Below are 453,806 nucleotides of genomic sequence, written 5' to 3' on the forward strand. Positions count from 1 at the left end.
CTGAAGATCAACATGATCACGGCGATGGCCGTTGCCCTCATTGGGATCGTCCTCATCGTCGTGCAATCGCGACGCCATCCAGATCCCGAGAACAGCCCGTACTTGCCGGGGCGCGCGTGGTCACCGCCTGCGCCCGACACGAGCGACACGGTCCCCAGCACGCAAGCTGGCCCAGCGTCACCGAGTGGCACGGTACACCCATGACGCCGGACAGTGCCGCCCCGGACGCGTCAGCCAGGCTGAAGCGTCAGCGACGCCTTTTCTTGAGATCAGGACAGCTGCTCATGATCGTGGGTGTCCTGATTGCTGTTGCTCACTGGCTAGGGCACCTGGATCCGGTAACCGCGACGCATCCGCCGGTCTGGGTTGAGCTCCTGGTCAACTATCCGGTAGCGGCCGTTGTGGTGATTATCGGCGCCAATCTGTCGTCGCACAAACCCAAGTGAGCGGACTCCAGCCCGGGCACAGCTCGTCATCTCCGGGCTGGCCCAGGCCTTAGAGGACCCATTCGAAGGATTCCTCGAACGTCTCCTCCCCCTCGTCGTCATCGAACACGTTGGCGACGAGGTGGGTGAGGTACAGCGCGAATCCGGTTGCGATTTCGCTGAATTGGGTTCCGTCGAACGGCCCGTACCAGGACACTTTGCACGGGCCCTCCGGGTCGAGGTCCAGACGGTTCATCGAAGCTCCCTCGGGCGAGGCCAGGATGAGGATGCGCACGGAGATCCATGGGGGCATGCCGCCCATGATGTCTCCGAGGGCGATGCCGTCTACCGCGTGGCCCGACAGGGCCAGCGACAGGAGCACTGCAAGGTCCGCGGTGACGTCGTCGCCGGCCTCGTAGCGGAGGTAGCTTTCCCGATCGTTGGAGACGAGTTGGATGGCGTCGGGCGCCCACGCGAGCCGGCGATAGGCGAGGATGTCGAGGGCGGCACGGACCAGGTCGGTGAGGACCTTGCCCGCGGTCACCGCATCCGTGACGCCGTCATACTCAGGCCGACCAGAATCCCAAATCGTACGGATGCTCTCCCGGGTGGTGGGGATATGTGTCATGGACGGTTCACTCTCCGTCGCTCTCTGCCGGTCGTGGCAGGTGAAGGCGCTTCAGCATCAGCGCGTTGACGGCGACGATCACGCTGGAGCCGGACATCGAGATCGCCGCGATCTCGGGGGTCAACCGGATGCCGTATGCGGGGAAGAAGACGCCGGCCGCGATCGGCAGGGCGATGGCGTTGTACCCGATCGCCCAGCCGAGGTTCTGTCGCATCTTCCGGACGGTTCCTTTCCCGATGCGCAGCGCGACGGGGACGTCCAACGGATCGGACCGCATCAGCACGACGTCCGCCGTCTCGATGGCGACGTCGGTGCCTGCCCCGATGGCGATACCGAGGTCGGCTTGCGCGAGTGCCGGGGCGTCATTGACTCCGTCACCGACCATGGCCACCCTCTTGCCTGCAGCTTGGAGTTCCGTGATCTTCGCGGACTTGTCTTCAGGCAGGACCTCCGCGATCACGGTATCGATCCCGAGCTGGGAGGCAATGCGTGCGGCGGTGGCTTCGTTGTCTCCGGTGAGCATGACGACCTGGATCCCCGCGTCGTGCATGGCCGCCACCGCGGCAGCAGCGGTCGGGCGCACGGCATCTGCCAGTGCAACGACGCCGGCCGCCTTGCCGTCCACGGCGAGCAGGACCGCGGTGCGTCCCGTTGACGCGAGCGCATCGCGTTGGACCTTGACTGGTTCGATATCGACGCCTTGGGCGAGCATCAATTTGCGGTTGCCGACCAGCACGCGGTGCCCGCTCACGGTGGCGCCTGCCCCGTGCCCGGGTACATTCTCGAAGTCGACGGCGTGGCCCACGGTCACACCCCGGCCCGCGGCATAGCTGACCACCGCAGCGGCGAGCGGATGTTCTGATTCGCGCTCCACGGCCGCAACGAGTCCGAGCAGTTCGTCTTCGTCGATGCCGATCGCGATGAAGTCGGTGACTTCCGGTTTGCCCTGGGTGAGGGTGCCGGTCTTGTCCATCACCACGGTGTCGATCCGTGCGGCCGTTTCCAACGCGGTTGCGGTCTTGAACAGGATGCCGCGTTTGGCGCCGAGGCCGGTGCCGACCATGATTGCCGTCGGGGTGGCCAGGCCGAGCGCGTCCGGGCAGGTGATGACGACTACGGTGATCGCGAACAGCATTGCTGTCGGACCGGTTGCGCCTGCCAGCAGCCAGACGAGGAGGGTGGCGATTCCGCCGATCAGTGCCACCAGTACCAGCCAGAACGCCGCACGGTCGGCCAGTCGCTGCCCGGGAGCTTTGGAATTCTGCGCCTCTTGCACGAGGGCGACGATCTGGGCCAGTGCGGTGTCCGCGCCCACCTTCGTCGCCCGGACCCGGAGGGTGCCCGTGGTATTCACGGTCGCGCCGATCACCATGGAGCCGGCCGTCTTGGCCACGGGAAGGCTCTCCCCGGTGACCATGGACTCATCGATATCCGAGTCGCCGGCCTCGACGACGCCGTCGGTGGGGACCTTGGACCCCGGGCGCACGAGCATCAGGTCGCCGGGTACAACCTCTGCCGTGGGAATTTCAACGGGTTCCCCGTCGCGGATCACGAAGGCCTGCGAGGGCGCCAGCTCGAGCAAGGTACGGACGGCGTCATTGGCGCCGCCCCGTGCCCGCATTTCGACCCAGTGCCCGAGCAACACGAAGCTCGCCAGGACCGTGGCGGCTTCGTAGAAGACGTCGCCCCCGCCGGTGAGGGTGACCACGACGCTGTAGAGCCAGCCCGATCCGACGCCGACAGCGACCAGGACCATCATGTCCAGCGTTCTCGCCCGCAATGCCCGGTAGGCGCCGTCGAAGAAGATCCACGCGGAGTAGAAGATCACCGGCAGCGACAGGATCAGGGCCGCAACGTCGTCGCGGAGCCCGAAGGGTGCCGGGAGCGTGAACCCGATGACCTCGCGTCCGATCGGTGACAAGAACGTGATCGGAACGGACAGGATCGCCGCCACCAGGAACCTGTTACGCATGTCCCGGATCATGCTGGACATCGTCATGGTGCCATGGCCGCCGCCGTGACCCATCGCGTCCTGCATCGTCCGGGTCGGGGATGCCGTATGCGCGGCATGGGCGTCCGCGGGTGACTGAGTGATGTCTGATGTCGCGCTGGGACCAGCGGGCGCCGCGACAGTGGGATGCGCATGGGCCACGGCCTGGTCCGGGGCGGCACTGCTGGCGGCCAGTGGGTCGCAGATGTGATCAGGCACGGATTGCCCGTCGCAGTGGTACCCGCACTCGCGCACCCACCCGGCGAGGTTTTCGATTGAAGTCTGTCGCGGGTCGAAAGTGATTGTCGCCGTCTGCGCGACGACGTTCGTGTCAACTCCCAGGACGCCGGGGCGTCGAGATAGGACCGCATCGGCGACGGCTTTGGATGACGCCCACCCCACGCCCCGTACTTGCATGATCGTGGTTTCGGTCGGCTGGCTCATTCGAACGATCCTCTCTGAAACATAATGATTGCTCGACGCTGGTTCACCGTGTCCCCGGCTGCCGATACTCGCCATCATATACCCCCCAAGGGTATCTTGTGTTCGATTGATCGGCTCGATGGAGCAGCCGGGCACTTCCTGCAGCGCTGCACAGCTGGGCGTTTCCTCGCGGAATTCGGTCAACCCTCTCAGGCCACGGGGAGCATCCGTTGACTACAGTGTGAGGATTGCCGCGTCCGGACGGCGACAGGAAAGTAGGGGTCAGAGTGGCAGGAGCATCGGCGAGCGTGTGCGCATGCACGGCCGTGCGGCTGCGCCGTGCGCTCCTCGGAATCCTCTCGCTTGCAGCTGTCGTCTTCGGCTTGGTAGCAATGCATGCGGGGATGGCGGCTGAATCCGAAGCCTCACCGCATTCCCACGTCATGATTGGTGCGCATTCGGTCACTACAGCCCCAAGCACAGAGGGCTCGAAACTCGGTCTGGCCACTGCCGCTTTCTACGAGACGTCGAACCTGCCGTCGACGTGCTTCGGAATGTGCACCGCCGATTGCCTCATGACAGGCCCCGCGTGTTCTGCCGGGCCCATCGCGCACTCCCCCAATTCCTTTACCCAACCCGCAAGTCCCGTCGTTGTCGACCGGCCTGTCGAGCGAGCAGGTCCCGCTCTGGCACGGCGCCTTCCTCTACAACGACCACCCTCGTTGACCGTCCTGTCGATCAGCCGCGTCTGATCAACAATCGCCCGCGAGCCTCCACCCGGCACGGGCGCACAATCCCCGTTCCCGGCCTTCCGTGACTCGTTCCGCCTGCGAGCACGCTCCTCACCTCTGGAACTACCTCCGTGGACCAGATTCAAAACCTCTGTCGAACAGATTGGACTCCCCTTGACTTCCCTTCGTATTCCCCTCATCGCTGCCACCGCGCTCGCCGCGGCCATCGCCCTGTCCGCTTGCTCGGCCGGCACCACCACAGCCGGCGGCGCCAATGCGTCCGCATCCTCCGCCCCCACCGCGTCCACAGCAGTGTTCAACGATGCCGACGTGTCCTTCGCCATGCCGATGGTCGACCACCACCAGCAGGCGATCACTATGGCCCAGACCATGCTCGACAAGACCGGCGTCGATCCTCGCGTCACCGCTCTTGCCGAGCAGATCAAGGCGGCCCAGGGGCCGGAAATCACGATGATGAATTCCTGGGTCACAGCCTGGGGTGCGACCGCCACCAGCATGCCCGGAATGGATATGACTACCGGTTCAATGACCGATGGTGACATGGCCGCACTGAATGCCGCGACCGGCCCGGCCGCCGACAAGCTGTTCCTCCAGCAGATGATCCAGCACCACCAGGGCGCGATCGACATGGCCAACGTCGAGCTGAAGGACGGGCAGAACCCGGATGCGCAGGCGCTGGCCACCAAGATCATTGCCGACCAGACGGCGCAGATCAAGCAGATGCAGGACATCCTCGCCACCATGTAACCGGCCCGCCGACAGGCCGCGGAGCGTCAACGGCGCTCTGCGGCCCCGGGCGCCTAATTCCCTTAGGTGACTAGGATTAGGTTGACCTCCCTTTTCTGATCCGTGCGCGAGGTACACCAACATTTTGAAAGGGCTCGACCATGGCAAAGTTCGGTGATCTGGAAAACGCGATCATGAACGAGGTCTGGCAAGCCGAGACCCCGCTGTTGGTTCGAGAGATCCTTGACAGACTCAATCGCGGGCTCGCCTACAACACCGTGCAAACGGTCACCGAGATCCTTAACCGCAAGGGTTGGCTGAGTAAGGAACGGGACGGCCGCGCATTCCGATATGGTCCCGCCGCAACCCGGGACGACTACGTCTCCGGACTCATTCGCGAGGCGCTGTCCTTCGCGGATGACCGGGCGGCGGCGCTCGTGGGCTTCGTCGACGAGATGCCCGATGGCGAAGCAGCAGAACTCCGCCGCCTGCTGGCCGCTGCGCATGAGAATGAGCCGCAGCCGTGATTGTCGCGATCACCCTGACCCTCTATGCGATCGCGCTCTCCGTCGCCGTACCCCCTCTCCTGCTGCGAGCGAACTGGGTTGATCGCGCCCCCCGGCTGGCTATCGCGACCTGGCAGGCCCTGACGGTCGCAGTCGTGGGTTCTCTCGCACTCGCCGGCCTCTCTTTTGCGATTCCGATCGCCGGCCTCGGCGGGAAGGGCCTCATCGAGGTCCTGCAGGCCTGCACGATGGCGCTGCAGCAGCAGTATTCGACACCGACCGGAGCCGCCGTCGGTATCGGCGGGGCGCTGCTGGCCGGGGCTGTTGTCACTCGCAGTTTCTGGGGCCTGGCCTCTACGGGCGCCCGGATGTCCCGGGAGCGCAATGCACATCGTCGCGTTCTCGACATGGTCGGGCGCCCGGATATTGATCGCGATATCGTCATCCTCGACTCGGCGGACGCGGCGGTCTACTGCATGCCGGGAATCCACCGGCGCACCGTCGTCACCACGGCCGCACTGCATGCCTTGACCGACGAAGAACTCGTCGCGGTGTTGGCCCATGAGCGCGCACACCTCGCTGAGCGGCATGACCTCGCCCTGGCCTTCTCCGCGGCACTGTCCCAAGCGTTTCTGAGGCTCCCGCCTTTCCGTCTGGCCGCGCGCGAGACGGCCCGCCTGGTCGAACTTCGTGCCGATGATGTCGCGGCTGAACGCACCCACCGGCTCACAGTTGCGGCAGCGCTCCTGGCCGTCGTTGCCGTGCCCCCGCACGCGGTGCCGGCCGTCGCACTCGGAGCGGCAGGACCTGGGGCCGCGGCCCGGGTTCGCAGACTCCTTCCTCCGCGCCAGTCAGTGGGCCGCTTCCCCGTGTGCGCAGTGTCGGTAGCGATCGCGCTCCTGCTGATCGCGCCCGGGCTGGCCCTCGGCTGGCCGGCCGTCACAAGCGCGGATCACGCGTTGTGCCCCGCCGAGCCGTCAACCAGCCTGTCGGCGTCCCTTTCTCCGAGATCCGGCAGCGCGCCTGCGCCGGCAACGCCTGCTGCACATACCCCGTGTGCCGTCGACAGCATGGACGAGGGTCGCTTCTCCAGCTGACTTTCAGCTTCGGCATGCCAGCTAGACAACTGCTTCACAATCACCTAATCTCCTTAGGAGGATAGGTGAAATCGTCCGCGCAGGACGCGGCCTAGGTGAAGGCGAAGAATATATGGAGAATCTACTGTTCGGCGGCACTCTGCTCGCCGCTTTCCTGGGTGGCCTGGTCGCCCTCCTCGCGCCCTGTTGCGTGTCGGTGATGCTGCCCGCCTACCTGGCGTCGGGCATGCGCCGGCGCTCCGGCATCGTGGGAGCGACCCTGGTCTTCGCTGCCGGGGTCGCCACGATCATCGTGCCGATCGGGTTGGGCGCAACGGCCTTGATCGGCCTGATCTCCGGCCAGCACGCGATCGTCTTCACGATCGCCGCCACGGCGATGCTGATCGGCGGGATTGCGATGCTGTTCGGTTGGAAGCTGCAGCTTCCGATGCTCGCGCGCCGCGTTCCCGCCGGTCACGGCCTCGCCTCGGTCTACGGACTCGGCGTGTTCTCCGGCGCGGCCAGTTCCTGCTGCGCTCCGGTGCTGATCGGCGTCGCGGTGCTCTCCGGCGCAACGGCCTCCTTCCCCGCGGCCCTGGCCGTTGGCCTCACCTATGTGGCCGGAATGGTCGCCCCCCTCGCCATCTTGGCGCTGGTCTGGGACCGCAAGGATTGGGGCTCAAGCAAGTGGCTTCAGGGCCGCCAGATCACCCTGCGCCTGGGCCGGTTCAGCCGTAGCCTCGCCGTCGGCAGCTTCGCTTCCGCCGTCCTGCTCATCGTGATGGCTATCCTCACCTATATCCAGGCCGCCGTCGGACCCGGCATGACCTCTGGCGGCTGGCTGGCCCAGTTCGGCGCTGACCTCCAACACAGTGTTTCCGTCGCGACCAAGGCGCTCGCCTGGCTTCCCGGCTGGGCCGTCGCGATCGTGTTGGTTGCCGGTGTCGGCTATTTCGTGTGGCGCGCCACTCGCCACACCGAACCAAAGTCCCCGGAACCAACCGTGGCGACGACACCCGACGGGTCGGTTCAGGCCGCCGACTCTGAATCCAGCTGCTGCAGCGATGCAGCCCTCGAAACCCCCGCACGCACAGGACAGGACACCTCCAAATGAGTTCCGCCCCCAAAAACACGCAAAAGGCTCCCGCCGCCCGATCGCGCCGCCCCGGCTGGTTCGGTTGGATCACTGGGCTGCTGATTGCCGGCATCGTCCTCGCCGGGCTATACAGCGTCTTCGCCAGCGCGAACACCCCGAAGACGGCAGCCGCCGGTACGACGACGCAGTCCACCTACGACGTCGGAACCCCCGGCATTGGTCAGGTCGCACCAGCGTTCACGCTCGCCGACAACTCCGGCGGACAGGTGTCCCTGGCCGACTACTCCGGCAAGAATGTGCTGCTCTTCTTCCAGGAAGGCCTGGCCTGCGAACCATGCTGGACGCAGATCACCAGCCTGGAAACGGACGCCGCGAAGCTCCACGCGGCGGGAATCGACGCCGTCGTGTCCATCACAACCGACCCGGCCCAGCAAATCGCCCGGAAAACCACCGACATGGGCCTGAAAACCCCAGTCCTGTCCGACCCCGACCTGGTCACCTCGAAAAAGTACCAGGCCAACGAATTCGGCATGATGGGCACCAGCACCGATGGACACAGCTTCATCCTCGTCGGCCCCGACGGCACCATCAAATGGCGCGCCGACTACGGCGGAGCTCCGAAATACACCATGTTCGTGCCCGTCGACCAGCTCCTCCTCGATCTGAAGACCGATACGACGTCATGATCGCCCTGACCCTACTCACTCAAAGCGACTGCCCGTCCTGTATCGCGGGAAAACGAGTGCTTGCCGAGCTGTCCGCCGAATTCCCCCTCCAGATCGACGAGGTCGACGTGAACAGCGACACCGGCCGTGCGATCGCCCTTGAACAGCGCCTGGCCTTCACCCCCGGGCTCGTCGCCAACGGCCGACTGATCGCGCACGGGCGTCTGTCCACCCGCGCCCTCCGGCGGAAATTCACCACCATGCTCGCAACCACCCAATCAACTCAACCAGAAGGATCCTGACATGCAGCAATTCCTCTACATCCTCCCCGCCCTGATCTGCCCCGTCGGAATGGGCCTGATGATGTGGTTCATGATGCGCGGACGCGGCCACGGCAAGACCGTCGACGGGCCCGAAGAACAGGAACTCGCCCGCCTGCGCGCCGAAGTCGCCGCCCTCCGCCCCCAGGCCGCGGCATTCGAAGAACGCCACCCCGGGACCGGACCGACCGCGTGATCCCGATTCTGATCTCCCTGGTCGCGACGGCGCTTGCCGCGGCTCTGACGTGGCGGTTCTGCATGCGCCCCATGCTGCGCAGCAGAACCGCCCCGGGTGACGCCGGGTGTTGCGCGAAGCCGGCGACGGACGTCCAAGCGGACATTCAGGCCGCCCGAGCCGAACTCAAGTCGCTACAGGACACCATCGGGTATATTTCACCTGACCCGAAGGACAGCTGACATGGCTCGTGAAACACCCCCACACTTGGACGACCACTCAGAGGGTGGAGGTCACGAATCCGCGCCCGCGACAGTCAAACAGCAACGAGCCGAGCGTCGGGCAGAAAAAGTCGCCATCCTGAAGCGCGAACAATCAAAAGCGAAACGGAACCGGAAGATCGGAATCGCCGCAGCCTGGTCCGCTGCAGGGATCGTCGTGCTCGTCATCGTCCTCGTCGTCACAACCACCGGCGCCCCCAAGAACGCGGCAGCACCGACATCCGTTGATGGCGTACAAACCTTCCCGAACCAGACCTCCCAGCACGTCACCGGTACCGTGAAATACAACCCGCTGCCGCCGGTGGGCGGAGACCACTCCGTCACACTCCTGAACTGTGGCGTGTATTCCGAGAACGTCCCCAACGAAAACGCGGTGCACTCGCTCGAGCACGGCGCCGTGTGGGTCACCTACGACGCTTCAAAAGTGACGGGTGGTCAGCTCGCAGCACTGCGCAAGGAGATCCCTTCGACATACGCAATCCTGTCGCCGTTCGCCGGTCTCCCGTCGTCGATCGTCGCATCGGCATGGGGCACGCAGCTCGACATCAGCGACCCGGCCGATCCTCGACTCGCGGCATTCATCGCCAAGTACCGCGGGGCCGCAACTGCTCCAGAACCCGGCTCCCCCTGCACCGGAGGCCTGGACGGACCGGGCAAGGTGTCCTGACCTCCATCGTCGCCAGAGAACACCAATTCCACGAATGAACGACAAGAGAATGTGAGCACAAAATGATGGGGTACGGCGGGATTGGCTGGACAGGACCATGGATGATCTTCGCGTGGATATTCGCCATCGGGGGCATCGTTGCCCTGGCGTTTGTCATCTACCGGCTCTTCCATGGAGATCGCCCTCAGCAGGACAATAGCGCCGGACCCACCTCGGCCAGAACGATCCTGGACGAACGTTTCGCGCGCGGTGAAATCGATGAGAACGAGTATCGGCAGCGCCGCGAAACCCTCAACGGCAGGTAGCGAAGGTCCGAACGTGGGCACACTGATCGGGTACGCCCGAGTTTCACCGCAGGCCCTGGAGACCGACCACCAAGTACGGGACCTCGCCGCTGCGGGCGTCCGGCCGGACGACCTCTATGTCGACCTAGGCGCCTGCGGCGCTCGCACAGATCACTCCCTCCTGGAGCGCGCCATCGGAACACTTCGGGAGGGCGACACTCTCGTCAGCACCACGCTGGCCAGCTTGGGACGCTCCACCTCCGACCTTTTGGCGCTGACTGGGACGCTCCGCGCGAACGGGGCAGCACTCCGAGTCCTCGATATCAGCGAGTCCACAGACAACTCCAGCGCCTCGGGACAGAACACAGTCCTCGCGGTTCTGACTGCCGTCGCCGGCCTTGAATTAGAGGTGGCCCGGGAACGCATCCGCGAAAGCGTCTTCAAACGACGTTCTTCGAGCACACGCCGCGGCGGTCGTTGGAAGACCTTTACCGAGCGCCAGATCCGCAACGCTCTCCGACTCATTGAATCCGGCGAACAACCCTCACAGGTGGCCCGGGATCTTGGCATGTCCCGCACTACGCTTTACCGCCGCATCAACAACATCCAACCGTGACGCGGATTGTGCCTTAGCCTCGATCCACCGGTGAGACTCGGGGTTTGACGGCGCGTTAAACCGAGAATGCCTTCCAGGTCAGGAAAAATGGTACTTACCACGGTTCATTTTTCACGACATGAAAGGCATCTCGTAGATGCAAGTTTTCCATAGATCCACGGCTGTGTCCGCGACCTTCGACGACACGAATCTCGTGTCGCTTGCCGGTCTGGTTCCGGCGATGTTGTTGGCGGCTTCGACGGGGCTGGGCGAGCTCGCGAACCGGTGGTTGACGTTGCCCGGCTACTTCGGTGCGAACGCCGGGTTGAAGGTCACCGCTTTGGTCGCGGGGATGCTTGCGGGTGCGGACTCCATCGATGACATGGCTGTCCTTCGCCACGGCGTGATGAAGAAACTCTTCGTCGGCGCCTACGCCCCGTCCACGTTGGGTTCGTTCCTGCGCGCGTTTACCTTCGGCCATGTCCGCCAGCTCGACGCCGTGGCGTGGCGGTGGCTGGTCAACGTCGCCCAGGCCGCGCCGATCGTGGCCGGGATCAACGAGTATGCCCTGGTCGATATTGACGACACCATCAAAGAAGTCCATGGCTACCAGAAGCAGGGCTCCGGCTACGGTTACTCCGGAGTGCGCGGATTGAACGCGTTGATCGGCATCGTGTCCACGACGCTGTCTGCGCCGATCATCTCCGGGTCGAGGCTCCGCAAGGGCGCGGCCGGGTCCCCGCGCGGCGCGGGCAAGTTCGTCGGCGATATCCTCGCCACCGTCCGCAGGCTCCGGTCGAAGACCGCGTCCGGGCTCGTGCTCCTTCGCGCTGACAGTGCGTTCTACGGCCACGCGGTCGTCGCGGCCGCGCACCGGGCCGGCGCCAAGGTTTCGATCACGGCCCGGATGGATCCGGCCGTGAAGCGCGCGATCGCTGCGATCGGCGATGACGCGTGGACGACGATTCAATGCACCGACGCGATCCGGGACGAGATCACCGGGCAATGGGTCTCCGCGGCCGAAGTCGCCGAGATTCCCTTCACCGCGTTCAGTTCGAGGAGACTCAGCGAACGCATCCCCGGGCGCCTCGTCGTTCGGCGGATCCCGGAGCTGAATCCGTTCGAAGGCGCCGGGCAGCCGACGCTGTTCGATACGCACCGGTTCCACGCTTTCTTCACGACCAGCGCCCTGGACACCGTCACGGCTGATAAAACACACCGGCAGCACGCGATCATCGAGCAGATCAACGCGGACCTGAAAGACAGTGCGCTCGCGCACCTGCCGTCGGGGATCTTCACTGCGAACGCGGCCTGGCTTGTTCTGGCCACGATCGCGTTCAACATGTCTCGCGCCGTCGGGACCCTCACCGGCACTGACCTCGGGAAGGCGCGCTAGGCACAATCCGTCGCAAACTCATCCAGGTTCCGGCCCGCATCTCGACCTCGGCCCGGAAACTCGTCCTGCACCTTCCGGCCAGCTGGCCCTGGGAACACGGGTGGCAGGCCGTGTTCACGGCGGCCCGCCGCGAACCGCGACCATCTGACCATCCAGCCACACGGCGCAACCGGAGCAGGAACACCACCGGCAGCAAGGCCGACCGCACCGCCATGCCCACCACCAGGAACCTCAGATCAACTCCGAGCTACCCGCTCACCCAAGCCGACCGGTGGATCGAGGCTAAGACGCGCGCCGATCCCCCAGTCGTGCGACAGCCCCGGACCTTCGGCCGACTGATTCTTGCCTATCCGAAAAGTTCGCCGAGCCAGTTCTCTTTCTTTCGGCCTCGACCGGAGGAGTATCCGCCTCGCCCCGAGTCGCCGTGGCCAGAACCACCGTGATCGTCGCGGGATCGCCTGTCAGGTGACGGATCACCGAGGCGGCCGGATGACTCCGTCACCGAACGTTCAATGATTTTGTCAAGCTCGCCTCGGTCGAGCCACACGCCGCGGCACTGTGGGCAGTAGTCGATTTCCACTCCGGACCTGTCGCTCATAGCCAGCGTCGAGCCGTCGGTTGGGCATTGCATCTCGTCGTCCTCTCGTTGCGCATTCCAGAGCGCGAAGTCATGTTAACCTCGTGCACAATGTATGCAAGACTGTTCATACGTAAAGGTAGTCTGAGGCAAAAAGCCGTGCGGACGCTGTGAAGGAGAGAGACGCTGATGGGATCTGAACACGCACACCCCTCCGCTGTGAGCGCCGGCGGCAAACATCGCAAGCCGCTGCTCATCGCCTTTAGCCTCACCGCTGCCTACATGATCGTGGAATTCGTCGTCGGCTTCCAAGTCAACTCTCTCGCGTTGATCTCCGATGCCGCACATATGGGCACTGATGTCCTCGGACTCGGCATGGCACTCGCCGCGATCACCCTGGCCTCACGGCGCACCACGAGCCAGAGGACGTACGGGTTCTACAGGCTGGAAGTGCTCGCTGCACTCGCCAACGGGATCCTCTTGTTCGCCGTAGCCGGGTACGTGCTATTCGAAGCCATCCAGCGCTTCAGCGACCCGCCCTCGGTACCCGGCCTTCCCTTGTTGGTCGTAGCCGTCATCGGCTTGATGATCAACCTGATCAGCTTCCGACTCTTGACGGCCGGCTCCAAAGAGAGCCTGAATCTCAAAGGTGCTTACCTTGAAGTGATGGGTGACCTGCTCGGTTCGGTCGGGGTCATTGTCGCGGCCATCATCCTGTTCACGACCGGCTGGCCATACGCCGACCCCATCATCGGGGTCGGGATCGGATTGTTCATCCTGCCCCGCACATGGAAGCTCACCCGCCAAGCACTACGCATCCTCATGGAAGTTGCCCCACCGAACCTGAACATTGACAAAATCGGAGCTGAAATTGCCGAGCTGCCCGGAGTCGCGGCGGTGCACGACCTTCACATCTGGACCATCACGTCGGGTATGGAAAGTGCCAGCGGGCACGTAGTCGTCAAGCCCGGCGCGGACTACAGTGACGTGTTGGACTCCGTGGTCCTGTTACTGCGAGACCGGTATCACGTGTCCCATGCCACGATCCAATGTGAGCCTGCCGACTTCGCAGAGGCAGATAACCCGGTCTGACCGGAACCGATACGCTGTGTCTATGGGCAGCGTACAGGCAAAACCAACGGAGAACGGGCGCGATTCACTCGCTCCAATGAGAACGATTGACGCCGAACACGTCGCTCTTGTCCGGGCAAGCATGCCGTCCGTTGAGGACGTCGCGGATCTTTCCGACGTGTTCGGACTACTCGGCGAACCTAACAGGGTGCGCATCCTCATCTCACTGCTGAACGGACCAATGTGCGTCCGTGACCTGGCTGCAGCCATCAACCTCAGCGAATCCGCCGTGTCGCACGCGCTGCGGCTGCTCCGCGCCCACCGAGTCGTCGAAGTCCACAGAACCGGTCGCGTCGCCCACTACACGATTGCGGACTCCCACGTGCGTGATCTCCTGGAGCTCGGCCTCGAACACGTCGGACACACAATACTCATCCACGCCACCACCGCGGAAACGGATCGCGATTGCGACCCAGGAACGATTCCCTGCGATCAATTGCAAGTCTAAACACCCCGATAGTGGCCTTTCAGGCTCATCCGATGGGTAGCGAAGCAGGAGAGTTTGGAGACGTCGGCGCTGTAGGACTGGCAGGCGATCTTGACGCCTTCGGCCATGGTCAAATAGGGGCTCCACATTGTGGCGACTTGGTCGACGGTCATCCCTGCCTCCAGAATGTACGCGACGGCCGCAGCGATCTCACCGGCATCTTTCGCAGCGGCGGTGATGCCGACGATCAGTCCGGTCTGGGAGTCCGCGACAACCTTGACGAACCCCCGGGTGTCTCGGTTGACCAGGGCGCGGGGCACGTATTCCAGGGGCAGCACCCGGCACTCGCAGGAGATTCCGGCGGCGTTGGCTTCCTTGTCCGTCATGCCCACCGCGGCCAGGGCCGGGGTGGTGAAGGTGACGCGGGGAAGGTGGCGGTAGTCGACCGTGCGCCCCCATCGTTGAACGCGTTCTCCACGACGAGGGCGCCATGAAAAGCCGCCACGTACACAAACTCGCGGTGCCCGGTCACATCCCCGGCCGCCCAGATCCGCGGGTTGGTGCTGGTCAGCATGTCGGAGACCTTGATCTGGCCCCGGTCACCGACAGTGACGCCGACCGTGTCGAGGTTGAGGCCCTCGGTGACCGGACGTCGTCCGGTGGCCACGAGCAGCTTGCTGGCCCGTATGTTTTCCTTCCCGCCGGTGCTGGTCACCTCGGCGATCACGTCGCCGGTGCTCTCGTCGCGGTGCACCGCAGACACGATGGCCCGGCGGATGACCCTGATGCCCTCATCAGCGAATACCCCCATGAGGACCCGGGCGGCCTCGGGCTCTTCCTGCGACGCCAGCCGTGAACGCACCAGGACCGTCACCTGGGAGCCGAGCCGGGCGAACAATTGCGCTTGTTCCAAGGCGACGTAGCCGCCTCCCAAGACCAGCAGCAACTCGGGCACATCGCCCAATTCCATCGCGGTGGTCGAGGTCAGGTAGTCGACCCCGGACAGGCCGTCGATCGGTGGTTTCCACGGGGCAGAGCCGGTGGCCACCAGGTAATGTCCGCGCGCACGGTCTGCACGGTGCCGTCGGACGCGGTGATGTTCAGTACCGGCTCTGCCTCAGACCCGACGAACGTCGCGTCCCCGTGACGGAGGTCCCAGTCGTAGTTGGCGATCAAATCCACGTACTTGCCGGCTCGCATCGTGTCGACTAGGTCGCGCTTACCGCCGATCAACTTCTCCATGTCCACCGGCCCGGCGGAGGCGACGATGCCGGGTCGCATCCAGGGCGACGTGGCGCGCCTCTGCGGCCGCCAGCAAAGCCTTGGACGGGATACAACCAGTATTGACGCAGGTGCCTCCGATGGCTCCGCGCTCGAACATCAGCACCCGCTTGCCGAGCTTGGTCGCCCGGATCGCAGCCGCAAACGCACCGCCACCGGAACCGATGATCGCCAGGTCATAGTTGGCCAGTGTTACGTCAGACATGAGTCCTCCAGGCAGTGCCAAACGGCGGTCGCGTTGTCGCCGGACAATTCCGGCGTGCGCTGAACCCAAGCCTGGACCTTCCCCTACGCTGGAAGGTCAAGACAGATCACAATTCCAGTCAGGGCAGGAGCAGGCGCGTGGGAGAAACGGCCGACGCTGCCGGAATGACGGCGAAAACGCTGCGATTCTACGAAGATCGGGGCCTGCTACCCACGGCAGACCGCACGGCCAACGGGTATCGGGATTATGGGCAAGACGCCCTCAGCCAATTGGACTTCATCCGCCGTGCCCGCACCGCCGGACTGACCCTGGCCCAAATCCAGGAAATCCTGCGCCTGCGCGACTCCGGCGACGCCCCGTGCCCACGTGCGCGACCTGCTCGCCAGCCGACTGTCCGAACTGGACCCGCGCATCCCGGAGCTGACCGCGCTGCGCTCGACGGTCGTCGGCTTTTATCAGGACGTCGCGGCCGCAGACCCCACCGGGTGCGATCCCGAAGAGGTCTGCAGCTATCTGTAAGACTCGCGCCTCACGCATCCGACAGGCGGCCAGCGACCGCCGGCCCAGGCTTGGCCCGAGCTACGAACGCAACCATCCGCCGAAGCAGGCTCAGGCTGCTCACCCCTGTCGAGCGTTTCCCATTCCGACGTTATAGCCACTGAACGATAACGACACCATCTCGCGCTATCATCGTTACATGACGATTATTTCTGCAGTTCCGGCCGATGTCTGCGAGCAACTCGATCCTGCGGCGGCGTTGTTCCGTTCGCTCAGCGACCCGACCCGGTTGAGTATTGTGAAGCGGATGGCCGGCGGCGAGGTGCGGGTCAGCGACCTCTCCGGCGAGCTGGGGCTGGCCCAGTCCACAGTATCGGCGCACGTTGCGTGCCTGCGTGAGTGCGGCCTGGTGGAAGGCCGCGCGCAGGGCCGCAGCGTGTACTACTCGCTGTCCCGTCCAGAACTGATGAACATGCTCGCCCAGGCCGAGGTCCTGCTCGCCGCCACCGGCAACGCGGTCAGCCTGTGCCCCAATTACGGCTCCGGCAGTGCCGGCGCCCCGCTGACAATGGAGAATGCACGATGAGTGATGCTTGCGGCTGCAGTGACGAGAAAACCGGGACCGGGGAAGCCGAAGAGGCGGAGGAGGCCGTCGGGTTTTGGCAGGTGACCGAAGTCCGGGCAGCTGCGCTGGCCGGGGCGCTGCTCCTCGTTGCGTGGATCGCCGCGCTGGCCGGCGGCCCCCGATTACTGACCCTGCCCTTGGAAATCGCGGCGCTGCTGGTTGCCGCCTGGACGTTCGTTCCATCCACCCTCCGACGACTGCTCAAGGGCAAGATCGGGGTCGGCACGCTGATGACGGTCGCCGCCACCGGCGCGGTCGCGCTCGGACAGGTCGAGGAAGCAGCCATCCTGGCCTTCCTCTACGCGATCTCCGAGGGCCTTGAGGAATACTCCCTGGCGAAGACCCGCCGGGGCCTGCGCGCATTGCTGGACCTGGTCCCGGCTGAGGCGAGTGTCCTGCGTGACGGCGTCGAGGTCACCATCGCCCCTTCCGAACTCGTACCCGGGGACCGCATGGTCGTTCGGCCCGGGGAACGGCTGGCCACCGACGGCAGGATCGTCACCGGCCGCACGTCCCTGGATACCTCGGCGCTCACCGGGGAATCCGTCCCGGTCGAGGCCGGACCGGGAACCGAGGTCTATGCCGGGTCCATCAACGGCACCGGACCGCTCGAAGTCGAGGTCACCAGCACCGCTGAGAACAACTCGCTGGCCAGGATCGTGCACATCGTGGAGGCCGAGCAGTCCCGCAAGGGCCCGGGCCAGCGCATGGCCGACTCAATCGCCAGCAAGCTCGTTCCGGGCATCCTGATCGCTGCCGCCCTGATCATCATCTTCGGCTTCATCGTCGGCGAACCACTGCTATGGTTCGAACGCGCCCTCGTCGTCCTGGTCGCCGCCTCGCCCTGCGCCCTGGCCATCTCCGTCCCCGTCACCGTTGTCGCCTCCGTCGGCGCTGCCAGCCGCATGGGCGTGCTCATCAAGGGCGGGGGCGCCCTGGAAACCCTCGGCAAGATCCGCACCATCGCGCTGGACAAGACCGGAACCCTCACCCGCAACAACCCCGCCGTGATCGACGTCGCCGCCACCGGATCCGCTACCAGGGACCAGGTCCTCGCCCTCGCGGCCGGCCTGGAATCCCGCAGTGAACACCCGCTCGCCCGCGCCATCCTCGCCGCGACCCCGGACCGGGCGCCCGTCATCGACGTGGACACCGTCCCCGGTGCAGGCCTGGAGGGCCGGCTGGAGGGCCGGAGTGTCCGGCTCGGCCGTCCGGGCTGGATCGACGCCGGACCGCTGGCCGCGGACGTCGAGCGGATGCAACAGGCCGGCGCCACCGCTGTCCTCATCGAGGACAACGGGCAGGTCATCGGCGCCATCGCGGTCCGTGACGAACTGCGCCCCGAAGCCCGCGAGGTCATCGCCCGGCTGAACGCGTCCGGATACACCACGGCCATGCTCACCGGCGACAACCTGATCACCGCCACCGCCCTCGGACAGGCCGCGGGCATCACCGAAGTCCACGCCGACCTCCGACCGGAGGACAAGGCGGAAATCATCCGCACCCTCAAGGCCCGCCAGCCCACCGCCATGGTCGGCGACGGCGTCAACGACGCCCCGGCCCTCGCGACCGCCGACACCGGCATCGCCATGGGCGCCATGGGCACCGACGTCGCCATCGAAACCGCCGACATCGCCCTGATGGGCGAAGACCTGAACCACCTGCCCCAGGTGCTCGACCACGCGCGGCGGACCCGGCGCATCATGCTCCAGAACGTGGGCCTGTCCCTGCTCCTGATCGCCGTGCTGATTCCCCTGGCCCTACTCGGCATCCTCGGCCTGGCCGCCGTGGTCCTGATCCACGAACTGGCGGAAATCGTCGTGATCGCCAACGGCGTCCGGGCAGGCCGGATCAGCCGCACAACCGCACTGAAGGCCGTGCACCCCGCCCCGGCCCTGGAACCGGCAGCGTGAGCGCCGAAGCCACCGCCCGCCCCGGCACATCCGCCGGGGCGGCCCGAAGACTCAGGTCTGTGCTGCTCGTCTGGGCGGCCGTGCTGGCCGCGACTAACCTCGCGATCAAGACACTGGCCGAGACCCTGCTCACCGGCGGGGCGACGACCGACCTGGGATTGCTCAACATCCGACTGCTCTACAACCCCGGCGTCGCGTTCAGCCTCGGCGCGGACCTGGCCCCCTGGATCATCATCGCGGTCACAGGCCTGATCATTGCGGCCCTGACCTGGTATGCCATCTCGTCGGCTCCGGCCATGACAGGGCTCTCCCGCGCAGGCGCGGCACTACTGCTCGGCGGAGCCGCCGGCAACTTCATCGACCGGCTCGACGGGCACGGCGTAGTGGACTATCTGCACACCGGATGGTTCCCCACCTTCAACCTCGCCGATGTCTTCGTCACCACCGGAGTCGCGCTATACATCCTTGGCACCATCCTCGCCCCGCGGCCCCGGAACGGCGACTGAGCGGGGGATCCGCCCGGGCCTCGTCCTCGCGGGGCGACTACCCCTTCCTCAGCCACAAGACGTGGGCTCGCGCCGAAAGCGCGCCGCCACTGGCCCACGCCGCAATGGCAACGGGCAGAAGAACCACAAGAAAGTCGTTGCCGGTCACGGCGTTGACGACTAGGACGGACAGGCCCAGGGCGCTGGCAATGAAAGCGCCGATGGCGCAGGTGGCGAAGTTCCAGAGTTTCACGGGCGCACATCCAATCGCGGTCAGGCCAGTAACAAACTTAGTCAGCATACATTCGTTGGTTCCCGGCCGCGGACTCTTGCCCTATACACCAGGTATGCAAGACTGTTCATACATGCGCACGTAGCCCCTCCAAGGGTCATCCCTCGCCGTGCGATCGCCGGAACGACCTCTCGAAAGAGCAGCAATGGCAATCGAAACTCAACTTGATCTGAGAACCCTTCTGCCGGAGGCGATGGACGAGCGTGACGTGTGTGTGCGAAATCTGACCAGCACGCTTGAGTCGCGCGAGGGCGTGAGAAGCGCCCACGTTGATCGCGCGGAAGGCGGGGCGGCCGCGCAACTCTGCATTCATTTCGAACCGGATGTCATCAGTTTGGATCGAATCCGTGATCTTGCGCTTTCTCTGGGTGCTCGGGTTGACAGCACGTTCGGGCACATCAGTGTGGAAGTTGACGGCGTGTCCCGCGTCGCGCGTGCGCAGCTCCTAGAACAGCGGCTGCGCACCATGGCCGGGGTGGTCGAGGCTCACGTGTCAGCAATCGGCTCGGTCCGGGTCGAGTACACGGTGGGAGAGACATCAGATACGGCAATCCTCGACCTGCTAGAAAAATTCGGCGCCTCCCCTCGGGCCGGACGAGCTACTGACCGTGCGGTGGCGGTGCCCTCCGATCAGAAGACCGACGAGCGCGCTGACAAGCACGGCGGTGTTTTCGGCGAGCGAAGTGAGCTGATCTTCGCAATCCTGTGCGCCGGAACCCTCATAATGGGCTTCCTTCTAGGTGTGAGCGCGGCCGTGCCGGATGCCGTGTCAACGGCGTTGTACATTGCCGCGTATTTCTTCGGCGGTTACTACACACTCAAGGAAGCCATCCAGACGGTGATGGCCAAACGATTCGAAATTGACTTCCTGATGCTGCTGGCTGCGGCCGGCGCCGCAGCGCTCGGGGAACTGGCCGAAGGCGCCCTGCTCCTGGCACTGTTCAGCCTGGGACACGCGCTGGAGAGCTATGCGATGGGCCGCGCCCGGCAGGCGATCCAGGGGTTGGCGGAACTCGCCCCGGTGACCGCCATCGTCAAACGCGACGGCACGGAGCGAGAGGTCCCGGTAGGCGATCTCACAATCGGCGACACGGTCGTCATCAAACCCAACACCCGCATCCCCTCGGATGGTTTCGTCGTCGTCGGCCTGAGCAGCGTGGACCAGTCAGCCGTGACGGGTGAGAGCATCCCGGTCGAGAAGATGCCCGTCGCTCCGACGTCCGCCCGCACGGAACAGGACATCGCCCCGGAGAGCCGCGTCTATGCCGGCACCGTCAACGGGGCCGGCGTCTTGGAGATCGAAGTAACCCGGCTGTCAACTGATTCGACGCTCGCCCGCGTCGTACGGATGGTAAGCGAAGCCCAGGCCCAGATTTCGCCCACACAGCGCTTCACCGACCGGTTCCAGCGGGTCTTCGTGCCCGCCGTCCTGATCCTGGTCGTCGTTCTCTTGTTCGCCGGGTTCGTGATCGACGAACCCTTCTCGGCAACCCTGTACCGCGCCCTGGCGGTGCTGGTGGCCGCGAGCCCCTGCGCCCTGGCGATTTCGACTCCGAGCGCCGTACTGAGCGGGTTGGCCCGAGCGGCGCGCGGCGGACTCCTGATCAAGGGCGGCGCGCCGTTGGAAAACCTCGGCACCCTGCGCGCCATCGCGTTCGACAAGACGGGCACGTTGACCCTCGGGAAGCCGGAACTGACGGATGTCGTGTCAGCTGCGGGCTCGGACGACTCCGAATTGCTGCGCGTGGCACTGGCCATCGAGTCGCAGAGCGATCATCCGCTCGCCTCTGCCATTGTGCGCGCGGGGCGGGCCAGGCTGGACGGATCGGCTCCGCGCACTGCGAGTGAGGTCACGAGCATCACTGGTCGCGGGGTCAGCGGGATACTCGACGGCGCGATGGTCCATATTGGCAAGAAACAACTTTTCGAGGAGATCGCCGGGGCCCCGGTGCCGACGGACGTGGCGGAGGCCACGACACGGCTCGAGGAATCAGGGCGCACCACGATGGTCGTCCGCCACGGCTCCCGGTATCTGGGAGTTCTGGGAATCATGGACACGCCACGCCCCGGGGCTGCGGACGTGATCGCCCGGCTTCGTGCGGCGGGCATCCGAAACATGGTCATGCTCTCTGGTGACAATCAGATCGTTGCGGATGCGATTGCGAAGAAGCTTGGACTCGACCAGGCACGCGGAGACCTCCTGCCCGAAGACAAGGTCGCGGCCATCAGGCAGCTCGCAAGGGAACACAAGGTGGCAATGGTCGGGGACGGCGTCAATGACGCACCGGCGATGGCGACTGCCACGGTCGGGATCGCGATGGGTGCTGCCGGTTCGGATGTTGCCATGGAGACCGCCGATGTTGCACTCATGGGTGACGAACTTGACCGGCTTCCGTTCGCTGTGTCCCTGAGCCGGCAGTCCAGTCGCATCATCCGGCAGAATCTGTGGGCGAGCCTCGGAGTTGTCGCAATCCTGATCCCGGCGACCATATTCGGGGTCTTTGGAATTGGATTGGCCGTTCTCATCCACGAGGGGTCAACGCTCCTGGTGGTAGGAAACGCACTCCGCCTCTTGGCCTATCGGGAGCCCGAATCGGCTGTGCACTCTGGTGGAGATGATACGAACCGAGAGCCAGGCGAGGGGGCAGCGTCTCGCGGTCGTATCGGCTGAGCGCGTGCCCCCCATGGTTGACGCCGCCCAGGTCGCCACCGTCCGAGCGACCATGCCGTCCGAAGCCGACGTCGCAGACCTCGCGGATGTCTTCGGTTTGCTGGGTGAGCCGAGCCGCGTCCGGATTCTCATCGCCCTGCTGAACGGGCGCATATGTGTGCGTGACCTGGCCGCCGCGATCGACCTCAGCGAATCCGCGGCATCGCATGCCTTGCGCCTGTTGCGCGCCCACCGCGTCGTCACAGTACACCGAAGCGGGAGAATCGCTTACTACGAGCTGGCAGACTCTCACGTCCGAGTCCTTCTGGAGTTGGGTCTCGAGCACGTCGGTCACACCGTGATCGAGCACACGGACGAGCACTAGAGGCAACGCCCCCTTTCCTACGCCGAACTGCGTGGGGAGTGCAGGCCTCGCAGGTATTCGTTGTACTCCTCCATTTCGGCGTCGGTGCGGTCTTGTGCCCTCACCGCTCGTGTCGTGTCCTGTCGCTGCCAGCGCACGAGTGTGACGATCAAGAGCACCAGCAGCGGAACTTCGCCGTAGGTCCACGCCAGTGCGCCCGCCATCCACTGGTCGCGCACGGGGTCCACATTCCAGGCTGCCGGCGCATCGCTGAAAAATGCCACCACAGGGGCGACGGACAGCGTGAGCACCAGGCCAAAGCCGGCGTGCAATTGCATCTCCACGAAGGCGTCGAACAGGCGGCTCACATACGACGTCCGCCGCGGCAGCGGATCCGCGGAAACCAGTGGGGCGGCAATGAGGATGCCGACGAAGAGGAAGAGAGCCTCCAGGCTCACGTGACCGATCCAGCTCCGAAGGAGCACGTTTGCAGCCCCGCTCAGATACAGGCCGAACAGGCTGAGCACCATGAGCGGAATCACCAAAACCGGGTGCAGGGCAAATTTGGCCGCCCTGGAACGCAGACAGCCGAGCGCCGCCTGAAGCGTCAGTCGCCCGATTCCGCGGTGCGGCGTTGCACGTAGGAGAAGTGTTCCCGGAGACCCCAGAAGGAGAAGCGGAGGAATTACCATCATGAGCGTCAGCTGCTGAAGCATGAAGACCGAGAACATTCGGAGTCCGTACCCCTCGATCCCCGCGCCCGTAATGACCACCAACAGGGCGGACCCGAGCAGGAAACAGGCGGTGCGGATCCAGGACCACCGATACCCTCGCGTCCACAGCCGGATCGCACCCGCGAGGTATGCCGCGGCCACAATCAGCCCAAGTATGGGCAGGACCGGGAGGGGTTGCAGGTTGGGCGCCAGGAACTGCTCGAGGCTGGGCGGCAGGCTGGGAATCCAGACCGGCCCGTCGACACCGGGGCCGGTCATCGACGACCCGGTTCGGCCGATGTGACCGCCGGAAGGTCCGCATCCGAGCTTCCAGGATTGCGGTCGAGACTGCGGCGAGCCCGATACCAGAAAATTCCGACAGTGACGGCCAACACGAGGGTCGACATCGCGCCCACGCCCCAGGCGATGCCTCCAGCGAGCTGCTGGTCGACCAGCGGGTCAATCCCCCAGTCGCTGCCGAGCACCCCGAACCAGTCGGGAAGGAGAAGCTGCGTTGCGAAGATGAGGCTGAGTCCGAAGAAGGCGTGGAACACCATCGCGGCCAGCAGGGTGAGTGCCGGCACGAGGTATGAGCGCCGCTCGGGCACGGGACGCATGCCAAAGAACGATTGGGCGAACAGGAACCCGACGATAAGGAGATGGGCGGTCAGCCATTGCTGGCCGACTGGATCGATGAGGGTCCACTCGAGCACGGGCGTGTAGTAAATCGCCAGCAGAGAACCGGCGAGCAGACCAGCCGCCACGAGGGGGTGCGTGATGGCGCGGACAAGACGCGAGCGCACGATGATGTCGGCCCACTCGCGGCCGCCTCGGCTGCCATCGGCTCGGGATCGAATCGCACGCAGCGCCAGTGTGAATGGGGCGCCCGGCACCAGAAGCAGAGGGACAATCATGACGAGCGTGAACTGTCCGAGCAGGTTGACGCTGACGAGATACGGCCCATAGATGTTCGGGGCGCCGCTGGTGACGTAGACGAGCAGGAGCAGCCCGGCAATCCAACTTGCCGTGCGCAGGACGGGCCATTCGTCACCGCGTTGGCGCAGGCGGTAGAGGCCTGCGAGGTAGAAGAAGATGCCGAAACCGGCGACGAGGAGCCAGACGACATCAATGCTCCAGCTATCGAACACCCGTGGCCAGGTCAACGGGGCCGGCAGCGGCAGTCCGGTGAGAAGCTCTGACGTGCTTCGTGCTATCGGCTCGGTAGCGGGCGGCGGGGTTCGAGCCAGAACCACGGCCGCCCCGGAGGCGACCCCCATCAAGACCATCTCCGAGATCACGAGCCACCAAAACAGGGGCACCCATCGGGCGGAGACGGTGCCCCGAAGGCGCCCGAGAAGCCAGTTGCGGTGCGCGAATCCTGCCAGGCCAAGGCCGATCAGGGCGACAATTTTTGCCGTCAAGACCAGGCCATAGGTAGTGGAGAAGAGCTGACCAAGATGCTCGAAGCGGAAGAATGCGCTGATCGTCCCGGAGGCGGTGAGGGTGACGAAGCACAGGAGGGCAATGGTCGAGTATCGAGAGAGCAACGTGACAAGAGCGCCCCGGTTGATCGTGCGGTGAATTCCGGCGATGACGGCAAGTCCGCCGATCCACGTTCCGGCAGCGGCGAGGTGGAGCCAGAGCGCAGCTGACGCTGCACTGTGGTCGCCGCTTCCGGCGGCGTGTCCCTGGAGCGCCAACGGGACGAGTGTCGCGAAGGCGAGCAGCGCCACCGCGGTAACACCTGGCAGTGATCGGACGGCGAAACACAAGACAGATATCGTGGCGCTGAGAAGAATCGTGGCAAGCCAGGCCTGCCCGAGCCCGATGTCACCGAGAAATTGTGCGAGGGCCCTCATGAACAGGGCGGGAGATACCTGCCCGGCAATGCTCATGAACGTCAGGACAGCGCATCCGGCGGCAGTGACGGCCCACGCGGCAGCGCACCCGCCTGCGATGTCGATCGACTTGCCATAGGCGGGCGATGCGGGCGCGATGGCGAAGCAGGCGAGCACGAGCGCCCCCAGGGTTCCTGCCGTCGCAAGATTTGTGAGGACCTTCAAGATGGGGAGCCCGTACAGGATCAACGGACCGGCATTGGTTACCAGCGAGGGTTGTGCCGGCGCTGTGATGAGGGTCACCACGATGGTTGCGAACACAGCGACAGCCAGTACGACGGCTGGTGCAAGCACACGTAAATCGGGGAGTTGAGCCCTCGTACTGACCGCGATCGGCCCCATCATGACACCCTTCGTTGGTGTGAAGTCACGGTGCTATCCCAGTGGAGCGCCGCGAGCACTCATGAACGATTGCGGATTGATGCGCGCGCCGTCCACGCGCACCTCAAAGTGGAGATGACATCCAGTCGAGGCTCCCGTCGTGCCAACGAGAGCGACCACTTGTCCAGCCTGGACAGAGTCCCCATTGCTGACGAGCAAGCGGCTCGTGTGGGCGTATCCGGTCTGCACGCCCGAACCGTGCTCAAGGAGGAGCCAATTCCCGTACGACCCCATCGATCCGGCGTAGGCAACTCGTCCGCTGGAGGCTGCGTAGATGGGCACCGAGCAGCCGGCGCTGAGGTCGGTAGCGTAGTGGAATGGGTTGACTCCCGCGACTGGCTGTTGCGGTCGAGGGCCAAAGCTATCGGTTACTCGCCCGGGCACGGGGCGTGTCCAGCCCTGGTCGCTGAGTTGGCCGGAATCGAGATTGGGACCTGCCGACGCGGTTGCGGCAGCCGTGGCAGCCGCAGCCGCCGCTGCCGCAGCCTCGGCAGCTCGGCGGGCTTCCTCCCCCGTCTGGAAGTCGGCTTCTGTGGCAGCACGATTCTCTTCGAGCACGGCCAGTTGAGCTCGGAGTGTGTCGGCGAATTGTTGCTGCTCGACGAGTTTCGTCTCGGCGGCGGCGCTTGCGGCGGCCGCTTCGGTGAGGGCCTGCTGCGCCTTGCCGGCGAGTTCCTCGCGGGCGGTGAGCGCGACCTTTGCCTGATCGGAGAGCGATGCGGCGGTGTTCGTGTCCGTGAGGGCTTTCGAGTACAGCCCGTCGATGGTTTCCGAGAGCTTTGACATTGATCCCAGCTGGGAGAGCAGCTCGTCCGTTTCGTCGCCGGCGAGGAACACCTGCATGGTCATCCCGACTCCGGGTGAGCCGGATTTGGCCATGGTGGAAGCGAGCCGGCCGACCTTCTCACGCGAGTCGTCTGCCTCGGCTTTCGCGGCATCCGCTTGGGCGGAGATTGTCGAGGCGGTCACTGCGGCGTCATCGAGGGCCAATTGTGCCTTGTCGTATTCGGTCGCTCGTCGTGTTGCCGTGTCGCGCAGGGTCGCCGCCTCGGAATCCAGTTGCTGGATGAGGGCGGTGATCTTGTCGGTCTGTGCCTGTTTGGCGGTTTCGTCGCTGCGGGCTGCCTCAACGTCAGACCAGGATGGATATTCGGTGGAACTCACCGGTCCCGCCGGGAGAACAACGCCTACGACAATGAGCGTCAGGAGTGCAGCGCTGAGCCCGCGCCAGGGAGCGCGTCGCCCTCGGATCATTCCTGGACAGCTTTGTCGATGGCCCCGCGAAGGTCCTCCAAGGTCGAGATCTCGAGCTTTTCCCCGTTGAGGAAGAACGTGGGTGTGCCTTGAACGCCGAGCGCGGCACCTTCCTCCTGGTCGGCCGTGATGCGCTCAAGGACGGCCGGGTCGACGATGTCCGCGTCGTACTGCTCCAGGTCAAGCCCGATCTCTTGGGCGATCACTCGAAAGTCTGCCGCTCGCGAGTCCGGCTGCTCTCCCCATACGCTCTGCGTTTCGAAGAGCTTCGAGTACATTTCTTCGAACTTTCCCTGTCGGGCTGCGGCCTCGGCGGCCAGTGCCGAGTTTTGCGCGTTGGTGTGGCTCGGGATCGGAAAGTATCGGGCCACGAAGGTGACTCGTCCGGCATACTCCTCACGGAGTTGCTCGATGGCGGGATATGCGGCGCCACACGCTTCGCACTCGAAGTCAAGGAACTCGACCAGCGTGACCTTCCCGTCTTCTGCGGTGCTCAGCCGGTGGCTGTTCTCCCGCACCGTCTGCGGGGAGTCCCCGCTGGCCGCCGGGTTACTGGGGGTCCGGGTCGCGAAGACGACAATGGCGACGGCAACAACAACGGCCAAGACGACCGCCACATTGATGAGGATGCGGTTTCGGGTGGAGAGCTTCTTTTTCATGTTCCGTTCCAAAGGGTTAGAGGGATACGCGTGCGGCCAGCCACGCGTAGGGATCGATCGGTTGAGTTCCGTTGAGCAAGAGTTCGAGGTGAAGGTGGGGCCCGGTGCTCTGACCGGTACTGCCGACATCCCCGACGAGCTGGCCGGCTTTCACCGGCTGACCTTCTTCAACTTGGAGGGAGCCTGCCTGCATATGTGCGTACAGGCTGCTGACGAGTTCGCCCTCCACGATGTGGTCAATGACGGCGTACACGCCAAATCCCGAATCGGATTCGCCGGTCTCCCGAACGACCCCGTCACTGATCGCTTGGATGGGGGATCCCTCCCCCGGCGTCAAGTCCAGCCCTTTGTGGAATGTCGAGCATCCCGAACACGGAGCATCCCGGGGCCCGTATCCGTCGCTGATGGGTACGTCGGTCGTGAACGGCCATTGAACGGCGGAGTCGATGCTGTTTGTGAAGGTTGATGCCGTTCGGCCGGTCTGGAGAGTGGCGAGGTCTTTCTCCGACGTCGCGTCGAATCCGTCTCGCACAACGATGGTGGGTGCACCCGCTGTGGTGGCCAGCGTCTGGCCGGGGAGGTCCTCGTGGGCAGCGGGTGCGAGCGATGCCAACCCGGGGCTGGGCGAGACAGCCAGGGCGGGAGTGGACGTCGCGAATATGAGCAACACTGTGACGACGCCTGAACGGAGGCTGAGCCGATTTCTGGTTGTCGTGGCGAGGGTACGACCTGGTGCTCCGCGCTTCTTGCGCCGGCCTCGTTCTCGGGCCTGGCGCCGGGTCAGCCCGGGTTGATTTGGTGACTGTATATCCATCAGGGCTCTCTGTGGTCGCCGAGATTCTCGGCGCAAGGGGGTCAGGTAGTGGAGGCATCGGCCGTCAGCGCGTGGGTGCGCGGAAGCGGTCGAATGTTCCTAAACCCGGGCTATGCAGAGAGCAGCGAGCGTGACCGGGCGCGGTGGTGCGTCCGGCCGTCCTGTCAGGTCGAACCAGTGGACGGTTGGGGCGAGTAACCCTTGGACGGGAGGCTTCCTCAGCCGCTTGAGGGCGACAAGAAGTGCGATTCCACAGATGAATCCGATCGAGGCGCACAGGGCTAAGCCGTCGCGGAAGGAATCGTGTACGCTGCCGGATGCGGCAGGCATGGTTTCAACGCTTTGCGGGAAAGCGGCCGGGGTGTCGTCGACAACCGAAACGGCGGCGATGGAGCTTAATTCGGCACTCTGGACTGCCTCCATCGAGTGCGCCAGAAGCAGAGAAACGGCCGTTCCGAGAATGACAACCAGGATGAAAAGAATGCGCTGCAGCCGGACGGGCGGCACTGCACGTTCGCTTGTCACCGGCTTGCCTCTCGTCCCTAATATGATCCGACAGGTGCCGCAGAGACACCCCCGAGCCGCAGGTATGCTCGTATGAACAGCCGTGCGGATCTTTTCAAAGTTATCAGAGCAGGCTCATCGAAACCTGAAGATCAGGGAGACTTTTTTTTGGCGACTCTGGAACTGCGCTCAAGTCTCGTTCGCCCCGCTGGAAGTCCTGTTGGGCGAGACGAACGGCCATATCGGGAGCCGTCCGCGCTCGAGCGCGAGGGCTTCGGCGGGGCGTCATCGGTCGGGCACCCGATTCTCCCGTTCTGGACCGCGGCGGTTTTCGCCGTCGTCTCCGGTCCGTTAGTGGATGCGGGCTTCCCTGACCAGGACCTGTGGCCGCTGACGCTGGTGGGGGTGGCCTGCGTCTTAGTGGCTCTCAGAGGACGCGGCTTTGGGGCGGGCACCATTCTCGGGTTCGTGGCCGGAATGTCGTTCTTCCTCACGCATATCGTGTGGTCGGCCCTGTATCTGGGTCCGCTGCCCTGGCTGGCACTGTCGGTGCTGCAGTCTGCCATCTACAGTGTTGCCGCTGGCGCCATTGCGCTCGCCTACCGCATAATTCCTGAGGCCTGGCCTTCCCGGGTAGGCCGCATTCTTGTGCTGCCCTCCGTTGTTGGAGGGCTCTGGGTTGCCCGGGAAGACGTTGCGGGGTCCTGGCCCTACGGCGGGTTTGCCTGGGGACGGATCGCCTACTCGCAATCCACCGGCCCCTTTGCCGAAATCGTCTCCTGGGTCGGAGTCTCCGGGCTCTCCTTTCTCCTTGTCGCCCTGGTCGCGATGCTGCTCCAGCTCGCCGTGGGGGCCGGAACCCGACGCCAGCTTCGGCTGGTGGCAGCCGGGGCAGTCATCACGGCACTCGCCCTGGTCCCACTGTGGCCGGCCGTCGCCGAGCGATCAGTCCGTATCGCGGCGGTGCAGGGCAACGGGGCAGCAGGATACTTTTCGGAGCGTCAGCCGGGTGATCTGTTGCGCGCGCAGGTCGACGCGACGCTCCCGATCCGCGGCGAAAATGTCGACCTCGTCGTCTGGCCGGAGAACGCAACCGACCTTGACCCCCTGGCGTCGCCGGAAGCCCAGGCAACAATTGATCGGCTCTCACTCGAATTGGACGCGCCGCTCATCCTCGGCGCGATCACGCAACGCGCAGGCCTGCTGTTCAACTCGACGCTGCTGTGGGCACCCGGCAGCGGAGTTCAGGACCTGTACGACAAGAAACATCCCGTCCCTTTCGGGGAGTACGTCCCCAACCGGGACTTCTGGCAGAAACTTGCCCCGGACCTCATCGGGCTGATCCAACGCGACTATGAGATCGGAACCCGGGACGGCATCCTTAGCACCCCCGCGCTCACCGCCGGGTCCGTAATCTGTTTTGACATTACCGATGACCGGGTGATCCGCTCCCTCGTCGACGACGGTGCCGAAGTCATCCTCGCCCAGTCGAACAACGCCGATTTCGGGCGCACCGACGAAAGCGTCCAACAGCTGGCAATCGCCCGGATGCGGGCGCTGGAAACCGGACGCTCCGTCGTGAACATCTCCACCGTGGGAACAAGCGCGATCATTGCACCGGACGGCCGCACCCTGGCCCAGCTGCCGACCTTCACGGCGGGGACCATGATCGAGGATGTCTCGGTCATGCGCGGGCGCACCCCCGCGATGGCTATCGGCGGTCAGCTCGCCCTGATTATCGCCGTCGGCTCCGCTGCCGTCCTCGGAGTGAGTTGGTTGGTCGCGCGAACCTCCCCGCGTTCGACGCGCACCCCCCACAGAAAGTAGATCCTTGAAGAATTCACGACTCCCCATCTTGACCGCCCTGACTGCGGGCCTTCTGCTCGCAATCGCCGTGCCGACTGCGGCGACCGCCCACGTCGGCATCGACCCGGTATCCGCCGAACCCGGCACATCCCAGAGGGTGTCCTTTAGCGCGGTCAACGAGTCAGAAGCTGCAGCAGCCATCAAGGTGGAGATCACCCTCCCCACGGACACGCCGATCCTCACCGTGAGCTATCTGCCCACCCCTGGCTGGACGACTGAGGTCATTGAAGCGGATCTTCCCCAACCGGTGACCGTCGGCGATAACAAGATCACCAGGGCGCCGTCGAAAATCGTGTTTACCGCCGACCAGGGAAACGGAATCCGGCCAGGCCAATTTCAGGAATGGACGCTGTCGCTTGGACCGATCCCGGACACCGGCCGGATCCTCTTCCCCGCGATCGAAACGTACGACGACGGTGAGGTCGTGAACTGGACCGCCGCAGCGGAGGAGATCGAAAACGACTCCTCGCTGGATCCGGCTCCCGTGCTGTTCGTGAACGATGAGCCGGTGGCGGGCCACGACGAGCCGGCCACGGCTTCGGACCATGACGACACTGCAGCGTCAGCCTCCACACCGAACCAGAGCGGTCTCGCGGTCGGCCTGGGCATCAGCGGAATCGTGCTGGGTGCACTGGGCATCCTTATCGGGGGCCTGGCCTGGATCCGTAGCGAGAAGGCTGCACAATGACCACCGCCACCCGGCGGGCACGCTGGGCCGGCGCGATGGCGGGAGTGGGGCGGGTGCCCTCGCCCTCGTGCTCGCCACCACGGCGCCGGCATCCGCTCACGATGCGCTCATATCCAGCGATCCTCGTCCGGGCGCTACGATAACGACTCCGCTCGAACGCGTCGAGTTGACCTTCAGCAACGCGTTGCTGGAACTGGGCGGAATCGACAATGTTTTCGTCATCCAAGTCAGTGACGACGCGGGCCGGTTCTATGGCTCCGGCTGTGTCGACCTCTCCAACGACACGGTGAGCACTGCTCTCATGCTCGGCGAACCGGGCACGTACACGGTGCGTTGGCAGGTGACTTCCGGGGACGGCCATCCCATCTCGGACAGTTACACGTTCGCGTATGCGCCTCCCCTGGGCACCAAGGCCATCGCCGGCCAGACCACGGCCCCCGTTTGCGGCGGTGAGGGCTCGTTAAAACCGCCGTCCACAGAGGCCACCGCGACATCCGCCGAGGCGTCGGTGGATCAGGGGCTTGCGACTGGCTTGATCGTGGGGGTGAGTGTTCTGGTCGCTATTGCCGGCACTCTGCTCGTGATTGCGCGAAGAACTACGCCGCGGAAAAGGGATCACGTACACAGCGATTAGGTACTAAATGGGGAGGAGAAATCCGCCGATCATGGACTGCAGGCTGTAGACCCACAGCGTCCACACGCCGCTGACCATCAGCGCCCCGATCAGAATGAGCATCGACCCGCCCACGATGTTGATGGCGCGGATATGGCGCTTGAGCCAGGAAACCGCCTCGGCCATCCAGTTCAGGCCGAGCGCGACCAGCAGGAACGGGACGCCAAGCCCGATGCAGTAGGCCAGACCCAGGAGCGCACCCCGCCACGGGGATCCAGAATCGAGGCTCAGAAGCGAAATCGCCGTGAGCGTCGGTCCCAGGCAGGGCGTCCATCCGATGCCGAATACGACTCCGAGCATCGGCGCACCAGCCAGCCCAGTGGCCGGTGTGAAGCGGGGCTTCATGGTGCGCTGGAAGAAGGAGAACGCGCCGATGAAGGCGAGCCCCATAACGACTAGGACGAGGCCGAGGACTCGTGTGATGGGATCTTGCCAGCGCACCAGCCAGTACCCCGCCGCACCGAAAGCAGCGCCGTAGGACACAAATACGACGGCGAAGCCGAGCACGAACAGGCCGACGCCGGCCAAGACGCGACGTCGGGGGTGGGCGATGTCCGGGCCGACCATCCCTCCGACATAAGCCAGATACCCGGGGATCAAGGGCAGCACACATGGCGACGCGAACGACACGAATCCGGCAAGCAAAGCGATGGGAATTGCAATTATGAGTTGCCCACTCAGAATGATCTGAGCGAAATTTTCACCCATTGTGTTCCCCTGCCGGGTGGAGGGCTACAGGCCCGAATATGAGTGGAGGCCTTTGAAGAAGACGTTCACGATGCCGAAGTTGAACAGCACGGCGCTGAAACCGATGAACGCCAGCCACGCCGACCGAGAACCGCGCCATCCGCGCGTCGCCCTGGCGTGGATGTAGCCGGCATAGATAACCCAGATGATGAAGGTCCAGACTTCCTTGGTGTCCCAGCCCCAGTAGCGGCCCCAGGCCTGCTCTGCCCAGACCGATCCGGCCATGAGGGTGAAGGTCCAGAGGATGAAACCGATGATGTTGACCCGGTAGGCGAGGTTCTCTAGCGTCGCCGAGGAGGGCAGGGTGCCCACGAACCGCAGCCGAGTCACCCGGTCCTCGGCAACGAGGCTCTCGCGCCTGAACTGGAGCAGTTGCACGGCGGACAGGGCGAAGCCGAGGGCGAAGAAGCCGGTGCCGAGTGAGGCGACGAACACGTGGATGACGAGCCACACCGACTGCAGCGCAGGCGGCAGCGGGGCAACCTCGACGTAGTATCTGAGCGCGGCGATCCCCAGCAGGATGAGAACCAGGCCGGTCACGAAGGTGCCAAGGAAGCGCAGATCGGCCCGGATCAGCACGAGCAGGAAGACCGTCATGATGAGCAGGGTTCCGATCATCGCGAACTCGTACATATTGGCCCACGGGACACGTTCCGCGGCGATGCCACGCATCACTGTGGCGGCCAGGTGCAGCGCCCAGGCGAGAACGGTGAGCGAGACGCCAACGCGCAGGCTGGCCGAGCGGCCGTACGGTGTGGCCGCGTCGTTGGCGATGTGCGTGCTGATCCGGGTCAGGGTCGTCGCGCCGCCGGCTGCGGCTGCGGGTGCTGCTGCGCGTCCGGACTCGGCCGCGAGCTGCGCGTCACCCCGCCCGATATCCACCGCCGCGGAGCGCCTGCCCAGGTCGATCGAGAAGGCGATGAACGCAAGCGCGTACACGCCCATGGCGGAGTACAAGCTCAGGATCGAGAGTTCATTGAGATTCACTTGGTTTGCCTCCAAGGCTGTTCGGCTGTTTGGGTGAACGCAGGGGTGGGCGCAAGCACCGCGCTGTGGCGGTCGGCGAGGGCGGTCACAGCCGTTTCGAGGGCGGGGTCGTCGCCGCGTGCGAGACCGGCGTACTCGAGGCGCACCGACCCGTCGTCCCGCCGGATCGCTTTCACCCACAGGCGCCGACGCGGGACAAACAAAGAAGTGAGCAGCCCCAGCAGCACGAGCACGGAGAAGAGGAGCACCCACCCCTGCGTCGGGTCCCTGTTGACGTCGAAGGAAGCGAACCTCAAGACGGTGTCGGAGAAGTCGCCGGCCTTCGCGCCCGGGGCGGCGTTGTCGAAGCTGACCGAGCCGAGCCCGTCCGGGAGCTGCCGCATTTCGCCCGGCTTCAGCTCGAGCGACTTAGCCCCGGTATCGCCGCCGGTCATCTGGGTCATCTTGTCGGTGTTGAGCGCGTAGACGGATGTCGGCACGCCCGTGTCAAGTCCGAGATCGCCGGAGAAGATATTGAGTGTGAGCAACGGGTACTCAAGGTCGGGGTAAGAGGAAAAGTAGGCCCCGGACTTAGCCTCGGCCTGGGTCGGGTAGAAGAAACCGATCATGCCGAGCTGCTTCGCAAGCCCGTCCGGAACCTTCACCACTCCGAGGGAGGTGAGGTTCGAGTCCTGGGGCAGGAAGGGAATCGAGTCGCTGAAGACAACTCTGCCGCTGGGATCCTTCACCGTGATCGTGGGTGCGTAACCGTTGCCGAGCAGGAAGATGTCGGTCCCCCCGGCGCGCAACGGGACGTTGACTTTCACCTCATCCGACTGTGACGGCCGGTCCCGAGGCGAGACTGTGACCCCGGCGGCGTAGTTCACCGGCTGGCCGAAGGCCTTCGAGTTCTGCGTCTCGTATTCGACATCGAAGCTGTCGAGCTTCAGCTTGTACGGCTCGAGGCTCTCGTCGTCGAAAAAACGTCCAGGGTTGAACGAGTCGTAGGCCAGCAGCGTGTTCACAAAAGTCTGACCTTCGACGAGCACCCGCTGCCCGCTGAATCCGAAACCGCTGCCGAATCCGACCGTGACGAGGACGCCGACCAGGGCCAAGTGGAAGACAAGGTTTCCGGTTTCGCGGAGGTAGCCGCGCTCGGCGGAGACCGAGGCCTCAGTGCCGGTGTCGAAGACCGCGACACGGTAGCCACTCGATTTTAGGAGGCGGCGGGCGGATTCAACGGCCGCCGCGGCATCCGTGCCGACCGGGCCATCACGCATTGTGAACCCGGCAAGCCGAGCCAGACGGGCTGGGGTCTTTGGAGGCTTCGCCCGAAGCGCCTGCAGGTGGTGCCGCATACGCGGGATCACGCAGCCGATCAGGGAAACGAAGAGTAAAAGGTAGATCGCCGAGAACCAGGCAGAAGAATACACGTCGAATGCCTGGATCGTGTCGAGGGCCGGGGCGAGGTCGGGGTTGTCCCCGAAGTACTGGATGACGCCGTTCGGGTCCGAACTGCGCTGGGGCACGAGCGACCCGGGAACCGCCGCGATCGCGAGCAGCAGGAGCAGGAACAGCGCCGTGCGCATGCTCGTGAGCTGGCGCCAGAACCAGCGCAACCAGCCACCGAAGTCAAGTGGCGGCTGGGCGACGCCAGCGGCGGGCGGCCTGGCGTCGTGGTGGTCGAGCGGGCGCGACACTACAGCCCCTGCCAAGCAGATAGGCGCTGATCTCCGTTACCCAGTGACGATGTGAGTGAACGATGATCGCTGGACGTGAAATTTGTCATTTTTCACTCTCAGCGAGTGCGGTCTTGATAAGAGCGTCGAGAACGCTAGCATCTGGAATGCGTCCGAGGATTCGTGAGGACACACGCCCCTTTGTGTCGACTACCAGAGTGGTCGGCACAGCGTTGGGCGCGACTATTCCGCTGAAAGCCAGCTGCATCGTTCCACCATTGGCGTCAATGACGGAGGGGTAAGTGACGCCGTACGTGGACGCGAAGGCGAGCGCCGTGCCGACCTGATCGCGGATGTTGACGCCAAGAAAGCTAACGCCCGAATCCTGATATTTCACCCAGAGACTTTGCAGGTCTGGTGCTTCGGCCCGGCATGGCGCACAACCGGCGTACCAGAAGTTGAGCACCAAGACGTTGTCTCGGTACTCTGCAGCGGTAGTCGTGGCACCGGATTCCAGAGTTCCTGAAAAGTCCACCGGTTTCTGACGATTCGCGGGCGCAATCTCGGTGACGGTCCCATCTCCGGCGATGTAGTTTTTGCCGCTACCTTCCCTGTACTGCGCCGCGAGAGGGTCGCTGGCGCAGGCGGTCAGCGCGATCGTGACCGCGACCGCCGCCGCGATCGCTCTCATGAGGCTACGCAGCGTGCGCTGGTTCCCAGCCTGCAGTCGAGGATCGCCACCGTCCGTACGTGTTCTGAGCATCGTTGTTCCATCCATCGTCAAGTTCATTGTGAAACCGAATCGCCATTGGGCATGGGTGCGCGCACAAGGAGGGGCGTTTCGGTCTAAACGCGACTAACGGAAAGAACAGTCAGACTGGGCCGACAAACATGCAGCGGAGGGGCATAGATGGATTGAGAAAGGTGCCGAACGTCCCCTAGAGCACGGTCATGCGCTGCGGGCGACCGTGCCAGGAACAGGGAAGCGGCGAGAATAAGCAGAAGGCCGCATCCCGTCACAAGGAGTGCACAGTCCACCGCTCCGTTTGTTCCCCAGCCAATCGACGCTTCGACTGCATGCGCTGCAACTGCCACCACCGTCGCACCAGCCACGATTGCGTTCGCGTCGCCCGACTGTCCGACATGTGCAGATGGCAGCGGAACGCTCATCTCAGGCCCGGTGCCCACCGAGTGGATGGCAAGCAGGGTGAGCAGAATTGCGGCCATGGCCAACACCGCCACGATCGCAGAACGAAAGGCATGCCTCGGAGGGCGATCCGCGATGTGGCTGCCGTTCAGGGCCATTTCACCTTTGCTCGGGATTCGTCCGGAGAAAAAGGGCCGACCGAAGATATCCACGAGTAGGATACCCGATAATCGGCTCCGCTACAGGCGGCAGGCCTGCCAAGGCTTTGCGAGGGCGGAAACGCCTGCTGGCCTATGACATTGTGACGACCTAAGGCCCACAGTCCGGCCAACGCTGCGGCTGGGCTCACCGAATGGGGGCGGTCGCATGCAGGCCGCGAACCGTGAGATCAATATGAGCCTTGGAGGACTGTGCGCGAGGACCACTCCCCGATCGCACAGAGCATGCTCCGTCGAGCGGTCCAGCCCCGGGGTCATGGCTTAGTCGAAGAGTTCGCTGAGCCAACTCTCTTTCTTTCGCTTGCGTCCCTCGGCACGTTCCCCGGTGTAGTTCTGTCCCTGGCGGGAGTCACCGTGATCGTCGCGAGAAGACCGCTCCGGTGAATCGGAAGCCGTGCCGATTGACGGACCCGCGAATGATCGCTCCACAATCTTGTCGAGCTCCCCACGGTCCAGCCAGACTCCGCGACACTGGGGGCAATAGTCGATTTCTACACCGGCGCGCTCGGACATGATTAATTGTGAATCGTCGATCGGGCACTTCATCTGATTCCTTTCGTCGTGCATGTATTTTTCGTGTCTTCTGTGTGGCGGACTCTGCGTGTCGGAGCGCATCGATTAAACCGGGTGGCCGGAAACTGCGCCGGGATGCTGTCCGCAAAGTATGCAAGACTGCTCATACAATATGGTACGCGACGACCCGGCCAGGCGGCTGGGAAATTAGAGAGAGGCAGCTGTCATGGGTTCCGAGCATTCTCACGCGTCGGCGGTAAGCGCGGCTGGGCGCCATCGCCGCCCGCTTCTCATCGCGTTCGCGCTGACCGCGGTCTACATGGTTGTGGAGTTCGTCGTTGGGTTCAGCGTCAACTCGCTCGCGTTGATTTCAGATGCCGCACACATGGGCACTGATGTGCTCGGGCTCGGCATGGCTCTTGCCGCGATTACCCTGGCGTCACGGCGCACCACCAGCCAGAGAACGTACGGGTTCTACCGATTGGAAGTACTCGCCGCCCTCGCTAACGGGATCCTCTTGTTCGCCGTTGCCGGATATGTACTCTTCGAGGCCATCCAGCGTTTCAGCGACCCGCCCACGGTTCCCGGCCTTCCCCTGTTGGTGGTAGCCAGCATTGGCCTGGTCATCAACCTGATCAGTTTCCGACTCTTAACGGCCGGCTCCAAGGAGAGCCTGAACCTCAAGGGGGCTTACTTGGAGGTGATGGGCGACCTGCTCGGCTCCGTCGGCGTCATTGTCGCTGCGATCATCCTGTTCACGACCGGTTGGCCCTACGCCGACCCCATCATCGGCGTCGGGATCGGGCTGTTCATCCTGCCCCGAACCTGGAAACTCACCCGCCAAGCACTGCGCATCCTCATGGAAGTTGCACCACCGAACCTGAACATTGACAAAATCGGAGCCGAAATAGCTGAGCTGCCCGGAGTCGCGGCGGTCCACGACCTCCACATCTGGACCATCACGTCCGGGATGGAAAGCGCCAGCGGCCACGTTGTTGTCGAACCCGGCACCAACTACAGCGACGTGTTGGACTCCGTGGTTCTGTTGCTGCGGGACCGGTATCACGTGTCTCATGCGACGATCCAATGTGAGCCGGCCGACTTCGCTGAGGCAGAGAACCCGGTGTAACCGGGACCGATACGCTATCCCCATGAGCAGGCTTCATGCGACACCAACGACCACCGGGCCCGGTCCGTCCGCGCCGATGAGAACGATTGATGCCGAACATGTTTCTGCCGTCCGGGCCAGCATGCCATCCGTTCAGAACGTCGCAGATCTCTCCGACGTTTTTGGTCTCCTCGGCGAACCCAACAGAGTACGCATTCTCATCTCCCTGCTAAACGGGCCAATGTGTGTCCGCGACCTGGCAGCGGCCATCAACCTCAGCGAGTCCGCAGTCTCGCACGCGCTTCGGCTACTCCGCACCCACCGCGTGGTCGAAGTCCACCGAACCGGCCGGGTCGCCCACTACGAGATTGCAGACTCTCACGTGCGTGACCTCCTGGAGCTCGGTCTTGAACACGTCGGACACACCATACTCATCCACGTCACCGCTGCGGAAACTACTCGCGAGTGCGCGCCAGAAACGATTCCCTGCGACGGGCAAGAAATCCAGAAGCCCCAATAACTGGCCTTCGCTCTCATCGCGGTCGGCCGTGTCCACTGGGGTCAATTTGGGTGACGCCAGATTTCGAGGTAACGCCGCCAATCTCGTGACGCAAACCGTTCACCGAGACCAAAGCCCTAGTGCCGCAACCGCGTCATGTCCGTAATCGTTGGCAATACAGAGTGATTGCGAGACAGTGGCCAGCCCACTTAGGCGGGGACGTTGCTCGCTCCCAAAACGATGGCTGCTAATTGCCAAACATCGCGACTAGGCGAGCATGTGCTGCCGGATCCTGCGCTACGGCGATGTATCCGACCTCCCGCTCAAGCTGCAGCCGCTGAATCACGACAGAAGTGTCACCCGGCGCCTTGGAGAGAATGGCTCGCTCTACGAGTTCCGTGAGCGGTTCTCCGATCGCCTTTCGGAAGTTGAATCCGAGCAGTTGTAGAACATTCACGGTCTCAATGGAGAGGAGAGGTTTAATGGCCTCAATCACCTGGGAGTTATCTGAGTCGTCGTTCTGCGACAAGCCCATGAGCTTCTCGACCAGCGGAACGACCGTCTCCGTGATGTACTGCACGTCCCCACTCGATAGGCGCTGCGCCACAAGTTCTGCTTGATAGGCCTGAGCGATACGGGTGAGATCGTTCTTATCCGAAATCAGATCGTTGACAAGCTACTCCAGGCCATTGATCGTTTCGCTGTCGTTGTTACTGGCTCTCAGACCCTTGACGCGGTCCGATACACCTTGGGCCGTGTTGCGGATGGCCGATCCGGCGAGGCTGATCGCAAGCGCCTGAACTTCCGGGCTAACTTCCATAGTTTGGCTCCTCGTGCTCCCCGACCGCCCTCGATGAGCCACGCCGCGCTTTCAGCATAACCTCGGGCTGTTATCTCATATCCCTATGGTTACGAGACAAAAAGATGACGAGCGCGAGCGCATGCGCCTGTGAGTTGCAGCGTTATCTGGCGGTGAATTCGCATCGCTTAGTGGCGCGAATGTGCGTTGCGCGCTACTGGTGAGATTGGGTGATGACGTGGCAGACGCTGCCCGCTTCGCAGTTGTTTGGGTCGAGAGATTGACTCGCCTCGATGAGGTGTCGCAACTCTGTTTCAAGAAGTGCAAGCTCCTGTTGGTGGCGGTGCACATCCGCAAGTTTCGCCGCGAGAAGGTCTGAGACGTGCCCGCACGGCACCTCGCCAGCTTCTCTGACCGTGATGATGCTGCCAATTTCGGTCAAAGTCAGACCAGCCGTCTGGGCAGACCGAATGAACCGCAGGCGCGAGAGGGCCGCGTCGTCGTACCGGCGGTAACCGTTCCCCTCACGTTCGGCGGGATCCAACAGGCCGCGCCGCTCATAAAACCGGATGGTCTGTGCGGTTGCGCCGCTCGCGGTGGCCAGGTCTCTAATCTGCATACTCCCAGTCCACCACTTGACCTTGCACTGTGGTGCAACGTTTACGGTAAGGGCATGGATATCACGTTGCAGTACTTCGATGGGTGCCCGAACTGGAAAATCGCTGCTGAGCGGCTGGCGGTCCTCGCGGCCGCATACCCCGGAATCGTCGTGACCCGGCGGTTGGTCGAGAATCTGGAAGACGCAGAGACAATCGGTTTTCGGGGATCTCCGAGCATACTGATGGGCGAAACAGACCTTTTTCCGGACCCGTCGGCGTCGGTCGGGCTGGCCTGCCGCATCTACACGACCCCCACGGGACTAGCCGGCGCCCCAACGCTGGAGCAACTGCGCGATGCGATCACCGCAGCATGAGCGGCATAAGTAAGGAATACGACCTGTTCGTGATCGGTGCCGGAATGGCCGGCACCACAGCAGCCAACAGGTGCGCTGCAAAGGGATGGCACGTGGGCATCGTTGACGCCTTGCCATACGGCGGCACGTGTGCGCTGCGCGGGTGTGACCCGAAAAAGATCCTACGTCGGGGAGCAGAAGTGATCGATGCGGCCCATCTGATGCAGGGCAAAGGCATCAGTGAGAATGATCTCACGCTGGATTGGGCGACGCTGATGCGTCACAAGCGCGGCTTCACCGATGGTGTGCCCCAGGGCATGGAAGACGAACTTCACCGCAACGGCGTGAGTACTTTTCACGGTGCCGCCCACTTCACCGGCCCCCATCACCTCAAGATCAATGGCGTGCAGCACCAGGCGAAGCGGTTTCTCATCGCGACCGGTGCCCGACCGCGCCCCCTCGACTTCCCCGGACACGAGCACCTCATCGACAGCACCGACTTTCTCAACCTCGAGGAACTTCCCGGCCGGATCGTATTCATCGGGGGCGGATTCGTCTCCTTCGAGTTCGCCCACATCGCAGCCCGCGCCGGTGTGGACTGCGTGATCATAGATCACGGCACGCGCCCGCTTCGAGCATTCGACCCCGATCTCATCGATCTGCTCGTGCAGCGCACCGAGCAAGCCGGAATCCGCGTCAATCACAGCACCACGGTCAGTGCAGTGGCGCGCACCCCCACGGGGCTCCAGGTGAGCGTGGAGCAGGATGGCGTCACGACCGTCATCGATACGGATCTCGTGGTGCACGGCGCTGGCCGAGTGCCGAACATCGACGGCCTAAATCTCGCGGCGGCAAACATTGCCTGGGGCCCAAGAGGGATCGACGTGTTCGGACACCTGCAAAGCCGCAGCAATCCCTCGGTCTTCGCCGCCGGCGACGCCGCCGACACTCCCGGAGAACGCCTCACGCCCGTCGCCGTATTCGAGGGCAAAGTGGCAGCATCCAACATGCTCAAAGGCACCATGACCGTGCCGGACTATGCCGGCGTCCCCACCACAGTCTTCACGATCCCGGAGCTGAACCGCGTCGGCATGCTCGAGCACGAAGCCGGGCGTGATGGCCGCGAGATCGTTGTCCGATACAACGACACCAGCAGTTGGTACTCCAATTACAGAATCGGCGAGACTACCGCGGCGACGAAGGTCATCATCGATACAGCAACCGATCAAATCCTCGGAGCACATTTGTTCGGCCCCGGCTACTCGGAAGTGATCAACATCTTCGGCCTCGCAATCAAGCTGGGCCTGACCACCCGACAACTGAAATCGATAACCGCAACGTATCCTTCCGTTGGTTCCGACCTAGGCTCCATGCTCTGACCCTGGCGTCCGTAGACCACCGTCCATGGAGCACTCACACCCATCGATGCGTGATGTGACTGTTAGCGCTTTGTGGCGGCGTTCTGTGATCGCTATTTGCCGCATCGAACCTATTGCCCTCGACGCTCCCGGGCGGGCTTCAGTGTCTTGTATCGCAAGTCTGGCGTACTCATCGTTAGTTGCGAGACACCGAGAATCAGATGGCTGATGCTGCCCGGGTACGCGTCATCAGTACGGCGTGTCCTGGACTCAGAGACTTCCCTACGGTCGGCCGTCCAGGATCGCGGCTACCTCGCTGTTGGCTTTGAAGTGAGCGAGCGCGTCAGCAGAGAGCAACCGGATGACGTAGACAATTCGGCACCGTTCGCTTTCAGAACCGTTGAGGATGTTCTCGTGGTGAGCCACTCTGTTTCGGAAATCTCGCAGCGCGGCCAATGCGTCATTGAGCGGGTTTCTGTCGGTACCTGGTGGGAACGCTTTGTGGAGATGAGGAACCCAGATGGTTTTCTCGTGAGCGTCCACGAAGAGGTAGGTCCAGAAGCCGAACATGCGTTCGGCGACGACCTTGCCGGGTATTGGCGGCGTGTGTGGTGACGTCGCTGCGTTGATCCGCGCCCGCTCGACGTTGCCGCGGGCGATCTTGTTGACGTCGCGGGAGCGGCCGGTGGTCCGGTCCTTTCTCATCACGACGGGAAACAATGTCAGCAGTGTGGCCGGGTCCGTCCAGTGGGCGTCACCAGGGAGAGTGGCTGCTGCAAGCTGGCGATCGCACGCATTGCGCAGACCGACTTCCAGATGGCTCAGTCGTGCAAGAAAGCCGCGCTCAGCTTTGCGTTCCACTCATAGAGCTCAAGCGCTCGTGAGCGAGATCGGCCGGCGGCCTCGAGGTAGGTGGAGAACCGGCCGGTGCTGAGCCATTCCTCTATCCAGGGCCCCTCGCTCGATGTCGTTGCCACAGGGCATCCTCCGAGCTAAGATTGACCCGCAAGCCTTTGATGACCGCTGTTTCATGTTACTTGGGCCACGAATTGGGAACTCCGGTACTTCGCCTTGGCGGACCCGGAGTTTTTCATTTGTCCTGCACTTTGCCAGCCGTGCCAGCCCTTCAGCGACGCCCTGCGCAGCGTTTGGCACTGGCGCGTGTTCCGCGCCAGGAGTCGAGGTGCCGCGAACTCGCGCCACTCCCCCAGCTGCAGGCATGGCGCCTGCCTCAGCGGAGAATTCTTCAGACCTCGGCGCGGAGATAGGCGTAGACGGTTTCGCGGCTGATCCCAAAGTCTCGAGCGAGTGCTGCTTTCGGCACGCCGGCGGCGGCCTTCTCGCGCAGCTCCGCGGCCCGGGCCGCGTCCAGCGATGGGGTGCGGCCGCGGTACATGCCACGCTTCTTGGCCAGGGCAATACCCTCGCGCTGACGTTCACGGATCAGGGACCGCTCGAACTCAGCAAAGGCTCCCATGACGTTAAGGAGCAGGTTCGCCATCGCGTTGTCGTCACCGGTGAAGGAGAGTTGCTCTTTCACGAAATCGACTCGGACCTTCTTCGCGGTGAGCCGGCGCACGATCGAGCGGAGGTCGTCGAGGTTACGGGCAAGGCGATCCATGGAGTGCACGAGCACGGTGTCGCCCTCTCTGACGAACTTGATCATCTCTTCCAGCTCAGGCCGGTTCAGGTCCTTCCCCGACGCCTTGTCCTCGAAGACCCGGTCGACGTCGACGCCATCAAGCTGGCGGACGGTGTTCTGATCGAGGGTGCTGACTCGCACATATCCAACTCGTTGACCCGCCACGGGGCTCTCCTGCCTGTACTGTCAGATTGAACTCTAAGACCCCGCATCGAGTGCTGTCAACCAATCCGAATTCAACCCTATTCTGACGGCATGAAATGCAAGCGTCTGACGCCTAGTTGGGGTGTACTCCAGATTGGCGAGTCGATCAGCCAGTCGAAGATTCTGCAATCGAGATCGAGGCCAGCCAAGTTGTGACGACCGCGCGCCAACGCTCACGATCCGAGTTCCAGGTCATCGTGTGATCCGCTTCGAATGCTTCGAGATCGACGAGGTCGGGACGCAGCGCCCTGAGGCGGGTCGAGAGCTCGAACGGCGCCGACGTGTCGCTGGTGCCGTGAAGGATGAGCGTCGGTCCAGTCAACTCGTCGGCTCGCGCGATCCAGTCGAAGTGTCGGAGGCCAATAGGGTTGGCGAGCCCGGTCAGCCGAGCCAGCGGCCGGAAGTCTAGCCACGGTAGGGCCAGTGCGCCGGTCCATGCGGGAAGGCCAGATCGCGCGCAGTTCGCTTTGATGGTGGAGACCCAGTCGAGCACAGGTGACTCGAGCACCAGCCCGGCGACGATCCCGCGGAACTCGGGTTCAGCGGCGAGTTGCAGGGCGATGGCCGCGCCCATCGACCAGCCGAAGAGAATGACACAGTGTGCGCCGTTCTCCTGGGCGAAGCGCACGGCCGCGCGTACGTCGTTGACCTCGGTGGCGCCGAGGTCGGATCTCCCGGTGCCCAACGTAGGACCTTCGCCGTCGTTCCGATACATCACAACTAGCGATGTCAATCCGGCTTCTGAGGCGATTTGAACGCCGCGAAGCGTTCCGGCGCGCGTGCTTCCGAGTCCGTGGATATGGATGGCCCATGTGGTCGACGGGGAGTCTCCAGGGGTGATGAGCCAAGCGGGCACACTGCCGACATCCGTCTGTACGTCGACATCCGTGGCGTCAAGGCCGGCATCCGCTGGGTTCGGGAAAAGGATGCCGCTCCAGGACGCTCGTGCGCCGACCACCAAGCCTTGGGTGGGCTCCTCCAGCAACTCGCGTCCGATGAGACCAGGCCCACGGTCCTCGATTTCGTGTGACAGTCGAACCAAGCCGCCGTTTTCGAGAATGAGACAGTAAAGTCCGGGTGCGGCGGTGGCTGGCGTCCTATCGAGGACAACGACGGGCCGCTCCCCCGACTCATCCAGGTCTCGAATTGTGAGGTCATACCGTCTCCCGCTAACCGGGGCCGTCAGGCGCCTCGCGATCACCAGTCCGAGTCCTCCAAGGGCCCCGCCGGCGGCGGCCAACGTTCCGAGCACCGCCCACCCGCCTCTCATCGCTCGTGCTCTCATTCTGCGGCCGTCGCCGACGGAGCCGTCGATGCCGAATCGGTCGACCTGGCTCCGAGCAAGTGACGTTCGGCGCGCTCGATCCGTTCCCGGTCCCGATCGCCCACGTCAAACGACACTCGTGTGTCGATCATCGCGTCGCGGATCTCGACAATCTGACGATGGAGCAGTGATTCCGGCTCGTGTGCGAGGAAGGGCGCGCGCTCGTCGTGGCTGATTCCCGGACGGAACTTTGTCGCTTCGGCCCAGATCGGCGCGAGGTCATTGACGAGCATCCGGGTTTTCCGATCGCGAGCGCGCGCCTGCAACATGCGGGCTGCGGGCTCGCCGGCGAATCCGAGGCAGAGGAATGAGATGGTCGAGAGAAACACCGGCCCGTACGCAACGCCGACGGTTGCCATGACGCGCAGATTGCCGATCACATGTGCGATGTCCATGGTGAAGACGGTGACGCTCAGCACGACCCCGAAGCTGCTTCCAATGATCAGAAAGACCGGTGGTAGGCGCTGGGCACCTTTGCTGCTCCGAAGCTGCCGCACAGCGAGAGAGGCCATCGCGGTGAGGACGACTCCGTAGTAGAGAAATTGGACCATGGAGTAAGCGGCCGCGGCGGGTTGCGCACCGAGGTCCAGCATGAAGTTGGTCGTGGTGGTCCCACGCTCGATGAGGACGAATGCGACGACCACGCCGACGAGTGCGGCCATGAGCGCGAACCTGCCGAGCGCGATCCGCTCTGCCCAGGGTTGTTGCTCCGAAGCCTTCATCACTCCGCGACCGAGGAAGAACACACCGACCATCAACGCGACATCTGCCATGAGGGTCACGACGTTGCTGCCGCCGGCGAATGCGTCGAGCGCCCGGTAGACCGGGTCGACGTTCAGCGTCATCGCGATCGCGATCGTCAGCGCTGCGTAGCTAATGTTGCGCTCGGCTCGACCTCGCCGCAGGATGAGCAAGCTCGCGACGAGCAGCCACATGAGGGCGGATACGAGGACGGCAGTCACCCGAAGATCTCCAGGTACCGGGAGCGGAGCATCGCCGATCCCCTGATTGCTGCGGCGAGACGATCGGCGAGCGTTTCTGCAACGACTTCTTCCACAGTGTCGAGATCTTGGCGTCTAAGCAGCCGTCTTCGGGTGTTCCTCGGGATGTCGGGCAGCAGGAAGTCGGGTGCTTCAGGATCATCGTCAAAATTGTGGCCGAGGATCATGTGCGCCAGTTCGTGCAGCACAAACTGCTGCCGGTGCAGAGCCGAATCGCTGTGCGCGTGGAGTACGAGATCCTCTCCGTCCGTCATGAGCCAAACGGCACACAGGCCGTCGTGATCGCCGAGGTCCACGAGCTCGACGATTCGAAGTCGACGACGCCGTCGTCGTTGCACGGCGCTGACGAGTTCGTCGAAGGTGAAGGTCTCCCCAAGGTCAAGTCCGGCAACAGCCGCCGAAGCGCTCACGTCATTGTTCACGGCATCGTCACTTCCCCTCCTACGTGTCAGTGGCTCCAACGTCCCCGATGTGGTCGCGCGCCCCGGGAGACGTCGGCGACATCTCCGCATCCAGGAATCTGCTGATTGCCTGGAGCGCGTTGGGAGAGATGTCTCCGAGGGTGCGCGCGGCATACGTCTTGACTCGCGCATTGCGCATTGCGCGCACGAGATCGAGTTGGGCGCTCACTTTTGCCGGGGTCTCCGCGCCGGCGTCGCCCGCGAGGAACCCGGGGTCAACGTCGAAGAAAGCGGCGAGGCCCTCGAAGAGTGGCCGGTCTTGCACGTATCGGTGGCCGTTCACCATGTAGGTCCACCGCGACCTCGAGAGGTTCATACCCCGCCCCTCAAGGAATCGAGCGATCTGGGTGAAGGTCGGCTCGGTGCCGATCTCGGCGTCGACGACGTCGAGCAGCAGCCGGAGGCGCTTCGCGAGATCCTCCGCGGCGGTGTTGCTCTCGTCTTCGGTCATCTGCAAAAACCTTTCGCCCCCGAGCCGGGCAAGACGTACTCAAGAAGCGGATGCTCGGCCCGTTGAGAGTGCTCAATCTACTCGTTGAGCATGACCAACGCAAGGGTTGCGCATGCTCAAATCGGGTGGTAAAACGAATCGCGAATCACAATTTTGAGCATGCTCAATGCTCCGCCTCCTCGCCGTGCAGCCTGGCACGACGAGCGCACCTCTGTGTCAGCCACCGTGTGTGCGTGGCAGTCACTCGGAAAGGTGATCGATGTGTCAACGAATCCGCATTTGATGGGTATCGCTGGGGTGCTCCTAGCCACGAGCCGACTCCCGAACGGGGACGCCGCGCTCGCCTTCGCCGAAGCGGGCATCCCGATCTTTCCGTGTGCACGGAATGGAAAGCGCCCGCTCACCCCGGCGGGCTTCCACGACTCGAGCTGTGATTTCGGCCAGGTGCGCGCGTGGTGGGAACGGTGGCCGGGCGCGAACGTCGGAATGCCGACGGGCAGCAGATCGGGCATCGATGTCGTCGACATCGACGTGACGAGCACGGATTCGGGATTCGCTGCGTTCGACCGGGCCAGCGTCGCCGGGCTGGTTGGCGGGGAAATCGCTCGGGTGCGCACTCCATCCGGGGGAATGCACGTCTACTTCCCCGCGAGCGAGACCCGGCCGCAACGCTGTTGGCAGGCCGCGGCCGCTCACATCGACTTCCGTGGGACCGGCGGCTACGTCGTCGTGCCTCCCTCGACCCTGTCGACCAACAACGAACGAACCAGCTATCGCCTGTTCTCGCTGTCTGCCGCCGATGCCAAGGCGGTTGACGCCGTCGCACTGCGCACCCTCGTCGACCCTCGGGCGACGCGAACATCGCGACCGGCCCCGGCCACTACGTCTGAGCCGAGTCGGCTCGCGCGCTGGGTAAGCAAGCTGCAGGAAGGCGAGCGGAACCGCGGGCTGTTCTGGGCGGCGTGCCGACTGACCGAGGCCGGCTTCGCGCCGGCGGCCGTCGAAGCAGCACTCGCCCCGGCAGCGCAGACCGCCGGCCTCCCGGAATGGGAGATCACCGCGACCATCAGCTCCGCGAGCCGAAAGATCGCCGCGGGCCAACCCAGCGGTCCAGGAGCGCCCGAATGCGGCCGAACAGCCCCTGGAAGAAGACGAGTCGACGCGCCATGCCTGCCATAAATGAACATCCACGCGTCGCGTGCCGTAAGTCCAGGAATGCGTCGTCGCTCCTGCTATTCACACGACCAAGGTGAAGGAGAGTGCACGCGATGGACGAAGAAAACTCCCACGAGTCACACCGCGCAGAGACCGTCGAAGCCGCCGTCGAGGCGCGTTCACAGCATCCGCTGCTTATCGAGAAGGCGCCGCTTTCTGCGCTGCCGCCGGACAGTGCGCCGGATGCGCGGACGAGGGTCAGGAGGCCCGGACAGCTTGTCTCCAGCCCCGGCATCGTCTGGGTTCGCGCCTCTGATCTGCTCAACAGCGGCAGCGGGCGCATTGCCGGGCGCGGCATCGATTTCGAGGCCGAGCTCGCGCGGCGGATGCGGCGGACCCCTGCCATCACCCGTCGGGCAATCCGTGAACGCGCTGACCGGCTGCCTCCCCTCTCCGAATTCGGGTCGGCGGGCGGCCATCCCCAGTCCTCGCGGTACGGGCTCGGACGGAGCTGACCCATGAGCATCCTGTTGAACACGGCAACACACAGCTATTCGACGGGAGGTGCCGTGATGGAGACCACGACGCAGCGGGATACAGGTTCGAGGACGTTCCACGCCTCGGAGGGCCTACGGATGCTGCTAACCCGACTTCAAGCGGATGGCGGCGTCAGGTGGCGAACGGACCCCGAGGCGTGCGAACTGATGCAGTACACCGCCAGACGCTACGCGGCGCTGGCGCGCAAGCACCGGTTGGATCCTTGGGAGGCCGCGGCGGCCGCGTTCGACGCGATGCGAGCGCCGTCGACGCTGCGTGCCAACGACCCGTGGGCGATCGTCACCCGCGCAGTGCAGGTGACCTGCATCGCGGAGGAACGCGCCCAGGGGTTGCTTTGCTCGGTGCACCAGGCGCGACGGCCGCGGGTCTCGAGCTACCACGACGCCGAACGCTTTAGCGATCGCGAACACGCCCTCCCGGACTACCACCCCGCGTTCAGCATCACTCCCCTCGACGCGCAGGCCGACGAACGGCCGCAGGTCGAGGTGGAGTCGGCGGTCGAGGACGCCATCTTGTTGTTCACTCTGCTCGGCTGGCCGACAGACCGCGCTCGAGGTGGCGTCGAGTACGTCTGCGGCCGGCTCGCGGATGCGCCGTCGCGGCCCTCGGCCTACGAGTCCCTGCGGCGCGACTATGCCGCCCGGGCGATGCTCGACGTTCCACAACGGGCCTGGATGGCGATGCTCCGGACGCTGCTGGGCTGCGGCAACCCGCTGCAGGCGCACACGGCCGCCGGTCGCGGCATCCTGCTTCGTCTGCTCGTCGGCGAGACGCTTCGCGCACTTCTCCATGACGACGACCTCGTCGCGGACATTGTCGTCAACGCTCCGGGAGTCCGACCATGACGAGCACCCCAGGTCACATCGAACTGGAGCGGTCCATCGACTCCATCCGGATCGGTTCGCGGCATCGCACCGACCTGGGCGACATCGAAGCGCTCGCAGCCTCGATCGAGCGACAAGGGCTGCTTCAGCCGATCACGGTGACGCCCGACGGCACACTCGTTTGCGGTGCCCGTCGCCTGGCCGCACTTCGGCAGCTCGGGGTGCGCAAGCTCAACGTCTGGGTTCGCTCCGGCATCTCAGAACGGCTGACCCAGTTACTCGCGGAGCAGGACGACAACGCGCTGCACAAGGCGCTGAGTCCAATCGAAGCTGCCGCCTTGTATCGCGAAGTGAAGATGCTTCTGGCGGAGGACGCCCGGCGGCGTCAGGAGGCAACACGGTTCGGCTCGGATCAGGGAAAGTCCAGGTCAGACGGTGCTGCCACGGTGGCAGCACCGTTGACATCGCTCGATGGCTATGCCCGTGCGCAAGCGGCACTCCTCGTGACCGGAAAACGCTCGTACACGACGCTCGAGCGAATCGGACATCTCCAGCGGATCGCGGCTGACGAAAGTCTCGACGAGACGCTGCGCAAGAGCGCGACGGCCGAGCTTGAGGCGATCCAGAGCGGAGGCTCGGTTGCCTCCGCGCACCGCCGAATGAACACTCAGCTGGCACTCTCCGAACTCGAGGCGCAGGCACCAGATGCCTCGTCAAACGGTATCTCCTGGGCGCACGCCGCCGGACGTACGTCGAAGGAGGCCGAGCTCGAGCAACTGGCCCGAGCAGCGCTCGCCCGCGCGAAGACAGCGACTCGAGCCAAGAAGGCCAGACCAGCAGCCTCCCCCGACGCGAAGTTGCCTGTTCGTTCGTTCGTGTTCCTCTGGAATGACCTCGGCGAGTGGTGGCTCCGCTACGACTCCGCCGAGATCGCTGCCGAACTTAGCGACGAGCAATGGGACCAGTTCGAAGCGACCCTCGCGGGCACGATCTCCTTTGCCGAGCGGCTGCGATCGCTGCGCGACGACTCACTCGGCGCGGCTCCGGTGTCGGCAACCAGTTGAACTTCCGGATAACGAGCCTCATATCTGGACTTGAGGAGACCACCATGCGATTTGCACACCAGCGCCGCTTTGTCGTCGCGAGCGTCGGCAGCGGCATCGCCCTGATCCTGGTCGTGATCGTCGGCGTGTACGGACTACTCAGGGGGCCGGCTCAAGCGAGCCGGTCCGAGCCGCCGCCGCCCGCAGCATCCGTCTCCCCGACGCCGACGTCGACGGCCCTCGCCGGCCAGCCGCAAACGGTGCTCGTAACGTCAACCCCGGAGCTCTTTGCCCGCAGCATCGCGCGTTCCTTGTTCACGTGGGACACACGCGACCCCGGTGGCCTGTCCTCGTGGGCGCAGAAGTTGGTCGACGTCGCCGATGCGGACGAAGCGTCTGCTGTGGCAGCGGATGTCCGGGGCTACCTCCCTGGGGCCGAGTCGTGGAAGCAGCTCAGTGCATTTGGCACCCGGCAGTGGCTGGAACTCGAGTCAGTGGCCGTGCCCGCTGCCTGGTCGACGGCGCAAGGCCAGGCGACAGCCGGGCAGATTCCGCGCGGCGCGGCCGCATTCACAGTGGTCGGCACTCGTCATCGAGTAGGCACGTGGGACACCGAAGTCGTTCGCACGAAACGGAGAGTGACGTTCACGATCTTCATCGCGTGCCCAGACCAGAAGCCGTGCAGTCTCCTTCGGATCTCGCAGCTAGACCGGCCCCTCGAGTAAAGACACGCGATGAAAAGGCTCATCATCCTGCTCATGGCGCTTGTGCTCGCCGGCCCGCTGGCCGGCCTGGTGAGCGTGGCCGCTCTCATGAATCCTGGTACAAACTCGTGCGGATCGGGATCGCTCGTTGTCGGCAGCATTCCCGACTCCTTCAGCGCCCAAACTCGAGACGGCAGAACGATCGCCCTGGACAAGCGGCAGCTGACCCATGCCGGAACAATCATCACGGTTGGCGCGCGGACGGTCGGCGTCGGTCGCGATGGAGTGCTCATCGCACTGTTGGCTGCGCTCACCGAATCAACGTTGCGCATGCTCGCCAACACGGACGCGTACCCGGAGTCCGGGAGCTACCCAAACGATGGGATCGGCTCCGATCACGACTCCCTGGGCCTCTTCCAGATGCGTCCTGTCTCCGGATGGGGCACGGTCGCCGAGCTGATGGACCCGCAGTTCCAAGCGCGGGCTTTCTTCGGTGGGCCCTCCGGCCCGAACGCAGGATCGCCCCGCGGGCTGCTCGATATCGCTGGTTGGCAGCTGCTGGACCCCGACGCTGCGGCGCAGGCGGTCGAAGTCAGCGCCTACCCGGACCGGTACCAGAACTACCAGCCCGTCGCGGACTCGATTCTTGCAGCGCTAACAAGGGCGCAGCCGGCGAGCCTGGCCGGTACCGGACCGACCGCTCCCGAGACATCGCGCGTCGTGTTCCCGCTTCCTGCAGGCACGTACACGAACACCGACAGCTTCGGATGGCGGACCGACCCCTACACCGGCGCTCGAGCGTTCCATGCGGGCAGCGACCTCGCAGCACCAGCGGACACACCCATCCTCGCGGTCGCCGACGGTGTCGTCAGCTTCGCCGCGCAACGGGGCACCTACGGCGGGCTGATCACCATCGAGCACACGGTCGACGGCGAGCGAGTCACGTCGTACTACGCGCACATGTACGACAGTGGAATTCACGTCGCTGCGGGTGACACCGTGGCCGCCGGCCAGCACATCGGTGACGTCGGCTCCGCAGGCAAGTCGACCGGACCACACCTCCACATCGAGATCCATCCAGGTGGGGCGGGCAATCCCGCCGTCAATGCAGTGGACTGGCTCACCGCGCACGGCGCCACCGACCTGACCCAAGCCCAGGCTGCCTCGGCCGGATGCTGACCTGAAAGGGCGGAATGAGATGAACATCTTTCCCGACTTCGGCGCCGTCGGAGGCGATGAGCAGTTGCAAAGCATCGTCGGTGCGCTGCTGACGTTCGTGCTCATCATCGCGGTGCTCATGATGATCATCAGCGGAGTGACCTGGGCACTCGCCTCCGCAAACGGCAACTTTCAGACCGCGACCAGAGCCCGGCTCGGGCTCTGGGTCGCCTGCGGCGCGGTGGCCCTCGCGGGCTCCGGCGTCGCCTGGGTCAACTTCCTGCTTGGCGTGGGCTCCACGCTTTGACGAGCAACTTCCACGCCCATTCACGAGAAGCATGTCTCGGGCCACGGCACTATCTTCGCGGCAACGCTCTCCAGTTCATCATCCTTCTGCGGTGACAACGGCTCGAACTAACCGAGGTCGACGCATTTCACTAGCTGACACACCTCTTCCAGGTCGAGACGACGGGCGTGAGCTGAAAGGTCACTCGTGACGAGCAGCCCTGACGCATCCTCGAGAAGGTCCAAGACGTAACCGTCCGCCACGAACGGGCAGCGAACTCAGAGAGTCGCCCCGGTGACCGTGGCGACGCGGATGGCCATGTGGTCAAGGTTGGGCATGGCACGTTCCATGTGGTGCTCGGCTTCGTGCACGACCGACTCTGCGCCAGCCCATGCGTCGTCGGGGACTACAATTTCCGCGGCCCCATGGAGTCGGTGGCCGACCCAACGCAACTGCAGTTGGTTGACATCGACGACGCCGTCAACCTCGCGCAATGCGCGCTCCGCTCGGTCGATGAGATCCGGCTCGATGCTATCCAAGAGGCGTCGGCCGATGCTGCGGACGGTGCCGATGAGAAGGATCATGATGGCAACCGAGATAACGATGCCGACGATCGGGTCGGCGAGGGGGAAGCCGAGCAGCACGCCGACGCCCCCGACAACCACAGCGAGCGAAGTGAACCCGTCGGTGCGGGCGTGGACCCCGTCTGCAACCAACGCGGCTGACCCGATCTTGCGACCGATGCGGATGCGATACACGGCCACGGCCTCGTTGCCCAAAAATCCGATGACCCCAGCGACGATCACCCAGCCGATGTTGTGGAGCGGTTGAGGGTGGAACAGGCGGTCAATGGACTGCCAGCCGGCAACGATAGCGGATACCAGAACCACGACGATGATGAATAGCCCAGCGAGGTCCTCGGCCCGGCCATAACCGAAGGTGTAACGGCGGGAAGCAGCGCGGCGTCCAAGAATGAACGCGATCCATAGAGGTACCGCCGTCAGTGCGTCTGAGAAGTTATGAATAGTATCAGCGAACAGCGCTACAGAACCGCTGATGAGGACGACGGCAAACTGCAGGATTGTCGTCACCAGAAGTACTACCAAGCTGATCTTTAGGGCGCGGACGCCCTCTACGCTCGCCTCCATGGCATCATCGATCGAATCGGCCGCGTCGTGGGTGTGCGGGACAAACAGCCCGTACAGGAAACCCTTGATCCCCGTCGGGTGGGAGTGACCCCCGGGACCATGATCGTGATCGTGATCGTCGTGGGGGTGATGGAGGTCGAGACCGTCGCTGTGAGGGTGTGAGTGACCTGCCTCTTGCGTAGGATCGCTTCCACGAAGTCCGTGATCGAGCGACGACGCAGCCGCGTCGTGGTCGTGCGTGTGCTGGGTTCCCGCGGCATGCTGGTGTTCGTGCTCGGCGTTGTGGTCTGTCATTCCGGCCATCAGGCGTCGGCTCCTTGGATTTGGTGGTGGCGAGGGTGGTCGTCGAGCGAGTGCTCGGCCTGAAATATGGCGTCCGAGACGAGTCGGGCGGCGTGCTCGTTGGCCAGCCGATAAAACACCCGTGTGCCCTCCTGGCGGGTTGAAACGAGGCGCCCAAGACGCATCTTGGCGAGATGCTGCGACACGGCCGCGGGGGACTTGTCCACGATGCCGGCCAGCTTGTTCACGGACATCTCTCCGTCCTGCATCGCGAGGATTAGACGCACGCGTGTGGCATCGGCCAGCATCGCGAACACCTCGACGGCCAACTCGACGTACTGACCGTCGACATCCACGCCCTCAATCTGCTTATCTGCGTCCATACGCAGATTCTTACACACTTTCCAACCGCCAACGGACCTCGGGGCCAGCATGCGCATTCAATATCCGTGACCCCGTGAGCCACGGGACGCATCCGCCCACAGCTTCCGAGTCCTCAATGAAGTACACCTAGCCGCCCGACGAGCTATGGAATTGCACCCGAGCTGGGCGACCGCCCGTGCCAAACGTAGATAGGTCCACCGACAACTTCATGCCGGCGATGCTCCCCGTCAAAAGCTGCGCCCGTCGATCGGCAATGTCCCGGGCTCGGATGAAAACAGGAAAGCGCGGCATGCGGCTGCGCGAACGTGGGGATGCTGCGCGCTCCTGCATGTCGTACGCACCAACCGACAAAGGGAGCGAACTGTGGTCGACATCAATCCGAACGCGACGGGCCTTCCGGGCATCGAGCAGCTGCGCGTCATCGTGGGCGCGGTGATGACGGTGGGGCTCATCCTGAGCGTGCTGGCCTTGATCATCTCGGCGATCGTGTGGGGGTTTGGGGCTAACTCGTCCAACCCGAACCTGGCCTCGCGCGGCAAGCTCGGTGTGCTCGCGTCGTGCGGTGCCGCGATCGTGTGCGGCGCATCCGTCACGCTCGTGAACTTCTTCTGGAACGTCGGCCAAGCCGTCTGACCCCGATCCCGACGCGAGCGGGGGCAACAGATGAGCGTATGCGATGTGCCAGTAATCGCGGATGTCTGCCAAACGGTCGGCGAGGGCGCCTCGTCGTTGGTCGCGGCGCCATTCGACTGGCTCGCGAAGTCGATGGGGTCAGCCGCAGCGTGGCTCTTTGAATCCGTGTGGTCGGCCTTCGATTCGACCACGCTCGTCGACCTCACCGATCCGGCCTACGTCCACGTATACAACGTGCTCTTCGGCGTTGCCGTATTCGTGACGCTGGTGTTCTTCTGCCTGCAACTCATCTCCGGGCTCGTGCATCGCGACCCGACGGCGCTGTCCCGAGCCGCGATCGGCGTGGCCAAGTCGGTGCTTGGATCGTTTGTGATCATCACCATCACCGGCCTGCTCCTGGAGATCACCGATCAGTTGGCGATCGGAGTCGTGACCGCCAGCGGCAACACGATGAAGGGGATGGGCGATCGCATCGCGCTTCTCCCCGCCGGCCTGACCGCGATCAACGTCGGCTCCCCCGGAGTCGGTGCGATCGTGACGATTTTCCTGTCGGCGCTTGCGATCAGCGCGGCGGCGATCGTCTGGTTCTCCCTCCTGATTCGCAAGGCGCTGCTGCTGGTGGCGATCGTCTTCGGGCCGATCGCGCTCGCCGGCGCGACCTGGGACGCCGCCAAGGGATGGTTCTCGAAATGGGTCGCGTTCGTGATCGCCCTGATCTTGTCGAAGCTGGTGCTCGTCATGATCTTCCTGGTCGCTGTCGCGCAGGTGTCGGCTCCGATCGACGCGGATCTGGCCTCCGTGAGTGATCCGATCGCCGGGATCGTGTTGATGTTCATCGCCGCCTTCGCGCCATACATCACGTACAAGTTCCTTAACTTCGTGGGGGTGGACATGTACCACGCGATGTCGAGTGAGCAGGAGGCGAAGTCCGCGCTGAATCGGCCCGTGCCAGTGCCCAGTTCACCGATGACCGAAGGCGCCAAGAAGATTCTGGGCCCGAGCGGCGACGGCGGGAACGGAAAGTCGGTGCGTGGCGGCTCGGCGCAGGCGGCCGTGTCGGCCGGCGGTGGAGCGGGCCCCGTTTCGCCGGGCGGTGCGAGCGCTGCTCCTGGCGCTGGTGTGGGCGGGTCTGCCACAGCCGGCACGGCCGCGGGTGCCGGGGCGGGGGTCGCCACAGCTGGTGTCGCCGTGGGCGCGGCGGTCGTCGGCGCGACCGCGCAGGCCGCCCCGAAGGTCGGCCGCGGGGTGGGTCAGACAGCGGATGAGCACACGCAATCCGCTGGCGACACCGCCATACCCAGCACACCTCGGTCGGTCTATCGGCCAGCGCGAGCGCGAGCATCCGCTTCACTAGCCGGACCGGCGTTACCCGCCGGCGGACGAACTGGGAAGGGCGCGTAGTGATGGACACGGATAAGCACCCCGCCGAGTACCAGCTTGCGCCGGGGCAGTTCTCGCGACTGACCAAAAGGGGCATCCTGCTTGGGCTCTCGGTGCCACAGCTGATCGCTCTGTCTGTCGGGACGCTCACCCTTGTCACCGCGCTTTACACGGCGGGCGCCTCCGGCATCGTGTGGACGAGCCCGGTGTGGGGCTCCGCGGCGTTGGTCGCCGGCATCCCGATCGGCGGCCGAAAGGTCGTCGAGTGGGCGCCGGTTGGGTGCCGTTGGATGTGGCGTGCCGCCCACGATCAGCTCACGTACCGGCGCCGCATCGTCCGGCCGCGCCCAGTTGGTACCTTGTCGCTTCCGGGCGATGCGGCCGCGCTCCGCGAGTGGAATGATCCCGAGTCCGGGGCGGTCATGATCCACGACCCGCACGCGCGAACCTTGACCGCAGTCGTCGCGGTGTCGCACCCAGCGTTCGCCCTGCTTGACCCGGCCGAGCAATATCGGCGAGTGGTGGGGTGGGGGCGAGTACTGGCCGGGGCGTGCCGGTCGGGGCGAATCTCGCGGGTGCAGGTGTCGGAACGTACGCTGCCCGATTCCGGCACTGGACTGGCCGACTGGTGGGAGAGGCATGGCATCAAGGACGAGAGTTGGACCGCAACCACCTATCACGATCTCATTGAGCGCGCAGGGCCCGCCGGTGAACGCCACGCGACGACGATCGCTCTCTCCCTGGACCTCACCGCGGCATCACGTCAAGTGCGCACGCAGGGCGGCGGCATGCGCGGCGCGGCCACTGTTCTCCGCCAGGAAATGACTGCCCTGACCGGGGCACTGCGCGCAGCGGACCTCACTGTCGGCGGCTGGCTTACCGCCGACGAGCTTGCGATGATATTACGCACCGCCTACGACCCAGCCGTTGGCGTCGACCTGGAGCGGCATCCAGACATCGGGCGCTCGCTGGCCACCGCCGGGCCGGTTGCCGTGGCGGAGAGCTGGGATCGGCTCCGTACGGACAGTGCCTTCCATGCCGTGTTGTGGATCAGCGAATGGCCCAGGTCACAGGTGTTCCCCGGCTTCCTCTCCCCTCTGGTGTTCACCAACGGCATCCTCCGCACGGTATCCCTGCACTACCTGCCCGTGCGCGCGGATCAGGCAGCGCGCGATCTGCGCAAGAAGAAGACCGAACTGATCAGCGACGCCCACCAGCGCCGACGCATCGGCCAGATCGAGGATGCCGGTGCGACCGCAGAATACGACGACCTGCTCAACCAGGAGGCAGACCTGACCGCCGGCCACGGGGTGCTGCACACGATTGGTCTCGTCTGTGTGACCGCGCCCACGGTCGACGAGCTCGACGCCGCGGTGTCGTCGATCGAGCAGGCCGCCATCCAGGCATCCTGCGAAACACGCCGGCTCGTCGGCCAGCAAGCACAAGCCTTCACCGCCGCGGCGCTCCCGCTGTGCCGCAGCGTGTGAGCGGTACGCACCTGTTCCTGTACAACTACCGGATTGGAGACGACATGTTCAACGAACGAGTTACAACACCCGCATCCCGTTGGCTCAGCGTGACCTTCCTGCAGGGAAAGGAAGCCACGGAGGTGCTCGGCATCATCGATCGCAGCGGAGTCACCACCGCCTTCGAGTATTTGCAGCACTGGGACCACGGCGATGAAACGACCGATGCCGCGCTCACGAACGGGTATGTCTACGACCGCATCCCGGCCGGATCGACCGACAAGATCGTCGAGGACGATGGCTCGCCGTACGCGCTGACTTACAGCACTCGGTTCCGGTACGTCTCTCTCCTGCGGCGGCATCCGCTCCAGTCTGAACTTGAGACCGTCCCGGCAGCGCCCGGAGGCACAGCCTTGGAGGCTGTTCGAGCGCGCACGAACGTTTCCGACCCGTGGGTCGTCAGGCCGGGCCGATCGGCGAATTTGGCTAGTCAGGCGGTCTCGCTGTGAAAAGCGCAGGTGCGAACGAACGGATGCACACGGCCACGCTGGTCGAACCGCACGGCGAGCTCCGCCGGGACCGTCGCGCCCGCAAGCTAGCGGCAGCGAAGATCGAAGCGGATGCCCGGAAAACTAAGATGCTCGAGGCACGCACCCGGTGGCATTCTGAACGAGACGAGGCGCGCTCGGCGGCCTACCTTCCGGCCGCAGGCGAGTCGGGTCCCGCACAGCTACGGGTACCTGGGCGGCTCCGGCTCCCGAAGCACCAGGACACCTCGGCGACCCTCTCGGGCCACTACCCGTTTCTGGCCGAGGCCGGCCTCGGCTCGGCCGGCGTCTTCGTTGGACAGGATCTCTACTCCGGTGGCGCCTTCGTCTACGACCCCTGGGTGCTCTACCAACAGGGGATGCTCACCGCTCCGAACGTTGTCCTCGCCGGTATTGTCGGCTCCGGCAAGTCTGCGCTCGCGAAGTCGCTCTACACCCGCTCGCTCCCCTTCGGCCGGCGCGTCTACGTGCCCGGAGACCCCAAGGGCGAGCACACCGCCGTAGCCGAGGCCGTCGGTGGCAAAGCCATCATCCTCGGCCACGGGCTCTCCAACCGGCTAAACCCTCTCGACGAGGGCCACCGGGCGGCATCCGCGTCGAACGCCGAGTGGGCGGCGCAGTTGGCCGCCCGGCGTCGCGACCTGATTGGAGCGCTCGCCGAGACCGTGCTCGATCGCCCCTTGAGCCCGCTCGAGCACACGGCCATCGACCTCGCCCTGACGGATGCCGTTCGCAGCGCTGACGTGCCCATCCTGCCCATGGTGGTGGATCGCATCCTCGCCCCGAACCCCGACGATGACGAGGGTCGTCTCGCGGAAGACGGGCGCCTCGTCGGCCATGCCCTGCGACGCCTGGTGGCAGGCGATCTCGCTGGGCTCTTCGACGGGCCCTCTACCGTGCGTTTCGACCCGTCGCTACCGATGGTCTCGCTCGATCTGTCGCGGGTAGCCGAGAATTCGACCCTGATCTCGGTGCTGATGACGTGCTCCTCGGCGTGGATGGAGGCCGCGCTCGCCGATCCGGCCGGTGGCCAGCGGTGGGTGATCTACGACGAGGCCTGGCGACTGATGGCATATCCGGCACTGTTACGGCGGATGGATGCCCAGTGGCGTCTGGCCCGACACTTCGGGATCGCGAACATGCTCATCTTCCACAAGCTCTCCGATCTGGACAATGTCGGCGACTCGGGGTCCGCGATGCGCGCGCTCGCCTCGTCACTGCTCGCAAACGCGGAGACTCGCATTGTCTACCGCCAGGAACCGGACCAGCTTGGATCAACCGCGACTGCCCTCGGGCTCAGCCGAACCGAGCAGAAGCTCCTCCCGGTTCTGGGCATCGGCCAGGGCCTCTGGCGGGTGAAGGACCGCAGTTTCGTCGTGCAGCACCAACTACACCCCGACGAACTCGCACTCTTCGACACCACCGCCCGGATGACCTCAGGCCAGATGGCTTGAGAACAGTAGAGCCGGGGTGCGGGACCCGCGGCTCACCTTCCACACAGAACGAGGAGGCTTTGCCATGGCTGAAAGCGTGAACGAGCAAGAAGCGAGGATGACGCTCGCCGCGCTGTCCGAGCCCGGGGATATCGTTACGGGAACACTCGTTGCCCGGCTCGGTGCCACGGAGACTGTGGAGCTGATCACCTCGGGCGTGCGACTGCCGAACGGCGTGGACCCCGCCGAGGGCGAGCTCTGGCGAAGACGGATGGCCCCACGAATCAACCCGGGTCAGATCGACCGGATCCGGGCGGACATGGAACGCCACGAACTACAGTTGCTGACCCCTGAGGACATTGACTGGCCCGGAGAGCTACAACAACTCGGTGCGAGCGCACCGATCGCGCTCTGGCTCAAGGGCGACCCCGGCCGGCTCTCGGCTCCGCTCCCCGGTCGAGTCACCATCGTCGGCGCCCGTGCCGCGACCGCGTATGGCAGCCAGGTGGCGACCGAGCTTGCCTCAGAACTCGCCTCCCAGGGCCGCGTCATCCTCTCCGGGGGCGCCTACGGCATCGACGGCGCAGCGCACCGGGCGGCCACCGTGGCCTATCCCGGCTCGACGGTCGCCGTGCTCGCCAGCGGGCTCGACCGGCTCTACCCGACCGGCCACGAGCAGCTCTTCGAACGCATCGAGCACAGCGGCGGCCTGCTCGTCAGTGAGCTCCCGCCCGGTTCCGCGCCGACGCGGTGGCGTTTCCTCCAACGCAACCGCATCCTCGCCGCCCTCTCCGGCGCGACGGTCGTCGTCGAAGCGGGACATCGCTCCGGCTCCCTCAACGTCGCAGGGCAGGCTCATTCCCTCGGTCGCCCGGTCGGCGCCGTTCCCGGCCCGGTCACGAGCGCGGCGAGTGCCGGATGCCATCGGCTGATCCAGGAAGGCATCGCAAGCCTGGTCGTCGACGCACAGGACGTGACGGACCTGCTGGACTCCACTGCCGGCTTCTCCGGCGACCGCACGTTCGCCTACTCCCCCACCAGACGATTCAGCCGGACCGGACCGGACCTGCGGTTCTAACGGACCTCCGCCGAACGGAAGCAGCATTCATGAGCACACCGCGACCGCAGGGCACGCTCGGCGATGAGCTCGCCAACGTCGGTATTGGACTCCTGATCGGCACGGCGTTGTTTGCTCTCCTGCTTCGAGGTGCGGGTGCCGTCGCTGCGTGGGCGACGGGCAGTGTGCAACCCGCGGGCGGGCCAGAAGCCGGGCTCGCCGTTCTGCTCGAGCCTGGGCATCCGTCGGCGGCCCTGCAGGCACCGGGCCTCAGCCCCGTCGCGTACTGGCTCACGGCGACCCTGCTGATCGGTTTGGCTGCGGCAGCAGCGCTCTGGTTGTGGCGGATGCTCCGGGCCGCGGCCCGCATGGCCAAGGCCGACCCGCACCGCATCCCCGGCCTCGCAACCCGCGCCGAGGTGGCACGCGCCGCCTCGCGGTCGGCACTGATGAAGCGCGCGCTGCACCTGCGTCCCTCCCTGACGCACGCCGGCCCCCGTGACGTCGGCTATCGGATCGGCCGATCCCGCGGCACCACGGTCTGGGCGAGCGTCGAGGACTCGATCCTGGTGATCGGCCCGCCCCGCTCCGGCAAAGGAGCCCACATCGTCATCAACACCATCCTCGACGCCCCCGGCCCGGTCGTGACCACCTCCACCCGCCCCGACAACCTCACGACAACCCTCCGCGCACGGCAACGGATCGGCCCTGTCGCGGTCTTCGATCCCCAACAGCTGGCGCCGGGCATCCCAGTAGGACTGCGCTGGTCACCGATCCGCGGCTGCGAAGACCCCCTCACGGCGATGATCCGCGCGGCCGGGCTCGCAGCCGGAACCGGGCTGGCCGCTGGCGGTGTCGACGGCGGCGGATTCTGGGAGGCAAAAACCCGCACCGCCCTCCAATCGCTGCTCCACGCAGCAGCACTCGACCGCTGCCCACCCGCCGAACTGTTCCGCTGGACCCTCGACCCGGCCGCCGCCCACGACGCGGTCTCCATCCTGCTGAGTACTCCGGGCGCGGCCATAGGTTGGGGCGACTCCCTGCAAGCCATGCTCGAGGCCGACCCCCGCACCCGCGACTCCATTTGGCAGGGCGTCTCCCTCTCGCTGGGTGCACTGGCGGATCCACGAGTGCTGGATGCTGTCTCCCCGGGCGAGGGCGAAGGGTTCGACCCTGAAGCGTTCTTGCGAGGCAACGGCACCCTGTACCTCCTCGCGACCGGCGCAGGCTCCAACAACTCCGCCGCCCTGGTCTCCGCGCTCGTGGAAGACCTCGTCGAGACCGCTCGCCGCATCGCGGCTCGTAGCGCCGGCGCACGCCTGGACCCACCCCTGCTCCTGGCGCTCGACGAGATCGGAAACCTTGCCCCACTCCCTTCGCTCCCTAACCTCATGGCCGAAGGCGGCGGCACCGGCATCACAACCATGCCCGTGCTGCAATCCCTCGCGCAGGCCCGCACCAAGTGGAGCGACAACGCGGCCGGCACCATCTGGGACTCCTCGATCGTGAAGATCGTGCTCGGCGGAGGATCCAACTCCCGGGACCTCCAGGACCTCTCGACCCTCATCGGCGATCGCGACGAACCGACCGACTCCACGACGATCGGGGACCGCGGATCGCGCTCTGCGCAGCGCTCGATCCGCCGCGTCGCGATCATGCCACCTGACACCATTCGCACCCTCCCATTCGGCACCGGGCTGATCATGCTCCGCGCAGCTCCGCCGGTCGTCGCAAGCCTCCGCATGTGGACCGGACGCCCAGACGCCAGGGAGTTGCGCGCGAACCGGGCGGAGATCGAACAGTGGATGCGAGCGCCGACGCACCTCGAGCTGACGCGGCCGACGGAGTAAACGGGGACCCAGGATCATTCGGTTTAGTCACGCGGCGTGACCTTGCCGGCCCACAACCCGCGCTCCAACTCGTCATCGCAAGCCGGTGAATGCGAGGCCGACGAACTCGCCTCAGCACGTTCACCGTGCATCGCTCGGCGCACCTCGTAGTGAGCGCGGATCACGACGATCCGCCCGATCACAGGAGGTCAAGTCCCATGGCACTTCACACCCAACAGTCGCTGTCCGGCTTCATCGCCTCGGAACCGCAGCGTTCGGTCACCGAGAACGGCGACACCCGCCTCTACGTGCGCATCGGCCAGCCGCATTTCCGCCGCGAGGGCAACGGCGACTTCACCGTGCTCGAGCCGAGCTTCCACGACCTGGTCGCATACCGCGCCACCGCCGACCGCGCGCTCACCCGATTCGCGAAAGGCGACAGTTTCGTCGCCGAGGGCTACGTCCGCACCTTTCAAGTTGAGCGCGACGGAGAACTGATCGACCGCGAGGAGTTCGTTGCGAAGAAGATCGGCCACGACCTAGCGCGCACCGACTATCGCGTCGACCGAACCCACCGCTCAGTCGCGGGCGCCGAGCGAGATACACCAGGCGCGCAAAGAGTCACGGCTCAATTGGCCGGGCCCGCCCGCAGCGGTGCGGCCGTAATGGGAAGATGAAGCCGCGATGGCCGAGCCCCTGACCGGGTGGGAACCCGACGATCTCGACGCCCCCATCCACGAGAACGTATTCGATGAGAACTCATTCGACGATCTCGATCCACTCACACCGGAGCCGCCGCATCCAATCAACTGGAACCTGCTCACCGCTGAGGAAGCCGAGGTCGAATGGATCGAACTCAACAAGTGGGTGCACTGGCTCCGACGGACCTACGGACTTCCGGCATCCGTCGTGCCACCCTTCTGGCACCGCCACCCCGAACTCGTCTGGGAACTCTCCGCGTTACACCTGCACTGGCTCTGCGCCTACGACCCTGACCAACACGGCTCCGCCCCATTCGGTTGGCACCGCGACTTCGCTGACGCCCGCCAACGCCTCCACGACTGGGTCGCCATTTCGGGCACACGACTCGAGCGCGACCGACCAACCCGCCAGACCTCCTGGCCAGGGGAAACACCCACGGACGCCGTCGAGGACGTTGTGATCAGCGATCGTGAAGAGGACTTCGTACAATTCGTTTTGGACGATGTCGCCAGGCGCCGCGAGGCCGAGGACGACTTCTACGCTCGAGTCGACTCGCCATGATCTGCGGTGGGAAGGGTCAGCGCTTGCCCACTACCAGGCTGGACCGGGTGAATGCGTGCGTCGACGGCTGGCTGTGTTGCATTTGACCCCCGGTCATCGGGCATAATCTCGGGCAGGGTAAACGCGACACCGAGGGCCTTTGACGGCGAAGAACGCCGCAACAGCGCCGGAGTGCTCGTTCGGGGTCCCGCTTGCGGGCGCTTTCGAGCGAACCCCAATATCGTCGAAACATAACAATGGGCAGTTTCGGAGCGCACCAGTCGATACACTCGCCGAATCCCGACCGAGAGGCCCCACAATGTCAATAGTGCCAGCTGCCACGGAGACCGATTCGGTACCATTCCCCGAGCTCGACGATCGCGCCCGTGGCGCCGTGACGCTCGATTACCTGGGCGATAAGGAGGACGGGCTGCTCGAGGTCGTCCTGGAGGGCGGCGGCGTTCGAGAGTTCGTAATCGAGGCGATAGAGCGGGCCGACGAGCTAGTCCCCACGAACATTGAGTGGCGAATCCACTTCACCGGCGACCTCGTGCGAAGCGTACTCGAGCTCGACGCGGACGAGGCCTACACGACCACACGCGGTTCCAACACCGTCGCCGGTAAGACAATCTCGCAGAGCGACGGCAGCTTCGACGTACTCGTCTCCAATATCAACTTCTGGGGAGTCGAGCCCAGCAGCGTGGATCCCGCGATCGCGGGCCCTAATATCGTGCGTCGGGTGCGCCACTCGCTCCAGCACGAGGCACTGCACGTCGCAATCGACGCCCGAGCCGAGGACACCCTGAGTCTCTGGGAAGCAATTTACGGCCTGGACCCGAATGAAGACGTGTGGACGCGGCACCTCGGCTTCATGCTCGAGGACTATCGAATCGAGATCACCCTGGCTGGCCGCGAGCCCAACCCCTATACGAAGGTCTCGACAATGGACTCCGCGCTCGACCACTTCGCATCAGAGCGAGCACGCTCGTACGAGGCCGGGGTAGGGAATGGGAATCTCATCGCCGGCCGAGATGCAATGATCGGGGCCGGCGTAGCCCTTACACGGGACCTCGTCTATCTGGCCGGTGAGACGAACGATCCACGGCCGGATCTGCCCGCGGCCGCCCTCGCGGACTGGGATCGCTTCGTCGCGCCGATCTGGGCGGAGTGGGTCTCCATCCTTCGGCAAGCGAAGCCGGCGACCGAGCCGATGACCGCCGCCGAGATCACGTCGATCATCCGGCAACTGTGCGTCCTCGTTTCCAAGTGGCTTCTTTCGGTTGGCTTCAAACACGTCCACGTTGACGGGAACGAGCAGGTATGGTGGCTCGCCGGCTTCGAGTGGTGAGACCGCGGGCCTGGGCTGGATCCACGGGGCGATCTAGCCACGGTCAATCGTTGCCTCGTCGACTGCGCGAGCGAGCACGCTGAGCGTAGCGAGCTGCTCTAGCGCGACCTGCTCGGCGGTTTCGCCTTCGTCATGGCTGGCGGGGTTGCGGATGGCTCCGTAGCAAGCCTCGGCAAGCGCCACGATCCCCCGTCGGACGCTTAGAGAGGTCTTGCCTCCGTCGTCGCCCGCGGGGCGCAGCCTGGGCGTCGTGCCGCGGGCGGGGTCATTGCTGAAGACGAGTTGGAACAAAGCGGTCTCAGAGGTGGTGCGGATGCCGACCTTATTCTGGAGTTCGGCGTTGATCTTGACCGTGGCACTGCGGACTGCCTCGCGGTAGTGTCCGCTCTGCCAGAGAGAGCGAGCGCCTTCCCATGCCCATGGGTGGAAGCCCGCCGCGTTGAGCGTCGGCGCATTGTCGCCGAGGTTTTCAGCGACCTCGGCGGCGCGCTGGATGCTAACGACGGCACGTCGGGCGGCCTGGTGATGCTGCTGCCAGCGGCCGGAAGTGTCGCCCGCGATCACCTGGCGCCAGAGCGGCAGCACTTGAGTGAGGACTTGCTCGACGACCTGGGCTGACGCAACGATCTGTTCCTCGCTGCCCCTCGTGTTGCGATCATCGCCGATGAAGACGATGCCGGGGGTGGGCGGCGGTTGGTAGAGACTGGTGAGCGCGATGAACTCGTCCAGCTGCAGCAAGGCCCACTCGTTGTTCATACGTCCAATCATGCCGCACAGCACGAGGCGGCCGCGTGCCGCGTCGAGCGCGGCGCGCCGTTTACCGTTCCGCTTGCGGGCCTCGCGTTGGCTCTCGTCCTGAAGCCGAACTGAGGTAGGCATGGTGAAATCAGTAGAGGGTGCCCATTGCGGTTCTCACTTCGTCCAGCGTCGTGGCAGCAATGGAGTTCGCGCGATCATTGCCACGTCGAAGCACCTCGGAAGCTAGCCCTGAATCCTGCGCGAGTTCGGCACGTCGTGCTCGAAGGGGCGCAAGAAAGCTGTTGACCGCATCGGTCGTTAGGCGCTTCAGTTCGCTGCTGCCTTTTTCCCCGATCTGCGCTGCGATTTCCTCCGGTCGTTTACCGAGGCAGAGCGCAGCCGTCGAGAGGAGTGCCGAGACGCCTGGTCGACTCTGCGGGTCAAAGGAGATTAGACGGTCAATGTCGGTGGTAGTTCTCCGGATGGCTGCCGCGGTTTCGTCCTCGGTCATCGACAGGGCGATCGCGTTTCCGTAGCTTTTTGACATCTTGCGACCGTCCAGCCCGGGGATCTCCGGCGACGCTGTGATCAGTGCGTCGGGCACGGGGAAAACATCTCCATACCGCTCGTTAAATCTGCGCGCGATCACACGTGTCATCTCAACATGGGGCAGGTTGTCTTTTCCGACAGGGACGAGGTTCCCTTTGCAGAAAAGGATGTCAGCGGCCTGGTGCACGGGGTAGGTGAGAAGAAGACCGCTCAGGGCTCGATTCGAGGACGCGAGCTCCGACTTCACGGTCGGATTCCGACGTAACTCGGCCTCCGTCACCAGACTCAGAAACGGAATTATCAACTGGTTCAGGGCCGGCACTGACGAGTGCGTAAAGATCGTCGTTGCTTCCGGATCCAGGCCCGCAGCGAGGTAGTCGAGCACGGCGCTGTAGACGTTCTGTCGGACGTTCGCCATCGTGTCCCGGTCGGTGATGACCTGATAGTCAGCCAAGACCAGAACCGTCTCGACCCCAGCCTCTTGAAGCCTGACACGTTCAATGATGGTGCCGAAATAGTGGCCGAGGTGAAGCGGGCCGGTCGGTCGCTCACCAGTAAGCACGCGAAAACGCTCCGGATGGGCGTCAACATCTCGGGCGACGACAGCCGAACGCTCGGCCATGGCAGTAAGGGATTCCACTTTGCACTCCTTGAGATAGGAGGGCTGCACGAAGTCCGGACCTGAGGTCCACGAGCTGCGTACAGCCCGTGAACATGCTTCAACCGGCTGCTAGCGCAGCCACCACCACGAGGAACGGTTGAAAGTCATGACATGAGCCTAGCCTTACGCTCGGTGCCCGCCGACCCTCCACGGGGCGATCTCAGGTATGGAGAAATGTCCGCAGGGTCAACATCGGTTCCCGCAAAGCGTTCCGAATCGCTCCGCCGAAACCTCGGAACCTCGGCGGATTGGTGCCGAATCTGCGCCTTGGCAATCGGCGCAGGCCGTTCTCGAGTAGCTCGGTCTCGAAGGTCGACTCGGAGCCGCGATATTCCGAAACCCGCATAGTTGTGGCGGTCTTGTGTCTAAGCTGAGGCCATGCACGTATCGCTGCGATTTCTTCGCCCTCGACCGGTTACCGGTCGCATGGGCTTAGTCGTACGCGCTTAGGTCCAGCGACAGATCGGTCGGGGGTGGCTCCCCCTTTCCGATCTCATCAAAGGACCAGACCATGACGTCATATCTCTCCGCGACGGAACTCACGGACGCGCTCACTCTTCGAGACCTCTCCAACCCGGGCCAGGGTCACCATGCGATGCAGACGCTGCTCGGCGGCGTCGCAGCCTCTCTCGCTGGCCACTGGGGTATCCCGGCCGAAACCATCCGACACAGCCCGCTCGTGGCCGTCGCCGACAACTACGACAAGCTCGGCTTCGACCCGGCAGCCGTCACCCGGGACCAGCGGTACTCGCGCTATGTGAGCCCCACCGTGATGTTGCGGAGCCACACCTCGGCGTCGATTCCCACTCTGATGCATGCGTTATCGACGCAGGCCAGATACGACCAGCTGCTGGTGCTGCCCGGCTTGGTCTATCGCCGCGACGCCATCGACCGCACCCACGTTGGGGCACCGCACCAGGTCGATCTCTGGCGGGTGAGTTCCACCACGGCGCTCAAGGTCGCAGACCTGCACACGATGATCGGAACTCTGGTGGAGGCAGTGCTGCCGGGTGCAGAGTGGCGCGCTGTTCCCGCTGTGCATCCGTACACGATCCAAGGTTGTCAGGTCGATGTCTTGGTCGATGCTGAGTGGCTGGAGCTGGCTGAATGCGGCTTGATCGCACCGCATATCCTCGCTGCTGCCGGCTTGGACCCAGATACCTGGTCCGGGCTTGCTCTGGGCATGGGACTGGACCGGGCGTTGATGCTGAGAAAGGGCATCCCTGATATTCGGCTGCTGCGGGCGGCTGATCCGCGGATCGGACAGCAGATGCTCAACCTGTCTCCCTGGCAGGCTGTTTCGGTCATGCCGCCGATCCGCCGCGACATCTCAATCGTCGTCGACGCGGATGCCGACTCGGAAACCCTCGGCGATCGAGCCCGAGCAGCACTGGGCGATCGCATCGACGACCTCGAATCGGTGGAAGTCCTGAACGTCACCGCGCACGCGGACCTCCCCCGCGGCGCGCAGGACAGACTCCAACTGCGGCCGGACCAGGCGAACGCACTCGTCCGCCTCACACTCCGGCCACTCTCCAAGACGCTCACCGACCCCGAAGCGAACACAATTCGCGACGACATCTACAGGGCCTTGCACGAAGGTCCGGTCCTTGAACTAATCGGCTAAAGCATTCGGCGGGCTCTGTTGCGCGGAGATCAACTGCGCGCAACAGAGCCCTGGTGCCGCCGTAGCCGTCCCTTGCTGCCCGACCATGAGTTACCTGACGAAGGGGGTTCAGTCGGGTACTGGTCGCTGCTTCTATGCTGAGCCCATGGTCAACGAATCGGAGCATGAGGGCCGGACTCTTCGGGTCGAAGGTTTGGTGAACGCACGCGATCTCGGTGGCCTCCCACGACAAGATGGAACACTGACTCCCAGGGGCGTCTTCTTCCGTTCCGAAAATGTTGACTGGATTACCCCGGCGGGATGGGACCAGATGCGTGAAGCTGGCATCCGCACTATCGTCGACCTCCGCCAGGCCGGAGAACGGCCGCAGGACACCCAGCCGCGGCCAGACTGGCTGACCACTCTCACAGTCGATCTGGACGGCCTCGACAACGGGGTTTTCTGGAAGGACTTCTGGAGCAACGGGCTCAGCGGCACGGCACTGTACTTCTTGCCGCATCTCGAGGCGATGCCCGAACGTAGTGTCGCGGTCCTGTCCGCGTTGGCCAGCGCGCCAGAAGGCGGAGTTCTCTTCCATTGCATGGGCGGAAGAGACCGAACCGGACTCATCGCGATGCTGCTTCTCGCTGCCATTGATACGAAACCGGACGCCATCGTCGACGATTATCTCGAAACAGTCAGACTTGCCGATCTTCGAGCGGCAACATCGAATCGGAACAACGCCGAACCCGAGATCGAGGCGCTGTGTCAGACCTACGGCACGACAACAGAGGGAGCATTTCGCTCAGCACTCCTCGGCCTCGACCTCGTCACGCTCCTCGCATCCCCGGAGCTCAACGAAGCCAACACGGCTGCGGTCACGAGCTGGCGAAGCAACGTCTAGCCGGGACCCGAAATGACGCACTGAGGGTTCGCTGTTCGATAATCGCTGACCCGTTAGATTGACACCATGGATCTCACGTGGCTTCTCGTCGTAATAGTGCTGCTCGTCCTATTTGCGAGCATCAGCGCTATCGGTGCATTGCGTCGTATCGCAACGGCCACGGAAAAGACTGCCGCCGATCTGGAAGCTCTGCTGGCTGCAGTCCAGAAGACCGACATTCGCCCATAGAGAGTTCCACCTACGGACGTTCGCCTGGGGCGATCGTCCCTTTCACTTCTACATCGCCGTACCGAACAGAAACGCTCTCCGCGTCAACGTTCGGCGGTCGCGAGGTTGCGAAAACGATGGAAGGCAGGCCTCCGGCGACAACGGTGAGTGGGCCGATTTCGAAGATGTCGGAATCGAACTCGATCCGCGTCGGGTGGGAGTAGTCGATGCAAGCCCGCGGGTCGAGTACCTCACCATAGATCACGGCATGGTCGTCCCAAATGTCGACGCCCTTGATTGTGAAAGGTGCACCGTTCTCAACGGAGATCGCGACGCTCGCATATCTCAAAAGTCGCGAATCTTGATTCGGTGCGTTGGTCATGAAAACGACGTTACGCGAACGCCAGTAGGGGGTCCCTCTTACGCCTGTATGAGATGGATCGTTGAGGAGGGCGGAGATTTGAGCGGTTCTATTGTTCTGGGTGGCGATCGGCATTTGCGATGTTTTGAATCGGTTGCCCTTTCTTGGGGGCTGGTTTGAGTTCCTGGTGCACTGCTAGAAAGTAGCAGCGGCTGTGGATCGTGCGCCGCGATCATCGATCGCTGCGTGAACGCCACGGCTCTGCGTGAGAGCATCGGGAACTGAGATCACAGCATGAATCGTCACTCGAGCGGGGGCCTGAACATGCGTGGTTGCGTGAGGTTAGGCGTCGTGTTCGGTGTCGGCGTGGCCGTGGTGCTCGGGGTAGCGGGCTGCTCGTTCAACGCGCCCGACGCGGAGAAAACAGTTTCACAGATCCGGGTGGTTCCCATCCTCAACGATCCTCCACTCGGTGGTGAGCTGCTCGGCCGAGCCGAGTACCTCGGAAGCTCCGAACCGAATATAGCGAAGGACGCCGGGGTCACGACCGTCTTCGCCGCTCCGAGCAGTCCCTCCATGATCCTGGACTACTACCGCCGGACCTACCCACAATTCGGATTTCCCACGGAATCAAAATTTGCCACAGGATCCCCAGGATCAAGCAGCGCGGACCCCATCGACATCAGCGGGAGAGACGGGTGGGGCTACGTGTCAGTGACTATCCAAGCCGGGTCCCCGTACCTCCCTGTGTATTACGACCTCGCGTTGAAGCCGGCGCCTCCGGGTTCAACGTACGTGACCGTCAATATCAACGGGCAAACAGGCCGCAGCGTTTACCTCGATGATCCGAAGTGACAGGGGAAAACGTGCGCAGAGCATCTCGGTTTCTGAGCGTGGTGACCGCAGCCAGCATGTGTTTGCTCTTGCTGACTGGCTGTGTGCCCGGGCAATCCATCGACAGTCTGGCCAAACAACCCGAAGCCGCATTGACCTACCCTGGCAGCACCGATGTCCGGATCAACCATGACCGGGGACGGGTTCAATTCGGGCTCGATGGCGGCGACGTGGCCATCACCGGTATTTGCGGGAAGACGACGCACCAGCAACGCGAGGTCATCGCCTTCTACTCGCACGCACTGGCAGCGAACGGCTGGACACAAACCAGGGACAATCCGGGCGTCAACACGGAAGCGGGACTACTCGCTCACGCGGTTCAGTGGGACAAGACGAAGCTCCACCTCACCTATTTCATCAAAGTCTGGACTGAGGGCGAGACAACGAAGTACGACACGCAGTTGCAATCGTTGCTGTAACCCGTTCGATTCGCGGTCCAGAGCAATGCCCCTTCATATCCAACTCCGGGGTGCAGAAACGTCTGCTGTTCTGAGAAAGACTGATCACACCACCGTGGAACCGTCCCGCAAGAGGTTGGGGTCCGCGACGGCAGATTTGCGACTGGGTTGGTGCTGGTTTCTCGGCCGCTGTGGGAGTGTTAGCGAATGGGGGATTTCATATCGGCCTGCCGACCTTGTGGGGCTAGTCCGGAGCTTGGCCGATGAGTGCGCGCGGCTCGATTGGGTCGATGATGGCCGCCACGCTCGTCTCCCGGGCGCTCGGTTTCCTCAAGGCAATTCTGCTCGTTGCTGCGATCGGCGGCACGAGCGAGGCGATCGGTGGGCAAACGTTTGAAATCGCGAACTCAGCACCGACCTACCTCTTCGCTCTGGTCGCTGGCGGTGTCTTGGGTGCGGTGCTGGTCCCGCAGATCGTTCGAAACCTTCACGACGGTCCGGCTGGCCAGGAGAACACGGACCGGCTCCTCACGATCGTTCTCGTGGGTGGGGCCGTGGCCGCAGTCGTCCTCACTCTGTGCGCTCCGGGAATTGTCTGGATCTACGCAACGACCTGGTCGGCGCAGTGGCGGGGACTCGCAACGTCGATGGCGTACTGGTGCTTGCCGCAGATCTTCTTCCTCATCGCATTTGCCGTCCTGTCCCAGGTCCTGAACGCGCGCGGTGTGTTCGGCGCCCCGGCATGGGCCCCTGCAGTCTCCAACCTGCTGGGGATCAGCGGGATCCTGGTCTTCCTCTTCCTGCTGCCGTCCGGGCTGGGCACGGTGGACTCGTGGAGTCCCCTGATGATCGCGGTGCTCAGCGGCTCGGCTACCTTGGCCATCGCCATCCAGGCTTTGCTGCTCCTCATCCCGCTGCGGAGAATCGGGTTTCGCATGCGGTTGCGCTGGGGCCTTGGTGGTCTCGGGCATATGTCGACGCTGGCGGGCTGGACTCTTCTCGGGGTCGTCGCGGGCCAGGCTGCGTACCTGGTCACGTCGAACGTCGCCAGTAACGCCGGGAAGACCCTCAAAGAGTTGGGAGTCGACGGCCCCAGTCTGAACTCCCTCTCGATGGCGTACCTGCTGATGCTCTTGCCCCACGGGATCGTAACCGTGTCGCTGACGACAGCCCTCTACACACGGATGAGCGGATCCGCCGCACGAAATAACCTCTCCGAAATTGACGCGCTCTCCACCCTGGCCAGCAAACCAGTCGCCTATGTCGCGATGGCGGCCACTGCCGCATTCGTGGCGCTAGGCCCACTGATCACCGAGGTGCTCTTTGGAAAACCGATCATTGGGCACGTACTCCAGGTACTAGCGATTGGGCTCGTCGGGTTCAGTCAGGCCTGCGTGCTCAACCGAACATCCTTCGCGCTGCAGGATGCTCGCGGCCCTTTCACCACTCAACTCGTCATCGCCGTACTCTCCGCCGCCGGCGCCGCAGCAGCGCTCCTCCTTCCACCTGAACTCACGGTGATCGGAATCGCCGCAGGAATCTCCATCGCCAACTTCGCCGGCTGGCTGACCGCGTACCTGTCGCTACGGCGAACACTCCGAAACCGCGGTCACGTCCCCGCCGGTCAACGGCCCCTCGCGTTCGGCTACGTCCGACTGCTCGCCGCGGCCATAGTCAGTACCGCTGCCGGGTTGTCACTGGTGGCCTACACCGGCACGCCAACAGGCTTCGTCGGCCAGGTCACCCTCCTGGCGGCCGCGGGTACATGCGTTCTGACGGTCTTTATCGCGGTGAGCTGGATACTCGGCGACCGAACACTGAACAACCTGCGCCGAAGGTAGCCACTGCAGCGGCCGTGGTCCCAACCGCCCACACAGCAGAGCGGACTGCCCGCATAAGGTTCCCCTACTGCGACAAACCGAGGTCGGCTGTGCACATGAGGGCTGAGGGCCATGTGGCCGAGTCCGGTATGCGCCGTATTAGCCTTGTCGGTCAGGGGGTCTACGTTTGGCACCTGCGCTGCCCGACGCCGGACCGATCAACGGGTCACTGGCCTTCGCGTTGGGCGTCTTTGAGAGGCTGGGGTCCCCAGAGGCCGGCGGCGCCAGCCGTTGCAGCACCGTTGCCGGCTCCGATTTCACCGTCCGGTCGGGCTCGGCGTAGTGCGCTTTCGTTGTCGATGTCGAAGTGTGTCCGAGCATGTCAGCCGCTGCCTGTATGCCGAGTTCGTTGGCGAGCAGCGTCGCACCGGTACGGCGAAAGGAGTGCGGGGTGATCTCCAGGTCCTCGAGGCCGGCGCTCCGGAGGATCCCCCGGAACGTGCGTCTGACGTTGTACGGCGTGAGCGGCGTGCCATTTCGTGAGTAGAAGAGTAAGTGTTCCGCGTCTTCCGGATCGATCAGCACCAGGCGTTGGCGGATCACGTCGACCGCGAATTGCGGCACGGCAATGACGCGGTTCGACTCATGCGTTTTGGGATGCGCCTGACGGAGCACACCGACGCCGTTGTGCACGACGAGCGTGCCGCTGATGGTCACTCGCGGCGGATCGGCATCCAGATCCACGTCGCATTGCCGCAGCGCGAGCGTCTCCCCGATGCGTGTTGCAGTGCCGAGCATTACCTCGATGATGTCCCGCACCTGCCCGTCGGATCGTGGCCCCTTCGTGCCCTCCCCCGTGCGCCATTCACGTGCCGCGAGTCGAATTGCGGCGATCTGCTCCGTCGTGAGCGCCTTGGGGGTGTGAGGGGGCTTCTTCATCCGCGAGGTCTCCTTCACCGGATTGCGCGGGATGATCTCCCGCCGCACCGCGAAAGCCATGATCATATTGAGGATCGTGCGAGAGTGTTTCGCTCGCGTGTAGGACTTCTCACGCTGCTTCTTCAGGAAGAGCTCGATGCGCCCGACGGTCACTTCGCGAATTGTGAAGTGCTCGAAATAGGGCATCACCAGCACTCGCAGCTCCCGCATATAGGTGTCTTTGGTCCCTTGGGCGCGGTCCATGTCGAGCATCACGTCCTCAAGCCAAGCCTCGGCAAGCGTTGGGAATGGCGAGCCCGCATTCAGCGAGTCACTGACCCCACCAGTATGCATGCGCCCGGCCAGTTCGATCTTGAGTGCAGTTTGTGCAGCATTTCGACTCGAACCGACCGCGGTGACTTGCCGCGCTCGGCCGTCCAAGTCACGAAATCGCGCCCACGCCCGGTAACGTCCGGGTCCGATCTCGGTGGTCTTGATCGAACCAAAGGTGCCGAATGGGAGCCGCGGTCGTCCAGCCATCACCGCTCACCCGTGCCACCACTCAGTGACGGTTCGGGCTCATGGAGCCCATCCAGCCAACGGAGAACATCGGACACACGGTAGCGAATCTCCCGTCCAACTCGGATGCCCGAGGGACCGCGCCCGTCGGTGCGCAGGTCGTAAATGGCCTGCACGTGAACGCCGAGGTATTCGGCGAGCTCACTCGTGGTCAAGACGGGCTCAAGACCGAGTCCGAAGAGGTGTTTGTTGTCCATGACCTGTAGGTGTTCGAGGTCACTCCAAACCGGTCGAACTAGGTCCTGCTCATGCTCGATGACCGCCCCCGGAGGACGGGCTCCGAGGAATAAACGTTGAATAAGCGTTAAGTGCATCAAGTCTTGCCCCTTCTGTGAGGACAAAAAACCCTGATCAAACCATACTTCGAGTAGGGCGGCCGGGACTTGAACCCGGGACCGACGGATTATGAGTCCGCTGCTCTAACCAGCTGAGCTACCGCCCCCAACCGCGATCACTCCGTGGAGTGGGCGGCGGCCTCTGAGGTGATCGTGTCGACCACCGGTTCCCCACGATACAGGCTCTCGAAAGTGTCGAGGGTGCGATTGATGTCGTGCGCGCCGATCAGCCTGAGCGACTCGTGCTTGAGGGCATCGAGCGCCTCCGGGGCGGCCGTGAGCACGAGCGTGAGCTTGTCCGCAAGGTCCTGGGCGCTTCCGGGTTCGAAGAGGTACCCGTTCTGCTCGTCGTGGACGAGGTGCGGCAACGCCATGGCGTTGGCGGCCACGATCGGCAGGCCTGAGGCCATCGCTTCCATGGTCGCGATGCTCTGCAACTCGGCGATAGACGGCATCGCGAACAGGGTGGCGCGGGTGTACGCGTCGCGCAGTTCCTCATCGGTGACGTACCCGCGGAAGACGACCCGCTTGCTGATCCCGAGGCTCTGGGCGAGGTGCTCGAGGTTGCGCTTCTGGTCGCCGCCGCCCACGATCTCGACCTGGGCATCCAGTTCAGGTGCGAGCAGGGTGACGGCGTGCAGGAGCACATCGATCTGCTTCTCGCTCGTGACACGGCCGACGAAGAGGATCCGGTTCTCGGTGCGCGGCTCGAAGGACGGCGAATAGTTGTGGGCGTCGATGCCGCACGAAATCGCGAGCACGCCCTCGAGTCCGGTGTATTTCTCCAGGAACTCGGCGGCGCGCACGGTCGGGGTCGTGACCGCTTCCGCCCGGCCGAAGGTGCGGCGGGCAGCCTTCCAGGCCATCTTGATCAGTCGCTCGTGCATGCTCTTCGGGATGAGCGTGAACTCGAGCATGTTCTCGGGCATGAAGTGGTTGGTCCCGATGATGCGGATGCCGCGCTTCGCGGCCTCGATCGTGACGCCGCGCCCGATGTTGATGTGCGACTGGAAGTGCACGACGTCGGGCTTGAAGGTGTCGAGGATCCGACGGCTCTCCGCATGGATCAGCCACGGCAGGGCGTAACGGAGCCAGTCGTGCGGGTACCAGCGCCAGCTCTTGATGCGGTGCACGAGGAACGTCTGTCCCTCGTGCTCTTCGGTCCAGGTGCCGTGCTTGGCCGTGGCGGCCGGCGCGAAGACCTGCACCTCGTGGCCGCGCGAGGTCAGGCCTGCGGCGAGACGCTCGGCGAACTTCGCCGCACCATTGACATCAGGGGCGAAGGTGTCGCAGGCGATAAGGACCTTGATCGGCTTTTTCGAACCCGGAGCCACAGGGGTCGAACCTAGTGGCGAAACGGTCGAGTCTGACAAAGTGGTGGTGTCCCAACGTGTGTGGGCCGGAGGTCGTCATCCGGCGGAAATTCGGGCATGGACGGCCAGAATGTGGCCGACTTCTCCTAGCACCCTATTCTAAATCCGCGTGTTCTCGCCCATCCTCGGCGACGGCGCGCCCTATTCCGATACGGTAACGGATGCCTGCGGGTGGTGCCGGGACAGCAGGATGACTCCGCAGATTGCGATCGCACCCGCGAGAGCGAAGGCGAACCCCGCCCAAAGAGGGGCCTGGGCGATCTCGCCGAGGACGACGATGCCGATTCCGACCGCGACCAGCGGATCTATCACGGTCAGGCCCGCGATGACGAGATCGGGCGGACCGGAAGAATAGGCATTCTGCACGAAGTAGGCGCCGAGCGACGCCGCGAGGAGGAGACCGGCGACGCAGCAGAGCGTGAGCCACTCGAAGTTGCCGTTCTGGGTGCGGTTGATGATCACCTTGGCGAGGGTCGCGACAAAACCGTAAAGCACGCCGGCTCCGGTGATATAGAAGATCGCCTTGAACTTGGTGTGCAGGAGCGCGAACGCGAGGATAAAGGCGAGGAGCACCGCGCCGAGCACGATCAGGATCGTGACGAGGTTCTTGTCCGTGACCGGTTTGTCGACGGCGAAGAACGCGGCGACGGTCACGAAGAGTCCGATGCCGCCGACGCAGAACGCGATCGCGATCTTCGACGCCCGGTTGACCGGGGTTTTGGTCACCCGTGCGTTCACGACGGCGGTGATCACCAGGGCGACGGCGCCGAGGGGCTGCACGACAATGATCGGGGCGAAGGCCAGGCTGGAGAGCTGGAAGACGATGGCGAGGCCGAGCATGAGCGTGCCGATCACCCAGGACGGCCGGCGCAGCAGGAGCAGCAACTGATGCGGGTCGAGCCCTCCCGTGACCGCGACGGTGTTGGCTTCGACCTTGTTGACACCCCGGTGCTGGAACTGGGCTCCGAGCGACAGGAAGACTCCGCCGATCAGGGCGAGCGGTATGCCGATCGCCTGGCGAGGGTCGACGGGGAGGTCGACGGTGAAGTCAATCAGGTCGAGGTGCACTCAATGACCCTACGACGGAACAGCCCGATATCCTTGCTGAATGGCCGTTCGCTCAATTGTTATTTTCGGGGACCCCGTCCTCCACACCCCCGCCAAGCCCGTCGAGACCTTCGACCAGGAGCTGCGCGATCTCGTTCAGGACATGTTCGAGACGATGGACGCGGCCCCCGGGGTCGGCCTCGCCGGCCCGCAGGTCGGTATCCCGCTGCGCCTGTTCACCTACGGCTATCTCGACGACGACAACCGGCAGTGGCGCGGAGTCGCGATCAACCCCGAGCTCTGGATCACGCCGGTCCCTGCCGGAGAGGCCGACGAGGACGAGGACGTCGAGGGATGCCTGTCGTACCCGGGCGAGCGCTTCCCGCTGCTCCGTTCCCCCCGGGCGATCCTCCGGGCCGTGGACCTCGACCAGAACCCGTTCGAAATCCATGCGGACGGCTGGCTCGCGCGGATCTTCCAGCATGAATACGACCACCTCGACGGCACGGTGTACGTCGATCGGCTCGAGCACTTCTACGCGAAGATCGCCACGAAGGTCACCCGCAAGCGCGGCTGGGGCGGTCCCGGCCTCGACTGGATGCCGGGCGTCGACAACCTCGACGAGTAGTACCGCTTCGCGGATCTTTCCGGTCGAGAGTGACCGGCGCAACGGCAACTCTCGACCGGAACGGTATCGGTCGATTCAGGTGAGGGCTCGAAGGCCTGCTGCGACGAGCGCGGCCGCGATCACGACGACGATGAAGGGCGCCCGGAGCGCGAACAGGACGACCGCGACGAGAACCGCGGGAACCCGGGCGTCGAGGGTGACCCCGTGTCCCGAGCCGAGCGTCTGCACCGCGATCAGTGCCGCGAGCAGGGCGACGGTGACGAGTTCGCTGATTCTCGCCGGAGCGGGCTTCGTGAGCACCGCAGCCGGGACGAGGTAGCCGACCAGCTTGAGCGCCACACAGGCGATGGATGCCGCGATCACGATCTGCCAGAGCGTCACGTGCCACTCCCCCGCGTCGGACTACCGGGCTGTGTGCCGGGCTGTGCGCCGGCGCGAGGTCCTGCCCAGTTGAACCAGCCGACGACGACGGCGACGAGCGCCGCGGCAAGGACGGGCAGCCCCGGCGCCAGAACGGGCGTCAGGACCGTGGCCACCACGAAGGCCGCCACGGCGACGACGAGGGCCTGCCGTCGCTTCAGGCGCGGCCAGAGCAGTCCGACGAAGGCGGCGGCCGCAGCGGCATCGAGACCGTACGCCCGGGTATCGCCGAGGGCGTTGCCGATCAGCCCGCCGACGAAGGTCGTCAGGTTCCATCCGGCGAACACGATGAGGCCGGTAACCCAGAATCCGCGCCGACTCGACCGCGGTGTCGGCTGAGCGAGCGCGACCGCCGTCGACTCGTCGATCGTGATCCAGGCCGCCGCGATCCGGCGCAGCCAGCCCCGGCCGACGATGGGCGCCGTGCGGATCCCGTAGAGCCCGTTCCGGGTGCCGAGCAGCGCTGCGCCGGCGATCGCCGACGGCCCCGCAGCGACCCCGCCGGCCGCGAGCACGCCGATCAGGGCGAACTGGGATCCACCGGAGAACATCACGAGGCTGAGGAACGCCGTCTGCCAGAGCGTGAGGCCGGAGGCGACGGAGAGCGCCCCGAAGGAGAGCCCGTACGCGGCCGTCGCGACGCCGACGGCGATTCCCTCGCGCGTCGCGACCCGGTCGAGCGCTCGCGCGGCGACGTCCTGAGCCGCGGCGTCCTGTGCAGCGGCGTCCTCGGCGTCGCCGCCGTCGCCGCCGTCAGGGGCAGGGACCTGGGCGGTCATCCGCTATCGGGAAAGGTTCACGCCGTGCACACCGTTGTGGTAGCGCAAGGACGGGAAGACGGCGGACACGGAGAAGCCGACACCGGGGACGGTGCCCGCCGTGAAGGTGCCGCCGAAGAGCTGTGCGCGCTCGCGCATCTGGGTGATGCCCGCACCGGACACGCTCTCGCTGAGCGCGTGCAAGTCGTCGTCGATCGTGTACCGGGTGGCCGCGGCGATCTCGTCGGGGTCTGAGCTCACCCGGCGGGCGGCCGCACGGATGCCGTCGTCGTCGACGAGGAGCTGCAGGCCGTCCCTGGTCCAGGCGAAGGAGACGCTCGCGGACGTGCCGCGGCCGCCGTGCGTGAGGGCGTTGGCGAGTGCACCCTGCAGGATCCGGAAGATCGCGAGTTCGGCACCCGGCTTGAGCGGGAAACGGTCCCCGGATTCGGCGAAGCTCACCTCGAGGCCGGCGTCGCGCATCACCCGGAACAGGTTCCGCGCGGACTGCAGCCCCGGCTGGGGCGTGTCGACGGCCTCGCCCTCGCGCACGATCGTGAGCACCCTGCGCATGTCGGCGAGGGCGACCCTGCCGTCCTCGACGAGGGCCGTCGCGACCCGGACCGCGCTCGCAGGGTCGTTCTCCGCCGTGTACCGGGCGCCCTCTGCCTGGGTGATCAGCCGGGAGACGTTCAGCACCGCGCCGTCCTGAAGCTCCCGGATGATGCCGAGGCGGCCGTTCTGTTCCGCGAGGGACAGTTCGAGGTCGATGCGCATCCGCTCGGCCGCCGTACGGTCGAAGGTGATGCGGCGCAGGCGTACCGCCGTGACGACCCAGAGGGTGAGCACGATCGCGGAGACGACGGCGAGCACGCCGGCTGCGAGAGGCCAGAACTCCACGGTGTCGCCTTTCCAGAACTTCCAGACGAAAAGAGAAAATAAAAATAGAAAAGGCCACCCGGGGTGGAGCCCTGAGTGGCCTTTCGCTCCCCGACTTGGACTCGAACCAAGAACCGTCGCATTAACAGTGCGATGCTCTGCCAATTGAGCTATCGAGGAAAAGCTGGAACAGCGTTTCCGCTTGAACAGCGTTATTACTTTACCAAGAATCGGCCGTTCGCCAAATCGAGGCCGGGAAGCGGTCGCCTCCCGGCGTTCCTGCTACCGGCTCAGTACCCGCGCTGCGGGTCCACGACGCCAACGAAACGCCCGTCGCCGAGGAAGGCGAGCACGTTGAGCCGGATCCGCTCGGCGAGGAGCGGCGCGGTCATCTCGGGCGTGTCCGCGGAGTGCGGCGTGATCAGGCAGCGCGGCTCCGTCCAGAGTGGATGCCCGTCCGGCAGCGGCTCGGGGTCCGTCACGTCGAGTGCCGCGCCGGCAATGCTCCCGGCGGCGAGGGCCGCGACGAGGGCATCGGTGTCGATGAGCGGGCCACGCCCGACGTTGACGAGGTTGGCGTTGCGGTTCATCAGGGCGAGCTCCGGTGCCCCGATCAGATGCCGGGTGTCCGCGGTGAGCGCGGCGGCGACCACGACGACATCGGCATCGGGAAGGACCTCGTGCAGGGCGCTCGTCTGCACGGTGCGCGCCGCTCCGGCCACCGGCTCGGCGGAGCGGCGCACGACCGTCACCGTCGTACCGAAGGGTTCGAGCAGCCGGATGAGTTCGAGGGCGATGCCTCCCGCGCCGATGATCACGACGTGGCGACCGTAGAGGGACCGACCCTCCGGCAGGGTGCTCCAGCTCACGGCCCGCGCCCGCTTGGGCAGCACACGCAGCAGCGCGAGCGTGAGCGTGAAGGCGTGCTCGGCGACGGGCTGGGCGTATGCGCCCTTCGCGCTGGTCCAGAGCAGGCCGGGCCGGTCCTGCTCGGCGAGGAGGTCGCTGAACGCGTCGACGCCGGCCCAGGGCAACTGGACCCAGCCGATGCCGGGGTTGTCGTCGAGGGCGGCGCGCAGCTCCTCCGCCCGGCCGTAGGAGAGCCAGATGAGACCGCGGGTCGCCTCCGAGAGCGGTGCCAGGACTCCCCCGGCCGCCTGCACCGCCCAGGTCGCGGTGTCCGCGGGGTGCGGAAGGATGGCGATCGGCCCGCTCGGCGGCCGCTGTGCGACCGGAACGGCCGTGACCGTGCCGGCCAGGACGGCCTCGTGTTGGGCCGGCTCAGGAATCGCTGTCATGCTGTCCGTCCTTGGTGAGTGCCGCCGCAAGGTCTGCGACGTAGGGATGCCACGGGTCGGCGAAGACCTCATCGATCGTGCCGAGGCCCACGAGAACGCCCTGGTGCAGCACGGCGATCCGGTCGGCCACCCGCCGGAGGACGGCGAGGTCCGAGCTGATCACGACGGCCGCGAAAGCGCGTTCGCGCTGCAGCTCGCCGATCAGGTCGACGACGGCGTCGCGAACGGTGACGTCGACGCCGGCGAGCGGCTCGTCCGCGATCAGGAGGGCCGGGCCGAGCACGAGCGAGCGGGCGAGTGCGACGCGTTGCCTCTGCCCGCTGCTGAGCTCGTACGGGTATTTCGTGAGCAGGGTGAGCGGGAGGCGCACGGCATCCACCATGGTCGCCACGAGCGTACTGAGGGCCCCGGGCTGGTACCGGGCGTCGCGTTCGAGCACGGGCTCAGCGACGAGTTCGCCGACGGTGAGCGTCGCAGGAAGCGTCTGGCCGGCGTCCTGGGCGAGCATCCCGACCTCGAGGGTCAGCCGGGCGAGCTTGCGGCGGCTGATGCCCCGCAGCCGCAGCCCGAGTACGGTCGCCTCGCCGCCGGTGATCTGCGGCCGCACGTCGGTGCTGCCGGCCGATCCCCCGGTCCCGGAGAGCACCCTGGCGAGGGTGCTCTTGCCGGAACCGCTCTCGCCGAGTACCCCGAGCACCTCGCCGGGGTTGACCCGGAGGGTGATCCCCCGCAGGGCGGAGTAGGAGTCGCTCGCGCCATGGGCCGGATAGGAGACGGACAGGTCATCCATCGCGATGGGAAAGGTCCATGCCGCGCCGCGAGTCATACTTCCTATCCTGCCGTACGCAGCTCCCGCAGCTTCTCACGGCGTTCGGCCTGTTCCACCGGGTCAGGGACGGGCAGGGAGGCGAGCAGGCGCTGGGTGTACGGATCCTTCGGATCGCCGAGCACCTCCGCGCTCGTTCCTTCCTCGACGAGCTTGCCGTGGTAAAGCACCGCGATGCGGTCGGCGAGGATGTCCACGACGGCGAGGTCATGGCTGATGAAGAGCGCCGCGAAACCGAATTCCCGCTGGAGTTCTGCGAAGAGCTCCAGGACCCGGGCCTGGACGGAGACATCGAGCGCCGAGGTGGGCTCGTCGGCGATCAGCAGGCCGGGTTCGAGCGCGAGTGCCCGCGCGAGGCTCGCGCGCTGGCGCTGGCCGCCGCTCAACTCGTGCGGGTACCGGTCGCCGTAGCTGCGCGGCAGCTGCACGGCCTCGAGCAGCTCGTCGACCCTCGCCCGCGCCGCGGCCGGGTTCTTCGCCCGGCCGTGCACGATCAGGGGCTCAGCGACGCAGTCGGCGATGGTCAGCAGCGGGTTGAAGCTCGATGCCGGGTCCTGGAAGACGAAGCCGATGTCGCTGCGGAGCTTCTTGAAGGCGCGCTCCTTGAAGCCGTTCATCTGGTGACCGTGCACGGTCAGGGAACCGTCTGTCACCCGGGTGAGGCCGGCGATGGCGCGGCCGATCGTGGTCTTGCCGCTTCCGCTCTCGCCGACGAGGCCGAGGACTTCGCCAGGGCGGATGCTGAAACTCACGCCGTCGACGGCGGTGAAGCCGCCGCGGCCGAGTCGTCCGGGATATTCGATCCGCAGGTCCTCGGCGACGACGACGGGCGTCCCCGCTGCCCAGTCCGGCTTCCGTGCGGCCGCGCGGTCGGCGGCGTGCACGACACCCTGGCCGAGGTGCGGCACGGCGGCGAGGAGTTTCTTCGTGTAGTCGTTCTGGGGGGACGCGAAGAGGGTGCGCGCATCCGCTTCTTCGACGACCTTGCCCTGGTACATCACCGCGACCCGGTCTGCGAGGTCGGCGACGACACCCATGTTGTGGGTGATCAGCACGATGGCCGTGCCGAAGTCGTCGCGGCAGCGGCGGAGCAGGTCGAGGATCTCGGCCTGCACGGTGACGTCGAGCGCGGTGGTCGGCTCGTCGGCGACGATCAGGCCGGGGTCGAGGACGAGGGCCATGGCGATCACGACGCGCTGCTTCTGGCCTCCGGAGAACTGGTGCGGGAAGTAGTTGACCCGGATTTCGGGGTCGGGGATGCCGACCCTCCCGAGGATCTCGATGGCCTTCTTCTTCGCCTCGGCGCGGCCGACCTGGCCGTGGGCCCTGATGCCCTCCATGATCTGCCAGCCGACGGTGTAGACGGGGTTGAGCGCAGTCGACGGCTCCTGGAAGACCATGGAGACGTCGGTGCCGCGGAGCTGGCGGAGCTTCTGCTTGCCGACGGAGATCACGTTGTTCGTGCTCGAGCCGTCCTTGCTGCTCAGGAACACGGCCCCTGACGATGTCGCGGTCTCGGGAAGCAGGCCGAGGATGGTCTTGGCGGTGACGGTCTTGCCGCTGCCGCTCTCACCGACGATCGCGAGCACCTCGCCGGGAGCGACCCGGAGGCTGACGCCGGCGACGGCGCGCACCGCGCCGGCATCGGTCGCGAAGGTCACGCTGAGGTCGGTGATGCTGAGCACGTCGGAGCTGCGCGCAGTGCCGGACACCCGGCCGGCCGGCTCGGGGGCGGTCGTGAATGCCTCGGTCATGACCGGTCCTCGAATCCTTCGTCTGTGAAGCTGTCTATGTCAGCGTCGATCCCGTCGGCGCCGCCCTCGAGGCCGTCGAGGCCGCCAGGGCCGCCCGTCAGCGTGCCGCCGGGTACGACGGAGGTCGCGGCGACGACGGAGACGACCTTGCCGACCGAGCGGCGACCGCGGAGGCGCGGGTCGGCGAGGTCGTTGAGGCTCTCGCCGACGAGGGTGATGCCGAGCACGACGAGCACGATTGCGAGCCCGGGGAACAGCGAGGTCCACCAGATGCCGCTCGTGACGTCCGAGAGGGCCTTGTTCAGGTCGTAGCCCCACTCGGCCGCTGCGCTCGGTTCGATGCCGAAGCCGAGGAAGCCGAGTCCGGCGAGGGTGAGAATCGCCTCGGAGGAATTCAGGGTGAAGATGAGCGGGAGGGTACGGGTGGCGTTCCGGAGCACGTGCCGGAACATGATCCGCCCGTTGCTCGCGCCGAGGACCCGCGCGGACTCGACGTAGGCCTCCGCCTTGATCCGCACGGTCTCCGCGCGGATCACCCGGAAGTACTGCGGGATGAACACGACGGTGATCGAGATGGCTGCCGCGAAGACGCCGCCAACCAGGTCGGACTTACCGCCGGAGATCACGATCGACATCACGATCGCGAGCAGCAGCGAGGGAAATGCGTAGACGGCGTCACAGATGACGACGAGGATGCGGTCGAGCCAGCCGCCGAAATAGCCGGAGACGAGGCCGAGGAACACTCCGGCGAAGATGGAGAGCAGAACCGCGACGACGATGACGAACAACGCGGTCTGGGCGCCCCAGAGCACGCGGGACAGCACGTCGTAGCCGCCGACGGTGGTTCCGAGGAGGTGGGCGCCGCCCGGGGGCACCTGCGCGCCGAACGGACCGTTCGCGTCTCGCAGCTGGCTGAAGCCGTACGGCGAGATCAACGGGGCGAAAATGGCGGTGAGCACGAACAGGCCGGTGATGACGAGGCCGGTGACGAGCATCCCGCGCTGCAGGCCCATGCTCTGCTTCACCTGGTGCACGACGGGGAGCCGGTTCCAGAGTGCGGAGAGGCCGCCGCGACGGACGGGGGCGATGGTGGTGTCTGGTGCGTGGCTCATGGTCAGTACCTCACCCTCGGGTCGATGATCGCGGCGATGATGTCCACGATGAAGTTCGACAGCGCCACGATCACGGCGAGCAGGGCGACGATGCCCTGCACGGCGACGAAGTCACGCGCCTTGAGGAATTCGGAGAGCATGAAGCCGAGGCCCTTCCATTCGAAGGTCGTCTCGGTCAGCACGGCGCCGCCGAGGAGGAGGGCGATCTGGAGGCCGATCACGGTGATGATCGGGATCAGGGCCGGACGGTATGCGTGCTTGGAGACCAGCCGGAACTCGCTCACCCCCCGCGACCGGGCGGCATCCACGTAGTCGGTGCCGAGGGTGCCGATGACGTTGGTGCGCACGAGCCGGAGGAAGACGCCGGCGGTGAGCAGGCCGAGGGCGATCGCCGGGAGCACGGCGTGGGCGAGCACGTCCATCAGCACGGCGGGGTTGCCCGTCATGATCGCGTCGATCGTGTAGATGCCGGTCTTGTTCGGCAGGAACTGCATCTGCAGCTCGGATCCGGTGGTCGCCCGACCTGCGACCGGCAGGACCTTGAACCAGACCGAGAAGACCAGTTTCAGCAGCAGGCCGGAGAAGAAGACCGGAGTGGCGTAGCAGAGGATCGCGAAGATGCGGAGGGAGGCGTCCTGGCCCTTGTCACGGAAGTACGCCGCGACCATCCCGAGTGGAATGCCCACGATGAAGGCGACCACGAGTGCGTAGAACGCGAGCTCGGCCGTGGCGACTCCATAAGTGAGGAGCACGTCGACGACCGGCTTGTTCGTGCTGATCGTGGTGCCGAAGTTGCCGGTGAAGATCTGACCGAGGTACTCGAAGTACTGGATCAGGATCGGCCGGTCGTAGCCGGCCGCGTGGATGCGTTCGGCGAGCTGGTCGGCGGTGAGGCGGCCGCCGAGGGCGGCCGTGATCGGGTCGCCGGTCGCGCGCATCAGCCAGAAGACCATGGAGACGAGGATGAAGATCGTCGGGAAGATGAGCAGGAAGCGGACCGCGATATAGCGACCGATCCCCCCGCCTGGGGAGGTCCGTTTGCGCCGGGTGACCTGGGGGGCCGTCGGGCGCGCTGCCACTGTTGTCATCACTGCCTATCGATCGAGAATGGGAAAGGGGCACCCAGCTTCACGGCTGAATGCCCCCGGTTACACCTGGTGAAACAAGCCGAACTTAGCCCTTCTTCAGCGCCGCGTAGCGGAACTTGAAGGATGCGTCGAGCGTATCTTTGGTGCCGGTGACGGTGCTACCGGTCACGGCGACCTGGGCGCCCTGGAGGAGGGGCAGGGTCGACAGCTGGGCGGCCACCTTGTCCTGGATCTCCTCGATGAGCTTGGTGCGGGCGGCCTTGTCCGTCGTGACGGCCTGGGTCTTGATCAGGTCGTTCACTGCGGCGTCGCTGTAGTGGTTTCCGACGAAGTTGCCATCGGCGAAGAACGGCGTCAGGTAGTTGTCTGCGTCCGAGTAGTCCGGGTACCAGCCGAGCTGGTAAGCGGGGTAGGCGTCCTTCACGCGCTCCTTGGAGTACGTGACGTACTCCGTCGAAGCCAGGTTGACCGTGAAGAGGCCGGATGCGTCCAGCTGGTCCTTGACGAGCGCGTATTCATCGCTCGAGCCGGGGCCGTAGTGGTCGGTGTTGTACTGCAGGTTGAGGGCGACGGTGCTCGTGATGCCTGCGGCCTCGAGGGTTGCCTTGGCCTTGGCCTTGTCCGGTCCTCCGTTGCCGTCGCCGTAGAGGCCCTTGAGGGACTCGGTGGCACCGGTCATGCCGGCCGGAACGTAGGAGTAGAGCGGCGTGTACGTGCCCTTGTAGACCTGCTTGGCGATCTCGGCACGGTCGACGAGGTCGGCGACGGCCTGGCGGACGGCGAGCGACTTGGCCGGGTCGGCCTCGGGCGTCTTGGCGCCGAACGGCTGGGTGTCGAAGTTGAAGACGATGTAGCGGATCTCTCCACCGGGTCCGTCGACGACCTTGACCTTGTCGTTGCCGCGCAGGTCATCGATGTCCGTCGAGGACAGGCTGCGGAAGGCGACGTCGATATTGCCTTCCTGCACGTCGAGCTTGAGGTTCGACGCGTCGGCGTAGTACTTGACATTGACGACATCCGTCTTCGCCGGGCCGAGGTTGCCCTTGTAGTCCTTGTTGGCCTTGTAGCCGATGAGGTTGTTGAAGTCGTAGCTCGTGATGACGTACTGGCCGGCGAAGGCGTTCGCCTTCACGATGTCGGCGTCGGGCGTGATCGCGGTCGCGGAGAAGGACTCCTCGTCGACGATGACACCGGCGGGGCTCGACAGGATCTGCGGGAAGACCTGGTCGTTCGCGGCCTTGAGGGTGAAGACGACGGTGGTGTCGTCGACGGCCTTGACGCTGTCGAGGTTGTAGAGCAGGGTCGACGGGCCGTTGGCGTCCTTGATTTTCAGCTGGCGGTCGAAGCTGAACTTCACGTCGGACGAGGTGAGCTTGTGGCCGTTCGCGAAGACGAGGTCGGGCTTGAGCGTGACCGTGTATTCGGTCGGGCTCGTGAACTCGGCCTTGCTCGCGATGTCCGGCGTCACGTCGGCGGTGCCGTATGCGCTGTTCATCAGGAACGGGAAGACCTGGTTCATCACGGCGAAGGAGCCGTTGTCGTACGAGCCGGCCGGGTCAAGGGTCGTGACCTTGTCGGTCGTGCCGATCAGGAGGGTGCCCCCGGCGGTCGCGGTGGTGCCGCCTGCCGAGCAGCCGGCGAGGACGAGCGCGGAAGCGGCGACGAGCGCCAGTCCCCCGATCAGCCTGGTGCGCCTGGTGGGTGAATATGCCATGTGCGTGAGCCTCTTTCTCTCGAAATGCGGCAGAGGCGGCATGCGAGGGAGCCGCACCTCTGCATTGCTGTATCGAAAGGAATATCACGAAAAACGCAGTTTGCCCGAATTCTCGCCAGAATATTTACCTACCTGCAACACGCGAGGTCTCCTCAGTTACTCGTCCCGCAGGTTGCGCCGCTCGAGTTCGACGCGCATGAGTTCGCGTTGCAGCGCCGTGTACGGCACCCGGTCGGTGGGGTCCGCGCGTTGCAGACGGCCGAGCAACTCGGCCTTCTGGCGGAGGAAGTCCCGATCGATGAGGGCGATGGTGATGTCGCGCACGTATCGTTCGACCTCGCGTTCGGTGCGCTCGGGGAGCGGCGCCATCGCCAGGTCGGTGACCAGGTTCTGCAGGGGAAGCGGCACGTCCGCGACCACGCGCTCGATCCAGTCGGGTGCCGAGAGGGTGTCCAGGTTCGCGGCGATGGCGTCGCGAACGACGGCGAGGGACTGGTGGGCGAAAGCGGTCTGCACGGCCCGTTGCAGCAGTTCGACGCCGACGAGGGCCGGACGCTGGAGCATGGCCATCAGCCCGTCGCGTTCCAGTCGGGTGATCGGGTCCGTGGGCAGTTCGACCATCGAGAAGGGGCGTTCGCGCACGGGCTCGTCGCTCTCGCCGCCTCGGCCGGTGGCGGATGTCCCCGGTGCGGTGCGTGAGCGGGTGAGCGCGGCCGAGACGGCCCGGCCGACCTCGCCGAGCTCCATGCCGAGCATGCGGGCTAGCTCGTGGGTGTACCCCGGCCGGAGGGCGGGGTCGCGGATGTCGCTCACGAGCGGGGCCGCCGCCCGCAGGGCGGAGACACGTCCTTCGACGGTCTCGAGGTTGTACTGGGACAGGAGCTGCCGGATCATGAACTCGAACATCGGCTTCTTCGATTCGATCAGCCGTTGCACGGCCCCGTCGCCCTTGTGCAGGCGGAGGTCGCAGGGGTCGAAACCGTCGGGGGCGACGGCGACGAAGGTCTGCGCGGAGAAGCGCTGCTCCTCGCTGAACGCGCGGACGGCGGCCTTCTGGCCCGCGGCATCCGGGTCGAAGGTGAAGACGACCTCGCCCACGCCGCTGTCGTCGCCGAGGACCCGGCGGAGCACCTTGATGTGGTCGACGCCGAACGACGTGCCGCAGGTCGCGACGGCGGTCGTGACCCCGGCCAGGTGGCACGCCATCACGTCGGTGTAGCCCTCGACGACGACGACCTGGTGGCTGCGGGAGATGTCGCGCTTGGCGAGGTCGAGGCCGTAGAGCACCTGGGCCTTGTGGTAGATCGGGGTTTCCGGCGTATTGAGGTACTTCGGGCCCTTGTCGTCGTCGAGGAGCTTGCGCGCCCCGAAGCCGATGGTCTGCCCGGTGATGTCGCGGATGGGCCAGACCAGTCGGCCGCGGAAGCGGTCGTAGATGCCGCTGGAACCTTCCCGGCTGGAGACCAGTCCGGCGAGGGTCAGCTCCTCGTCGGAGTAGCCGCGGCCACGCAGGTGCCTGGTGAGTTCGTCCCAGCTCTTCGGTGCGAACCCGATCCCGAACCGGGTCGCGGCGTGCGCGTCGAAGCCGCGTTCGCCGAGGAACGTGCGACCGACGGCGGCACCGGCACTGCCGAGTTGCTCGACGAAGAACTCGGCTGCGGCCTGGTTGGCCGCGTAGAGGCGTGCCCGGTTGGTGTGGTCCGGCGCATCCGCCCCGCCGCCCTCGTAGTGCAGTTCGAGGCCCACCCGGCCCGCGAGCCGTTCGACGGCCTCGCTGAAGGTGACGTGGTCCATCTTCTGCAGGAAGGAGTAGACGTCGCCGCTCTCGCCGCAGCCGAAGCAGTGGTAGAAGCCGACCTGCGGGCGCACGTGGAAGCTCGGGCTGCGTTCGTCGTGGAAGGGGCACAACCCCTTCAGGGAGCCGACGCCTGCCGACTTGAGGCTGACGTAGTCGCCGACGATGTCGGCGATATTGGTTCGGGCCTTGACCTCTTCAATGTCGCTTTGTCGAATCAGGCCTGCCATAGCTGAATGTTATCCCGCCGCACGTCCGACTTCGGCACGGGCCGGGTTCTGCACAGGCTCAGTTCTGGATCAGGCGCTCGTACCAGGCGAGCGCGGACTGGTCGGTGAGGCTCGCGACCTGGTCGACGACGACCCGCTTGCGGGCGGCATCGTCCGCGGCGGCGTGGAAGTCTTCCTTCGAGCCGGCGTCGAGGTGTTCGTCTCCGGTGGCGAGCAGCCGGTCGGCGAGCAGAGTCAGCACCTGGCGCTGCTGCTGGTAGATCGGCTGCCGGGTGTTCTTCGACATGACGAAGGCCGCGACGACGCCCTTGAGCACGGCGATCTCGGCTGCGACATTCGGCGGCACCACGACGTGGGCGCCGAACCGCGCGATGCGGTCGGCCGGGTAGGCCTGGCGGGTGGCGTACACGGCCGCTCCGGAGAACCGGCCGATGAGCTGGCTCGTCAGGTTCTTCAGCCTGCCCTGGTCGCGGCGGCCTGCCGTCCAGCCGCGCAGCCACGAGTCGAGGGCGCCGAGGCGATCGTATGCCGCAGCGAGGTCAGCGTGGGAGACGGCTCCGCCGATCCAGGCGTGCATCGACGAGACGAGTTCGGTGCTCGCGCGGCCGTTCAGGGCGGCGAGGTCGAGGTAGCCGTTGACGACGGCGTCCTCGAAATCGTGCACGGAGTATGCGATGTCGTCGGAGAGGTCCATGACCTCGGCTTCGATGCACAGCATCCGGTCTGGCGCACCGGTGCGCATCCATTCGAAGGCGGGAAGGTCGTCCGGGTAGTAGCCGAACTTGGCGCGTCCGCTCGGGTCGGACACGGATTCCCCGGCGGGCCACGGGTACTTGCAGCTCGCGTCGAGGCTCGCCCGGGTGAGGTTGAGTCCGTAGCTGTGGCCATCCGGTCCGAAGACCTTCGGCTCGAGGCGGGTGAGCAGGCGCAACGTCTGGGCGTTGCCTTCGAACCCGCCGATGTCGAGGGACCAGGCGTTGAGCGCCTTCTCGCCGTTGTGACCGAAGGGAGGATGCCCGATGTCGTGGGCGAGGCAGGCCGTGTCGACGACGTCGGGGTCGAGGCCGAGACGCTGGGCGAGTTCACGACCGATCTGGGCGACCTCGAGGGAATGGGTGAGCCGGTTCCTGGCGAAGTCGAGACCCGCGGTCGGACTCAGCACCTGGGTCTTGGCCGCCAGGCGTCGGAGGGCGCTCGAGTGCAGCAGCCGGGCGCGGTCGCGCGCGAAGTCGCTGCGCCGTGAGCTGTGTTCCTCCGGGAAGTAGCGTTCCTCGTCGAAGCTCGTGTACCCCGATTGGTTAGCCACCGCTGGTGTCCCCTTCGCCCTCAGTGAGCCTGGCGCGTTCGGAGCCGACGAGTTCCTGCGACTCGAGCCAGTGCTCGGGCAGGCTGGTCTTCTTCGGGCTGCCTGCCCGGCCACGCGGACCCTCCGCACCGATGCCCGGGTATTCCTGGGTCGGGTCGAGGGTGCCGAGCAGGTCGTCGAGCTGGGCGAGGGAGACGACGGAAGCGAGGCTCGCCCGCAGTTCGCCGCCGACCGAGTAACCCTTGAAGTACCAGGCGACGTGCTTGCGCACGTCGCGGCACGCGCGTTCCTCGCTGTCGAAGAACTCGGTGAGCAGCTCCGTGTGCCGACGGAAGGTGTCGGCCACGACGCCGAGGTTCGGCTGGATGAGCGCGGCGCCGGTGCCCTCCGCGGGACCGAAGGCCGCGGCGAGGTCGCCGAACAGCCACGGTCGGCCGAGGCAGCCGCGGCCGACGACGACGCCGTCGCAGCCGGTCTCGGCGACCATCCGAACCGCGTCCTGCGCGGACCAGATGTCGCCGTTGCCGAGCACGGGGATGCTGGTGATCGCCTGCTTGAGGGTGGCGATGGCCGACCAGTCGGCCTGGCCGGAGTAGTAGTCGGAGGCCGTGCGCGCGTGCAGGGCGATGGCCGAGACGCCCGCGCCTTCCGCGGCCCTGGCCGCCTCGAGGTAGGTGAGGTGGTCGGAGTCGATGCCCTTGCGCATCTTGATCGTGACCGGAACGGCCCCTGCCGCGTTCACGGCGGCTTCGACGATGCTCCGGAACAGACCGAGCTTCCACGGCAGCGCCGCACCGCCGCCCTTGCGGGTCACCTTGGGGACAGGGCAGCCGAAGTTGAGGTCGATGTGGTCTGCACGATCCTCGGAGACGAGCATGGTGACGGCCTCGCCGATGGTTTTCGGGTCCACGCCGTACAGCTGGATGGAGCGGGTCGTCTCGCTCTCGTGGTGGTCGATCAGTCGCATCGAACCGGGAGTGCGCTCGACGAGGGCGCGTGAGGTGATCATCTCGCTGACATAGAGGCCGGCCCCGAATTCCCGGCAGAGCCTGCGGAACGCGGTGTTGGTGATGCCGGCCATCGGTGCGAGGACGACGGGCACGTCGAGTGTGAGCGGGCCGATCCGCAGCGCGGGGACCGCCGCAGGGTCCGTGCGCGAAGCCGTGAGTGCAGGAGTCATTGGGTCAATTCTCCCAGATGCGGGGGGCGGTGCTGACCCGTGCCAGTGACCCGTGCCGATCGAGGCCTAGATTCCGCAGGAATCGCCCTCGCAGCTCCCTGCGCCCGTCTGGCCGAGGAGCTGAATGAAGGGGGTGACGCCGGGTGCCGGAACGGCTGTGGAAACGGAAGCAGCGGGGACGACGATGGGATCGGCCATCAGCGGTTCTCCGCCGATGCCGGGGTAGCCGCTCCGGCCTCGACTTGGTCGGCCTGGGCCTGGCGGAGGGCACCGGCGAAGGCCTCGGGTTCCTGCGCCCCCGAGATGCCGTACTTTCCGTCGATCACGAAGAACGGGACGCCCTGGATGCCGTAGGCGTTCGCCTGGGCGACGTCGGCCTTCACGTCTGCGAGGTAGTCGTGCGCGGTCAACGCGCGGACGACATCCGCCCGGTCGAGCCCGATCTCGGCAGCGAGGTCCGCGAGGTCCTCGATGCGACCGACGTGCCTTCCATCGACGAAGTAGGCCTTGAGCAGGCGTTCCTTCATGTCGAGCTGGCGGCCGTGCGCCTTGGCGTAGTGCAGCAGCTCGTGGGAGATGACGGTGTTGGTCTGGTGCACGGAGTCGTAGTCGTAGTGCAGGCCGACGCTCTCGGCGATGCCGGTGACCCGGGCGAGCATCTCGGTGACCTGGGCGACGGGGAGACCCTTGCGCTCACTCAGGTAGTCGACGGGGCTGCCGGCGAAGTCGACCGGGGTATCGGGGGCCAGTTCGAAGCTGTGGTACTCGACCTCGACGTCCCCGTCGAAGAGGGCAGCCCCCGCCTCGAACTTGCGCTTGCCGATGTAGCACCAGGGGCACTGCACGTCTGACCAGATGTCGACCTTGATAGTTTCGCTCACACCCGATCCAAGGCGCGGCTCCCCCGGTCTATTCCCGCAGTCCCCGCGAGGTGTCGCATGTCGACGATAAACGAACGTCGATTCGCGACACCACAGGGAGGTGTCAGGCGCTCGGGGTGTCGACTGCCCCGCCGTAGCGGCGATTGCGGGCGGCGTAGAGCTCGATGGCGTGCCACAGTTCCGCCCTGCCGAAGTCCGGCCAGAGGGTATCGAGGAAGACCATCTCGGCGTACGCGCTCTGCCAGAGCAGGAAGTTGCTCGTGCGCTGCTCCCCCGAGCTCCGCACGAAGAGGTCGACGTCCGGGAGGTCTGCCGTGTAGAGCTGGCGCTGGATCGCCTTTTCGGTGATGCCGGAGGGCTTCAACCGGCCCGCGGCGACCTCCTCGGCCAGCGCGCGGACGGCATCCGTGATCTCGGTGCGGCCGCCGTAGTTGACACACATCGTCAGGGTGAGCCCGGTGTTTCCCGCGGTGAGACGCTCGGCGTATTGCAGTTCGTTGATGACGGATGCCCACAGTCGCGGCTTGCGGCCCGCCCAGCGCACGCGCACGCCCCAGTCGTTGAGCTGGTCGCGGCGCCGGTGCAGCACGTCGCGGTTGAAGCCCATCAGGAAGCGGACCTCGTCAGGGGAACGTTTCCAGTTCTCGGTCGAGAAGGCGTACACGCTCAGGTGCTTGACGCCGATCTGGATGGCGCCGGCGACCACGTCGAGGAGCGCCGCCTCGCCGGCCTTGTGGCCTTCGACGCGCGGGAGCCCGCGGGCGTTCGCCCAGCGGCCGTTGCCGTCCATGACGATCGCGACGTGCTCGGGCACGACCTTCGCCGGGAGTGCCGGCGGGTACTGGCCGGTCCAGTCGAGCGGCCGGAACGGCACCGCGTCCTTGTGCGTGAACGGCTTCGGCGCGAACGGGTTCAGCGAGCTGGGCTTCGGGGTCATCGACTGACGTGCTCCAAGGATCGGAGGCCCCGGCCGAGGTGCCACTGCGTATACGCGGCGACGACTCCGTTGGCCTGGTTCCTGGTCTGCTCTGGCATGGATTCGGCCTGGTCCCAGTCCCCGGCGAGCAGGGAGCCGAGGAGCAGGATGGTCGCCTTGTCGAGCCGGGGCGACCCGGGGGCGGCGCAGTCGTCGCAGACGATTCCGCCGACCTGGACGACGAGGGCGGAGTGCTCGCCGATCGCGCCGCAGCGCGCGCAGCCCTGGAAACTCGGCGCCCAGCCGGCCATCGACAGGGCACGCAGCAGGTAGGAGTCGAGCGTCAGGCTCGCGCCGTGTTCCTTCCGGGACAGCGAGCGCAGCGCCCCGACCAGGAGCAGGTACTGCTGCAGGGACCCTTCGGCCTCCGTGAGCTTGTCCGCGGTCTCGACCATGGCACTCGCCGCCGTATAGCTGGCGTAGTCACCGGAGATCAGGGCGCCGTACGAGCCGATCGACTCCGCCTGGGTGACGATGTCGAGACTGCGACCCTCGTAGAGCTGCACGTCCGCGACCATGAACGGCTCAAGCCGGGCCCCGAACTTGGAGGCCGTGCGGCGGACGCCCTTGGCGACGGCACGCACCTTGCCGTGCTGGCGGGTGAGCATGGTGACGATCCGGTCGGCTTCACCCAGTTTGTGGGTGCGCAGCACGACGGCTTCATCACGGTAAACAGGCACGTCCTATTCTCCCACCCGAGCGGGCGTTGCGGGTTCGGTTCCGTCCGACTCGCCGGTCGTACCGTTTCCCGCCCGCACACGTCCGCACACGACCAGTCGACGGTCAGGAAACCCTGCGGCGGGTGGTTTCATTGGAGGGTGCCTCCCACCCTGTTCACGATCCCGCTCTGGATCGACCTGACGGCCGTCGCGATCGGCGCGATCCAGGGGGCGATGTTCGCCGGACGGTTCAAGGATCGCCGATTCGACCTGCTCGGCATCGCCATCATCGGCGTCACTGTCGGCCTCGGCGGCGGACTCCTGCGCGACATCCTGCTCGGCGGAGTGCCCGCTGCCCTGCAGAGCAACTGGTACCTGCCGATCGCGGGCGGATCCGCCCTTCTGGGCATGCTGCTGCAAAGCCTCTTCAACCGCCTCGGCCCGTTCATCGTCGGACTGGACGCCGTGACGATCGGCCTCTTCGCCGCCCTCGGGACGAGCAAGGCGCTCGCGCAGGGCCTCCCGGAGATTCCGTCCCTGTTCGTGGGGGTCATCACGGCGGTCGGCGGCTCGGCACTCCGCGACATGATGCTCAATGTCCCGATCGCGGTCATGCACGTCGGTTCGTTCTATGCCATGGCCGCCGGATTCGGCAGCGCCCTTCTCGTCGTGCTCTTCGAGCTGCACGTGGACATCACGATCGCCGCGATCACTTGTGTGATCGTGACCACGGTCATGCGGATCCTCGCGGCACGATACGGCTGGAGCCTGCCGGAACAGCGTGCGATCGGCAGCTGGCCGCGCTGGCGGCGTCGCGTGCGCCCCGCAACGCTCCGCCGCCGTCGCACGCACGACTGACTCCCGCCCCTCCGGCCTCCCCTCGGAGGGGCTGAAATCGGCGGGGATTCCCTCTCGCATTTGTGGGCGCGCGGGGCGACACTAGTGAGAAGAACTCACCTGTCTGGAGGATCCATGAATATGCTGAAGGGCAACTCGCCCGATCCGATGCCGGTACCCAGCCTGATGCCGGTCCTGTCCCGCGGCAAACACCGCACGCCGCGCTCCGGAGCCTGCTTCATGGAGTTCGCGTCCTACCTCGCAGGCGAGGCCTGGAGTGACCATCCGGCGTGCACGCACCCACTGGTCGCCTCGCTCGCCCGCATGGTCAACGACTGCACTTCGGACAGTTCACGTACCCGTCTGGTCCCCCTGATCCCGTCCGTCATCGGCCTCACGGGCGACAACCCCCGGGTTCGGCTGCTGATCGCGGTCAGGGCCGCGACCGCGGCGCTTCCGGTGAGCAGTGCGGATCACCAGCGCGCACTCGCGGTCGGGATCCTCAATTGTGAACGCCAGCTGGAAGGGCTCGACGGCGAGTTGCCCGACGGACTCGCGGCACGCATCCGCACGGCGTTCGACGCGGCGCCGGAGACGGAACGGTGGGCCCGCGAGTTCATCGCCTCGATGGGAGCCTGGTCGCGCACCAAGTTCACCGATCGCACCGCGGAGACGATCATCCGGGTATCGGTCCAGGGCATTGCGGAAGCATGCACCCCGAATCCCGATGACCGGCTGTTCGAGTTGCTCTCCGGGGTGATCGAGGACGCCACTCGAGTGCTCGCTCCGGTCGAGCCGGTCGAGACTCCGTCCGAGTCTGTCGTGCTCGCGGACGACGCGCGAGGAGCTGACGCCCGTCCCGCCCGGATGCGCGTGCGCGGTTGACCGCACGCCGTTCGCGGCTCGTGGCCTCTGCGAGCCGGCGCGGTCGGCACACCGGCGAGAGCCGCGCCTGACCGAAGCCCACGCATATTCGAGATCCACATCGGGGCGATCCGCCGTGCGGCGGATCGCCCCGATGCGTATCCCCGCGGATAGGCATCCTCAGGAAGGCGGTCGTCTTCCCCTGGTCGAGCCGGTTCCTAGGCCGGAACACCTGCCAGGGCGAGGTCGCCCGCCGCCGCACGGATGCCGCGGTTGACCGCAGAGACGACGGCCTTCAGCGAGGCCGTCGAGATGTCGGCGTCGATGCCGACGCCCCAATAGCGTCGCCCGTTGACGTCGAGTTCGACGTAGGACGCGGCCAGGGCGTCGCCGCCGGCGGACATGGCGTGTTCGACGTAGTCGTAGAGGGTGATCGCGATGCCGCGCTCGGCCATGATGCCGAGGAACGCCGCGATCGGACCGTTGCCCGCGCCCTCGACGCGCGCGACCCCGTCGTCGTCCCGAAGGTCGACGGTGAGGTCGACGCGGCCGCCCAGGTCGCTCGAGGTCCGCGTGGAGAACAGTTCGAACCGGCCCCACTTGTCGTCGGGGTGCCCGCTGGAGCTCGGCAGGTACTCGTCGTTGAAGATGTCCCAGATCTGTTCGCTCGTGACCTCGCCGCCCTCGGCGTCCGTCTTGGACTGGACGACCCCGGAGAACTCGATCTGGAGCTTGCGGGGCAGGTCGAGGGAGTGGTCGGTCTTGAGCAGGTAGGCCACGCCGCCCTTGCCGGACTGCGAGTTGACCCGGATCACGGCTTCATAGCTGCGGCCGAGGTCCTTCGGGTCGACGGGCAGATAGGGAACCGCCCACTGGAGTTCGTCGACGGACCGGCCCTGCTCTGCGGCATCGGCCGCCATGGCTTCGAAGCCCTTCTTGATGGCGTCCTGGTGCGAGCCGCTGAAGGCGGTGAAGACGAGGTCGCCTGCCCAGGGGCTGCGTTCGGGAACGGGCAACTGGTTGCAGTATTCGGCGGTGCGCTTGACCTCGTCGATGTTGCCGAAGTCGATCTGCGGGTCGATGCCCTGGGTGAACAGGTTGATGCCCAGGGCGACGAGGTCGACGTTGCCGGTCCGTTCGCCGTTGCCGAAGAGGCAGCCTTCGATCCGGTCTGCGCCGGCGAGGTAGCCGAGCTCCGCCGCCGCGATCGCGGTGCCGCGGTCGTTGTGCGGGTGCAGAGAGATCAGGAGGTTCTCACGCTGGTCGAGGTGCCGGGACATCCACTCGATCGAGTCCGCGTAGACGTTGGGGGTGGCCATTTCGACGGTCGCGGGAAGGTTGATGATGACCTTCCGCTCCGGGGTCGGCTCGAGGACAGCGATGACCTGGTTGCAGACATCCACGGCGAACTCGAGCTCGGTGCCGGTGTAGCTCTCCGGGGAGTACTCGTAGTAGATCGTCGTGCCGGGAACGGTCGCTTCGAGCGCGCGGCAGGTGCGTGCGCCGAAGAGGGCGATGTCGATGATGCCCTGCTTGTCCTCGCGGAACACCACCTCGCGCTGCAGCACGCTCGTCGAGTTGTAGAGGTGCACGATGGCCTGCTTGGCGCCGGAGATCGATTCGTAGGTGCGCCGGATCAGGTGTTCCCTGGCCTGGGTGAGCACCTGGATCGTGACGTCGTCCGGGATGGCGTCCTCGTCGATGAGGCTCCGCACGAAGTCGAAGTCGGTCTGGCTCGCCGAGGGGAAGCCGACCTCGATCTCCTTGTAGCCCATGCGCACGAGCATGTCGAACATGATGCGCTTGCGCTCCGGGCTCATCGGGTCGATCAGCGCCTGGTTGCCGTCGCGCAGGTCGACGGCGCACCAGCGCGGCGCGACCTCGATGTGCTTCGAGGGCCAGGTGCGATCGGGCAGGTCGACCGCGAACTGCTCGTGGTACGGACGGTACTTGTGGATCGGCATCGTCGATGCGGACTGGTTGTTTCTCATGGTCGTGAACTCCTCGCTGGGGTTGGGATAGCCAACAACAAACGCCGCGACGAGGGAGGCCTCAGATTAGGACTCGTCGCGGCAGCGAAGGAGGAGCTGACCGAACAACACAAGGGAATGCTAACACCGATTCCGGCCGGCATCCTGAAAGAAGCCTCAACCGACAGACGACGGATGCCGCACGCGCGACGCGCGCGGGACATCCGTCTCTGCAGCACCGGCCTCAAGCGGCGGCGAGGGCCGCGACCGGCGGTATGGACACCGCCCGACGGGTGGGGAGGATCGTCGCGCCGACGGCGAGAACGGCGGTGCCGGCCACGCACAGGGCGACAAGCACCCAGGGAATCGACGGCGCCACCAGGCCCGCATGCGTGACGGAGCCGAACAGCGATTGCGCCGCCGCCCAGCCGTATGCGACTCCGAGCACGAGGCCGAGCGCGACGGCCGCGACGGTCATCTGCACGCTCTCGGCGAGGATCATCCCGCGCACCTGTCTTCCGGTGAAGCCGAGGGCCCGGAGCAAGCCGATCTCGCGGGAGCGCTGCAGCACGCTCAGCGCCAGGTTGTTGACCATGCCGATCGCGGCGATCAGGGCGCTGAAGCCGACGAGCACCGAGATCACGGCAAGGCTGGTCGACAGGGTCTCCGAGATGGCCGCGCGGTAAGCCGGGTCGTCCATCATCGGCTGCATCATCGTTTCGAAGGTCGAGCCTGCGACTGCGAACATGGTGATGAGTGTCACCCCGATGACAAGTCCGATGGTGGTGCGGGCGGAACGCTCCGGGTGCTGCCTGGCATTGGCGACGGCCAGTCTGGCCGACGCGCTGCCGCCCAGGATCACACCGACCAGGCTCAGCATCGGGGGCATGATCAGGTGCGACCCGAGCACAAGGCCGGTGAACGAGAGCAGCCCGCCGACGAGGCCGAGCAGGACACCGTATTCGGTGACCTGCCCGACCCACACTCCCCCGGCGAGGAACAAAACGCCCGTGGCCATCAGCACGATCGCGAACACGTTGCGGACCGGGCGCCTGGTGGACTCCTCGAGCGAGCGCTCCTGTGCCGCGCCGACGGCCTGCATCGGGCTGACGGCGAGCACCCGGCGGGACCCGACCCACGCCGCACACCAGGTGGACAGCACGACGATCACGACGGGCAACGCGAGCAAGGGCTCGATGAGGCGGTAGCCGAGATCGGGGAGGAGCCCGGCGGCGAAGGCAAGCCGCACCCCGGCGAAGCTCAGCAGGATGCCGGCGGCGGCGCCCGTGACGGCCCCGATGGACCCCACCCTGAGCCCGTCGAGGGCCACGGCGCGGCGCTGGTCGCCAGCACTCGACCCGATCAGACGCATGAGCGCGATCGTGCGGGTTCGACCGGCGATGACGGTCGCCACCGTGTTCGTGGTCACGATCGCACTCACGTAGACGGCGATCGTGATGAACAGGAATGCGACGATCGACAGTGCGGCCCGGACCGCGGACAGCCGGGACAGATCATTTCCGGTGATGACCGTGGCGAGCACGCTCGTCGCTTCCAGGAGCACGACCCCGAATGCCGAGGCGAGCGCAGCCACGAGCAGGCTTGCCCCACGGCCGGCGTGGCCGGTGGCGCTGGCGGTTTCGCTGCCGCTCATGCGTGCTGCTCCATGCCGAGCATGATGCCGGAGATCTCTTCCGCGGTGGACCGTTCCCGGTCCTCGACGACCTTGCCGTCCGCGAGAAACAGGATGCGGTCGGCGAAGCTGGCCGCGATGGGATCGTGGGTGACCATGGCGATGCTCTGGCCATAGCCGGTGCTCGCCGCCTTGAGCAGGGTGAGCACTTCGCGCCCACTCCGCGAGTCGAGGTTCCCCGTGGGTTCGTCGGCGAAGACCAGCTCAGGCCGGGTGGCCAGGGCGCGCGCGATGGCCACCCGCTGTTGCTGGCCACCGGATAATTCGTGCGGACGGTGCCGGAGCCGGTCGCCCAGACCGAGGGAGTCGGTGAGCTGGTCGATCCAGTCCTTCTCCGCCGTATCCGGCCGCCGTCCGTCGAGGGCGAACGGCAGGGTGATGTTGCCCCGCACGTCCAGGGTCGGGACGAGGTTGAACGATTGGAAGATGAAGCCGATCCGCCGGCGGCGCAGCACCGTCAGGTCAGAATCATTCAGGCCGGTGATCTCGGTGTCACCGAGCCATGCGCGTCCGGTGCTGGCCTCGTCCAGCCCGGCCATGATGTGCATCAGGGTGGACTTGCCGGAGCCGCTCGGCCCCATGATCGCCGTGAACTGGCCGCGACGGATGCCGATGGACACGTCGTCGAGCGCCGTCACCGAGGTGGTGGCCGACCCGTAGGTCTTGCTGAGGTGGGTGACTCTGGCCGCGAGGCCGAGTTCGGTCGATGTGATTTCCATGTCTCAACGGTAGGAATCGCGCTCCCCCCTCCGCGTCGGGCGGCAGGGGCATCCGGGACGCCCAGGGGATGATTACCGGCCGGACCGGGTCATCCTTCCGGCTACTCCGTGAGGCCGTGCTGGAAGGCGTACACGACGAGCTGCACCCGGTCGCGGAGGATGAGCTTCGACAGGATCCGGCTGATGTGCGTCTTGACGGTGGCCTCGCTGAGGAATTCCCGCGCCGCGATCTCGGCGTTGCTGAGGCCCAGCGCGGCGAGGGCGAAGATGTCGCGCTCGCGGCTGGTCAGGGCGCCGAAGGCTTCCGGCTCCACGGGGAGCGCGGGGGCGGGCGTGTCGAAGTGGGCGAAGAGTTCCCGGGTCGCCGACGCGGCGATGACGGCGTTGCCGGCGTGCACCGTCCGGATCGCAGCCAGCAGGAACTCCGGATCCGCATCCTTGAGCAGGAAACCGCTCGCCCCGCCGCGGATCGCCCGGCTCGCGCTCTCGTCGAGTTCAAAGGTCGTGAGGACGATGATGCGGGGAGGCGGTGACCCTGCCGACTCTGCCGCGGCGACGATGGCGATCGTGGCGTCGATGCCGTCCATTCCCGGCATCCGGATGTCCATCAGGATCACGTCCGGCCCGACCGCCGCGGCCATGGCGACGCCGGCGGAGCCGCTGCCCGCTTCTCCGACGAATTCGAGGTCCGGCTGCGAGGACACCAGCATCCGGATCCCGGCACGGAACAGCGCCTGGTCGTCGACGAGGGCGACGCGGATGCGCGGGGCATCCGCCGCCGCGACCTCGCTCATGCGCGCACGCCCGGTGCCCGTGCGGGGAGCACGGCCGCGTTGACCGTGATGGCCGGCAGGTGCGCCGCGACCCGGAAGTATCCGCCCAGGGGCTCGGCGGTCAGCGCACCGCCGGCGAGGAGCGCACGTTCCCGCATGCCGGGCAGGCCGTGGCCGGTTCCCGCCGCCGTGGCGGGCGTCACCGGGAACCTCAGGGCATTGTCGATCGTCACCGCGACCCAGTCAGCGGTCCAGTCCAGGCGGAGGGTCACCCCACGACCGGTGTCCCCGTGCCGGAGGGCGTTCGTGAGGGCCTCCTGCACAATCCGGTAGACCGCGAGCTGGGCGCCCGAGCCGAGGATCGCCGGCGCGCCGGTCGTCGTCCACTCGATGTCGAGTCCCGTGCCGCGCATCTGTTCCACGAGCCGGTCGAGGTCGGCGAGCACGGGTTGTGGTCCGGTGACCACGTCCTCGCGCAGCCGGGCGAGCAGGATCCGGACGTCTCCGAGGGCCTCGCGCGCCGTGGTGGAGATCGTGGTGAGGGCCTCGTCGACGGCCTCGGGGTTCTGTGCGCGCGCGTAGCGTGCTCCGTCGGCCTGGGCGATCACGACGGCGAGCGAGTGCGCGACGACGTCGTGCATGTCCCTGGCGATGCGGTTGCGCTCCTGCTCGACGACCACCTCGCGCTGGGCGGCGCGTTGCTCTTCAACGGCCCGGTATTGGGTGAACCTGCTGTCCCTGGCATTCCGCCGGCTCCGGGTCAGCAGGCCCAGGGTCCAGGACAGGCCGAGCACGGCGACACTGACGATGGACAGCATCGCCGTCGACCAGACCAGGGCGCCGATGTCCCCCTGGGCGAGCGCCGTGCCGAGATGGCCGACGCCACGTTGGGCGACCGCGAGGTAGACCCCCGCGACCAGGGCGCCGACGCCGACCGAGATCAGGCCGGCCCTGCGCGTGGCGGGTCCGGCATAGGCCGCCGTGACGTAGAGCACGGCCAGGATCGCAACGTCGCCGCCGAGCACGGGCTCGCCGGCCAGCATCTGCACGCTCGCGGCCAGCCACGCGAGGGTCAGGGCCAGGGCCGGCGAGAACCGGCGCACCGCGAGCGCCGCGGTGAGCACGACCAGGACGAGGACGGTCGCGGGGCTGCCCGCATCGACCAGCAGCAGCATGAGGAAGAAGAGGCCGGCGATGACGATGTCGAGGGCAAGCGACCGACGGGGGATGTCGCGGACCCAGCGGTACCGTGGGGAACGCGTGGACACTCCCGGCTCGACCATCCTCCCAGCGTACGGCCCCGCGGGCGTCGGGTCAGGGTCTCCCCGAGAACGTCATCCCGGAGAACACCCGAAATCCTCCGTGCGATGTACTCGCGCAGGATCGGATCGGATCTATTCCGATCGGGTCAGGCGAGTCCCCTGGCGAAGGCGAGGGCTTCCCGCACGGAGAGTGCCGGCAGATAGGCCCGTGCGAGTGCGAGTCCGATCGCGGGGAGGGCGACCGGGTCCGGGTAGGCCATGAAGAGCGGATGGAATTCCGGCTGGAACTTCCGTTTGAAGGCGAGGAGCGAGCGGAACCCGTAGACGGGCTCGAGGCTGCGCCCGAGGAAGTCGATGAACCGGGACGCAAGGCTCGAGGCCCGGTTCTCTCCGTCGCCGGAACCGGTCTGGGCCAGCGGGGCTGCTGAGAGGCTCAGGAATTCGATCTCCGGCTCCTCGCTCATCCGCTGGGCGGTCTGCGCGATCAGGAACTCCATCACACCGTTCATGCTGTCCGGGCGCCGCCGCATGAAATCGAGCGTCCAGCCGATCACCCGTCCGTCGCGGTAGCTCGGGAGCCAGCTGGTCACGGCGTGCACGACACCGCTCCCGTCAATGGCCAGCATGAGCCGGACCGCCGGGTCGCGGAGCTCGTCGAGGCCGCCGAGGGTGAAGCCCAGCTCGGGGAGTTCCTTCTCCTGCACCCAGAGCTCGGAAATCTCGGAGATCTGCACGCTCTCGAGCACCGGAAGCGCCCGGTAGCTGGTCCATTCCGCGCGCACGCCCGCGCGTTCCGCCCGGTTGATCGACGAGCGGATGTCCTGCCACTTCTTCCCCGTCGTGTCCCAGGTCCGGGGCCTCAGGATGGTCTCTTCGCCGATGCCCATGGTCTGCCAGCCCATCCGGGCGAAGGTCGCCTGCCAGCTGCCGTGCAGGCTGTAGAAGACCGGGATCCAGCCATGGTCGTCGCACATGATCGCGAAGTCGGCGATCGCCCGGGCGGCATCCTCGACGGGGCCGATCGGCTCCGTCGTGGTGATGGCCACGCCGGTCTCCACGCGGTACGCGATCGCGGTGGAGCCCGATGCGTTGAACCAGAGCGAGTTCCCCTCCCACGTGGTCATGTACGCGAGGGAACCGCCGCCTCCCGTGCTGAGGAGAGCCCGCAGCCGCGCAGCATCGTCGCTCCGGCCGCCGGCGACGGTGCTGCGCATGCACTGGATCGCACCGATGATGACGATCACCCAGAACACCGGTCCGACCCACTGGTACAGCATCGTCGATGCCCAGTCGGTCGGCAGGAACGACAGCCGTTCGAGGCGCAGGAATCCGACGGGAATGAACCGCTCCGGGACATCGCTGACGAGGTCGACCAGGGTCACGGCGGGGGTGAACCGGTCGCTGAGGGCGAGTCCGCCGATGACGTACGCGCTCGCGAGGGCCAGGAACGAGACCACGGTCGTCAGGAAGAAGCGGCGGAGCCTGCCCGGTCTGCTGCGCACGGGAAAGCGCCGCAAGTTGACGGCGATGAGCACTGCGGTCGCGAGCGGTACCAGCACGGACACGACGAGCACGACGGCAACCTCGAAGTACTGGAAGGACCGCCAGTGCCAGACGTACGGCTGGCCGGAGATCGGCAGGAGGCCGTAGTACCAGGCGCCCAGAACGGCCATGCCGGTGTTCACGACGATCGCGAGCCAGGCCGCGAAGCGTCTCCCCCGCAGGATCCCGAACGCGGCCACGAGCAGGGTGAGCAGCGGCAGCAGCGAGACGAGCACCGGGCCGACGCCGGCGACACGCTCCAGGGTCAGCGCGTGCACGCACTGCCGGGTGATGTTGCCGAGGAGACACCGGTCGACGACGTCGGTGACGGAGGGCACGTCCTGGGTGAGCAGGAGCCCGAGCGGCGCGAGCAGGCCGAACCGGGTTCCGGAAAAGATCGTGATCACCGGGCCGACGGCGAGGATCCCGAGTACGGAGGCGAGCAGTGTCCGCGTCTCACGATGTGAACTCCGGCGCCAGGTCAGGTCGATCCGCCGGGGATGGAAGACGGCCCCGAGCGCGAGACCCGCGAGGGCCCCGAGAAGGCGGTAGAAGTCGGAGGGCTGGCCGGAGTAGAGCACGAGCACGAGGGCGACCACGAGGGTGAACACCCGGATGCGTCTGCGCCAGAGCGGACCGGCGAAGCTGCTCGCCGCCATGATCGTGCCGAAGATCGGCGTGAACGGGTCGAGAGCCCAGAGCTCGCTGACGCCCCGTGACCACATCTCGCCGCTCGCGACTCCCGCGTCCTGGAGCAGGAGACCGACCCCGGTGCCGAGGATCGCCGTGGCCAGGAAGGCGATGACCGTGCGGACACTGCCGAGGAGGTGCTCCGCATAGCCGAGGACCACGAGGGTCGTGAGGAGCGCGAGCAGAAGCTCCGCGAGGTTGTCCACGAGGAACACACTCGTGACCGGAGACCACCAGTGCCCGCCGTCGATGACCGACTCGTACCCGGTGCCGAACCAGAGCCTGACCCACCGGGGCGGACCCTGGAGGATGCCCGTCGTGAGTGCGAGGACGAGCAGGATGAGTGCGTAGCCCAGGGATACCGGCTGCTTCTTCAGCCGCCGCCAGACGAGCAGGGCGGTCGCGGCGAAACCGGCTCCGGCGCGGGCGAGCCACCCGGTCCGGACCGATCCGTCTGAGGCACGGGAGCCGTCGGTGGATGTCGGCATCGCGTTCACGGGGTCACCGCGAGTCCGGTTCGGGCGGCGAGGAGGGGCAGGGCGGTCGTCCAGGCGAATTGCACGGTGTGCCAGTCGTGTGCCGTCCCTGGCGAGACGATCAGTTGGGTGTCCGCGCCGGCAGCGGTGGCCGCAGCGTCGAGGGTGTTCGCCCAGGCCAGGAAACGCGCGTCGCCTGCCCCGACCGCGAAGATGATCTTCAGGTTCGAGTACGGTGCGTGTGCGGCGAGGATCGCGGCCGGTGCGGCGGCGGCGTACGCAGCCGCGTTTCCGGCGAATCCGGTCTGGATCGTGTGGGCCGCATCGCCGTTCCGCGGCACGAGCTCCCCGGAGATGTCGAGAATGGTGCCGAAGAGCTCCGGATGCGCGGCGCCGAGCTGGATCGAGCAGGTGCCGCCCTGGGAGAAGCCGGCGATGGCCCATCCGGCCGGGCTCTCGGCGACCGAGAATGTGGACCGGATCCAGGCGGGGACGTCGACCGTGAGGTACGTGGCGCTGTTGCCGAGTGCGGAATCGACGCACATCGGGTTGCGGTCGGCGGCTCCGAGCTGGTCGGGGACGACGACGATGGGTGTCTGGCCGGAGTGAGTGGCGGCGTACGCGTCGAGGATCGCGTCGAGTTTTCCCGCGGTGAAGACGTCGGCCGGTGTTCCCGGCTGGCCGGAGAGCATCACGACGACGGGGAGCACGGGAGGATGGGCGATGCGGGCTGCGGCGGGCAGGTACACGATGGCGGGGCGCGGGTCGAATCCGGACACGGTGGCGGGAATCGTGACGGTGCCGATGCTGCCCGCGGTCTCGCCCACGATGCTCGTCGGCACCGCAGTCCCGTCGAGTGCGCCGTAGAGCGGAAGGCCGAGTGCCGCCCGCACCGTGGTGTACTGCCCGAAGTCGGCGTTGATGCCTGCGGCTGCGGCGAGGAGGCAGAGCGGGATCGCGGCGATCGCGACACCGCGCCGCCAGCCGTTGCCAGTGCCGGTGCCGGTGCCGATCACGGTGTTGATCGCGAGGCCGATTCCGGCGAAGACGACCACGACCCACCCTCGGGTCACCATCGATAACGACACTCCGAACAGGTCCCAGACATCGCTCGTCAGCCAGGCGATGACCCAGCCGAGAAGTGCCCCTGCTGCGAGGCTCGCGGCCGCGCGGAACAAGGCGGTTCCGCTGTACCGGCGGGCGAGCACGAGGACGAGGGCCAGGCCGGCGAGCACGTAGAGCACCACCACGACGGGTCCAGCGACGATGCTGGTGTCAAGCAGTGCAGCCATCTCGGTTTCCTCCCTCCCTACCCTCACACTCCGTGGCGCCGCCCGCCCGCCAAAGCACCGCCTTCTGAGCAATGGCTCAGGGAAGGCGGCCGGCAGGCCTGCCCGTCCCAGCAAAGAGTCAGGGCCGGACACCCAGGCAGGGCCGGCACGGCGTCATGGCGGCGGAAGCCTAGAAACCGAGGCGGCCGAGCTGCTTCGGGTCGCGCTGCCATTCCTTGGCGACCTTGACCCGCAGCGAGAGGAAGACCCTCTTGCCGACCAGGGGTTCGATCTGCTTGCGCGCCCGTACGCCGACGTCCTTGAGCCGGCTGCCGGACTTGCCGATGATGATGCCCTTCTGACTGTCCCGTTCGACGAAGAGGTTGGCGTAGACCTCGACGAGCTCCTGGTCGTCCCGTTCGATGATGTCGTCGATCGTCACGGCGATCGAGTGCGGGAGTTCGTCGGTGACGCCCTCGAGCGCCGCCTCGCGGATGTACTCCGAAATGCGCGATTCGAGACTCTCGTCCGTGACGGCATCCGCCGGATAGAGCGGGGCGTCGGAGAGCGGCAGGAGGCGCAGGAGCTCTGCGGCGAGGATGTCGAGCTGGATGCGGCTCGTGGACGAGATCGGCACGATCGCTTCCCAGTCCCGGAGCGCGGACACCGCGAGGAGCTGGTTCGCGACGCTCGTCTTCGAGGAGAGGTCGATCTTCGTCACGATCGCGACCTTGCGGGCGCGCGGGAAGTTGTCGAGCTGCTCGTTGATGAAGCGGTCCCCCGGGCCGATCGGCTCGTTGGCCGGGATGCACAGGCCGACGACGTCGACGCCGGCGAGGGTGGACTGGACGAGGCTGTTGAGCCGCTCGCCGAGCAGGGTCCGCGGCTTGTGGATGCCGGGGGTGTCGACGAGGATCAGCTGGCCGTCCTTCTGGTGCACGATCCCGCGGATGGCCCGCCGGGTGGTCTGCGGCTTGGAGGAGGTGATGGCGACCTTCTCACCGACGAGCGCATTCGTGAGGGTCGACTTGCCGACGTTGGGCCGACCGACGAACGATACGAACCCCGCCCGGAAATCATTTTCTGTGGTCATGACCGTTTACTCCCTCATCGTCCGTCACTCCGAGGAATGCGGCCTGCGCCTCGATCAGCGCTTCGTCTCGTTGGACCAGCACAGTGCTGATCCGTTTGCGGCGGCCCTCCGTGCGTTCCGCGGTGAGGACCAACCCGCTCGTGCGTGCGACCGACCCGGCAACGGGCAGTCGCCCGAGGGCCTTCGCCAGCAGTCCGCCGACCGAATCGACCTCGTCATCGTCGAGTTCGAGGTCGAACAGTTCGCCGAGTTCGTCGACCGGGAGCCGGGCGCTGACCCGGAACCGGCCGTGGCCGAGATCTTCGACCTCGACGACGTCACGGTCGTATTCGTCGGAAATGTCTCCGACGAGTTCTTCGATCAGGTCTTCAAGCGTGACCAGGCCCGCTATGCCACCATACTCGTCGACGACCATGGCGAGGTGGTTCGACTCGAGCTGCATCTGCCGGAGCAGCTCGTCGACCTTCTTGGATTCGGGGACGAACACCGCGGGCCGCGCGAGGTCGCCGACGGTGAGACTCTCGATGTTCGGCGGTCGTTCGTACACGACGCGGGCGACGTCGCGCAGGTAGACGATGCCCGTGACGTCGTCGACTTCGCCGTCGATCACGGGGACCCGGGAGAAGCCCTTGCTCAGGAACAGCCCCATGGCTTCGCCGAGCGGCGCGCCGGCCTCGATCGTCACCATGTCCGTGCGCGGGATCATCACCTCGCGCACGACGGTGTCGTTGAACTCGAAGATCGAGTGGATGAGTTCCCGGTCGTCCTCTTCGAGCACGTCGAGCTCGGTTGCCTCGTCGACCATGCTGAGCAGCTGGTCCTCAGAGGTGAAGGTGGCGAGCCGGGTGCGCCCGGGGGTGACCCGGTTACCGAGTGCGACGAGCGCGTTCGCGATCGGGCCGAGCAGCACGCGCAGGAAGTGCACGAGCGGCGCCGTTCCGGTGAGCAACCCGACGGGATGCGCCCGCCCGACGCTGCGCGGGCTGGCGCCGACGAGGACGAAGGAGACCGCCGTCATCAGGGCCGCCGAGAGCACGAGAGCGAGCCAGAGTTGTTCGATCGTCGTCGCGAAGACGAGGGTCACGAGCACCGCGGAGGTCGTCTCGGCGATGATCCGCATGAAGCTGATCGCATTGAGGTGGGCGCCGGTGTCCGCGGAGATCGCGCGGAGAGACCGTTTCGCCCGGTGGGTCTCGGCGAGTTCGTTGATGTCGACGCGGGAGAGGGCGAGGACGGCGGAATCGACGGCGGCCATCAGGCCGCCGAAGGCGACCAGGACGATGGCCGCCACGAGGAACCACCCGATACTCATCGGGTTCGGCGGCGTTCCTGCATGGCGAAGCCGATCAGGATGTCGCGCTGGATGCCGAACATCTCCTTCTCCTCGTCGGGTTCGGCGTGGTCGAAGCCGAGGAGGTGCAGGATCCCGTGCGCGGTCAGCAGGAGGAGCTCGTCGAGCGTCGAATGGCCGGCCGTCTCGGCCTGGCCCTGGGCGACCTGCGGGCAGAGCACGATATCGCCGAGGAGGCCCGCCGGTGTTTCCGCGTCTTCGGTACCGGGGCGGAGTTCGTCCATCGGGAAGCTCAGGACGTCCGTCGGCCCCGGCTCGTCCATCCACTGCACGTGCAGCTGCTCCATCGCGCCCTCGTCGACGAGGAGGATCGCGAGGTCGGCGTCCGCGTGCACGTGCATGGTGTCGAGGGCGAAGGCAGCGAGGCGCTGAAGCGCAACCTCGTCGACCGGGATGTTGGATTCGTTGTTGATTTCAATGCTCATGAGGGTCTCCGTTTCGGAAAGCGGTCGCGGATGCCGCCGGGGCGTTCTGGGCCGCGCTTGACGAATTCGTGGGCCTGTTCGCTTTCGATGCGCTGCGCCTGCCGGAGCGCGTCGTATTCGGTCCAGGCGTCGACGATCCTGCCGACGAGGGAATGGCGCACGACATCCGCGCTCGTGAGGCGCACGAAGCGGATGTCGTCGACCGTGTCGAGCACGCGGGTCACGAGTCGCAGGCCGCTCGAACCAGCCGGCAGGTCGATCTGCGTGACGTCACCGGTGACGACCATCTTCGAGCCGAAGCCGAGCCGGGTGAGGAACATCTTCATCTGTTCCGGCGTGGTGTTCTGCGCCTCGTCGAGGACGACGAAGGAATTGTTCAGGGTGCGGCCGCGCATGTACGCGAGCGGGGCGACCTCGATCGTGCCCGCCGCGAGCAGTTTGGGCAGGAGCTCCGGCTCCATCATCTCGCCGAGCGCGTCGTAGAGCGGGCGGAGGTAGGGGTCGATCTTGTCGGTCAGGGTGCCGGGCAGGAAGCCGAGGCGCTCCCCCGCTTCGACGGCCGGGCGGGTGAGGATGATCCGTTCGACCTCCTTGCGCTGCAGCGCCTGCACGGCCTTAGCCATGGCGAGGTAGGTCTTTCCGGTTCCGGCCGGGCCGATCCCGAACACGATCGTGTCGGTGTCGATGGCGTCGACGTATTCCTTCTGGCCGACCGTCTTCGCGCGGATGCTCTTGCCTCGTGAGGTCAGGATCGGCGGACCGAGCCGGACGGAGGGGCTCGAGGTGCTGTCCTCACCGAGCATCCGGGCGCTCGACACGACCTCGGCCGGCGCGAGGTCGCGGCCTTCGCGGATCATCACGAGCAGTTCTTCGATCAGGCGGCGCGCGGCGGCGACCTGCGTCGTCTCACCGGAGAGCGTCATCTCGTTGCCGCGGACGTGCACGCTGACCGCGGGGTGTTCCTTCTCGATCGCGCCGAGCAGCCGGTCCTGGGCGCCGAGGAGGCGCACCATGGCGACCCCGTCGATGAGGATCCGGGTCTCGACGGTCGTCTCAGCCGGGAGCGCGCCGGAGGGCAGGGACGGCACGGACTCTTCTGACGGCACGGACTTCCCTGACAGCTCAGACGGAACCAAGTGTTCCCTCCCCGAGCGACCCGGCCGCTGCGTCCCCCGAAGGTTTCAGGGCGAGCACGTGCGCGTGGACGTGGAACACGGTCTGGCCGGCCGCGGCGCCGGTGTTGAAGACCAGCCGGAACTGGCCGTCGGAGAGCTCGGTGGCGACCCGTCCAGCAACCGCGACGAGTTCGGCGAGGAGCCCGGGGTCGCCGGCCGCGAGTTCGACGACGTTGCGGTACTCCTCCGTCTTCGTCGTGATGACGATGTGGACGGGGGCCTGCGGGTTGATGTCCGCGAATGCGATGATGCGGTCGGTCTCCGCGACGATGGTCGCGGGGATTTCGCGCGCGACGATGCGGCTGAAGACGGAGGGTTCTGCGCCGGATGCTGACATGGTTCTATCTTAAGCGGCAGGTCGCCCGGCCGGGGGTCACCACCGGTCGGTCACCACCGGTCGAAGGCGGCGTTGAGCACGGCGAGGGCCGCGGGCCCTGCCGTCGAGGTGCGCAGCACGGTGTCGCCGAGGCGCACCCGGACGGCGCCCGCGGCTTCGAGCAGCTCAAGTTCCGAGGCGGCGATGCCGCCCTCCGGACCGACGACGAGCACGATGTCCCGCGCAGCGCCGGCGAGGTCGCCCAACCGGGTCAGCCGGATCTCGGCGGTGGGCTCGAGGAGCAGCATCCGGGTGTCCCGCGCCAGCACGGCGAGTTGTTTCGTGCTCGTGAGTTCGGCGACCTCGGGCAGCCAGGGCCGGATCGACTGCTTGGACGCCTCGCGCACGATGGCGCGCCAGCGATCCCGGCCCTTGGCCACCTTGGGGCCCTCCCAGCGCGTCACCGATCGAGACGCGGCCCACGGAACGACACCGTCGACACCGAGTTCGGTCGCGGCCTGAACGGCCATCTCGTCGCGGTCGCCCTTGGCGAGTGCCTGCACGAGGCGGATGCGCGGGCTCGGCCTCTCCGCGGTGCGCACGCCGTCGATCCGCAGGGCCAGCCGGCCGGGTTCCGCCTCCTCGACGGTCGCCTCCAGGAGCAGGCCCGACCCGTTCCCGGCGAGCAGGTGCTCCCCCGGCCGGACCCGGCTCACCGTGACCGCATGCCTCGCCTCCGCGCCGGTGATGGTCGCGAGGCCCCCGACGGCGCAGTCCTCCGCGCGGAGGGTCTCGTCGATGAAGAAGTGCGCCATCCGGTTAGACGCGGAACCGGTCGCGGAGCTTGGCGAAGAGTCCCTGCTGCACCGCACTGAGCGCGGGAGCAGGGGACTTGTGCCGCGCAGCGAACTGTTCGATAAGTTCCCGCTCCTTGTGGTCGAGCTTGGTCGGCGTCACGACGTGGATGCCGACCTTGAGATCGCCGCGTCCGTTGCCGCGGAGGCGCGAGACACCGCGGTCCTTGACCGTGATGACCTCTGCACCCTGCACACCGGCACGGATCTCGACGGTGATGTCCCCGTCGAGGGCCTTGACGGTCGTGGTCGTGCCGAGGATCGCATCCGTCATCGGCACGTCGAGCGTGCAGAGCAGGTCGTCACCGTCTCGGCTGAAGACGTCGTGGTGCCGCACCTTCATCTCGAGGTAGAGGTCGCCGTTGGGGCCGCCTGCCGGTCCGGCCTCTCCGCTGCCGGGCATCTGCAGGCGCAGGCCGGTGTCGACGCCGGCGGGGATGTCCACCGGAACGGTGCGCCGGGCGCGGACGCGGCCCTGACCCTGGCAGGTCACGCACGGGGTCGCGATGATCGTGCCGAAACCGCGGCAGGTGCCGCACGGGCTCGAGGTCATGACGTTTCCGAGCAGGGAACGCACGGCCCGCTGGATGTTGCCGGTGCCGTGGCAGATGTCGCAGGTCACAGGCGCGGTCCCCGGCTGGCAGCAGGTTCCGCTGCACGTCGCGCAGACGATGGCCGTGTCGACCTCGAGGTCGCGGTGGGTTCCGAAGATGATCTCGTCGAGGTCGAGTTCGACCCGGATCAGGGCATCCTGCCCCCGTTCCCGGCGGGATCTCGGTCCGCGGCTGCCGCCACCGCCGCCGCCTCCGAAGAAGGTCTCGAAGATGTCGCCGAAATTGCCGAAGTTGCCGTCGAAGCCGGCGTTTCCCCCCGTGCGGCCATTGCCGCCGTGGTCGTAGTTATCGCGCTGCTTCGGGTCGCTCAGCACGTCGTAGGCGTGCGTGACGTGCTTGAACCGCTCCGACGCGTCTGCGCCGGGGTTCACGTCGGGGTGGAGCTGCCGAGCCAGACGGCGGTACGCCTTCTTGATCTCATCGGTGGTGGCATCGCGGGCGACGCCGAGTACTTCGTAATGGTCAGCCAAAGCTGGCTCTCCTCGGTCTGTTTTCGTGTGTCTGCGGCGTGGGGCTGGTCGAAGAATCTCGACTATTCGAGCAGGCGGGACAGGTAGCGGGCGACGGCACGGACGGCCGCCATGTTGTTCGAGTAGTCCATCCGGGTCGGGCCGAGCACGCCGAGGCGGGCAAGGTCTCCACCCTGCGAGCTGTAGCCGCTGGTCAGGACGCTCGTCTCGGAGAGGCCGAACGGCGCGTTCTCCCGGCCGATGCTGACGGACACACCGTGCTGGTCTGTGGCCATCTCGCCGAAGAGGCGCAGCAGGACGACCTGCTCCTCGATGGCCTCGAGCACCGGGTAGATGCTCCCGGTGAAGTCTTCCTCCGTGCGGACGAGATTCGCGGCGCCGGCCATCACGAGGCGCTCCTGCCGGTTCGCACCGACCTGGTCGCGCAGGGTCAGCGTGACCAGGGAGACGAGGTCAGGTTGTTCGCCGGCCAGGTCAGCGGCATCCGTGAGCGCGGTCGCGGCTGCGCTCATGGTGAGGCCGACCACGGCGGCGTTGAGGCGGGCGCGGAGGCGCACGAGCAGCTGTTCCTCGAGCGGCCGGGGCAGCTCAATCACGCGCTGTTCGACCCGTCCGGCATCCGTGATCAGAACGGACAGGAGCCGGGTCTCGGAGAGCGGCACGAGCTCGATGTGGCGCACCTTCGCGCGGGACAGCGAGGGGTACTGCACGAGGGCGACCTGGTGGGTGAGCTGGGAGAGCAGCCGGACACTCCGCGCGAGGACCTCGTCGAGGTCGGCGGACTGGCCGAGGAAGGTCTCGATTGCCTGGCGCTGCGCCGCGGACAGTGGCCGCAGGTCGGCGAGGTGATCGACGAAGAGCCGGTACCCCTTGTCGGTCGGGATGCGCCCCGAGGAGGTGTGCGGGGCGACGATGAGCTCCTCCTCCTCGAGAAGGGCCATGTCGTTGCGGATGGTTGCCGCAGACACCCCGAAGGAATGCCGGTCAACGATGGTTTTTGAGCCGACGGGCTCGCGCGAGGCGACGTAGTCTTGAACTATGACCCGCAGAACTTCGAGGCTGCGATCCGAAACCATGACTGAATCGCCTCCTTTCCGGATGACTGGGTGCCGGCGACTTTGGCACTCACAGCGTTTGACTGCCAATCATATCGCGACACACGGGGACACCCCATTGCTAGCGGATGATTGAGCGCAGTACCGTGAGTCTTGTAATGGACCCCCATCCGCATGGAAAGGCACGATGATGAGCAATTCAACCGGTAACAGTAGCGAAGATCCGAACCTGGGCCAGCGCCCGCCGCAGCAACCGTACCAGCCCGCTGCGCCCGTACCCGCGGCCGCCGCTCCCCTCACCGAGGCCGAGGATCGCCAGTGGGCCTCCTTCGCGCACCTCGGCGGCGTCATCGGCTTCCTGCCGTCGCTGATCATCTGGCTCGTCTTCAAGGACCGCGGCCGTTTCGCGGAGCAGGAAGCGAAGGAGGCCCTGAACTTCCAGATCACGATCACGATCATCTACGTCATCGGCTGGATCCTCACCGCCATCCTGATCGGCGGGCTGATCAACCTCGCAGCCTGGGTGATCGCGATCATCTTCTCCGTCCAGGGCTTCCTGAAGACGAAGGACGGCCAGGCCTACCGCTACCCCTTCGCCCTGCGGCTCATCAAGTAGCACCGGACGACGGCACCAGAACCACCCGGAGTATCTCGCGGGACCCGCACAACCCGACAACGCGCACAAGGAGCTCGAATGTCCACGACACCACCCCCCGCCAATTCCTACCAGCCCGTTACGCCGATGAACCCGTCGGACGAACGCATGTGGGCCACCCTGATCCACGTGGGCGGAATCCTCTTCGAGTTCCTGCCCGCGCTCATCGGCTACCTCGTGCTCAAGGATCGGGGCCCGTTCATCCGCGCGCACGCGGCGACGGCGCTCAATTTCCAGATCACACTGGTGATCGCCTACGTGATCAGCGGAGTGCTGACGCTCGCGCTTGTCGGATTCCTGCTCCTACCCGCCGTCTGGGTCCTGAGCGTCGTGTTCAGCATCATCGCGGCCCTCGCGGCCAACAAGGGCGAGTACTACACCTACCCGCTCACCATCAAGTTCGTCAGCTAGTCCGCAGAACCTTAGTCCGCGAGCAGCCGCCGCACGACGGCGTCCGCGAGAAGCCGTCCTCTCCTGGTCAGTTCGACCGTCCCGGAGAGGGCGGCTTTCGCGTTGATGAGCTCGTCCGCGATGAGACCGGCGACTTCGCGGCGACCGAGCGGGGAGAGCGAGTCGATCCGGATGCCCTCCCGGATCCTGGTGAGCAGCAGCACCCGCTCGACCTCGCGGGTGGCCTCGTCGAGGGTCTCGCGCCCGGCGGCGGGTGAGTCGCCGGCGAGGATCCGGTCGGCGTATGCGGACGGGTGCTTGACGTTCCACCAGCGGATGCCGCCGACGTGGCTGTGCGCACCGGGTCCGACCCCCCACCAGTCCTGGCTGCGCCAGTACGCGAGATTGTGCCTGGACCGGTGCGCGGCATCCGTCGCCCAGTTGCTGACCTCGTACCAGCCGTAGCCTGCCGCCTCGAGGAGCTCATCGGCGAGTTCGTAGTATTCGGCCTGGGTGTCCTCGTCGACGGGGGCGAGTTCGCCGCGGCGGATCTGCCGCGCGAGCTTCGTGCCGTCCTCGACGATGAGCGAGTATGCGCTGATGTGGTTCGGGGCGAGCCCGATGGCCTGTTCGAGGCTCGCGCGCCAGTCGGCGCGGGTCTCCCCCGGTGTGCCGTAGATCAGGTCGAGGCTGACATCGAGGCCGGCGTCGCGGGCCCAGGCTGTGACGAGCGGGATCCGCTCCGGGTCGTGGGTGCGCTCGAGCGTCGCGAGCACCCGGGGCACGGCGGACTGCATGCCGAAAGAGACCCGGGTGAAGCCTGCGGCGGCCAGGGCCACGAGGTAGGCGGCGTCGACGGAGTCCGGGTTGGCTTCCGTGGTCACCTCGGCGCCGGCCGCGAGGCCCCAGGTGTCGCGGACGGAGTCGAGCATCCGGACCAGGTCGGCCGCGGGCAGGAGTGTGGGGGTGCCGCCGCCGAAGAACACCGTCGTCGCCTCCCGGTCTGCGACCCCGGAGTCGCGGAGGATGCGCCCCGCGGACTCGACCTCGGCGACGGCCTGACCTGCGTAGTCGTGCTGCGAGGCTCCGCGCAGCTCGGTCGCCGTGTAGGTGTTGAAGTCGCAGTAGCCGCAGCGCACCCGGCAGAAGGGCACGTGCAGGTACACGCCGAAGTCGCGCTCGAGGGCGCCGACAGCGGCGGATGCCGGGAGCAGGCCGTCGCGCGGGGCCGGGTCGCCGAGAGGGAGGGCGCTGCCCACGATCAGACCGCGCCGACGGGGTGCAGGGCGCGCAGGTACCGGGCGGTGAACTTGGCCTGCTGCAGCCGGACGATCGGCCAGGCGAGGCGGTAGTACCAGGTGCTCGGGCGGGAGAACGCCCGGATCGTCAGCCAGACCGAGTCGTCGGCCTTCCGGTCGACGATGAACGCCTCCTCGCCGCTCGCGGGGTGGCCGGCGAGGGTGCCGTAGCCGAAGCCGATCCGGTCGGACTCGTCGATGACGTAGACGACGCGCACGGGCGAGTCCACGGTGAACGGGCCGACCGCGACCGAGAGCCGGGCGGACATGCCGTTGACGATGTACGGGGTGCCGTCGTCGGCGAAGGTCGCCTCGTCGACGGGGTGCTCCTGGTTCGTCGACGGGGTGCCGTCTGCGTCGAACACGATTCCGGTGTACTGCACGCCGGTGCCCTGCTGCAACTCGGTGACGGTCATGCCGCTGCCGAGCTGAACGCCCCAGGTCATCAGCAGCGCCGCGGCGGTGCGGAAGCGCTCCTCGCCGCTGCCCAGGCGCACGGTGCGCTCGAGCGGCCGGTAGCCGCGCGGCGGGTAGCGAAGCAGGTCAGGGGCGAGGGTACCGCCGATCGCCGTATAGGTGACGGCGGCGTCGGTGAAGGTGGAACGCCGCATCCGTCTACTTCTTCTCTTTCTTGGCCGGCTCATCCCCCGAGAGCGCGGCGATGAAGGCCTCCTGCGGGACCTCGACGCGGCCGACCATCTTCATGCGCTTCTTGCCCTCTTTCTGCTTCTCGAGAAGCTTGCGCTTGCGGGAGATGTCGCCGCCGTAGCACTTGGCGAGGACGTCCTTGCGGATCGCGCTGATCGATTCGCGGGCGATGATGCGGGCGCCGATCGCGGCCTGGATCGGCACGTCGAACTGCTGCCGTGGGATGAGCTTCCGCAGCCGACCGGTCATCAGCACGCCGTAGTCGTAGGCCTTGTCGCGGTGCACGATGGCGCTGAACGCGTCGACCTGCTCGCCCTGGAGCAGGATGTCGACCTTGACGAGGTCGGCCTCCTGCGAGCCGATGGGTTCGTAGTCGAGCGAGGCGTAGCCGGCGGTCTTGCTCTTGAGCTGGTCGAAGAAGTCGAACACGATCTCGCCGAGGGGCATCGTGTAGCGGATCTCGACCCGGTCTTCGCCGAGGTATTCCATGCCGAGCAGGGTGCCGCGGCGGCCCTGGCAGAGTTCCATGATGACGCCGACGTAGTCCTTGGGCGCGAGGATCGCGGCCTTCACGATGGGTTCCTCGACCTTGGCGATCTTGCCGTCTGGGAACTCGCTCGGGTTCGTCACGGTGACGGTCTTCTTGTCGTCCGTCGAGACCTCGTAGATCACGCTCGGGGCCGTCGTGATCAGGTCGAGGTTGAACTCGCGGTCGAGGCGCTCCGTGATGATCTCGAGGTGCAGCAGTCCGAGGAAGCCGCAGCGGAAACCGAAGCCGAGGGCGACGGATGTCTCCGGCTCGTAGACGAGGGAGGCATCCGAGAGCTTGAGCTTGTCCAGGGCTTCGCGGAGGGCCGGGTAGTCGCTGCCGTCGATCGGGTACAGGCCGGAGAACACCATCGGCTTGGGCTCGGTGTAGCCGGGCAGGGCCACGGTCGCGGGGCGGAGCGCGGTCGTGACGGTGTCGCCGACCTTGGACTGGCGCACGTCCTTCACGCCGGTGATGAGGTAGCCGACCTCGCCGACGCCGAGGCCCTTGCTCGGGGTCGGTTCGGGGCTCGTGACGCCGATCTCGAGGATCTCGTGCGTCGCCCTGGTCGACATCATCTGGATCTTCTCGCGGGGGCTGAGCTTGCCGTCGATCATGCGCACGTAGGTGACGACGCCGCGGTAGCTGTCGTAGACCGAGTCGAAGATCATCGCGCGGGCGGGGGCGTCCGGGTCGCCGACGGGGGCGGGGATCAGCCGGGTGGCTCGGTCGAGCAGTTCGGCGACGCCGACACCGGTCTTGCCGGAGACGCGCAGCACGTCATCCGGCTTGCCGCCGATCAGGCTCGCGAGTTCCTTCGCGTATTTGTCCGGGTCTGCGGCGGGGAGGTCGATCTTGTTGAGCACCGGGATGATGGTGAGGTCGTTCTCGAGGGCGAGGTACAGGTTCGCGAGGGTCTGGGCTTCGATGCCCTGGGCCGCGTCGACGAGCAGGATGGCGCCCTCGCACGCGGCGAGGCTGCGGGAGACCTCGTAGGTGAAGTCGACGTGACCCGGAGTGTCGATCATGTTGAGGGCGTAGGCCTGGCCGTCCAGTTCCCAGGGCATCCGCACGGCCTGGCTCTTGATGGTGATGCCGCGTTCGCGCTCGATGTCCATGCGGTCGAGGTACTGGGCCCGCATCAGACGGTCGTCGACGACGCCGGTGATCTGCAGCATCCGGTCGGCGAGGGTGGACTTGCCGTGGTCGATGTGCGCGATGATGCAGAAGTTACGGATGAATGCCGGCGGTGTTGCGGCCGGCAGGAACGCCGTGAGGGGTCTGGGTGACATGATCCGGTAATTCTCCCATAGCTCGGGCCCGCCGCGGATTTCGCTCGCGGAGACCGCAGGGCGCGCGAGTAGGATCTGCGGTTACCGGCCGGGTCGCTCCGGCACGTCTGGAGGACCGATGACGGGAACCACCCCGGTTCTGTTCGTGCACGGAATCCGGTCCTCGCGCAGCATGTGGCGCCAGCAGGAGGCACTCCTCAGCGAATCCGGCCACCCGTCCCTCGCCGTCGACCTGCCCGGCCACGGTTCGCGCAGCGACGAAAAGTTCACGGTCGCGGCGGCACTCGAGGCGATCGACGAGGGCGCGACCGCGCTGGGCGGCCGGGTGCTGCTCGTCGGACTGTCCCTGGGCGGGTACTACTCGATCGCGTACGCGGCCGCCCATCCCGAGCGGGTGATCGGTCTCGTGGCGGCGGGGTGCAGCTTCATTCCGGCCGGGCCGGGGCTTGCTGCCTATCGGTGGCTGGCCAGGCTGATCCGTCGCCTTCCCGACCAGGGCCTGTGGCTGCACACGACGCTCGTGCGCGTCCTGCTGCCCCGGGAGGGCGCGCTCGACGCCCTCGCCGGCGGAGTGCCGCTCGGCGTCATGGATGCCGGGCTCCGCGCGACCGCGACCCTCCGGCCCGTGCAGAACCTGGCCGAATACCCCGGGCCGGTCTGGCTGGTCAACGGCGCCTTCGACCAGTTCCGCCTGCACGAGAAACGGTTCCTCGCCGCGTGCCCGAACGGGCACCTCATCGTCGTCCCCCGGGCCTCGCATCTGGTCAGCCTCGCCCAGCCGAACCGCTTCGCGGCGATCCTCGACCGGATCCTGGCCGGGCTCCCCTGACGTTCGCGGCATCGATCTGACGTTCGCGGCATCGATATCGGCCCCGATTGTCGGCCGAGGCGATTAACTGGTATCGTTGCCTGTTGGCTTGCGTGTTGGGTCCCACCCCACCACGATTTTGCCGTACGGCGCCCTCTACCGCCACGCGGCCCATCCGAACAAGAACCTAACGAAAGCGTATAAACGTGGCAAATATCAAGTCGCAGATCAAGCGTATTGGCACCAACAAGAAGGCCCAGGAGCGCAACAAGGCGGTCAAGAGCGAGTTCAAGACCGCCGTCCGCGCGGCGCGCCTCGCTGTCACCTCCGGCGACAAGGACAAGGCTGTCGCCAGCCTCGCCGTTGCGTCGAAGAAGCTCGACAAGGCCGTCAGCAAGGGTGTCATTCACCGCAACCAGGCTGCAAACAAGAAGTCCGCGCTCGCCAAGTCCGTCGGCGCGCTCGTCTAGTCTTCGCATCATCCAGCCGGGTTTCCGGCTGTCGAAAAGCCCCCGCCTCTTCGGCGGGGGCTTTTTCGTGTGCGGCGGGTCAGTGCACGGACTTGCGCTCGTAGAGCGCCAGCGACCAGACGTAGCCGGCGAGTGCCAGCACGGCGGCCCATCCGATCGCGAGCACCGGGTTCCAGCCGAGCGGGGTGCCGAGGAGCAGCCCGCGCAGGCTCTCGATGAACGGCGTGAACGGCTGGTACTGCGCGAACCACTGCAACCACTCCGGCATCGAGGCCGTCGGCACGAAGCCGCTGCCGAGGAGCGGCAGGAGGGTCAGGAGCAGGGGCAGGTTGCTGGCCGTCTCGACGGTCTTCGACTGCATTCCCATCGCGACGCCGAGCCAGCTCACCGCGAACGAAATGAGTACGATCAGGCCGAATGCGGCGAGCCATTCGGCGGGGCCCGCCGTCGGCCGGAATCCGATCAGGAGACCGACGCCGAGCACAAGCGCAACGGCGATGACGGCCTGGATGGTGTTCCCGACCACGTGTCCGGCGAGGACCGCCGCCCGCGAGATCGACATCGTGCGGAACCGGGCCGTGATTCCTTCGGTCATGTCCATGGCGACGGTGATCGAGGCGCCGCCCGCGCTGCCGGCGATCGTGATGAGGAGGATTCCGGGCATCACATAGGCCAGGTAGGCGTCGCGGCCGCCGGAGGGGTCGACTCCCGGCAGGCCCGCGCCGAGAGTTCCACCGAAGACGAACACGAGGAGCAGCAGCGCCACGACGGGTCCAAGGATGGTGAACAGGGAGAGGCCGGGATAGCGCACCATGTGCAGCAGGTTGCGCTGCAGCATCGTGACGGTGTCGGTGATCACATGGGAACTCCGGCCAGGGGCCGTCGCGTGCGCAGTGAGGGTGGTCATGACTCTGTTCCCTTCGTTCGTGCCCTCCCGGCCGCACCGGCAGGGCCGGCCGGGCCGGGCCGGTCCGTGGTGGTCGTGGTGGTCGTGGTGGTCGTGGTCGTCGTGGTGAGGGCGAAGAAGACGTCGTCGAGATCGGGCGTGTGGATGCTCAGGTCCTCCATCTCGACGCCCGCGTTGTCGAGGCGGTCCAGGATGCCGCGCAGCGCGCCGACCGTGCCGTCGCCCGGCACGGTGAGTGCGAGCCCTACCTCATCGCGAGCGGAGTCGCCGAGCAGTCGGGCGGCGGCGTCGAGCGCCGCGGCATCCGTGAATCGTAGCCGGATGTGCCCGCCGGGGACGAGGCGCTTGAGCTCGTCCGGAGTGCCGTTCGCGACGATCTGGCCGCCGTCGAGCACGGCGATGCGGTCGGCGAGCTCATCGGCCTCGTCGAGGTGTTGGGTCGTGAGCAGCACCGTCGTGCCGTCCGTCACGAGGTCGCGCACGATATCCCACATTGTGTGGCGGCTGCGCGGGTCCAGGCCGGAGGTCGGTTCGTCGAGGAAGAGCACGCTCGGCGCCGCGACGAGGGTCATGGCGAGGTCGAGGCGGCGGCGCATCCCTCCGGAGTATGTGGCGAGCGGCTTCCGGGCGGATTCGACGAGGTCGAACCGTTCGAGGAGTTCCGCCACCCGCTGGGCCCCGCGCTTCGGTCCGAGGTGCCGCAGCCTCGCCATCAGGCGGAGGTTCTCCTCGCCGGTGAGCAGGCCGTCGACGGCCGAGAACTGGCCGGTGAGGCCGATTGAGGCGCGGACGCCGTCGTGGTCGCGCACCACGTCGCATCCGTTGACGACGGCAGTCCCGCCGTCGGGTCGCACGAGCGTGGACAGGATGTGCACGGTCGTGGTCTTGCCCGCGCCGTTCGGGCCGAGCAGCGCCGTGACGGTGCCCGCCTCGACGCTGAGGTCGACCCGGTCGAGCACGGTCTTTCCGCCATAGGCCTTGCGGAGCCCCTGGACGTCGATCGCCGGTCTGGTCATGTCTGTCGTTCCCTTCTACTGGTTGGTTGCTCTGCTGTTTCGGTTGTTCAGTGACTGCGCTTCACCCGGTCAGTGGGCGCGTTCGACGGCGATGTCGCCGAAACGGGTGCGTGCACGGACCGAGACGGTGTGCTCCGCTGAGTCGGGAGCCCGGTCGCCGGCCAGGTCATTGCGCACTCGCCCTTCCTTCGTGGCGAGGTCGAGCCAGGCGGGGATGCCCGGCCGGACGCCGACGGTCACCTGGCCGAAGCCGCTCTCGAGCTGGACGGAACCGCTCGACACCTCGTGCAGGTGGATGCTGCCGTATGCGGTCTTCGCCGAGACCGAGGCGAGGGCCGTGGTGATGTCGAGGTCGCCGTAGGAGAGCTTGGCTTCGAGGTCGCCGCCGGCTTCACCGATCAGGATGCTGCCGTGCGACGCCTTGAGGACGGCGTCACCGGTGACGGTGCCGATCCGGATCTGACCGTGGTCCGCCGTGATGTCGATTCCGCCGTCTGCACTGGTCACTGCCGCATTGCCGTGGGAGGCGCGGAGCCACAGGTCGCCCGTCGCATCGAGGTTCACGGCGCCGGTCGACGCCTTGATACGGGTCGCGCCGAGCCGGCCGACGGTGCGCACCCCGCCGACGCTGATCTCGACGGTCAGCCGTGACCCGGTGGGCAGCTCGACCTTCACGTCGACGGACTCGGTCGGGCCGATCAGGTTGAATCGCGGCTTCGGCCCGGTCAGGGTCAGCCGGTTGCCGTCGAACTCGACCCGGGTCTCCTCCGCTCCCCTGCGGTCGACGGCCTTCGCAGGGTTGGTGGGCGACACCGTCACGATCGTGTCGGTGCGGTCGCCGGCGAGCACCTCGACGATGCCGACGGGCAGGTTGATGGCGAGGTCGATGGGACCGGGGGTACTGTAAGCGGGCATGCTGGCGCGTCCCTTTCTGTGGGCTGGAGTGTGACCGGTGTGCGTGTCTGGTGCGTGTGCCTGTGCGTGTGTCTCGCGCGTGTCTGGCGTGGCGGGGTAGTACTGGTGGATGCCGGGGGCCGGGTCGGTCAGCGCGCCCAGCCCGCGAAGTTGTCCCCGGTGCGGAGCGTGCGTTGCGCGGAGCGGCGCTGCCGGGGCTGGAGGGCGGCCGCGATCGCGCGGACCAGCCAGGTGTTGACGGAGAGCCCGTCGGCCGCCGCCGCCTCGTCCACCCGGGTCTTGAGGGCGTCTGGGAGGCGGAGGGTCGTGCGGGACGTGCTCGTGTCGTCGAGGTCGACGGCGGCGGGCTGCCGGTCCTCGGCGTCGGACTCGGGGTTCGGCTGGGTGACCACGAACTCGATCTCGCGGCCACGGAGTCGCAGGTCGACCGAACCGGGTGCGAGGTCGCGGGTGATCTCGCCGACCGCGGCCGAAAGCACGTCGAGCAGCACGAGCCTCGTCGCGGCGTCGAGTCCGGCGGCGAGCCGTTCGGCGACGGCACGGGTGTCCTCCGCGCCGTTCGCCGCGGTCTCCGCCAACTGGCGCTGCAGGTCGGTGACGTACTGTCCGAGTTCCATATCACCAGAGTGACACCACTGTGGTGTCATGTCAAGCGATTTTGGTGTCACCCTGCGGATGGGACCGTGACGGGAGGGCAGGGGCAGGGGCAGGGGCAGGTCAGCAGGTCAGTCCTCGCCGCGGCGGGCGATGACCCCGATCAGGCGTTCGAGGGCGAAAACGGGATCCCGTTCGGCGCCCTTGACCGCGGCATCCGCTTCGGCGAGGGCGACGATGCAGCGTCCGAGGCCCTCGTCCGTCCAGCCGCGGAGGTCGCGCTGGGCGCGTTCGACCTGCCAGGGCGCCAGGCCGAGCTGGCCGGCGAGCTGGCCGGACCCGCCACGGGCGCCGTAGACCTTGGCCATCGTGCGGATCTTCATGGCGAATGCGGCGACTACGGGTACCGGGTCTGCGCCCGACGTGAGCGCGTGCCGCAGGATGACGAGGGCGTCGCCGTACTTGCCCGCGATCGCGGCGTCGGCGACCTTGAAGGCATTCGCCTCGACGCGACCGCCGTAGTAGCGGTCGACCGTGGCCTCCGTGACCTCGGCGGTCGAGTCCGCGATGAGCTGCTGGCAGGCTGCGGAGAGTTCGGCGAGATCCCCGGAGAAGGCTGCGACGAGGGCGCGCAGGGCGCTGCCGCTGACCCGTTTGCCCGCCGTGCGGAACTCGGCGGCCGCGAAGTCGTGCCGGTCGGTGTCCTTCTTGAGTTCGGCGCAGACGATCTCGATGCCGCCGCCGAGGCCGGACCGGATGGTGTCGAGGAGCTTCTTGCCGCGCACGCCGCCGGCGTGGCGGAGCACGACGTAGGTGTCCTCCGCGGGGTTCTCGAGATAGTCGAGGGCTTCGGCGAGGAAGGTGTCGCTGCACTTCTCCACGTTGGCGACCCGGATCAGACGCGGTTCGCCGAACAGCGACGGGCTCGCCATCGTGAGGAGCTCACCGGGCGCGTAGCTGTCGGCGAGAACGTCGCTGATCTCGAGGCTCGGGTCCTCGAGCTTGAGGAAGTCACGCAGCTGTCGGATGGCCCGTTCGGCGAGGAAGGTCTCCGTCCCCGAGACCAGCACGATCGGGGCGGGCCGGACCTCGTGCCAGGCGAGTTGCGGGATCGCGACGGCCTTGCCGGCGCGCGCGGTCTTGGCGGGTGCTGCGCTGCGGACGGCCACGCGAATCCTCTCCCCCGGGCCTGCTCAGGGGCGGGCTCAGGGTTTCCAGCCTAACCGGCACCGGGGACAGTCACCCTCGATACGTCATCGGCGTCAGCCGCCCTTCTCGGTCCAGACCGTGAGGGCGCCTCCCCCGGCGGCGGCCGGCGCGACGACCGAGAGCCCTTGCCGGTCGGTGCGCACGGCGAGGGTGCCGACCGAGCGGAGCAGGTCGAGCAGGGACGCGGTCGGGTGACCGTATCGATTGCCGGCGCCGACGGAGATGAGCCCCACCGTTGCGTGCAGCTCGGCATAGAACGGCGGGCTCTGGTCCCGACTGCCGTGGTGGGCGACCTTGACGACGTCGACCCTGCCCGGTGCGGACACCCGGTCGAGTGCGTCCTGGGCGTCCTCGCCGAGGTCGCCCAGAAACACCGAACGGATGCCTCGACCGTCGAATTCGATCGTGACGCTTCCCGGGTTGCCGGTCTGCATCTCCGATCCGCCACGCACGGGCCAGAGCACGTCCCAGCGGAGACCGCCGAGCGTGCCCGCGTCGCCCTTCGCGGCCTGGCGCACCTCGGCACCGCCCTCCGCCAGCCGGGCGTGCAGCCGTTCGTCCTGCGCGTTCTCCGGGATTCCGACGAGCGCGGTGCCGACCCGGCCGATCACGGCCGCGATTCCGCCGATGTGATCCATGTCGTAGTGGGTCAGCACCAGCAGGTCGATGCGGTCGATCCCGAGCGAGCGCAGGCAGCGCTGCAACGGCTTCGGGTCCGGCCCGACGTCGACGAGGGCGAAACGGTCCCGGTCGGCGCCGTGGTCCCTGACGACGACGGCATCGCCCTGGCCGATATCGCACGCGGCGATCTGCCAGTCGGCGGGGAAGGTCAGAGCGCGGCCGACGGCCTGTCCGATCAGGGTGCCCGCATACCCACCGACGAACAGCACGAGCACCACGAGCGCGACGGCCGACCAGCCGTCGAGAACCGATCGGGTCCGGCCCCGGCCACGTGCACGAGGCCGGCGGCGTATCCAGATGATGCGCTGGAGCATGTGCTGGAGGATGCGCTGGGGACTGCGCCGGAGTACGCTCCCGTCGCCCCGCCGCGATCGAGGCGTGCCGTCGCCGCCACGACCGCTGCCGGGGCCGGGGCCCTGCTCCCCGGGTCCGGACCGGTTCCCGGTTCCTGTGCCCGGACGCAGGAGCAGCACGAGCACGGCGGCGGTGAGGAGCGCGGTGACGGCCACCCCGAACGGCCCGCCGGGCCAGGGCAGGCTGCTGCCCGGCAGCGCGGCCGTGGTCCGCGCGACGGCCGCGATCCAGGCGGAGGGAACCCACGCCGACCAGAGCACGACGCCCGCCAGGCCGGGAAGCCAGCCGAGGAGCAGGCAGGCCGCGAGGCCGAGGACCGTCCCGAGCGGCGCCGCCGGTTCGGCGAGCAGGTTGGCCGGAACTCCGTAGAGCGGAAAGGTGGGGCTCAGCAGCACGAGCACGGGCTGGCAGGCGAGCTGGGCGGCGAGCGGAATCGCGATCAGGGCCGCGAGCCCGGTCGGAAGCCACCGGGCCAGGGACCGGGTCAGTGGGCCGGCGAGCACGAGAAGCCCGCCGGTGGCGAGAACGGAGAGCGCGAACCCGTAGCTGCGGGAGAGCCAGGGGTCCGTCGCGAGCAGCACGATGACGGACAGCGCGAGGAGGGGCACGCCCCGACCCGGCCTTCCGACGCCCACTCCGATGAGAAGCACCGCCGCCATCACCGCGGCGCGCAGCACGCTCGGCTCCGGAGTCACGAGCACGACGAACCCCAGCAGCACCGCGAGCGACAGGGTGATGCGCGCACCACGCCCGAGTCGGAGCCTGCCGAGCCGGAACCGGCCGCCCAGCAGCATGATGATCGCGATCAGAACCGCGCAATTCGCGCCGCTGACCGCGGTCAGGTGGCTGAGCGCGCTGGACTTCATCGCCGCGTCGAGGTCATCGCCCACGGCGCTCGTGTCCCCGATCGCGAGCCCGGGCAACAGAGCTCCCCCGTCACCGGGCAGGGTTGCGGCCGCGGCGGCGAAGCGGGAGCGCAACGCATCCGCCCAGTCGAGCCACCACGGCGCCCCGCAGACGGGCGCCGGTCGGCCGGGGGCGAAGACCAGGAGCGCCGCAGCATCCCCAGGTTCCGTGGCCACGAGTGTCGCGGCCACCCGCACGGTCGCGCCGATCCTCAGGGAATCCCCCGGAGACCCGGAGGCGAACACGAGGACGGGCACCGACAGCCCTTCTCGCGTACCGTGGGTTGCCGCAGCTGCCGCTGTCGCGGTCCTGCCGGTCACCGCGCGTACGGCCACGAGGGTTCCGCTGAACCGGATGCGCCCACTCCCGGCGTCTGCACCGGCACCGGTATCGGCACCGGTACCGCCGAATCCCGATAGCGCGGGTGCGCCCACCGGAACCGAACGGACCACGATCCGTGCCGTGACCGACGAATGGGTGGCCGCGACGGCCGCGATCTCGGCCGGGAGTCGAGTGGTCGCCGCGACCGCGACGAGCGACGCCAGGAGAGCCGCGGCCGTGACGCAGACCAGGACGGTTCCGGCCAGCGTCGCCCGGGTCACGCGCCGCGAGGGTGCGCGTCGCCAGGGTGCGAGTCGCCAGGGCGTGCGTTGCCAGGGCGTGCGTTTCCACGCGGGCACGTCGGACCCCCGGCGAGACGACCGGTGAGAAGCCGGGCGGAATGCCGGCCGTGTGCGCTTCCTGCGCGCCGCGGAGGCCGCGCTCGCGGCGACGACGAGGGCAACCACCATCACGACCGCCCAGAGGACCGCGGCGGCCGGACCGGCGAACGCCGGGGCACCCGTGAGCCACCAGGCCGTCGCCCACGCCAGTGCCGCAGGCACGACCAGCCGCGCGTCCGTTCCCGCCGGACCTGTCCGGCCTGCCGGCCGTACCGGGCCTGAAGGAACTCCCGGTCCAACCGGGCCTGAAGGAACTCCCGGTCCAACCGGGCCTGCCGGAGACCTCATAGCGTCACGCCCTCATACCGTCACGAGGTCTTTCAGGGCGTCGAAGGTCTTTTCCCCGATTCCGGTCACGTTCCGCAGGTCGTCGATGGTGGCGAACGGGCCGTTCGCGGACCGGTAGTCGACGATGCGCTGCGCCATGGCCGGGCCGATCCGCGGCAGCGCATCCAGCTCGGCCGCCGTCGCCCGGTTGAGGTTGACCTTCACCGCGGGAAGCCCGGGAGCAGCGCCTGAACCCGCCCCGCTTCCGCCGGGGCCGCCTCCTCCCCCCGCACCGCCCGGCACCGTCTCGCCGAGGGCAGGCAGGTACACCTGCTCGCCGTCCGCGAGCGGCCTGGCGAGATTTGCCCCTGCCGGATCGGCCGTCGCGGTGAATCCCCCTGCCGCAGACACCGCGTCGACCACGCGGGCGCCGACCGGAAGTTCGAACAGCCCCGGCCGGGCAACGGCGCCGAGGACGTGCACGAGGATCACGGCGGCAGGCGTGGTGCCCGGCGAGGATTGCGCCGTTCCGGAGCCGGATGCTCCGGTGCCCGAGCCGGATCTCCCGGAGCCGGATCCCGTGCCCGATGTCGCCGATGGAGAGGCCTTCTGCGGTCCGTCGGCCTCGGCTCCGCTCCGACCAGGGACAAGGACCTGCTGCCCTGACTGAGGTCCGAGGGCCGTGACGATCACCGCGATCAGGAGAGCGGCCAGCACGAGCACGACCGCCGCGCCCAGTCCGATCCTCAGCCGCGTCCGGCTCGGCCGACGGGCGGCAGGCACGAGGGTGTCGAGCGGCGGCAACCGGCCAGGGAACGGGTCACGTAACGGATCAGGGAACGAGTCACGGAACGGGTCGGCCTCGCCGGCGGCACCCGACTCGAGGCCTCCCGCCCGGCCGGGACGGTGTTCCGTCCCCGTCCCTGCCCCTGGTTCCCATTCCGGCCAGGCCGAGGGTCCTGCAGTCTCCATCCGGGCAGGCTAAACGCGGCGCTCCGCAGTGTGCCGGTCCTCGGTCGGACCGGTGGACAATCGGACCGGCCCTCAGCCTGTCGAGGGCCGGCAAGGCGGCCGGCAAGGCGGCCGGCAAGGCGGCCGGCAGTCCCCAAATGCTCTCAGGACCCCAGCTGGCCTGGCGTTGTTGGACGGGCCCTGCGATCGCCGGGCTCGGCTGCTGCCGTCTTCCGCCAGTCGTGTTCGTGGGCGAGGTCGCGCTGATCTTCTGGCTGTTCATCAGAGGTCGCCACCTCGCTCCCGTTCAGCCAGCCGTGCCGGCACTGTCCGGACGCGGCGGAGCGACCCGGATCAGCTTCCGGTTCACGAATTCGTCCATTCCGTACCGGCCGAGTTCACGTCCAATTCCTGACCGCTTCACCCCACCGAAGGGCAACTCCGCAGCGGTGCCCGACGCTTCGTTCACCGTCACCATGCCGGCCTGCAGACGGCGGGCGATCCGCTCGGCCTGCACCGGGTCCGCCGACTGGATCGCAGCGCCGAGTCCGTAGGTCGAGGCGTTTGCCATCGCGATCGCCTCGTCCTCAGAATCGACTCTGTGCACCACTGCCACAGGTCCGAAAAGTTCTTCCGAGTACGCACGCATGTCCGGTGTCACCCCGACGAGGACGGTGGGCGGGTACCACGCCCCGGGCCCGTCGAGCCTGGCTCCACCGAGCACGGCGGTAGCGCCCTTGCTGATGGCGTCGTCAACCTGGTCGGCGAGTCCGTTCACCGCCGCCACCGATGAGAGAGGCCCCATGAAGGTTCTCGGATCCGACGGGTCGCCCACGCTGATCGCGGACACGGCGGTGGTGAAGTACTTCAGGAACTCTTCGTAGACGCCCTGTTCGACGATGAAGCGCTTGGCTGCATTGCACGCCTGGCCGGCGTTCCCGAAACGACCGAGGACGGCCTGCCGGGCGGCGTATTCGGGATCGGCGGAATCCAGCACCAGATAGGGGTCCGATCCCCCCAACTCGAGAACGACTTTCTTGAGATGACGACCGGCGATCTCCGCCACGGCGGCACCGGCGCCCTCGGACCCGGTCAGTGAGACACCCTGAATGCGATCGTCCGCGATGATCACGGCAACCTGCTCAGTGGTCGCGAAGATGTTCACGTAGGCGCCCTCCGGGGCGCCGGCATCCCGGAAAATCTGTTCCATGGCGAGGGCCGACTCAGGACATTGGGGAGCGTGCTTGAGGAGGATGCTGTTGCCGTTCATCAGGTTCGGCGCGGCAAAACGTGCCACCTGATAGTAGGGGTAGTTCCACGGCATGATCCCGAGGAGTGCGCCCAGGCCTTCCTTCCGAACAACGGCGGTCCCGCCGGCGACGACGTCCAGCTCCTCGTCGGCCAGGAATCCGGGTCCGTTGTCCGCGTAGTAGTTGTAAATCGACACGGCGATGTCGACTTCGAGGCCTGCCTGCGAGATCGGCTTGCCCATCTCCCGGGTGATGATGGCCGCCAACTGATCCCGTCGTGCCGTGTAGAGCTCGGCGACGCGCCTCAGCAGTCTGACCCGGTCGTCGATAGGGGCGCACCTCCAGGTGAGAGACGCTGCAGCCACGGAGGACAATGCCGCTTCCACCGCCTCTCCCGTTGCGGTCGGATAATCCTTGACGAGTTCCCCGGTGGCAGGGTTCGTTACGGCGTACAGGCTCATGGTCTTCTCCTGGCGTGCTTCTCGGTGTGATCGGTGGATGTCCCGGCCCGTCTGTGCGGTGATCCTTCGGCTCAGGGGCGAAAAGGTTCAGGGCGCACGAGTTCCCCGGTCACCAGCCGTCCGGCGAGTTCGGTGAGGAGATCGACCCCGGCCAGCATGTCCTCGTCCGAGGTGAACTCGCGCTCGTTGTGGGAGATTCCGTCAGCGCTGGGAACAAAGAGCATGATGGTGGGGACGATGTCCTTCATGTTGGTCGAGTCGTGCCCGGCGCGGGTTCGCACGGTGCCGTACTGAAGCCCCAGTCTTTCTGCGCTGGCTGCGGCGAGTTTCAGTCCCGCGGCGTCATAGGCCTTGGCCGCCCAGATGTGCTCGGCACCGCGTTCGATCTTCACCCTGGCGGACTCTTCGATTTCGTTGACCCGACGATGCAGTTCGGCATCGGCGGCAGCCAATACGGACGGGTCGGTGCTACGCACGTCCACGAGCAGGGTGACCCGGTTTGCAACGACGACCGGGGAATTCGGGAAGACGGTGAATTCGCCGCAGGAGGTGATGACCATGTGGTCGTCGGTCGTGAACTGGTTGGCGATGTCGCGGGCTGCGACCACCAGGCAGGATGCGCCCAGCAGGGCGTCGGAGCGGTCTGCGATCACGGTCGCTCCCGTGTGCGCCTGTTCGCCATGCACTACGAACTCGTACTTGTTGGCGCCCCAGGTCGACTCCACCAAACCGATGCTCAGCCCGTCGTCCTCCAGAGAACGCCCTTGCTCGATGTGGATCTCCAGGTAGGCGGCGACGTCGAGGCTGAAATCACCGATGGTCCCGATCGATTCCAAGGCCTCCCTCACCGTCACCCCGCGTGGGTCGGTGGTGGTCAGGACCTGTTCCGCCGAAAGCTTCCCGGTGAAGACGGAGCTGCCCATCATCGAAGGTTTGAACCGGCAGCCTTCTTCGTTGAACCAGTTGACGACGACGATGTTGAACAGGGCGGCGCCGTCCCGACCGGCAAGCCCCTCCTTCACCCGCATCGCCGCGTGGGCGCCGGCCAGCACGCCGTAGGCGCCGTCGAAACGGCCACCGAAAGGCTGGGAATCCAAGTGCGAACCGATGGCGATGTACGGCGCCCCCGGGGCCAGCTCTACGAGGGTGAACTGGTTGCCGACCTGGTCATAACGAACCGTGAAGTCATGGCCCTCAACCAGCCCACGAAACCAGTTGCGGGTCTGGCCGTCGGCCGCCGTCGCGGCTTGTCGATCGACGCCGCCGCCAGTGGTGGAACCGAAACTGCTCATTGAGCGAAAATCGGTGAGGAAAGAGTGCCGCTGATGCGTTGGCGTGCTCATGGAATTGCTCCGATCGTGGTTACTTGGTGAGAGCGCGGGAATCGAAGCTGAAGCGACCGTCGACGCCGGTGGCGATGATGTCGAGGGTGCCGATATCGGTCGCTGTCAGGGGCGAGCCGGAAAGAACTACGAAGTCGGCAAGTTTCCCTCGGGCGAGGGTGCCTCGGCTGTCGATGGTGCCGGTCGCGGTTGCTGCCCCTTCGGTGTAGCAGCGGAGGGCATCTTCGGGGGTCAGGCCCTCCTCGGGGCCACCCAGCACCAGACCGTTCTCCGTCTTGCGGTCTACGGATGACTGCAGGGCTCGCCGCACGTTGTTGTCTGCCACCGGCAGATCCGAGCTGCCTGCAACGATCACGCCGGCGTCCACGAGCGACTGCCCTCGATAGAGCCAGCTCTCCCGGTCGGACCCGACGAGCTGCGCGAACTGGTCGCCGAGGGGGCCGATGAAGCCTGCCTGGGGAGTGACCGCGATGCCGGCTCGGGCGACCAGGGCGACCTGGTCCGGACGGGAGATGCCGAAGTGTTCGATCCGGTTCGGCAGGGCGTTCCGGCCGAAGGTGTCCTGGCACTCGATGATGATCTCCGCAGCAAGGTCGATGGCGGCGTCGCCGATGGCATGGAGTGCGATCGGCCAGCCGGCTCGGTAGGCGTCGGTGACCCGCTCGCGGTAGGACTGCGGACTGTCGAGCAGGTATCCGCTGTTGTGCGGGTGCCCGCAGTAGTCCTCGGTGACCGCAGCCGTCGCGCCCAGAAGCGATCCGTCCATGAACACCTTGACCGGTCCCAGGGAGAGCCAGTCATTGCCGAACCCTGCGCTGATGCCCAGATCGATGCCGTTGCCGTGTCCGGTCCCGTGCATATCCGCGGGATGCGAGGTGAGGGGGCGTAACGCGTCCAGCGTCGGCATCAACTGAGCTCGCGCATGGAGGCGTCCGTCCCGGTGGGCTTGCTGGTATGCCTGCACCTCGATGGGGCTGTGGCCGATCCAGCCGGCGCCGATACCGGCCTCGGTGAAGCTGGTGATGCCCTGCTCGGCATACCTGGTCGTGGCGTCGTCCAGCGCCTGCACGATCTGAGGGACTGAATACGGCAAGAGCAGGTTCTGAATCAGTGATTGGGCGGATTCTTCGATCACGCCGGTCGGGTATCCGTCGCTACCGCGCAGCACAGCCCCGCCCAGGGGATTGGTGAAGCCGGGTTCGAAGACACCGGCCAGGCGTAAGGTTGCCGAGTTCGTGATCGAGAGGTGCCCCGAGACGTGCCGCAGGTACATCGGCCTCTCGCCAGTGATCTCGTCAAGCCGTCGAATATCCGGGAACCGGCCATCGTGGTGCTTGTGGTTGAACCCGGTTCCCTTGACCCACTCGTCCGGCTCGTCGGCGAGCCGCGCGGTTTCCCTGGCCAGCAACGCATAGAGCGCGTCCAGGCCACGGGCAGGATCGAGGTCGACGGCCGAGAGGCCGAGCCCCCACCAGGTGGTGTGACAGTGCGCGTCGATGAATCCGGGCACGATGGTGGCACCGCCGAAGCCTGCGAAGTCGTCGATGCTCTCCGCGGTACAGCCCTCCAGTTCCTCGTCGAACCCGGCGATGCGTCCATCGAGGATGCCCATGCTGTGCGCGGTGGGACGCTGCCGGTCCAGTGTCAGGATTGTGGCTCCACGGATGATGCTGTCGAGTTTCACGCGGTGGCCGCCATTCCCGTGTCCGCTGTCGAGGGCGGCATGGTTTCTGGATCGGTGCGCAGGTGCAGGAGTGCCGGTAGCCCACTGGCCAGGGCGCGTTCCAAGGCTGGTTCGAAGTCCTCGGTGCGATCGACGTATTCGCCGTGACCGCCGAAGGACCGCATCCAGGCGGAAAAATCGGGATTCGCCATGGATGTTCCTGAAGGACGGCCCGGATAGCGGGCGCGTTGATGCTGCACGATTGTGCCGTAGATGCCGTTGTCCACCACAATCACCAGCGGTGTGCTGCCCTGGGCGAATGCAACGGAGAGCTCTTGGGCATTCATGAAGAAGTCACCGTCACCGCAGATTGCGACCGCCTGCCGGTCAGGGAAGATCAGGGACGCGGCGACGGCGGAGGGTACAGAGAGCCCCATTGCGCCGTTGCGCGAACCGACCAGAGAATGGGGCTGTGTGTGCGAGAGGTAGCGGTGACCCCAGATGGTGGCGTTTCCCGCCCCGTAGCAGAGGACGCGTTGGCCGGGTAGCAGCCGCTCGAGGTCCTCGAACGCGATTCCGAGGTCGACACCCGAGCCCCCGTCCGGTCGGGGTGCTCCGAATCGGAGTTGGTCGCGGTGCAGCGCCGTCATCCAGTCGGCCGTGCGCATGCCGCGCGCGGATTCCGGGATCGGGAGTGAAGCCACGAAGGCGGCCGGTGTGCTGAGGACATGCTGGTCGATCCGGCCCGAATGCATGGTGGCGGAAGCATCGGCAAGGACGAGCAGGCTCGGCTGGGCGAAGCCGCGGGTATAGCCGTCACTGAGCACGTCCGAGCGTCCGCAACCGATGAAGAGGAGGAGGTCCGCCTCGTCCAGTCGCGCAGCGAGCGTATCCGCCCGTCCGTAGCCCAACCAGCCCGAGTATGCGGCACCGTGATGCGGTACGGCATCGTGGGCCCGCCAGTCCGTCGCGACGGGGATTCGTGCCACCGCGGCCCACTCCATCAGGATCGCGCCGGTCGCCTCGCCCCAGCCATCGCCCCCGACGATGATCAGCGGCCGTTCGGCGGCTGCGAGCCGGTCGGTGAGACGAGCGAGTTCTCCCGGGGATGGCGTGGCGGTGGCGCTCGGTCGAACCTGGGCGGGATCCACGTCGATGAGCTGCACCAGCACGTCTTCGGGAAGTCCGATCACGACGGGTCCAGGGCGTCCGGCCGCGGCCAGGTGCATGGCCTCGGCCACCAGCTCACCGGCCCGGTACGGGTCGTCGAGCACGATGACTCGTTTCGCGGTGGTGCCGAACCAGCCGGCCAGGTTGAATTCTTGAAAGGAATCGCGCTCGCGATCGCGTACGGGAACGAGCCCGACGAACAGAACGAGCGCGGTCGCATCCTGCCAGGCGGTGTGCACCGCGATCATCGCGTTTGCCGCACCCGGCCCGCGGGTCACCATCACCACCCCTGGCGTCCCGGTCAGTCGTCCTTCGGCGAGGGCCATGAAGCCCGCGCCCCCCTCGTGGCGGCAGACCACCGTCTCGATCGGAGAATCGTGGAGCCCGTCCAGAACGTCGAGATAGCTCTCTCCCGGCACCAGATAGACGCGGCGTACACCGTGGACTTCGAGTTGGCGAACGATGAGGTGGCCGGCTGACTGCTTCATGTTGCGAGCTTTCTGTTCGGGGGGCGGTCGAGCCGGTCAGTGCTTGAATCCGGGGAGGTCCACACTCATCCGTGGGGCGATCGCGCCGGCGACCGCTGTGAACAGCGACAGGAAGACAAGCATGGCCGCGGCCGGCCACCAGTGGTTCCCCGCACCGGCGACAAGACCTGTGGCCAACAGCGGGATGAAACCGCTGATCATCCCGGCGGTGTTCTGGGCGAACCCGACTCCGGTGTAGCGCGTTCGAGCCGGGAACAGCCCGGTCAGGACGGTGCCGGATGCCGCGTACGGGAAGGACAGGGCCGCGACGGCAATGGTCATGCCGGTGATGACGAGGACCGGGTTTTCGCTGACGATCAGCAGGAATGCCGGGAATGCGATGATCGCAGAGAAGATACCGCCGAAAATGATGACGCGGCTGGCGCCGAAGCGCTCTCCCAGGCGGCCGCCGAGGATGAGTACCGGGATTTCCATGAGGGCCGCGATCATCCCGCCGAGCAGCATCAGCTGGACGCTGTAGCCGAGCACGTTCACGCCGTACCAGACCACGAATGCGGTTACGAGGTAGAAGCCTCCCACTCCCAACAGGCCCGCGGCCATGCCGACGATGATCTGCTTCCAGTGGTGGACGAGAGTGGTGCGAATTGGAGCCTTCTCGGTCTCGCCCTTCTCCTTCAACTCGGCGAAGACGGGCGATTCATCGAGACGGCTGCGGATGTACAGCGCGATCAGGAGCATCGGAATGGCCGCCAGGAAAGGGATGCGCCAGCCGAAGGATGTGAAGTTCTCCTGGGAGAAGAACAGTGTCATAAGGAAGAAGCCGCCGGAGGAAAGGATCGTGCCGATGGGCGAACCGATCTGTGGGAGTGCGGCATACCGGGCGCGGCGTTTCAGAGGCGCGTTTTCCACCACGATGGTCATTGCGCCGGACCACTCGCCACCAACGAAGAGGCCTTGAAGCACACGGAGCAGCACCAGCAGGATCGGTGCGGCAATGCCGATCGCCGCGTAGGTCGGCAACAGGCCGATCAGGCCGGTGATGAGGCCGATGCCCACGATGGTCACCATCAGGGTTCGGCGGCGGCCGATCCGGTCGCCCATTGCGCCGAAAATCATGCCGCCGACCGGGCGGGCGACGAGCCCCACCCCGAACGTTGCGAACGCGGCCATGGCCGCCGCGGTCGCGTTCTGGCTCTGGAAGTACTGCACGTTGAAGACCAGAGCGGCGGCCGCGCTGAAGAGAAAGAAGTCGTACCATTCCATTGCAGTGCCGATGAGGGCCCCCATGGCGACTTTCGTGGCTTCCTTGTCGGTGATCTGGCGCGTTGCACCAGCCTCCACGTTGGTAACTTCAGTAGCTAGGGTCATCAGTCTCTCCGTCGTGGGGGTTGATGGTCCTTCGCGGTTCAGAGGAAACCCGCGGCGACCTGTGGGGAATTCATAGAAGTCTGCCAGCGCGGGATCGCCCCTCGATGAACGAAATGTCACGAGATACCCGTCGCGACTTGTGCAAAAGCACATAAAATGACGGAATGAGTGACCTTTGCGAGTCAAAGAACGGTGAATCCGTTGAAAGTACCGACGTGCAGCGATGGAGCGCCCTCCTCGCCCAGTTGTCCGTGGAGCGGCTGACCGACCGCTTCCTGGACCGGGTGCTCCGCGTGCCCGGATATGACAGCATCCCCGTGCCCGGCAGCGAAATTCGCCGAACCGGCGCCGCCTCCTTCGCCGCGCTCATCCGCGGTTTGCAGCAGGGGTCCGAGAGTGTCGAGGGGAGGGCCGAACGGTTGGCCATCGCCACCGACGTCGGCGTGTCGCGCGCGCGCGCTGGGGTTCCCATCGAATCACTGATGACCGCAATCCGGTTGGACTTTTCAATTCTCTGGGGCGAGTTGACGTCCATCGCGGAGGAAGCGGATGCCGCGCTGCTCGTGCGCCATACGGACCGGGTGTGGCACATCGTTGATTCCTATGCCAGCCAGACCCAGTCCACATACATGGCCGAGCGGCAACGCATGCAATACGAGGCTTCCTCGCTGCGGCAGGGTTATGTTGCCACACTGTTCGGAGAAGTGGGTCCGTCAGCGGAGATGCTCGGCCATATCGCTGGGGAACTGCAGCTGGCCGAGAATGCGCCGCTGAGTGTGGCCGTTGCGATCGGGGAAGACGTGGCGGCGTTACGGATCGTCATCGCCTCGACCGCTCATCGGGGGGCCGAGATCTTCACCCATCATTTGGGCGGCGGGCTCGTCGCGTTCTGGCCTAATGACGACCGTCCGGGTTCGGCGATCCAGGAGGCCGCCCTGCAGATCGGCCGTCTCCGCTGTGGGCTCGTGGGCTTCGTGCCCGGGCTCGCGAGGCTGGCTGAGTCCGCGCGCATCGCCCGGGATCTCGCCAGTCTCTTGACTGCGGACGACGGGGAGGCCCTCACGGTAACCCGGGCCTGGGCGCGGATGGCCCGTTTGCGGCTCGGGGAATCCGGGCTGCCCATCACAGCTGATCTGGATGCTGCGCTCGCGCACTGCGGCGCAGTGGAACGCGCCCGGCTGATCGAGGCCGTACAGGCCTACCTGTCCACCGGGAGCATCGCCAGCTCCGCCGAGGTACTCTTCTGCCATCGCAACACTCTCATGAACCGGTTGCGTCGTTTCACGGAAGTTACCGGGATCGATGTCACAGTGCCGCAACAGGCCGCACGGCTGGTGGTTGCCTGGGCATAGAGTCCGGGGTCGGGTCTGACGCCGGCCGATCCTAGGCGCCTCGCAAGGCGCCGGTCCAGGGCTGGGCCGGTGGACAACCGGACCGGCCCCCAACGTGTCGAGGGCCGGCGAAGCGCCCCGCGGTCCCCGAAGTTCCTCAGGACCCCCGGCCGCCAGGCCGCCAGAATCTGACGCCGTCAGAACCCGACGACACCACCGCCTCAGACGGGCTTGGTGACGATGCTCACGAGCTTCGGCGCCCGGACGATCACGTGGACAATCTCCCGGTCCCCGATCGAGCGGATCACCGAAGCGGATGCCCGTGCGAGGCCCTCGAGGTCGTCAGCGGCGATCTTCGGCGAGACCTCCAGACGGTCACGTACCTTGTTGTCGACCTGCACGATGGCCGTGACGGATTCCTCGACGAGGAGCCGAGGGTCGGCCTTGCGCCACTGGGCGAGCGCGACGCACGGCTCATAGCCGAGGCGCTGCCACATGTCCTCCGCCGTGTACGGCGCGAACAGGTTGAGCGCCATGGCGGTCGCCTCCGCGGCCTCGCGCACCGCGGCATCCGCCGGGCCCGCTCCCGTGTCGATGACCTTGCGGGTCGCGTTGACGAGCTCCATCAACCGGGCGACGACGACGTTGAACTTGAACGACTCGACGAGGCCGGGCGCGTCGGCGAGGAAGCGGTGGGTGACCCGGCGGAGGGCCGGGTCCCCGGTCTTCCAGAGCACGTCCGGTGCGCTAGTGACGTCCTTGGCCATACGCCAGGCACGGGCGAGGAACTTGGCCGAACCGACCGGGGACACGTCGGCCCAGTCGATGTCGTCCTCGGGCGGGCCGGCGAACGCCATGGTGAGGCGCACGGCGTCGACGCCGAACTGGTCGATCTCCTCGGTGAAGTAGACGAGGTTGCCCTTGCTCTTGGACATCTTGGTGCCGTCGAGGATGACCATGCCCTGGTTGAGCAGGGCGGTGAACGGCTCGGTGAAGGTCACGTAGCCGAGGTCGAAGAGCACCTTGGTGATGAACCGCGCGTAGAGCAGGTGCAGGATGGCGTGCTCGACGCCGCCGACGTACTGGTCGACGGGAGCCCACTTCTCGGCTTCCTTCGGGTCGAACGCCTGGGTGTCGTCGTTCGGGTTCAGGAACCGGAGGAAGTACCACGAGCTGTCGACGAAGGTGTCCATCGTGTCGGCGTCGCGGCGAGCCGGGGTGCCGTCGATCGGGTTGGGCACGTTGACCCAGTCCGTGGCGCCGCCGAGCGGCGAGGTGCCCTTCGGCTTGAGGTCGAGACCCTCCGTTGAGGGGAGCAGCACCGGCAGCTGGTCTTCGGGAACCGGGATTTCCGCGCCGTCCTGGCCGTGGATGATCGGGATCGGGGTGCCCCAGTAGCGCTGGCGGGAGATCAGCCAGTCGCGCAGCCGGTAGTTCTTGGCGGAACGCCCGGTGCCGTCGGCGGTGAGCTGCTCGACGATGCGCTTGATCGCGTTGTTCTTGCTGAGGCCGGTGAGGGCGCCGGAGTTGATCAGGCGGCCTTCCCCGGCCAGCGCGACCCCGGTTTCCGTCGGGTCGAGCGGCGCAGGGTCGACCGGCAGTTCTTCCGTGCCGTCGATCATCCCTGGGGTGATCACGGGCAGGGTGCCGGTCAGGGGCGCCGTCGTGTCGACGACGACCCGGACGGGCAGGTCGAACTTCAGGGCGAAGTCGAGGTCGCGCTGGTCGTGCGCGGGGACGGCCATCACGGCGCCGTGGCCGTAGTCCGCGAAAACGTAGTCCGCTGCCCAGATCGGCAGGCGTTCGCCGTTGACCGGGTTGATCGCGTAACGCTCGAGGAAGACACCGGTCTTGGGCCGGTCGGTGGCCTGGCGCTCGATGTCGGTGCTCTTCTGCATCTGCACGAGGTAGTCCTGGAAGCGCTCGCGCACCTCGGGAGTGGAGTCGGCGACGAGTTCGGCCGCGAGGTCGGAGTCGGGGGCGACGACCATGAAGGTCGCGCCGAAGAGCGTGTCCGGGCGGGTCGTGAAGACGCTGACGACGGCCTCGCGGCCCTCGATGGCGAAGTCGACGTCGGCGCCGATGGAGCGGCCGATCCAGTTGCGCTGCATGTTGAGCACCTTGGCCGGCCAGGTGCCCTCGAGCTGGTTGAGGTCGTCGAGCAGGCGATCCGCGTAGTCGGTGATCTTGAAGTACCACTGGGTGAGCTTCTTCTTGATCACGATCGCGCCGCTGCGGTCGCTCGTGCCGTCCGGCAGCACCTGCTCGTTCGCGAGCACGGTCTGGTCGATCGGGTCCCAGTTGACCCAGCTGTCCTTGCGGTAGGCGAGGCCCTTCTTGTACAGCTGCAGGAACAGCCACTGGTTCCACTTGTAATACTCGGGGTCGCTCGTGTGCAGTTCGCGGGACCAGTCGAAGGAGGCCGCGTAGAGCTTCATGCTCTTCTTCTGCTGGGCGATGTTGTCGTAGGTCCAGCCGCGCGGGTCGATGCCGCGCTTGATGGCGGCGTTCTCCGCGGGGAGTCCGAAGGAGTCCCAGCCGATCGGGTGCAGCACGTTGAAGCCCTGCTGGCGCCAGTACCGGGCGACGATGTCGCCGAGCGCGTAGACCTCGGCGTGGCCCATGTGCAGGTCGCCGGAGGGATACGGGAACATGTCGAGCACGTACTTGCGCGGACGGGTGTCGTCGGGGTCGCTCGTGCGGAACGGTTCGAGCTCGTCCCAGATGGGTTGCCACTTCGCCTGGATCGCGGCGAAGTCATAGAAGTCCTCGTCGATCTCTACGCCGTATGGGGTGCGGTCGTGCTCGTGTGCCACGGGACTCTCATTCTGGTGATTCGGGCGTGAACGCTTCACGGTCCAAGCTTCTAGGTTACTCAACCCTTAGCCGAAACGAGGTCAGGGACGGAATCGAGCGCGGTCAGGAGTGCTGCGGCCTTGATCCGGGTCTCCTCGATCTCCTCCGCAGCGACCGAGAGGGCGGTGATTCCGCCGCCGGTCCCGATCGAGGCGCCTGCCCGGTCGAGCACGATGCTGCGGATCACCATGGCGAGGTCGACGGCGCCGTCGCGGCCGAAATAGCCGAATGCACCGGAGTAGATGCCACGGGGGCCGTCCTCGAGGCCGCTGAGCAGGCTGACGGCGCTGAGCTTGGGCACCCCGGTCATCGAACCGGCCGGGAAACACGATTCGACGGCATCCGTGCCGGTCAGCCCCGCGGCGAGGCGCGCCTCGACGGTGCTCACGAGCTGGTGCACGTGCGCGTAGCTCTCGATGTCGAAGAGGCGCGTGACGCCGACGGTGCCGAGTTCGGCGACCCGGCCGATGTCGTTGCGCATCAGGTCGACGATCATCAGATTCTCGGCGCGTTCCTTGTCGCTCGAGCCGAGTTCGGCGCGGAGGTCGGCGTCGGTCGCGGGATCCCCGGACCGCGGCCTGGTGCCCTTGATCGGTTTGCTTGAAACGCCGCCGTCCGGGCCGACGGTGAGGAACTGCTCGGGCGAGGCGCTCAGCAGGGCGGTGTGCCCGAAGCGCAGCAGGCCGCCGTGGTGGCTCGGGCTGCCGGCGCGCAGCCGGTGGTACGCCGCGACGGGGTTCGGTCGCGCGTCGACGGTGATCTCGTTGGTGAGGCAGAGCTGGTACGCGTCTCCCGCGGCGATGGAGGCCTGGCAGCGCCCGATCAGTGCGGAGTAGTGGGTTGCGTCGTGCCGCCACCGGGCGCGGGGCGGCGATGCAGGGTGCTCGAGGGCGGCATCCGCTGCGGCGGTCGGTACAGTCGCTGCGACAGTCGCTGCGGTCGCTGCGGTCGCTGCGGTCGCTGCGGTCGCTGCGGCGTCTCCCGGCAGCGCATGCCGCATCGCACGAGCACTGTCCCGGCGCGCCCGCACAGCGCTGGCCCAGTCCTCCGCGAGGTGGGGCGACTCCCCCGGCTGCCTGCGGGCGAGCAGGGTGACGGTGCGGTTCGTGTGGTCGAAGACGAGCATCCGGTCGACCTCGAGCAGCGCGGCGTCGGGGTAGCGCGACGGAGGGAGTGGCACGCCGAGGGTCTGCGCGCCGAGCTCGTACCCGAGCCAGCCGACCCAGCCGAGATGGAAGCCGCCGGGTTGCCGGGCGCCCGGCTCCGAATCGGCCACCGTGTCTGGATCGTGGGGCCTGTCAGGGTCGCTCAGAGCGTCCGGCTCGTCCGGCTCGTGCGGCTCGTGCGGCTCGTCAGGCTCGTCCGGCTCGTCCGGCTCGTACGGCTCGTCCGACGCGTGCGGCCCGGACGCGTTGATGGGCGCGGCGAGGTCGTCCCGGAGGAAGTCGAAGATCGTGCCGCGGCTCGTGACGGGTGCGGAGAGCGGGTCTCCGGGCACCGTCACCGTCACCGTTCCATCTGGAACGGAGGCGTTCACGAACCGGGAGCGCTCGGTCGGCCCGGCGAGGTAGCTGAAGCCGGTGTGGGCGCCAGGGCCGGCATCGAGCCAGATGGCGTGTCCGCTCTCGCGGTAGAGGGCATCGAAGGCGTCTGCCGGGTCCCACCAGCCGTCCAGTTCCCAACGTTGGTGGTCGCCCCGGCCGGGACTGCGGCGAGGGCGGGAGGATGCGGACACGCCCCTAGCCTAGGAGCCTGCTGAATCTTCGCGGCACTACGGGCGTCCCAGACCGCTGTCAGAAGTATTCCGATCGGGTTTTCCACAGGTGACCTGTGGAGCGTGCGGATGCCGGTGGAATGTCGGTGGTGGTCCGTAGAGTGCCCCCATGATAGCTGAAGAACCCTCAGAATCTCACCTGGACAGCCCCGTGGACAGCAATGTCGACAGCACTGCGGAGCCCCCACCCGGGACCCCTCCTGACGTCCCTCCCGACACTTACCTCAACGCCCGCCACCTCGACCTGGTGGAGCCATCCCTGGCCGATGTGTATGACGCGATCAAGGAGGCGGACCGGGAAATGAACCGGGCCGCCGCGAAGCGGGCGGCGGCGATCTATGCCGCGCAGCGGGTACTGGCCGACGTCGGCCGGGCCCGCGCGGAGGCCGCGGTGCAGGCCGGCGGGCGGCGCATGCCGTGGTCGCCGGAAGAGGCCACGAAGGAAGAGTTCACCTGCGAGGTCGGCGCCCTGCTCCGACTCCCGCGGCGCACGACAGAGACCCTGATCGAAGCCAGCCGCACCCTCGCCGAAGAACTCCCCGCAACCCGGGAAGCACTGTCCTCCGGGGCGATCAGCTACCGGCACGCACAAGTGATCATGGACCAGGCCTGGGGCATCACCGTCGATGGCGACCCGGTTGCGGCCGCCCGGGCCCGCGCCGTGTTCGAAGACGTCCTCGTGCCCGACGCGGAGTTCCTCACCGTGGCGAAGCTCGCCGACCGGGCCCGCAGGGTCCGGGAACGCACGCACCCGGAAACCATCACCGCCCGACACCAGAAAAGCGTCGAAGACCGCCACCTGGTCTTCCAGGCCCTCAACGACAACATGGCCTCCCTCTACGTGACCGGCGACGCCGAAAAGATCCAGGCCGCCTACCACCGCACCCTCGACACCGCCCTCACCCTGCAAGGCCCGGACGAGGAACGCACGCTGACCCAGCTCGCCGCGGACGTACTCACGGATATGTTGATCGGCGGGGTCACCCCGGACGGGACCGGCACAGGGGTCGCCGCTCAAGTCAATGTCACCGTCCCCGTCCTGACCCTCCTCGGGAAAAGCGAGGAACCCGGGTACCTCGCCGGGTACGGGCCGATCGACCCCGACACCGCGCGGCGCCTGGCGGCCGGTGCGCCGAGTTTCACCCGGCTGCTCACCCACCCCGAGACCGGGGTCGTGCTCTCGATGGGCCGCGACACCTACAAGGTCCCCGCGGCGCTCAAGAAGTGGCTCGAGGTGCGGGATGAAACTTGCACCTTCCCCGGCTGCCGCCGCTCCGCCAAACGCTCCGACGTGGACCACAGCGTCGAATGGCAACACGGCGGCGAAACCGACGCGATGAACCTCGCCCACCTGTGCCCCTACCACCACGCGGTGAAGAGCTACACCCGGTGGACACCAAGACACCTCGGCGACGGCCGCATCGAATGGACCTCCCCGGCCGGATACCGCTACATCGTCGAACCCTCCGCCGACATGCGACCACCCAAACATCCCAAACCCGCACCGAAACCACCGGCCCCGGCCGTTGACGTCTGGAACCTCAACCCCGAACCCGACGACCCCGAGGAACCGACACCCTTCTGAACGACGTCTTGGGGGCGTTGTCCGGGACGATCAGGCTGAGCCGGAGGGGGCCGCACCGACAGAGTCAGGCGGGCAGGTTTAGGTGCAGGGTGCACAGCAGGGCGCACCGAGTCAGGCCGGCCGGTTCAAGCGGGCAGAGTCTGGCGGGCAGAGCCAGGTGCGCCGGGTCAGGCGGGCAGGGTCACCCGGGCGGTGATGAGCTCGTCGGGCACCGGGGTGTGCGAGATGAGCAGCACGGCCCTGCCGTCCTCCGCCGCCGTCCCGAGGATGTCCCTGACGAGACGGTCGCCCTGCGCTTCATCGACGTTCGCGGTGGGTTCGTCGACGATGAGCACGGGGAAGTCCGCAAGGAGCGCCCTGGCGAGGGCGATCCGCTGGGCCTGACCGCCGGAGACGAGGGCACCGCGTTCGCCGACCCTCGCATCGAGTCCGCCGCGCTGCGCGGTCCAGTCGCCGAGGCCGACCCGGTCGAGAACGGCCAGCAGGTCGTCGTCGCTCGCGGCTTCCCGGGCGAAGAGCAGATTCTGGCGGATACTGTCGTCGAAGAGCCAGGGCTGCTGTTCGCACAGCCCGACGAAGCGGCGCACGGCGGAGGGCTCGAGCGTGTTCGCCTCGACGCCGTCGAGCGTGTACGAACCGGTGTAGTCGAGGAAGCGGACGAGTACCTGCGCGAGCGTGGTCTTGCCTGCCCCACTCGGGCCGGCGAGGTGAACACGCTCGCCGGGGCCGAGGCGCAGGATCACGCCGGAAACGCCGGGCTCCGTCGCGCCGGGCCAGGAAGCGCCGACCCCGCTCAGTCGCAGCACCGGCTGCGCGGAGACGGCCACGGCAACGCCGTTCCCGTCCACGCCGACGACTGCCCCGGTGTCGGCTGCCGGCCGGCTGTCGGCGTCGCTCTCGACCGGGATCTCCCGTGGGACCGTGGTTGGCACCGCATCCGCGACACGTTCCGCGCTCGAGCGCACCTGGCGCCAGGCGCCGAGCGCCGCGGGCACGACGGCGAAGATCTCGAAGACGGCCATCGGAACGAGGACGATCACGGCGAAATCCGGACCCGGCAGGCCACCTCCCGAGAGTCCCCCGAACCCGGCGAGCAACGCGGCGACGGTCGCAGCGCCGGCGAACAGGGAGAGCACGGCACCCTGGATGCCGACTCCCACTGACCGGCGCAGAGTCGCCCGGCGCAACCGGTCGTCGGCGGCAGCCAGACCTTCGAGACGGGAGTTGAGAACGCCGAAGGCGGTGAGCACGTCGATGTTCTCGACCAGTTCGAGCACCCGGTCGGCAAGATCCCCGCGGAGCGGAGCGAGCTCGCGCTCGGAGCCGGCGGCGACGATCCCCGACGCGGCCGTGCCGAGCACTCCGGCGAGGACGAGGCAGACCGCGAGACCGAGAGCCGCGAGCGGCGAGAGCAGCCACACACACACGACGCTGAGAATGGCGAGCACCCCGGCCGTCGCCAGCGGTTGCACGACCCGCAACGGGAAGTCCTGCAGGTCGTCGACGTCTCGGACGAGGCGGGTGAGCAGGTCACCACGCCGGGTGTTCGCGAGCCCAGCGGGAGCGAGCGGCAGGATGCGTTCGAAGACACCGACGCGGAGCGCGGCGAGCTGGCGGAACGCGGCATCGTGGCTCGAGAGCCGGTCGAGGTAGCGGAACGCGGAGCGGCCGAGCGCGAAGGCGCGCACGCCAACGATCGCCACAGACAGGTAGAGGATCGGCGGCTGCTCGGCGGCGCGGGTGATCAGCCAGGCGCTCGTCGCGAGCAGGGCAACGGCGGACAGGGCGCTCGCGACGCCGGCGGCCAGCCCGGGTACGAAGCGGCGCGCGGACGGCTGGGCGAGCCGCAGGATCGCGCGGACCCGGGTGGGGGGCAGGAACTCAGACATGGGCGTCCTCCCCCAGTGACACGACGGATGCCGGGGCCCCGGCCACCGGGACCACGGACAGCACGAGGTCGGCGGCAGCGACCACGGCCGGGCGGTGGCTCACCACGATCACGATCGTTCCTCCCGCCGAGAGCTCGCGGAGGCCCGCGATCAGCCGGCCCTCTGCGTCCTCGTCGAGGGCGGAGCTCGGTTCGTCGAGGACGAGCACCGGGCATCCGTCGGACAGTGTGCGGTAGATGGCCCTCGCCGCGGCAACGCGCTGCGCCTGGCCGCCGGAGAGCCCATCGCCGTTCACCCCGAGGACGATCCCGGGCTGCAGGTCGCCGCCGCCGGCGAGGTCGAGTGCGCGGACCACGAGGGCCTCGTCGATGCCGGAGGCGCCGAGCGCCACGTTGTCGGCGATCGTGCCGGAGAGCAATCCTGGCCGTTGGCCGGCCCACGCGAGCCACGGTCGCGGCCCGCCGGACTCGAGAGTCGTGTCGCCGAGAGTGATCGAGCCGGTGTAGGGCACGAAGCCCTGGAGAGCCGCGACGAGCGTGGACTTGCCCGCGCCGCTCGGCCCGGCGATGACCGCGAACCGGCCGGGGTCGATCGTCGCGTTGAATGCGGGGAGTGTCACGTCCGTGCCGCGACGCACGGTGACCTGGGCGAAGCGGAGCGAGCCGCCCGGCCCCGCGACGGGTGCTTGCGACGCCGTCGCGCCGGGTGCCTGCGCGGCCGTCGGGGCCGGTGCCTGCCCGGCCGTCGCGGCGGCATCCGCCGTGTCGGTCGCCGTTCCGCCTGCCGGCCCGCCCTCGATGATCAGGAAGACCTCCTCCGCCGCGGCGAGCCCGTCGGCGGCGGCGTGGAACTGAACGCCGATCTGACGCACCGGGAGGAACGCCTCGGGTGCGAGCAGCAGCACGAAGAGGCCAACGCCGAGACCGAGCGACCCGTCGACGAGCCGCAGGCCGATCGACACCGCCACGAGCGCGACCGAGAGGCTCGCGCCGAGCTCGAGCACGAAGCCGCTCAGGAACGACACCCGCAGCACCTTCATGGTGCGCACACGGTAGTCCTCGGTGATCGCGCGCACCCGATCGGTCTGACGCCGTTCCCTGCCGAAGATCTTGAGGGTGCCGAGGCCGCCGACGAGGTCGAGGAAGCCGACGCCGAGCCGCTGCAGCGACTCCCACTGCTGCTTCTGCACGGCCTGGGTGGCCTGTCCGATCAGGATCATGAACAGCGGAATGAGCGGGAGCACGATGATCACCGTGATGCCGCTCGGAAGGTCCTGCCACAGCATCACGAGCACGAGGATCGGCGTGGCGATCCCGGCGAGGAGGAGCTGCGGGAGGTACCTGGCGAAGTAGTTATCCAGGGCGTCAAGCCCCTGGGTGACGAGAGTGGACACGCGAGCGCCCTGCTGGCCGGCGAGCCAGTCCGGGCCGTTCTCCGCGACGCGGCGCAGCACGCGGGTGCGCAACTGGCTCTTGACGGATGCCGCGCCACGGCTCGCCGCGACCTCGAGCAGCCAGACCAGCGCGGCACGCAGGACCACGACGGCGGCGAGGCCGCCCACATACGGCGCGAGATCCGCCTGGCCATGGCCGGCCACCGCGAGCGTGATGACCTGGCTGAGCAGCCAGGAGAATGCGATCACGACGAGGGTCTGCGCGAAGCCGAGCACCGCCCCGATGGCCAGGAACCACCGCGCGGCAGAAGCGTAACGGAGGAGCCGGGGGTCGAGGGGACGCATGTGCTCGTTCTGTTCAGGGGCGGTGCCGGACCGCGGGCGCGCCGGCCGGTGAGACCGGCCGTGCCGCGGGGCGTGCAAATGGATCGGGGCCCGCCGTTTCCGACGGGCCCCGGACGCTCCTAGAGCGCTGCGGCTTCGATGTTACTGCGACTGACCCGCTTGCGCAGGACCCAGTACGTCCATCCCTGGTAGAGGAAGATCACCGGAGCGGCGATCACCGCGGTCCAGGTCATCACCTGGAGCGTGTACGGCGTCGAGGAGGCGTTGTCGATCGTGAGGCTGTTCGCCGCGTCATTGCTCGCCGGCATCACATCCGGGAACAGCGACGCGAACAGGGTGAGCACGGCGAGGCCGATCGTCGCGGCCATCAGCGTGAACGCCCAGCCCTCGGATCCGCGCAGGTTGAGCAGGAACGACCCGATCAGGGCGACGGCCGCCGCCGCGGCGAAGACCGCGGTGAAGAGACTGCCGAAGGCGAGCACGGTCCAGAGCAGGAACGACGCGGCGACGACGATCGTCACGAGTCCCGCCTGGGTGGCGAGCTTGCGGGCACGCACGCGGATGTCCCCGTCGGTCTTCAGGGAGACGAACACGACCCCGTGGGTGAAGAACAGGAGCAACGTCGTCACCCCGCCAAGCAGCGCGTACGGGTTGAGCAGGTCGAAGAAGGTTCCCGTGTAGTTGTGTCCGGCGTCGAGCTGGACACCCTGGACGACGTTCGCGAACGCGACGCCCCAGAGCAGGGCCGGGATGGCGCTTCCGACGACGATCATGCCGTCGAACCACTTCTTCCACTCGGATTCCGGACGCTGGTGCCGGTATTCGAACGAGACGCCGCGCACGATGAGGGCGAGGAGGATGACCAGCAGGGCGAGGTAGAAGCCGCTGAACATCGTCGCGTACCATTCCGGGAACGCGGCGAAGAGCGAGGCGCCTGCGACGATCACCCAGGTCTCGTTGAGGTCCCAGACCGGGCCGATCGAGTTGATCAGCACCCGGCGGTCGGTGTCGTCCTTGCCGAGGAACGGCAGGGACATGCCGACTCCGAAGTCGAAGCCGTCGAGGATGAAGTAGCCGATGAACATCACGGCGATGATCCAGAACCAGAGAATGTTGAGTTCCATCAGTTGCTCCTAGTAGACCGTGACGCGCTGGGGGGTGACGCCGGTCTCCGGGTCCGGCACCGGGGCATCCTCTGGGCCCTTGCGCACGGCTCGGGTGATCAACCGGAATTCGACGACCGCGAGCACGCCGTAGACGAGGGTGAAGGCGATCAGGGAGATCAGGATGGTCAGGCCAGTGACGTTCGGCGAGACGCCGTCCTGGGTTTTCAGGAGCCCGAACACGAGCCAGGGCTGCCTGCCCATCTCGGTGAAGATCCAGCCGACGCTCATCGCGGCGAGGGAGAACGGGAAGGACCAGATGGCGACCTTCCAGATCCAGGTCGCCTTCGGGCTGCGGCCCTTGCGGGTGAGCCAGAGGCCGACGACGGCGACCAGGATGTGCGCGATGCCGAGGCCGATCATCCAGCGGAAGGCCCAGTAGGTGACCCAGATCATCGGGGTGTAGTCCCCCGGCCCGTAGAGCGTCGTGTACTGGTCCTGCAGGTTGTTGATGCCCTCGACGGTGCCGTCGAGGGTGTGCGTGGAGAGGAATGAGAGCAGGTACGGGATGCGGACCGAGAACAGTTCGCTCACGCCGTCCGGGGTGCCGAGCGTGAAGAGCGAGAAGGACGCGTTGGCGCCCGACGCCGTGTGGTACATCGCCTCGGCGGCCGCCATCTTCATCGGCTGGGCCTTGACCATCGCGAGGCTCAGGGAGTCGCCGAAGAGGGTCGTCAGGGCGCCGGAGATGACCATCATCCACAGGCCGAACTTGAGCGCGGGGCGCATCGTGTCGACGTGCTGCTTGCGGTAGAGGTGGAAGGCGGCGACCGAGATGATCAGGCCGGCGGAGACCATGAAGCACGCGAAGATCGTGTGCGGGAACGAGGCGAGCGAGATCGGGTTGGTCAGCAGGGTGCCGATGTCGGTCAGCTCGGCGCGGCCGCGTTCCTCGTTGATCCGGAAGGCGATCGGGTTCTGCATGAAGGCGTTCGCGGCGAGGATGAAGTACGCGGAGGCGATGGACCCGACCACGGTCAGCCAGATCGTCGCGAGGTGCAGCCCCTTGGGCAGCTTGTCCCAGCCGAAGATCCACAGGCCGATGAAGGTCGCCTCGAGGAAGAACGCGGTGATGCCCTCGAAGGCGAGCGGTGCGCCGAAGACGTCACCGACGAACCGGGAGTACGTCGACCAGTTCATGCCGAACTGGAACTCCTGCACGATGCCCGTCACGACGCCCATGGCGAAGTTGATCAGGAACAGCTTGCCGAAGAAGTGCGTGAGCTGGAGCCACTTGGCCTTGTCGGTGCGCACCCAGGCCGTCTGGAAGATCGCCACGGTCAGCGCGAGGCCGATCGTGAGCGGGACGAACAGGAAGTGATACACCGTTGTGAGTCCGAACTGCCATCTCGATAGCAGTAACGGGTCCAGCCACTCGTTCATGCGCCCTCCCGGCGATCGTCATTTCTACGGTACGTAGAAAACATACACTTCTACGGGCCGTAGAAGAAGACGAGGCGGCATACTAAACTCCCTCACTATGGGAAGTCTCGGTGCACTGGAGAGATTGTTGATGGATGTCCTCTGGGACTCCGGGGAATCGTTGCCCGCCAACGAATTGCGTGACCGCCTGCTCACACCGACGACCAGCGCCGCCAAGTCCAAGCCGCTCGCCACCACAACCGTGCTCACGGTTCTGTCCCGACTCGAGACCAAGGGCTTCGTCGCCCGCGACCGGGGCAACCGCCCGCATCGTTACCACGCCGTGACGACGAGGGCGGAACACACCGCCGGCCTGATGCACGAGGTCCTGGGCTCCGCGCCCGACCGTCAGGACGCACTCGCGCGCTTCATCGGAAGCGTCAGTCCCCAGGAAGCGGAGACCCTGCGCCGACTCCTCGAACCGATCACCGTTCACCCGAAGTGACGGGGCCCGGAACGGCACCGCGTTCGCCGTGCTGACCACCGCGCTCTGCCTCGGGCTTCTCGCGATCGTGCTGGCCTGGCCGGTTCCGGTGCTGCTCGCGCGCGCCGCCTGGCCGGCCGGCTCCCCCGGCGTCGCCCTCGTGCTCTGGCAGTCGATCGCACTCGCGGGCGGTCTCGCGATGATCGGGGCGCTCTTCGTCTACGGGCTGATCCCGTTCGGAGCCAACCCGGTCTCCGGCATCCGCTCGCTCGCAGACCACCTCGTGACGGGCTCGATCCCCGCCGGCACCTCCCTCGACCACGTGCTCGCCCTCTGCGGCGCCCTCCTGCTCGGCGGCCACCTCGTGCTCAACCTCGTCGTCACGATCGTGCACGCCGAACGGCAGCAACGCAGGCACCTGAACCTCGTGCGGCTCTTGAGCGAACCGCTCGAGGGGCGGCCGAGCACGCGGGTCATCGACCACGCCGCTCCCGTCGCATACTGCCTGCCGAGCGTGACGCACTCGGCGACGGTGCTCTCCCGCGGCCTGCTGAGCCTGCTCGATGCGGGTCAGGTGCTCGCCGTCGTCGCCCACGAGGAGGCCCACCTCGCCCAGCGGCACCACCTCGTGCTCGTAGCGTTCAAGTCCTGGCACAACGCCCTGCCCTGGTTCCCGATCGCGAACCGCGCGGAGAACGCCGTCGCCCTGCTCGTCGAGATGCTCGCGGACGACCAGGCCAGGCGGGCCGTCGGCGACCACACCCTGGCGGCAGCGATCGCGCTCGTCGGTTCGGCAGGGCTCGACCGGGCCCAGGGACCCCACTCCCCCACCGAGACGGCGGATGCCGCGGCCTTCGTCTCCCGGGACCGTCCGGTCGATCTCGTCACGCCCCGGGTGCGCCGCCTGCTGACCCCGCCGCCCCGGCTCTCCGCGGCGGCTTCCGTCGCCGTGATCGGCTCTGCCGCGGCGCTGCTCGTACTGCCGGCCCTGCTCCTCGCCCAGGCCTGAGGGACCCCGAAACGCACATGACCGCCCGGCTGCGAGGGCAGCCGGGCGGTCATGGGTCACTCCTGTGGTGGGAGGGTCAGGTTAGAACAGCTTCGCCTGGGCGAGCCACGCGGAGGCGATCTTGTCCGCCGACTCCTTGTCGTTGACACTCTGGGCGTTGAGGCTCACGAGGTCCGCGGCCGTCATCGCCGCACTGATCTTGTTCAGGACGCCCGCGGCCTTCTCGTCGACCTTGCTCGAGACGATGGGCACGACGTTGTCCGGGAAGAACAGTCCGTCGGGGTCTGCGAGGGCGACGAGATTGTTCGACTTGATGTTCGGGTCGGCCGTGTAGACGTTGGCGAGCTGGATCTTGTTGTCGACGAGCGCCTTGACGGTGAGCGGTCCACCGTTGTCCTCCACGGGAACGAAGCCGGCAATCGTGATGCCGTACTTGTCCTTGAGCGCCGTCGGCCCATAGGGACGCGTCTCCAGTTCGGAGTTGCCGCCGACCGTGATGGGCTCGGTGACGTTCTTCAGGGAGGCGAGATCGGTGAGCTTGTATTTGTCGACGAACGCCTGGGTCGCGGTCCACGAGTTCTGGTCGCTCGCGTCGGACCTGTCGAGGGCGGTCAGGCCGCTGGGAAGGGCCTTGGCGAGCTGGTCGTGGACCGCATCGCTCGTTCCGCCGGCGGCGGTCTTGTCGAGCGCCTGCAGCAGGCTGCCGGTGTACTCGGGGAAGACGTCGATCGACCCGGACTTCAGCTCGGGCAGGTAGACCTCGCGCTGTCCGATCCGGAACTGGCGGCCGACGGTGAAGCCGTTGGACTCAAGAGCCTGGGCGTAGATCTCGGCGATGATCTCGTTCGAGTAGTAGTCCTGGGAGCCGACGACGAGTGTCGTCGGAGCGCTCGACGCGCTACTTCCGGTGCCCAGTGGGTTACTGGACGCACACCCTGCAAGGGCTACGACGGCCCCAACCGCGACCGCGGCGACCGCCGCGAGCCGGCCTTTTTTCGCTGTGAACATTGTCAGATTCCTTTCGTGATGGCGGGTTCCATCCCCGGGCGACGTCGGGGCGACGCCTTCCGGTCGACTGGGGGGCGTCCGACTGCGACGCCGCGGGGCACGACGAGCTTCTGGAGACCGGCGAAGAGGCCCTCGAGGACGAGGGCGAGCAGGATCACCAGGATCGACCCGCCGAGCATCTGGGCGTAATCGTTGGTCTTGAGCCCGGCGAAGAGGAACCGGCCGAGCCCGAAGTCGGCGATGTACGCGGCGAGTGTGGCCGTTGCGACCACCTGCAGGGTCGCCGACCGAATCCCGCCGATGAGCAGGGGCAGTCCGAGGGGTATCTCCACGTGGCGCACGATCTGCCACTCGGTCATGCCGACGGCCCGCGCCGCGTCGATCGTCGCACGGTTGACCGCCTCGAACCCCGTGTAGGCTCCGGCGAGGATGGGCGGGATCGCGAGCACGGTCAGGGCGACGTACGGGGCGCCGAGGCCGATGCCGATCCACAGCGCCACGAGAGTGAGCAGGCCCAGTGTGGGAATGGCGCGCAGCCCGCCGGAGGTCGCAACGGCGATCCCCCGGCCGCGCCCGGTGTGCCCGATCAGGAATCCGATCGGGATGGCGATGACCGAGGCCAACAGGAGGGTCACCGCCGTGAAGAGGAGCTGCTCGCCGATCCGGGTCGGGATCCCGGTCGGCCCGGGGTAGTGCGCCGGGTCGAGCAGCCACGCGACGGCATCCGTGAAGTAGTTCATGCGGCACCCCGGACGGCCGTCATCCGGCCGAGTGTCGCGATGCTTTCCGGGCGGATGCGCCGGGTCCGGCGGGTCCACGGCATCAGCGCCCGGCCGAGCAGCACGACCGCCCCGTCGAGGACGAGGGCGAGCAGGACGGTCGCCACGATGCCCGTGATGATCTCGACCTGGATGCCGCGCTGGAAACCATCGGTGAACAGGCTGCCGAGGCTCTTCGCTCCGATCACAGCACCGACGGTCGCGAGGCTCACGGTGCTGACGGTGACCACGCGCACCCCCGCGAGGAGCACGGGCCCGGCGAGAGGGAGCTCGACGAGCCAGAACCGGCTCCACGCCGAAAAGCCGACGGCGGTCGCGGACTGGCGCACGTCGGGGTCGACGGAAGCGAGTCCGTCTGCGACGACCCGCACCATGAGCGCGAGCCCGTAGAGGGTGAGGGCGGCGATCAGATTCGCCGGCGAGCGGAGGCTCGTTCCGATGACCACGGGCAAGATGAACAGGAGCGGCAGGGAGGGGATGGCGTAGAACAGCCCCGCGATCGAGAGGATCGCACCGCGGGTCGGCCGGTACCGGTTGGCCAGCCAGCCGAGCGGGAGGGCGATCACGAAGCTCAGCACGATCGGCGGCAGGCTCAGCACGATGTGGTCGAGGGTGCGGAGCCAGACCAGGTCGAGGTTCGACCAGAGCCACGTCACAGCGGCAGGCCTTCCGCCGTCACGTCGAGCGACGCGTCGGACCGTGCCCTGCCGGACAGGTCGGACGGTTCGGACGGGTCGGACGGGCCGGACGGGCCGGTGCCGGAGCGCTGGCCGACGAGGACGCCGGCGGGCCGGCCGTCCGCGTCGACGAGCACGTCCGAGCCGTCCTGGCTCTCGACGTGCAGGGCGCGCTTGCCCCGGTCGGCGCCGATGAAGCTCGCAACGAAGTCGTCGGCCGGGTGAGCGAGGATCTCAGACGGTGTGCCGAGCTGGGCGATCCGGCCGCCCTCCCGCAGGATGGCGATCTGGTCGCCGAGCAGGAAGGCCTCGTCGATGTCGTGGGTCACGAAGACGACGGTCTTGCCGAGTTCGTGCTGCAGCCGGATCAGCTCCTGCTGCAATTCCGCGCGCACGATCGGGTCGACCGCGCCGAATGGCTCGTCCATCAGGAGGATGTTGGGATCGACGGCGAGGCCGCGTGCCACGCCGACACGCTGCTGCTGGCCGCCGGAGAGCTGGCTCGGGTAGCGATCGGCGATGGCGCGGTCGAGGCCGACGGTATCGAGCAGGTCGAGGGCATCCGCCCTGGCCTTCTTGCGGCGCACGCCGCGCAGGAGAGGCACGGTCGCGACGTTGTCGACCACCGTGCGGTGCGGGAGCAGCCCGGAGTTCTGCATCACGTAGCCGATGCTGCGCCGCAGCTTCACGGGTTCGAGCGACGCGACGGAGACGCCGTCGATCTCGATCGTTCCCCCGGTCGGATCGACCATGCGGTTGATCATCCGCAGCAGGGTGGTCTTGCCGGAGCCGGAGGAACCGACGAGCACGGTGGTGCGATGCGAGGGAATCGTGAGGCTGAAATCGTCGACCGCCAGAGTGCCGTCCGGGAATTCTTTCGTCACCGATCGGAACTCAATCATGGAAATGGCCCATTCCTCGCCTGAAATCGAATCGACACGTGCCAGCGATCTCCTACCCAATCAGGAAAGGCGCCGGATGCCAAGCTCTACTCAGCAGATTCCAAGACTGGGGTGGCCGTGCCGTGCTGCTCGAGTTCCTCGCCGTAGTAGCCCGCGAGGTACACCGAGAGGACCCGTCTCGCCTCTGCGATGTACCGTTCGTCCCCCATCACGTCGGACTGGAAGCCTCTCGACAGGACCGCTGCGGCCATCTCGACCATGACCTCGAGCCGGAACAAGAGCTCAGGCCCGTAGGAGAGGCCGAACCGCTCGGAGAGAACGACCGCGAGCTGGCCGGCCAGGAAGCCGACCTCGATGCCGTCCGCCGGGCTGACCGCGCTGATCGGGAGCCGCTCCCGGTCGGCGAAGTGCATGATGCGGAAGCCGGGTTCCGTCCGGTACATGTCGACGAATGCCGTGATGGCGCAGTCGATGGTCTCCCACGGCGTCTTCGGGTCTGCCAGCTTGATGTCCCTGGCCACGCGCAGTCGATACCGCTGGATGACCCGCTCCCGCAGGGCATGCAGCACTGCCACCCGGTCGGGGTAATAGCGGTATACCGTTCCGATCGATGCCCCCGCGCGTTCCGCGACCATCGCGGTCGTGATCCGGTCGAAACCGACCTCGTCGACGACGATCGCGGTGGCATCGAGCAGCCCGGACAGGCGTGCCGTACTGCGTTGCTGGATGGGTTCGATCCGGACCTGGGCGCCGGCCTCAACGATGTCCCCCTCGAAAAGGTCACTGAGTGACAATTGTCCTCCTTGAAGTAGGTCCCAATCCTACGGGTGTTGTCCCGTCAGCGGTGCCAGATCGACGCCGGGTGTCGCCCGGTCCACCCGAAAGGGGCTGCACATGACAAACTAGGAGGTGTGCCGAAGCCTTCCAGAACGACGAATGCGGGCCGACCTGCGAAAATGATGCATCGCGCAGCCCGGATCGAAGACTGGATGCACGAACGTCGCGAGCGCAGCGCCCGCAGGCGCGGTTATCTGCCCACGGTCATCCCCTACGCCGGGTACGGCAGCACCGAATGGGTCCGCATCCTCTGCCGGGTGCTGCTGGCGAAGCCGGCCAAGCCCAAGAAGGCCGTGACCCGGAGACGCTGGCGCGCAGAGCGGCGTGAGGCAGGCATCCGCGGCTGGCGCAGTTTCACCGCTGTACCCGTGCACGACGTCACCGTCACGATCGAGATCAACGGTTTCACCCATCGAGTGAGTGCGGACCGCGGCGGCGTGGTGGACACGGTCATCCGCCTCCCGCTCACCCCGGGCTGGCAGGTCGCCAGGCTCAGCACCGACGCCTCGGCCCCCGTCGATGCGCCGCTCTTCATCGTCGGCCCGCAGGTCGATCGCGGCATCATCTCCGACGTCGACGACACCGTGATGGTCACGACCCTCCCCCGGCCGCTGCTCGCCGCCTGGAACACGTTCGTGCTCGACGAACACGCGCGGGTGCCCACCCCCGGCATGGCCGTGCTCCTCGACCGGCTCACCGTGACCGCTCCGGGGTCCCCGGTGATCTACCTGTCGACGGGCGCCTGGAATGTCGCTCCGACGTTGACCCGGTTCCTCTCCCGCAACCTCTACCCCGCCGGCGCCCTGCTGCTCACGGACTGGGGCCCCACCCACGATCGCTGGTTCCGCAGCGGCATCGACCACAAGCGCGCCAACCTGCGCCGCCTGGCCCAAGAGTTCCCCGGGATCCGTTGGATCCTGGTCGGTGACGACGGCCAGCACGACGAGGACATCTACAGCGAGTTCCAGCGGGAGTTCCCCGGCAGCGTCGCGGCCGTCGCCATTCGGGAGCTCTCACCGAGCGAGGCCGTGCTCGCCGGCCGTCGGGCGAAGGATGCCGCGCTCGAGTCGACGGATCCGCGCTGGGTCTACGGGCCGGACGGAGCGAGTCTCGCCAGGCAGCTCGTGACGCTCGGAATCCTCTCCCCGGGCGCGCCGATTTCCTGAGCCGGGCGGACCCAGCGCGCCTGACCGGTCAGCGGCTCAGCAGCTCAGCAGCTCAGCAGCTCAGCAGCTCAGAGACTCAGAGACTCAGCCGCCGACATCCGGAAGGGGCGGTTGGAACGCGGCCGTCGCGAACTCGACGACGAGAACGCCGACCGCGATACTCGCGAGCGGAGCGACCCACGCCCAGCGACGCGTCGCCGGGGACGCGAGCAGGGTCAGGGTGACGATGAAGCCCAGGATCCCGACCCCGGCGATCGACGCGATGCCGAAGGCGGGGCTCGAGCCGAGTTTGACCAGCTCGTCCTTGCTGCTCACCTCCCCGCCTCCCGGAATCGACGCGGCGAAGGCGTAGGCATTGCCCACGAGCTCGAAGACCAGGGCCACGCTGGCCAGAAAGTGGACGAGCACGGCGCCGGCCGCTGCCAGGACCCACTTCACCGTGCCGCGTGGTGCCTGCTGTCGCGTGCCGGTCATGCTCTCGACCCTAGGGGGTCGGCTCACCGGAATGCGAGGGATCCGGCGACATCGCCCGGCGCAGGAGCAGGGTGCAGTGTGCAGGAGCAAGGGCGCCGAAGCAGGGGCGCCGGCAGGGAACCCTCTGCGCCGCGTCACGGGGCAGTGCGCCTGAGCCAGGTCCCGACCGGGATCGACTACGCGCGGAGCCGGTCGAGGCCGCGGTTGACCTGGCGCGCCCACAGCGGTCCGCGGTAGAGGAACGCCGTGTAGCCCTGGACCAGGGTCGCCCCCGCGTCGAGCCGCTCGGCGACGTCGGCGGCGGTCTCGACACCGCCGACGGAGATCACGCACAGGCCGGCGGGCACGCTCGCCCGGATCAGGCGCAGCACCGCGAGCGAGCGGGCCCGGAGCGGGGCTCCGGAGAGGCCGCCCGCTCCGATGGCCTCGACCCGCGCGGCATCCGTCGTGAGACCCTCGCGGGAAATGGTCGTGTTTGTCGCGATGATGCCGTCGAGGCCGAGCCGCACCACGAGTTCGGCGATGCGGGTGACTTCCTCGTCGCGGAGGTCCGGTGCGATCTTGACGAGCAGGGGCGTGCTCCCGGATGCCGCACGGACGGCGGTGAGGAGTGGGGCGAGCTGGTCGAGTTCCTGCAGGCCGCGCAGGCCGGGGGTGTTCGGTGAACTCACGTTGACGACGAGGTAGTCGGCGAGCGGCGCGAGGGCCGTGGCGCTCACGAGGTAGTCTGCCGTGGCGTCTTCCACCGCGGTTGCGCGGCTCTTGCCGATGTTGATGCCGAGCACGGGCCGGCCGGCGACGGCGCGCACCCGGGCGAGGCGTACGGCAGCGGATGCCGCACCCTGGTTGTTGAAGCCCATGCGGTTGATCACGGCGCGGTCCGGGATCAGCCGGAACAGCCGCGGCTTCGGGTTTCCCGGCTGCGGCAGTGCCGTGATCGTGCCGACCTCGACGTGGCCGAAGCCGAGCCGGCCGAGGCCGATCACGGCGAGGCCGTCCTTGTCGAAGCCGGCGGCGACGCCGAACGGGGAATCGAAGCGCAGGCCGAGGGCGTGCACGGCCTGGTCGGTGCGCGGACGGGTGAAACCGTGGACAAGGCGCCCGATGCCCCGGCTCGGGATGAGCCGGATCACCGTGAAGGCCAGGTGGTGGGCGCGTTCGGGGTCGAGCCGCGCGAGCACGTGCCGGAAGAGGAAGGGATACACCGGCTACAGTTCGGGTTCGTCGTCGCTGGCGTCGCTGGCGTCGCTCGCGTCGCTGCGGAGGCTCTCCCGGTGTTCGCTGCGGAGCTGGTCGATGGCGCTCTCGAAGTCCTCGAGGGAGTCGAAGGCCCGGTAGACGCTCGCGAAGCGCAGATAGGCGACCTCGTCGAGTTCCCGCAGCGGCGGGAGGATCGCGAGACCGACATCGTTCGCGGCGACCTGGGACGCGCCCGTCTGGCGGATGGTCTCCTCGACGCGCTGGGCGAGGAGTGCGAGGTCGGAGTCCGTCACCGGCCGGCCCTGGCAGGCCTTGCGGACGCCCGTGACGACCTTGTCCCTGCTGAACGGTTCGACGACGCCGCTGCGCTTGACGATGTTGAGGCTTGCGGTCTCCGTCGTGCTGAAACGGCGCCCGCACTCGGGGCACTGGCGACGGCGACGGATGGAAAGTCCGTCGTCGCTCGTGCGCGAGTCGATGACTCGGGAGTCCGGGTGGCGGCAGAACGGGCAAAACATTGTGCTGCCAGCCTAGTGCCCCTTTACGGGGGATTCACCGTCGGCCCGGGCGCGTCGCTCCATGCGCGCGCCCCGGCTCCCCGACGGGTCAGACGAAGCGGGCGGTCACGGCCGCACCGTGCGCGGGGAGGTCCTCCGCGTCCGAGAGCGCCGCGATGTTGGCGGCGACCCCGCGGAGGGCATCCCTGCTGTACTCGACGACCTGCTGCGGACGGAGGAAGGTGTACGCGCCGAGACCGGACGAGAACCGGGCCTGGCCGCCGGTCGGCAGCACGTGGTTGGAGCCCGCGGAGTAGTCACCGAGGCTCACCGGCGAGTTCGGGCCGAGGAAGATCGCACCCGCGTTCTCGATGAGCGCGAGTTCGACGTGCGGGTCCCTGGTCTGGATCTCGAGGTGCTCCGGACCGAAGGCATTGCTGAACGCCGCTGCGGCGGCGAGGTCGTCGACGAGCACGATCGCGGACTGGGTACCGGACAGCGCGGCGGTCACCCGCTCACCGTGCGGAGTCGTGACCGCGAGCACGGCGAGTCTCGCCGTGACGGCATCCGCGAGCTCCGCCGAATCGGTGACGAGCACGGCCGCCGCGAGTTCGTCGTGTTCGGCCTGGCTGACCAGGTCGGCCGCGACGAGCAGGGGGTCTGCACCGGAGTCCGCGATCACGAGGATGTCGGTGGGGCCGGCTTCCGAGTCGATCCCGGTCACGCCGCGGACGAGGCGCTTGGCGGCGGCGACGTAGACGTTGCCGGGGCCGGTGACGAGCTGGACGGGATCGAGGCCGAGGCTCGGCACCCCGTATGCGAAGGCGCCGACCGCGCCGGCGCCACCCATCGCGTAGATCTCGGTGACGCCGAGGAGCCCGGCGACGGCGAGGATAGTCGGGTGCACCCGGCCATCGAACGCCTGCTGCGGCGGGGAAGCGAGCGCGATCGAGGTGACCCCGGCGACCTGCGCGGGCACGACGTTCATCACGACGCTCGACGGGTAGACGGCCTTGCCGCCCGGCACGTACAGCCCGACGCGACGGATCGGCTGCCACCGTTGGGTGATCACCGCTCCTTCAGCGATCGTCGTGGTCACGTGCGGCGGCACCTGGGCCTCGCTGGCGAGCCTGACCCGGCGGATGGTCTCCTCGATGGCGGTGCGCACCTCCGGCGGCAGCCCCGCGAGAGCGTCGGCGATGTCGCTCTCGGGCACCCGGAGCGCGTCAGGACGCACCCGGTCGAGCCGTTCGGCCTGGTCGTAGAGCGCCGCCTCGCCGCGCGCGCGGACGTCAGCGATGAGCTCGGCCGCCACGGCACTCGCGGCGGTCACGTCGGTGACGGCGCGCGGAATGGTGGCGAGCAATTCGGCCGGCGTCGGCCGGGTGCCTCGTAGGTCAAGTCTCTGGATCATGTCTGACCAGCCTAGCCACCAACATCCCCCAGACGGGAATAGGGTGGCCTTCAGAGACCTTGAGGCAAGTGACATGAGCGACATGAACGACATCCGAGACGCACCGACCGTTCCCCGGCTCGAAGGAGATCCGAACGCCCCGCTTGATCTTGCGGCGTTCAAGCAGGCATTCCGGCGTCACGCGGCCGGTGTCGCATGTGTGACGGCCCGCCAGGCCGACGGCACCCCGGTCGGCTTCACGGCGACCTCGCTCGCCTCGCTGTCGTCCGTTCCCCCGCTCGCGACCTTCAATATGGCCCGCACGGCGAGTTCCTGGCCGGCGATCGCCGAAACAGAACGTGTCATCATCCACACCCTCGGCGCGCGCAATCGCTCCCTTGCCGAACGGATGAGCGGACCGAACGCCCTCCGCTTCATCGGTGAGCACTGGCATGAGGGGCCGCACGGCCTTCCGGTCCTGAACGACGTGACGAGCTGGATGGTCGGCCACATCGTCGAGCGGGTCACCGTGCACAACGGTGCCGTGATCGTCGTTCAGATCGAGGAGGGCGGCCTCGGCTACGAGGACGAGGCGTTGCTGTACCACGAGCGGATGTACCGGGTACCGGGGCCGGAAGCGGCGCTCTGAGCGGGGGCGACCGGCCCGTCGTCCGGGTCAGGCGTCGTCGCGCCGTGACGTCTCGCGCGTCGTCGCGTCGCTCGTCGTCGTCTTGCGCGTCGTCGTCTTGCGCGTCGTCGTCTTGCGCGTCGTCGTCTTGCGCGTCGTCGTTTCCCGGTTCGCCGCTTCACGCTTGAGGGCGCGGAGCCGCTGGCGCTCGGCCTCGACGACCGCCGCCTGCTCGGGAGTCGGCGCCGTACCGCCGAGGTGGCGCGGCTGCCACCATTGCCCGGAGCCGTCGACGGGATACCCGGCCTGGAGTTCGTCGACCATGGCCTGGAGCGTGCCGTGCAGTTGCGCGGTGAGTTCGACGGCGTCCCTCGCCGGGTCGAGCACGACCGAAGTGCCGAACGCGAAGCGGATCGGCACCCGGTAGGCCTCCCTCAGGCTGGGCTTGTGGTTCTTGGTCAGGAGCCGGTGGCCGCCCCAGACCGCGACCGGGATCACCGGGACACCGGCTTCCCTCGCCATCCGGACCGCGCCGGACTTGAGTTCGCGCACGGTGAACGAGGCGTTGACCCCGCCCTCTGGGAAGACCCCGAGGAGTTCACCGGCCCGGAGGGCGGCGACGGCCTCGCCGTATGCCGCGGCGCCGGCCTGCATGTCGACACTGATGTGGTGCATGCCGCGGAGCAGCCAGCCGACGACGGGCTTGTCGAAGGCGCCCTTCTTGGCCAGGAAGCGGATGTGGCGACGGTTGTGCAGCCAGGCCTGCCACTCGACGAGCGCGAAGTCGGCATAGCCGAAGTGCGTGATCGCGAGGACGGCTCCCCCGGAATCCGGGAGGTTGTCGAGACCGGTCGCCGCTGCCTTCAGCCGGAAGGCCCCGAAGATGGCCCGGCCGGCCACGATCGCCGGGGTGTAGAACGGTTCGCTCGTACGGCGTGTCATACTCCAAGGCTATGCCCGGGTGCATAACCGACCGGCTATGCGCCGCCTCAGCTGAGGCAGAACGGCCCGAGCAGGCTCTTGAGCTCGCCGAACAGGTCCGCGCTGATCGTCACCTGGTACGGCAGCTCGAACACGCGGGCCGAGTCGTTCTTGATCAGCTTGAGCCGCACCTCGGAGGAACCGCGGTGCCGGATCAGCACGTCGCCGAGCGCCGTGACGGTGTCCGTCGTCGCACGCGCCTCGCTGAGGGTGATCGCGAGGGTGCCCGAGTCGCCGGTCTGGCCGAGATCGGGCGCGAAGAGGCTGTAGGCGTGGATGTTCATGCCGTCGTCCCGCAGGCTCACCCGGCCGCGCACCACGACGATCGAGTCGCTGATCAGCGCAGGGGCGAACTCCTGGTACGCCTTGCCCATGAACATCACGTCGATGTCGCCGCCGAAGTCCTCGACCTGGATGATGCCGTACTGGTTGCCGCTCTTCTTGGCGATCCGGTGCTGGACGCTCGTGATCAGGCCGGCGATCGTGACGGTGTCGGCATCCTGGGTCTGCTCGGACGCGAGGAGATCGGCGATCGAGGTCGACGCATGCTTCGCGAGCGGGATCTCGAGCCCCGCGAGCGGGTGGTCGGACACATAGAGGCCGAGCATGTCGCGTTCGAAGGCGAGTTTCTCCTTCTTGCTCCATTCCGGCCGGTCGGGCACCTGCTCGGTTTCCTGCGGGTCGTCGAAGAGGCTGTCGAAGTCGAAGCCGACCATGCCGTGTTCCTCGTCGCGCTTGATCTTCACGGCGGATTCGACGGCGCCCTCGTGGATCTCGACCATGGCCCTGCGGGTCGCTCCGAGGGAGTCGAAAGCACCGGCCTTGACGAGGGACTCGACCGTGCGCTTGTTGGCGACCTGGATCGGGACCTTGCGGAGGAAGTCGTGGAAGGACTCGAAGCGCCCCTTCTCGTCGCGGGAGGCGCGGATCGCGTCGACGACGTTGAAGCCGACGTTGCGCACGGCGCCGAGCCCGAAGCGGATGTCGGGGCCGACGGCAGCGAAGTAGCCGATCGACTCGTTGACGTCCGGCGGAAGCACCTGGATGCCCATCCGGCGGCACTCGTTGAGGTAGAGGGCGAGCTTGTCGCGGGAGTCTCCGACGCTCGTGAGCAGGGCCGCCATGTACTCGGCCGGGTAGTGCGCCTTGAGGTAGGCGGTCCAGTAGCTGACCACGCCGTACGCCGCGGAGTGCGCCTTGTTGAACGCGTAGTCGGAGAACGGCAGCAGGATGTCCCAGACGGTCTTCACCGCCTCCATGGAGTAGCCGTTGGTCTTCATCCCAGCGGAGAACCCGGCGAACTGCTTGTCTAGCTCCGACTTCTTCTTCTTGCCCATGGCGCGTCGCAGCAGGTCGGCCTGGCCGAGCGAGAAGCCGGCGAGCTTCTGCGCGATCGACATGACCTGCTCCTGGTAGACGATCAGGCCGTAGGTGGTGCCGATGACGTCCTTGAGGGCTTCCTCGAGTTCGGGGTGGATCGGTACGATCTCCTGCTGGCCGGTCTTCCGCAACGCGTAGTTGGTGTGCGAGTTCGCGCCCATGGGGCCCGGCCGGTAGAGGGCGATGACGGCGGAGATGTCCTCGAAGTTGTCAGGCTTCATCAGGCGGAGCAGCGCACGCATCGGGCCGCCGTCGAGCTGGAAGACGCCGAGGGTGTCCCCGCGGGCGAGCAGTTCGTATGCGATGGGGTCGTCGAGGCCGAGGTCCTCGAGCACGGGCCGGTGGCCGCGGTTGACGGCGATGTTGTCGAGGGCGTCGTCGATGATGGTGAGGTTGCGGAGCCCGAGGAAGTCCATCTTGATCAGGCCGAGCGACTCGCAGGCGGGGTAGTCGAACTGGGTGACGATCTGGCCGTCCGCCTCGCGCTTCATCACGGGCACGATGTCGATCAGCGGGTCGGACGACATGATCACGCCGGCCGCGTGCACGCCCCACTGGCGCTTCAGGTTCTCGAGACCGAGCGCGGTGTCGAAGACCGTGCGGGCCTCGGCATCCGTCTCGATGATCGCGCGGAAGTCGACGGCCTCGCGGTAGCGCGGGTGGTCCTTGTCGAACATGCCGGTGAGCGGCATGTCCTTGCCCATGATCGGCTGCGGCATCGCCTTGGTGAGCTTGTCGCCCATTCCGAACGGGAAGCCGAGCACCCGGCTGGAGTCTTTCAGGGCCTGCTTGGCCTTGATGGTGCCGTAGGTGACGATCTGGGCGACCCGCTCGGAGCCGTACTTCTCGGTGACGTAGTGGATGACCTCGCCGCGGCGACGATCGTCGAAGTCGACGTCGAAGTCAGGCATGGAGACACGGTCTGGGTTGAGGAACCGCTCGAAGATCAGGCCGTGCACGAGCGGGTCGAGGTCGGTGATGCCCATCGCGTACGCGACCATCGACCCGGCGCCCGAGCCACGACCGGGGCCGACGCGGATGCCGTTCGTCTTGGACCACATGATGAAGTCGGCGACGACGAGGAAGTAACCGGGGAAGCCCATCTGGGCGATGATGCCGACCTCGTAGTCGGCCCGGGTGCGCACCTCGGCGGGGATGCCCTTCGGATACCGGCGGGCCAGGCCGAGCTCGGTCTCCTTGATGAACCAGCTTTCCTCGTTCTCGCCCTCCGGGGTCGGGAAGCGCGGCATGTAGTTGGCCTGGGTGTCGAACTTCACCTCGCAGCGCTCGGCGATCAGGAGCGTGTTGTCGCACGCCTCCGGATTGTCCCTGAAAAGGTGCCGCATCTGGGCCGCGGTCTTGAGATAGAACTCGTCGGAGTCGAACTTGAAGCGGTTGGGGTCGTCGAGGGTCGACGCGGACTGCACGCAGAGCAGGGCGGCGTGCGCCGTCGCGTCGTGGGCGTGCGTGTAGTGCAGGTCGTTCGTGGCGACGAGCGGGAGGTTCAGCTCCTTGGCGAGGCGGAGCAGCTCGCTCATGGTGCGGCGCTCGATGTCGATGCCGTGGTCCATGATCTCGCAGAAGTAGTTCTCCGGACCGAAGATGTCCCGCAGCTCCCCCGCCGCCTTCTTCGCTTCCTCGTACTGGCCGAGACGGAGGCGGGTCTGCACCTCGCCGCCGACGCAGCCGGTCGTGCCGATCAGGCCGTTCGAGAACTCGCTCAGCAGCTCCCGGTCCATCCGGGGCTTGAAGTAGTAGCCCTCGAGCGACGCCTTCGTCGAGAGCCGGAACAGGTTGTGCATGCCGGCCGTATTCTCGGCGAGCAGCGTCATGTGCGTGTATGCCCCGCTGCCGCCGACGTCGTCGCGGTTCTGGCCGCTCGTGCCCCACTTGACCCTGGTCTTGTCGCGCCGGTCTGTGCCGGGGGTGATGTACGCCTCGGTGCCGATGATGGGCTTGATCCCGGCGTCCGTCGCGGACTTCCAGAAGTCGAACGCCCCGAACATGTTGCCGTGGTCGGTGATGGCGACCGCGGGCATTCCCTGTTCGACGGCCTCTTTGATCAGCGGTTTGACGCGCGCGGCTCCGTCGAGCATGGAGTATTCGCTGTGCACGTGCAGGTGCACGAAGGAATCGTTCGATCCGTTCGCGCTAGTGGTATTCGACACGGATGCTCCGGTAGATGGTGTGTGGTGTTCCTAGCCTAGACATCCCTGAGCACGGTCAGGGCGTGCTCGAGGTCTGCGGGGTATTCGGCGGAGAAGGTGACCCATTCCCGGGATTCCGGGTGGAAGAAGGCAAGCTGCTTGGCGATCAGCCACTGCCGGGTGAGTCCCAGCCTGGCCGTGATCGACGGGTCTGCGCCGTACATGGCGTCGCCGACGCACGGATGCCGCTGGGCGGCCATGTGCACCCGGATCTGGTGGGTGCGTCCCGTTTCCAGATGCACTTCGAGCAGGGAGGCAGAGGGGAAGGCCTCGAGGGTCTCGTAGTGCGTCACCGAATCCTTGCCGCCGGCGATGACCGCGAACTTCCAGTCGGAGCGCGGGTGCCTGCCGATGGGCGCGTCGATCGTGCCCGCGCTCGGGTCGGGGTGGCCCTGGACGACGGCGTGGTAGATCTTTTCGACCTCGCGGTCGTGGAAGGCCTTCTTGAGGGCGACGTACGCCGTCTCGGACTTCGCGACGACCATGAGTCCACTCGTGCCCACGTCGAGCCGGTGCACGATACCCGCGCGCTCGGAGGCACCGGAGGTCGCGATCCGGTAGCCGCCGGCGGAGAGTGCACCGAGGACCGTCGGACCCGTCCAGCCGACGCTCGGGTGCGCCGCGACGCCGGAGGGCTTGTTCACGACGACGATGCTCTCGTCGTCATAGACGATCGTGAGGTCGGGAACCTCGATCGGAACGATTTCGAGGGCGTCCTTCGGCTGCCAGTTCACCTCGAGCCAGCTGCCCCCGCGCAGTCGGTCGGACTTGCCGACCACGACGCCGTCGATGGCCACACCGCCGGCTTCGGCGACCTCGGCAGCGAAGCTGCGGGAGAAGCCGAGGAGCTTGGCGATGCCGGCGTCGACGCGGACGCCGGCGAGGCCGTCCGGCAGGGGGAGGGAGCGGGTTTCCATGGGGGAATCAGGGTGCTAACTGGGTGGGTGTTGCGGGGGCGCCGTCTGCGGTCTGGGACGGGGCGGAGCTCGGGTCGGACTCGGCCGGATCGGTACCGGCGGCGGCGACACCGGCCGGGTCGGCCGGCTCGCGCACGGCCCTGCGGCCGTCGAGGCCGACGCCGCGGATCGTGAGGATCATGAAGATGACCATGCTCGTGACGATCGACGCGTCAGCGACGTTGTAGATGGCGGGGATCAGCCACGGGGTCGTGATGAAGTCGACGACGTGGCCCAGCCCGAAGGACGGCTCCCGGAAGAGGCGGTCGGTGAGGTTACCGAGCACGCCCCCGAGGAGCAGCCCGAAGACGAGTGCCCACGCGAGCGAGCGGATGCGTCCGGCGAAGATCACGATGAACACGACGACCGCCGCGGCGATGATCGTGAAGATCCACGTCATGCCGGTGGCGAGGCTGAACGCCGCGCCCGGGTTCCGGACGTAGTGCCATTGCAGCACATCCCCCAGAACCCGGACGGTACTTCCTTCGGTCAGGTAGCTGACGACGAGGAACTTGGCCGTCTGGTCGAGCGCATAGATGCCCAGCGCGGCGAGGCCCAGAACGATGAGCGCGCTGGATCGCCCTTTCGTTCGGACCTTAGGAGCCAAAGCCCTGGTAGCTCGGCTTCTGCGCGCTCTCGGCGCCGACCGGTGAGGTCGCGTCGAGGTCGTGCAGCTGGCCCTCGATGTAGCTCTTCAGCTTCTGGCGGTATTCGCGCTCGAAGGTGCGGAGCTCGTCGATCTTGTTCTCGAGGACGGAGCGTTCCTTGTCCAGGATCGTGTTCTGTGCGCGCTGCTTGGCTTCGGCCTCTGCAACGAGGCGGGCCGCGGTTGCGTGGCCCTCCGCGATGAGGGCGTCGCGCTTCTCGGCGCCTTCCTTGACGTGCTCCTCGTGCAGGCGGCGTGCCAGCTGCAGCAGGTTCGTGGTGCCGGCGGTCTCGTCGATCGGTTCTGCGACGGGTGCCGCCGCGGCGACCACTGCGGGAACGACGACGGGTGCGGGGACGACCTCTGCGGCCTTGACGGCCTCGACGGGGGCGGCGGCGGGCGCGCTGCCTGCCTCGGTGCTGACGCCGGCGCGGAGCTCCTCGTTTTCGGCGGTCAGACGGCGAAGCTCGACAACGACCTCGTCGAGGAAGTCATCCACCTCGTCCTGATCGTATCCTTCGCGGAACTTGGTCGACTGGAACCGCTTGTTGACTACATCTTCCGGAGTTAGCGCCATGGCTGTCCACCCTTAAAACTCATTGAAAACTTTTTGTCGAACGAATAATTGACGCTACCGGACTGAGCGTGTTGCACGCGTGAACCCGGAAGGCCTCGATCAAGAATACATGCCGCACTCGGGAACGGACGCTCTCAGTAGCGGAGCGCGCCGACGATACCCATGCCGATGATCGTGCAGAGCATGGTCAGGCTCCAGCCGAAGTCGAACGCGATCGGACCGATCCGCAGGGGCGGCAGGATGCGCCGGAAGAACTTGACCGGCGGATCGGTGACCACGTAGATGAATTCGACGAGAACGAGCGTGACTCCCTGAGGGCGCCAGGAACGGTTGACGCTGCGGATGAGGTCGACGATGAAGCGACCCCACATCACGAAGAAATACAGCAGCAGGGCGTAGTAGACGATCCAGGCCAGCGGTTGGACGACGGACACGGCCGAGACTACGACTGCGCGAAGAAGGACGACTCCGTGTCGGACTCCTCGGCGGCGTTGTCGCCGGAGACGACGATGTGGGACGGCGACAGCAGGAACACCTTGGCGGTGACCCGTTCGATCTTGCCGTAGAGGCCCTGGGAGAGGCCGCTCGCGAAGTCGATGAGCCTGCGCGCGTCGGCGTCGCTCATCTGGGAGAGGTTGATGATGACCGGGATGCCCTCACGGAAGGATTCGGCGATCAGCTGGGCGTCGCGGTACTGGCGCGGGTGGACGGTGAGGATTTCATTCATTTCGGAGGCAGCCACATTCTTGGGAGTGGAGGTCTTGCGCAGCGGGGTCACCGGGGCGCGGCCATTGGTTCCGTGAGAGCCCTCGACGCGCGTCGCGGACGGACCGGCCTGGTGCGGTGCGGCGGTCTTCGGCACGGCGGAACTCGAGACGGCATTCTGATCGGCCGCGGGTGGGGCGACGGGCGCCTCGTACTCCAGCTCTTCGTCTGCCAGCCCCAGGTAAACCATGGTTTTCTTGAGCGGGTTGGACATCTCGACCTCCGTGTTGGTGATTCTTCGTACTCAGATTAACCGAGAGTCTGGCGATTCCCGGTGATTGCGGTGCCAATTCGAAGGTGTGTCGCCCCTTCGCGGATGGCTTCCGCGTAGTCCTGCGACATGCCCATCGACAGGAACCGCGCCTCGGGCGCAAGCCTGCGGATGCCCTCGCCGAGTGACCGCACCCTCGCGAATTCCGCAGCCGGTTCCGCCCCGAGCGGGGCGACCGCCATGAGGCCGAGCAGGCGCAATCCCGGCGTGCCGAGCACGTGCTCGACGAGGGCGTCGAGCCCGGAGGGGGCGACACCCCCGCGGGCGGGGTCGTCCGTGAGGTTCACCTGGATGAAGCAGTCGATGGACGACTCGGTGGAGCCGAGTGCCGTCGCGAGGGACTCCCGGTCGACGGAATGCACGACCTGGGCATACGCGCGCACCTGCCGGGCCTTCTTGCCCTGAACCTGTCCGACGAAATGCCAGGTGAGGTCGTTCCCGGCCAGCGCACTCGCCTTGCCCTGGGCCTCCTGGTGGCGATTCTCGCCGAAATCGCGCACGCCGAGCGTGAGGAGTTCCTCGATCATCGCGACGGGATGGAACTTGGTCACGACGATCGTCGTCACGTCCGCGGGGTCTCTGCCCGCGTCCCTGGCCGCCGAGGCGACCCGCTCCCGCACGACCTCGAGCCGCCCGGCAAGGCCGGACGGCTCTGGACGCAATTCGGTCACGATGGGTTACTTGAGGAAGTCAGGGATGTCCAGGTCATCGGGGTCTTCTTCGAAGGCAGGGTCGGCGACGGCCGTCCCTGCTTCTCCGGCAGACCAGGACGCAACGCTCGGCTCGTCCGTTCCGAAGACGCTCGCGGAGCCGCCGACCACATCCGTCGTGGCGGAAACGGCACCGGCGGCGACGCCGGCGGCCACGAGGTCCGCGTGGCGCACCTCGACGGCCTTGACGCCGGGTTCGCCGCCGTCGAAGCCTGCTGCGATGACCGTGACCCGGACCTCGTCACCGAGGGTGTCGTCGATGACGGCACCGAAGATGATGTTGGCTTCGGGGTGCACGGCTTCCTGGACGAGGCGGGCCGCGTCGTTGATCTCGAAGATACCGAGGTTGGAGCCGCCCTGGATCGAGAGGAGCACTCCGTGCGCGCCATCGATGGACGCCTCGAGCAGGGGCGAGGCGACGGCCAGTTCGGCAGCCTTGATGGCGCGGTCGGCGCCGCGTGAGGAGCCGATGCCCATGAGTGCGGAACCCGCGCCCTGCATGACCGACTTCACGTCGGCGAAGTCGAGGTTGATCAGGCCGGGGGTCGTGATCAGGTCGGTGATGCCCTGCACGCCGGCGAGGAGGACCTGGTCCGCGGTCGCGAAGGCCTCGAGCATGCTGATGCCGCGGTCGCTGATTTCCAGCAGCCGGTCGTTCGGCACGACGATGAGCGTGTCCACCTCGTTCTTGAGGGAGGCGACGCCCGCCTCGGCCTGGGCCTGGCGGCGCTTGCCCTCGAAGCCGAACGGCTTCGTGACGACGCCGATGGTCAGGGCGCCGATGGACTTCGCGATACGGGCGACGACGGGTGCGCCGCCGGTGCCGGTGCCGCCGCCTTCGCCTGCGGTCACGAAGACCATGTCGGCTCCCGCGAGGGCTTCTTCGATTTCTTCGGCGTGGTCCTCGGCGGCGCGACGGCCGACCTCGGGGTCCGCGCCGGCGCCGAGGCCACGGGTGAGATCGCGACCGACGTCAAGCTTGACGTCGGCGTCGCTCATCAGCAGGGCCTGGGCATCGGTGTTGATGGCGATGAACTCGACGCCACGGAGGCCGAGCTCGATCATGCGGTTGACAGCGTTGACGCCGCCGCCACCGATTCCAACAACCTTGATGACAGCGAGGTAGTTCTGGTTTGTTGTTGACACGTCCGGCCTCCGGTGGAACTCTAAACCTCTGGTCGAAGTTTAAAGTTATGCTGAGTATGCAATTCCTGATTTCGAAGGTAAGCGCCACGCATCCCCGTCCGGGGAGGCGCGCCCGCGTGTCGCGAACAACCCGGGTAAATTCCACCCGACGTGATGGCTCAGCGCAGGACGGCGCTGTCCGGAGACGAGACGTCGTATTCCTTGACGGTACCGACGGGGTGGCTGACGATCAGCGCTGCGAGCACGACGGCCTTGTATTCCGATCGCTCTGCACTCCCCCACACCACCCGGGCCCCACCGGCCAGGACCAGGGTCACGTCGTCGGTCGTGGCCGCGGTGACCGTGTCGAGCTGCTGGCGGACGGCCTCAGGGACGGCGGCGATGACGGCCGTCGCGGCCTGGAACCCGGCACTGCCGACACCGGCCCGAGCGTCGATCACGGGATAGCCGGGCACGCGCGTCGCGCCGTTCTGGATCACGACTCCTGCGGCATCCACGAGATTGAACCCGCCGGGCACGACGACCGTTCCGACGGGCGTCCGTTCGACGATCCGAACCACGAGGGTGTCCGGCGGCCGGCTCTCCGTCACGTAGCTCTGGATCAACGGGAAGGTGCCGAGGTCTGCGCGAATCCGCGCGAAGTCGACGAGGGGCAGCGGGGTGCCGAGCTGGTCGCCGAGCGCGGCCTTCACCTGGTCTGCGGAGATCCGGCTGGTGCCGACGACCTCCACCGTGCGCAGCGCCATCAGAGGAGAGAATGCGCCGACGAGCACGAACCCGACGAGGGCGAGAACGGTGCCGAGCGCGACGAGCCAGGCGGTGCGGCGACGGCGTGCGCGCCAGGTGAATCGGCGCACCTCCTCGCGTTCGTAGCGTTTGCGCGCGCGGCGGGCGGCGCGGAACTTGCGCCTGGCGGTTGTGGGAGTCAGGGCGGGCTCGGCGCGCTGACCGGCCGGACCCGCGACATGCGGTTCAGCGTAGGGTCCGCGCTCGTGTGAGGCGCCTGACTCCGACGCCGGCGCGGTCACGGTCGTGATCGGCTCGGTGACGGGTGCCGCCTGCCGGGCCCCTGGCGCGCGCAAAGGCGAGACAGGGGCGAGGCGCGGCTGCTCGGCCGGGAGTTTCGGGATCGTGATGGGTTCGGTGCGGGTCGCGTCGGTTTTTTCCCGGCTCCGCGAGCGGCCGGAGGGTGCAGCGGTGTCAGCGGAGCGGCGCGACGGGCGCTTCGTGCCGCGGCCGGCGGGTGTGGCTGCGGGACCCGGCGCGGCGCTGTCCGTGCCCGACGGCTGCTCCGGCCGGTCGAAGCCCTCTGGTCGCCTCATTCCCCGGTGCTATCCCTGGGCCTGGACGCGGTGGCCGAGCGATTCGAGCAGCTGCGGAACGATCCGGTAGACGTCACCGCAGCCGAGGGTCACGACGAAGTCGCCCGGTCGGGCGATGCTCGCAACGTAGTCTGCGGCTTCCTGCCAGTCGGGGACGTACGCGACCTTGGCTGCGTCGTGGAACTTCCCGGAGACGAGGGCACCGGTCACGCCGGGTTCGGGATCCTCGCGGGCGCCGTACACGCCGAGCACGACCGTCTGGTCTGCGGTGCGCTCGAGGGTGTCGGCGAACTCCTGCGCGAACAGACGAGTGCGGCTGTACAGGTGCGGCTGGTGCACGGCGATGATGCGCCCGGTCCCGACGACGGTCCGGGCGGCGGTGAGTGCCGCGGCGACCTCGGTCGGGTGATGGGCGTAGTCGTCGTAGACGCTGACGCCGTCGACGGTGCCGTGCAGCTCGAAGCGGCGCTGGGTGCCGCCGAAGCCGGCGATGGCCGCGAGCGAGGCGGCGGGGTCGCAGCCGAGCCCGACGAGCACGGCGAAGGCGCCTGCCGCGTTGATCGCGTTGTGCCTGCCGGGAATCCGCAGGGTCGCGGAGTAGTCCTGACCCGCGTACGAGACCGAGAAGCTCACGGGGCCGTCCGTCACGACGGAGTGCACGCGGACGGTCGCGTCGGCGGCCTCCCCGAAGGTGACGACCTTCTGGCCGGTGAGGCTCCTCGTGACGCGCACCGCGCCGGGGTCGTCGGAGGAGATCACGACGAGCTCGGTCGCGGCGTGGGAGAACTGCACGAAGGCGGCTTCGAAGGCTTCGAGGGATCCGTAGTGGTCGAGGTGGTCGGGATCGACGTTCGTCACGAGCGCGATGGCCGTGTTGTACAGCAGGAACGACCCGTCGGATTCGTCGGCCTCGACGACGAACAGGTCGTCCGTGCCCGCGCCGGCCGAGACGCCGAGCGACTCGATCACACCGCCGTTGACGAAACTCGGGTGCTTGCCGATGCCGAGCAGTCCCGTGACGATCATTCCGGTCGAGGTGGTCTTGCCGTGTGCTCCGGCGACGGAGACGAGGCGGTGCTTCTGGATGAGCCACGCGAGGGCCTGGGCCCGGTGCAGCACCGGGAGGCCGCGCTCGAGGGCGAGGACGTATTCGGGGTTGTCCTGCCAGAGCGCCCCGGTGACGACGAGGCTGTCGGCGTCCCCGACGTTCTCGGCGGCGTGGCCGATGGCGATTCGGGCGCCGAGCTCGCGCAGGGCGAGCACGTTGGCGGACTCGCGCACGTCGGAGCCGGTCACGGTGTGGCCTGCCGCGAGGAAGAGCCGGGCGATGCCGCTCATCCCGGAGCCGCCGATGCCGACGAAATGCACCGTTCCCAGGTCCGCGGGAATGACGAGGTTCAGGTCGGGCTTGATCACGTGGTGCCGCTCTTCTCAGTGTCGAATCTCAGTGTCGAATCCCGGTGTCGAAATCGGGGGTGGTGCGGCCTCTACGTTACGCGTCGGTACCGGGGATTGCCGGATTGACGCCCCCGCGTGCGCGGCCGAGGGCCTCGCCGACGAGGTCCGCCATCCGCTCCGCGCCGTCCCTGCCGCCGACGGATGCCGCGAGCTCGCCCATCGCGCGCACCCGTGGGCGGTCGCGGAGAAGCGGCACGAGTTCGTCAGCGACCCAGGCCGGAAGGAAGGCCGCGTCGTCGATGAGGATGCCGCCCCCTGCGGACACGACGGAGGCCGCGTTGAAGCGTTGTTCCCCGTTTCCGACCGGGTACGGGACGTAGACGGCGGGGATGCCGAGGGCACTGAGCTCACACACGGTTCCTGCCCCGGCCCGGGAGACGGCGAAGTCCGCGGCCGCGAGGGCGAGGTCCATCCGGTCGCAGTATTCGATCATCCGGTAGTGGTCGATGCCCGGGTCGGATACCTCAGACTTCTGCCCCGTGATGTGCAGCACCTGCCAGCCCGCGGCGACGAGGGCGGAGGCGGACTCCACCGCCGTTCCGTTGAGGCGGCGCGCCCCGAGCGAGCCTCCTGTGACGAGGAGGGTCGGCCGGTCGGGGTCGAGGTCGAAGAAGCGCAGCGCCTCCGCACGGACTCCGGCGCGGTCGAGGTTCTGGATCTCGGGACGCAGCGGCATTCCCACCACCCGGCCGTGGCGGATCCGCGTTCCGGGGAAGACGACGCCGACCCGCGTGGTCAGCCACGCGCCGAGGCGGTTCGCGAGTCCGGCGCGGAAGTTCGCCTCGTGGATGGCGATCGGGATGCCCGCCCGGCGGGCGGCGAGGTACGCGGGTGTCGACACATAGCCGCCGAAGCCCACGACGACGTCGACCTTCCTGGCGCGGAGCACAGCGGCGAGGTCGCTCACGGCACGGTTGAACCGGGGCAGGAAGAGGATGGCGGCGCGGTTCGGGCGACGTGGGAACGGCAGCCGCGGCACGAAGATCAGCTCGTACCCGCGCGCGGGCACGAGGCGTGCCTCGAGGCCTTCCCTCGTGCCGAGGACGATCATGACGGCGTCGGGTTCGCGCGCGCGAATCGCGTCGGCGACCGCGAGCAGGGGGTTGACGTGGCCTGCGGTTCCGCCGCCGGCCAGGAGGTATGTGGTCACTCTGACACCTGTCTCGGTCCGGGCCGTGCCGCCCGCTGCGTGGTCACATCGGGGTCGGGCCCGACCGGATCCTGGTGCGCCCTGGCGAAGGACAGCACGATGCCGATCGCGATCAGGGTCGAGAGCAGAGCGGTACCTCCGGCGGAGACGAGGGGAAGCGGGACGCCAAGCACGGGGAAGACGCCGAGGACGACACCGATGTTGACGAGCGCCTGGCCGATGACCCAGACCATCACGGCGGCCGTCGAGACGCGCGCCTGAACGCTCGTGCTCGAGCGCATGATCCGCAGGAAAGCGAACGCGAGCAGGATGAACATGCAGAGCACCACGATGGCGCCGATCAGACCCAGTTCTTCTCCGATGATCGCGAAGATGTAGTCGTTGTCCGCAGCCGGCAGCCACGACCACTTCGCTTTGGAATTGCCGAGCCCGACGCCGAAGATCCCGCCGTTGGCAAGTGCCCAGGTGCCGTGCAGCGGCTGCCAGCACGCCGCGGAGATCGTTCCGGTGTGGTCGTCACAGCCAGTGTTGAGGAAGGAGAGAATCCGGGTCATCCGGTTGGAGCTCGAGATGGCGACGAGGAGCCCGAGCACGGTCCCGATCAGGAGCGGAAGCGCGAGCATCCGCAGCCGGACGCCCGCGAAGAAGAGCGCGCCAAAGAGGATTCCGGCCATGATGATGACGGTTCCGAGGTCGCCGCCGATCAGCACGAGCATGATCGATCCGCCGCCAACGCCGAACACCGGAATGTAGACGTGGCGCCAGTCGTCAAGGAGATCCTGCTTCTGGGCGAGGATCATGCCGAGCCAGATCACGAGCGCGAGCTTGATCGCTTCGGACGGCTGGAACTGGACGCCGCCGAGGGGCAGCCAGTTCGTGTTGCCCGCGACCTCGATGCCGAGCGGGGTGAAGACGACGAGGCACTGCAACAGGCACGCGACGATCAGGGCGGGCCAGGCCACCCGCTGCCAGAATTTCATCGGAAACCTGCTGACGAACAGCATCAGCGGCACGCCGACGGCCGCGAAGCCGCCCTGCCGGAGCACGGCGCCGAAGAAGCCCGCGTTCTCGAGGTAGGAGTCGACCGACGACGAGGACAGCACCATCACGAGACCGAACGCGACGAGGAACAGGGTCGTGCCGAGCAGCAGGAAGTAACTCGTCGATTCCGCCTTGAACACGCGTCCGAGGTGGATGCGGGTGGCGGGGCCGTGCTCCTCTGGCGCAGGCTGGTGGGGGGCTGCGGTCCTAGGCTTTCGCCCCTGGGGCAGTCTCGCCATCCGCCTCACCTCCCAGATAATCGTGAACGGCCTCCGCGAAGAGGCGGCCGCGTGCTGCGTAGTCGGAGAACTGGTCCATCGATGCCGCCGCGGGCGCGAGCAGCACGACGTCACCGGATTGTGCGAGGCCTGCCGCGGCAGCGACGGCGTTCGGCATCACCTGTCCAGTGTCAGCGGCATCGATCTCGAACACGGGCAACCCGGGGGCGTGTCGCAGGAATGCCGCCCGCAGCGCCTGCCGGTCGGCTCCGATGATGACGGCGCCACGGAGCCGGGGCACGTGGGTCTTGACGAGGTGATCGATGTCGACGCCCTTGAGCAGGCCGCCGACGAGCCAGACCACGGACTCGAATGCGGCGAGTGAGGCATCCGCGGCGTGCGGGTTGGTGGCCTTCGAGTCGTCGATCCAGCGGATGCCCGCGGCATCGGCCACGATCTCGATCCGGTGTTCGTCGAGCTGGAAGGTCTCGAGCACGTCGTGGACGATGAGCGGGTCGACGTCGAAGGAGCGTGCGAGGGCGCTCGCGGCGAGGATATCTGCGACGAGGTGGGCGGCTCCGAGGCCGCGGGCCCGGAGTTCCGGCACGGTGGTCAGTTCGATCGCCGTGTCGAGACGGTCCTCGAGGAAGGCTCGGTCGCACAGGATGCCGTCGACGACGCCGAGGTCGCTCGGGCCGGGGACGCTGAGTCCGAAGCCGATGGCGCGGGCGCCCTCGCTGACCTCGGCGTCCTCGACCATGGTGCGGGTGGCCGCGTCGTCCTTGTTGTAGACACAGGCGATCTTGGTGTTGGCGTAGACGGTCGCCTTGGCCTCGCGATAGGCGGCAGCGGAGCCGTGCCAGTCGAGGTGGTCGTCCGCGATGTTCAGGCAGACGCTCGCCCACGGCACAAGGGCGCCTGGCCCGGTGCGCGGCAGGTGGTGCAGCTGGTAGCTCGAGAGTTCGACGACGAGCACGTCCCAGCCGACCGGGTCACGGACGGCGTCGAGGACGGGCACGCCGATGTTGCCGCAGGGAGCGACCCGGTGTCCGGCGGCCGCGAGGATCGTCGCGGTGAGCTGCACGGTCGTGGTCTTGCCGTTCGTACCGGTGACGAGGATCCACTCGGCCGGGGCTCCGACCTTGTCGCGCAGGCGCCAGGCCAGTTCGATGTCGCCCCAGACCGGGATGCCTGACGCGGCGGCCCAGAGCAGGAGCGGGTGGTCGGGGTGGAAGCCCGGACTCACGACGAGCAGTTCCGGACGGTGCGCGGCGAGCTCTGCGGGAACCACGCTGAGGTCGGCCTGGACGAGTCCTGCGCCGATCACGCCGAGGAGCCTGGCCCGGTCGTCCGGGGCGCTGCCCGCGACAACGAGGACGTCGGCGCCGAGTTCGGCGAGGGTGTCCGCCGCCGCGAAGCCCGTGACGCCGAGGCCGAGCACCGCGACCCGGAGCCCGGTCCAGTCGGCGTGCCAGCTGACCAGCCCGTCGAGGCGGCGATGGCCCGAGTGGGTGTCGTATGCGTCGTTGCTCATCATGAGGTCAGCCATTCGAGGTAGAACGAGCCGACGCCCGCAGCGACGAGGAGTCCGCCGACGATCCAGAACCTCACGACGACGGTCACCTCGGCCCAGCCCTTGAGCTCGAAGTGGTGGTGGATGGGGCTCATCAGGAAGATCCGTTTGCCCCGGGTGACCTTGAAGTACGCCCTCTGGACGATCACGGAGCCTGCCTCGATCACGAAGAGCCCGCCGAGGAGCACGAGCAGGAGCTCGGTGCGGCTGAGGATCGCGAGTGCAGCCAACGCCCCGCCGATGGCGAGGGACCCGGTGTCGCCGAGGAAGATCTTGGCGGGTGAGGTGTTCCACCACAGGAAGCCGATGAGACCGCCGACGATCGCCGCGGCGACGATGGCGAGGTCGAGCGGGTCGCGCACGTTGTACGAACGGTAGATGTCCCCGATGTCCGCTCCCCCGTACCTGGCCTGGTTGGACTGCCAGAAGCCGATCACGATGTACGCCCCGATGGCGAGGATCGACGAGCCCGTCGCGAGGCCGTCGAGGCCGTCCGTGACGTTCACGCCGTTGGAGGTCGCCGCCACCAGGAAGCAGATCCAGAGGATGAACAGGGCGATCCCGACGATGGTCCCGAGCTTCATGAAGTCGAGGGGCAGGTCGCGCAGCAGCGAGATCTTCGTGGATGCCGGGGTGAGGCCGTTCTTGTTCGGGAACTGCAGCGCGAGTACGGCGAAGATCCCGGCGACCAGCACCTGTCCGCTGATCTTCTGCCAGCCGCCGAGGCCGAGGCTGCGCTGGTTGCGCGTCTTGATGAAGTCGTCCAGGAATCCGACGAGCCCGAGGCCGACCATCATGAAGAGCACGAGCAACGGCGACGCCGGGATCGGGGTTCCGGTGAGCCACATCGCGAGGAAGTAGCTGACCAGGGTGCCCAGGATGATGACGATGCCGCCCATGGTCGCGGTACCGCGCTTGGCGTGGTGGCTCTTCGGGCCGTCGTCCCGGATGAACTGGCCCCAGCCGAGCTTGTGGAACAGCCGGATGAACAGCGGGGTCAGGGACAGGGTGAAGACGAGCGACATCGCGCCGGCCATGAGCAGGGCCCTCATGAGAAGTACTCCCCGAGGCGGTCGCCGAGGAACCGGAGGCCCGCCGAGTTCGAGGACTTCACCAGCACGGTGTCACCGGGGCGGATGGTCGCGGTGAGGAGGGCGAAGGCGTCGTCCTGATCGTCGACGAAAAGGGACTCCCCGTCCCAGGACCCCTCGTTGATCGTGCTGATGTGCATCCGTCTGGCGGCTCTTCCCACGACGATGAGCTGGGAGATGTTCAGCCGCACGGCAAGGAGCCCGATGCGGTCGTGCTCGTCCCCGGAGAATTCGCCGAGTTCGCTCATCTCGCCGAGGACGGCGACGGTGCGCTGTCCCGGCTCCCGGATCTGGGCGAGCGTCTTGAGGGCCGCCGTCATCGAATCGGGGCTCGCGTTGTACGCGTCGTTGATGATCGTGACCCCGTCGCGCCCGCCGAGCACCTGCATCCGCCAGCGTTCCGCCGTGACCACGGACTCGAGTGCGGCGACGATGTCGTCGATGCCGACCCCGAGCACCTCCGCGGTGGCGGCTGCTGCGAGGGCGTTCATCACGTGGTGCTCTCCGAGCACCTGGAAGGACACCGGGCGGGTGTCGCCACCCGCGAGGTGCAGGGTGAACGTGGTTCCGCTGCTCGAGACCTCGATGCCGGTCGCGTGCACGCCGGAGAAGTCCGTTCCGTCCGGTGCGCGCGAGGCTCCGGTGGCGTCCTGGCCGAACCAGACCACCCGGGCGCGGGTGTGTGCCCGCATTCCCGCGACCCGGGGGTCGTCGGCGTTCAGCACCGCGACATCCGTTGCGAGGAGGTCGGTGACCATCTCGGTCTTGGCGGCGAGGGTTGCTTCGATGCCGCCGAATTCGCCGGCGTGCGCGAGGCCGACCTTGAGGACGACTCCCACGTCAGGGCGGACCATGCGGATCAGCCGGGCGATCTCGCCGATGCCGCTCGCGCCCATTTCGGCGACGAGGAACCGGGTGTCCATATCGACGGCGAGCATGGTGATCGGCGCGCCCACCTCGTTGTTGAAGGAGGCGCGGGCGGCGACGGTCGGGCCGACCCGTTCGAGGATCGCGCGGAGCAGGTTCTTGGTGGTGGTCTTGCCGTTGGAGCCGGTCACACCGATGACCTTGAGCCGGCCTTCCGCGCGAACGCGGGCGACAACCAGCGTGGCGAGGTCGCCGAGGGCGACGACGGCGTCCGGGACGAGGATCTGGGCGACGGGAAGGTCGAGCGCCCGCTCGACGATGAGAAGCGCGGCGCCGTTGGCGATCGCGGCGGGAGCGAAGAGGTGACCGTCGGTCGTCTCCCCCGGCTTGGCGACGAAGATGCCGCCGGGGCCGATCTCGCGGGAGTCCGTGTCCACGGCCCCCGAAACGATGGTTGCCGGCGTGATGGGCGAACCGTCGGCGTCCACGACGCCATCGAGGCGCAGCACGCCGTTGACGGCGCCGGCGATCTCGGAGAGGGAGAGGGCGATCATCTACTGCCACCCCGCTTCGCGCAGTGCGAGCCGGGAATCCTCGCGGGCGGAATAGGGAATCTTGACGCCGTTCACTTCGTGGTAGTTCTCATGTCCTGGGCCGGCGTAGAGGATGGAGTCGCCCTCGACGGCGAGGCCGAGCGCGGTGCGGAATGCGGCGTGCGGGTCCGCGACCTCGTAGAGCTCGACGTCGGGTACCGCTTCGCGGGCACCGGCGATGAGGGCGGCCCTGATCGAGGCCGGGTCCTCGTAGCGGGGGTGGAAGTCGGTGATGACGACGACGTCGGCGCCCCTGGCCGCGATGGCGCCCATGGCAGCACGCTTGGTGGTGTCGCGGTCCCCGTCTGCGCCGAAGACCATGAAGAGCCGGCCGGGCGTGAAGGCGCGGATCGCCGCGAGGGTGTTGAGGAAGGCGTCTGGACTGTGGCCGTAGTCGATGTAGACGAGCGGTCCGCTGTCGCCGGAGATGCGTTCGGTGCGTCCGGGGATATAGACGTCGATGCCGCCGTCACGGTCGAGGGTGTGATTGATGGCCTCGAGGTCGTAGCCGGACTCGACGAGCATCAGGATGGCCAGTGCCGCGTTCGCGGCCATGAACCAGCCGATCAGCGGAACGCGGGTCTGCAGTCGGCGGCCCTCCGGCCCCTCGAGCAGGAACTCGGTGTACAGGGCGTCCTCTGAGACGATCGAGAGGTGCCAGTCGGCGTCGACCTCCGGGTGGATGCTGAGGGTCGTGACCGGGATGCGGCACTCTGCGACGATGCGCTGGCCCCACTCGGAGTCCACGGTGATGACGCCGCGGCGCGACCGGTCCGGCTGGAAGAGTTCGAGCTTGGCCTGGAAGTACTCGTCGAGACTGGAATAGTCGTCGAGGTGGTCGTGGCTGAGGTTCGTGAAGCCGGCGACGTCGAAGACGAGCCCGTCGACGCGGTGCCTGCTGAGCGCCTGCGCGGAGACCTCGATCGCGACGGCGCGCACCTCGGCTTCGCGCATCCTGGCGAGCAGGGCGTGCAGTTCGGTGGCCTCCGGAGTGGTGAGCGAGCTCACGACGGCGAGGTCGCCGATGCGGCGCTCGGCCGTCGACGTGAGGCCCGTGACGACGCCGAGCTGGTTGAGGATGGCGACCAGAAGGTAGACGACGCTGGTCTTGCCGTTCGTTCCGGTCACGGCGAAGAGTGTTGCCGGGTTTTCGTCAGTGCGGTAGATCCAGGCGGCGACCGCTCCGAGTGCGGCGCGGGCGTCGGGGGTGACCAGGATCGGCAGGCCGCTTCCGGCCGCAAGGAGCGCGCCGGCCTCATCGGTCAGGATAGCGACGGCTCCGGCCTCCCTGGCGCCTTCGGCGAAGCTCGCGCCGTGGAACGCACGCCCGGGCACGCCGACGTAGAGGTCGCCCGGCTGCACCGTGCGGGAGGAAATGCTCACGCCGGAGACTTCGAGACCCTCGATGTCGCCGCGCAGGAAAAGTTCGAATTCATCAACCATGCCCGACAACGACCGCGGAACCGGGTGCTGAGGACGGAGAGCCGATGGTGCCAATTCGGTCACGGGGCTCGCTTTCTTACCAGGTACCGGGAAGGGCAGGCGCTGGAGCGCCCGATGGAACTGCCCGGTACTTCTTCAGCACCTGGCTCATGACCTCCTGGAAGATCGGAGCGGGCGCTGCAGACGTGTTCAGTTTAACAGGATCGGCGAGACTGACCGAAACGACGTACTCGGGGTCGTCCGCCGGCGCGAAGCCGGAGACCGACACGAGATACCCATGGGTGTACCCGCCGTGGCCGTCGGGCATCTGTGCCGTTCCGGTCTTCGTGGCGACGCGGTAGCCGGGGATGTTCCAGACCTTGGAGAGCCAGGCCTTCTGGTACACCATCTCGAGCATGTCCGAGGTGTCGTGCGCTGCGGAGGCCGAAACCACCTGGGTTCCCGCGGCTGCCGGGACATTCGTCATGGTCCCGTCGGCCTGGCGGCAGCCGGCCACGAGCTGGACGGGCATCCGGACGCCCTTGTTGGCGATGGTCTGGTAGATGCTCGAGACCTGTAGCGCCGTCGTGGTCAGGCCCTGCCCGAACATCGTGGCGTACTTGGTCTGCGGGTCCCATTCGTCGTAGGGGTGCAGGATTCCGGTGTCCTCGGCCGGGAAGCCCGCCTCTGTCTCGGTGCCGAGGCCGAACTTGGTCATGTAGTCGTAGCGCTGCTTGTCGGTCAGCAGCTCGCCGAACTTGGACATGCCGGTGTTCGAGGACTCGATCAGAACGCCCGTGAGGGTGAGGTGCAGGTCGGCGTGCCCCGAGCTGTCGTTGATGTTCGCGCCGTTGCCCGGCAGGTACCGGTATGGCGCGACGACCTGGGTGCCGACGGTCGCCTTGCCTGCGTCGAGCACGGATGCCGCGGTGAGAGCCTTGAAGGTCGACCCCGGTTCGAAGGAGGCCGTGAACGCGCGCGAACCGCGGTCGTCCGGGTTGGCGGTTCCGTTGACGTTGTTCGGGTCGACACTGGGATAGTCGGCGACCGCGACGAGCTTCCCGGTCTTGACCTCCTGTACCACGACCGTTCCCCACGCCGCGCCGGTGGCCTGGGCCTGCTTGGCCAGTGCCTGCTGAACGAACCACTCCAGGTCGGAGTCGATCGTCGTCACGACGTCTCCCCCGTCGACCGCCGCCTTCTCGGTGACGGTACTCTGCGGCAGCCGGACGCCGTCTGCGCCCTTTTCGTAGGTTTCCGTGCCGTTGGTGCTCGCGAGGCAGGAATCCTGGCCAAGTTCGAGGCCGGCCTGGGCCTCCCCCTCCGACGACGTGAATCCGACGAGGTTGCCGGCGACCGCACCGTCCGGATACACCCGGCCCGGCTTCTTCTCGAAGTAGATCCATGGAATCTCGAGCGCGTCGACGGCCCGGAACACCGAGACATCCACCGCCTTGGTCACAATGGCATAGTCGGAGGCCGGATCGGCGGCGAGCGACGAGGAGATGATCGCGAGGATCGCGTCTCCGGTCTGACCGGTGATGGCTCCGACCTCCGCAGCGGCCTGGGCGACGGTGACCGTCTGGTCCCCCGCTGCCGTTTTGCGGGTGAACTCGACGGCATTGCGGGGCGACAGGGTGATGTTGTAGCGCATGACCGTTCCGGCGAGCACGACGCCGTTGGCGTCGACGATGTCCCCGCGGGAGCCGTAGATGGGTTGCTCGACCGATCGGTTGCCGAGCGAGTCGGCGCTGAGGGTGTCGGCGCGAACAACCTGGATGTCGACGAGCCGGACCACGAAGAGTGCGACGATCGCGAAGAGGAGAACGACCGTGATCGCGATGCGGCGCTTACCGCTGCGCGTCGACCTGGCACTGACACCCACAGTTCACGTTCCTTACTGCGGACGGGGCCGCGGTTGTGGCACCCCGGCGCTGGCGGGAATGCGAGTTAGCGAGTCGTGGGCGTCGGGAGTCCGGCGCCGGGGGCTGGTACTGGGGCGGTCGGCGTCGTCGGCGCCGTCTCGGTGGCTGAAGTCGTCGCGGCGCCGGCGACGCTCGCGCCCTGCCCGGTGGACTGGGCCGGCTGTGTCACCAAAGGTACGCCGGTGAGCAGTGCGTTCGGCACGAGACTCGCCGCACCGGCCTGACTGCCAGTTGCGGAACTCGGGGCGCCGAGCACGGCGGAATCGGAGAGGCGAAGGTAGACCGGGTTGGAGTTGCTGATCATGCCGATGGCCTCTGCGTTGGCCGCGAGACTCTGCGGGGACGAGACCCGGACGAGGTCTTCCGTCACGCTCTCGGCCGTGCGGGATAGTTCCGTCTGGCTGGCCTGCAAGCGGGACACCTCGTATGCGCTCTGAGAGATTCCGACGCTCAGCAGGAGCTGCGCGACGATGATCACCGCGAGGCCGGCGACAGCGGACAGGGCGAAGGCGATCTTGGGACGCGCGCGGCGCTGGCTGCGCGTCGCGACGATCTCGATGTGGCGGAGCCGCGAGCCCGGCTGAGCCGGAGCGTCCAGGGGTTTCTGGTCGGGGGTGTCGTGCCGGGGGGCACTCTCCCAGTTCGGTCGCAGCACGCGTGCGAGATTGTCGCTCATCCGGCTCTCCTCAGTCGCTCAGCGGCGCGAAGTCTGACCGACGTCGCACGGGGGTTTCTCGCCTTTTCTTCTTCCGAGGCGAGTTCGGCGCCCCGGATCAACTGTGTGAACAGTGGCTTGTGTTCCGGCAGCTCGATCGGGAGGCCGGCGGGGGCGCTCGAGGTGGATACCCTCGCGAGCGCCTTCTTGACGATCCGGTCCTCGAGCGACTGGTAGGCCTCGACGACGATCCGGCCGTGGACGGCGACGGCGTCGAGCGCGGCGGGGATCGCGCGTTCCAGCACGGAGAGTTCCTGGTTGACCTCGATGCGCAGGGCCTGGAAGACCCGCTTGGCCGGGTGGCCGGTGCGCTGCACGACGACGGGCGTGACCTTGGTGAGGATCGCGACGAGTTCGGCGGAACGGACGAGCGGTGCGGTGGCTCTCGCCTCGACGATCGCCTTGGCGTAGCGCGCCGCGAGCTTCTCTTCGCCGTACTCGTGGAAGATGCGGCGCAGCTCGGACTCGCTGTACGTGGCCAGGATGTGCTCCGCGGTCAGGTCGCTCGTGTTGTCCATCCGCATGTCGAGCGGAGCGTCCTTGGAGTAGGAGAACCCGCGTTCGACCCGGTCGAGCTGGAGCGAGGAGACACCGAGGTCGAAGAACACGCCCTGCACCTCGTCGATGCCGAGCGAGTCGAGGGCCTCCCGGATGCCGTCGTAGACGGTGTGCACGAGGTGGATCCGGTCGCGGAACGGCTTGAGGCGTTCCTCGGCGATCGAGAGCGCCTCGAGGTCGCGGTCGAGGCCGACGACGGTGAGCCCGGGGAAGCGGGTCAGGAAGGCCTCCGAGTGGCCGGCCATGCCGAGGGTCGCGTCGACGAGCACGGCGCCGGGCTGGTCCAGAGCCGGCGCGAGGAGCTCGACACAGCGTTCGAGCAATACAGGGGTATGGATTTCGTCGATATTCATGGTCCCGGGGAGTAGTTCCTGGATCCTGATCCCCATCCGGCAGTCCTGCCACCGGGGAAGTGTGTCAGGGCGTACGGCTGGGAGTCAGGCGCCAGGTTCTAGAAGAGTCCCGGAATCACCTCCTCCGTGGTGTTGGCGAACGAGGTCTCTTGTTCGGCGAGGTAGAGGTCCCAGGCCTCGGTGTCCCAGATCTCGACACGGTCGCCCGCGCCGATCACGGTGAGCTCACGGTCGAGGCCGGCATAGCTGCGGAGGTTGGCGGGGATGGTGATGCGGTTCTGGCTGTCGGGAGTCTCCGCACTGGCTCCGGAGGTGAACACCCGGAGGAAGTCGCGGCCCTGCTTGCTCGTAATCGGTGCCTGCTTGATCTTTTCGTGCAGTTCCTCGAACGCCCGGGTCGTGAAGACGTAGAGGCAGTGTTCCTGGCCGCGGGTCATCACGATGCCGGTGGACAGCTGCTCGCGGAACTTCGCAGGAAGGATGACGCGTCCCTTGTCGTCGAGCTTGGGGGCATAGGTCCCGAGGAACATTCATCACCCCTTCTCTTCCGGCCAAGTTCAGGTGTTACTCCACTTTACTCCACTTTGAACCACGAATACCGGAAATTGCACGATCAACGTGCTATTTCTTAGAAAAATACCAGATGAACAGGCTAACTCCGTGGTGGAGGGAAATTCGCCGCATGTCGCGATTCGCGGGCGATTTTGGGCACAAAAAAAGGGCCGATCAGTGATCGGCCCTGCTTTTGTTGAATTCAGGTCGTGCGGTGGAGGGTGTGGGTCAGTTGCCGTCCTGGCGTCGGTCCCAGCGGTCATTGAGGCGGTCCATGAACCCGCGCCCGGACTTGCCGGACCCCGAGGTGCGCGACCGGTTGGTTCCGGATGACGACTTGCCCGTGGACGAGAAGCCGGAGGAGGACAATCTGCGGGCGGCCTTGCCCGGTGATGTCGCGAGCAGGACTCCGGCGAACATGACCACGAAGCCGAGGATTCCGATCCAGAGCTGCTGCACCGCAACCCCGGCGATCAGTCCCCCGATACCGGCGACCACCGCGAGCACCCCGAGGGCGATCGAGCGGTAGTTCGGGCGGAGCGATGAACCGCCAACGGTCGCGACGAAGTCGGAGTCGTTGTGGTAGAGCCCGCGCTCCATTTCTTCAAGGAGTCGCTGCTCTTGTTCCGAAAGCGGCATCTTATTCCTCCTCTGTAGGATCACCGGTGAATCCCAATTCTAGCCCCGCCGCGATAGCTAGGCTAGGCGGGTGGCTGAAAGCAATCAACTGGTCGATCTGGTTCAAACTCGCATCGACGAATTCCTGAAAACCCGTCAACTCATTGTGACTACTGTCAGCCCGGATCTTAGCGCGCTGGTGAACTTCTCACGGCAGTTTCTCAGCGGTGGTAAGCGCTTCCGGGCGCAGTTCTGTCAGCGAGGCTGGCAGAGCGTCCCCGGCTCGGCCGCGCTGGATTCATCGCCGGTCATCGCGGCGGCTGCTGCCCTCGAAATATTCCATGCCGCAGCCCTCGTCCACGACGACATCATCGACAATTCGGACACCCGCAGGGGCTCGGCATCCGCGCACAAACTCTTCGAATCCCTGCATGCCGCAGGAGGCTGGGCCGGCGCTCCCGTCGAGTTCGGCAGGGCGTCCGCAATCCTGCTCGGGGACCTGCTCCTCGGGTGGAGCGACGAGCTCCTCGACGAGGGCCTCCAGGCCTCGGCCGATCCCGTCGCGGCCAGGCTCGGGCGCCACGAATTCAATCAGATGCGCACGGAGGTGACCGCCGGTCAGTATCTCGACATCCTCGAGGAACGGGCCTGGCTCGTGCAGCCGGAAGAAGAGCTGCTCGAGCGTGCCATGCGGGTCATCGTCTTCAAGTCCGCGAAGTACAGCGTCCAGGCTCCACTCGTCATCGGCGCAGCCCTCGCGGGCGCCGACACGGCCCATCTCGACGCGCTGCGCGCCTTCGGGCTTCCCCTCGGCATCGCGTACCAGCTGCGGGACGACCTGCTCGGAGTGTTCGGCGACGCGTCTGTCACCGGGAAGCCGAGCGGTGACGACCTGCGGGAGGGCAAGCGCACCGTGCTCATCGCGCTCACCAGAACCGCGCTCGAACCGGCCGCGCGGGACTACCTCGACGGACTCCTGGGAGACCCGGGACTCGATGCGGCCCAGATCCTGTCCCTGCAGGAACTCATCCGGGCCAGCGGAGCCGTCGAGAGTGTCGAGACCCTGATCACAGACCAGGTGGCGGATGCGCGCATCGCGCTGCACGCCTCTCCGATCGCCCCCGAGGTGCGGCAGCAGCTCGAGACGCTCGCCGAAACAGTGACGCGCCGCTCGTTCTGAGTGTCAGAACGCGGAAAGCTACGCGAGTGCCTGCGCGACGCGGCGGACCTCGGCCTTGCGACCGGCGAGGAGCGCCTGGATCGGCGGGACGCCGAGGCTGTCGTCGACCTCGAGCAGCCACTGCATGGCCTGCTCGTCGGTGAAGCCGTCGTCGGCCAGCACGATCAGGGTGCCGCGGAGTTCGGGCAGTGGGGTGCCGTCCTTGATGAATGCGGCCGGAACCGCGATCACGCCGTTGCGGCGGATCGCGAGGAGCTGCTTGTCATCGATGAGTTGGCGCACCCGGCTTTGACTGGTCCCGAGCAGGGTAACGAGGTCGGGAATGGTCAGCCAGGGTTGATCTGAAAACGAATCGGTCACGCTCCAAGCCTCCCATGATTCCCGGGCGACGACAAACACCGAATGCCCCGACGCGGGTTCGATGAGGCCCGGATGGGGGTCATTCCGATTGACTCCGGCGGTCATGTATGCCAGCGTTGAAGGTCGTGGACAAGTTAACGCTCGTGGACACGTTGAAGGTTGTAGCCAGTCTCAAGCTCGAACGGCAGTTTTCGGCTCGACAGCATCTGAGTGTCAGATCAATCTGAATGGAGCGTCATGACAGTACAGGCCAGCAGAATCGTCCGACCACCGACCGGGAGTGAGCCCGCCCCCGCCCGGCGCCACAAGTCCACCGGTGTCCGATCCCGCGCACTCGGCCTCTTCGCGGCCCTGCCGCTCGCCGTGGTCTGCTCGGTCGCCATCAGCCTCAACCTCGCCTCTCCCGCCCAGGCCGCAACCCTGAGCCGGAAGCCGCTCAAGGTCCCCGCCCAGCTGCCGGCATCCGCTCCCACCGGCGTCCCTGCGCAACGTGTTCAGTCCGAGGCGGCCCCGAGCCAGTACACGGTCGTCTCCGGTGACACCGTGAGCGGGATCGCGAGCCGGTTCGGCCTCTCGACCGCTGCCGTGCTCGCACGCAACGGCCTGAGCTGGTCGACGAAGATCTTCCCCGGCCAGCAGCTCACCCTCGCTGACGGCGCCGCCCCCGCGGCGGCCCCCGCGCCCACCCCGGTTGCGAGCGAGCTCACGCGCTACTCGATCGTGACGGGAGACACCATCAGCGGCATCGCCGCCGCACACGGCATCTCGGTCGCGGCCGCGCTGAGCGCCAACGGCCTCGACAGGGCCAGCATCATCTTCCCCGGTCAGTCCCTCGTGATTCCCTCCGGCTCCGCCCCTGCGGCGGCGGCCCCTGCGGTTGCGCTCGCCAGTGCGACGACGGCGGCCCCCGGCGCCCGGCACACGATCGCAACGGGAGAAACCGTGTCCATGATCGCAGCGGCCACCGGAGTCTCTATTCGTGCGATCCTGCAGGCGAACAACCTCGGCTGGTCGAGCATCATCTACCCCGGCCAGGAGCTCGCGATCCCGGCGGCCGCCGCGGAATCGGTCGCGGCCGCATCCGTCACCCCACTGCCCGCGCCGGCACCGGCACCGACCGCCGCTCTCGGCCAGGTGACCCCTCTCTCCGACGAGATGCGAGCCAACGCCCGGATCATCGTGGCGACCGGGCGTGCGGCCGGCGTGAGCGACCAGGGCCTCGTCGTCGCCCTCGTCGCCGCCGCCCAGGAATCGGGGCTGCGGAACGTCAACTACGGGGACAGGGATTCGCTCGGTCTCTTCCAGCAGCGACCGGGCAAGGGCTGGGGGTCGCCGGACCAGGTGATGGACCCCGTCCGCGCGAGCCTGGCGTTCTTCGGCGGCGCAGGGAACCCGAACCCCGGGGTCACCCGCGGACTCCTCGACATCGTCGGCTGGGAGGGGTTGACCGTCACCCAGGCGGCGCAGGCCGTTCAGCTCTCCGCCTTCCCCGACTATTACGCGAAGTGGGAGACCTCTGCCCGATCCTGGCTGGCAGAGCTCGGCTGATCAGCCGTGCTTTGCGAGTGTCCGGCAGCAGATCCGCCCGCTTCTCCCTAGACTCGACTGGTGAGCGATAGTCCTGCCGATCCGATGATCGGCCGTCTGATAGACGGCCGATATCAGGTGCGCTCGCGAATCGCGCGCGGCGGAATGGCGACCGTTTACCTCGCTACCGACCTGCGCCTCGAACGCCGGGTAGCACTCAAGGTGATGCACGGTCACCTCGCAGACGACAACGCCTTCAAGGCGCGATTCGTCCAGGAGGCCCGCTCGGCCGCACGCCTGGCACACCCGAACGTCGTCAACGTCTACGACCAGGGCCAGGACGCCGATATGGCGTACCTCGTCATGGAGTATCTGCCCGGCATCACCCTGCGCGACCTGCTCAAGGACTACGGGCGCCTCACGAGCGAACAGACCATCGACATCCTCGAGGCGGTGCTGTCCGGCCTCGCCGCAGCGCACAAGGCCGGCATCGTGCACCGCGACCTCAAGCCGGAGAACGTGCTGCTCGCGGACGACGGACGGATCAAGATCGGTGACTTCGGGCTCGCCCGTGCCGCCAACAACAACACCGCGACCGGGCAGGCACTGCTCGGCACGATCGCCTACCTCTCCCCCGAACTCGTCACGCGCGGCATCGCCGATGCCCGCAGCGACATCTACGCCCTCGGCATCATGACCTACGAGATGCTCACCGGCGAACAGCCCTACGTCGGCGAGGCGCCGATGCAGATCGCGTACCAGCACGCCAATGACACGGTGCCGATGCCGAGCCTGCGGGTCACGACCGTTCCGCACGAGCTCGACGAGCTTGTCAGCTGGGCGACCGCCCGCGACCCCGAACAGCGCCCCCGGGACGCGAAGGTCATGCTCGACCAGCTCCTCGACGTCGAGAAGCAGATGCGCCCCTTCGACGGTGACACCGGCGTGCAGCAGACCCTGCTGATGCCGAGCGCTGCCGCGGGTGCCCTCGCGGACGCGGACACCATGATCTTCGGCGCCGCGGCGCCCGTGGCCGGAGCGACGGCACTGCTGCCCGCACCCGTCGTGAAGCCGCCGGCCGACGCCGACCTGCTCAGCACGAAGACCCGCCGCCGCAAGGTCCGCGGGTACTGGCTGTTCACGCTGGTACTCCTGCTCGCCGGCCTCGCCGGCGGTACCGGCTGGTACTTCGGCAGCGGCCCGGGGTCGCAGGTCGAGGTGCCCTCCCTGATCTCGGTCGCCCCGGACGCGGCCGCCGCGCAGCTCGCCGAGCTCGGCCTCCAGTCCGCTCTCGCGCAGCAGTACAGCGGCACGGTTGCGGCAGGACTCGTCGCGAGTACCGACCCCGGAGAGGGCGGCCACGTCAAGAAGGGCAACGCGGTCACCCTCTACGTCTCGCAAGGGCCGCAGCCGATCACGGTTCCCCCGCTCGCCGGCCTCAGCACGGATGCCGCGAGTTCGACGATCACCGGGCTCAATGCCTTGGTCGGCACGGTCGACCAGGTCTTCTCCGGCGACGTCGCCTCCGGCATCGTGATCTCGGCGTTCCGGGAGAGCGACGGCTCGGAGGTCTCCCAGGGCGGCCCGTACTTCGAGGGTATGAAGGTCAACCTCGTCGCCTCGCTCGGCCCGGTTCCGGATGTCTCGGGCAAGTCGGTCAACACCGCGACCTCGCTCCTGAAAGACAAGGGGCTCGTCGCCACCACCGGCGACTCCGTCTACAGCGACACGATCGACGAGGGCGACGTGGTCAGCGCCGCTCCCCAGAAGGACGGCCCGGTCCGGGCGGGCGACACCTACGTGCTCACGACGTCGAAGGGTCCCGCGCCGATCCCGATCCCGAACGTCGTCGGCAAGCCGTGGAACGAAGGCAAGAAGATCCTCACCGACCTGGGGTTCAAGCTGAGTTATAACCTGGGCGCAGATGCGATCGCGCCGCTGCTCAACATCCTCTCCACGGACCCTGCGGCGGGAACGGCCGCGCCCAAGGGCAGCACGATCGCCCTCAAGCCGACGAACCCGTTCGGCTAGGGTCCCCCGCCGCCACCACTCGGCGCTGCGCGCCAGACCCGCCGCTCCGCTCCAGGCATGCCTGGCGCGAAACGGCGGACATGGCGCGCCCGGCTGTGACGCATCCGGCAGCACCCGGTCACGGGGCGAGAGTCGCCGTTCACGCCGGGTGTCGCCGCTCCGCCGGGTAGTTTCGGCGTGAACGGCGACACGCGGCGAGTAGCCGAGCGCGGGCGCGCGGCCAGTACAGGTGTGTGCGAGCGTCCGTGTGGCATGCCCGCAGCATCCGCTCGCGCGGCGAGAGTCGCCGGATACTCCGAGTGTCGCCGCTCTGCCGGGTACCCTCGGCGACAACAGCGACACTGGACGAGTGGCCGCGCACGCCCCACGGCCCAGACCGACCTCAGGCGCACACGAGCGTCCGGGTGGCTCGCCCGCAGCATCCGCCCGTGCGGCGACTGTCGCCGAATGCGCCGAGTGTCGCCGTTCCGCCGGGCACTTTCGGCGACAACGGCGACACTCGACGGGTGAGCACGCGCCCGGAGGGGCCCGGCCCGCTTTGGGCGCAGCGGCGCGGCGGGCACGCCTCCGGGTGGCGCGCCGGCGGCATCCGCTTGCCTCGCCCAGAGTCGCCGGATACGCCGAGTGCCGCCGTTCTGCCGGGTAGTTTCGGCGGGAACGGCGGCACTCGGGGAGACCGCTACGGGTCAGCGGGCGGCGAGCTCCTCGGCGACGAGGAAGGCGAGCTCGAGGGACTGCATGTGGTTGAGCCGCGGGTCGCAGAGCGACTCGTAGCGGGTGGCGAGGTCGGCCTCGTCGATGTGCTCGGAGCCGCCGAGGCACTCGGTGACGTCGTCGCCGGTGAGCTCGACGTGCACGCCGCCCGGGTGGGTTCCGACGGCGCGGTGGGCCTCGAAGAAGCCGCGCACCTCGTCGACGACGTCGTCGAAACGACGCGTCTTGTACCCGGTCGGCGTGGTGACGCCGTTGCCGTGCATCGGGTCGGTGATCCAGAGCGGAACGGCCTCGCTCGCCTTGATCGCCTCGAGGAGTGGCGGGAGCGCGTCGCGCACCTTGCCGGCTCCCATCCGGGTGATGAAGGTGAGGCGGCCGGGTTCGCGGTTCGGGTCGAGCTTGTCGACGAGACGCAGCATGTCGTCCGCCGAGGTGCTCGGGCCGAGCTTGACGCCGATCGGGTTGCGTACCCGGGACAGGAAGTCCACGTGGGCGCCGTCGAGGTAACGGGTACGCTCGCCGATCCAGATGAAGTGCGCCGAGGTGTTGTACGGGGTGCCGGTGCGGGAGTCGATCCGGGTCATCGGGCGCTCGTAGTCCATCAGCAGGCCCTCGTGGCTCGTGTAGAACTCCGTGCGACGCATCGCCTCGAAGTCCGCACCGCACGCGATCATGAACTTGATGGCCCGGTCGATCTCCTTGGCCACCTTCTCGTAGCGCTGGTTGGCCGGGTTCGCGGCGAAGCCCTGGTTCCAGCTGTGCACCTGGCGCAGGTCGGCGAAACCGCCCTGGGTGAACGCGCGGATCAGGTTGAGCGTCGACGCGGCCGTGTGGTAGCCCTTGACGAGGCGGGCCGGGTCGGCCTCGCGGGACTCCGGGGTGAAGTCGTAGCCGTTGACGATGTCGCCGCGGTAGGCGGGCAGGGTGACGCCGCCGCGGGTCTCGAAGTCGCTCGAGCGCGGCTTGGCGAACTGGCCGGCCATCCGGCCCATCTTGATCACGGGCATCGAGGCGCCGTAGGTGAGCACGACGGCCATCTGCAGCACGGTCTTGACCCGGTTGCGGATCTGCTCAGCGGTCGCGCCGCTGAAGGTCTCCGCACAGTCGCCGCCCTGGAGCAGGAAGGCGTGGCCGGCAGCGGCCTGGGCGAGTCGGTCGCGCAGGATGTCGACCTCGCCGGCGAAGACCAGGGGCGGCTGCGTCGACAGTTCTGCGGATGCCGCAGCGACGGCTTCGGAGTCCGGCCAGGTCGGCTGCTGCTTGATCGGAAGCGTGCGCCAATAGTCCAGACCGGCGATCACAGCTTCATCGGCCACAATGACGGGTTCGGTAGTGTCGACCACAGGACTATCTCTGTTTTCTCTTTGTTGGCACGCGGAGTGCGCACCAGGGGACTGGGCTGGTTCGAGCCGGGGTGGGATACGCGATCTTATCGCGAAAGACTGGCGCGCTTTTCCTTGACGCTCGTGGCGTACACGTCGACGTACTCCTGCTTGCTGAGCGCCTGGAGCTCGTACATCAGCTCGTCGGTCACGCTGCGGAGCACGAACCGGTCCCCCTCCAGCCCCTCGAAGCGGCTGAAATCGAGCGGCTTGCCGATGACGATCCCGATCCGACGGATCTTCGGGATCCGCGTGCCGGTCGGCATCGCCTTCTCGGTGTCGATCATCGCGACGGGGACGACGGGCACCCCGGCCTCGAGGAGCATCCGGGCGACCCCGGTGCGACCGCGGTACATCTTCGCGTCAGGGCTGCGGGTGCCCTCGGGGTAGATACCGAGCACGCCGCCGCCGGAGAGGATCCTCAGGCCCGTGTTGAGCGAGTCCTCCGAGGCCTTACCGCCGGAGCGGTCGATCGGCAGCTGGCCGGTGGCCTTGAAGAACTGCTTCGTCGCCCAGCCCTTGAGCCCGGTGCCGGTGAAGTATTCGCTCTTGGCGAGGAAGACCACCCGGCGCGGCACCACGAGCGGCAGGAACACCGAGTCGATGAACGACAGGTGATTGCTCGCGAGGATGACTCCCCCGGTCTTGGGGATGTTCTCGAGGCCGACCACCCACGGCCGGAAGAGCCCCAGAAGGAGGGGTCCGACGACAATGTTTTTCATGATCCAGTAGAACATCGGTCGCTCTTTTCTTGCGTCGGGCACAGCCTAGATCGGGAAGACGTGCTTCCGCGCGAGGTCTGCGGCACCGACAACTCCGGCATCGTTGACGAGTTGGGCAATCGCGAATTCCGCCTCGGGGTGGTAACCCCGCGCGGGAAGGTTTTCGAGGTACGCGGTACGGATCGGTTCGAGGAGCAGTTCGCCGGCGTCGGCGACTCCTCCGCCGAAGACGAAGATCTGCGGGTCGAGCACGGCCGCGAGGGATGCGCAGGCCTGGCCGAGCGCGTCGCCGAGCTGACGGAGGGCCGCGAGGGCCCCGGGGTCGCCGTCCTGGATCAGGCGGCCGACGTCCTTGCCGCTGAGCTTGCCCTTGCGGGCACGGGCGGATGCGAGGCCGAGGCCGATGCCACCGGCATCCGCCAGGGAGTTGGCGATGCGGAGCAGGGCCCTGCCGGAGCCGTACTGCTCGATGCAGCCCTGGGCGCCGCAGCCGCACGGGAGGCCGTCCGGGACGATGCGCACGTGGCCGAGCTCGGCGCCGCAGCCGAAGCCGCCGCGGAACAGGCGGTCGTTGGAGACGATGGCGCCGCCGACGCCGGTGCCGATCGTGAGGGTGACCATGTCGCTGTAGACCTGGCCGGCGCCGAAGCAGAATTCGGCCCAGCCGGCCGCGTTCGCGTCGTTCTCGATCAGGATCGGGAGGTTGAGCCGCTCTTCGAGGGTCGCCCGGAGCGGTTCGTTGCGCCAGTTGATGTTGGGGGCGTAGTAGACCGTGGACTGCGCGGAGTCGATGAAGCCGGCTGCCGCGACGCCTGCCGCGATGACGTCCTCACCGACGGCGAGTTTCTGGATCATCTCGACGACGGCGTCTTCGATGGCCCGCGGGTCCCCTGCGGTTGTGGGCGTGCGCTCGGAACGGAGGATGGTGCCGAACTCGTCGACGAGGGCTCCCGCAATCTTCGTGCCGCCGATGTCGATTCCAATGGCGTGCACAGCCGGCCTCTTTCGTCCATAGTCTCGGGCATCCGCCCAGCTCAGCACACAATTATGCTGAGGCGTCCCTCTAGAGTGTACTGAGCCGCGGCGCTGCGAGTCGAAACGACTGCTCCGCATGTCGCCCGGCTAGAGTGTGCACATCCGCCCGGTACCAGAGGAGTTGCCGTGAAACAGTTCGATATGCCCGCAGTCGTCCCAGCCGACCCAGGGGCGAACATCACCGATCTCCTCGTGGATCGCCTCGCCGCCACCCCGGATTCCGTGCTGTTCTCGGTTCCCCGCGGTGCCGGTTGGGCCCCCGTGACGACGTCCGAATTCCACCGTCAGGTCGTGAGCCTCGCCAAGGGGCTCGTCGCAGCAGGCATCGAGCCCGGCGACAAGATCGGCCTGATGTGCAAGACCCGCTACGAGTGGACCCTCATCGACTTCGCGACCTGGTTCGCCGGCGCCGTCCTGGTCCCGGTCTACGAGACCAGCTCTCCGACCCAGATGCAGTGGATCCTCGGCGATTCCGGCGCCTCCGCCGTGATCCTCGAGACCGCGGACCACTTCGCCAAGTTCGACGAGGTGCACCCCGACCTCCCGGACATCGGAACCGTCTGGCAGATCGACCTCGGCGACCTCGCGAAGATCGTCGCGGGAGGCGTGGACGTTCCGGATGCCGAGATCGAGCGCCGTCGTCGCCTCGCGACCGGCGCCGACATCGCGACCCTGATCTACACCGCGGGGACCACCGGCCGGCCGAAGGGCTGTGTGCTCACGCACTCGAACTTCGTCGAGACCTCGCGAAACGCGGGGATCGCCCTCTCGGGCGTCCTCAACCACGAGGACGGCGCATCCACCCTGCTGTTCATCACGACCGCGCACGTCTTCGCCCGGTTCATCGCGGTGCTGTGCGTGCACGGGAACGTGCGGGTCGGGCACCAGCCGGACACCCGGCAGCTGCTGCCCGCGCTCGCGTCGTTCAAGCCCACGTTCCTGCTCGCGGTGCCGCGGGTGTTCGAGAAGGTCTACAACTCAGCGGAGCAGAAGGCGGAGGCCGCCGGTCGCGGCAAGATCTTCGAGGCCGCCGCGCACCTCGCGGTCAAGCACTCGAAGGCCCTCGCAGAGGGAACCCCGGTGAGCCTCTCGATGAAGATCCGGTTCGCGATCTTCGACCGGCTCGTCTACAGCAAGCTCCGCACGGCCATGGGCGGCAAGGTGCGCTACGCCGTCTCCGGCTCCGCCCCGCTCGGCGAGTTCCTCGGCCACTTCTACCACAGCCTCGGCATCAAGATCCTCGAGGGCTACGGCCTCACCGAGACCACGGCACCCGCCACGGTCGGCCGCACCGACCAGTTCAAGGTCGGCACCGTCGGCCCGCCCCTTCCCGGTGTTTCGATCCGCATCATGGACGACGGCGAGATCGAGGTCAAGGGCGTCAACGTCTTCAAGGAGTACTGGCACAACCCCGAGGCGACCCAGGCCGCCTTCGACGACGGCTGGTTCCGCACCGGCGACATCGGCGACTTCGACGCCGACGGCTTCGTCACGATCACGGCCCGCAAGAAGGAGATCATCGTGACCGCGGGCGGCAAGAACGTCGCGCCGGCCGCGCTCGAGGACCCGATCCGCTCCAACCCCCTCGTCGGCCAGGTCATCGTCGTCGGAGACCGCAAGCCGTTCATCGCGGCGCTCGTCACGCTCGACCCCGACATGCTCGCGGTCTGGCTGCACAACAACGGCGAGGATGCCTCGATGTCGATCGCCGAGGCGGCGCTCAACCCGGCGGTGCTCGCCGAGGTGCAGCGCGCCATCGACCACGCCAACTCGCACGTGTCGCGGGCGGAGTCCATCCGCAAATTCGTGATCCTCACCGTCGAGCTCACCGAGGACAACGGCTATCTCACGCCCAAGCTCAGCATCAAACGCGACGTGATCCTGCGGGACTTCGCCGCGACGATCGAGGGCATGTACCAGGGCGTGCCCGTCGTCACCGAGCAGAACCCGGTGGTGCGCTGACGGTCGGTCAGAACCAGTCGGACTCGCGGATCTCCTTCATGGCCGCCCGGCGGTTCTCCTTGTCGAGTTTGTCGATGTAGAGGAAACCGTCGAGGTGGTCGGTCTCGTGCTGGAGGGCCTGGGCCATCAGCCCGTCTCCGGCGAGCTCGACGGGTTCACCGGCGAGGTCGATCCCGGTGACCCGGGCGAACGGGTAGCGCTTGGTCGGGTACCACAGGCCGGGGACGGACAGGCAGCCCTCCTCGACGAGGGCGGGTTCCCCGGAGACCTCGACGACGACGGGGTTCAGGATGTACCCGATCACGCCGTCGACGTTGTAGCTGAACGCGCGCAGGTTCACGCCGATCTGGGCTGCGGCGACCCCGGCGCGGCCCGGCAGGCGCACGCTGTCGAGAAGGTCGACGACGAGCCGGGTGACCCGGTCGTCGATGGTCTCGATCGGCGCGGACACGGTCTTCAGCACGGGATCTCCGAAGAGACGGATCTGGCGCTCAGGCACAGGAAAACTCCAAGTCAGTTGGTGCGGGCAAGTCGGTTGGTCTATGGCGTGTCACGCGCCGCGGTGCGCGGGAAGGCCCTCGACCACGAGAGCGGCGAGGGTGCGCGCGGCGAGCCGGGTGATCGGCTTGAGGTCCGCCCACGAGATGACGCTCCCCGCCGCGAGCTGCGGGTCGTAGGGAATGCGCACGATCTCGCGGACCCTCGACCGGAAGTGCGACTCGATCTCCTCGAGCTTCACAAGGTTGGTGCCCTGGGTGGCGGTGTTGAGCGCGACGATCGAGTTGCGGACGAGGTCGCCGTAGCCGTTGGCGTCGAGCCAGGTCAGGGTCTCGGACGCGAGGCGGGCTTCGTCGACGCTGCCGCCGGAGACCACCACGATCGAGTCTGCACGCTGCAGCGTCGCCCGCATCACGGAGTGCACGATCCCGGTGCCGCAATCGGTGAGCATGATCGAGTAGTACCGGGCCGCGAGGTCGGCGACGACGTTGTAGTCGTCCTCGTCGAAGGCTTCGGACAGCAGCGGGTCGGTGTCGGAGGCGAGGATGTCGAGCCGGGTCGCGTCGCGGGACACGAGCGAGGAGAAGTCGGTGAAGCCGCCGATGGACGCGGCCTTCGTGACGACGTCCCGCACGGTCGACCTGGTCTGCTTGCTGACCCGTTCGGAGAGGGTGCCGCGGTCCGGGTTGGCGTCGACGGCGATGATGCGGTCTTCGCGCGCGTCGGCGAGGGCCATCCCGAGCAGGGCGGTGACCGTGGTCTTGCCGACCCCGCCCTTGCGGGTGAGGATCGGCACGAACCGGGTGCCGCCGTCGAACTCCTTGCGGATCAGGGCGTCCATGTCCTTGTGCGCGCGGACCTTCGCCGAGTCGCCGAGGTTGACGAGGTGCAGGGTCACGGCGTAGACGAAGGCGTTCCAGCCTCCGTGGGGCGGCGGCTGGGTGCGGCGATTGACCGCGAGCAGGCGTTCGGACGTGAGCATGGACGCCGATTCGGGGAGGACGGCGCCATCCGGGCGCAGGCGTTCCCTGCGGGACTGCGTCGCGGCATCCGCCTGGGCGGCCTGGGCGGGGCCGGAGAGCGACTGCACGGCCCCGGCCGCGGCGGCGCCGAGGCGCTCGCCCCTGTCTGCGCGGTCGTTCCGGGTGGCACGGTCTCCCGCCGCCACGCGGATGCCCGGCCCGGTGTTGATCTCGACGGTGTGGGTCGCGGGGCGGGCGGCGTCGCTCCCGCCTGCGGGGCTGCCGCTCCCGATCGCCGTCGTCGCGAGGGGTGCCGCAGCGAGCCCCGCGGGGAGCGCGGCGGCCAGGTTGTCGATCGTGTGCGGCGGCAGCTCGCTGTTGTACTCGTCACCGGGCTGCGCGTCTCCGCCGCCCGTCGAAGAGATCCCGGTGTCCGTGCGCTTTTCCGGCACCACAGTCCGTCCCTTCGTCGTGAAAAAATCGGCCCGGCCTGGGCCCCCGACCGGGCGGCGCCACTGTGGGTGCCGACCGATCGACCTTCAGCCTAGCGCGGGCGCACAACCACGAGCAGGTCGCCCGCGTCCACCTGCTGCGTCTTGGGGATCGCCACCCGCTCGACGATGCCGGCGATCGGGGAGGTGATGGCCGCCTCCATCTTCATCGCCTCGATGGATGCGACGGCCTGGCCGGCCTCGACGGTCGCGCCCTCCTCAACCTGCAGAGTGACCACCCCGGAGAAGGGAGCCGCCACCTGGCCCGGCCGGTTCGCATCCGCTTTCTCTGCGGCCTTCGTGCTCACGGTGATGCCGCGGTCGCGCACGAATACGGGACGCAGCTGGCCGTTGAGCGTGGTCATGACGGTGCGCATGCCCTTGTCGTCTGCCTCGCCGATGGCCTCGAGGCCGACGTAGAGGCGAACGCCCTTGTCGATCTCGACCGAGTGTTCGATGCCCTGCTGCAGCCCGTTGAGGTAGTCGACGGTGTCGACGACGGAGAGGTCGCCGAACAGCTCGCGGATCTGCTCGAACTGGCGGGTCGGGCCGGGGAAGAGCAACTGGTTGAGCATCGAGCGACGGGTCAGGCTGTCGCCGTCGAGCGCTTCGCGTTCCGGCGCGGTCAGCTCGGTGACGCCGATGTGGATGCTGCGCCCGGCGAGCACCTTGCTGCGGAAGGGCTCCGGCCAGCCGCCGGGCAGGTCGCCCAGTTCGCCGGCCATGAAGCCGATCACGGAGTCCGGCACGTCGTAGTTGCCGGGGTTCGCCGCGAAGTCGGCCGGGTCGGCCCGGACGGCGGCGAGGTAGAGGGCGAGGTCGCCGACGACCTTGGACGAGGGCGTCACTTTGGGAACGCGGCCCAGGATCTGGTTCGCGGCGGCGTACATGTCCTCGATGAGCTCGAAGTCGTCGGCGAGGCCGAGGGCGACGGCCTGGGTGCGGAGGTTGGAGAGCTGGCCTCCGGGGATCTCGTGGCTGTAGACCCGGCCGGTCGGGGCGCGGAGTCCCGATTCGAAGGGGTGGTAGACGCGGCGCACGTCTTCCCAGTACGGTTCGAGGTCGCAGACGGCCTTGAGCGAGATGCCGGTGTCGCGCTCGGTGTGGGCGAGCGCCGCGACGAGCGAGGAAGCAGACGGCTGGCTCGTGGTGCCGGCCATCGGTGCGCTCGCGACGTCGACGGCGTCGGCTCCGGCGCGCGCGGCGGCGAGCAGGGTCGCGAGCTGGCCGCCGGGAGTGTCGTGGGTGTGGACGTGCACGGGGAGGGGGAAACGTTCGCGGAGCGCGCCGACGAGCTTCTCGGCGGCGGCGGGGCGGAGCAGCCCCGCCATGTCCTTGATCGCGATGATGTGCGCGCCGCTGTCGACGATCTGCTCCGCGAGGCGCAGGTAGTAGTCGAGCGTGTAGAGGTCTTCCGCGGGGTCGAGCAGGTCGCCGGTGTAGCAGAGTGCCACCTCGGCGATGCTCGTGCCGGTGCCGAGGACGGCGTCGATCGCCGGGCGCATCTGGGTGACGTCGTTGAGGGCGTCGAAGATCCGGAAGATGTCGACGCCCGTGTCGGACGCCTCACGCACGAAGGCGTCGGTGACCTCGGTCGGGTACGGCGTGTAGCCGACCGTGTTCCGGCCGCGGAGCAGCATCTGCACGTTGATGTTGGGGAGCGCGGCACGCAGGGCCGCGAGCCGCTCCCACGGGTCCTCGCCGAGGAAGCGCAGCGCGACGTCGTAGGTCGCACCGCCCCAGGCCTCGATCGAGAGGAGCTCCGGCGTCATCCGGGCGACGTACGGCGCGACGGCGACGAGGTCCCGCGTGCGCACCCGGGTCGCCAGGAGCGACTGGTGGGCGTCGCGGAACGTGGTGTCCGTCACGGCGAGTGCGGTCTGTGCACGGAGTTCAGCGGCGAAACCGGCCGGGCCGAGCAGCTGCAGCCGCTGGCGTGAGCCGGCGGGGGCCGGGATCGCGAGGTCGAGCTTCGGAAGCTTCTCCGCCGGGTTCAGCAGCGTGATCGGGACCCCGTTGGGCTTGTTGACGGTGACGTCGGCGAGCCAGTTCAGGATCTTCGTTCCGCGGTCCTTGGAGACGCGGGCGCGGAGCAGGTCCGGGCGCTCGTCGATGAAGGAGGTGCTGAGGTCGCCGGCAGCGAAGCCCGGGTCTTCCAGCACGGCCTGGAGGAAGGCGACGTTCGTGGAGACGCCGCGGATGCGGAACTCGGCCAGTGCCCGCTTCGAGCGCGTGACGGCCGCGGTGAAGTCGCGACCGCGGCAGGTGAGCTTCGCGAGCATCGAGTCGAAGTGCGGGCTGATCTGCGCGCCGGGGTTGATCGTTCCGCCGTCGAGGCGGATGCCTGCCCCACCGGGTGAGCGATAGGTCGTGATCTTCCCGGTGTCCGGCCGGAATCCCATGGTCGGGTCTTCCGTGGTGATGCGGCACTGGAGCGCCGCGCCGCGCAGGTGGATCTGGTCCTGGAGCAGCCCGAGTTCCGCGAGGGTCTCCCCCGCGGCGATACGGATCTGGGCGACGACGAGGTCGACGTCTGTGACCTCTTCCGTCACGGTGTGCTCGACCTGGATCCGCGGGTTCATCTCGATGAAGACGTGCTGGCCCGCGCGCTCCCCGACGGTGTCGAGCAGGAACTCGACGGTGCCCGCGTTGACGTAACCGATGGAGCGGGCGAATGCGACGGCATCCGCGTAAAGACGGGTCCGGATCTCGTCGCTGAGGTTCGGTGCTGGCGCGATCTCGATGACCTTCTGGTGGCGGCGCTGCACGGAGCAGTCCCGCTCGAAGAGGTGCACGGTCTCGCCGGTCGAGTCGGCGAGGATCTGGACCTCGATGTGCCGGGGACGGAGCACGGCCTGCTCGAGGAACATGGTCGAGTCCCCGAAGGCACTGTTGGCCTCGCGCATGGCCTCCTCGAGGGAGCCGCGCAGGTCGTCCATGCTCGCGACACGGCGCATGCCGCGCCCGCCTCCGCCGGCGACAGCCTTCGCGAAGATCGGGAAGCCGATGTCCGCAGCGGCGGCCATGAGCTCGTCGAGGTCCTTCGAGGGGGCGCTCGACTTGAGCACGGGGACGCCGGCGGCGATCGCGTGCTCCTTGGCGGTGACCTTGTTGCCGGCCATTTCGAGCACGTGCTCGCCGGGGCCGATGAAGGTGATACCGGCCTCACGGGCGGCGAGTGCGAGCTCCGGGTTCTCGGAAAGGAAGCCGTAGCCGGGGTAAATGGCGTCGGCGCCACTCTCGACGGCGACCCGGATGATCTCGCTCACGGTCAGGTAGGCGCGGACCGGGTGCCCGGGTTCGCCGATCTGGTACGCCTCGTCTGCCTTCAGGCGGTGCAGGGAATTCCGGTCTTCGAACGGATAGACGGCGACGGTTTTCGCGCCGAGCTCATACGCTGCACGAAACGCGCGAATCGCGATTTCTCCGCGGTTGGCAACAAGAATTTTCGTGAACATGCAGACCTTTCAGGAGGCGACGGGCACACAGCTGGCGGTTAGGTTCTCTAAGACTAGTGAAGGTAACGTATCTACTTGTGCACGTACTAAGCGTTAGCTCCCTCAAGGGAGGAGTAGGCAAGACCACAGTGACCCTGGGTCTGGCTTCTGCTGCCTTCGCCCGCGGCGTACGGACCCTGGTCGTCGATATCGACCCGCAATCGGACGTGTCGACCGGCATGGACATCGAGGTCGCCGGCCACCTGAACATCGCCGACGTCCTCGCCTCCCCCAAGGAGAAGATCGTCCGCGCCGCCATCGTTCCGAGCGGTTGGACCCGCGGCCAGCAGGGCACGATCGACGTCATGATCGGCAGCCCGTCCGCCATCAACTTCGACGGGCCGCACCCGAGCATCCGGGACATCTGGAAGCTCGAAGAGGCCCTCTCCACGGTCGAGAAGGACTACGACCTGGTCCTCATCGACTGCGCTCCCTCCCTCAACGCCCTGACCAGGACCGCGTGGGCGGCGAGCGACCGCGTCGCCGTCGTCACCGAGCCCGGTCTGTTCTCCGTCGCCGCCGCCGACCGCGCCCTGCGCGCGATCGAGGAGATCCGCCGCGGCCTCAGCCCGCGCCTGCAGCCGCTCGGCATCATCGTGAACCGGGCCAGGATCGCGTCCCTCGAGCACCAGTTCCGGATCAAGGAACTGCGGGACATGTTCGGCCCGCTCGTGCTGAGCCCCCAGCTGCCGGAGCGCACGTCGCTGCAGCAGGCGCAGGGCGCCGCGAAGCCGCTGCACACCTGGCCGGGCGACAGCGCGCAGGAAATGGCACGCTACTTCGACCAGCTGCTCGAACGCATCCTCCGCACCGCGCGCATCGGCGAGTACGCGGAGCAGCGCTAGCCTCCTCAGGTCCTCTCGGCTCCCCCAGTCCGGGGTGTTTTCCGACGCTCAAGGGCGGACGAAACACCGTCCCAGGCAACACGAAGGTGCTTCTTCCGCGCCTCAGCGCAGGCACTGCGAAGGTGCCGTTACGCGCCTGAACGCGAACGAGCGGATGCTCCGGCTCGGAAGCTAGGAGACCTTGCGGGACAGCCGGCGCACGGCCAGCTCGTCCGAGGGATCGGAGGGCTGCGAGTCGAGCTCGACGAGCGTCGTCTCCACCTCGCGCAGGACCTTGCCGACGGCGATTCCGAAGACGCCCTGGCCACGGCTGACGAGATCGATGACTTCGTCGTTGGAGGTGCAGAGATAGACGCTCGCGCCGTCGCTCATCAGCGTGGTCTGGGCCAGGTCGCTGACCCCGGACTCGCGGAGCTGGTTGACGGCCGTACGGATCTGCTGGAGGGAGATGCCGGTGTCGAGGAGGCGCTTGACGAGCTTGAGCACGAGGATGTCGCGGAAGCCGTAGAGCCGCTGGGTGCCGGAGCCGGTCGCGCCGCGCACCGTCGGTTCGACGAGTTCGGTGCGGGCCCAGTAGTCCAGCTGGCGGTAGGTGATGCCGGCGGCTCTGGCCGCGACGGCGCCCCGGTACCCGGAATTCTCATCGAGGTCGGGCATGCCGTCGGTGAACAGGAGTCCGTCACCGTAGCGGGAGGCGTCGTCACGCTTGCTGAGCTCGCTCATACGATCGCCTCTCGGAATGGGGTGCGGTACGAACCGCAGGTGCAACGCTACCGAGCCAAGTGGGCCTCGGTGCGGACATCCGCTCGAACACGTCGGCGTGTCGTCAGGGACGATATCGGTGAGGCGCGATCGGATCAGATTCGGTCCGGCGGCACCTCCAGCAGTCTACGACTTAACTGGTGAGGCGGCCGAGCGCCGAACGGATCAGGCTGCCCCGGATCACCTCGAAATTGCCGGCGATTTCGACGGCCATTTCCGCGGCCTTCGCCCGGCTCGACGCGTCCCTGCGTCGGGACAGCGGCACCAGGGCGCTCTCGATCAGCCCCAGTTCCCGTTCTGCCGCGCCGCGGAAGCCGCGCAGGTGCCTCGGTTCGATCCCGCTGTGCTGAAGCTCGACAAGGGCACGCAGCACGCCGAGGGCGTCGTCACCGTAGACATCCGCGGGAAGAATGATCGAGGCGGACACGGCGTCGTGCAGCAGGGCAGCGGATGCCCCGGCCTCGCGGATGAGTTCGTCGCGGCTGAGGCGCCGTTCGGTCGACAGCATCGACGGACCCGGGGTGACTCCCCCGGGCAGCGTCGGCGAGTTGCCGGCGTCGAGGTCGTCGAGGTAGCCGCGGATGACCTTGAGCGGAAGGTACAGGTCGCGCTGCATCGAGAGGATGAGGCGGAGCCGGTCGAGGTCGCTCGCGCAGAACTTGCGGTAGCCGGATTCGGTGCGCGCGGGAGACACGAGCCGCTGTTCCTCGAGGAAGCGCAGCTTCGACGGGGTGAGGTCGGGGAAATCCGGGGTCAGGCGAGCGAGCACCTGTCCGATGCTCAACAGCGACGTCGCACCCGGCTGCCTGGCCTGGGCGGAGGACGCTGCCACTACTCGCTCGCCTGTGGCGCCAGATCGAGTCGCGAGGCGTAGAACGTGAGCCGGAACTTGCCGACCTGAACTTCATCCCTGTCGTGGAGCGCGGCGGTTTCGATGCGCACTCCCTCGAAATAGGTGCCGTTCAGGGAGACGAGGTCCTTGACCTCGAACGAGGTTCCGTGGCGGAGGAACTCGGCGTGCCTGCGGGACACGGTCACGTCGTCGAGGAAGATGTCCGCGTGCGGGTGCCGGCCGACGGTCGTCACGTCGGCGTCGAGCAGGAACCGGGCGCCCGAATTCGGACCACGGCGGACAACGAGCAGAGCGGACCCGGAGGGAAGGGCAGAGATCGCTTCCAGCTCCTCTGCCGTCACGTCGTTGTCGACCGCCGCCAGCTGGGCCGCGAAGCCCTGACTGAACGTCATCGTCGTGTCGGTACCGGAGTATTCTTCGGGCTCGGTCTTACGCTGGCTCTCATCTGGCTTTTTGGAATCAATCACCGGTGCACCTCCTACCCGTCAATCGTATCCGATCGAATGGGCGCAATAACCCGCGGAAGCCGAATCACCCGGGCAGTCTCGAAAGCGTAGATGATTCCGGCCCACCAATAGAGGAACGCACCCCAGATTCCGAAGGCCCAGCCGATCGGAAGAGACCACCAGCCGAGCATGGGGAACGCCTGGCCGAGCATGATCAACGGCAGGGCGTAGAAAAGGCAGAACGTCGCGGCCTTGCCGAGCAGGTTGACCGGGAGCGGCCCGTAGCCGTGGTTCGCGAGGACGATGCCGAGGCCGAGGAGGAAGACGTCCCTGCCGATCACGATGAGCACGATCCACCACGGCACGAGGTCACGCCAGGCCAGGCCGAGGAGGGCCGCGAAGATGTAGAGCCGGTCGGCAGCGGGATCGAGCAGCTGGCCGAGCCGGGTGATCTGATTGAAGCGCCGCGCGATCACGCCGTCGAGGTAGTCGGTGAGACTCGCCACGAGGAGCACCAGCAGGGCCCAGGCGTCCGCACCGCGGACGAGCAGGACGAGGAAGACCGGAACGAGGGCGAGCCGGAGGGCGCTCAAGACGTTCGGCAGGGTCAGAACCCTGGAACTGACGATCGGTACTTCGGCCGCTGCCATTGTGCGAGTCTATCGAGGTGCCCGGCCGCTAAGGAATGCGGCGTTTCGCCGGCCGCGCCGTGTCCTCGCCGTCTGCCGCGGTCTCGCCCTTCCCCCCGGCCCGGCTGCGCTCGACACTGCGTTTCAGTGCCTCCATCAGGTCGAGGACCTCCCCGCCTGCGGACTCCTCCTCCGCGGACTCCCCCGCCTCCCCGGCCTCGGCCGCCTCGACGGTCTCTCCGGCGGTCAGTTTGGCCTCGATCAGGTCCCTGAGCTGGTCCTGGTAGTCGTCTCGGTAGTCCTGCGGGGTGAAATCGGAGGCGAAGGACTCGACGAGCGCCGCCGAGAGTTCGAGCTCCTGCCGCGAGATCCTCGTCGTCTCGGCCAGGGCTGGGAAGTCGGCCTCCCGCACCTCGTCGCTCCAGAGCAGCGCCTGCAGGAGCAGCACGTCGCCGTGCACCCGGAGCGCGCCAAGCCGGGTCTTCTGGCGGAGGGCGAACCGCACGATCGCGGTGCGGTCGCTCGCCTCGAGCGCCCGCCGCAGCAGGACGTACGCCTTGGGCGATGCACCGTCCGGCTCGAGGTAGTAGCTCTTCTCGAACAGCATCGGGTCGAGCTGCTCGCTCGGCACGAACTCGACGACGTCGATCTCCCTGCTCTTCTCCGCCGGCAGCCTGCGGAGCTCCTCCTCGGTGAGGACGACCGTGTTCTCCCCGTCGTCGTACGCCTTGTCGATGTGGGCGTAGTCGACGATCCGGCCGCACCGGGAGCACCGCCGCTGGTAGCGGATGCGCCCGCCGTCTGCGTCGTGGACCTGGTGCAGCGGAGTGTCATGGTCCTCTGTCGCGCTGTAGACCTTGACGGGCACGTTGACGAGGCCGAAGGTGATGGAGCCCTTCCAGATCGATCTCATGCGAAACAGTAGACACCGCATCCGCCGCCCGTACTAGCCGGACGGGGACTGGACGGGCATGCTGGAAGAACGGCAGCGGGAGGACCTGGCGCGAATCGATCGGAACGGAGACCGGATGAACGAGGCGACGAGCCAGATCGTGTCCGTCGACGGGCACCGGATGACGCTCACGCACCTCGACAAGGTGCTCTACCCCGAGACCGGCACCACCAAGGCGGATGTCCTCGGCTATTACGCCGCGATCGCCGAGGTGCTCGTTCCGCACGCCGCGAACCGTGCGACGACGCGGAAACGCTGGGTGCACGGGGTCGGCACGCCGGAGAAGCCGGAGAAGATGTTCTTCCAGAAGAACCTCGAGGACTCGGCGCCGAGCTGGGTGCAGCGCCACTCGATCGAGCACACCGACCACACGAACGTGTACCCGCTCGTGAACGACGTGGCGACCCTGACCTGGCTCGGGCAGATGTCGGCGCTCGAGCTCCACGTTCCGCAGTGGCAGTTCGGACGGGACGGCAGCCGGCGCAATCCCGACCGGCTTGTGCTCGACCTCGACCCCGGCGAGGGCGTCACGCTTCCGGACTGCGCCGAGGTGGCCCGGCTCGCCCGCGCCATCCTGCGCGACATGGGACTCGACCCGTTCCCGGTCACGAGCGGGAGCAAAGGCATCCACCTCTATGCGGCCCTGGACCTGACCCACACGTCCGACGAGATCTCCCAGGTCGCGCACGAACTCGCGCGGGCGCTCGAAGCCGACCACCCCGACCTCGTCGTGAGCGACATGAAGAAGTCGATCAGGGGCGGCAAGGTCCTGGTGGACTGGAGCCAGAACAACGCCGCGAAGACCACGATCACGCCGTATTCCCTGCGCGGCACGTTCCGGCCGATGGTCGCGATGCCCCGTACCTGGCGTGAGCTCGCCGAACCCGGTCTCACCCAGCTCGACTACAGGCAGGCGTTGAGCCGGGTCGAGCACAGCGGCGATCCGCTCGCCCCGCTGCTCGGGGCGCACGGTACGGAGGTACACGGTTCGGGGGCACACGGGACGACGCACGCCGGCGCGGGCGACGCGGACGCGGGCGCCGCCGACCCCGACCCCGGCGACCGGCTGGCCGTCTATCGCAGCAAACGCAGCGCGGCACGCACCCCGGAGCCGGTGCCGGACGCCGGCGCCGCACCCGCGACTGCGCAGACGGACCGGCAGAGCTTCGTGATCCAGGAACACCACGCCAGGAACCTGCACTATGACTTCCGTCTCGAGCACGAGGGCGTGCTCGCATCCTGGGCGCTCCCGCGCGGGGTGCCCACGGACGCGGCGAAGAACCACCTCGCCGTGCGAACCGAGGACCATCCCCTCGAGTACGGCGGGTTCGAAGGCGAGATTCCGGCCGGGGAATACGGTGCGGGCACGGTGTCGATCTGGGATCGTGGCCACTACGACCTCGAGAAGTGGCGGGAGGACGAAGTCATCGCGACGCTGCACGGGGAACCGGGCGGGGGCCTCGATGGCTCGCGGCGGTTCGCGCTCATCCGCACGAATGCCCAGGGCCAGGGCTCTCACGACCGCTCGGCCCAGAACTGGCTCATCCACCTGATGAAACCGAAGGCGGGGGCAGGGGCTCGCCGGCGGACCGAGTCCGCCGCGGCGGCCGTGACGGGCGCTCCGACCGCACCGGCGGACGACGGGGCGGCTGCACGTTCTGGTGCGGATTCCGGGCCGGGTGCGGATGCCGGTGCGGGGGTGGGTACCGGCGGTGCGCCGACAGACCGGCCGGATGCGAGCCCGCGCGGGCGGTACGCACCCATGCTCGCGACGCTCGGGTCTGCCGCCGACCTGGTCGCGGACATCCGCTGGGCGTTCGAACCGAAGTGGGACGGCATCCGTGCACTCGCCTACCTGTCCACGACGGGCACCGAGCGGCCGGTGCACCTCTTCACCCGGGCGGGCAACGAGGTGACGGATGCCTACCCCGAGCTGCTCACGGCCATTCCGGCCGCCGTCCATGCGGCCAGCGCGGTGCTGGACGGGGAGATCGTCGCGCTCGACCGCTCGGGCAGGCCGAACTTCGGCCTGCTGCAGAGCCGGATGCACCTGACCCGTCGCACGGTGGCCGCAGCCGCAGCCGCGACCCCGGTGCAATACCTCGTGTTCGACGTGCTCGAACGCGAGGGGGTCGACCTCAGCCGCACGCCATACTCGGAACGGCGGGCGATCCTCGAGTCGCTCGTCGCGGGCGACGGGGCGGTGCAGCTCTCGCCGGACCTGCCCGGCGACGCGCAGACGGCCGTGCGGGTGAGCCGCGAGCTCGGTCTCGAGGGCATCGTCGCGAAGGACGCCGACGGTGGATACGAGGGCGGGCGCCGGTCCCGGTCGTGGATCAAGATCAAGCACCACCGGTCGCAGGAGGTGGTGATCGGCGGCTGGCGCACCGGAAATGGCAACCGGTCGCGGTCCCTCGGTTCGCTGCTGCTCGGAATCCCGTCGGCGACGGGCCTCGAGTATGTCGGCAGGGTCGGCACCGGTTTCCGCGACCGGGACCTCGTGGCGTTGCGCGGCCGGCTCGACCGGCTCGCCCAGGCGGAGAACCCGTTCACCGCGGTCCCCGCGGCCGACGTGCGCGATGCGCACTGGGTGCGGCCGGTCCTGGTTGGGGAGGTCGACTACCTCGAGTGGACCGCGGACGGCCGGTTGCGGCATCCGTCGTGGCGGGGCCGGCGCCCGGACAAGACGGCGGCCGAGGTCGTGCGGGAGGCATGAACCGGACGCGGCGGCCAGCGCCAGAGCGCAGCGCGACCGCCGGGCGGGGTCCGGCCGCCCCGGACTAGAGCGACGTGGTGGGGCGCGGCGGCTTCGGTGCGCGCGGCGGCTTCGGCGAACGCGGCGGCTTCGGCGTGCGCTGCGGCTTCGGGAATGCCTCGCGCATGTGATCGGACGAGAGGTAGTCGCCGACGCCGATCATGATGAGGCTGAACAGGATCTGCTCGCTGACCATCCATAACGGATACAGGCCCGGGATCGCGGCGAGGACGAGCGTGATCACCGGGAAGATCTTGCTGAACAGGCGCAGCCGCAGGTAGGCCCAGTAGAAGCCCTTCTGCGCACGCCAGGCGAAGTAGAGCAGAGTGAGTGTCATCGCGAGCACGACGAAGGTGCGCATCCAGACCGAGGACGGAATCGCGGTGCCGCCGAGGAACAACAGGACCGCGATCACGACCGCGGCAGCGCCGAGGACCAGTTCCGCGGCGAGGAGCCACAGGATCGCGACGAACGCACGGCGCGTCTTGGGGTGCCGGCGCATCTCGGGCGCGATGGTGTATTCGACCGAGCGACCACCGGCGACCCGGTCGAGCCTCAGGAACAACGGCTCCAGTTTCATGATTCCTCCGGGTGTCAACGGTAGCGGGTCGCACGGTCCTGGTCGCACGGCCGGGCGGCCGCACCGGGCGTACGCTTCGGACATGGACCCGTTCGTCGTCTGCCTCTGGATCATGCTCACCTCCTGCGCCACGGCCTGGATTCTCTCGCTGCTCACCGGCGAATACTCCTGGGTGGACCGGTCCTGGTCTCTGGTGCCGCCGGTCTACGCGTGGGTCTTCGCAGCGGGGGCCGGTTTCGACGACGCGCGCCTCGTGACGATCGCCGTCCTCGTGACCCTGTGGGGTGCGCGGCTGACGTTCAACTTCGCCCGCAAGGGCGGCTACGCCCCCGGCGGGGAGGACTACCGGTGGGCCGTTCTCCGCGGGCGGATGTCGCCGGCCGGGTTCGGACTCTTCAACCTGTTCTTCATCACGATCTACCAGAACGCGATCCTGCTCCTGATCGTGCTGCCCGCCGCGACCGCAGCACTGCACGCCGCGAACCCCTTCGGCCCCGCCGATCTGGGCCTGACCTTCGCCTTCCTGCTGCTCCTCGTCGGCGAAGGGGTCGCCGACCAGCAGCAGTGGGACTTCCACCGGGCGCGGGGACCGCGCGGGGCCGACACGGCCGGTTCTCCGGCAGAGGGTGGGGCCGCGAGACCGGACGTGCTCCGCACCGGGCTGTTCCGCTACTCGCGGCACCCGAACTATTTCTGCGAGCTCGGCCAGTGGTGGGTCGTGTTCCTGTTCGGCGCGGTCGCCGCCGGGAGTCTCCTCCAGTGGTCCGGGCTCGGCGCGCTGCTCCTCACCGGGCTCTTCATCGGGTCGACGGTGTTCACCGAGCGGATCTCGGTGTCCCGGCACCCCGGGTACCCGGCCTACCAGCGCGTGACGAGCCCGATCGTGCCGTGGTTCCCGCGCGCGGTCCCCCGGCCGGAGTCCGTCCCCGTGCGGAGGGCGCTGTGATGGGCGCGCAGGCCGACCGGCTTCGCGCGATGTACGCCGGCAGGCGCGGGAACGCCACGGCGAAGCGGTATGCGCGGCTGTGGAACCGGGCGCTGCGCCTCGGGGTGCTGCCGCGACGCTGGGTCTCCCTCGAGGTCGTCGGTCGCCGCAGCGGGCAGATCACCCGGTTCCCGATCGGGATGGCCGATGTCGCCGGCCGGTGGTACCTCGTCTCGATGCTCGGCGAGTGCAACTGGGTGCGGAACGTGCGCGCGGCGGGCGGCCGTGCGACCCTCCGCCGGAGGACGGCGCGCCCGGTCTGGCTCGTCGAGGTGCCTGCGGAGGAACGCGCGCCGATCCTGAAGCGCTTCGTGGAGAAGGCCCCCGGCGGCCGCCCGCACCTGTCCGTGGACAGGCACGAACCCGTTGCCGCGTTCGAGGCGATCGCCGCGGACCACCCGGTCTTCCGGGTGCTGCCCGCCGTCTGACGCCAGCGGACGTGCTCCGATGCGTTGCTGTGTTTCAGACGGATGATTCGAGTCCGACGAGGTGTTCGGCACCCCGGGCGGTGAGACTGACCGCCCGAGTGTCCGGCCGGCGGACGATCCATTCCTTCGATTCCAGGGCTTCGAGGATCTGTACTCCCAGCTGACCCGCCACGTGAGCTCGCCGTCCCGTCCAGTCCAGGCATCCGCGCATCCACGGTCGCGGACCGGCTGACGGGTGGATTCCCAGAGCCTCCACGATCGGACCGCTCGGGAACGGATCCGGAGCGTGCGACGCCGCACCGACCTGCACGCCGCTGATGATCCCGGCGTCGCAGAGGAGATCTGTGATGCGAAGCCCCAGGTCCCCGGCGAGATGGTCATAACAGGTCCGGGCCTGGCGGAGCTCCCCCGCCACGCGGTGCTGACGCAACGAGCTAATCTCGGTGAGCGGCGCAATCGCCTGGAGCGCCTCGACGGCGAGCGAGACGTTGCCGTCGGCGAGGCGGTAGAACCGGTTCCTCCCCCGGCTGTCGACGGTCACAATGCCGGCATCGAGCAGCACCCGGAGGTGTTCGCTCGCCGTGGACGCGGAAACACCCGCGATTCGGGCGAGTTCACTGGCCGGGATCGCGCGATCCCCGAGCAGCGCACTGACCATTCGACCGCGAGCGGGGTCGCCGAGCGCCCGTGCCGGTGCCGAGATATCCGGCTCACCCCTCATACCGCGCCTGCTCGCCGGAGCGCGGTCCGTGCCGCCTCGACGTCGTCGACGAGGAGGACCTTGCGATTGTCGTGATCGCTGTACTGGCCATGCAGCACGACGCCGGCATCCGCGAGCCCCTGCATCATCCGCCCGAGCGAACCAGGCACATCTGCGTCCAGCTCCGCAACGAGCACGGCGCGGGAGACGACGGGTCCGAGTCCGGCTGCGACCAGAGCGGACACGGCGGCATCCGGGTTGGCGACCAGGTAATGGGCCACACCTGACCACGTTCCACCGCCCTCGAGCCCTATCCCCGCCGCACCGAGCACCCTCCCGATCTGCGCCAACGACGCCGCTCCGTTCGCGACCGACACCTCGATGTCGAACATCAGCACACCGAGATCTCGGGTTCGAGCGTGACCACGGCGGTGAGACTGTTGGCGATGTAGCACTGTCGATGAGCCTTGCGAAGCAGACGCTCGATCTCGCTGCACGTCGCGCCCCTGGCAACGATCTTCGGGCGAAGGATGATCGTGGTGAGCCGCACCGGACGCGCGTCGTCCGGCATAAATCCCTCAGCGTCATCGAGATATTCCAGGACTTCGACACCCGCATGCGCCGCCACGGCGAGGAACGACAGCAACTGGCACGAACTCGCCGCCGCAACAAGTAACTGTTCCGGGTTCGGTACGTCACCGTCCCCGTGGAACGCTGCTGCGGCGCTGAGTGTGGTGGTCGTGCCCGCGATGGTCACGTGATGCCGGCGACTGTAGCTGTCGTAGTCGACGGTTCGACCGGCCCAGCGCAGTGCGCTCGTATAGGTGTGCGTGATCATGCCTCCACGCTAGGGCGCGCTCGCTTCGTTGCGTGCCGAACTATCGCGCGACTTCAGCGTCGACAATCCCGGGTGCTGGTCAGGCGCGCGGCTGGGGCGAGCGGATGTCCGTGGCCGGGCCGCCGGCATCCGCCCCGACGAGGCGGGCACGCAGGGCGGGCCAGCTCTGGGCGAAGCCGGGGTGCAGGGGCAGCTCGTCGACGAGCTCGGTGGGCACCCAGCGGAGCGCGATGCTCTCCCGGTCGCTGATCACGGGCTCGAAGGGTTCGAGGGCGAGCACGACGACCGTGGTGTACGACCAGAAGCCGAGGTCGAGCACCGAGCTGAACTGCACGCTGACGAGCTCGGCGGGCACGCCGGCCTCCTCGTTCGCCTCGCGGAGGGCGGCCTCGAGGGCGGTCTCGTGTTCGTGGCGGGCACCGCCGGGAAGCCCCCAGGTGTCGCCGTTGTGGCTCCACGCGGCGCGGTGCTGCATGAGCACGCCGAGCTCCTCGTGGTGCACGAGCAGCCCCGCGGCGCCGAACCGTCCCCAGAACCTGCGGCCGTCTGGCGCGAAGACCCACTCGTCGCCGTTTCCCGTCATGCTCCAAGCATGCTGCATCGGGTCGCGGATCGCCTCACGGCGTCCGGATTTCGCACCGTGCGGGGCGGAGCGGCGGATTCCGGCGGTCGCGGAGAGTGGTGCGTCCGGCATCCGCTGCCGCCGCTACGGTTTCGGCAGGGCGCGCCCGCCGTTTCGGGAGCGGCCTGCCGAAACGGGCGCGGCGACGGTCCTAGAGGGCGACGATGGTGTGCAGCGGGGTGGTGCCGAGGCGATCGCGGCCGAGGAGCTCGGTGAGCTCGAGCACGACGCCGACGCCGGTCAGCCGGTAGCCGGCGCGCCGGACGAGCCGGGACGTCGCCGCGATCGTTCCGCCGGTAGCGAGCACGTCGTCGAGGACGAGCACGCGGGATCCCTCGGGCAGCTGGCCGATCTCGAGTTCGAGGCACGCCGAACCGTATTCGAGGTCGTAGTTCTCCGAGAGAACGGACCCGGGCAGCTTGCCGCCCTTGCGCACGGCGAGCACGGATGCCCCCGCCGCGTACCCGACGGCCGCCGCGAGCAGGAAGCCCCGCGCTTCGATTCCCGCGACCGCGTCGAACTGACCGTGGAATCGCTCGGCGAGTTCGTCGATGATCGTACGGAAGGCCACGGCGTCGGCGAACACGGGATTGAGGTCACGGAAGAGAATGCCCGTCTCGGGGAAGTCCTGATAGGACGCGAGGAGGGCGGTCACATGGTCGGCTGCTGGTGTTGGCACCGGTCAAGCCTAGGCGGTCCCGTGCCGCCGGACCGCTTCCGCCCCCCTGTCCGGGGCGGCACCGTTCGCATGCGCCGGGTCCGGCGCCGGATTCGATGCCGGGACCGATACCTGGACCGGCGCCGGGAACCGCTCGCCAACGGACATCGCGTCTGCGACGTTGGCGAGGAAGCGGATCACGGCGCGGCGCTCGGCGGGATCGAGTTCTTCCGCTGCCGCGAACATGCGTCCGTGCACCGCGCCGAGCGCCCTGCGCACCTCGCTGCGGGCGGACGGAGTGGCATAGATGAGTTGCACGCGCCCGTCGACGGCGTGCGCCTCGCGCCGGATGTGCCCGGTCCGGGACAGGCGCGCGAGCAGTTTCGCCGTCGCTGCGGTCGAGATGCCCAGATAGGCGCTGAGGTCCTTCGGGCTCACGGGGGTATGCCGGGCCTCCCCCTGGATCAGGTGCCGGATGGCGAGGAGGTCTGTCTCGTTGACGGCGAGCTGCGCCTGGGCGCGCTGGCGCATCGCGGCATCCGCCGCGCGGAACTCCCGGAGCGCGGCGAGAACGTCGCGCGGACTGGTCTCGCCCGGTGCGCTCGACGCACCGCGTGACGCGGGCACCGGCCAGAAGGTCGGCTCCGGCGACGGCGACAGCGACGGAGAAGTGGCTCGTTCGGGCATTGCTCCATGCTAGCCTCACATTTAGCTAACTTGGTTAGCGACTTTTACGGGTAAGGTGACGGAAAGATCAGGAGGCGGCGATGCAGGATGTGGACCAGAGGGTCGAACTCGTCGTGCTGGTCGACGAAGCGGGGCGCTCGATCGGCACGGCGCCCAAGCTCACGATGCACGACGCCGATACCGCGCTGCACCTCGCCTTCTCCGTGTATGTCTTCAACGCGCGCGGCGAGGTGCTCATCACCCGGCGTGCCCTCAGCAAGCGCACCTGGCCGGGCGTCTGGACCAACTCGTTCTGCGGCCACCCGCTCCCGGGTGAGTCGCAGCGGGACGCCATCGACCGGCGTGGCCGGTTCGAGCTCGGCCTCGACCTCGATGACCTCTTCGTGACCCTGCCGCTGTTCCGCTACCGGGCGACGGATGCGAGTGGCGTCGTCGAAAACGAAATCTGCCCGGTCTACCGGGCGACAGCACACACCGACCCCAGCCCCAACCCGGACGAGGTCGCCGAATACGTCTGGACCGACCCCGCAACCCTGCGCGCGAGCGCACTCTCCAGTCCCTGGGCGTTCAGCCCATGGATGGTGCTCCAACTGAAGGAGTTGAGATTCGATGCCTGAGATCGCACACGTCGAAGTAGAGACCGAACTGCAGCGCTTCTTCGCCGCGGCCCGACTGCGGGCGAGCGACTACGGACATCACTACGTGGCCCTCTGGGACGCTCTCGAGCATGCGAGCAGCGGCGGCAAGCGGGTGCGACCCGCGCTCGTGCTTGCCGCGTACTCCGGGCTCGGCGGGAAAGACATGTCCCTCGCGGTCCCCCTCGCCGTCAGCTTCGAGCTGCTGCACACCGCCTTCGTGATCCACGACGACGTCATCGACCGCGACCTGCACCGACGCGGTGTCGCGAATGTCGCCGGACGCTTCACCGAACGCGCTCTCGCACACGGCGCAGACGACACCCAGACCGGCGCCTGGGCGACCACCGCCGCCATCCTCGCCGGCGATCTCGCGTTGAGCGAGGCCCACCGCGCACTCGCCCTGCTGCCGCTCGATCGCGAGCAGCGCGGCCGGCTGCTCGACCTGCTCGACCGGGCGGTCTTCGTGTCGGCCGCGGGCGAACTGGCGGATGTGACCAATACCGTCTCGAAGCATCCGTTGTCGGTCGAGGACGTGACGTCGACCCTCGAACAGAAGACCGCCGTCTACTCGTTCGAGGCTCCCCTGATGGCCGGCGCCGTGCTCGCGGAGGCGAGCGCTGAGGCGATCGAGGTGCTCGGACGCTTCGGCCGGCTCGTCGGCGTCGCCTTCCAGCTGACCGATGACATCCTCGGCGTGTTCGGCGACCCGAGCCGCACCGGGAAGAGCGTGCTCACCGACCTGCGTGAGGGCAAGCAGACCGCACTGATCTCATACGCAGGCGCCACGAGCCTCTGGCCCGCGATCGCCCCCTTCGTCGGCAAGAACGACCTCACCGAGAACGAGGCCGGGGAGGCACGCGCGCTCCTCCGTGAGTGCGGCGCGCTGCAGTCCACGGACGAACTCGCGATCGACCATGCCCGCCGGGCCGTCGAGGCCCTCGACACTCCCGCGATCCCGGACATCCTCCGGAACACCCTGACCCAGCTCGCCGACACGTCTGTGAACCGCACCCGATGACCGACACCCGGCGCGTAGCGCCCACATCGCCCACATCGCCCACACCGCCCGCACGTCCGGACGCGTCCCGCACACAGGCCACGTCCGGTACCACTGGCGCAGCCGGCAGCGCCGACGCCGCCAGCAGCGCCAGCGCCAGCAGCGCCAGCGCCAGCAGCGCCAGCGCCAGCAGCGCCGGCGCGTCCGGCCGTCCGACCGCGGCGACCGGCGCCCAGCTCGAGAAGTACACCGCGGCGGCCCTCGCGAGTGCCGCGCAGGTCATCGGCGTCTACTCGACGTCGTTCGGCCTCGCCTGCCGCCTGCTCGGGCCCAGGGAACGCAGCCAGGTCACCTCGATCTACGCGCTCGTGCGCGTCGCGGACGAGATCGTCGACGGCGCCGCCAGCCAGGCGGGACTCCCGACGGCCGCCCAGCGCACGACACTCGACGAGCTCGAGGCGGAGACCCTGCGGGCCATCGACACCGGATTCAGCACCAACCTCATCGTGCACGCCTTCGCAGACACCGCTCGAGCGACCGGCATCGACGCCCGGCTCACGGCGCCGTTCTTCGCCTCGATGCGGCGCGACCTCGACTCGGCCCCCTTCGACGCCGCCGGCATCGCCGAGTACATCTACGGGTCCGCCGAGGTCGTCGGGCTGATGTGCCTACGCTCGTTCCTGCAGCAAACCGAACGTTCCGACGCCGAACTGCGGATGCTGTCGGCCGGCTCCCGCAGCCTCGGCGCGGCCTTCCAGAAGGTCAACTTCCTCCGCGACATCGCGGCGGACCGGGACGACCTCGGACGCAACTACTTCCCGGGGGTCAACCTGCTCACCATGACCGATGCTGAAAAGAACCTCCTCCTCGACGACATGGATGCCGACCTCGACGCCGCAGCGCGGGCGCTGCCGCTGCTCCCGCTCGGGAGCCGGCGCGCCGTCGCGACTGCGCACGGCCTCTTCTCGAGCCTCGCGGTCAAACTCCGCGAGACCCCCGCGCGCGCGCTCCTGTCCACCCGGGTGCGGGTATCGGATCCGGAGAAAGTCATGATCGCCCTCGGTGCGGCACTCGGACCAGGAGCGTGGAAGAAATGACCCCGCACTCCGCAGGACAGACCCCCGGACACACCGGTGGCCACACGATCGTGATCGGGGGCGGCATCGCCGGCCTCGCGAGCGCGGCGCTCCTCGCCCGCGACGGCCAGAAAGTCACCCTGCTCGAGGCCGGCGACACGCTCGGCGGGCGGGCAGGCACGTGGACGGAACAGGGCTTCCGGTTCGAGACCGGGCCGTCCTGGTACCTGATGCCGGGCGTCTTCGACCATTTCTTCCGGCTGTTCGGCACGAGCTCGGCCGAGCAGTTCGGGCTTCGCCGCCTCGACCCCGGCTACCGGGTCTACTTCGAGGACACTCCGGACCCGATCGACATCCGTGCGGAACGCGCAGACAACATCGCCCTCTTCGAGAGCATCGAACACGGGGCGGGGGCCGCCCTCGACCGGTATCTGGACTCCGCGGAGGACACCTACCGGATGGCCGTGAGCCGCTTCCTCTACACGAGCTTCCAGTCCTTCCGGCCGCTTCTCGTGCGCGACGTGCTCACCCGGCTCGGCAGGCTGGCCCGGTTGCTCCTGCAACCGCTCGACCGGTTCGTCGCCGGCTACGTGAAAGACCCCCGGCTGCGGCAGGTGCTCGGCTACCCCGCCGTGTTCCTCGGCTCCTCACCGGACCAGACACCGTCGATGTACCATCTGATGAGCCACCTCGACCTCGCCGACGGCGTGCTCTATCCGCAGGGCGGCTTCACCCGCCTGATCGAGAGCATCGCGGACCTGGCCAGGGCCGAGGGCGTCGAGGTCATCACGGGTGCGCGGGTCACGTCCATCACGACCACGCCGGGAACCGGGCCTGGCGCGGCCCGGCGGCGGCGGGCATCCGTCGCCGGCGTCAGCTACGTCGACCGGGCCGGAACCACCGTTCGGCTCGCCGCCGACCGGGTGGTCTCGGCCGCAGACCTGCACCACACCGAGACCGAGCTTCTTCCCGAGGCGCTGCAGAGTTACCCGGAGTCCTGGTGGCAGCACCGGGTGTCCGGGCCGGGCGCCGTGCTCGTTCTGCTCGGCGTGCGCGGTGAACTGCCGAAACTGGAGCACCACACCCTCCTGTTCACCCGGGACTGGGGCGAGAACTTCGGCCGCATCTTCGGGAAGAACCCGAGCGTCGCCTCGCCGGCCTCGTTCTACGTCTGCATGCCGAGCGCGACCGACCCCGGCGTCGCTCCGGAGGGCTCCTCGAACCTGTTCCTGCTCGTGCCGATCCCGGCAGACCCCGGCCTCGGCCACGGCGGCGTCGACGGCGCGGGCTCCCCCGCCATCGAGGCGATCGCCGACGACGCGATCGGCCAACTCGCGGATTGGGCGGGCATCCCCGACCTCGCCGACCGGATCGTCGTCCGACGCACGATCGGGCCCGGCGACTTCGCCGACGACCTCAATTCCTGGCGCGGCGGGGCACTCGGCCCCGCGCACACCCTCAAGCAGAGCGCGTTCTTCCGCGGCTCGAACGCCTCCTCGAAGGTCGACGGCCTCTACTACGCCGGCGGAACAACGATTCCCGGGATCGGGCTGCCGATGTGCCTGATCAGCGCGGAGATCCTGCTGAAGAGGATGCGCTCGGACACGAGCACCGGACCGCTCGCGGAGCCCCTGCCCCGGCGCGGGACGGTGCCGGTTCCGGTGCGGGTGGCGGTGCCGTTGCACCCGGAGGACGAACGAGGCGCCGGGACATCCGGTGACGCCGAAACCGGCGGGACATCCGGTGACGCCGGGACCGGCGCGCCGAGCGAGCCATGAGCCTCGCCTACCTCCTGATTCTGATCGTCTCGCTCGGCGCCATGGTTCTGCTCGACCGGCGGTTCCGGCTGTTCTTCTGGCTCGACGCCCGCAGGGCCACGGCCGTTCTCGCGATCGGCGTGGTCTTCCTGCTGCTCTGGGACCTGAGCGGAATCGGCCTGGGCATCTTCTACCGGGGCGAGACCGAGCTGATGACCGGCGTGCAACTCGCGCCGGAGCTGCCGCTCGAGGAACTCCTCTTCCTCACGTTCCTCTGCTACCTCACGATGAACGCGGTGCACGGCACCGAGCGGATGCTGCACCGTGGGCGGCGCACATGAGTTACGTCCTGCTCGACCTGATGTTTCTCGGCTGCGCCCTCCTCGTCACGTTCGCGGCCGTGCTGTTGCGGCGGCAGCAGCTGTCGCGCCAGAACGTCTGGGCGGTCGCCGTCGCCCTGCTCTGCGTCCTGATCCTCACCGCGGTCTTCGACAACGTCATGATCGGGGTCGGCCTCGTCGCCTATGACCCCGGACGCATCACGGGATTCCGGGTCGGCCTCGCGCCGATCGAGGACTTCGCCTATCCCATCGCCGTCGCGCTGCTCCTCCCGGCGCTCTGGACGCTCCTCCCCGCCCGGAGGGCCCCCGGCTGGAACCCCGACGGGCACCTGCAGCACACCGGGAGCGCCTCGGGCGTCGGCTCCGCAGAGAATACGGACGTCGACACCGGCACGAGCCAGCGCAGTGGCCCTAACCTGAATACGACCACGAACGCGAGCCCAGGCCCGCACCCGCGCTCGGCGACGTCCGGAGGGAACCGATGAGCAGCATCCGCACGACGACGCTCTGGAAGACCAGGCAGGTGCTGCTGTCGTCGCGGCCCCTCAGCTGGATCAACACCGCGTACCCGTTCGCCGCTGCCTACATCGTGACGACCGGGCGGGTGGACGCGCTGCTCGTCGTCGGCACGCTGTTCTTCCTGATCCCGTACAACCTGCTGATGTACGGCATCAACGACGTGTTCGACTACGAGTCCGACCTGCGCAACCCGCGGAAGGGCGGCGTCGAGGGCGCGATGCTCGACCCGGCCCTGCACCGCACGGTGCTGCTGTCCGGGATCGTGACCGCGGTGCCCGTGCTCGGCGCGATGCTCGTGCTCGCCGGAACCGGGCATCCGCTGTCGTGGCTGGTGCTCGCGGTGAGCCTCTTCGCCGTTGCCGCATACTCCGTGCCGGCGCTCCGGTTCAAGGAACGCCCGGTCGTCGACTCCGTCACCTCGAGCACCCACTTCGTGAGCCCGGCGGTCTACGGGCTCGTCGTGGCCGGCGCGGTCTGGACGCCGGGCCTGGTCGCCGTACTCGCCGCCTTCTTCCTCTGGGGCATGGCCAGCCACGCCTTCGGCGCCGTGCAGGACGTCGTGCCGGACCGGGAGGGCGGGATCTCCTCGATCGCGACCGCGCTCGGCGCAGCCAGGACGGTGCGCCTCGCGATCGGCTGCTGGGCCGCGGCCGGGCTGCTGATGCTCGCGACCGGCTGGCCCGGACTGCTCGGAGCCGTGCTCGCCGTGCCGTACGTCGCGGCCGCGTGGCCGTTCCGGTCGGTGAGCGACGCACGCGCCGAAACCGCCAACGCCGGCTGGAAGCGCTTCCTCTGGCTGAACTTCTTCTCGGGCTTCTGCGTCACGATGCTGCTGATCGCCTGGGTACTGCTCTGAGGCAGGCTCGGCACCGGCATCCGCTCGCCCGCGCGGGGTCGTAGAGTCGAGGGATGGACCCCCTGACGACCGCGCGCGTGGACAGCTGGGCGTGGGCCGTGCGGATGTTCAAGACCCGGTCGCTCGCGACGGCCGCGTGCCGGGCCGGACACGTCAGGGTGAACGGCGAACGGGCGAAGTCGGCGCAGCCGGTGCACATCGGCGACGAGGTGCGCGTGCGGTCGAGCGGGTTCGACCGGGTGCTCGTGGTCTCGAAGATCGTGAACAAGCGGGTCGGCGCGCTCGTCGCTGCCGAATGCTACGTGGATAAGACCCCGCCGCCCCCGCCGCGGGAAGAGGTCGCGCTCGTCCCGATGCGGGACCGCGGCGCCGGACGCCCGACCAAGCGGGAACGCCGCGACATCGACAAGCTGCGTGCGACCGAATGGCTCGACCCCGCGGACTGGCCGGAGAACGGCTGAGCCTCCCCCGTGCCGGAAGCCCAAAAACTCCGTCGAATTCGTCAGGGGGCGAGGTCGGGGAGCTCCCGGATTCCGAAGTGCTCGCGCAGGGCGAGGGCGGCGGCGAACCAGCCGTTCATGCCGTGCACGGCGGGGCCGGGCGGCGTCGACGCCGAGCAGAGGTAGAGCCCGGGCACGGGCGTGCTCCACGGCCGGGTCGACACCACCGGCCGCCTGACGAGCTGGCCCAGGGTGACCGCGCCGCCGAGGATGTCGCCGCCGATCAGGTTCGGATTTCCCGCGGCGAGCTCGGCGGGCGAGTGGCTCGCGGTGGCGAGGATCGTGTCGCGGAATCCCGGCGCGAAGCGTTCGATCTCGCGCACGATCGCGAGGACCGGGTCGCCGCCCCAACCGGCCGGGACGTGGGTGTACGCCCACAGCACGGCCTTCCCGGCCGGCGCCCGGCTGGCGTCGAGCACGCTCGGCTGGGCGAGCAGCAGAAACGGATGCCGTGGCGGGCGTCCCCGGGACACCAGCCGTTCGGCGCGTTCGACCTCGACCCTGCTGCCGCCGAGGTGCACGGTCGGCGCGAGGTGGAGGCGCGGGTTCGTCCAGGGCACCGGGCCGGAGAGCGCGAAGTCGACCTTGGCGATGCCGGTGCCGTAGCGGTAGCGGCGGAGCGCACGGCGGTACCCGTCCGGTAGCGCGGGACCGGCGAAACGGTCGAGGAAAACGGTCGAGGTGTCGAGCAGGGTGACCCTGGCCGGGTCGAGGTCGCCGGGCCCGCGCACCTCGGTGTTCAGCCGCAGCGTGCCGCCGTGGGCGAGCAGGTCGGCGACGAGCGCGTCGGCGATCGCCTGTGCGCCTCCGACCGGGTAGCCCCAGCCGGCGGCGTGCGCCTCCGCCGCGAGGAGCAGCCCGGCGCCCGCCTGCGCGAGTGCGGGCTGGCGGCCGGGAGCGTGCGCGGCCACTCCGGAGAGGAGGGCCGGCGCCGCGGGGCCGCGGAACAGCATCCGCCCGGCGGGGGTGCCGAGGGCGAGCACGCGGAAGCCGTACTCGAGGGCGGCGCGCGGGTCGTCCGGCCGGCGCAGCAGCTGGTGGCCGGTGAAGGAGACGACGCCGTCGATCCGGTCGACCAGGGGGCGGAGCAGCCGGGTCCAGGCCGGGCCGTCGGGGCCGAGGCCCGCGGCGGTGCGGTCGAGGTCCCGGTAGGCCATGGCTGCGCGGCGGGCATCGAGCGGATGCGCGTATGACACCTCCGGGATCACGAACGGCACCCGCCCGGTGAGCCCGAAGGCGCGGAAGAACGGCGAGGCGAGCGCGGCGGGGTGCACCGCGGAACCGAGGTCGTGCCGGAAACCCGGCAGGGTGAGCTCGGCGGTGCGGAGGCCCCCTCCGGCCGTGGCGGCGCGCTCGGTGACGGTCACCGACAGGCCCGCCCGCGCGCAGACCACCGCGGCGGCGAGACCGTTCGGCCCGGCCCCGACCACGTTCACGTCAGGCATCGGGGCTAACCGGGAGGGCGACCGGCCGCACGTAGAACCCGGCCGGCGTGCGCACCCACCAGTCCCCGGTCAGACGTTTCTCCGCACCGGTGGCGAAGCGATAGTGGAACAGCCGGGCGCGCATGTACCGGGGCGGGGCGTCGGGGAACGGGTTGACCCGCAGCATCCGCAGGGTCGGCCGGTCGCCCTCGAGCAAGCGCACCAGGAACATCTCGAACCACCGGGTGTCGCGCACGCCGAGGGCGAGGAACCACATCAGCCAGTCGAGCCGCAGGTGATAGGGCGCGAACTGGCGGGGAAGGCGGGCCGGGTCCCCCGGTTTGCCGTGGAATTCGTAGGCGCGCCAGGCCGTCTCGTCGCCGGGATCGTCGGCGGAGCTGCCCTCGACGATGATCTCGTAACGCTTCTTCGTGACGGTACCGAAGGCCCCGTAGGCGTTCACGAGGTGGTACCGGTTGAAGCTCGCGTTCATCAGCTGCCTGCGGGCGACCAGGTTGCGGGCCGGCCAGAAGCTCAGCACCACGAGCAGCAGGGTGACCGCGAGTACGAGCCAGACGAACCACGGCGGCGCTGCAGCGGGCGAGGCGACAGCCGCACCGGCCGGGCCGCCGGGGAGGAACGGGAACACCGTCCGGAATGCCCGGTCGTCGACGGCCGCGAAGACGAGCACGATCGTGATCCAGTTCAGCCAGGCGAAGTTGCCCGTGACGACGAGCCAGAGCTGGGTGAGGGCGAGCACGGCGGCGGCGACGGATGCGACGGGCTGGGGCGCGAAGAGGAAGACCGGCACCACGAGTTGCGCGACGTGGTTGCCGAGCACCTCGCCGCGGTGGAACCAGACCGGCAGCCGGTGCACGAACGAGCTGAGCGGATTCGGCATCGGCTGCGTCTCGTGATGGTAGGTCAGGGCGGTCAGGTCCCGCCATTCCGGGCCGCCGCGCATCTTGATCATGCCGGCGCCGAACTCCAGCCGGAAGACGAGCCAGCGCACGAAGACGATGATCGTGAGCGGAGGTGCCACCTCATTCGAGCCGAGGAAGGCGACGACGAACCCGGCCTCGAGCAGCAGGCTCTCCCAGCCGAAGGAATAAAAGGTCTGCCCGACGTTGACGATCGACAGGTAGCCGGCCCAGAGCAGCAGGAAGGCGAGCATCGGCAGCCAGGGCGGGCCGAGCTGCGGCAGGCCGGCCACGAGGGTCGCCGCCAGCAGGACGCCGCCCCAGGCCAGCACCCGCAGCATCCGGTCGGAGTACCGCCAGTGGAAGAGGCTCGGCGCGTCGCGGAACCGGAGCCGGGACACCCAGTCGCGCACCGGCAACAGGCCGTGGTCCCCGAGCAGCGCCGGGAACTGGTTGGCCGTGGACAGGAACGCGACGAGGAAGATCGCGGCGACGCCGCGCTGCAGCACCTGACGCGCTATCGAGTAGTCGCCGGCATCGAAGACGGCACCGAAGAGATCCATCGTGCAGTCACCCTAGCCCCGCCCGGCCCGGCGGGGCAGGGCCAGGGTGCGGCACCGGGTCTGAGGGCGGGGCCGGTGCCGGAGTCAGGGGGCGCGGCGCAGGTGTTCCGCGGTGAGGGCGGCCATCTCCTCGTCGGAGAGTTCGTCGAGTTGTTTCGCCTCGTGGCGGTCGGTGCGGTTCCAGCGCAGGAACAGGATGATCAGCACCGGGATGTCGGCGACCTCGGCGATGAACCAGAGGAAGTCTCCGGAGAGGTGCTGGTCCCAGAGCGGCGACGGGAACCAGGCGGGAAACGAGCCGACGAGGGCCGGGGCGCCGTCGAGCACGGTCTCATTGAGGCGCAGCAGAATCCCGGGGATGGCATCCATCACGAGTTCGACGAAGGCGAGCATGAATTCGGCGGTGATGAAAAGGCTCGTGCGCAGCAGCGCGTGGTCGGTGATCGGCAGCACCATGAGCAGCCCGACGAGCGGCACGAGCAGCGTCAGGCCCGCCTCGGCGACCGGGTTGCTGCGCAGTACGAAGGCGAACGGCGTCAGGAAGACGAGGAAGGCGGCGATCGCGAAGAGCGGGGCGAAGACGGCGTTGCCGACCAACCGTACGAACCAGGACCCGAGGACGGCGTTGAACCCGTGCAGTGCGCGCCCGCCGAGGGCGGCCCTGGCCAGTTCGACCGGGCGGCCGAGGCTCAGGAGCGCCGGAACCACGAAGAGCAGCAGGGCGATCCGGGTGGTGAACGCCCAGCGCAGGTCGAGGCTCCAGGCGCCCAGGAAGCCGAAGGACACCCACGCCCAGGAGCCGAGCCCGAGCAGGAAGAAGCCGAGGGTCGGGCGGAGCGGCCAGGCGGTCCCCCTGCGGCCCGCGGCGCGGACACCCACGAGGTACAGGGCGGCGGCGACAAGGATGCCGGCACCCGCGACCGGATCGAACCGGGCGGTGCCGAGGAAGTCGAGGAAGGTAGGCGTGAGCGACCATTCTGGCTGAGGTGCCGCCGGGAAGTCCGGGGCCCGTCCCATTATGCGTCCCCGCCCTCCCGCGAGAGTACGTTTGTGGCCCTTAAGCCGCGGGTTTAAGGGCCACAACTCCGCTCTCGCGGAGGGGGGCGGGCGGGAATGGGTGCGATGGGTGGTTGACGAGGGGGACTAAACCGGTATAGGTTGGCCTAAACCGGTTCAGACAACGTGGGCTGGTGCTATCGATGAGGAGGCGCGATGAGTGAGAACAAGGTGACCATCGCTGATGTGGCCCGCGAGGCCGGCGTCAGCAAAGGCCTCGTCTCCTTCGCCCTCAACGACCGGCCCGGCGTCTCCGCCGAGAGTCGCGTCCGCATCCTCGAGATCGCCGAACGTCTCGGCTGGACCCCCTCGCTGCGGGCCAGGTCGCTGTCCACCCGGCGGTCGTTCGCGCTCGGCCTCGTGATCGCCCGCGACCCGGAGGTGCTCGGCTCGGACCCGTTCTTCCCCTCGTTCATCGCCGGCGTCGAGACCGTCCTGGCCCCGCAGGGGCTCGCCCTCGTCCTGAGCGTCGTGCCGGACGAGACGACCGAGATGCGCACCTACCGCGCACTCGTCTCCGACGGCCGCGTCGACGGGGTTTTCCTGAGCGACCTCCGGCACAACGACCCCCGCATCCCGTTGTTGCAGGAACTCGGCCTTCCCGCCGTCACCCTCGGCCGGCCGGACACCGAGAGCCCGTTCCCGTGCATCTCGGTCGACGACACCCCCGGCGTCGCCGAGACCGTGCGCTACCTCGTCTCGCTGGGCCACCGGCGCATCGCCCACGTCGCAGGCAGCCCGGCGCTCCTGCACGGCAGCCGCCGCAGGTCCGCCTTCGACACGGCCCTCCGCGAGGCCGGGCTGCCAGCCGGGCAGTCCATCGAGACCGACTTCTCCGTCGCGGCGGGGGCGGATGCCGCCCGCAGGCTCCTGACGCAGGACTCGCCGCCCACCGCCATCGTGTTCGCCAACGACCCGATGGCCATCGCAGGCCTCGGCGTCGCCCACGAACTCGGCCTGCGCGTTCCGGACGACGTCTCGATCACCGGCTTCGACGACATCGACTTCACCCGCTACGTCTATCCCGCCCTCACCACGGTGCGCACCGCCCCCAGCGACTGGGGCCGCGCTGCCGGCCGAACCCTGCTCGACCTCATGGAGCACGGCACGGCACCCGACGTCGATCTTCCGGCGGGCCGCCTCGTCATCCGAGGCTCCGCCGGTACCCCTGTGCGACCCTAGCCGCCGCACGGCCCCGCCCCTCCCCTCCGATCCGCCACCGCACCTACCGTCCTGCACCGACCCGCGTCGGCCGCAGTCCTCCCGCATGCCCTGTTCCCGCATGCCGCACCACAGTCACTCACCCGAGGCAGAGCTGCCGCGGGGTACGAAATGGAGAGAACCATGCACACAGCACGAACCCGGCGAGTCCTCGCCGCGACAGCGGCATCGGCCGCCGTCATCCTCGCCCTCGGCGCCTGCTCGTCCGGCGGCGGCGCGGCCGGAGCGGCGACGACGGCCCACGGCCCGATCACGATCTGGTACTCGAACAACGCGACCGAGATCGCCTGGGGCAAGCAGATGGTGACGGCCTGGAACGCCGATCACCCGAACGAAACCGTCACCGCGCAGGAGATCCCCGCAGGAAAGAGCAGCGAGGAAGTGATCGGCGCCGCCATCACGGCGGGCAATGCACCCTGCCTCGTGTACAACACGGCCCCGGTTGCGGTTCCCCAGTTCCAGAAGCAGGGCGGCCTTGTCGACCTGAGCAGCTTCGCCGACGGCGACTCCTACATCAAGGCCCGCTCCGGCGACACCGCGACCCAGTACGAGTCCTCCGACGGAAAGTTCTACCAGATGCCGTGGAAGTCCAACCCCGTGATGATCTTCTACAACAAGGACATGTTCGCCAAGGCCGGGCTCGACCCGGAGAACCCGAAGCTCGCGACCTACGACGAGTTCCTGACCGCGTCCCGCGCCCTCGTCTCCAGTGGGGCAGCCGCGAACGCAATCTACCCCTCCCCGACGAGTGAGTTCTACCAGAGCTGGTTCGACTTCTACCCGCTGTACGCCGCCGAGACCGGGGGCAAGCAGCTCGTCGAAGACGGCAAGGCGACGTTCACCGGCGACGAGGGCGCCAAGGTCGCCGAATTCTGGAAGACCATGTACACCGAGGGCCTCGCGAACAAGGAGCTCTACCAGGGCGACTCCTTCGCCGACGGCAAGGCCGCGATGTCGATCGTGGGGCCGTGGGCGGTTCCGGTGTACAAGGACAAGGTCAACTGGGGCGCCGTTCCGGTGCCGACGAGCGCGGGCACATCCGCTGACAAGACCTACACCTTCAGCGACGCGAAGAACGTCGGCATGTACACCGCGTGCAAGAACCAGGGCACGGCCTGGGACGTGCTGAAGTTCTCGACGAGCGAGGCGCAGGACGGCCAGCTGCTCAGCCTGACCGGCCAGATGCCGATCCGGTCCGACCTCACCACCACGTACCCGGACTACTTCGCCGCGAACCCGGCATACGTCGCCTTCGGCGACCAGGCCGCCCGCACCGTCGAGGTGCCGAACGTGTCGAACTCGGTCGAGGTGTGGCAGACGTTCCGTGACGCGTACTCGAAGTCGGTCATCTTCGGTCAGGGCGACATCGCCTCCACCCTGGGCGGCGCGGCTGACAAGATCAACACCCTGGTCTCGAGTAAGTAGCACCTCGTGACCGTCACCGAATCGCGGACCTCGTCCGCCGGGAGCCCCACCCGGGCTCCCGGCGGGCGGGCCACCCGGCGCCGCCCGTGGCTCGGCCGGAACCCGATCGGGCTCCTGCTCAGCGCCCCCTATCTCGTCTTCGTGATCGCCGTTTTTGCGTACCCGCTCGTCTTCGCGGTGTACATGGCGTTCCACGACTACTTCTTCGCCGCCCCCGGCGCCCAGGTCGACCGTCCCTTCGTCGGCCTCGACAACTTCCAGACGGTGCTCTCTGACCCCGCGGTGATCCGCTCGTTCGGAAACGTCGGTATCTTCCTGCTGATCAACGTGCCGCTGACCGTCGTGCTCTCGCTCGTGCTCGCAACGGCGCTCAACAAGGCCGTGCGCGGCCGCACCTTCCTGCGGGTCGCCTACTACGTGCCCTACGTCACCGCGAGCGTCGCGGTCGTCGGCGTCTGGCTCTTCCTCTTCAGCGGCGGCGGCCTCGTCAACCAGATCCTCGGTCCGCTCGCTCCGGACCCGTCCTGGCTGATCAGCCCGACCTGGGCGATGCCCACGATCGCCCTGTTCGTGACATGGAAGCAGCTCGGCTTCTACATCCTGCTCTACCTGGCCGCGCTGCAGAGTGTGTCGACCGAGCTCTACGAGGCGGCCTCGACGGACGGGGCCGGTGCGATCCGCAAGTTCTTCTCCGTCACGATCCCGGGCGTGCGCCCGGCGACGGTGCTCGTGCTGCTGTTGTCGACCGTGACGGGGGCGAACCTCTTCACCGAGCCGTACCTGCTCACCGGCGGCGGCGGACCGAACGGGGCATCAACCTCTCCCGTACTGCTGATGTACCAGAAGGGCATCGAGCAGGGAAACCCGGACACCGCGTCCGCCATCGGCATCATCCTGGTGATCGGCGTGCTCATCATCGCGTTCATCCAGCGCAAGATCGCCGGAGGTGACGAATCATGAGCACAAAGACCAGCGGCATGAGCCGCGGACAGAACATTCTCCGCGGCGTCGTGCTCTCCATCGGAGCCGTGGCGTTCCTGTTCCCGTTCTACTACATGATCGTCGGCTCACTGCAGAAGTCGCCGGACACCTCCATCGCAGGCGCATTCCCGAACCCGGCCAACCTCACCCTCGAGAACTACGCGGACATCAACAGCCGGGTCAACCTGATGCAGACCCTGCTCAACTCCGGCATCTTCACCGGCGGCGTCATCGTCGGCACCCTCGTCTTCGGGGTGCTCGTCGGTTATGCGCTCGCCCAGCTGCAGTGGCGCGGCCGCGGAATCACCTTCGCGCTCGTGCTGCTCGTGCAGGTCGTTCCGTTCCAGCTGCTGATGATCCCGCTCTATGTGATGATCGCGAGGGACTACGGCCTCGCCGACAACTACCTCGGCATGATCCTGCCGTTCGCCATCAACTCGACGGCGGTGATCATCTTCCGGCAGTACTTCCTGCAGGTCCCCCGCGAGCTCTTCGACGCGGCCAGGATCGATGGCGCCGGCGAGGTCGTGCTGCTCTGGCGGATCGCCATCCCGCTCGTGCGCCCCGCCCTGCTCACCGTCGTGCTGCTGACCTTCATCGGCCCGTGGAACGAGTTCCTCTGGCCGTTCCTGGTCACCAAGCAGGCCTCGATGCAGCCGCTCGCGGTCGCCCTCGCCAACTACATCAGCACCGTCGCGGCCTCCGCGGCGAACCCCTTCGGAGCGGTCCTCGCCGGTGCCTGCGTGCTGGCCGGACCGGCCGTCATCCTCTTCATCCTCTTCCAACGACACTTCGTCTCGACCGACATCGGTTCCGGCGTGAAAGGCTAGTCATGCGCGAATCCACTGCAGCATCCCCCATCCCGGCCCGTGCCCCCTCCCCCGGGACGGTACCGGCAGCATCCGCCCCGAAACGGATGCCCGGAGCGGCATTCCCCTACCGGCTCACCCGGATGGGCGTCGTCATGACGCCGGAACCGGGCAACGAGCTCGAGGCGGAGGGCGTGCTCAACCCCGGCTCCGGGCACACGCCGGACGGCACCCTGTACCTGTTGCCGCGGCTCGTCGCGACCGGGAACGTCTCCCGCGTCGGACTCGCCCGCGTGATCATCACCGACGGCGTTCCGACGGGTGTCGAACGAGACGGCGTCGTGCTCGAGCCCGACCAGGGCTGGGAACGCGGCGCCCACAACGCCGGCGTCGAGGACCCGCGCGTCACGTTCATCCCGCGGCTCGGCCTGCACGTGATGACCTATGTCGCCTACGGGCCGCTCGGCCCGCGCACGGCCCTCGCGGTCTCGTCAGACCTCCGCAGCTGGCGCAGGCTCGGCCCGGTGCTGTTCGCCTTCGACGAGGCACTGGACATGGACCTCAACCTGTTCCACAACAAGGACACCGTCTTCTTCCCCGAGCCCGTCACGGGACCGAACGGTGTGGAGTCCTTCGCGGTGCTGCACCGCCCGATGTGGGACCTCGGGGAGGTCAAGCCGGGTGAAGGCATCCGGGTGCCCGCCGGGGTCACCGACACCCGGCAGAGCATCTGGATCAGCTACGTGCCGGTTGCGGACGTGCTCGCCGACGTGACGAAGCTCGCCTTCTGGAGCGGCCACCGGTTCCTCGCCGGGCCGGAGTTCGCCTTCGAGGAACTCAAGATCGGCGGCGGTCCCGCTCCGCTGCGGGTGCCGGAGGGCTGGCTGCTGCTGCACCACGGCGTGACCGGCGTGATCGACGGCGCGTTCTCGCAGCAGCAGAAGGTGAACTACGCGGCGGGGGCCATGATCCTCGACGCGGACGACCCGACCATCATCCTGCAGCGCACGAGCGAGCCGCTCCTGAAGGCCGAAACGCGCGACGAGCTCAGCGGCATCGTGCCGAACGTGGTCTTCCCGACCGCGATCGAGGAGATCGAGGGCCGCCAGTACGTCTTCTACGGAATGGCGGACTCGAAGATCGGCGTCGCCCGCCTGGACCGCAGCACCCTGGACCCGACTGACGGATAGTTCCGGAACCCCCCGTTCGGAACATCCGCCCAGTTGCGGAAAAAGCACCCTCGCCGACACGGCGAGGGTGCTTTTTCCATGATTCAGCGGCGGATGCCGCGGCTCACTCCGCCGGGAGCGGCGGGCGCGGAACGGGTGGCCGGGTGGCCGCCGCGGGGGTCGCTGGCGTCGCCGTCGCGGGCGCTCCGGCGTCGGGTGCAGCGGTTGTCGCGGCGGCGGGTGCAGCGGACGGCGGGCGCAACAGGCCGAGGGCGGCCTTGAGGTGCGCTTCCGCGGCCTCGGCGTCCTCGTCGGAGAGGCTCCCGCTCTGGCTCGCGGAAAGGTTGGCCTCGATGACGGCTCGGAGCACTTCGTCGCGCTGGATCTTGACGCCGCGGGGGGCGTCGACGCCGATGCGGATGCTGTCGCCGCGTACATCGAGGACGGTGATGACGATGTCATCGCCGATGAGGATCTTCTCCCCCGGCTTGCGCGTGAGAACCAGCATCATGCCAGCCTAGCGCGGGCATCGGGCGCGTCAGGGAGGCGGGGTGCCTGCCGTCCGAGCGTCGCGGAATCGGCAGGGGCGCCGTCGACCCAGCCGACCGGGATCCCGAGGTCGTCGACGGTTTCCGGCGACGACGTCGTTGCCGACCCGACCACGGCGACCGCGTCGATCGGGATGACCGCAGCGACCAGACCGACCCAGTCGGCGGTGTCCGAGGGCTTGCGGCCGGCATCCACAACGACCCAGGTCTGGTCGGCGCCGACCATGAGCAGGTCACCGCCGAGGTACTCGCGGTCGCCCGGGGTCTCGCCGATTCCGAAGGCGAGGAAGCACGTGCGCCCGCGTGCGACTCCCCCTGCCCGGGCCGCGAGGGCGGAGCGCCGGTCGTCGACCCGGCGGGCCCCCTCCGACACCACGGAGCCGGCCACGAGCACCTCGGCGGCCCCATCCATCGCCGCCATCATGCCGGCGACCCGCAGGGTTTCCGCGGGCGTGCCGACGAGCACGACGAGGTCTCCGGGGTGGGTGAACGGTCGAGGCACGGCGGTCGGTCCCGCGGGTCGCTGCACCGGAGGCCCGGCACGGGGTACGAGGGTCGCCGGTCGCCGGTACATCCCCGCGTCCCGCGGTGCGCCAGCCTCGGTCGCGTGACCGGACGGCTCCGCCGCGCGCACGGACCCGGGCAGCGGACCGGACGCCGGCCCGGACGCAGACTCAGGAATGGGCTCGGGAACCGGCTCAGACACGGTGAAGGTGAGCTCGTCCATCAGCTGGGCGAAGCCCGCCGACCCGGTCGAGAGCAGCGGGGCCTGGACGGCGGGTCGCTGCCGCCCGAGGGTGCCCGCATCGTCGGCCCCGTCGGCGTCCTCGAGCAGGGCGAGGATCCCGAGCCGCGCGGCGCGTCCCGGCACCACGTCACCGCTCGCGTCAGCGCCGTCGCCGCCCGGCTCGTCGCGCTCGAGCGCTACCATCCGCACCGGCTGGGCGTGTGCTGCCCGGCGGCGCCGCTCGGGTACTTCGACCGTGACCTCGTAGTGACGGCGGGCGAAGAAGCCGCGGATGCCGCCGACCGTGACCCGTTCGGCGGAGACGATGCGGGCATCCGCCCCGTGTTCGGCGAGGATGCGTGCCTTGAGCTCCGGAAGCGTCGGACCGTCAAGCTGAAATCGTTTCGGTTCCACGGACCACCCCCACGGTTTCGATGGCGACGTTCGCGGAGGTGACCTCGAGGTAGGACAGCACCGGGAGGCCGCCGGTCTGCGCGGAGACGAGCCGGTGGATCGCCGGTCGCAGCGCGGGGGCGCAGACGAGCACGGCGGTCAGCCCGCTCGCCTCGACGGTCGCGAGTGAGGCCTTGAGCGAGCTCAGGATCGCGTCGATCCTGGCGGGTTCGAGCATGATCTGGGTGCCCTGCTCCGAGGCGCGCATGCCCTCGAGCAGGGACTGCTCGAGGGAGGGCTCGATCATGATGACGCGGAGGAGACCGTCGTCGAGGTACTGGGCGGCGAGTGCCGGGCCGAGACCCTGCCTGGCGGCCTCGATCAGGCCCTCCGGGTCGGTCGATGCCTTCGCCCGCAGCGAGAGGGCCTCGTAGATCCGGGAGAGGTCGTTGATCGGGATCTGCTCCATCAGGAGGCCCTGCAACACCCGTTGCACCTCGGCGAGGGACAGCATGCCGGGGATCAGGTCGTCGACGGCGGCCGGGTTGACCTGCTTGACGCCGTCGGTCAGCACGCGCACGTCCTCCCGGGTGAGCAGACGCGCCGCGTTCCCGGTGACGATCGAGGAGAGGTGGGTCACGAGCACGGACACCCGGTCGATGACGGTCGCGCCGGCCATCTCCGCGCTGTGCCGCATCTCGCTCGGCACCCATTTTCCGGCGAGGCCGAAGACCGGCTCGATGGTCGCGGTGCCCGGGAGGCCGTCGAGGTTGTCGCCGAGGGCGAGCACCTTGCCGGACGGGGCGAGTCCGCGGCCGGCTTCGACGCCCGCGATGCGGATGACGTAGGTCGCGGAGGGCAGCTCGACGCTGTCGCGGGTGCGCACCGGCGGAACGACGACGCCGAGGTCGATCGCGATCTTGCGGCGGAGGGCGCGCACCCGGGCGAGCAGGTCATCCTGGGCTCCCGAGACGAGGTCGACGAGGTCGGAGGCGAGCAGGATCTCGAGGGCGTGCACCCGCATCGACTCGATCAGGTCCTCGGGGGTGTCCGAGCGCACCGGCGCACGTTCGGCGACGGCGGCCGCGGCCTGCCTGACCTGCTCCCGCGCCTCGCTCGCCTTGATCCGCTGGGAGACGAGCAGCAGGCTCGCCCCGGCGACCACGAACGGGAGGATGGGCATCCCGGGGATGAGCGCCATCAGGAGGGCCGCGCCGCCGGCGATCATGAGCGCATTGCGGGACTGGGTGAGCTGCGCCGACGCGGTCGCGCCGATGTCGGACTCGGCGTTGGACCGCGTCACGATCATGCCGGTGGACACGGCCATCAGCAGGGCCGGGATCTGGGTGACGAGCCCGTCTCCGATGGTCAGGAGCGAGTAGGTGCTCATCGCGTCCGTGATCGACATGCCGCGCTGGATCATGCCGATGCCGATGCCGCCGACGAGGTTGATGATGATGATGATGATCCCGGCGATCGCGTCACCCTTGACGAACTTCGACGCGCCGTCCATGGCGCCGTAGAAGTCGGCCTCCGCGGAGACCTCGGCCCGGCGTTCCCTGGCCTGGGTGTCGGTGATCAGGCCGGCGTTGAGGTCGGCGTCGATCGCCATCTGCTTGCCGGGCATGGCGTCGAGGGTGAACCGGGCGCCGACCTCGGCGACTCGCTCGGCACCCTTGGTGACGACGACGAACTGGATCACGACGAGGATCAGGAAGATCACCGCGCCGATGATGATCGACCCGCCGACGGCGACCTGGCCGAACGAGGCGATCACCTGGCCGGCGTAGCCGTCGCCGAGTACCAGACGGGTGGATGCGACGTTGAGGCCCAGCCGGAACAGGGTCGCCACGAGGAGGAGGGACGGGAAGACCGAGAAGTCGAGCGGCTTCTTGACGAACATGGTCGTGAGCAGCACCACGAGGCCGAGCAGGATGTTGACGATGATCAGCATGTCGAGCAGCACGGCGGGCACGGGGACGACGAGGAGCAGGATGATGCCGACCACACCGATCGGCACGGCGAGCCTGGAGAGCGTGGTCTTCATCGGGAACCTCCGGTGGAGTGAGCGGCGGAGTGGGACGCGGAGCGTGAGGCCGGGCGCCCGGCGGAGCCGGCTCCGGCGAAGGCCGTCGGCACGGCGTGGGCGGCCTGGGTGAGGGTGTGCACGCCGGCGTCCTCGCCGTAGCCGGTCGTGTATCCGGAGCCGGAGCTCGACCCGCGGGTCTTGAGCGCGAGGACGAACGCGAGCACGCGCGCGACGGCGTTGTAGAGCTCGACCGGGATCTCGTCACCGAGCTTGCAGGCGCTGTGCAGAGCCCGGGCGAGCGGGATGTCGCGCACGATCGGCACCCCGTCGGTGGCCGCCTGCTCGCGGATGCGCAGGGCGATGTTCCCTGCTCCGGTCGCCACGACCCTCGGTGCGGACTTGCCCGGCTCGTAGCGGAGGGCGACGGCGAAGTGGGTCGGGTTGACCAGCACGACGTCGGCGGTCGAGACGGATGCGATCATCCGGTTCCGGCTCATGGCGAGCTGCCGGGAGCGGCGTTGCGACTTGATCCTGGGGTCGCCTTCCGAGCTCTTGTTCTCGTCGGTGACCTCCTTCTTGGTCATCCGGGTGCGTTTGCGGTTGCGGCGCATCACCACGAAGACGTCGGCTGCGGCGAGCACGAGCCCGGACACGATGGCCGCCTGCACGAGCGAGGCGGCTCCGCCCCCTGCCGCGTCGATCAGTGCCGCGACCGGGAGGCCGCCCGCGGTCATCAGGACAGGGGCGAGGCCCTGGATCACGAGGGTCAGCACGACGCCGACCGCCGCGGTCTTCAGCAGGGCCTTCACCCCCTGCCAGACCGCCTGGCCGCCGAAGGTGCGGCCGAGCCCGGTGACGAGATTGAACTGGTCGTACTTGCCCTCGAGCTTCTTGAGGTGCACTCCGCCCTGAGCGGCGGCACCGAGGAGCACGACGGCGAACACGGTCGCCAGCAACGGGGTCAGGGTGCCTGTGAGCGAGGAGAACGCATCGCCCATCAGCTGTTCGGCGAGTTCGGGGCTCGGATCGGCCATGATCGCGTGCAGTCCGTCGAGCTGGCTGGAGCCGGCCTGGGAGCCGAGGCTGATCGTGACGGGGGCGAGGGCTGCCGCGGCGCCGATGCCGATCCACGCGGTGAGGTCCTGCGACTTGGAGAGCTGGCCCTTGGCACGGACCTCCTTCATCCGCTTGTCGGTGGCCTGCTCGGTCTTTTCGCCGGAGTCCGACATCTACCTCACCCCGAATACGGTCGACACGGCGGTGTCGGTGAGTGCGGACACGATGCGCGGGAGCGCGACGAAGGCGCTCGCCCCGAGGGTGAGGGTGATCAGGATCTTGAGGGGGAAGCCGAGGGCGAAGGCGTTGAGCGCCGGCGCAACCCGGGTGAGCAGGCCGAGGCCGGCATCCGCGAGGAAGAGCACGACGATGAGCGGGCCGGCGATCTGCACGGCGGAGAGCAGCAGCTGGCCGACGGCGTTCGTCGCGGCCTGGACCGGGGCGGCGAGGTCCATTCCCCCGCCGATCGGGATGGCCGTGAAGCTCCGGGTCAGGCCGCCGATGATGAGCTGGTAGCCGCCGGACGCGAAGAGGAGCGCGATGGCGGTCATCTGGTAGAGCCGGGTGAACATGGCGCCGTTGACCATCGCCTGCGGGTCGAAGCCCTGGGCGAGCTGAAATCCGCCGAACTGGTCGATCAGGTTGCCGGCCGACTGCACGGCCGAGAACACGATCAGCACGAGGAAGCCGAGCATTCCGCCGACGACGATTTCCAGCAGGAGCGAGAGGATGAAGCCGCCGGTGTCCGGGGAGACGTAGCCGGGGGTGACGACGGGCGACACGGCGAGGGCGAGCCCAAGCGAGAGCATGCCCTTGATCCGGAGTGGGAACGCGTTGTAGGAGAACGGCGGGGCGATCACGAGGAACGCGATGAGGCGCACCCCGGCGAGCATGACGGCCTCGATCCAGGTGAAGTCGAGGGTGATGTTCATCAGCCGCCGCCGATGAGGGTCGGGATCTTGTCGAAGAGCGCGGTCGTGAACGAGACGATCTCGGAGATCATCCAGTGCCCGCAGATGAGCAGGGCGATGCAGACGGCGATCGCCTTGGGCACGAAGGAGAGCGTCACCTCCTGGATCTGCGTGATCGACTGCAGCAGGGAGATGGCGAAACCGACGACGAGGGCGGTGATCAGGATCGGCGCGGAGAGCTTGCCCGCGACGATGATCGCCTGCATGCCGATGTCGAGAATGGCGTTGGTGTCCATCAGCCACCCCGGTAACTCGTGATGAGGGTCGTGATGATCAGTCCCCAGCCGTCGACGAGTACGAACAGCAGGATCTTGAACGGGAGCGAGATCATCACCGGCGGCAGCATCATCATGCCCATCGACATCAGTGCGGCGGAGACGACGATGTCGATGACGAGGAACGGGATGAAGATGACGAAGCCGATGATGAAGGCCGCGCGCAGCTCGGAGATCATGAACGCCGGGATCAGGGTGAGCAGGGACACCGCGTCACGGCTGACCGGGTTGGCCTGGTCGGCGGCCCTGGTCATCAGGGCGAGGTCTTCCTCACGGGTATGGGCGAGCATGAAGGTGCGCAGCGGCGCCGAGCCGATCGTGACCGCGTCGTCGAACGAGAGCGTGCCGTTCAGGTAGGGCTGCAGGGCGTGGTTGTTGATGTCGGTGAGCACGGGCGCCATGATGAACAGCGACAGGAACAGGGCGAGGCCCGCGAGCACCTGGTTCGGCGGGATCGACGGGAGCGCGAGCGCGTTCCTGGTCATCGCGAGCACCACGAAGATCTTGGTGAAGCTCGTCATCATCAGCAGCAGGGCCGGGGCGACCGAGAGCAGGGTGATCCCGATCAGGGTCACGATCGCCGACGACGGGGAACCGTCCGGGCCGTTGATGTCGACGCTGAGCCCGGTGCCTGCCGCGGGCGTCGGAGTGCTCGGCGCGACCGGGTCGATGGGCGCGACCGGGGCGACCGTCGCGGCGTGGCCCGCGCTCGTGGCGAGCAGCACGACGGCGACGACGATGACGAGAACGAGCGCCGCCATCACGAGGAGTCGTGCGTGACGGCGCCGGTCGGCAGAACGCAGCGAGTCGGAGCGCTCGGCGCCGAAACGGAGCGCGTTCGGGCGCAGTCCGTCCGAGCGCAGCGCACGAAGCCCGGACAGGGCGGGGCGCACGGTGCGGGTGCTCACCGTCCCTGCCGGAGTGCCGCGGCAGTCTGCTGCCACGTCGCCGGCGAGAGGATTGATCCGGCCAGGCGGTTCGGCCGCGAGCTCGAGCCCGGTCCCGACTCGTCGCGCACGGTCGGGTCCGCCGCGCGGGTGCCCCTGTCGTGACGGGGCCGGAAGGTGAGCGGTGCCGGAAGTGTCTCATCGTCGGCCGTTGCTGCGGTCGCCGCACCCTCGTACGCGCGCGCGGTGGAGGCATCCGCCCGGTCGAAAGGACCCGTCGTGGCGCGCGAGTCCGCGTCGGCATCCGCATCCGCCGCGTGCAGCGTCGTGGCGAAGCTCTCCGCGGGGCTCACCGCGTCGTGCAGCACGGTGACGGACTGTTCGGTCACTCCGAGCACGAAGCGCCGGCCCTCGACGTCGACGACGACGACGGATGCCTTCTGGCCGAGACCCTGTCGGCCCACGACCGAGACGAGGCTGGCTTTGGGACCACGGCGGGTGCCCTTCTGCATGCGGCGCTGCAGGACCCAGAGGAGTCCGACGACGACGGCGAGGGACAGCGCGACACGGAGGGCGACGAGGAGGGTGTCCATCTAGCCCAGGCTCTCGGCGACATCGAGGATCTGGGTGATCCGCACGGCGTAGTCCTGGTCGACGACGACGATCTCGCCGTGTGCGATGAGCCGGCCGTTCAGCAGGATGTCCGCGGGGGCTCCCGCGGAGCGGTCGAGCTCGATCACGGCGCCGGGTTCGAGGGCGAGCACGTCGCGCACGGACATCCGGGTGCGGCCGATCTCAACGGTCAGGGCCATCTCGACGCTGTTGATCCGGCCGAGCTTTCCGACCACGGACGGGTGCTCGGCCTGCGGGATACTGGACCCCGCACCGTTCTCGCGGAGGCGGATCGCGAACCAGGCGCTCACGACGCCCTCGCTCGCGAGCTCGAAAACGCTCGTGTCGGCATCCGCGAACAGTGCAGTGACGTCTTCGAGGCGGGAGGCGCCGAGTACGCCGATGCCGAGAACCGTCGCGGCACTGTCGAGGGCGGGCCGGAGAACGTCGAGGCTCGAGAAGGCGCCGTTGCCTGCAGCGGCGTCGAGGGAGTGCGGGTCGGTCAGGACGATCGCGAGGTCGGCGCTCGTGACACCGACGAACGACGCGACGACACCGGCCCCGAGGCGTCCGGCAAGGGCCCCACCGGAGCACGGGGTCGCCTGCAGCCGGGTGGGCGTAGGCAGGACCGTGAGCAGGGCCTCGACGAGATTGCGGATGGCGGTCGTGGCAGGGCTCATGGGGACAGTTCCTCGGTGTCGGTGACGATGCAGGCCAGGCGGGAGCCGTTGGATCCGACGGCGGCCCTGGCCAGGGTGTGCCCGTCGACGACGAGGTCGAGCGGGCGATGCCTGGAGTGCGGGACGGGCAACAGGTCACCGACGGCAAGGCCGAGGATGACGCTCGGGAGCACCCGGATCGGGCTGAGCTGCAGGGACAGGTCGACGGGCACCCAGGCGAGCTGGGCGTGCAACTTCGCCTGCTGCTCTTCCGCGGTGATGACCGGGATCGACTCCCCGAGTTGCGGAAGCAGGGTCTCGGCGGGCATCGCGAGGGTTGCGGTCGAGGTCGTCTCGCCGACCCGCATCGAGAACGTCGCGACGATGACGAGGTCGCTCGTCGCCGCCGCCTGGGCGAACTGCGAGTTGTACTGGATGCCGCCGAACGAGATCGGCAGGACGAGGAGCGTCCCGAGCGAGTAGCGCAGGTCCTCGAGGGCGTCCTCCATCAGGCGGCGGACGAGGGCGAGCTCGATCTGGGTGAAGGTGCGCTCGGGAAGCGGAGGGCCCTCGCTGCCGCCGAGCATGTGGCTGACCCAGGACAGGGCCGCCGCGGTCGGGAACTGGATGACGGCCTTGGCCGCGAGGCTGCCGATCGGGCAGAGCACCATCGCGGTCGATGACGGCAGCGAGCTCGCGTATTCGTCGTAGCTGCGCATCAGGACGTGCTCGCAGGTGACCTGGGACATCACACGGACCTTCGCGGTCAGCTGGGTGCCCCACTGGCGGGCGAAGGTCTCGAAGGCGAGTTCGAGAACGCGCGAGTGCTCGCGCGCGAGGGTCGTCGGACGACGGAAGTCGTACACCTCGACCGAGCGCTCTGGCGCTGCGGGCACGCCAATGCTCTGTTGTTCCTGGACCGTCACGACTGCAACTATCGGCCGGTGAATCCGTCCGGTAAGCAGCTCGCCGGGATTCCCGGCGAAATCATGCGCGGGTTGACTGCTCTGCCTGGCTCAGGATGTCTGGCGTCCGAGCGCCGCCTAGGGCCCGGCCTGCTGACCGGCGAGGATCGAGGGGATCAGCGCGCGGACGGCATCCGGTTCGCTCGAGAGCAGGACGACGTCGACGCGGCGATTCTGCGCCATCGCATCGAGGGAATCGGCGGTCGTGACGGAACGGGTCGAGCCGTAGCCGATCGCGGAGATCCGCTCCCCCGCGACACCGCCAGACTCGACGAGCCTGCGCAGGACGCTTGTCGCCCTCGCCGAGGACAGTTCCCAGTCGGTCGCGTAATTCAGGGTGACGCCGTGCCGGTCGGCGTGGCCTTCGACCCTCACCTCGCGCTTGTCGGCCGCGAGGATGGGCGACAGGGCATCGATGACCGCCGTCGCCTTCGGGCTCAGGGTGGCGAGGTTGGGGGCGAAGAACGCGTCCGTTCCGACGAGCCCGATGGTCAAACCGCGGGCATCGATCGTGAACTGCACGATCGAGTCGATGCCCTGCGCGGTGACGGCGGCCTGCAGGGCCGCCTGCACCACGGTGAGGTCGGAGATCTCCTGGGTCGCGATCTGGAGGTCCGTGAGCGCGGGTGTTGGCGCAGGGGTCGCCGTTGCGGTCGCGGTCGACGTCGACGTCGCGCCCGTCGTTCCGAGGTCCTGTGCGGCCGGGTCGTTGGCATTCGCGTTCGCGGCAGAGACGACGACACCCGTTGCCGTGTCGACCTTGCCGACGTCGACGGAACCGAAGCCGGTCGCGAGGGAGTTCTTGAGCTGCACGAACTTGAGTTCGTCGACGGAAGACATCGCGAACAGCACGATGAACATGCACATCAGCACGGTGACCATGTCCATGTACGACGCCATCCAGCGCTCGTCGACGTGCTCGACGTGTTCCTCCTCGAGGCCGCGGCCTCGGCCTCGGCCTCGTGCTCCGCCGCGCCCCTTGCCCGCACTCATGCTGCCTCGGACAGTGATTTGTCTGCCTTGTCCGCCTTGTCCGCCTTGCTGGCCTTCTTGGCCGGAGCGGCCGGGACCATGGCCCTGAGACGTTCGCCGAGGAGCCGCGGCTGACTGCCGGCCTGTACGGCGAGGGCGCCTTCCATCAGGAGGGTCATCCGTTCGACCTCGAGGTCGGAGAGCCGCTTCAGGCGGTTGCCGATCGGTAGCCAGAGGAAGTTCGCCGAGACGAGTCCCCACAGGGTCGCGACAAAGGCCGCGGCGATCATCGGGCCGAGGGTCGCCGGGGAGTCGAGGTTCTCAAGGACGTGGGTGAGCGAGATGACGGTGCCGATGATGCCGACCGTCGGGGCGTACCCGCCGAGGGTCACGAAGAATTTCGAGGCGTTCCGGCTGATCTTCGTCGCGGTCGCGAGCTCGTCCTCGAGCAGGATCCGCAGCTCGTCGCCGTCGGTGCCGTCCGCGATGTTCTGCAGCGCCGTGCGCAGGAACGGATCGTCGATCGCGTCTGCCTCCTGCTCGAGCGCGAGGAGCCCCGCGCTGCGGGCCTTCTCCGCGAGCACGACGATCTGGTCGATCACGTCCTGGGGCGGGGTGGTCTTGCCCTTGAACGCACTGGGAAGCGCCTTGAACGCGTTGAGTGCGTCGTTGATGGTTCCGCCGGCGATGCCGACGGCGATCGTGGCGCCGAAGACGAGGATCATCGGCGCCGGCAACAGGACCGACATGATCGTCGATCCCTCGATGGAGATCATGGCGACCATGGAGCCGAAGGCGAGGGCAATCCCGATCAGGGTAGCCGGATCCATCAGAGCCTCCGCGGGCGCTGCCCGCTGCCCGGTTGGAGTACATCTTCGATCGCGTGCGGTCCCGTCGGGATCTCGAGGGAGCGGGCGCCGGACCGGTAGTCGCGGTCGTCGGTGAGGGAGGCGAGCGAGATCACGTGGGCCCGGAAGCGGGCGATCTTCTCGATGATCTCGTCGAGGGTCTCGATGACGATGAACTTCGCCCCGTCGACCATGACCAGGGTCGTGTCCGGGCTGGCGTGGATGCGTTCGATCAAGTCGGGATTGATCGCAAACTGGCTGTCGTTCAGCCGTGTCACAACGATCATGGGGCCCGTCCCTGGTTCTCGACGGTCACACCGACCGTCAGGCACCACTGTCGGTCGCCGGACGCCGAAGGTTAGTTCCAGGGCGAGGTCAGGCGGCGGATGCCCACGCCGGGCCCGGAGGGACCCGGCGCCGATGGGACTACCGCTTGAGGTTCGTCAGCTCGGTCAGGACCTCGTCGGACGTCGTGATGATGCGGGCGTTGGCCTGGAAACCGCGCTGGGCGACGATCAGGTTGGTGAACTCCTGCGAGAGGTCGACGTTCGACATCTCGAGGGAGCCGCTCGTCAGGGTGCCCATTCCGGCGGACCCGGGCGCGCCGAGGGCCGCGGCACCCGAGTTGAAGGTCGAACGGTATTCGGACCCGCCAGCCTTCTCGAGACCGCCGGGGTTGGTGAAGGTCGCGAGGGCGATCCTGCCGATGGCCTCCTGCTTGCCGTTGCTGAACAGCCCCACGAGGGTGCCGTCCTTGCCGAGCGTAAACGAGGTCAGCGACCCGGCCGCGTTGCCGTCTTTGCTCGCTGCCGCGAGGTCGCTGAGCTTCGCGTAGCCACTGATGGTGGAAAGGTCCACGGTGACGTTGCCGACTGTGAGAGCCGTCACCGCGCTGGTCGGTTTACCCAGGGCGTCGAAGGTGAGGATGGGATCGGGAGTGGTCGTCGAGACCGGCGTGGATGTGACTGTCCATGCGGCCAGGGAGCCCAGCGGTGCCTTGTTCGTGAAGGTCACGGAGACCTGGCTGGCCTTCCCCGTGCCGTCATAGGACGTGAACTCGCGGCTGAGAGTCGTGCCATAGGCGGCATCTGAGGGCAGGTTGCCCGCAACCGATGCCGAGGTGGTCGGCTTTGCGCCGATGACAGCCTGCAGCGGCAGGGTGATGTTGCCCGTGACGCCGCCCTCGTTGATCACGCCGTCGACCGCGTTCCAGCCCTGCACGATCGCTCCGGAGGGAGATACGAGCCGGCCCTGAGCGTCGAAGTCGAAGTTACCGGCGCGGGTGTAGAGCGTCTCGCCGCCCTGTTTGGTCACGAAGAACCCGTCTCCGGAGATCATCATGTCGGTCGCACGACCGGTCGACTGCGAGGAGCCCTGGGCGAAGTTGGTGGAGATGCCGGCGACCTGCACGCCGAGGCCGACCTGGGCCGGGTTGGTGCCGCCAACGGCGGTCTGGGGTGAGCCTGCACCTTGGGTCAGCTGGGACAGGGTGTCCTGGAACTGGGTCGAGGAGGACTTGAACGCGGTCGTGTTGACGTTGGCGATGTTGTTTGCAGTGACGTCCAGCATGGTCTGGTGCGCGCGAAGGCCGGAGATTCCGGAATAAAGGGAACGAAGCATGGGATGCTGCCTTTCGAAACGGTAAGAGTGGAAAGTGTGTGGTGGATGGGGGCCGGAAGAGCTGCGCCGGGCGTCAGGCCGTGGACGCCGCGGCGACCGGTGTCGTCGTGGTCGCCGGGGTCGTCACTCCGGAAATCGCGTCGAGTTTGACGTTCACTCCCCCGACCGTGACCTGGGGCACCGAACCGGCGTAGGACACGGCGGAGGCGACTCCCGTGACCGCAGTGCCGGTGGCATCCGTGTATGTCACGTTCTGCCCGACCAGGGCGGCTGCCGCGATGCGCATCTGAAGCGAGAAGTTCTCGTCGGAGGTCGTCGACAGCGCCGTGAGCTTCTCCATCATGGAGAGCTGAGTGGTCTGACTGATCATCTGGTTCGAGTCCATCGGCGAGCTCGGGTCCTGGTTCTTCAGCTGAGTGACGAGCAACCTCATGAAGGCCTCCGAATCGAGGCTCTGGCTCGGCGTGCGCGCTGTCGTCGACCCGCTGTAAACGCCGGCGGTCGCGGTCGCTGCTCCCGTTGCTCCGGCTGCCGAGGCGGCCACGATGGCTTCGATCGTCATGGGTTCTCTCTTCTGGTGGTTCTCGTGGATCTCGTGGTCGTGGTGTCGAACAGGATCGGTGTCCGGCCGGTCATCCGCTGGGCTGTCATTCAGGCCAGCACATCGACGGAGGGGCGGTAGCCGAGGGGGTCGTCCCGGAACCTCGGTGCGGCCGGAGGTATTCCGGTCTCTCGGGTTTCGCCCTGCTGTTCGGGTGCCCGGGCGGATCCGGGATTCGGACTGGACCGGGCGTCCTGTCTGCCGGGGGCGCCGAAGGCACCGGAACCCGCTGCGCGGGAATCGTCGGGCTGGGAATTTCCGGACAGGTCGAGCCGGGTATCCAGGCCGCCCTGGGCGAGGTCGCGCCGAAGCTCGGGCAGGATCGCCCGCAGCGCGTCCCTGCCGAGATCGGTCGGGGCGAACAGTTCCACCCGAATCGCACTGCCGCCGATGTGGGCCCGCACGATGACGGGGCCCAGGTTGTCGGGGTTCACGGTGATGGTCATCGCGTGTTCGCCGTTTGCCGCGCCGATCAGGCTGGCGAGGCCGCGGCCGACCTGGCCGGCGAACGGCAGGTCGGCGAGCGGCGCGGCTCCCGGCGTCGCGGTCGAGGCTCCGGCAGCGGATGCCGCCGTGACGGCCGCATTCGACGCGACCGTGTGCGGGGCAACCGGGAATGCGGTGCCCACGGTGGTCGGGTCGGTGGGGGTCGCGGCGGAAGCGACGGACGCGAAAGCCGTGCCTGCGGCAGTGAGGGGTGCGGTTGCCGTTGCCGAACCGAATGCGGCGGCAGGGTCGGCGACCGCTCCCCCGTTGGAACTGCCCGTTCCGGCCTGGTCCGAACCGGCACCGGCCGAACCGTTGCCGTCAGAGCCGGTGACGGCCGCAGAGGCGCCGCGCGGGTCGCCCGGTGTCGTGGGCACGAGGCCCGCGCGCGTGTCGCCGGGAGTACCGGCGGTGCGGGTGGCCGCGGCGGATGCGCGGCCCGCCAGGTCCGTGAGGACGGCACCCGGTGTCTCGGTGTTCGTACCGGAGAGCGACGCCCCCGTCGAACCCGCCTGGCCGGTCGGTGCGTCCGTGCCAGTCGTCGGTGCGCCGGGAGCGACACCGCTCGCGCCGGTGGCTGCGCTGGTCCCGCGGTTTCCCGGAACCCCGGTCGGTGCCGCTTCGGCCGGGACCGCCCCCGTCGTGACGCCCTGGGCGCCGGACGTCGTGTTCCCGAATGCAGAATTCGCGGACGTTGACTCTGCCGGTGCGGCACCGACGGGAGACGGCAGCGAAGCCGCGGCGGCGCCCATCGGCGCCCGGCCGAGGGTCGCGGAACCGACCGGCGCGAATTCCGGAGCGTTCGAACCGGACAACGGAAAAGGGGCGGCCGCTGAACCGACGAGCGCAGCATCGCCGGTTGCCGCGCCTGAATCCGAGACCGAAGCGGCGGCTGACGTCGACGTCGCGGCCGAGAGGGATGCCGAATCGGCCAGGAGCAGGTCACGCTTCGCGGCTGCCGGCGCGTGGTCAGCGCCCGGCTGGCTCGCCGGCTGTCCAGCGTGTCCGGGTGCCCCGGCCGTCGCCGCTGATCCGGATGCCGACTGTCCGGAGGAGATTTCCCTGCCCGCAGATCCGTGTCCGGACAGGGACGACGGTTCCGGCTGGGAGTCCCGCTCGCTGTGGGCGCTCCGTGCGGCCCTGACCGAGCGCACGTCCCTGGCGATCTGGACCGACCGTGCCGCACGGGCATCCTGCGCGTCCCGTGCCGTCTGTCCGGATTTCTGGGCCGACTCCCCGGCGGATTCCCGTGTGTCCTGGCGGGCCGACGTTCGGGCGGCCGATGTCCGGGCGGCGTCATGCACCGAGGACCGCGCGGCGGACGCGTCCATCCGCTCGCGGGCGGAGGCATCCGCGGTCGAGCGCGACAGCGCAGCCTCAGCCGCACGCGCGGTCACGGCGCGCGCGTCGACGGCGGCACTCGCGGCCTCACGACGCTGGGACGTCCCGGCGTCTCTGGCCGTGTCGAGCGCGGCCGCGAAGCTGCCCGCGCTCGTGTACGCTCCGGAACTCGTGCCGTTCCCTGTCCGGGCGTCCGACGCTGCACTGGCGAGCAGGGCCTGGGCGTTGGCCCTGGCGAGGGAGGCGTGCGCGGACACGGCGCTTCCGAAGGATGCCGGCATCAGGAGGCGCTCTTCATCATCGAGGCGAGGGCGGCGCTAAGGAGGTCGGCGGTGCCGGATGTCGCGGCAGCCTTCGCCGCGGTCAGGGCCGCGGACGCCGAGGATGCGGTACTGGACGCGGCGGGGGCGTCCGGAATCACGCGGCGGATGGTGTCGATGTCCGAGTCGTCCATGTAGGCCTCGACCTGGCAGACCGTTCGGCCTTCGTATGGAGCGTGGATGACCTTGTGGTTACCGGCATAGATCAGGATGTGTTCTCCGCCGCCGGTGACGATCAGGTCCCCCGGTTTGGCGTCGGCGAGGGAGCCGACCTCGGTGCCGATCTTCATCTGCCCCGAGACGAGGCGGGGAACGGATATGCCCATGTCGGCATAGACCTTCTGCACGAGCCCGGAGCAGTCCATGCCGCTCGAGCTCGTGCCACCGAAGACGTAGGGTACGCCGAGGTATTTCTGTGCCGAGGTGACGATGTCGGTACCGGTCACGCTGCCGGTGGCGACGCCGGCACCGCTCGGCGCGCTCGTCGCCTTGCTGGCCGCGGCCGCGAGGGCGTCTGCGAAGGTCGCCGCGGTTCCGGTGCTGTCTGCGGTCGTGGTGGTGGTCGCGGCGGCGGCCGCTGCCGTCGGCGCCGAGGCGGCGTTCAGGGCATCGAAGCGCGCCAGTGTGGCCTGGATCGTGCTGATCCGGCTCAGGGCGTCGACCATCGTCATCGGGTGCCTCCGGCCTTGCGGCGGTGCCACCCGGTCGACGCGATCTCGTCGAGCACGGTCTGCTCCGCCCGGAGGTCCTCCGCGGCGACGAAGATGCCGTGGCGGTCCTCGAGCTTTTCGAGTCCGACGGACTCGGCCCGCTTCGCGGTGAAGGCGGCGTGGGCGGTCTCGGCGGTCCGGCGGTAGTCCCGGCCGAGCGCGTCGAGGTCGGCGAGCATGCTCTGCGCCGAGGTGCGGCCGGCCGCGATCGCGGCGAGGGATGCCGTGCCCGTCGCCTCGCTCGGGAGCACGGTCAGGGCCGCGGATGCCTCCGCACGCCTGGCCTCGTTCGAGTGCAGCAGGGCGTTGGCCGCGGCCAGTTCACCGGCAGCGGCGTCTTGCTGCAGGTGGCGCAACCGGAGGAGTCCGGCGAGGGCGAAGTCACGTTTCATCAGAGGCCTCCGAACAGCCGGGTGAGCCGGGTGAGCTGGTCCCAGGCGAGCGGGGCGGACGTCTGGTCGTCCATCCGCTGCTGCAGGAATTCGTTGATCGCGGCCTCGTTGTCCACGGCCGCGTCGACGAGCGGGTTGGTGCCGGCTTTGTACGCGCCGACGTCGAGGAGGTCCTGGGCATTCCGCCGCGCGGCGAGCACCTTGCGAAGCGTTCCGGCGAGCCGGTTCTGTTCCGGGGTGTTGACCCGGGAAGCCACCCGGGAGATCGAGGCGAGGGCGTCGACGCTCGGGAAATGGCCTTGGACGGCGAGCTTGCGGTCGAGGACGACGTGTCCGTCGAGGATCGAGCGTGCGGCATCCGCGATGGGTTCGTTGTGGTCGTCGCCGTCGACGAGCACCGTGTAGATGCCCGTGATCGAGCCGGACCGGTCGGTGCCCGCGCGCTCGAGCAGCCGCGCCATCAGGGAGAACGTCGATGGCGGATAGCCGCGGGTTGCCGGGGGTTCGCCGACGGAGAGGCCGATCTCCCGCTGGGCCATCGCGACCCGGGTGAGCGAGTCCATCATCAGCATGACGTCCGCGCCCTCGTCCCGGAAGGATTCGGCGATGCGGGTCGCGACGAAGGCGGCGCGCAGGCGCATCATGGCCGGTTCGTCCGAGGTCGACACCACGACGATGGAGCGGGCGAGGCCCTCTGCCCCGAGGTCGTCTTCGAGGAATTCGCGCACCTCACGGCCGCGCTCCCCGACGAGGGCGATCACGGAGACCTGCGCGTCGGTGCCGCGCGCGATCATCGACAGCAGCGAGGACTTGCCGACCCCGGAGCCGGCGAAGAGGCCCATGCGCTGGCCGCGGCCGACGCTCGTGAGGGTGTCGAGTACGCGCACGCCGAGCTGCAGCGGCGTCGTGATGCGGGACCGCTGCATCGCGGAGGGGCTGTCGTGATCGATCGAGACGTACTCCTCGACGACGAGGGGTCCCTTCCCGTCGATGGGGCGGCCCATCCCGTCGATGACACGGCCGAAGAGGCCGCTGCCGGTGGGCACGAGGTGCGGGGTCGCGTCGGACCGGACCGGTGCGCCGACCCGGATTCCGGTCATCCGGCCGAGCGGCATGCAGCGGATGCCGTCCTGCGTCGTCGCGACGACCTCCGCGTCGATCTCGGCGTCGTCCCCGATCGCGACCAGGTCGCCGATCGCCGAGTTGAGCCCGCGGACCTCGAGGCCGAGGCCGACGATGGACGAGACCACACCGACCCGTTCGGGGCGGGCGACCCGAAGCGCGCGCGCGAATGCGACGGGGCGCGGTTCCCAGGTGAGAGTCATCGGGTTCCCCCGAGGAGCGCGGCGCGGGCCCGCTCGAACGCGGTGCCGATCCGGGCGTCGAGGAAACCGTCCGCGAATTCGGAAACGGCGTCGCCGCGGGCGAGCGACGGGTCGGCCTGGAACTGCACGCCGGTGGCGGCGATGACGGCCGGGTCGATCACGGCGAGGTCGGCGGGGTGCATGCGCACCGCGTTCGGACGCGTCGCCGATGCGGGGTCGAGCGCGCGGCGCAGGGCCAGCCGTGCGGCGGCCGGTCCGTCACTGAGTTCGTATCCGATCACGGCCTCCGCGAGGTCGAGGGCCGTGGCGATCAGGGTGTCTTCGGCGTCGTGCAGCACGGGCAGGGTCCGCGCGTCCAGCGCGGTGCTCGCCGCGGTCAGGAGCCGGACGGTGCGGTCGAGCTGCGCCTGGACCTGCCAGACCCGGGCGGCGTGATCCGCTTCGAGGCGCGCGACCTGGGCCGCGATATCGCTCGCTGCCGCCCGTATGCCCGCCGCGTATCCGGCCGCATGTCCCTGGACCCTCGCGGCCTCGACGCTGTCATCGCCGGTCACGGCGCGCAGGGTCGGGAAGGAGATCGCGGAGAACGGCGGGTCGTTTGCCGTATCGGAGGACGTCAGGGAGGCCGGGCTGGTCGCCGGTCCGGCCGCGGCCGGGGCTCCGGCGGCGGCATCCACGAGCACGGGCTCGGCGTGACGGAACGGGATCGCGGGGCTAGACAACATAAGCATCCTCGTCCGCGCGGGTCACGGTGATGCTGCCCTGGGCCTCGAGGTCGCGGATGGCGCGCACGATCGTCGCGCGGCCCTCCTCGACCTGGGAAACACGGACGGGGCCGAGCCCGCGGATCTCGTCGTCGAGGATCTCCCGGTTGCGTTCGGAGAGGTTCTTGCGGATGATCTCGATGACGCCCTCGGTGGAGCCCTTCATCGCGATCGCGAGGATTCCGGCGTCGATGCCGCGGAGAACCTGCTGCACGTCGCGGTCCTCGAGGCGAACGATGTCGGCGAAGGTGAGCATCCGGGCGCGCACCTGTTCGGCGAGAACCGGGTCCCGGGCGTCGAGGGCTTCGAGGAGGGAGCGCTCGGTGGCGACATCCGCCCGGTTGATGATCTCGACGAGCGGCTGGATGCCGCCGACGACCTCGACGGAGTCTCTGGTGGCGGTGACGGCGCCGACGCGAGCCTTGAGCGAGTCGGTGACGACACGGATGGCTTCGGGAGTCGCCGTTCCCATTCCGGCGATGCACTGGGCGACCTCGGCGGGCAGGGTGCCCTCGAGGCCCGCGATCACGGCGGAGGCGTGTTCGGGCCGGAGGTGGGCGAGGACCAGGGCGATGGTCTGCGGCAGTTCGCCGTCGAGGAGGGTGAGGATCTGGAGCGGTTCCGCGGTGTCGAGGAATTCGAAGGCCTTGCCCGCCATAGAGGAGGCGACCCGGCTCATGACCCCGGCGGCGCGCTCTGCGCCGAAGGATGCCTCGAGCAGGCCGACCGCGTAGGCGTGGCCGCCGCGGGCGGCACGTCCGCCGCGCATGGTGAGGTCGTGGAATTCGAGCACGGTCGTCTCGGCGACGTCGGCGTCGACCCGGCGCAGCTGCACGATCTCGGCGGCGATGTCGGCGGCCTCGGCCTCGCTGAACTGCTTCATCACTTCGGTCGCGCGGTCGTGGTCCATGTTCATCAGAACGATGGCGACCTTCTGGGTTCCGGTCAGGGGGACCTGGGGGTCGATCATGCGGGCTGCCGATCATCCATGAGGCCGCGGAGGTACTCTGCCGTCTTCTTCGGATCGCGCTGGGCGAGGGCGTCGATCTCGACCCGCATCCGCTCGGAAGCCACCGGAGGGGTGAAGGCCGGGACGCCGAAGGCGACGGTGGGGCTCGGGTCGATCATGATCGGCGCGATCGGGGCGGTGAGGCCGAACGGGACCGCGGCGGGAGCGAGGGCCTGACGCACCTGGAGCATGTCGTCGACCTCGATCGATTCGCGGCTCTGGCGCCGTGAGCGGCGGGCGTAAAGCAGCATGCCGAGGATCAGGGTGATCAGGATCCCGGCGGTGATGATGCCGATGCGCACGATCTCGCCCATCCGGTCCGCCGAGGACTGCGCATCCTGCTGGGCGAGGGCTGCAGCGGCGTCTGCGGCGGCCTGGCCGTTGAAGCTGACGACCTCGACCGTGACGGCATCGCCGCGGGTCGAGTCGATGCCGGCGGCCGAGGAGACGAGGCTGGTCACGTCGGCGACGTTGAGGCTGCCGATCGTGTCCTTGTTCACGGCGACGGAGACCGTCTGGCGGTTGACGGCGCCGGCCGGGATCGTGCGGGTCTCGGTGACCTTGTTGACCGCGTTGTTCTTGGTCGTGTCCGCCGAGGTGAAGGAACCGTCCGCGCTCGTACCCGTGGGGGTGGTCGTCGTCGTCGTGGTGCCGAGCACTCCGGCAGCGCCGGCAGCACCGGAGCCGGTGTAGGTCTCGGTCTTGACGGCCTCGTTGAGGGCGGGAGCGTTCGTCGGCGAGGTGAAGGATTCCTCGACGCGGGAGGCGGACTGTGCGCTCATGTCCGCGGCAACGACGACGGTCGCGTTTCCGGCCCCGAGCACCTTGTCGAGCATGGCCTGGACGGAACCACGCACGCGCTGCTCGTAGTCGGTGGACTGCTCGGCACCGGTTCCGGTGATGCCGGTGCCGACGGCCGAGAGCACGATGCCCTTGGAGTCGACGACGGCGACGTCTGTGGGCTTCATGCCGTCGATCGACGCGCTCGTGAGGTGCACGATGGCCTGGACCTGGTCACTCGACAGCGTCACGCCGGTCTGGGTGGCGACGAAGACGGATGCCGTCGGGTCCTGCTTCTCGGACACGAACACGGTGTCCTTGGGGATGGCCAGGCGCACCGAGGCGGTCTTGACGCCCTGCATGGCCTGGATCGTGTTGGCGAGCTCACCCTCGAGGGCCCGCTTGTAGGTCACCGACTGCTGGAATTCGCTCGCGGTGACGCCCATCTTGTCGAGGAGCGAGTATCCGCCGGTGTCCGAGGTCGGCAGCCCGGCCGCGGCGGCCTTGAGTCGCTCGGCATAGACATCCGCCTGGGGAACGAGGATTGTCGCGCCGCCGTCGCTGAGCTGGTAGTCGACCTTGTCGGTCGCGAGCTGGTCGACGATGGCGCTCGCGTCGGCGCCGGCGAGCCCGGAGAAGAGGGGTGTGTATGCGGGCTTGGTGGCCCACATCGTGAGCGCGGCGATGCCGAGTGCGAGCACAGCGACGCCGATGATGGCGACCGTGCGCTGCGCGACGGTGAATTCCCGGATGTTCTGTCCGAGGCGCTGGAAGAAGGAACTGATCTGGCGGGGCATCAGGCCTGCATCCTCATGATCTCGTTGAAGGCGTCGACGCCCTTGTTGCGCACGGCGGCAACGAGTTCGAGGCTGACCTGCGCGCGGGTGGCGGCGATGGTGGCGCTCGCGATGTCATTGAGGTTGCCGGTGACGGCCGCGACGGCCTGGGTGTTGGCGGTCGACTGCAGCTGCTGGAGGTTGTCGACGGCGCCGGCCATGGCCGATCCGAAGCCCGAGCCGTCTGTGGCCGTGGTGGCCCGGCTGGATTGCGTCGCCTGCACGCTCTGGGTGGCCTGGCTGGCCTGGAGCGCGAGCGCCCCGATGGATGCGATGGTCATCAGGCACGGCCGATCTGAAGTGCTGCTTCGTAGGTTGTCTTGGCGCGGTCGACGACGGCCGCGTTCGCCTGGTAGCCGCGCTGGGCCATGATCAGGTCGCCCATCTGCTCGCCGAGGTCGATGTCCGGGTGGCGCACGTAGCCGGCCGCGTCGGCGAGCGGGTTGGTCGGGTCTGAGACGAGGATGCCGGCAGCCGAGCCCTGCGCGGTGCCCGCGACCTCGACGCCGTTCACTCCGGCGCCGGCCTGCGCCACGATGTAGCGGGCCTGGAAGGCATTGCCGCTCGTCGGTGTGACGGTGTTCACGTTGGCGATGTTGTCGGCAATCGCGTCGAGCCACTTGCGGTGCAGGGTGAGGCCGGAGCCGGCGATTCCGATCGCGTCGAGGCTCATCAGGCGGTCTTCATCGCGGCGCGCACGGCGCTGAACGGCATGTTCATCGCTTGCGCGGCGAATTGGTACCGGAGCACGGTCGACGTGTTCGCGAGCGTCTCGGTGTCGAGGTTGACGTTGTTGCCGTTGACGTTGGTGGGTTCGAGCGACTCGGTGGTCGTGGCGGCCGTGCTGCCGCTGCCGTCGGCGACCGACTTGGCGAGGGCGGACTCGAACGCGACCTGCTTGGCGTGGTAGTTCGGCGTGTTGACGTTGGCGATATTGCTCGCGATGGTGCTCTGTCGCAGGGACAGTGCGGCCAGTGCGCTCGTGAGAGCGGTGGAGGTCACGGATTCAAGCACGGTTACCCGATTCGTCGTCAGATGTACTGAACGGCCGGTCCGTGGCCTGGTGCGAGCAATCCGTGCTCGTCTCTAGCTATCGGCCCGGTTCCGGCCCGCGTAAGGACTTTCTCCCCCGATTCAGGACCTTGGCTCGAAAGGGGGGTGCGGCGGCCCTTTCGAACCGCCGACTGGCCGCCACTCCACCCGCCTGTCGGCCCGCCTGTCCGCCCACTTACTCGGTCTGTCCGTCGGTCGATCGCTTCAGTCGGTGTCGCGGAGGATCTGACTCTTGCTCGTGAGGAGGATGGGTCTCTGTTCGGGGTCGAGTGCGGGTGGTGGGCTGAGCCAATACTGGCCGGTATCGTCTCGCTTTATGCGCCAGTGCTCGTTGTGGAGCCGCAGATGATCGGACCGACAGAGCAGGATCCCGTCGTCGAGGTTGGTCTCGCCGTGGTCGTCTTTCCAATGCTGGATGTGGTGGGTTTCGGTCCAGGAGGGTGGGCGGTCGCAGCCGGGCCACATGCAGCCGCCGTCCCGAAGGGCGAGGGCCGCCCGCTGGGCCGGGTTGAACGTGCGCTGCTCCCGGCCGAGGTCGACCCCACTCCCGCGGTCGTCAAACGTGACGTCGAGGAGTCCGCTGTCGCACCGGTTGCGTTCGAGGGTTTCGGTGGACACGGTGATCGCGGTCCCCTCGATCACGCCCGGCTGCAGAGGGAGAGCCTCGGCTCCGCGACCCGCCCCGGAATCGGCCGTGGGTTCGTCTATGGTGTCGTCCATGGTGTCGGGAGCCGAGCCGCCCGGTTCCGTCCCGTCGGCCAGGGCCCCGATAGACGCGGTCCCGACGTGGGCCGTCCCGGATGATGCGACGCCGGTGAATGCGGCCCCGGCCGGTGCGGCCCCGGTCGGTGCGGCCCCGGTCGGTGCGGTCCCGGTCGGTGCGGCCCCGGTCGCTGCGGTCCCGGTCGGTGCGGTCCCGGTCGGTGCGGTGCCCCGGGGGCGGATGGTGACCATGCGGACGGCGGGGTTGCGGCCGCCGGCGAGGCGTTTCGGGTCGGCCTTCACGCCGAGTTTGGTCAGGGCGAGGAACGCGTCCGCGGTGAGCTGCTCGGTCGTGCGCGGGTCGTCCTGCACCCGTTTCGCCCAGGCGGCCTGTTCCTTGTCGACGAACCGCACCCCACCGCGGCGGGGGCTCGTGATGGCGTCGTAGGTCTGCATCAGGTACTCGCCGTCCTCCGGGGCGAACAGGCCGACCATGCGTACCTGACCGGTGTGGAGCCGGTAGAACCGCAACGACCGGTCGTCGTAGGCGGCCTTCTCTCGGGCGGCGATGCCGGCCTCATCGAGGACGTCCCGCACCCTCCGGGCCCGTTTGAACAGCTGGTCGGCGTTCAGGGTTCGTGCTTCGGTGAGGAGCCTGGCGAGGGCGGACGCGAGTTTCTCCGGCGTGATCGCCCGGTCCAGGTCACCGAGGCCTTTGCGGAGCGCATCGGCCTTCTCGACACTGAGCCACCCCTCCCCGAGGGCCCGGCCGATCGGGGCGTGCCACGGCGGAACCGCGGCCGCCAGAACCGGGAGGTCGACCGGCGGCAGGTCTGGAGCAACCCCGTCGAGGGGCGGAGTCTCATCGAGCAGCTTCTGCGCTTCCTCGGCTTCCCGGGCGGCCTTCTCGGCGGCGTCGGTCTCGGCCACCAGCCGGCCCACTCCGAGGAGCTTGACTGCGTCGCCCTTGCTCGACCCGGAGATCGACTGCAGCAGGTCCTCAGGGCTGCGGAACCCCTTCCGGGCAGCGAGGCCCTTCCCACCGAGCTCTGGACGCGACCGCCGAGCCAGGGCCGCCGCGAACCACGCCGCCTGAGTCTCCAAGGCCCGCCGCGCTTCCGCGATCAACGCGTGCCCCTCGAGCACCGCCTCATCACTGAGCGTGTCAACAGCGGCGGACGAACCACCCAACCCGGTGACGACGTCCACAATCGAACGCAACCCACCGAGCACGCCGTCATGCACTGACCCGCACAACACCCGGTCGCCGTGCGGCTGATCGGGTGAAGCGGGCGACTCCGGGAGGTTGGTCATGCCTCAAAGTTACGACGGACCACTGACATTCTTTGAGCATGACTCAAGTTTATGGAAACTCCCGCTGATCAGGCACCTGTTGAGGAAGGGCGCCGAAACCAGACGTCGCGTCAACGCCCCGAACTCGCCGGTCGACCCATCATCCTCGAGCGTGGCACCGTGGCTAACTCAGGAAAAGCGGCCAGGGATGGGACAGCCACCGCCGACTTCTCGGCGTCCGTCTGGCTGCTAGGCGCAAGCTTCCTGAGTTAGCCCCCACTGCGTTCGCCCTCACGGTCGCCAGAAACTGCGCAGACCAGACGCCCTCTACCGGCCGCCGGCACTCCCCGCCCGGCCGCAACCCATTTCCCGTTATTCGGGTGCCACGGTGGCCAATTCAGGAAGAACGGCTGGCGCCGGGGCTATCACCCCGGAATTTCGGGCGGCTGTCGGACTGCTGCGCGCAAATTTCCTGAGTTAGCCCCCACTACCGCCGGAGACGGAACGGAGCAGAATCCCGCCATCGCCCGCCGGTGTTGCCCGCCCGGCTGCGCCCTCTCCCCCCGTTATCCGGGTGCGACGGTGGCTAACTCAGGAAGAACAGCCGGTAATCGAACCTGTGCCCCGGAATTCCGGTGCGGCGTCGACCGCAGGATGCAAATCTCCTGAATTAGTTTCCGCAGCACCCGGAGAGACCACACGGCGCCCAGTGAAAGGCGGCGCGGGGCGGAGGAGTGTGGAGAGGTGCTCAGCCGGTGACGTCAATATAGACGGAACGGTCGGCGCGCTGTGCGGTGAGGATGGTGCGCACGGCGGTGAGGTGAGCCCCGGCGGAGCGCCGGGCATCCTCGATCTCGCGGATCAGCTCGAGCTGGCCTGCGATGAGCAGCCGGGCACGCTCTTCGAGCTGCACGGGAAGCTGCCCGAGATGTTCAGGTGCGCGCCACTGCACGCCCGTGGAGAACCGCTCCCCCTCGATCGCGAGCACCGCGTTGCGCGTGCCGCTGCCGAGGCTGCGCTCGAGCTCGTCGAGCACGCGCAGCCACTCCTCATACGTTCCTGCCGGCCTAGGCATAACCGAGTTCCCCCCCGACTCGGGCACCCATCGGCTGCGCGGGCAGTTGCTCGGCGGCTTCGTGCCAGGTCTGACGCAACGGCTCCAGCAGGCCGATGCACTCCACTGTGCGGTTGACGTCCCGGTGCACGTTCGAGCTCATCAGCGCGTTCTGCACGTACACGTAGATCGCAAACAGGCCCTCGGCGCCGTCCCAGGCCTCAACGTTGAGGGAGCTGGACAACTCGGAGACGATCGCCTGCGCGTGCAGCAGATTGTCCGAAGCGACCTGCCAGTCCTGGTTCAGCTGTGCGGCCTGCGCGCGGTTGAGATCCAGCAGCAGTCGGTCGTACAGCATCGTCAGGAGCCGCGCCGGGGTGGCGGACAGGATCGATTCGCGGTTGAACTGCGCGCGGCGGGCCTGCGCGTTACTCCCCATCATGCTCATAATTGCCATCATCATCCAGCGCTCGTAGTAGTGGTCGGAATCGCAGCGACCTGGGCGGTGAGCCAGGTCGACTGTGCTTTGAGAGCGGCGAGGGAGACCTCGAGCGCCGTGTAGGTGGCCTGCAGGGTGGAGCGCCGTGTGGCGAGGCTGATGTCCCACGCGCTGATCCGGGTGCTCATGTCTTTCACCGAGGACTGCTGCCCGGTGATCTGATTTGTGAGCGCGCCGGTGTACTTGTCCGAAACGGCCACGGCTGCGGCGGCCACCCGGGTGGCGATCTCCTGCACGGCGGCTTTGACCGTCGTCGGGTCCGCGGCGAGGGCCGTCGCGAACTTCGCAGGGTCGAACTCCATCGTGCCGGTCTTCGTGATGCTGATGCCGTACTCCGAGGGAGAGTGCCCGTTGATCGGGGCGGATGCCGCGTTGAGCAGTTTCTGGCTCACGTCGCGGACGCCGCTGTCCCCCGTGAAAACGCCCGGCGACATCACGGCTGCACCGGAGGCGTTGGTGCTGTTCGTCACGACGGTCTGGGTGGAGACGAGGGCGAAGATTCCGTTGAGCGAGCTCACGAGGCCAGAGGCGAGCGAGCTGATCGCGGCATCGTCGCGGGTGACCTTGATCGTCACTGGTGTCGTGGACTCGGCCGAGACCGTGATCGCGACGCCCTGGAGCAGGTTGGCGAAGGTATTGGTCGAGGAGGTGATCGTCTGCGAGGCAAGGGTGCCTGCCCAGAGCGTGATACTTGCGTCCTTGGCCGCTGTCGTGATGGCGGCACCGGTCTGAGCGAGCAGGTCCGGGGCGGTGTTGGCCGCGACCTCGGCCTTGGTGCCCTGGTAGATGGAGAAGCCTCCGGCCAGCCCTGAGCCGGTCGCGGTGAACTGGAGACGGTACTGAGCGTCACCGCTGGCGTTGAGGCCGGAGGCGACCCGGGTGGCCGTGACACCGGCGCCCGCCGCGTTGACGGCCGTGACGACGTCCTCGAGCGAGGACGAGGTGAGGGAGATTTCGGTGCTGACGCCGTTCACGAGCACGGTGAGCACCGCGGGAGTGGTCGCCCACTCCGTCATGGCGGCGGAGACGCCGACCTGGGTCTTGGCGAGGGCGCCGACGACAACGTCGATCTGCCCCGCACCGGCCCCGGCCGAAACCGTCGTGGTCACGCTCGTGGAACTGCTAGTTGCGGCATAGAGATCGGTGGCCGCCGGCTTCGACGCCGTGGTCGCAAGGGTCGCGAGGGCGGCGACCTGGCTGTTGAGCCCCTGAAGCGCGGTGATGAGCTTCTGCGAGGTGGCGACGGATGCCTTGAGGATCGTCTGAGGACGAGCCTCGACGGTCATCAGGTTGTTGATCAGGGTCGTGGTGTCCAGGCCGCTGATGAGCCCGTCGATCGCGTTCCCCATGCCTCCACCTCCTTAGGTGTGAAACTCTGTGCTGCTGATGGTGCTGCGGGTGGATCTTGAGATTCGGGTGGAATGTGGAATGGCCGGCGGCGTTCGAGGGATGAGGTCCAGTTCATCTCCCGCGCGCCGCCGGCCATAGTTCACCGGTCGGTTGCCCGACTGCCTGGGCTATCCGATTTACTGGAGGAGCTTGAGCACGCCCTGGTTGCCCTGGTTCGCCTGCGCGAGCATGGCGGTACCGGCCTGCACCAGGATGCTGGATCGGGTGTACTTGACCATTTCAGCGGCCATGTCGGTGTCGCGGATGCGGGATCCGGCAGCGGTCAGGTTCTCGGTCGAGACGGCAAGCGTCTTGACGACGCTCTCGAACCGGTTCTGGCTTGCACCGAGGTTGGCACGAGCCGTCGAGACCGTCGCGAGCTGCTTGTCAATGACAGCAATCGCAGCAGCAGCGCCTGCCGCAGTCGAGAAGTCGAGCGCCTTGTCAGCAGTACTGGACACCTGGCCGTTGACAACACCAGTGCCACTTACGGCGATCAGGTTGGCAGTCGTGTCGGTGAGCGTCGCGTCCTTTGAGACCACGTTGTACTGGCCGGCCTTGGTGGCATCGGCAGTGACTGTGAAGTCAGTACCCACGCCTGCCTGAAGCTTGGCCAGGACAGCGGCGTTGTCGTCGGTTGATGCGATGACAATCGCCGTCGGGGTCTTCCCGGCAGTCTGAGCGATTGTGACCGTGGTAGCTGTGCCGGTGGCGACAGTGAAGCCCTTGTTCTGCACTGCTCCGGTGAGTGCAGCGCCGGCAGCGTCCTTCCCTCCGAGCGCATTCACGACGGTGTTGACGTTCGCCGAGTCGAGCTTGACCGTGATCTGGCTGCTCGCATCGCTGTTCGCGCCAACCTGGAAGCTCAGGTCCGCGCCACCGGCGAGGAGTTTGGTGCCGTTGAAGTTGGTCGAGTCGGAGATTCGGGTCAGTTCCTTGGTCAGCGCCGTGACCTCGGTCTTGATTGCTACGCGGGAATCGGCGTTGTTCGAGTCGTTACCGGCCTGGACGGCGAGGTCACGAACGCGCTGCAGGATCGACTGCACCTCGCTCAAGGAACCTTCTGCGGTCTGCACGACCGAGATGCCGTCCTGGGCGTTGCGGCTGGCGACCGTGAGGCCACCGACCTGGGACTTGAGTGCCTCGGAAACGGTGAGGCCGGCCGCGTCGTCCGATGCGCGGTTGATGCGAAGACCACTGGAAAGCTTTTCGAGCGACTTGGACATGTCGTTCTGCGTAGCGGTCAGGTTGCGGTAGGTGTTGTTCGCCGCGATGTTGGTGTTGATCTGCATACCCATGATGTATTCCTCCGTGAGTGGGTGTTGGTGCGTCTACCCATCCATGGGCTGACACCTAGAGCTATCGGCCTGGGCCGGCGGTGCGTTAGCCGTTGAGCGAGAAAGATTCCCGGGCCGGGTACGCGCCGTGATCGCCGAGCGAACCCGCGGCTGCGGCGTACTTCGCCGCGGCGATCGCGGCCGTGCGCGAGGGCACCGGCAGGCTGATCGGCTCGGTGAGGGGAACGTCGGTCGCGACGGCGGGCATCCGCTCGTTGACGATGCCGAGCATCGCGTGGTCGGCGAGCCTGGCCAGGTAGGCGCTGCGGCGGGCCGGCGCCACGCGGGACTCCGGCACGTAGTCGGCCTCGTCGTCGGCATAGTGGGTGCCGAGTCCGTCGCGCAGCAAGCGGATGGCCTCCGCACGCTGCTGGGACACGGCGGAGTGGGTGATGCCGAGGTCTGCGGCGATGTCCTTGACCGGGCGGTCGTCGAAGTAGACCTGCTCGATGATCTCGCGCATCTTGGGCGGGAGAGCGAGCACGGCCGCGCGCAGGTACGCGAGACGCTCGGCAGAAAGCAGTGACTCCCCCGGCAGCACGGTGCTCGCCGGGATGTACTCGGCTGTGGTGTCGTCGAGGGCGATCACGGTGCGCTCGCTGTCGGCAAGTCCTGCGGCGGCGGTTTCACGGTCGACACCGAGTGCGGCGGCGATCTCGTCGACGCTCGCGGCGCGGCCGAGGGCGGCGGCGAGGGTCTCCTGCACGGCGCGGGTCTCCTTGATGCGCCGGCGGGCGGTGCGGGTCGCCCAGTCATTCGAGCGCATCTCGTCGGCGAATGCCCCGATGATGCGACGACGGGCGAAGGCGCCGAAGGGAACCCCGAGATCGGGGTTGAAAGCATCCGCGCTCGTGACGAGCGCGAGCGCGCCCGCAGACGCGAGATCATCGCGGGAGAGGTGACGGGCCTTGGCCCAGACCTCGGAAACCAGGTACCCGACGAGGGGCAGGTTGTCGGTGACCAGCCGATTACGCTCAGTGCGATTCACGTCGCAGCCCCCTGTGTTCACCAAACCGAATGTTGAGCGAGAGACCTCTGGCAGGGCCAGGATTCTTCGCTTCGTACCGGGTGAGCACTGGGACAAATTCCAAGATCGGACGGGGGTTCGGGGCCCCTTTATTACAAAATCTTTTGTCCGCATCTCAAACTTACAATCAGCCCACCCTGAGTCCAGCCGTGCGGCACCCCCACTCTGGGGGGGCTCATACCCCCCAACCGGGAAACGCTTACCACCGCAAATCCAGCCGGGTCTCCCCCACTTCGGGAAAGCGTTGTCCTCATTTAGGTGGACATTCCCAGGCCCCACCTGCCAGTCTGAACACACAGATCGCTTACGTGCGGCGAAACCCTGCCGATAGTGCCATCTGAAGCCAGAGTCGACGCGGTTGTGCGTCCACTCGGCCCAACCCGAATCGTGTGGAGGAAATCGTGGGCGCCAATGAACTCTCCGCGCTCCTGTGGCGGGAGCGTGAGCTCCTCGAACTCCTCGTCTTCAAGCTCGACGAAGAACAGCTCCTCCTGACGAACGGCAAGACCCGCTGGCTGCAGCAGGGCACCCGTGAGGTCGAGCAGGTGCTCGGGCACGTGCAGGAAGCCGGCCTCGCCCGTAGCGTCGAGGTCGCCGCGATGTCGAACGAGTGGGGAACCAGCGAAGACGCCACGCTCCGCGAACTCGTCGCCCACGCCCCCGTCGGTCCCTGGACCGAGATCATGACGGCGCACCTCAAGGCACTCGGCGAGCTCGCCGCCCAGATCAAGGAACTCCGCGACGCCAACGAACACCTGCTGCGCTCGGCCGCACGCTCCAGCCAGGAGACGCTCGCCGACATCCGCGTGAACACGAACACCTACGACGCCCGCGGCACAGCGGATGCGCCCACCCCGCCCGCCCGCCTCTTCGACCAGTCGTTCTAACGGGAACCCCATGAGCACATTCGGCGGACTCAACACCGCATACTCCGGCCTCCTCGCCGCCCGGCAGGGCATGGACGTCGTCGGCCAGAACATCGCCAACGCCGGCACGGAGGGGTACACCCGCCAGCGGGTGACGACGTCCTCAGTGGATGCCGTGACGCGCGTCGGTCTCTTCTTTTCCGGAGTCGGCGCGGGCCAGGGCGTTTCGGTCACCGGCATCGCCCGCCTCGGCAGTGCGAGCCTCGATGCCCAGGTGCGTGCGACGGCCGCGATCGCCGGCTTCTCAGCCGTGCGCGCCAACGCGTTCACCGCGGTGGAGGCAGCCACCCATGAACCAGGCACGAGCGGACTCTCCGCAACCCTCGCGAAGTTCTGGGCCGGCTGGCAGGACGTCTCCAACAACGTGGGTAACGCCGCCCCCGCCGGCGCCGTGCTGAGCCAGGCCAACGCGGTCGCCAGCCAGCTCGCGTCCAACTACCAGGCGGCCGCGACCGAGTGGTCGTCGCAGCGCTCGAGCGTCGACTCGATGGTCGCCGAGGTCAATGCCGCTGCCACGCAGGTCGCCGGCCTCAATTCCCAGATCCGCATGACGGTTGCGGCGGGCGGTTCCGCCAACGAACTCCTCGACAAGCGCAGCGCGCTCACCACCACGATCGCCGCGCTCACCGGCGGGGTCGTCTCCGAACAGCCAGACGGCACGGTCAATGTCTTCGTCGGCGGGAACGCCCTCGTCAGCGGCGACCAGGCCCAGGCACTCGTCGCCGTCGGCGCGAAGACGATGACCGGCACCACCAAAGACACAGCGAATGCAGCCGGAACGGTCTCGGTCGCCTGGGCACGCAGCCCCGGCACCGCGATCGCCGTCGACGGGGGCGAACTCGCCGGCGCACTCTCCCTGCTTTCCCCGGCTACCTTCAAAGCGGACGGCACGGCAAGCGGCTCGACTCTCGCCGACGTCGCCGCCAACTACAACGTCTTCGCGACGTCGCTCGCCACGAGCGTCAACGCGGTCTACAAGCAATCCACCGCCGGTCCGGAATTCTTCGATGTCAACTCGGCCGGTCCGCCCGCGCTCGGTCTGAGCGTCATTCCGAAGTCGGCGGCCGAGCTCTCGGCGGCGCTCACCGCCGCCGGCACCGCGGCAACTGCCGCCGCAACCGCCGCCGGAAAACCCGCCGTGACCACGGCCGGCTCCATTGCAGATTCCGTCTCGCAGCTGGGCGCAGGCAAGGCCGTCGACCCCGCCACCGGCCTTGCCCTCGCCTCGCCGAGTGCGGACTGGACCAACGTCGTGACCGGCCTCGCCGTGACAACGAAGGCAGAGCTCCAGGGTGCATCCCTGGCCGACATCACGTCGACCGCAGCCGTCAAGTCTCAGCTGTCCAACGCATCCGTCGACCTTGACGAAGAGAACGTGAGCCTTCTGATGTTCCAGCATGCGTACCAGGGCGCCGCCCGGGTTATGACCGCCGTTGACGAAATGCTCGACGTGCTCATCAACAAGACCGGATTGGTGGGCCGCTGACCATGATCTCCCGTGTCACCACCCAGACCCAGATTCGCGCGGCCCAGTCGAGCCTGCAGACCAACCTGGCCAGGCTCACCCAGCTGCAGGAGCAGGCCTCGGCGCTCACGACGCTGAAGAACCCCTCGGACGACCCGGCCCGTGCCGCGGATTCGCTCGCGGTGCGCGCGGAGCAGAGCGCAGTCGCCCAGTACAGCCGCAATGTCGAAAACGGCACCGGCTGGCTGACCACCGCGGACTCCGCCCTGGCCGCGACGACGAACATCATGAACAAGGTGCGCGACCTGACCGTGCAGGGCGGCAACGGCTCGCTCTCGCAGACCGCGAAGAGCGCCCTCGCCACGCAGCTCCAGGGTCTCAAGCGAGATCTTCTCACCCAAGCGAACACCCAGTATCTCGGGCGCAGCGTCTTTGCGGGCTCTTCAGACGAGGCCTCGGCCTTCAAGACGACCGCGGCGGTCCCAGCGACCCCCGGGACCCCCGGGACCCCGGCGATTCCGGAGACCGTGACCTTCACGGGTGTCGAGGGTTCGTCAGTGCAGCGCCGGATCGGCAGTGACTCCACCGTGCGGGTCGACTCCGACGGATCGAAGATCTTCGGGACCAACGCAAAGTCGGTGTTCACGCTCATCGACAACATCAGCAACGCACTCGACTCGTCGACGGGCGTGGCCGGCGCGACTGCGACGGCCACGACGACAGCGAGCGACTACCTCGTGGCGGTCGACGACAGGTTGACAACGGTGATCGCGGCTCAATCAGACAACGGAGTTCGGCAAGTGCAGATCGAAAGCGCCGGAACCGACCTCCTCACCAAGACCGGTACGCTCGAAGCCCAACGCTCCGGGATCGAAGACGTGGACCTCGCCCAGGCCGCCCTCAGCCTCAAACTCCAGGACGTCAGCTACCAGGCTGCACTCTCCGTGACCTCGAAGGTACTGCAGCACACCCTGATGGACTTCCTCCGATGAGCGCCACCCTGACATTCGTCTCCCCTCCGCCCGGGCTCGCCCCGCTGACCGAGTTCGATCTCACCGAGATCGCCGGCGCGGACGGCCTCTACACGCTGCAGTCCGCCGAGGACCGGCACACCCGGCTGTTCGTGCTCGACGCCGCGATCTACCTGCCGGACTACTCCCCCGTCATCACCGACGACCATGCTCTCTCCCTCGACCTGGCCGGCCCCGACGACGCACTGGTGCTCGTCGTGACCAACCCGCGCGAAGGCGGAACGACCGTCAACCTGATGGCGCCGATCGTCGTGAACTCCGCGACCGGCCGATGCGCCCAGATCATCCTCGAGGGTCAGGACTGGTCCCTCCGCGCCGAACTCGGCGCCGCGTCGGGAGCCTGACCGCGCGTTCCTGACCTGCGCGTTCCTGACCTGCGCGTTCCTGAACGGAGTCTCAGGGCATTTCCTCGACGAAAGATGAGCGGTTCCCCCCGAACGGGAATAGCGTGAGATCCATCGGGGCATAGCCGCTCGCATCCACCCGCGGCTGCATGCACCCCGGGCAATGGAGCCACAAATGCATCCGCTCATCAGCTATTTTGCGAGCCTCGACAGCCCAGGCGTCTACCTCGGCTGGGGCGCATTCCAGATCCAGCTCGGCAACCTCATCGTGATTCTCGTGATGATCCTGCTGTTCGTGCTGGCCCTGTTCCTGCCGTTCCCGAGCGGGAAGAAACGGCCATGAGCATCCGCGAGGAACGGAAGGCCGAACCGGTCGCACCGGTCGAGGAGTACTACACCTGGACGGGGAAGGCCCGGGGCTGGCTGCTGAAGCACCTGCCCGCCGACAAGCTGCTGCCACAGGACCAGCCCAGCTACGTCGCATCCTGGATCTACGTGTTCGGAATGGGCGCGATCGTCTCGCTCGTCTTCATCCTCGTCTCTGGCGTCGTGCTGAGCCTGAACGGCCCGGCCTGGTACCACGTCTCCGACTTCGGCCACTTCGTGAACAGCGTGCACCTCTGGAGCGTCGAGCTCTTCTTCATGACGATGGTCGTGCATCTCTGGGGCAAGTACTGGATGGCCGCCTGGCGCGGCGGACGCACCCTCACCTGGATCACCGGGATGGGCGCGTTCCTCGTCTCCATCGTCGCGGCGTTCACGGGCTACCTGCTGCAGACCAATTTCGACTCGCAGTGGATCGCGTTCGAGGGCAAGGACGCGCTCAACGCCTCGGGCATCGGCGCCTGGTTCAATGTCGCCAACCTCGGCCAGATCTTCGGGTTCCACATCGTGCTGCTTCCCCTCGCCGTCGGCGCCGTCGTCGCCCTCCACGTGATCCTGGTGCGGATGCACGGGGTCGTCCCCCCGATCGACGCGGCCGAGACCGATGCGCAACTGAGCGGCCCGGACCGGACCGAGGCGACGCGATGAGCGCCCCGACGATGTCCCGCTCCGACCGGGATGGACTCGCCCGCCGCCCCTGGCGCGGAACAGTGCGCGAGTACGACCTCTTCAAGGAACTCACCGTCGCCCTCGTCGTCGTCGGGCTCGTGATCGTAGGTCTCTCGGCGATCTTCGGCTCGCCGGACGAACCGAGCGTGACCCTCAAGTCCTGGGCGCAGGCCGAACCTGCCGACTTCGTCGCCACTGCGACCGCCGAGCTCGGCGGCACGAGCGAGACCGCCGGCTACGGCCCGCCCTACAACACCACGGCGGACGCGACCCAGACCATCGGTGCCTTCGACCTGCAGAGCTTCTCCGGGGTGCAGCTGCCGATCGACACGGCGAAAGACCTCGTGATCACCCCGCTGACGACGCTCAACGCGCCGCCGAGCGCCGCCCTCGACGCCTGGAACGCCGCGAGCGACACCGAGAAGGCCGACTGGACCGCCGCATACACGGATGCCCTCACGAATGCCCCCGACGGCGACCCCGCCCAGGTCGCCACCGGCGACTACGGCCCCGTGCCGGTCCTGACCGACGCGTTGCTCACCATGGCGAGTCAGGGCGCCCTCGACGGCGTGCTCAACGCCCAGCAGTCGTTCTACAACAACGACTACACCCGCACGATCCTGTTCCTCGGCGACGGAGCCTACTTCGGCGACCTCGCGACCGCCGCGCATCTCACGGGCGACCAGTGGGGCATGATGAACGAGACCGGCAACACCCCAGGGCAGTCCTGGCTGTGGCTCTTCTCCTTCTGGTACCAGATCGAGCCGTTCGCGTCGGCCCCCAACGCCGACCTGCTCGTCGTCCTTCTGATGCTCGTGCTGAGCGTGCTGTTGACGCTCGTGCCGTTCATCCCCGGCCTGCGGGACATCCCGCGCTGGATTCCGATCCACCGCCTGATCTGGCGGGACTACTACAAGAAGCGCGCAGCGGGCCGCGGCTGAGCTGTCAGGAACCCCCGGCCAGAACCGATTCGGGACGGTTCCGGCCGGGGCATTCTGCGGTGTGTCAGGCGTGCTGACGAGAGCGCGAGGCAGACCGAGGACTACGCTCGCAACGGGTCCGCAGAACCGGCGGCATCCGCCCGATCGCGCGCGCTCGAAGCCGAGCCGGTGCGAGCACGCCCGAAAGGCTCCTGCCCATGTCCCGTTACGACCTCAGCCTGCCCGAGCTTCGCGACTACCGGCCGGTCGTTGCCGAGCCGGACGACTTCGACGAGTTCTGGGAGGACACCCTCGCGGACGCCCGCCGCTTTCCCGACGAACCGCACCTGACCCGGGTCGATTCGCCGCTGAGCCAGGTCGAGGTCTACGACATGACCTTCAACGGCTTCGCCGGGCAGCCGGTGCGCGCCTGGTTCCTGGTGCCGGCAGGCACGACCGGCCCGCTGCCCGCCGTCGTCGAGTACAACGGCTACGGCGGAGGTCGTGGATTCCCGCACGAGAAACTCGCCTGGGTGACGGCGGGCTACGCCTACCTGTTCATGGACACCCGGGGCCAGGGCAGCGTCTGGGGCTCCGGCGGCGAGACCGCCGACCCGGTCGGCACCGGTCCGTCCGTGCCCGGTTTCGTGACCCGCGGCATCGAACGGCCTCAGGACTACTACTACCGCAGGGTCTTCACGGATGCCGCCCGCGCGATCGACGCCGTGCGCACGCTCGACCGGGTCGACCCGACCCGCGTCGCCGTGTGCGGCGGCAGCCAGGGCGGCGGCATCGCACTCGCGGCCGCTGGCCTGAGCGAAGGGCTCATCGGGGTCATGCCCGAGGTGCCGTTCCTCTGCCACTTCGAACGGGCCGTCGAGATCACCGACGGAGATCCGTACCAGGAGATCGTGCGCTACCTCTCGGTGCACCGCGATCTCGTCGAACAGACCTTCACGACGCTCTCGTACTTCGACGGCGTGAACTTCGCCAAGCGGGCGACGGCTCCCGCCCTCTTCTCCGTCGGGTTGATGGATCCGGTCTGCCCGCCGTCGACGGTCTTCGCCGCGCTCAACCACTACGCGGGCGAGGCAGACATCGAGGTCTACCCGTTCAACCAGCACGAGGGCGGCTCGGGGCACCACTGGCTGCGCCAGGCCGCCTGGCTCGAGGAGCGCATCCTCTAGCCTCTCCGCCGGAGCTCGGCCTGTGGATAACTCGAGCGAGACCGGGTCGGAGTGATCTAGCCTGACCGCATGCGGATCCGCGCGAGGTACCGGCTGGCGACGACGGCTCTTTGTGCCGCCGTCTGCATGGCCGGCCTCCTCGCCCTGTCCGGGTGCGCGCCGTCGCCCGCTCCGATCGCGCCCGTGTCTGCCTCACCGACAGCGGATGCTCCCGCTTTCGCTTCCGACACCGAAGCGCTGGAGGCCGCGCGAACCGCCTACTCCGCCTATCTTGCATTGTCGACGACGGTCGGCCACGAGGGCGGCAAGTCGCCGGAGCGGATGGCTGCGGTAGCAACTGGTGAGGGGCTCGAGTACGAGATCACGACACTGAGGAGTCTCGCTGACAAGGGAGTGCACGGAGTCGGTGAATTCACTTTCGACAGACTTAGGCTGCAATCAGCAGATCTGAATTCCGGTTCAGTGGAGATATATGTTTGCCTTGACGTCTCTGGCACCGATGTTGTCGACAGCTCAGGAATCAGTACAACCTCGCCAGACCGTCCGGTCCGATATCCGCTGCAAGTGAGCTTTCGGATGAACGACTCGGGCCAGCACCTCCTTGTTGAGAATTCTGAATCATGGCTTGGTACAAACTTCTGCTAGCGGGTGGCGCTCTCTTGCCATTCCTGACGGTCACAGGGCTGGTCGTCGGCCAGTCTGCAGTTGACACCCATTGTGGCGATTGGGGGGCATCTACCACGAGCTGCACGAGCCCCCCGCCGACGACTGGTGTCATCAACGGTGGGGGCGTGGACTTGTCCGCGGGATTCGACGCGCAGTCGGGTGGTGGTTCGGGAGCGGCTGGCGGCTCGGGCGCATCCGGCAGTCCGAAGGGCGCGGGCGCTCCGGCCGCAACACCGACGCCGGCCGCAGGGCTGCCGTTCGTGCGGGACGGATTCGCCGTCAACTGCCCGCTCTGCGACCCGAATCTCGTGGTCAGCATCAGCGATCTCGTGAATTTCCCGGCGGCCGTGCCGGGCCAGGGCATGGAACCCAACGGCTGGGCGATCACCGGACTTCCGGCGAACTTCCTGGGCCGGGCATCCGTGCATGTGCGCTCGGGCGTGCTGCTCGGGTTCCCCGCCGACGTGCGCTTCACGCCGATACGGTTTCACTGGGATCTGGGTGACGGCACCGGCATCGACTCCTCGGCCGGCGGCGCGACCTGGGCCGCGCTCGGTGTGCCGGAGTTCACGGACACCGCGACCAGCCACATCTTCCGCTCGACGGGCCGACACACCGTCGTGCTGTCGGTCGTCTACTCGGCCGAGTACCGCGCCGGCGCTCAGCCCTGGCGTCCGGTTCAGGGCACACTCACGATCGCAGCGCCTCCGCTCACCGTCGTCGTCAGCACGGCCGCGACCGTCCTCGTCGGACAGGACTGCACGGCCAACCCGGCCGGACCCGGCTGCTGACCTCGCGCTATTTCCGGCGCGACAGCCGGATGGCCACCACAATGATCGTGACGGCAACCGCCGCGATGAGTACGGCAAACCCCAGCGCCGTCAGGCTCGTCCAGACGGACATTCCCATCACTGCTGCGCCCGTGTTCGGCGCCAGGCTGCGACCATCGTGCGCACTACTTACGGCGCGCGAGCCGAATGGCGATAACGATGATCGCCACAGCACCGGCGGCCATCACGGCGGTCACCCCGATGACGATCAACAGGTGCCAGCCCATCAGGTTGTTCAGCATTCTCCCCCCAGAGGCCGGCTGTCGGACCGGCGATACCAGAAGGCTAGCCGACCCCGGGTTCGAACGCACTCCCTTCTCCGGGGACCTCCCGCGGAGTCCAGCTCCGGGACTGGCCGCGCGCGGACTGCCCTGCACGCACACCAACGCGGAATGATAGGAACTGTGCACCGACACCCTCGCTGGTCGCACCGCAGTTTCGATTCGCCCCACGACCAAGGACGCCCCGCGATGACCGACGTATCCCGCTCCCTCACCATTGATGCCGGTCAGACCGGCATCCGTGCCCTGCTCCGCTCGGCCGACGGGCGCCACGACACCTTCGACTTCGCCGGTATCCGCACCGACCGGGCGCTGATGCCCCAGCTCGCCGATGTCGTCAAGGCCGTCGCGGCGACCGAAAGCGGGCTCTCCGACGACCTCGGAATCCGCACCCTGAGCGCAGGGATTTCCGGTTTCACCCAGTCAGACACCGATGCCGCCGAACTTCGTCATCTCACCCACGGGCTCGGAGTGCGCGACGTGTTCCTCGCCCACGACTCGGTGACCTCCTACCTGGGCGCCCTCGGCGACACCCCGGGTGCCGTGATCGCCGTCGGCACCGGCGTCGTCACGCTCGCGGTCGGCGTGGGCGCCGTCGCCCGGGTCGACGGCTGGGGGTACCTGATCGCGGATGCCGGCAGCGGCTATTGGCTCGGACGTGCCGCCCTCGACGCGGTCATGCGCGACTATGACGGACGCGGCCAGGTGACGGCCCTCCGTGACGCGGTTCAGAAGGAATTCCCGAACCTCGAAACCCTCTACCTCGAGCTGCAGACCGACCCGGCCCGGGTGAGCCGGATCGCGGCGTGGTCACGCTCGGTCACCGCCCTCGCCGACACGGATGCCGTCGCCGCGGCGATCTGCGACGCTGCGGCCGCCGAACTCGCACTCTCGGTGCGCACGGGACTCGAACGGGTGGGCCAGTCGGAGTCCGACTCCCCCGTGATCGGCGGACTCGGGGGCGTGCTCCGGGCACCCGAGATCGCGACCCGCTTCGAGCGCGACCTCCGCGTGGTCTGGCCGGCCGCGGACATCCGCTTTCCCACCGCGAACGGTCTCGACGGCGCCGCGCTCCTGCCGAACCTTCCCGCCACCAGCGCCGTCCTCAGCCTGGTAGCCACGGCCCGCGCCTGACCCGCCCTGACCCGCGCCCGCCCCGCACGTCCGTCGCCCGCCACTCCCACGGTGCGCCACAGACTCCGCGAGGCGGCGACACGATGCTGGGGACCCGGCGTGACGGGCGCGGTTGCCCGAGCGAGCGAGTGCATACGCGTGCTCCCCAGCGTGCGCGCCCCACGTTCCGCGAGAGTACGTTTTTGGCCCTTAAAACCCGGTTTTAGGGGCCAAAAACGTACTCTCGCGGACGAGAATCGGCCCAGTGACCGCGGCGACGCCCTGCAGGCGACCGAACGTGACGGGCGCGGCTACGCGAGCGGGCTTGCGGGGGCAGCGGGGGCAGCGGATGCCGCGGCGACCTGCATCAGGGCGGCCTCGAACGCGACCCACGGCAGCATCGCGCACTTGACCCTGGCCGGATACTTGGACACCCCGGCGAAAGCCGCGGCGTCGCCGAGCACCTCTTCGTCGGGCTCGATCGTGCCGCGGGAACGAAGCAGTTCGCGGAAGGTTGTGACGAGCGCCTCGGCCTCGGCGACGGTCAGTCCGGTCATCGTGTCCGCAAGCACGGATGCCGACGCCATCGAGATCGAGCAGCCGTCACCCCGCCACACGAACTGTTCGATCACGGGAGCGGGGCCGGCGGCATCCGTCACCGCGGCATCCGCTGCGGCACTTGAGCCGGCCCGCACGCCGACGCGAACGGTGATCTCGTCGCCGCAGGTCGTGTTGACCTGGTGCGACTCGGCGAGGCGCAGCCCCGGCGCACCGTCGGCGTCGAACACGCCGAACGGCTCGGCGGACGCGCCATGCCGGTACTTGGCGTGGTCGAGGATGATCTGCTGGTACAGCTGCTGCAGCTCGCTCGAACTCATGGCTTCACTCCAAAGAAGGGGGCGACCTCGTGCATGGCGGCCAGGAACTGGTCGACCTCGACGGTCGTCGTGTAGAGGTACGTGCTGGCACGCGTCGACGCGGTGATGCCGAGTCGGCGGTGCAGCGGCTGGGCGCAGTGGTGCCCGACGCGCACGGCGATGCCGGCCTCGTCGAGGAACTGGCCGACGTCGTGAGCGTGCACCCCGGCGACGTCGAAGGCAGCGAGGCCGATGCGTTCGATTCCGGCGGACGGGCCGAGCACCCGCACACCGGGGATCTCGGCGAGCCCGGCGACGAGGCGCTGGCCGAGTTCGGCTTCGCGGAGGGCGATCCGGTCCATCCCGGTCTCGGTCAGGTAGTCGACGGCGGCGGCGAGGGCGATCGCCTGGGAGATGCGCTGCGTGCCGGCCTCGAAGCGCTGCGGGGGCGCGAGGAACTCGGCGTGCTCCATGTCGACGGTCGTGATCATCGAGCCGCCGGTCAGGAACGGCGGCAGGCCGGCGAGCAGTTCGGCCTTGCCGAAGAGCGCGCCGATGCCCGTCGGGCCGAGCATCTTGTGCCCGGAGAAGACGGCGAAGTCCACGTCGAGCGCTGCGACGTCGACCGGCAGGTGCGGCACGGTCTGGCAGGCGTCGAGCATGACGAGCGCGTCGAAGCGGTGGGCGAGCTCGACGAGCTCGGCGACGGGGTTGATCGTGCCGACGACGTTGGACGCGTGGGTGAAGGCGAGCAGCCGCGTGCGCGGGCCGACGATCGCGGCCGCGGCGGCGAGGTCGAGAGTGCCGTCGTCCAGCACGGGAATGAAGCACAGGGTCGCCCCGGTGCGCAGGGCGAGCTGCTGCCACGGGATGAGGTTGGCGTGGTGCTCCATCTCGGTCACGACGATCTCGTCGCCGGTCCCGATGCGGAACCGGGCGGCATCCGGCCCCCCGAGACCTAGCGAGGCGTTCGAGATCGCGTAGGCGACGAGGTTGACGCCCTCCGTCGCGTTGGACGTCCAGACGAGCTCGTCGGGCTGCGCGCCGATGAAGGCGGCCACGGTCGCCCGCGCACTCTCGAAGACCTCGGTCGCCGCGAATGCCAGTGTGTGCGCACCCCGGTGCACGGCCGCGTTGCGTTGCTCGTAGTACTCCTGCTCGGCTTCCATCACGCTGATCGGGTTCTGCGAGGTGGCCCCGGAGTCCAGATAGTTGAGCGGATGCCCGTTGATGCGCTGCCCGAGGATGGGGAAGTCGTTGCGAATGCGAGCGACCTCCTCTTCGGTCAGCGCCACGGCGGCGGCACGACGGAACGATGGAGCGGAAAGCGTCATGCTCCTAGGTTAAGCCGTCTTCGCGGGATTCGGCCGTCCCGGGGGTGAGGCCGAAGGTGAGGGCCCGGGTGAACTCGGTCAGGGGGTTCGCGAAGACGTCGCGGGTGGGGCCGGCCTCGACGATCCGGCCGTGCTCGAGCACGATGACCCGGTCGGCGAGGGCGAGGGCGTCGAGGGGATCATGGGTGACCAGGATCACGGACCGGTCGGACAGCATCCGGTGCAGCAGCTGGCGCTGGGCCGGTACGGCCGCGACGTCGAGAGAGGTCATCGGCTCGTCGAGCAGCAGCAGGCGCGGCCGGGCGGCGAGGGCGCGCGCGACGGCCACCCGCTGGGCTTGGCCGCCGGAGAGGGCGCCGGGCTTGCGGTCGGCGAGGTCGGCGACGTCCGCGGCGACGAGCCACTCCTCGGCGAGCTCACGCGCCGCGGTCCGGGGTATCCCCGCACTGCGCGGCCCGAAGGCGACGTTGTCGCGAACGGACAGGTGCGGGAACAGGAGCGGCTCCTGGGCGAGGAGCACGGTGCCCCGGGCGTGCGGCGGGGTCCACGTGCCCGTGCGCGGGCGGGCACCGGTGCCGGTGCCGACGGGTCCGCCGGTGCCGGTGCGCGCGCGGCTCGATGCAGCGGATGCCCCGGGCAGGTCGAAGAGAACCTGGCCGGCGAGGCTCGCGCGACCTGAGTCCGGCCGCAGGAGGCCGGCGCTGATCTGCACGACGGTCGATTTCCCGGCCCCGTTGGACCCGAGCAGCGCGACGGTCTCCCCCGGCTGCACGCTGAAGGCGACGTCGAGGTGCCGGCGCGCGAGCACGGCCGCGAATTCGAAGGTCACGACGCGCCCCCTTCGCCGATTCGACTACCGGCCCCGACCGCGCACCCCGGGCCGGCAACGGATTCCGCCCCACGCGCGCCCGCGCACGCCGGGCCGACACCGGATGCCGCCCCGCGCGTGCCCGCGCACGCGGCGGTCACGAGAGGCCTCGCGGCCGGTGGGTCGCCACCATGACGACGACCGCGACCACGACGAGCACGAGCGCGAGGGCGACGGCGGCATCCGGATCCGTCTCGCGCTGCAGGTAGATTTCGAGCGGCAGGGTGCGGGTGACACCCTCGAGGCTGCCCGCGAACGTCAGGGTCGCACCGAATTCACCGAGCGCACGCGCGAAGGCGAGCACGGCCCCCGAGACGAGCCCCGGCACGACGAGCGGCAGGGTTACCCGCCAGAACACGGTGTTCGGGGCGGCGCCGAGGGTCGCGGCGACGGCCTCGTACCGCGCGCCCGAGGCCCGCAGCGTCGCCTCGACACTCAGCACGAGGAACGGGAGCGCGACGAACGCTTGGGCCAGTACGACGGCCGTCGTCGAGAACGCGATCTGGATTCCGAGCACCTCGAAGGTCTGGCCGAGCAGTCCGCGCCGCCCGAACGTCGAGAGCAAAGCGATTCCGCCGACGACGGGCGGCAGCACGAGCGGCAGCAGCACGAATGCCCGCACGAGCCGCTGGCCGCGGAACCGGCTCCGGGCGAGCACGACCGCCATCGGCACCCCGAGCAGCAGGCAGAGCGCCGTGCTCGCCGCGGCCGTGCGGAGGCTGAGCAGCAGCGCGGCGATCGCGGACGGCGAGGTGACGAGCGCGCCGAAGTTCGCCCAGTCGACCCGGGCCGTCATCCCGACGATCGGCAGAACGATGAAGAGCGCTCCGACGGCCGCGATCGCGACGATCCAACGCGGCACGCCGAGCACCTCGGTATCGTCCCGCGTGGTTCGGGCGCGGGACCTCGTCCCGCCGAAGACGTTCGTCACTGAGTAGCGCCCCACGCGAAATACGCCCGAACCGGGCCAAGCTGATGGAGGTGGGCGCGAGCGCGGCGCGCGCGAACAAGGCCTGTCCGCCCGGGGCCGATCTGAGATGGCCCGATCTGAGCGGGGCCGAACGGAGCGAGGCCGACTCGGAGCGGGCCGGTACCAGTGGATGCCGGGCGGCGGGCATTCGAGAGGGTCGCGCCGGTCATGGGGTGCCGAAGCCGGCGGCGGCGAGCACCCTGTGTCCGGTAGGCCCGGTGACGAAGGCGGCGAAAAGGCCGGCGAGCTCGGAGTGGGCGCTCCCGGCGACGACGCCGATCGGATACGAATTCACGGCAGTGCCGGATTCGCTGAACGGGATGCCGAGGACGCTCGTGCCCGCGGCGGCGACGTCCGTGACGTAGACGAGGCCGGCATCCGCTTCGCCTGAGGAGACCTTGCCGAGCACGTCGGTGACGGCGTTCTCCTCGCTGACCGGGGTGAGGTTCACGCCGGTCGCCTTCTCGATCGTGGCGGTCGCGGCGCCGCAGGGCACCTGGGCGGCGCAGACGACGACCTTGGTGCCGGGGTCGGCGAGGCCGGCGAAGGTCGTGACGCCGGCCGGGTTGCCCGGCGGAACGGCGATTTCAAGGGTGTTGGTCGCGAAGACGGTCGGCGTTCCTGTGACGAGGCCGGCGGCGGTGAGCTTGGCCATGTTCTTGGTGTCGGCCGAGGCGAAGACGTCGGCGGGGGCGCCCTCGGTGATCTGGGTGACGAGGTCGGATGATCCGGCGAAGTTGAGCGCCACGGTCACGCCGGGGTTCGCGGCCTCGAACTCGGTCGCGAGCTCGGTGAAGGTCTTCTTCAGGGAGGCGGCGGCGAAGACGGTCAGGGTCTCCGGGGCACGGCTCGCGGCGGTCGTCGTCGACCCGGCGGATGCCGCGGTCGACGCGGATGCGGACCCACCGACCCCGGCCGGGCCGGCGCACGCCGTCGTCAGCGCGGCGGCCGCAAGGACCACGAGCGAGGCACGAAGGTACCGGCGAGCGTCGTGACGGTGAGCTCTCACGAATGCTCCGGGGGGATTTCGACGATCACGGTCGTGGCCTTCACGACGGCCACGGCGACGGACCCGGGCACGAGGCCGAGTTCCCGCACGGCCTCGGTGCTCATCAGGGAGACGACGCGGTGCGGCCCGCACTGCAGCTCGACCTGGGACATCACCGGGTCGCTCACGACCCGGGTGACGAGTCCGACGAACCGGTTGCGGGCCGAACTCGCCGTTCCGGACGGGTCGGTCGGCACGGCGGCGTGTTCGGTGGCGAGGCGGGCGAGGTCGACGCCGTCGACGACCATGCGTCCCGCAGCATCCGTCGTGGCGGGCAGCACGGCGTTGTCGATCCAGCGACGCACCGTGTCGTCGCTCACGCCGAGGAACCCGGCGGCCTCACGAATCCGTATTTGCGACATATGCAGCACTATATTCCCTCATCTGCGGATTTGTCCTGGGTCCGGCGTCGATTGCCTCTCCGTGCGGCACACTGGGAGGATGACGACGAAGGCCCCAACGGATGCGACGCCGCGCGTCGCGCAGATCATCGTCGCGTCGACCCGCGCGGCGGCCGGCGTCTACCCGGACCGCACCGGGCCGGTCATCGAGACTTGGCTCCTCGACAGGGGCTGGAGCGTGGCCGCCCTCGACGTCGTGCCGGACGGCGACCGCGTCGGCCAGGCCCTCGGTGCGGCGATCGCCGCGCACTGCGACCTCGTCATCACGACCGGCGGCACCGGTGTGAGCCCGCACGACGAAACGCCCGAGCAGACCCTGCCGCACCTCGACCGGCTCATCCCGGGACTGGCGGAGGAGCTCCGCCGCCGCGGCGCGGCATCCACCCCCCTTGCACTGCTCTCCCGCGGCTACGTCGGCGTCGCCCGCGGTCGGACCGTGGTCGTGAACCTACCCGGCTCGACCGGCGGCGTGCGCGACGGCCTCGCCGTGCTCGACGACGTGCTCCCCCACCTCATCGACCAGCTCCACGGCCTCGACCACACCCCCTGAGCCGCCTCCTCCACGCGGCGACGCACCGCCCGCCGCACCGCCCCGAGACGTAACGTCGGAGATTTTCCCGACCCGCGGCATCCGCTGCCCGGATCCTCCGCGTGTCGCAAGAATCTCCGACGTTATCGAGGCCACCGGACGACTCAACGGGAGTGCAGGCCCGAGCGGATACTGCTCGCCCGATTCGGTTTCCAGCGACGAGAATCTCCGTCGGATTGGTGAGGGGTGGGGCCGCCAGAGCTCACTCCGGCGCGGCCCCGGACGGGGACGGGTACCGTGGACGAAACCCGCCCGGAAATGCGGTTGACTGGATACTCGGCGCCGGACGACTGGAGCAGCGATGGACCTCAATACCGTTGTGACGATCACGCCCGCCCGCGTGCGTTCCGACCTCTCGGCGCTCGGCGACACCGTCGCCCCGCTCGCCGGCGGCTCGGAGCTGTTCGCCGATCCCCGAGCGCATCTCACCGGCCTCGTCGACCTGCAGGCGTTCGGCTGGCCCGCGCTCACCGTCACCGGTGCCGGCCTCGAGATTGCCGCGACGTGCACCCTCGCCCAGCTCGCGGCGCTCCCTGCGGGGCCGGGCTGGACCGCGCATCCGCTGCTCCTCGAATGCTGCACCGCCCTCTACGGTTCCTTCAAGGTCTGGAATGTCGCAACCGTCGGCGGCAACCTCGCCACGGCCCTGCCCGCCGGCCCGATGACGAGCCTCGCCGCGGCCCTCGACGCCGAGGTGCTCATCTGGCGCCGCGACGGCAGCGACGCGCGCCTCCCCGCCGCAGACTTCGTCACCGGCAACATGACGACGGTGCTCGGCACCGGCGACGTGCTGCGCTCCATCCACATCCCGGAGGCCTCGCTCCGCGCCCGCACCGCGTTCCGTAAGATCGCACTCTCGCCGATCGGCCGCTCGGGCGCCGTCGTCATCGGCCGCCTCGACCGCGACGGCCGCTTCACCCTCACCGTCACGGCCGCGACCCTGCGGCCCGTGCAGCTCCGCTACGACGCGATCCCGGCCGCGGCCGAGCTCCGCGCCGACGTCGCAGGCATCGACGCCTGGTTCACGGATGCCCATGGCGCGGCCGACTGGCGCGCCGCGGTCAGCGCCGTGCTCGCCGAGGAGATCCGTCACCAGCTCGAGGCCCCGGAATCCGGCACCACCCCGATCGAAAGCGAGGCCCGCCCGTGAGATTCGAGATCAACGGCCAGTGGGTCGACGGCGCGGCTGCCCCCGGACAGTGCCTGCGCACCTTCCTGCGCGAACTCGAGCACTTCGAGGTGAAGAAGGGCTGCGACACCGGCGACTGCGGCGCCTGTTCGGTGCTCGTCGACGGCACTCCGGTGCACTCCTGCATCTACCCGGCTTTCCGCGCCGAGGGCACCGCGATCACGACCGCCGCAGGTCTCGGCAACCCGGGCTCCCTCGCTCCCGTGCAACAGCGCTTCGTCGACCACGCCGGATTCCAGTGCGGCTTCTGCACCCCGGGCATGGTCGTGACCGCCTCCACGCTCACCGAGCACGACCTCGAGGATCTCCCGCGCCTGCTCAAGGGCAACATCTGCCGCTGCACGGGATACCGCGCGATCGACGACGCCATCCACGGGCGGCACACCCCGGCCGACGGCACGGCCCCGTGCGCCCTCCCGCCCGACGGCCTCGGCCCCGTGGTCCGCACCGGAACCCGCGCGACGCCCCAGGCCGAGCGGACGCCCACCGCGCCCACCGCGCCCGCGCGCGGCTACGTCGGCTCCTCGACACACGCCCCCGCGAGCGAGCGGGTCGTGAGCGGCCTCGAACCGTACACGCTCGACATCGCGGTGCCCGGCCTGCTGCACGTCAGCGTGCTGCAGAGTCCGCACGCGCACGCCCGCATCCGCTCGATCGACACCGGGCGAGCCGCGGCCCTGCCCGGCGTGCACGCGGTCCTCACCCACACCGACTCCCCCGCGACCCTGTTCTCGACGGCCCGGCACGAGGACCGCACCGACGACCCCGACGACACCCTCGTCTTCGACCGGGTGCTGCGTTTCCGCGGCCAGCGGGTCGCGGCCGTCGTCGCGGACACCGTCGCGATCGCCGAGGCCGCCTGTCGGCTGATCGAGGTCGAGTACGACCTCCTCCCCGCCGTCTTCGACCCGGTCCTCGCCGCGGCGCCCGGCGCTCCCCTCGTGCACGGCGAGAAGGATGCCGCCGCGAGCCGCGTCGCCGACCCCTCCCGTAATCTCGTGGCCGAGTTGCACGGCGAGTACGGCGACCTCGAGGCCGGTCTCGGCGAGGCGACCCACCTCGTCACGGGTACCTGGCAAACCCAGCGGGTCGCCCACACCCACCTCGAGACCCACGGCACGATCGGTTGGCTCGAACACGCCGGCACCCCCGAGCAGCGGCTGGTACTGCGGACGAGCTCGCAGGTGCCGTTCCTCGTGCAGCGTGAGATCTGCCACATCTTCGACCTCGACCCGGCCGCGGTCCGCGTCTTCACCGCGCGCGTCGGCGGCGGGTTCGGCGGCAAGCAGGAGATCCTCACCGAGGACCTCGTCTCCCTCGCGGTCCTCGCGACCGGGCGCCCGGTGCAGTACGAGTTCAGCCGCTCCGACGAGTTTCGGGTCGCGCCCACCCGGCATCCGATGCGGGTCGGCGTCACCCTCGGAGCGACCGACGACGGCCGGCTCACCGCCCTCGCCCTCGACCTGCTGAGCGACACCGGCGCATACGGCAACCATGGGCCCGGCGTGATGTACCACGGCAGTTCCGAGTCGGTCAGCCTCTACTCCGTGCCCAACAAGCGAGTGGATGCCCGCAGCGTCTACACGAACAACCTCCCGTCGGGCGCCTTCCGCGGCTACGGACTCGGCCAGGTCATCTTCGGCGTCGAGTCGGCACTCGACGATCTCGCCCGCGACCTCGGCGTGAGCCCCTTCGACCTGCGCCGGCTGAACTCGGTGCGGCCGGGCGACCCGCTCGTGGTCACCCACGTCGAGGGCGACGACCTCATCTTCGGAAGCTACGGCCTCGACCAGTGCCTCGACCTCGCCGAGGCGGCCCTCGCCCGCGGCAACGGCGTTCCCGTGCCCACCGGACCGGAGTGGCGGGTCGGCGAGGGCATGGCGACCGCGATGATCGCGACGATCCCCCCGCGCGGACACTTCGCCCAAGCATCCGTCACCCTCTGCGCCGACGGCCGCTACGCCGTACGCGTCGGCACCGCCGAGTTCGGCAACGGCACCACGACCGTGCACACCCAGCTCGCCGCGACCGCGCTCGGCACGAGCCCCGACCGCATCGACATCCTCCAGTCCGACACCGACACGATCGGCTACGACACCGGCGCCTTCGGCTCGGCCGGCGTCGTCGTCGCCGGCAAGGCTGTGCTGGGTGCGGCGACCGCACTCGCGGCCCTGCTCCGGCAGGCGGCGACGGATGCCCGCCCCGGCACCCCTGCGGACGCCTGGATCCTCGAGCCCGACGGCCTCCGCTGCGGCAGCACCGCCGTCTCCCTCACGGAGCTCGCCGCCCGCGCGGCGGCCGGCCCGCACGCGAGCGACTCATCCGTCAGCACGCCCGCCGACGAGGCGTCGGCCGGCGCTACACCGGTCGACCCGGCGTCCGTCGGCTCCGCCCCTGCGACTGCCGCCACAACGCCCGCCGCAGCGCCTGACCCGGAGCCGTCCTCCATGGTCCTCCGCGGCACGAGCTCCGAGGACGGCGCCGTGCGCTCGGTCGCCTTCAATGTGCAGGCCTTCCGGGTCGCCGTGAGCGCCCTCACCGGCGAGGTCCGCATCCTGCAGTCGATCCAGGCCGCGGATGCCGGTGTCGTGATGAACCCGGCGCAGTGCCGCGGCCAGATCGAAGGCGGCGTGGCCCAGGCGATCGGCACGGCGCTCTACGAGGAGGTCCAACTCGACGGCGCGGGCACGGTGACGACGAGTGTGATGCGTAACTACCACGTGCCCCTGCTCGCGGACCTGCCAGTCACCGAGGTGTACTTCGCGGAGACGAGTGACGAGCTCGGCCCGTACGGCGCCAAGTCGATGAGCGAGTCGCCGTACAACCCGGTCGCCCCCGCGCTCGCGAACGCGGTCCGCGACGCGATCGGCATCCGCCCCTACGAGCTGCCGATGTCCCGCGACCGGATCTGGCGCCTGATGCACCCCTGACAGTCACCTTTCCGGTCGAGAGCGCCCGTTGCGCCGGCATCTCTCGACCGGAACGGCCACCCTCACTACGCGGCCGCGGGAGGAAGGGTGGGCGACGCGAGCAGCAGGTGGTAGGCGTCCGGGCCGCGTCCAACCCGGAGGTGCCGGGTCTGCACGAGCCCGGCGCTCTCGAGGGCTGCGGTGATCTCCTCGGTCGGCCGCACCCGGAAGCCGTACTCGATCACGGGCATCCGCTGCATCGCTGCCGGGTCGAACACGCCGACGACGAGCCGGCCGCCGGGCCGGAGCACCCGCGCGAACTCCGCCGCCGCCCGGCCAAGGTCGGGCAGGAAGTAGAAGGTGTTGAGGGTGATCACCCCGTCGAGGCTCGCGTCCGCCAGCGGCAGGTACTCCATCGACGCCTGGAACAGCGACAGCCGACCGGCGGTGAGCGCGTCCCGAAACCGCCGGTGCGCGGCATCCAGCATGGTCTCCGAGCGGTCCACCCCGTCGACGTGCCCGTCGGGTCCGACCCGCTCGAGCAACAGCTCGATCCCGACACCGCCGCCGAAGCCGACGTCGGCGAGCCGGGATCCGGGCGCCGCCTCAAGCGCGTTCACGGCGGCGAGGATGATTCCCCGGTTCCGTCGGTTGAGCATCCGCCCGACCAGCCGGCCGCGCCACCCGCTCGGATGCCCGAGCTGCTCCGCAAGTGCCCGGAGCATGGGTGCGGGAGTTTTGAGGGTGCCCATCGGCTTGCGGTTCCGCGGAGTGTCCATGCCAGGAACAGTAGCCCCGTGCCGGTGCGCCCACTACGGCCGTCGCAACCGTCGCACGCCAGACTTAGGCCCCGGTGCTGCTCTCCATGCCCATCCGGCGCAGCACGAGGTTCTCCACGAGCTGGGCGACGCCGTACAGAACGATAGACACGAGCGTGATCGCCACGACGGATGCCCACACCTCGTAGTTCTTCACCTGGGCGACCGCGATCACGATGCCGTGGCCGAGGCCCTGCCCGGTGGAGAGCCATTCGGCGAGAAGTGCGCCGGTGATCGCACCGGGGATCGAGATCTTGACGGCCGCGAAGAACGACGGCAGCGAGCTCGGCAGCGCCACCTTGCGGAGCGCCGTGAACGCGTTGCCGCCGTACACGGCGATGACGTCGTTGATCTGCGGCGACGACGATCGCAGGCCGAAGGCGATGTTCACGAGAGCGGGGAACAGCACCACGATCGCGCCCATCACGACGACGAGGCTCGGCCCGCGCCCGGTGATCAGGCTGATCACCGGCACGAGAGCGACAAGAGGCACCGAGCGCAAGAGCAGGGCGATCGGCATCAGCGCGCTCTCGATGCCGCGGGAGAGCGTGAACGCGATCGCGAGCACGAGGGCGACGACGAGTCCGGCAACGAAGCCGAGGAAGGCATCCCCGAGGGTGACCGTGAGGTTGGTCAGGATCGTCGCGCGGTTGACGGCGGCGTTCGGAACGGTGAAGAGCCAGTTCCAGACGTCGAGGGGTCCTTTGGCGATGAACGGGGACACCCCGAGCAGCAGGATCAGGCCCTGCCAGGCGACGAGGACGATGACGAGGGTGATCAGGCCGGTGAGCGCGGCGCGCCCGACGACGGCGCCCAGGCCGCGGACGACCTTCGCAGTGCTCGGCGGGCGAGCCGCCGACATGGTTTCGAGGGTCATCAGGAGTTCCGTCCCGTCAGCCAGGGTGTCGCGAGCCTGCTGATCAGCCCGAAGAGGCCGTAGCCAAGGCCCGCCAGAAGGCCGGCGACGAGCGCGAGCCCCCAGACCCGGTCCACGTTCGCCGCTGACCCGGCCGCGAGCATCGCGATGCCGAGGCCGCGGTCGACGCCGCCGAGGTATTCGCCGAGGATCGCGCCGAGCAGCGCGGCGGGAGCGGCGATCTGCAGCGCGGAGAGCACGCTCGGCAGCCCGGCCATCAGCCGCACCTTGCGCAGCTGCATGAACCGGCCGCCGCCGTAGACGCTGACGAGGTCAAGGCTCGCGGGGGTCGCCGCCTTGAGGCCGACGAGGGAACCGACGACGGTCGTGAAGAACACAGACATCGCGGCGAGGAAGATCGCGGTGCCGGAGAGTTCACCGCCGCGCGGGGCGCCGATCACGATGTAGGCGATCGGGCCGATCGCGACGATCGGGATGCAGTAGGTGATGACCGCGATCTGCAGGGCGACCTTCTCGATCCGCGGCACGACGAGCACAAGGCCGGCGAGCACCAGAGCGGCCGCGTTGCCCCAGAGGAACCCGACGGATGCCTCGCCGACGGTGATCGACACATGCGAGAGGTAGAACGCCCAGCCGTCCGAGACCAGCTGGGAGAGGACGGCGCCGGGGGTCGGGATCGCGCCGCCCGGGACGGTGCCGATGCCGCGGAAGACCGTGGTCGCACCGAGCCACCACAGGGCGACCACGACGACCACGCCGATCAGCCCGGTCGCCCATGACGGGAGAGTGCGGAACGAGGCGAAGCCGCGCATCAGTCCGTCTCCGCCACGGAAAGGGCGTCGGGGCTGAAGAGGAGTTCGGAGGCGCGGTCGTGCAGGGCGTGGAATTCGTGGGAGCGCATCATGTCCGGATGCCGCGGGCGGGGCAGGTCGATGTCGATGACCTCCTTGATGCGGCCGGGTCGGGGGCTCATCACCGCGACCTGGTCGGAGAGGAAGATCGCCTCCGAGATGCCGTGCGTGACCATCATCGTGGTCGCGGGCTTCTCGGTCCAGATCCTGAGGAGTTCGATATTGAGGCGCTGGCGGGTCATGTCGTCGAGGGCGCCGAAGGGCTCGTCGAGCAGCAGCACGGAGGGCTTCAGCACGAGGGACCTCGCGATGGACACCCGCTGCCGCATGCCGCCGGAGAGCTGGGCGGGCTTGGCGTGTTCGAAGGCGGTGAGCCCGACCAGGTTGATCAGTTCGGAGACGTAGTCCTCGTCGATGGGCATCCGTGCGACCTCGAAGGGAAGCTTGATGTTGCCGCGCACGCTGCGCCAGGGCAGCAGCGCGGCGTCCTGGAACGCGATGCCGAGTTCGTGGCCGCTGCGAAGCTCGGCCGGCGTCTTGCCGTCGACCTTCGCGGTGCCGCTCGTGGGTTCCTCGAGGCCGGCGAGGATCCGCAGGATCGTGGACTTCCCGCAGCCCGACGGGCCGAGCAGGGACAGGAAACTGCCCTTGTCGGTGTGCAGGGTCGCGTCTTCGAGCGCGGAGACTTCTTTCCGGCCCACGGTGAAGACCTTGTGGAGCCCGGAAATGTGGAGGCCGGTGCCCAGAGCGTTGCTCTGGACACCGGCATCGGTCGTACTCACAGGGTGTGTTCCTTTACTGGGCGTCGGCGGTCACTTTCGGGGCGGCCGCGTTTCGATGTTCCTGCGTAATGCTGGTTGTGCTGGTGATGCTGGTCTGGCTGGTGGTGCTGGTGCGCCCCGGAGGGAACGACCTACTTGGCGTAGTTGACCAGGTCGGGGTTCTCGGCGTAGACCTCGGACAGCAGGCTCATGTCGAAGAGTTTGTCGGCCGTGATGGTGACACCGGCGGCAGCGAGCGTCTTGATGCTCTCCTGCTGCAGCTTATCGCTGATGGTGAACAGGCCGTTCTTGACGGTGTCGTCGCTGACCACGAGGTCCTTCGACTGGATCGTGGCCTGCTTGGTCTCCTTCTCGATGGTGAGACCGAGGTCTGCGCCGTACTTGTCGATCGTGAGCTTGGCAGCGGCGGCGGGGTCCTTGATGGCAGCGGCCCAGCCCTTGATCTCGGCGATCAGGAGGCCCTTGAGCTTCGCACGGTCACCCGAGATCTCCTTGTCGGACGCGGTGAAGGTCTCCGCGACGAACGGGAGGCCGTTGTCGGCGAGGGGCAGGTTGACCGGACCGAGGCCCTTGAGGTCGGCGTCGATGCCCTCGTTGGTGAGGTACGAGAACCAGCCGTCGACCTCGCCGTTGAAGAGCGGGGTCGGGTCGTACTCGACGGGGACGGTGGTCAGCGAGGTCGGGTCGATGTTGTTGACCTTGAGGAACGCGTCCCAGAGGCTCTGGTTGCTCGCCTGCACGCCGATCTTCTTGCCCTTGAGGTCGGCGAGCGTCTTGATGTTGCCCACCTTGGCGAGCGAGAGGATCGAGAACGGGTTCTTCTGGTACGTGGCGCCGATGATCTTGATCGGGGCGCCCTCGTTCGCGACGACCGTTCCGGTGGAGATCGCGTTGCCGATGCCGAGGTCGACGGTTCCGGAGATGACGCCCGCCTCAGCGGATGCCGGGCCGGCGATGAGGTCGACGGAATCGAAGCCGGCCTTGGTGAAGTCGCCGTTGGCGTCGGCGAGGAACTCGCCCATGAACTCGGTGTTCTTGATCCAGGACAGCTGGATGCTCGCGGTGCCGAAGGACGCGGGGGCGCCGGCGGTTGCGGAGGTCGCGGGAGTGGAGCTCGTTGCGCAGGAGGTGAGCGCGATGGTCACGACCGCCGCAGCAGCGATGCCCTGCAGGATGCGACGGGCGGGACGCCCTGCCGGTGAACGGTGTGCTGTTAAACCTTGGGTCCGGGTCATGAAGCTGTTCCTCTCGATGGTGCTCGTGGGGTGCCGTCGGGGTGCCGTCAGGGAAAACGGCTGCTGTGATACCGTGCGGCACACGTGCGGGTTCCCTGAATTTAGACCCCGCAGATGACGCTGCGACCTCGACAGTGTTTCCGTCGTGTTGCAGCATTCTGGGTAACCGTTGCGGGAGGAAAAGTGCATCTGCCGCGTGATACGGTCACGGCGTCCGCCCGAAAAGGAGCCCCGATGCCGTCCGTTACTGAGCCTACTGCCGCGTTTGTGTCCGGATTGCCCAAAGCAGAGCTGCATGTGCACCTCGAAGGCACCCTCGAACCCGACCTCAAACTCGCCCTCGCCACCCGCAACGGAGTGGACATCGGCCAGTCGACGGTCGAGGAGGTGCGCGCGAGTTACGCCTTCGACTCCCTCGCGAGTTTCCTCGCGGTCTACTACCCCGCGATGGATGTGCTGGTCACCGAGCAGGACTTCTACGACCTCGCCACCGCGTACTTCCGCCGCGCCGCCGCAGACGGCGTGCGCCACGTCGAGGCCTTCTTCGACCCGCAGGCGCACACCACGCGCGGCGTGCCCTTCGAGACCGTCATTTCGGGGCTGCACCGTGCTGCAGCGGATGCGGTCGGTTACGGCCTCTCCGCCGACCTGATCCTCTGTTTCCTGCGTGACGCATCCGCTGAGAGCGCCCACGAGACCCTGCTGGCCGCCCTCCCCTACCGCGACCTGCTCGTCGGGGTCGGGCTCGACTCCGACGAACGCGGCAATCCCCCGGCGAAGTTCGCCGAGGTCTTCCAGCTCGCCCGCGACGCCGGCCTCAAGCTGACGATGCACTGCGACATCGACCAGGTCGGCAGCATCGAGAACATCCGCCAGGTGCTCGGCGAGGTCAGGGTCGACCGGATCGACCACGGCACGAACATCCTCGAAGACCCGGCGCTCGTCGCCCTCGTCCGGGAGCGGCGGATCGGCCTGACCTGCTGCCCGGTCTCGAACAGCTTCGTGACCGCGGACATGAAGGCGCGAGAGATCGTCGAGCTGCTCGGCCTCGGGGTGCTCGTCACCCTCAACTCCGACGACCCCGCGTACTTCGGCGCCTACGTGGCAGACACCTACACGGCGTTCGCCCGGCAGGCCGGCGTCGGCAGGGACGAGCTCGTGCAGCTCGCCCGGAATTCCTTCGAGGCGAGCTGGCTCTCCGCTTCCGAGCGTGCGGGCTACCTCGCCGAGATCGACGCCTTCCTCGAGGCGAACCCGGCCTGACCAGGCCTGACCCGGCCTGACCCGACCCCGCCCGTTCCCGTCGACCGCGCGGTGTTTCGCCGCCCGCCGCACCGCCCGCGTTTCGGGCATTCGCCGAGTGTGTGACGATCGCGTTTCACGAGTCCCGATTGGCACCCTGAGGTCCTCATCAGGGTGTTTGCTAGACCATCTGGCCGGCTCACGGCCGGGGATTCCAGCTGGCAGGAGGACCGATGCGCGAACGAGTCGACCGGGTGATCCGTTCGGACGCCGTGCTCACCCCCGCCGGTTTCGTGCCGGGGGCGGTGACGATCACGGGCGGGGCCGTCACCGCGATCCTGCCGATCGACGAGCCCGTCGACACCCGACCGATCGCGGAGTCCGGCCTGTCCGACGGTGCGGCCACGGACCTCCGTCTGCCGACGGGCCGGGTGCTGCTTCCCGGTCTCGTCGACACCCACGTGCACGTCAACGAGCCCGGCCGCACGGACTGGGAGGGCTTCGCGAGCGCCACCCGTGCCGCAGCGGCCGGCGGTGTCACGACCCTGATCGACATGCCGCTCAACAGCATCCCGCCGACGACGACGGTCCGCGGACTCGAGCTCAAGCGTGCGGCAGCCGGCCCGCAGGCGAGCGTCGACGTCGGCTTCTGGGGCGGGGCGGTTCCCGGCAACCTCGGCACCCTGCGCGACCTGCACGACGCCGGCGTCTTCGGGTTCAAGGCCTTCCTCTCCCCCTCCGGCGTCGACGAGTTCCCGGCGCTCTCCTCCGCAGAGCTTCTGACGGCCGCCGCCGAGATCGCCGCGTTCGGCGGCCTGCTGCTCGTGCACGCCGAGGATCCCGCCGAGCTCGACGCCGCCCCGCCCGCCCACGGGCGCTCCTACGCCGGGTTCCTCGCGAGCCGCCCGCCGCAGGCCGAGACCAGCGCGATCGACCGGGTGATCGACGCGGTGCGCCGCACCGGCGTGCGCGCGCACATCCTGCACCTCTCGGCGGGCGCCGCGCTGCCGCGGCTCCGTGCGGCGCGGGCGGCGGGCCTGCCGATCACGGTCGAGACCTGCCCGCACTACCTGTCCTTCGCCGCGGAGCAGATCCCCGACGGCGCCACGGCCTTCAAGTGCTGCCCGCCGATCCGGGACGCCGCGAACCGGGAACTGCTCTGGGCGGCCCTCCTCGATGGCACGATCGATTTCGTGGCCTCCGACCACTCGCCGGCGACCCGGGAGCTCAAGCTCGGCCACGACGGCGACTTCGGTCTCGCCTGGGGCGGGATCTCCGGCCTCGAGCTGAGCCTGCCCGCGGTCTGGACGGCCGCCCGCGCCTCCGGGATCGGCCTCGACGGGGTGCTCGGCTGGATGTCGGCCGCGACGGCGCGCTTCGCGGGGCTGCCCGGCAAGGGGTCGATCCGGCCGGGGGCGGATGCCGACCTCGTCTCCTTCGCGCCGGAGGAGTCGTTCACGGTCGACGTCGGTGCCCTGCGGCACAAGAACCCGGTGAGCGCCTTCGACGGTGCGACGCTGACGGGCCGGGTGCACACCACCTGGCTGGCCGGTGCTGTCGTGCACGACACCGGGGTGGGAGACGACGGAACGTCCGGGGCCACCTCGCCCGCGGCATCCGCCCACCCGGAACGCCCTCCCCGCGGCGCCCTGCTCCGCCGCCAGACGCCTAAGCCCTGATTCCCCACCCCTTCCCCACCCTCCAGAAGGAGCACCATCCGATGTCGATCATCCTCGGACCCAACCGGTACGGAAAAGCGGAAAACCGGGTCGTGCGCATCTACCGCGACTCGCCGCGGCACGAGATCCACGACATCAGCGTCTCGACCGCGCTCCGCGGCGACTTCGCCCGGGCGCACCTCGCGGGCGACCAGCTGAACGTGCTGCCGACCGACACCCAGAAGCAGACCGCGTACTCCTTCGCCAAGGAGAAGGGGCTGCTCTCGATCGAGAGCTACGGGCTCGACCTCGCCACCCACTTCGTGGACACGGTCGAGCCCGTGCACAACGCCCGGGTCGAGATCGAGGAATTCGCCTGGCAACGGGTGCTCGTCGACGGCAGCGAGCACGACCACACCTGGGTGCGACGCGGCCAGGAGGTGCGCACCGCAGCGATCACGGTCGAGGGCATGGGCGCTGACCGGCGCAGCTGGGTGATCGGCGGTCTCAAGGACCTCGTGATCCTCAAGTCGACCGGCTCGGAGTTCGCCGGCTTCATGCAGGATCCGTACACGCTCTTGCAGCCCACCTCCGACCGGGTGATGGCGACCTCGCTCACGGCCGGCTGGCGGTTCGCCACGACGGATGCCGACTGGGAAGCCACCTACGCCGGCATCAAGCAGGTGCTCGTCAGCCAGTTCGCGACCGTGCACTCCCTCGCCCTGCAGCAGACGCTCTTCGAGATGGGGCGCGCCGTGCTCGAGGCGTTCCCGGTCATCGCCGAGGTGCGCCTGTCCGCGCCGAACAAGCACCACTTCCTCTACGACCTCTCCCCCTTCGGCGTCGCCAACGACAACGAGGTGTACCACGCCGCCGACCGCCCCTACGGGCTGATCCAGGCGACCGTGCTGCACGACGACGCCGCGGACGCCGGGCCCGCCTGGGACTCGTACACCGGGCTCGTCTAGCTGCGCGGCGTCCGGTTGCCCCAGCCCATACGATTGCCGTGATGAGTACCCCAGCGCACGCCCCGGCTCCCGGCTCCACGCCGTCCCGCGCGGCCTCGGCCCCCGGTCGCGTCTACCGCGGCCACGTCTTCCACATCGCGGGATCCCCGGTCGTCGCCGACGCCAGGGAGCACCTCGTCTCGGTGCCGGACGGCGCCCTCGTCACCGCTCCGGACGGCACGATCGCCTGGGTCGGGCCGTTCGCCGAGCTCCCGGCCGGCTTCCGCGACCTCCCGGTGACCGACAACCGCGGCGGGTTCATCCTGCCGGGCTTCGTCGACACCCATCTGCACTACCCGCAGACGTACTCGACCGATGCCTACGGCGGCGGCCAGCTGCTCGAATGGCTCGACAACTGCGTGTTCCCCGCGGAGACCCGGCTGCAGGACCCCGAGTTCGCGGCGCGGATCGCCCGCGATTTCACCCGGCGCCGCGTCGCGGCCGGCACCACGAGCGCCCTCGTCTTCGGGTCGGCGTTCCCTCACGCCCAGGACGCCCTCTTCGCCGAGAGCCGGGCCGCCGGCCTGCGCCTGGTCAGCGGGCGCGGCGTGCAGACGGTCGGGTCCGGCCCTGCCGCCGCACTCCTCACCGGCGAGACCGAGGCCCTCGACCTGATCGGCGCGGAAATCGACCGCTGGCACGCCGTCGACACCGGCGACCCCACGACGGCGCTGCTTCAGGTCGCGGTCGTACCCCGGTTCAGCCTCTCGGTGACCCCGACGACCCTCGCCGGCCTCGGCGAGCTCTACGACGACGCGCGCGAACGCGGCGTGTACTTCCACTCGCACCTCAACGAGAACAACCGCCCGGGCACCGGCGAGATCGACGCCGTGAAGGCGGTGTACGGGGTCGACACCTACCTCGACACCTACGACGGGCTGTTTCTGCCGGGATCGCAGCGGGGCGGGTCGAGCCTGCTCGGGCGGCGCAGCATCCTCGCCCATGCGGTGCACTGCGAGGATGCCGAGCTCGCCCGCCTCGCCGAGACCGGCACCTCGGTGGCGCACTGCCCGACCTCGCAGCAGTTCCTCGGCTCCGGCACGATGCCGTGGCTGCGCACGACGTCGTTCGGCGTGAACGTCGCGATCGGCTCGGACATCGGCGCCGGCGACGAGTGGCTGATCTCGCGGGTGCTCAACGACTGCTTCAAGGTGCACCTGTCGGAGCCGGGCGATGCCGGGCTCTCGCTCGACCCGGCCGCGCTGCTCTTCACCGGGACCCTCGCCGGCGCCAGGGCCCTCGACATGGAGGCCCGGTTCGGCAACTTCGACGTGGGCAAGGACGCCGACTTCCTGCTCATCGAGCCGGACCGCTGGGAACCGCTCGCGACCGTGCTGAACCGCGGCATCCGGGCGGACGACGAGCGGATGGCCACGGACCAGACCCTCTTCGCCCTGCTGCTCGCGCTGCGCCAGCCCGCGATCACGGGAGTGTTCGTGCGCGGCCGCCGCGTGCAGGCCCCCGAGTAGCGCGCCCCGCCCGCCCGCGACACCGCAACACATCGGGGCGCGCTCGCCTCGGCGGTGCGGGTCAGCGCGGCCGGCGAATGCCGCGTGGGTCAGGTTCGTGGGTCAGCTGCCGCGGTACGTCGAGTAGGCGAAGGGGCTGAGCAACAGCGGCACGTGGTAGTGCGCGGCCGGGTCGTTCAGGTCGATGGTCACCGAAATTTCCGGGTACAGGGTCGGCTGGCCGGTGCCGGCGAAGTAGCGCCCGGTGTCGAAGGTGAGGCGGTACCGACCCGCGGGAAGAGCGGCCGGGCCGAGCACGGAGACCCGGCCGTCGGCATCCGTGCCGGCGCTTGCGAGCGAGTGCCAGCCGGACTCGAGTCGCTGGTCGAGCTCGACGGGAACGCCGGCGGCGGGCCGGCCGGACACGGCATCGAGCACGTGGGTCGTGATGCGGCTTCGGGGCGCGATGTTCCCGGAGTCGGAAGCCGAGGCCGTGGTTGCCTCGGTCCCGATGGCGGTGCTTGGGCGTGTGCGGGTGCTCGTGTCGGTGGCAGCCGCGGTCGCGGCAACGACGTCCGCCACGACCGCCGAGACGACGTCCCGGTCGGCCGGCGCATCGGCGGAGCCGCCTGCGGTCGCGCGCTCGGCGGCGACCCGCTCGGCGACGGTACCGGCGAGCGTGGCCAGCCGGAGCAGGGCGATGTCGCGCAGCTCGGTGCCGACGATCTTCAACTCGGCGGCGTCGTCGAGCGCGAGGCGCCGGTGCAGTTCGGCGAGGATCTCGGTGCGCGACCGGCCGGCGGCGCGGATCAGGAAGACGCGGCCGAACCGCTCCTCGTACGCCCGGTTGCCCTCGGCGATGGCGGCCGCGAGGGTGGCGTCTGTGGCGTCCGACGAGGACTGCTCGCGGCGGGAGAATCGCGCGGACGGCGAGTCGCCACGGGCCGTCTCGCCGATCCGCGGATGCCCGGACAGGGCTTCGTCGATCTCGCTGCGGCTGAGCGGCGTCGCGGCCGTGCGGGCGGCGGCGAGCAGGGCAGCCGCGGACTCGAACGGTGACTGTGCCGCGACCTCATCGGCCCAGCGGGGTACGGCCAGGCAGGTCAGGAGCGCCTCGCGAAGCTCAGGTGTCGACATCCTCTTCATGAAAGCTCTCCTCGTCCTGGTCCAGCCTAGAGCGCCCGCGGCGACAGCGCATACGATGGCGGACATGGTGGATGCAGACGCAGCGCGCGACCGGGCGGATGCCGGGAAAGCCCCGGTCGCGGGCATTCTGCTGGCAGCGGGGGCCGGTTCCCGGTTCGGGCAGCCGAAGGCGCTCGCGCGCGGCGCCGACGGTGTGCCCTGGCTCGTGCGGACGGCCGGCGTGCTGCGGGCGGCAGGCTGCGCGCCGGTGATCGTCGTGCTCGGGGCCGAGTCCGCCGCGGCCGTCGAGCTGCTGGCCGAGGCGGGCCTGATCGACGGGTCGGCCCCTGCGCCGGCCGGGCCCGAGTTCGAGTTCGAGTTCGACCGTGGCACGGTCGTCGTGCAGGCCGCCGACTGGGCCGACGGGCTGTCGGCCTCACTGCGTGCGGGGATCGGCACGGCCCTGAGCCTCGCCGGGGCCGTGGCCGCCGTCGTCGTGGTCCCCGTTGACGTCCCCGACCTCGACGCCGCGACGGTCGCGCGGGTGCTCGACGCTGACGCGGGCGTGACCCGCGACAGCCTGAGGCAGGCCGTGTTCGGCGGCCGACCCGGGCATCCGGTGCTGATCGGCCGCGCACACTGGGAGCCGCTGCGGACGCAGCTCACCGGCGACACCGGGGCGCGCCCGTATCTCCGCGCGCACGACGTGTTCCCTGTCGAGTGCGGCGACCTCACGACGGGCGCCGACGTCGACACCCGCCCCAGCGTCCCCGAGGCATAACTCCTGCACATTCCCGGCCGGCAGGAGGCCCCGGAAACACGGGCCGGTCTGCGCGAGCCAACAGAATCTGCAGGAGTTATGCCAACTACAGGGCCGGGTAGTCGGCGGCGAGGGCTCGGACGGCCGCCTCGAGGGCATCGACGGCGAGGGCGACGTCGGCCGCGGTGACCGACTCGTCCGGGTGGTGACTGATGCCGCCGGCGCAGCGCACGAAGAGCATGCCGACGTCGGTGATCGCCGCGATCGCCATCGCGTCGTGACCGGCGATCGAGGGTAGCTCGCGCGGGGCGTCGTCGGCCGGGGCCTCCGGGCCGGAATCCGACCCGCCCTCGTCGGGCCGGGCCGCGTCGGCCGGTGCCGTTGTCGGCTCGGTCGAGCGGATGCCCGTCGCAATCGCCGCGCGCAACCGCGGTGAGCAGGCGACGGCCGCGGCCTCGTGCACCTGGGTGCTGGCGAGGTCGAGGCCCCGCGTGCCGCAGATGTCCGTGAGTGCGGACTCGATCAGTGTCCAGCCGCGGTCCCGGTCGGCGTCGTCGGGAGCGCGCAGGTCGAGGCTGAATTCGACCTTCCCGGGAATGACGTTGACGGCGTCGGGGAACACCCGCAGGTGCCCGACGGTCGCGGTGAGCCCCTCGGCACGGGCGATGCGCTCGATGGTGGTGATGCCTTCCGCCGCTCCGGCGAGGGCGTCGCGGCGGCGGGGCCACGGCGTCCCGGAATGCCCGGCCGAGCCGGTGACCGTGAGCAGGAAGCGGCGGGCCCCGGCGATTCCGGTGACGACGCCGAGGGCGCGGCCTTCCTCCTCGAGCACGGGCCCCTGTTCGATGTGCGCCTCGAGGTAGCCCAGGAGTTCCTGGGGGGCCCGGGCGGCGTCTCCGACCTTGGCGGGGTCGAGCCCGAAGGCGAGGAACGCCTCGCGGAGGCTCACGCCGCCCGCGTCGCGCAGGTCCCACCAAGACTCGAGCCAGGTGCCGGCGACGGCGCGGCTGCCGAGCAGGGTCGTGCCGAAGCGAGTGCCCTCCTCGTCGCCGAACGCGGCGATCTCGAGCGCGAACGGCAGCGGGCGGCCGGAGGCGGCGATCCGCCCGGCGACCGCGATGGCAACGAGCACACCGAGGATGCCGTCATAGCGGCCCGCCGCACGCACGGTGTCGAGATGCGAGCCGAGCATCAGGGCGGGAAGCCCGCGGGTACTGCCGGACAGGCGCGCGCACTGGTTGCCGGCGGCATCCTGCCAGGTGGTGAGCCCTGCTGCGGTCATCCAGCCGGCAACCCGGTAGTTGACGGCGGCGTGCTCCGCCGAGAGGTAAGTCCGCTCGATCCCGTCGGTGAGGGAGGAGTGCCGGGCGAGCTCGTCGCACCGGGCCAGAATGACGGCGGCCTCGGCATCCGACACGGTCGGCACCGCGGCCGTCATGAGAGCACCGCGGCGTCGTCGGACGCAGCAGCGTCACGGTCCGCGTCGGCGTACAGGTCCCAGGCCGCGCCGACTCCCCCGCCACCGGTGACGGATGCCCCCGCGCGCCGGAGCACCTGCTCGAGCGCCGCGAGGGTGGTCAGCACGGTGTCCTTGCGGGCGTTGTAGCCCATCACGCCGATCCGCCAGACCTTGCCGTGCAGCGGTCCGAACGAGGTGCCGATCTCGATGCCGAAGTCCTCGAGCAGGGTGCCGCGCACCGCGTCACCGTTGACCCCGTCGGGGATCTCGACCGCGACGACGTTGTTCATCCGGTGGGCCGGGTCGCCGAACACGGACAGCCCGAGGCCGTGCACTCCCGCGAGCATCGCCGAGCCGTGCAGCCGGTGCCGGGCGACGGCCTCTGCCATGCCCTCCTCGACGAGGATGCGCGCGCACTCGCGGGCGCCGTAGAGGGCGGTCGTGGCCTCGGTGTGGTGGTTGAGCCGGCGCGGACCCCAGTAGTCGAAGAGCATGGCGAGGTCGAAGTAGTTCGAGCGGATCCGGTTGGGCAGCACCGCGTCCCCGGCCTCCCGGATGCCGGCCTCGATGCTCCGGCGGGAGTCGATCACGTCGACGGCGCGGGCCGAGAAGGTGGCCGGTGCGGAACCGGATGGCCCGGCGAGGCACTTCTGCAGGCCGGCGGTCACGGCGTCGAGGCCCCAGGCATCCGCTTCGAAGGTGTTGCCGCCGAGCGACGCCGTCGCGTCGGTGTAGAAGAGCACGCCGTGCCGGGCGCAGATGTCGCCGAGCTCGTCGAGCGGCTGGGCGAGGGTCGTCGAGGTGTCGCCGTGCACGATCGCGAGCAGCGTCGGCCGGGTCTCGATGATCGCCTGTTCGATCGCGGCGGGCGTGAACACGGTGCCCCACGGCACCTCCCGCACGTGTACCTCGGCGCCGACGCGTTCGGCGATCTCGCGGAGGAGGTGGCCGAAGCGTCCGAAGATGGGCACGAGCACCCGGTCGCCCGGCTGGATCAGTGAGACGAGTGCCGCCTCGATCCCGGCACGTGCCGTGCCGTCGATCAGGAGCGTCTGCTCATTGCCGGTGCGGAATACGTCGCGGTACAGGCCCATCGTCTCGGTCATATACCCCGTCATCGCCGGGTCGTACTGGCCGACGAGCTGCGCGGACATGGCGCGCAGCACCCGTGGGTCGGCGTTGATCGGCCCCGGTCCCATCAGCAGGCGCTGCGGCGGGTTGATCGGAAGGCTCGGGACGGGGGTTGACTGCAGCGAAAAGGTCACATGACCAGCTTAGGCACGCGGCGTTTCCACGGTGTTACCCCGCCGCATCCAGCGTTCTGTCAGGGATTCCGTCGGCCTCGCTCGCGGGCCCGGCCGTCGACGGGCTCAGCCCTCGAGCCCCGCAGCGAGCCCGGCGGCCAGATCGAGCAGGGCGAGGTCGGAGTGACGCGGTCCGACGAGGCTGAGCCCGACCGGCGCCCCGGCGACGGAGAGGCCGGGCAGGGACACCGCGGGGTACCCGCCGATCGCGGCGAGGCAGGTCAGGGAGAGCGTCGCGGTGCGGATCGCTTCGATCCGGGCCCCGGACGCGGTGCGGGCCGGCGCGGTCGATGAGGTGGAGGGCAGCAGCAGGATCCGGCCGTCGAGGGCCGCGTCGAGCCGTTCCCTGGCCTCGGCGAGGTCGATCCGGTGCGCGCCTGCCTCGTCCTCGTCGATGAGCGAGGCGAACGCGAAACGGGAGCGCACGTCGGGGCCGAGCGTGCCGGGGTGGGCGTCGACCCAGTCGCCGTGGGCGTGCCAGGCCTCGGCCGCCTGCACGGTGCGGAACGTCTCGAACAGGTGGGTCAGCGGGTCGAGGGAGATGATCTCGACCGCGGAGAGGTGCCCGCTCTTCTCGAGGCGGTCGACCGCGGCGACGAACGCCGCCTGCACGCCCTCCTCCGCGGCGAACACGGTCTGGGCGCACACGGCGAACCGGGCGGGCAGCAGCGGCAGCTGCCGGTCGGTGTCGAGCGAGACGGCGGCGGCGGCCCGGAGCAGCTCCGGGTTCCTGGCGAGCCAGCCGACCGTGTCGAACGAGGGCGCGAGCGGGAGCACCCCGTCGCGGCTGACCGCCCCGTGGCTCGTGCGCAGCCCCCAGAGCCCCTGGTAGGAGGCAGGCACCCGGATCGACCCTGCGGTGTCGGTCGCGAGGCCGAGGTCCGCCTGGCCGAGGGCGACGGCGGCGGCGGGCCCGCTTGACGAGCCGCCCGGCAGTCCGCCCGGCACGCGCGGATTCGGGGGTGTCCCCGAGTGCACGTTGGTCCCGGCGATGCTGTACGCGAACTCGTCGGTCTGGGCGATGCCGATCACGCTCGCCCCCGCCCGGAGGAGGGCGGTGAGCGAGGGTGCGCTCTCGGTCGCGGCGGTCGCGCTCTCGAGGTAGGCGGGGGTGCCGGCCCCGACCGCGAACCCGGCCACGTCGAAGAGATCCTTGACCGCGACCCGCACGCCCGCGAGGGTTCCGCCGGCCTCGCCGGCGACGAGCGGCGTGCCGACCACCCGCCAGATGGTCCGGTCGATCGCGGGAGCGGATGCGGCGACCTGCGCGGCCTCGATCCGCCAGCCCGCCGCGGTCCGGCTCCAGAGTTGCGTCACCAGACCGGCCCCGCCGGCCACGGGCGCGTTCTCGGCGACGATCAGGGCGTGGTCGGTCCCGATGGCTCGCACGTGCAGTGAGCGGATGCTGCGCCGCACGACCCCGGGTCGGCCGGCGCGGAATCCGGCGATCGCGTCGCTCCCGACGAGCAGCCCGGTCGCGTCGCCGCGGAGCGTGTGCGGTCCGGGAACGAAGAACCCCGCGAGCGCCTCGAGGTCATTGGCCGCGAGCGCGGCCTCGTAGGCCTCGAAGGCGGCGAGCAGGCCGCCCGGCAGCTCCCCCGTGATCGAGGTCGGCCGAAGCTCGGGCGCAGCGGCCGAGGGTGCGGCGCGCACGGGCCGTCCGGCCGGGAGCGCGGCGGCCGGGGACGTTGCGGCAGGGGGCATCGCCGCCGTGGGCCCGGCAAACGCAGGAGTGGCTGCCGAGGGCATTGCGGCCGGGGGCACAGCGACCGCGGGCACGCCGACCGCAGGCGGGGCCGGACGGAGCACGGCAGGGACGGACGCACGAGCCGCCGTGACTTCGACGGGTCGGCCGTTCTGCTCAAGCACCGAAGTCCGCCGTCCGGATGCGGGCGTGCACGCCCGTGACACGGTCGACGACCTGCGAGATATTGAAGTCGGTCGCCGCGCTCAGGTAGGCGTACGCGAGGGTCTGGTCCATGCCGTAGCGGGCCCCGAGCAGGGCGATCGCGGCGCGCACACAGGCCCGCATCGCTTCGTCGAGGTCCGGGTCGAGCCCGGTCGGCACGAGGAACTCATCAGTCTCGGCGAGCGGTCCGGTGAGCCGGCCGAAGAGCGCCGCCGCCTCCTCCGCCGGAATGACATCGAAGCGGATGCGCACCCGCAGGCTCGCCTCGAGCGCCGTCAGCGCCACCTCGCCGTCGCCCTGCGCGAAGTGCGGGTCGCCGACGTAGGCGAGCGCGCCCGGCACCTGCACGGGCAAGTACAGCGCGCTGCCGACGGTGAGCAGGCTGATGTCGAGGTTGCCGCCGTGCGCGCCGGGCGGGACGGAGTGCGGCCGGGTGTCACCGGCGACGCCGACGCCCATGATGCCGAGGAACGGGTCGAGCGGGAAGCGCACGACCCGGTCTCCGCCGGGGACGAGCGGCAGGGTGCCGACGAGCGCCCCGGCTTCCGTCCCGTATCCGGGATCGGTGTCGACCTCGGTGAACACGGAGACCGTGCCCGGTCCGACGGGGTACTCGCCGGGCAGCGCCCCGCGGCCGTGGCGGCTCGAGATGACGCCGTACGGCACCCGGGGCGCCGCCTCGAGCAGGGTCATCCTGAGCAGGTCGCCCGGGAGCGCACCGCGCACCTCGATCGGTCCGGTCACGACGTGCGGACCGTCCGCCTCGGCGTCCCGCGGGTAGTCGCTCGCGGCGAGCGCGACGGCATCCGTGAGCACATCGATCGCAGCGACGCCGTGGCCGCCGAAGAACGCGAGCGGGTCCCTGCCCTGGTCCTCGAGCAGCCCCTCGTGGCTGAGGGTGTCGATCGTCACGACGTCACCGGATGCGATCGAGAGCACCGCGGCATCCGCCGCACAGGGCAGGCGACCCCACAGCACGGTCTGCGGGGTGGCCGGAAGGTAGTGCCCGGGCGAGATACTCCCCATGCCTGGGTGGAGTACGACGTACGACATGGGAGCGCCTTCCAGGTACGCAGAAACAAGAACGTGGTGCTTCACACTATTGGTGCCTCGCGATCGAGGCTATCTCCCGTTTGCGTGCCATTCCACCAGCCGGTACGTTTCAGGTCACTGTTGACACGATCGACATGAGTTTTACCTCCAGGAAACATACCCAGCAGTCCCCGTCCCGAAGGATCATCGTGCTCGAGAAGCTCCGCCGTCATCCCGCGAACCTGCACCTCGGCCTCATGCTGGCGCTGACGTTCTCCACCGGCCTGGCGGATGCCGTCGGGTACCTCGGCCTGGACAAGGTGTTCACCGGCAACATGACGGGCAACGTCGTCATCCTCGGGATGGCGCTCGCCGGCGCGAGCAACCTGCCCGTGCTCGGCCCGTTGCTCGCCCTGTTCACCTTCATGCTCGGGGCGGCCATCGGCGGCCGGGCGCTGCGGCCCGTCGCGATCGGCTGGACGACCCACGCGACGGCGCTGTTCGCGGTGCAGGGCGCGATCATGGCGGGACTGGCGCTTGCCCTGGTCCTCGGCGGCGGGCATCCGGCGCAGCCCTTCGACCTGGTGATCACGAGCCTCCTTGCCGCGATGATGGGACTCCAGGCGGGGGTCGCCCGGCACATCGGGGTCAAGGACGTCACGACGGTCGTCGTGACGTCGACCATCACCGGGCTGGCCGCGGACTCGCGACTCGGTGGCGGCAAGGGTCAGCCGTGGTTCCGCCGGGTGGCCGCCATCCTGCTGATCTGCGCGGGCGCCCTGGTCGGTGCCCTCCTGCTCTCGGTGCACATCGCCTGGGGCGTCGCCCTCTCTGCCGTGATCACCCTCGCCGTCGCGGCGCTCGGGCACGCGGCCGGGCGCCCGCACCACGCGCCGGAAGCCGTGGTGCGAGCATGAATTTCCGGTAACGGTGGCGGGAACGACCCCCGGCATGTCAGGCTTAACCGGTGCCGAAGACTTTCGAAAAATCGGACCTGCGTGAAGCCGTCTCCCTCGACCGCCCCTGGGTCACCATCGTGTGGGACGATCCGGTCAACCTGATGTCCTATGTCTCCTACGTGTTCCGCAGCTACTTCGGGGTCGCACCCGAGGAAGCCGAACGCCTGATGCTGCGGGTGCACAACTCCGGCAGGGCCGTCGTCGCAACCGGAAACCGCGAGTCGATGGAGCGCCACGTCGAGGCGATGCACGGCTTCGGGCTCTGGGCCACCCTCTCCCACGAGGACTCGTGATGCTGTTCACCCGCGATCCCGCCGGAACGGTGTCCGCGAGCTTCGAAGCCGTCGAGCTCGGGCTGCTCCGGCTCGCAGCGAGCCAGCTGATCGAGCTCCTGCTCGCAGCGGAGTCGCATGCCCTCGGCACCGGCGCGGACCCGGCGCTCAAACGGCTGCTTCCGGATGCCTACCCGGGCGACGCAGAGGCCTCCGCCGAGTTCCGGCGTTTCACCTCCGGAGACCTCCTCGAACGCAAACTCGACAACGCCAGGGTGCTGCTCGCGACGCTCGGCGAGGAACCCCTCGACGAGATCGCCGACGAACCCGTCGGGCCCCTCGTGGACGACCTCTTCGAGGTTCCGGCGACGCCGATCGCGCTCGACGCCCCCGCCGTACAGTCCTGGCTGCGCACGCTCACCGACCTGCGGCTCACCCTGGCCGAGCGGCTCGAGATCTCGCCGGACGGCGAACAGCACCTGGACGCCGACGAAGCCCCGCTGCTCAGCAGCATCTACGAGTGGCTCGGCATGGTGCAGGAGTCCCTCGTCTACGCCGTCGACCGCTGAGCCCCAACCGCAGAGCCGGGCACTGTGTCCCGGAGGCAGCATCCGCACTCTCGTGCAAAGTCGGAGATTTTCGCGACACGCCGTGCCTCCACCCAGCGGATGCGGCGAGTCGCGAAATTCTCCGACGTTACGCCCGTCACCGGTCGCCGGAACGCCGCGACCGAAGGAGCGGGAAAGCGACGGAGGAAGGCGGCGCGATCAGCCCGCTGCAGGGACCGCCGCGAGCGCCGTCAGCGCCTCGTAGGCCCGGCGCGGGCCCGTTCCACCCTGCAGTGACCCGCTGAGGTCGTCGAGCCGCACCCGGTCGGGTGCCGCGAGCGCGAGCACCGACCGGAGCGCGTCGCCGAGTTCGACCGCCGTCGCGGTATTGGGCGCGAGCGAGAGCCCGAACCCGGCGGTCTCGACCGCCTCCGCCCCGGCGAACTGGTCGGTGGAGAACGGCAGCACGAGCAGCGGTACCCCGGCGGTCATCGCCTCGGTCACGCTGTTGTTCCCGCCGTGCGTGACGGCGACCGCGGCGGCACCGAGCAACGCGACCTGCGGCAGGAAGCCGCGCACGAGCCAGGAGTCCGGGATCGGGCCGAGCTCGGCGGGGTCCGTGGACCCCGTCGCGAGGGCGACCCGGACATCGAGGCCGCGGAGGGCATCCGACACCCGGGCGAGCACGTCGCCGCGCACGGACAGGAAGCTCCCGAAGCTCACGTAGACGAGGGGCCGGTCGTCGCCTGCCGCAACGGCGTCGGCAAGCCACGCCTCCACCTCGGGGTCGCGTGCCTCGGCGCGCACCGCGGAGCCGAGGAACACGTGCTGCGGAAGCAGGGCCGTGCGATCGGGCGCGTGCAGTTCACCCGGGTAGTTGAGCATCAGCACGTCGCCGGATTCGGTGAAGGCGTCCCGGCTCGGCTCCGCCGCGGGGTCGAGTTCGAGCAGGGCGGCATTCCACTGGGCGGTGAAGGTGTCGCGTACCGCCTCGCAGGTGCGGTGGAGCCCGGCGAGGTCGTCCGGCTCCGGGGAGAAGGCGTCTGGCCAGGTGGACGGGTAGCCGTAGACCTCCGTGCCGACCGGAAGGGCGCTCGGGTGCCCGAGCACGATGTCGGCGTGACGGATGCCGGCGCTCAACAGGGCGAGGCGGGCGCTGAAGGCGAGGTGGTCGACGATGATCTGGTCCGGGCGCACCTCCGCGACGATGCGCTGCACCTCACGGGCGATCTCGACCGGGTTCCAGAGCAGGTCGCTGCTGCGTGCCTCGGCCTGGAACTGCAGTGTCGGCACGAGTCCGAGCCTGGTCGCGGCGAAGAAGCCGCGGAGGGCGTCGTCCTCACCGCTCGGCTGCTGTTCCGCCCGGATGGTGCCGGGGTTCGAGCCGCGGCCGAGCTGCAGGTTCACCCGCTCGAAGCCGAATTCGGCGACGATCCCGGCCGTCGCGGGGCCGCTCGCGACGACGACCCGTTCCCCGGCGGCCTGCCAGGCCGTGCCGAGGGTTGCGAGCGGGAACAGGTGCGAGGCGTAGTCCGGGCTGATGATGAGCAGGGTCATGAGGCGCTCAGCGTCCAGGTCGACGCCAGTCCCCGGCCGGCGAAGCCCTGGCCGGAGAGACCCTGGCCGGTGAACGCCTGGCCGAAGCCCGTCCCCGCGTCCGCCCTGAGGCGTTCGTGCGCCTCGGCGACGTCGTGGTACACCCCGGAGAGGGTCGTCGCCATCGCCTGGATCGTGAACGAGTCGGAGACCATGGCCATGGCGCGCTCGGCGAATTCGGGACCGAAGGGGCCCGCCGCGAGATCGAGCGCCTCACGCACACCGCCGGCGAGACCGGCCGGGTTCCCGGTGTCGACCAGGAACCCGGTCACGCCCTGTTCGACGTAGGTGGCCGGTCCCCCGCCGTTCGGGGCGACCACGGTGAGCCCTGCCGCCATCGCCTCGAGTAGCGCGATGCCGAATTCCTCTTTCATGCTCGCGCAGACGTAGACGCCGTTGGCCGCTGCGAGACCGGTGCGGCCGAGGCGGGTGGCGGCGAGCCAGCGGGCGACGGTGTCGTTCGAGCGGTGCCCGGCGAGCAGCAGCCCGGCCGAGGCCGCGTCGCCGCGCGGGACGGCGGCGTGGATCCTGTCGAGCTGTCCGGCCTCGTCCGGGGTGGGGTTCGCAAGGTCGCCTCCGACGATCAGGAGGTTGCAGGCGGCCCGGAGCGCAGGGTCGGCCGCCCAGGCTTCGACGAGGGTCGCCATGCCCTTGACCCGGTGCAGCCGGCCGACCGTGATCGCGAGCGGCAGCGCGCGGCGCTCGGGCGGGAGGGTCGCGAGGAGGTCGTCGAGCTGTCCGAGGGCGACAGCGCCCTCGACGCTCATCTGCGCGGGAACCGTGGATGCGGGTGCTGCGGCGGCGTCGGACACCGGCTCGGCGTACGCTGCGGCCACGTCAGCCTCCTCCGGCGTGCCATCGCTCGCCCGGGCGTCGACGAGCGAGGCCTCGATCACGGCGATGTCGATGCCCTCTGCGACGATCGAGTGCCGTTCCGGGTGCTGCGTCACGTCGATGCCAACGAGCTCACGCAGGTCACGCTCGAGGTCGGGCCGGGGAAAGAGCACGGTGTGCGCGGCATCCGCTGCGAGGCGCTGGACGAGCCGCACGCGGAACCAGAAGTGTTCGGTCGCATCGACCGTGCCGAAGGTCGCGCGGGTGAGGGCGCCGGCGGACTCGAGCGAGCGGATGAGGCTGTGCGGGTCTGGCGCGACGGTGAACACGACCGGGATGTCGAGTTCCCTGGCGACCGTCGAGGCAGCGAGGGTGCCGACGTCCGCCATCCGCAGGTGGATGGCGTCGACAGGTCCCGCGGCGCGGAGCACCCGGCGGATGCCGCGCTGGGTCGCGATCCGGCGCGACCAGGCGTCGGCGGATGCGACGGGCTCGCCGAGGAACGGTACTGTCGCGAAGGCGTGGCCAGACAGGGTCGACGACACCTCGGGCAGGCAGTCGAGGGCGGATGCGAAGCCGCCCCGGGAGAGGGTGAGCACCCGGCCGACCTCGCCGGCACCGCTGCCGGCGTCGCCGGTGACCTGGCCGGCGACGAGGGCGTCCCCGAGCCGGACCAACAGGGTCGCGATGCCGCCGTTGTCGCCGGAGCCGACCCGGGTCAGCGCTCCGTCGATGTCGGCGTGCAGGAACAGCTGGGCGACGGTCGTTCCGCTGCTCCACGGGGCCCGCGGGTAGCTCGGCACGGTCAGGTCGATCACGGCGAGCCTGGCGACCTCGGCGAGGACCCCGCTGCCCGCGGCCAGCCCGGTGACGATCCGGAGGCCGGTGTCGCCGGAACCGAGCCCGGAACCGATCCCGGTTCCGATTCCCGCGCCGGCGCCCGAGAGGGAGCCAGGGGCGGCGTCTGCGAGCCCACGGTCGCCGATGGCGGCGATCGCCGCAGCCCGCACCTCGGTCGCCTCCGCCGGGTCGACGGCGACGCGGAACAGCGTGCGTTCCGGGATCCGCCCCGAGATCTGGCCGATCGTCTCGACCAGGCGCGCCCTCGCGCCCGGCTCGCTGACGCCGAGCAGTGCTCCCTCGACGGCGAGGGCGACGGGGGCCGCGACGGCCGCGCTCCATTGTTCGAGGGTGCGCTGGGCGATCATCCCGGCGAAACCGCCGTCGATGACCATGCCGAGCAGGGGTGCGACCGCGTCGAAGCGCGGTAGGCGGGCACCGAAGGCCCAGGCCGCGTGCTCGCGGAGGAAGAGTTGCTCGTGCCCGAGCAGCGAGACGAGCACCTCGTCGGCCGTCTCGTCGAAGACCTGGGCGAGGGCGTGCACGGCGGCGATCGCGGTGACCTGGTCTGCGGGGTCGACGGCGGCCTCGGCGAGCAGGCGCACGGCCCGGCTGCCACCGTCCCGGCTCGCGGAAACGGTGAGGTCGTCTGCGGCCATGATCGTGGCGAGGATCGAGTCTGCGGCCCTGAGCGAATCCAGTGTGCTCTGTGTTCCCATGGTCGAACTCCCTGTCTGCCGGCGGTGCCGCGGCTGGTGTCGGCCGAGGGGCCGAGAATGGCCCGGTGGGCCGGGACAAACGTCCCTCGTTGATTCAACGCCACTTTTCCGGCTCGCGGGCCCTTCCGGGCTGGGAATCAACCGAGAGGACGCTCCATCCTCCTGTGACCCGGCGAAGGCATCCGTTGCGCCGGTATGCAGTCAAGAGGAGCATCATGGATTGCATGACACGCCACGCTCCGATCCAGGACATCAACGAAGACTCCCTCGTCGTGAAGAAGCCGAAGACCAGCGCGGCGGGCCTCGAAGCCGTCGTCGTCGCGCTCGAGCGCGGCGTCGCCCAGGCCGGCATCGGCCGCACGGCCCGGGCCCTGCTCCGGCTCAACCAGCGTGACGGGACCGACTGCCCCGGCTGCGCCTGGCCGGAATCGCAGGGTCACCGCAAGACCGCCGAATTCTGTGAGAACGGCGCGAAGGCCGTCGCCGAGGAGAGCACCGTCCGCCAGGTGACCCCGGCATTCTGGGCGGAGCACTCCATCGCCGAACTCGCGACGAAGACCGAGTACTGGCTCGGCAACCAGGGCCGCATCACGCACCCCGTCGTCATCCGCCCCGGCGACACGCACTACTCGCAGATCTCCTGGAACGACGCCTTCGAGCTCATCGGCGAGCAGATCCGGGCCACGACCCCCGACCGCACCGTCTTCTACACCTCCGGCCGCACCGCAAACGAGTCCGCGTTCCTCTACCAGCTGTTCGCCCGCTCGATCGGCACGAACAATCTGCCGGACTGCTCGAACATGTGCCACGAGTCCTCCGGCTCGGCGATGAACGCGACGATCGGCATCGGCAAGGGCACGGTCTCCCTCGAGGACATCCACCACGCCGACCTCATCCTCGTCGTCGGCCAGAACCCGGGCACCAACCACCCGCGGATGCTGTCCGCCCTGAAAGAGTGCAAGGACAACGGCGGGAAGGTGGTCGCGGTCAACCCCCTGCCCGAGGCCGGGCTGTTCAACTTCAAGGACCCGCAGTCCTTCTCCGGCCTGATCGGCGACGGCACCGCCCTCGCCGACGAGTACCTGCAGATCAAGGTCGGCGGCGACCTCGCCCTGTTCCAGGCGCTCGGCCACCTGCTCCTCGAGGAGGAGAAGAGGGTGCCCGGCTCCGTCGTCGACCAGGCCTTCGTCGACGCCAACACCCAGGGACTCGAGGAGTACCGGGCCGCGCGCGGCGAGATCGACTGGGAAGAAACCGAGAAGGCGACCGGGCTCTCCCGGCTGCAGATCGGCGTCGTCGCGAGCATGCTCGTGACGTCGAAGGCCACGATCATCTGCTGGGCGCTCGGACTGACCCAGCAGCCCCACTCGGTCAACACGCTCAAGGAGATCATCAACCTGCTCCTGCTGCAGGGCAACTTCGGCAAGCCGGGCGCGGGAGCCTGCCCGGTGCGCGGCCACTCCAACGTGCAGGGCGACCGCACCATGGGCGTCTGGGAGAAGCCGAAGGAGGCCTTCCTCGCCGCACTCGACACCGAATTCGGGATCGTCAGCCCCCGGGAGCACGGACTCGATTCCGTCGCGACGGTCGAGGCCTTCGAGAACGAGGACGTCGACGTGTTCGTCTCCCTCGGCGGCAACTTCGCCCTCGCCTGCTCCGACACCGCCAAGCTCGAGGCCGCGATGCAGCGGGTCGGGCTCACGGTCCACATCTCCACGAAGCCGAACCGCTCGCACGTGATGCACGGGCGCACCTCGCTGATCCTGCCGACCCTCGGCCGGACCGACACCGACGACAAGCACCCCGGTGGCCGCCAGGTGCTCTCCGTCGAGGACTCGATGTCGGTCGTGCGCACGACGCAGGGCCGCCTCGACCCGGTGTCCGAGCATCTGCTCGCCGAACCGGTCATCGTCGCCCGGATGGCGAGCGCGACCCTCGGCGCGGACCACCCCGTCGACTGGAAGGCGATGAGCGAGGACTACGACCTCATCCGCGACCACATCTCCCGGGTGATCCCCGGCTTCACCGACTTCAACCGCCGGCTGAAGACGAAGAACGGCTTCGTGCTGCCGAACCCCCCGCGCGACACCCGCAGCTTTGCGACCGACATCGGCCGCGCCCGGTTCACGGTCAGCCCGCTCGAGTACCTGACTCCGCCGGCCGGGCACCTGATCCTGCAGACCATCCGCAGCCACGACCAGTACAACACCACGTTCTACGGGCTCGACGACCGGTACCGCGGCATCTCGAACGGGCGCAGGGTCATCCTGATCAACGAGGACGACGTCGTCGAGCTCGGCTTCCACGACCGCGATCTCGTCGACGTGATCAGCACCTTCCGCGGCGAGGAACGCCGCGCGGACGAGTTCCGGCTCGTGGTCTACCCGACCCCGCGGGGCTGCGCGGCGGCGTACTTCCCCGAGGCGAACGCGCTGATGCACCGCGAACTCGTCGCCCGCGAATCGAACACCCCCGGCTACAAGGCCATGTCGGTGCGCTTCATCGCCCACGAGCCCGCCCTGGTACCGACCGCCGGTTAGGACGCGGGGCCGAGCACCACGCGGAGCATCCGGGTGAAGGCCGCCCGCTCGGCGCCGAGCGGGGTGAAGAAGCGTTGGTCGACTCCTTCCACGGCCGTGGTTGCGTGTCGGGCGAGCTCGGCTCCCGCCGCTGTCACCCGGAGCGACTTTGCCCGGGCATCCGTCGGGTGACCCCGCCGTTCCACGAGGTCCTTCCGTTCCAGGGTGCGCAGCACCTGCGAGGTCATCATCGGGTCCGTTCCGGCGTGGCGGGAGAGTTCGCGCTGGGTGGTCGGCCCGTCTGTGTCGAGCCACGCGAGCGAGGCGAGCAGCACGAACTGCACATGGGTCAGGTCGAACGGCCGGAGCGCGGCCCGTTGCGCGGCCTGCCAGGCATTGGTGACGCGCCACAGCATCAGTCCCGTGCTGTCCTCCGCGGACGCGAACTCGCTGTCGAGCCCGTTCTCCCCGGCGTCCGGCATCAGTGGTCAGGGTCTTTAGGGGCAGCGGATGCCTCGGCGAGCGCGAACAGCCCGGCCATCGCCTCGGGGAAGTCCGCACTGATCTCCGGGCCGAGCCCCGGTCCGATCTCGTCAGCGTCCTGCCCGGTGATCACGAGTTCGTGGGTGACCCGGGTTCCGCCGTCACTCGGTGTGAACAGGTGCCGGAACGTCAGCACAACGTCGCCGAATGTGGTCTCGTCGGCATACCGTTCGTTCGGGGCCAGTTCGATGATGCGGGATCGGAAGGTGTCCTGCCCGACCGGCGTGACGCTCAACTCCGTGCCGACGGTGAACGCCCCGTCCATTTCGAAGACGTCCCCGCCCGCGGCCGCTGCGACCCCGGTGTGGATATCCCGAAAAGCCGCCCAGACCGCGGCGGGTGTGGCGCTGGTGTCTGCCGTGTACTCAGTTCTCCACATCAGGTGACCTCTCGTCCGCAGCTGCCCCGCGAATCGGAGCAGTTAGTATGCGCACATACTAATTCGGCACGGCGGAACCGGCAAGAGCCGCTGGGGCGGAAGTCGCAGCACCCTCGGCGCCGGCGACATCGTCCGCCGCGCGCCCGCCGCCGGTGATCCGTTCGGCGCCCGCGTAGATCACCATGGAGTCGCCGCGCAGGAATCCGACGAGGGTCATGCCCACGTCGGCTGCGAGTTCCGCCGCGAGCGAGGACGGCGCGGAGACCGCGGCCAGCATTGGGATGCCGGCCATCGCGGCCTTCTGGACGAGTTCGAAACTCGCCCGGCCGGAGACCTGGAGCACGGTTCCGCGCAGCGGCAGCCGGTCCTCCTTGACCGCCCAGCCGATCACCTTGTCGACGGCATTGTGGCGCCCGACGTCTTCGCGCAGCACGAGCAGTTCCCCGGTGGCGGCGTCGAAGAGTCCGGCCGCGTGCAGGCCGCCGGTCTTCTCGAAGACGGCCTGACCGGCCCGGAGCACGTCCGGGAATGTGGTGAGGCGTTCGACGTCGAGGAGGACGGGGTCGTCCGACACGGTGAAGACCGACCGGGTGCGCACGGCGTCGATGTTCGCCTTGCCGCACAGCCCGCACGCGCTCGTGGTGAGGAAGTTCCGTTCCAGGCTCGGGTCGGGTGCGGCGACGCCGGGCGCGAGGCTCACGTCGAGGACGTTGTAGGTGTTCTCACCGTCGACGGTGGCGCCGGCGCAGTAGCGCGCCGCGAAGAAATGCTCGCCGCGGCTGATCACGCCCTCGGAGACCAGGAAGCCGGCGGCCAGGTCATAGTCGTTGCCGGGCGTGCGCATCGTCACCGCGAGCGAGGTGCCGTTCACGCGGATCTCGAGCGGCTCCTCGACGGCGAGCACGTCTTCCCTGGTGGTCCGGCGGCCGCCGACGGTGAGTCGGACGACCTTTCGTCGTGCAGTGATTCGTGTCATTGTTGCTGGTCACCCTCCGATGTACGACATTTCGATCTTCTTCTTGCCGGATGCCCGCAGCTCGCTCGTCTTCGCGCTCCGCAGGTCCGAGTACCGGTCGGTCCGCTCTCGCCAGACCGACGCCATGGCCGCGGACAGCTCGTCGTCCGTGGCGCCGCCGCGCAGAAGCGCGCGCAGGTCGTGTCCCTCCGTCGCGAACAGGCAGGTGAAGAGTTTGCCGTCCGTCGACACCCGGGCGCGGGAACAGGTCGAGCAGAACGACTGCGTCACGCTCGAGATCACCCCGATCTCACCGCTGCCGTCGCGGTAGCGCCAGCGCGCCGAGGTCTCACCGGTGTAGTTCGGGGCGACCTCCTCGAGCGGCAGTTCGGCGTCGATCCGGGCGATCACCTCGCTGGAGGGAACGACGGCGCCCATCTCCCAGCCGTTGCTCGAGCCGACGTCCATGAATTCGATGAAGCGGAGGATGACCGGGGTGCCCTGGAAGTGCCGGGCCATCGCGACGATGTCCCCGTCGTTCTGGCCGCGCTTGACGACCATGTTGACCTTGACTGGGCCGAGCCCGACGTTCGAGGCGACCTCGATGCCGTGCAGCACCTTCGCGACCGGGAAGTTCACGTCGTTCATGGCCCGGAAGGTCGCGTCGTCGAGGGAGTCGAGGGACACCGTCACCCGGCGGAGCCCGGCGTCCTTCAAGGCCTGCGCCTTGACCGCGAGCGCCGAGCCGTTGGTGGTGAGGGCGATGTCGATGGGCCGTCCGTCCGGGGTGCGGAGCGCGGCGAGCTGGGCGACGAGGTCCTCGAGGCCGCGACGGAGCAGCGGTTCCCCGCCGGTCAGCCGGATCTTGCCGACCCCGTGCGCGACGCTCACCCGGGCGAGCCGGGTGATCTCCTCGAAGGTGAGGAGTTCGTCGCGTTCCATGAAGGCGAAGTCGCGGCCGAAGACCTCCTTCGGCATGCAATACACGCACCGGAAGTTGCACCGGTCCGTGACCGAGATCCGCAGGTCGTGCAGCGGCCGGCCCCGGGTGTCCGTGAGTGTCGGGTTTCCGGTCATACGCTCCACCCTAATCTTCTGTCAGCATGGCCCCGCGACACGGATGCCCGGCCAAGGCGGCCCTGGCCGGGCATCCGCTCGACACGGCTGCTGTTACGTCACTGGTTCACTACTTGACGTAACCGTTCGGGTTGAGCACATATTTCACGGACTTGCCGGCATCGAACTCGGCGTAGCCGCGCGGCGCGTCCTCGAGGCTGATCGCCTGCGCGTTGACGGCCTTCGCGATCTGCACCTTGTCGTTCAGGATCGCCATCATGAGCTTGCGGTTGTACTTCATCACCGGGCACTGGCCCGTCGTGAAGGACAACGACTTCGCCCAGCCGAGGCCGAGCCGGATCGAGAGCGACCCGACCTTCGCGGCCTCGTCGACCCCGCCCGGGTCACCCGTGACGTAGAGCCCGGGGATGCCGAGCGCGCCACCGGCCGCCGTGATCGTCATGAGCGAGTTGAGCACCGTCGCCGGACGCTCCTCCCCCGCGGCCTGGCCGTGCCCGCGGGCCTCGAAGCCGACCGCGTCGACGGCGCAGTCGACCTCGGGTACACCGAGGATCTGCTCGATCTGGTCCTGCGGGTCGCCCTTGCGCAGGTCGACCGTCTCGCAGCCGAAGCTGCGGGCCTGAGCCAGCCGTTCCTCGTTGAGGTCGCCGACGATGACGGCGGCGGCTCCGAGCAGGTGAGCGGAGGCTGCGGCCGCGAGGCCGACCGGCCCGGCACCCGCGACGTAGACCGTCGACCCGACGCCGACATTGGCGCTCACCGCCCCGTGGAACCCGGTGGGGAAGATGTCGGAGAGCATAGTCAGGTCCATGATCTTCGTGAGGGCCTGGTCCCGGTCCGGGAACTTCAGAAGGTTCCAGTCGGCGTACGGCACGAGAACGTATTCGGCCTGGCCGCCGACCCAGCCGCCCATGTCGACATAGCCGTATGCGCTGCCGGGGCGGTCGGGGTTGACGTTCAGGCAGATCCCGGTCTTGCGCTCCTTGCAGTTACGACACCGGCCGCAGGAGATGTTGAACGGGACCGACACGATGTCGCCGACCTTGATGAACTCGACGTCCGGCCCGGTTTCGACGACCTCTCCGGTGATCTCGTGCCCGAGCACGAGGTCCGCGGGCGCTGTCGTGCGTCCGCGGACCATGTGCTGGTCCGAGCCGCAGATATTGGTGCTCACCGTGCGGAGGATGACCCCATGCGGCACCTTCCGGCCGACATTGGCCGGGTTGACACCGGGCCCGTCCTTCAGTTCGAAGGTGGGGTAGTCGATGTCGATGACCTCGACGTGTCCCGGGCTCTTGTAGGCAACTGCTCTGTTCCCTGTCATTACATACCTTCCTAGATTCTGCGATGTGATCCTCTGTACACGGCCGCTTCGGTCGTGCGAGATTGCAGTGGTGCTAGTTGGTGCGCTGTGGGGGGTGGTGCGTTACTCATCGGTACCGTCTTCGACGAAACACCCATCGGCCGGGGATATCAAGGGGGTCGCCGAGACTCTGGGCGGATGCGGATGCGCGGGCCCCCGGGAGCGCCTAGCGTAAGGGGCATGGCCCTTCCTCCCCTTGTCGAACCCGTTGCCCGGCTCACCCCGACCGAATCCGTGCGCACCGCCCGCCAGCGCCGCCTGCCGCAGCTCGACGATCTCGGCCAGCGCCGTCTCGCGAACGCGAAGGTGCTCGTGCTCGGCGCGGGCGGCCTCGGCTCCCCCGCCCTGCTCTACCTGGCGGCCGCCGGAATCGGCACGATCGGCATCGTCGACGGCGACGACGTCGAACCCAGCAACCTGCAGCGCCAGATCGTGCACGGGCAGGCGGATGTCGGCCGGCCGAAGGTCGTGAGCGCCGCGGAGTCCATCGCGGCCATCGCGCCCGCCACCATCGTCATCCAGCACGCCGAGCGCCTGGACCACGGCAACGCCCGCGCGCTCATCTCCGGGTACGACGTCGTGATCGACGGCACAGACAACTTCCCGACCCGGTTCCTCGTGAACGACGTCTGCGCCGAACTGGGGAAGCCGCTCGTCTGGGCATCCGTGCTGCGCTTCGATGCCCAGCTCTCGGTGTTCTGGGCCGCCCCGCCCGCAGGGAGCGGCGTCGCGGGCGTGCAGTTGCGGGACCTGTTCCCGAATCCGCCGGCAGAGGGCGAAGTGCCCAACTGCGCGGAGGCCGGCGTGCTCGGCGCCCTCTGCGGCCAGGTCGGTTCGCTGATGGCGACGGAGGCGATCAAACTCGTCGCCGGCATCGGTGCGCCGCTGATCGGGCGGGTGCTCGTGATCGACGCCCTCTCCGGGCGCTTCACCGAGGTGCCCCTCGTCGGCGGAGACGCGGAGCTCCACGCCCGGGCAGCCACGGAGGCTGCGGAGGCCGCAGCTGCAACAGCGACCGGTTCCGGGAACGGTTCCGGGCCTGCGCCCACTCCCGTCTGGCCGACGCTGTCACCGGCCCAGCTCGTCTCCCGGCTCGTGGCGCGTGCGAACGGCGCAGACGACTTCATCGTCGTCGACGTGCGCGAACCCGGAGAGCACGCCGAAAGCGCGGTCCCCGGCTCGCTGCTACTCCCCCTCGACCAGCTGCGCAGCCCGGAGGGCCTGGCGTCGCTGCCCCGCGACGTACCCCTCGTGCTGCACTGCGCGCAGGGGCCGCGCGCCATGAGCGCCGCCGCCGCGCTCGCTGCGGACGGCTTCACCGACCTGACCCTGCTCGAGGGCGGGATCGCGGCCTGGGACGCCGCCGTCGCCGAGGGCTCAGCGCCGGGATCCGGGCAGAAATGGTCCACCCAGTGGTCGGGGACCTGGTCCCCGGAGTGGTCCATCGAAGCGCGGAGCTGACCGTGGTCGCACCGGAGGGCGACGCCGGCCACCACGGCCACGCGCGGCGCGACGGGCACGGTGACGCGGCATCCGCCCGCCCGGTCGCCGAGCATCTCGACTGGATTCTTGCGCAGCTGCCCGTTCTCGAGCCCGTCCGGGTTCCGCTCGACCTTGCGCTCGGGCTCGCCCTCGCCGAGCCCGTCACGAGCGCGACGGACACCCCGCCCTTCGACAACTCGGCGATGGACGGGTACGCCGTACGGCGTGCCGACCTGCTCGCCGCGACACCGGGGAGCCCGGTCATGCTGCCCGTCGTCGCCGACCTCGCGGCGGGTACCGCGCAGAACCCGCGCATCGACGCCGGGCAGGTCGCCCGCATCATGACCGGGGCTCCGATCCCCGACGGGGCGGATGCCGTCGTCCCGATCGAGGACACCGACCGGGGAATCGACCGGGTCGGCATCCTCAGGGCGCCGGAACCCGCCGCGCACATCCGCAGGGCCGGCAGCGATGCCGCCGCCGGCGACACCGTGCTGCGGGCGGGGACGACGCTGTGGCCGACCAGGATCGCCGCCGCCGCGAGCGCCGGCCGGGCCGAACTGCTTGTGCACCCCGCGCCCCGGGTCGCCGTGATCTCCACCGGAGACGAACTGATCGTGCCGGGCTCCCCCGCCCGGCGCGGCCAGATCCCGGACTCCAATTCCTACCTGCTCTCCGCCGCCGTCGCCCAGGCCGGCGGCGTCGTGCACCGGATCGGCGCCGTCCCCGACAACGAGGAATCCCTCCGCAGAGTGCTCGACTCCCTCGTCGGAACGGTGGACGCGATCATCCTCTCCGGAGGAGTCAGCGTCGGAGCATACGACGTCGTCAAGGCCGTACTCGCTCCGCTCGGAATCTGGTTCGGTCCCGTGCGGATGCAGCCGGGCAAGCCCCAGGGCTTCGGCCGGCTGCCCGCAACCGGCACCGGCACCGGCACCGGCAGCAGCGACGCCGGCAGTAGTGCCGTCAGCGCAGCCGGGGGCACGGGCACGGCCGGGAGTACTACCGGGAGCACGGCACCCGGCCCGATCGTGTTCGCCCTGCCCGGTAACCCGGTGAGCGCGTTCGTCTCCTTCGAGGCCTTCGTGCGTCCGGCGCTCCTGTTCATGGGCGGCCACGGCAGCATCACCCGCCCGACGATCACCGGGACCGTCGCCCGCGGCTGGAGCTCCCCCGGTGGACGGCAGCAGTACATGCCCGTCGTCTGCGAACGCCGCGGCCCGGAGACCCTGGTCTGGCCGGCCACTTCCGGCGGCTCCGGCTCGCACCTCGTCGCGGGGCTCGGCCAGGCCGAGGGCCTCGCCGTCGTCCCGGAGGACTGCGACACCGTGACCGAGGGTGACCTGCTCCCCGTCATGCTGGTGATATGAGTCATTCCGGAGATGTGAGCCATGCTGGTGTTATGACTTCCGCCCGAGACGAAACCGCCGCCGCCCCGACCCCGCAGCCCGTACCCGATCGGCGGACAGTGCGGGGAGCGCAGGGCGGACAGGCCGCGCAGTCGGCGCAGCCGTTCACGCATCTCAATGCGGCCGGCCAGGCCCGGATGGTCGACGTGACCGAGAAGCAGCCGACCGTGCGCAGCGCGACCGCTGCGGGCTTCGTGTTCTGCGGACCCCGCGTGGTCGCCGCGCTTCGCGACGGCACGACGCCCAAGGGCGACGTGCTCGCCGTCGCACGCATCGCGGGCATCCAGGGTGCGAAGAAGTGCGCTGACCTGCTCCCCCTGGCCCACGTGATCGGGGTTCACGGTGCGGCGGTCGACCTCACGATCGAGGACACGGGCGTGCGCGTGGCCGCGACCATCCGCACGGCCGACCGCACCGGCGTCGAGATGGAGGCGCTCACGGCCGTGTCGATCGCTGCTCTGGCGGTCGTCGACATGGTCAAGGGACTCGACAAGTCCGTCAGCATCGGGGACATCCGCCTGATCAGTAAGACCGGCGGCAAGTCCGGCGACTGGCTGCGCCCCGCCGAGTAGGGCCCGCCCATCATGCCCGACCCCCTCGCCCCTAACGAATTCGACGGAGTTGTGGGGAAGAACGCACCGGAGAAGCCCGAAACCGGGGGATTTGGGCAAAATCTCCGTCGAATTGGTTCGGGACCCGGCGGCTCGGGACCCGGCGGCTCGGGGCCCGGCGGCTCGGGGCCCGGCGGCTCGGGGCCCGGCGGCTCGGGGCCCGGCGGCTCGGGGCCGATCGACCTGATCGTGCTCGCCGGTGGCCGCGGCAGCCGCCTCGGCGGTGCCGTCAAGCCCGCCGTCGAAGTCGCCGGCCGCACGCTGCTGTCCCGGGTGCTCGACGCGCGCACGCTCGCCCGTCGAGTCGTCATCGTCGGGCCGGTGTCGGCTCGGGTGGCCGCCGGTCCCGAGGCGAGCGGAGTGCTCTGGGCGCTCGAGGACCCACCGTTCGGTGGCCCCGTCGCGGGTATCGCCGCCGGCCTCGCCGCCCTCGCCCGGCCGGTACCCGCGCCCGCATCCACACCGGGAGCCATGCCCACACCCGCATCCGCACCCGCATCCGCAGCGGGAGCCAAGGCCGTCGCACCCGGGGCCCGACGCGAACCCGAAGCCGGACCCACACCCGCGGGCACGGCGCCCGCCCCGGCAGAGTGGCTGCTCGTGCTCGCGTGCGACCTGCCCTGGGCGGCGGCCGCCGCCGGCACCCTCGTAGCGGCCCTCAGTGATCAGGCCCTCGCTGACCAGGCCCGCGCTGAGCCTGCCCTCGCTGACCGCGCGGGTACGAACGCCTCCGGCCCGGACGCCCTCGATGGCCTGCACCTGTCCGACCCGGACGGTCACCCCCAGTGGCTCGCCGGCCTTTACCGGGCAAGCGCCCTCCGAAGCGCCGCCGCACGTCTGGGCCCCGGAGTGGACGGAGCGAGCATGCGCGCCCTCCTCGCCGGACTGCGTCTCGTCGGAGTCGCCGACGCTGACGGCAGCGGACGTGACGTGGACACGTGGCAGGATGTTGAGTGGAGCACCGCGCTCCTGTCGGGAACCAGCCCGATCAGCAGCACCCCTCCGAGGAGCGACACCGAATGAGCACCTCCACCCCCCTGCCTCCCGAGGCCCTCGACGACTGGCTTGCCGTCCTCGCCGCCGGACTCGACCTCGATCCGGCCGACGTTCCGGTCGGCGCGCTCCTGGACGTCGCCCGCGACGTCGCCCACGGTGTCGCCCGTCCGGCCGCCCCGCTCAGCACGTTCCTCGTCGGTTTCGCCGCTGCCCGCAACGGCGGCACCGCTGCCGACATCGAACAGGCCTGCGCGACCGCCACCCGGCTCGCCCTGGCCTGGCCGGCGACGCACCCCACCGAGACGCGCTAGTGGCCGGCATCCGCTTCTTCGCCGCCGCAGCAGAGGCGGCGGGCACCGAGAGCACGACCGTCGACGTCTCCAGCGTCGGCGATCTTCGCGCACTCCTGACCGAGCGCCACGGCGTCGAATTCGCCAGAATCCTGTCGCGCTGCTCCCTGTTGGTCAACGGCACCCGGGCAGCGGATGATGCGGTCCCACTCGCCGGGACCGATACCGTCGACGTCTTGCCCCCCTTCGCCGGCGGCTGAGGCTCCGGCCGCCTCCGCGGTCCCTATCGGGCCTACGGGCCGCGAAAGTCATGGATTCCCCTCAACAGGAACCTGATCAGAGGGAGTTTCCACAGACCTGAGCGATATTCAGAGAATGTCGGTGGTCGGTCGTAACTTTGAGGCATGACCAACCTCCCCGAGTCGCCCGAGTCGCCCGCTTCACCCGATCAGCCGCACGGCGACCAGGTGCACGGCGACCCGGTGCTCGTCGACCCGGTGCTGGCCAATCCGGTGCTGGCCAATCCGGTGCAGGGCGACGTGCTCGGTGGGTTGCGGTCGATGGTGGATGTCGTCACCGGGCTGGGCGGTTCGTCCGCCGCCGTCGACACGCTCAGCGATGAGGCGGTACTCGAGGGCCACGTGTTGATCGCAGGGGCCCGACGGGCCCTGGACACCCAGGCGGCATGGTTCGCCGCGACCCTGGCCCGGCGGTCCAGACCCGAACTCGGCGGCCAGGGCCTCGCCGCCCGACGGGGATACCGCACCCCGGAAGACCTGCTCCAGACCATCTCCGGGTCGAGCAAGAGCGACGCGGTCAAACTGCTCGGCGTGGGCCGGCTGCTCGTCGAGACCGACGCCGCCGAGAAAGCCGCCCGGGAAGCCGCCGAAGCGCAGAGGCTGCTCGATGAGATTCCGCCGCTTGACGGGGCCGTTCCAGCGCTGCCGCCGGTCGACCTTCCGGTTCCGGCGGCCGCGGTGCCGCCGTGGCACGCCCCGATCGGCCGGGCCCTCGGAGAAGGCTGGCTCAGCGTGGAGAAGGCCGACGCGCTCCGCAAGGGCCTGGGTGACCTGGACCGGGCGATCACCCCCGAGAAACTCACCTCCGCCCTCGCCCGGCTCCTCTCCGAAGCACGCACCCTGAACGCCGACCAACTGTTCAAACGGGCCCGCCGGGTGCGGGACGTACTCGATGAGGCCGGCATCGCCGCCCGGGAGAAAGCCGCCTACGACGACCGGTCCCTGCGGTTCTACCGGCTCCACACCGGGCAGGTACGCATGGTCGGCCTCTTCGCCCCCGAAGACGGCGAATACCTGATGCAGACCTACGATGCCATCACCAGCCCCCGCCGCGGCGGGGTCAGGTTCGTGGACAAGGAACAGGCCGCGTGGGCCAAGCGGGTGCAGGACGACCCGCGCACCACCGAGCAACTCACCGCGGACGCGTTCCTCGCCCTGACCAAACTCGGCGTCAAAGCCGACCCGAAACGCATCGCCGGCGGCCGCAACCCCGCCGTCCGCATGGTCACCATCCACCCCCGGAGCACCACGCCGACCGGCACCGCACCTACCGGGGCCGCATTCACCGGCGTCGCACCGACCGCGACGGCCCAGGTCGGGACCGCGTCGACCGGGGCCGCAGCCAGCGGGACCGAACCGGGCGGGCCGACTGCCGCTGCGGAGGAACTCGCATCCGATGCCGCGTCGAGCCCCGGGACCGCGACACCCGAGCTCAAGCCGGGTGTGATCGAGGGGACCGCGGTGACAGTTTCGGCCGAGACCCTCGAACGCAACCTCTGCGATACCGGGATCCTCGACGTCACCTTCGACGACCACGGACACGGCCTCGACCTCGGCCGCGAACAACGCACCTTCAGCCCCGCCCAACGGGCCGCCCTCGCCATCCGCGACGGCGGCTGCATGTGGCCCGGCTGCGACCGACCACCTTCCTGGACCGAAACCCACCACATCCAACACTGGAAAGACGACACCGGGCAAACCAACCTGGCCGACGGCATCCTGCTCTGCCGGGCCGACCACCTCAGACTCCACAACGAACACTGGCGCATCACCCGCGACGACACCGGCCGATACTGGCTCACCCCACCACCCCGACTCGACCCCGAGCAGACACCCATCCCCCTCACCAGCACGAGCACGATCCTCCGAGACACCGACTGAGCCGGCGGAGGATCGGCGGCGCAGAGGGATCGGGAGGGACGGCGAACTTGACGGGCTCGAACGGCCGGGAAGGCCGAGCGCCGAGTCCACCGCGGAACCGGTGTTCGACCGCAGCCGGATGGAACGCGCGCGATGGACTCGACGGGTACGAACGGCCGGGAGGGCCGAACACCGGGTCCACCGCGGAACCGGTGTTCAGTAGCAGCCGGATCGAACGGGAGCGACGAGCTTCACATGAACGGACGGTCGGGACGCCCGAGTCGTCAGAGGCCGAGGCCGACCCAGGCGTGGGTGCCGTCGACTTCGTACTGTTTCTTCCAGATCGGGACCTCGGCCTTGACCGCCTCGACGAGCCGCTCGCAGACCAGGAAGGCGTCGGCGCGGTGCGCGCTCGCGACGGCGGCGACGAGGGCGAGGTCGCCGACCTCGAGGTGGCCGATCCGGTGGCTCACGACGAGCTCGACCGCGGGGTTCGCGGCCCGGAACCGGGCGGCGATCTCCGTGAGGATGCGCCCGGCATCCGGATGGGCGCTGTAGTCGAGGCCCGTCACAGCGCCTGTGGCATCGGGGTCGTGGTCCCGCACCTGGCCGATAAAGGTCACGACGGCGCCGGCCGACCGGGACGACACCGCGAGGACATGCGCGGCGACGTCGAGCGTCTGCTCGGTCACGAGGGACAGCGGAGGTATGCGTTCGGAATCCACAGCCCCAGAGTACCCGCGGCTGCCCGCGATGACCCGCGAGCCCCCGCGAATCCCCCGTACCGGCACCCTCCCTAAGTACCCGTAACGGGCAGTATGCTGTCGCCGGCGGAAACCATTCACCGTCGAATCGACAGCCGGAACGAGGTTCACCGATGCCGCACCAGCCCCACAGACTGATCCCCGCGAGTTTCACTCCCGGCCCCTCCCTCACGCTGCGCACACGGGTCGAGATCACGCCCGACTTCGGTCGGAGCGCCACGATCGCCGGCTACGCCGTCTCGAGCGACGGTCCTGTTCCCCCGGCGATCGGGCTCGACCGTGCGGCTCTTACGGATGCCGGGTTCACCGGGGCGGTGGGCCAGACGCTCGTGCTGACCCGGGCATCCGCACCGACCCTCGTGGCCATCGGCGTCGGCGGCCAGGGGCAGCTCACGACCGCGACGCTCCGAGACGCCTCCGCCGCCTTCGCCAGGGCCGGCCGGCACGGACGCCATCTCGCGACTGACCTGATGAGCGCCGTGAGCGGCCTCGACCCGGTCGCGGCCAGCGCCGCCGTCGTCGAAGGCGCCCTGCTCGCCCGCTATCGCTACCTCGAACTCAAGACGAAGACCACCGAGGTACCCCTCGAGGCCCTCGACCTCGTCGGGAGCACAGCGCACCCCGACGGCGTCACCCGCGGCCTCGCCCTCGCCCGGGCGACGGCTCTGGCACGCGACCTCGCGGCGGCCCCGCCCTCCCACCTCACGGCGACGGTCTTCGGCGACTTCGCCGAAACCCTCGCCCCGCAATTCGGACTCGAGGTGAGCGTGTTCGACAAGGCGGAGCTCATCGACCTCGGCTGCGGCGGCCTCCTCGGCGTCAACGCCGGCAGCATCGAAGAGCCCAGGATGATCGAGGTCCGGTATCGTCCCTCGGGACAGCCGACCGGCCACCTCGCCCTCGTGGGCAAGGGCATCATGTATGACTCCGGCGGGATCGCACTCAAGCCGGGAGACGTCACGCACCTCGCGATGAAGATGGACATGTCCGGTGCCGGCGCGATATTCGCCGCGATGACGGCGCTGGCCGAACTCGGCTGCACGAACGCCGTGACCGGTTACCTGATGTGCACAGACAACATGCCCTCCGGTTCGGCGACGGCGATGGGCGACGTCCTCACGATCCGCGGCGGTACGACCGTCGAGGTGAAGAACACCGACGCGGAGGGCCGGCTCGTGATGGCGGATGGCCTCGTCCTCGCCACCGAAGAGGGCGTCGACGCCATTGTCGACCTCGCGACCCTCACCGGAGCGGCCCTCGTCTCGCTCGGCCCGATGATGGCGGCGCTGTTCGGCAACGAGCAGGGCATCGTCGACCAGGTACGCGCAGCATCCGACCTCACCGACGAGACCGTCTGGCAGCTACCGCTCGACCGCCGCTATCGCAACCAGCTCGACTCGGACGTCGCGGACATGTCGAACCTCGGCGGGCCATTCGCCGGTGCGACGACCGCCGCCCTGTTTCTCGCGGACTTCGTCGGCGACACCCCCTGGGCGCACATCGACATGTGCGGTCCCATGCAGTCGGACTCCGATGACTCCTGGCGGACCAAGGGACCGACCGGTTTCGGCGCCCGCCTGCTCGTCGAACTCGCGCTCGGCTTCCGGCCCCCGGCCTCCTGAAGACGACCGTCGCCACCGGAGACAGACGGCCCGCCCGTGTCAGGGAGCCCTGACGAGGTCGCGCTGTCCCGTTGGCGCGAGCTCACACCCTCTCGAAGACGGCGGCGAGGCCCTGGCCACCTCCGATGCACATGGTCTCGAGCAGGTAGCGCCCCCCGGTACGGTGCAGGTGCCTGCTCGCGGTCGCCAGGATGCGTGCGCCGGTCGCGCCGACGGGATGGCCCAGGGAGATGCCGGAGCCGTTCACGTTGGTGCGTTCCCAGTCGGCCTCGGTGAAGTTCCACTCCCGGCTGACCGCGAGCACCTGGGCGGCGAATGCCTCGTTGAGCTCGATCAGGTCGATGTCCGCGAGGGTGAGGCCTGCGCGTGCGAGAGCTCTCTTCGTCGCGGGCACCGGTCCGATGCCCATCCGCGACGGCTCGACGCCGGCCCTGGCCCAGGTCACCAGGCGCACGAGCGGCGTGAGCCCGAGTTCGGCGGCGCGTTCCGGGGTGGTCACGAGGCACGCGGCGGCCGCGTCGTTCTGCCCGCTCGCGTTTCCGGCGGTGACCGTCGCGTCGGCATCCGTGCCCAGCAGGATGGGACGCAGCCCGGCGAGACCGGCCAGGGTCGTGTCCGGCCGCGGGGTTTCGTCGCGGGCGACGACGACGGCGCCCTTGCGCCCCGGAACCGTGACCGCCACGATTTCGGCATCGAAACGGCCCTCTGCGACGGCCGTCGCGGCACGCTGCTGCGACCTCACGGCGAGCTCGTCCTGCTCGGCACGACCGATGCCGTACTCCCGGCGCAGGTTCTCCGCGGTCTCGAGCATGCCGCCCGGAACCGGATAGTTGCGGCCGCCCGCGGTCTCCCGTCCGCGACTGAGTGCGTCGCGGAGCAGCAAGCCCGGCCCTGCCCCGATTCCGAAGCGTGACTCGACGGTGTAGAACGGCGCCTGGCTCATCGAGTCGACGCCGCCGGCCACGACGACGTCGCTGATGCCGGTCTGCACCTGCATCGCCGCGTCGAGCACGGCCTGCAGGCCTGAGCCGCACCGCCTGTCGAGTTGGAGCCCGCCGACGGTCACCGGCAGACCGGCGTTGAGGGCGGCGACGCGGGCGACGGATGCCGCCTCCGCGGTCGGGTAGGCCTGCCCGAGGATCACGTCGTCGATGACGCCCCCGTCGATGCCGGTACGTTCCAGCAGCGCCGCGATCACCGCGGCGGCGAGGTCGGCCGGTGCGACCGTGGCGAACACGCCGCCGAAGCGCCCGATCGGTGTGCGCAGCGGTTCACAGATGACGACCTCGCGCATCCGCTCGTTCATGCGCCGACCCCAGACAGGAGGGTGCGAATGACGCCCGGTTCCGCGGGCACGAGCAGCCGCGCCCCGGTCGCCGCCTGGACGTCCGCGACGGCGACGCCCGGAGCGACCTCGCGAAGTACGAGCCCCTCACCGGTGACGTCGATCACCGCGAGGTCGGTGATGATCCGGGTGACCACGGCCTTGCCGGTCAGCGGCAGGGAGCATTCTTCCAGGATCTTGAAGTCGCCGGCACGCGTGACGTGCTCCATCACGACGATCACGGTGTCCGCACCGTGCACGAGGTCCATCGCCCCGCCCATGCCCTTGATCAGCTTGCCCGGCACCGCCCAGTTGGCGATGTCTCCCGTCGCCGAGACCTGCATCGCGCCGAGCACGGCCACGTCGATGACCCCGGCACGGATCATGCCGAAGCTCTGGGCGGAGTCGAAGTACGCCGCACCGGGATTGACGGTGATGGTCTCCTTGCCGGCGTTGATCAGCTTCGGGTCTTCCTCGCCCTCCCACGGGTATGCGCCGACGCCGAGCACCCCGTTCTCCGAGTGCAGGATGACCTGCACCCCCTCGGGCAGGAAGTTCGGGATCAGGGTCGGCAGGCCGATCCCGAGATTGACGTAGCTGTCTGGGGCGAGTTCCTGCGCGGCGCGGGCCGCCATCTCGTTGCGGGTCAGGGGCATGTCAGCCTTCCATTCTGGAGGTCGGGGCGGATGCCGCGGCCGCGGCGGCAGCTCCCGGCCGCGGCCGGGTCGTGACCTTCTCGATCGGCAGGTCGCGCGCATCCGCGTGGTTCAGCTGCACGATCCGTTGCACGTAGATGCCGGCGAGGTGCACGTCGTCCGGATCGATCTCGCCCGGTTCGACGAGCTCGTCGACCTCGGCAATGGTGATCCGGCCGGCCATCGCGGCCGGCGGGTTGAAGTTGCGGGCCGATTTCTCGAAGACGAGGTTGCCGTGGCGGTCGCCGCGAGCGGCGCGTACCAGGGCGAAGTCGGTGACGATCGCCTCCTCGAGCACGTATTCCTGCGTCTTGCCGAGCGAGGAGAACACCCGGGTCTCCTTCGGCGGTGAGGACACCAGTACCTCTCCACCCGGTCCGTAGCGCCAGGGCAGGCCGCCGTCGGCGACGAGGGTTCCGACGCCGCTCGCGGTGAAGAACGCGGGGATGCCGCTGCCGCCCGCGCGGAGCCGCTCGGCGAGGGTGCCCTGCGGAGTGAGCTCGACCTCGAGTTCGCCGCCGAGGTAGCGCCGGGCGAAGTCCTTGTTCTCGCCGATGTATGACGCGATGACCCGGCTGATCCTGCCCTCCCTGAGCAACTCGCCGAGCCCCCAGCCGTCGACGCCGCAGTTGTTGGAGACGACCCGGAGGTCGGTCGTGCCCCGGTCGAGCAAGGCGCGGATCAGCACGATCGGCACGCCGACGAGGCCGAAGCCGCCGACGGCGAGGGAGGCGCCGTCTGGGATGTCCGCGACGGCGGCCGCCGCTGAGGTGAACGTCTTATCCATGGAGCAGTCCTTCGGTTCGGTTCGGTTCAGGGACGTGACGGGGTCTGGGACGAGTCGGCGCCGGGCTCGGCATCCGGGGCGCACTCGGCAGGCAGGGCAGCCTCCTCGTCCAGGGCGGCGAACGTCGTGCGGGCGATCGAGAGCGCCGAGTTCGCGGCAGGCACCCCGGCGTAGATCGCGGTGTGCAGCATCGCCTCGCTGATCTCGGCGCGGCTGAGCCCGTTGGTGAGCGCGGCGCGCACATGCATCGCGAGCTCGTGCTCGTGGCCCCCGGTGATCAGGCAGGCGAGGGTGAGGAAGCTGCGGGTGCGCCGGTCGAGGCCGGGCCTGGTCCAGATCTCACCCCAGGCGTAGCGGGTGATGAAGTCCTGGAAGTCGGCGGTCTCCGGGGTGATCGCGGCCGTCGCGGCATCCACGTGCGTGTCGCCCAGCACGGCCCGACGCACGGCCAGGCCCGCGGAGTACACCTCTGCGACCGTGCGCGCGGCGGGTTCCCGGGCGCTGGGTCGCCCGATCGGGTGCTCGGCGGGCGGGGCCGGTGGCGTTTCCATGAGCTGGTCCAGCAGCAGGCCGGCGAGCTCCCGTGGCCGCTCGAGGGAGGGCAGGTGGGCGGCTCCGGCGATCTCGGCATACCGGGCACCGGGAACGGCCGCAGCGAGCTCGGCGACGAGGGCACGCGGCGCGGCGAGGTCGAGTTCCCCTGCCACGCACAGCATCCGCAGGGGGATGCCGGCGACCGCCTCGCGCGCGTCGAAGCCGGCGAGCGCCTCGCAACAGAGCGCGTACGACTCGTCGTCGATGTCGAGGAGCCGGTTCAGCGCTCCGGCGCCCGCCGCGGGATCGCGCTCGAGGAACCCGGGGGCGAACCAGCGTTCGGCGCTGCCGATCACCATCGACGGCGTTCCGCTCGCCCTGATCCGCGCGGCGCGTTCGTGCCAGCCCTCCGCGGTGCCGATCCGCGCCGCTGAACACACGACGCTCAGGCTCAGCAGGCGTCCCGGGTGTCGGATGCCGAGCTCGAGGCCGACCGCGCCGCCGAGCGAGATCCCGGCGTAGTGGAAGGACTCCGGTGCGGCGTCCGGGCCGAGGGCGGCGGCCGTCGCCGAATCGACGAGGGCGATCACCGCGTCGGCGAGTTCGGCGACCGTGAACGGTTCCCGCGCGGCCGGGCTGACCCCGTGTCCGGGCAGGTCGAAGCTGAGCACCCGGAGATTCGGGGCCGACGGCGCGCCCAGCGCATCGACGACCGCGTCCCAGAGCGTCGTCGTCGTGCCGAGCGAGGGTCCGAGGACGAGCAGCGGCGCCCGACCGGCGGGACCGACCGGACCGGCCGGACCCGCCGGATCGGGGCGCAGCGTGCCGCGAAGGAGAGGCTGGGTCATCGGGAATCCGTCCTTGACTGGTGTGCGGGAACTGCCTGCTGTGCGGGAACTGCCTGGCTTTCGGGTGCTTCCGGCTCTGCAGGCGCGTCCGGTTCGAACTGCGCCCGGAACCGGGCGAGCACCCGGTCGATCGCTGCGGAACCCTGGCCGAGGTCGGTGTCCGCGTCGAACGCGGCCCAGGCCTGGGCTCGCAGGGCGTCGGTCACGCCCGCGGTCGAGCCCTCTGCTGCAAGCAGCCCTCCCAGTGTCACCCGCAGGGGTCGCCGGGTCTCGTGGGACTCCTCCGCGGCCCGCTGCACGAGCGCGAAGGCCCTGGTCCTGCCGAGTGCCTCGGCGAGGAGCGTGGTCACGCGTTCGCTGAAGACGAGCCCGTCCGTGAACTCGAGGTTGACCCGCATCCGCCCGGGGTGGATGTCGAGCCGCCCGGCCAGGTCCGCCGCTCCGGTGACCGCGGACACCGCGAGCCGCTCGAGGTCCCGCAACGTCTGCCACTCGGCGTGCCAGGCGCCGCTCGGGCGCTGGTCCTCTGCCAGCAGGCTGCCGTAGAGCGACCCCAGCAAAGCCGGGGACTGGCGCGCTGCGGCGGTGACGAGCACGGCCGTGACCGGGTTGCGCTTGTGCGGCATCGCGCTGGAGCCGCCCTGCCCTGCGCCGAGCCGCTCGTTCACCTCGGCGATCTCGGTGCGGGACAGCACGGACACGTCGAGGGCGAACGCCCCGGCGACGCCGGTCACCGCGGCGAGCGCGGATCCGAGCTCCACGACCGGCAGGCGGTCCGTGTGCCAGCTGAGCAGCGGCCGGCGCAGCCCGAGCCGGGCGGCGAACCTTTCCGTGACGACGTCGACGGCCGGGGTGCCCGAAGCGGATGCCGCCGGCCCGGAGACCCCGGACCGGGCGTTCGCGATGGCGGTGAGCACCGCGAGGTTCCCGACGGCGCCGCCGAGTTGGGCGGGCAGCGCCGCGCGCACCCGGGCGAGGGCGGTGGCGGCCGTGAGCACGGCGTCCAGCCAGCCGGCCGCGACGAAGCCGAAGCTCGTGGGCGAAGCCTGCTGGCCCAGGGTGCGGCCGGCCATGATCGTGTTCCGGTGCTGCCCCGCGAGCACGGCGAGCGCGGCGGCGAAGTCCCCCAGCCGGTCGGCGAGCTCGCCGCAGACCCGGTCGGCGATGAGCATCGCCGACGTGTCGAGGATGTCCTGGCTCGTGGCTCCGACGTGGATGTGATCGGAGGACCCGGCGCGCACGCGTTCCGCGGCGAGGCCGAGGTGCTTCACGAGCGGGATCACGGGGTTGCCGCCGCCGCGCCCCTCCCGGGCGATCGCACCGAGGTCGAGCGCACCGGCGTCGGCGAGCGTGTCGCACACGCCGAGCATCCACTCGGGGGCGAGTGCAGCGTCGACGAGCGCCCGGGTCAGGGCGAGCTCGGTGTCGACCATCGCCTGCAGCCAGGCGGCGTCGCTCGTGAGCGTGGTGGCCTCGCTGCCGTGGGCGAGCGGGGCGAGCAGCCCGGCGTCGAGAACGGGCTCAGGCATCGAAATCCAGGAACACGGTCTCGTTCTCACCCTGAAGGTGGATGTCGAACCGGTACGAGGCCGCGCCCGTCGGCCCGGTGCCTTCCGGGACGCAGACGAGGGTATGCCGCCGGGCCGCCGGGACCGCGGTGAGCACGGCATCCGCGGCGTTCCGCTCCGCATTCCCGGGGAAGTAGGCCCGGGTGAACAGGTGGTGGATGAGCCCCCTCGCGAACACGGCGACGAGCACGTACGGCGCACCGCCTGCGACCGGGCCGGGCTCGACCGTTGTGAAGGTGTAGTGGCCGCCGAGGTCGACGGCCGCCCTGCCGAAACCGGTGAAGCCGAAACCGTCGCGGGCGAGGGAGCCGCGCTCGTCCGGCAGGGCTCCGGTCTCGTCGGCCTGCCAGATTTCGAGGATGGCGTCGGGCACCGGATCCCCCGCACCGTCGAAGACGGTGCCGTGCAGCCGGATCGCCCGCGGGTGGTGGCCGGGCACGAGCTCGGCTCCCCCGTCGTACGGCAACGCGAAACCGTAGAACGGGCCGACGGTCTGCGCGGGGGTCTGCACGTACCGGGTTTCCGGCGCTGCGGACGGTTCAGTCATGGGCTTCTTCGCTTTCCATCCACGTCGACTTCGGACCGGTGAGCACGATGTCCCAACGGTAGCCGAGCGAAAACTCGGGCACGCTCAGGTCGTGGTCGTACACGCCGATCAGCCGGGCGCGCGCCGCGGGATCGGTGATCGACTGGTAGATCGGGTCGAGCGCGAAGAGCGGATCACCCGGGAAGTACATCTGGGTGATCAGTCGCTGGGTGAACGCGGTGCCGAACAGCGAGAAGTGGATGTGCGCCGGGCGCCAGGCGTTCAGGTGGTTCCGCCACGGGTACGGGCCCGGTTTGATCGTCGTGAACGAGTACTCGCCGTTGTCGCCGGTGATGACCCGGCCGACGCCGGTGAAGTTCGGGTCGAGCGGGGCCGGGTGCTGGTCGCGCTTGTGCACGTACCGGCCGCCGGCGTTGGCCTGCCACACCTCGACGAGCTGATGCCGCACCGGGCGACCCTCGCCGTCGAGCACCCGCCCGGACACCGTCATCCGCTCGCCGAGCGGCTCGCCGTTGTGTTGGATGGTCAGGTCGCTCTCGAGCGGGCTGACGTCGCTGTGCCCGAAGGCCGGCGAGTGCCGTTCGATCTCCTCCGGGTCCGCCCGCACGAGCTCGTGGGTCGGGTGCCGCAGGATCGAGCTGCGATAAGGCGGGTAGTCGCGACGCGGGTGCAGCTCAGGGGCGTTGCCCTCGGCAACGAGGGCACGGGCATCCGCCTCGATGGCCTGCATCTCTGCGGAGATCTCGTGTTGTGACGTGGTCATGGTCGATGATTCCTCTCGGGAGAATGGGGCTAGAACGGCAGGCCGGAGTACTGCTCGGCGAGTTCGCGCTGGGCATGGACCGAGCCGGTGACGTAGTCGAGGCGGCCGAGCTGGCTCTGGTAGTCGAACTCCATCGTCTGCAGGTCGGTGCGGTTGCGGTGCAGCAGGTCGGTCATCCACTGCGAGAACTGCTGCACGCGCCACTGGCGACGGAGCGCCGCCTCGCCGTAACCGGAGAGGAGGGCGTCGTCGTCCGCGTAGTGGGCGGCGAGGGCTGCGGCGAGCATCGTGACGTCGGCGATGGCGGAGTTGAGTCCCTTGGCCCCGGTCGGCGGCACAATGTGTCCGGCGTCCCCCGCGAGGAAGAGGCTGCCGTACGCGAGGCGGGAGGCCACGAAGCTGCGCATCGGCGTGATCGACTTGTCGGTGATCTCGCCCTCCTGGAGGGTCCAGCCCGGCACGCCGAGGCGAGCGTGCAGGGTCTCCCAGATCCGTTCGTCGGGCCACTGCTCGAGCGAGTCTGCGGTGTCGACCTGCAGGTAGAGCCGGGAGACGTGCGGCGAACGCATCGAGTGCATGGCGAAGCCGTCCTCGTGCAGCGCGTAGATCAGCTCGTCGGTCGACGGCGCCACGTTCGCGAGGATCCCGAGCCAGGCGTACGGGTAGCTCCGGTCGTAGAGCGTGATGGCTTCGCGGGGGATGCTGGCGCGACAGACGCCGTGGAAGCCGTCGGCGCCGACGACGAAGTCCGCCGCGATCGTGTGTGCCTCCCCCGCGTGGGTGAACGTCACCCGGGGTGCGCTCGACTCGAGGTCGTGCACCGCGACATCCGCCGCCTCGTAGTAGATCGTGGATCCGGCACTCGTATGCGCGTTGATCAGGTCTTTCACGACCTCTTGCTGGCCGTAGACAGTGACGCTGCGGCCGATGAGCTCCTGGAAGTCGACGTGGTGGCGCTCGCCCCGGAACTGCAGGTAGATGCCGTCGTGTTCGAGGCCCTCCGTCCGGATGCGCTCGCCGAGCCCCAGCCGGGTGAGGGTCTCGACGGCGCTCTGTTCGAGCACGCCGGCCCGGATCCGGGCGAGCACGTAGTCCTGGGTGCGGTTCTCGACCACGATCGAGTCGATGCCGGCGTCCCGCAGCGCCCAGCTGAGGAGAAGACCGGCGGGACCTGCGCCGATGATGGCGACACGGGTGTTTTCTGGGGACACGGGGTTCTCCTAGCGACGATGACAGGTGATCGCACCATCTTGCGGAGTCAACGGCACCCCCGAGGTGGTGGTTTCCACTGAGTGAAAGACCGTCCGGCGGATGCCCAGCCTCGGCTCAGCCCGTGGCGCGGCGGTACCCGAGCGCCCTGCCCACCCCGTGGGCCGCAACGCGCACGGCCTGTTCCTGCTCGGGGCTCGGCCGGGGTGTTGTGCGCGTGACGATCGACACGGCCGCAACCACCTGCCCGGTTCTGTCCCTGATCGGCGCCGCGATCGAACTCGACCCGGCCGTCATCTCCTCGGACATGCGGGCGATGCCCTGGCTGCGGATGCCGGCCAGGCGCCGCCGCAACTCCTCGGGGTCGGTCACCGTCTGCGGCAGGAACCGCGGCAACGGTCCCGCCAGGTACTCCTGGATCACCTCGTTCGACGCGTTGGCCAGCAGGACGAGGCCGACCCCGGTCGCGTGCAGCGGCAGGCGGCCTCCCACGCGGGAGATCACCCGCACGGCCTGGTGGCCGGACAGCTTCTCGAGGTAGAGGGCGTCGCCTCCGTCGAGGATGGCGAGGTGCACGTGCTCATGGGTCGACTCGTACAGGTCTTCCAGATAGGGCAGGGCGATCGTGCGGAGGTTCCGCGCCGTCGGCGTCTGCACGCCGACCTCCCACAACCGCATCCCGAGCGCGTACCGGCCGTCCTCCTGGCGGGCGAGGCCGCCCCAGCTCGTCCACTCTCTGACGAGGCGGTGCACCGTCGTCAGCGGGATCCCGGTGCGCTGCGCGATCGCGGTGAGGGTGAGCGAACTCGCCGGCGGCGCGGTGAACGCGTCGAGGATGGCGAAAAGCCGCGCGGCCACACCGCGGTCATCGACCGGGAACGCCGCAGCGCCCTCGGTTCCCCTCGACTGTGCGGGCTTCCCTGACATCAGCACCACGCTACTCGCCCCCCACACCGGCGGGGAGCATACTGTGGGGCAATGGCGAATTCACGCTCCGGCGACTCCCTGCTGTCCCGGCTCGTGACGATTCTGGACGCCTTCGGTTCGCATCGCTCGTCCATGACGATCTCCACGTTGTCGCGACGGGTCGGCATGCCGCTTGCGACGACCCACCGTCTCGTCCTTCAGCTCCTCGACGAACGACTCCTCGAACGCGACGCGGACGGAGAAGTGCGCCTCGGCATCCGGCTGTGGGAACTCGCCTCCCGGGGATCCCGCACCACGGACCTGCGCGAAATCGCGCTGCCCTTCATGGAAGACGTGCAGGCCGTCGTGCAGCAGCACACGACCCTGAGCCTGCTCGACAGCGAGAACGTGCTCTACATCGAGCGGCTCACGACCCGCGGGTCAGCGGTGAACATCACCCAGATCGCCGGTCGGCTGCCGATCCACGCGTGTTCGTCCGGCCTCGTGCTGCTGGCGTATTCCCCGCCGGAATTCCAGGACGACGTGCTCGGCCGGGAGCTCGTGCGCTACACGGAACACACCGTCACCGAACCTGCGGCACTGCGCCGGCTGCTGGCCGGGATCAGGCAGCTCGGCCATGCCTCCGTGCCCGGGATCATCGTTCCGGACACGACCGGGATCGCCGTTCCAGTGTTCGAACGGGGCGACCGGGTGATCGCTGCACTGAACGTGATCGTCCCGTTCGGCGAGGAAGACCTGCGCGCGACCGTCCCTGCGCTGAAGACCGCGGCGCACGGCATCTCCCGGGCCCTCGGCGCCGACCGGCCGCGCGGCGGAACAAGCCGGATGCCGCGGGCCGTCTGACCGGGACGCCCCGGGTCACCGGGCCCGGTCCCCCGACGAGTTTTCCTCCCATTGAATGGGAGGGGCACGATGAGCGAGCCCGACCGTTGACAGTCTTCAGAAACGCAAAATTCTTGTGTCAACGACGACGGGAGTGGGATTCGATGCGAATTCTCCAGGGCAAGCCGCAGGACCGATTCGATGTCGTGGTGGTGGGGTCCGGCGCCGCGGCGCTCGCGGCCGCTGCGACGGCGGCCAACGAAGGCAAGAGCGTTCTGGTCGTCGAGAAGTCGGCCCTACTCGGCGGCACGTCGGCGGTGTCGGGCGGGATGCTCTGGGTCGCCGCCAACCACCTTGCCCGTGCGGCCGGAATCGACGATTCTCCTGCGGACGCCGCCCGCTATGTCCGGGCCGTCTCCCGGGGCAGAGGCCGGGACGACCTGTTCGATGCCGCCATCACCCGCGGCGACGACATGCTGCGCTACCTCGAACGCGAGCTCGACGTGGCCTTCCTGCTGCTCGACAACTTCCCGGACTACCGGATGGACCTCGACGGAGCCCTCGACGGCGGACGCACGGTCGAACCCGCGCTCTACGACGCCGCCGCCGCGCTCGGCCCGCTGCGGGCGCACATACGCACCGACGGCCGGGCGCCGTTCACGATGCAGGAGTACGAGAACTGGGGCGCCTTCACGCACTTCCCCTGGGCCGAGCTCGCTGCGCGGGAGACGGCCGGCCTCGTCGCCAAGGGGCAGGCGCTCGTCAGCATGCTGCTCGCCTCCTGCCTTGGGAACGACGTGACCCTCGCCGTCGAGGCCCGCGCCGAACGGCTCGTCGTCGTCGACGGCCGGGTCACCGGCGTCGTCGTCGACGGACGCACCTTCCACGCGAACGACGGCGTCGTGCTCGCCAGCGGCGGCTTCGAATGGGACAAGCGGCTCGCCGACGGGTTGCTCCAGACCCGGCTTCATGTCGTCTGCTCTCCCCCGTCGAACACCGGAGACGGCCTCCGGATGGCCCAGCGCCTCGGTGCGCGGACCGGCGGGACCCGTGAGGCCTGGTGGGCGCCGATGTCGGTCATCCCCGGGGATCTCCGCGACGGCGAGCAGGTCGGCACCCTGCTCCGCTTCGAACGCCAGGGGCCCGGCTCGATCATGGTCAACCAGCACGGGCGCCGTTTCGCGAACGAATCCCAGAACTACAACGACCTCGCCCGCTCGCTGCATTCCTGGGACCCGGCGGCCAATGCCCCGCTGAACACCCCGGCCCACGTCGTCTTCGACCACGCCTTCCTCGAGCGTTACGGCGTCCTGAGCCACCGCGCCGGACAACCGACGCCGGCCTGGCTGCTCGAAGGCGCCACCCTGGCCGACCTCGCCGCGCGCATCGGCGTCGACCCTGCCGCGCTCGCGGACACGGTCGGCCGCTTCAACCACTATGCCGAACTCGGCCAGGACCCCGACTTCGGCAGGGGCGGCAGCCGCTACGACACCTACTGGGGCGACGCGGCGAATGTCTTCCCCAACCCGAGCCTCGCCCCGCTCACCACCGGGCCGTACTACGCGCTCGCGGTCGTGAACGGCGCCTTCGGCACCAGCGGCGGGGTATCGACGGATGCCGTCGGCCGCGTCCAGGACGTGGACGGCGACCCGATCGCGGGACTCTTCGCGGCGGGGAACATCGCGGAGAGCGCCTACGGGGCCGGCTACCCCGGCGCCGGCGCGACCCTCGGACCCCTGATGACGATGGGCTACCTGATCGGTCGCACCCTCGCGGGGCAGCCGGCCGGCTACCCCGCCGAGGTCCCCGCGGCGGCGGCGGCCCGGTGATCCGCCACGTCGTGCTGTTCCGGTTCGAGGACAGCTTCACCCCCGGGATCGAACGCCGCTGGCGCAGCGGTCTCGACGGCCTCGTCGGCAGCGTGCCCGGGCTCCGGTCACTCAGCGTCGGGCGGGACGTCGGCGGGGAGGCGCGGTCCTGGGACTGCGCCATCGTCGCCGACTTCGACTCGCTCTCCGACGTCGCCGGCTACGCCACGCATCCGCTGCACACCCCACTGATCGCCCTGTCCGCGCCGCACAGCCGGCAGATCGCCTCCGTCGATTTCGACCTGCCCACCCACCGAAAGGACTCCACGGAATGACCATCACCGACACGGCCGCAACGGCCGCAACAGCCGCGACCCCGCAGGGCCGCGTGCAGGGCAAGATCGTCATCGTCACAGGAGGGAGCGGCGACCTCGGCAGCGCCTGCGTGCGGCTCCTCGCCGGCGAGGGCGCCCTGGTCGTCAGCCTCGACGTCACCACGCCGGCCGAACCGTGGCACGAGCCGGGGGTCACCTCGCTCGAGCTCGACATCACCGACCCGGACCAGGTCGAGCGCGCCATCGCGCGGGTGCTCGCCGACGTCGGGGTCCCCGACGTGCTCGTGAACGCGGCCGGCATCATCGGGAGGGCGGCCCCGTCGCACGAGTCGACCCTCGCCGAGTTCGACCGGATCTTCAACGTCAACGTCAAGGGCACCTGGCTCATGACGAAGTACGTGGTCCCCGCAATGATCGCCGCGTCGCGCGGCAGCATTGTGAACTTCTCGTCGATCCACGGCATCACCGGCGGCAGGAGCGTTCCGCTGTACCACGCCACGAAGGGGGCCGTTCGGCTGCTCAGCAAGGCGGATGCCGCGACCTATGGCGAGTTCGGCATCCGGGTGAATTCGATCCACCCCGGCTCGATGAACACCCGGATGAGCCGCACGGCCGCCGAGATGAGCCCGATCGGGCCGAAGGCGTACTACCGCCAGCTGGTCGACGGCAATCCGCTCCGCCGCCAGGGCGAGCCGGAGGAGATCGCATACGGCGTGCTCTACCTGGCCAGCGACGAATCACGCTTCACGACCGGTTCCGAGCTGGTCATCGACGGGGGCTACACCGCCGTCTGAACCAGGCTTCCCTTCCCGAGTCCCACTCGCCCCAACCCGCCCCAACCCAACCAGGCACCTTGTCAAAGGAGACAGCATGTCCAGCACGGTTCCAGCTCCGACCATCCCCCAGAGGATGCCGCGAAAAGCCGCCGCAGCGGCGTTCGTGGGCAGCGCCCTCGAGTACTACGACTTCTTCATCTACGGCGCGGCGGCCGCCCTCGTCTTCAACCACATCTTCTTCTCCGCCGCCGACCCGGCGATCGCGACGATCGCCTCCCTGGCGACATTCGGCGTCGGCTACGTCGCCCGGCCGTTCGGCGGGCTCATCCTCGGCCACTTCGGCGACCGGATCGGCCGGAAGCGAGTGCTGATCCTCACCCTCGTGATCATGGGGGTTGCGAGCCTCGCGATCGGCTTCCTGCCCACCTACGACCAGATCGGGGCATTCGCGCCCGCCCTGCTCGTGCTGTGCCGCCTGGCCCAGGGCTTCTCGGCCGGAGGGGAAGCGGCAGGGGCGAGCACCCTCGCGATCGAGCACGCACCCGAACACCGCCGCGCATTCTTCTCCGGTTTCACGATGACCGGGTATGCAGCCGGGATGGTTCTCGCCACCATCGTCTTCATCCCGGTCGCCGCCCTTCCGGAGGACCAGCTGTATACCTGGGGCTGGCGGGTGCCGTTCCTGCTGAGCGCGGTCGTTCTCGTCGTCGCCTACATCGTGCGCTCCCGTCTCGACGAGACGCCGGTCTTCGCCGAGGCGAAGTCAGTCGCCGCCGTCGAGAGGTTCCCGGCCGCACAGGTGTTCCGGCACCAGTGGCGCGACGTCGCGCGCGTGCTCGTCTGCTCCCTGTTCGCCGTCACCCAGACCGTGTTCACGGTCTTCGGACTCGCATACGCCACGAGCCCCGCCGTCGGGATCGATCGCGGCACGATGCTCTGGGTCGCGACCGTGTCCATCGCGGGCTCCCTCGTCACCATCCCGCTCTTCTCGGCCCTGTCGGACCGCGTCGGGCGCCGCCCGGTCTGGATCGCCGGGACCCTGGGTTCCGCGGCGACGATCTTCCTCTACTTCTGGGCGATCTCGACCGGGTCGATCCCGCTCATCTTCCTCGGCGGCTTCCTGAACATGACCCTGTTCTATTCGATGGTCAACGGGCTCTGGCCGTCGTTCTTCACCGAGATGTTCGCCGCCCCGGTGCGCTATTCCGGCTTCGCGATCGGCACCCAGCTCGGATTCCTGCTCGCCGGCTTCGCTCCGAGCATCTGTTACGCCCTGCTCGGGAGCGGGATCGACGGCTGGGTGCCGGTCGCCGTCTTCACCGCGGCCACCATGGTGCTCTCGGCGATCGCCGCCGTCACCGCCCGGGAGACCTTCCGGGTGCCGACCGCCCTGCTCGGGGCACACGCCCTGCGCGTCGCGGCACCGGAGACCGCCCCTGCTGCGTCACCGACGACGGTCGGCGCTGGCTAGTGTCGGCGGGGTGACGTACACTCCCAATATCGAACATTTGTTCGATAGGTACGGAGGAGTCACCGAATGCCCCAGATCATCGACACCCGCGTCGACGTCGAGCTCTCGGCCGATGGCGACCCCCTGGCATTCACGTGGGACCGCTTCGAACACACCATCATCGGGCAGCCGCAGGCGGTGTTCACCCGCACCCGCTGGTGGGAGAACGACGGGGTTCCGACCCGCATCGACACCGAGCTGTGGCGGGTCGACGCGGCCCGCGGGGGCGAGGAGCAGCACCGCTACGACCTGCGACGCGACGTCGACGGGTCGTGGGTGCTCGCCCTCGACTGGGGATGAACGGGAACGGCACGGGCGTGCCCGCCGGCGGTTTCCCGCACCTGCACGTCGCGAGCGCATACTCGACGCACTACGGGGTGACGCTCCCCGAGGCCCTTGCCGGACAGGCGAGGGCTCAGGGCTCCTCCTTTCTCGCCCTCACCGATCGCGACGGACTCTATGGGGCGGTCAAGCACCTGCGGGCGTGTGTGGCGGAGGGCATCCGTGCCGGCCTCGGGGCCGACCTCGCGGTGCACGACGACGACCTGCTTCCACTCGGCCGTGTCGTTGTGCTCGCGCACGGCGGCACCAGCGGCCGCGGGTATGCGGCGCTGTGCCGCGCCGTGTCCGCCGCCCACCAGACGGTCGGGGCGGGAGCCGGGTCCGAGCCGAGCATCGGCCGGTCCGAGCTCGCCGAACTGGCCGGGCTCCGGACCCTGACCGTGCTGCTCGGGCCGACCTCAGACGTCGGCGAGGCGATCGAACGCCGCGCGACGAAGGAGGCCGGCGCCCGGTTGACCGCCTGGCAGCGGTCAATGCCCGCCGCGTCGGTGTGCCTCGAAATCGTCTGCCACCTCGCCGAACCCGGCAGCCCGGGCAGCGTCACTCCCGCCACCCGCATGCTCGCCCTCGCCGAACAGAGCGGTCTGCCCGCCGTGCTCACGAACGCCGTGCGTTATGGCGAACCGGAGGACGCGGTCACCGCAGACCTTGCCGACGCCGCACGCACCCTGACCCCGCTCGCCGAGCTCGAGCAGCCGCAGACGAACGGACAGGCCTGGCTCAAACCGGCGGGGGCGATGCGGCAGGTGGCCCGCATGGTCGTGGACGCCGGGCTGCACGACGACGGCGCGCTCGCCCGGTTGTTGCGCGACACCGAACTGCTCGCCGACCGCTGCACGCTCGACCCGCAGGCGGACATCGGCCTCGGCACCCCGCGGATGCCGGAGGCGCGCGTGATCGGCGTCACCGGCGACCCGCTCGCCGAACTCTGGAAACGCGGACGATCCGGCGTTGAGGAACGCTACGCGGCATCCGGTCGACCGGCCGTCGAAGCGGCGCACGCCCGCCTCGAGTACGAGATGGCCACGGTCGAGCACCTCGGCTTCGCGAGCTATTTCCTCACGGTCTCCCGGGTCGCCGACATCGTCAGGGGCATGGGCGTGCGCATCCAGGCCCGTGGCTCCGGCGTCGGCTCGGTGCTCAACTACGCCCTGCACACCTCCTCGGTCGAACCGATCGCGAACGGCCTGCTCTGGGAACGGTTCCTCTCCCCCGAACGGCAGACCCTGCCGGACATCGACCTCGACGTGGAGTCGGCCCGCCGCCACGATATCTACCGCACCCTCTTCCAGACCTTCGGCAGCGACCGGGCCTCGCTGATGTCGATGACCAACGCCTACCGTGGTCGTGGCGCCGTCAGGGACGCCGGGCTCGCCCTCGGCATGGACCCCGGGCAGGTGTCGGCGATCGCCAAGCAGATGTGGCGGTTCAACGCCCGCGACTTCCGCCGCGCCCTCGAGGAGAAGCCCGAGCTCGAACCGCTCGCCGCCGAGGTACGCGCCTCGCAGCAGCTCGACCAGCTCGTCGACCTCACGGCACGGCTCGACCGGCTGCCCCGGCACATCTCGGTGCATCCGTGCGGCGTGATCCTCTCGGACGCGAGCCTGCTCGACCGCACACCGGTGCAGGCCTCGGGCATGGGACTGCCGATGTCCCAGTTCGACAAGCACGACATGGACCCGATGGGACTGATCAAGCTCGACATCCTCGGCGTACGGATGCAGTCGGCGATGGCGCATGCCGTCGAGGAGCACCGACGCCTCACGGGCGAGAGCATCGACCTCGACCGGATCCCCCTCGACGACGAGCCGACCTACGAACTCATCCGCTCGACGCGCACCCTCGGCATCTTCCAGCTCGAGTCTCCCGGCCAGATGGAACTCGTCGGCAAGCTGCAGCCCGAGGTCTTCAACGACCTCACCGTGGAGATCTCGCTGTTCCGGCCGGGCCCGATGAAGAACAACATGCCCCTGCTCTACCTGCAGGCCACGCATGGCGAGGTCATGCCCGACTACATCCATCCGCGGTTCGAGCCGATCCTGCGGGAGACCCGCGGCGTCGTCATCTTCCACGAACAGGTGATGCGGCTCTTCGACGAACTCACCGGCTGCGGCCTGGGCAAGGCGGATGTCTTCCGCAGGCACCTGGGGAAACCGGAGCAGTTGCCCCTCATCGAGGCATACGTGCGGGAGCAGGCCCTGACCCGCGGGTTCCCTCCGGCTGTGATCGACCGGATCTGGACCGTGCTCGCGGGCTTCGGCAGCTTCGGCTTCGCCAAGGCGCACGGCGCCGCATTCGCCCTGCCCACCTACCAGTCCGCCTGGTTGAAGACCCATCACCCTGCGGTGTTCCTCGCCGGACTCCTCACCCACGACCCGGGTATGTGGCCGAAGGACCTGCTCGTGGCGGAGGCCCGGGTGCTCGGGGTTCCCGTGCTGCCGCTCGACGTGCAGCACAGCGTCCTTGACTACCGGGTCGAGGACCTTCCCCCAGGCTATGCCGCGCTCGTCCGGACCGAACCGGAGCCGACCGAACCGGAGCCGACCGAACCGGTGCCGGCCGGGCCGGCCGGTCCGCGCCGCGGCATCCGCCTGGCTCTGCCGGAGCTCTCCGGCAGCACCGCCGCCGAGCGGGCCCGGATCGTACGGCACCAGCCGTTCTCCTCGCTGCAGGACTTCCGGGACCGGGTGCGGCCCCGGCGGTCGAGCTTCGAGGCGCTCGCGCGGGTCGGCGCCCTCGACAGCTTCATCGGCTACGACCGCGAGCGACGGCACGAGCTGCTCGCGCATATCCAGTCGCTCCGCGGCACGGCCGTCACCGTGCACGACGACCAGCTCGCCTTCGAGGTCGACCTGCCGGTGCCCCGGTACACCGGCGACCGGTTCACCGCCGTCACATCCCTTGAGCTGCGCGGCCGCACCCAGACCGAACTCGAGCTCCGTGACCTGAGCCTCGCCGTCTCCGGGCATCAGCTCGCCCGCTTCTATCCGCTCTTCGCCGAACTCGGCGTCACCCCGGCGTCGGCCCTCGCCGACCTGCCCGGCGGCACCGAGGTGCTCCTCGCGGGAGTGCGCCGGGCGACGAACACCCCGCCGATGCGCGGCGGGCGTCGCGTCGTGTTCGTGAGCCTCGACGACGGCACCGGACCGGTCGCGAACGTCGTGTTCTTCCATGACGCCCAGGAACGCATCGGCGGTCCGGTCTTCCAGACCAGGCACCTGCTCGTCCGCGGCCGCACCCGGCGCTCGGGTGCGAAGGGCGTTTCGGTCACGGGCGACATGCTCTGGGACCTCCCCGATGCCGCGCGGCTGGTCAGACAGCGGCACAGCACCGAGCGTGCGGCGGAGAAGGCAGCGGGCGACGAGGCCAGGGCCGAGGCCCTTGCCGCCGAACTCGCCGCTGTCGCTCCAGCCAACGTGCACCGGCTCTGGTCCGTGCGCTCCGCCTGACCCGAATCGGTGAGGGCGGATGTGCGGGTTCCGGACAGGCGAATGCCCCGGTGTCGCAGGTGCGACACCGGGGCATTCGGTGGATCCCGGTGCGGGCCGCTCGACTATCGAGCCGACGGCCGGAGAGTGCCTGTTGCTACTGCGAGACCTGGCTGGTGGTCTCGACGGTCAGCCACGGGCCGGCCGGGACATCGGCACGATCGACGAAACGCCAGTTGACGTGGTCGTTGTCGCCGTCGAGGTCGGCGAAGCCGAGGCATCCGTTGAGGGCGGGTGACACGTCGGTGCCTGCACCCTGGCTCGGGTCGCCGCTGAACTGCTTGTTCACCGGACGGGCGTCGTTGCTTCCGAACACGTAGGCCGCGTCGTGGTACAGCGATCCGCTCGAGGGACCGGCGTCTTCGACCTGTCCGTAGCACGTCTTGCCATTGGGGCCGGTGAGCTGGACCCAGTGGTTCTTCATGTACGAGTAGTTCGAGTCGCCGTGGTGCGCGCTGTACGGTGCCACGTTCGCCCACGGTACGACGGTGTCACGGTTCGCGAACGCCGTCGCGTCGTTGATGTCGTCGTACGGGAGGTCGAGGTAGAACGGGTTCTCGAGCGGCTTGGGCTGGCTGGTCGGGAAGTAGCCGTTTGCGGCTGTGCGCTTCTCGGTCGTGCAGGTGAACGTCGCAGCGGTCGCGCCGCTGGACGGACCATCGCACCCGCCGACGGGCGAGCCGCCGCAGCCGGTGTCCGTGGAGGATCCGAGCTGAACGCCGGTGTGGTGGAGCGCCCACTTGCTGTCATAGGTGCTGCAGACCTGGCTGCCGTCGCTGAGGTTCGCGTTGAAGATCTCGCCGACCCAGAAGGTCGTCGACACGATGTTGGTGTGCAGCGGGGACGTTCCGATGGCGATGGGGGGCGGCGTCGGAGTCGGCGTCGGAGTCGGAGTCGGCGTCGGAGTCGGAGTCGGCGTCGGCGTCGGAGTCGGAGTCGGAGTCGGTGCCGGGGTGGGCTTCGGAGTCGGCGTCGGAGTCGGCGTCGGCGTCGGGGCCGGGGTGGGCTTCGGAGTCGGCGTCGGCGTGGGCGTCGGAGTGGGCTTTGGCGTCGGGGCAGGCGTGGGCTTCGGAGTCGGCGTCGGAGTCGGAGTCGGAGTCGGCGTCGGAGTCGGCGTCGGAGTCGGAGTCGGCGTTCCCTGGTGGTGGTTCTTGCGGTGCGACCACACGCCGGTCACGGCGAGCCAGCCCGACGGGGCGCTGACGGACGACGAGCCTGACGAGGAGGACGAGGTGCCGCCGGAAGCGAAGGCACACGAGGCCGTTGTGCCGACGACGATACACAGGGCCGCCGTTGCGGCGACGATACCGCTCGCGAGCTTGTGGCGCGCGGCTGTACTACGCGGCGAGGATTTCTCGGCGCGACGAAAGAGCTGTTGCATGGAGTTTTTTGCCTTTCAGATGACCGGAACGCGCCGATCACAAATCCATCCACAGAACCTACGACACGCATTTTCGATGGGTTGACTGTAACCCATTCGGGGGACAGGGCGCCCAAAAATACCCCCAGTTTTCGACCTGCGCTAGGGGCTTGACAAATTAAAATACTGAGAGATCGCCGTGATTACGGGGAACTCAGGACAAATTCAGAATTGAGAAACTCTCAGGAAGGAAAACCCTCAGCGCGGCGTTGAAGGGGGCGCCGGTGCCGGCGTCTTCGGTTTCGGTGTCGGCGTCGGCGCCGGCGCCGGATTGGCCTCGACGAAGTCGTCTCCACCGTACTTCGCGTTCGCGACCGACATCACAGCGGGCCACATCCGGTGTCTCGCGGTCGCGGCCTGGCCGCTGTCGAAGAAGGTCGTCCGCTGGTTCACCTGGCCGGTGAGGCTGACCACCGCGACGACCGTTGCCACCTTCGTGCTCGCCCCGGTCATCCAGGTGTCCTTATTGCCATCCGTCGTCCCGGTCTTCCCGATCACGGGCACGCGCGGTGCCATGGCCCGGTTCGACTGCTGCCCGGTCCCGTTCGTCATGACCTTGTGCATGGCATACGCCATGCCGGCCGCAACAGTGGGGTCGACAGAGGCGGCGCACTCGCTGCTCGGTACGGGAACGTCCGCGCCGGTCGGACCGACGATCCGGTCGATCACGACCGGACTGCAGGTCACCCCCTTGTTCGCGATTCCCGCGAACGCGACGGCCATGCTCAGCGGGGCGATCTCGTTCGTGCCGATCACCGAGGATGCGCTCTGCAGGAGCGCGGTCGCATCGGCACGGTGCATCCGGAACGCCTCCGCCGTTTTCCGGATTCCGCACAGATCGAGTTTCTTGGCCATCCCGATGTACCCGGTGTTGATGGATCCCACGGTGGCCTCGAGGGCGCTGTAGTGCGCCCCGCTCTCGTCGGCGTCGTTCTTCGGGTTCCATTTCTCCTTGTCGTAGTTCTGGGGGCCGAAGCAACTGTCCTGGAAGGTGCCCCAGTTGGCCTTGCGGCGGGAGTCGACTCGTTCGTAGAGGGCATGGCCTTCCTTCAGCCACTCGGCCAGGGTGAATACCTTGTACCCGGAACCCGGCTGGAAGCCGCTCGAACCGCCATCGGCATAGTCGGTGTTGTAGTTGATGCTCGTGTAGTTCGCGCCCGTTGCCTCGACCGCGGGGTCCTGGCTATAGTCCTTGTTCTGCACCATCGCGAGCACCCTGCCCGTCCCCACCTGCACGCTGGCGATGACCGCGCCGACATCCCAGCCGGGGAACGTCATCGGAACGTTCTGCTTCATCGTGGCTTCTGCGGCGTCCTGAAGGTCGAGGTCTATGGACGTGTACACGTTGTACCCACCGCGCCGGAAGTTGAGCAGCCGGGTGTCGGCATCCGCCCCGAAGGTCGGATCGTTCCGAAGCACGTGGGTCACGTAGTCGCAGAAATAGGCGCTGCCGCCGGCGGTCTGGCAACCGGTACTGGGTTCATGGATGCTGGGCTCGACCGGTGCCGCGACCGCCGCCGCGTAGTCCGCAGGTCCGATCGCGCCGTACTTCAGCATCGTCCCGAGGATATAGTCCCTGCGGTCCCGGTTCGCCGCGTAGCCGTTGGCTGCACCATTGGTTGCACTGTTCGGGTCGTCGAGTTGGAACTTGACGGGGTTGTTGATGATGGCGACCAGGCTCGCGGCCTGCGGCAGACTCACGGCCGCGGCCGTCGTGTTGAAGTAGTACTCCGCGGCGGCCTCGATTCCGTACACCGTTCCTCCGAAGCCGTTGATGTTGAGGTACTGGCGAAGGATGTCCTTTTTGGAATACTTCTTCTCGACGCCGATCGCGAGTCGCATCTCCTTGAGCTTGCGCTCGGCGCTCGTGCGGGTGGCCGTGTTGTAGCAGGTGTCGCGCGCCGTCGGGTCGGGAAGCATCTCGCACTTCTGCACGAGGACGTTCTTGACATACTGCTGGCTGATGGACGACCCGCCCTGCGTCTGTCCCCCGAAGCTCACACTGAGCCCGGCCCGAATCGTCCCCTGCAGGTCGATGCCGCCGTGTTCATAGAAGCGCGGGTCCTCACTCGAGACCGCCGCATCCGTCACGAAGTGGCTGATCGCGTCCCAGCCGACCTCGATCCGGTTCTGGTCGTAGAACGAGGCGAGAAGTTGCGTCGAACCATCGCGCACTGCGTAGATATTGCTCTTCTGGGACAGCTGGTCGATCGAGAGGAATTCAGGCAGGCTTTCGAACGTGTTGATCGTGTCGGTGACGGCAAGCCCGGAGAGCGCCACGACGGGCGTCACCGACGCCGCGACCAGGAGTCCCGCGGCAGCGCTCAGGGCAACGAATCCGGACAACCCGCCGAGCACGCCACCAAAGGTCCGTCTTTCCTGGAATTCCTTCGTGCGCATCTGAACCCCCAATCACGGTTCATGGAACTCCGTGGTCGCGGGAAATGCTAGGGGTGTCTCACGATCGTTATCCGAGCGATCAGGTCAGAGAGCGTGCACGCGGTTGCCTCGCGGGTTGTGCTCGATTTCGTCACCATGCGCTGGTGACTCGAGTATGTTGCCCAGACGACTACCTGGCGGTGAAGACCAGCTTCGGTGCAACGGGGGCCTTGGCCGACTCGACCTGAAGGCCGACCCAGACACTCTGACCCGCGGGAATCGTGCTCGCCCAACCGGCGCCGGTGCACGTGATCGAGGTCTTGACCTTGACCGTGCACGTCATCCCCCAGGCGTTGGTGACCGCAGTCACGGTCGGATCGGCCCAGGTCACGCTCCACGCCTTGGCACCCGTCGCACTCGTCACCCGGAAGTCGGCGACGTACCCGGCGCCCCAGGCGCTCTGCACGTTCCATGTCGTGGTGATCGAAGCGACGCCGGGGACGGATGTCGGCGTCGCGGTCGGCTTCGGCGTCGCAGTGGGCTTCGGCGTCGCAGTGGGCTTCGGCGTCGCGGTCGGCGTCGGCGTGGGCTTCGGCGTAGCGGTCGGCGTCGGCGTCGGCGTCGCAGTCGGCGTCGCAGTCGGCGTCGGCGGAATGACGATCGGAGTCCCGGCACCGAGCAGCGGTACGAGGGCCGCAAGCTTGGCCGCCTCCGGCGTCACCCAATCGTCTTTGACGATGCCGCCGGTGTCGCCGCTGTTCGGGTTGAACGACCAGTACGCGAAGCTCATGCCGTTGCCCGAGAGGTACGGCACCAGCTTGGCGAGCCACTTCTGGTCGGAGTCGGTCGCGAGCTTGGTGCCGAACTCACCGAGGAGCACGGGTGCGATCCCGGTCTTGCTGATGTAGCCCCAGTTCTGGTCCCAGACGGCGGTGAGGTTGTCGGGGTAGTTGGCCGCGCTGAACCATTTCTGCGCCCACACCGTGGACGGGTAGTCGTGCGGGGAGTACACCACTCGGTTCGCAACGGAGAGCACGACGGGCTTGGCCTTGACGCCGCTCAGGCCGCCGCCCCACCAGGTGGATCCGCCGGTGGCCTGGTTCTCGATCCCCTCGACGAGGATCAGCAGCTTCGGGTTCACCGCGAGCACGGCGTTGCCACCGCGAGTCGCGGCGGCCTGCCAGTCGATCGCGGGGTCGCCGCAGCCCCAGCAGGCCTGTCCGTGCGGTTCGTTGTGCAGGTCGAAACCGATCACGGTCGGATCGTTCTTGTACCGGGTGGCGAGTGCCTGCCAGTCGCTGATCCACTTGGCTTCACTGTATTGCGCGGTGTACCAGAGCTCGGATTGTGCTCCGGAATCCGGACGGTGCCGGTCGAGGATGACATTGAGCCCGGCGACCGTGGCCCGAGCGATCACCGTGTCCATGAGTTGCTGCGGGGTCAGCCCCGCGAGGGTCGGATTCACCGCGTAGTTGATCGAGTTGATGGGAGCCCCACCGAGACACTCGTTCGAGAAGGGCAGGCGCACGGTGTTGAATCCGAGCGACTTGATCTGCGCGAGACCGGCGTCGAGGCCGATCGTCCAGAGCCCGTGCGGGGCGCAGTTGCTCGTCTCCATTCCGAACCAGGAGATGGCCTTGACCACGTAGGTCTGGTTGGCGGAGTTCTGGATCGTGCCCCCCGCGGTGTGCAGCCAGCCGGACGGCGCACTGACGAGGGATGCCGCTGATGCAGACTGCTGCGGAGTGGCCGTCACGAGGCCGCCCGTCACGAGCACGGCGGCGGCGATGAACGCGACCAGTCGCCCGGTGGCACCTCCGCGCCGCGGTCGTGTCGACGCCCCTGGGGCACTCCGCCACGTGGCATAGCTGTCGCGAGCACTCATGCTGGTCCCCCAGTATTCCGCGGACGTGGTTCCCGATGTCCGCCGCCCGGGGCAGCAGAATCGTCCGGTAGCCCCATAGTAGGGGTTCCCGTGTTTCGACTGCGTAACAACGGTGCCCGCGGGGTGAACGCTGCGTGTCTGCCGGGCTGCTGGACGCTCCGGGTACGGAAAACGGGCCCCGCGAGTGCCGCGAGGCCCGTTGTACTGCCGGGTGTTACCGGGTGCTCCTCAATTAGGCGACTGCGGGAACCGCGGTCTTCTTCGAAGCGTGCGGCGTGAGGACGAAGATCGCCCAGCCGAACAGGCCGACGAGGATGCCGAGGCCCATGGCGAAGAAGGAGACGCCGAAGGCGACGATCGAGGTGAAGAGCGAGGCGCGCAGCAGCGACGCGGTCATAACCGTCGGGCGCACCTTGTCGTCCTGGGCGAGCTCGGCGTACGTCTTGCCGCCGGAGGCCTCCATGGCGTGGTGGTTAATGATGTTCGCCTGCGCGAGGGCGGAGAGGGGGTTGTCGACGGTCGTTCCGGCGAGGAACGATGCGTCGGCTGCGACTGTAATCTTCTCGCCGGCCAGCTGGCTGCTGACGGTGCCCCAGACGACGCCGCCGACGAGGAGCATAACGAGTCCACCGATAATGCCGAGGAGGCCGATAATCCGAAGAATACGCGCCTGGCCGGAACCGGCGATCAGGGGCTGGGCAGCCGTTGTCGTAGCGGTTGTCATGAGATACCTTTCCTGGTGTCGCGCCTGTCGTGACACTCGTGTTACCTACCAGTCTGCCAGTAATGAAAGCGCATTCATCACATTTTCTCGGCTGATTGCAACATTGGTGGTAAACGTTTTCATCGTGACGCACGAAAGGCGCGGCATCCGTGGGATGCCGCGCCTTTCTGAGCGTCTGGGGGCCGGTTTCAGTGCCGGTTCCGCCTAGAAGACGGTCAGGCCTCTCGAGCGGAATTGCTCCCGCACGCGCTCCAGCAACTCCTTGTCGGGGGGCGTCGCCCCGTGCAGCGGGTACGGGATCTCCAGGCGGTCCCACTTGTCCTCGCCCATCTGGTGGAACGGGAGCACTTCCACGCGCTCGACGTTCGGCCAGCGAGCCACGATGTCCGCGACGGCGTCGACGTTGTCGACGGCATCGGTGAGTCCGGGGACGAGCACGAAGCGGGCCCAGACAGGGATCCCCTTTTCCGCCAGGCGATCGCCGAAATCGAGGGTCGGCTGGAGTTCGCGGCCGGTGACCTCTTTGTACGTCTCGTGAAGCCCGGACTTGACGTCCAGAAGCACGAGGTCGAGGTTGTCGAGCAAGGTCTCGGAGGCGCTCTTACCGAGGAACCCCGAGGTGTCGAGGGTGGTGTGGATGCCGAGCTTGTGGCATTCCTCGAAGATGCGCTCCACGAAGGCCGGCTGCATGAGCGGCTCTCCGCCGGAGATGGTGAGGCCTCCCCCGGTGGCGTCGAAGACGCCCTTGTAACGCTTGAGGCGCGTGACCAGGTCGTCGAGGGTGGTGATCAACCCGTCGCGCATCTTCCAGGTGTCCGGGTTGTGGCAATACTGGCAGCGCAACAGGCACCCGGACAGGAACAGGGTCATCCGGGTTCCGGGGCCGTCCACGGCGGTGACGAGCTCCCACGAATGGACGCTCGCGACGGAACCATTGTGAATGGCGGCCATCTCGAGGTGGTGGAGTTCGGCAAGTTCTGCCTGTTCGGTGCTGGGGGTCTTGCCGTTCTCCAGTGCGACCAGAGCGACGGCGGGGCCGACGCTGGGTAGGCCGAGGTTTACTGCGGGCATATTCTCGTCCTACTCAGCGTCGCCGCCATTTGTTATCGGTGGATATTCAGTGCTGGTGAAGCGTGGTGCTGGTGGTGATCAGTACTGATCGGGATCAGTGCTGGTGGAACGTACGGCTGATGACGTCCATCTGCTGTTCGCGGGTGAGGCGCACGAAGTTGACCGCGTAGCCGGAGACGCGAATCGTCAGCTGCGGGTAGTTCTCCGGGTGCAGCATGGCGTCTTCGAGGGTTTCCTTGTTGAGCACGTTGACGTTGATGTGGTAGCCGGTGGCTTCCGTGTACGCGTCAATGAGTCCGACGAGGCTCGTGATCTGCTCGTCCTTGGTGTGACCGAGGCCACTGGGGACGACCGTGTTCGTGAGCGAGATGCCGTCCTGCGCCTGGCTGAACGGCAGCTTGGCGACGCTGAGCGCCGACGCGAGCATACCGTGCGTGTCGCGGCCGTTCATCGGGTTTGCACCCGGAGCGAACGGCTCACCCTTGCGACGGCCATCGGGCGTGTTGCCGGTGGCCTTGCCGTAGACCACGTTGGACGTGATCGTCAGGATCGACTGGGTGTGGATGGCGTTGCGGTAGGTCGGGTGCTTGCGGATCATGTTCATGAAGCGTTCCATGACATCGATCGCAATGGAGTCGACCTTGTCGTCGTCGTTACCGAACTTCGGGAATTCGCCCTCGATCGTGTAGTCGATGACGAGTCCGTTGTCGTCGCGGACCGGACGCACCTTGGCGTACTTGATCGCGGACAGGGAGTCGGCGACAACGCTCAGGCCGGCGATGCCACAGGCCATCGTGCGAACGATTTCCTTGTCGTGGAGTGCCATTTCGAGACGCTCGTACGCGTACTTGTCGTGCATGTAGTGGATGCAGTTCAGCGCGGTGACGTAGGTCTCGGCGAGCCACTCGAGCGTGACGAGGTAGTTCGCGAAGACGGTGTCGTAGTCGAGGATCGTGTCGAGGTTCGGCGCGGTGGCCGGGGCGACCTGCTTGCCGGAAACCTCGTCCTTGCCGCCGTTGATCGAGTAGAGCAGCGCCTTGACGGCGTTGACCCGGGCACCGAAGAACTGCATCTGCTTGCCGACGCGCATCGGGGAGACGCAGCAGGCGATCGCAGCGTCGTCGCCGAGCTCGGCGCGGATGAGGTCGTCGGACTCGTACTGGATCGCCGACGTGTCGATGGAGACCTGGGCGCAGAAGCGCTTGAAGCCATCGGGAAGGCCGTCGTTCCAGAGGACGGTGAGGTTCGGCTCGGGTGCTGCGCCGATGTTGTACAGCGTCTGGAGGAAACGGAACGCCGTCTTGGTGACGAGCGGGCGACCGTCTTCACCGATGCCGCCGAGGGACTCGGTGACCCAGGTCGGGTCGCCGGCGAAGATCTCGTCGTATTCGGGGGTACGCAGGAAGCGCACGATGCGGAGCTTGATGACGAGGTCATCGATGAGCTCCTGTGCGCCTTCTTCGGTGATGGTGCCGTCGGCGAGGTCGCGCTCGATGTATGCGTCGAGGAAGGCCGAGTTACGGCCGAACGACATTGCTGCGCCGTTCTGTTCCTTGACGGCGCCGAGGTACGCGAAGTACAGCCACTGAACGGCTTCCTGGGCGGTCTGGGCCGGCTTGGAGATGTCGGATCCGTAGGACGCGGCCATCTGGACGAGTTCCTTGAGGGCCCGGATCTGCTCCGAGTTTTCCTCGCGGGCGCGGATGATGTCCTCGGTCGAGGGCTCCATGTCGAGCTCGGCGCGGTCGTTCTTCTTGCCGGCGATCAGTGCGTCGACGCCGTAGAGGGCGACACGACGGTAGTCGCCGATGATACGGCCACGGCCGTAGGCATCCGGAAGACCGGTGATCAGGTGGCTGTTGCGGGCGCGACGCACACCGGGAGGGTAGACGTCGAACACGGCGGTGTTGTGGGTCTTGCGGTAGTCGGTGAAGATCTTCTCGAGCTCGGGAGAGACGGGGTAGCCGTAGGTCTCGAGGGAGTTGACGACCATGCGCCATCCGCCGAACGGCATGATCGCACGCTTGAGCGGCGCATCCGTCTGGAGGCCGACGATGACTTCATTGTCCTTGTCGATGTAACCCGGCTTGTGGGCTGTAATGGATGACGGCGTGAAGGCGTCGATGTCGTAGACGCCCTTACGACGTTCCTCGGGGAACATCGCGGACAACTTGGCCCAGACTCCCGTGGTGCGGGCGGTCGGCCCGGCCAGGAAGGACGCATCGCCGATATACGGCGTGTAATTGCGCTGAATGAAATCGCGAAGGTTAATCGAATCCTGCCACGGCCCGGAAACGAATTCCGCCTTGCCGTGCTGCATCGAAGTGTCGCCGCTGAGGACGCCCTCTGTAATTGTCATGTGGACTACTCTCCTCGTGGGATTGAGCTTTCCCGCCGCGGAAGATCCCGCGCTCGGGGTATCGAGCGGGGGACACGAGGCGCCAGACGTGCTTCGATGCACCGTGGTCCGCTCTCTTTTTCCAACACTACTCCCCGCCAAGGCCCGGTCGGGGGGTTGTCCTGCCGCGTCTCTCGCCCGCGCGTTTAAAAGGACTCGCCTAGCACAGTCAAACCCCGGTAAACCAGTGCTGAGAGTGACGATCCTGAGAATTCTCGAACCTGCGCGTCAGAGCTTTTTTCCGGGGTTCAGCAGGCTTGCGGGGTCGAAGGCGAGCTTGACGCGGCGCTGCAACTCCCGCACGGCGAGGCCGAGTTCGTCGTCGAGGTGCGCCTGCTTGAGCAGGCCGATCCCGTGCTCTCCGGACGCGGAGCCACCGAGCGTGACGGCGAGCTGGATCACCCGTTTGAAGGCACGATGGGCGGCGTCGACCTCCGCGGGCAGGTCGGGGTCGAACCCGATCACCGGGTGCAGGTTTCCGTCGCCGAGGTGTCCACCCGTGCTGATCGGAATCAAGAGTTCGCGGGAAATCTCCTGAAGCCCGGAGAGGAGCGCCTGCAGCTGGGAGCGCGGAACGGTCACGTCTTCGTTGAGGCTCGCACCCCGCGCGGCCTGCAGGGCCGGCTGGAGGAGGCGGCGCGCGCTCATCAACTGGTCGAGGTGCGCAGGGTCGTTGGCGATGACGATCTCGCCCGCTCCCCCGGCCTCGAGGATGCGCGCGTATTCGGCGACGTCGTCGTCGGCCTGCCCCGCGGCATCCGACTGCACGAGGAGCAGCGCTGCCGCACCCTCCGGGAGGGTCGACGCGGGGTCGAAGGCGTTGATTGCGGTGATGCAGGATCCGTCGAGGAACTCGAGGACGCTCGGGCGCCGGTTGTTCGTGACGATCAACGCGGCGGCGGCGAGGGCCTCCGCTGTGGTCGAGAAGGTCGCGGAGACGCCGGAGGCAGGCGCGGGCGCAGGCAGCAGCCCGACCGTGATCTCGGTGATGATGCCGAGGGTTCCCTCCGAGCCGACGAGGAGGGCCGTGAGGTTGTAGCCCGCGACACCCTTGATGGTGCGTTGCCCCGTGTGCACGATGGACCCGTCTGCGAGGACGACCGTGAGGCGGCGCACGAAGTTGCCCGTCACGCCGTACTTGACGCACAGCATCCCGCCGGCGTTGGTGGCGACGTTGCCGCCGATCGTCGAACCCTTCCAGGAGCCCGGGTCCGGCGGGTAGAAGAGACCGGCGGCCGCGGCGGCCCTGGCCAGAGCGTACGTGCGTACTCCGGCCTCGACCGTCGCGGTCTGGTCCGCCGTGTCGACGGAGACGATCCGGTTCATCCGGGTGAGGTTGACGACAATGGCGCCGGTGATCGAGTTCGCACCTCCGGCGAGGCCGGTGCGGGCGCCCTGGGGCACGAGCGGAATGCCGTTGGCCGCTGCGAGGGTGACGATCGCCGCAACCTCGGCGGTGCTCTTGGGGAACACGACTGCGAGGGGCTCCCCCGCGGCGGTGCCGTCCGACTGGTCCGTGAGATACGCCTCGGTCGCCTGGCCGGTCACGAGCTGCGCCTGCGGCAGCACTCCGGCGAGTTCTTCGAGGATCGTCTGCGGGGAAAGCGTTTCAGTCACGGGGGCCTCTGGGTCAGAGTGGACGAGCCGGCACCGGGCAGTGGCCCGCGGCCCGGCGGTGGGTGTGCCTCAATCGGGGCGTTTGCCCAGTATATTCGGCGGCATATTCCGTAGCCGACTTGTAGTTATTGATGTATCTATGGCTAGGCTGGGGGTATGCCGACCGAATCAGCCTCCCTCCCGCCGGCCGGGGCGTCCGCCGTCGAGCGGGCGTACACGCATGTCGCGGACCTGATCATCTCCGGGGCTCTCCCCGCGAGTTCCTTCCTGACCGAGGGCGAGATCGCCGCCGCCCTCGCGCTCAGCCGCACCCCGGTGCGGGAGGCCTTCCTCGCACTCGAGGCGCGCGGCCTGATCCGGCTCTTCCCGAAGAAGGGGGCCGTCGTCACCGCGCTCGACGAGGCGGAGACCGCGGAGCTGCTCCAGGTGCGCATCATGCTCGAGACGACAGCGGTCCGGCTCCTGAGCGAACGCCAGGGCGGGACCGCTGCGGTGGACACCGACCTGGCCGCCCTGATCGGGATCCAGGCGGATGCCGCGGCGAGCGGCGACCTGCTCACCTTCGCCAGGGCCGACCACCGGTTCCACTCCCGGATCGTGGACGAGAACCGCAACCGGGTGATCGACGGCTTCTACGCCCAGCTCGGCCCGAGCCTCGAACGCCTCACCCACCGCGTCGCCTCCCGCGACCCCCGCAACCTCGAGCGCCTCCTCGCCGAGCACCGGACCCTGGCCGGTCACGTGTCCAGCGGAGACACCGGGGCGTACGACCGCGCCCTCCGCGAACACGTCGAGGCCGGGCACTTCACACCGCTCAACCACTGACCACCGCCAACTGCCCACACTTACCTTCGATCGCATTCCGAAAGTCCGATGATTCCCCGCACCATCCCCGCCTGGCTCCGCGCAGCACCCGCCATCTTCGTCATGGCCTGGGGCGGCAACCACTTCACCCCGTTGCTGCACATGTACGAAGCGCTCGGCCACTACACGACCGTGATGGCGGATGTCTTCCTCGGGGCATACGTCGTCGGGCTGATCCCCGGGCTCCTCATCGCCGGGGCGCTCTCGGACCGGTACGGACGCCGGCCGCTCGTGATCGCGGGCGTGATCACGGGACTCGTGGCCAGCATCCTCCTCGGTTTCGGATTTTCGAGCACGGTCATGCTCTGTGTCGGCCGCTTCCTGGCCGGACTGAGCGTCGGCGTCGCGATGTCGGTCGGAACCGCGTGGCTGAAGGAACTCTCCGCGCAGCCGTTCGACAGGCAGGCCGACTCGGTCGCGGGCGCCCGGCGCCCGGCGCTGACCCTCACCATCGGCTTCGGGCTCGGCGCCGGGGTCGCCGGTGCACTCGCCCAGTGGGGGCCGATGCCGACACTCGCCCCGTACCTCGTCCACATCGTACTGAGCGTTGCCGTGCTGCCGCTCCTGGTCACCGCGCCGGAGACCGTGCCGCGTTACCGCGCACACCGCCCGTTCTGGCGTGACCTCGCGGTTCCGCTCGCAGGGCACCGCCGCTTCCTGCGGGTCATCGCCCCGTCGGCGCCCTGGGTCTTCGGTGCCGCCGGGATCGCGTACGCGATCATGCCGAAGCTCGTGGACACCCAGCTCGGCGAGTTCAACCTCGCATATGCCACCCTGCTCACGGTCGTCACCCTCGGCACGGGGGCCCTGGTCCAGCCGCAGGTCGCCCGGATCAACGAGCTCACCAACGGGCGGGCACTCGTCGTCGGCATGGGCATGATGCTCGTCGGCATCCTGCTCTCCATCTGCGCCGCGGCGACCCTGTCCCCGATCGTGGCCCTCGTCACGGCGATCATGCTCGGCGCCGCGTACGGAGTGTGCGTCGTCGCCGGCCTCGTCGAGGTGCAGCGCATCTCCACCCCCGCCGACCTCGCCGGCATCACCGGCGTCTACTACAGCCTCACCTACCTGGGGTTCCTGCTGCCGGTCCTCTTCGCGGCACTCAACGCCGTCGCAAGTTACACCCTGCTGATGTCCCTCCTCGGTGTCGTCTGCGCCGCGTCCCTGGCCGTCGTGGCCTGGGGCATCCGCCGCGTCTAGCCCTTCCTGGGCGGCCGAGCGCTGAGGTAAGGCGTGAGCACCGCGCGCAGATAGCGCGTCCCGCCCGCGGAATCCGTCGTCCCACCGGAGTCCGCTCCGTCGAGCTCCTCGAATGCGAACCAGGATTCGGCGAGGATCCAGAGCGCCCGAACGAGGTCACCGAGCTCCGGATCGCCGAGCGGGATAATCTCGCCGTGTTCGCGCCAGCCGCGGGCGATCTCGCTGAACCTGACGAGGCGCCGGGCGCGCACGTGCCGGTACTGTTCGGCGAGCACCGGGTCCGCGTGCAGCAACCCGAAGAGGTCACGGGCCAGGAACGCGTACTTCCGTGTCAACGCGGCGCCGGCCCCGAGGCGGTCGAACACCTGCTCAGGGTCGAGGCGTTCCGGCTCGAGGCGTTCGGGCACGTGAAGCTCGGGCACGTCCCCTTCTCCGGCAACGGATGCCCCCCAGAGCGTCTCATAGGCCGCCACGAGACTGGCGTGCAGCTCGCGCACGATCTCGTCCTTGCCGCCGAACCAGTAGTACAGGTTGCCCGGGCTGATTCCCGCGGCGGCCGCGATCGCGTTGGTGGTCACGGCGGAGGGCCCGCGTTCGTTGAAGAGGTCGAGGGCGACGGCGAGGATCCTGGACCTGGTCTCCTCAGCGGTTACCGTGGTCGGGACACGGCTCATGAGAGCACCACCTCCCGTGCCGGCCGCCGTGGGCTCGGCAGCGCCTCCGCGGTCGGGTACCCGATCCGGAAGGTCATGATCGCGTGGCGGCCGGCGGGCAGTAGCGCGGCCAGCGCTTGGCCGAAGTCCGGGGTGAGGCACGTCGAGCGTTCCCTGTCGATCCGTTCCGGAACCTGGCAGAGCGGCTGGGCGCGGAGTCCGTCGACCGTCATGCTCAGGTGCAGGCGCTGCCAGGCGCGTCCGACCGCGAGGCGCTGGCCGGCGTCGAGCGGGTCGCGCACGACGAGCGCTCCGAAGGCGGCCGCCGTCGGGACCTGGCTGTCCCTGGTGCCGGTCAGCCAGCCGGCGTTGTTCTGGGCCGTCGAAACGGGGACGACCTTCGAAACCGCCCTGATGAATTCCGACTGCCCGGACGGGTCGATCGTGATGCCGTCCTTCTTCGACTGGATCTCGTGCCAGCCGGTGCGGTACCAGGCGGCGTCGTCCGCGACCTGCTGCGGGTCGGCGATGATCGCCTCGGTCGCTCGCACGGTCAGGGCGCCGAATGCGTCCCTTTCCGCGGGAGCCGAGAACCAGACGAGTTCGGCGCCGACGAGTGCGGTGTCGCCCGTTTCGGCGCGCCCTGCTTCGGCGGGTTCCGCAGCGGCGATGCCGCTGAGTTTCGTGAGCTCCGCGGCGCTCACCGGCCGCGTGAGGTCATAGGCGTTACGGTCGGTGTGTCTGGATGCGATCGCGGTGAACAGCGGCGAGACGGATGCCTCCGCCGTCTCAAGGTCGATCCGCGCGACGTGCGCGGGGTCGGCGGGGTCCGGCAGCAGGGTGACGGTCGCCGCCTTCCCGTTCGCGGGCGCGGCGAGGACGATGTTCTCGATCGCGCACCCGAGCGAGACATCCATCTCCCGGAGCAGCGGGTCCATCGTCCCGAGGTTCCTGGTCGTGTCCGCGAAGACGTCGATCCGGTTGTCGGTCACCCGGAACTGCCAGGGCTGGGCGTTGTGCGCGTTCGCGGCGAGCACGGCGGCCCGCACGAGCCCGAGGGCGTCATGCGCCTCCGGACCGGCCTGTGCCCACGCGGCGAAGGCCTCTCCGGTCCCGCTCGCGAACACGCCGCCGTCGACCGCGCGCCAGGTCAGTCCGGCGGCGCCCGCGATCACGACGGACCCCACGCCGATTCCGGCAACCTTGAGGAACGAACGCCGGGTCGACGTCCGTCCGTTCGGTTCGTGCGTGCCGTTCCGGGGTGTTCTATCGGTGGCCATGCTTCAATTAGATTCTTTACTCTAATCTTTGTCCACCCCAGAGGTCGGCCGGCCCGGCGCTCACGCGAGTTCGGTGAGCCGTCCGGCCTTGATGTGCAGGCGACGCTGGGCGCGTTTGGCGACGGCGCTGTCGTGGGTGACCACGATCAGGGTGAGACCCTGCGCCCGCCAGAGTCCCTCGAGCAGGTCCATGATCTCGTCCCTGGTCTCCTCGTCGAGGTTGCCGGTGGGCTCATCGGCCAGGAGCACGGTCGGGTCTTTGACGAGGGCCCTGGCGATCGCGACCCGCTGCTGCTGGCCGCCGGACAGTTCCGCGGGAAGGTGGCCGAGTCGATCGCCGAGGCCGACGGCCTCGAGGGCCGCCGCCGAGCGCTCGCGGCGCGCGGCGCTCGTCCCGCCGAGCGGGGCGAGCGCGGTCTCGACGTTCTCCTGCGCGGTCAGCGTGGGGATCAGGTTGAAGCCCTGGAACACGAAGCCGATCTCCGTCGCACGGATGCGACCGAGCTGAGAATCCCCGAGGCTCGACAGGTCCGAACCCCCGAGGTGCTCCGTCTCGAAGACCACGGAACCGGAACTCGGCCGGTCGAGTGCTCCGAGCATCTGCAGGAGGGTCGATTTGCCGCCGCCGGTCGGCCCCTGGATCGCGACCATCTGGCCGTCGGGGATCGACACGGTGACGCCCTGCAGCGCGGTGACCGAGCGCTTGCCCTGGTCATACTTCTTGGTGACATTCGTCAGCTGGTACATGGTCTGGTTCCTTCTGGAAGCTGAAAGTGAAAAAAACGGGAGGGCCGAAGGGCGCCGGCAGTGCCGCGCCGGCGGCAGTGCTACGCGATACTGCGCAGCGCCTCCGCCGGCCGGAGCCGGGACGCCCGCCATCCGCCGATCACTCCGGCGAGCAGGCCGCCGAGGACGGCGAGTCCGACCGCGATCAGGATCACGGATACCGTGACGGGCGCCGTCAGGACGATGTTCGACTGGGCGGCCGCCTGGGTCGCTGCACCGAATCCGCCGCCACCCGGGCCGAAGCCCGCGCCGCCGGCACCTCCCGCGCCGCCGGCGGCCCTTGCTCCGCGGCCAGCCACCTGCACGGCCGTCGAGGCCCCTGCGGTCAGGGTCGGGGCGATGATGTTGATCACGAGGATCCCGGCCAGTCCGACCACGATGCCGACGACGCCGCCGATCAGTCCCTGCACGAGCGATTCGCCGCCGACCTGGCGCACGATCCGGCCGTTGGACCACCCGATCGCCTTGAGGGTTCCGAATTCGCGGGTGCGCCGGGTGACCCCGGAGATGGTGAAGAGGATTGCGATCAGGAACGCGGCAGCGAGAACGATCAGGGAGAGCCACAACCCGAGGTTGGAGACGAGGCTCGATGCGCTCGCGAGCGAACCGGACACGCTCGACGCGAGGTCCGCCTGGGTCTTGACGGTCGCGGCGGGAAGCGCCGTCGCGATGTCCGCCTGGACCTGGCCGATGTCCGTCGACGACGCTGCCTGCACGTAGATGTTGGACACCTGACCGGGTAGTGCCGCGAGGGTCTGGGCGACGTCGAGCGGAATGTAGACGTTGGCTGCCGTGGCACTGTCCGCGGTCGCAGCGGAGACGAGACCGACGATGCTGAAGTCGGTGCCCGCGATCGCGACCGTGCCGCCGACGGCGAGGGACGCGGTCGTCGCATAGCTCGAGTCGAGGACGGCGACGTGAGCGCCGGCATCCGTGCTCGCGAGGGAGCGCCCCTCGGTGAGGGCGACGGCCGACAGCGGGCCGACGGCCGCGTCGGCCGGGTTCAGGCCGAGCACGGTGAAGGAGTCGACACTGAACGAGCTTCCGCCTGCACCGTCAGGACCGCCGGTCGGCGGCGTCTGCGCGCCCTGGCCGGTCGACGGCCGGGTCGCGCCCGGCTCCGTGCGGGTCGGGAGGGCTCCGCTGAACGTGGAGTTGCTCAGCAGGAGCGTCGCCGCCGCCGCACTGACGTTGGGGACGGCACGAACGGTGTCCAGGCCGGTCGAGGCGAAGGTCTCCGTCCCGCGTTCAGCGGTGAGGCGGCTGCGGCTGATCGTGGTGGTCCCGTCGGCGGCGGCGCCGTCCGCCGAACCGAAATCGAAGCGCTGAGGGGCGCCGTTGCCTGTCCCCGGCGTCGCGGCGGCCGCGGGTGCCTGGCTCACGGTGATGTCGGTGCCGACACCGTAGACGGACTCGAGAACGGATGCCTGGGCGAGCTGGACCCCGCTCGACACCGAGTTGACGATGATGACCAGGGCGATGGCGAGGGCCATGCCGATCGCGACGATCGCGGTCTGCTTGCGACGGCCCGCAAGTTCCCGGCGCAGGTAGGTGTAGAACATGAGTCTCCGGTTCCGGGGACTCTTCGTGGGGCCCACCGGGATCGAAGCTAGGGATCCGCGCTTGCCGGACGCTATCACTGTGCTGTGAATACGCCGTCAAACGATGGTTCTGGCTCACGGACATCGGCTGGGCACAGTAATTTCCAAGCTCATCACGATGTCTGCGGACCAGACTCTGCCGCTGGCGTACGCTGGCGGCATGACTGGGAATGGCCTCGGATCCGCACTGCCCACCGATGTGAGTTCCTGGGCCGCCCGCCAGCGCTGGTTCGCGGACACGGGTCGCCCGGTGGAGCTCTCTCGCGTGGGCTGCTGGTCGCTGCCCTCCGGCGAACCGGGGGTCCTGATCCGCACCGATTGCGTCCTCGATGCCGGTGACCCGCGCCGGACCGTCTACCAGCTGCCCGTGACCGAGCGCGATGTTGCGCTCCCGGGAGCCGAGGCGGCCCTCATCACGATCTTGACCGGAGCGGACGGGCGGAGACGGTTCGTCTACGACGCCCCCGCCGATCCGGCATACGCCCGGGCGCTGCTCCTGCTGATGCTGCGCGGGGGCAGGTCCGCACCCGGTCCGGATGGAGGCTCCGTCGCGCACGGCGAGCTCCTGCCCACTCCCCTCCCTGGTGGCGACGAATCCGGTGGCAGCGAATCCGGAGCCGACGGTTTCGAGCCGACCGTCGTGTCGAGTCATGTGCTCAGGGGCGAGCAGTCCAATACCTCGATCATCTACGAACTCGCGGGTCCTGACGGTCGGGTTCTCGCCCCCGTGATCTGCAAGGTCTTCCGGGCGCTCCACCACGGTGACAACCCCGACGTCACCGTGCAGTCCACACTCGCCCGAGCCGGCTCGCACTTCGTTCCCCGCCCCGTCGGCTGCGTCGTCGGCGACTGGGCGGACCCCCGCACGGCGGATGGCACCGCACGCGGCCACCTGGCTTTCGCCCAGGAGTTCCTGCCCGGCGTCGAAGACGCCTGGCGGGTGGTACTCGGTGCGGCGAGGAGAAACGAGGACTTCACTGCCCGGGCACGGAGCCTCGGCGTCGCGACCGCGGCAGTCCACGCCGACCTCGCGCACGCGATGCCGACGACGGAGCCGACCGCTGAGATCGTCGGCACGGTCATCGACGGCCTGCGCGCCCGCGCCCGGCGCGCGGTCGCTGAGGTGCCTGCACTCGACCGGTACGCCCCGGCGATCGAGGCGGTGTTCGCGGCAGCTGCCGAGGCGTCCTGGCCGAGGCTGCAGCGCATCCACGGCGACCTGCACCTCGGCCAGGTCCTGCTCGTTCCCGGTCGAGGCTGGGTGCTCGTCGATTTCGAAGGCGAACCGCTCAGCCCCCTCGAAGACCGGACCCGCGCCGATGTGCCCTGGCGCGATGTCGCCGGCATGCTGAGGTCGTTCTCCTACGCGGCGGGAACGGTGTCACGCGAGGCGCCTGGGCGAACGGGCGCCGTCACCGCGTGGGCCGACGCCTGCAGGCGAGCCTTCCTCGACGGGTACAGCGAACGCTCGGGCCGCAGCCTCGGCGAGCAGCGACCGCTCCTGGACGCCTTCGAACTCGACAAGGCCCTGTACGAGGCCGTCTACGAGAAGCTCAACCGGCCAGACTGGCTGCCGATCCCCCTCGCAGCGATCGACGCCCTCCTGTCCCAGGACGTCGTCCCCCGCTCCTCCGCCGTTCGCGAAAGCGGGTGAGCCGTCGGTATGCCGAGCTCAGAACGACGATTCATCCGCTTTCGCGGAAGGATGGATCAGCTTCGCGGTGAGCGCTTGAGCTCGGGGAACTGGTCGTCGCGCCATTCGTCGGGGAGCCGGAGCTGCTGATCCGCCGCTTCGTTCTCGCGTGCCCGCAGCTCGACCCTGCGGATCTTTCCCGAGCTCGTCTTGGGCAGTTCGAAGAACTCGATGCGCCGGACCCGCATGTACGGCGGCAGCCCGTTGCGGGCGTGACGCAGCACGGCGAGAGCGGTCGCGCTGTCGGGCGCCCAGCCGGCCGCGAGGTGGATGTACGCCTTGGCGATGTTGAGGCGGGTGTCGTCGGGGGCGGGCACGACCGCGGCCTCGGCGACGGCGGGGTGCTCGAGCAGCACGCTCTCGACCTCGAACGGGGAGACCTTGTAGTCGGACGACTTGAAGATGTCGTCCGTACGGCCGATGAAGGTGATGTAGCCGTTGTCGTCACGGGTGGCGACGTCGCCCGTGTGGAAGTAGCCGTCCCGCAGGGCAGCCTCGGTCCGGACCGGGTCGCCGTGGTAGCGGGCCATGAGGTTGACGGCGGGTTCGGCGAGGTCGAGGCAGATCTCGCCCTCGTCGGCGACACCGCCCGTGATCGGGTCGACGAGGGTGATCGCTACGCCGGGAAGGGGCAGGCCCATGGACCCGGCCTTGAGGACGGACCCCGGCACGTTTCCGACGATGGCCGTCGTCTCGGTCTGGCCGTAGCCGTCGCGGATCGTGAGTCCCCAGGCCCGCTGGATCTGGCTGATCACTTCGGGGTTGAGCGGTTCGCCCGCCGAGAGGATCTCGCGGAGGCCGACCGGCTTCTCCCCCACATCGGACTGGATCAGCATGCGCCAGACCGTCGGAGGCGCACAGAACGTCGTGACCTTGGCGCGATGCAGCTGGGCGGTGAGCGCCTGCGGGTCGAATCGGCCGTAGTTGTAGACGAAGACCGTGGCCTCGGCGATCCACGGCGAGAAGAAGCTGCTCCAGGCGTGCTTGCCCCAGCCGGGTGAACTGATGGCGAGGTGCACGTCGCCGGGACGAAGCCCGAGCCAGTACATCGTGGAGAGGTGGCCGACGGGATACGAGGTCTGGGTGTGCACGACCATCTTGGGCTTGCTCGTGGTCCCGGAGGTGAAGTAGATGAGTGACGGGTCGTCGGAGCCGACGGCCACGGGAACCGCGACGGACGGGAGCAGGTCGGCGTCGGCGTAGTGGGCCCAGCCGGGAACCGTGCCGCCCACGCAGATGCGCCGGAAGTCGCCGTCGATCTCCGCGAACTTGGCGGCGTCGCCGGCGTTCGCGATCACGCAGTCCACCTCGCCGCGCCGCACGCGGTCCGCGAGGTCGCCGGCGGCGAGAACGGTCGAGGTCGGCAGGATGACTGCGCCGATCTTCATGATGCCGAGCATGAGTTCCCAGAGCTCTACCTGGTTGCCGAGCATGAGCATCACGTGATCGCCCTTGCCGACACCCTGCTGGGTGAGCCAGGCCGCGACCTGGTTGGAGCGGGCGGACATCTCCGCGAAGGTGACCTTCAGCTCGCGGCCGTCCTCCTCGACGATCCACAGGGCGATGTTGTCGTTGTCCTCCGCAATGACGTCGAACCAGTCCACGGCCCAGTTGAACGAAGCGCCGACATCCGGCCAGCGGAATTCGGCGGCGGCACGGGCGTGGCCGTCCCAGAGGCGCAGCAGCTGGTCGCGGGCGGCGCGAAAATTGGAGGTACTCGTCGGAAAAGTCACTCCTCCATCATCCTCACTAATGAATGCCTGTAACTGCATGCGTCCGCGGCGGCCTCGACAACGGCAGCCTCGACAACGGCAGCATCGACAACGGCAGCATCAGCGGCTTCGGCGAGTGGGCGGCCGTTCCGGGGGCAACCCACACCCGGATGTGGTTAACCACACGGGTCGCCCCATCCGGGTGACGGAGCGAGCGGTCCCCTCCGGCGTCGGGTAGCTTCGTGCAGGTCAACACCGACAGTCTCGACGTGGCGTTTCCGGTTCCAGCGCGGGACGTTCGATTGCACCCGGGGGCACAGATGCTTACCTTTTTCCTCATCTTCATTCTTGTCGTGGGAATCAACACCTTGCTGTGGACCACGGTCGGGCTCATCCGTGCCGTGGTCGAGAGCACTCACCGCCGGTCACCCGACCGGCCGGAGGACCCGCTCATCTCCGCCGACGAGGTCGCGATCCTGATCGCCGCCCACGACGAGGAACAGGTGATCGCCGCGACGATCGCTTCCGCGACCGGCCAGGTGCCCGTCGGCCATGTGTTCGTCGTCTCGGACGCCTCCGCCGACCGGACGGCGGAACTCGCGAGGGCGAGCGGTGCGAACGTCCTCGAACTCGGGTCGAATCACGGCAAGGCCGGCGCGCTCGTCGCCGCAATCGACCGCTTCGAACTGGCGCGCCGATTCCCCGTTGTGGTCCTCCTCGACGCGGACACGGTCCTCGCCGCCGACTACCTCCGAACCGGCCTGCCGTGCTTCCAGGATCCCGCCGTCGTCGCGGTTGCCGCGTGTGCGTCGACGATCGCGGATCCTCCTCCCGGGACGATGATGGGTCGCTTCCTGATCGCGTACCGGGAACGTTTCTACGTCATGGTGCAGTACCTGCTCAAGTACGGTCAGGCTGCCAGGCTCGCGAACGTGATCTCGATCGTTCCCGGTTTCGCGAGCATGTATCGAAGCCAGGTCCTCGCAAGCATCGACATCGATCCCCCCGGACTCGCGATCGAGGACTTCAACATGACGTTCGAGGTGCACGCGCGCAAGCTCGGCCGGATCGCATTCCACCCCGCGATCGCGAGAGCATCGACCCAGGACCCGGCCAACCTCCGCGACTACACCCGCCAGCTGCGGCGTTGGACCCTGGGGTTCTGGCAGACCCTGCGCCGCCACGGATTCCGGCTCGGCTGGTTCTGGGGTGCGCTGGCGCTCCACGTCTTCGAACTCGTGACGAGCAGCGTGATGATGCTGCTGTTCCTGCCGCTGCTCATCCTGTCGCTCGGTGCGGTCATCTGGGAGGCGACCGCGACGGACCCGTCCGGCATCGCCACACGGCTGACACAGGCGATTCCGCCGACCCTGATCCTCCTCGGCGTGCTCGTGCCCGACTACCTGCTGACCGTTCTCGTCGTCGCCGTCACCCGGCGGCCGAGCTATCTGCTGCTCGGGTTCGCTTTCCCCCTCGTGCGCGTGATCGACGCGGCGATCTGCCTGGGGACCCTGCCCCAGGCGTTCCTGGCTCCGTCGAGCGGCCGTTGGACGAGCCCCGAACGCCGCGGCACCGTGGCGCACGCGATCGTGGACCCGCAGGTGCTGACCCAGGAGTCAGTGCTGCGGAACCGGCCGCTCGTACCCGACAAAGCGATACCGGATTCCGGTCCGCGAGACCGTCCATTCCGAGGCGTGGGCACGCGTCCACTCCCCGTCAACAGCGGGGGCCCGCGTGTCGCCGGGCACGGCAAGGTCCAGCTCGGTGACCTCGAGTCGTGAGGCGCGGGCGAGGGCCTCGCGGTAGACCTCGCCTCCGCCGATCACCCAGATCGTCGACCCCGGTTCGGTGGATGCCGGGTCTCCGGAGAGGGCCTTCTCGACCGACACCGCACGTTCCGCCCCGGCCGCAGCCCAGCCGGCATCCCGCGTGACGACCACGTTCCGTCGCCCGGGGAGCGGCCGGAATCGTTCGGGGAGGGAGTCCCACGTGCGCCGCCCCATCACGACCGTCGCGGCATCCGTCACGGCCTTGAAATGCGCGAGGTCTTCGGGAAGGTGCCAGGGGATCGACCCGGCGTCGCCGATGATCCCGTCGTGCGCCTGCGCCCAGATCAGTGCGATCGCGGGAGCGTGATCAGACGGCAACGGGTGCCTTGATCGCGGGGTGGTGCTGGTAGCCGACGATCTCAAGGTCCTCGTATTCGTAGTCGAAGATGCTCGCCCGATCGGCCGTGATGCGGAGCGTCGGCAGCGGATACGGGGCGCGGGTCAGCTGCTCGGCGACCTGGTCGCGGTGGTTGTCGTAGATGTGACAGTCCCCGCCGGTCCAGATGAAGTCACCGACCTCGAGGCCGGCCTGCGCTGCGACGAGGTGGGTCAGCAGCGCATAACTCGCGATGTTGAAGGGGACGCCGAGGAAGAGGTCGGCGCTGCGCTGGTAGAGCTGGCAGGAGAGGCGGCCGTCGGCGACGTAGAACTGGAAGAGCGCGTGGCACGGCGCGAGCGCCATCGACGGGATGTCGGCGACGTTCCAGGCCGACACGATCATGCGCCGCGAATCGGGGTCCGCCTTGAGGGTCTCGATCACCTGGGCGATCTGATCGATGTGACCGCCGTCGGGGGTGGGCCAGGAGCGCCACTGCACCCCGTAGACGGGACCGAGTTCTCCGGTTTCCGACGCCCACTCGTCCCAGATGCTGACGCCGTGTTCCCGGAGCCATCCGACGTTGCTCTCGCCGCGCAGGAACCAGAGGAGTTCGTAGGCGATGGACTTGAAGTGCACGCGCTTCGTCGTGATGAGCGGAAAGCCCTCACGGAGGTCGAAGCGGAGCTGTGCCCCGAAAATGCTCGTGGTTCCGGTACCGGTCCGGTCGGCTTTGGCGGTGCCCGTCGCCAGCGTGTGGCGAAGCAGGTCTTCATACGGTGTCGCGAGTGAGGTTGGCATTCGTGTCAGTTTATTTGGTGGCGCAGCTTATTCGGTGCCGAAGCGCCGGACGAAGGCCCGCATCAGGTTCGCCGGTTGCGTGACCGTGGCCGCCGTGATGTTCGCGATGACTTCGGTCAGGGCATCCGGCTTGAAATAGCCGTTGTCGCGGTAGATCCGGATGCGGGTGAGGATGCTCGCATTGGTGAGCTCGGGGTGGAATTGGGTCGCGTAGACGTTGCGTCCGACCCGGAAGGCCTGGACCGGGCAGTTCTCACCGGTGGCGAGGAGCACGGCGCCGGGCGGGAGGACCGTGCACGCCTCCTTGTGCCCGACGAAGGCCTCGAAGTCGGGGTCGAGGATGCCGAACAGCGGGTCCGCGGCCCCGTCCCCGGTCAGGCTCACCCTGGTCGGGCCTGCGTCCTCCGGCCAGGTGCCGTCGACGACCCCTCCGCCGTGGGCGGTGAGCAGTCCGATGCCGTAACAGGCTCCGAGGAAGGGGAAGTCCCTGGCGACGACGAGATCGAGGAGCGGCTGGAGTTCCGCTTCGACGCGGACCTGGACGGCGGACTTCGTCGCCTCGGGGTCGCCGGCGTTGAAGGGACTGCCTCCGACGATGATGCCGGAGTAGTCGTCCAGACGGATCGGGGGCAGCAGGTCCGCCTCGAGCCTCACCCGGTGCAACTCATCGGGGGTCAGGCCGCCGGCGCTCAGGAAGCCCTCGTACTCGTCGTCGGCGGCTTCGTCCTCCGGACGGGTGGCCAAGAGCAGGAAGGGCTTCACGCCGCCATAATACGCGGTGCAGTGCCCAGTGCGGCGCCCGGTACGGTGCCCGCTTCCCGATCAGTACAGGAACGACGTCGAGAAGGTGTTCACATCGATGTTGACGCCGTTGAAGACCCGTTCGAAATGCTGCTGCACACCGACCCGGAGATTGCCGGGCGCGTTCCAGCCGCCGAAGGAAATCGGCGCGGGCGACAGGAGATCGGCGGGGTCGTCGGGGAGGCCGGGAACGGCGGGCGAGTCCGGCTCGACGGGCACGGCATCCCAGAGGGCGACATCGGAATACTCCGTCGTGTCCCTGCCCATGATGTCCTCCCACATTCGCGCGCCGGTGTAGACGACGGGACGTACCCCGCTGGACTGCACACCCGTGATCATGTCGCGGGTGAGCGGCGGGCCACCCGTCTCGATGTCGAGGGCGAAGAACTGGAGCCGGATGCGGAAGGAGCCCGTCGCCGCGATCCCCTCCCGCCAGCAGCGCGGATCCCTGGTGTACGCGGCGACCGCGAGGCCGGCGTCGATCGCCATCGCGAGCTGTGCCTGGGTGCGAGCGAGTGGGGTGCAGCTGCCGAACTCGGTAGCGCTGAGGATGTAGAGCCGGAACCCGGCCTCGTACGCCTGCACGAACCAGGCAGGATCGGAGATCGGGTTGTCCGAGTCCAGCGCCCTGAGCACCGGGGATGCTGGCGTCCCTGAGGTCGAAGCCGGCGTGGGGACCGCCGTCGGGTCATCCGTAGGGACGCCGGCGGGAGCGGACGACGCCGGGTCCGGCCGGATCGCTCCCGCCACCTGAATGGCCGCGAGCGGAACGCCCACCGCAAGGATCACCAGCAACGCGACCGCGAGAACCGGGGGCGCGACCGGCCCATTTCCCGGGTGTCTCGTCACCGAAAGCCTGCGCATTCGCTCAGTGTGCCCCGGCATCATGGCAAAGAAAAGGCCCCCACCGGGGACTCCTCCGCACCGACGCGGGTGCCCACTGACCGCGATGGATGCCTGGGGGGCGTACAGTGAGGCAGCAGCGCTCAGTCTCAGGTTCCAATGTCGCCCTGATGAAACGCTGCCGCCGTGGAATCTCTTCCCCATGGTCTGGACCACATCACTGGGGGAATGGCTTTCATGCGCGACCTTGCACCAACCATTTACCGGCAGCGGCTGGTCATCGAGGCCTACCCCGCCGAACCGATCAGCGCACTCCAAATCGTGGACTACCTGTCAGGACTTGCCCCGGTACTCGACATGAAAGGCCTGATCGAACCGGTAACGCATCGCAGCGACCTGTACGGCTGGGCCGGGTGGACTCACTGGGAAACGTCGGGAGCGCATTTTTACGCGTGGGAACAGCCGGTGCTCTTCTACAGTGTCGACATCTACACCTGCAAGCCCTTCGATCCCCTCGTGGCCGTCGAATACACCAAGGGTTTCTTCGGCAGCGCCACCGCCGAATACAAGGAGTTTTAGTGCCGGCCCGCGACACCGATACCGCGATCGGCGCCGAGGTGTTCAGCCCCCGCTATGACCTCAGCGATTCTGAGCTCGAGGAGCTCACCCTTCGACTGCTCGCTGAGCGCGCGCGGGAGCTTCCTGAGCACTATCGACTCGTCGCGATCGAGGTCGACGGCCGGAGCCCGTTCTCGAATGTCGGCCGGCACGTGGAACGTGTCGTCTTCGAGGCGACGTTCGGCAACGACGCCGCCGAGATGACGGACGAGTATGGTGCGTACGAGGAAACGAGTACTTTCTTCATCTCCATCGACAGGGAGACACACACGCCGAGCGGAGTGCTGCGGATCATCGAAGATTCCCCGCACGGCCTTAAGAGCCTCAACGATGCCGCCCGGGAACCGTTCAATCTGGAACTCGATGAGGCCTTCCGCTTTCACGCGATCACCGATCCCACGGAAATCTGGGACATCGGCACCGTCGCGGTCCTCCCCGACTACCGGCGCGGCGAAGCGGCGGTGAGCGTGCAGCTCTACCGCGCCATGTACCTCTCCGCGCTCGTGCACAGCATCAAGCACATCGTGTCGATCGTCGACGACCGGCCACTGCGCAAGATGCGGGACTTCCTCGGAATCCCGTTCGTGCCGCTCGCGGACACTCCCCCTGGCCCGTACCTCGGATCGAAGAAGAGCCACGCCGTCTACGGGTACGTACCGCACTTCCTGCCGAAGGCGCGGGCGCACCGGGACACCATGCGTGGCCTGCTCGTGCGCAACGCCCTGCAACGACTCGTCGACGGCACCGAAGACGACTCGATCAGCCTCGACGCCCGGCCCGGCGCCTGAGGATCACGCGGGAGAACTCCCCGGACCGGCGATGTTGACCAGCCAGTTCACGCCGAACGGATCCACGAGCATCCCGAAGCTGTCTCCCCACGGTGCCTTCGCGAGCGGCTGGACCACGGTCCCTCCCGCGGAGAGCTTCTCGAAATAGCCCGTCAGTTCGGCCTCGTCGTCACCGCTCAGCGAGACCGAGAAATTGCTGCCCGGTGTCAGCTCCATGCTGTTCGGGGTATCCGCCGCCATCAGGACCATCCCGCTGTCCGTCGTCAGGGCGGAGTGCATGATCTTCTCGCCCTCTGCGGGATCCTCACTGGCGTGGAAATCGGCGAAGGTGCTGCGGGTGACCGTTCCGCCGAAAACCGACTCGTACAGGTCCATGGCCGCCCTGGCCGAATCGCGGAAGGAGAGATAGAGGTTGAGCGAAGTCATCGTCAGGCCTCCAAACCGGGGCGTGCCCACCAGCGGGCACGCGCTTCCGGACCAGTATCGACCTCTGACCGCCAAAAAACGAGGCCGGTGATCTATTCCTCGCGGCTGTGAATGGTGTCATCTGACGCACTAGCCTTGCTGAATGGAACTTCGCCAGCTCGAACATTTTGTGACCGTCGCCGAAGAACGTCATTTCACCCGAGCTGCCGATATCCTGCAGATTTCACAATCCGGGCTGTCGGCATCCGTTCGGGCTCTCGAAGGCGAGCTCGGGACTTCTTTGTTCATCCGAAGCACCCGCAGCGTCGAGCTCTCGGTCGCGGGCCAGGCCTTCCTCGTCGAGGCCCTGCGCACGCTCGCGAGTGCCACCGCCGCCCAGAACGCCGTTGCGGCCGTGCGCGGCCTGATGCTGGGACGCCTGACGGTCGGCGCAGAGCCGTGTCTGGGGTCGGTGGACCTGCCGGGTGAACTCGCCCGTTTCCGCACGACGCATCCCGGAGTCGACGTGCGTCTCCGGCACGCCGGATCGCTCGAGCTCAGCGAGGGCGTTGCGAACGGCCGCACGGACGTCGCCCTCATCGTCTCGGCAGGAGACCCGCCTCCCGGTATCCGACTCAGTCAGCTCAGCACCCAACGGCTCATCGTGCTCTGCCATCCCGATCACCCGTTCGCGGCCAGGGGCTCAGTGGACCTGGCTTCGCTGCACGCCGAGTCCCTCGTCGGCTTCCCAGCGGGCTGGGGGGCACACGTCCTCGCCCGACGCGGTTTCGCGGCCGCGGGGTTCGACTACCGGGCGGCGCTCGAGGTCAACGACGTGCATCCGCTGCTCGACCTCGTCGGCTACAACCTCGGGGTCGCGATCGTGCCGGAGAGTTTCGCTGCGAAGCGTCCTGACCTCCTGCGAGCCATCCAGATCGAGGACCCGATGCCGTCCTGGACCGTCGCGGTCGCCGTGGCGGACGAGCCCAGCCCGGCCGCCACGGCTTTCCTCACCCAGCTCGCGGGAGGCCAGCCCGCGGTGGTCAGCCGAGCAACGCCAGTTCCTCAGGCGTGAGGGTGATGCCGGCGGCGTGAACCGAGTCCCGGATGCTCTCCGGCCGGGAGGCGCCGGGAATCGGGATGACCACCGGCGACTTCGCGAGGTGCCAGGCCAGGCAGACGACCTGCGGGCTGACGCCTCGGTCCGCAGCGACCTGCTGGAACGGCGCGAACCGTTCACCGAGCCGGGCCGCGGAGGAGATCCCACCGAGCGGGCTCCACGGGATGAAGGCGATTCCGAGTTCGGTGCAGAGCTCGAGCTCCGGCTCGCTGCTGCGGAATGCCGGCGAGAACTGGTTCTGCACGCTCGCGAGGCGTCCGCCGAGGAGCTCCTGCGCGAGCCGGATCTGATCGACGTTCGCGTTGGAGATGCCGGCGAGGCGGATCGTGCCTGCGTCGAGGAGCTCGACGAGCGCACCGATGGAATCGGCGTACGGCACCGCCGGGTCCGGCCGGTGGAACTGGTAGAGGCCGATCGCGTCGCCGCCGAGACGCGCGAGCGACGCCTCCGCGGCCTTCTTGAGATACTCCGGGCGGCCGTCGACGTACCAGGTTCCGTCGCCGGGGCGCAGGTGCCCGCCCTTCGTCGCGACGAGCACATCGCTCGTGTCTCCGCCCCAGGACGCGATCGCCCCGGCGATGAGGGTCTCGTTGTGGCCGACCTCGTCGGCGTGCAGGTGATAGGCGTCGGCAGTGTCGAACAGGGTCACGCCCTCGTCGAGGGCGGCGTGGATCGTCGCGACGGACCTGGCCGCATCCGGTCGTCCTTCGATCGACATCGGCATTCCGCCGAGTCCGATCGTGCTCACGGTGCGGTCGGCGATCATTCGGGTCGGCATCATTCGGGTCGGCATGGTTTCCTTCGTGGAGCGGTTGTCGGGGCTGGCAGTGTCTGATACAGGTTCGGGACTCGTTTCGGGCGTGGTCACCAGGCGTAGTCCTCGGGGGCGGGCTTGTGCCCGGGGAAGATCTCATCGAGCCGGGCCAGGGCTGCGGCATCGAGGGTGACGTCGAGCGCCCGGAGGCCGTCGTCGAGCTGGGCCTGGGTGCGCGGCCCGACGATCGGCGCCGTCACTCCCGGCTGGTGCAGGAGCCAGGCCAGGGCCACGTCTCCCGGTTTGTGTCCCAGGTCTGCGGCGAAGTCCTCGAACGCCTGGATGGCCGGGCGGTGCGCGGCAAGCGTCTCCGCGGATCGCCCCTCGAGGCGCCGTCGACCGTCGCGCTCCTTGCCGAGCACTCCCCCGAGGAGGCCGCCCTGCAGCGGGGACCAGGCGATCACGCCGAGCCCGTTCGCCCGAGCCGCCGGGAGCACTTCGAGCTCGACGTCCCGGGTGAGGAGGTTGTAGATCGACTGCTCGCTCACGAGTCCGGTGAAGTTGCGCCGCCGCGCTTCCGCCTGGGCCGTCGCGATGTGCCAGCCGGCGAAGTTGCTGCTGCCCGCATAGAGGATCTTGCCCTGGGCCACGGCCGTTTCCATGGCCTGCCAGATCTCGTCCCAGGGGGTTTCCCTGTCGATGTGGTGGAACTGATAGATGTCGATGTAGTCGGTCTGCAGCCGCCGGAGGCTCGCGTCGAGCGCGCGGCGGATATTGAGGGCGGAGAGCCGCCCGTTGTTCGGCCAGTCCGAGGTCGTGCCGTAGAGCTTCGTCGCGAGCACGGTGCGTTCCCTGCGCTCACCGCCGCCGGCGAACCACCGACCGACGAGGGACTCGGTTGCGCCGGGGCCGTGCGCGCCGCCGTAGACGTTCGCGGTGTCGAAGTAGTTGATTCCGGAGGCCAGCGCCGAATCCATGATCGAGTGCGCTTCCGGTTCCGGGGTGAGAGGCCCGAAGTTCATGGTGCCGAGGCACAGCCGGGACACGGATAGACCAGAGCGACCGAGGTGTGTGTATTCCATGACTTCAGCCTCCTCCGCGACCACTGATGTGTCCAACAGCCTTCAGTACTGCGATTGACCAGTCCGGGTTCTCAATCGCGCGCCCGGAAAGCTGGGTACAGTTTCGAGCATGAAACTCACCGCCATCGACCCGCCCGGTCGCAGTTTTTCGCGCTGGCTCACCGAAGAGGAGATCGGCCAGGTGCTCGCGAGCGATCGCGGCTGGCGGCTCGCGGAGGACGGGAGTGTCGTCGCCGGAAAGCTCAGGAAGACCAGGATCGCCGACTCCCTCCGGGACCTCGGTCGCGCCGCCCTCGCCAACAAGTGGACCGCGCGGGCGGCGGCCCCGGGAAGCGACGGCAGCGGCCCGACGCACATTATGTGGGGCGTGTTCAATGCCCGCTCCGAGGCCGAAATCGCCGCGGAGATCGCCGCAGGGATCGCCGCCAGGGACTGAAGTACCCTGGCGGCGATCCTGCGACGAGTCCTGCGGCGAGTCCTAGGCGGCGAGAGGCAGTGCCTGACCAGGCGCGGCCGCCGCGGCGGCCACGACGAGAGCGCCGTCCGCCACCGAGACCTCGACACCGGTGCTCCCCAGCAGCGCCGATCCGACGAGGAGGTCGGCGATCTTGTCGTCGAGCTCACGCTGGATCACGCGGCGCAGCGGCCGGGCACCGTACTCGGGTTCGTACCCCCGCGTGGCGATCCAGTCGATCGCGTCTTCGCGCACCGTGAGGCCGAGACCCTGGGCGGCGAGCCGGGTGCGCGTCCCGCCGAGCAGCATCCGCACGATGTCGTGCAGCTGCGGCGCGTCGAGCTTGCGGAACAGCACGATCTCGTCGAGCCGGTTCAGGAACTCCGGACGCATGGCCTCGCGGAGCTTGCCCATCACCCGGTCACGAAGAGCCTTCTCCGAGCCGAAGCCGTTGTCGGCCCCGCCATCGATCTGGGCGGTGAAGCCCAGGGCGCCGCTCCGGCTGGCGAGGAACTCAGAGCCGAGGTTGGAGGTCATGATGATGACCGTGTTCCGGAAGTCGACGGTGCGACCCTGGCCGTCGGTCAGGCGGCCGTCGTCCAGAACCTGCAACAGCAGGTTGAACACGTCGGGGTGGGCCTTCTCGATCTCGTCGAGCAGGATCACGGAGTACGGGGTCCTGCGTACGCGCTCGGTCAGCTGCCCGGCCTCGTCGTAGCCGACGTAGCCGGGAGGGGACCCGACGAGCCGGCTCACGGTGTGGCGTTCGCCGAACTCGCTCATGTCGAAGCGCACCATCGCGTGCTCGTCGCCGAAAAGCGATCCGGCGAGGGCCTTGGCGAGCTCGGTCTTGCCGACGCCCGTCGGCCCGAGGAACAGGAAGCTCCCGACGGGCCGGCCGGCGTCGTTCATGCCGGTGCGATTGCGGCGCACGGCCTTGGCGATGAGTTCGACGGCGTCGTCCTGGCCGACGACTCGTTCGTGCAGCTCGGCCTCGAGCAGGCCGAGGCGGGAGCGGTCGTCCGCGGTGAGCCGGGCGACGGGGATGCCCGTCGCGCGGGCGATCACGCCGGCGATCTCGGCCTCTCCGACGACGGCTTCCGCGGCGACGGCCTGTGCGGGGTCGTCCTCGCGCGCCAGCTGTGACTGGACCGTCTCGATCTCGTCCCGAAGGCGGGAGGCCTCTTCGTACTGTTCGGTGAGGACCGCGGCGCTCTTGGCCTCCTCGAGGGTCACCACGCGCGCACGCAGGGCCTCGAGGGCCGCACGGTCGGGCAGGGAACCGAGGGTCAGGCGGAGCCGGGCACCGGCCTGGTCGATCAGGTCGATGGCCTTGTCAGGCAGGAACCGGTCGGACACGTAACGGGAGGAGAGCTCGACGGCGGCACGCAGCGCCTCGTCGGTGTACCGGACGCCGTGGTGCTCTTCGTAACGGCCGCGCAGCCCCGAGAGGATGCTGACCGCGTCGTCGATGCTCGGCTCGCCGACCCGCACGGTCTGGAAGCGGCGTTCGAGCGCCGGGTCCTTCTCGACCTTGCGGTACTCCTTGAGCGTCGTCGCGCCGATGACGTGCAGTTCACCGCGTGCGAGCCGGGGCTTGAGGATGTTCCCGGCGTCCATGCCGCCGTCGCCGGATCCACCGGCGCCGACGACGGTGTGCAGTTCGTCGATGAAGATGAGGAGCTCGCCGTTGTGGGCGCTGATCTCATCCATGGTCTTGCCGAGGCGTTCCTCGAAGTCGCCGCGGTACCGGGTTCCCGCGACCATCGCCGCGAGGTCGAGTGCCACGACGCGCTTGCCGCGCAGCTGCTCGGGAACGGTTCCCGCGACGATGGCCTGCGCGAGCCCCTCGACGACGGCGGTCTTGCCGACTCCGGCCTCGCCGATCAGCACGGGGTTGTTCTTGGTGCGGCGGGAGAGGATCTCGATCGTCTGTTCGATCTCGTCGGCACGGCCGATCACGGGGTCGAGCTTGCCGTCGCGGGCCAGGGCCGTGAGGTCGGTGCCGTAGGTGTCGAGCATGGGCGTCTCAGATGCGGATGCCGGGGCAGCGGCCTGGGTCGTCGCAGCATCCTGCGGCTCGCGTGCGCCGGCCTGCAGGGACTCCTGGGTCACGCCGGCCGCAGCGAGGATCTGTCCGGCCGGGGAGTCCTCGTTCACCACGAAGGCGAAGAAGAGATGTTCGGGGTCGATGTACGTCGACCCGAAGGCGCGGGCGATCTGGTGGGCGTCGAGCAGGGCGCGCTGGGCGGATGGCGTGAGGCCCGGCGTCGTGTCGCCCGTCGGGGCGGAGCGCTCCGGCAGGCGCTGCTCTGCGGCCAGGGCGAGGGCGGCGGGGTCTGCTCCGGCATTCCGGAGCGCTTGGGCGGCCGGTTCGCGCAGGACGAGGACCCGAAGGATGTGCAGCACGTCGACGTGAGAGTGCCCGTGGTCGACCGCGTACTGGGCCGCCTCGGCGAGCACCTCGTGGGTGCGGCGGCTGAGCAGCCGGGTGATGTCGATCGGGCGGCCCGCGGGTGCGGCGCCCTGCTGGCCCTGCAGGTAGCGGGCGATGAACTCGTCGAACGAACCGTTGCCGGAATCCGCTGGACCGAAGAATGTAGGCACGAGACCTCCTGGTGTTGAAACTTGAGTGCTACTGACTCAACCCAACGTCAGGCCGTGGGTTTCATTCCCTTCCCATCCTGGGAAATCGCCGGTTACGCGGTCGGCGAACGGAGCGATCACGGACGCCGGCGGGAAGGCCGGACACGCCCGCCCCGGACACGTCCAGACGTCACACCCCGAGGATGCCGCGGGCCACCGAGAGCAGCAGGGTCGCCGCCGCGATACCCAGTGATGCGAGCACCAGGCCGCGACCGGGGACGCCGGCGGGCATGACCCTGATCGCACGCATCGAAAATGCGAGCCCGACCAGGACGGCGATCACTCCCCAGAACGGGAGCACAATCGCGAGGGCGAACCCGGCGAGGGTGAGCCAGAATCCGAGCGTGCGCCCGGGTGTCTTCGTCCAGTCGGCGTGGGGCGCCCCGAGTGCGACCAGTCGGTTGTCCTGCATGTTCGCGCGCGGATCGTCCACTGTCTGCCCCCGTTGTTTCGACTACCAGTCTGCCACGCGGCGCAGTCCAGCTCAGAGCCACCGCGGCGGGTCGGCCGGGGACCCTGTGCTCGAGCTCACTCCGGAACCGCCCCGCCCGGTCGCCCACTGCACGAGTGCAGCGAGGCTGCCGGACACCACGACGGGATCCGCGGACCGGAGGTCACCGAACCTGCGCTCGGGGTGGGCTCCGGTGACCGAGAGCACCAGGTCTGCCCCGTCGCCCCGCGCCGCCCAGGCGACGGTGATCTCGGTGAGCAGCCGGTCGAGCACCTCGACCGGCACGTCGTTGAAGGCGGCGCCGGTCGCGAGGTCGATCGTGTGCACCCAGAGTTCCTGGTTGCGCATCCACACGGTCTCGGACACGGGAATCTCCCGGCCACTCGGAGTCCGGACCAGGTGGCTCCACGTCTCCGGGGTGAGCCGGCGCCACGCTGCGTCGAGCTGGATGGTCGCAACGTCGAAGAGAGTGCGCAGGGCCTCACGGTCGAGCTCGGCCCCGACTGCGATGTCGCTGTCGCGCGCCGCATTCGAGGCGTACATCGGCGTTTCCACGTCGGTGCGCGCCCAGGTCACGAGCCGGACGATTCCCCTCGCGTTGTACGCGACGTGCGCGATCACGTGGCGACGGCTCCAGCCCGGCAACAGCGAGTCCCCGTCGAGGTCGACGTTCGACAGCCCGTTGAGCTCGTGCGCGAAGAATGCGGTCGCGCGACGGGCGAGCAGAAGCTGGGCAAGCAGCTCGGGGTCAGCGGGGAGAGCGGTGGGTGCGGGCATGCTGCCATTCTCGCAGGGAACGGATCAGATCGAGGGCTGGAAGCCTCCGGTCGGACTGAACGACGCGTCGATCGTGAACGGGTCGCGCACGGAATCCGACCGGTCGGACGCGGCGATGAGCGCGGCAAGCTCCCCGGCCGCCCTGTCGATGCGGTCGGGCAGCGTCTTGACCGTGTCTGCACCGCTGCCCCAGTCCTCAGCGGCGGCGAACACCGCCGTGGTGGCGACGACGGCGTGCAGGTAGGTGAACATCGGGCGGATGGCGTAGTCGAGGGCCAGGGAGTGGCGTGCGGTGCCGGCCGTCGCCGCGATGACCGTCGGCATATCGGTCAGCGACCGGTTGTCGATGACGTCGAAGAACGACTTGAACAGTCCGCTCGCGCTGGTCGTGAAGATCGGCGTGACGGCGATGAGCCCGTCCGCGCCGGTCACGGCTTCGATCACCGCGTCGAGCTTCGGGCTCGGGAACCCGGTGAGCATGTTGTTCATCACGTCGAGGGCGACATCGCGCAGTTCGAAGATCTTGACCTCGGTGGGGATGCCTTTCTCGGCCAGTCGGGCGGAGGTCGCCTGAGCGAGACGGTCGGCGAGCATCCTCGTCAAGGACGGCTGGCTGAGGCCCGCGGTGACGACAGCGATGGTCCGGGTGCGTTCGGCCATGTCTAGGACACCGCGATCGGAGAGGCGACGGGTGCGCCGTCGGGAGCTGCGGCGGCCGCGGCAGCCGCAGCGACGAGCGACGCGTGGGTGGGGGCATCCGGAACCGTTGCCGGGCGGTTCTTCGCGAACTCACGGCGCAGCACGGGTACGACCTCTTCGCCGAGCAGGTCGAGCTGTTCGAGCACGGTCTTGAGCGGCAGTCCGGCGTGATCCATCAGGAACAGCTGGCGCTGGTAGTCGCCCACGTAGTCGCGGAAACCGAGGGTGCGGTCGATGACCTCCTGCGGGCTGCCGACGGTGAGCGGCGTCTGCGAGGTGAACTCCTCGAGACTCGGGCCGTGACCGTACACGGGGGCGTTGTCGAAGTACGGGCGGAACTCCCGCACGGCGTCCTGCGAGTTCTTGCGCATGAAGACCTGTCCGCCGAGGCCGACGATCGCCTGCTCTGCGGTGCCGTGGCCGTAGTGCTCGAAGCGCTGACGGTAGAAGCCGACCATTTTCGCGGTGTGCGAAGCCGGCCAGAAGATGTGGTTGGCGAAGAAGCCGTCTCCGTAGAACGCGGCCTGCTCGGCGATCTCGGGGGTGCGGATGCTGCCGTGCCAGACGAACGGCGCGACGCCGTCGAGGGGACGGGGCGTCGACTGGAAACCCTGGAGCGGGGTGCGGAACTGCCCCTCCCAGTCCACGAATTCCTCGGTCCAGAGCCGGCGCAGCAGTGCGTAGTTCTCGAGCGCGAGCGGAATGCCCTGGCGGATGTCCTGGCCGAACCACGGGTAGACCGGGCCGGTGTTGCCGCGGCCGAGGGTCAGGTCGACCCTGCCGTCGGCGATGTGCTGCAGCATCGCGAAATCTTCGGCGATCTTGACCGGGTCACTCGTCGTGATCAGGGTCGTCGCCGTCGAGAGGATGATGCGTTCGGTCTTGGCGGCGATGTAGCCGAGCATGGTGGTCGGGCTCGAGGGCACGAAGGGCGGGTTGTGATGCTCACCGGTGGCAAAGACGTCGAGGCCGACTTCCTCGACCTTCTGGGCGATCGTCAGGATCGCCTTGATGCGCTCCTGCTCGGTCGGGGTGCGGCCGGTGGTGGGGTCGGTTGTCAGGTCTCCGACCGAAAAGATTCCGAATTGCATGGTCAGCCTCTCTGAGTGTTCACTGCACATTCTCACACGAAATTTCAATGCATTTGCATGCATGTCGTACCCAACCGCGATCGGGGCTTTCCTATTCCCGCACTCGTTCCCGCACACCGACGACCTCGCCGGAGAACTCGCGGCAGTCAGAAATATCTCACGAATCCTCGATTCGCGACCGTTGACATCTCGCCATGAATCACATAACGTTCCTGCAAAGCTCCTCCGCCCGATGAAGTGCTGCAGGATCCCCGTCGGACGTTCGGTTACCCACCGCGCTGCCGCACCCGAGAAACCGCTTCATCACGGAAGGACCCCCGATGCGGGAACGACTCCGGGCCACGCCTCACGTCGCTTCGCGTCATCATCCACTGCGCCGCGTATCGGCTACCACCACGCGCTGAAAGCGCCACCCGGACCCCCGGCACCACTGCCCGGGACCCCGGTTCGCCCGCCGCCGTCGCAGTTCCCCCACACTCACCCCAGAGAAAGAATTGGGTATCCCCATGAACCACGAATCCTTCGACCTGCCGCAGCAGTCCGAAATCACCGAGAACGTCACGAACGTCGAACACGAGAACGCCGAATACACCGAGCACCTGAAGCACGCCGATGAGACCGAGCACGCCCAGACCCTGGAGCCGTCGGACGTGGGCAGCATGTTCTCCGAGTACCGGCGTCGCCAGCTGAACATTTTCCGCGAACGCGAATCGACCCTCGAGCTCGACGACTCCGCGGTCTAGCGAGGAGCGGCCGGCCCGCTCACTGGGCTCCGTGCACCAGGTCCAGGACCGCCCGCAACTCGCGGGCCTCGATCTGGCCCGGGGCGCTCGACGCTCCGACTGACCCGAAGGTGACGCAGGAACCGAAGGTCTCCCCGGCCAGCCTCGACACCACGCCCAGTCCCCCCATGGACATCGTGATCACCGGGCGCCGGGCGTGCTCGGCGACGAACTCGGCGGTCGCATCCATCAGGGTGAGGACATCGCGCGGGTGTGACGGCATGACCGCGACCTTGAGGACATCCGCCCCGAGTTGCTGCTGCTCCGTGAGGCGTGCCAGAATCTCGGCCCGCGGCGGCGTGGACTCGAAGTCGTGCGAGGACATCACGACGATGACACCCGCCTCGTGGGCCGCGGTCACGAGGCCGAGCAGGCACGCCCGCTCGGTGAAGAGCTCGACGTCGATCGCATCGACGCCGGCTGCGATCGCCAGCCCGAGCAGCTCGGCGTATGCGTCCGGGCGGATGTCCGCCTGCCCGCCTTCCCGCTTCGTGCGGAAGGTGAAGAGCACCGGGACCGCCTCTGGGAGAGCCGCACGAACGACGGCGATCGCCTCCCGGACCGCCGACGGCGTGTCCCAGCCGGAGAAGAAGTCGATCCGCAGCTCGACGAGGTCGTAGTCCCCCGCGACGAGCGCGGACGCGGCCGCATCGAGTTCGGCGATCGTGGCCCCGACGAGGGGAACACAGATCTGCGGCCTGCCCTCGCCGAGAACGACGGAGCGCATCCGAACCACGGGCCGCTCTACCGCGCCGGTCATGAGACCTCGCCGCCCGCCGGAGCGTGCCCCGGAGCGTTGGTCGCCGGAAGACCGACCGCGGCGCGCATGGCGGCACGGATGCCCGCCTCGCCGGGCAGGGGCTCGTCCTGCACTCCGCCGGTGAAGATGCGCACCTGGCTGATCGCCTGTTCGACGAGCATGTCGAGTCCGCTGAAGACGATGCCGCCCGCGGCACTCCAGCCCTCGGCGAGTGGGCTCGGCCACGGGTCGTACGCGACGTCGAAGAGCACGGAACCGGCGCCCAGCGGCCGGAGGCCGAGGCCGTCCGCGACCCCGCCCGGCAGGGTGCTGATCACGAAGGAATGCGGGACGGCCACGTCGAGTTCGCCGAGCCGCCGGATCAGGACGGGGACGTCGAGCCGGTCGCCGAGCGCCGACAGGTCGGCGGCCTTGGCGGGGTCCCGCAGGTAGACCGTGACCTCCCCCACGCCGAGCTGGTGCGCCGCGTAGAGCGCCGAGGCCGCCGTCGCACCGCCGCCGAGAATCACGACGGAGGAGGGCGATTCGAGGGTCGACACCGTGCGGACGATGCCGTCGACGTCGGTGTTGAAGCCGTGCATCCGGCGCCGGCCGGTGTCGGTCGTGAACAGCACGGTGTTCGCCACGCCCAGCTCGTCGACGAGCGGCGACGTCGTGTCGAGCAGCGGGACGACCTCGCGCTTGAGCGGCATGGTGAGGCTGAGCCCGAGCCAGCTGTCGTCGAGGGAGGCGAGCCACGCGGTCAGCTCCCCCGTGCGGACCTCGGCCCGGGAATAGTCGAACGGGAGCCCGAGCAGGGCGTATGCCGTCGTGTGCAGCACCGGCGAGCGGGAGTGCCCGATGGGAGACCCCAGCACCGCGAGGCGGCGGCGGCCGGCCGGGGAAACGGGTACAGGCACGAGTCCCTCCGATTCGATTCTTCGACAGATGTAGCGGCAGCGTCAAGTGAGATGCGGCAGGCCGCTGCTCAATGGTAGTGTCCCGAATATGTCCCTAAACGCAACAAATAGTCGTCGCAGTGCCGCGGCCCGTGGGTCGGTGCGCTGATGCTCAGAATCGGAATCCTCGGTGCCGCCGGCATCGCACCGTCCGCGATCATCCGGCCGGCGCGGCGACGCACCGATGTCGTGATCGCCGCGGTCGCCTCGCGCCGGGCATCCGCTGCCTCGGCCTATGCGCAGGAACACGGCATCGAGCGCTCGTACGGCGACTACCGCGCGCTCCTCGCCGACCCGGAAATCGACCTCGTCTACGTCGCGCTGCCGCCCTCCGAGCACGCCGAGTGGTCGATTGCCGCGCTCGAGGCCGGCAAGGACGTTCTCTGCGAGAAGCCCTTCGCGATGAACGCCGCCCAGGCGGGGCGGATGCGCCGGGCGGCCGCCGAGACCGGCCGGCGTCTCATCGAGGCGTTCCACGACCGGTACCACCCGCTCAGCCTCGAGCTCGACGTCATCGTCGCGTCCGGTCGGCTCGGCGAGGTCGTGTCCCTGCGCGGTGAATTCTCCGGCAGCAATCCCTTCGACCCGACGTCGATCCGGCACATCCCGACCCTCGGCGGTGGCTCACTGATGGACCTCGGGTGTTACCCGCTGCACTGGGTGCGAGCGCTCACGGGCGAGGAGCCCCTCGTCACAAGTGCCGTCGCCACCCTGAACCCGCTGGGGGCCGACATGAGCATGGATGCCGCGCTGGCGTTCCCCTCGGGCGTCACCGCCCGGATCTCCTCGAGCATGATCGCGGGCACTGCCCTCAACACCTCATTCGACATCATCGGGACCGAGGGCAGCGTGCACGTGGACAATATGGTCTTCCCGTCCCGCGGACACAGCATCCGCGAAGTCCGCGGGGGAATCGAACGCTGGCTCACCGTGCGCGGAAATGAGACCTACGACCACCAGCTCGATGCGGTTGTGCGCGGCCTCGCGAGCGGCGAGCCGCTGCTCACGGAGGGCGACGATTCCCTCGGGAACATGGCGGCCATCGACGCGATCTACGTCGCGGCCGGAATCGATCGCCTCATCGGGTAGCGCCTCCCGCCTCCCCCTTTCGGGGTGGACAAACCGGACGAACGGCGGCAGGATCACTCCGCCAGAGCACGAGACCGCCACCGTCGTCGGGAGAGTCCATGAGCGCAGACCGGAAGCCCAACATCCTCGTGATCTGGGGCGATGACATCGGCATTTCGAATCTGAGCTGTTACAGCGATGGCGTGATGGGGTACCGCACTCCGAACATCGACCGGATCGCGGACGAGGGCGTGCGCTTCACCGATTTTTACGGTGAGCAGAGCTGCACGGCCGGGCGGGCCGCGTTCATCTGCGGACAGAACCCGTACCGGACCGGACTCACCAAGGTCGGGATGCCGGGAGCCGACCTGGGACTGCGTCCGGGAGACCCGACGATCGCGACCGCACTGAAGGAGCAGGGGTACACCACCGGGCAATTCGGCAAGAACCACCTGGGCGACAAAGACGAGTTCCTGCCGACCAACCACGGCTTCGACGAGTTCTTCGGCAACCTGTACCACCTGAACGCGGAGGAGGAACCCGAACTCTTCGACTACCCCTCCCCCGAGGAGTTCCCGGATTTCCGGAAGCGCTTCGGGCCGCGCGGCGTGTTGCACAGCTGGGCCGACGGCCGGATCGAAGACACCGGGCCGCTGACGAAGAAGCGGATGGAGACCATCGACGACGAGGTCACCGTCGAGGCCCTCCGGTTCATCGGTGAGGCGAAGGAATCCGAGACTCCGTTCTTCGTCTGGTTCAACACGACCCACATGCACTTCCGCACGCACGGCAAACCGGGGAGCAGGGGCCAGGCCGGGCGGTGGCAGTCGGAGTACCACGACACGATGATCGACCACGACCAGGTCGTCGGACAACTGCTCGACGCGCTCGACGACCTCGGACTCGCCGAGGACACGATCGTCATCTACAGCACGGACAACGGCCCACACATGAACAGCTGGCCGGATGCGGGTATGACGCCGTTCCGGAACGAGAAGAACTCGAACTGGGAGGGCGCATACCGCGTGCCCGCCCTGGTGCGCTGGCCGGGCACGATCCCCGGGGACCGGGTGCTGAACGGGATCATGAGCCACAACGACTGGTTCGTGACCCTGCTCGCTGCGGCGGGCGACACCGACATCACCGACCGACTCAAGGCGGGGACCGAGCTGGACGGCCGGCCATACAAAGTGTGGCTCGACGGCTTCAACCAGCTCGACTATCTCACCGGGGAGGCCTCGGAGAGCCCACGACAGTACTTCTTCTACGTCTCCGACGACGGCGACCTCACGGCTCTGCGCTGGGACAACTGGAAGTTCGTCTTCATGGAACAGCGCGCTCGAGGCACCCTGCAGGTGTGGATGGAGCCGTACACGGAGCTGAGGGTGCCCAAGATCTTCAACCTGCGAACCGACCCGTACGAACGTGCCGACACCACGTCGAACACCTACTTCGACTGGCTACTCGACCACGCCTGGACTCTCGTGCCCGCCCAGGCCTTCGTCGCGCGGATGGTGCAGTCGCTCCTGGAGTTCCCGCCCTCGCAGACGCCGTCGAGTTTCACGATCAGCCAGGTGATGGCGAAACTGCAGTCCGGGATCGGGAGTCGGTGAGCGAATCTGCTGCTGAATCGGTGGTCGCGGATGCGCCGCCCGGGATGTGTGCGTTGCCCGGCGGCACGTTCGTGGCCGGTTCCGACGACCACTACCCGGAGGAGGCGCCCGCACACCGGGTGCGCGTCGACGCCTTCCTGATCGACCGGACCGCCGTTTCGAACGCGGCGTTCGCGCGCTTCGTGGCGGAGACCGAGTACCGCACGGTCGCCGAACGGCCGCTCGATCCCGCCGACTACCCCGGCGCACCCGCCGATAACCTCGTGCCGGGGTCGATGGTGTTCACCGGCACCCCCGGTCCGGTCGACCTGCGCCACCTGAGCCAGTGGTGGGCGTGGGTCGCCGGCGCGTGCTGGAGCCGGCCGGAGGGCCCTGGGTCTTCCGTCGAGGGGCGCGGCGAGCATCCGGTCGTGCAGGTCGCCCACGAGGATGCCGCGGCCTACGCCGCCTGGGCCGGCAAGCGTCTGCCCAGCGAGGCCGAATGGGAGTATGCGGCCCGTGGCGGACTCGACCACGCCGAATTCGTCTGGGGCGACCGGCCGGAGTCGGGCGGCGAACGTCTCGCCAACTACTGGCACGGCGCATTCCCCTGGCGCGCCGATCCGGGCTACGGCCGCACGCGCCCCGTCGGTTCTTTCCCGGCCAACGGCTTCGGCCTCCTCGACATGGCCGGCAACGTCTGGGAGTGGACGGACGACTGGTACGCGCCGCGTCGTCGTCCCGAAGGGGAGGCTGATTCCGAGTCGGGCTGCTGTACCCCGGAGGGAAGCCTCGATCCGGCCCAGCCTCAGTTCGCCGTGCCCCGCAAGGTCGTCAAGGGTGGGTCATTCCTGTGCGCGGACAGCTATTGCCTGCGGTACCGCCCTGCGGCCCGTCGCCCGCAACCGATCGACACGGGCATGAGCCATGTGGGCTTCCGCTGCGCAGCCGCTGTCAGTCGCGGTTAGGCGGCCCGGTCAGGACCTGGTGGGCGCGGTGCCGGTTCGGTGGCCGCCAGAGTCGTTGCGGGTCGATCAGTCCGGGGGCCCGGACCTGGGGTGAGCCCTTCACCATGCGGATCTCCCACCCCGAGGTGTCGATGGTGTGGTGATGGAACCAGCACAGGAGGACCCCGTTGTCGACATTCGTCGGGCCGTCCTTCGCCCACGGCTTCACATGGTGCACTTCGGCCCAGTGCGCCGGGGCCTTGCACCCGGGGATGATGCACCCGCCGTCCCGGGCGGTGATCGCCCGCCGCTGCGCCCGGTTGAAATACCGCCGTTCCGGGCCGAGCTTGAGCACCTGGTTGTTCTCCCCGAACAGGACCCCTTGGAAGCCGCCGTCGCAGATCCGCTGGTGCACCGTCTTCAGCGACACGGGGGCTTCGACCCCGTCGATCCACCCGACCCCGACCCCGCTCGCGAGGTCGGCCGCGTTCACGTGCACCATCACCGTGGGAGCCGACCCGCCCATGCTGGGCGTGCCCTCATCGCGGGCGGCGTGTTCGAACAGGGCCCGGAGGATGTCGGCGCGTTTCTCCCCGCTCGTGCGGGTGTCCGCGCGCCGCTCCCGCAGCTCCGCCTCAATCACGTCCAGCTCCGGGCCGGTGCCGTCACCGGTTCCGGCGGTCTCGGCGCCGGGAATCATCTGCCCCGAATCCATCAGGGCCTGCTCCTCCTCGGTGGGAAACGCAGGCCGCGCATGGAAGCTCAGGAACGCATCGAAGAGGGTGTTCATCATCCCGAACAGTTCCGGCGTCACGCCGCCCTTGACCGGGTAGAGCCCGTTCTTGAGTTGTCCGAAGCCGATGTTCGACTTCGCCTCGAACACGTCCTCCTGCGGCAGCACGCCGTCGGGGTCCAGGGCCGCCTGCCACTGCAGCACCATCCCCCGGATCAGGTCCGTGGCCGCCGGGACCCCCGCGCCGGCCAAATCCTCGGTCTCCGGTGTGATCCGCCCCGCCGCCGTGGCGACCAGGGCCCGCTCCGCCGTGAGGAGGTCATCCGGGGCGACCCGGTGGCTGATCGTCTGAAGCCCCGTCACGATCAACTCCGCCGTCTCCACCCCGATCTCCCCCGCGGCCAGCGCGGCACCAACCGTCGGAAACAACGGCGGCAACCAACTGCTCCCACCGCACGGCCGCGGCAACACCGCGTCCCCGAGCTTCGTGCGTCGCTTGACCTCTCGGGCCGACACCCGCGTCACCCGGGTGAGGACGTCCCAGGGACCTTTGCAGCCCATCTTCCACGCCAAACCTTCCCGGCCGAGCACTCGGGCTCGCCGGTCCACATCCGTCGCCGTGTTGACCCGGGCCGCATCCACCGTTCGCCCGATGGCCTCCACTTCTTTCAGCGCCGTGACCGCTTCCGCATCGCTGAGCAACCCGACCGGGATCGCCGCCAGGGCCTCTGCGAGAGCCGAACGTGCTTCGGCGAGCCGGGCGACAGCATCCGCATGAACCGACGGCACCAACCCGGCCAGCCCCTCCGCACCCTCGAAACCCTCAGCAACCGCAACCGGATGCACCGACTCGAAACCAACGGTGGGCTGATCTCCCGCGGCCCCGGAATCGGGTGTCTGCGGGGTGTGTGACTGTGGATCCGAAGCTCCTGCCATACCCCGATTCTACCCTGAATCGAACACGAATACGAGACTTATTCACCTAATTTTGAGTCGATAGTCTCGAGATTCACACCTGAAGCCGAGTGCGCCCGCGCTCGTGGTGCCGAATTCAGGAGATCAGCCCGGGCGAGCGGCACCGACCGGCGGACCAGTGCGGCCGATCCCACCTGGCAGCAAGCATCTCCTGAATTCGACACACTCGCCCGGGTTCGCGCCAGCCGTGGGCTTCCGCTGTGTAGCCACAATCAGTCGCGGCCAGTCAGGGAGATGCGCTCTTTTCCCAGCACGTTGAGCAGAGCCAGAGCCTCGGCGTCTGAAGATCCGGGAACGGCCGTGTAGAGCACGAGATGCTGGTCTCGATCTACGAGCTTGAGGGAATCACAATCGACGGTGATGTCGCCGACGACAGAATGCCTGAAAGTCTTCGTGAGCATGGGGGTGGCCTGCACATCGTGGCGCTCCCACAGTCGTACGAACTCAGCGCTGCCCTCACGAAGTTCGTTGATCAGACCCGTTATCAGCGGGTCGGACGGATAGCGGGCCAGTGCCGAGCGGAGTTCCATGACGACGAAGTGGTGAAACTGCCTGGTGTCCGCGAGTCCGTATCGTGATGCATCCGGCGGAGGGGATCCCAGGAAGGTCCTCCTCGCGAGGTTGCGGCCGTTGGGGGTGGGCCCCATAGCGTCTTCCAGCAGTGCGGCAGCGAGATCGTTCCAAGCCAGTACCTCGAATGCCGCGGACATGACAAACGCGGCTATTTGAGGAAGTCGGTCGAGGAGCGAGAGGATGCTCCTGCGGACGTCGCGACGGTGCTGCGACAGGCGGGTCGGTAATGTGCCGGCGAGGAGGTGCATGTGGTCGGCTTCGGCCTCGGTGAGACGTAAGGCGTCTGCGATCCCGGCGAGAACCTCTCCCGATGGCTTGGGGGCTCTCCCCTGCTCGAGACGTACGTAGTATTCGGTCGAAATGTGAGCAAGCACCGCTACCTCCTCGCGGCGCAGTCCTGTGGTTCTTCGCCGCGGTCCTGCGGGGACGCCGATGTCCTCCGGGCGGAGCCGATCCCGTCGGCTCCGGAGGAATGCTCCCAGTTCGGTCTTGTCCATCGTCCCAGTCTGTGCTCTGTCTCGCAGCGGACCCTAGTACCATTTGTGCCTGTTTCGCGAACCATGGCCGCTCCACAATGGTCACATGACCAACACTCTTGATAATCCGCCCATCGGCCTGCTCACACGGAAGGTGGTCTTGATAACCGGTGCAAGCCGCGGCATTGGTGCCGCCGCGGCACGCCTGTTCTCCCGCGAGGGCGCCACGGTTGTCCTGGCCGCCCGCACGCTCGCTGCTCTCGAGAGCATTGTCTCCGAGATATGCGCATCCGGAGGGTCGGCCGACGCACTCGCTCTCGACCTTGCCGACCCCCGAAGCATCCGCTCTGCCATCGATCGCGTCGAGGTCCTGCACGGACGCCTGGACGGTGCGTTCAACAATGGTGCTACTGGTCAGCGCGAGCCCGGTCCGTTGGACACCACCAGCGACGAGGATATCGACGAGCAGTTCGCCGTGAACTTTCGTTCTCACTGGACCGCGATGACCAGTGAGGCTGCTCTCATGCGCAAAGGTGGAGGAGGTGCGATCGTGAACACCTCGAGCATCGGCAGCCGTCGAGCGAATCCTGCCCTCCCGGCGTACGGTGCGATGAAACGAGCGTTGAACAGCATCACAGAGACAGCGGCCGTCACCTGGGCTTCCCAGGGGATTCGGGTCAACGGCATCACTCCCGGAGGTACCTCCACAGAGATGATGGCAGCCTGGGAGGCGGCAACTCCCGGCATCATCGACCGGCTGACGGCGTCAATTCCCATCGGACGCATGGCCGAACCCCGCGAAGTCGCCGAGGTAGCCGCCTGGTTGCTGAGCGACCGCGCCGCGATGGTCACCGGTGCAATCATCCCCGTCGACGGTGGCTCGGGGGCGTGAGTCGGAAAGCGGTGAGCGGAACGCCGCAGCGAGCGCGTGCAGGTCGACCCTCGGGTCACGCACCCCGTAGCAGATCGGCGTCCCCTCGGCGTTCTCGAGGTGCAGTTGTTCGGCGAGTTTATTCGGCGACGGTGCTGACCAGCGGCACGGGCGCGTCCCCACCCCGGGCCAGCCAGAGAGCCAGGCCCGCCCCGATCAGAGCGAGCCCGATCAGGATGGCTCCCACGAAATGGAAAGCGTCGATGGTCGCTTCGAGGGTCGCTCCCCCGGCCACGATCGACCCGAGGATGCTCACGCCGATCGACCCACCGAGCCTCTGGGTGATGTTGAACAGGGTGTTGCCGTCGGCCAGTTCGTCCTCACGGAGCGGTGCGAGCATTGCGATGAGCAACGGCGTCGTCACGAAGCCGATCGCAACGGCGCGCCCGGACAGGATCAGCGCGGTCACCCAGAGCGGTGTGCCCTGCTCGAGGAAGAGCAGGAACACGCTTGACCCCGCGAGGATCAGGAATCCGGACACGACGAGCACCCGGAGCGACACTCGCCCGGAGAGCTTCTGACCCGCATAGGTGCCGACGCCCATGATGATGCCCTGAGGAAGGAGGGCGAGTCCCGTCGCGATGGCAGAGTACCCCTGCACGGACTGCGTGAAGACGGGCAGGAGGAACACGGTGCCGAAGGCGACCACGGAACAGAGCACCTGCAGGACGAGGGCGATGGCGGAGTTCCGGTGCCGGAACATCTGCACATTGACCGCCGGGTTCGGGCGGTGCAGCGCCCAAAAGGCGTAGAGCACCAACAAGACGATCCCGATTCCGAGCGGCAAGTACGAGATCGCTTCGTCCCAGCCCTGCGCGGAACCCTCGGTCGCGCCGAAGAGCGCGCCGGTGAGGCCGGCGGCGAGCAGGGTGAAACCGACAGGGTCGAACCGGATCGAGGCGTTCGCCGGGGCGCCCAGGTGCTTGGGCACCCGCAGCAGGAGGAGCAGACCGACGATGCCGACCGGCACGTTGACCAGGAAGATCCAGCGCCACCCGCCTGCACCGATCAGGAGGCCGCCGAGGGTCGGCCCGAGCGCGGGCGCGAGGAAGAGCGTAAGCGCGGCGGAGATCGGGATCTTGCCGCCGCCGATGCCGTCCTTGCCGAGAAGGATGCTGAGAGCAAGCGGCACGAGCGGCGCTCCGACGAAGCCCTGCACGGCCCGGAAGGCGATGAGGGAGCCGATGTCCGGCGCGACGGCGCACGCCGCGGAAACGAGTACGAAGAGGATCATGCTGATCGTGTAGACCCGCATGGTGCCGAATCGCTTGGCCGCGTACGCCGTGACCGCGAGGGCGACGCCCAGGGCCAGCAGGTACCCGCTGACGACCCACTGCACCTCGTCAAGCGGCGCGTTGAGTTCCCGGCCGATGTCCGGAACGGCGACGTTGACGATGCTCGAGTCGATCATGCTGAGGAGCGGCCCGACCAGGAGACCGTACCGGGCGACGGCGCCGAGGCGGGCCCGATCGGGGCCGGCAGCGGAATGCGGGGCGGTTTCAGTCGACATGGACGGTGATTTCTTCGTCATTCATCAGGCCGGTGACCCAGTCCCGCTCATGGTGCAGTGTCGACAACAGGTGTTCCATGCTCACGCTCGGCCAGTCCGTTCCGTCCCGCTCCGGCCGGGTCTCGACGAGGGCGCCGACCTGCGCGATCTTCTCGTCAAGGGCCGCCGCGCGCGCTGCCAGGATGGCGGCGCGGTCCCCCGAGGACACCTCGTCGAAGAAGCCGAGCCGGATCAGGAATTCCTCTTCGTTGCCCGCGAGAGCGGCAGGCAGGGTCGAGATGAGGTCGTGGAACAGGCCGCGCCCGAGCTCGGTGATCGTATAGACCTTGCGGGAGGGACGTCCGTCCTGAGCGGTGACGGCGTGCGTGACGGCCCCCGACTTCTCGAAGCGATGCAGAGCCGGGTAGAGCGAGTTATTGCTCAGCGCCGCGAAGCTCGGCCGCTGCACGCGGCGTTTCAGTTCGTAGCCGTGGGCGGGGCTTGAGCGCAGGGCACTCAGGACGATGATGTCGAAGATCATCCGTCCATTATGACCTATGTCATAGTGAACGAAATCCGGATCGCGGCCACGGTCGTCCCGAGTCCGCGCGCGGCGGTCGTGGCCGCGGTTTCGCGCCGCCGCCGGGTGAACGGGTCGAGTCCGGCGAGCCGCACCGGGTCGGTGAGGTCGCCGATGCAGGCGAGCTTCACCGCGAGCGCGATCGGGTCGGCCAGCAGGAACCGGAAGCAGACGTCATCCGCTTCCTCGAAACCGTGCCCGAGCGCCGTGACGGCCATCAACAGCCGGTTGGGCACGAAGCCGCGTAGTCCGGCGAGGCCGACCAGCCCAGTGCCCGACGCCGCACAGGTGTCGTGCAAGAGGGCGACGACCTTCTCGTCGTCACCGTGGAGTGTGGCCATGACGCGCAGCGGATGCTCGATGGCCGCCTCCCCCGACTCGTCGTGCCTGCCTGCACACGCATTCTTTGCGAATCGCAGAGCATCGGCGAGGAGCAGCGCCGAACGACCGTCGGCTCCCGGCTGCTGCCCGCGCTGCGGAAGATGAGTGGGGTGGAGTGTGGTCATGGCGCTGTCCTTGCTGAGCTCGCGAACCGCGGGATTCGCGCGCACGTCAGTGTGCGTCTTTCCAACATACGTACTGTCATCGGCTGCGACAGGGGCTTGACACTGCCGCCCGGACCTGCATGCCCGGCGCTCCATCGAGGCAGCGTTCGACGCGCTCAGTCCGAGCGGGGCGTCCAACCGAGCGCAGGGGCGATGCGCTCCGCAACGGCCGTGAGGATGCGGTGCAGCCCCGCCGGCGGGTGGTCGAACGGAAGGGCGATCACGAGCTCGTCGGAACCCCGGAAAGCGACGTCGGCGAGGAGGGCCTCGATGATGGCGTCGGGGTCACCGGAAGGCACCCTGCCGAACTGGAACGGCAGAGCGGCACGAGAGGTGCCATAGTCGCGCTGCCTCTCCTCGTCACGCTCGATCAGCCAGGCGAATTCCTCGGCATCGTCCCTGCCGAGAATGGGGAGAACCTGACGCCCGACGAGTGCGTAGGACGGCCGCTCGGTGACCGATGCATGAGCGGCACGGTACGCGGTGATCGACTCCAGCTGGGCCTCCTCGAAGGAAAGGTCGCTCGGTTCCGTGTTGAGCGTCGAGAGCTGCAGGCGGAGGCCCTGGCGGCCGGTGCGAACGGCGCTCGGTGTCGCGCCTGCTCCGTAGTAGAGGCGGTCGGAGAGGGTCGGGCTCAGCGGCTGGGCGGTGAGCGGTGTGCCGGCGGGGAAGGCGGGGAAGCTCGCGTCGGCGACGGCGAGGGTGTCACCGCGGAGGGCCGATCGAAAGGAGGCGAGTCGGGCATCCGCTTCTTCTCTGAGCGAGCCGGTGATGGCACCGTAGACAGGGCCGAAAATGCCCTCCGACTGGGCGTAGCCGGAGCTCAGGCCGACCTCGAGGCGGCCACCGGTGAGAAGGTCGGCCGTGGCCGCCTCCTCGGCCAGTCGCACCGGGTTCTCGAACCGCAACGGGGTCACGGAAGTGCCGAGCCGAATTCCCTCGGTGTGCTGGGCGACGACAGAGAGGAAGGTCAGGGGTGAGGAGAGGTACTTCTCGAGGTGCCGGTGCCGCACCCACCCGGTGTCGAAGCCGAGCTCGTCGGCGTGCCGGAACAGGTCGATACCGTCCTGAAGGCCCTGGGACGTGGCGCCGGAGACACCGCCGTGTTCGACGAAGGCGAGGAAGCCGAGACGGAACGGGGATGGCGTGGGCGCTGATGCTGGAACTGAGGCTGGGGAGGTCATGTCCGGAAATCTAGCGTCCGGCAACACGGTGCGGGAATTGAGCAGGTCATGAAAGGTAAAGCGACGTCACAGAGCCGCTTCGAGGCTCTCCCGCCGACTGCGAATCAACGGCAGGGCGCGTGTGACCGCGAGATCGATGCGCTCCTGCAGGTCGAGGCTCGAGACCCGGTAGTCGGTGAAGTCAGAGTCCTTCGCGTAGACGCCGATCGGGAGGGTGAGCGCCTGGAAGAATCCGAACAGCGGACGAAGTTGGTGTTCGATGATCAGGGCGTGGCGGTCGCTGCCCCCGGTGGCCGCGAGCAGCACCGGCTTGTCGACGAGGGTGTACTGGTCGACGAAGTCGAAGAGGTGCTTGAACAGTCCGGTGAAGGAGGCCCGGTAGACCGGACTCGCCACGATGAGCAGGTCGGCGCTTTCGATCCGGTCGAGTTCGGCCTCGATCGTTGCGGGGAGCTGGTCACGTCGCAACGCACCGGCGAACTGCTCGCCGATCTCGTGCACGCCGATGAGATGCGCGTCGATAGGGAGTTCACGGCTGACGGAGGCGAGGATTTCCTTGAGGAGGACCGTCGTCTTCGAGGGCGCGTGCAGGCTGCCGGACACGGCGACGACGCGGAGGGGCCTGGTCGGGGTCTCGGCCGGTGTCTCGGTCAGGTGTGATTCGGTCATGGTTGTCCTTCAGTCGGTGCGGGTGGTGGGGGCGATCGCGGCAGCGAGGGCGGGCAATGGGGCGGGCGGGCGGGGAGAGCCGAGGTGGCCACGGAGCGTGGTGGCCCCGTAGTCGTCCCTGACGAGCCCGCGGCTGTGGAGTTCTGGCACGACGAGACGGGCGAAGGTCTCGAACTGTTCGTGCAGGAACGCGTTCAGAACGTTGAAGCCGTCCACGGCGCTCGCCCGGAACCAGGTTTCGAGGTGATCGGCGATGTCGGTGGGCGACCCGACGACGATCGGGGATCTGATCAGGTGGGCGACGAGGAGGTGCCGGTAGGTGACCGGCCGCTTGCCGCCGATCGTGCGTCCAGAGCGGCGGGTGACCACGTCGACGAGGCGGGCGCCCGCCGCGGTGAACCGGCTCGCTGTGCCGGGGGTGACGGCTTCGTCGAAGCGTCTCTCGACGAGGGGTAGTCCGATGACCTGGCGCAGGTGCCGGATGTTCCGGTTGCCGGGCAGGTCGAGTTTCGCCGCTTCCGGGGTGCCGTCGTCGACGGGGAACAGCTCGACGAGTCGGTCGTAGACGGCCCAGGCATCCGCTCGCGTCTCGCCGACGATCGGGAGCACGAGGGCGACGATGGTCAGGGCGGATGCCGGACGGCCGGCCGCCTCAACCCTCGCCTTGGTGTCGTGGTAGAACTCGGCGGCGTCGCCCAGACTCGTCGGCGCGACCACGTAGATGTCGGCCTGCTCGGCCGCGAACTGCTGGGCGCGACGCGAGGTGCCGGCGTGGACAAGCGGGACATGACCCTGAACGGGTCGTTGCACGTTGAGCGGACCGGCCACCTCGAAGGCCGGCCCGACGTGGTCGAGAGGCGTGACCCTGGACCGGTCGATGATGGCCGCGGTCGCCACGTTCCTCGTGAACGCGTCTTCGCCCCAGGTGTCCCAGAGTCCGCGGAGTACGGTGACGTACTCGTCGGCCACCTCGAAGCGGTCGAGCTGGGCGCGAGCCCCGGGCGGCCCGAAATTCGCCTCGACCTTCGCATCGGCCCCGACGGTGAGGTTCAGCCCGAAGCGCCCTCCGCTGAGCCGGTCGACCGATGCAGCGGCCCTGGCCGTCGCGTACGGCTCAGAGTGGGCGGTCTCCACGGTTCCGACCAGACCGATCCGGCGCGTGATCGCGGCCAGGTAGGCCGCGGTGCTCAGCGAGTCGATGCGCGAGAGCAGGTGCGGATCGGAGAACTCGAGCTCGGGATCCGTCGCGAGCCAGTCACCGAGGAACAGGTAATCGAAGCCGGCCTTCTCCGCGGCGAGCGCGAGGCGCTTGAGCGCACGGGGATCGGTCGATGGGTCGTTGTGCGCGCCGGGGTAGCGCCACCCGGACGGGAAGGAACCCAGGGTGCGCACCATCGCACCGAGCACGAGGTGGCCGTCGCGCTCCGACCAGTCGGCGTCGGACGCCGGGGAGGTGTGATTCGTCATGGGTCGACGCTAGGCCGGGTCGATTCGGGCCGGGGCCCCGACCGACATATCCCGTCGCGCACGGAAACATCTCGTAAAGAATGCTTGATCGCTGGCGTTATCCCGCTCCAGCGCATAGCTTCGGCGGGTCGTGACGCGACGGCAGGATTCGAACCTGCGACTACCGGAATATGAAACCGGTCCCTTCGTCCTCTCGGGCACGCCGCGGTGCAATTCAGGTGGTGAGTGTGTCCCTTCTGCCGGGGCGACCAGCGCTGTCGTCGACGAGGTGCAGCACTGCGGACGGCGCGGTCGCAAGCAGAGTTTCGTCGCCCGGCACCGGGCAGCTCGCCAGGAATGCCCACAGGGCCCGGATCGCATCCCGGATCACCGGGTGCTCCCGGCCAGGTCCGCCGGCAGCCATGTGCGCCCCGGCTCGCCCACGAGGCTGTCGAGGCGGACCAGGAGCGCCCTGGCGACCTTGTCGTTCTCCCGGAAGGAGATCGCGTTCGTGCGCGGGCGGGAGAACGCGCCGACGAACGGCGAGTTCGTGTACGGCCCGATGGCGAAGCGCCGCGGGTGGTGGTCGCCGCCGGGGGTCAGCACGCGAGTGTCGGCCTGGCGCACCGCGAGGTGTCCCGTGCTTCCGGTGAAGTCGGCATCCGTCGCCTGTTCTTCGAAACCGGCACCGGAGTCGAGGAGCGACCTGAGCAGCGGGTTGTCGCTCGCGGAGACCACAGTGTCCGGAAGCCGGGCGTCGACGAGCGCGGTCGCCGTGACCACCCGGTCCAGATTCGCGCTCCCGGCCCGGAAGACGCCGGTCGTCTCGTCGGGCTCAACCCAGAGGTCTCCGCCGAGGAATTCAACGATGCCTGCCTCGGAGAGTGCGAGGAGTTCCTCGAGCCGGTGGCCGGGCGGGCCGCTCGCCACGAAGCTGAAGTAGCCGAGCCACCAGCCGTGAATGTCCCGCACCCGCGACTGCGCACTCCATTTCGGCGAATCGATGATGTCCGAGAGCGCGAAGAGGCTCCGGAGCAGGGCGATGAACAGGGCGAAGGTCGCGCTGTGCTCCGGCGCGGTGCGGAGCGCCAGGTCGCGGCGGATGTAGTCGCGCAGGGCATCCTGGAGCTCGGCGGCAGACTCGAACCGGAGCCCGTCGAGCGGACGGTCGAAGTCGGGCAGGAACAGCCGGTCGATCGGGTCGGTGACGGTCGTCTCGACGAGGGCACGGAATCGTGCCGCATCCCGCTCGATGAGGAGCGTGTCGGCACCCCAGTCGGTGAGCGGATGACTCGCCGCACGTTCCCCCGACCGTTCCGGCCGGGCGGCCGCGACGGGCAGCGCCCGCGGGTCGAGCGCGGCGAAACGGTCGGAGAAGTCCGCCCACGACGTGGACACCCGGTCGGGGTGCCCGGTGAACAGCTCCCGGTAGTACCCCCAGACCATTTCCTGGGCGATCAACGGCCAGACATCCCTCGTGAAGTCGAGACTCGCGCTGTCCCTGTCGAGGGCGGCGGCGATGTCGGGCGTGAAGAACCGCGGAACCGGTGGCTCCCCGACGAGGGTCGAGCTGATCTTGGAGTGATACGGCACTCCCCGGCGCGACCCGATCAGCACCCGGGGTTCGAGCCCGGACGGCGCGTAGTGCAGCCGCCCGTCGGGCAACCGGGTGAACCGGCCGCCCCTGCCCTCCGTGAGGAGCACGGTGAGGTCGACTGCCGCAAGGCCGAAGCCGCGCACGATGACCCGTTCGCCGGGCTCGAGGGCGCTCGTATCGGCATCCGCTGTGAAGGCGGGCGGCAGGTAGTAGCGGTCGTGACGGCGGGCGAATTCGGCGAGCGCCGAGTGCTCGGGGCTCGGGTCTGCGCCGTTGTGGCCGAGGGAGTAGAGCACGAGGTCGACGTTGAGCGTGACCCCCGTCGAGAGCACGACGACCTGGCCGGCAGGGTCTTCGGAGTCGTCGACCCGGATGGCGGCGGCCCGGTGGGCCTCGACCGTCACGTTCGGCCCGAGTGCGGCCACGGCCTCCTGGTGGAACCAGGCGAGATAGAGGCTCTGCAGGCGACGGGTGGGAAAGCTTGCACCGGTGAGGCCGGCGATCTCAGCGGCGAGGACCGCATCGATCCCGCTGGCACCGTCATCTTCGGCACCGTCGACCGCGGGAATCGCGATCGTTCCGGCCCTGACCCCCGCTGCCCACTCGATCAGGGACGGCCCGGGGAGAACCGGCCCCTCGATGACCGACGTCTCGTCGGTGAACATCGTGACGTCCTCGGCGAGGGAATTCAGTTTGAGCAGCGGGGACTGGTCGTGCCGCCAGATCCGGCCGGCTCCCGGCGGGAACGGATCGATCACATGGACGACCAGGGGCCTGTCCCGTCCCCAGGTCTCGTCGAGGTTTGCCGCGAGGCGTTCGAGCACGCCGGATCCCCGGGGACCGCCGCCGATGATCGCGATGGCCGGGGTGTTGTGGATGCCTGTGGTGTCGCTCATGACACAAGAGTCGTCTCGGTGGCGAGAATTCCCGCCCAATGTGTCGCGCCATGACGAGGTGACGAAATGTGAAGCGGATGCGTTGGCACCGGTTCGGAGACCCCCTTAGGTTTCAACTCCAGCGGGGTCGACCGGTTCCTCGCTCCCCACCGCTCCCACCGCTACCCACGAGAAAGGCAGGTACCCCGTGGCCATCGAATTCGCAGGCACAACCACCGTCACCACCACAGCGCAGGACACCTTCGTCTACGTCGCCGCCGACGACCCCCTCGCCCAGCCGCTGCTCACGGACCTCGCCGCCGAGTACCACTCACGCTACGGCTCGTACTTCGGCGAAAGCGCCTCCACCGAGATCTCCCGGTACCCGGTCGATGCCTTCGCGGCACCGGACGGTGCTTTCGTCGTTCTGGTGCGGGACGGCATCCCGATCGCGGGGGGCGCATTCAAACGGTTCGACGAACGCACCGCAGAGCTCAAGCGCATCTGGACCGCCGCGACCCACCGCCGCCAGGGTCTTGCCCGTCTCGTCGTCGCCGAACTCGAAGCAGAGTCCGCCAGGCGCGGGTACGACCGGGTGTTCCTGACGACGGGCCCGCGCCAACCCGAAGCGAAGAACCTCTACCTCGTCACGGGCTACACGCCGCTCTTCGACACCGCGCTCACCCCTGACGAGGTCGTGATCCATGCCTTCGCAAAAAGCCTCGACGCCCAGGAACTCGACGTTGCCGGCATCACCGCCGCGCACTACTCGGCCATCCGCCGTGAGCACTCCGACAACCCGCGCTTTGCCGCGCTGATCCCCGAGAGCGACTGAGACCATGACGGATATCGTGCAGGAATACGGGTCGGCGGCGCCGACCGAGGACTCGTCAGCCACCTCTCAGGTCGTGAACCGCGACTCACCCGACTTCGCCGCCTTCACCGTCGTGCACACCCGCCACTACGTGCGCTGGATCTTCGGCGCCCTCGTGCTCTTCGTCGTGCTGCAGTTCCTCTGGAGCCTTGCGACAAACGACAAGTACGGCTGGCCGGTCTTCGCGACCTATTTCTTCGCCCCGGCGATCCTGAAGGGCATCCAGCTGACACTGGGCCTCACGGTCGTGGCCGGAACGATCGGGTTCCTTCTCGGCACGCTCCTGGCCCTCGCCCGGCTGTCGAAATCGCCGATCCTGAACAGCGTGTCCTGGTCGTTCATCTGGTTCTTCCGCTCGGTCCCCCTGCTCGTGCAGCTGCTGGTCTGGTACAACCTCGGTTACCTCTACCCGCGCCTCGGACTCGGCGTCCCGTTCACCGACAACTATTTCTGGAGCTTCGACACCGTCACGCTGGTCAGCCAGTTCGCTGCCGCGGTGCTCGGACTTTCGCTCAATCAAGCGGCGTACTCCGCCGAGATCATTCGCGGCGGCATCCTCTCGGTCGACCAGGGCCAACTCGAGGCCGCTGCCGCACTCGGACTCCCCCGGCACGTTCGGGTGCTGCGGATCATCCTGCCTCAGGCCGCCCGGGCGATTCTCCCGAACGCGTTCAACGAGATCATCGGCCTGATCAAGGGCACCTCGATCGTGTCGGTCATCGCCCTCGGCGAACTCTTCTACGTCACCCAGGTGATCTACAACCGCAACCAGCAGGTGATCCCCCTGCTCCTGGTCTCCGTGGTCTGGTACATCATCTTCACCACCGTGCTGAGCATCGCCCAGTTCTATGTGGAACGCCACTTCGCCAGAGGCGCCCTCCGAGTGGTCCCGCCGACGCCCATCCAGGCGGCACGCGCCTGGGTGAAGACCCAATGGGCGCGGCTCGACGAGAAACCCGCAGCACCGGAACCGTCCGAAGCAGCGACAACCCGGATCGGCGGAAACGGATCATGAGCATCGCAGCAACCCACGCGTCCGACACGGTGACCACACCGACAACCCGCGGCCTCGTCGAAATTCGCGGGGTCTCCAAGAGCTACGCCGGCCACGACGTGCTGCACGACGTGAATCTGACCGTGCAGCCAGGGGAGGTCGTCGCGATCCTCGGCCCGTCCGGGTCCGGCAAGTCAACCCTGCTCCGCACGATCAACCACCTCGAGAGCGTCGACCGGGGCTGGGTCACCGTGGACGGCGAGCTGATCGGCTACGAACAGCGCGGTGACCGGCTCTTCGAACTCAAGGAACGCGAAATCCTGAAGCGACGCACGAATGTCGGCGTCGTCTTCCAGAATTTCAACCTGTTCCCGCACCTCACGGCCGCGGAGAATATCGCCGTCGCTCCCGTCGCTCTCGGGCGGCTGGGCAAAGCGGATGCCCGCGAACTCGCCCTCGGACTCCTCGCCAAGGTGGGCCTCGCCGACAAGCCCGACGCCTATCCCCGCCAGCTCTCCGGTGGCCAGCAGCAGCGCGTCGCGATCGCGCGGGCCCTGGCCCTGCAGCCCAAGGTGCTGCTCTTCGACGAACCGACGTCGGCGCTCGATCCCGAGCTCGTCGGCGAGGTCCTCGACGTGATCCGGGACCTGGCCAAACTCGGCACAACTCTCATCATCGTGACCCACGAGATCGGATTCGCCCGTGAGGTCGCCGACCGGATCGTGTTCATCGATGCCGGGCACATCCTCGAGGTCGGTCCCCCCGAGCGGGTCTTCGGTTCGCCGAAGCATCCGCGCACCCGAGAGTTCCTGGGTCGCGTGCTCTAGCGCGTTCCGGGCCATTCACCACCCCACCCTGCACAGCAGCATTCACAAGCAGACACTCACAGAAATAGAGGCACACAATGGCAATTAAGAAGAAAACCGCGGTCATCATCGGAGGCATCGCCGCCGTTGCACTCGTCGCAGGCGGCATCACCGCGGCCGTCCTGGCCGGCACAGGCAACAGCTCGGCCCAGGCCGCAGGCGCAGCTCCCACTGCATCCGCAGCGGCGGTGACGTTCAACCTCGGCCCGAAGCAGGACCGGATCCGTCTCGACAAGGTGCCCGAAGCCATCGCCGCCATCAAGAAGAGCGGCTTCACCCCGATCGAGGCAGGCAAGCTCACCGTCGTAGTCAGCCCCTACGTCGCTCCCCTGGGCCTGTTCGCGACCGATGACACGACCCTGATCGGCAACGAGACCGACATCGCCCAGCTCATCGCCGACGGCCTCGGCCTCGAGCTCAACCTGCAGCCGGCCGCGTGGGCGGACTGGCCCCTCGGCATCCAGTCCGGCAAGTACGACCTGATCACGTCGAACGTCACGGTGACCGAGGCCCGCAAGGACCTCTACGACTTCGCGAGCTACCGCGAGGACCTTCTTGGGTTCTACGTGAAGAGCGACTCGAAGATCTCGTCGATCAAGGAGGCCAAGGACGTCGCCGGCCTCAAGGTCATCGTCGGCTCCGGGACCAACCAGGAGAAGATCCTCCAGGCCTGGGACAAGGAGAACATCGCCAAGGGCCTCGCCGCCGTCGAGTACCAGTACTTCGACGACACGGCTGCAGCGAACCTGGCCCTGCAATCCGGGCGCGCCGATGCGAACTTCGGACCGAACGCGACCGCTGCGTATGCCGCGGCCCAGAACGGCGAGAGCAAGCTCGTCGGAACCTTCAACGGCGGCTACCCGGCGCACGCGAACATCGCGGCGGGCACCAAGAAGGGCAACGGTCTCATCGAGGGCGTCAGCATCGTGCTCAACAAGGCGATCGCGGGCGGCCAGTACGGCGACGTTCTCGCTCGATGGGGCCTCACCTCGGAGGGCGTCACCGAGTCGCTCGTGAACCCGGCAGGACTCCCGCGCGAGTAGCGAGAGCGTAGCCACCATTCACTGACCGGATGAGCCGGGCCAGGAGAGAGAGGTCTCCCGGCCCGGCTCGTCCGGTTTCCCGCCCTGGCTCCCTGTCCGGCCCGCTGCCTAGGATGTCTCCATGGTGTTCATTCAGGACCTGCACCTTCGCGACGGTCGCACTCTGCGCGTCCACGACAGTGCCGCCGACCACGAACTGGACTCGGCCTTCACCGTGCTCTGGCAACACGGTTCGCCCCAGACGGGAGCCCTGCTCAAGCCGTTGCTATCCGCGGCGGCCGCTCGCGGCATCCGTCTCCTCTCGTATGGGCGGCCCGGCTACGGCGGCTCGTCTGGCCTGCCGGGTCGTGACGTGGCCGCAGCGGCCGCCGACGTCGAACAGCTCGCCGACGCTCTCGGCATCGGCCGATTCGCCGTGATGGGTGCGTCCGGCGGCGGCCCGCACGCGCTCGCCTGCGCCGCCCTGCTGCCGGAACGGGTCTCGGCGGTCGGCTGCCTCGCGAGTCTGGCCCCGCTCGACGCCGACGGCTTCGACTGGTTCGCCGGCATGGCCACGGACGGAGCGTCCCTCCGCGCGGCGCAGCTCGGTCGGGCGGAACGCACGGCCTACGAGGAGACAGTCGAATTCGATCCCGACAGCTTCATCGAGGCGGACTACAACGCCCTCGCCGGCCCGTGGGCGGCCCTGGGCGCCGACGTCGGCCTGGCTTCGGCGGCCGGACCGGACGGCCTGATCGACGACGATCTCGCGTTCGTGGCCCCGTGGGGCTTCCCCGTCGCCGAGATCGACGTTCCGGTCCTCGTCGTCCAGGGCCGCAGAGACCGAGTGGTCCCGCCGTCCCACGGCGACTGGCTGAGCCGGCGCCTTCCCCGGGCGGAGCTCTGGCTGCGCCCGGACGACGGTCACATTTCCGTGCTCGAGGCGTGTCCCGCGGTCATGGACTGGTTATCCGCGCGCCCGTGATCGCGGCCTGCAGGGCCTCGGCTATCACCCGATCGGCCGAGTCCCGGTGGATGGAATGCCCTGCGCCTGGGACGAAGGCGTAGCTGAGGTTCGCGTGCCGGGCGGCAAGACGCTCGCCCTGGTCGGGAAGCACCGACGCACTGCCGGAGGCGGGGTCCGCACCGAGCAGCCGGACCGGCACCCTGACATCGTCGAGGTGCGGTTCGAGATCCCACGGGCTGGTATCGCCCAGCACGCGCTCCACAGTGAACGGACTGATCAGCCGGGCTGCTTCTGCCTTCTGGTGCGCGTCCTCTGCGTGCCAGCCCGGGTTCTGGTCCAGGATCTTTGACGCGCTCGGGTCGGTGATCTCCGCGATCGTCTCGGCGAGGAGCGGCGCGACCGAATCCGGTCCGAGGGTGAGCGGTGGGTCGAGTACGAGCACGCTTCGGGTCCACTCGTCAGTGCCCGCCGCGGCGAGGAGCGCGACGGCGCCACCGAGCGAGTGCCCGATGACCAGGTCCCAGGTCTCCCCTGGCGCCGGGCGGAGCCGCAACGCGTCGGCGACGAACCCCTCGAGCGGATACGACGTCGTACGCGGGGCCCGGCCGTGGCCACGCTGATCGGGGGCGACCACGAACCAGCCTTCCGCGGCGAGTCCGCTCGCCACCCGCCACCAGACCGCGCCTGCGGAAGTGAGCCCGTGCAGCAGCAGTGCGCTCTTCGCGGCAGCAGGGTCGCCCCAGGTCAGCACGGGCAGTTCGACGGAGATTCCGGGAAATATGGGCGTCACGGTGTCCTGACAGGATCGGAAAGGAGACGGGAAGGATGGAGCCGAGAATACGGCAGCGTCGCAACGGAACAAATCCGGCCCGTAACAATTAGAGTCGTGTGAGGAATTCGGCACAGGAAACGAAGCGGAGCAGCTGTGAACACTGGAATTGTCGTCATTGATATCCAGAAGGACTACTTCCCCGGGGGTGCGTACCCCCTCACCGGCAGCGAACCCGCTGCTGTCGTCGCCCGGAGCGTCCTCGACTCGGCGCGTGAGATCGGCACGCCCGTCGTGCACTTCCAGCACGTCGCCACCGAAGCGGATGCGACGTTCTTCGTCCCCGGCACCGTGGGAGTCGAAATCCATCCCCTGGTAGCGCCGGTTGCCTCGGAGCGCCAGTTCACCAAGGGCTCAGCCAACGCTTTTATAGACACCGGCCTCGAGGAGCTGCTGCGCGACGAGGATATCGACCATCTCGTTATCATGGGCATGATGAGCAGCATGTGCATCGATGCGACCACCAGGGCCGCCCTCGATCTCGACTTCGCCGTCACCGTCGTGCACAACGCCTGCGCAGCCCCCTCCTTCGAGTTCGAGGGCACCGAGGTTCCCGGGGCATCCGTGCACGCCGCCTTCATGGCCGCCCTCCGCGATGCCGGTGCCGACGTGCTCGCGGCGGCCGACCTCGACCTCGAGCTGCTCCCGGCTCGCTAGCGGCGGAAGCGCCCGGTCGCGGCGCCGTGTTGGATCGCGTGTTGACGTTCCGGTGAGGACCTGGTGCGCGCGGTGTCGGTTCTGTGGTGCCGAATTCAGGAGATCGGCCCGGGTGAGCGACACCGGTCCGCGGACCAGTGCGGCCGATCCCACCCGGCGGCAGGGATCTCCTGAATTCGACACCAGAACTGCTCGAATCTCCTGGGGCTACGGCGTGAGGCCCAGGGTGTCACGCAGGGTCGCACCGGGTTCGTACTCGGTGCGGTAGACGCCGCGCTCCTGCAGTTCGGGGATGACCCGGTCGACGAACTCGTCGAGTCCCGTCGGATTCGTGTGGCCCACGATGACGAAGCCGTCCGACGCTTCCTCCTGCACGTGCCGGTTGATCTGCTCGGCGACCTGCACCGGGGTGCCGACAAAGGTGTGCTTCGCGGCGAAGCGGATGACCAGGTCACGAATACTGAGCCCCTCGGCTTCCGCGATCCCGCGCCAGGTCTTCGCCACCGCAACCGGGTCGACGACATGGCGCACCCGTCCACGGGTGACGCCCTTGTCGGCGAGGACGGGGTCGATCTCCGGCAGCGGTCCATCGGGGTCGTAGCCGCCCAGGTCGGTGCCCCAGAGCTGCTCGAGGAACGAGATCGCGGTCTGGGGGCTGACCTGCAGGAGCGCGACTTCGCGGGAGCGTTCCCGCGCCTCGGCTGCGGTGTCGCCGAGGATGAAGGTCGCGGCCGGCAGGATCTTGAGCGAATCGGGGTGGCGGCCCACGGCCGGCAGACGGCCCTTCACGTCGCGGAAGAACCGCTGCCCGTCCTCGAATTCGGAATGCAGGGAGAAGATCACTTCCGCGTTCGCCGACGCGAAGTCACGGCCGTCTGCCGAGTCTCCGGCCTGCACGATCACGGGGTGGCCCTGCGGGCTGCGCGGCAGGGTGCCGAACCCGCTCACGTCGAACTGCGCACCGTGGTGGTCGACCGCCGTGAGCGCGTCGGCGGAGAGGAACTCCCCCGTCTTCTTGTTCGCGGCGGGGGCGCCGGGCGCCCAGCCGTCCCACAGCGCGCGGGCGACCGCGACGAACTCCTCGGCGCGCACGTAGCGGTCCTTCGGGTCGAGGAAGGCACCGCGGCGGAAGTTCTCGCCGTGGAAGGCGTCCGAGGTGGTGACGATGTTCCACCCGGCCCGCCCACCACTCAGCAGGTCGAGGCTCGCGAGCTGCCGGGCGAGTTCGTACGGTTCGTTGAAGGTCGAGCTGAGGGTTCCGACGAGTCCGATGTGCTCGGTCACGGCGGCGATCCCGGCCAGGATCGCGAGGGTGTTGGGCCGCCCGACGACGTCGAGGTCGTGGATGAGCCCCTTCTGCTCCCGCAGCCTGAGCCCCTCGGCGAGGAAGAGGAAGTCGAACTTGCCGCGCTCGGCGTTCTGAGCGAAGTGCCGGAAGGAGGAGAAGGCGATCTGGCTCTCGGCTTTGCCGTCGCTCCAGACCGAGGTGTTGTTGACCCCCGGGAAGTGCGCGGCAAGGTGGACCTGCCGGAGCGGGCGCCCTGCGGCGTCCCGGGCGGTCGGCTGGGCGATCGGGTGGACGGTCGTACTGGCGGTCGTGGTCATCAGCGGATGCTTCCGGTCAGGTCGAGCTCTACGGTGGAGTCTGCGGCGGGGTCGGCTTCACTGTCTGCCGCGGCGGTGCCGCGGGCCGCGGGAGCGGTAGGGCTCGCATAGCGGCTCTCCGGGCGGCCGAATCCGAGTCGGGCGCGGAGGGTCGCCGCCCCGATCGGACGGTCGAGGACGCCGGCTGCACGCAGCAGCGGAACGACGCGCTCGGTGATCGCGGTGAGATCGTCCGGCAGCCGCGCCGGCCGTAGCCTGATTCCGTCGATGCCGAGTGAGTGCCAGTGCAGGAGCTGGGCGGCGACGGCCTCAGCGGTGTCGGCGAGGATGACCGTGTCGGAGGTCCAGGGCTCCCCGTGGGTGGCATTGAGCCGGTCGAGGGTCGCGCGGGCGGCATCCGCCGTCTCTCCGATCAGAACTGAGATCTCGGTCCAGACCCGCAGCGGTTCGTCCGTCCCGCGCGACACGTCCTGGGCCGCCGTGTCGAGCTGCCCGAGGATGGCCACGAGGTGCGCGTCGTCGTGCGGGGTGATTCCGACGATGTCTGCCCCGGCCACGGCGAGTTCGTACGGCACCTTTTGGTGGGCGAGCGCGTAGACGAGCGGCTGGCCCTGCGGCGGTCGCGGGGTGATCGACGGCCCCTTGACGGTGAACCGGTCGCCCACGAAGTCGATGTAGTGCAGCTTGTCGCGGTCGACGAATCGGCCCGTCTCCACATCGCGGATCACGGCGTCGTCCTCCCAGCTGTCCCAGAGCCGGCGGGCGACCTCGACGGCCTCGCGTGCTTCGCCGAAGAGGTCCTCGAGCAGGGCAGTCTGCGCGGGATCGGTGCCCCGGGCGACGAGGGCGGGATCGAGGGCCGGCAGAGTGCGGCGGCCGACATGCGCCGCCTCATGGGCGCGCCCGGAGACCTGCACGCGCCAGCCCGCCCGGCCGTCGCTCACGAAGTCGAGGGTCTGCACGCCCGTCGCCACGTGGAATGGTTCGGTGTGCGTCGTGGTGATCGTCGGGATGAGACCGATCGTGCTCGTGTGCGGCGCGATGGCGGTGGCGAGAAGGAGCGCGTCGAGCCGGCCGCGCACCTCGTCGCGGCGGGGGTCGATCCCGCCGAAGCCGGTGCTCTGCAGGCCGAAGGAATCCTCGATCGTGACCAGGTCGATGCCGGCCGCCTCCGCGGCCCGCACAAGAGCGACCCAGTAGTCGAGATGGAACAGGTCTGCGGGGCGGGCGTCCGGCTCGCGCCAGGCCGACGGGTGCCAGCCGGCACCGTCGAGGGCGATTCCCAAGTAGAGCGGCGATGTCATCGAGAAGATCCTTTCGTCTGCGTTTCTTCTGCGCGAACGTCCGCGCGGACACCCACGCTATGCACGAGGTCGCTCCCTCAGGACACCGGAAAGTAACACGAGGTCACGGGCGAAATCTGCGGTAACAAACGAGAGGGACGACGGGAATAGCTGCCTAATCTGTGATTTCCCGTCCGGCCCAGAGCGGCCGGACCCACCGATCGACAAGGAGCCACCGACGTGTCCCGCTACATCGCACTACGCCTGCTGCAGGCGATCGGCGTGCTCTGGGCGGCGTATACCGTCTCCTTCCTGGTGCTCTACGCCCTGCCGGGTGACCCTGCCCGGCTCCTCGCCGGCCCAGACGCGACCGACGTGACCGCAGCCCAGCTGGATACCCTCCGCGCCCAGTTCGGACTCGACAAGCCGCTCGTCGTCCAGTATGTCGAGCACCTTGGCGCCCTGTTGCGCGGCGACCTCGGCACGTCCCTTCCGACGGGACGACCGGTCGCCGAGCTCATCGGCGAGGCCATCCCGTCCACGCTGCAGATCGCCGCCCTCGGCCTGCTCCTCGCCGTGATCGTCGGCGGCGGGCTCGCCCTCGCCGCGACCTTCACCCGGCATCGCGGACTCGGCCAGCTCCTGCTGGCGCTGCCGCCGATCGGCGTCGCCGTTCCCGGCTTCTGGTTCGCCCTGTTGCTGATCCAGTGGTTCTCCTTCGGGATCCCGTTGTTCCCCGCCGTGGGAAACCAGAGTTTCGCATCCGTCGTGCTGCCGGCGATCACCCTCGCCCTGCCCACCGGTGCGACGATCGCCCAGCTGCTCTCCAAGAGCCTCGTGACGACGCTCCGCGAACCCTATATCGACACGGCCTGGGCCAAGGGAGCCGGGCCCGGTCGGGTTCACCTCCGCCATGCCCTCCGGAACGCCGCCCTGCCGGCGTTGACCGTCACGGGCCTCATCGTCGGGCAGCTGCTCTCCGGGACAGTGGTCACCGAGACCGTGTTCTCGAGGCCCGGTCTCGGCCGGGTCACGGCCACGGCCGTCGCCCAGCAGGACATCCCCGTGGTGCAGGGCATTGTGCTCTTCGCCGCCGCCGTCTTCGTCGTGACCAACCTGCTCGTCGACCTCGTCTACCCCCTGCTCGATCCGAGAATCGTCATCCGCAAGCGGCGTCTGCCCCGCGTACGCGTGGCCGCAACGGCCGGAGCCTCCCGATGACCGACACAACCGCGCTCGCTGCAGAGTCCGCACGCGCATCGACCGGCCGGGGTACCGCGCACGACGACACCTTCGCGACGACGTCGGCCGACCGGTTCGCGGATGCTGCGGCGAGCCGGGAAGCCGGATCGATCGTCGAAAAGCCGTCGGCGCCCACGGCCGCCGACGGTCGCACCGGACGGGTCAGGCGCCTCCTCGCCACCGGGGTGCAGCATCCGGGGACCGCCCTCGCCGCGGTGTGGATTGTGCTCGTCCTGGTGTCCACTGTCGCACCGGGTCTCTTCACGAGCCAGGATCCACTCGTCGGCGTTCCCTCCGAGAAGCTCACCGGGCCGTCCCCGGCACACTGGTTCGGCACAGACCAGCTCGGTCGCGACCTCTTCACCCGGGTCGTCTTCGGCAGTGCGCTCACCCTCCAGGCCGCCCTGATCGCGGTCGGGATCGGCCTCGCCGTCGGGTCCGTGCTCGGGCTGCTCGCCGGCTTCGTAGGGCGCTGGGTCGACGACGTCGTGATGCGCATCGCGGACGTGCTGCTCGCGATTCCGAGCCTGCTGCTCTCCCTCGCCCTCATCACCGTCCTCGGCTTCGGCACCGTGAATGTCGCGATCGCGGTCGGCCTCGGCAGCGTCGCGACGGTTTCCCGGATCATGCGTTCCGAAGTGATCCGGGTGCGGAACGCCGTCTACATCGAGGCGGCCTTCGCCTCCGGCAACCGCTGGTCCCGCGTGCTGGTCCGGCACGTGCTGCCGAACTCCGCCGGCCCGGTGCTCGTGCTCGCCGCCCTCGAATTCGGAACGGCGATCCTCGCCGTGTCGGCCCTCAGCTTCCTCGGGTACGGCGCCCAGCCGCCCGCACCGGAGTGGGGGTCGCTCATTGCCACCGGCCGCAACTTCCTCACCACCGCCTGGTGGCTCACCACCCTGCCCGGCGTCGTGATCGCACTCACCGTGCTCTCCGCCAACGCGCTCTCCCGGGCACTCGACTCCGAAGGACGGCGCGTCCGATGACCCCGCAGACTCCACAAGAACCGGTCCTCGTGATCGAGGACCTCGCCGTGCAGTACCGAACGCCCACGGGTGTCGTCGACGCCGTCCGCACCGTGAGCCTCCGGATCGAGCGCGGCGAGAAGGTCGCCATCGTCGGAGAATCCGGCTCTGGAAAGTCGACAACGGCCCACGCCGTCGTGCAGTTGCTCGCACCCGCCGCCCGGATCGCGCGCGGCAGCATCCGCTTCGGCGGCATCGACCTCGTCCACGCGAGCCGTGGCGAGCTGCGCGCCATACGCGGCCGACGCATCGGGCTCGTGCCGCAGGACCCGACGGTTTCGCTCAACCCGGTCACCCGGATCGGCGCGCAGGTCGCCGAGGTGCTCGTGATCCACGGCCTCGCCGATCGGCGCACGGCAGCGGCGGCCGCCGTCGAGGCGCTCCGCCGGGCAGGACTGCCCGACCCGGAGCTGCACACCCGGCAGTTCCCGCACGAGCTCTCCGGGGGCATGCGCCAACGGGTGCTCATCGCGATCGCGATCATCGCCGGGCCCGAGCTGATCATCGCGGATGAGCCGACGAGCGCCCTCGACGTCACCATCCAGCGGCAGATCCTCGACCACATCGACGAGCTCGCCGCGGAGACAGGCACGAGCGTCCTCCTGATCACCCACGACCTCGGCATCGCAGCCGACCGGGCCGACCGGATCATCGTGATGAACCAGGGTGTGATCGTCGAGGAGGGCACGACCGCCGAGGTGCTCGGTGCGCCGAAGCACCCGTACACGCAGGCCCTGATCCGGGCGGCGCCGAGTCTCAACGCCCTCGGAGACGTCGACCGGGTGCTCGACCGGCTCCCGAAGGAGACCCGGGTGCGGGTCTTCGGCGGCCGCGCAGGGGACCCGTTCACCGTGCGGGACCGGTCGAAGGGTCCACTCGCCACCGACCCCGCCGGAGCCACGGACGAGTCCCCCGCGAGCACCGTGCTCGTCGCAGAGAACCTGGTGAAGGACTTCGCGCTCCCGCACGGCGGTGGTGTCGCCCATGCGGTCGCGAACGTGAGCTTCGCGGTACCCCGTGGCCAGACGTTCGCCCTCGTCGGCGAATCCGGTTCAGGGAAGACGACGACCGCGCGGTTGGCGCTCCGCCTCGACGACGTCACGAGCGGGCGGGTGCTCTTCGACGGGCGGGACGTGACGGATGCCCGGGGCCGCGAACTGCGGGACCTGCGCCGGAGGATCCAGGTCGTGCACCAGAACCCGTACGCGTCGCTGAATCCGCGGCTGAGCATCCGTGCCATCATCAGCGACCCCCTCGTGGCGTACGGGCTCGGCGACCGGACGGAACGGCGCACGCGTGCGGCGGAACTCGTCGACGTCGTGGCGCTGCCCTCCTCCGTGCTCGATCGCCGGCCGGCGGAACTGTCCGGCGGGCAGCGGCAACGCGTCGCGATCGCCCGTGCCCTCGCCCTCAACCCCGAACTCCTCGTGCTCGACGAACCCGTCTCCGCACTCGACGTCTCCATCCAGGCCCAGATCCTCGGCCTCCTCGCGAGCCTGCAGGACTCGCTCGGCCTGAGCTACCTGTTCATCTCGCACGACCTCGCCGTGGTGCGTCAGATCGCCCATCGAGTGGGCGTGATGCGCCTCGGCGAGCTCGTCGAAGTCGGCGACGTCGGCACGGTCTTCGCCGACCCGCAGCACGAGTACACCCGTGCACTGCTCGACGCGATCCCCGGGGCCGGGGCTCCCGTGGTCCAGCCCGGGTGACCCGCGCTGCTTTCTTCCACTCAATCCTTTCCGTCCGACCGAACACCCATCTCTCACAGCCAGGAGAACACCACACCATGAGTACCCGACCCTGGGGGCGCACCGCCCTCATCGGCACGGCCGTCTTCGTCGGCATCGCGCTCAGCGCCTGCTCGGCGAACGGACAGTCCGCCACCACAGCCAGCCCCACCGCCGCGACACCCGTTGTCGGCGGAGACCTGACCTTCTCGATCGCGAACGACCCGATCTCGCTCAACCCCTCGGGGACGGGTTCGGGCAACGACACCCTGTATGTCACCCGTCAGCTTGTCGACTCACTCCTGTATCAGAACCCGAAGACGAACGAGCTCGAACCCTGGCTCGCCACGAGCTGGACCGCCAACGCCGACGCGACGGCGTTCACCTTCGTGCTCCGCGATGGCGTCACGTTCTCCGACGGCACCCCGCTCACCGCGGCTGCAGTGAAGGCGACCTTCGACGACATCGTCGCTGCGGGCCCCAAGAGCCAGGCCGTCAGCTCCTTCGTCGGCTACCGGCAGACGCTCGCCGTCGATGCGCACACGGTCGAGGTGGACTTCTCCACACCGAACGCCGCGTTCCCGAACTCGACGGCGTCCGTCGCCCTCGGGATCGTCGGCGCGTCGACGATCGCGACCCCGTACGACGACCGGGCTACCGGAAAGGCCGTCGTCGGCACGGGTCCGTTCGTGCTCGCGAGCTACACGAAGAACGTCGCCACGAAACTCGCCAAGCGCACCGGCTACGCCTGGAGCCCCGAAGCTCCCGGCGCCACCGGCGAGGCGTACCTCGACACGGTCACCTTCCAGGTCGTGCCGGAACCTGCCGTACGCACCGGCAGCCTGACCTCCGGCCAGGTGGATGTCATCGGCGGAGTGCAGCCGGTCGACGTCGACTCGATCGCCGCGAGCGGATTCCCGCTCATCGACCGCGGCAACCCGGGCGTGAGCTTCGGCGAGTACTTCAACGTATCCCGGCCGATCGTGAGCGACATCGCCGTGCGCGAGGCGATCGCCCACGCAACGAACGCGGCAGAGATCCGCGATACCGCGCTCAACGACACATTCGCCGTTGGCACGAGCATCCTCGCGAAGACCACGCCCGGCTGGGCCGACGAATCCAGCTACTTCGCTTTCGACACCGCGAAGGCAAGCAGCCTGCTCGACGCCGCCGGTTGGAAGGCGGGAGCAGACGGCATCCGCGCCAAGGACGGGACCAGGCTCTCGCTCGTCGTCAACTGGATCACCAACTTCGGACCCAACCAGACCTCCCTGGAACTGCTCCAGCAGCAGCTCAAGAAGGTCGGCATCGAGATCACCCTTCAGGGCGGCGACGTGCCGTCCTTCCTCGAACGACAGAAGAGCGGTGATTTCGACATCTCCTGGCAGAACCTCTCCCGGGCCGACGGCGACGTCCTGCGCACGACCTTCTCGAGCGCGGCCAGCAACACCCTCCGGATCAGCGATCCGACCCTCGAGGCCCTGCTCCAGAAGCAGCTCGCCTCCGGTGATGCCACTGCCCGGAATACCGTCCTTGCGGACATCCAGAAGCGCATCGCCGAGCAGTACTACCAGATCCCCGTGCACGAACTCACGTCGATCATTGCCGAGCAGCCGACCGTCAACGGGGTCTCGCTCGGTGCGGACTCCCGGCTCGACCAGCTGACCGCGGCGTGGAAGTCGGCGACGAACTAGTGCCGTGCCGGCGGGGTCCGAGGGACTCGGGCCCCACCGGCTGCTCCCGGCCTAGATGCCGAGGAGCTTGGCCTTGGCCGCAGAGAACTCGGCCTCACTGATCACACCGGCGGTCTTGAGGGTCGCGAGTCGTTCGATTTGGGCAGACAGGCTGTCGTCCTCCGCGGCCGCAGGTGGCGGTGGCGGTGCGTACTGCGCCTGCTGCGCCTGCTGCTGAGCGGCCTGCTGGCCCGCTGCGGATTGGGCCTGGGCCTGCTGGCGCCGGCTGACGTTGCCGGAGACCGCGGTAGCCGTGCCTGCGATCACGGCGGTCCGTGCCATTGTCCCCATCAGGCCGGGTCGGCCACCTCGACGCATCATCGTCTTCCTTTCATCGTGTTCCGAGTCCTGTTCCGAGTCCTGGTGCGTGGCTGTCAGTCGGTGTCTGCCCCGGGCGCGTCCATCGCCAGGAGCACCTCGTCGACGACCGAATCCGGCACGTGCACGTCTTCGAGCAGGACTCCTCCGGAGTCAACGATCGCGTCACGCAACGGCTTGAACCAGGTGTGCTCGAAGACGAGGATTGCCGCCGAGCTGTTGTTCTCGAGGTCGGCAGACAACTCGTCGACGTCGTCGTCCGAGAGGAGTCCGTCGACTCCCTCGAAGAGAGCGGCGAGGGCCGACACGGCCGCATCCTCGGTCACGCCGAGTTCGTCGAACTCCACGAGGCTGACTTCGCCGGTTTCATCCTTCGAGACGAGCAGCGCATCGATGATGCTGATCGTGTTCGCGTCGACGAGATCGGAAAGCGCTGGAACTATCTGTCCGTTGAATTTGTTTCCCGGGAACGCAACCACGAGCACTTCGATTGGGCCAAGCACGGTGTCTCCTTCGCTCGTCGTCACGACCTCGTCGCCGCAACGCTCTATCAGAACAGTGGGGACACTAATCCGGTTCGGTGCGGGCATCAAGGTGCCCGGCGGCCTGGCCTGCCCGGCCGCGCCAGACGTGAACTACTCCCGGCGAAACGGCCCTTTCCGGCAAACTCCGGTCGCGCTATGGTCGGGCTGCCGGCGAGTTCGCCCGGCCCTGGAGCGGATAGTGTGCTCGGTTCGCCCTCCTCTGATCCACCTGTCCTGACACCGCAAGAACACAGAAGAGCACCTGAGGCAAGGAGAATCTCATGTTTGCGAATTTCTGGGATATCGTCTGGTTCTTCTTCTGGAGTTTCGCGTTCATCGCCTATCTCATGGTGTTGTTCTCGATCGTCGCGGACATCTTCCGGGACCACACACTCAATGGCGGGGCCAAGGCGGTCTGGCTGATCTTCCTCATCTTCGTTCCGTTCCTGACCGCCCTGGTCTACCTGATCGCGCGGGGCCCGGACATGGCCAGGCGTCAGGAGGAACGGGCACAGCAGGTTCAGGCGTACACAGACGATTACGTCAGGTCCGTCGCGTCCTCCGCGAGCCCCTCGGCCGAGATCGCGAAAGCGAAAGAACTCCTCGACAGCGGCTCGATCACGGCGGCCGAGTTCGAGGCGCTCAAGGCGAAGGCGCTCAAGTAACGCACAATGTCCTGTCGAACGGCGCTTTCGGGATGGGAGACGGCGGCTCCTAGACTGGGAAGATGGACGCCTCGAGCACTGTGAAGACACCGCCGATTCTGACCCTGACCGTCAATCCGGCCCTCGATGTGAGCACCTCGACGGCCCAGGTGACCAGTGAGCACAAGCTGCGGTGCAGCGCGACGCGCATCGATCCGGGCGGCGGCGGCATCAACGTGGCCAGGGTCATCCGTCGACTCGGTGGAACCGCCCTCTCGCTCTACGCTGCGGGAGGTCCCACCGGTGAGGCGTACCGCCAGCTGATCGCCGCCGAGGGGCTTCCAACCGTCATGGTTCCCATCCACGAGAGCACCCGCCAGAGTTTCACCGTCGACGAAACGGCCACCGGCAAGCAGTTCCGGTTTGTCCTGCAGGGGCCCGAATTCACCGAAACGGAGTGGACGGCGTGCCTCGACACGCTCGCCGCCACGATGCCGGTCGGCGGCTATATCGTCGCGAGCGGGAGCCTGCCGCCGGGTGTCCCCGACGACTTCTATGCGCGCGTCGCCCGCCTCGCCCGCTCCAGCGGGGCACGGTGCATCGTGGATGCCTCCGGAGCGGCCCTGACCGCAGCACTCGCCGAAGGCGTCTTCCTGGTCAAGCCGAGCCTGCGCGAGCTCGAGACATACGCCGGCGTGACGCTCGATACGCCGGAGAGCCAGGCGGATGCCGCGGCGCGGCTCGTCGCCTCCGGTGCGGCCGAGCACGTGGCCCTGACCCTCGGTGGGGCCGGAGCCGTCCTCGCCTCCGCGAGCGGAGTCATCCGGTCTGACGTTCCGAAGGTGACGGTGATCAGCACCGTCGGTGCCGGGGACAGTTTTGTCGCCGCCTTCGTGCTGCGACTCGCCCAGGGCCGAACGCCAGCAGAGGCCTTCCGTGCCGGCGTCGCGGCCGGGAGTGCAACGGCTTCGACCCCCGCAACCGAACTGTGCCACCGGGAGGACGTCGAACGCCTCGAGGCCGAGCTCGCCGCCCGGGCCTGAGCGGGCCGGGCGGCGGATGGCCTGCGCGAAGCAGACCTTCGCGAAGAAGACCTACGCGAAGAAGATCGGGTCGAACTCGCGGAGGGTGTTGCCGGCCTTGGGTGCCTCGGTCAGGAACACGTTGAAGCCGTAGGGCAGGGGCGCGTCGTCGTCGTCGATGAACCAGAGGTCGGTGACGCGGTAGGCCACGCCGCCGGTGTAGATTCCGTCCCCGATTTCGGGAAGCGTGTCGCCGTCGGCGATCTCGAGGAATTCCTTGTTCGGCAAGACATAAGTGGTCGGTACGGTCTGTTCTTCATCCATGGTTCGAGCTTACCGGGACTGGATTTGGGGACGACAGCGGGGTGATGTACGAGTAGCCGGTGCTGGTGTTCTTGGTCATCGACAGCACGAGCTCCATGTGCGGTTCGAGGGCGGTGACCTTGTCGAGCGGCGAGCCGACGATGAGCTGGAAGCCGAGTCCCTTCCAGGCGGCCACGGCACGGCCGGCGAACTCGGAGTCCGACTTCACGAAGCCCTCGTCGAGGAAGACCGGCGCGAACCGCGGGCGGGTGCGGCTCTCGTCGCCGAGCTGGAAACGCAGGGCCGCGCCGACGACGAACGCGACGAGCTCCTGGGATTCTCCACCGCTCTTGCCGCCGAGCGAGGAATAGGTGCTCACTTCGACGCCGTCGGGCGTGGAACGGACCGCGGTGATCTCCACGTGCTTCCGCACGTCGAGCAGGAGGTCCCGCTGCGACTCCGTGCGCGTCCCCGGCTCCGGTCGGCGAATCTGGGCCATGAAGTTGTGCAGCCGGGTGAACCGGGCCTCGGTTTCCTCGTCGGTGAAGTCCTCCGTCGACCCGGAGGCGAGAACCTTGAGCTCCTTGCGGAACGCAGTGGCGTCGTCGCGGTGCAGGCGGCGCAGTGCGATCTTCAGGCGGTCTCGACCGGCCCCGAACGGCAGGGTCGCGAGGATCTCGTTGATCGGACGGAGCCGGTCCTCGATCTCCTCGATGGCGGTGTTGAACGCCGCCGTGAGCGGCACGAGGTCCTGCCCGCTCCACGCAGACAGCCGACGCTTCCATTCCTGGCGCCGCTCGTGCAGGCCGAGCGTGTACACGGCGTCGAGGATGTCACGATAGCTCGTGTACGACTCGAGCGAGGTGCCGATGTTCGGGTCGGGCCACCGGCCCTGGAACGTCTCGAAGATGCGCACCAGCGAGTCCCGGGCACTCGCGGCGCTCTCCCTGTCGTGCGCGGACTGCTCGGTGAGGCGCTCGCGCAGCCGTCGCACGCCGCCCTCGAGCGCCGCCAGATCGCCCTGGTCTCCGACGAGGGCGAATTGTTCGGTGAGGTGCGCGGAGTGCTCCTCGGAGAGGGTGGCCGTCCGGTCACGTTCGATCCGGTCGAGCATGCCGGAGACGGCGTCCTGACGGTCGACGATCCGCGCCTGCTCCGCGGCAAGACGCTCGGCCGTCCCGTCGGCCGAGTGCTTGAGCTTCTGGGCGGTCTCGAGCTCGGAGGAGAAGCGTTCCTCCTCGGCTTTGAGGGCACGAAGGATGTCGCTGCCCGCGAGGACACGATCCGATTCGGCTTCCTTCTCCGCGATCCTGGCCTCGGCGCCGGCCACATCGATCGATAGCCAGGTGGTGTCGACGACGTACTGGTGGGCGCCTCGCCTGCGGCGGAGGTCGGCGATGCGGTTTCCCACTTCGGCGGCATCCCGGGCGAATGCCTCGGCCGCGCCGGTCAGCTGGGCGCGTTCTGCCACGATCTCGGCGAGGCGACCGGTGTTCGAGAAGCCGATGATCGGCGCCTGGCCCTTGTTCCAGCCGTGTGCCCCGCGCTTGCCATTGCGGGTCTGCCCGGTCGGGGTGACCCGCGGGCCGTCTCCGGCCAGGTCGGTGGGGTCCGCGACGCAGAGCGCGTCGAGGCTCGGCGCGCTGACCCGGTCCTGGACCCAGCCGCTGAAGGGCGAATCCTGGTAGACGAGCTTGCCGGACACGAAGCGGGAGTCGCCGGTGCGGGGCCGGTGCGCCCGGAGTGCGACGCCTTCGAAGTGGATGCGCACGGGAATCTGCAACGGATCGATCGCGGCGCTGAGCGCGCGCAACCGCGTCTCGTCGACGAGCATGACGCGCACCACGGACGACAGGGTGACCTCGGCGGCCTGGCGCCAGGCCTCCTCGCCGGAGGCGAGGTCGACGAGTTCGGCGACGAAGGGCAGCTCCTCCGCGGGAATCCCCGAGGCTTCCGCGATCATCAGCCGGGCATTGTGCAGGTGCTGGGGAACCAGGTTCTCGCGTCCCGCGAGGAAGTCGTGCTCCTGACCCAGGGTCCTGAGCTGTTCCTCGACGGGGAAGGCGTTCCGCTGCAGGGTCGTGCGCTCGGCCTCGAGGTCACGCTCCGCCCCGGAGAACCCGGTGAGGAAGCGTTCCGCGTCGTTCTGCACGAGGGTGAATTCGGCGGCGGAACCGGTGAACGGGTCGAGGGTCTTGGTGCGGTCGTCGAACTTCGCGCGCTCGGCGGCAACGTCGTCGCGCTGGTCTCGCAGCAGGCCGATCTCGTTCTGCAGGCTGACGAGCACGTCACCGCCGTTGTCGCGCTGCTGGTGCTGGACCTCGGCGACGCGGGACTTGAGCTCGGTCTCGGCGTTCCTGGCACGGGTGAGCTCGACCTGGTTGTCACGGCGACGGATGCGATTCGTGTCGGCGGCGCCCTCGAGCAGTCCCTGCTCGGTGAGGAGCTGCCAGAGCACGAACGGGGTGTCACCGGTGCGATGGACCCCGAAGGTGTCGATCAGGTCGGCCTTCTCCGCCGCGGTCTCGTACTCCCGGTGCAGGTCGGGGATCCGTTCGAGGACCTTTGCTTTCTGGGCCTCGGTCAGCATGGCCCCATAGGACCTTTCGAGGTCCTCGAAGTGATCGACGGCCTTGTCGGCCGCCGCGTAGGTGGCCGGCTCTTCGAGGACCATCGACTTGTAGAGCCCGTCGACCGTCTTGACCTGCTGTCCGGCCTGGATCCGCGCGAGGAGCCGCAGCGCCTTGCCGCCCTCGCCGTTGGCGCCGATTCCGAGCCGGGTGTAGAGGGTCTGGGCGAACGCCGCGTAGGTGTCGAAGACATCCAGGTCGGGGAACCGGGTCCGGAGCGCTCGCTTGTCGAAGCGCGCCTCGGTGACGTCGGCGAGGTCGCGCAGGTCCAGGCGCCCGTCCTGGGTGGCCATCTTCATCGTGATGTCCGCGAACCGGGTCGCGCCCCGCGGCACGAAATAGGCGCGCAGCACGGTGAACCGGCGGCCGTTGTCGTCGACGAAGGTCATGGCGACCGCGCCCCAGGTCGCGTCGTGCGCGCCGCGGAGGACCTGGTCCTGCATCTCCCCGGTACCGGCCTCACGGTTGGAGTCGGTCTTGCCCCTGAGGTAGGTCATCAGGTTGCGCTGGTCGAGGCTCCGGGCCCTGCCGGACCCCGCGTCGTTGGAGGCGCCGTTGAACGGGGTGTCCGACGGCATCATCAGGGCGAGGTAGGCGTCGAGCAGGCTGCTCTTACCGGTCCCGGACGCCCCGGAGAGCAGGGTCGCCGAGGGGGCGAAGGTGATCTCGTGGTGGCCCTGGAAGCCTCCCCAGTTGACCATCTGGAACAGTTCGGCGCGCCACTGCGTCGTGCCCTCCGTGGATCCGTCGATGTAGAAGAGCGGGGAATCGCTCATGAGATCGCCTCCAGTTCGGGGTCCAGCTCATCGGGCGCAGGCGCGACCTCGGCGGGGGCATCCGCTGCGTTCTGCTCGACGAGCCATTCGTGCAGTTCGGCGAGCCGTTCGAGTGGAAGCAGCACCTCGATCACGGCGGAGATGCGGAAACGGTCCGGATCGCTCGTCTTGAGCAGCACCCGCGCCTTGGCGAGGCTGTCGACGGCGGCGCTCGCCTTGCGGGCATCGCCGTACCGGTCCATCGAGAACTCGGGGCGGAAGTGCGCGACGTTCTCCACGAGGTTGTCGCGATCGACGAGGACGATGTCCTGGCCGTTGGCACGCTCGCTGCGGAACCGCTGGCGCAGCAGCACGAGCAGGATCGTCTCCTCGCGCGTGTACGCGACGTCGTGCAGGAGGGTCGGGAAGCGCTCGCCCGCCTCGGAGACGGCCTGCCGTTTGAACGCGACCTGATAGTGCAGGTCGATGTGCAGGTCGAGGAACATGTCGTTGAGGCGTGATTTGAGCAGCCGCTGCGAGTCGAGCAGGGTGCGCCATTCCGCGGGCTGCAGCGCGGCGGAGATGTAACGGTGCTTCATCAGGAGCACGAGGGTGCGGCGCTGTTCCACGGTGAGGCCGCCCTCGTCGCCTTCGAAGAGGGAGAAACTTGCGGGCTCATCGTCGATGGCGGCGTCGATCCCGGCGCCGGAGTCACCGTCCACGCCGTCGTCGTCGCGGTCGAGGTCATCGCGGTCGAGGTCGTCTGTCCACTCGTCAGTCATGATCAGTTCCATAGTTCAGGGCGGCCAGGGCCGCGGTTTCGTCGTCGTTCAGGATGATCCGGGGAACCGTGAAGGTGCGCCGGCTGCCGTCGGGCCGCACGGTCTCGAAGCTCTCCACCTGCTGCGCGCGGCTGAGCGCATCGACCTGGGTCGCGATCTGCAGCATGCCGAGGATCTCGACCGGGCGCCGCAGGGCGGGTTCGAGGCCGTTGAAGGCCGCTCCGACGGATGACTCGCCGTCTGTCCCGCGGAACGTCACGAGGGCGTCCCGCATCCGTTCGAGCATCGGTCCGCCCTGTCGGCGCATCTCGTCGAGGCTCGGCGGCTCGGGGGCGTACTCCGACACGTCCTCGAGGTCCGGCGGCGGCCGGTGACCCAGCGGATCGTAGAACCGTTCGCGGAGGTGTTCCACGTCGAGGATGCCGGGCATGAGTTCCGCGGTCACCGTCGACCGGGGTCCCGCGGTCTCCATCCAGATCGCGAGTTCCTTGTTGATTTCCCGAAGCAGCCGTTCGAGTTCGCGGTCCTTGACCACGTCGTGGTTGACGATGTGCTCGCGGAGGGTGGTCGTGAGGCCGTTCCGCTGGGTCAGCACGTCGTCGATGCCCTTGCGGATCAATCCGACGGTGCCGAGGAAGGTGCGTCGCTCCGCGGTGGTCAGCTTGGCGGCGAAGGGGTGGTCGAGGATCGCCTCGAGGTCGTTCTTGACATCGGAGAGCAGCGCGTCATTGCGCAGCAGTGTGAAGGCGCCCTCGAAGGCGCGGCCTTCCGCGGTCGCCGACATCAGGGCATCCGTCTTGGCGAGGTATTCGTCGAGGACCTCGCCGATGGGGCGCTCCTCACCGCGGAAGTCGCTCACGATCTGGCGGTGCATGGCCGCGACCGATTCCTCGACGCGTTTGAAGTCGCTCGGGAGTTGCATGATCAGGTCGACGAGGTTCGCGTATCCCTCGTGCATCTGCTCGTCGGAGGCGGTGGCGATCTCGCCGCCGCCCTGCAGGCGGTCGCGTTCGGCGGTGTTCTCCGCAATCTGCTGGTCGAGCCTGCGGATCCGCTCGTCCCGGTCCGGGTTGGCCTGGGTCGCGCGGTGGCGGACGCTGTCGACGATGGTGGTGAGGCGGGACTCGCTGATCAGGGCGCGGTCCCGGGAGAGGCTGTCGACGAGGAGGAGCGCTTCGAGGGCGTGCGAAGTGAGCGAGTACTGCTCCTCACCGTTCTCCCCGGTCTCGCGGTAGAGCCACAGGTCGTTCATCCATTGCACGCAGAGGGCGCGGCCGTTCTTGCCGGGCACCTCGCTCCCGACGGACCGGAGGTCGGCGAGGTAGGCGTCGACCTGCGAGTGCAGGCGGTCGGCCTGCACGCTCCGCCGGTCGCGGCTGAACGCCGATTTGAAGACGGCGAGGACAAACGGCGCCCACTTGCGATCGAGCAAGCGCAGCGTGGGTTTGTCGAAGGCCTCGCGCACGCGCGCCAGTTCACCCGCAATTTCGCTCACAGTGGCAGTTCCCTTCCCGGACCCCTTCAACCGTAACGGGCGGGAGGATCGGTTCTGTGCAGTGGGCCGGTCGTCCGGGCCGGCGTAGGGCCGATCCCGGGGCCCGGTCAGGGACTGAGGGTGGAGCCGCCCCAGTGCTCCCCCGGCCGTCCGCGCCTGCGGAGGCGCACGGTCAGGTGCAGCTCATTGCGGTGCGCGAGGATCAGGGCGATGACCACCGCGGCGAGCGCGGGAACGAGGCCGGATACGAGCATCCCGGTGTCCGGGCCGAATGACTCGACGATCCAGCCCATCAGGGGTCCTCCGATCGCCTGGCCGCCGAGCAGCACGAGCACCCAGACCGACATGACGCGCCCGCGCACCCGCACGTTCGACGACATCTGCACGAGGGGGTTGCCCGCCGTGAAGAAGAACTGGTTGGCGACGCCCGTGACGATGAGAGCGGCCCCGAAGGTGATCTCCGTGGGCATCAGGCCGGAACTCGCCTGGATCAGTGCCCAGACTCCGCCGCTGACGATGACCGTGCGCAAGCGGATGTTGGCCCGACGGGTCGAGGCGAGCGCGCCCGCGACCGCGCCGACGGCGATCAGGGTGTTGAACAGGCCGTAGCCGCCTGCACCTACCTTGTAGACGTGGTCGGCGTATGCGGCGAGGAGCACCGGCATGTTGAGGGAGAAGACGGAGAGGAACGCGAGCATCACGATCGGCCAGAGGATGGTCGGCTTCGAGACCACGTAGCGGAGGCCCTCGACGAGCTGCCCCTTCTGCCGCGGCGCCGTCGGCGTGCGGTAGAGCGCCGAGGCGTCGAGCCGGGTCAGGGCGAGGACGGTCAGCAGGCATGCTGCGGCGTTGATACCGAATGACCAGCCGGACCCGACCGCGACGATCAGGACTCCGCTGATGGCCGGCCCGATCAGCGCGCCCAGCTGGAAGACCGTCGAGTTCACGGTGATCGCGTTACGGAGGTAGCGCGGACCGACGATCTCGTTCACGAAGACCTGGCGGGTGGGGTTGTCGATCACGGTGACGAGTCCGACCAGGAAGGCGATCGCCCAGACCTGCCACACCTGCACGGTGTTGGTGAGGGTGAGCACCGCGAGGACCGCGCTGAGCAGGGCGGCAGCCGACTGGGTGAGCATGAGCAGCATCCGCTTCGAATAGCGGTCGACGATCACGCCTCCGAAGAGGCCGAAGGCGAGCATCGGCGCGAACTGCATCGTGACGGTCACCCCGACGGCTGCGACGCTGCCGGTCAGTTGCAGCACGAGCCAGTCCTGGGCGATGCGCTGCATCCAAGTGCCGGTCATGGCCACCGCGTTGGACGCGGTGAACAGGCGGAAGTTCGGGACGCTCAGGGAATCGAGGGTCTGGCGCCACGGGCGGGGGCCTTCGTTCACCGGAATCGGGGTGGTCGGCGGGAAAAGATCCGCTGGTGAAGTCAAGTAATGCCCTGCGTCTACCCACGATCGAAAATCGATCGGGTCTCTCCCCACGGTACGCTCCCTTGCGGCGCGTGGCGCACCACGAAAGGTCGAGCCCCACCGACAGGCGGTGGGATCAGGCCGGGAGCAGGCCGCTCGCGTCGACGAGGAGGGCCGCCGCCTTGTCCCAGAGCAGGGAGTGTCCGCGTTCACACGCGCCGTCGAGCTGAGTGCCGCTGAGCGCGCGGAACAACGGCTCGTCCCGGCGGATGAAACCGATCACCTGGTCGCGGAACCGGATCTCCTGCAGGCTGTCATCCTCACACCGTACGACGATGAGGGGGATCGTCCTGATCGCGTCGTCCCGGGAAATCAGGCGAAGGGACAGGGACGCGACAGCGGGAGTGCGGCGGCGGGTGGTTTCTACTGCGTGGTGCGACATCAGATCTCCGGCTCTCACGACAGTCGGCCGGGGCTGCCGGTGACCCCGGGCAGCTCGTGGAACCTTCTGACTCGTGGCCGACATTAACTCCACCGCCTGCCGGAATCGGATAGTCCCCTCTTAGGAGGACCTTCCGGGCCGTCGCCTACGGAGAACCGACGGCGCCGGGATCGTCAGACGGTCGCGCCGTTCATTGCTCCGGCGGTCAGCTCGACCGAGTGCAGGCGCGCCTCGATGTCCCGCGAGGCATGGGCGATGATCAGTTCGTCGGCCTGGGTCGAGGCGACGAAATCGTCGAGGAAGACCCGCACGTCGGTGGGATCGCCGACGGCGGAGTAGCGCATCATGTTCGCGATCCGCTGCCCTTCCGCCGTAGTCAGGAAGGCGTCGACCTGCTGGTCGGTGTACTCCGGCGACGCCGGACCGCGGGTGAGCATGCCGCGCACCCGGTTGCGGCGGGTCTCCTCGAACTGCCGGATGGCATCCGCCCGGTCGTCTGCGGCGATCACGTTCACCCCGACGATCACGTGCGGCGCCGCCAGCTGCTCCGAAGGCGTGAAGTCGCGACGGTACAGCGCGATGGCCTCATGCAGGGCGTCCGGCGCGAAGTGGGAGGCGAAGGCGTACGGCAGGCCGAGCGCGGCGGCGAGGCCTGCCCCGAACAGCGAGGAGCCGAGGATGTAGAGCGGGACGTTCGTGCCTGCGCCGGGAATGGCCTGCACCCCGGGCACGATCGACTCGCCGCGGAGGTAGGCCTGCAACTCCATCACGTCTTCGGGGAACTGGTCGGAGGCGCGGGGGTCGCGGCGCATCGCCCGTGCGGTGGTCTGGTCGCTGCCGGGGGCGCGGCCGAGGCCCAGGTCGATCCGCCCGGGGTAGAGCTCGGCAAGGGTGCCGAACTGTTCGGCGATGGTGAGCGGAGAGTGGTTGGGCAGCATCACGCCGCCCGCGCCGAGCCGGATGGTCGAGGTCTGGCCCGCGACGTGGCCGATGAGGACGCTCGTGGCCGAGGACGCGATCGTCGGCATGTTGTGGTGTTCGGCGTACCAGACGCGGGTGTAGCCATGCTTCTCGGCGGTCTGCGCGAGTCGCACGCTTCCCGCGAAGCTCTCCCGAGCGGTCTGCCCGGGTGCGATCGGGGCGAGGTCAAGAATGGACAGCGAAACAGTCATACTGTGGGCAACCACGCGGGGGTGCGAAACGATACCCGCACCATCGTGCAGACTTGCAGAATGCCGAAAACTCCCGTGGCCGCCGAGCCCAGAACACTCAACACGGATGTCGCCCCGCGCCATTCGGCCGTGGAGGACGTTCTCGGAATCCTCACCGGCACCCTCCTCGCCTCGTTCGGGCTGTTCCTGCTCAAGGCGAGCGCGGCGGTGACCGGCGGTACGGCGGGACTCGCGCTCCTGCTGAGTTACGCCGTTCCCGTTCCCTTCGGGGTGTTCTTCTTCGCGATCAACGTGCCGTTCTTCGCCCTCGCCCTGTGGAAGAAGGGCTGGAACTTCACGCTGCGCACCGTCGTCGCGGTCGCGCTCGTCTCCGCGTTCTCGTCCCTGCACCCGTATGCCCTCGGGATCGAGCACCTCAATCCGATCTACGGCGTGCTGTTCGGCAACCTCGTGATCGGGGTCGGACTCATCGTCTTGTTCCGCCACAAGGCCAGCCTGGGCGGGTTCAACATCCTCGCCCTGCTACTGCAGGAGCGCCTCGGCTGGCGTGCCGGGTACGTGCAGATGGTGTTCGACGTGACCGTCGTCGTCGCTGCGATCACGGTCGTCTCCCCCGTGAACGTCGCCCTCTCGGCCGCGGGCGCGATCGTGCTCAACCTCGTGCTCGCCCTCAACCACCGGCCCGGACGGTACCTCGGCACCTGAGCCGCGGCATCCGCTGCACGCGGCCGGGCTCCGCTCGGCAGAGTGCCGCTCTACCCGGCTTCGCTCGCGTCCTACTCCGGCTCGCCGATCGTGCGTACGACCCTGGCCGGGTTGCCGACGGCGATGACCCCGGCCGGCACGTCTTTGGTGACGACGGACCCGGCCCCGATCACGCTGCCGTCACCGATCGTGACCCCGGGGCACACGACGACGTTGCCGCCGAGCCAGACATCGTTGCCGATGTGGATCGGCAGCACGCGCTCGTAGCCCGCGCGTCGCTCGTCGACGTCGAGCGCGTGGATCGGCGTGTAGAGCCGGGCGCTCGGCCCGATCAGCACGTTGTTCCCGATCGTGATCTCACCGCCGCCCAGGGTGAGGAAGTCACCGTTGATGAAGGTATCCCTGCCGATGTGCAGGCGGGAGCCGTAGTCGAGGTACATCGGCGGCCGGAAGTCGAGGTTCTCCCCCGCCGTACCGAGCATGCCCGTCAGTAAGGCGTATGCGGCGTCCCTGTCCTCGTCGTAGAGGGCCGTGATGCGCCGGCAGGTGCGCTGGGTGCTGTTCGTCATTTCGGCGAGCTCGGGGCCGGACCGGTAGCGATACCAGTCCCCCGCGACCATCTTGTCGAATTCGGAGCGGTCGGGATCGGGGGTCGGTCGTTCGGTGAGGTCCACGCGATCAATCCTAAACCGCGCGGTCCGCTTTTGTTCTCGAAAACAACAAAGTCAGCGGCGAGCACGGTCCCCCTCAGAGCAGCGGCAGCACCTGCTCGCGCACCTGCCTGCGCAGGATCTTGCCGAGCATCGACCGGGGCATGTCGTCGATCTGCACGATGCGGCGCGGGATCTTGTATGCGGCGAGCAGCTCGCGGCAGTGTGCGCGCAGGGCCTCCTGGTCGAGCGTCGCGCCGGGCTCGAGCTCCACGGCCGCGACGACCATCTCCCCGCCGCGCTCGAGCGGCTTGCCGAAGACCGCGGCGTCCTTGACGGAGGCGTGCAGGCGCAGCGCCGTCTCCACCTCGGTGGGTGAGACGTTGAACCCTCCGGTGATGACGAGCTCCTTGGCCCGGTCGACGATGGTCGTGAAGCCGTCCGCGTCGACGGTGACGATGTCGCCGGTGCGGAGCCAGCCTCCCGGCAGGAGCGCCTTCCTGGTTTCCTCGGGATTGTTCCAGTAACCCTGGAAGACCTGCGGGCCCTTGAGCAGCAGCTCCCCCGGCTCTCCCTGTGCCACTTCGATGCTCGGGTCGTCGAGGTCGACGACCTTCATCAGGGTCGAGGGGAACGGCACCCCGATCGTGCCGGGACGGCGGGTCGAGTAGAACGGATTGCCGAGCGCGACCGGGGAGGATTCGGTCATTCCGTAGCCCTCGACGAGGAGCCCGCCGGAGACCGATTCCCAGAGTTCGACGACGTGCGCGGGCAGGTTCATCGCCCCGGAGATGCAGTACCTGCAGGAACGCAGCGAGACGCCCTGCTCCTGCGCTGCCCGGGCGGTGCGCTCGTAGATCGGCGGAACGGCGCAGTAGACGGTGGCGGGTGACTTCTTCATCGCGGCGAGGATCAGGCCGGGCTCGAACTTGGGGAACAGCACGAGCAGGGCCTGCTTGCGGATGCCGTAGGTCAGGTAGAGCGTCATGCCGAAGGCGTGGAACATCGGCAGGATCGCGTAGAAGATCTCCTTGCGGTACTCGGCGCCGTGCATCCACGCCTCGCCCTGGAGCGCGTTCGAATAGAGGTTGAAGTGGGTGAGCATCGCACCCTTGGGGCGTCCGGTGGTCCCTGACGTGTACTGGATGGCGGCGAGGTCGTCGACCGACGGATGCGGGTGCTCGGGATCGATGCGACCGTGCGTGAGCAGGTCCTTCCAGGCGATCGTGCCCGGCGCGGAACCGGTGAGCGCCTCGCGGGACTCACGCAGGCTCTTGACCGGCAGGTACAGGGCGAGGCGCTTGATCGTCGGGAACGCCATCAGCAGGTTGACCGAGACGATGTGATCGATCTCGATGTCGGCCGGGAAGGCACGGATGGCCGCAACCGTCTTGTCCCACGCGATCACGATGCGGGCCTGGTGGTCTTCGAACTGGTGGCGGAGTTCCCGCGAGGTGTAGAGCGGGTTGTGCTCGACCACGACCGCACCGAGGCGCAGCACCGCGTAGAACGCGACGACGTGCTGCGGGCAGTTCGGGAGCAGGAGCGCGACCCGGTCGCCGGCCCGGACGCCGAGGTGGCGGAGTCCTTCTGCGGCACGGTCGACCTGTTCGCCGAGTTCGGCGTACGTCGTCCTCCGCCCGAAGAACTCGAGGGCGGGGTGGTCGCCCGCCTCGGCGACGGAGTGTTCGAGCATCGCGACGAGCGACTCCGTCGGAAGGTCGATTTCGGCAGGAACCCCCGGTTGGTAGTTCTTTACCCAGGGCGCGTTTTCCGTGTTCGGCATGGGGACATCATCCCGCGAAGCGCTCGCCTACGCCGCGCGACACGAGGCTCGGGCTCGGGATCGCCGCCGCTACCGAATCGGCAGCCGGCACCCGAAACGGCGGTGGCCGCCTGCCGAAACGGGCGCGGCGACGGCTAAAAGCGGGCGCGCCAGGCCCGCGCGAAGCAGTACACGCCGTACATGACCAGGCCGACGCCGATTCCGCCCAGGATGAGCCCGCCGGACGGGAACGCCGCGAGGGCCTTGAGCGCACCGTCGAGCCCCGTCGATTTGCTCGGATCTGCGGTCAGGGCCGCCACCACGATCAGAATCGCCACGACGCCGAGCACGATGCCCTTGGCGATGTACCCCACCACGCCGAGGGCCACGACGACGGTCCCGGCCGATCCACCGGGCACCGAGAGGTCCTCGGTGAACTTCTTGCGGGCGCCCTTCTGCACGAAGTACACGCCGATGCCGAGCAGGGCCAGGCCTCCCGCCAGGAGCAGCACCACCCCGCCGGGCGTCGCGAGCAGAGTCGCACTCGCGTCCTGCGCGCTTCCAGAGGAACTCGTGCTGCCGCCGGCAGCGAAGACGGCGGCTGTACCGGCGAGCGCAAGGTAGACGACGGCCTTGCTGATCTCGACCAGCCGATGCGTCCACACGCGCTTGGGGTCAGAGCCCTTCAACAGGAACGCGCCGAGGAGCAGCCAAAGCCCGAGGGCCGACATTCCGACGACGATGACCCAGAGCACGAACAGACCCCCAGGACTCGCTGCGATCTGGCCGAGGGCGCCGGACTGGTCCGCGCTGTCGCGACCGGCCCCCAGCGCGATCGCAATGGCGATGCCCGCGATCAGAAGATGCAACAGCCCGTTGGCGGCAAAGCCCAGCCGCGCCAGCACCCGCAGCGGGCCGCTGTGCTGCGCTGCCTGGGCGGCGTCAGAAGCCGAGTCACTGTCCACGGCACCAGCCTAGACGCCCGGCCGACCCGGAACGGGAGCAGATCCATCCGCTGGGACAGTGCCGCGCCCGTTTCCGCAGCCCGCGCCCGAAACGGCGGTGGCGGCCTGCCGAAACCGGCGCGGCGGAGGCGACGACTACGACAACGACGACGGAGTCGAAGTCGGAAGCCGAGCCGAAAGTCGGAATCGGCTACTCGCCGAGGACCTGAACCCGGTGCCGGTATTCCTCGGCGTCGAGCTCGCCCCGCGCGAAGCGTTCGTCCAGGACGAGGCGTGCCGCGCTGCGTCCGGTGGCGCCCGGCCCGGGAGGAGGGCCGGCCTGCGGTCCACTCACGCCGGGCCCACCGCTGAAGATCCGGATGGTGACGATGGTCAGCAGGACCAGACCCAGGATCAGGACGAGCCCGACCGGCCAGATCCACCACACGAAGTGCATGCCGTACCCGTTGCCCCACATCATGCTGTTCTCCTTCGTTATGCCGTCACGCTACTCGCCACACCCGTGGGGGTGCGAGGGGCGGCAGCCGGTAGCGTCAGTCCGCGGAAACCGCGGAGCCGGAGGCTGTTACTCACCACGAAGACCGAGGACAATGCCATCGCGGCTCCCGCGATCAGCGGATTGAGCAGCCCGAGCATGGCGAGTGGAATCGCAGCCACGTTGTAGGCGAAGGCCCAGAACAGGTTCGCCTTGATCGTTCCGAGCGTGCGACGGGACAGCCGGATCGCATCCGCTGCCGCGATGAGGTCGCTGCGGATGAGGGTGAGGTCGCTCGCTTCGATCGCGACGTCGGTGCCGGTTCCCATCGCGATGCCGAGGTCGGCGGTGGCGAGCGCGACGGCGTCGTTCACGCCGTCGCCGACCATGGCCACGACCCTGCCCTCGGCCTGCAGCGCGCGGATGACCTCGGCCTTCTCGGCCGGAAGCACGCCGGCGCGCACATCGTCGATGCCGACCAGGGTTCCGACGTTGCGGGCGACGGTCTCGTTGTCTCCGGTCAGGAGCACCGGGGTCAGGCCGAGGCGGCGGAATTCGGCGATCGCGGCGGCGCTCGTGTCCTTGACGGTGTCGGCGACCGTGAGGATGCCGCGGGCCTGTCCGTCCCAGGCCACGGCGACCGGGGTCTCGCCCCTGGCCTCGCCGGCGGTGAGCGCAGCCGCGAGGTCGGGCGGGAAGACGATTCCCCACTGCTCGGTGAGCCAGCGCGGACGACCGACGGCGACGAGGCGAGAGTCGACGACGGCCTGCACGCCGAGGCCGTCCGCGGAGGCGAACGATTCGGCGGCCGGGAGGGTGCCGACGAGGTCCCTGGCCCCGGTCACGATGGACTTCGCGATCGGGTGTTCGGAGCCGGCCTCTGCGGCCCCGGCGAACCGGAGCAACTCGGCGGCCTCGAGCCCGGAGACGGGGACCGCCTGGACCAGGGACATCCGCCCGGTGGTCACGGTTCCGGTCTTGTCGAGCACGATGGTGTCGACGCGACGGGTCGATTCGAGCACCTGCGGGCCCTTGATCAGAATGCCGAGCTGCGCGCCGCGGCCGGTGCCGACGAGCAGTGCCGTCGGGGTGGCCAGGCCGAGCGCGCACGGGCAGGCGATGATGAGGGTCGCGACGGCGGCGGTGAAGGCGACGACGGGAGCTGCCCCGACGAGGAGCCAGACCACGAGGGTCGCGAGGGACAGGCCGAGCACGATCGGCACGAACACCCCGGAGACCCGGTCGGCGAGGCGCTGCACCTCGGCCTTGCCGGTCTGGGCCTGTTCGACGAGGCGCCCGAGCTGGGCGAGTTCGGTGTCGGCGCCGATCCGGGTCGCCCTGACCACGAGCCGGCCGCCCGAGTTGAGGGTCGCCCCGACGACGACCGCGCCGGGACCGACCTCGACGGGCACGGCTTCGCCGGTGAGCATGCTCGCGTCGATCGCGGACACGCCCTCGACGACGACGCCATCCGTGGAGATCTTCTCGCCGGGCCGCACGACGAACAGGTCGCCGACGACAAGGGCTGATGTCGGCACGATAACCTCGACGCCGTCACGGAGCACGGCGGTCTCCTTGGCGCCCAGTTCGAGCAGGGCGGTGAGGGCGGCCCCGGACTGCTTCTTCGCTCGCGCCTCGAAGTACCGGCCGGCGAGGAGGAAGACCGTGACCGCGGATGCGACCTCGAGGTAGATTTCGTTCGCTCCCCCGCCGGCCGAGGCGGTGAGACTGAAGGTCATCCGCATGCCCGGCATGCCGGCGGTGCCGAAGAAGAGTGCGTAGAGCGACCAGCCGAGCGAGGCGATGATGCCCATGCTGATCAGGGTGTCCATGGTCGTGGCGCCGTGCCGGAGGTTCGTCCACATGGCGCGGTGGAACGGCCAGGCGCCCCAGACGGCGACGGGCGCAGCCAGCGTGAGGGCGAGCCACTGCCAATTGGTGAACTGCAGGGCGGGAATCATCGACAGGGCGGCGACCGGTATCGCGAGCGCCGTCGAGACGAGGAGGCGGTGGCGCAGGCTCGCGACTTCGAGTTCCTGTGCGGTGGGAGCGGCGACGCCCCCGGCGGCCCCCGCGGCCGGCTCCGGCGGCTTCGGCCTCTCGGCGGTATAGCCGGTGTCCTCGATCACGGCGATGGCCTGATCGACGGTGGTGCCCTCGGGGAGGGAGACGCTCGCCTTCTCCGTGGCGTAGTTGACGGATGCCTCGACTCCGGGCATCCGGTTGAGCTTCTTTTCGATCCGGGTGGCGCAGGAGGCACACGTCATCCCGCCCACGAGAAGGTCGACGCGTTCGGTGGTCATCGTGACTCAGCGACCAGTTCGTAACCCGCTTCGTCGATGGCCGCCGCGACGGCCGCGCGATCGAGCGGGGCACCGGTCACCGTCAGGACGGAGGTACCGCCCGGGACGAGGGCGATCGAGACGTTCTCCGGGCCGGCGAGCTTGCCGACCTCCTTCGTCACGGCCGCGACGCAGTGCGCGCAGGTCATCCCCGTCACCTGGTATTCGCTGAGGCCGAGGTCGTTGTCCGTCTGTCCGATCATGAAATGCACTTCTTTCTGGTTCCTGATGGTGAATGGGGCGAGCCGAAGCTCAGGACCGCACGAGCCTCGCGATGGCGTCGAAGGCCTCTTTGACCTTGGCGTCGGCCTCATCGCCGCCCTTGACGGCGGCCTCGACCACGCAGTGGCTGAGATGGTCGTTGAGCAGGCCGAGAGCGACCGCTTGCAGGGCGCTCGTCATCGCCGAGACCTGGGTGAGAATGTCGATGCAGTACTTGTCGTCCGCGACCATACCCTGCAGCCCGCGGGCCTGGCCCTCGATCCGGCGCAGTCGTTTCAGGTAGGCGTCCTTGTTGGACATGTAGCCGTGCGGACCGCTGTGCGGGTCTGCACTCGCCTCGGTCGAACTGACGTCGGTTGCACTGACATCCGTCATCGCGCTGTCCTCCTCGTTGGTCCTTGATACCCCCCTATGGTACACCCGATACCCCCCTATGGTACATATTCGGCCCGATTGGTCCCGATGGCCCGGTCTCCCTAATAGGGGGGTGAGCTTCGACCGACTACCTTTGATAACATGACGCCTCCTGATACAACAGCGCCGAGCGAGGCAGCAACTGCCCTCGTCGCGAAGACCTTCTCCGAACTCGGCCTGACCGATGCCGTGCTCAAAGCCCTCAAGGACGTCGGGTACGAAACTCCCTCGGCCATCCAGGCCGCCACCATTCCTCCTCTCCTCGCCGGGCGCGACGTCGTCGGCCTCGCCCAGACCGGCACCGGAAAGACGGCCGCGTTCGCGCTGCCGATCCTGTCCCGCCTCGACATGGCGCAGAAGAACCCGCAGGCCCTCGTCCTCTCCCCCACCCGCGAGCTCGCGCTCCAGGTCTGTGAGGCCTTCGAAAGCTACGCCTCGCACATGCGCGGCGTGCACGTCCTCCCCGTCTACGGTGGACAGGGCTACGGCGTCCAGCTCTCCGCGCTCCGTCGCGGCGTGCACGTGGTCGTCGGTACTCCCGGCCGCATCATGGACCACCTCGCCAAGGGCACCCTCGACCTGTCCGAACTCAAGTACCTCGTGCTCGACGAGGCCGACGAGATGCTCAAGATGGGCTTCGCCGAAGACGTCGAGACGATCCTCGCCGACACCCCGGAAGACAAGCAGGTCGCGCTGTTCTCGGCGACCATGCCCGCGTCCATCCGGCGCATCGCCAAGAAGTACCTGCACGATGCCGAAGAGATCACGGTCAAGACCAAAACCACGACTTCCGCGAACACCACCCAGCGCTACCTGATGGTCTCGTACCCGCAGAAGGTCGACGCGCTCACCCGCATCCTCGAAGTCGAGAACTTCGAGGGCATGATCGTCTTCACCCGCACCAAGAACGAGACAGAGACCCTCGCCGAGAAGCTGCGTGCACGCGGCTACTCGGCCGCCGCGATCAACGGCGACGTCGTGCAGGCCCAGCGTGAACGCACCGTCGAACAGCTCAAGAGCGGCAAGCTCGACATCCTCGTCGCAACGGATGTCGCCGCCCGCGGCCTCGACGTCGAGCGCATCAGCCACGTCATCAACTACGACATCCCGATCGACACCGAGTCCTACGTGCACCGGATCGGCCGCACCGGCCGAGCCGGGCGAAGCGGCGCGGCGATCAGCTTCGTCACTCCCCGCGAGCGTCACCTGCTCAACGCCATCGAGAAGGCCACCCGCCAGCCGCTCACCCAGATGCAGTTGCCGAGCGTCGAGGACGTCAACATCACCCGCCTGGCGCGCTTCGACGACGCGATCACCGAGGCGTTGGGCCAGACCGCCCGCGTCGACCGGTTCCGCGACATCATCGCGCACTACGTCGAGCAGTACGACGTGCCGGAGGCCGACGTCGCCGCAGCCCTCGCGGTCGTCGCCCAGGGCGAGACCCCGCTGCTCCTCTCCGAGCAGGATGCCCGCAACCAGCGTCGCGACGAACGCGAGCGCAACGAACGCGAACGCTCCGAGCGCAGTGACTCGGGCAGCTACGCGCCCCGCAACGATCGCAACAGCCGCGACAGCCGCGGCGGACGCGACGACCGTGGCGGACGCGACGACCGCTGGGACCGCGACGACCGCCCCCGCAAGAGCGAGCGCCCCGAACCGCGTCCCCGCGACAGCACCATCCCGCTCGTCTCGTACCGGATCGAGGTCGGCAAGCGCCAGAAGGTCGAGCCGCGCCAGATCGTCGGCGCGATCGCGAACGAGGGCGGCCTGAGCCGTGAAGACTTCGGGCACATCCAGATCAACCCGGACTACTCACTCGTCGAGTTGCCGGAGAACCTGTCCCAGGACATTCTCGACCGGCTCGTGGGCACCCGGATCAGCGGCAAGCTCATCGAGATCCAGCCCGACAACAGCGGCCCCGTTCGCCGCGAGGACCGCGCCCCGCGCCACCCCCGCCGCGACTAGCTCCCGGAGACAAGTGGCACGGTGATGGAACATCTACGCCCCGAGCGGTGTTCTATCCAGTGATTCGTGGGCGACGTGTGAACGCCGCCCACGGTCACCCCAACGGATGTGGAGGAATCATGACTACAGAACGAGCGATCCTGGCCGGAGGGTGTTTCTGGGGAGCACAGCAGTTGCTGCGCCGGCGCCCCGGAATCATCTCCTCGCGGGTCGGCTACTCGGGTGGCGACACCCCGAATGCCACGTACCGCAACCACGGCGACCACGCCGAATCCGTCGAGATCGTCTTCGATCCCGCGGTGATCAGCTACCGCGAGGTGCTGGAATTCTTCTTCCAGATCCACGACCCGTCGACCAAGAACCGGCAGGGCAACGACGTCGGTCGCAGCTACCGCTCGGCGATCTACTACACGACGCCCGAGCAGGAACGGGTCGCCCGCGACACGATCGCCGACGTTGACGCCTCCGGTCTCTGGCCGGGCAAGGTCGTCACCGAGGTCGAACCGGCGGGTGACTTCTGGGAGGCCGAGGACGAGCACCAGGACTACCTGGAGAAGTACCCGGCCGGGTACACCTGCCACTACGTCCGGCCGGGTTGGCGCCTGCCCGCCCGCACGGAGACATCCGTCGTCTGACGCCTGTCCGCCCGCGCGGAGACATCCGTCGTCTGACGCCTGTCCGCGTGTCCCCGGCGACTCGATCGCCGGGGACACGCGCCCCTCTGCACCAGGCCGGCACCCGACACCAGGCCGGCACATTCGGAGTGGATGCGAGCCCCATGACCGACTACGGCACCACGCTCTCGTTCGGAACCTTCGTGACCCCGTCCGCCGCGGATCCCGCGTCGACCGTGGCCCTGGCCGTGGCCACCGAACGGGCCGGGCTCGACCTCGTCACCTTCCAGGACCATCCCTACCAGCCCAAATTCCTCGACACCTGGACCCTGCTGTCCTGGGTCGGGGCGCGCACCGAGCGCGTGCAGCTGGCCGGTGACGTGCACAACCTGCCGTTGCGGCCACCGGCAGTGCTCGCACGCTCGGCCGCGTCGCTCGACCTCCTCACCGGCGGCCGGGTGGCCCTGGGCCTCGGCACCGGTGGATTCTGGGACGCGATCGTGTCCATGGGCGAGGAACGTCGCACGCCCGGTGAGGCAGTCTCTGCCCTCGCGGAGGCGATCGGCGTGATCAGGGACATCTGGGACACCGACACCCACGGCGCCATCTATCGCGACGGCGAGTACTACCGGCTGGTCGGCGCCCGGCGCGGGCCGACACCGGCCCACCCGATCCCGATCTGGCTCGGGGCCTACAAACCGCGCATGCTGCGTCTCGTCGGCACGGCAGCCGACGGCTGGCTGCCCTCCCTCGGGCGCTTCGACTCCCTGGCCGCGCTCGGCGAGGGAAACGCCCGCATCGACGCGGCCGCCATCGCCTCCGGGCGGGAACCATCCAGCATCCGCCGGCTGCTGAACGTGAGCCTGGCGGATGCCCGGCCCGAGTACCTCGCGGAGCTCGCGCTCGACTACGGGTTCGACACCTTCATCGTGGCGAGCGACGACGCGAATGAGATCCGCAGGATCGGGGCCGAAGTGGCCCCGGCCACCAACGCCCTCGTGGCCGCCGCCCGTCACTGACCGCCGCCGCCACGCCTGTCGATCCGGTTCCACGGACACCGGCCCTGCTCACCGCAGCGCGGTGGCTAACTCAGGAAGACCTGATGCAACCCGGTCCGGCACCCCCAGGATTCCGCGGCCGCCGGCCCGACTGCCGGCAGTCTTCCTGAGTTAGCCACCGATGGCGCACAACGGGGTGCTCCGGATCCCTGCCGATGGCTCCGACGCCAGGAGAATCCAGGCCGAATAGCAGTAGCCGTTCGGGCCGCCAGCCCAGCGTCAGCGGGTCGGCCCGTGGCTAACTCAGGAGATTCGCCCGCCGGACCCAGGCGGTCCCGTGTACCAGAGCGGCCAATCCGTCCGAGCCCCACAGATCTCCTGAATTAGCCACCGATTGCGCGGACGCGGGCCCGGCCGGGGCGCGGGGTGGGCGCCGCCGTCAGAGGTCAGGACGGACGGTCCTGGACGCATCCCAGGGGTCTGCCCAGCCGAGTTCGTCGAACATCCGCGAGAGCACGATCGCTGTGAAGCCCCAGATCAGCCGCCCGTCGACCGTGAAGGCCGGCGACCGGTAGATGTCTCCCCCGACCTCGTGTGCCGTGCTCACCCGGTTGGCGGGATCGAGCAGGTCTGCGACGGGAACCCGGAAGACGTCGACTGTCTCGAGGTGATCGACGGCGGCCACCTCCGACTCCCGTGTCCACCACGCGGGCACCGGCGTCACCAGGTGGTTGCTCACCGGAACGGGCAGGGCAGGCAGGGTACCGAGCGGTTCGAGACCTTCCGGGTCGAGACCGGTCTCCTCCACGGCCTCCCGCAGCGCCGCCGCGATCGGGCCGGCGTCGGTCGCTTCGAGCCGCCCACCCGGGAAGGCGATCTGACCCGGGTGACTCCCGAGCGTTGCCGCCCGGCGCAGCAGCAAGACGTCGAGGTCGCGTGGAACCTGCTCCCGAGCCCGCCCGGTTCTCGCGGGTTGCGCAATAGACGAGTCGAGCACCCCGAAGAGGACGAGCACGGCAGCGTGCCTGGCCTGCGCCGAATCCGGCAGGGAACGGGTCGCTCCCGTGTGCCAGTCCAGGCCGCGCTCGCACAGGGCCGCGAGCTGACGTCGAGGGTCGTTCGTCGTAGGCAGCATCATGCAAGCCTACAAAGCCAGCCCGTCTGGGACGTGCCAGCACTCTCAGTGAGCGGGTGCTCGAACGTCGATCGAATACCCGCCGCGCCACACCTGCGCCGCGCGCCCACCCGGCTTTGTACTGCTACATTGAGGGGACGTACGATCAACGGGGGCAGCATGTCATTCGAGCTCATCTTCACCTGGATCTGCCTGGGTGCGCTTGCGCTCCTGGCCCTCGGCTCGCTGCTCTACGCCCGGACCGAACGGTCTCGGGATCGTGCCTTCCTCCAGTTCTGGCAGAAAGCCGGCCTTCCGGTGCAGAGCGATGACATCGCACGCGCCATTCGCACACGGCTCCGGGCCAGGAATACCGCAGCATTCGTCGGTGGTCTCTTCGGACTGCTGGTGTCCGCCGTGGTGCTCGTGATTCAGCCGTCGCTCGCCTCTCCTGTTTTCATCTGGCTGGTCGTCGTCCCCGCGACCCTGATCAGCGTCTCTGCCCTGGGCGTTGCTGCTTCGTTACGGGAATCGCTCTTCCGTCCGCCCGCGGATGCCCCTCGTCTGGCGAGGCCGACGATTGTCACGCTGAGCGACTATGTGAGTCCCTGGCGGTTGCGTGCCGCTCCGCTCCTGGTCCTCCTGTCATTCGTGCTGACAATCGCGGGCATCCTGCTCGGGCTCACCGGCACCGTCGACCTGGGCGCGTTCCTGGCCAGCCCCGCTCTTCCCGTGCTCGCCCTCGCCTCGGCCGTGCTCCTCGTGGGCAGCGCGGCGAGCCGCAGGGTGCTGACGCACACCCAACCCGCCACCACCGAGCTCGAACTCGCGTGGGACGACGCATTCCGTGCGGAAACCTTCCGCTCGCTTCTCCTGTTCCAGACCATCATCGCGTGGCTTGCCGCCGGCGCCGTCAGCCTCGGCATTCTGGGCGGCTGGGATGCGCTTCGCGGAACGACATGGAGCATCGGCCTCGGGCCGCAGATCTTCAACTGGGGCTATCTGGCGATCCTGCTCTGGTTCAGCATCGGAAACGCAACGGACCGTTTCCGGCGTCGGCTCTGGCCCGACCTCGCTGTATCGCCGGCCGATCCCGCGGCAGCAAGCTGAGCATGCTCGTCATCAACCCCCGCTCGGCGGTCCCGCCGTTCGAACAGGTGCGCGTTCAGATCATGGAGCTCGTGCGCACCGGCGGCCTGCAGACGGATGCCCGCCTCCCGACCGTGCGGAAGCTCGCGGCCGACCTGGGCATCGCCCCCAATACCGTGGCGAGAACCTATCGCGAACTTGAGCGCGCCGGAGTCGTGATCACCCGCGGGCGCCACGGCACGTTCATTGCCGCCGAAAGTCACTCCGACCGGCAGCGGGTCGAGAGCGCGGCTTCGGCATTCGCCAGGGAAGCGCGGGCCGCGCGACTCAGCGACGACGACGCGATCGCGCTTGTGACGAGGGCGCTCAACGCCGAACCGGCCTAGGACTCGCCGCACGCACGGCGAACACGGCACCGGCTCCCCCGCCTGCCGCCAGCCCAGCCGGGTCGGCTACACTCGCCGCATGCCGGTCAGAACTGTAGCCCACTCCGCCCGCGAGCTCATCGGCCGCAATCGCACCGTCGACCGCGTCTACCGCACCTCCGTCGGCGTCATCGGCGGGGGAACCGTCGTGCTCGGCATCGTGCTCATTCCCCTCCCCGGTCCCGGTGCGCTCATCAGTCTCGGCGGCCTCGCGCTGCTCGGCACCGAGTTCGACGGCGCGAAGAAGGTCAGCCGCCGGGCGAACGGCCTCGCCAGGAAGGGCGCCGCCAAGGTCGCCCAGGTGCGGCAGGACCGCAGGGACGCTCGCCGGGACTAGTCGCGATCCGGGACGAACGTCAGTCGAGCGCGATCGTGCGCCGCGGGTCGACGGATGCCGCGATCGCCGTGACGCTCCGCTCCAGGAACAGGACGATCTCCTCAGCGGGCATTTCGGTATTGAGCGCGAGATCGACGAGGATGTCCTCGGCGAAGCCGACCCACGAGCGCAGGGCGAGACGCAGCAACTCCGAATCCGCGACTCCGAGTTCCAGGAAGACCTGGATCACGCGGTCGGCCTGGGATGCCCGAGCCTCCTCGAGCACCTCGCGCACCTCCGTGTCGCCGCTTGCGACACCGCGCACGAGGGAGAAGAAGGTTCCGCGGTAGTCGCGCACGAAGCGCACGATCCGGGTCAGTGTGTCGCGGAGCCGTTCACGCGGCGGCAGTTCGGGGGCCGGTTCCGTCGCATCCAGCATGGCGTCGCGGGCTGTGCGCACCACTTCGCGGTGCAGGCCCTTCTTCGACGTGAAGTAATGGAACAGTAGCCCGCGGGAAACGCCGGCCCGCGCGGACAGGTAGTCGATGGTGAGCGATTCCAACGGCTGGTCCACGAGCGACTTCACTCCGAGCGCGACCAGCTGCGCCCGGCGCTCGTCCGGAGTCAGCCGCGTTCGCCGCTCCGTTTCCATGGTTAGAGCATATCCGCGTTCGGCGGCGGGCCGTCCGCGGCGTCCCTCGAACCGGTCACACCCATCTGAAGGCCTGGTTAGCAGTTCGCGGAAAGCGTTGCCAAACCGTGATGTTTCCCGAATCGGGCTATTAGTACACTCGTCAACAGCGCTTATTGGTTGGCGAGTCAATAACGGCCTGCCGGACTGTTTGCCCAGATCAAGGAGGATCTATGAAGTTGACCAAGCTCACCGGCACCCACGCCGGACGGATCGTGCTCGCCGCGGTTCCCGTGGCCCTGCTGTCCACCGTTCTCATGGCGGGGGTGGCCAACGGCGCCGTACCCGTCTCGTTCGCGGTGTCGGGAGGCCAGTTCAAGATCAGCGCATCGCAGCTCGACGGGACGGGCTTCTCGCAGTACGGGGGCGTCGCCCAGGAAGGCAAGACGGGCACGTACCACCCCGTCGCCATCGCGAACATCGCGACCGCGAGCCTGGCCGACCTCTGCCAGTCCGTTGTCGCCGTGACCCCGCTCGGCAAGGTCGGCCTGCTCATCGGTGCGGGCGGCGGTGGCAAGCCGGCCACCGCCACCGACCTGCAGATCGGCATGACCGACCTCAAGGGAGACGCGACCTTCGGCAACATCCGCATCGGTGTGGATGCCGCCGCGGTGAAGACAGCCGCAAAGGGAACGACGGGCGACTTCGCCCAGGACGCCGACACGATCAAGGTCGCCGGACTCCAGCAGACGGCCTGGAGCACCCAGGCCTCTGTGTTCACCCTGAACGGCATGCACCTGCAGTTGACCAACGGAACTGAGTGCTTCTAATCGAAGCACCCCGTCACCACGGAGGAGACCGGATGAAAACCAGCACGTGGGCCACATTCACTGCCTGGCGCCGTCAGAGACCGTTCGTCGGTGGCATCCTCGTCGTGCTGGCCGGAGTGGAGATGTTCTTCTCCGGCCAGCTCGACGTCGGCACGATCCACGTGCAGGTCGGGATCGAAGGCATGCAGGCGATGATCATCCCGGTGATCGTGGTGCTGCTCGGGATCCTCGCAATCGCAATGCCCGCGCACCGGATCTTCTACGGGGTGATCACGCTGGTGTTCTCGATCTATTCGCTCGTCGGCGTCAACCTCGGCGGGTTCTTCATGGGGATGATCCTGGGCGCGATCGGCGGAATACTGATCGTCGCGTGGATGCCGAAGCCGGCCCGGGCGGGGACCGCCGTCGCACTGGTCGACCGAGAGATCGAGGAGCCCGAGATCCAGCTGGGCGAGCTGTTCGAAGAACGCCCCCGTTCGCGACGTGCGCTGTGATGCGCGGCCGCGTGCGGAGCCGCACGCCGCGACCAGGTGTCGTCGGCGTGTGGCTCGTGCTCTCGCTGTCGTCCATCGGTGCGGCGGCGATGCCGTCGCCGAACCAGGCGGTGCCGTGCGACCTGCTCCTCGTGGACTGCACCGCCCCGACGCCGACGCCCGTTCCATCCGCAGTAACGGATGCGACCCCCACGACGGTCCCCACAGCACCGGCGACTCCGGCTCCGGTTCCGGCTCCGGCTCCGGCCGTCATCGCGACCCCTGCTACCGGGCCGGCTGTGGTCGCCGCGACTCCGGCTGCGCCCGTGCAGAGCGCGGCGGTTGTCGCCGCGCCGGACCCGGGCGCGCCCGTCTTCGGCGACTCGGCTGCGAAACTCGGCGCGTCCTCGATGACTGTCACCGGGCTCACCTCGGTGACGGTCGTGACCGTGTCGCGTGCCGACGGCACCTCCGTGCCCGTGCTCAGGATCGTGGCCGACGACATCGTGCTGACGGACGCCGTCATCGACGTGCGGTCGGCGTCCGGTTCCGGGCTCGTCACGAGTTCTCCGCGGATGGAATTGCACGGCAACGTGCAGGTCTACCTGGACTCGATCACCACGACCCTCGCCGACGGGACGAGTGTCGCCTTCGGACCGGCCACTCCCCCCTCGGGCGGCCTGCCGCCGGCACTGGGCGCAGTGACCCTCGGGCTCGTCGGGACCATGGCGGATTCCATCGGGTACAGCCAGCCGCACCAGAGCGTCAGCTGACACCGGCGCAGTTGCCCGATGGCCCCCAGTAGGGTGGGTTCGTACCTTCGCACGAAATTTTCCGTGCGTGGCCCGGACATTAAGAACGAGAAGGTCCTACAGCGTGAGCTCCACATCGTCCCATCGCCCGCCCGCCAAAGCCGTTCCCGATGCCGACCGGCGCGCACGAAAGCCTCGGAGCACCCGACTGCCGCGCATCCTCCTGGCGGTCGGGACGATCGTCGCCCTCCTCGCCGTTGCCCTTCTCGGGTACACGCTCTACCGGATGGCGACGATCCAGGGGGAGGCGCTGGCCGCACTCAACGACAACACCATCACGTACCGTGCAGAATTCGGCTTCATCGAACGCGAGATGTCCGTCCTCTCGTTCCTGGTCAGCATCCCGGCCTGCATGATGCTCGTCGCGGCGTGCTTCCTCTTCCCCGGGTATCAGCTCAGTCGCGGCTCGTACTACGGCCGGGAGACGACGTTCATGCGCGGCGGCTCGAACGTCGCGGTCTACCGGCCCCTCGCGCTCTGGGCGCATGCGCTCTGGCTCCTGCTGCCGTTGGCGGCCTGGGTCGCCCTGATCGCCGTGCCTGTGCGGAGCATGATGGCCGGCGGCTGGCCGGACGGGTTGCGCGAGGAGCAGTCGACCGCGGTCTGGCTTTTCCTCGGCAGTTACGGCGTCATCGCGGGCGGCCTCTTCGCGACCATGCTCGCCTCCCTGATCAAGAAGTCGTTCTACCTGGCCTGGGTGTGGACCCATCCGGAGGCGGCCGCCGGCGGCGCAGGACAGGGATTCTGGCGCTGGATGACGTACCGGTGGCGGTTCGACCTCTGGTTCGCCGGTCTCGGCGGCGGTTTCCTCGGGGCGTGCTGGATCGCCCTCGCCTTCGAGGACCAGCCGTTCTTCCAGGCCACCGTCCTCATCGGAGCCGCCCTCTTCGTCGTCGGGGTCGCACTGAGCCTCAACTACTGGCGCGCCGGCGAACCACTCGGCACGGGGGAATCCCAGAGCTGAGTCCCGGAACCGGCCGCTTCCCTCAGGGGGTGGTCGGCCCCTGCCCGATACTCAGCCACGCGTCAGGTCCAGCCCCCTGAGGGGTCATTCCGTGACCCTTGCTCGCTGCCGCGCCGGCACTCTTCAGTTCCTGCAGTTGCCGCTCGACGGATGCCTGGATCACGCCCGCAGACAACTGCCGGTCGAGATCCGCGTCCGTCGGCGCGGTGAGATCGGAGAGGACCCCCTTCGCGAGGAGCTCATCGGTCGCCGCCGCCCTGGCCTGCATCTGGGCGATCCGGTCCTTGGCCCGATCGAGGCTGGCGCCGACGTCGCCCAGGTTGGAGCCGATGCCCGCCGCCGCTTCGTTCGCCCTGGCTTGGGCTTCGGAGGCGGCGTATGTGGCCTTGAGCGTTTCCTTCTCGGTGCGGAACGCGGCGACGCGTTCGGAGAGGCGCCGCTCGTTGTCCTGGAGCTGCGTCTGCTGCCGCTGCAGGGTCGCGTACTGCTCGCGAATGGACCCAACCTGCCCTTCGAGGAAGGACCGACGTTCGAGGGCGGTTCTGGCGAGATCCTCGCGGCCCTGGGTGAGGGCTTCCCTGGCTTGATCCGCCAGCCTCTGATACCGGGCGCCCATCTCCTGCCCCTGCAGCTCGATGCGCTTCTTCGCCGTCGTCACCTCCGCGAGCCCCTGCCTCACCTGCTGGAGCATCTTCATTTGCTGTTCATAGCTGTCGTCGAGGGCCTCTCCGGGGTCTTCCAACCGGTCGAGGGCGCGTGACGTCTTGCTCCGGAAGATAATGCGCAGCCGTGACGTGGCGCTCATGATTCGCTCCCTCTCGTGGTGTCGCGGTGATCGTGCAGGTTGAGTGCGTGCAGTTCCTGGACTCCGGCCTCCAGCGCCGAGACCTCGCGGTCCACCTCGGCGCGGAGGGCCAGAAGGACATCGTCGGTGAGGTCCCCGCGCCCACCGGCGACGGTCGCCCGCAGTCGACGCACAAGCCCGGCGACGTCGTCGACCCGACGTCTGGCCATCGGAAGTTCCGCTGCGAGGACGACGGCATCGGTCTCACTCGTCAACAGCACCAGTTGTGCGTCGAGGGCTGCACCTTCGCTCTGGATCCGGCGGAGCAGACGGGGAAGCTCGCCGCGTGGCCCATGGCTGCCGAGCGCGAGGTCAACCGCGGCCTGGCCGCTGTCGAGAGCGCCCCTCAGCCGGATGCGTAATCCGAGGACCTCGCGCTGCGGTCCCCGACTCAGGGCGGCCCGGGTGCGGAGGACCCCACCGGCCACAGCCCGGCTGCGACGAATGCGTTTGTATAGCATCCGTGCCACCACGATCGTCGCGCCGACGGAGACAACGACGATGGATGCCAATGCCAGGATCACCGCGGCAACTGCTGTCATGCCGGCCACCTTGCCCTTCTTGTTCCTCTCACGAGTGAGACCCCGTGTTCCACCGAACAAAATACGCTCGCGTCCCTCGAATTGTCTGTAGCTGCTCCGGATTCTGCCGAGACTGCTCCCCCGGGCGTGGTCCCCAAACGGGGGTCAGGGTGTGCGAGGATAAGTCAGGAAATCGCGAGGCCGTCGCCCCGCAGTCAGGGGCGGCATGCATCCGAATACCGTCGTCGCCCAGGCGCACCGGCGTGCCCCGCGCCGCGGACGGCGCTGAACCCGTGTTCGACGGCGAGCCAGTCCCCGTCATCACCCCCGACCTGGGCTCCGAGACCCGGTGGGCGGCCGACACTCCCACGTCCGTTCGGCTGCAGCGGCCCCTTGTGCCCGCCGGCATCGGCCTTATCGCGTACGGGACGCCGGATGGAAGGGTCCTGGGCGCCAACCTCACCGCGACCAGCCAGTTGCACCTGGTCTGGGACGATCAGCTCGGACGTACTCCCGAGGCGCAGAATTGGAATCCCATCGATGAGTGGGGCGCCCCGATCGCCCTGCACGATCTGCCGGCTTTGTCAGCCATGCGCACGGGAGCCCCGGTAGCAGAAACCCTGGTCGGACTCTTTGTTCCCGGCGATGACACCAACCCGGCTCGTCTGGCCTGGTTCAGGATCTCGGGGACACCGGCCGTCGACGACGCCGGTGCAACCGTGGGCGCCTTCGCCCTTCTGGACGAGGTGACCGACACGGCTGAGGGCAGAACGGCGACCAACACCGTGCTCGCCGGGTACCGCGCCCTCGCCGACAACGTGACCGACTTCGTGCTGCGCACCGACCTCGACGGCCTCGTGTCCTGGGCCTCCCCCTCGACGGCCCGGGCGATCGGCTGGGCCCGCGACGCCCTCGTCGGGAACCCACTGTCCTGGCTCTGGCCGACGGGCCAGCAGGCCGATGCCGCGACGTTCGCCGACCTGGTCGCCCGCGGGGCGAAGGCGCACGGCCGCATTCGCGTGCTCTGCACGGACGGGTCCGACCAATGGTTCTTCCAGTCATCGAGCCCCGCTCTTGCGCCGGACGGCGCCGTCGTCGGTGCCATCCATGACTTCACTGCCATCGGCGCACTCGTGGCAGCCGAGCAGTCGGCGCGGACCGACCGGAGGACCTTGCAGGCGTCTTTGGACGGTCTCGGCGACCCATACGTCCTCGTTCAGGCGGTACGCAACAGCCACGGGACCATCATCGATTTCCTGGTCGACGAGGCCAATCCGGCGGCCTGCGCCTTCCACCGGATGCCCGCGGGGCAGATCATCGGCGGCTCGCTGCTCAAACCCATGCCGGCGGCGATCTCCGGGGCGATCGGCGATCTCTGTTCGGAGGTCCTCGAGCAGGGCGTGCCGTGTCATCGCGACGGCTTCCGGGCGACGTCACCTCACGGCGACCGGCCGGACCGATGGTATGACTTCCACGCCGCCCCTGTCAGTGACCGTGTTTCCGTGATCTGGCGGGACGTGACGGAGCAGCACCTCGCCGTCCAGGCGCTCCTGGATTCGGAGCAGCGCTACCGGCTGCTCGCCGAGAACGCCTCCGACGTCGTGCTCATGGTCGACTCCGCCGACCGGTATGTCTGGGCTTCGCCCTCCCTTGAGGAGGCGCTGGGCTGGAAACACACTGACCTGCTGAACCGGACGTCCGCCGAATTCGTGCATCCCGACGACATCCCTGGCGTGCTGGCAGCCCGCGCCCAACAGAACGATGGAGTGCGGCGCCATAGTCCGTTCCGGGTTCGGCGCAGCGACGGCACCTATCGCTGGGTCTCGACCGTGACACGTGACCTGCACGACGCGGCAGGCCAGACCACCGGCCGGGTGATCTCCCTGCGCGACGTGCACGAGGAGACCATGGCGCGGCAGTCCCTCGAGAAGTCCGTTGAGCTGTTCCGGGCCGTGCTGACGTCGTCGACGACGGGCATGATCCTCTGCGACCTCAAGGGACGCATCCAGGTCGTGAACGAGGCTTTGTGCACCATGCTCATCCGCGATGAAGCCTGGCTTCTCGCCAGGCGCACAGACGAGCTGGTGCACCCGGACGACCGGGAGACCGTGATCGCGGCGCGCGCGCTCACGATCGCCACGCCGGCTCAGACGCCCTTCAGGGAGCTGCGCCTGGTCAGGGCCGACGGGGCGATCATCTGGGCGCGCCGGACCGCGTCGGTGATCCGGACCAGCTCGGGCGAACCGGAACGTTTGGTCGTTCAGCTCGAAGACGTCACGGCCGAGCACGAGTCCCGCGAGGAACTGCTGTTCCAGGCGCACAACGACCGGCTGACCGGGATGCACAACCGGGACTGGATCCTCCGTGCACTCGAGCACGACCTCGAGGAATCCCGCGATTCGGGACTGGCCGTCGGCGTGCTGTTCATCGACCTCGACAACTTCAAGCTCGTCAACGACTCGCTCGGCCACGTCGCCGGCGATGAGGTGCTCGCCGTGATCGCCGACCGGATCGCGTCAGCCATGCTCCCCCACGACCGGGTCGGACGCTTTGGCGGCGATGAATTCGTCGTCGTCGTTCCGAACGCATCCGAGCCCGCGGATGTCGAACGTGTCGCGGAGAACATCACCGCCGCGCTCAGCACCGAACTCTCGATCCACGGCCACCGGATCATTCCCACCGTGTCGATGGGAATCGCCCTCTCAACAGTCGGGTCCACGGCGGCCAGTCTCCTTCGGGACACCGACTCCGCTCTCTTCCGGGCCAAGAAGTCGGGCAGGGCCCGGTGGCAGTTCTTCGACGACACGATGCACTCCCAGGCGATGGAGCGGCTCACCATCGAAGACGAGATTCGCATCTCGCTGCAGAAGGGCGATTTCGTCGTCTACTACCAGCCGATCGTCGCTCTCCTCGATCGCTCCACCGTGGGCTATGAGGCGCTCGTCCGCTGGCAGCACCCCGGACGCGGACTTCTCGCGCCGGCCGAGTTCCTCCCGATCGCCGAGGAATCCCGGCTCGTCCTCGGAATCGATCGGTACGTGCTCGACCAGGTCTGTTCTGTCCTGGCCGCGGATCCCAACGGTACGACGACGATCAGCGTCAACGTGTCCGCGGTCGATCTGGCCCACGAGTCCTGGGCCGAGACCTTCACGTCGACCCTCCGAACCCACGGCGTCGATCCGTCCCGACTCATAGTCGAGGTGACCGAAACGGCCGTGCTGTCGCTGCGGCCCTCGACCACGGGCAGCCTCGACGCGGTCCGCGATCTCGGCATCGGCCTGCACCTCGACGATTTCGGCACCGGATTCTCCCCCATCTCACTGCTGCGCGATCTCCCGGTCACGGGCCTCAAGCTCGACGCGAGCTTCGTCGCCGGCCTCGGCGACGACAACCGCGGCGCCGACGCGCTGGCGGCCGGCCTCGCGGGACTCGTTGCACACCTGGAGCTCACGGGTGTCGCCGAGGGCATCGAGACGGAGACGCAGGCGCAGACCCTTTTGGCGCAGGGTTGGCTGCACGGGCAGGGCTATCTGTTCGGGCGTCCGGCGCCCTGGCCACGACAGGACCGGACGGCCCGGTAACGCGAGCGCCCCGGGCAGCTAGCCGATCCGGGACAAGCCGATGAGGACCATGTCTGCACTGTCACCGTTCAGGCAGGTCTGAAAAACGAGGTCGTGGCCACGCGGAACGTCGCTGACCATCGCGGTGCCCGCGCTCAGAGTCCCGATCACCCCGGTCACCCGGTAGACGCCGGCGTCGATACCGGCGAGGCGGACCTGCGCCCCGGTCCACCGGGGAAAGAGTTCTCCGCCGCAGCCCCAATGCTCGACCAGCATCGGCGTGCCGTACCAGGCCGTCGTGTCCACGAGTCCGGAGCACAGGTCGATCTCGGGCTGCCGGCCGGTGAGCGTGACGGTGGAGGCGAAGTCGTCGCCCGTCGACGACGGAGGCCGGACCGCGGCGGCACCCTGGTCGACGATCGCCGGGGAGGCGAGCACGTCGACGCTCAGCTCGATCCCGGAGCCATCCGGGTTATCCAGGCCGTCGGCCGCCGCTGTGGAGCCGGGGACGACCCCGGCTGTCACGGTCACAACGGACGCCGTTTCTGCCGACGTCGCGGTCAGGTTCCGGGAGGCTCCGAAGACACAGACGGCGGAGATGAGCGCCGTCGCGACACAGAAGCCACCGACGATGAGGGCCCGGGCCCGAACCGACGGGCTGCTGTCGTTCTGCGCATCGTTCGTGGGGTGACTCCGGTCTCGGATGCCGGCGTGCCGTGCGGCATCCGGTCGGCGCCACGGACCAGCGAAGCCCCACCGAAACCAGTGCGTGTTCACCGATCGATCAGGCTTCGTTCACCCGTTGTTCACCTTCTCAACATAGACCGTTAACCGTTTGGCGGGCGTTGACCACGCCCGCAAGAATCGGGCAGGACACCCGAGTGCCGGATCAGCGGATGAGCCCGGCCTGACGCGCGGCCGCAACGGCCGCCGTGCGACTCGTCACACTCAGCTTGGGAAAGACGTGCGCGAGATGCGACTTGACGGTGGTCTCGCTCAGGTGCAGGAGGCGGGCGATGTCCCCGTTGCTGTGGCCGTCCGCGACCAGCGACAGGACCTCCAGTTCGCGGATGCTCAACGCGGACTGGGCCTCACGCACCCGCGCCAGCAGCCGGGTGGCGACGGCGGGCGCAAGCGCTGACTGACCGGCGGCCGCGGCGATCACCGCGGCGATGAGGTCGTCCGGCGGGGTGTCCTTCAAGAGGTAACCCGCGGCACCGCTCTCGATCGCGGTGATGATGTCGCTTTCGGCGTCGTAATTCGTGAGGACCAGGACGGCAGGCGCGTCGTCCATCGACCGGATGCGACGTGTCGCCGCAGCGCCTTCGAATCGTCCCTGGAACTGCAGGTCCATCAGCACGACATCCGGCCGAAGCCGCTCGGCGTCAGCGATGGCGTCCTCGGTCGTCCCGACAGCGCCGACGACATCGATCGACGCCTCCAGTTCGAACAGGGCCGTCAGGCCGCTGCGCATGATCGGATGGTCATCCGCGATGAGCACCCGGATCGTCATCGGGAAACCTCGAAACTCGCCACGACACTGGTGCCGTGGCCGGGACGGTTCTGGGCAATCAACGCACTTTCGACCGTGAGCGTGCCGCCCAGTTCCGTGACCCGCTCACGCATGGCCTGCAGCCCGAAGCCGCTGCGCAGCCTTGTCGCGGACTCCACAGACGCCGTGACGAGGTCTGGTCCGGACTCGGTGACGAAACCGGACCCGTCGTCGACGACGTCCAGGATGATCTCCGAGTCGAGCCGGCTCAGGGTGACGTCGATGCGTTCCGCCCGGGCATGCTGCACGGCATTGGCGAGCGCACCCTGCGCGATCCGGAGCAGGGCGGTTTCGACCCGGGTAGGAAGAAGTCCGATCTCCCCCGATACCGTGAGCCTGACCGGAATTCCGCTGGCCGCATCCGTCTCGGCGGCCAGCCGTCGGAGGGCCTCGATCAGGGTGGACTGGCGCAAGGCGGGCGGGGACAGTTCGTCGATGAAGGACCGGGTTTCCCCGAGCGCCTGCGAGGCGGCATCCCTGGCCTGTGCCAGCCGGGACCGCACAACATCGCCGGAATCGACCGAGCGCTCGGCGGCGTGCAGCAACAGCACGATGCTGGAGAGGCTCTGGGACACCGTGTCGTGGATCTCGCGGGCCAGCCGGCCGCGTTCATCGAGTACTCCGGCGGCCCGCTCGGCCGCCGCGAGCTGGGTTCGGGTGTCCTGCAGCTCAGTGATCAGCCGGTCCCGTTCCCGGGCTTCCCTGGTGAGGGACCGGTACGCGAGACCGATCACCACGGCGACCAGGGCACCGATCACGGGGCCGATCACACCACCCGCGCTGAATCCACGATGCACGCCGAAGGCGACGATCGCGATCCCGGTCGCGAGGGCGACCGCTGCGGGGCCCGTCCAGCCGGGGAGCAGATGCAGGTAGATGAAGAAGAGCGGGAAGAGCAGGTAGATCGACTCCGGACTGAAGGCCATGAGGACGACCCACTCGAGGCTCAGGGCGGCCGTCCAGGCCAGGGCCCACCCGGGCGGGGAACGGCGCGGGAGGGTGGAGGCGACCAGCGTGCCCATGGCATAGGTTCCGAGCAGCACGGCGGCAAGGCAGATGATGACGACCGCCGCGGGCATCCCCGCCTGCCCGGCCATCGCGACCACGAACACGACGAGGCCCAGCACCAACAGGTGCAGGCTCACCCGCAGGCCCAGGAAGACGGAGTCGAGTCCCGAGCCGTGCGCGGTCATGGCGTTGCTTCTCTCACTCGACGATCACCCATCCACCGTACGGGGAATCCACCGGTACGGCATCCTTCGAAAGGTGTAGCGGATGCTCCGCCCTTCGTGCCCGAAGGACCGTTCCGGTGCACGATGACCGGGCGTTCCCTTCCCGGCAGAGTGGTCAGTGGCGGGCACGAGCTCACCATCTGCAGCCGGTCCCGTGGCGGGACCGCCGTGACAAGGAGTCTTCTGTGTTCGTAGCGTGGCGCGATCTGAGATTCGCCAGGGGGCGGTTCGTCCTCATCGGGGCGGTCGTGACCCTGCTCACCCTGCTGGTCGGATTCCTCTCCGGCCTGACCGGTGGTCTGGCCGACCAGAACATCTCGGCCATCACCGGCCTCAGCGCCGATCGCATCGTGTTCTCCGCCCCGGTCGCGGACACGGAGCGGAGCTTCGCCGATTCCGCGGTGACCGCGGCGGATGCGCGCGGGTGGAGCGAGCGGGACGGAGTGCGGGACGTGCATCCCCTGGGGATCAGCCAGCAGCGGGTGTCGGTCGGCGACAACCAGGCCGCCGTCGCCCTGTTCGGCAGCGAATCCGGGTTCGGCTCCGGCAGCGCGCTGGTGAGCGGGCACCTGACACTCCCCCGGACGGCCGCGACGAAGCTCGGCGTGCACGTGGGCGACTCGGTCACCCTGATGGGCTCAGGGTTCGTCGTCGACCGGGTGACCGACGACACCTGGTACTCGCACACGCCCGTCGTCTGGCTGCCGCTCACCGACTGGCAGGGGCTCGCGTCCGCGACCGGCAGCGCAGGCGCCTACGCCACCGTCCTCGCCGTGAGCGGTTCGAACATCGACTGGGCGGCCGCGGACGCTGCGACCGGCACCTCGTCGGCCGGTGTCCTGCAATCGCTGACGGCGCTGTCGGCATTCCGTTCGGAAATCGGCTCCCTGCTCCTGATGGTCGCCATGCTGTTCGGCATTTCCGCGCTCGTGGTCGGTGCGTTCTTCACCGTCTGGAGCATCCAGCGCCAACCGGACGTCGCCGTCCTGAAGGCGCTCGGCGCATCCAACCGGATGCTCGTCGGCGACGCCCTGGGACAGGCCGCCCTCGTCCTCGTCACGGGTGTCGGACTCGGCATCGCGCTGACGGCGCTCCTCGGAGCGCTGGCCGGCACGGCGTTGCCCTTCGTGATCAGCCCCCTGACGACCCTCCTGCCCGGTGCGGCGATGATCGCGCTGGGCCTCGCCGGCGCGGCCTTCGCGCTCCGTTCCGTCACCACCGCCGACCCCCTCACCGCCCTCGGGAGCAACCGATGATCAGCCTGGACAACATCACCCTGACCTTCCCGGACGGCGACACGAGGGTCACCGCGGTCGACAGCGTGAGCCTCACGGTCGAACGCGGTTCCGTGGTCGGGATCACCGGCCCGTCCGGCTCCGGGAAGTCGAGCCTGCTCGCCGTGGCCTCCACTCTGATCAGCCCGGACAGCGGGACCCTGCGCATCGGCGACGTGGATGCGACGGCCCTGTCGCTGACGGACCGGGCACAGCTGCGTCGCGAGAGCATCGGCATCATCTTCCAGCAGTCGAACCTGATCCCCTCCTTGACCGCGGAAGAGCAGCTCGTCGTGATGGGGGAACTGGATGGGCCGCGCCGCGGCCGCGGGGCCCGCAACGCCGCACGGGTGCGGGCCCGGGAGCTTCTGGACGCGGTCGGCCTGGCCGATCACCGCTCCAAGCACCCGGCTCAGCTCTCGGGAGGCCAGCGCCAGCGGGTGAACATCGCCAGGGCGCTGATGAACGAGCCGAGCACACTGGTCGTCGACGAGCCCACCAGCGCCTTGGACCAGGAGCGCGGTTCGAGCATCCTCGCCCTGATCCTGCGGCTGACGACGGAGTTCGATACCGCCACGATCCTCGTCACCCACGACCAGCGGCTGCTGCCGCTGATGAGCTCGGTGCACTCGATGGTCGACGGCACGCTCACGACGCGGTGAACGCGCGGGATCGCTACCAGGTCGCGTCCCCGCGGATGATCACATCCGAACCGCCGTCGATGAAGATGACCTGCCCGCACAGGTGGGCGTTCTCCTCGCCCGCGAGCCAGGCCAGCAGGTAGGCGACCGAGCGCGGTTCGAAGATCCCGTTGAGGGGCATCGGAACCATGGTGGCCATCGCCTCGCGCTGCTGCGGCGTCGCGATCATGTCCGAGGTCATCGGAGTGTCCACGACCCCGGGTGCGATCGCGTTCAGGGGAATCGAGGCGCCGGCCCAGGCATCCGTCGCCGCGTTCCGGCGGATCCACCGGGCCAGGGCGCGCTTGGTCGTGCCGTAGATCAGGGCCCCCTGTTCCGCTCCGCCCGCCTCGAGCTCGGATGCGCGGGCCAGGGCATCCGCTTCGTTGCCGGCGAGGAGTGCGGCGAGCAGGATGTCGTCCGGCGGGAACAGCGAGGCCATCGAGGCGACCGCGACGGCGCGCGGGGCGGCCGAGCGGAGCAGCAGGGGGCGCAGGCCCTCGAGCGTCGCGATGGTCCCGAAGTAGTTCACGGCCACGGTGGTGGCCGTCGGTGAGGCCAGACCGGCAACGGCGAGGACGGCGTCGATGGAGCCGCCGCTCAGCTCGCTCACCTGCTCGACGAGGGAGGCGCGCCCGGCCGCGGTGGACAGGTCGACGACCACGTCCGCATCGTGAACGTCGACGCCGATGACGATTTCGCCGCGCTCGATGAGCAATTCCCTGGTCGCCTTCCCGATGCCGCTAGCCGAGCCGGTCACAACTGAGATACGGGGCATGAGAGCGACCTTTCGACGGTGAATCGGGCACGGTGTCCTCGATGCATGGTGCCCCCACGACCGGGAGCGCACAAGGGCGCCCGGAACCCGGTTCTGCGCGGCCCGCTCCCCGTCGACGGTCGGTGCGCCCCGCGCCGTCGTCGATAATGGAGAGGGTGACTCACCTCCAGGAACCCGCCGACATCCGCCTGATCGTCTCGGACATGGATGGCACTCTCCTCGATGATTCCGGACGGGTGCCCGATGACTTCTGGCCGGTCCTGGAATCCCTGCTCCGTGCCGGAGTGATGTTCTCCCCCGCCAGCGGACGCCAGTACCAGACCCTGAGGGAGACCTTCGGCGAACGCGCGGGACTCGTGTTCATCGCGGAGAATGGCACGAACGTCGTGCGCGACGGCGTCAGCATCGCGTTGGAACCCGTCGTGTTGTCCGTCATCCCCGCCATCGTCGAGTGGGTGCGCACCGCAGTCGCCACCGGCTCCGATGTGGGCATCGTCGTGTGCGGGGTGCGGACGGCGTACATCGAGCGCACCGACGCCGAGTTCTTCGCCAAGGTCAAGCCGTACTACGATGCCCTCGCGACCGTCGACGACGTCCTCACCGCGTCCTCCGACGACGAGGTGGTGAAACTCGCGATCTATGATTTCGCCTCGGCGGAGCAGCACACCGGGCCGGCCCTGCGCGGCCTCGGCCTCGAGGCCGACGTCGTGGTCTCCGGTGAGCACTGGGTCGACGTGATGCGCCCCGGTGTCAACAAGGGGAAGGCGCTGATCCGCCTCCAGAACGAACTGGGGATCAGCAGGGAGCAGACCATGGCGTTCGGCGACTACCTCAACGACGCCGAGATGCTCGACGCCGCCGGGGAGTCCTATGCGATGGCCAACGCGCACCCCAGCATCCGTGCCCGAGCCCGCCACCTCGCGCCGTCGAACGACGACGACGGCGTCGTCACCAGCATCCTCGCCGCCTTCCCCGGCCTGCTGCTGGACGCCCGGTGATGTGACGCCCTCGCCGGCCGGGTCCCCCGGAGCCCGGCCGGCGCGACGAGCGACTACTTCAGGATGCGGATGAGCTTCCGGTTCGCGAACTCCGCGATGCCGAAGCGTCCCATCTCGCGGCCGAAGCCGGAGCGCTTCACTCCACCGAAGGGCAGTTCCGGGCTGTCCAGAAGCGAGCCGTTGATGAACACCATGCCGGCCTCGATCTGGTCGGCGACACGCAGCGCCTGCTCCGGGTCGGTCGTGAAAAGGTAGGAGCCGAGGCCGTACGGGATGTCGTTGGCGACCTGCACCGCCTCGTCCTCGTCCTGCACGCGGTAGATCGCGGCGACCGGACCGAAGAACTCTTCGCGGTAGGCGTCGCTGTCCGGGGAGACCCCGGTCAGCACCGTCGGGGAAAAGAACGCACCCGTGCGGAAGCCGCGGGCCACGACGGTGGCCCCCTGGGCCTCTGCCCGTCCGAGCTGTTCCTCGAGGTTCTCCGCTGCCCCGAGTGAGGAGAGCGGTCCGAGAGTCGTTACCGGCAGGGTGGGGTCTGCGGGGACATTGCCGGTCATCTTCGCGGTGAAGCTCTCGGTGAACGCGTCGAAGAGTCCGTCGATGACGATGAAGCGCTTGGCGGCGTTGCAGGACTGTCCGGAGTTGTCCAGGCGGGCTGCGACGGCGGCGTCGACGGCTTCCTCGAGGTCGTCCGTGCTGAGCAGGATGAACGGGTCGGATCCCCCGAGTTCGAGCACGACCTTCTTGAGGTTGCGGCCGGCGACCTCGGCGACGGCCGCCCCGGCGCCCTCAGACCCGGTCAGGGACACCCCGTGCACCCGGGGATCGGCGATGATGTCGGAGATCTGGGCGTTGGACGCGTAGAGGTTCCGGTATGCGCCGGCGGGGAACCCGGCATCCGTGAAGATCTCCTCGATGGCGGCGGCGGATTCGGGGCACTGCGAGGCGTGCTTGAGCAGGATGGTGTTGCCGAGCACGAGGTTCGGGCCGGCGAACCGGGCGACCTGGTAGTAGGGGAAGTTCCACGGCATGATGCCGAGGAGCACCCCGAGGGACGCGCTGCGCATGAACGCCGAGCCCTCGCCGCCGAGCAGTTCGATCGGTTCATCGGCGAGGAACGCCTCACCGTGGGTCGCATAGTAGGAATAGATGTCGGCGGAGAAGTCGACCTCGCCGAGGGCCTGCTCGACAGGCTTGCCCATTTCGCGCACGATGAGCTCGGCCAGGTGCTCACGGCGCTCGGTGTGCAGGTCGGCGACGCGCTGCATGAGTGCCGCGCGCTCGGCGACGGATGTGCGGCGCGAGAACTCGGAATGGGCGCGGTCCGCCGCCCCGATCGCGTCCAAAACCTCGTCATCGGTCGCCAGCGCGAAGCTGGGGCCGGTCGTCCCCGTTGCGGGGTTGGTGACAACGTACTTGTTCATGAATTCTCCCTGGGTGTCCTCGTTAACGCCGAACGCACTCGCAGCATACCTGCCCGGGCGGGACGAACGAGGCCGGGCTATTCTGTCATCTCCATTCCGACGATTCCTTGAAGGAGATCCCCCTTGCCGTACTTCACCACATCCGACGGAACCGAGATCTACTACACCGACCAGGGCACCGGGAAGCCGGTCATCCTCAGCCACGGCTGGCCGCTCTCGTCCGACGCCTGGCAGGTCGAGGTGAAACTGCTCGCCGACAACGGGTACCGCGCCATCGCACACGACCGCCGTGGGCACGGCCGCTCGGCGAAGACGTATACCGGAAACGACATGGACACGTATGCGCGCGACCTGGCCGAACTCATCGAGTCGCTCGACCTGAACGACCTCGCCGTGATCGGCCACTCCACCGGCGGCGGCGAAGTGGTGCGCTACGCCGCGCAGCACGGCGCCGGCCGGGTGACCAAGGTGATCACCGCCGGGGCGGTGCCGCCGCTCATGCTGCAGACCGCGGCCAACCCGGACGGCCTTCCGATCGAGGTGTTCGACGGCATCCGTGCGGGTGTCCTGAGTGATTCGTCCCAGTTCTACATCGAACTGACCGAAGCGTTCTTCGGGGCCAACCGGCCCGGAAGCGCCGTCTCGGAGGGCGCCAAGCGCGAATTCTGGCGCCAGGGCATGCTCGTGAACCTCGCGGCGGCGTACGACTGCGTCACGGCGTTCTCGGAGACCGACTTCACCGAAGACCTCAGGGCGCTCGACGTGCCGATCTTCATCGCCCACGGCGACGACGACCAGATCGTTCCGATCAAGGATGCCGCACTGAAGTCGATCGAGCTGGTCAGGCACGGCACCCTCAAGGTGTATCCGGGAGCACCGCACGGCATCTCCGGCGCCTACCAGGCAGAGCTCGACCAGGACATCCTCGCCTTCCTCGCGACCTAGTCCGGCACGAACGGTGTGAGCGGGCACCGGCCGGGAGTTAGGCTCGGCTCGTGCCCGTCACCCTGGAACCCCTGTCCCCCAAACGATTTCCGAAGTGGCTGCGCCGCAGCGCGGAGGAGTACGCGTCCGATCTGATCAGTCTCGGCCGCTCCCCCGCCGAAGCCCACCGGCTGGCCACGCACAGTCTGACGGAGTCCTTTCCCGGCGGACAGCCGGCATCCGGTCAGTACGTGTTCGACGTGCACGACGGCCCCGGCCGCCCGGTCGGCTACCTCTGGATCGGCCGCGCCCAGGGCGAGGACGATTCGGCCTGGTGGGTCTGGGACATCTCCATCAACGAGGAGGAACGCGGCAAGGGGCTCGGCCGGGAGACCATGCTCCTTGCGGAACGGTTCGCGAAGTCCCACGGCGCCCGGACCCTCGGCCTGAGCGTCTTCGGCTTCAACACGGTTGCGCGGCGACTGTACGAGACGCTGGACTACGAGACCACGTCGATCAAGATGCTGAAGAACCTCGGCTGAGTCGCCCGCTCACTCCGAGGCGCCCGTCTCCGGGAGAAGCGGCAGGATGCGCACGCTGTCGAAGTGGCGCGGATGCCCGTCGATCGGATCGGTGAAGCTCACCGCGCTCGCCAGGAGCTGCAGCGGCCGGGAGAAGTCGTCGATGGCGACGTCCCGGACCACGGGGTAGAGCGGGTCGTCGATGATCGGTATCCCGAGGCCCAGCATGTGCAGGCGCAGCTGGTGGGTGCGTCCCGTGCTCGGCGTCAGCCGGTAGACCGCCCCGTCGCCGAGGTGGGTCTCCAGCTCGATCAGGGACTCGGCGTTGACCGGGGCGTCTGCCACGACCTCGCCCTGCCACTGGCCGCGGCGGGTCGCGAGATGATTGCGCACCGTCACGGGGAACGCCAGGTCCTGGCGCGCCGGGGCCAGCGCGCGGTAGGTCTTGCCGACCTCGCCGCGCTGGAACATCGACTGGTACGCCCCGCGCCAGCGGCGTTCTGTCGCGAGCACCAGGACGCCGGAGGTCACCCGGTCGAGCCGGTGCAGCGGTGAGAGCTCGGGCAGCCCGAGCTCGGCGCGCAGCCGCACGACCACGCTCTGCAACACATGCCTGCCGCGCGGGATCGTGGAGAGGAACGCCGGCTTGTCGACCACGACGAGTCGCTCGTCGCGGTGGATCACGTGCACGGTCCCCGGGACGACCGCCTCCTCGGCGAGGTCGCGATGGAACCAGACGAAGGTGTGCGGCTGGTAACTGTCGTTGCCCGCGACCGGCGTTCCCGTCGCGTAGGCGAAGCGCTCTCCGGCCAGGAATCCCGGCACGTCGACGAACTCCGGCAACCGCTCGCTTAGCCAGGCGCCCATCGTCGGCCACGGCTGCGGCCGGGCGGGATCAAGCTCCGGGGTGCAGACCCAGGCGGCGTCGAGGCCGTGACGTTG

General features: G+C 68.2%; 428 protein-coding genes, 3 tRNA genes and 4 pseudogenes (1 of these 435 running past the window's edge). 165 read left to right on the forward strand and 270 right to left on the reverse strand.

The genetic code is table 11. The annotated features are described in order from the left end of the window. Positions 1–200 precede the first annotated feature (200 nt). Positions 201–446 (forward strand): hypothetical protein, encoded by a 246-nt coding sequence (locus tag MQH31_RS11555; protein ID WP_243012181.1) that lies wholly within the window; start codon positions 201–203, stop codon positions 444–446. A gap of 49 nt (positions 447–495) precedes the next feature. Here MQH31_RS11555 and MQH31_RS11560 read toward each other — a convergent pair whose 3' ends face one another. Then, positions 496–1,053, reverse strand: coding sequence for a hypothetical protein (locus MQH31_RS11560; protein ID WP_243012182.1), 558 nt, complete (start codon positions 1,051–1,053; stop codon positions 496–498). Positions 1,054–1,060: 7 nt separating this feature from the next. Next, positions 1,061–3,487 carry a heavy metal translocating P-type ATPase gene (locus MQH31_RS11565; protein ID WP_243012183.1) on the reverse strand — a complete coding sequence of 809 codons (2,427 nt, stop codon included), beginning with the start codon at positions 3,485–3,487 and terminating at the stop codon, positions 1,061–1,063. An 884-nt stretch (positions 3,488–4,371) separates the two neighbouring features. Here MQH31_RS11565 and MQH31_RS11570 point away from each other — a divergent pair. The 11 genes and pseudogenes from MQH31_RS11570 to MQH31_RS11620 form a co-directional block, all read left to right on the forward strand. Further along, complete coding sequence (locus MQH31_RS11570; RefSeq protein WP_243012184.1) at positions 4,372–4,965, forward strand: DUF305 domain-containing protein; 594 nt, start codon at positions 4,372–4,374, stop codon at positions 4,963–4,965. A 140-nt stretch (positions 4,966–5,105) separates the two neighbouring features. After that, entirely contained in the window at positions 5,106–5,471 is a 366-nt protein-coding gene (locus tag MQH31_RS11575) for a BlaI/MecI/CopY family transcriptional regulator (RefSeq protein ID WP_243012185.1), read from the forward strand. Further along, on the forward strand, positions 5,468–6,547 hold the full coding sequence (locus MQH31_RS20880) for a M56 family metallopeptidase (protein WP_243012186.1): 1,080 nt from the start codon (positions 5,468–5,470) through the stop codon (positions 6,545–6,547). The genes MQH31_RS11575 and MQH31_RS20880 overlap by 4 nt, the downstream gene beginning before the upstream one ends. 112 nt (positions 6,548–6,659) lie before the next feature. Beyond that, on the forward strand, positions 6,660–7,640 hold the full coding sequence (locus tag MQH31_RS11585; protein ID WP_243012187.1) for a cytochrome c biogenesis CcdA family protein: 981 nt from the start codon (positions 6,660–6,662) through the stop codon (positions 7,638–7,640). Next, entirely contained in the window at positions 7,637–8,308 is a 672-nt protein-coding gene (locus tag MQH31_RS11590; protein ID WP_243012188.1) for a peroxiredoxin family protein, read from the forward strand. Before MQH31_RS11585 ends, MQH31_RS11590 begins: the two co-directional genes overlap by 4 nt. Next, positions 8,305–8,589 carry a glutaredoxin family protein gene (locus tag MQH31_RS11595; protein WP_243012189.1) on the forward strand — a complete coding sequence of 95 codons (285 nt, stop codon included), beginning with the start codon at positions 8,305–8,307 and terminating at the stop codon, positions 8,587–8,589. The genes MQH31_RS11590 and MQH31_RS11595 overlap by 4 nt, the downstream gene beginning before the upstream one ends. A gap of 1 nt (position 8,590) precedes the next feature. Next, positions 8,591–8,803, forward strand: a complete 213-nt coding sequence (locus MQH31_RS11600; protein WP_243012190.1) for a hypothetical protein — start codon at positions 8,591–8,593, stop codon at positions 8,801–8,803. 222 nt (positions 8,804–9,025) lie between these two features. Then, on the forward strand, positions 9,026–9,730 hold the full coding sequence (locus MQH31_RS11605; protein ID WP_243012191.1) for a thioredoxin-like domain-containing protein: 705 nt from the start codon (positions 9,026–9,028) through the stop codon (positions 9,728–9,730). A 101-nt stretch (positions 9,731–9,831) separates the two neighbouring features. After that, positions 9,832–10,035, forward strand: coding sequence for an SHOCT domain-containing protein (locus MQH31_RS11610; RefSeq protein WP_243012192.1), 204 nt, complete (start codon positions 9,832–9,834; stop codon positions 10,033–10,035). A gap of 13 nt (positions 10,036–10,048) precedes the next feature. After that, positions 10,049–10,630 carry a recombinase family protein gene (locus tag MQH31_RS11615; protein ID WP_243012193.1) on the forward strand — a complete coding sequence of 194 codons (582 nt, stop codon included), beginning with the start codon at positions 10,049–10,051 and terminating at the stop codon, positions 10,628–10,630. A gap of 136 nt (positions 10,631–10,766) precedes the next feature. After that, positions 10,767–12,142: pseudogene (locus tag MQH31_RS11620) on the forward strand (IS1380 family transposase); the annotation flags it as partial. Positions 12,143–12,351: 209 nt separating this feature from the next. On the opposite strand, the gene MQH31_RS20685 reads toward MQH31_RS11620, so the two are convergent. Continuing rightward, positions 12,352–12,636, reverse strand: a complete 285-nt coding sequence (locus tag MQH31_RS20685) for a TFIIB-type zinc ribbon-containing protein (RefSeq protein ID WP_279238671.1) — start codon at positions 12,634–12,636, stop codon at positions 12,352–12,354. Between the two features lie 135 nt (positions 12,637–12,771). Here MQH31_RS20685 and MQH31_RS11625 point away from each other — a divergent pair, with 135 nt between their 5' ends. Then, positions 12,772–13,674 (forward strand): cation diffusion facilitator family transporter, encoded by a 903-nt coding sequence (locus tag MQH31_RS11625; RefSeq protein ID WP_243012194.1) that lies wholly within the window; start codon positions 12,772–12,774, stop codon positions 13,672–13,674. Between the two features lie 76 nt (positions 13,675–13,750). Continuing rightward, the gene (locus MQH31_RS11630) at positions 13,751–14,161 is read left to right on the forward strand and encodes an ArsR/SmtB family transcription factor (protein ID WP_243012195.1); all 411 of its coding nucleotides are present in this window, start codon (positions 13,751–13,753) and stop codon (positions 14,159–14,161) included. Here MQH31_RS11630 and merA read toward each other — a convergent pair. Beyond that, a pseudogene (gene merA / locus MQH31_RS11635) lies at positions 14,158–15,626 on the reverse strand (mercury(II) reductase). The gene MQH31_RS11630 and the pseudogene merA overlap by 4 nt on opposite strands. Before the next feature lie 164 nt (positions 15,627–15,790). Between merA and MQH31_RS11640 the strand changes: the two are divergent. The 4 genes and pseudogenes from MQH31_RS11640 to lspA (MQH31_RS11655) all read left to right on the forward strand — a co-directional run bounded on the left by MQH31_RS11640 (position 15,791) and on the right by lspA (MQH31_RS11655) (position 19,168). Next, positions 15,791–16,145 (forward strand): annotated as a pseudogene (locus MQH31_RS11640) (heavy metal-responsive transcriptional regulator). Between the two features lie 178 nt (positions 16,146–16,323). Continuing rightward, positions 16,324–16,710, forward strand: coding sequence for an ArsR/SmtB family transcription factor (locus MQH31_RS11645; protein WP_243012196.1), 387 nt, complete (start codon positions 16,324–16,326; stop codon positions 16,708–16,710). After that, positions 16,707–18,662 (forward strand): heavy metal translocating P-type ATPase, encoded by a 1,956-nt coding sequence (locus tag MQH31_RS11650; RefSeq protein WP_243012197.1) that lies wholly within the window; start codon positions 16,707–16,709, stop codon positions 18,660–18,662. Before MQH31_RS11645 ends, MQH31_RS11650 begins: the two co-directional genes overlap by 4 nt. Continuing rightward, a complete protein-coding gene (lspA, locus tag MQH31_RS11655; protein ID WP_243012198.1) occupies positions 18,659–19,168 on the forward strand; it encodes a signal peptidase II in 510 nt (169 codons plus the stop codon). The genes MQH31_RS11650 and lspA (MQH31_RS11655) overlap by 4 nt, the downstream gene beginning before the upstream one ends. 37 nt (positions 19,169–19,205) lie before the next feature. On the opposite strand, the gene MQH31_RS11660 is transcribed toward lspA (MQH31_RS11655), so the two are convergent. Next, positions 19,206–19,400 carry a hypothetical protein gene (locus MQH31_RS11660; RefSeq protein WP_243012199.1) on the reverse strand — a complete coding sequence of 65 codons (195 nt, stop codon included), beginning with the start codon at positions 19,398–19,400 and terminating at the stop codon, positions 19,206–19,208. 184 nt (positions 19,401–19,584) lie between these two features. Between MQH31_RS11660 and MQH31_RS11665 the strand changes: the two genes are divergently transcribed. Beyond that, positions 19,585–22,110 carry a heavy metal translocating P-type ATPase gene (locus tag MQH31_RS11665; RefSeq protein WP_243012200.1) on the forward strand — a complete coding sequence of 842 codons (2,526 nt, stop codon included), beginning with the start codon at positions 19,585–19,587 and terminating at the stop codon, positions 22,108–22,110. Between the two features lie 13 nt (positions 22,111–22,123). Further along, positions 22,124–22,474, forward strand: coding sequence for an ArsR/SmtB family transcription factor (locus MQH31_RS11670; protein WP_243012572.1), 351 nt, complete (start codon positions 22,124–22,126; stop codon positions 22,472–22,474). 17 nt (positions 22,475–22,491) lie between these two features. On the opposite strand, the gene MQH31_RS11675 is transcribed toward MQH31_RS11670, so the two are convergent. The 6 genes from MQH31_RS11675 to MQH31_RS11700 all read right to left on the reverse strand — a co-directional run bounded on the left by MQH31_RS11675 (position 22,492) and on the right by MQH31_RS11700 (position 28,697). Further along, positions 22,492–23,445, reverse strand: coding sequence for a cytochrome c oxidase assembly protein (locus MQH31_RS11675; protein WP_243012201.1), 954 nt, complete (start codon positions 23,443–23,445; stop codon positions 22,492–22,494). Continuing rightward, complete coding sequence (locus MQH31_RS11680; protein ID WP_243012202.1) at positions 23,442–25,409, reverse strand: bifunctional copper resistance protein CopD/cytochrome c oxidase assembly protein; 1,968 nt, start codon at positions 25,407–25,409, stop codon at positions 23,442–23,444. Before MQH31_RS11680 ends, MQH31_RS11675 begins: the two co-directional genes overlap by 4 nt. A gap of 30 nt (positions 25,410–25,439) precedes the next feature. Next, on the reverse strand, positions 25,440–26,609 hold the full coding sequence (locus MQH31_RS11685; protein ID WP_243012203.1) for a M23 family metallopeptidase: 1,170 nt from the start codon (positions 26,607–26,609) through the stop codon (positions 25,440–25,442). Positions 26,610–26,695: 86 nt separating this feature from the next. Continuing rightward, complete coding sequence (locus tag MQH31_RS11690) at positions 26,696–27,358, reverse strand: DsbA family protein (RefSeq protein ID WP_243012204.1); 663 nt, start codon at positions 27,356–27,358, stop codon at positions 26,696–26,698. A gap of 16 nt (positions 27,359–27,374) precedes the next feature. Continuing rightward, positions 27,375–28,172, reverse strand: coding sequence for a M23 family metallopeptidase (locus tag MQH31_RS11695; RefSeq protein WP_243012205.1), 798 nt, complete (start codon positions 28,170–28,172; stop codon positions 27,375–27,377). Positions 28,173–28,271: 99 nt separating this feature from the next. Then, on the reverse strand, positions 28,272–28,697 hold the full coding sequence (locus tag MQH31_RS11700; RefSeq protein WP_243012206.1) for a hypothetical protein: 426 nt from the start codon (positions 28,695–28,697) through the stop codon (positions 28,272–28,274). A 333-nt stretch (positions 28,698–29,030) separates the two neighbouring features. Here MQH31_RS11700 and lnt point away from each other — a divergent pair, with 333 nt between their 5' ends. The 3 genes from lnt to MQH31_RS11715 all read left to right on the forward strand — a co-directional run bounded on the left by lnt (position 29,031) and on the right by MQH31_RS11715 (position 31,864). After that, entirely contained in the window at positions 29,031–30,503 is a 1,473-nt protein-coding gene (gene lnt, locus MQH31_RS11705) for an apolipoprotein N-acyltransferase (RefSeq protein WP_243012207.1), read from the forward strand. Positions 30,504–30,531: 28 nt separating this feature from the next. Continuing rightward, complete coding sequence (locus MQH31_RS11710) at positions 30,532–31,230, forward strand: YcnI family copper-binding membrane protein (protein ID WP_243012208.1); 699 nt, start codon at positions 30,532–30,534, stop codon at positions 31,228–31,230. Positions 31,231–31,297: 67 nt separating this feature from the next. After that, positions 31,298–31,864 (forward strand): copper resistance CopC family protein, encoded by a 567-nt coding sequence (locus tag MQH31_RS11715; protein ID WP_243012209.1) that lies wholly within the window; start codon positions 31,298–31,300, stop codon positions 31,862–31,864. Positions 31,865–31,867: 3 nt separating this feature from the next. On the opposite strand, the gene MQH31_RS11720 is transcribed toward MQH31_RS11715, so the two are convergent. From MQH31_RS11720 to MQH31_RS11740, 5 genes are all read right to left on the reverse strand, one after another. Continuing rightward, positions 31,868–32,611 carry a cytochrome c biogenesis CcdA family protein gene (locus MQH31_RS11720; protein ID WP_243012210.1) on the reverse strand — a complete coding sequence of 248 codons (744 nt, stop codon included), beginning with the start codon at positions 32,609–32,611 and terminating at the stop codon, positions 31,868–31,870. A gap of 24 nt (positions 32,612–32,635) precedes the next feature. Then, on the reverse strand, positions 32,636–33,595 hold the full coding sequence (gene ccsB, locus MQH31_RS11725) for a c-type cytochrome biogenesis protein CcsB (RefSeq protein WP_243012573.1): 960 nt from the start codon (positions 33,593–33,595) through the stop codon (positions 32,636–32,638). A 38-nt stretch (positions 33,596–33,633) separates the two neighbouring features. Continuing rightward, the gene (resB, locus tag MQH31_RS11730; protein ID WP_243012211.1) at positions 33,634–35,316 is read right to left on the reverse strand and encodes a cytochrome c biogenesis protein ResB; all 1,683 of its coding nucleotides are present in this window, start codon (positions 35,314–35,316) and stop codon (positions 33,634–33,636) included. 85 nt (positions 35,317–35,401) lie between these two features. Continuing rightward, the gene (locus tag MQH31_RS11735; RefSeq protein ID WP_308196450.1) at positions 35,402–36,085 is read right to left on the reverse strand and encodes a TlpA family protein disulfide reductase; all 684 of its coding nucleotides are present in this window, start codon (positions 36,083–36,085) and stop codon (positions 35,402–35,404) included. Between the two features lie 836 nt (positions 36,086–36,921). Beyond that, positions 36,922–37,206 carry a TFIIB-type zinc ribbon-containing protein gene (locus MQH31_RS11740; RefSeq protein ID WP_243012212.1) on the reverse strand — a complete coding sequence of 95 codons (285 nt, stop codon included), beginning with the start codon at positions 37,204–37,206 and terminating at the stop codon, positions 36,922–36,924. A gap of 193 nt (positions 37,207–37,399) precedes the next feature. On the opposite strand from MQH31_RS11740, the gene MQH31_RS11745 reads away from it, so the two are divergent. Then, positions 37,400–38,302, forward strand: coding sequence for a cation diffusion facilitator family transporter (locus MQH31_RS11745; protein WP_243012213.1), 903 nt, complete (start codon positions 37,400–37,402; stop codon positions 38,300–38,302). Between the two features lie 121 nt (positions 38,303–38,423). Next, complete coding sequence (locus MQH31_RS11750) at positions 38,424–38,801, forward strand: ArsR/SmtB family transcription factor (protein ID WP_243012575.1); 378 nt, start codon at positions 38,424–38,426, stop codon at positions 38,799–38,801. Positions 38,802–39,027: 226 nt separating this feature from the next. Here MQH31_RS11750 and MQH31_RS11755 read toward each other — a convergent pair whose 3' ends face one another. The 3 genes from MQH31_RS11755 to MQH31_RS11765 form a co-directional block, all read right to left on the reverse strand. Continuing rightward, positions 39,028–39,360, reverse strand: a complete 333-nt coding sequence (locus MQH31_RS11755; protein WP_243012214.1) for a hypothetical protein — start codon at positions 39,358–39,360, stop codon at positions 39,028–39,030. A 96-nt stretch (positions 39,361–39,456) separates the two neighbouring features. Then, on the reverse strand, positions 39,457–39,600 hold the full coding sequence (locus tag MQH31_RS11760) for a hypothetical protein (RefSeq protein WP_243012215.1): 144 nt from the start codon (positions 39,598–39,600) through the stop codon (positions 39,457–39,459). 193 nt (positions 39,601–39,793) lie between these two features. After that, positions 39,794–40,198 carry a heavy metal-responsive transcriptional regulator gene (locus MQH31_RS11765; RefSeq protein ID WP_243012216.1) on the reverse strand — a complete coding sequence of 135 codons (405 nt, stop codon included), beginning with the start codon at positions 40,196–40,198 and terminating at the stop codon, positions 39,794–39,796. A 54-nt stretch (positions 40,199–40,252) separates the two neighbouring features. Between MQH31_RS11765 and MQH31_RS11770 the strand changes: the two genes are divergently transcribed. Next, the gene (locus MQH31_RS11770) at positions 40,253–40,552 is read left to right on the forward strand and encodes a thioredoxin family protein (protein WP_243012217.1); all 300 of its coding nucleotides are present in this window, start codon (positions 40,253–40,255) and stop codon (positions 40,550–40,552) included. Continuing rightward, the gene (locus tag MQH31_RS11775) at positions 40,549–41,910 is read left to right on the forward strand and encodes a dihydrolipoyl dehydrogenase family protein (RefSeq protein WP_243012218.1); all 1,362 of its coding nucleotides are present in this window, start codon (positions 40,549–40,551) and stop codon (positions 41,908–41,910) included. The genes MQH31_RS11770 and MQH31_RS11775 overlap by 4 nt, the downstream gene beginning before the upstream one ends. A 261-nt stretch (positions 41,911–42,171) precedes the next feature. On the opposite strand, the gene MQH31_RS11780 is transcribed toward MQH31_RS11775, so the two are convergent. The 6 genes from MQH31_RS11780 to MQH31_RS11805 form a co-directional block, all read right to left on the reverse strand. Then, entirely contained in the window at positions 42,172–42,750 is a 579-nt protein-coding gene (locus MQH31_RS11780; RefSeq protein ID WP_243012219.1) for a hypothetical protein, read from the reverse strand. Positions 42,751–43,135: 385 nt separating this feature from the next. Continuing rightward, positions 43,136–43,696 (reverse strand): recombinase family protein, encoded by a 561-nt coding sequence (locus MQH31_RS11785; protein ID WP_243012220.1) that lies wholly within the window; start codon positions 43,694–43,696, stop codon positions 43,136–43,138. A 145-nt stretch (positions 43,697–43,841) separates the two neighbouring features. After that, positions 43,842–45,005 (reverse strand): alpha/beta hydrolase, encoded by a 1,164-nt coding sequence (locus MQH31_RS11790; protein WP_504875550.1) that lies wholly within the window; start codon positions 45,003–45,005, stop codon positions 43,842–43,844. 11 nt (positions 45,006–45,016) lie between these two features. Beyond that, entirely contained in the window at positions 45,017–46,021 is a 1,005-nt protein-coding gene (locus MQH31_RS11795) for a DUF6545 domain-containing protein (protein ID WP_243012222.1), read from the reverse strand. Then, positions 46,018–46,482, reverse strand: a complete 465-nt coding sequence (locus MQH31_RS11800) for an ImmA/IrrE family metallo-endopeptidase (protein WP_243012223.1) — start codon at positions 46,480–46,482, stop codon at positions 46,018–46,020. The genes MQH31_RS11795 and MQH31_RS11800 overlap by 4 nt, the downstream gene beginning before the upstream one ends. Positions 46,483–46,501: 19 nt before the next feature. Continuing rightward, positions 46,502–46,972, reverse strand: a complete 471-nt coding sequence (locus MQH31_RS11805) for a hypothetical protein (protein ID WP_243012224.1) — start codon at positions 46,970–46,972, stop codon at positions 46,502–46,504. Positions 46,973–47,254: 282 nt separating this feature from the next. Here MQH31_RS11805 and MQH31_RS11810 point away from each other — a divergent pair, with 282 nt between their 5' ends. From MQH31_RS11810 to MQH31_RS11840, 7 genes are all read left to right on the forward strand, one after another. Next, positions 47,255–48,151, forward strand: coding sequence for a bifunctional DNA primase/polymerase (locus tag MQH31_RS11810; RefSeq protein WP_243012225.1), 897 nt, complete (start codon positions 47,255–47,257; stop codon positions 48,149–48,151). An 89-nt stretch (positions 48,152–48,240) separates the two neighbouring features. Further along, on the forward strand, positions 48,241–48,642 hold the full coding sequence (locus MQH31_RS11815; protein WP_243012226.1) for a hypothetical protein: 402 nt from the start codon (positions 48,241–48,243) through the stop codon (positions 48,640–48,642). 189 nt (positions 48,643–48,831) lie between these two features. Then, a complete protein-coding gene (locus tag MQH31_RS11820; RefSeq protein WP_308196451.1) occupies positions 48,832–49,530 on the forward strand; it encodes a hypothetical protein in 699 nt (232 codons plus the stop codon). Beyond that, positions 49,527–50,573 (forward strand): ParB N-terminal domain-containing protein, encoded by a 1,047-nt coding sequence (locus tag MQH31_RS11825; RefSeq protein ID WP_243012227.1) that lies wholly within the window; start codon positions 49,527–49,529, stop codon positions 50,571–50,573. The genes MQH31_RS11820 and MQH31_RS11825 overlap by 4 nt, the downstream gene beginning before the upstream one ends. Positions 50,574–50,617: 44 nt before the next feature. Beyond that, entirely contained in the window at positions 50,618–51,277 is a 660-nt protein-coding gene (locus MQH31_RS11830; protein ID WP_243012228.1) for a hypothetical protein, read from the forward strand. Between the two features lie 9 nt (positions 51,278–51,286). Next, positions 51,287–52,435: a M23 family metallopeptidase gene (locus MQH31_RS11835; protein ID WP_243012229.1), complete on the forward strand. Its 1,149-nt coding sequence runs from the start codon at positions 51,287–51,289 to the stop codon at positions 52,433–52,435. A gap of 19 nt (positions 52,436–52,454) precedes the next feature. Beyond that, positions 52,455–52,721, forward strand: a complete 267-nt coding sequence (locus tag MQH31_RS11840) for a DUF6112 family protein (RefSeq protein ID WP_243012230.1) — start codon at positions 52,455–52,457, stop codon at positions 52,719–52,721. Between the two features lie 257 nt (positions 52,722–52,978). Here MQH31_RS11840 and MQH31_RS11845 read toward each other — a convergent pair whose 3' ends face one another. Both MQH31_RS11845 and MQH31_RS11850 read right to left on the reverse strand, forming a co-directional pair. Continuing rightward, entirely contained in the window at positions 52,979–53,848 is an 870-nt protein-coding gene (locus MQH31_RS11845) for a cation diffusion facilitator family transporter (protein WP_243012577.1), read from the reverse strand. Between the two features lie 302 nt (positions 53,849–54,150). Beyond that, complete coding sequence (locus tag MQH31_RS11850) at positions 54,151–54,513, reverse strand: ArsR/SmtB family transcription factor (protein ID WP_243012231.1); 363 nt, start codon at positions 54,511–54,513, stop codon at positions 54,151–54,153. A gap of 364 nt (positions 54,514–54,877) precedes the next feature. Here MQH31_RS11850 and MQH31_RS11855 point away from each other — a divergent pair, with 364 nt between their 5' ends. The 10 genes from MQH31_RS11855 to MQH31_RS11900 all read left to right on the forward strand — a co-directional run bounded on the left by MQH31_RS11855 (position 54,878) and on the right by MQH31_RS11900 (position 65,450). Further along, positions 54,878–55,147, forward strand: a complete 270-nt coding sequence (locus MQH31_RS11855; RefSeq protein WP_134533739.1) for a DUF6112 family protein — start codon at positions 54,878–54,880, stop codon at positions 55,145–55,147. A 30-nt stretch (positions 55,148–55,177) separates the two neighbouring features. Next, a complete protein-coding gene (locus tag MQH31_RS11860) occupies positions 55,178–56,548 on the forward strand; it encodes a TrbL/VirB6 family protein (RefSeq protein WP_243012232.1) in 1,371 nt (456 codons plus the stop codon). 2 nt (positions 56,549–56,550) lie between these two features. After that, complete coding sequence (locus MQH31_RS11865) at positions 56,551–58,014, forward strand: SCO6880 family protein (RefSeq protein WP_243012578.1); 1,464 nt, start codon at positions 56,551–56,553, stop codon at positions 58,012–58,014. A gap of 89 nt (positions 58,015–58,103) precedes the next feature. Beyond that, complete coding sequence (locus MQH31_RS11870; protein WP_243012233.1) at positions 58,104–58,502, forward strand: hypothetical protein; 399 nt, start codon at positions 58,104–58,106, stop codon at positions 58,500–58,502. Between the two features lie 23 nt (positions 58,503–58,525). Further along, positions 58,526–59,995, forward strand: a complete 1,470-nt coding sequence (locus tag MQH31_RS11875; protein WP_243012579.1) for a putative type IV secretion/conjugal transfer ATPase — start codon at positions 58,526–58,528, stop codon at positions 59,993–59,995. A 64-nt stretch (positions 59,996–60,059) separates the two neighbouring features. Further along, positions 60,060–61,052 carry a DNA-processing protein DprA gene (gene dprA / locus MQH31_RS11880; RefSeq protein WP_243012234.1) on the forward strand — a complete coding sequence of 331 codons (993 nt, stop codon included), beginning with the start codon at positions 60,060–60,062 and terminating at the stop codon, positions 61,050–61,052. A gap of 29 nt (positions 61,053–61,081) precedes the next feature. Further along, the gene (locus MQH31_RS11885) at positions 61,082–62,881 is read left to right on the forward strand and encodes a type IV secretory system conjugative DNA transfer family protein (RefSeq protein WP_243012235.1); all 1,800 of its coding nucleotides are present in this window, start codon (positions 61,082–61,084) and stop codon (positions 62,879–62,881) included. A 197-nt stretch (positions 62,882–63,078) separates the two neighbouring features. After that, on the forward strand, positions 63,079–63,537 hold the full coding sequence (locus MQH31_RS11890; protein ID WP_134533487.1) for a single-stranded DNA-binding protein: 459 nt from the start codon (positions 63,079–63,081) through the stop codon (positions 63,535–63,537). A gap of 7 nt (positions 63,538–63,544) precedes the next feature. Further along, positions 63,545–64,123, forward strand: coding sequence for a DUF4913 domain-containing protein (locus MQH31_RS11895; protein ID WP_243012236.1), 579 nt, complete (start codon positions 63,545–63,547; stop codon positions 64,121–64,123). A 307-nt stretch (positions 64,124–64,430) separates the two neighbouring features. Further along, the gene (locus MQH31_RS11900) at positions 64,431–65,450 is read left to right on the forward strand and encodes a hypothetical protein (RefSeq protein WP_243012237.1); all 1,020 of its coding nucleotides are present in this window, start codon (positions 64,431–64,433) and stop codon (positions 65,448–65,450) included. A 33-nt stretch (positions 65,451–65,483) separates the two neighbouring features. Here MQH31_RS11900 and MQH31_RS11905 read toward each other — a convergent pair whose 3' ends face one another. Then, positions 65,484–66,329, reverse strand: a complete 846-nt coding sequence (locus MQH31_RS11905; protein WP_243012238.1) for a TIGR02391 family protein — start codon at positions 66,327–66,329, stop codon at positions 65,484–65,486. Between the two features lie 7 nt (positions 66,330–66,336). Further along, positions 66,337–67,377: a tryptophan--tRNA ligase gene (trpS, locus tag MQH31_RS11910; RefSeq protein ID WP_443655769.1), complete on the reverse strand. Its 1,041-nt coding sequence runs from the start codon at positions 67,375–67,377 to the stop codon at positions 66,337–66,339. A 532-nt stretch (positions 67,378–67,909) separates the two neighbouring features. On the opposite strand from trpS, the gene srmL reads away from it, so the two are divergent. The 3 genes from srmL to MQH31_RS11925 all read left to right on the forward strand — a co-directional run bounded on the left by srmL (position 67,910) and on the right by MQH31_RS11925 (position 70,136). After that, positions 67,910–69,025, forward strand: a complete 1,116-nt coding sequence (gene srmL, locus MQH31_RS11915; RefSeq protein ID WP_243012239.1) for a PheS-related mystery ligase SrmL — start codon at positions 67,910–67,912, stop codon at positions 69,023–69,025. A gap of 145 nt (positions 69,026–69,170) precedes the next feature. Further along, the gene (locus MQH31_RS11920) at positions 69,171–69,908 is read left to right on the forward strand and encodes a tyrosine-protein phosphatase (protein WP_243012240.1); all 738 of its coding nucleotides are present in this window, start codon (positions 69,171–69,173) and stop codon (positions 69,906–69,908) included. A gap of 66 nt (positions 69,909–69,974) precedes the next feature. Continuing rightward, positions 69,975–70,136, forward strand: coding sequence for a hypothetical protein (locus MQH31_RS11925; RefSeq protein WP_243012241.1), 162 nt, complete (start codon positions 69,975–69,977; stop codon positions 70,134–70,136). Between the two features lie 10 nt (positions 70,137–70,146). Here the strand turns inward: MQH31_RS11925 and MQH31_RS11930 are convergent, their stop codons facing one another. After that, positions 70,147–70,497, reverse strand: coding sequence for a hypothetical protein (locus MQH31_RS11930; protein ID WP_243012242.1), 351 nt, complete (start codon positions 70,495–70,497; stop codon positions 70,147–70,149). 315 nt (positions 70,498–70,812) lie between these two features. On the opposite strand from MQH31_RS11930, the gene MQH31_RS11935 reads away from it, so the two are divergent. The 3 genes from MQH31_RS11935 (at position 70,813) to murJ (ending at position 73,609) form a co-directional block, all read left to right on the forward strand. Beyond that, positions 70,813–71,331: a hypothetical protein gene (locus tag MQH31_RS11935; RefSeq protein WP_243012243.1), complete on the forward strand. Its 519-nt coding sequence runs from the start codon at positions 70,813–70,815 to the stop codon at positions 71,329–71,331. A 38-nt stretch (positions 71,332–71,369) separates the two neighbouring features. Then, on the forward strand, positions 71,370–71,789 hold the full coding sequence (locus MQH31_RS11940) for a hypothetical protein (protein ID WP_243012244.1): 420 nt from the start codon (positions 71,370–71,372) through the stop codon (positions 71,787–71,789). Between the two features lie 269 nt (positions 71,790–72,058). Next, on the forward strand, positions 72,059–73,609 hold the full coding sequence (murJ, locus tag MQH31_RS11945; protein WP_243012245.1) for a murein biosynthesis integral membrane protein MurJ: 1,551 nt from the start codon (positions 72,059–72,061) through the stop codon (positions 73,607–73,609). Positions 73,610–73,747: 138 nt separating this feature from the next. On the opposite strand, the gene MQH31_RS11950 is transcribed toward murJ, so the two are convergent. The 5 genes from MQH31_RS11950 to MQH31_RS11970 all read right to left on the reverse strand — a co-directional run bounded on the left by MQH31_RS11950 (position 73,748) and on the right by MQH31_RS11970 (position 77,861). Beyond that, positions 73,748–75,046, reverse strand: coding sequence for a tyrosine-type recombinase/integrase (locus MQH31_RS11950; RefSeq protein ID WP_243012246.1), 1,299 nt, complete (start codon positions 75,044–75,046; stop codon positions 73,748–73,750). Further along, positions 75,046–75,399 (reverse strand): helix-turn-helix domain-containing protein, encoded by a 354-nt coding sequence (locus MQH31_RS11955; RefSeq protein ID WP_308196459.1) that lies wholly within the window; start codon positions 75,397–75,399, stop codon positions 75,046–75,048. The genes MQH31_RS11950 and MQH31_RS11955 overlap by 1 nt, the downstream gene beginning before the upstream one ends. 54 nt (positions 75,400–75,453) lie before the next feature. After that, positions 75,454–75,527: transfer RNA gene (locus MQH31_RS11960), tRNA-Ile, on the reverse strand. A 9-nt stretch (positions 75,528–75,536) separates the two neighbouring features. After that, a complete protein-coding gene (locus MQH31_RS11965; RefSeq protein WP_243012248.1) occupies positions 75,537–76,754 on the reverse strand; it encodes a glycosyltransferase in 1,218 nt (405 codons plus the stop codon). 180 nt (positions 76,755–76,934) lie between these two features. Further along, the gene (locus MQH31_RS11970) at positions 76,935–77,861 is read right to left on the reverse strand and encodes a DMT family transporter (RefSeq protein ID WP_243012249.1); all 927 of its coding nucleotides are present in this window, start codon (positions 77,859–77,861) and stop codon (positions 76,935–76,937) included. A gap of 40 nt (positions 77,862–77,901) precedes the next feature. On the opposite strand from MQH31_RS11970, the gene def (MQH31_RS11975) reads away from it, so the two are divergent. Then, positions 77,902–78,468: a peptide deformylase gene (gene def / locus MQH31_RS11975; protein WP_134533469.1), complete on the forward strand. Its 567-nt coding sequence runs from the start codon at positions 77,902–77,904 to the stop codon at positions 78,466–78,468. A 75-nt stretch (positions 78,469–78,543) separates the two neighbouring features. Here def (MQH31_RS11975) and MQH31_RS11980 read toward each other — a convergent pair whose 3' ends face one another. The 17 genes from MQH31_RS11980 to recO form a co-directional block, all read right to left on the reverse strand. Then, the gene (locus tag MQH31_RS11980; protein WP_243012250.1) at positions 78,544–78,849 is read right to left on the reverse strand and encodes an AzlD domain-containing protein; all 306 of its coding nucleotides are present in this window, start codon (positions 78,847–78,849) and stop codon (positions 78,544–78,546) included. Continuing rightward, positions 78,846–79,667 (reverse strand): AzlC family ABC transporter permease, encoded by an 822-nt coding sequence (locus MQH31_RS11985; protein ID WP_243012251.1) that lies wholly within the window; start codon positions 79,665–79,667, stop codon positions 78,846–78,848. The genes MQH31_RS11980 and MQH31_RS11985 overlap by 4 nt, the downstream gene beginning before the upstream one ends. Before the next feature lie 3 nt (positions 79,668–79,670). Continuing rightward, positions 79,671–80,546, reverse strand: a complete 876-nt coding sequence (locus MQH31_RS11990) for a sensor histidine kinase (protein ID WP_134533463.1) — start codon at positions 80,544–80,546, stop codon at positions 79,671–79,673. Positions 80,547–80,632: 86 nt separating this feature from the next. Further along, a tRNA-Asn gene (locus tag MQH31_RS11995) sits at positions 80,633–80,705 on the reverse strand. 110 nt (positions 80,706–80,815) lie between these two features. Beyond that, the gene (locus tag MQH31_RS12000; protein WP_243012252.1) at positions 80,816–81,823 is read right to left on the reverse strand and encodes a D-isomer specific 2-hydroxyacid dehydrogenase family protein; all 1,008 of its coding nucleotides are present in this window, start codon (positions 81,821–81,823) and stop codon (positions 80,816–80,818) included. Continuing rightward, positions 81,807–82,649, reverse strand: coding sequence for an ATP-binding cassette domain-containing protein (locus MQH31_RS12005; protein WP_198415876.1), 843 nt, complete (start codon positions 82,647–82,649; stop codon positions 81,807–81,809). Before MQH31_RS12005 ends, MQH31_RS12000 begins: the two co-directional genes overlap by 17 nt. Positions 82,650–82,654: 5 nt before the next feature. After that, positions 82,655–84,403, reverse strand: coding sequence for an ABC transporter ATP-binding protein (locus MQH31_RS12010; protein WP_243012253.1), 1,749 nt, complete (start codon positions 84,401–84,403; stop codon positions 82,655–82,657). Next, the gene (locus tag MQH31_RS12015; RefSeq protein ID WP_134533459.1) at positions 84,400–85,515 is read right to left on the reverse strand and encodes an ABC transporter permease; all 1,116 of its coding nucleotides are present in this window, start codon (positions 85,513–85,515) and stop codon (positions 84,400–84,402) included. Before MQH31_RS12015 ends, MQH31_RS12010 begins: the two co-directional genes overlap by 4 nt. A gap of 2 nt (positions 85,516–85,517) precedes the next feature. Further along, on the reverse strand, positions 85,518–86,603 hold the full coding sequence (locus MQH31_RS12020) for an ABC transporter permease (protein WP_134533458.1): 1,086 nt from the start codon (positions 86,601–86,603) through the stop codon (positions 85,518–85,520). 85 nt (positions 86,604–86,688) lie between these two features. Continuing rightward, positions 86,689–88,317, reverse strand: a complete 1,629-nt coding sequence (locus MQH31_RS12025; protein ID WP_243012254.1) for an ABC transporter substrate-binding protein — start codon at positions 88,315–88,317, stop codon at positions 86,689–86,691. Positions 88,318–88,473: 156 nt separating this feature from the next. Then, a complete protein-coding gene (dnaG, locus tag MQH31_RS12030; RefSeq protein ID WP_243012255.1) occupies positions 88,474–90,342 on the reverse strand; it encodes a DNA primase in 1,869 nt (622 codons plus the stop codon). A 58-nt stretch (positions 90,343–90,400) separates the two neighbouring features. Then, entirely contained in the window at positions 90,401–91,648 is a 1,248-nt protein-coding gene (locus MQH31_RS12035; RefSeq protein WP_134533455.1) for a deoxyguanosinetriphosphate triphosphohydrolase, read from the reverse strand. Continuing rightward, positions 91,641–92,828: a tRNA dihydrouridine synthase DusB gene (gene dusB / locus MQH31_RS12040; RefSeq protein ID WP_134533454.1), complete on the reverse strand. Its 1,188-nt coding sequence runs from the start codon at positions 92,826–92,828 to the stop codon at positions 91,641–91,643. Before dusB ends, MQH31_RS12035 begins: the two co-directional genes overlap by 8 nt. Before the next feature lie 66 nt (positions 92,829–92,894). Next, the gene (locus tag MQH31_RS20690; RefSeq protein WP_255454343.1) at positions 92,895–93,026 is read right to left on the reverse strand and encodes a hypothetical protein; all 132 of its coding nucleotides are present in this window, start codon (positions 93,024–93,026) and stop codon (positions 92,895–92,897) included. After that, positions 93,026–93,709 (reverse strand): DsbA family oxidoreductase, encoded by a 684-nt coding sequence (locus MQH31_RS12045; RefSeq protein ID WP_243012256.1) that lies wholly within the window; start codon positions 93,707–93,709, stop codon positions 93,026–93,028. The genes MQH31_RS20690 and MQH31_RS12045 overlap by 1 nt, the downstream gene beginning before the upstream one ends. A gap of 103 nt (positions 93,710–93,812) precedes the next feature. Further along, entirely contained in the window at positions 93,813–94,646 is an 834-nt protein-coding gene (locus tag MQH31_RS12050) for an isoprenyl transferase (RefSeq protein ID WP_243012257.1), read from the reverse strand. Beyond that, positions 94,643–95,365 carry a DNA repair protein RecO gene (gene recO, locus MQH31_RS12055; RefSeq protein ID WP_134533451.1) on the reverse strand — a complete coding sequence of 241 codons (723 nt, stop codon included), beginning with the start codon at positions 95,363–95,365 and terminating at the stop codon, positions 94,643–94,645. The genes MQH31_RS12050 and recO overlap by 4 nt, the downstream gene beginning before the upstream one ends. Before the next feature lie 138 nt (positions 95,366–95,503). On the opposite strand from recO, the gene MQH31_RS12060 reads away from it, so the two are divergent. Both MQH31_RS12060 and MQH31_RS12065 read left to right on the forward strand, forming a co-directional pair. Then, positions 95,504–96,202: a trimeric intracellular cation channel family protein gene (locus tag MQH31_RS12060; protein ID WP_134533450.1), complete on the forward strand. Its 699-nt coding sequence runs from the start codon at positions 95,504–95,506 to the stop codon at positions 96,200–96,202. 114 nt (positions 96,203–96,316) lie between these two features. Then, complete coding sequence (locus MQH31_RS12065; protein WP_243012258.1) at positions 96,317–97,066, forward strand: hypothetical protein; 750 nt, start codon at positions 96,317–96,319, stop codon at positions 97,064–97,066. A 197-nt stretch (positions 97,067–97,263) separates the two neighbouring features. Here the strand turns inward: MQH31_RS12065 and leuA are convergent, their stop codons facing one another. From leuA to hrcA, 15 genes are all read right to left on the reverse strand, one after another. Further along, positions 97,264–99,036, reverse strand: coding sequence for a 2-isopropylmalate synthase (gene leuA, locus MQH31_RS12070; RefSeq protein WP_134533447.1), 1,773 nt, complete (start codon positions 99,034–99,036; stop codon positions 97,264–97,266). A 223-nt stretch (positions 99,037–99,259) separates the two neighbouring features. Then, positions 99,260–100,669: an ABC transporter permease gene (locus tag MQH31_RS12075; RefSeq protein WP_243012259.1), complete on the reverse strand. Its 1,410-nt coding sequence runs from the start codon at positions 100,667–100,669 to the stop codon at positions 99,260–99,262. Continuing rightward, positions 100,666–101,427 (reverse strand): ABC transporter ATP-binding protein, encoded by a 762-nt coding sequence (locus tag MQH31_RS12080; protein WP_243012260.1) that lies wholly within the window; start codon positions 101,425–101,427, stop codon positions 100,666–100,668. Before MQH31_RS12080 ends, MQH31_RS12075 begins: the two co-directional genes overlap by 4 nt. A gap of 101 nt (positions 101,428–101,528) precedes the next feature. Then, a complete protein-coding gene (locus MQH31_RS12085) occupies positions 101,529–102,221 on the reverse strand; it encodes a response regulator (RefSeq protein WP_243012261.1) in 693 nt (230 codons plus the stop codon). Then, positions 102,218–103,483: a sensor histidine kinase gene (locus tag MQH31_RS12090; protein ID WP_243012262.1), complete on the reverse strand. Its 1,266-nt coding sequence runs from the start codon at positions 103,481–103,483 to the stop codon at positions 102,218–102,220. Before MQH31_RS12090 ends, MQH31_RS12085 begins: the two co-directional genes overlap by 4 nt. A gap of 125 nt (positions 103,484–103,608) precedes the next feature. After that, a complete protein-coding gene (locus MQH31_RS12095; RefSeq protein ID WP_243012263.1) occupies positions 103,609–106,182 on the reverse strand; it encodes a bifunctional lysylphosphatidylglycerol flippase/synthetase MprF in 2,574 nt (857 codons plus the stop codon). 5 nt (positions 106,183–106,187) lie between these two features. Then, positions 106,188–107,462: an alpha/beta hydrolase gene (locus MQH31_RS12100; protein ID WP_243012264.1), complete on the reverse strand. Its 1,275-nt coding sequence runs from the start codon at positions 107,460–107,462 to the stop codon at positions 106,188–106,190. Between the two features lie 169 nt (positions 107,463–107,631). After that, positions 107,632–108,534, reverse strand: a complete 903-nt coding sequence (era, locus tag MQH31_RS12105; protein ID WP_134533434.1) for a GTPase Era — start codon at positions 108,532–108,534, stop codon at positions 107,632–107,634. Further along, positions 108,518–109,846, reverse strand: coding sequence for a hemolysin family protein (locus MQH31_RS12110; protein ID WP_134533432.1), 1,329 nt, complete (start codon positions 109,844–109,846; stop codon positions 108,518–108,520). Before MQH31_RS12110 ends, era begins: the two co-directional genes overlap by 17 nt. After that, the gene (gene ybeY, locus MQH31_RS12115; protein ID WP_134533430.1) at positions 109,843–110,310 is read right to left on the reverse strand and encodes an rRNA maturation RNase YbeY; all 468 of its coding nucleotides are present in this window, start codon (positions 110,308–110,310) and stop codon (positions 109,843–109,845) included. Before ybeY ends, MQH31_RS12110 begins: the two co-directional genes overlap by 4 nt. Continuing rightward, complete coding sequence (locus MQH31_RS12120) at positions 110,307–111,416, reverse strand: PhoH family protein (protein WP_443655770.1); 1,110 nt, start codon at positions 111,414–111,416, stop codon at positions 110,307–110,309. The genes ybeY and MQH31_RS12120 overlap by 4 nt, the downstream gene beginning before the upstream one ends. A gap of 16 nt (positions 111,417–111,432) precedes the next feature. After that, the gene (locus MQH31_RS12125) at positions 111,433–111,822 is read right to left on the reverse strand and encodes an HIT domain-containing protein (protein ID WP_243012265.1); all 390 of its coding nucleotides are present in this window, start codon (positions 111,820–111,822) and stop codon (positions 111,433–111,435) included. A 50-nt stretch (positions 111,823–111,872) separates the two neighbouring features. Further along, entirely contained in the window at positions 111,873–112,616 is a 744-nt protein-coding gene (locus MQH31_RS12130) for a 16S rRNA (uracil(1498)-N(3))-methyltransferase (protein ID WP_243012266.1), read from the reverse strand. A 4-nt stretch (positions 112,617–112,620) separates the two neighbouring features. After that, positions 112,621–113,739, reverse strand: a complete 1,119-nt coding sequence (dnaJ, locus tag MQH31_RS12135; protein WP_134533424.1) for a molecular chaperone DnaJ — start codon at positions 113,737–113,739, stop codon at positions 112,621–112,623. A 62-nt stretch (positions 113,740–113,801) separates the two neighbouring features. Next, entirely contained in the window at positions 113,802–114,815 is a 1,014-nt protein-coding gene (gene hrcA / locus MQH31_RS12140) for a heat-inducible transcriptional repressor HrcA (RefSeq protein ID WP_134533422.1), read from the reverse strand. A 166-nt stretch (positions 114,816–114,981) separates the two neighbouring features. On the opposite strand from hrcA, the gene MQH31_RS12145 reads away from it, so the two are divergent. Both MQH31_RS12145 and MQH31_RS12150 read left to right on the forward strand, forming a co-directional pair. Then, positions 114,982–115,410 carry a DUF4870 domain-containing protein gene (locus MQH31_RS12145; RefSeq protein WP_243012267.1) on the forward strand — a complete coding sequence of 143 codons (429 nt, stop codon included), beginning with the start codon at positions 114,982–114,984 and terminating at the stop codon, positions 115,408–115,410. Positions 115,411–115,488: 78 nt separating this feature from the next. Next, positions 115,489–115,860, forward strand: a complete 372-nt coding sequence (locus MQH31_RS12150) for a DUF4870 domain-containing protein (RefSeq protein ID WP_243012268.1) — start codon at positions 115,489–115,491, stop codon at positions 115,858–115,860. A gap of 11 nt (positions 115,861–115,871) precedes the next feature. Here the strand turns inward: MQH31_RS12150 and hemW are convergent, their stop codons facing one another. The 3 genes from hemW to lepA are packed head-to-tail and all read right to left on the reverse strand — an operon-like array spanning position 115,872 to position 119,606. Further along, entirely contained in the window at positions 115,872–117,098 is a 1,227-nt protein-coding gene (gene hemW / locus MQH31_RS12155; protein ID WP_243012269.1) for a radical SAM family heme chaperone HemW, read from the reverse strand. Positions 117,099–117,100: 2 nt separating this feature from the next. Next, positions 117,101–117,748, reverse strand: a complete 648-nt coding sequence (locus MQH31_RS12160) for a DUF1990 domain-containing protein (RefSeq protein ID WP_134533416.1) — start codon at positions 117,746–117,748, stop codon at positions 117,101–117,103. Between the two features lie 4 nt (positions 117,749–117,752). Beyond that, entirely contained in the window at positions 117,753–119,606 is a 1,854-nt protein-coding gene (lepA, locus tag MQH31_RS12165; RefSeq protein ID WP_243012270.1) for a translation elongation factor 4, read from the reverse strand. Between the two features lie 118 nt (positions 119,607–119,724). Between lepA and MQH31_RS12170 the strand changes: the two genes are divergently transcribed. Both MQH31_RS12170 and rpsT read left to right on the forward strand, forming a co-directional pair. Next, complete coding sequence (locus tag MQH31_RS12170; RefSeq protein ID WP_243012271.1) at positions 119,725–120,435, forward strand: alpha/beta fold hydrolase; 711 nt, start codon at positions 119,725–119,727, stop codon at positions 120,433–120,435. Positions 120,436–120,620: 185 nt separating this feature from the next. Then, the gene (gene rpsT, locus MQH31_RS12175) at positions 120,621–120,884 is read left to right on the forward strand and encodes a 30S ribosomal protein S20 (protein WP_134533410.1); all 264 of its coding nucleotides are present in this window, start codon (positions 120,621–120,623) and stop codon (positions 120,882–120,884) included. Between the two features lie 79 nt (positions 120,885–120,963). Here rpsT and MQH31_RS12180 read toward each other — a convergent pair whose 3' ends face one another. From MQH31_RS12180 to MQH31_RS12235, 12 genes are all read right to left on the reverse strand, one after another. Beyond that, positions 120,964–121,791: an ABC transporter permease gene (locus MQH31_RS12180; RefSeq protein WP_243012272.1), complete on the reverse strand. Its 828-nt coding sequence runs from the start codon at positions 121,789–121,791 to the stop codon at positions 120,964–120,966. Beyond that, the gene (locus MQH31_RS12185) at positions 121,788–122,807 is read right to left on the reverse strand and encodes an ABC transporter ATP-binding protein (RefSeq protein WP_243012273.1); all 1,020 of its coding nucleotides are present in this window, start codon (positions 122,805–122,807) and stop codon (positions 121,788–121,790) included. Before MQH31_RS12185 ends, MQH31_RS12180 begins: the two co-directional genes overlap by 4 nt. A gap of 69 nt (positions 122,808–122,876) precedes the next feature. Continuing rightward, positions 122,877–123,722 (reverse strand): DUF4097 family beta strand repeat-containing protein, encoded by an 846-nt coding sequence (locus MQH31_RS12190; RefSeq protein ID WP_134533404.1) that lies wholly within the window; start codon positions 123,720–123,722, stop codon positions 122,877–122,879. A 128-nt stretch (positions 123,723–123,850) separates the two neighbouring features. Further along, on the reverse strand, positions 123,851–124,339 hold the full coding sequence (locus MQH31_RS12195; RefSeq protein ID WP_134533402.1) for a histidine kinase: 489 nt from the start codon (positions 124,337–124,339) through the stop codon (positions 123,851–123,853). Between the two features lie 108 nt (positions 124,340–124,447). Beyond that, entirely contained in the window at positions 124,448–125,485 is a 1,038-nt protein-coding gene (holA, locus tag MQH31_RS12200) for a DNA polymerase III subunit delta (RefSeq protein WP_134533400.1), read from the reverse strand. A gap of 93 nt (positions 125,486–125,578) precedes the next feature. Further along, positions 125,579–128,350 (reverse strand): ComEC/Rec2 family competence protein, encoded by a 2,772-nt coding sequence (locus tag MQH31_RS12205; protein WP_243012274.1) that lies wholly within the window; start codon positions 128,348–128,350, stop codon positions 125,579–125,581. Between the two features lie 138 nt (positions 128,351–128,488). Next, positions 128,489–129,427 carry a helix-hairpin-helix domain-containing protein gene (locus MQH31_RS12210; protein WP_243012275.1) on the reverse strand — a complete coding sequence of 313 codons (939 nt, stop codon included), beginning with the start codon at positions 129,425–129,427 and terminating at the stop codon, positions 128,489–128,491. 286 nt (positions 129,428–129,713) lie between these two features. Continuing rightward, positions 129,714–131,117 (reverse strand): NAD-dependent succinate-semialdehyde dehydrogenase, encoded by a 1,404-nt coding sequence (locus tag MQH31_RS12215; RefSeq protein WP_243012276.1) that lies wholly within the window; start codon positions 131,115–131,117, stop codon positions 129,714–129,716. 71 nt (positions 131,118–131,188) lie between these two features. Then, positions 131,189–132,460: a M20 family metallo-hydrolase gene (locus tag MQH31_RS12220; RefSeq protein WP_243012277.1), complete on the reverse strand. Its 1,272-nt coding sequence runs from the start codon at positions 132,458–132,460 to the stop codon at positions 131,189–131,191. A 19-nt stretch (positions 132,461–132,479) separates the two neighbouring features. Continuing rightward, positions 132,480–134,144, reverse strand: a complete 1,665-nt coding sequence (locus tag MQH31_RS12225) for an amidohydrolase (protein ID WP_243012278.1) — start codon at positions 134,142–134,144, stop codon at positions 132,480–132,482. Continuing rightward, entirely contained in the window at positions 134,141–135,781 is a 1,641-nt protein-coding gene (locus MQH31_RS12230; protein WP_243012279.1) for a thiamine pyrophosphate-dependent enzyme, read from the reverse strand. Before MQH31_RS12230 ends, MQH31_RS12225 begins: the two co-directional genes overlap by 4 nt. Before the next feature lie 36 nt (positions 135,782–135,817). Continuing rightward, positions 135,818–137,149: an MFS transporter gene (locus tag MQH31_RS12235; RefSeq protein WP_243012280.1), complete on the reverse strand. Its 1,332-nt coding sequence runs from the start codon at positions 137,147–137,149 to the stop codon at positions 135,818–135,820. Between the two features lie 164 nt (positions 137,150–137,313). On the opposite strand from MQH31_RS12235, the gene MQH31_RS12240 reads away from it, so the two are divergent. After that, positions 137,314–138,501 carry a PucR family transcriptional regulator gene (locus MQH31_RS12240; protein ID WP_243012281.1) on the forward strand — a complete coding sequence of 396 codons (1,188 nt, stop codon included), beginning with the start codon at positions 137,314–137,316 and terminating at the stop codon, positions 138,499–138,501. A gap of 200 nt (positions 138,502–138,701) precedes the next feature. Here the strand turns inward: MQH31_RS12240 and leuS are convergent, their stop codons facing one another. Together leuS and MQH31_RS12250 are read right to left on the reverse strand one after the other, a co-directional pair. Continuing rightward, a complete protein-coding gene (gene leuS, locus MQH31_RS12245; protein WP_243012282.1) occupies positions 138,702–141,296 on the reverse strand; it encodes a leucine--tRNA ligase in 2,595 nt (864 codons plus the stop codon). A gap of 59 nt (positions 141,297–141,355) precedes the next feature. Next, positions 141,356–143,071 (reverse strand): anthranilate synthase component I family protein, encoded by a 1,716-nt coding sequence (locus MQH31_RS12250; RefSeq protein WP_243012283.1) that lies wholly within the window; start codon positions 143,069–143,071, stop codon positions 141,356–141,358. A 148-nt stretch (positions 143,072–143,219) separates the two neighbouring features. Here MQH31_RS12250 and MQH31_RS12255 point away from each other — a divergent pair, with 148 nt between their 5' ends. Continuing rightward, entirely contained in the window at positions 143,220–144,695 is a 1,476-nt protein-coding gene (locus MQH31_RS12255) for an HNH endonuclease signature motif containing protein (RefSeq protein WP_243012284.1), read from the forward strand. A gap of 167 nt (positions 144,696–144,862) precedes the next feature. Here MQH31_RS12255 and cydC read toward each other — a convergent pair whose 3' ends face one another. From cydC to MQH31_RS12275, 4 genes are all read right to left on the reverse strand, one after another. Further along, positions 144,863–146,584, reverse strand: coding sequence for a thiol reductant ABC exporter subunit CydC (cydC, locus tag MQH31_RS12260; RefSeq protein ID WP_243012285.1), 1,722 nt, complete (start codon positions 146,582–146,584; stop codon positions 144,863–144,865). Continuing rightward, the gene (cydD, locus tag MQH31_RS12265; RefSeq protein WP_243012286.1) at positions 146,577–148,322 is read right to left on the reverse strand and encodes a thiol reductant ABC exporter subunit CydD; all 1,746 of its coding nucleotides are present in this window, start codon (positions 148,320–148,322) and stop codon (positions 146,577–146,579) included. The genes cydC and cydD overlap by 8 nt, the downstream gene beginning before the upstream one ends. Before the next feature lie 119 nt (positions 148,323–148,441). Next, positions 148,442–149,446 carry a cytochrome d ubiquinol oxidase subunit II gene (cydB, locus tag MQH31_RS12270; protein ID WP_134533380.1) on the reverse strand — a complete coding sequence of 335 codons (1,005 nt, stop codon included), beginning with the start codon at positions 149,444–149,446 and terminating at the stop codon, positions 148,442–148,444. A 9-nt stretch (positions 149,447–149,455) separates the two neighbouring features. Continuing rightward, a complete protein-coding gene (locus MQH31_RS12275) occupies positions 149,456–150,868 on the reverse strand; it encodes a cytochrome ubiquinol oxidase subunit I (RefSeq protein WP_134533378.1) in 1,413 nt (470 codons plus the stop codon). Between the two features lie 97 nt (positions 150,869–150,965). Here MQH31_RS12275 and MQH31_RS12280 point away from each other — a divergent pair, with 97 nt between their 5' ends. Further along, positions 150,966–151,352: a BlaI/MecI/CopY family transcriptional regulator gene (locus MQH31_RS12280; protein WP_134533376.1), complete on the forward strand. Its 387-nt coding sequence runs from the start codon at positions 150,966–150,968 to the stop codon at positions 151,350–151,352. Positions 151,353–151,380: 28 nt separating this feature from the next. Beyond that, positions 151,381–152,340, forward strand: coding sequence for a M56 family metallopeptidase (locus tag MQH31_RS12285; protein ID WP_243012287.1), 960 nt, complete (start codon positions 151,381–151,383; stop codon positions 152,338–152,340). Between the two features lie 81 nt (positions 152,341–152,421). Here MQH31_RS12285 and MQH31_RS12290 read toward each other — a convergent pair whose 3' ends face one another. The 5 genes from MQH31_RS12290 to MQH31_RS12310 form a co-directional block, all read right to left on the reverse strand. After that, a complete protein-coding gene (locus tag MQH31_RS12290) occupies positions 152,422–153,348 on the reverse strand; it encodes an ABC transporter substrate-binding protein (protein WP_243012288.1) in 927 nt (308 codons plus the stop codon). A gap of 2 nt (positions 153,349–153,350) precedes the next feature. Next, positions 153,351–154,088 (reverse strand): ABC transporter permease, encoded by a 738-nt coding sequence (locus MQH31_RS12295; RefSeq protein WP_243012289.1) that lies wholly within the window; start codon positions 154,086–154,088, stop codon positions 153,351–153,353. Beyond that, positions 154,085–154,783, reverse strand: a complete 699-nt coding sequence (locus MQH31_RS12300) for an ABC transporter permease (protein WP_243012290.1) — start codon at positions 154,781–154,783, stop codon at positions 154,085–154,087. The genes MQH31_RS12295 and MQH31_RS12300 overlap by 4 nt, the downstream gene beginning before the upstream one ends. Continuing rightward, on the reverse strand, positions 154,780–155,706 hold the full coding sequence (locus MQH31_RS12305) for an ABC transporter ATP-binding protein (protein ID WP_243012291.1): 927 nt from the start codon (positions 155,704–155,706) through the stop codon (positions 154,780–154,782). Before MQH31_RS12305 ends, MQH31_RS12300 begins: the two co-directional genes overlap by 4 nt. A gap of 86 nt (positions 155,707–155,792) precedes the next feature. Then, positions 155,793–156,500 carry a TetR/AcrR family transcriptional regulator gene (locus MQH31_RS12310; protein ID WP_243012292.1) on the reverse strand — a complete coding sequence of 236 codons (708 nt, stop codon included), beginning with the start codon at positions 156,498–156,500 and terminating at the stop codon, positions 155,793–155,795. A 162-nt stretch (positions 156,501–156,662) separates the two neighbouring features. Between MQH31_RS12310 and MQH31_RS12315 the strand changes: the two genes are divergently transcribed. Continuing rightward, positions 156,663–157,709: an App1 family protein phosphatidate phosphatase gene (locus tag MQH31_RS12315; RefSeq protein WP_243012293.1), complete on the forward strand. Its 1,047-nt coding sequence runs from the start codon at positions 156,663–156,665 to the stop codon at positions 157,707–157,709. Positions 157,710–157,793: 84 nt separating this feature from the next. Here MQH31_RS12315 and MQH31_RS12320 read toward each other — a convergent pair whose 3' ends face one another. From MQH31_RS12320 to hisD, 4 genes are all read right to left on the reverse strand, one after another. Beyond that, positions 157,794–158,183, reverse strand: coding sequence for a hypothetical protein (locus MQH31_RS12320; protein ID WP_243012294.1), 390 nt, complete (start codon positions 158,181–158,183; stop codon positions 157,794–157,796). A 176-nt stretch (positions 158,184–158,359) separates the two neighbouring features. Beyond that, the gene (locus tag MQH31_RS12325) at positions 158,360–159,388 is read right to left on the reverse strand and encodes a quinone-dependent dihydroorotate dehydrogenase (protein ID WP_243012295.1); all 1,029 of its coding nucleotides are present in this window, start codon (positions 159,386–159,388) and stop codon (positions 158,360–158,362) included. A gap of 3 nt (positions 159,389–159,391) precedes the next feature. After that, entirely contained in the window at positions 159,392–159,901 is a 510-nt protein-coding gene (nrdR, locus tag MQH31_RS12330) for a transcriptional regulator NrdR (protein WP_243012296.1), read from the reverse strand. A gap of 88 nt (positions 159,902–159,989) precedes the next feature. Further along, on the reverse strand, positions 159,990–161,294 hold the full coding sequence (hisD, locus tag MQH31_RS12335) for a histidinol dehydrogenase (protein WP_134533354.1): 1,305 nt from the start codon (positions 161,292–161,294) through the stop codon (positions 159,990–159,992). A gap of 73 nt (positions 161,295–161,367) precedes the next feature. Here hisD and MQH31_RS12340 point away from each other — a divergent pair, with 73 nt between their 5' ends. Further along, entirely contained in the window at positions 161,368–161,922 is a 555-nt protein-coding gene (locus MQH31_RS12340; RefSeq protein ID WP_243012297.1) for a flavin reductase family protein, read from the forward strand. Between the two features lie 27 nt (positions 161,923–161,949). Here the strand turns inward: MQH31_RS12340 and MQH31_RS12345 are convergent, their stop codons facing one another. The 22 genes from MQH31_RS12345 to MQH31_RS12450 form a co-directional block, all read right to left on the reverse strand. Further along, complete coding sequence (locus tag MQH31_RS12345) at positions 161,950–162,843, reverse strand: lysophospholipid acyltransferase family protein (RefSeq protein WP_243012298.1); 894 nt, start codon at positions 162,841–162,843, stop codon at positions 161,950–161,952. 47 nt (positions 162,844–162,890) lie between these two features. Continuing rightward, the gene (dnaE, locus tag MQH31_RS12350; protein WP_243012582.1) at positions 162,891–166,358 is read right to left on the reverse strand and encodes a DNA polymerase III subunit alpha; all 3,468 of its coding nucleotides are present in this window, start codon (positions 166,356–166,358) and stop codon (positions 162,891–162,893) included. A gap of 107 nt (positions 166,359–166,465) precedes the next feature. Further along, on the reverse strand, positions 166,466–167,386 hold the full coding sequence (locus tag MQH31_RS12355; protein ID WP_134533350.1) for an RluA family pseudouridine synthase: 921 nt from the start codon (positions 167,384–167,386) through the stop codon (positions 166,466–166,468). 7 nt (positions 167,387–167,393) lie between these two features. Further along, positions 167,394–168,032, reverse strand: a complete 639-nt coding sequence (gene lspA / locus MQH31_RS12360) for a signal peptidase II (RefSeq protein ID WP_243012299.1) — start codon at positions 168,030–168,032, stop codon at positions 167,394–167,396. Next, complete coding sequence (locus tag MQH31_RS12365; protein WP_134533348.1) at positions 168,022–168,648, reverse strand: DivIVA domain-containing protein; 627 nt, start codon at positions 168,646–168,648, stop codon at positions 168,022–168,024. Before MQH31_RS12365 ends, lspA (MQH31_RS12360) begins: the two co-directional genes overlap by 11 nt. 134 nt (positions 168,649–168,782) lie before the next feature. Continuing rightward, on the reverse strand, positions 168,783–169,082 hold the full coding sequence (locus MQH31_RS12370; RefSeq protein WP_134533346.1) for a YggT family protein: 300 nt from the start codon (positions 169,080–169,082) through the stop codon (positions 168,783–168,785). Positions 169,083–169,090: 8 nt separating this feature from the next. Then, positions 169,091–169,627, reverse strand: coding sequence for a cell division protein SepF (locus MQH31_RS12375; protein ID WP_243012300.1), 537 nt, complete (start codon positions 169,625–169,627; stop codon positions 169,091–169,093). Between the two features lie 35 nt (positions 169,628–169,662). After that, on the reverse strand, positions 169,663–170,355 hold the full coding sequence (locus MQH31_RS12380; protein WP_243012301.1) for a YggS family pyridoxal phosphate-dependent enzyme: 693 nt from the start codon (positions 170,353–170,355) through the stop codon (positions 169,663–169,665). A 6-nt stretch (positions 170,356–170,361) separates the two neighbouring features. Beyond that, the gene (gene ftsZ, locus MQH31_RS12385) at positions 170,362–171,540 is read right to left on the reverse strand and encodes a cell division protein FtsZ (protein WP_243012302.1); all 1,179 of its coding nucleotides are present in this window, start codon (positions 171,538–171,540) and stop codon (positions 170,362–170,364) included. A 158-nt stretch (positions 171,541–171,698) separates the two neighbouring features. Further along, complete coding sequence (locus MQH31_RS12390) at positions 171,699–172,862, reverse strand: cell division protein FtsQ/DivIB (protein WP_243012303.1); 1,164 nt, start codon at positions 172,860–172,862, stop codon at positions 171,699–171,701. Between the two features lie 9 nt (positions 172,863–172,871). Next, complete coding sequence (gene murC / locus MQH31_RS12395; protein ID WP_134533338.1) at positions 172,872–174,278, reverse strand: UDP-N-acetylmuramate--L-alanine ligase; 1,407 nt, start codon at positions 174,276–174,278, stop codon at positions 172,872–172,874. A 76-nt stretch (positions 174,279–174,354) separates the two neighbouring features. Beyond that, the gene (locus tag MQH31_RS12400) at positions 174,355–175,470 is read right to left on the reverse strand and encodes a UDP-N-acetylglucosamine--N-acetylmuramyl-(pentapeptide) pyrophosphoryl-undecaprenol N-acetylglucosamine transferase (protein ID WP_243012304.1); all 1,116 of its coding nucleotides are present in this window, start codon (positions 175,468–175,470) and stop codon (positions 174,355–174,357) included. Further along, entirely contained in the window at positions 175,467–176,750 is a 1,284-nt protein-coding gene (gene ftsW / locus MQH31_RS12405) for a putative lipid II flippase FtsW (protein WP_279238713.1), read from the reverse strand. Before ftsW ends, MQH31_RS12400 begins: the two co-directional genes overlap by 4 nt. Beyond that, a complete protein-coding gene (gene murD, locus MQH31_RS12410) occupies positions 176,719–178,263 on the reverse strand; it encodes a UDP-N-acetylmuramoyl-L-alanine--D-glutamate ligase (RefSeq protein WP_243012583.1) in 1,545 nt (514 codons plus the stop codon). Before murD ends, ftsW begins: the two co-directional genes overlap by 32 nt. Continuing rightward, on the reverse strand, positions 178,263–179,354 hold the full coding sequence (gene mraY / locus MQH31_RS12415) for a phospho-N-acetylmuramoyl-pentapeptide-transferase (protein ID WP_134533332.1): 1,092 nt from the start codon (positions 179,352–179,354) through the stop codon (positions 178,263–178,265). The genes murD and mraY overlap by 1 nt, the downstream gene beginning before the upstream one ends. Further along, positions 179,351–180,814: a UDP-N-acetylmuramoyl-tripeptide--D-alanyl-D-alanine ligase gene (locus MQH31_RS12420; RefSeq protein ID WP_243012306.1), complete on the reverse strand. Its 1,464-nt coding sequence runs from the start codon at positions 180,812–180,814 to the stop codon at positions 179,351–179,353. The genes mraY and MQH31_RS12420 overlap by 4 nt, the downstream gene beginning before the upstream one ends. Beyond that, positions 180,815–182,359 carry a Mur ligase family protein gene (locus MQH31_RS12425; protein WP_372488152.1) on the reverse strand — a complete coding sequence of 515 codons (1,545 nt, stop codon included), beginning with the start codon at positions 182,357–182,359 and terminating at the stop codon, positions 180,815–180,817. It lies immediately after the preceding gene. A 13-nt stretch (positions 182,360–182,372) separates the two neighbouring features. Then, positions 182,373–184,160: a peptidoglycan D,D-transpeptidase FtsI family protein gene (locus tag MQH31_RS20885; RefSeq protein WP_241976085.1), complete on the reverse strand. Its 1,788-nt coding sequence runs from the start codon at positions 184,158–184,160 to the stop codon at positions 182,373–182,375. A 65-nt stretch (positions 184,161–184,225) separates the two neighbouring features. Continuing rightward, on the reverse strand, positions 184,226–184,876 hold the full coding sequence (ftsL, locus tag MQH31_RS12435) for a cell division protein FtsL (protein WP_243012308.1): 651 nt from the start codon (positions 184,874–184,876) through the stop codon (positions 184,226–184,228). After that, complete coding sequence (rsmH, locus tag MQH31_RS12440; protein ID WP_243012309.1) at positions 184,873–185,826, reverse strand: 16S rRNA (cytosine(1402)-N(4))-methyltransferase RsmH; 954 nt, start codon at positions 185,824–185,826, stop codon at positions 184,873–184,875. Before rsmH ends, ftsL begins: the two co-directional genes overlap by 4 nt. A gap of 98 nt (positions 185,827–185,924) precedes the next feature. Beyond that, positions 185,925–186,356, reverse strand: coding sequence for a division/cell wall cluster transcriptional repressor MraZ (mraZ, locus tag MQH31_RS12445; RefSeq protein ID WP_243012310.1), 432 nt, complete (start codon positions 186,354–186,356; stop codon positions 185,925–185,927). 250 nt (positions 186,357–186,606) lie between these two features. Beyond that, positions 186,607–187,017, reverse strand: coding sequence for an SCO2097 family morphological protein (locus MQH31_RS12450; protein ID WP_134533324.1), 411 nt, complete (start codon positions 187,015–187,017; stop codon positions 186,607–186,609). A gap of 70 nt (positions 187,018–187,087) precedes the next feature. On the opposite strand from MQH31_RS12450, the gene MQH31_RS12455 reads away from it, so the two are divergent. After that, positions 187,088–188,176, forward strand: coding sequence for a polyprenyl synthetase family protein (locus tag MQH31_RS12455; RefSeq protein ID WP_134533322.1), 1,089 nt, complete (start codon positions 187,088–187,090; stop codon positions 188,174–188,176). A gap of 18 nt (positions 188,177–188,194) precedes the next feature. Here the strand turns inward: MQH31_RS12455 and MQH31_RS12460 are convergent, their stop codons facing one another. After that, positions 188,195–188,536 (reverse strand): Rv2175c family DNA-binding protein, encoded by a 342-nt coding sequence (locus MQH31_RS12460; RefSeq protein ID WP_134533320.1) that lies wholly within the window; start codon positions 188,534–188,536, stop codon positions 188,195–188,197. Between the two features lie 237 nt (positions 188,537–188,773). On the opposite strand from MQH31_RS12460, the gene MQH31_RS12465 reads away from it, so the two are divergent. Both MQH31_RS12465 and pknB read left to right on the forward strand, forming a co-directional pair. Continuing rightward, positions 188,774–190,084 carry a muramidase family protein gene (locus tag MQH31_RS12465; RefSeq protein WP_243012311.1) on the forward strand — a complete coding sequence of 437 codons (1,311 nt, stop codon included), beginning with the start codon at positions 188,774–188,776 and terminating at the stop codon, positions 190,082–190,084. Between the two features lie 60 nt (positions 190,085–190,144). Continuing rightward, the gene (gene pknB / locus MQH31_RS12470) at positions 190,145–192,094 is read left to right on the forward strand and encodes a Stk1 family PASTA domain-containing Ser/Thr kinase (protein ID WP_243012312.1); all 1,950 of its coding nucleotides are present in this window, start codon (positions 190,145–190,147) and stop codon (positions 192,092–192,094) included. Positions 192,095–192,780: 686 nt separating this feature from the next. Here the strand turns inward: pknB and MQH31_RS12475 are convergent. From MQH31_RS12475 to MQH31_RS12485, 3 genes are all read right to left on the reverse strand, one after another. Then, positions 192,781–194,151, reverse strand: coding sequence for a class II 3-deoxy-7-phosphoheptulonate synthase (locus tag MQH31_RS12475; RefSeq protein WP_372488153.1), 1,371 nt, complete (start codon positions 194,149–194,151; stop codon positions 192,781–192,783). Between the two features lie 86 nt (positions 194,152–194,237). After that, positions 194,238–194,927: a lysophospholipid acyltransferase family protein gene (locus MQH31_RS12480; protein ID WP_243012313.1), complete on the reverse strand. Its 690-nt coding sequence runs from the start codon at positions 194,925–194,927 to the stop codon at positions 194,238–194,240. Between the two features lie 30 nt (positions 194,928–194,957). Further along, a complete protein-coding gene (locus MQH31_RS12485) occupies positions 194,958–195,905 on the reverse strand; it encodes an ROK family glucokinase (RefSeq protein ID WP_243012314.1) in 948 nt (315 codons plus the stop codon). 168 nt (positions 195,906–196,073) lie between these two features. Between MQH31_RS12485 and MQH31_RS12490 the strand changes: the two genes are divergently transcribed. Continuing rightward, the gene (locus tag MQH31_RS12490) at positions 196,074–197,909 is read left to right on the forward strand and encodes an AMP-dependent synthetase/ligase (protein ID WP_134533312.1); all 1,836 of its coding nucleotides are present in this window, start codon (positions 196,074–196,076) and stop codon (positions 197,907–197,909) included. Positions 197,910–197,916: 7 nt separating this feature from the next. Here MQH31_RS12490 and def (MQH31_RS12495) read toward each other — a convergent pair whose 3' ends face one another. The 3 genes from def (MQH31_RS12495) to MQH31_RS12505 all read right to left on the reverse strand — a co-directional run bounded on the left by def (MQH31_RS12495) (position 197,917) and on the right by MQH31_RS12505 (position 203,318). After that, a complete protein-coding gene (gene def, locus MQH31_RS12495; protein ID WP_134533310.1) occupies positions 197,917–198,408 on the reverse strand; it encodes a peptide deformylase in 492 nt (163 codons plus the stop codon). 51 nt (positions 198,409–198,459) lie between these two features. Then, entirely contained in the window at positions 198,460–199,824 is a 1,365-nt protein-coding gene (locus MQH31_RS12500) for a MinD/ParA family ATP-binding protein (protein ID WP_243012315.1), read from the reverse strand. 89 nt (positions 199,825–199,913) lie between these two features. Then, a complete protein-coding gene (locus MQH31_RS12505; protein WP_243012316.1) occupies positions 199,914–203,318 on the reverse strand; it encodes a pyruvate carboxylase in 3,405 nt (1,134 codons plus the stop codon). Positions 203,319–203,395: 77 nt separating this feature from the next. Here MQH31_RS12505 and MQH31_RS12510 point away from each other — a divergent pair, with 77 nt between their 5' ends. Beyond that, positions 203,396–204,202: a ParA family protein gene (locus MQH31_RS12510; protein ID WP_134533306.1), complete on the forward strand. Its 807-nt coding sequence runs from the start codon at positions 203,396–203,398 to the stop codon at positions 204,200–204,202. Positions 204,203–204,373: 171 nt separating this feature from the next. Here the strand turns inward: MQH31_RS12510 and MQH31_RS12515 are convergent, their stop codons facing one another. The 5 genes from MQH31_RS12515 to ku form a co-directional block, all read right to left on the reverse strand. Continuing rightward, positions 204,374–204,925 carry a MerR family transcriptional regulator gene (locus tag MQH31_RS12515; protein ID WP_134533305.1) on the reverse strand — a complete coding sequence of 184 codons (552 nt, stop codon included), beginning with the start codon at positions 204,923–204,925 and terminating at the stop codon, positions 204,374–204,376. 172 nt (positions 204,926–205,097) lie between these two features. Continuing rightward, a complete protein-coding gene (gene ftsR, locus MQH31_RS12520) occupies positions 205,098–205,796 on the reverse strand; it encodes a transcriptional regulator FtsR (RefSeq protein WP_243012317.1) in 699 nt (232 codons plus the stop codon). Further along, positions 205,796–206,209 carry an FHA domain-containing protein gene (locus MQH31_RS12525; RefSeq protein WP_134533712.1) on the reverse strand — a complete coding sequence of 138 codons (414 nt, stop codon included), beginning with the start codon at positions 206,207–206,209 and terminating at the stop codon, positions 205,796–205,798. Before MQH31_RS12525 ends, ftsR begins: the two co-directional genes overlap by 1 nt. A gap of 86 nt (positions 206,210–206,295) precedes the next feature. Beyond that, on the reverse strand, positions 206,296–206,913 hold the full coding sequence (locus tag MQH31_RS12530; RefSeq protein ID WP_134533301.1) for a CDP-alcohol phosphatidyltransferase family protein: 618 nt from the start codon (positions 206,911–206,913) through the stop codon (positions 206,296–206,298). A gap of 28 nt (positions 206,914–206,941) precedes the next feature. Next, positions 206,942–207,805, reverse strand: coding sequence for a non-homologous end joining protein Ku (gene ku / locus MQH31_RS12535; protein ID WP_243012318.1), 864 nt, complete (start codon positions 207,803–207,805; stop codon positions 206,942–206,944). 115 nt (positions 207,806–207,920) lie between these two features. Here ku and MQH31_RS12540 point away from each other — a divergent pair, with 115 nt between their 5' ends. After that, positions 207,921–210,560, forward strand: a complete 2,640-nt coding sequence (locus MQH31_RS12540) for an ATP-dependent DNA ligase (protein WP_243012319.1) — start codon at positions 207,921–207,923, stop codon at positions 210,558–210,560. Between the two features lie 64 nt (positions 210,561–210,624). Here MQH31_RS12540 and MQH31_RS12545 read toward each other — a convergent pair whose 3' ends face one another. Continuing rightward, positions 210,625–211,179, reverse strand: a complete 555-nt coding sequence (locus MQH31_RS12545; protein ID WP_243012320.1) for a hypothetical protein — start codon at positions 211,177–211,179, stop codon at positions 210,625–210,627. An 82-nt stretch (positions 211,180–211,261) separates the two neighbouring features. Between MQH31_RS12545 and MQH31_RS12550 the strand changes: the two genes are divergently transcribed. Next, positions 211,262–212,125 (forward strand): DUF1295 domain-containing protein, encoded by an 864-nt coding sequence (locus tag MQH31_RS12550; RefSeq protein ID WP_243012321.1) that lies wholly within the window; start codon positions 211,262–211,264, stop codon positions 212,123–212,125. Continuing rightward, on the forward strand, positions 212,125–212,592 hold the full coding sequence (locus tag MQH31_RS12555) for a nitroreductase/quinone reductase family protein (RefSeq protein ID WP_243012585.1): 468 nt from the start codon (positions 212,125–212,127) through the stop codon (positions 212,590–212,592). The genes MQH31_RS12550 and MQH31_RS12555 overlap by 1 nt, the downstream gene beginning before the upstream one ends. A gap of 34 nt (positions 212,593–212,626) precedes the next feature. On the opposite strand, the gene MQH31_RS12560 is transcribed toward MQH31_RS12555, so the two are convergent. The 6 genes from MQH31_RS12560 to MQH31_RS12585 form a co-directional block, all read right to left on the reverse strand. Next, a complete protein-coding gene (locus MQH31_RS12560; protein ID WP_243012322.1) occupies positions 212,627–213,313 on the reverse strand; it encodes an ArsR/SmtB family transcription factor in 687 nt (228 codons plus the stop codon). Continuing rightward, complete coding sequence (locus tag MQH31_RS12565; protein WP_243012323.1) at positions 213,310–213,684, reverse strand: hypothetical protein; 375 nt, start codon at positions 213,682–213,684, stop codon at positions 213,310–213,312. Before MQH31_RS12565 ends, MQH31_RS12560 begins: the two co-directional genes overlap by 4 nt. Next, a complete protein-coding gene (locus tag MQH31_RS12570; protein ID WP_243012324.1) occupies positions 213,684–214,130 on the reverse strand; it encodes an OsmC family protein in 447 nt (148 codons plus the stop codon). The genes MQH31_RS12565 and MQH31_RS12570 overlap by 1 nt, the downstream gene beginning before the upstream one ends. A 79-nt stretch (positions 214,131–214,209) precedes the next feature. Continuing rightward, a complete protein-coding gene (locus tag MQH31_RS12575; protein WP_243012325.1) occupies positions 214,210–214,824 on the reverse strand; it encodes an NUDIX domain-containing protein in 615 nt (204 codons plus the stop codon). Between the two features lie 79 nt (positions 214,825–214,903). Continuing rightward, entirely contained in the window at positions 214,904–215,431 is a 528-nt protein-coding gene (locus tag MQH31_RS12580; RefSeq protein WP_134533291.1) for an adenine phosphoribosyltransferase, read from the reverse strand. A gap of 9 nt (positions 215,432–215,440) precedes the next feature. After that, positions 215,441–216,097 (reverse strand): MarR family winged helix-turn-helix transcriptional regulator, encoded by a 657-nt coding sequence (locus MQH31_RS12585; RefSeq protein ID WP_243012326.1) that lies wholly within the window; start codon positions 216,095–216,097, stop codon positions 215,441–215,443. Positions 216,098–216,177: 80 nt separating this feature from the next. On the opposite strand from MQH31_RS12585, the gene idi reads away from it, so the two are divergent. The 8 genes from idi to MQH31_RS12625 are packed head-to-tail and all read left to right on the forward strand — an operon-like array spanning position 216,178 to position 222,742. After that, complete coding sequence (idi, locus tag MQH31_RS12590; RefSeq protein ID WP_134533287.1) at positions 216,178–216,714, forward strand: isopentenyl-diphosphate Delta-isomerase; 537 nt, start codon at positions 216,178–216,180, stop codon at positions 216,712–216,714. After that, positions 216,707–217,753: a polyprenyl synthetase family protein gene (locus tag MQH31_RS12595; RefSeq protein ID WP_243012327.1), complete on the forward strand. Its 1,047-nt coding sequence runs from the start codon at positions 216,707–216,709 to the stop codon at positions 217,751–217,753. Before idi ends, MQH31_RS12595 begins: the two co-directional genes overlap by 8 nt. After that, positions 217,750–218,829: a phytoene/squalene synthase family protein gene (locus MQH31_RS12600; protein WP_243012328.1), complete on the forward strand. Its 1,080-nt coding sequence runs from the start codon at positions 217,750–217,752 to the stop codon at positions 218,827–218,829. The genes MQH31_RS12595 and MQH31_RS12600 overlap by 4 nt, the downstream gene beginning before the upstream one ends. Next, positions 218,826–220,586: a phytoene desaturase family protein gene (crtI, locus tag MQH31_RS12605; RefSeq protein WP_243012329.1), complete on the forward strand. Its 1,761-nt coding sequence runs from the start codon at positions 218,826–218,828 to the stop codon at positions 220,584–220,586. The genes MQH31_RS12600 and crtI overlap by 4 nt, the downstream gene beginning before the upstream one ends. Continuing rightward, positions 220,583–220,906, forward strand: a complete 324-nt coding sequence (locus tag MQH31_RS12610) for a lycopene cyclase domain-containing protein (RefSeq protein WP_134533280.1) — start codon at positions 220,583–220,585, stop codon at positions 220,904–220,906. Before crtI ends, MQH31_RS12610 begins: the two co-directional genes overlap by 4 nt. Then, a complete protein-coding gene (locus MQH31_RS12615; protein ID WP_243012330.1) occupies positions 220,903–221,391 on the forward strand; it encodes a lycopene cyclase domain-containing protein in 489 nt (162 codons plus the stop codon). The genes MQH31_RS12610 and MQH31_RS12615 overlap by 4 nt, the downstream gene beginning before the upstream one ends. Further along, a complete protein-coding gene (locus tag MQH31_RS12620) occupies positions 221,388–222,281 on the forward strand; it encodes a prenyltransferase (RefSeq protein WP_243012331.1) in 894 nt (297 codons plus the stop codon). The genes MQH31_RS12615 and MQH31_RS12620 overlap by 4 nt, the downstream gene beginning before the upstream one ends. Positions 222,282–222,334: 53 nt before the next feature. Continuing rightward, positions 222,335–222,742, forward strand: coding sequence for an RNA-binding S4 domain-containing protein (locus MQH31_RS12625; protein WP_243012332.1), 408 nt, complete (start codon positions 222,335–222,337; stop codon positions 222,740–222,742). Positions 222,743–222,783: 41 nt separating this feature from the next. On the opposite strand, the gene MQH31_RS12630 is transcribed toward MQH31_RS12625, so the two are convergent. The 3 genes from MQH31_RS12630 to MQH31_RS12640 form a co-directional block, all read right to left on the reverse strand. Continuing rightward, positions 222,784–224,226 carry a phytoene desaturase family protein gene (locus tag MQH31_RS12630; RefSeq protein WP_243012333.1) on the reverse strand — a complete coding sequence of 481 codons (1,443 nt, stop codon included), beginning with the start codon at positions 224,224–224,226 and terminating at the stop codon, positions 222,784–222,786. Continuing rightward, positions 224,219–225,688, reverse strand: coding sequence for a lipase maturation factor family protein (locus MQH31_RS12635; protein ID WP_243012334.1), 1,470 nt, complete (start codon positions 225,686–225,688; stop codon positions 224,219–224,221). The genes MQH31_RS12630 and MQH31_RS12635 overlap by 8 nt, the downstream gene beginning before the upstream one ends. 84 nt (positions 225,689–225,772) lie before the next feature. Next, entirely contained in the window at positions 225,773–226,705 is a 933-nt protein-coding gene (locus tag MQH31_RS12640) for a cytochrome c oxidase assembly protein (protein ID WP_134536527.1), read from the reverse strand. Between the two features lie 195 nt (positions 226,706–226,900). Here MQH31_RS12640 and MQH31_RS12645 point away from each other — a divergent pair, with 195 nt between their 5' ends. The 5 genes from MQH31_RS12645 to MQH31_RS12665 all read left to right on the forward strand — a co-directional run bounded on the left by MQH31_RS12645 (position 226,901) and on the right by MQH31_RS12665 (position 232,370). Beyond that, positions 226,901–227,926, forward strand: a complete 1,026-nt coding sequence (locus tag MQH31_RS12645; protein WP_243012335.1) for a LacI family DNA-binding transcriptional regulator — start codon at positions 226,901–226,903, stop codon at positions 227,924–227,926. Positions 227,927–228,088: 162 nt separating this feature from the next. After that, positions 228,089–229,390, forward strand: a complete 1,302-nt coding sequence (locus MQH31_RS12650) for an extracellular solute-binding protein (RefSeq protein WP_243012336.1) — start codon at positions 228,089–228,091, stop codon at positions 229,388–229,390. Positions 229,391–229,396: 6 nt separating this feature from the next. Continuing rightward, positions 229,397–230,350, forward strand: a complete 954-nt coding sequence (locus tag MQH31_RS12655) for a carbohydrate ABC transporter permease (RefSeq protein WP_372488154.1) — start codon at positions 229,397–229,399, stop codon at positions 230,348–230,350. Next, positions 230,347–231,201, forward strand: coding sequence for a carbohydrate ABC transporter permease (locus MQH31_RS12660; RefSeq protein WP_241976430.1), 855 nt, complete (start codon positions 230,347–230,349; stop codon positions 231,199–231,201). The genes MQH31_RS12655 and MQH31_RS12660 overlap by 4 nt, the downstream gene beginning before the upstream one ends. An 86-nt stretch (positions 231,202–231,287) precedes the next feature. Further along, positions 231,288–232,370, forward strand: coding sequence for a glycoside hydrolase family 130 protein (locus MQH31_RS12665; protein ID WP_243012587.1), 1,083 nt, complete (start codon positions 231,288–231,290; stop codon positions 232,368–232,370). Positions 232,371–232,473: 103 nt separating this feature from the next. Here MQH31_RS12665 and csrA read toward each other — a convergent pair whose 3' ends face one another. The 31 genes from csrA to MQH31_RS12820 all read right to left on the reverse strand — a co-directional run bounded on the left by csrA (position 232,474) and on the right by MQH31_RS12820 (position 261,790). Then, the gene (gene csrA, locus MQH31_RS12670; RefSeq protein ID WP_243012337.1) at positions 232,474–232,857 is read right to left on the reverse strand and encodes a carbon storage regulator CsrA; all 384 of its coding nucleotides are present in this window, start codon (positions 232,855–232,857) and stop codon (positions 232,474–232,476) included. Then, positions 232,857–234,038, reverse strand: coding sequence for a hypothetical protein (locus MQH31_RS12675; protein ID WP_243012338.1), 1,182 nt, complete (start codon positions 234,036–234,038; stop codon positions 232,857–232,859). The genes csrA and MQH31_RS12675 overlap by 1 nt, the downstream gene beginning before the upstream one ends. Beyond that, the gene (locus MQH31_RS12680; RefSeq protein ID WP_243012339.1) at positions 234,013–236,064 is read right to left on the reverse strand and encodes a flagellar biosynthesis protein FlhA; all 2,052 of its coding nucleotides are present in this window, start codon (positions 236,062–236,064) and stop codon (positions 234,013–234,015) included. Before MQH31_RS12680 ends, MQH31_RS12675 begins: the two co-directional genes overlap by 26 nt. Next, positions 236,061–237,275 carry an EscU/YscU/HrcU family type III secretion system export apparatus switch protein gene (locus MQH31_RS12685; protein WP_134536515.1) on the reverse strand — a complete coding sequence of 405 codons (1,215 nt, stop codon included), beginning with the start codon at positions 237,273–237,275 and terminating at the stop codon, positions 236,061–236,063. The genes MQH31_RS12680 and MQH31_RS12685 overlap by 4 nt, the downstream gene beginning before the upstream one ends. Further along, complete coding sequence (locus tag MQH31_RS12690; RefSeq protein ID WP_243012340.1) at positions 237,276–238,034, reverse strand: flagellar biosynthetic protein FliR; 759 nt, start codon at positions 238,032–238,034, stop codon at positions 237,276–237,278. It lies immediately after the preceding gene. Then, the gene (gene fliQ, locus MQH31_RS12695) at positions 238,034–238,309 is read right to left on the reverse strand and encodes a flagellar biosynthesis protein FliQ (RefSeq protein ID WP_134536511.1); all 276 of its coding nucleotides are present in this window, start codon (positions 238,307–238,309) and stop codon (positions 238,034–238,036) included. The genes MQH31_RS12690 and fliQ overlap by 1 nt, the downstream gene beginning before the upstream one ends. Continuing rightward, on the reverse strand, positions 238,309–239,109 hold the full coding sequence (gene fliP / locus MQH31_RS12700) for a flagellar type III secretion system pore protein FliP (protein ID WP_134536603.1): 801 nt from the start codon (positions 239,107–239,109) through the stop codon (positions 238,309–238,311). The genes fliQ and fliP overlap by 1 nt, the downstream gene beginning before the upstream one ends. Before the next feature lie 143 nt (positions 239,110–239,252). After that, positions 239,253–239,828, reverse strand: a complete 576-nt coding sequence (gene fliO / locus MQH31_RS12705) for a flagellar biosynthetic protein FliO (protein ID WP_243012341.1) — start codon at positions 239,826–239,828, stop codon at positions 239,253–239,255. Beyond that, positions 239,829–240,527: a flagellar motor switch protein FliN gene (fliN, locus tag MQH31_RS12710; RefSeq protein ID WP_243012342.1), complete on the reverse strand. Its 699-nt coding sequence runs from the start codon at positions 240,525–240,527 to the stop codon at positions 239,829–239,831. After that, positions 240,524–241,432, reverse strand: a complete 909-nt coding sequence (locus tag MQH31_RS12715; RefSeq protein WP_241976428.1) for a flagellar motor switch protein FliM — start codon at positions 241,430–241,432, stop codon at positions 240,524–240,526. The genes fliN and MQH31_RS12715 overlap by 4 nt, the downstream gene beginning before the upstream one ends. 117 nt (positions 241,433–241,549) lie before the next feature. Next, positions 241,550–242,464 carry an OmpA/MotB family protein gene (locus tag MQH31_RS12720; RefSeq protein WP_243012343.1) on the reverse strand — a complete coding sequence of 305 codons (915 nt, stop codon included), beginning with the start codon at positions 242,462–242,464 and terminating at the stop codon, positions 241,550–241,552. After that, positions 242,461–243,273 (reverse strand): motility protein A, encoded by an 813-nt coding sequence (locus tag MQH31_RS12725; protein ID WP_243012344.1) that lies wholly within the window; start codon positions 243,271–243,273, stop codon positions 242,461–242,463. Before MQH31_RS12725 ends, MQH31_RS12720 begins: the two co-directional genes overlap by 4 nt. Beyond that, entirely contained in the window at positions 243,273–243,578 is a 306-nt protein-coding gene (locus MQH31_RS12730; RefSeq protein WP_243012345.1) for a flagellar FlbD family protein, read from the reverse strand. The genes MQH31_RS12725 and MQH31_RS12730 overlap by 1 nt, the downstream gene beginning before the upstream one ends. Positions 243,579–243,717: 139 nt before the next feature. Further along, a complete protein-coding gene (locus tag MQH31_RS12735) occupies positions 243,718–244,911 on the reverse strand; it encodes a flagellar hook protein FlgE (protein ID WP_243012346.1) in 1,194 nt (397 codons plus the stop codon). A gap of 73 nt (positions 244,912–244,984) precedes the next feature. Beyond that, a complete protein-coding gene (locus MQH31_RS12740; protein ID WP_243012347.1) occupies positions 244,985–245,473 on the reverse strand; it encodes a flagellar hook assembly protein FlgD in 489 nt (162 codons plus the stop codon). Between the two features lie 89 nt (positions 245,474–245,562). Continuing rightward, positions 245,563–247,620, reverse strand: coding sequence for a flagellar hook-length control protein FliK (locus MQH31_RS12745; RefSeq protein WP_243012348.1), 2,058 nt, complete (start codon positions 247,618–247,620; stop codon positions 245,563–245,565). Beyond that, positions 247,620–248,330, reverse strand: coding sequence for a C40 family peptidase (locus tag MQH31_RS12750; RefSeq protein ID WP_243012349.1), 711 nt, complete (start codon positions 248,328–248,330; stop codon positions 247,620–247,622). Before MQH31_RS12750 ends, MQH31_RS12745 begins: the two co-directional genes overlap by 1 nt. Next, positions 248,327–248,761: a flagellar FliJ family protein gene (locus tag MQH31_RS12755; RefSeq protein WP_134536492.1), complete on the reverse strand. Its 435-nt coding sequence runs from the start codon at positions 248,759–248,761 to the stop codon at positions 248,327–248,329. The genes MQH31_RS12750 and MQH31_RS12755 overlap by 4 nt, the downstream gene beginning before the upstream one ends. Continuing rightward, a complete protein-coding gene (locus tag MQH31_RS12760) occupies positions 248,761–250,086 on the reverse strand; it encodes a FliI/YscN family ATPase (RefSeq protein ID WP_243012350.1) in 1,326 nt (441 codons plus the stop codon). The genes MQH31_RS12755 and MQH31_RS12760 overlap by 1 nt, the downstream gene beginning before the upstream one ends. Beyond that, positions 250,083–250,811: a FliH/SctL family protein gene (locus tag MQH31_RS12765; protein ID WP_243012351.1), complete on the reverse strand. Its 729-nt coding sequence runs from the start codon at positions 250,809–250,811 to the stop codon at positions 250,083–250,085. The genes MQH31_RS12760 and MQH31_RS12765 overlap by 4 nt, the downstream gene beginning before the upstream one ends. After that, entirely contained in the window at positions 250,801–251,820 is a 1,020-nt protein-coding gene (gene fliG, locus MQH31_RS12770; RefSeq protein ID WP_243012352.1) for a flagellar motor switch protein FliG, read from the reverse strand. The genes MQH31_RS12765 and fliG overlap by 11 nt, the downstream gene beginning before the upstream one ends. Next, the gene (gene fliF, locus MQH31_RS12775) at positions 251,817–253,436 is read right to left on the reverse strand and encodes a flagellar basal-body MS-ring/collar protein FliF (protein ID WP_243012353.1); all 1,620 of its coding nucleotides are present in this window, start codon (positions 253,434–253,436) and stop codon (positions 251,817–251,819) included. Before fliF ends, fliG begins: the two co-directional genes overlap by 4 nt. Then, entirely contained in the window at positions 253,436–253,756 is a 321-nt protein-coding gene (gene fliE / locus MQH31_RS12780; RefSeq protein ID WP_243012354.1) for a flagellar hook-basal body complex protein FliE, read from the reverse strand. Before fliE ends, fliF begins: the two co-directional genes overlap by 1 nt. Further along, positions 253,756–254,148, reverse strand: coding sequence for a flagellar basal body rod protein FlgC (locus MQH31_RS12785; RefSeq protein WP_134448950.1), 393 nt, complete (start codon positions 254,146–254,148; stop codon positions 253,756–253,758). The genes fliE and MQH31_RS12785 overlap by 1 nt, the downstream gene beginning before the upstream one ends. After that, positions 254,148–254,489: a flagellar basal body rod protein FlgB gene (locus tag MQH31_RS12790; RefSeq protein ID WP_243012355.1), complete on the reverse strand. Its 342-nt coding sequence runs from the start codon at positions 254,487–254,489 to the stop codon at positions 254,148–254,150. The genes MQH31_RS12785 and MQH31_RS12790 overlap by 1 nt, the downstream gene beginning before the upstream one ends. Positions 254,490–254,732: 243 nt before the next feature. Then, positions 254,733–256,544 carry an HNH endonuclease signature motif containing protein gene (locus MQH31_RS12795; protein WP_243012356.1) on the reverse strand — a complete coding sequence of 604 codons (1,812 nt, stop codon included), beginning with the start codon at positions 256,542–256,544 and terminating at the stop codon, positions 254,733–254,735. Positions 256,545–257,271: 727 nt separating this feature from the next. Beyond that, complete coding sequence (locus tag MQH31_RS12800) at positions 257,272–257,598, reverse strand: hypothetical protein (protein ID WP_243012357.1); 327 nt, start codon at positions 257,596–257,598, stop codon at positions 257,272–257,274. Then, complete coding sequence (fliS, locus tag MQH31_RS12805) at positions 257,591–258,040, reverse strand: flagellar export chaperone FliS (RefSeq protein WP_308196454.1); 450 nt, start codon at positions 258,038–258,040, stop codon at positions 257,591–257,593. The genes MQH31_RS12800 and fliS overlap by 8 nt, the downstream gene beginning before the upstream one ends. Beyond that, a complete protein-coding gene (gene fliD, locus MQH31_RS12810) occupies positions 258,037–259,425 on the reverse strand; it encodes a flagellar filament capping protein FliD (protein WP_243012358.1) in 1,389 nt (462 codons plus the stop codon). Before fliD ends, fliS begins: the two co-directional genes overlap by 4 nt. A gap of 177 nt (positions 259,426–259,602) precedes the next feature. After that, entirely contained in the window at positions 259,603–260,763 is a 1,161-nt protein-coding gene (locus MQH31_RS12815) for a flagellin N-terminal helical domain-containing protein (RefSeq protein ID WP_243012359.1), read from the reverse strand. An 85-nt stretch (positions 260,764–260,848) separates the two neighbouring features. Beyond that, a complete protein-coding gene (locus MQH31_RS12820; protein WP_243012360.1) occupies positions 260,849–261,790 on the reverse strand; it encodes a sigma-70 family RNA polymerase sigma factor in 942 nt (313 codons plus the stop codon). Between the two features lie 440 nt (positions 261,791–262,230). Between MQH31_RS12820 and MQH31_RS12825 the strand changes: the two genes are divergently transcribed. From MQH31_RS12825 to MQH31_RS12875, 11 genes are all read left to right on the forward strand, one after another. Continuing rightward, a complete protein-coding gene (locus MQH31_RS12825; RefSeq protein ID WP_134536470.1) occupies positions 262,231–262,716 on the forward strand; it encodes a flagellar protein FlgN in 486 nt (161 codons plus the stop codon). A 10-nt stretch (positions 262,717–262,726) separates the two neighbouring features. Continuing rightward, positions 262,727–264,241: a flagellar hook-associated protein FlgK gene (gene flgK, locus MQH31_RS12830; protein ID WP_243012361.1), complete on the forward strand. Its 1,515-nt coding sequence runs from the start codon at positions 262,727–262,729 to the stop codon at positions 264,239–264,241. Positions 264,242–264,243: 2 nt separating this feature from the next. Continuing rightward, on the forward strand, positions 264,244–265,212 hold the full coding sequence (flgL, locus tag MQH31_RS12835) for a flagellar hook-associated protein FlgL (protein ID WP_243012362.1): 969 nt from the start codon (positions 264,244–264,246) through the stop codon (positions 265,210–265,212). Further along, positions 265,209–265,595: a flagellar assembly protein FliW gene (locus tag MQH31_RS12840; protein WP_243012363.1), complete on the forward strand. Its 387-nt coding sequence runs from the start codon at positions 265,209–265,211 to the stop codon at positions 265,593–265,595. Before flgL ends, MQH31_RS12840 begins: the two co-directional genes overlap by 4 nt. Before the next feature lie 175 nt (positions 265,596–265,770). Continuing rightward, positions 265,771–265,938 carry a hypothetical protein gene (locus MQH31_RS12845; RefSeq protein WP_166792719.1) on the forward strand — a complete coding sequence of 56 codons (168 nt, stop codon included), beginning with the start codon at positions 265,771–265,773 and terminating at the stop codon, positions 265,936–265,938. Next, complete coding sequence (locus MQH31_RS12850; RefSeq protein ID WP_243012364.1) at positions 265,935–266,627, forward strand: cytochrome b N-terminal domain-containing protein; 693 nt, start codon at positions 265,935–265,937, stop codon at positions 266,625–266,627. The genes MQH31_RS12845 and MQH31_RS12850 overlap by 4 nt, the downstream gene beginning before the upstream one ends. Next, positions 266,624–267,589, forward strand: a complete 966-nt coding sequence (locus MQH31_RS12855; RefSeq protein WP_243012365.1) for a hypothetical protein — start codon at positions 266,624–266,626, stop codon at positions 267,587–267,589. Before MQH31_RS12850 ends, MQH31_RS12855 begins: the two co-directional genes overlap by 4 nt. A 197-nt stretch (positions 267,590–267,786) precedes the next feature. After that, positions 267,787–268,755: an acetylxylan esterase gene (locus MQH31_RS12860; protein WP_243012366.1), complete on the forward strand. Its 969-nt coding sequence runs from the start codon at positions 267,787–267,789 to the stop codon at positions 268,753–268,755. Positions 268,756–268,824: 69 nt separating this feature from the next. Continuing rightward, positions 268,825–269,400: a hypothetical protein gene (locus MQH31_RS12865; RefSeq protein WP_243012367.1), complete on the forward strand. Its 576-nt coding sequence runs from the start codon at positions 268,825–268,827 to the stop codon at positions 269,398–269,400. A gap of 146 nt (positions 269,401–269,546) precedes the next feature. Continuing rightward, a complete protein-coding gene (locus tag MQH31_RS12870; protein ID WP_243012368.1) occupies positions 269,547–270,212 on the forward strand; it encodes a hypothetical protein in 666 nt (221 codons plus the stop codon). A gap of 509 nt (positions 270,213–270,721) precedes the next feature. Beyond that, a complete protein-coding gene (locus tag MQH31_RS12875) occupies positions 270,722–271,666 on the forward strand; it encodes an N-acetylglucosamine kinase (protein ID WP_243012369.1) in 945 nt (314 codons plus the stop codon). Between the two features lie 290 nt (positions 271,667–271,956). On the opposite strand, the gene sufU is transcribed toward MQH31_RS12875, so the two are convergent. From sufU to MQH31_RS12905, 6 genes are all read right to left on the reverse strand, one after another. Continuing rightward, a complete protein-coding gene (gene sufU / locus MQH31_RS12880) occupies positions 271,957–272,523 on the reverse strand; it encodes a Fe-S cluster assembly sulfur transfer protein SufU (RefSeq protein WP_243012370.1) in 567 nt (188 codons plus the stop codon). Continuing rightward, positions 272,520–273,836 (reverse strand): SufS family cysteine desulfurase, encoded by a 1,317-nt coding sequence (locus MQH31_RS12885; RefSeq protein ID WP_243012371.1) that lies wholly within the window; start codon positions 273,834–273,836, stop codon positions 272,520–272,522. The genes sufU and MQH31_RS12885 overlap by 4 nt, the downstream gene beginning before the upstream one ends. 4 nt (positions 273,837–273,840) lie before the next feature. Beyond that, positions 273,841–274,665, reverse strand: coding sequence for an ATP-binding cassette domain-containing protein (locus MQH31_RS12890; protein ID WP_372488155.1), 825 nt, complete (start codon positions 274,663–274,665; stop codon positions 273,841–273,843). 136 nt (positions 274,666–274,801) lie between these two features. Further along, positions 274,802–275,575: an ABC transporter permease gene (locus MQH31_RS12895; RefSeq protein WP_243012589.1), complete on the reverse strand. Its 774-nt coding sequence runs from the start codon at positions 275,573–275,575 to the stop codon at positions 274,802–274,804. 265 nt (positions 275,576–275,840) lie between these two features. Continuing rightward, positions 275,841–276,683 (reverse strand): molybdate ABC transporter substrate-binding protein, encoded by an 843-nt coding sequence (gene modA / locus MQH31_RS12900; RefSeq protein WP_372488156.1) that lies wholly within the window; start codon positions 276,681–276,683, stop codon positions 275,841–275,843. Continuing rightward, entirely contained in the window at positions 276,680–277,084 is a 405-nt protein-coding gene (locus tag MQH31_RS12905) for a TOBE domain-containing protein (RefSeq protein WP_243012372.1), read from the reverse strand. Before MQH31_RS12905 ends, modA begins: the two co-directional genes overlap by 4 nt. 79 nt (positions 277,085–277,163) lie before the next feature. Here MQH31_RS12905 and MQH31_RS12910 point away from each other — a divergent pair, with 79 nt between their 5' ends. The 3 genes from MQH31_RS12910 (at position 277,164) to MQH31_RS12920 (ending at position 281,831) form a co-directional block, all read left to right on the forward strand. Further along, the gene (locus MQH31_RS12910) at positions 277,164–277,673 is read left to right on the forward strand and encodes a MogA/MoaB family molybdenum cofactor biosynthesis protein (RefSeq protein WP_243012373.1); all 510 of its coding nucleotides are present in this window, start codon (positions 277,164–277,166) and stop codon (positions 277,671–277,673) included. Between the two features lie 340 nt (positions 277,674–278,013). Beyond that, on the forward strand, positions 278,014–278,862 hold the full coding sequence (locus MQH31_RS12915) for an FAD binding domain-containing protein (protein WP_243012374.1): 849 nt from the start codon (positions 278,014–278,016) through the stop codon (positions 278,860–278,862). Continuing rightward, positions 278,859–281,831, forward strand: coding sequence for a molybdopterin-dependent oxidoreductase (locus MQH31_RS12920; RefSeq protein ID WP_243012375.1), 2,973 nt, complete (start codon positions 278,859–278,861; stop codon positions 281,829–281,831). The genes MQH31_RS12915 and MQH31_RS12920 overlap by 4 nt, the downstream gene beginning before the upstream one ends. 65 nt (positions 281,832–281,896) lie before the next feature. On the opposite strand, the gene MQH31_RS12925 is transcribed toward MQH31_RS12920, so the two are convergent. The 5 genes from MQH31_RS12925 to MQH31_RS12945 all read right to left on the reverse strand — a co-directional run bounded on the left by MQH31_RS12925 (position 281,897) and on the right by MQH31_RS12945 (position 286,373). Beyond that, positions 281,897–282,589 (reverse strand): class I SAM-dependent methyltransferase, encoded by a 693-nt coding sequence (locus MQH31_RS12925; RefSeq protein ID WP_243012376.1) that lies wholly within the window; start codon positions 282,587–282,589, stop codon positions 281,897–281,899. A 64-nt stretch (positions 282,590–282,653) separates the two neighbouring features. Continuing rightward, entirely contained in the window at positions 282,654–283,505 is an 852-nt protein-coding gene (locus MQH31_RS12930; RefSeq protein WP_241976424.1) for an ABC transporter permease, read from the reverse strand. After that, the gene (locus MQH31_RS12935; RefSeq protein WP_134536442.1) at positions 283,505–284,317 is read right to left on the reverse strand and encodes an ABC transporter permease; all 813 of its coding nucleotides are present in this window, start codon (positions 284,315–284,317) and stop codon (positions 283,505–283,507) included. The genes MQH31_RS12930 and MQH31_RS12935 overlap by 1 nt, the downstream gene beginning before the upstream one ends. Beyond that, positions 284,317–285,138: an ABC transporter ATP-binding protein gene (locus MQH31_RS12940; protein WP_243012377.1), complete on the reverse strand. Its 822-nt coding sequence runs from the start codon at positions 285,136–285,138 to the stop codon at positions 284,317–284,319. The genes MQH31_RS12935 and MQH31_RS12940 overlap by 1 nt, the downstream gene beginning before the upstream one ends. Positions 285,139–285,269: 131 nt before the next feature. After that, on the reverse strand, positions 285,270–286,373 hold the full coding sequence (locus tag MQH31_RS12945; RefSeq protein WP_243012378.1) for an ABC transporter substrate-binding protein: 1,104 nt from the start codon (positions 286,371–286,373) through the stop codon (positions 285,270–285,272). A gap of 234 nt (positions 286,374–286,607) precedes the next feature. On the opposite strand from MQH31_RS12945, the gene add reads away from it, so the two are divergent. The 4 genes from add (at position 286,608) to MQH31_RS12965 (ending at position 291,749) form a co-directional block, all read left to right on the forward strand. Beyond that, positions 286,608–287,636, forward strand: a complete 1,029-nt coding sequence (add, locus tag MQH31_RS12950; RefSeq protein ID WP_243012379.1) for an adenosine deaminase — start codon at positions 286,608–286,610, stop codon at positions 287,634–287,636. 212 nt (positions 287,637–287,848) lie between these two features. Further along, the gene (allB, locus tag MQH31_RS12955) at positions 287,849–289,294 is read left to right on the forward strand and encodes an allantoinase AllB (RefSeq protein WP_243012380.1); all 1,446 of its coding nucleotides are present in this window, start codon (positions 287,849–287,851) and stop codon (positions 289,292–289,294) included. 41 nt (positions 289,295–289,335) lie between these two features. Then, positions 289,336–290,241 (forward strand): factor-independent urate hydroxylase, encoded by a 906-nt coding sequence (gene pucL / locus MQH31_RS12960; RefSeq protein WP_243012381.1) that lies wholly within the window; start codon positions 289,336–289,338, stop codon positions 290,239–290,241. A 41-nt stretch (positions 290,242–290,282) separates the two neighbouring features. Further along, positions 290,283–291,749 carry an amidohydrolase family protein gene (locus MQH31_RS12965; protein WP_243012382.1) on the forward strand — a complete coding sequence of 489 codons (1,467 nt, stop codon included), beginning with the start codon at positions 290,283–290,285 and terminating at the stop codon, positions 291,747–291,749. Positions 291,750–291,851: 102 nt separating this feature from the next. On the opposite strand, the gene uraD is transcribed toward MQH31_RS12965, so the two are convergent. Next, complete coding sequence (uraD, locus tag MQH31_RS20890) at positions 291,852–292,874, reverse strand: 2-oxo-4-hydroxy-4-carboxy-5-ureidoimidazoline decarboxylase (RefSeq protein ID WP_308196455.1); 1,023 nt, start codon at positions 292,872–292,874, stop codon at positions 291,852–291,854. Between the two features lie 64 nt (positions 292,875–292,938). Here uraD and MQH31_RS12980 point away from each other — a divergent pair, with 64 nt between their 5' ends. Continuing rightward, positions 292,939–293,634 carry a nucleotidyltransferase family protein gene (locus MQH31_RS12980; protein WP_243012383.1) on the forward strand — a complete coding sequence of 232 codons (696 nt, stop codon included), beginning with the start codon at positions 292,939–292,941 and terminating at the stop codon, positions 293,632–293,634. An 85-nt stretch (positions 293,635–293,719) separates the two neighbouring features. Here MQH31_RS12980 and MQH31_RS12985 read toward each other — a convergent pair whose 3' ends face one another. The 4 genes from MQH31_RS12985 to MQH31_RS13000 all read right to left on the reverse strand — a co-directional run bounded on the left by MQH31_RS12985 (position 293,720) and on the right by MQH31_RS13000 (position 299,338). Then, on the reverse strand, positions 293,720–295,051 hold the full coding sequence (locus MQH31_RS12985; RefSeq protein ID WP_243012384.1) for a Zn-dependent hydrolase: 1,332 nt from the start codon (positions 295,049–295,051) through the stop codon (positions 293,720–293,722). Then, positions 295,048–296,271, reverse strand: a complete 1,224-nt coding sequence (locus MQH31_RS12990) for a pyridoxal-phosphate-dependent aminotransferase family protein (RefSeq protein WP_134536582.1) — start codon at positions 296,269–296,271, stop codon at positions 295,048–295,050. The genes MQH31_RS12985 and MQH31_RS12990 overlap by 4 nt, the downstream gene beginning before the upstream one ends. A gap of 171 nt (positions 296,272–296,442) precedes the next feature. Then, on the reverse strand, positions 296,443–298,245 hold the full coding sequence (locus MQH31_RS12995) for an AtzH-like domain-containing protein (RefSeq protein ID WP_243012385.1): 1,803 nt from the start codon (positions 298,243–298,245) through the stop codon (positions 296,443–296,445). Further along, positions 298,238–299,338 carry an acetamidase/formamidase family protein gene (locus MQH31_RS13000; protein ID WP_243012386.1) on the reverse strand — a complete coding sequence of 367 codons (1,101 nt, stop codon included), beginning with the start codon at positions 299,336–299,338 and terminating at the stop codon, positions 298,238–298,240. Before MQH31_RS13000 ends, MQH31_RS12995 begins: the two co-directional genes overlap by 8 nt. A 134-nt stretch (positions 299,339–299,472) precedes the next feature. Between MQH31_RS13000 and MQH31_RS13005 the strand changes: the two genes are divergently transcribed. From MQH31_RS13005 to MQH31_RS13015, 3 genes are read left to right on the forward strand one after another with little or no spacing between them, the layout of a single operon-like run. Next, positions 299,473–300,234, forward strand: coding sequence for a YoaK family protein (locus MQH31_RS13005; RefSeq protein WP_243012387.1), 762 nt, complete (start codon positions 299,473–299,475; stop codon positions 300,232–300,234). Between the two features lie 50 nt (positions 300,235–300,284). Further along, entirely contained in the window at positions 300,285–300,569 is a 285-nt protein-coding gene (gene clpS / locus MQH31_RS13010; protein ID WP_198416016.1) for an ATP-dependent Clp protease adapter ClpS, read from the forward strand. Further along, entirely contained in the window at positions 300,569–301,117 is a 549-nt protein-coding gene (locus MQH31_RS13015) for a DUF2017 family protein (RefSeq protein WP_243012388.1), read from the forward strand. Before clpS ends, MQH31_RS13015 begins: the two co-directional genes overlap by 1 nt. A gap of 198 nt (positions 301,118–301,315) precedes the next feature. Here the strand turns inward: MQH31_RS13015 and MQH31_RS13020 are convergent, their stop codons facing one another. After that, the gene (locus MQH31_RS13020; protein ID WP_243012389.1) at positions 301,316–302,653 is read right to left on the reverse strand and encodes a glycosyltransferase; all 1,338 of its coding nucleotides are present in this window, start codon (positions 302,651–302,653) and stop codon (positions 301,316–301,318) included. Then, positions 302,650–305,085 carry a glycosyltransferase gene (locus MQH31_RS13025; RefSeq protein ID WP_243012390.1) on the reverse strand — a complete coding sequence of 812 codons (2,436 nt, stop codon included), beginning with the start codon at positions 305,083–305,085 and terminating at the stop codon, positions 302,650–302,652. Before MQH31_RS13025 ends, MQH31_RS13020 begins: the two co-directional genes overlap by 4 nt. 224 nt (positions 305,086–305,309) lie before the next feature. Between MQH31_RS13025 and MQH31_RS13030 the strand changes: the two genes are divergently transcribed. Next, complete coding sequence (locus MQH31_RS13030; protein WP_243012391.1) at positions 305,310–307,625, forward strand: FdhF/YdeP family oxidoreductase; 2,316 nt, start codon at positions 305,310–305,312, stop codon at positions 307,623–307,625. Here the strand turns inward: MQH31_RS13030 and MQH31_RS13035 are convergent. The 5 genes from MQH31_RS13035 to fdhA form a co-directional block, all read right to left on the reverse strand. After that, the gene (locus MQH31_RS13035; protein WP_243012392.1) at positions 307,622–308,086 is read right to left on the reverse strand and encodes a MarR family winged helix-turn-helix transcriptional regulator; all 465 of its coding nucleotides are present in this window, start codon (positions 308,084–308,086) and stop codon (positions 307,622–307,624) included. The genes MQH31_RS13030 and MQH31_RS13035 overlap by 4 nt on opposite strands. Beyond that, complete coding sequence (locus MQH31_RS13040) at positions 308,086–308,526, reverse strand: SRPBCC family protein (protein WP_243012393.1); 441 nt, start codon at positions 308,524–308,526, stop codon at positions 308,086–308,088. The genes MQH31_RS13035 and MQH31_RS13040 overlap by 1 nt, the downstream gene beginning before the upstream one ends. 58 nt (positions 308,527–308,584) lie before the next feature. Further along, positions 308,585–309,502, reverse strand: a complete 918-nt coding sequence (gene fdhD, locus MQH31_RS13045) for a formate dehydrogenase accessory sulfurtransferase FdhD (RefSeq protein WP_243012394.1) — start codon at positions 309,500–309,502, stop codon at positions 308,585–308,587. Between the two features lie 9 nt (positions 309,503–309,511). Then, positions 309,512–310,558, reverse strand: a complete 1,047-nt coding sequence (gene moaA, locus MQH31_RS13050) for a GTP 3',8-cyclase MoaA (protein ID WP_243012395.1) — start codon at positions 310,556–310,558, stop codon at positions 309,512–309,514. Between the two features lie 109 nt (positions 310,559–310,667). Continuing rightward, the gene (gene fdhA / locus MQH31_RS13055) at positions 310,668–311,882 is read right to left on the reverse strand and encodes a formaldehyde dehydrogenase, glutathione-independent (RefSeq protein ID WP_243012396.1); all 1,215 of its coding nucleotides are present in this window, start codon (positions 311,880–311,882) and stop codon (positions 310,668–310,670) included. Positions 311,883–312,101: 219 nt separating this feature from the next. On the opposite strand from fdhA, the gene MQH31_RS13060 reads away from it, so the two are divergent. The 7 genes from MQH31_RS13060 (at position 312,102) to MQH31_RS13090 (ending at position 318,889) form a co-directional block, all read left to right on the forward strand. Further along, entirely contained in the window at positions 312,102–313,382 is a 1,281-nt protein-coding gene (locus tag MQH31_RS13060) for a ThiF family adenylyltransferase (RefSeq protein ID WP_243012397.1), read from the forward strand. Then, positions 313,322–314,773 carry a molybdopterin molybdotransferase MoeA gene (locus tag MQH31_RS13065; protein ID WP_243012398.1) on the forward strand — a complete coding sequence of 484 codons (1,452 nt, stop codon included), beginning with the start codon at positions 313,322–313,324 and terminating at the stop codon, positions 314,771–314,773. The genes MQH31_RS13060 and MQH31_RS13065 overlap by 61 nt, the downstream gene beginning before the upstream one ends. Positions 314,774–314,805: 32 nt before the next feature. Continuing rightward, positions 314,806–315,384: a cyclic pyranopterin monophosphate synthase MoaC gene (moaC, locus tag MQH31_RS13070; RefSeq protein WP_279238753.1), complete on the forward strand. Its 579-nt coding sequence runs from the start codon at positions 314,806–314,808 to the stop codon at positions 315,382–315,384. Between the two features lie 12 nt (positions 315,385–315,396). Further along, on the forward strand, positions 315,397–316,446 hold the full coding sequence (mobA, locus tag MQH31_RS13075; RefSeq protein ID WP_243012399.1) for a molybdenum cofactor guanylyltransferase: 1,050 nt from the start codon (positions 315,397–315,399) through the stop codon (positions 316,444–316,446). Then, positions 316,443–316,730 carry a DUF6457 domain-containing protein gene (locus MQH31_RS13080; RefSeq protein WP_198416014.1) on the forward strand — a complete coding sequence of 96 codons (288 nt, stop codon included), beginning with the start codon at positions 316,443–316,445 and terminating at the stop codon, positions 316,728–316,730. The genes mobA and MQH31_RS13080 overlap by 4 nt, the downstream gene beginning before the upstream one ends. Then, positions 316,730–316,969 carry a MoaD/ThiS family protein gene (locus MQH31_RS13085; protein WP_243012400.1) on the forward strand — a complete coding sequence of 80 codons (240 nt, stop codon included), beginning with the start codon at positions 316,730–316,732 and terminating at the stop codon, positions 316,967–316,969. The genes MQH31_RS13080 and MQH31_RS13085 overlap by 1 nt, the downstream gene beginning before the upstream one ends. Positions 316,970–317,113: 144 nt before the next feature. Beyond that, positions 317,114–318,889, forward strand: coding sequence for an HNH endonuclease signature motif containing protein (locus tag MQH31_RS13090; RefSeq protein WP_243012401.1), 1,776 nt, complete (start codon positions 317,114–317,116; stop codon positions 318,887–318,889). A 263-nt stretch (positions 318,890–319,152) separates the two neighbouring features. Here the strand turns inward: MQH31_RS13090 and MQH31_RS13095 are convergent, their stop codons facing one another. Further along, positions 319,153–319,593: a molybdenum cofactor biosynthesis protein MoaE gene (locus MQH31_RS13095; protein ID WP_243012402.1), complete on the reverse strand. Its 441-nt coding sequence runs from the start codon at positions 319,591–319,593 to the stop codon at positions 319,153–319,155. Between the two features lie 152 nt (positions 319,594–319,745). On the opposite strand from MQH31_RS13095, the gene MQH31_RS13100 reads away from it, so the two are divergent. Beyond that, entirely contained in the window at positions 319,746–321,254 is a 1,509-nt protein-coding gene (locus MQH31_RS13100; protein ID WP_243012403.1) for a leucyl aminopeptidase family protein, read from the forward strand. 82 nt (positions 321,255–321,336) lie between these two features. Here MQH31_RS13100 and MQH31_RS13105 read toward each other — a convergent pair whose 3' ends face one another. From MQH31_RS13105 to MQH31_RS13145, 9 genes are all read right to left on the reverse strand, one after another. Then, positions 321,337–322,560, reverse strand: a complete 1,224-nt coding sequence (locus tag MQH31_RS13105) for an acetyl-CoA C-acetyltransferase (protein ID WP_243012404.1) — start codon at positions 322,558–322,560, stop codon at positions 321,337–321,339. Further along, on the reverse strand, positions 322,557–323,234 hold the full coding sequence (locus tag MQH31_RS13110) for a 3-oxoacid CoA-transferase subunit B (RefSeq protein ID WP_243012405.1): 678 nt from the start codon (positions 323,232–323,234) through the stop codon (positions 322,557–322,559). Before MQH31_RS13110 ends, MQH31_RS13105 begins: the two co-directional genes overlap by 4 nt. Position 323,235: 1 nt before the next feature. Further along, a complete protein-coding gene (locus MQH31_RS13115; RefSeq protein ID WP_134536388.1) occupies positions 323,236–324,060 on the reverse strand; it encodes a CoA transferase subunit A in 825 nt (274 codons plus the stop codon). A 26-nt stretch (positions 324,061–324,086) separates the two neighbouring features. Next, on the reverse strand, positions 324,087–325,442 hold the full coding sequence (gene pcaDC, locus MQH31_RS20895) for a bifunctional 3-oxoadipate enol-lactonase/4-carboxymuconolactone decarboxylase PcaDC (protein ID WP_308196457.1): 1,356 nt from the start codon (positions 325,440–325,442) through the stop codon (positions 324,087–324,089). Then, entirely contained in the window at positions 325,439–326,971 is a 1,533-nt protein-coding gene (locus MQH31_RS13125) for a lyase family protein (RefSeq protein WP_243012406.1), read from the reverse strand. The genes pcaDC and MQH31_RS13125 overlap by 4 nt, the downstream gene beginning before the upstream one ends. Next, a complete protein-coding gene (gene pcaG, locus MQH31_RS13130) occupies positions 326,964–327,557 on the reverse strand; it encodes a protocatechuate 3,4-dioxygenase subunit alpha (protein WP_243012407.1) in 594 nt (197 codons plus the stop codon). The genes MQH31_RS13125 and pcaG overlap by 8 nt, the downstream gene beginning before the upstream one ends. After that, the gene (pcaH, locus tag MQH31_RS13135) at positions 327,550–328,320 is read right to left on the reverse strand and encodes a protocatechuate 3,4-dioxygenase subunit beta (protein ID WP_134536380.1); all 771 of its coding nucleotides are present in this window, start codon (positions 328,318–328,320) and stop codon (positions 327,550–327,552) included. Before pcaH ends, pcaG begins: the two co-directional genes overlap by 8 nt. A gap of 29 nt (positions 328,321–328,349) precedes the next feature. After that, on the reverse strand, positions 328,350–329,531 hold the full coding sequence (locus MQH31_RS13140) for a 4-hydroxybenzoate 3-monooxygenase (RefSeq protein WP_243012408.1): 1,182 nt from the start codon (positions 329,529–329,531) through the stop codon (positions 328,350–328,352). Positions 329,532–329,646: 115 nt separating this feature from the next. Next, on the reverse strand, positions 329,647–330,456 hold the full coding sequence (locus tag MQH31_RS13145; protein ID WP_243012409.1) for an IclR family transcriptional regulator: 810 nt from the start codon (positions 330,454–330,456) through the stop codon (positions 329,647–329,649). A gap of 51 nt (positions 330,457–330,507) precedes the next feature. On the opposite strand from MQH31_RS13145, the gene MQH31_RS13150 reads away from it, so the two are divergent. The 7 genes from MQH31_RS13150 to MQH31_RS13180 all read left to right on the forward strand — a co-directional run bounded on the left by MQH31_RS13150 (position 330,508) and on the right by MQH31_RS13180 (position 339,498). After that, the gene (locus MQH31_RS13150) at positions 330,508–331,299 is read left to right on the forward strand and encodes an IclR family transcriptional regulator (protein ID WP_243012410.1); all 792 of its coding nucleotides are present in this window, start codon (positions 330,508–330,510) and stop codon (positions 331,297–331,299) included. Positions 331,300–331,442: 143 nt separating this feature from the next. Next, entirely contained in the window at positions 331,443–333,107 is a 1,665-nt protein-coding gene (locus tag MQH31_RS13155) for an FAD-dependent oxidoreductase (protein WP_243012411.1), read from the forward strand. Further along, complete coding sequence (locus tag MQH31_RS13160; RefSeq protein ID WP_243012412.1) at positions 333,104–333,421, forward strand: Dabb family protein; 318 nt, start codon at positions 333,104–333,106, stop codon at positions 333,419–333,421. Before MQH31_RS13155 ends, MQH31_RS13160 begins: the two co-directional genes overlap by 4 nt. After that, positions 333,418–334,215 carry an SDR family NAD(P)-dependent oxidoreductase gene (locus MQH31_RS13165; protein ID WP_243012413.1) on the forward strand — a complete coding sequence of 266 codons (798 nt, stop codon included), beginning with the start codon at positions 333,418–333,420 and terminating at the stop codon, positions 334,213–334,215. The genes MQH31_RS13160 and MQH31_RS13165 overlap by 4 nt, the downstream gene beginning before the upstream one ends. A 76-nt stretch (positions 334,216–334,291) precedes the next feature. Then, complete coding sequence (locus MQH31_RS13170; RefSeq protein WP_243012414.1) at positions 334,292–335,668, forward strand: MFS transporter; 1,377 nt, start codon at positions 334,292–334,294, stop codon at positions 335,666–335,668. A 66-nt stretch (positions 335,669–335,734) separates the two neighbouring features. Further along, positions 335,735–336,007, forward strand: a complete 273-nt coding sequence (locus MQH31_RS13175; protein ID WP_134536364.1) for a hypothetical protein — start codon at positions 335,735–335,737, stop codon at positions 336,005–336,007. Further along, complete coding sequence (locus tag MQH31_RS13180; protein WP_243012415.1) at positions 336,004–339,498, forward strand: DNA polymerase III subunit alpha; 3,495 nt, start codon at positions 336,004–336,006, stop codon at positions 339,496–339,498. The genes MQH31_RS13175 and MQH31_RS13180 overlap by 4 nt, the downstream gene beginning before the upstream one ends. Before the next feature lie 136 nt (positions 339,499–339,634). On the opposite strand, the gene MQH31_RS20705 is transcribed toward MQH31_RS13180, so the two are convergent. From MQH31_RS20705 to MQH31_RS13220, 7 genes are all read right to left on the reverse strand, one after another. Next, positions 339,635–340,918 carry a hypothetical protein gene (locus tag MQH31_RS20705; RefSeq protein ID WP_279238762.1) on the reverse strand — a complete coding sequence of 428 codons (1,284 nt, stop codon included), beginning with the start codon at positions 340,916–340,918 and terminating at the stop codon, positions 339,635–339,637. A gap of 237 nt (positions 340,919–341,155) precedes the next feature. Further along, positions 341,156–343,357 carry a transglycosylase domain-containing protein gene (locus MQH31_RS13195; protein ID WP_243012416.1) on the reverse strand — a complete coding sequence of 734 codons (2,202 nt, stop codon included), beginning with the start codon at positions 343,355–343,357 and terminating at the stop codon, positions 341,156–341,158. Positions 343,358–343,526: 169 nt separating this feature from the next. Further along, positions 343,527–345,221, reverse strand: a complete 1,695-nt coding sequence (locus MQH31_RS13200) for a cellulase family glycosylhydrolase (protein WP_243012417.1) — start codon at positions 345,219–345,221, stop codon at positions 343,527–343,529. Between the two features lie 232 nt (positions 345,222–345,453). After that, positions 345,454–345,945 carry an aromatic ring-opening dioxygenase LigA gene (locus MQH31_RS13205; protein WP_174774856.1) on the reverse strand — a complete coding sequence of 164 codons (492 nt, stop codon included), beginning with the start codon at positions 345,943–345,945 and terminating at the stop codon, positions 345,454–345,456. 204 nt (positions 345,946–346,149) lie between these two features. Next, positions 346,150–347,016, reverse strand: a complete 867-nt coding sequence (pflA, locus tag MQH31_RS13210; protein WP_134536356.1) for a pyruvate formate-lyase-activating protein — start codon at positions 347,014–347,016, stop codon at positions 346,150–346,152. Between the two features lie 94 nt (positions 347,017–347,110). Beyond that, entirely contained in the window at positions 347,111–349,375 is a 2,265-nt protein-coding gene (gene pflB, locus MQH31_RS13215) for a formate C-acetyltransferase (RefSeq protein ID WP_134536355.1), read from the reverse strand. Between the two features lie 267 nt (positions 349,376–349,642). Beyond that, positions 349,643–351,031: an FAD-binding oxidoreductase gene (locus tag MQH31_RS13220; RefSeq protein WP_134536353.1), complete on the reverse strand. Its 1,389-nt coding sequence runs from the start codon at positions 351,029–351,031 to the stop codon at positions 349,643–349,645. 156 nt (positions 351,032–351,187) lie between these two features. Here MQH31_RS13220 and MQH31_RS13225 point away from each other — a divergent pair, with 156 nt between their 5' ends. Together MQH31_RS13225 and MQH31_RS13230 are read left to right on the forward strand one after the other, a co-directional pair. Beyond that, a complete protein-coding gene (locus tag MQH31_RS13225) occupies positions 351,188–351,856 on the forward strand; it encodes a GntR family transcriptional regulator (RefSeq protein ID WP_134536351.1) in 669 nt (222 codons plus the stop codon). A gap of 48 nt (positions 351,857–351,904) precedes the next feature. Continuing rightward, on the forward strand, positions 351,905–353,095 hold the full coding sequence (locus tag MQH31_RS13230; RefSeq protein WP_134536349.1) for an MFS transporter: 1,191 nt from the start codon (positions 351,905–351,907) through the stop codon (positions 353,093–353,095). On the opposite strand, the gene MQH31_RS13235 is transcribed toward MQH31_RS13230, so the two are convergent. The 4 genes from MQH31_RS13235 to MQH31_RS13250 all read right to left on the reverse strand — a co-directional run bounded on the left by MQH31_RS13235 (position 353,092) and on the right by MQH31_RS13250 (position 357,376). Continuing rightward, on the reverse strand, positions 353,092–353,769 hold the full coding sequence (locus tag MQH31_RS13235) for a TetR/AcrR family transcriptional regulator (protein WP_243012418.1): 678 nt from the start codon (positions 353,767–353,769) through the stop codon (positions 353,092–353,094). The two genes, MQH31_RS13230 and MQH31_RS13235, sit on opposite strands and share 4 nt — an antisense overlap. After that, entirely contained in the window at positions 353,766–355,028 is a 1,263-nt protein-coding gene (locus tag MQH31_RS13240; RefSeq protein WP_243012419.1) for a nitroreductase family protein, read from the reverse strand. Before MQH31_RS13240 ends, MQH31_RS13235 begins: the two co-directional genes overlap by 4 nt. Before the next feature lie 60 nt (positions 355,029–355,088). Next, on the reverse strand, positions 355,089–355,775 hold the full coding sequence (locus MQH31_RS13245; RefSeq protein ID WP_243012420.1) for an ABC transporter ATP-binding protein: 687 nt from the start codon (positions 355,773–355,775) through the stop codon (positions 355,089–355,091). Between the two features lie 80 nt (positions 355,776–355,855). Beyond that, positions 355,856–357,376, reverse strand: a complete 1,521-nt coding sequence (locus tag MQH31_RS13250) for an ABC transporter permease (RefSeq protein WP_243012421.1) — start codon at positions 357,374–357,376, stop codon at positions 355,856–355,858. A gap of 199 nt (positions 357,377–357,575) precedes the next feature. Between MQH31_RS13250 and MQH31_RS13255 the strand changes: the two genes are divergently transcribed. Continuing rightward, entirely contained in the window at positions 357,576–359,069 is a 1,494-nt protein-coding gene (locus tag MQH31_RS13255; RefSeq protein ID WP_243012422.1) for a maltokinase N-terminal cap-like domain-containing protein, read from the forward strand. 56 nt (positions 359,070–359,125) lie between these two features. Here the strand turns inward: MQH31_RS13255 and MQH31_RS13260 are convergent, their stop codons facing one another. Further along, positions 359,126–360,880: an AMP-binding protein gene (locus tag MQH31_RS13260; protein WP_243012423.1), complete on the reverse strand. Its 1,755-nt coding sequence runs from the start codon at positions 360,878–360,880 to the stop codon at positions 359,126–359,128. On the opposite strand from MQH31_RS13260, the gene MQH31_RS13265 reads away from it, so the two are divergent. Continuing rightward, positions 360,865–361,026: a hypothetical protein gene (locus MQH31_RS13265; protein WP_243012424.1), complete on the forward strand. Its 162-nt coding sequence runs from the start codon at positions 360,865–360,867 to the stop codon at positions 361,024–361,026. The genes MQH31_RS13260 and MQH31_RS13265 overlap by 16 nt on opposite strands. Before the next feature lie 114 nt (positions 361,027–361,140). Continuing rightward, positions 361,141–362,100: pseudogene (locus MQH31_RS13270) on the forward strand (glycosyltransferase family 2 protein); the annotation flags it as partial. A gap of 336 nt (positions 362,101–362,436) precedes the next feature. Here MQH31_RS13270 and MQH31_RS13275 read toward each other — a convergent pair. Genes MQH31_RS13275 through MQH31_RS13290 form a run of 4 tightly spaced genes read right to left on the reverse strand, consistent with a single transcriptional unit; the run spans position 362,437 to position 365,431 of the window. Further along, a complete protein-coding gene (locus tag MQH31_RS13275; RefSeq protein ID WP_243012425.1) occupies positions 362,437–362,967 on the reverse strand; it encodes a dihydrofolate reductase in 531 nt (176 codons plus the stop codon). Next, the gene (locus MQH31_RS13280) at positions 362,957–363,766 is read right to left on the reverse strand and encodes a thymidylate synthase (RefSeq protein WP_243012426.1); all 810 of its coding nucleotides are present in this window, start codon (positions 363,764–363,766) and stop codon (positions 362,957–362,959) included. Before MQH31_RS13280 ends, MQH31_RS13275 begins: the two co-directional genes overlap by 11 nt. A 27-nt stretch (positions 363,767–363,793) precedes the next feature. Further along, a complete protein-coding gene (locus tag MQH31_RS13285; protein ID WP_243012427.1) occupies positions 363,794–364,528 on the reverse strand; it encodes a glutamine amidotransferase in 735 nt (244 codons plus the stop codon). A gap of 60 nt (positions 364,529–364,588) precedes the next feature. Then, complete coding sequence (locus MQH31_RS13290; RefSeq protein WP_243012428.1) at positions 364,589–365,431, reverse strand: glycoside hydrolase family 25 domain-containing protein; 843 nt, start codon at positions 365,429–365,431, stop codon at positions 364,589–364,591. 165 nt (positions 365,432–365,596) lie between these two features. Here MQH31_RS13290 and MQH31_RS13295 point away from each other — a divergent pair, with 165 nt between their 5' ends. Both MQH31_RS13295 and MQH31_RS13300 read left to right on the forward strand, forming a co-directional pair. Beyond that, positions 365,597–365,989, forward strand: a complete 393-nt coding sequence (locus MQH31_RS13295; RefSeq protein ID WP_198416012.1) for an S-adenosylmethionine decarboxylase — start codon at positions 365,597–365,599, stop codon at positions 365,987–365,989. Then, positions 365,989–366,816 (forward strand): hypothetical protein, encoded by an 828-nt coding sequence (locus tag MQH31_RS13300; RefSeq protein WP_243012429.1) that lies wholly within the window; start codon positions 365,989–365,991, stop codon positions 366,814–366,816. Before MQH31_RS13295 ends, MQH31_RS13300 begins: the two co-directional genes overlap by 1 nt. Positions 366,817–366,819: 3 nt before the next feature. Here MQH31_RS13300 and MQH31_RS13305 read toward each other — a convergent pair whose 3' ends face one another. Next, complete coding sequence (locus MQH31_RS13305; protein ID WP_243012430.1) at positions 366,820–367,242, reverse strand: VOC family protein; 423 nt, start codon at positions 367,240–367,242, stop codon at positions 366,820–366,822. A 142-nt stretch (positions 367,243–367,384) separates the two neighbouring features. Here MQH31_RS13305 and MQH31_RS13310 point away from each other — a divergent pair, with 142 nt between their 5' ends. Then, entirely contained in the window at positions 367,385–368,296 is a 912-nt protein-coding gene (locus MQH31_RS13310) for a LysR family transcriptional regulator (RefSeq protein WP_243012431.1), read from the forward strand. On the opposite strand, the gene MQH31_RS13315 is transcribed toward MQH31_RS13310, so the two are convergent. Continuing rightward, a complete protein-coding gene (locus tag MQH31_RS13315; RefSeq protein ID WP_243012593.1) occupies positions 368,265–369,119 on the reverse strand; it encodes an aldo/keto reductase in 855 nt (284 codons plus the stop codon). The genes MQH31_RS13310 and MQH31_RS13315 overlap by 32 nt on opposite strands. Before the next feature lie 86 nt (positions 369,120–369,205). Then, the gene (locus tag MQH31_RS13320) at positions 369,206–370,177 is read right to left on the reverse strand and encodes an aldo/keto reductase (protein ID WP_243012432.1); all 972 of its coding nucleotides are present in this window, start codon (positions 370,175–370,177) and stop codon (positions 369,206–369,208) included. 109 nt (positions 370,178–370,286) lie between these two features. On the opposite strand from MQH31_RS13320, the gene MQH31_RS13325 reads away from it, so the two are divergent. Then, on the forward strand, positions 370,287–370,613 hold the full coding sequence (locus tag MQH31_RS13325; protein ID WP_243012433.1) for a hypothetical protein: 327 nt from the start codon (positions 370,287–370,289) through the stop codon (positions 370,611–370,613). A gap of 42 nt (positions 370,614–370,655) precedes the next feature. Here MQH31_RS13325 and MQH31_RS13330 read toward each other — a convergent pair whose 3' ends face one another. The 5 genes from MQH31_RS13330 to MQH31_RS13350 all read right to left on the reverse strand — a co-directional run bounded on the left by MQH31_RS13330 (position 370,656) and on the right by MQH31_RS13350 (position 376,295). Beyond that, a complete protein-coding gene (locus tag MQH31_RS13330) occupies positions 370,656–373,238 on the reverse strand; it encodes an ATP-dependent Clp protease ATP-binding subunit (RefSeq protein ID WP_243012434.1) in 2,583 nt (860 codons plus the stop codon). A gap of 169 nt (positions 373,239–373,407) precedes the next feature. Next, the gene (locus MQH31_RS13335; protein ID WP_134536319.1) at positions 373,408–373,710 is read right to left on the reverse strand and encodes a hypothetical protein; all 303 of its coding nucleotides are present in this window, start codon (positions 373,708–373,710) and stop codon (positions 373,408–373,410) included. Between the two features lie 51 nt (positions 373,711–373,761). Further along, positions 373,762–374,505, reverse strand: a complete 744-nt coding sequence (locus MQH31_RS13340) for a maleylpyruvate isomerase family mycothiol-dependent enzyme (protein ID WP_243012435.1) — start codon at positions 374,503–374,505, stop codon at positions 373,762–373,764. A 24-nt stretch (positions 374,506–374,529) separates the two neighbouring features. Then, the gene (locus MQH31_RS13345; protein WP_243012436.1) at positions 374,530–375,165 is read right to left on the reverse strand and encodes a CE1759 family FMN reductase; all 636 of its coding nucleotides are present in this window, start codon (positions 375,163–375,165) and stop codon (positions 374,530–374,532) included. Between the two features lie 2 nt (positions 375,166–375,167). Next, positions 375,168–376,295: an LLM class flavin-dependent oxidoreductase gene (locus MQH31_RS13350; protein ID WP_243012437.1), complete on the reverse strand. Its 1,128-nt coding sequence runs from the start codon at positions 376,293–376,295 to the stop codon at positions 375,168–375,170. Positions 376,296–376,801: 506 nt separating this feature from the next. On the opposite strand from MQH31_RS13350, the gene MQH31_RS13355 reads away from it, so the two are divergent. Further along, complete coding sequence (locus tag MQH31_RS13355; protein ID WP_134536311.1) at positions 376,802–377,038, forward strand: hypothetical protein; 237 nt, start codon at positions 376,802–376,804, stop codon at positions 377,036–377,038. 19 nt (positions 377,039–377,057) lie between these two features. Here the strand turns inward: MQH31_RS13355 and aroD are convergent, their stop codons facing one another. Both aroD and MQH31_RS13365 read right to left on the reverse strand, forming a co-directional pair. Beyond that, entirely contained in the window at positions 377,058–377,837 is a 780-nt protein-coding gene (gene aroD / locus MQH31_RS13360; RefSeq protein ID WP_243012438.1) for a type I 3-dehydroquinate dehydratase, read from the reverse strand. Next, the gene (locus tag MQH31_RS13365; protein ID WP_243012439.1) at positions 377,834–378,736 is read right to left on the reverse strand and encodes a shikimate dehydrogenase family protein; all 903 of its coding nucleotides are present in this window, start codon (positions 378,734–378,736) and stop codon (positions 377,834–377,836) included. Before MQH31_RS13365 ends, aroD begins: the two co-directional genes overlap by 4 nt. Before the next feature lie 147 nt (positions 378,737–378,883). Here MQH31_RS13365 and MQH31_RS13370 point away from each other — a divergent pair, with 147 nt between their 5' ends. The 3 genes from MQH31_RS13370 to MQH31_RS13380 all read left to right on the forward strand — a co-directional run bounded on the left by MQH31_RS13370 (position 378,884) and on the right by MQH31_RS13380 (position 382,403). Further along, positions 378,884–379,864, forward strand: coding sequence for a Gfo/Idh/MocA family protein (locus tag MQH31_RS13370; RefSeq protein ID WP_243012440.1), 981 nt, complete (start codon positions 378,884–378,886; stop codon positions 379,862–379,864). A 98-nt stretch (positions 379,865–379,962) separates the two neighbouring features. After that, positions 379,963–381,456, forward strand: coding sequence for an arylsulfatase (locus tag MQH31_RS13375; RefSeq protein WP_243012441.1), 1,494 nt, complete (start codon positions 379,963–379,965; stop codon positions 381,454–381,456). Positions 381,457–381,500: 44 nt separating this feature from the next. Next, the gene (locus MQH31_RS13380) at positions 381,501–382,403 is read left to right on the forward strand and encodes a formylglycine-generating enzyme family protein (RefSeq protein WP_243012594.1); all 903 of its coding nucleotides are present in this window, start codon (positions 381,501–381,503) and stop codon (positions 382,401–382,403) included. Here MQH31_RS13380 and MQH31_RS13385 read toward each other — a convergent pair. Both MQH31_RS13385 and MQH31_RS13390 read right to left on the reverse strand, forming a co-directional pair. Next, positions 382,390–384,051 carry an HNH endonuclease signature motif containing protein gene (locus tag MQH31_RS13385; RefSeq protein ID WP_243012442.1) on the reverse strand — a complete coding sequence of 554 codons (1,662 nt, stop codon included), beginning with the start codon at positions 384,049–384,051 and terminating at the stop codon, positions 382,390–382,392. The two genes, MQH31_RS13380 and MQH31_RS13385, sit on opposite strands and share 14 nt — an antisense overlap. Positions 384,052–384,302: 251 nt before the next feature. Continuing rightward, positions 384,303–385,160: a helix-turn-helix transcriptional regulator gene (locus tag MQH31_RS13390; RefSeq protein WP_243012443.1), complete on the reverse strand. Its 858-nt coding sequence runs from the start codon at positions 385,158–385,160 to the stop codon at positions 384,303–384,305. Between the two features lie 85 nt (positions 385,161–385,245). On the opposite strand from MQH31_RS13390, the gene MQH31_RS13395 reads away from it, so the two are divergent. Further along, a complete protein-coding gene (locus MQH31_RS13395) occupies positions 385,246–386,031 on the forward strand; it encodes an SDR family NAD(P)-dependent oxidoreductase (protein ID WP_243012444.1) in 786 nt (261 codons plus the stop codon). A 118-nt stretch (positions 386,032–386,149) separates the two neighbouring features. Here the strand turns inward: MQH31_RS13395 and MQH31_RS13400 are convergent, their stop codons facing one another. The 8 genes from MQH31_RS13400 to MQH31_RS13435 all read right to left on the reverse strand — a co-directional run bounded on the left by MQH31_RS13400 (position 386,150) and on the right by MQH31_RS13435 (position 394,476). Continuing rightward, positions 386,150–387,580 (reverse strand): DHA2 family efflux MFS transporter permease subunit, encoded by a 1,431-nt coding sequence (locus tag MQH31_RS13400; RefSeq protein WP_243012445.1) that lies wholly within the window; start codon positions 387,578–387,580, stop codon positions 386,150–386,152. Further along, complete coding sequence (locus MQH31_RS13405) at positions 387,570–388,100, reverse strand: PadR family transcriptional regulator (RefSeq protein WP_134536300.1); 531 nt, start codon at positions 388,098–388,100, stop codon at positions 387,570–387,572. Before MQH31_RS13405 ends, MQH31_RS13400 begins: the two co-directional genes overlap by 11 nt. 14 nt (positions 388,101–388,114) lie before the next feature. After that, a complete protein-coding gene (locus MQH31_RS13410) occupies positions 388,115–388,645 on the reverse strand; it encodes a hypothetical protein (protein ID WP_243012446.1) in 531 nt (176 codons plus the stop codon). A 155-nt stretch (positions 388,646–388,800) separates the two neighbouring features. Further along, a complete protein-coding gene (locus MQH31_RS13415; RefSeq protein WP_243012447.1) occupies positions 388,801–389,868 on the reverse strand; it encodes an LLM class flavin-dependent oxidoreductase in 1,068 nt (355 codons plus the stop codon). A 66-nt stretch (positions 389,869–389,934) separates the two neighbouring features. Then, entirely contained in the window at positions 389,935–390,537 is a 603-nt protein-coding gene (gene msuE, locus MQH31_RS13420; RefSeq protein ID WP_243012448.1) for an FMN reductase, read from the reverse strand. A gap of 9 nt (positions 390,538–390,546) precedes the next feature. After that, positions 390,547–392,004, reverse strand: a complete 1,458-nt coding sequence (locus MQH31_RS13425; protein WP_243012449.1) for an NtaA/DmoA family FMN-dependent monooxygenase — start codon at positions 392,002–392,004, stop codon at positions 390,547–390,549. 133 nt (positions 392,005–392,137) lie between these two features. After that, positions 392,138–392,211: transfer RNA gene (locus MQH31_RS13430), tRNA-Met, on the reverse strand. Positions 392,212–392,370: 159 nt separating this feature from the next. Continuing rightward, complete coding sequence (locus MQH31_RS13435) at positions 392,371–394,476, reverse strand: FAD/NAD(P)-binding protein (protein ID WP_243012450.1); 2,106 nt, start codon at positions 394,474–394,476, stop codon at positions 392,371–392,373. Between the two features lie 187 nt (positions 394,477–394,663). On the opposite strand from MQH31_RS13435, the gene MQH31_RS13440 reads away from it, so the two are divergent. The 5 genes from MQH31_RS13440 (at position 394,664) to MQH31_RS13460 (ending at position 399,196) form a co-directional block, all read left to right on the forward strand. Then, entirely contained in the window at positions 394,664–395,290 is a 627-nt protein-coding gene (locus tag MQH31_RS13440; protein WP_243012451.1) for a GNAT family N-acetyltransferase, read from the forward strand. A gap of 4 nt (positions 395,291–395,294) precedes the next feature. Further along, positions 395,295–396,344: an amino acid ABC transporter permease gene (locus tag MQH31_RS13445; RefSeq protein ID WP_243012452.1), complete on the forward strand. Its 1,050-nt coding sequence runs from the start codon at positions 395,295–395,297 to the stop codon at positions 396,342–396,344. Continuing rightward, positions 396,341–397,150 carry an amino acid ABC transporter ATP-binding protein gene (locus tag MQH31_RS13450; RefSeq protein ID WP_243012453.1) on the forward strand — a complete coding sequence of 270 codons (810 nt, stop codon included), beginning with the start codon at positions 396,341–396,343 and terminating at the stop codon, positions 397,148–397,150. The genes MQH31_RS13445 and MQH31_RS13450 overlap by 4 nt, the downstream gene beginning before the upstream one ends. A 77-nt stretch (positions 397,151–397,227) precedes the next feature. Then, complete coding sequence (locus tag MQH31_RS13455) at positions 397,228–398,232, forward strand: transporter substrate-binding domain-containing protein (protein WP_134536275.1); 1,005 nt, start codon at positions 397,228–397,230, stop codon at positions 398,230–398,232. A gap of 121 nt (positions 398,233–398,353) precedes the next feature. Further along, the gene (locus tag MQH31_RS13460) at positions 398,354–399,196 is read left to right on the forward strand and encodes an alpha/beta fold hydrolase (RefSeq protein ID WP_243012454.1); all 843 of its coding nucleotides are present in this window, start codon (positions 398,354–398,356) and stop codon (positions 399,194–399,196) included. Here MQH31_RS13460 and MQH31_RS13465 read toward each other — a convergent pair. Beyond that, entirely contained in the window at positions 399,168–399,968 is an 801-nt protein-coding gene (locus tag MQH31_RS13465) for an alpha/beta fold hydrolase (protein WP_243012455.1), read from the reverse strand. The genes MQH31_RS13460 and MQH31_RS13465 overlap by 29 nt on opposite strands. 135 nt (positions 399,969–400,103) lie before the next feature. On the opposite strand from MQH31_RS13465, the gene MQH31_RS13470 reads away from it, so the two are divergent. Continuing rightward, complete coding sequence (locus MQH31_RS13470) at positions 400,104–400,664, forward strand: cysteine hydrolase family protein (RefSeq protein ID WP_243012456.1); 561 nt, start codon at positions 400,104–400,106, stop codon at positions 400,662–400,664. A gap of 207 nt (positions 400,665–400,871) precedes the next feature. Here MQH31_RS13470 and MQH31_RS13475 read toward each other — a convergent pair whose 3' ends face one another. After that, the gene (locus tag MQH31_RS13475) at positions 400,872–402,269 is read right to left on the reverse strand and encodes an NtaA/DmoA family FMN-dependent monooxygenase (protein WP_243012457.1); all 1,398 of its coding nucleotides are present in this window, start codon (positions 402,267–402,269) and stop codon (positions 400,872–400,874) included. Next, on the reverse strand, positions 402,269–403,573 hold the full coding sequence (locus MQH31_RS13480; RefSeq protein WP_243012458.1) for an LLM class flavin-dependent oxidoreductase: 1,305 nt from the start codon (positions 403,571–403,573) through the stop codon (positions 402,269–402,271). The genes MQH31_RS13475 and MQH31_RS13480 overlap by 1 nt, the downstream gene beginning before the upstream one ends. Before the next feature lie 219 nt (positions 403,574–403,792). On the opposite strand from MQH31_RS13480, the gene MQH31_RS13485 reads away from it, so the two are divergent. The 4 genes from MQH31_RS13485 (at position 403,793) to MQH31_RS13500 (ending at position 409,240) form a co-directional block, all read left to right on the forward strand. Beyond that, positions 403,793–404,773, forward strand: a complete 981-nt coding sequence (locus MQH31_RS13485; protein ID WP_243012459.1) for an ABC transporter permease — start codon at positions 403,793–403,795, stop codon at positions 404,771–404,773. After that, on the forward strand, positions 404,770–405,780 hold the full coding sequence (locus MQH31_RS13490; RefSeq protein ID WP_243012460.1) for an ABC transporter permease: 1,011 nt from the start codon (positions 404,770–404,772) through the stop codon (positions 405,778–405,780). Before MQH31_RS13485 ends, MQH31_RS13490 begins: the two co-directional genes overlap by 4 nt. Beyond that, a complete protein-coding gene (locus MQH31_RS13495) occupies positions 405,777–407,528 on the forward strand; it encodes a dipeptide ABC transporter ATP-binding protein (RefSeq protein WP_243012461.1) in 1,752 nt (583 codons plus the stop codon). The genes MQH31_RS13490 and MQH31_RS13495 overlap by 4 nt, the downstream gene beginning before the upstream one ends. A 77-nt stretch (positions 407,529–407,605) precedes the next feature. Continuing rightward, complete coding sequence (locus MQH31_RS13500) at positions 407,606–409,240, forward strand: ABC transporter substrate-binding protein (protein ID WP_243012462.1); 1,635 nt, start codon at positions 407,606–407,608, stop codon at positions 409,238–409,240. A gap of 51 nt (positions 409,241–409,291) precedes the next feature. Here the strand turns inward: MQH31_RS13500 and MQH31_RS13505 are convergent, their stop codons facing one another. Together MQH31_RS13505 and MQH31_RS13510 are read right to left on the reverse strand one after the other, a co-directional pair. Further along, a complete protein-coding gene (locus tag MQH31_RS13505) occupies positions 409,292–409,561 on the reverse strand; it encodes an SHOCT domain-containing protein (RefSeq protein WP_243012463.1) in 270 nt (89 codons plus the stop codon). Positions 409,562–409,653: 92 nt separating this feature from the next. After that, entirely contained in the window at positions 409,654–410,100 is a 447-nt protein-coding gene (locus MQH31_RS13510; protein ID WP_243012464.1) for a DUF6325 family protein, read from the reverse strand. Positions 410,101–410,402: 302 nt separating this feature from the next. Here MQH31_RS13510 and MQH31_RS13515 point away from each other — a divergent pair, with 302 nt between their 5' ends. Continuing rightward, positions 410,403–410,786 carry an SHOCT domain-containing protein gene (locus tag MQH31_RS13515; RefSeq protein WP_243012465.1) on the forward strand — a complete coding sequence of 128 codons (384 nt, stop codon included), beginning with the start codon at positions 410,403–410,405 and terminating at the stop codon, positions 410,784–410,786. Positions 410,787–410,848: 62 nt separating this feature from the next. Further along, complete coding sequence (locus tag MQH31_RS13520; protein WP_243012466.1) at positions 410,849–411,808, forward strand: 1-phosphofructokinase family hexose kinase; 960 nt, start codon at positions 410,849–410,851, stop codon at positions 411,806–411,808. A gap of 51 nt (positions 411,809–411,859) precedes the next feature. Here MQH31_RS13520 and MQH31_RS13525 read toward each other — a convergent pair whose 3' ends face one another. From MQH31_RS13525 to MQH31_RS13555, 7 genes are all read right to left on the reverse strand, one after another. Next, positions 411,860–412,111, reverse strand: a complete 252-nt coding sequence (locus tag MQH31_RS13525) for a hypothetical protein (protein ID WP_134536249.1) — start codon at positions 412,109–412,111, stop codon at positions 411,860–411,862. Further along, positions 412,104–415,496 (reverse strand): ATP-binding protein, encoded by a 3,393-nt coding sequence (locus MQH31_RS13530; protein WP_243012467.1) that lies wholly within the window; start codon positions 415,494–415,496, stop codon positions 412,104–412,106. Before MQH31_RS13530 ends, MQH31_RS13525 begins: the two co-directional genes overlap by 8 nt. Beyond that, on the reverse strand, positions 415,493–416,257 hold the full coding sequence (locus MQH31_RS13535; protein ID WP_243012468.1) for a DUF4194 domain-containing protein: 765 nt from the start codon (positions 416,255–416,257) through the stop codon (positions 415,493–415,495). The genes MQH31_RS13530 and MQH31_RS13535 overlap by 4 nt, the downstream gene beginning before the upstream one ends. After that, positions 416,250–417,752, reverse strand: coding sequence for a DUF3375 domain-containing protein (locus MQH31_RS13540; RefSeq protein ID WP_243012469.1), 1,503 nt, complete (start codon positions 417,750–417,752; stop codon positions 416,250–416,252). Before MQH31_RS13540 ends, MQH31_RS13535 begins: the two co-directional genes overlap by 8 nt. A gap of 107 nt (positions 417,753–417,859) precedes the next feature. Beyond that, on the reverse strand, positions 417,860–419,155 hold the full coding sequence (locus MQH31_RS13545) for an MFS transporter (RefSeq protein WP_372488160.1): 1,296 nt from the start codon (positions 419,153–419,155) through the stop codon (positions 417,860–417,862). Positions 419,156–419,309: 154 nt separating this feature from the next. After that, the gene (locus MQH31_RS13550; protein ID WP_134536236.1) at positions 419,310–419,615 is read right to left on the reverse strand and encodes a hypothetical protein; all 306 of its coding nucleotides are present in this window, start codon (positions 419,613–419,615) and stop codon (positions 419,310–419,312) included. A 173-nt stretch (positions 419,616–419,788) separates the two neighbouring features. Continuing rightward, positions 419,789–420,787 carry an LLM class flavin-dependent oxidoreductase gene (locus MQH31_RS13555; RefSeq protein ID WP_243012470.1) on the reverse strand — a complete coding sequence of 333 codons (999 nt, stop codon included), beginning with the start codon at positions 420,785–420,787 and terminating at the stop codon, positions 419,789–419,791. Between the two features lie 60 nt (positions 420,788–420,847). Between MQH31_RS13555 and MQH31_RS13560 the strand changes: the two genes are divergently transcribed. Next, positions 420,848–421,492, forward strand: coding sequence for a YitT family protein (locus MQH31_RS13560; protein ID WP_243012471.1), 645 nt, complete (start codon positions 420,848–420,850; stop codon positions 421,490–421,492). 71 nt (positions 421,493–421,563) lie between these two features. Here MQH31_RS13560 and MQH31_RS13565 read toward each other — a convergent pair whose 3' ends face one another. From MQH31_RS13565 to MQH31_RS13595, 7 genes are all read right to left on the reverse strand, one after another. Further along, positions 421,564–422,166, reverse strand: coding sequence for a sugar O-acetyltransferase (locus MQH31_RS13565; RefSeq protein WP_241976412.1), 603 nt, complete (start codon positions 422,164–422,166; stop codon positions 421,564–421,566). Positions 422,167–422,239: 73 nt separating this feature from the next. Further along, positions 422,240–423,928 carry a long-chain-fatty-acid--CoA ligase gene (locus MQH31_RS13570; RefSeq protein WP_243012472.1) on the reverse strand — a complete coding sequence of 563 codons (1,689 nt, stop codon included), beginning with the start codon at positions 423,926–423,928 and terminating at the stop codon, positions 422,240–422,242. A gap of 134 nt (positions 423,929–424,062) precedes the next feature. Continuing rightward, positions 424,063–424,872 (reverse strand): DUF1206 domain-containing protein, encoded by an 810-nt coding sequence (locus MQH31_RS13575; RefSeq protein WP_243012473.1) that lies wholly within the window; start codon positions 424,870–424,872, stop codon positions 424,063–424,065. Between the two features lie 190 nt (positions 424,873–425,062). Further along, positions 425,063–425,332, reverse strand: coding sequence for an SHOCT domain-containing protein (locus tag MQH31_RS13580; protein ID WP_243012474.1), 270 nt, complete (start codon positions 425,330–425,332; stop codon positions 425,063–425,065). A gap of 14 nt (positions 425,333–425,346) precedes the next feature. Beyond that, positions 425,347–427,650 (reverse strand): heavy metal translocating P-type ATPase, encoded by a 2,304-nt coding sequence (locus MQH31_RS13585; protein ID WP_243012475.1) that lies wholly within the window; start codon positions 427,648–427,650, stop codon positions 425,347–425,349. Further along, positions 427,647–427,892 (reverse strand): heavy-metal-associated domain-containing protein, encoded by a 246-nt coding sequence (locus MQH31_RS13590; RefSeq protein ID WP_134536228.1) that lies wholly within the window; start codon positions 427,890–427,892, stop codon positions 427,647–427,649. The genes MQH31_RS13585 and MQH31_RS13590 overlap by 4 nt, the downstream gene beginning before the upstream one ends. 49 nt (positions 427,893–427,941) lie before the next feature. Next, positions 427,942–428,286, reverse strand: a complete 345-nt coding sequence (locus tag MQH31_RS13595) for a metal-sensitive transcriptional regulator (protein ID WP_134536226.1) — start codon at positions 428,284–428,286, stop codon at positions 427,942–427,944. A gap of 141 nt (positions 428,287–428,427) precedes the next feature. Here MQH31_RS13595 and MQH31_RS13600 point away from each other — a divergent pair, with 141 nt between their 5' ends. The 3 genes from MQH31_RS13600 (at position 428,428) to MQH31_RS13610 (ending at position 431,923) form a co-directional block, all read left to right on the forward strand. Continuing rightward, entirely contained in the window at positions 428,428–430,290 is a 1,863-nt protein-coding gene (locus MQH31_RS13600) for a DEAD/DEAH box helicase (protein WP_243012476.1), read from the forward strand. A 119-nt stretch (positions 430,291–430,409) separates the two neighbouring features. Beyond that, entirely contained in the window at positions 430,410–430,925 is a 516-nt protein-coding gene (gene msrA, locus MQH31_RS13605; RefSeq protein ID WP_134536222.1) for a peptide-methionine (S)-S-oxide reductase MsrA, read from the forward strand. Positions 430,926–431,068: 143 nt separating this feature from the next. Then, a complete protein-coding gene (locus MQH31_RS13610; RefSeq protein WP_243012477.1) occupies positions 431,069–431,923 on the forward strand; it encodes an LLM class flavin-dependent oxidoreductase in 855 nt (284 codons plus the stop codon). A 418-nt stretch (positions 431,924–432,341) separates the two neighbouring features. Here the strand turns inward: MQH31_RS13610 and MQH31_RS13615 are convergent, their stop codons facing one another. Further along, the gene (locus MQH31_RS13615) at positions 432,342–433,040 is read right to left on the reverse strand and encodes an NUDIX hydrolase (RefSeq protein ID WP_243012478.1); all 699 of its coding nucleotides are present in this window, start codon (positions 433,038–433,040) and stop codon (positions 432,342–432,344) included. Positions 433,041–433,196: 156 nt separating this feature from the next. Here MQH31_RS13615 and MQH31_RS13620 point away from each other — a divergent pair, with 156 nt between their 5' ends. From MQH31_RS13620 to MQH31_RS13630, 3 genes are all read left to right on the forward strand, one after another. Continuing rightward, positions 433,197–434,126, forward strand: coding sequence for a hypothetical protein (locus MQH31_RS13620; RefSeq protein ID WP_243012479.1), 930 nt, complete (start codon positions 433,197–433,199; stop codon positions 434,124–434,126). Between the two features lie 2 nt (positions 434,127–434,128). Beyond that, a complete protein-coding gene (locus MQH31_RS13625; protein WP_243012480.1) occupies positions 434,129–434,491 on the forward strand; it encodes a GntR family transcriptional regulator in 363 nt (120 codons plus the stop codon). Between the two features lie 79 nt (positions 434,492–434,570). Further along, positions 434,571–434,867 carry a PGPGW domain-containing protein gene (locus MQH31_RS13630; RefSeq protein ID WP_243012481.1) on the forward strand — a complete coding sequence of 99 codons (297 nt, stop codon included), beginning with the start codon at positions 434,571–434,573 and terminating at the stop codon, positions 434,865–434,867. Between the two features lie 19 nt (positions 434,868–434,886). Here MQH31_RS13630 and MQH31_RS13635 read toward each other — a convergent pair whose 3' ends face one another. Further along, entirely contained in the window at positions 434,887–435,498 is a 612-nt protein-coding gene (locus MQH31_RS13635) for a TetR/AcrR family transcriptional regulator (protein WP_243012482.1), read from the reverse strand. A 212-nt stretch (positions 435,499–435,710) separates the two neighbouring features. Between MQH31_RS13635 and MQH31_RS13640 the strand changes: the two genes are divergently transcribed. The 4 genes from MQH31_RS13640 to MQH31_RS13655 all read left to right on the forward strand — a co-directional run bounded on the left by MQH31_RS13640 (position 435,711) and on the right by MQH31_RS13655 (position 438,556). Further along, positions 435,711–436,307, forward strand: a complete 597-nt coding sequence (locus MQH31_RS13640; RefSeq protein WP_134536209.1) for a DUF6230 family protein — start codon at positions 435,711–435,713, stop codon at positions 436,305–436,307. 32 nt (positions 436,308–436,339) lie between these two features. Further along, the gene (locus tag MQH31_RS13645) at positions 436,340–436,801 is read left to right on the forward strand and encodes a DUF6114 domain-containing protein (protein WP_241976411.1); all 462 of its coding nucleotides are present in this window, start codon (positions 436,340–436,342) and stop codon (positions 436,799–436,801) included. Positions 436,802–436,812: 11 nt separating this feature from the next. Beyond that, positions 436,813–437,553, forward strand: coding sequence for a hypothetical protein (locus MQH31_RS13650; RefSeq protein WP_243012483.1), 741 nt, complete (start codon positions 436,813–436,815; stop codon positions 437,551–437,553). A gap of 103 nt (positions 437,554–437,656) precedes the next feature. Further along, the gene (locus MQH31_RS13655; RefSeq protein ID WP_243012484.1) at positions 437,657–438,556 is read left to right on the forward strand and encodes a hypothetical protein; all 900 of its coding nucleotides are present in this window, start codon (positions 437,657–437,659) and stop codon (positions 438,554–438,556) included. A gap of 22 nt (positions 438,557–438,578) precedes the next feature. Here MQH31_RS13655 and MQH31_RS13660 read toward each other — a convergent pair whose 3' ends face one another. Together MQH31_RS13660 and MQH31_RS13665 are read right to left on the reverse strand one after the other, a co-directional pair. Further along, positions 438,579–439,361, reverse strand: coding sequence for a PspA/IM30 family protein (locus tag MQH31_RS13660; RefSeq protein WP_243012485.1), 783 nt, complete (start codon positions 439,359–439,361; stop codon positions 438,579–438,581). Then, entirely contained in the window at positions 439,358–439,942 is a 585-nt protein-coding gene (locus tag MQH31_RS13665) for a hypothetical protein (RefSeq protein ID WP_243012486.1), read from the reverse strand. Before MQH31_RS13665 ends, MQH31_RS13660 begins: the two co-directional genes overlap by 4 nt. Positions 439,943–440,184: 242 nt before the next feature. Between MQH31_RS13665 and MQH31_RS13670 the strand changes: the two genes are divergently transcribed. Further along, positions 440,185–443,502 carry an EAL domain-containing protein gene (locus tag MQH31_RS13670; RefSeq protein ID WP_243012487.1) on the forward strand — a complete coding sequence of 1,106 codons (3,318 nt, stop codon included), beginning with the start codon at positions 440,185–440,187 and terminating at the stop codon, positions 443,500–443,502. A gap of 18 nt (positions 443,503–443,520) precedes the next feature. On the opposite strand, the gene MQH31_RS13675 is transcribed toward MQH31_RS13670, so the two are convergent. From MQH31_RS13675 to MQH31_RS13685, 3 genes are all read right to left on the reverse strand, one after another. Continuing rightward, complete coding sequence (locus MQH31_RS13675) at positions 443,521–444,258, reverse strand: hypothetical protein (RefSeq protein WP_243012488.1); 738 nt, start codon at positions 444,256–444,258, stop codon at positions 443,521–443,523. Between the two features lie 112 nt (positions 444,259–444,370). Further along, positions 444,371–444,994 carry a response regulator gene (locus tag MQH31_RS13680; RefSeq protein WP_134536195.1) on the reverse strand — a complete coding sequence of 208 codons (624 nt, stop codon included), beginning with the start codon at positions 444,992–444,994 and terminating at the stop codon, positions 444,371–444,373. Continuing rightward, the gene (locus MQH31_RS13685; RefSeq protein ID WP_134536193.1) at positions 444,991–446,226 is read right to left on the reverse strand and encodes a sensor histidine kinase; all 1,236 of its coding nucleotides are present in this window, start codon (positions 446,224–446,226) and stop codon (positions 444,991–444,993) included. Before MQH31_RS13685 ends, MQH31_RS13680 begins: the two co-directional genes overlap by 4 nt. Positions 446,227–446,450: 224 nt before the next feature. On the opposite strand from MQH31_RS13685, the gene MQH31_RS13690 reads away from it, so the two are divergent. Further along, positions 446,451–447,521, forward strand: coding sequence for an ABC transporter permease (locus tag MQH31_RS13690; protein WP_243012489.1), 1,071 nt, complete (start codon positions 446,451–446,453; stop codon positions 447,519–447,521). Next, complete coding sequence (locus MQH31_RS13695; RefSeq protein ID WP_243012490.1) at positions 447,518–448,201, forward strand: ABC transporter ATP-binding protein; 684 nt, start codon at positions 447,518–447,520, stop codon at positions 448,199–448,201. The genes MQH31_RS13690 and MQH31_RS13695 overlap by 4 nt, the downstream gene beginning before the upstream one ends. Positions 448,202–448,214: 13 nt before the next feature. Here MQH31_RS13695 and MQH31_RS13700 read toward each other — a convergent pair whose 3' ends face one another. Continuing rightward, positions 448,215–448,997 carry an SDR family oxidoreductase gene (locus MQH31_RS13700; protein ID WP_243012491.1) on the reverse strand — a complete coding sequence of 261 codons (783 nt, stop codon included), beginning with the start codon at positions 448,995–448,997 and terminating at the stop codon, positions 448,215–448,217. 146 nt (positions 448,998–449,143) lie between these two features. Between MQH31_RS13700 and MQH31_RS13705 the strand changes: the two genes are divergently transcribed. After that, a complete protein-coding gene (locus MQH31_RS13705) occupies positions 449,144–449,995 on the forward strand; it encodes a Cof-type HAD-IIB family hydrolase (protein ID WP_372488159.1) in 852 nt (283 codons plus the stop codon). Between the two features lie 53 nt (positions 449,996–450,048). Here MQH31_RS13705 and MQH31_RS13710 read toward each other — a convergent pair whose 3' ends face one another. Then, the gene (locus tag MQH31_RS13710; protein ID WP_243012493.1) at positions 450,049–451,419 is read right to left on the reverse strand and encodes an NAD-dependent succinate-semialdehyde dehydrogenase; all 1,371 of its coding nucleotides are present in this window, start codon (positions 451,417–451,419) and stop codon (positions 450,049–450,051) included. Positions 451,420–451,542: 123 nt separating this feature from the next. Here MQH31_RS13710 and MQH31_RS13715 point away from each other — a divergent pair, with 123 nt between their 5' ends. Further along, on the forward strand, positions 451,543–452,364 hold the full coding sequence (locus MQH31_RS13715; protein WP_243012494.1) for an alpha/beta fold hydrolase: 822 nt from the start codon (positions 451,543–451,545) through the stop codon (positions 452,362–452,364). A 50-nt stretch (positions 452,365–452,414) separates the two neighbouring features. Next, positions 452,415–452,885 (forward strand): GNAT family N-acetyltransferase, encoded by a 471-nt coding sequence (locus tag MQH31_RS13720; protein ID WP_243012495.1) that lies wholly within the window; start codon positions 452,415–452,417, stop codon positions 452,883–452,885. A gap of 9 nt (positions 452,886–452,894) precedes the next feature. Here the strand turns inward: MQH31_RS13720 and MQH31_RS13725 are convergent, their stop codons facing one another. After that, positions 452,895–453,806, reverse strand: the 3' portion of a protein-coding gene (locus MQH31_RS13725; RefSeq protein WP_243012496.1) for a pseudouridine synthase. It continues 24 nt past the right edge of the window; 912 of the gene's 936 nt are visible here — the last part of the coding sequence; the start codon falls outside the window, past its right edge — the gene reads right to left on this strand; it ends in the stop codon at positions 452,895–452,897.

This window comes from Cryobacterium zhongshanensis, from assembly GCF_022760445.1.
Taxonomy (GTDB): Bacteria; Actinomycetota; Actinomycetes; order Actinomycetales; family Microbacteriaceae; genus Cryobacterium; species Cryobacterium algoricola.

Coding starts and splice junctions, on each gene's coding strand:
- fliG (WP_243012352.1), bottom strand. CDS start 251,820: ATGATCGACCCCCAGGTCCCCCTGACCGGAACCCAGAAGGTCGCCATC.
- MQH31_RS12680 (WP_243012339.1), bottom strand. CDS start 236,064: ATGAAGACCACGCTCTCCAGGCTCGCCGTGCCGATCGGTGTGGTCGGC.
- MQH31_RS12635 (WP_243012334.1), bottom strand. CDS start 225,688: ATGGATCTCTTCGGTGCCGTCTTCGATGCCGGCGACTACTCGATAGCG.
- MQH31_RS13475 (WP_243012457.1), bottom strand. CDS start 402,269: ATGACCACGACCGCCAGTACGACCGTCCACCCGATCGCCCAGCCGACC.
- MQH31_RS13535 (WP_243012468.1), bottom strand. CDS start 416,257: ATGACTGACGAGTGGACAGACGACCTCGACCGCGATGACCTCGACCGC.
- def (WP_134533469.1), top strand. CDS start 77,902: ATGGCCGTTCGCTCAATTGTTATTTTCGGGGACCCCGTCCTCCACACC.
- dnaG (WP_243012255.1), bottom strand. CDS start 90,342: ATGGCAGGCCTGATTCGACAAAGCGACATTGAAGAGGTCAAGGCCCGA.
- pcaDC (WP_308196457.1), bottom strand. CDS start 325,442: ATGACCCAGCCTCTCCTTCGCGGCACGCTGCGCCCCGATCCGGCGGGT.
- pcaG (WP_243012407.1), bottom strand. CDS start 327,557: ATGACTGAACCGTCCGCAGCGCCGGAAACCCGGTACGTGCAGACCCCC.
- MQH31_RS11610 (WP_243012192.1), top strand. CDS start 9,832: ATGATCTTCGCGTGGATATTCGCCATCGGGGGCATCGTTGCCCTGGCG.
- MQH31_RS12315 (WP_243012293.1), top strand. CDS start 156,663: ATGATGCATCGCGCAGCCCGGATCGAAGACTGGATGCACGAACGTCGC.
- MQH31_RS11805 (WP_243012224.1), bottom strand. CDS start 46,972: ATGACCGAAGACGAGAGCAACACCGCCGCGGAGGATCTCGCGAAGCGC.
- MQH31_RS13385 (WP_243012442.1), bottom strand. CDS start 384,051: ATGGCAGGAGCTTCGGATCCACAGTCACACACCCCGCAGACACCCGAT.
- mraY (WP_134533332.1), bottom strand. CDS start 179,354: ATGAGGGCCCTGCTCATGGCCGGCGCGATGTCGCTCGTCTTCACCCTG.
- MQH31_RS12050 (WP_243012257.1), bottom strand. CDS start 94,646: ATGACCCCGAAGCCCAGCTCGCTGAACCCGTTCGCGCCGAAGCCGTTC.
- MQH31_RS12465 (WP_243012311.1), top strand. CDS start 188,774: ATGACAGTACAGGCCAGCAGAATCGTCCGACCACCGACCGGGAGTGAG.
- fdhA (WP_243012396.1), bottom strand. CDS start 311,882: ATGACAGGGAACAGAGCAGTTGCCTACAAGAGCCCGGGACACGTCGAG.
- MQH31_RS12220 (WP_243012277.1), bottom strand. CDS start 132,460: ATGAGCACGCCAACGCATCAGCGGCACTCTTTCCTCACCGATTTTCGC.
- MQH31_RS11555 (WP_243012181.1), top strand. CDS start 201: ATGACGCCGGACAGTGCCGCCCCGGACGCGTCAGCCAGGCTGAAGCGT.
- MQH31_RS13310 (WP_243012431.1), top strand. CDS start 367,385: ATGGAACTTCGCCAGCTCGAACATTTTGTGACCGTCGCCGAAGAACGT.
- MQH31_RS13255 (WP_243012422.1), top strand. CDS start 357,576: ATGACTGGGAATGGCCTCGGATCCGCACTGCCCACCGATGTGAGTTCC.
- MQH31_RS12230 (WP_243012279.1), bottom strand. CDS start 135,781: ATGAAGCAGTCAGCCGGCCACCTCATCGTTCGCCAACTCGAAGTCCAC.
- MQH31_RS13635 (WP_243012482.1), bottom strand. CDS start 435,498: ATGGAAACGGAGCGGCGAACGCGGCTGACTCCGGACGAGCGCCGGGCG.
- MQH31_RS13490 (WP_243012460.1), top strand. CDS start 404,770: ATGACCGACACAACCGCGCTCGCTGCAGAGTCCGCACGCGCATCGACC.
- MQH31_RS12840 (WP_243012363.1), top strand. CDS start 265,209: ATGAGCGCCACCCTGACATTCGTCTCCCCTCCGCCCGGGCTCGCCCCG.
- MQH31_RS13280 (WP_243012426.1), bottom strand. CDS start 363,766: ATGCCAACCTCACTCGCGACACCGTATGAAGACCTGCTTCGCCACACG.
- MQH31_RS12575 (WP_243012325.1), bottom strand. CDS start 214,824: ATGCCGGACGCACCACTCTCCGCGACCGCCGGAATCCGCCGCTCCGCC.
- MQH31_RS13525 (WP_134536249.1), bottom strand. CDS start 412,111: ATGGATGAAGAACAGACCGTACCGACCACTTATGTCTTGCCGAACAAG.
- MQH31_RS11670 (WP_243012572.1), top strand. CDS start 22,124: ATGGTTGACGCCGCCCAGGTCGCCACCGTCCGAGCGACCATGCCGTCC.
- MQH31_RS20705 (WP_279238762.1), bottom strand. CDS start 340,918: ATGCAACAGCTCTTTCGTCGCGCCGAGAAATCCTCGCCGCGTAGTACA.
- dnaE (WP_243012582.1), bottom strand. CDS start 166,358: ATGCTCGACGGAGCCGCGCGCGTCAAACCGCTGATCAAAGAGGCCGTC.
- dprA (WP_243012234.1), top strand. CDS start 60,060: ATGGCTGAAAGCGTGAACGAGCAAGAAGCGAGGATGACGCTCGCCGCG.
- add (WP_243012379.1), top strand. CDS start 286,608: ATGCCGTCCGTTACTGAGCCTACTGCCGCGTTTGTGTCCGGATTGCCC.
- MQH31_RS13660 (WP_243012485.1), bottom strand. CDS start 439,361: ATGAGCGCCACGTCACGGCTGCGCATTATCTTCCGGAGCAAGACGTCA.
- MQH31_RS13615 (WP_243012478.1), bottom strand. CDS start 433,040: ATGATGCTGCCTACGACGAACGACCCTCGACGTCAGCTCGCGGCCCTG.
- pflA (WP_134536356.1), bottom strand. CDS start 347,016: ATGCCCGCAGTAAACCTCGGCCTACCCAGCGTCGGCCCCGCCGTCGCT.
- MQH31_RS11765 (WP_243012216.1), bottom strand. CDS start 40,198: ATGCAGATTAGAGACCTGGCCACCGCGAGCGGCGCAACCGCACAGACC.
- MQH31_RS11920 (WP_243012240.1), top strand. CDS start 69,171: ATGGTCAACGAATCGGAGCATGAGGGCCGGACTCTTCGGGTCGAAGGT.
- MQH31_RS13245 (WP_243012420.1), bottom strand. CDS start 355,775: ATGTACCAGCTGACGAATGTCACCAAGAAGTATGACCAGGGCAAGCGC.
- MQH31_RS11625 (WP_243012194.1), top strand. CDS start 12,772: ATGGGATCTGAACACGCACACCCCTCCGCTGTGAGCGCCGGCGGCAAA.
- MQH31_RS13550 (WP_134536236.1), bottom strand. CDS start 419,615: ATGTCGCACCACGCAGTAGAAACCACCCGCCGCCGCACTCCCGCTGTC.
- MQH31_RS12660 (WP_241976430.1), top strand. CDS start 230,347: ATGAGCACAAAGACCAGCGGCATGAGCCGCGGACAGAACATTCTCCGC.
- MQH31_RS12625 (WP_243012332.1), top strand. CDS start 222,335: ATGGACCCCCTGACGACCGCGCGCGTGGACAGCTGGGCGTGGGCCGTG.
- fliF (WP_243012353.1), bottom strand. CDS start 253,436: ATGCCCCGCCAGATCAGTTCCTTCTTCCAGCGCCTCGGACAGAACATC.
- MQH31_RS13370 (WP_243012440.1), top strand. CDS start 378,884: ATGCTCAGAATCGGAATCCTCGGTGCCGCCGGCATCGCACCGTCCGCG.
- MQH31_RS13000 (WP_243012386.1), bottom strand. CDS start 299,338: ATGTCGTACGTCGTACTCCACCCAGGCATGGGGAGTATCTCGCCCGGG.
- MQH31_RS11895 (WP_243012236.1), top strand. CDS start 63,545: ATGGCCGAGCCCCTGACCGGGTGGGAACCCGACGATCTCGACGCCCCC.
- idi (WP_134533287.1), top strand. CDS start 216,178: ATGCAGGATGTGGACCAGAGGGTCGAACTCGTCGTGCTGGTCGACGAA.
- MQH31_RS12515 (WP_134533305.1), bottom strand. CDS start 204,925: ATGAGCGAGCTCAGCAAGCGTGACGACGCCTCCCGCTACGGTGACGGA.
- MQH31_RS12740 (WP_243012347.1), bottom strand. CDS start 245,473: ATGACGATCGAAGCCATCGTGGCCGCCTCGGCAGCCGGAGCAACGGGA.
- MQH31_RS12240 (WP_243012281.1), top strand. CDS start 137,314: ATGAGTGACCTTTGCGAGTCAAAGAACGGTGAATCCGTTGAAAGTACC.
- MQH31_RS13395 (WP_243012444.1), top strand. CDS start 385,246: ATGACCAACACTCTTGATAATCCGCCCATCGGCCTGCTCACACGGAAG.
- MQH31_RS12125 (WP_243012265.1), bottom strand. CDS start 111,822: ATGTCAGCATCCGGCGCAGAACCCTCCGTCTTCAGCCGCATCGTCGCG.
- MQH31_RS13390 (WP_243012443.1), bottom strand. CDS start 385,160: ATGGACAAGACCGAACTGGGAGCATTCCTCCGGAGCCGACGGGATCGG.
- MQH31_RS12690 (WP_243012340.1), bottom strand. CDS start 238,034: ATGAACATCACCCTCGACTTCACCTGGATCGAGGCCGTCATGCTCGCC.
- MQH31_RS13125 (WP_243012406.1), bottom strand. CDS start 326,971: ATGCCTGAGCCCGTTCTCGACGCCGGGCTGCTCGCCCCGCTCGCCCAC.
- MQH31_RS13060 (WP_243012397.1), top strand. CDS start 312,102: ATGGCCCTTCCTCCCCTTGTCGAACCCGTTGCCCGGCTCACCCCGACC.
- MQH31_RS12795 (WP_243012356.1), bottom strand. CDS start 256,544: ATGACCAACCTCCCGGAGTCGCCCGCTTCACCCGATCAGCCGCACGGC.
- MQH31_RS12530 (WP_134533301.1), bottom strand. CDS start 206,913: ATGGCAGCGGCCGAAGTACCGATCGTCAGTTCCAGGGTTCTGACCCTG.
- MQH31_RS12190 (WP_134533404.1), bottom strand. CDS start 123,722: ATGCCCGCTTACAGTACCCCCGGTCCCATCGACCTCGCCATCAACCTG.
- MQH31_RS11575 (WP_243012185.1), top strand. CDS start 5,106: ATGGCAAAGTTCGGTGATCTGGAAAACGCGATCATGAACGAGGTCTGG.
- MQH31_RS13340 (WP_243012435.1), bottom strand. CDS start 374,505: ATGCCCGCACCCACCGCTCTCCCCGCTGACCCCGAGCTGCTTGCCCAG.
- MQH31_RS12905 (WP_243012372.1), bottom strand. CDS start 277,084: ATGTCGCAAATACGGATTCGTGAGGCCGCCGGGTTCCTCGGCGTGAGC.
- srmL (WP_243012239.1), top strand. CDS start 67,910: ATGACGTCATATCTCTCCGCGACGGAACTCACGGACGCGCTCACTCTT.
- MQH31_RS13035 (WP_243012392.1), bottom strand. CDS start 308,086: ATGCCGGACGCCGGGGAGAACGGGCTCGACAGCGAGTTCGCGTCCGCG.
- MQH31_RS12185 (WP_243012273.1), bottom strand. CDS start 122,807: ATGACCAGACCGGCGATCGACGTCCAGGGGCTCCGCAAGGCCTATGGC.
- MQH31_RS20690 (WP_255454343.1), bottom strand. CDS start 93,026: ATGGCCGATCCCATCGTCGTCCCCGCTGCTTCCGTTTCCACAGCCGTT.
- rsmH (WP_243012309.1), bottom strand. CDS start 185,826: ATGAATATCGACGAAATCCATACCCCTGTATTGCTCGAACGCTGTGTC.
- MQH31_RS12550 (WP_243012321.1), top strand. CDS start 211,262: ATGGACCCGTTCGTCGTCTGCCTCTGGATCATGCTCACCTCCTGCGCC.
- MQH31_RS11735 (WP_308196450.1), bottom strand. CDS start 36,085: ATGAACTTGACGATGGATGGAACAACGATGCTCAGAACACGTACGGAC.
- MQH31_RS13695 (WP_243012490.1), top strand. CDS start 447,518: ATGATCAGCCTGGACAACATCACCCTGACCTTCCCGGACGGCGACACG.
- MQH31_RS12275 (WP_134533378.1), bottom strand. CDS start 150,868: ATGAACGAGTGGCTGGACCCGTTACTGCTATCGAGATGGCAGTTCGGA.
- MQH31_RS13205 (WP_174774856.1), bottom strand. CDS start 345,945: ATGACAACCGCTACGACAACGGCTGCCCAGCCCCTGATCGCCGGTTCC.
- MQH31_RS12080 (WP_243012260.1), bottom strand. CDS start 101,427: ATGGAAATCACATCGACCGAACTCGGCCTCGCGGCCAGAGTCACCCAC.
- MQH31_RS11665 (WP_243012200.1), top strand. CDS start 19,585: ATGGCAATCGAAACTCAACTTGATCTGAGAACCCTTCTGCCGGAGGCG.
- MQH31_RS13415 (WP_243012447.1), bottom strand. CDS start 389,868: ATGACCTCCCCAGCCTCAGTTCCAGCATCAGCGCCCACGCCATCCCCG.
- MQH31_RS12210 (WP_243012275.1), bottom strand. CDS start 129,427: ATGGAGACTGCAGGACCCTCGGCCTGGCCGGAATGGGAACCAGGGGCA.
- ftsL (WP_243012308.1), bottom strand. CDS start 184,876: ATGAGCGACAATCTCGCACGCGTGCTGCGACCGAACTGGGAGAGTGCC.
- fliS (WP_308196454.1), bottom strand. CDS start 258,040: ATGATGATGGCAATTATGAGCATGATGGGGAGTAACGCGCAGGCCCGC.
- MQH31_RS12765 (WP_243012351.1), bottom strand. CDS start 250,811: ATGTTGTCTAGCCCCGCGATCCCGTTCCGTCACGCCGAGCCCGTGCTC.
- MQH31_RS13165 (WP_243012413.1), top strand. CDS start 333,418: ATGACCATCACCGACACGGCCGCAACGGCCGCAACAGCCGCGACCCCG.
- MQH31_RS12745 (WP_243012348.1), bottom strand. CDS start 247,620: ATGCCGGCATCCTTCGGAAGCGCCGTGTCCGCGCACGCCTCCCTCGCC.
- cydB (WP_134533380.1), bottom strand. CDS start 149,446: ATGGAACTCAACATTCTCTGGTTCTGGATCATCGCCGTGATGTTCATC.
- MQH31_RS13435 (WP_243012450.1), bottom strand. CDS start 394,476: ATGAGCGACACCACAGGCATCCACAACACCCCGGCCATCGCGATCATC.
- mraZ (WP_243012310.1), bottom strand. CDS start 186,356: ATGTTCCTCGGGACCTATGCCCCCAAGCTCGACGACAAGGGACGCGTC.
- MQH31_RS12915 (WP_243012374.1), top strand. CDS start 278,014: ATGGACCTCAATACCGTTGTGACGATCACGCCCGCCCGCGTGCGTTCC.
- MQH31_RS11565 (WP_243012183.1), bottom strand. CDS start 3,487: ATGAGCCAGCCGACCGAAACCACGATCATGCAAGTACGGGGCGTGGGG.
- MQH31_RS12990 (WP_134536582.1), bottom strand. CDS start 296,271: ATGGGACCGGGGCCGATCAACGCCGACCCACGGGTGCTGCGCGCCATG.
- MQH31_RS13090 (WP_243012401.1), top strand. CDS start 317,114: ATGACCAACCTCCCCGAGTCGCCCGAGTCGCCCGCTTCACCCGATCAG.
- MQH31_RS11740 (WP_243012212.1), bottom strand. CDS start 37,206: ATGAAGTGCCCGATCGACGATTCACAATTAATCATGTCCGAGCGCGCC.
- MQH31_RS12505 (WP_243012316.1), bottom strand. CDS start 203,318: ATGTTCACGAAAATTCTTGTTGCCAACCGCGGAGAAATCGCGATTCGC.
- MQH31_RS13665 (WP_243012486.1), bottom strand. CDS start 439,942: ATGACAGCAGTTGCCGCGGTGATCCTGGCATTGGCATCCATCGTCGTT.
- MQH31_RS11595 (WP_243012189.1), top strand. CDS start 8,305: ATGATCGCCCTGACCCTACTCACTCAAAGCGACTGCCCGTCCTGTATC.
- MQH31_RS12480 (WP_243012313.1), bottom strand. CDS start 194,927: ATGTTCTACTGGATCATGAAAAACATTGTCGTCGGACCCCTCCTTCTG.
- MQH31_RS12015 (WP_134533459.1), bottom strand. CDS start 85,515: ATGAGCCACGCACCAGACACCACCATCGCCCCCGTCCGTCGCGGCGGC.
- MQH31_RS13400 (WP_243012445.1), bottom strand. CDS start 387,580: ATGTCGACTGAAACCGCCCCGCATTCCGCTGCCGGCCCCGATCGGGCC.
- MQH31_RS12760 (WP_243012350.1), bottom strand. CDS start 250,086: ATGACTCTCACCTGGGAACCGCGCCCCGTCGCATTCGCGCGCGCGCTT.
- MQH31_RS12965 (WP_243012382.1), top strand. CDS start 290,283: ATGAGTACCCCAGCGCACGCCCCGGCTCCCGGCTCCACGCCGTCCCGC.
- MQH31_RS12735 (WP_243012346.1), bottom strand. CDS start 244,911: ATGCTTCGTTCCCTTTATTCCGGAATCTCCGGCCTTCGCGCGCACCAG.
- MQH31_RS12065 (WP_243012258.1), top strand. CDS start 96,317: ATGAATATGCTGAAGGGCAACTCGCCCGATCCGATGCCGGTACCCAGC.
- MQH31_RS13170 (WP_243012414.1), top strand. CDS start 334,292: ATGTCCAGCACGGTTCCAGCTCCGACCATCCCCCAGAGGATGCCGCGA.
- MQH31_RS12685 (WP_134536515.1), bottom strand. CDS start 237,275: ATGTCGGACTCCGGCGAAAAGACCGAGCAGGCCACCGACAAGCGGATG.
- MQH31_RS12850 (WP_243012364.1), top strand. CDS start 265,935: ATGAGCATCCGCGAGGAACGGAAGGCCGAACCGGTCGCACCGGTCGAG.
- MQH31_RS13250 (WP_243012421.1), bottom strand. CDS start 357,376: ATGTTCTACACCTACCTGCGCCGGGAACTTGCGGGCCGTCGCAAGCAG.
- MQH31_RS12545 (WP_243012320.1), bottom strand. CDS start 211,179: ATGAAACTGGAGCCGTTGTTCCTGAGGCTCGACCGGGTCGCCGGTGGT.
- MQH31_RS11560 (WP_243012182.1), bottom strand. CDS start 1,053: ATGACACATATCCCCACCACCCGGGAGAGCATCCGTACGATTTGGGAT.
- MQH31_RS13175 (WP_134536364.1), top strand. CDS start 335,735: ATGCCCCAGATCATCGACACCCGCGTCGACGTCGAGCTCTCGGCCGAT.
- MQH31_RS11745 (WP_243012213.1), top strand. CDS start 37,400: ATGGGTTCCGAGCATTCTCACGCGTCGGCGGTAAGCGCGGCTGGGCGC.
- MQH31_RS12800 (WP_243012357.1), bottom strand. CDS start 257,598: ATGCCTAGGCCGGCAGGAACGTATGAGGAGTGGCTGCGCGTGCTCGAC.
- MQH31_RS13585 (WP_243012475.1), bottom strand. CDS start 427,650: ATGACCACCGAACGCGTCGACCTTCTCGTGGGCGGGATGACGTGTGCC.
- MQH31_RS13345 (WP_243012436.1), bottom strand. CDS start 375,165: ATGGCCGAACGCACCCGGACCATCGCTGTCGTCACCGCGGGCCTCAGC.
- cydC (WP_243012285.1), bottom strand. CDS start 146,584: ATGTCTGAGTTCCTGCCCCCCACCCGGGTCCGCGCGATCCTGCGGCTC.
- MQH31_RS13105 (WP_243012404.1), bottom strand. CDS start 322,560: ATGAACGAGCGGATGCGCGAGGTCGTCATCTGTGAACCGCTGCGCACA.
- MQH31_RS12290 (WP_243012288.1), bottom strand. CDS start 153,348: ATGTTCACAGCGAAAAAAGGCCGGCTCGCGGCGGTCGCCGCGGTCGCG.
- MQH31_RS13505 (WP_243012463.1), bottom strand. CDS start 409,561: ATGGCACGGACCGCCGTGATCGCAGGCACGGCTACCGCGGTCTCCGGC.
- MQH31_RS12525 (WP_134533712.1), bottom strand. CDS start 206,209: ATGACGTTCAGTCAGGGCTTCGCGGCCCAGCTGGCGGCGGTCGACAAC.
- MQH31_RS13265 (WP_243012424.1), top strand. CDS start 360,865: ATGCCTGTAACTGCATGCGTCCGCGGCGGCCTCGACAACGGCAGCCTC.
- MQH31_RS12925 (WP_243012376.1), bottom strand. CDS start 282,589: ATGGACACTCCGCGGAACCGCAAGCCGATGGGCACCCTCAAAACTCCC.
- MQH31_RS12560 (WP_243012322.1), bottom strand. CDS start 213,313: ATGAGGGGTGAGCCGGATATCTCGGCACCGGCACGGGCGCTCGGCGAC.
- MQH31_RS11955 (WP_308196459.1), bottom strand. CDS start 75,399: ATGCACTTAACGCTTATTCAACGTTTATTCCTCGGAGCCCGTCCTCCG.
- MQH31_RS13600 (WP_243012476.1), top strand. CDS start 428,428: ATGACGCCTCCTGATACAACAGCGCCGAGCGAGGCAGCAACTGCCCTC.
- MQH31_RS12555 (WP_243012585.1), top strand. CDS start 212,125: ATGGGCGCGCAGGCCGACCGGCTTCGCGCGATGTACGCCGGCAGGCGC.
- MQH31_RS13290 (WP_243012428.1), bottom strand. CDS start 365,431: ATGCGCAGGCTTTCGGTGACGAGACACCCGGGAAATGGGCCGGTCGCG.
- MQH31_RS13240 (WP_243012419.1), bottom strand. CDS start 355,028: ATGGCCACCGATAGAACACCCCGGAACGGCACGCACGAACCGAACGGA.
- MQH31_RS11820 (WP_308196451.1), top strand. CDS start 48,832: ATGCAGTACACCGCCAGACGCTACGCGGCGCTGGCGCGCAAGCACCGG.
- moaA (WP_243012395.1), bottom strand. CDS start 310,558: ATGACCGGAAACCCGACACTCACGGACACCCGGGGCCGGCCGCTGCAC.
- MQH31_RS11845 (WP_243012577.1), bottom strand. CDS start 53,848: ATGGAGGCGAGCGTAGAGGGCGTCCGCGCCCTAAAGATCAGCTTGGTA.
- MQH31_RS11885 (WP_243012235.1), top strand. CDS start 61,082: ATGAGCACACCGCGACCGCAGGGCACGCTCGGCGATGAGCTCGCCAAC.
- MQH31_RS11760 (WP_243012215.1), bottom strand. CDS start 39,600: ATGGAAGTTAGCCCGGAAGTTCAGGCGCTTGCGATCAGCCTCGCCGGA.
- flgK (WP_243012361.1), top strand. CDS start 262,727: ATGAGCACATTCGGCGGACTCAACACCGCATACTCCGGCCTCCTCGCC.
- MQH31_RS13320 (WP_243012432.1), bottom strand. CDS start 370,177: ATGGAATACACACACCTCGGTCGCTCTGGTCTATCCGTGTCCCGGCTG.
- MQH31_RS12075 (WP_243012259.1), bottom strand. CDS start 100,669: ATGAGCGGCAGCGAAACCGCCAGCGCCACCGGCCACGCCGGCCGTGGG.
- MQH31_RS13005 (WP_243012387.1), top strand. CDS start 299,473: ATGAGTTTTACCTCCAGGAAACATACCCAGCAGTCCCCGTCCCGAAGG.
- allB (WP_243012380.1), top strand. CDS start 287,849: ATGCGCGAACGAGTCGACCGGGTGATCCGTTCGGACGCCGTGCTCACC.
- MQH31_RS13225 (WP_134536351.1), top strand. CDS start 351,188: ATGCCGACCGAATCAGCCTCCCTCCCGCCGGCCGGGGCGTCCGCCGTC.
- MQH31_RS13260 (WP_243012423.1), bottom strand. CDS start 360,880: ATGCAGTTACAGGCATTCATTAGTGAGGATGATGGAGGAGTGACTTTT.
- MQH31_RS13405 (WP_134536300.1), bottom strand. CDS start 388,100: ATGATCTTCGACATCATCGTCCTGAGTGCCCTGCGCTCAAGCCCCGCC.
- MQH31_RS12005 (WP_198415876.1), bottom strand. CDS start 82,649: ATGACTCGCGGCGCGGCATGGACCTTTCCCATCGCGATGGATGACCTG.
- MQH31_RS12620 (WP_243012331.1), top strand. CDS start 221,388: ATGAGCAGCATCCGCACGACGACGCTCTGGAAGACCAGGCAGGTGCTG.
- MQH31_RS12585 (WP_243012326.1), bottom strand. CDS start 216,097: ATGCCCGAACGAGCCACTTCTCCGTCGCTGTCGCCGTCGCCGGAGCCG.
- MQH31_RS13450 (WP_243012453.1), top strand. CDS start 396,341: ATGAGCATCGCAGCAACCCACGCGTCCGACACGGTGACCACACCGACA.
- MQH31_RS13515 (WP_243012465.1), top strand. CDS start 410,403: ATGTTTGCGAATTTCTGGGATATCGTCTGGTTCTTCTTCTGGAGTTTC.
- MQH31_RS13620 (WP_243012479.1), top strand. CDS start 433,197: ATGTCATTCGAGCTCATCTTCACCTGGATCTGCCTGGGTGCGCTTGCG.
- MQH31_RS13590 (WP_134536228.1), bottom strand. CDS start 427,892: ATGATCGGACAGACGGACAACGACCTCGGCCTCAGCGAATACCAGGTG.
- MQH31_RS13460 (WP_243012454.1), top strand. CDS start 398,354: ATGGTGTTCATTCAGGACCTGCACCTTCGCGACGGTCGCACTCTGCGC.
- MQH31_RS11830 (WP_243012228.1), top strand. CDS start 50,618: ATGCGATTTGCACACCAGCGCCGCTTTGTCGTCGCGAGCGTCGGCAGC.
- pflB (WP_134536355.1), bottom strand. CDS start 349,375: ATGACAATTACAGAGGGCGTCCTCAGCGGCGACACTTCGATGCAGCAC.
- MQH31_RS13315 (WP_243012593.1), bottom strand. CDS start 369,119: ATGCCGACCCGAATGATCGCCGACCGCACCGTGAGCACGATCGGACTC.
- MQH31_RS12420 (WP_243012306.1), bottom strand. CDS start 180,814: ATGATCGCCCTCTCCCTCTCCGAGATCGCCGGCGCCGTCAACGGCGTG.
- MQH31_RS12945 (WP_243012378.1), bottom strand. CDS start 286,373: ATGACCCGGACCCAAGGTTTAACAGCACACCGTTCACCGGCAGGGCGT.
- MQH31_RS13680 (WP_134536195.1), bottom strand. CDS start 444,994: ATGACGATCCGGGTGCTCATCGCGGATGACCATCCGATCATGCGCAGC.
- MQH31_RS20685 (WP_279238671.1), bottom strand. CDS start 12,636: ATGCAATGCCCAACCGACGGCTCGACGCTGGCTATGAGCGACAGGTCC.
- MQH31_RS11890 (WP_134533487.1), top strand. CDS start 63,079: ATGGCACTTCACACCCAACAGTCGCTGTCCGGCTTCATCGCCTCGGAA.
- MQH31_RS12885 (WP_243012371.1), bottom strand. CDS start 273,836: ATGACGCTTTCCGCTCCATCGTTCCGTCGTGCCGCCGCCGTGGCGCTG.
- MQH31_RS11605 (WP_243012191.1), top strand. CDS start 9,026: ATGGCTCGTGAAACACCCCCACACTTGGACGACCACTCAGAGGGTGGA.
- MQH31_RS11695 (WP_243012205.1), bottom strand. CDS start 28,172: ATGGATATACAGTCACCAAATCAACCCGGGCTGACCCGGCGCCAGGCC.
- MQH31_RS12665 (WP_243012587.1), top strand. CDS start 231,288: ATGCCCGGAGCGGCATTCCCCTACCGGCTCACCCGGATGGGCGTCGTC.
- MQH31_RS13235 (WP_243012418.1), bottom strand. CDS start 353,769: ATGAGCCGTGTCCCGACCACGGTAACCGCTGAGGAGACCAGGTCCAGG.
- csrA (WP_243012337.1), bottom strand. CDS start 232,857: ATGCTGGTTCTCACGCGCAAGCCGGGGGAGAAGATCCTCATCGGCGAT.
- cydD (WP_243012286.1), bottom strand. CDS start 148,322: ATGCGTCCCCTCGACCCCCGGCTCCTCCGTTACGCTTCTGCCGCGCGG.
- murJ (WP_243012245.1), top strand. CDS start 72,059: ATGATGGCCGCCACGCTCGTCTCCCGGGCGCTCGGTTTCCTCAAGGCA.
- MQH31_RS12615 (WP_243012330.1), top strand. CDS start 220,903: ATGAGTTACGTCCTGCTCGACCTGATGTTTCTCGGCTGCGCCCTCCTC.
- MQH31_RS11630 (WP_243012195.1), top strand. CDS start 13,751: ATGAGAACGATTGACGCCGAACACGTCGCTCTTGTCCGGGCAAGCATG.
- MQH31_RS11750 (WP_243012575.1), top strand. CDS start 38,424: ATGCCATCCGTTCAGAACGTCGCAGATCTCTCCGACGTTTTTGGTCTC.
- MQH31_RS11600 (WP_243012190.1), top strand. CDS start 8,591: ATGCAGCAATTCCTCTACATCCTCCCCGCCCTGATCTGCCCCGTCGGA.
- MQH31_RS12630 (WP_243012333.1), bottom strand. CDS start 224,226: ATGCCTGACGTGAACGTGGTCGGGGCCGGGCCGAACGGTCTCGCCGCC.
- fliN (WP_243012342.1), bottom strand. CDS start 240,527: ATGAGCCCTGCCACGACCGCCATCCGCAATCTCGTCGAGGCCCTGCTC.
- MQH31_RS13355 (WP_134536311.1), top strand. CDS start 376,802: ATGAACCACGAATCCTTCGACCTGCCGCAGCAGTCCGAAATCACCGAG.
- MQH31_RS13115 (WP_134536388.1), bottom strand. CDS start 324,060: ATGGATAAGACGTTCACCTCAGCGGCGGCCGCCGTCGCGGACATCCCA.
- fliQ (WP_134536511.1), bottom strand. CDS start 238,309: ATGGACACCAACGCCATTCTCGACATCGGCATGCAGGCGATCATCGTC.
- MQH31_RS13610 (WP_243012477.1), top strand. CDS start 431,069: ATGACCGACTACGGCACCACGCTCTCGTTCGGAACCTTCGTGACCCCG.
- MQH31_RS13445 (WP_243012452.1), top strand. CDS start 395,295: ATGACGGATATCGTGCAGGAATACGGGTCGGCGGCGCCGACCGAGGAC.
- MQH31_RS13685 (WP_134536193.1), bottom strand. CDS start 446,226: ATGACCGCGCACGGCTCGGGACTCGACTCCGTCTTCCTGGGCCTGCGG.
- MQH31_RS12595 (WP_243012327.1), top strand. CDS start 216,707: ATGCCTGAGATCGCACACGTCGAAGTAGAGACCGAACTGCAGCGCTTC.
- MQH31_RS12645 (WP_243012335.1), top strand. CDS start 226,901: ATGAGTGAGAACAAGGTGACCATCGCTGATGTGGCCCGCGAGGCCGGC.
- MQH31_RS13155 (WP_243012411.1), top strand. CDS start 331,443: ATGCGAATTCTCCAGGGCAAGCCGCAGGACCGATTCGATGTCGTGGTG.
- MQH31_RS12255 (WP_243012284.1), top strand. CDS start 143,220: ATGATAGCTGAAGAACCCTCAGAATCTCACCTGGACAGCCCCGTGGAC.
- MQH31_RS12340 (WP_243012297.1), top strand. CDS start 161,368: ATGAGCGACATGAACGACATCCGAGACGCACCGACCGTTCCCCGGCTC.
- ybeY (WP_134533430.1), bottom strand. CDS start 110,310: ATGAGCATTGAAATCAACAACGAATCCAACATCCCGGTCGACGAGGTT.
- MQH31_RS11650 (WP_243012197.1), top strand. CDS start 16,707: ATGAGTGATGCTTGCGGCTGCAGTGACGAGAAAACCGGGACCGGGGAA.
- MQH31_RS13455 (WP_134536275.1), top strand. CDS start 397,228: ATGGCAATTAAGAAGAAAACCGCGGTCATCATCGGAGGCATCGCCGCC.
- MQH31_RS12305 (WP_243012291.1), bottom strand. CDS start 155,706: ATGATTGAGTTCCGATCGGTGACGAAAGAATTCCCGGACGGCACTCTG.
- MQH31_RS12375 (WP_243012300.1), bottom strand. CDS start 169,627: ATGTCCAACCCGCTCAAGAAAACCATGGTTTACCTGGGGCTGGCAGAC.
- MQH31_RS11860 (WP_243012232.1), top strand. CDS start 55,178: ATGAGCGTATGCGATGTGCCAGTAATCGCGGATGTCTGCCAAACGGTC.
- MQH31_RS11590 (WP_243012188.1), top strand. CDS start 7,637: ATGAGTTCCGCCCCCAAAAACACGCAAAAGGCTCCCGCCGCCCGATCG.
- ccsB (WP_243012573.1), bottom strand. CDS start 33,595: ATGGGCGTGTACGCGCTTGCGTTCATCGCCTTCTCGATCGACCTGGGC.
- moaC (WP_279238753.1), top strand. CDS start 314,806: ATGACTTCCGCCCGAGACGAAACCGCCGCCGCCCCGACCCCGCAGCCC.
- sufU (WP_243012370.1), bottom strand. CDS start 272,523: ATGAGTTCGAGCGAGCTGCAGCAGCTGTACCAGCAGATCATCCTCGAC.
- MQH31_RS12935 (WP_134536442.1), bottom strand. CDS start 284,317: ATGCGCGGCTTCGCCTCGTTCCGCACTCTCCCGTCATGGGCGACCGGG.
- MQH31_RS12450 (WP_134533324.1), bottom strand. CDS start 187,017: ATGCCGCTTTCGGAACAAGAGCAGCGACTCCTTGAAGAAATGGAGCGC.
- MQH31_RS11815 (WP_243012226.1), top strand. CDS start 48,241: ATGGACGAAGAAAACTCCCACGAGTCACACCGCGCAGAGACCGTCGAA.
- leuA (WP_134533447.1), bottom strand. CDS start 99,036: ATGAGAAACAACCAGTCCGCATCGACGATGCCGATCCACAAGTACCGT.
- MQH31_RS13040 (WP_243012393.1), bottom strand. CDS start 308,526: ATGTGGAGAACTGAGTACACGGCAGACACCAGCGCCACACCCGCCGCG.
- MQH31_RS12565 (WP_243012323.1), bottom strand. CDS start 213,684: ATGTTCGACATCGAGGTGTCGGTCGCGAACGGAGCGGCGTCGTTGGCG.
- MQH31_RS12980 (WP_243012383.1), top strand. CDS start 292,939: ATGGTGGATGCAGACGCAGCGCGCGACCGGGCGGATGCCGGGAAAGCC.
- MQH31_RS12295 (WP_243012289.1), bottom strand. CDS start 154,088: ATGAACTACTTCACGGATGCCGTCGCGTGGCTGCTCGACCCGGCGCAC.
- MQH31_RS12170 (WP_243012271.1), top strand. CDS start 119,725: ATGACGGGAACCACCCCGGTTCTGTTCGTGCACGGAATCCGGTCCTCG.
- MQH31_RS13180 (WP_243012415.1), top strand. CDS start 336,004: ATGAACGGGAACGGCACGGGCGTGCCCGCCGGCGGTTTCCCGCACCTG.
- MQH31_RS13305 (WP_243012430.1), bottom strand. CDS start 367,242: ATGACTTCGCTCAACCTCTATCTCTCCTTCCGCGATTCGGCCAGGGCG.
- MQH31_RS12785 (WP_134448950.1), bottom strand. CDS start 254,148: ATGAGCCTCGACGCGATCGGAATCGCCGGCTCCGGCCTCACCCTGCAC.
- MQH31_RS12145 (WP_243012267.1), top strand. CDS start 114,982: ATGATGAGCAATTCAACCGGTAACAGTAGCGAAGATCCGAACCTGGGC.
- MQH31_RS12010 (WP_243012253.1), bottom strand. CDS start 84,403: ATGACCGAGGCATTCACGACCGCCCCCGAGCCGGCCGGCCGGGTGTCC.
- MQH31_RS12540 (WP_243012319.1), top strand. CDS start 207,921: ATGAACGAGGCGACGAGCCAGATCGTGTCCGTCGACGGGCACCGGATG.
- MQH31_RS12865 (WP_243012367.1), top strand. CDS start 268,825: ATGCGGATCCGCGCGAGGTACCGGCTGGCGACGACGGCTCTTTGTGCC.
- MQH31_RS11720 (WP_243012210.1), bottom strand. CDS start 32,611: ATGGGTGAAAATTTCGCTCAGATCATTCTGAGTGGGCAACTCATAATT.
- MQH31_RS12755 (WP_134536492.1), bottom strand. CDS start 248,761: ATGAAACGTGACTTCGCCCTCGCCGGACTCCTCCGGTTGCGCCACCTG.
- MQH31_RS13200 (WP_243012417.1), bottom strand. CDS start 345,221: ATGAGTGCTCGCGACAGCTATGCCACGTGGCGGAGTGCCCCAGGGGCG.
- MQH31_RS13230 (WP_134536349.1), top strand. CDS start 351,905: ATGATTCCCCGCACCATCCCCGCCTGGCTCCGCGCAGCACCCGCCATC.
- MQH31_RS13710 (WP_243012493.1), bottom strand. CDS start 451,419: ATGAACAAGTACGTTGTCACCAACCCCGCAACGGGGACGACCGGCCCC.
- MQH31_RS12355 (WP_134533350.1), bottom strand. CDS start 167,386: ATGGAAACCCGCTCCCTCCCCCTGCCGGACGGCCTCGCCGGCGTCCGC.
- MQH31_RS12235 (WP_243012280.1), bottom strand. CDS start 137,149: ATGACCCTAGCTACTGAAGTTACCAACGTGGAGGCTGGTGCAACGCGC.
- MQH31_RS11840 (WP_243012230.1), top strand. CDS start 52,455: ATGAACATCTTTCCCGACTTCGGCGCCGTCGGAGGCGATGAGCAGTTG.
- hrcA (WP_134533422.1), bottom strand. CDS start 114,815: ATGGTTTCGGATCGCAGCCTCGAAGTTCTGCGGGTCATAGTTCAAGAC.
- MQH31_RS13100 (WP_243012403.1), top strand. CDS start 319,746: ATGCCGCACCAGCCCCACAGACTGATCCCCGCGAGTTTCACTCCCGGC.
- MQH31_RS13375 (WP_243012441.1), top strand. CDS start 379,963: ATGAGCGCAGACCGGAAGCCCAACATCCTCGTGATCTGGGGCGATGAC.
- MQH31_RS12855 (WP_243012365.1), top strand. CDS start 266,624: ATGAGCGCCCCGACGATGTCCCGCTCCGACCGGGATGGACTCGCCCGC.
- nrdR (WP_243012296.1), bottom strand. CDS start 159,901: ATGTTTTGCCCGTTCTGCCGCCACCCGGACTCCCGAGTCATCGACTCG.
- MQH31_RS13015 (WP_243012388.1), top strand. CDS start 300,569: ATGCTGTTCACCCGCGATCCCGCCGGAACGGTGTCCGCGAGCTTCGAA.
- MQH31_RS12020 (WP_134533458.1), bottom strand. CDS start 86,603: ATGACAACAGTGGCAGCGCGCCCGACGGCCCCCCAGGTCACCCGGCGC.
- MQH31_RS13580 (WP_243012474.1), bottom strand. CDS start 425,332: ATGATGTGGGGCAACGGGTACGGCATGCACTTCGTGTGGTGGATCTGG.
- MQH31_RS11850 (WP_243012231.1), bottom strand. CDS start 54,513: ATGGACGCAGATAAGCAGATTGAGGGCGTGGATGTCGACGGTCAGTAC.
- flgL (WP_243012362.1), top strand. CDS start 264,244: ATGATCTCCCGTGTCACCACCCAGACCCAGATTCGCGCGGCCCAGTCG.
- MQH31_RS12815 (WP_243012359.1), bottom strand. CDS start 260,763: ATGGGTATGCAGATCAACACCAACATCGCGGCGAACAACACCTACCGC.
- MQH31_RS13425 (WP_243012449.1), bottom strand. CDS start 392,004: ATGACGAATCACACCTCCCCGGCGTCCGACGCCGACTGGTCGGAGCGC.
- MQH31_RS12985 (WP_243012384.1), bottom strand. CDS start 295,051: ATGACGGCCGCGGTGCCGACCGTGTCGGATGCCGAGGCCGCCGTCATT.
- MQH31_RS11675 (WP_243012201.1), bottom strand. CDS start 23,445: ATGACCGGCCCCGGTGTCGACGGGCCGGTCTGGATTCCCAGCCTGCCG.
- MQH31_RS11645 (WP_243012196.1), top strand. CDS start 16,324: ATGACGATTATTTCTGCAGTTCCGGCCGATGTCTGCGAGCAACTCGAT.
- dusB (WP_134533454.1), bottom strand. CDS start 92,828: ATGACTCCTGCACTCACGGCTTCGCGCACGGACCCTGCGGCGGTCCCC.
- MQH31_RS12390 (WP_243012303.1), bottom strand. CDS start 172,862: ATGAGGCGACCAGAGGGCTTCGACCGGCCGGAGCAGCCGTCGGGCACG.
- murD (WP_243012583.1), bottom strand. CDS start 178,263: ATGAGCAACGACGCATACGACACCCACTCGGGCCATCGCCGCCTCGAC.
- MQH31_RS11790 (WP_504875550.1), bottom strand. CDS start 45,005: ATGAGAGGCGGGTGGGCGGTGCTCGGAACGTTGGCCGCCGCCGGCGGG.
- MQH31_RS12095 (WP_243012263.1), bottom strand. CDS start 106,182: ATGCCGACATCCACCGACGGCTCCCGTGCCTCAGACGGATCGGTCCGG.
- MQH31_RS12345 (WP_243012298.1), bottom strand. CDS start 162,843: ATGACACGCCGTACGAGCGAACCGTTCTACACCCCGGCGATCGTGGCC.
- MQH31_RS13560 (WP_243012471.1), top strand. CDS start 420,848: ATGCCGAAAACTCCCGTGGCCGCCGAGCCCAGAACACTCAACACGGAT.
- MQH31_RS12195 (WP_134533402.1), bottom strand. CDS start 124,339: ATGGAACTCGGACAGTACGTCACCGACCTGCAGCGCCAGTTGGCGGAG.
- msuE (WP_243012448.1), bottom strand. CDS start 390,537: ATGACCGAATCACACCTGACCGAGACACCGGCCGAGACCCCGACCAGG.
- crtI (WP_243012329.1), top strand. CDS start 218,826: ATGACCCCGCACTCCGCAGGACAGACCCCCGGACACACCGGTGGCCAC.
- MQH31_RS13025 (WP_243012390.1), bottom strand. CDS start 305,085: ATGGGAACACAGAGCACACTGGATTCGCTCAGGGCCGCAGACTCGATC.
- MQH31_RS12930 (WP_241976424.1), bottom strand. CDS start 283,505: ATGACCCTCGAAACCATGTCGGCGGCTCGCCCGCCGAGCACTGCGAAG.
- uraD (WP_308196455.1), bottom strand. CDS start 292,874: ATGAAGAGGATGTCGACACCTGAGCTTCGCGAGGCGCTCCTGACCTGC.
- MQH31_RS12910 (WP_243012373.1), top strand. CDS start 277,164: ATGACGACGAAGGCCCCAACGGATGCGACGCCGCGCGTCGCGCAGATC.
- MQH31_RS12725 (WP_243012344.1), bottom strand. CDS start 243,273: ATGGATCCGGCTACCCTGATCGGGATTGCCCTCGCCTTCGGCTCCATG.
- MQH31_RS12600 (WP_243012328.1), top strand. CDS start 217,750: ATGACCGACACCCGGCGCGTAGCGCCCACATCGCCCACATCGCCCACA.
- MQH31_RS12150 (WP_243012268.1), top strand. CDS start 115,489: ATGTCCACGACACCACCCCCCGCCAATTCCTACCAGCCCGTTACGCCG.
- MQH31_RS11925 (WP_243012241.1), top strand. CDS start 69,975: ATGGATCTCACGTGGCTTCTCGTCGTAATAGTGCTGCTCGTCCTATTT.
- fliO (WP_243012341.1), bottom strand. CDS start 239,828: ATGGACACCCTCCTCGTCGCCCTCCGTGTCGCGCTGTCCCTCGCCGTC.
- era (WP_134533434.1), bottom strand. CDS start 108,534: ATGACCACAGAAAATGATTTCCGGGCGGGGTTCGTATCGTTCGTCGGT.
- MQH31_RS13325 (WP_243012433.1), top strand. CDS start 370,287: ATGAAACTCACCGCCATCGACCCGCCCGGTCGCAGTTTTTCGCGCTGG.
- MQH31_RS11585 (WP_243012187.1), top strand. CDS start 6,660: ATGGAGAATCTACTGTTCGGCGGCACTCTGCTCGCCGCTTTCCTGGGT.
- MQH31_RS13150 (WP_243012410.1), top strand. CDS start 330,508: ATGGCGAATTCACGCTCCGGCGACTCCCTGCTGTCCCGGCTCGTGACG.
- fliP (WP_134536603.1), bottom strand. CDS start 239,109: ATGGCGGCGCTCGTTCTCGTCATCGTCGTCGCCGTCGTGCTGCTCGCC.
- MQH31_RS13645 (WP_241976411.1), top strand. CDS start 436,340: ATGAAAACCAGCACGTGGGCCACATTCACTGCCTGGCGCCGTCAGAGA.
- fdhD (WP_243012394.1), bottom strand. CDS start 309,502: ATGACACGAATCACTGCACGACGAAAGGTCGTCCGACTCACCGTCGGC.
- MQH31_RS12090 (WP_243012262.1), bottom strand. CDS start 103,483: ATGGTCGAGCCGGGAGTGTCCACGCGTTCCCCACGGTACCGCTGGGTC.
- lepA (WP_243012270.1), bottom strand. CDS start 119,606: ATGTCACCCAGACCCCTCACGGCGTTCCTGCCGGCCGCAACACCGCCG.
- MQH31_RS12570 (WP_243012324.1), bottom strand. CDS start 214,130: ATGATCACGCACACCTATACGAGCGCACTGCGCTGGGCCGGTCGAACC.
- MQH31_RS12875 (WP_243012369.1), top strand. CDS start 270,722: ATGACCGACGTATCCCGCTCCCTCACCATTGATGCCGGTCAGACCGGC.
- MQH31_RS13705 (WP_372488159.1), top strand. CDS start 449,144: ATGGAGAGGGTGACTCACCTCCAGGAACCCGCCGACATCCGCCTGATC.
- MQH31_RS13630 (WP_243012481.1), top strand. CDS start 434,571: ATGCCGGTCAGAACTGTAGCCCACTCCGCCCGCGAGCTCATCGGCCGC.
- MQH31_RS12025 (WP_243012254.1), bottom strand. CDS start 88,317: ATGGCATATTCACCCACCAGGCGCACCAGGCTGATCGGGGGACTGGCG.
- MQH31_RS12160 (WP_134533416.1), bottom strand. CDS start 117,748: ATGCGGCGTTCCACCTTCACCGACGCCGCCGTCACCTATACGGCGATC.
- msrA (WP_134536222.1), top strand. CDS start 430,410: ATGACTACAGAACGAGCGATCCTGGCCGGAGGGTGTTTCTGGGGAGCA.
- MQH31_RS13520 (WP_243012466.1), top strand. CDS start 410,849: ATGGACGCCTCGAGCACTGTGAAGACACCGCCGATTCTGACCCTGACC.
- MQH31_RS13145 (WP_243012409.1), bottom strand. CDS start 330,456: ATGTCAGGGAAGCCCGCACAGTCGAGGGGAACCGAGGGCGCTGCGGCG.
- MQH31_RS13495 (WP_243012461.1), top strand. CDS start 405,777: ATGACCCCGCAGACTCCACAAGAACCGGTCCTCGTGATCGAGGACCTC.
- MQH31_RS11810 (WP_243012225.1), top strand. CDS start 47,255: ATGGGTATCGCTGGGGTGCTCCTAGCCACGAGCCGACTCCCGAACGGG.
- MQH31_RS12320 (WP_243012294.1), bottom strand. CDS start 158,183: ATGACCGGCACGCGACAGCAGGCACCACGCGGCACGGTGAAGTGGGTC.
- MQH31_RS11930 (WP_243012242.1), bottom strand. CDS start 70,497: ATGACCAACGCACCGAATCAAGATTCGCGACTTTTGAGATATGCGAGC.
- MQH31_RS13065 (WP_243012398.1), top strand. CDS start 313,322: ATGGTCCACCCAGTGGTCGGGGACCTGGTCCCCGGAGTGGTCCATCGA.
- MQH31_RS13570 (WP_243012472.1), bottom strand. CDS start 423,928: ATGCCGAACACGGAAAACGCGCCCTGGGTAAAGAACTACCAACCGGGG.
- MQH31_RS12180 (WP_243012272.1), bottom strand. CDS start 121,791: ATGACCACCCTCACTGCGCACGCGACGGCCCCTGGCCGGAGTTCCCAT.
- MQH31_RS13480 (WP_243012458.1), bottom strand. CDS start 403,573: ATGACATCGCCGCTCTACTTGGGAATCGCCCTCGACGGTGCCGGCTGG.
- MQH31_RS13080 (WP_198416014.1), top strand. CDS start 316,443: ATGAGCACCTCCACCCCCCTGCCTCCCGAGGCCCTCGACGACTGGCTT.
- MQH31_RS13350 (WP_243012437.1), bottom strand. CDS start 376,295: ATGCAATTCGGAATCTTTTCGGTCGGAGACCTGACAACCGACCCCACC.
- MQH31_RS11690 (WP_243012204.1), bottom strand. CDS start 27,358: ATGAAAAAGAAGCTCTCCACCCGAAACCGCATCCTCATCAATGTGGCG.
- MQH31_RS12130 (WP_243012266.1), bottom strand. CDS start 112,616: ATGGCGCACTTCTTCATCGACGAGACCCTCCGCGCGGAGGACTGCGCC.
- MQH31_RS11875 (WP_243012579.1), top strand. CDS start 58,526: ATGCACACGGCCACGCTGGTCGAACCGCACGGCGAGCTCCGCCGGGAC.
- mobA (WP_243012399.1), top strand. CDS start 315,397: ATGCCCGACCCCCTCGCCCCTAACGAATTCGACGGAGTTGTGGGGAAG.
- MQH31_RS13700 (WP_243012491.1), bottom strand. CDS start 448,997: ATGCCCCGTATCTCAGTTGTGACCGGCTCGGCTAGCGGCATCGGGAAG.
- MQH31_RS11680 (WP_243012202.1), bottom strand. CDS start 25,409: ATGATGGGGCCGATCGCGGTCAGTACGAGGGCTCAACTCCCCGATTTA.
- MQH31_RS13595 (WP_134536226.1), bottom strand. CDS start 428,286: ATGACGGATGTCAGTGCAACCGACGTCAGTTCGACCGAGGCGAGTGCA.
- pucL (WP_243012381.1), top strand. CDS start 289,336: ATGTCGATCATCCTCGGACCCAACCGGTACGGAAAAGCGGAAAACCGG.
- MQH31_RS13625 (WP_243012480.1), top strand. CDS start 434,129: ATGCTCGTCATCAACCCCCGCTCGGCGGTCCCGCCGTTCGAACAGGTG.
- fliE (WP_243012354.1), bottom strand. CDS start 253,756: ATGACCATCGCATCCATCGGGGCGCTCGCGCTCCAGGCCAGCCAGGCC.
- MQH31_RS12000 (WP_243012252.1), bottom strand. CDS start 81,823: ATGACAGCGATTCCTGAGCCGGCCCAACACGAGGCCGTCCTGGCCGGC.
- hisD (WP_134533354.1), bottom strand. CDS start 161,294: ATGATCCAGAGACTTGACCTACGAGGCACCCGGCCGACGCCGGCCGAA.
- MQH31_RS12110 (WP_134533432.1), bottom strand. CDS start 109,846: ATGAGTATCGGGTGGTTCCTCGTGGCGGCCATCGTCCTGGTCGCCTTC.
- MQH31_RS13020 (WP_243012389.1), bottom strand. CDS start 302,653: ATGACCCTGCTCATCATCAGCCCGGACTACGCCTCGCACCTGTTCCCG.
- MQH31_RS11835 (WP_243012229.1), top strand. CDS start 51,287: ATGAAAAGGCTCATCATCCTGCTCATGGCGCTTGTGCTCGCCGGCCCG.
- ftsW (WP_279238713.1), bottom strand. CDS start 176,750: ATGGCGAGACTGCCCCAGGGGCGAAAGCCTAGGACCGCAGCCCCCCAC.
- MQH31_RS12100 (WP_243012264.1), bottom strand. CDS start 107,462: ATGGCTGCACTGCTTGACACCAGCATCGTCGCTGGACCCGTCGTGGTG.
- MQH31_RS12860 (WP_243012366.1), top strand. CDS start 267,787: ATGTCCCGTTACGACCTCAGCCTGCCCGAGCTTCGCGACTACCGGCCG.
- MQH31_RS13555 (WP_243012470.1), bottom strand. CDS start 420,787: ATGACTGTTTCGCTGTCCATTCTTGACCTCGCCCCGATCGCACCCGGG.
- MQH31_RS11775 (WP_243012218.1), top strand. CDS start 40,549: ATGAGCGGCATAAGTAAGGAATACGACCTGTTCGTGATCGGTGCCGGA.
- MQH31_RS12650 (WP_243012336.1), top strand. CDS start 228,089: ATGCACACAGCACGAACCCGGCGAGTCCTCGCCGCGACAGCGGCATCG.
- MQH31_RS12085 (WP_243012261.1), bottom strand. CDS start 102,221: ATGAGCGAGGTCGCGGCGGCGGATGCCCCGCGCATCCGCGTCGCCCTC.
- MQH31_RS12730 (WP_243012345.1), bottom strand. CDS start 243,578: ATGATCGTTGTGACACGGCTGAACGACAGCCAGTTTGCGATCAATCCC.
- MQH31_RS13640 (WP_134536209.1), top strand. CDS start 435,711: ATGAAGTTGACCAAGCTCACCGGCACCCACGCCGGACGGATCGTGCTC.
- ku (WP_243012318.1), bottom strand. CDS start 207,805: ATGAGATCGATCTGGAAGGGCTCCATCACCTTCGGCCTCGTCAACGTG.
- aroD (WP_243012438.1), bottom strand. CDS start 377,837: ATGACCGGCGCGGTAGAGCGGCCCGTGGTTCGGATGCGCTCCGTCGTT.
- MQH31_RS11825 (WP_243012227.1), top strand. CDS start 49,527: ATGACGAGCACCCCAGGTCACATCGAACTGGAGCGGTCCATCGACTCC.
- MQH31_RS11770 (WP_243012217.1), top strand. CDS start 40,253: ATGGATATCACGTTGCAGTACTTCGATGGGTGCCCGAACTGGAAAATC.
- MQH31_RS12720 (WP_243012343.1), bottom strand. CDS start 242,464: ATGAGTGCGGGCAAGGGGCGCGGCGGAGCACGAGGCCGAGGCCGAGGC.
- MQH31_RS13530 (WP_243012467.1), bottom strand. CDS start 415,496: ATGAGCGATTCCCCGCTCTTCTACATCGACGGATCCACGGAGGGCACG.
- MQH31_RS12215 (WP_243012276.1), bottom strand. CDS start 131,117: ATGAGCCTGTACGCCGTAACGAACCCTGCCACCGGGGAACTCGTCAAG.
- MQH31_RS11865 (WP_243012578.1), top strand. CDS start 56,551: ATGGACACGGATAAGCACCCCGCCGAGTACCAGCTTGCGCCGGGGCAG.
- MQH31_RS12845 (WP_166792719.1), top strand. CDS start 265,771: ATGCATCCGCTCATCAGCTATTTTGCGAGCCTCGACAGCCCAGGCGTC.
- MQH31_RS13500 (WP_243012462.1), top strand. CDS start 407,606: ATGAGTACCCGACCCTGGGGGCGCACCGCCCTCATCGGCACGGCCGTC.
- MQH31_RS12365 (WP_134533348.1), bottom strand. CDS start 168,648: ATGGCGCTAACTCCGGAAGATGTAGTCAACAAGCGGTTCCAGTCGACC.
- MQH31_RS12280 (WP_134533376.1), top strand. CDS start 150,966: ATGGGAAGTCTCGGTGCACTGGAGAGATTGTTGATGGATGTCCTCTGG.
- MQH31_RS11985 (WP_243012251.1), bottom strand. CDS start 79,667: ATGACCGCCCAGGTCCCTGCCCCTGACGGCGGCGACGGCGGCGACGCC.
- MQH31_RS13380 (WP_243012594.1), top strand. CDS start 381,501: ATGTGTGCGTTGCCCGGCGGCACGTTCGTGGCCGGTTCCGACGACCAC.
- MQH31_RS11905 (WP_243012238.1), bottom strand. CDS start 66,329: ATGCCTACCTCAGTTCGGCTTCAGGACGAGAGCCAACGCGAGGCCCGC.
- MQH31_RS13110 (WP_243012405.1), bottom strand. CDS start 323,234: ATGCCCCTGACCCGCAACGAGATGGCGGCCCGCGCCGCGCAGGAACTC.
- MQH31_RS13410 (WP_243012446.1), bottom strand. CDS start 388,645: ATGACCACACTCCACCCCACTCATCTTCCGCAGCGCGGGCAGCAGCCG.
- fliD (WP_243012358.1), bottom strand. CDS start 259,425: ATGGGGAACGCGATCGACGGGCTCATCAGCGGCCTGGACACCACGACC.
- MQH31_RS12640 (WP_134536527.1), bottom strand. CDS start 226,705: ATGGGACGGGCCCCGGACTTCCCGGCGGCACCTCAGCCAGAATGGTCG.
- MQH31_RS12750 (WP_243012349.1), bottom strand. CDS start 248,330: ATGACGATGGTCGACGCCCTGAGCCGGATCAGCACGATCCAGGCCACA.
- MQH31_RS13195 (WP_243012416.1), bottom strand. CDS start 343,357: ATGCGCACGAAGGAATTCCAGGAAAGACGGACCTTTGGTGGCGTGCTC.
- MQH31_RS11950 (WP_243012246.1), bottom strand. CDS start 75,046: ATGGCTGGACGACCGCGGCTCCCATTCGGCACCTTTGGTTCGATCAAG.
- MQH31_RS13030 (WP_243012391.1), top strand. CDS start 305,310: ATGACACGCCACGCTCCGATCCAGGACATCAACGAAGACTCCCTCGTC.
- pcaH (WP_134536380.1), bottom strand. CDS start 328,320: ATGACCACGTCACAACACGAGATCTCCGCAGAGATGCAGGCCATCGAG.
- MQH31_RS12610 (WP_134533280.1), top strand. CDS start 220,583: ATGAGCCTCGCCTACCTCCTGATTCTGATCGTCTCGCTCGGCGCCATG.